The sequence below is a fragment of the Lysobacter enzymogenes genome (genome assembly GCF_017355525.1).
GTDB lineage: Bacteria > Pseudomonadota > Gammaproteobacteria > Xanthomonadales > Xanthomonadaceae > Lysobacter > Lysobacter enzymogenes_C.
Genome location: NZ_CP067395.1, coordinates 5,199,628 through 5,650,145 on the forward strand (window position 1 = coordinate 5,199,628; position 450,518 = coordinate 5,650,145).

The following is a 450,518-nucleotide window of genomic DNA, read 5'->3' on the forward strand; positions in this document are numbered from 1 at the left end:
CGGCGGAGGGAACTGTACTTGCGCTAAAAGCCTGAATAATCTAGGAAAACCCAGTATGTGTATCCGAAAGGGCGAACAATGGACCGTCTCGATGCCATGCGCGTCTTCATCCGCATCGTGGAGCGCCGCAGCTTCACCAAGGCGGCCGACGACCTGAACCTGCCGCGTTCCTCAGTGACCGACGCGGTCCGCCAGCTCGAAACCCGGCTCGGGGTGCGGCTGCTGCACCGCACGACCCGGCAGGTCAGCGCGACCCTCGACGGCGAGGCCTACTACCAGCGCTGCCTGAGCCTGATCGCCGACCTCGACGACGCCGAAGGCGCCTTCATCGGCGCCAAGCCGTCGGGGCTGATCCGGGTCGACGTGCACGGCACCCAGGCGCGGCATTTCCTGCTGCCGGGGTTGCGGCGCTTCTGGCAGCTGTATCCCGACATCCAACTGCATCTGAGCGAAACCCATCAGCGCGTCGACATCATCCGCGAAGGCTTCGACTGCATCCTGCGCGCCGGCGAGCTGGCGGACAGTTCGCTGATCATGCGCAAGGTGGCGACGCTGGAACGCGGCATCTACGCGAGTCCGGGCTATGTCGAGGAGCGCGGCCGGCCGAATACGCTGGAAGAACTCGACGGCCACGAAATGGTCGGCCACCTGTCGCCGGAAACCGGCGAAATCGCGCCGCTGGCGTTCCAGCTCGGCGCGAACGTGCGCAACGTGACGTTGCCGTCGCGGATGCTGGTCAGCGGGCCGGAAACCAATCTGGCCGCGGCCTGCCACGGCTTCGGGCTGATCCAGGTGCCGCGCTATCGCGCCGCGGTCGAGCTCGCGCGCGGCGCGCTGGTCGAACTGCTGCCCGAGGTCGCTTCGGTGCCGCTGCCGGTGCACATCCTGTATCCGCACCGGCACCAGCTGTCGCCGCGGGTGCGGGTGTTCATCGATTGGGTGGCGCAGCAGTTCCGCGAGGAGGGGCGCGCGGACGGCGTGGGTTGAGCGGGCGCCGGCGAGGCCGAAGCGTCGCCGCGACCGCGGACGATCAGATCCGCCTGCGAATCAGATCCTTCCGCGAATCAGATCCGCCGCGCGCTCGGCGATCATGATCGTCGGCGCGTTGGTGTTGCCTCCGATCAGCTTCGGCATCACCGAAGCGTCGACCACGCGCAGGCCGTCGACGCCGCGCACGCGCAGTTGCGGATCGACCACCGCGGCCTCGTCGCGGCCCATGCGGCAGGTGCCGACCGGGTGGTAGACGCTCTCGGCCTTGGCGCGCACGAACGCCTCCAGCTCGGCATCGTCGAGGTCCTCGCGGGCGGGGAAGATCGGCGTGCCGCGGTAGGCATCGAACGCCTTTTGCGTCAGTACGCTGCGCGACAGCTTGGCGCACTCGATCATCATCTTCATGTCGAAGCCTTCCGCGTCGCCGAGGTAGTTCGGATGCAGGCGCGGCTTGTCGCCGGCGCTGGCGCTGGCCAGTTCCAGATGGCCGCGGCTGCGCGGGCGCAGGAAGCAGGCGTGCACGGTGTAGCCGTCGCCGGGCAGGCGGTTGCGGCCGTGGTCGTCGAGCATCGCCGGAACGAAGTGGAACTGGATGTCGGCGCGTTCGTCGGTGGCGTGGCGCGAGCGCACGAAGCCGCCGGCCTCGGCCATGTTGCTGCTGCCGATGCCGCTGTGGCCGCGCAGGAAGTAGTTGAAGATGATGCCGAGCTCGTTGGCGCGGTCGTAGGTGATGCGCTGGGTCGAGTGATAGAGCGTGCAGATGTCGAGATGGTCCTGCAGGTTCTGCCCGACCTGCGCCGAGTCGGCGACCACCTCGATGCCGTGCCGGCGCAACTGCGCGGCCGGGCCGATGCCGGACAACATCAGCAACTGCGGCGAATTGATCGCGCCGCCGCACAGCAGCACCTCGCGGGTCGCGCGCTGGTGCATCGCGCCGCCGCGGTGGCGGTAGGTCACGCCGCTGGCGCGGCCGTTTTCGAAGGTGATGCGGTTGACCAGCGCGCCGGTGACCACGTGCAGGTTGCGCCGCTCGCGCGCCGGGTCCAGGTAGGCGACCGCGCTGGAGCAGCGCGCGCCGTTCTTCTGGGTCACTTGATAAAAGCCGAAGCCGGCCTGCTGCGGGCCGTTGAAGTCGCGGTTGCGCGCGAAGCCGGCCTGTTCGGCGGCTTCGACGAACGCCGACGACAGGGGATTGATGTGGCGCAGGTCGGACACGTACAGCGGGCCGAGGCTGCCGTGCAGCGCATCGTCGCCGCGGCTGTTGCGTTCGGCGCGCTTGAAGTAGGGCAGGGCGTCGTTCCAGCCCCAGCCGTCGGCGCCGAGCGCGGCCCAGTCGTCGTAGTCGCCGGGCACGCCGCGGATGTAGCACATGGCGTTGATCGAGCTGGAGCCGCCGAGCACGCGCCCGCGCGGCCACCACAGCGCGCGGCCGTCGAGGTTCGGTTCCGGCGCGGTGTCGTAGTCCCAGTTCACGCCCTTCTGGTTGACCAGCTTGGCCAGGCCGGCGGGCATGTGGATGAAGGGATGCAGGTCGCGCGGGCCGGCTTCGATCAACAGCACCCGGGTGTCGGGATCCTCGCTGAGGCGGTTGGCGAGGACGCAGCCGGCCGAACCGGCGCCGATGATGATGTAGTCGAACTCGGTGGGCACTGGCGGTTCCCGCTGTGGCGCGGCATGGCGTGCGGCGCTGATCGGGGGACCGTAAGCGCGGCGGCTAGAGCAAATGCTCCCAACCGCCGCGGCCGGCGTTTGCGAACGCGCGCGGACGCCTCGCAGCGCCCTGCAGGAGCGGCGCGAGCCGCGACCGCGGGGCAGCCGGTCGCGTCGTAGGCGCGATGTCGCGGTCGCGGCTCGCGCCGCTCCTACAGGGCAAGGCTCCGGCATTCGCGCCGCGTGGCGACGGCGCCAGCCGACGCGCCACGCGAGGTGGTAGCGGTACCCGCCGCCTTGGGCTACCGTGCCGGCAATCGCGCGGCCGGCACGGCGGCGCGGGGCGGCGGCGGCCGCGGTGCGGCCGGGGCGGACCCGGCGCCCGGCCGACCACGATCTGCAGGGCCGGCGGCGCGCCGCCGGCTCACTCATGGAGCGACGCGATGTCGGCAGTGCAAGGCGCCACCCTGTCCGGCGGACGGGTCCACACCGGAGAGTGGCGGGCGGTGGCGTTGTCGCTGGCCTATTTCTTCTGCGTGCTGACCGCGTACTACGTGATCCGCCCGGTGCGCGACCAGCTCAGCGCCGCGGTCGGTTCGACCCAACTGCCGTGGTTCTACGCCGCCTCGTTCCTGGCCACGCTGGCGCTGACGCCGGTGTTCTCGGCGCTGGTCTCGCGCTACCCGCGGCGCACCGTGGTGCCGGTGGTGTACGGCTTCTTCATCGCCTGCCTGATCGGCTTCGCGCCCTTGTTCGGCGACAGCGGCCCGCTCAGCGCGCACGCGCTCGGGGTGGTGTTCTTCGTCTGGATCAGCGTGTTCAACCTGTTCGTGGTGTCGGTGTTCTGGAGCTTCATGACCGACATCTGGAACGAAGGGCAGGCGCGGCGTTTGTTTCCGATCATCGCCGTCGGCGGCACGGTGGGGTCGCTGGTCGGCCCGGCGCTGACCCGCGCGCTGGTCGGCGAAATCGGCGTGGCGCCGCTGCTGTTGGTCTCGGCCGGGCTGCTGTGCGCGGCGCTGGCGCTGGTGCTGGCGCTCGGCCACTGGTCGCGCGTGCACGGCACCCGCCGCTTCGAAGGCCAGCACGAGGCGGCGATCGGCGGCGGCATGTTCGACGGGCTCAAGCAGATCTTCGCCAACCCGTTCGTGCGCTCGATGGCGATCCTGATGCTGCTCGGCGACTGGATCGGCACGGTCAACTACGGGCTGGTGGTCGACTATTCCAAGGCCACCTTCGCCGACGCGGTCGCGCGCACGCGCTTCGCCGCCGACCTCGACCTGATGACCAACATCGTCGCGCTCAGCACCCAGGTCTTGATTACGCCGTGGCTGCTGTCGCGGCGCGGCGCGGCGGCGGTGATCGGGGTGTGGTCGGTGGTGACGGTGGCGGTGCTGGCCCTGGCCGCGCTGGTCGCCGACGCCTATGCGCCGCTGACCGAACTGTTCCCCGCTTACGGCGCGCTGGTCGCGCAACTGCCGGCGGGCGCGGCCGGCCTGATCGGCCCGCTGCCGGCGGTGGCGCTGGCGCTGGTGGTCAGCCGCGGCCTCGCCTACGGCATGGTCGGCCCGGCCCGCGAGAGCCTGTTCGCCAGCGCCGCGCGCACCTTGCGCTACAAGGGCAAGAACGCGGTCGACACCGCGGTGTGGCGGTTCGGCGACGTGATGGTCGCCAGCACCATGGTGGCGCTGCGCGGCGCCGGCGCCGGCGTGGCCGGCTTGGCCGGCATCAGCGCGGCGGTCGCGGTCGGCGCCGGCGTGGTCGGCTGGAACCTGACCCGCTGGGTGCAGCGCGGCGGCGCCGACGAGGCCGCGCGGGACCCGCGCGCATGACCCGCCGCGGTTGGCGGCCGTGGCCGCGCAACCCGTGGCTGCAACGGCTGTTCGTCGGCGCGGTGCTGATCGCGCTGGGCTGCCTGGCCTGGGGTTTTTTCTGGGAGCCGCGGCAACTGGTCGAACGCGACCACGAACTGGCCCTGCCGGGCTGGCCGCGCGACTGCGACGGCCTGCGCCTGGACGTGATCGCCGACACCCACACCGGTTCGCCGCACAACGGCCTGGACAAGCTGGACGAGATCGTCGCCCGGCTGATCGCCAGCGACGCGCCGGCGGTGCTGATGGCCGGCGACTACGTGATCCTCAGCGTGCTCGGCGGCAGCTACATCTCGGCCGACGAACTCGCCCCGCACCTCAAGCCGCTGACCGCGCGCAAGCCGGTCTACGCCGTGCTCGGCAACCACGACTGGTGGAAGGACGGCCTGCGCGTGCGCGCGGCGCTGGAAGCGGCCGGGGTGACCGTGCTGGAAGACCAGGCGCGCGAAGTGCGCTTGAACGGATGCCGGTTGTGGATCGTCGGCATCGGCGATAAATGGGAAACCCGCCACGACATTCCCGCCGCGTTCGCGCAGGTGAGCGACGACGCGCCGGCGATCGCGCTGACCCACAACCCCGACCTGTTGCCCGACATCCCGCCGCGCGCCACGCTGACCATCGCCGGCCACACCCACGGCGGCCAGGTGCGGCTGCCGTGGCTCGGCACGCCGGTGCTGCCGGCGCAGGAGCGCTACGCCGGCGGCTACATCGTCGAGAACGGCAAATCGCTGTTCGTGTCGACCGGCATCGGCACCAGCATCTTGCCGGTGCGGTTCGGGGTGCCGCCGGAGATTTCGCGGCTGAAGCTGCGTGCCGCGGCGCATGCGCCGGCGCAAGCCGCGCGCTGAAGGCTTGCCTGGCGCCGGCGCAGGGTAAAAACTCGGCGCATCCAGGGACGCGGAGGCGGGGACATGGGGATCGCGAAGCAGTGGATCGGCGTCGTTCTGGCGCTGTGCCTGTCGATCGCAAGCGCGGGGATGCCGGCGCGCGCCGACTCGTGGGAACTGCCCAAGGTCGAAAGCTATTTCTCCGGCGACCGGCAATGGCGGCTGGAAGTGCGGCCGCGGCCGATCGAGAGCCAGCTGAAGTACTTCGAGGACGGCATGGAAGGGCGCGACGCGGCCGGAGGTTTGGCCGGCGCCAGCCAAAAATCCGCCGAAGCGAGCTTGCAGCGCCGGCAGGGCGAGCGCTGGACTACCGTCTGGGAAGGGCCCTTGCTCAACGATGTGGCCCCGGTTTCCGCTTTGGTAGCGCCCGACGGCCGCTTCGTGACTTTCGACAACTGGCACAGCACCGGCTACGGGCCCAAAACCGTGGTGATCTACGACACCGCCGGACGCGCGGTGCGTTCGATGGGGCTCAAGGACTTTCTGCCGCCGGCCTATGTGGCGATCCTGGGACGCAGCGTCAGTTCGATCATGTGGAGCGGAGAACATCGTATTTCCAAAGACGGGCGCCGGGTGCTGGTGAACGTGTACGCGCCGCAGGACGACGAGGGCGGCAAGCCGATGAAGTACGTCGACATCGCCTTCGACCTGGAAACCGGGCGACAGCTGCCGAATACCGGAAAAGCCTGGGCTGCAGCGGCGAAAACCGCCGAGCGCGACTATCGCGAAAAACAGTCCAAGGACGCGGTCGAGTTGGCCGAGTTCACCGCGCCCTTGCGCGCGCCGAACAGCGAAAAAGAGCTGGACTGGCGACGCTACGCATATGAGGCGTGGGGACGGCTGACGCAGGATTCCGACGGCGCCAGCCCGTATGTCCTGGTGATCGGAGCCGGCGATGAGACCGACCCCGAGACCACCCGTGGCGTTCTGCAGGAGTTGTTGGCGGGAGTTGCGGCGCCCAAGCGAACCGTAATGTTGCTGGGTCCCTCGCAGGACGAACTGCAGCGCTCGATCGAGGAGGAAGCCGCGGCCGCGCCGCCCGGCAAGCTCGCAGGGCGGCGCGTTTATGTGGTCGCCGACGCCGCCCGCTATGAGGCGATGGCGAAGGCTTTGCAGCGCAGCGGCGCGGACTGTGTGCGGATCGATCCGGCGGTGGCGATCGAGCAACGACCGCAACGGCTGAAGAACTTCATCGAATTTCGCCGTCGCCAGGATACGGCCGAGTTGTAGGCAGAAGACAGCCGGAGCGACTGCGCGTTCCGCTGCGGAATCCGTATCGAAAACGGTGAGATGCGTTCGGGCGACGCAAGGACGCGCAGCCCGCGTCGGGCCCGAAACTAGGCGCTGATGCGCACACCGGCCACGCAGGCGCGCCCCTGCGCCGGATCGCGGTCGTCGTAGGTGCGCAGGCTCACCTCGACCTTGCCGCGCACGAAGCTCAAGGGCTCGATGCCGCGGAAGCCGAAGCCCGGGTCGGGCGCATGCTCGGCCAGCGCGGTCTGCTCGAAACCCTGGTTCGACAGCGCGCGGCGATAACCGTCGAGATCGAGCGCGCAGATCGCGGCCGTGTCGGCAGGCTGAGCGCGATCCGTGCGCGCGTCGATGAAATCGAAATCCAGCCGGCTCGGCGGCTGGCCCTGGCGGTACGACACCGAGGCCAGGCTGTACGCCCAGTCGGCGCTGAGCCGGCCGGACGCGCCGTACTCGGTGCGGTCGGCGGAATGGATGCGGACCGGCAGGCCGGTCTGGCGTTCGATGTCGTCCGGCGCCAGGTCGGCGGCGCCGTGGACGCTGTCGATCAGCTTGAGCACGCGGGAAATGAGCTGTGCGGATTCGATCGGGGCGGACGCATCGGCGAGCGATGGGGTCATGGCGGCGTTCTCCTTGGCCGGCACGTGAGTGAAGGTCGGACCGGTACAGGCCGGCGCCAGCAGCACGCACAGCCAGATCGGTCGGAACCGCGAGGCGACGGCGTCGATAGCGTGCATGGCATCCTGCTCGGGCGGTTTCCCGGCAAGGCTATCGGGCACGGCCGGGTGGGGCAACGCGGCCGGTTCGAAGCGTGTGGCCGGTCGCGGAATCTTCGGCTTCTGCGATGAATCGATGCCGGCGTGGCACAGCCAGTGAGTAGATCATCGCTTCGCTTGCGATGAACAGGTCGCACGCCGCCCCCCATGCCAAAGGTCGGGATGACCATCCGCAGACGCCGCCGGGCGCATCGCGAGGCTAATTTGGCCACGGGAAAAAGGGAGCTGCGACCATGCGCGAGCCGTGCGAACGGTGCGGATGCGGTTGCGCGCGTGCGCCGACGGGCGCGCCGCGCGGCGACGATGAAACTTGCGGATACGCCCGCGCCCGCGCCCGCGCCTGCGAACGCGGAGCGCGCGCATGAGCGACCTGCGCAAGACCTTCGCGCAAACGCCGCCGCTGTGGTGGTCGCTGCTGTATTTCTTCTGCCTGCTGTGCGGCTACTACGTGCTGCGCCCGGTGCGCGATGCGATGGGCGCCTCGGCCGACGCGGCCACGGTGTTCCCGCACGCCTGGATCGACTGGGCGCGCGGCCACGGCTGGGAACTCAAGGACTTCGTGTTGCAGGTGTTGTTCACCTGCACCTTCGTGGCGATGCTCGCCTTGCAGCCGGTGTACGGCGCGCTGGTCGCGCGTTTCCCGCGGCGCGCGCTGCTGCCGCTGGTGTACGGCGTGTTCATCGTCTGCCTGTTCGGCTTCCACTGGGCCTTCCATGCCCAGGTGCCGGGGCGCGGCATGGTGTTCTTCGTCTGGACCGCGGTGTTCAACCTGTTCGCGGTGACGGTGTTCTGGAGCTACATGGCCGATGTGTTCGACGACCGCCAGGCGCGCCGCGTCTACGGCTACATCGGCGCCGGCGGCACCGCCGGCGCGGTGATCGGGCCGATGCTGACGCAATGGCTGGCGCAGCCGTTGGGCGTGGCGAACCTGCTGTTGGTCTCGGCCGGCTTCCTGTCGGTGTGCGTGCTGTGCGTGGTGCGCCTGCGGCCGTGGGCGATCGCGCGCGAACGCGCCAGCGGCGCGGCCAGCGGCGAGGTCGCGATGGGCGGCTCGGTGTGGGCCGGGCTCAAGCTGGTGTGGCAGCGCCCGGCCCTGCGCGCGATGGCGATCACCCTGTTTTTCAGCGTCGGCGCGGCGACCTTGCTGTACAACCAGCAGTCGGCGATCGCGCGCGAGTTCTATCCCAGCGCCGAAGCGGCGACCCGCTATTTCGCCCGCATCGACAGCGCGGTGAACCTGCTGGCGATCCTGATCCAGCTGTTGCTCACGCGCTGGCTGCTGGGCCGCTACGGCGTCGCGCCGGCGCTGCTGATGCCGGGCCTGGTGCTGATGCTCGGCTTCGCCGCGTTGATGGCCTCGCCGCTGCCGATGATGGTGGCGGTGGTGCAGATCGCCCAGCGCGCCAGCGAGTTCGCCCTGTCCAAGCCGGCGCGCGAGACCCTGTACACGCGCATGGACCGGCCTTCGCGCTACAAAGGCAAGGCGGTGATCGACACCGCGGTGTTCCGCGGCACCGACCTGGCCTTCGTCTGGATCCACAAGGCCGTGGCCGTGCTCGGCACGCCCGCGGTGTTCGCCGCCGGCGCGCTCGCCGCCGCGGGCATGACCGCCGGCGCCTGGAGCATCGTGCGCGCGCAGCGCGCGCTGCCTGGCGCGGCCGAACCGACTTCCTCCATCCAACCCGACCTACGAGGTGCCGCATGACCATCGATCGCCGCGAATTCATCGCCGCCGGCGCGGCCGGCCTGAGCCTGCTCGCGCTGCCTGCCGGCGCGCTCGCCGCGGCCAAGCCGAAACCGCTGAAGCTGCTGGTGCTCGGCGGCACCGGTTTCCTCGGCCCGCACTTCGTCGAGGCCGCGCGCAAGCGCGGGCACACGCTGACCTTGTTCAACCGCGGCAAGACCAACCCGGACAAGTTTTCCGGCGAGGACTATCGCGACATCGAGCAGTTGCACGGCGATCGCAAGACCGATCTTTCGGCGCTGGAAGGCGAGCGCAAGTGGGATGCGGTGCTCGACACCTCGGCTTACATTCCGGCGGACGTGACCCGTTCGGGCAAGCTGCTCGCGCCGAAGGTCAAGCAATATCTGTTGGTCTCGACCATTTCGGTCTACGCCAAGAACGACGTGCCCGCCGACGAGAATTCGCCGCTGGCGGTGCTGGCCGATCCGACCGTCGACAAGGTCAGCAACGAAACCTACGGCGGCCTCAAGGCGCTGTGCGAGAAGGCCGCCGAAGCCGAGCTGCCGGGCCGCACGACGGTGGTGCGGCCGGGGCTGATCGTCGGCCCCGGCGACAACAGCGACCGCTTCACCTACTGGCCGGCGCGCGCCGACCGCGGCGGCGAGATCCTCGCGCCCGGCAGCGCGCAGGACCCGACCCAGTTCATCGACGTGCGCGATCTCGCCGCGTTCCTGCTGTCGACGATCGAGAACGGCCATGTCGGCGTCTACAACGCCGACGGCGAGCCCGGCGCGTTGACGATGGGCGCGGTGTTGCGCGAATCGCAGCGTGTGGCGGGCAAGAAGTCGACCCTGACCTGGGTGCCGGCGGACTTCCTGGAAGCGCAGAAGGTCTCGGCCTGGGGCGACATGCCGGCGTGGATTCCGGCGCGCGGCGAATACGCCGGCTTCGGCCGCACCTCGGTGAGCAAGGCGCGCGCGGCGGGCCTGAGCTACCGGCCGCTGCGCGACACCGTGCGCGACACGCTCGCGTGGTGGCGCAAGCTGCCCGAGGAGCGTCGGGCCAAGCCGAAGGCCGGGTTGCCGGCGCAGCGCGAAGCCGAAGTGTTGGCGGCATGGCATGCGCAGGAGAAGAAGGGCGGCTGACCCAGCGCCCATCCGCGACCGCCGCCACGCCGCAAGCGCCGCCGCAGGCCTTATGCTGCCGGCTTCGTTCACCGGAGCACCGCCCATGCCTTGGCTAGCCGTCGTCCTGATCGCCGTGGTCGCCTTGCTCCACGCCTGGTTCCTGGTCCTGGAAATGTTCCTGTGGACCAAGCCGATCGGCATGAAGACCTTCCGCATGAACGCGGACAAGGCCGAGCAGACCAAGGTGCTGGCGGCGAACCAGGGCCTGTACAACGGCTTCCTCGTCGCCGGCCTGGTCTGGGCGCTGGTGTGCGCGCGCCACGACGTAGCGACGTTCTTCCTGGCCTGCGTGGTCGTCGCCGGCGCGTTCGGCGCGGCGACCGTCAGCCGCCGGATCTTCTACGTGCAGGCGGTGCCGGCGCTGGCCGCGCTGGCGGCGCTGTGGCTGTTGTGAGCGCGGCGGCCGCAGACCGCGGCCGGTTTCCGCAACGACGCGATTGAGTCGCGCCGACGGATCGAATCGCCGCAACCGGCGCCTTGCAGCGCCGGCCGCGGCCCCGCGCCGGCTCAGCCGTGCAGCTTGATCGCCGTCTGCGCCACTTCGCGGCCTTGATAATGCGCCGCGTCCAGCTCGTTCTGGGTCGGCTGGCGCGAGCCGTCGCCGCCGGTGATGGTGGTGGTGCCGTAAGGCGAGCCGCCGGTGACCTCGTCCAGGCGCATCTGACCGGCATAGCCGTAGTTCAAGCCGACGATCACCATGCCGAAGTGCAGCAGGTTGGTGATGATCGAGAACAGCGTGGTCTCCTGGCCGCCGTGCTGGGTCGCGGTCGAGGTGAACGCCGCGCCGACCTTGCCGTGCAGCGCGCCCTTGGCCCACAGCCCGCCGGCCTGATCGAGGAAGTTGGCCATCTGCGACGACATCCGGCCGAAGCGCGTGCCGGTGCCGACGACGATGGCGTCGTAATGCTCCAGATCGGCGATCTGCGCGACCGGCGCGGTCTGATCGAGCTTGTAGTGCGACTTGCGCGCGACCTCCTCCGGCACCAGCTCGGGCACGCGCTTGATGTCGACCTGCGCGCCGGCCTCGCGCGCGCCTGCGGCCACGGCTTCGGCCATTTTTTCGCAATGGCCGTACGCGGAGTAATACAGAACCAGAACTTTCGCCATCTCGGTCGCCTCGGGTTGGGACAGGGCGATGAGACTAGGCCGCGGATATTTCACGCGGTGTGACGGGCGTCGGCGATCGCCGTTGCGGGAGGGTCGTCCGGCCAGACGCTGTCGTTCCGTACCGCGGCCGCGCGAGCGCAACGCATCGAACCTGAAGGCCCTCGCGCGACAGCGTCGGCCACCTTGCCGCACGCAGCCGCATGCGACTAGCCCGCGATCCGGGACAGTCAGTCCCGATCCGCGCCGTTTTCGCCAAACCCCGCAACGCCAAGGCTTGCGCGCATCGTCCCCGGTCCGGAACAATGCGGACGCGGCGCTGCGGTTTATCCGCCCGCAGCGCCCGCCTAGAGTGCACGCACTCGCCGGCACGCCGCACCGGCCCGCTTCCCCGCCGAATCCCCCTCTCCCATCGTCATGCCGGTGCGCCGCCCGCGCGCGCCGGCGATGTCCCGTCTTCGGAGTCCGCCGTGTTGCTCCCCCTGATCCTGCTGTCGGCCGCCGGTTTCACCGTGCTGACGACCGAATTCATCCTCGTCGGCCTGCTGCCTTCGCTCTCGCGCGACCTCGGCGTCAGCGTGTCGCAGGCCGGCCTGCTGGTCACCTTGTTCGCGTTCGCGGTCGCCGCCAGCGGCCCGTTCCTGACCGCTTATTTCGCCCGCTTCGAACGCAAGCGCTTGTTCATCGTCGTGCTGCTGCTGTTCGCCGCGTCGAACGTGGTCGCGGCGATGGCGCCGAACCTCGGAGTGATGGCGTTCGCGCGCCTGATCCCGGCGCTCGGCGTGCCGGTGTTCTGGGCGCTGGCCAGCGAAACCGCGGTCGACATCGCCGGGCAGGAACGCGCCGGCCGCGCGATCTCGATGATTTCCTTCGGCGTGATCTGCGCCACGGTGATCGGCGTTCCGACCGGCACGCTGATCGCCGACGCGTTCGGCTGGCGCGCGGCATTCGTCGCGCTGGCCGTAGCCTCGCTGCTCAAGGCCGGCATGCTCTACGCCTTCCTGCCCGACAGCCGCGGCGCGCAACCGCCGAAGCTGGCCGAACAATTCCGAGTGCTGCGCGACCCGCGCGTGGTCGGCCACGTGCTGATGTCGGTGCTGCTGTTCGCCGGCATGTTCACTGCCTACACGTATCTGGCCGACCTGTTCGAGCGCCTGGCCGGCTTCAACGGCGCGGTGGTCGGCTGGGCGCTGATGGCGTTCGGCGCGGTCGGCCTGATCGGCAACACCCTCGGCGGCCGCATCGTCGACCGCCATCCGCTGCGCGCCTCGCTGATCTTCAGCGTGCCGCTGGCGATGGGCCTGATCCTGGTCGCGCCGTCGGTGCAGGCGCTGCCGTTGTTCGCGCTCGCGCTGGCGCTGTGGGGCATCACCCAGGCCGCGCTGTTTCCGGTCAGCCACGTGCGGGTGATGAAGTCGGCGCCGCAGGCGCCGGCGTTCGCCGCCGCGCTCAACGTGTCCGGCGCGAATCTCGGCATCGGCGTCGGCGCGATCGTCGGCGGGCGGGTGATCGATGCGGTCGGCGTCGGCGGCGTGGGCTATGCCGCCGCGGCTTTGGTCGGCGTGTCGGTGTTGCTCGGTCTGGCGCTGATGTCGGCCGAACGCTCGGCGGCGCAGCGCGCTGCGCATGCGCCGGCGGAAACGGTCGCGTAACCGCCGCGTAACCGCCGCGCTGCGGTTTGCGTTCGCCGCGCGTGCGGCGAACGCGTCGCTCAGCTCAGTTCGGCGCCGACCTTGTGCGGCGCCGGCGCGACGGCCGGTTCGGCCGACGGCGTGGTCAGCGCCGGTTGCGCCTTCGAACGCGCCGGTATCGCGCGCCAGGCGATGCCCACGGCGACGATCAACAGCGCGCTGGCGATCAGATACGGCGCGCCGGGCAAGGCCAGCGGCGAGTCCGGCCGGGTGACGAAGGCGAAGCTGCCCGCGTACAGCACCGGCGCGAAGATGCCGGCCAGCGAGATCAACCCGGTCAACGCGCCCTGCGCGCGCCCTTGCGACTGCGCGTCGACGCGCTGGCTGACCATCGCCTGCGCCGCGGGCAGGGCCAGGTACCACAAGGCCGCGACCGGCATGCCCCAGAAGAACCAGCGGGTGTCGCCGGCCGCGAGCATCCACAGGCCGAGCGTGCCGCAGGCCAGGCCGAACATCAGCGTGGCGCGCTCGCCGAAACGCCGCACCATCGGCGCGACCAGCAGCACGCTGACCACCGCCGCCATCGCGCCGACCGCGGCCAGCACATAGCCGGCCTGCTTCTGGCCCCAGCCGAACTGGTAGTCGGCGTACAGCACGAACACGATGTGGTGCGAGAACTGCGCCAGCGAATGCAGGAACACGATCGCCGCCAGCGCCAGCACCTGCCGCTGTTCGCCGAGGAACCGCAGCGACAGGAACGGATTGGCCTGGCGCCAGTCGATGCGCGCGGCGCGGCGTTCGCGCGGCAGCGATTCGGGCAGCACCAGCCAGCCGTAGAGGAAGTTCGCCAGCGCCAGCGCCGCGGCCAGCCAGAACGGATAGCGCAGGTCGTAATCGCCGAGCACGCCGCCGATCAGCGGGCCGAGGATGAAGCCCACGCCGAACGCCGCGCCGAGCAGGCCGTACGCCTGGGCGCGATGTTTTTCCTCGGTGACGTCGGCGACGTAAGCGTTGGCGACCGGCGCGCTGGCGGCGAACACCGCCGAGACGATGCGACCGGCCATCAGCCAGGCCAGGCCGTCGGCGAGCGCCATGACCACAAAATCTACGCCTAACCCGAAGCACGACAGCAGGATCACCGGGCGCCGGCCGTAGCGGTCCGACAACGCGCCCAACAACGGCGAACAGGCGAATTGGATCGTGGCGAATACCACCCCGAACACGCCCACCCACCACGCCGCGTCGGACACGCCGCCGCCGACGAAGCGCTCGACCAGATGCGGCAGCACCGGAATGATGACGCCGAACGACAGCACGTCGATCAACACGGTGAAGAAAACGAAGATCAGCCCGGCTTTTCGCTTCGATGGCGAGCTCATGCGGTGGTCCATTCCTTTGGCCGTAGCAGCGTCGATCTGTGACGCTTATCGATAAATTTTTGCGAGCTGCGATGGAGATCGCCGGCGCGATTGTACAGCCGGATCGTCTCCGCCGACCGTTGTATACCGGATCGATGACACGCGTTTATAACGCATGAGTCAACATTCCGAATCTGCCGTTGGCCTCGTTGACGGGTGTAATGCGTTCTGGTTTAGGATGATATTGCGCACTGCGCCCGACCTCGCCTGAGGCCGGGGTCATGGATTGAATCGCAAGGACCAGGGAATGGAAACGCTTACGCGTAGTAGCACTGCGGCTGTCGCCATCGTCGGTATCGGCTGCCGTTTTCCGGGCGGCGGCAACGACCCGGAAACCTTCTGGAACAATCTTCGCCAAGGCCTCGACTGCATCGGCGAGGTGCCGGCGGATCGCTGGCATCGCGACAACTACTACCATCCGCGCAAGGGCGTGCGCGGAAAATCGGCCACCCGCTGGGGCGGCTTCGTCGACGGCATCGACCGTTTCGACGCGGGTTTCTTCGGCATTTCGCCGCGCGAAGCGGCGGCGATGGATCCGCAGCAGCGCTTGCTGCTGGAAGTGTGCTGGGAAGCGTTCGAGGACGCCGCGATCGTGCCGTCGTCGCTGCACGAGCGCGCGGTCGGCGTCTACATGGGCGGCTTCACCCTCGACTACATGCTGCAGCAGCTCGGCAACGCCGACTACCGCAACGTGGAAGCGCACACCGCCACCGGCTCGATGATGACCCTGCTGGCGGCGCGGCTGTCGTACGTGTTCGGCCTGCGCGGGCCGTGCATGTCGATCGATACGGCGTGCTCCTCGTCGATGGTGGCGGTGCATCTGGCTTGCCAGAGCCTGCGCAACGGCGAGTCCGACCTGGCCCTGGCCGGCGGCGTCAACGCGCTGCTCGGCCCGGCCTACACGATCGCCGAATCGCAGGCCGGCATGCTGTCGCCGACCGGCCGCTCGCGCGCGTTCGACTCGCGCGCCGACGGTTACGTGCGCGGCGAAGGCGCCGGCATCGTCGTGCTCAAGCGGCTCGACGACGCGCTCGCCGCCGGCGACCACATCTACGCGACGATCCTGGCGACCCAATCCAACCAGGACGGCCGCAGCCAGGGCATCACCGTGCCCAGCGCGGACGCGCAGCGCCAGCTGATGCGCGCGGCGCTGGCCGCGGCCGGCACCGCGCCGGCGCAGATCGCTTATGTCGAAGCGCACGGCACCGGCACGCCGGTCGGCGATCCGATCGAGGCCAGCGCGATCGGCTCGGTCATGAGCGAAGGGCGCGATGCGTCCGAGCCCTGCCTGATGGGTTCGATCAAGACGAACATCGGCCATACCGAGGCCGCGGCGGGCGTGGCCGCGCTGATCAAGGCCGCGCTGGTGCTCGAACGCGGGCAGGTGCCGCCGCATCTGCATCTGCTCCAGCCGAATCCGCAGATCGACCTGCAGGCGCTGAAGCTGCGCGTGCCGACCGAGCTGACCGAACTGCCGCAGCGCGACGGCGCCGCGCTGGCCGCGGTCAATTCGTTCGGCTTCGGCGGCAGCAACGCGCACGCGATCCTGCGCAGCGCGCCCGCGCGCAGCGCGAGCGCGACGCACGCCGCCGCGCAGGCGGCGCCGGGCCCGTGGCTGCTGCCGTTGTCGGCGCGCCATCCCGAATCGTTGCTGGCGCTGGCCGGCCGCTACGCCGACCGCCTCGGCGCCGGCGGCGCGCTGGCCGAGGCCGCGCTGCAGGACGTGTGCCGCGCCGCCGCGCTCGGCCGCGAGCATCATCCGCACCGCGCCTGCGTCGCCGCCGCTTCCACCGAACAGCTGGCGCAGCGCCTGCGCGAACTGGCCGACGGCGGCCGCGGCGACGGCGTGTGGCAGTCCGACGTGCCGGTGCAGGCCGCGCCCGGGCTGGTCTTCGTCTATTCCGGTTCCGGCCCGCAGTGGTGGGGCATGGGCCAGCAGCTGTACCGGCGCGAACCGGTGTTCAAGGCCGCGGTCGACCGCTGCGCGCAATTGTTCGCGCGGATCGCCGGCTGGGACCTGCTGCCGCACATGCTCGCCGACGCCGAGACCGCGCGCGCCAACGACACCGACGTGGTCCAGTCGGCCGGCTTCATCCTGCAGGTCGGCCTGACCGAACTGCTGGCGCAGTGGGGCGTGCGCCCGGCCGCGATCGTCGGCCACAGCCTCGGCGAGATCGCCGCGGCTTACGCCGCCGGCTGCCTGAGCCTGGAAGACGCGGTCTGCGTGATCCATCACCGCAGCCGCCTGTTGCACCGCATGGCCGGCCACGGCGCGATGCTCGCGGTCGGATTGACCCGCGAGCAGGCGCAGGAAGCCATCGACGCGCTCGGCGATGCGACCGTGTCGATCGCCGCGATCAACGGCCCGGCCCAGATCACCGTCGCCGGCTCGCTCGAAGGCATCGAACGCCTGCAGGCCGAACTCAGCGCGCGCGAGCTGTTCGTGCGCCGGCTGCGCGTGCAGGTGCCGTTCCACAGCTGCTACATGGACGGCCTGCGCGAGGAAATGCTGGCCTCGACCGCGGCGGTGGCGCCGCGCCCGGCGCAGGTGCCGCTGTATTCGACCGTCAGCGGGCAGCGCGTGGAGACGGCGATCCACGACAACGCCTACTGGTTCGCCAACATGCGCGAGCCGGTGCGCTTCGCCGACGCGGCGACCGCGATCCTCGCCGACGGCGGCGCGCATTTCGTCGAAATCTCGCCGCATCCAGTGCTGGCCTCGTCGCTCGGCGAATGCGCCAACGCCGCCGACCGCGCCGTGCGCATCACCGCGACCCTGCACCGCGAGCGCGACGAATCCGAACGCATCGCCGGCGCGGTCGCCGAGCTGTACTGCGCCGGCGTCGCGCCGGACTGGCGCGAGCGCCTGCCGCGCGGCGCGCACGTGCGCCTGCCGGGCTACGCCTGGCGCAAGGAGCGGCATTGGCACGAATCGGCCGGCTCGGCGCGCGCGCGCCTGGAAGCGCTGCCGCATCCGCTGCTGCAACGGCGCATCGACCTCGACCTGCCGACCTGGGAAGCCGATCTCGACAGCCCGCAACTGGAATTCCTGCAGGACCACCAGCTCGACGGCACCGTGGTGTTCCCCGGCGCCGGCTACGCCGACATGGCGCTGAGCGCGGCGCGCGCGGTGCATGGACACGACGCGCGCCTGGCGGTCGCCGACATCCGCTTCGAACGCGCGCTGTACCTGTCGCAGGATCAGGCCACGACCCTGCGCGTCGGCCTCGACCCGCGCAGCGGCGCGGTGCGCATCGCCAGCCGCGGCGAAGACGAGCGCTGGCGCACGCATTGCAGCGGCCGGATCGAATTCGACACCGACGCGGTGCCCGCGCCGGTCGATCTCGACGCCGTGCGCGCGCGCTGCCCGCGCGACATTCCGGCGCAGGAGTGCTACGCGTATTTCCGCAGCGTCGGCCTGCAGTACGGCCCGACCTTCCGCGGTCTGGTCGGCTTGCAACAAGGCGAGGGCGAAGCCGTGGCCCGGGTCGAAGTGCCGGCGCCGCTGCGCGGCCAGCTGGATACGTTCAACCTGCATCCGGCCGTGCTCGACCTGTGTTTCCAGACCCTGGCCGCGGCGCTGCCGCTGCAGGTGGAAGGCTCCAAGGTCTACATGCCGACCGGGTTCGCGCGCGGCCGCAGCTACGGCCCGTTCGTGTCCGATCTGGTCATCCACGCGCAGGTGACCCGGCGCGAGGACGACCGCATCCACGGCGACGTGTACGTGTACGCGCCGGACGGCGAACTGCTGCTGGCGGTCGCCGAGTGCACCGCCAAGGTGCTCGGCGGCGCCGGCGGCTTCATCGAGACGCCACAGCGGCTGTACGCGCCGGCGTGGCAGGAGGCGGCGCCGGTCGAGGCCGCGGAGGCCGCGCCGGGCGCGTGGCTGTTGCGCGGCGACGGCGCCTTGGCCGCGGCGGTCGCCGCGGAGCTGCGCGTGCGCGGGCACGACTGCATCGAACTCGACGCCGAAGCCGACGACGTCGGCTCGTGGACGCGCGCGCTCGACGCGCACGGCGCGTCGGTGCGCGGCGTCATCGACCTGGTGCCGCCGGCGCCGGCCGAACCGTCCCGCGCGCAGGCGCTGGAGCTGATCGCGCAGCGCTGCCTGCCGGCCTTCGACGCGGTGCGCGCGCTGGCCCAGCGGGTCGGCGCCGACAAGCCGCGGCTGTGGATCGCGACCCAGGCCGCGCAACGCGTGCTGGCCGGCGACCGCGCCGATCCGTTCGCCGGCGCGGCCTGGGGCCTGGGCCGGATCGTCGGCCACGCCGAACACATCGACTTCTGGGGCGGCGCGGTCGACGTCGAAGGCGCCGACGCCGCGACCGATGCGCGCTGCCTCGTCGACGAGTGCCTGGGGCAGCGGCGCGAGGACCAGATCGCCTGGCGCGACGGCCGCCGCTACACCCTGCAACTGCGCGACAGCGGCGTCGACGCGGCGCCGGACGCGTTGCCGGCGCTGCGCGCCGACGCGAGCTATCTGGTCACCGGCGGCCTCGGCGCGCTGGGCCTGGAAATCGCCGCGTGGATGGTCGAACGCGGCGCGCGCCATCTGGTCCTGATCGGGCGCACGCCGCCGCCGCCGCGCGCGCAATGGCGCGCGCTGCCGGCCGACCACGCCCAGGCCGGGCTGGTCGCGCGCCTGCTCGAACTCGAACGCGCCGGCGCCAGCGTCGCGGTGGAGTGCTTCGACATCGCCGACGCGGCCGCGCTCGACAGCTTGCTCGCGCGCATGGACAGCGAATGCCGGCCGCCGGTGCGCGGGGTGATCCACTCCGCCGGCGTGGCCCGGCCGCAGCTGCTGGCGCAGAGCGACCGCGACGAATTCCTGTCCGCGTTCCCGCCCAAGGCGATCGGCGCGTGGAACCTGCACTGCGCGTTCGCCGCGCGGCCGCTGGACTTCTTCGTGCTGTTCTCCTCGGTCGCCGCGCTGGTGGCGTCGATGGGGCAGGGCAACTACGCCGCCGCCAACACCTTCCTCGACCTGCTCGCCCAGCAACGGCGCGCGCAGGGCCTGCCGGCGCTGAGCGTGGGCTGGGGCCCGTGGGGCGACGTCGGCATGGCGATGAAGCTCGACCTGACCACGTTCTTCCACGACCGCGGCCTGTATCCGATGTCGGCCGACCAGGGCTGCCGCGCGCTCGGCCGGCTGCTGACCGCGCCGGAGCTGCCGCATGCGGTGGTGCTCGGCGCGAAGTGGACCCGGGTCGGCGAAACCAGCCCGCTCGGCATCGCCGCGCCGCACATCCAGGCGCTGGTCGAGGCCGAACGCGCCGAGGACGCGCAGGCCGGCGCCGCCGCCGGCGACGCGCCGGTCGACATCCACCTGCGCCTGGCCGAGTGCGAGGACGAGGCCGCGCTGGCGCGAGCCCTGGCCGAGTACGTGCGCGAACTCGCGTGCCGGATCCTGCGCGCCGATCCGGCCGCGCTGGACCTGGACGACAGCATTTCCCAGCTCGGCCTGGACTCGATGATGGCGATCGAGATGAAGAACCGCATCGAGCATTCGCTGCGGGTCGGCCTGTCGGTGCTGGAACTGCTCAAGGGCGCCACGCCGAACCAGCTCGGCGCCTTGCTGGCGGCGCAGATCCAGGCCGACCGCGTCGCCGCGCAGGACGCGGCGGTGGCCGAAGTGCTCGCGCAGATGAGCGAGCTCAGCGAAGAACAACTCGAAAGCCTGCTGGCGGGCGGAGACGGGGAATGAGCGACCTGGAATCGAAACTGCGCGCGCTGACGCCCGCGCAGCGCGAACTGCTGCTCCGCACCCTGGCGCGCAAGCGCGGCGCGGCCGAGCCGGACGCCGACGCGCAGGCGCCGCTGACCGATCCCGAGGACGCCTGGTTCGCGCTGTCCAGCGAGCAGCTGGCGCGCTGGGCGCAATACCGGCTGCGGCCGCACGAGCAAGGCGCGCACAACAACGTGTTCGCCGCGCGCGTGGACGGCGCGGTCGACGCGGAGCGGCTGGCCGCGGCGCTGGCGGCGCTGCTGCGCCGCCATCCGATGCTGCGCGCGCGCATCGGCGAGCATGCGGGCGAGCCCGCGCAACGCATCGAGGCGCAAGTCGGCGAGGCGCTGACGGTCGTCGACGCGGCCGGGCTGTCGGACGTGCAGCTGCGCGAGCGGGTCATCGAAGACGCGCTGCGCGCGTTCGACCTGGAACGCCCGCCGTTGCTGCGCGCCGGCCTGTACCGGCGCGGCGCCGACGAGGCGGTGCTGATGCTCGCCTTCGACCACATCGCCGGCGACGGCTGGTCGTACTGGCGGCTGCTGGAGGAACTCGGCGCGCTGCTCGCCGGCGCGCCGCAATCGATCGACGCGGCCGCGCAGGCCGCTTCGGCCGGCGGCTATTCGCACCGCGTGCGCGAGCAAGCCGAATGGCTGCGCGGCGCCGACGCCGAGCGCCAGCGCGACTACTGGTCCGCGCACCTGGGCGGCGAACTGCTGCCGCTGCCGTTGCCGGCCGACGCGCCGCGCCCGGCGCGCGGCAGCGGGCGCCGGCACCTCGCGCGCCGGCGCTTGCCGGCGCCGCTGGCGCAGCGCCTGCGCGAACTCGCGCGCACGCACGACACCACCGTATTCGGCGTGCTGCTGGCCGGCTACAAGATCGTCCTGCACCGCTACACCGCGCAGGAAGACATCGTGGTCGGCTCGCCGGTGCCCGGGCGCGGCGATCCGCGCTGGAGCGAGGTCGCCGGCGACTTCGTCAACGTGCTGCCGCTGCGCGACACGGTGTGCGGCGAGGACAGCGTGGCCGCTTTGCTCGCGCGCGTGCGCGACACCGTCTATGCCGGCATGAACTGCCAGGATTATCCGTTCGGCGCCTTGCTCGAACGCCTGCCGCTGCGCCGCGGCGGCGACGACAACCCGGTGTTCCAGACCCTGTTCGTGCTGCAGAACGCGCGTCACGGCGCGGCGCTGGCCGGGCTGTGGCGCGACGACGCCGACGCGCCCGCGGTGAACTGGGGCGGCTTGGCGCTGCGGCCGTACCCGCTGCCGCTGAGCAGCGGCGGCCACGGCGGCGTCGGCCTGATGTTCGAAGCGCTGGAATGGGACGACGGCATCGGCCTGGTGCTGTCCTGCGACGCCGACCGCTATCGCGCCGACACCGCCGAGCGCATCGCCGACGCCTGCGCGGCCGCGCTGGAAGGCATGGCCGCCGACCCGCGCGCGAGCGTCGCGGCGCTGCCGATCCTCGGCGCGGCCGAGCGCGCGCAGCTGCTGGAAACCTTCAACGACACCGCCGCGCCGTTCCCGCAGCGGCAGTGCGTGCACGAGCTGTTCCAAGCGCGCGTCGCGTCCGCGCCGGAGGCGATCGCGCTGGTCGGCGAAGGGCAGCGCTGGAGCTACGCCGAACTCGACGCGCGCGCCAACCGCTTGGCCCATCGTTTGATCGAGGCCGGGGTCGGCCCGGAGCGGCGGGTCGCGGTGTGCATGCAGCGCTCACCGGCGATGGTGGTGGCGCTGCTGGCGACCTTGAAGGCCGGCGGCGCCTACGTGCCGCTGGATCCTGGGTATCCGGCCGAGCGGCTGGAGGAACTGCTGGCCGACTGCGCGCCGCAGGCGCTGCTGGCCGACGCGGCCGGCCGCGCGGCGCTCGGCGAGGCGGCGCAGACGGCGATCGACCCCGCGCAGGAGCGCGACGGCGCGGCCGAGGCGCCGCGCGTCGACGGCCTGAACCCGCGCAACCTGGCTTACGTCATCTACACCTCCGGCTCCACCGGCCGGCCCAAGGGCGTGATGGTCGAGCACCGCTCGGTGGTCAACCGCCTGGAGTGGATGCAGTCAGCCTACGGCTTGCAGCCCGGCGAGCCGGTGCTGCTGAAGACGCCGTTCTCGTTCGACGTGTCGGTGTGGGAGTTCTTCTGGCCGTTGCTGCACGGCGCCACCATCGTGGTCGCCGCGCCGCAGGCGCACAAGGACCCGGCCGCGCTGGCCGCGACCATCGTCGAGTACGGCGTGACCACCGTGCATTTCGTGCCGTCGATGCTCGGCGCGTTCCTGCAATCGCCGCACGCGCCCGGTTGCGTGTCGCTGCGCCGCGCGGTGTGCAGCGGCGAAGCGCTGCCGGCGTCGCTGGTGCGGCGCTGGCGCGAGCTGCTGCCGGCGGCGGCGCTGCACAACCTGTACGGCCCCACCGAGGCCACGGTCGACGTGACCGCGTGGACCTGCCCGGACGATTTCGATGCCGACACGGTGCCGATCGGCAAGCCGATCGACAACATCCGCGCCTACGTGCTCGACGCCCGCGGCGAGCCGGTGCCGCTCGGCGCGATCGGCGAGCTGTACCTCGGCGGCGTCGGCGTGGCGCGCGGCTATCTCAACCGCGCCGAACTGAGCGCGGAACGCTTCCTGCCCGATCCGTTCCACGCCGAAGCCGATGCGCGCATGTACCGCACCGGCGACCTCGCGCGCTGGTCGCGCGACGGCGAACTGCTGTACCTGGGCCGCAACGACCATCAGGTCAAGATCCGCGGCTTCCGCATCGAGCTCGGCGAGATCGAAGCGCGCCTGTGCGCGCTCGCGCCGGTGCGCGAAGCGGCGGTGCTGGCGCAGGGCGAGGGCGAGTCGGCGCGGCTGGTCGCCTACGTGCTGGCCGACGCCGACGACGGCCTCGCGGCGCAACTGCGCGAGCGCCTGCTGGCGAGCCTGCCCGAGCACATGGTCCCGTCGGCGTTCGTGCGCCTGGACGCGTGGCCGCTGACCCCGAACGGCAAGCTCGACCGCCGCGCGTTGCCGGCGCCCGACGCCGCCGCGCTGGCCCAGCACGCCGACTACGCGCCGCCGCAGGGCGAGGCCGAGATCGCGATCGCCGCGGTCTGGCGCGAACTGCTCGAACTCGACCGGGTCGGCCGCGACGACAATTTCTTCGCCTTGGGCGGTCATTCGCTCAAGGCCATCGCGATGGCCGAACGCCTGCGCCGGCACGGCTGGGGCGTGGAGGCCGGCGCGGTGTTCGCCGCGCCGACCGTGCGCGCGCTGGCGGCGCAGGCCTGCGTCGCGGCCGCCGCCGCCGGCGCCGACGAGGCCGCGCCGGCGAACCTGATCGTGGCCGGCGAGCCCATCGAACCGTCGATGCTGCCGCTGGCGACGTTGAGCCAGGACGAGATCGACCGCATCGTTGCGGCCACGCCGGGCGGCGCGGCCAACATCGAGGACATCTACGAACTCTCGCCGTTGCAGCAGGGCCTGCTGTTCCACCACCTGCTCGCGGCCGACGGCGGCGACACCTACGTGCAGCGCTGGACCTTGGAGTTCGATTCGCGCGAACAGCTGCAACGGTTCCTCGACGCGGCCCAGGTCGCGCTGGACCGGCACGCCGCGTTGCGCACCGCGCTGCACTGGCAGGACCTGTCGCAGCCGGTGCAGGTGGTGCTGCGGCGCGCGTCGTTGCCGGTCGAGGAACTGCCGGCGCGCGACGACGCCCACGACGGCGCGCACGAGGACGTGCTGTCGGCGCTGCTGCGCCACAGCGACCCGCGCCGCCAGCGCCTGGACCTGAGCGCGGCGCCGCTGCTGCGCGCCTGCGTCGCGCAGACCCGCGCCGGGACCTGCTATCTGGCCCTGCTCGGCCACCATGCCATCGTCGATGGCGCGACCTTGCAGCTGCTGCTCGACGAACTTGGCGAAATCGCCGCCGGCCGCGCCGCCGCGCTGCCGCCGTCGTGGCCGTACCGCAACTTCATCGCCGCCGCGCGGCGCCAGCCGGCGCAAGCGCACGAAACCTATTTCCGCGCGCGTCTGCACGACGTCGACGAACCGACCGCGCCGTACGGCGTGTTCGACGTGCACGGCGGCTCGGACCTGCTGCAGTCGCGCAGCTTGCTGCCGGCGTCGCTGTCGGCGCAGGTGCGCGAGTGCTGCCGCCGCGCCGGCGCCACCCCGGCTGCGCTGTTCCACCTGGCCTGGGCGCTGGTGGTCGCGCGCGCGAGCGGGCGCGAGACGGTCGTGTTCGGCACCGTGCTGTCCGGCCGCCAGCGCGCCGGCGAAGGCGCGCAGCGCGCGCTCGGCCTGTTCGCCAACACCTTGCCGCTGCGGGTCGACCTCGCCGGCACCGCCGCGCAGCAGGGCCTGGAACGGATCCAGGCGCATCTGGCCGAACTGCTCGAACGCGAACAGGCGCCGCTGGCGCTGGCCCAGCGCTGCAGCGCGGTCGACGCCTCGCTGCCGCTGTTCACCAGCGTGTTCAACTACCAGCGCCACCGCGACCTCGACGACGACGGCGAACTGCGCCTGTGGGACGGCGCGCGCGTGCTCGGCGGCGAGCAGCGCAGCAACTATCCGCTGTCGCTGAACCTCGACGACGACGGCCGCGGTTTCGGCGTCGGCGTGCAGTGCTGCGAGCCGATGGACCCGCAGCGCATCGTCGCCGCGATGCAGGCCGCGGTGGAGGAACTGGTGCAGGCGCTGGCGCAGCGGCCGCAGCGGCTGCTGGCGCAGCTCGATACGCTGCCGGCCGGCGAACGCTCGCTGCTGCTGCACGACTTCGGCACCGGCCAGCCGCCCGACGGCGACGAACCGGCGCCGGCCCTGGTCCACGCGCGCATCGAAGCCTGGGCGCGGGCCACGCCCGACGCGCCGGCGCTGCTCGGCGCGGATGGGCTCAGCTACGCCGAACTCAACGTCCGCGCCAACCGCCTCGCGCACCGGCTGATCGCGCTCGGCGCCGGGCCGGAGCAGCGCATCGTGCTGTGTCTGGAGCGCTCGCCGCAGATGCTGGTCGCGGTGCTGGCGGTGCTGAAGTCCGGCGCCGCGTACGTGCCGCTGGACCCGGACTATCCGGCCCAGCGCCTGGCCGACAGCCTCGCCGACACCGCGCCGCTGGCGATCCTGGCCGACGCGGCCGGCCGCGCCGCGCTGGCCGGCGTCGAAACGCGCGCGCCGCTGCTGGACCCGGCGCAGTCGCTCGCGTCCGCAGCGGACCTCGCCGACGCAGGCATCGATTCCGACGCCGATCCGCAGGTCGCGGGCCTCGGCCCCGACTCGCTGGCCTACGTCATCTACACCTCCGGTTCGACCGGCCGCCCCAAGGGCGTGATGATCGAACACGGCCAGCTCGCCGCGTCGACGCGCGTGCGCAACGCCTATTACCGGGACTCGCCGCAGCTGCGCTTCCTGCTGCTGTCGCCGCTGGCGTTCGACAGCTCGGTCGCCGGCCTGTTCGGTACGCTGTGCGCCGGCGGCGCGCTGTGCCTGTCCGCGCGCGACGCGGCGCTGTCGCCGTCCGCGTTGGCCCGCACCATCGCCGAACACCGCATCGACCGGCTGCTGTGCGTGCCGTCGCTGGCGCGGCTGCTGCTGCCCGAACTGCGCCGCGGCGCGCATGCGAGCCTGCAGGCGATCATCGTCGCCGGCGAACCGTGTCCGCCGGCCTTGGCGGCCGAACTGGCCGCGCTGCGCGGCGACGGCGCCGAACCGATCGCGCTGTACAACGAATACGGCCCGACCGAAGCCACGGTCTGGGCCAGCGTGCACCGCTGCGGCGACGACGCCGGCGCGACCGTGCCGATCGGCCGGCCGATCGGCGGCGCGCGCATCTACCTGCTCGACGCGCACGGCGAACCGGTGCCGCTCGGCGTGCCCGGCGAATTGTTCGTCGGCGGCCGCGGCGTCGCCCGCGGCTATCTCAACCGCCCCGATCTGAGCGCCGAACGCTTCCTGCGCGATCCCTTCGCCGCTGGCGCCAACGCGCGCATGTACCGCACCGGCGATCTGGCGCGCTGGCGCGCCGACGGCGCCCTGGAATACCTCGGCCGCAACGACGCCCAGGTCAAGATCCGCGGCTTCCGGATCGAGCCGGGCGAGATCGAAGCGGCGCTGCTGGCCTGCGAACACGTCGCCGAAGCGGCGGTGATCGCGCGCGAGGACGCGCCCGGCGACAAGCGCCTGGTCGCGTACGCGGTCGCGCGCGCGGACGTCGCGCTCGACGCGGCCGCGCTGCGCGAGCAGTTGGCGCGCACGCTGGCCGAACACATGCTGCCGTCGGCCTACGTGCAACTGCCGGCGCTGCCGCTGACGCCGAACGGCAAGCTCGACCGCCGCGCCTTGCCGGCGCCGGACGCCGGCGCGCTGGCGGTGCGCGGTTACGAAGCGCCGCAGGGCGAGGCCGAACAGGCCATCGCCGAGGTGTGGCGGGAACTGCTCGGGGTCGAGCGGGTCGGCCGGCACGACAACTTCTTCGCCCTCGGCGGGCATTCGCTCAAGGCCATCGGCATGGTCGAGCGGCTGCGCCGGCACGGGCTGACGGTCGACGCCGGCGCGGTGTTCGCCGCCCCGACGCCGCAGGCGCTGGCCGCGCGTCTGGCCGCGAACGCGGTCGCGAGCCACGACGCCGCGGCCTCGCTGGCGGCGCCGGCGAATCTGATTCCGGCCGACGCCGTCGCGATCGATCCGTCGATGCTGCCGCTGGCGACGCTGACGCAGGACGAGATCGACCGCGTCGTCGCCGCCACGCCGGGCGGCGCGGCGAATGTCGAAGACCTCTACGGTCTGTCGCCGTTGCAGGAAGGGATGCTGTTCCATCATCTGTTGGTCGGCGGCGAAGGCGACGCCTACGTGCAGCGCTGGATGCTCGGCTTCGACTCGCGCGCGCGCCTGGACGAATTCCTCGATGCGGCGCAGCAGGCGATGGCGCGCCACGGCGCGCTGCGCACCGCGCTGCATTGGCAGGGCCTGAGCCAGCCGGTGCAGGTGGTGCAGCGCCACGCCGAGCTGCCGCTGGAGGAACTGCCGGGGCAGGGCGACGCGGCGCAGGCGCTGGAAACGTTGCGGCGCCATACCGAGCCGCAGCGGCAACGCCTCGACCTCGGCCGCGCGCCGTTGCTGCGCGGCTGCGCCATCGAAGCCGGCGACGGCGCCTGTTATCTGGCGCTGCTCGGCCACCACATGGTCATCGACCACGTCAGCCTGGAACTGCTGCTGGAGGAGATGCACGCCACCGTCGCCGGCGACGCCGCCGCGCTGGCGCCGCCGCAGCCGTATCGCGACTTCATCGCCGCGGTGCGGCGCGCGCCGACCGAAGCGTTCGACGAGTACTTCCGCGCGCGCCTGGGCGACATCGACGAGCCCACCGCGCCGTTCGGCGTGCTGGAAGTGCGTGGCAACGGCCAGGACGTGCGCGAAGCCGAAGTGCCGCTGCCGGCCGAATTGTCGGCGCAGCTGCGCGAGGTCGCGCGGCGGCTCGGCGCGACCCCGGCGGCCTTGCTGCATCTGGCCTGGGCGCTGGTGGTCGCGCGCGCCAGCGGGCGCGAGACGGTGGTGTTCGGCACGGTGCTGTCGGGCCGCCAGCGCGGCGGCGAAAGCGCGGCGCGCGCGCTCGGCCTGTTCGTCAACACCTTGCCGCTGCGCGCGGACCTCGGCGCGACGCCGGTCGCCGAAGCATTGGCGGCGATGCAGGCCAATCTGGCCGAACTGCTGAGCCACGAATACGCCTCGCTGGCCCAGGCGCAGCGCTGCAGCGGCGTCGACGCGGCGCGGCCGCTGTTCACCAGCGTGTTCAACTACCGCCACAACCGCAACACCCGCGCCGGCGCCGAAACCCCGCTGTGGGACGGCGCGCGCGTGTTCGAAAGCCAGGAACGCAGCAATTATCCGCTGCTGCTGAACCTCAACGACGACGGCGAAGGCTTCTCGTTCGGCGTGCAGTGCTGCGAGCCGATGGACCCGCAGCGCATCGCCGCGAACCTGCGCATGGCCGTGGCCGGTCTGGTCGACGCGCTGGCGCAGCGGCCGCAATCGCCGCTGGCGCAGATCGACGTGCTGCCGCCGGAAGAACGCGCGCTGCTGCTGCAGCAGCGCAACGACACCGCGGCGGCGTATCCCGAACACCGCTGCCTGCACGAGCTGTTCCGCGCCCAGTGCGACGCCACGCCCGACGCGGTCGCGGTCATCGGCGAAGGCCGGCAGTGGAGCTACGCCGAACTCGACGCGCGCGCCAACCGCCTGGCCCATCGCCTGGTCGGCGCCGGGGTCGGGCCGGACAAGCACGTGGCGGTGTGCATGCAGCGCTCGCCGGCGATGGTGGTCGCGCTGCTGGCCACGCTGAAGGCCGGCGGCGCCTACGTGCCGCTGGATCCGAGCTACCCGCCGCAGCGGCTGGCCGAGCTGATCGAAGACGCGACCCCGCTGTTGCTGCTGGCCGACGCGGTCGGCCGCGGCGCGCTGGGCGAAAAGACGCTGGCCGAGCGCGCGCTGCCGGCGCTGGACCCCAACGACGACGTCGCCGGCCCCGGGCACGACCCGCACGTGCCGGACATGCATTCGCGCCGGCTCGCCTACGTCATGTACACCTCCGGTTCGACCGGCCGGCCCAAGGGCGTGATGATCGAGCACCGCTCGGTGGTCAACCGCCTGGCCTGGATGCAGACCGCGTTCGGCCTGCAACCCGAAGAACGCGTGCTGCAGAAGACGCCGTTCACCTTCGACCTGTCGGTGTGGGAATTCTTCTGGACCCTGCTGTGGGGCGGCACCCTGGTGGTCGCCGCGCCCGATGCGCACAAGGACCCGGCGGCGCTGGCGGCGACCATCGTCGAACACGGCGTAACCACCGCGCACTTCGTCCCGTCGATGCTCGGCGTGTTCCTGCAGGCGCCGGAAGCCTCGCACTGCCGCTCGCTGCGGCGCACGATCTGCGGCGGCGAAGCGCTGCCGGCGGCGATGGTGCGCAAGTGGTACGCGCGCCTGCCGTGGGCGAGCCTGCACAATCTCTACGGGCCGACCGAAGCGACCCTCGACGTCACCGCCTGGGATTGCCCGTCGGATTTCGACGCCGACGCGGTGCCGATCGGCCGGCCGATCGACAACATCCAGGTCTACGTGCTCGACGCGCGCGGCCAGCCGGTGCCGACCGGCGCGGTCGGCGAGCTGTACCTCGGCGGCGTCGGCATCGCGCGCGGCTACCTCAACCGCGCCGAGCTCACCGCCGAACGCTTCGTGCCCGATCCGTTCCACCCCGACCCCGATGCGCGCATGTACCGCACCGGCGACCTGTCGCGCTGGTCGCCGCAAGGCGACCTGTTGTATCTCGGCCGCAACGATCACCAGATCAAGATCCGCGGTTTCCGGGTCGAGCTCGGCGAGATCGAAGCCAACCTGTGCGAATGCGACGAGGTGCGCGAGTCGGTGGTGGTGGCGCACGGCAGCGGCGAAGCGACCCAGTTGCTGGCCTATGTGCTGGCCGCGCCGGATCCGGAACTGGCGGCGTCGCTGCGCGCGCAACTGCTGACGCGCCTGCCCGAGCACATGGTGCCGGCCGCGTTCGTGCGCCTGGACGAATGGCCGGTGATGCCGAACGGCAAGCTCGACCGGCGCGCGTTGCCGGCGCCGGACGCCGGCGCGCTGGCGGTGCGCGGCTACGAGCCGCCGCAGGGCGAGACCGAGCAGGTCATCGCCGCGGTGTGGCAGGAATTGCTCGAAGTCGAGCGGGTCGGCCGCCACGACAACTTCTTCGCCCTCGGCGGGCATTCGCTGAAGGCGCTGGCCATGGTCGAACGGCTGCGCCGGCACGGGCTGACGGTCGACGCCGGCGCGGTGTTCGCCGCGTCGACGCCGCAGGCGCTGGCCGCGCGCCTCGCCGCGAATGCGGCGGCCGACGACGGCGCGACGGCGTTCGTCGCGCCGCCGAACCTGATTCCGGCCGACGCCGACGCGATCGATCCGTCGATGTTGCCGCTGGCGACGCTGAGCCAGGGCGAGATCGACCGCATCGTCGCCGCCACGCCCGGCGGCGCGGCCAACATCGAAGACATCTACAGCCTGTCGCCGTTGCAGGAAGGCATGTTGTTCCACCACCTGCTCGCGGGCGAGGAGGGCGGCGCCTACGTGCAGCGCTGGATGCTCGCGTTCGATTCGCGCGAGAGCCTGAAGCGCTTCCTCGCGGCGATGGCGGTCGCGGTGGAGCGTCACGGCGTGCTGCGCACGGCGTTGCATTGGCAGGGTCTGGCGCAGCCGGTGCAGGTGGTGCAGCGTCGGGCCATGTTGCAGGTCGACGAATTGTTGGTGCAGGACGATGCGCTAGGCGAACTGCGGCGCTACACCGATCCGCGCCGGCAACGTTTGGCCCTGGACCGCGCGCCGCTGCTGCGCGCCTACTTCGCCCAGGCCGGCGACGACGCCTGCTATCTGGCCTTGCTCGGCCATCACGCGATGGTCGACCACATGACCCTGGAGCTGCTGCTGCAGGAACTGCGCGAGATCGGCGCCGGCCGCGCCGAGGCTTTGCCGCCGCCGCAGCCGTACCGCGACTTCATCGCCGCGGTGCGCCGCGCGCCGTCGTCCGACGACTACTTCCGCGCCCGCCTCGGCGACATCGACGAGCCGACCGCGCCGTTCGGCGCGCTGCGCGTGCACGGCAGCGGCCGCGACCTGCGCGAGGCCACGCTGGCCTTGCCGGCGCCGCTGTCGGCGCGCGTGCGCGAGCTCGCGCGGCGCCTCGGCGCCACGCCCGCGGCTGTGCTGCATCTGGCCTGGGCGGTGGTTGTCGGACGCGCCAGCGGCCGCGAGGCGGTGGTGTTCGGCACGGTGCTGTCGGGCCGCCAGCACGGCGGCGAGAACGCCGCGCGCGCGCTCGGCATCTTCGTCAACACCTTGCCGTTGCGGGTCGACCTCGGCGATGCCGACGCCGGCGAAGCGCTGGCTGCGGTCCAGGCCAATCTGGCCGAACTGATGCGCCACGAGCACGCCTCGCTCGCGCAGGCGCAGCGTTGCAGCGGCGTCGACGCGGCCTTGCCGCTGTTCACCAGCGTCTTCAACTACCGCCACAGCCGCGACGCCGGCAGCGCGCCGGCGCTGTGGGACGGCGGCCGCGTGCTCGGCGGCGAAGGCCGCAGCAACTATCCGCTGGCGCTGAACCTCAACGACGACGGCGAAGGGTTCTCGTGCGACGTGCAATGCGCCGCGCCGCTGGATCCGCAGCGCATCGGCGCCAATCTGCAAGCCGCGGTCGAGGGCTTGCTCGATGCGTTGGCCGGCGAGGCGCGCGGCAGCCTGGCCGGAATCGATGTGGTGCCGGCCGCGGAGCGCGCTTTGCTGCTGGAACGCTTCGCGCCGACGGACGCAACCGCTGCCGACGGCGAAACCGACGCGGGCGAGCGGCCCGACGTCGCGCCCGCAGCCGCCACCATCCACGCCCGCTTCCACGCCCAGGCGCAAGCGACGCCCGACGCCGTCGCGATCAGCTGCGGCGAACGCCGCCTCAGCTACGCCGAGGTCGAAGCCGCGTCCAACCGGCTGGCCCAGCACCTCGGCTCGCTCGGCCTGCCGGCCGAATCGCGCATCGCCGTGTGCCTGCCGCGCGGCCCGGAATTCGTCGTCGGCCTGCTCGCCGCGCTCAAGGCCGGCTGCGCCTATGTGCCGCTGGACCCGAGCTACCCGCTGGAACGCCAGCGCTACCTGCTGGCCGACAGCGACGCGCGGGCGCTGCTGACCGACAGCGCGCAATGGCAGCGCCTGCAATCCGCCTGCGACGCCGACACGCCGCCGCAAGCCGTGTTGCTCGACGACGCGGCCACCGCCGCCGCCATCGCCGCGCAGTCGCCGCGCGCCGCAGACCTGCGCGCGCACGCCGCCGGCGCGCAGTCGCTGGCCCACGTCATCTACACCTCCGGCTCCACCGGCCAGCCCAAGGGCGCGATGCTCGAACACGCCGGCGTGGTCGAACTGATGACCGCCAACGGCCGCATCGGCTTGCGCGCCGACGACTGCTTCGCGCATTGCTCCAGCCAGTCCTTCGACATGACCACCTGGGAAGTCTGGGGCGCGTTGTTGAACGGCGCGCGCCTGCATGTGGTGCCGCGCGAGGCCTTGCTCGACGGCGCCGCGCTCAACGCCGAACTGCTGGCCTGCGGCGCGACCCAGATGATGCTGCCGACCGGCCTGTTCAACGAACACGCCGATGCCTTGCAGCCGGCGTTCGCGCAGTTGCGCGACCTGTTGGTCGGCGGCGACGTGCTCGACCCGGCCAGCATCGCCCGCACCCTCGGCAGCGCGGCGCCGCCGCAGCGGTTGTGGAACGTCTACGGCCCGACCGAAACCACGGTGATCGCGACCGCTCATCGCATCCTCGCCGAGGACTGCGCCGGCGCGATTCCGCTCGGCCGGCCGATCGCCGGCGCGCGCCTGTACCTGCTCGACGCGCACGGCCGGCCGGCGCCGCTCGGCGCGGTCGGCGAACTGCACATCGGCGGGCGCGGCGTCGGCCGCGGCTATCTGGGCCGCGAGGCGCTCAGCGCCGAGCGCTTCGTGCCCGATCCGTTCGCCGCCGCCAGCGGCGCGCGCATGTACAAGACCGGCGACCGCGCGCGCTGGCGCGCCGACGGCGCGCTGGAGTTCCTCGGCCGCAACGATTTCCAGGCCAAGATCCGCGGCTACCGGGTCGAGCCCGGCGAAATCGAAGCGGCGCTGGCCCACTGCGACGGCGTGCGCGAAGCGGTCGTGGTCGCGCGCGGCGAATCGGCCGGCGACAAGCATCTGGTCGCGTATCTGATCGCGCGCCCGGGCCACGCGCTGGAACCGGCGCAACTGCGCGAACAGCTGAGCCAACGCCTTGCCGACTACATGCTGCCGTCGGCCTACGTCGTGCTCGACGCGCTGCCGCTGACGCCGAACGGCAAGCTCGACCGCGCCGCCTTGCCCGCGCCCGACGCCGCGGCGCTGGCCGCGCGCGGCTACGCGCCGCCGCAAGGGCCGGTCGAACGCGCCATCGCCGAGGTCTGGCAGGACGTGCTCGGCGTCGAACGCGTCGGCCGCCACGACGATTTCTTCGCCCTCGGCGGCCACTCGCTCAACGCGATGTGTTCGCTGACGCGCCTGAATCAGGCGCTGGGACGCGAGGTGCCGCTGACCGCGCTGCTGGCGCGGCCGAGCGTGGCCGCGCTGGCCGCCGCGCTGGAACGCGACCTGCACGGTTTGCTGAGCGTGCCCTTGCGCCGCAGCGACGCGGGCGTGCCGACGTTCTGCCTGCATCTGATCGACGGCAGCGTGACGCCTTACCTCGCGTTGTCGCAGGCCCTGGGCGAAGACGGCCCGGTGTACGGCTTGCAGGCGCCGGATCCCGACGATGCGCAGGCCTACGGCTCGCTGGAAACTCTGGCCGAGCGCTATGCCGACGAGATCGAACGGGTGCAAGGCGAAGGCGGCTGCCGCCTCGTCGGCTGGTCCGCCGGCGGCGTGTTCGCGACCCTGGTGGCGCAGCGCCTGGAACTGCGCGGGCGCCGGGTCGAAACGCTGGCCCTGCTCGACAGCCGGCCGATCGAAGCGCAGACCGAAGCCGACGAATGGGTCTACGCGATGGCGCTGGCGATCGGTTCGATGCGCGGCCGCTTCCTGGAGCCGGACGAACACGCCGTCCTGCGCGAACGCCTGCGTGCGCCGGAACTGCACTCCGAAGCCTTCCTGTCGCCGTCGGCGCAGGACCGCGCGCTGGCGTTCCTCAGCGAATGGACCGGCGAACCGGTCGACCCGCAACAGTTGACCCATCTGCGCAGCCGCATGCGCACCATGCTCCAGTGCTTCCGCCTGCTGCGCGGCTTCGAACCGCCGTCGCTGCGAGTCCGCCCGCACCGCCTGTGGGTCGGCGAACCCGGCACCCAGGCGTGGCCGCTGCATGCGCACAGCGAACGCGACGGCCAAACCCATTCGCGCGTCGACGGCGACCACGAAAGCATGATGCAGCCGCCGCACGCGGCCGGTCTGGGGCGCGCGATCGTGGCGGAATGGCGGCGCCGTGCGGCTGTGGACGCAGACGCAACCGCAGGTGCGGGGGCGGGCGCAAATACGCGCGCGGACGCAACTGCGAGCGCGGACGCAGAAGTGGGCGCGGACGCAGAGGTGGGCGCAGAAGCGCAGGCGGGCGCGGACGCATGAGCGTGACCGCATGAGCGCAGCGTCCGCGGCCGTCGGCCGTTCGCAGACCTCCGGCTGGATCGTCGGCCGGACGCAAGCGGCCGGCCGGACGATGGACCGGCCGCAAGCGACCGGCTGGGCCGTAGGCGCGCCGCAGGCGACAGCTTGGGGCGCCGAGCGTTCGCCAACGTCCGCCCCGCTGACCTTGTTCTGCTTCCCCTACGCCGGCGGCAACCCGCTGGCGTACTTGCCCTGGCAGGAACGTCTGCCCTCGTGGATCCGCATACGCGCGATGCAGCCGCCCGGCCGCGGCCAACGCCTCGGCGAAGCGCCGCTGCAACAGTGGGCGCCGCTGATCGCCGGCCTGACCGACGCCATCGCCGCCGAAGCCGCCCCGCGTTTCGCCTTCTTCGGCCACAGCCTCGGCGCCCTGATGGCCTTCGAGACCGCGCGCGAATGCGCCGCGCGCGGCCTGCCGCTGCCGACCCGCCTGATCGTCTCCGGCTGCGCCGCACCGAGCCGGCTCGACCCCGAGCCCGGCCTGCACCGCCTGCCCGAACCGGCGTTGATCGCGCGCCTGCGCCAATACGAAGGCACGCCCGAAGCGGTGCTGGCCAACGCCGAACTGGTGCAGCTGCTGCTGCCGACGATCCGCGCCGACTTGCGGTTGAGCGAGGACTACGCCCGCGCCCCGCGCCCGGCATGGACGTTGCCGATCGATGTGCTGTATGGCCGCAGCGATTCGCTCGTCGGTATGCGCATGCACGGGTGGGCAGAGGAAACCCAAGGCGAATCGACCGCGCAGGGTTTCGATGGCGGCCATTTCTTTCTGGATAGCCGGCGCGATGAAGTCATGGCGGCGATTGAGCGGTTGTTGGCCTAGGGCTCGATCTTCGCGCCGCCATGCACGCTGATGGTGAATGTTCGAAACCGACTATTGGGATGCCGCTCTCTCCGACTCATCTGGCGATGCCATGCGTACCTTCGCGATTTCTGTCTTGCTCGCTGTCGGCCTGGCTGCAACGCCTGGCGTCCGCGCGGCTTCCGATGAGATGCATGGGCTGGCCATACTCAAGAACGATTACCCTGAAGCGAAAAGCTGGCCTCTTGCGGCGAAAGGCTCTATCGAGTTTTGCGGCGGCGACTGGTGCCAGGAGGTCATGGGGGTCGGCGCCAAGTCCTTTAAAGAGGCAGGGGACGCGGCCTTCGTCTTGTTCTACTTCCTCGATCGCGACGAGGAATACACGCGGCGCAGAAGCGACGCCGCGGATAGCATCATTGCCAGGTCGGCGAAGCAGTGCCTGGTGCAGAACGCAGACCTGCGAGCGTCCTGCGTTCTGGATTCGCTACAGAAGAAGTTCGGATTCAAGTATCGGCGGGTTCAATACGATATGGGATACCGATGCCACAGCGAAATCGCGGTCGCGCCTCCGTTCTTCACCCAAAAGGGCAAGTGCGCGCGTATGAGGAAAGGCGCATTTCCTGAGCAAGCCGATTAGGTCGAAGCGCGAATCATTGAAGCTGGATGTCTGGTTCGGACTTCGGCGCCGCGGGCCTACGCCTTGTGTCCTTCGCTTCGGTTGAACCAGCGTAGTCGTTGCATGTTGCGCAGATTCGTTCGGCTCCCAGCGCGAATGCCCGACAAGGCGGCAACCGGCCGCAAGCCACCGGATCCCGACCGCGAACGGATGCGTCTTGCGCCTGGGCCGCCGAGCGGCGCGCGCAAGCCGAATCGCCTTGCGCGCAAACCCGGCGGGCTTGCACACGAAGCTCCGTGGTTTGCGACCGCAAGGCCTTCGGGGTAGCGCGCAAGGCGATTCGGCTTGCGGCCGATACGTCGAGTGTCGCGGGCAAGGCGATTTTGTCCGGCGTCGGAGCGAAAAGGCTTGCGATCGCGACACGCGACGGCTTGCGGCCGGGTGTTCGTGGCTTGCGCCTGGGAGGCAGCGGCTTGCGGCTGGCTGTCCGTGGCTTGCGCTTGGGCGCCTGCGGCTTGCGATTGGGACGCCACGGCTTGCGTCTGGGCGTTTACGGCTTGCGGCCGGGTGGCCGCGACGTGCGCTCGGGCGTTCGCGACCTACAGCCGGGGCTCCGCTACTTACGTCTGGGCGGGCGCGGGCCGTAGTTGCATGAAGTGCCTTGCGGTTAGTTCGGATTGGGTTGCGCGCCGACTTCACAGCGTTGCGGGCGTAACGGCGAGGCTTGCATTCTCGACGGGCGGGGCCGCGTCCGTGGGCAAACCGAAGGTCGCCGCCGGCCGGCGACCGGTGGGCGGTGAAGGGTCTTAATCGGAACGGGCAGCCTGGAGGTTGCCGTGTACTTGGTCGGCCCAGAGACGGAACACGCGAGCCAGGGCGCGGCGGCGCGATTGTTCGGTGGCATCGACTTCAGAAGCGGGCGGGGTAACTGGATCGATGGTCTGCGCGACTCCGATCAGTTCGTCATAGAACGCTTGCAGGCCGCGATAGGCTTCGACGGGCAGCAGAACGTAGTCCGCGGGGGCCGTGGATGGAGACTTTCGACGCATCGTGGAACTCCTTGTCAGTAGAAGTCCACCCGATTTCGGAGGTGGGTGCCGCTACGTAGGGAGTTTCTACGCTCCGAAGCAAACCCTGCTGCTCGCGAAACCACTTGTCAATAACCGTTCGCGAAGTTCCTTCGCGTTGTACGCAACGCGGATGCACGCGATGCACATCGCATCGAAGACCCCAGCAACAACCCGCAGTGCGCAGGATGCTGGAAGCCATCGTTCGCGACATCGGCGATGGATTCACGCTCGCCTTCACAGAGCAAGGCAATCTCCAACGGTGCCGCTCGCTTGCCGGCTAATTCATTGACAGCCTAAGCTTGCCCGTCGAGCGCAGTCGAGAGTCCAGAGTGCGAACAGTGACTTGGTGGGACAACAGCTCATTCTTCCAAAGCCTATGGGGCTATCTGGCCTTGGCCGCGATCTTCGCGCTCGGCAAGGGTTTGATCGTCTGGGTGTTCCTGTCCAGTCCGCGGCTCACGCTGTGGTTCCTCGCGGCCGAACTGGTCCTGGCCTGCGTGGTGATCGCGGCAAGGCGCTGGGCCCGTTCGGGGGCGAAGGCGCTGCCGTGGTGCGAATGGCCGCTGCAGGGGATTTTTGCTTTGCAGACGATCTACTTCGGGTTCGTGTTCGCGGTCGGCTGTTATTGGTTCGGCACGGGTCACGGCCTGCTGACGGCGCTGGTGGCGGTGGTGGCGTTTGCAGCCATGCTTTGGGCGGACCAAAAAAAACCGCAATGGTCCAGAAGGATGAGCTTCGCGGGGAGTCTGGCGCTGACGGTGGTGAACGTGTGGATATACGTCAAGATCGGGCACTCGGTGGTTTTGCCGTTCGTATTCGCGCCAATGGTGGTAGTTGCGTTGTTGATTGCGATGGTGAGCGTTCGGCGCGCTGCCGCCGAGCGCAGGTCTTGGAACAGCTGATCGGCGCTCGCCGATGGCGACGGATCAGCTCGACATCCAAAGCGGCGCCGCGAACAACACCGCCCCCAACACGAACAACGCCGTCAGCGCGTGGACCATCGGCCGGTTGATGCGCAGGAACACGAACTGCTCGACGGTGCGGCCGACCCAGAACAACGACATGCCCAGCAGCACGGCGCGGCCGAGCGCGGTGCTGTGCAGTTCGTCGGCGAACGCGAAGCACAGCGCGGCGACGCCCAGGGCGACGTAGATCAGGCGCAGGTTGAGGATCTGGATGATCGCGCGGTCGGCGACGGTCGCGGTGCGCAGGGTTTTGCGCCAGCCGAAGATGCGCCAGAAGGCCATGTGGAACAGGGCGAAGCCGAGGCTGTGCAGGCCTGCCAGGTAGATCCAGGTGGTGGCGGTCATGGCGCGGCTCGGGTGGGGTGGCGGCGTGGTTCGGTTGGCGCGGTCGCGGCTTGCGCCGCTCCTACAGGCAGCTTCGGTCAGTTGCGTTTCGGCTTGGGCGAGACGCGCATGGCGATGCGGGCGCGGAACACGGGTTCGCCGGCGGGGTTGGCGATTTCCACGTCGACCGGCAGGTCGTACGGGGCGTCGGATTCTACGATGGGGGCGGCGGGCGTCGCCACGGCGCGCAGGGTGCCTACGGCTTTCTTGAGGTATTCGACCTGCATGCCGATCGGGATCCAGCGCATCGATTTGGGGATGCTGACGTCGGTCATCACGCCGCCGGTCAGTTCGGCGAGGTTGCACATGGCGATGGCGTGGACGGTGCCGAGGTGGTTGGTGACGGCGCGGCGGTGTTTGATCGTCGCGGTGCAGCGGCCGGGTTCGAGCGATTCGAAGCGCGGTTTGATGCTGCCGAAGTAGGGCGCTTTCATGCAGACCGCGCGCGAGAACAGCCAGTGGCCGGCGGGGTAGCGGGTGAGTTTTTTGTACAGGGCGAGGACGTTGGCGCTCATGGTGGCGGGTTCGTCTTTGTATGGTTGGCGTTGCGTCGTCCCTTCCTGCCGTCATTCCCGCGAAGGCGGGAATCCAGAGACTTCAGCGCCACCCCCCAGCCGTCATTCCCGCGAAAGCGGGAATCCAGGGCTTTATCGCTGCATGACTCTGAAGTCTCTGGATTCCCGCCTTCGCGGGAATGACGGTAGGTGAGGACGCGGGAATGGTGTCGGGCGTAAATGCGCGGGAATGACGGTGGTAAAGCGGCGCTGCTTTCTGCCGACGCCGCATACCAAAACGGCGGACCCGAAGGCCCGCCGTTCCAGTCACGCATCGCGTCGCATGCGCGGGCGCTGCGCTTACGCCGCCGCGCGCGTGTCGTCGCGGCCGGCGCTGTCCTGCGGATACGGCTTGTAACCCGCCGAGCGCAACTCGGCCGCGTCGAAGTCGTCCACGCTGATCGCGTCGATGGTCATCTCGCGCAGTTCTTCCAGCTGCTTGCGCTCCTCGGCGGTGATCCAGCCTTCGCGCACGCCCTCGTCGAGCTGGCCGGCGAAGTCCAGCGCCTGGATGTCGCTGTTCTTCAGCGCCTTGAGGAACTTGCGCTCGACCGGTTCGGCCAGGATCACCTTCTGCAGGTAGCTGTTGATGCGGCCGGCCGGGTTGTTCGCGCACGGGGTCAGGAACACGCCGTCGGCGAGGCGGTCGCGGGCGTCGTTGGGCGACATCAGCAGCGCCGCGGCGCGGTGGCCGAGGCGGTCGCTCGGCGCCTGCGCACGGCGGCCCCACGGGAAGATCAGCGCCCACAGCAGGTAGCCGACCGGACGGATCGGGAAGTTGCGCAGCGCGCCCGACAGCGCCAGTTCGATCTTGTGCACGGCGTCGTGGAAGGCCCAGGCCAGCAGCGGCTGGTCGCCGACCGGACGGCCTTCGTCCTCGTAACGCTTGAGCATGGAGCTTGCGATATAGAGCTGGCTGAGCACGTCGCCCAGGCGCCCGGACAGCGATTCCTTGAACTTGAGCTTGCCGCCGAGCAGCAGCATCGAGGTGTCGGCCATCAGCGCCAGCGTCGCCGAATAACGGTTGAGCTTGCGGTAGTAGCGGCGGGTGTAGGTGTCGCCAGGCGCCGCGCCGATGCGCGAGGCGGTCAGGCCGTACCACAGGCTGCGCACCGCGTTGGAAATGGCGAAGCCGATGTGGCCGAACAGGTTCTTGTCGAACTCGCGCAGCGCTTCGGCCTTGTCGGGCAGCATCGCCGCCTTCATTTCCTTGAGCACCCACGGGTGGCACAGGATCGCGCCCTGGCCGAAGATCATCAGCGAGCGCGTCATGATATTCGCGCCTTCCACCGTGATCATGATCGGCACCGCCTGCCAGTTGCGGCCGGCGTAGTTCTTCGGGCCGAGGATGATGCCCTTGCCGCCGTGGATGTCCATCACGTCCTTGGCCACGTCGCGGGCCATGTCGGTGCAGTGGTACTTGGCGATGGTCGAGGGCACGGCGGGGTTTTCGCCGCGCGCGACGGCTGCGGCGGTGGCCTGCGACAAAGCGCTGACCGCGTAGGCATGGCCGGCGATGCGCGCCAGCGCTTCCTCGACGCCTTCGAAGCGGCCGACCGACAGGCCGAACTGCTTGCGGATGCGCGCATACGCGCCGGTGACGACCGCGCCCATCTTGGCGCCGCCGCTGCCGGACGAGGGCAGGGTGATCGAGCGGCCGATCGACAGGCATTCGACCAGCATCTGCCAGCCCTTGCCGGCGTAGGCTTCGCCGCCGATCAGCTGGCTCAGCGGAATGAACACTTCGCGGCCGTGGATCGGGCCGTTCTGGAAGGTGCAGTTCAGCGGGAAGTGGCGGCGGCCGACTTCGACGCCGGCGGTGTCGCGCGGCACCAGCGCCAGGGTGATGCCGATGTCGCGCTTGTCGCCGATCAGGCCGTCCGGGTCGTACATGCGGAAGGCCAGGCCGATCAGCGTGGCGACCGGGGCCAGGGTGATGTAGCGCTTGTCGAAGGTCAGCTTGACGCCGACCACGCGCGCGCCGTTCCACTCGCCCATCGTGACGATGCCGTAGTCCGGAATCGAAGTCGCGTCCGAGCCGGCCCACGGGCCGGTCAAGCCGAAGCACGGCACTTCGCGGCCGTCGGCCAGGCGCGGCAGGTAGTGGTCCTTCTGCTCCTGGGTGCCGTAGTGCATCAGCAGTTCGGCCGGGCCGAGCGAGTTGGGCACGCCGACGGTCGAGCTGACCACGCTCGACATCGACGCGAGCTTCTGGATGACCTTGTGGTTGGCCAGCGCGCTGAAGCCCAGGCCGCCGTATTCCTTCGGGATGTTGAGGCCGAAGAACTTGTTCTTCTTGATGTAGTCCCACAACTGCGGCGACAGATCGGCGTCGACGTGGGTGATCTGCCAATCGTTGGTCATCTTGCACAGCTCTTCGGTCGGGCCGTCGAGGAAGGCTTGTTCCTCGGCGGTCAGCACCGGCTTGGGCTGGCTCAGCAGTTGCTGCCAATCGGGCTTGCCCGAGAACAGCTCGCCTTCGAAACCGACCGTGCCGGCTTCCAGCGCGGTGCGCTCGGTTTCCGACAGCGGCGGCAGGATCTTGGTGTAGAAGCCGAGCAGCGGCTTGGTGATCAGCGGCAGGCGGATCGCCGGGATCAGCAGCGGCAGCGCGATGACCGCCACCAGCACCGCGGCGACGACGGTCGCGGCCGGGTTGGCGCCGAGCAGCCAGCAGGCGACCAGGGCGGTCGCGGTCAGCGCGGCCCAGACCGGCAATCGCAGCCGGTGATAGGCGGCGATCGCGCCGATAAGTAAGAAGGCGAGGAAGGGGATCGCGATGCTCATGACGGCGCTCCAGGAGGTGCGGCTGGACCAGGCTAGTGAGAACGGTGCGGAGCCGGGCTTTTTTGCGGGCCAGGCCCCATTTACGACTCGTCGGGGTCGTTCGCGCGTGATGCCCGGCATTCAAACGCTGGCATCAAACGCGTAACATACGGTCGAGTATGGGTTCGCCCTCGGAGTGCTGTCAACCGACCCGGCGGGTTTTTCGCGCAACGCTGCGTCCGCACCGCGCAAATCGCCGCGCAGCGCAAGAAAGCGCTGTTTTCGCCGGCGTTCGTGTTGCGTTGCAGCATCAGCTTCCTGAGTCGTTTCGGAACGGTTTGCTGCACTGCGTACTGTTCCCGACCAAGGCGTATGGATAAACTTGTCATCCATGAACCAGTCCGCCTCGAACAAGTCCGAGCCCGCGCTCGACGCCGCGTCCGCCGACGCCAAGTCGTCCGTGCCCGCCAAGAGCGACAGCAAGCCCGAACGCAGCGGCCGCCTCAGCGCCGACGATTGGGCGCAGGCCGCGCTCGATCTGATCGCCGAACAAGGCGTCGCCGCGGTCGCGGTGGAACCGCTGGCGCGCCGTCTCGGCGTGACCAAGGGCAGCTTCTACTGGCACTTCCCTTCGCGCGATGCGTTGTTGGTCGCGGCGCTGGAGCGCTGGGAAAAGGTCGAGCAGGAAACCGTGTTCGGCCAGCTCGAACCGATCCCCGATCCGCGCCAGCGCCTGCGTTCGCTGTTCCACCTCGTCGCCCACGAGGTCAAGTCGCACATCATCTATTCCGAGCTGCTCAAGGCGCTGGACCATCCCGCCGTGCAGCCGGTGATCGGGCGCGTGTCCGAACGCCGCCTGGATTACCTCACCGCATCGTTCCGCCAGGCCGGCCTGAGCCGCACCGACGCGCAGCACCGCGCGCGGCTGCTCTACGCCGCCTATGTCGGGTTCCTGCAGCTGAACCTGCAGTTGCACCAGACCCGCATGCAACACGACGAGTTCGAGGCCTATGTCGAACACATGATGGCCACGCTGATTCCCTCGTCGTAAACCGCTTCCTTTTCCGATCCCCCGGAGAGCACTGCCGTGAATGCCAATTTGAAAGATCCCGCCCCCGCGACTGCCGTGCCGGGGAGCGCGGGCAGCGCGTTGCCGGCGCTCAACGAGTGGGTGGCGCAGATCGCCGCGCTGACCCGCCCCGACAAGATCCACTGGTGCGACGGCAGCGATGCGGAGTACCAGGCGCTGGTCCAGCAGATGCTCGCCGACGGCACCCTGGAGACCTTGAACCCGGACACCCATCCGGGCAGCTACCTGCACCGCTCGCATCCGGAGGATGTGGCGCGCGTGGAGCACCTGACCTTCGTCTGCACCCAGCAGCCCGAGGACGCCGGCCCGAACAACCATTGGATGGCGCCGCGCGAGGCGCACGCGAAGATGGACGCGCTGTTCGAAGGCTGCATGAAGGGACGCACGATGTACGTGATCCCGTATTGCATGGGCCCGATCGATTCGCCGCTGGCGCGTTGCGGCGTGGAGATCACCGATTCGCCGTACGTGGTCGCCAACATGCGCACGATGACGCGCATGGGCGCTGCGGCGCTCAAGCGCATCGAGGGCGGCGACTCGTTCGTGCGCGGTCTGCATTCGATCGGCGAACTCGATCCCGAGCGCCGTTTCATCATGCATTTCCCCGACGAACTGGCGATCAAGTCGTTCGGTTCGGGCTACGGCGGCAATGCGCTGCTCGGCAAGAAGTGCCACGCGCTGCGCATCGCTTCGCATCAGGCCCGCCATGAAGGTTGGCTGGCCGAGCACATGCTGATCGTCGGCATCGAGAACCCGCAGGGCGAAACCCATTACGTCGCCGCCGCGTTCCCGTCGGCCTGCGGCAAGACCAATCTGGCCATGCTGATTCCGCCGGAAGGCTATCGCCAGGCCGGCTGGAAGGTGTGGACGGTCGGCGACGACATCTGCTGGATGCGTCCGGGCGCCGACGGGCGTTTGTACGCGATCAATCCCGAAGCCGGTTATTTCGGCGTCGCGCCGGGCACCTCGGCCAAGTCGAATCCGAACGCGCTGGCCTCGATCCAGAGCAACACCATCTTCACCAACGTCGGCGTCACCGCCGATGCGCAGCCGTGGTGGGAAGGCCTGGACAACGGCCAGACCCCGGTCACCGACTGGCGCGGCAACGCGTTCGACGCCGCCAAGGGCCCGGCCGCGCATCCCAACGCGCGCTTCACCGTGTCGGCCAAGCAGTGCCCGAGCTATTCGCCGGAAGCGGAGAACCCCGCCGGCGTGCCGATCTCGGCGATCGTGTTCGGCGGCCGCCGCGCGTCGCTGGTGCCGCTGGTGTTCGAAGCGCGCGACTGGACCCACGGCGTGCTGGTCGGCGCGGCGATGGGCTCGGAAACCACCGCCGCCGCGACCGGCGCGGTCGGGGTGATGCGCCGCGATCCGATGGCGATGAAGCCGTTCTGCGGCTACAACTTCGCCGACTATTTCAGCCACTGGTTGTCGTTCGACCAGGACGCGGCGAAGCTGCCGAAGGTGTTCCACGTCAACTGGTTCCGCAAGGGCGACGACGGCAAGTTCCTGTGGCCGGGGTTCGGCGACAACCTGCGCGTGCTGGAGTGGATGATCGGCCGGGTCAAGGGCGAGGCCGGCGCGGCCGAGACTCCGATCGGCCATCTGCCGAAGGCGTCCGACCTAAACCTCGACGGCGTGGTGTTGAGCGATGAGGCCCACGCCAAGCTGTTCGGCTTCGACCATGCCGGCTGGAGCGCCGAGTTCGACAGCATCGGCGAATACCTGCGCGAGTACGGCCCGCGCATGCCGCAGGCCTTGCACGACGAACAGCAGCGGATCGCTGCGGCGCTGAAGGGCTAAGGCGCTTCGGGCGGTCCCTGTTCCGGGTGGAACAGGGGCGGTGCTTGCGATTCGACCGCGCGGCCCGGATGCCTGGCATCCGGGCCGCGTCGTTTTGGGGCCGAGTCCTTTCCGGCTTCGCGCCTTTGTCGGACGTCATCCCCGCGAAGGCGGGGATCCAGGGCTTCACCGCAGCAGGGCTCTGAAGTCTCTGGATCCCCGCCTTCGCGGGGATGACGGTTGAAGCGTCGCCGGCTTGAGGCGAGGGCGCGGAGCGACGATCCGAAAGGCCGGCTCGGAATTCGCTTGAATCCCGCTCGAATCCCGCCGGAGCCCCGTCGAAGTCCCGTCAAAGTCCCGTCGAAGTCCCGCCACGGGCGAGTCGGCCGGCCACCGCGCCGCCCCGTTCGCCACCCCGACCCCCTTAAACCCTGAGCCCCGACCCAGCATCGGACTCAGTATGCTGACCGCCGTGAACGACACCATGCCCGACGCCGCCCCCGCGCTCGATGCCGACGCCGACCAGGCCCTGGTCGCGCAGGCCGCCGCCGGCGGCGTGGCCGCCTTCGAGGCGCTGTACCGCCGCCACGCCAGCCGCGTCCACGGCGTCATCGCGCGCCTGGTCGGCTACCACGGCGCCCGCGCCGAGGACCTGACCCAGGAAGCCTTCGTCCGCGCCTGGCAGGCGCTGCCGAATTTCCGCTTCGAATCGGCGTTCGGCACCTGGCTGCACCGGCTCGCGGTCAACACCGCATTGATGGAACTGCGCGGCCGCCGCAGCCGCCCGTTCGAGGACAGCGACGAGGAAGCGTTCGACACGATCGGCAGCGCCGATTCGGCCGGCCACGTCACCGCGCTGTCGATGGATCTGGAACGCGCCGTCGCCAGCCTGCCGCCGCGCGCCCGCGCCGTGTTGGTGCTGTACGACGTGGAAGGCTGGAAGCACGAGGAGATCGCGGCCGAACTCGGCATGGCGGTCGGCAGTTCCAAGGCGCAATTGCACCGCGCGCGCAGCCTGCTGCGCACCCGGCTCGGAGAACAGGCATGAACGACAACGAACGCACTCCGCTCGGCCCCGAGCGCGCCGGCGACGGCGAACTGCCCGACGCGCTGCGCTGGCAACTGCGCGCGCTGCGCCGCGACCAGCCGCCGTCGCGCGACCTGTGGTCGGGCATCGCCGCGCGTCTGGGCGAGCAGGCGCCGGCCGGCCAGGCCGAGCCGACGGCCGCGACCGCCGAGCGCAGCGCTCCGGCCGCCGTCGCCGCGCTGCCGCGCCGCAGCGCCGCCAAGCGCGGCTGGATGGCGCCGCTGGCCCTGGCCGCGAGCGTGGCCGCGCTGGCGATCGGGCTGAGCGCGCACTTCCGCGCGCAGGGCCCGATGGCGCCGGCCGACGGCGGCTACGCCGCCGCGCCGGCCGCGGCCAAGCCCGGCGCCGCGCCGAGCCTGCTCCAGCGCGAGGCCCAGGGCATGACCCTGCAGTACCAGGCCGCGCTGCGCGAAGTCGAACCGGCCTCGGCCGCGTCGCTGGCGATGAAGCCGGCGTTCGACGACCTCGACCGCAACGCCGCGCTGATCCTCGACGCGCTCTCGCACAACCCCGATTCGCGGATGCTGCTGGAACAGCTGCGCCGCACCTACGCACGCCGCCTCGCGCTCGCGCAGCGCCTGGCCTACACCTGATCCCAGGAGAACGCTCCGATGATTTCCGCCGCCTTCCGCAACCGCAGCGTTCCACCCGCCGCCGCGCTGGCCCTGGCTTTGGCCGTCGCGCTGCCGGCGTTCGCCGCCACCCCCATCAACGAAACCCGCCCGCTCGATCCGCAGGGCAGCGTCGAGATCGACAACGTCAAGGGTTCGATCCAGGTCCGGGTCTGGGACCGCCCCGAGGTCAAGATCGAAGGCTCGCTCGGCGACGGCGTCGAGAAGCTCGCGATCGAGGGCGACAAGCAGCAGATTTCGATCAAGGTGCGCTACCCCAACCGCGGCAGCGGCATCGGCTTCCTCGCCGGCGGCGACAAGAGCGAGCCGAGCGACCTGAAGGTGACCGTGCCGCTGCGCGCGCGCCTGGACATCGATGCGGTCTCGGCCAACGTCGACGTCAACGGCGTGGCCTCGCGCGAGCTCAAGATCGACAGCGTCAGCGGCGACGTGGTCGTCGCCGGCGCGCCGCGCGAAGCCGAGATCGAGAGCGTCAGCGGCGATCTCAACCTGACCCTCAACAGCCCCAAGGTGTCGGCGCAGACCGTCAGCGGCGATCTGAACCTGCGCGGCCGCCTGACCGGCGAGGTGGCGGTGGAGACGGTGTCCGGCTCGGTCGACCTGGCCGCGCACGAGTCGAGCTTGAACAAGCTGTCCGGCGAATCGGTGTCCGGCGACCTGCGCATCGCCGCCGCGCTCAACAACGGCGGCGAGATCGCGTTGAAGACGGTCAGCGGCGACGTGCGCCTGGGCCTGCAGCGCGATCTGTCGGCGGTGGTGCGCGGCGAGAGCTTCAGCGGCGACCTGCGCGCGCCGAACGCGCAGATCCAGCGGCCCAAGCACGGCCCGGGTTCGAGCTTCGAGCAGCGCTACGGCAGCGGCAGCGGCCGGGTGCGGATGGAGACGTTCTCCGGCGATGCGGTGTTGGATCTGAACTGATCGGATCGGAGCGGCAACCGCGCCGGAACCGGCGCGGTCGCTGCGGTCCCGGCTGGCCGACGCTCGCGGCGGTGCTTATGCTGGAGCCTGCGCCGGCGCCGCCGGCGGCCGCGGGGGCGGGTTTTGAACGGTTCGAACCAACAGATCGAGCAACTGGCGCAGTCCGCCGGACTGGCGTCGCGCGCGGGCCAGTGGCAGGAGGCCGAGCGGCTGTGGCAGCAGGTGCGCGCGCTGGCGCCGCAGCATCCGCAGGCGCTCTACAGCCTGGGCATCCACGCGCTGCAGCGCGGCGACGCCGCAGGCGCGCAGGAGCTGTTGCAGGCCGCGCACAACGCCGCGCCGCAGGATCCGATGATCCTGCTGACGATCGGCGTGGTCGAACGCGAGCGCGGCAACGCCGAAGGCGAGTGGAACGCGATCCAGGCGGCGCTGAGCCGCGATGCGTATTTCCTCGCCGGCCTGCTGGCCAAGGCTTCGTGGCTGGAGCGCCAGGGCCAGGCGCGCGCGGCCGCGCAGGCGTACCGCAACGCGCTGACCGTGGCGCCGCCGCCGCCGCACTGGCCGGACATGCTGCGCTCCCAGCTCGAGCACGCCCAGCGCAAGCTCGACGAGTACCGCGACGAGTTCAGCGCCTTCCTCGAACACCGCGTCGGCGGGCCGCGCGAGGCGCTGGCGTTCGGCGTGCGCGGACGCTGGCAGGAAGCGGCTTCGATCATGGTCGGCCGCAGCAAGCCTTATCTGTCGGATTGCAACCAACTGTGCGTGCCGCGGCTGCCGGCGATCCCGTTCTTCGACCGCGAACAGTTCGCCTGGGTGCCGGAGCTGGAAAGCCGCACTTACGACATCCTGCGCGAGATGCGCCAGGTGCTGCGCGACGAGCAGGCCGAGTTCACGCCCTACATCGAGTACCAGCCCGGCGACCCGGTCAACCAGTGGCGCGAGCTCAACCACTCGCGGCGCTGGAGCACCTACAAGCTGTGGAGCTATTCGCAGCCGGTCGACGCGCATCTGGCGCGCTGCCCGGCCACCCGCGCGGCGCTGGAGGCGGTGGAGATGGCCGACATCGCCGACGTCTGCCCGAACGCGATGTTCTCGGCGCTGGCGCCGCACACCCACATCCCGCCGCACCACGGCGAGACCAACGCGCGCCTGGTCGCGCACCTGCCGCTGCTGGTGCCGGAGAAGTGCACGTACCGGGTCGGCTTCGAGCGGCGCGAGTGGACGGTCGGCGAAACCCTGATCTTCGACGATTCGATCGAGCACGAGGCGCGCAACGACAGCGACGACCTGCGCGTGGTGCTGATCTTCGACGTGTGGAATCCGCTGCTGTCGCTCGCCGAGCGGGCGATGGTCGATGCGATGATGAAGGCGCACCGCGAATTCTTGGCCGGCGCGCAAAGCTGAGACGGGCGCGTTCTCTTGCGGGAGCGGCTTCGGCCGCGACGCCGCGGCATCTGCAGCTCATAGCGTAGTCGCAAGACCGTCATCCCCGCGAAGGCGGGGATCCAGAGACTTCAGCGCCCTGCCTCGGTAAAGCCCTGGATCCTCGCCTTCGCGGGGATGACGGCTCGTGGAAGGCGCGGCGACCCCTGGCCGAATCCGCAAATCCGAATCCCAAAAAAAAGGAGGCGGGCCGAAGCCCGCCTCCAACGACTCGGATTGCCGTGTTTCTTATTAGAACCGCATCGTGATGCCCATGGTGTAGTAACGGCCCAGGGTGTCGTAGAACTGCGGGAAGGTGTTGCCGCTGTTGAAGCCGGTGCTGCCGATGTTGCTGCCGACGACCGGCGGCTTCTTGTCGGCGATGTTGTTGACGGTGAAGTTGATGCGGGCGTTCCACGGCAGCTCGTAGGCCATGGTCAGATCGAAGTAGTCGTAGGAATCGATCGAGGTGTAGGCCGGGAACCACTCGATCGGGCCTTCTTCGACGTCGACCGAGCTCAGGTGGCGCCAGTTCAGGCCCAGCTCGAAGTCCTTGATCGACCACACCGCGCGGAAGTTCGACTTGTAGTCGTACACGATGCCGGCGATGACGTTGCACGAGACGCCGTAGACGCCGACGCAGTCGTGCTTCGGCACCTGCGGGTCGCCCTGGTAGTCGTACTTGTCGGTCTTGGTCAGATCCAGCGAGAAGTCCAGGCGGCCCCACTCGTTGGACAGCGGGATGCCGTAGCGGACGCCCAGATCCCAGCCGCTGGTGGTGATGCGGCCCTTGTTCGAGCGGTCGAGGAACGGACCGCGCGCTTCGCCGTTGAGCGAGCCGTCCTGCGGTTCGCGCGCGCCGATCATCAGCTGGCACATCGGGTGGCTGATGCTGAGGGTCGGGTTGTAGCGCTGGTCGTAGCAACCGAACAGCGCGTCGCCGAGCACCGGACGGGTGATCGCGTCCTTGATGTCGATCTTCCAGTAATCCAGGGTGATCGACAGGTCTTCGACCGGCTGCCACACCAGGCCCAGGGTCTGGGTGTCGGCCTTTTCCGGGCCCAGGATCGGGTTGCCGCCGGTGAAGGCGTTGGCCTGGCCCGCGCTCGGCGGTTCCACGCCGTCGGCGCTGTTGATGATCGCAGTGGGCACGCCGGTGGCGACGCAGAGCTGACCGACCGCGCCGTTCGGGCCGCCGTGCTTGGCCAGTTCGGAGGCCTGGCAGGGGTCGACCGCGGTGTTGTCCAGGCCGGTCACGACCGGCTGGAACAGCTCGTTGACGTTCGGGGCGCGGGTCGCGCGCTGGAACATGCCGCGGAAGCGCAGCGATTCGATCGGCGCCCACTCCAGGCCGTACTTGTAGCTGCCGTAGTCGGTGTCGGTCTGGCCCGACTTGAACTGGCTGTGGCGGTAGCCGGCTTCGAAGTTCAGGGTCTGCGCGCCGGTCTTGCCGCTGATCAGCGGAACGATGGTTTCGACATAGGCCTCACGCAGGGTGAAGCTGCCTTCCACGTCCGGGTTGGCGCCGCCGGAGCCCTGCACTTCGTTGGGATCGCGCGAGGCCGCGTCGGCCTGGTTGCGCGCGTCGAGCTTGCGGCCTTCCAGGCCGAACGCCAGACCGATCGGGTAATCGGCCCACGGGCTCTTGAAGTTGTCGCCGAGGTCGCCGTTGATCGAACCCGACCACACTTCCTGTTCGACGCGCTGGGTGGCGAAGGTCAGCACTTCCAGGAACTTCTTCGAGTCCTTGCTGATCGAGCCTTCCGGGCCCCACAGATTCAGCGGCACGCAGCCGCCGGTCGGATCGACGCAGGTCTTGCCGTCGAGCGACAGCAGCGCCTGCTGGGTGCGGGCCTTGGACAGGAAGCCGGCCGACACGGTCAGCTGATCGGCTTCGCCGTGCGACCAGTAGGCGTCGTAGCGCCAGTTGTCGGTGATGTCGCCGCGCACGCCCAGGGTGGCCTGGAAGACCTTGTTCTGGAAGTCGGTCGAGCGGGTGCCCAGCTCGGTGGTGCGGCGGTTGAGGGTGGTGCTGACGGTGCCGGCGCTGCCGACCGCGCAGGGGCCGCCGGTCACGCCGAACTCGGCGCACAGCTGCTGGCGCGCCGGTTCCGGAATCAGCGGGTTGCCGATGCCCAGATCGAAGCGGCCGCCGAACAGGCCGCCCGGGGCGATCTGCGAGAACACGTTGGAACGGGTGTACAGCAGCTGGGTATAGGCCTCAGCGTGCTTGTTGATCTCGTAGCGGCCCAGCGCAGTGGCCTGCCAGCGGTCCAGTGCGGTCTGGTTGAAGTTGTACGGGTTGTAGTTGAACGGCGTGACGATGCCGTCGAAGCGGCCGGTGGCCGGATTGATCTGGCCGAGGCTGCCGGCGCGGGTCGGGATCGAGGTGCCCGAGCCGCCGGCTTCGCCGTTGGTCGAGTCGAGATTGAATTCGGAGAAGCCGCGCGAACCCTGCAGCAGCGGGTCGTTGTCGGTCTTGCCGAGGCTCAGCACGAAGTTGCCGCGGCCCTCGTCGAGGTTCATGCCCATCGTGACGGTGGTGTTGCGGCGGTCGCCGTCCTGCTTGCTGGACTGGCCGTAGCTCGAGTTGACTTCGATGCCTTCGAAGTTGCGCTTGAGCACGAAGTTGACCACGCCGGCGACCGCGTCGGCGCCGTACACGGCCGAGGCGCCGCCGGTGACCAGGTCGACGCTGTCGATCAGCGCGACCGGAATGACGTTGGTGTCGACCACGCCGAACAGGTTGAACGGAACGACGCGGCGGCCGTCCATCAGCACGACCGTGCGGTTGTCGCCGAGGCCGCGCAGGTTGACGGTCGCGCCGCCGTTGGCGCCGTTGTTGGTGCCCGGACCGATCGAGGGCACCGCGCCCGGAACGATCTTGAGGAAGTCTTCCGCCGCCACCGGCTGGGTGCGGGCGATTTCTTCCTGGCTGACGGTCATCACCGGGCTGTTGGTGGTCAGGCCGGGGATCGAAATGCGCGAGCCGGTTACCTGGATGCGGTCCAGGGTGGTCGCGTCTTGCGCAGCCGCGGGTGCAGCGGCCGGGGCTGCGTCCTGGGCGGCAGCCAGACCGGTACCGGCGAGGCTGGTCACGCCCACGCAAAGCGCGAAAGTGATCGCGTCGCGCAGCTTGTTGGTCTTCAGGGTCATCTCTCTCTCCAAGTCTGTACCTGAAAGAATGGGTTTCGTGCATAGAGCTGAGCCAGTCGGCGCAAAATTGAAGGCCTAAATTGGCAAAGCCGGCTCGATGGTAGACGCCCCTGAGGAATAATTAAAGTGTTGTTAAAGCCCGGCTGTCGTCGCATTACATTTTGAGACGGTCGTCGGCACATAAAAAAACAAGGCTCCCCGAGGGGAGCCTTGTTCGTTGTTGCGGTGCAGCGAAATCGATCTGGCGATCGATCAGAAGCGCTGCTGGTACTTCATGTACACGAAGCGGCCGATGTCGAACTGGCCCTGGTACGAGACGTTGGCGCTCGGCTGGCTGTACAGGGTCGGGCCGACGTGGTCGAACACGTTGTTCGCACCGATCGCGACGGTCGCATTCCACGGCGTAGCGACGCGGAATTCGATGTCGTGGAAGGTGTTGGAACCCAGCTTGTTGATCGGACGAGTCTGCGCGGCGTTGGCGGCGCGGAAGGCCGGCGTATCGCACTCGCTCGGGAACAGAGCGGCCGACAAGCAGGTTTCCTTCTGCGACGAGTAGTAGCGCGCGCCCCAGGTCGCGCTCAGCGGACCCTTCTCCCAGCTCAGGCTGGCGTTGGAGCGGATGCGGAACGTACCGGTGAAGCCCGGCGACGTCGCGTAGCCGACCAACTGCTGCGGCAGACCGGTGGCGCTGGTGTCGGTCTTGATCTCGTCGTTGACCGTGTACGTGGTCTGCCAGTTCAGGGCGAAGTTACCGATGCTGGTGGGCAGGCGGTAGTTGACTTCCAGGTCGTAGCCTTCGGCTTCGCGGTAACCGGCGTTGATACTGGCGAAGGTCATGCTGTTGACGTAGCCCAGCACCGGATCGCGGGTGAACGCGGTGCAGCGGCTGGCGTCGCCCGAGATGTAGCAGTCGTTGAGCATCTGCGTCGGCGAGTCGGCGACGATGGTGTCTTCGATCTTGATCTTCCACCAGTCGAGGCTGGCGTTCAGGCCTTCCACGAAGCCCGGGCTCCACACCACGCCCAGGGTGCGCGACTTGGAGGTTTCCGGAATCAGGTTCGGGTTGGAACCGGAGAAGAACGCCACCGGGGTCTGCGAGTTGGTGCCGCCGGCCGGGACGAAGCCCTGCTGCAGCTGGCGGAACGTCGCCGCATTGACGATGTCGCGCGAGCAGTTCGCGTTGCCGCGAGCCGAACCGAAGGTGCTGTCGCACGGGTCGGTGAAGAACGCGAAGGTCTGCGAGCCGCCGCCGTACAGGTCGTTGATCGTCGGCGCGCGGAAGCCCTCGGCGATGGTGCCGCGGACCAGCAGCGAGTCGATCGGCTTCCACTTGAAGCCGAACTTGTTGTTGACCGTGTCGCCGAAGGTGCTGTAGTCGGAGTAACGGCTGGCGACCGAGAAGCTCAGCTCCTTGGCGCCCGGCACATCGGCGAGCAGCGGAATCGCCAGCTCGACGAAGAACTCGTCGACGCTGTACGAACCGTTGGTCGGGCCGCCGGCCAGGGTGGTCGAGTTGCCGGTGACCGCCTGCGCGTCCGGAATGAAGCGGCCCTGCTCCTTGCGGTGCTCATAGCCGAGCGCGAAGCCGAAGTCGCCGCCCTGCAGGGCGAACAGCGAACCCGACAGGTTGGCGCTGTAGACGTTGGTTTCGGTCTCGCCGCTGGAGTTCAGGCGCTGGAACAGGAAGTCCTGCAGCGCCTGGTTGCCGGTCAGGCCGCCGTCGCCGGTGCGACCGAACGGGATGAACGGATTCCACGGCACGCACTGGGTCAGCGGGATCGGGTTGGTCGGGGTGCCGCACTGGACCACGCCCTGGCCGTTGAGGAACGACGGACCGACCGCCTGCTTGGTGCGCTCGATGTTGAGGTTGCCGTAGTTCTCCTGGGTCACCTTGTTGTTGTTGTACAGGTAACCCACGTCCCAATCGAAGTTGCGCTCGCCGATTTCGAAGCTGCCTTCCAGGCCGGCGGCGAAGCGCCAGGTGGTCGAGCTCGGCTTGTCGACGCGCGGCACTTCCCAGGTACGGCGCCAGAAGTTCACGTCCTGAGCGGCGACGCCGTTGCCCGGGCCCCACTGGGTGCCGACCGGGTTGTAGTAGCTGTCCTTCGACATGCGGAAGCCGCCCGGGATCGGGCCGGCCGACGCGCTCTGGAACGGATAGCCGGCGACCTGACGCTCGGCGTCGCGCTGCGAGTACAGGATGTCGCTGCGGAAGCGGACCTTGTCGGTGATGTCGAACACGCCGTTGACGAACAGCGCGCGGCTCTCCAGCGGAGTGCGCAGGTGCGTCTGCAGGTTGGTGTTGCTCTTGTCGACGGTCGAGCCGTTCGGATCGGCGGCGCTGGTGCCGGTGTTGGTGTTCAGCGCGTGGTAGTTCGACAGACGGCGCCAGTCGCCGCCCTGGTTCAGCACGCGGTTGCCGCCGTTGGCGGTCGGCAGGTTGATCACGCCCCACTGGCTGACCGTGGTCCAGTTGCGGGTCGGGTGCATCGGACCCTGCGGGAAGGCCGAGAAGTCGCGGTCGCGCGCGAACACTTCTTCTTCCTTGCGGTATTCCACGGCGGCGGTCAACGAACCGCGGTCGCCGGTGAAGCCCAGGACGAAGTCGGCGCGGGTGGTGGCGCCGTCGCCCTCACCGTACTGGCCGTAGTAAGCGCTGGCGGTCGCGCCTTCGAAGTTGGTGCGGGTGATGATGTTGACCACGCCGGCGATCGCGTCGGAGCCGTAGATCGACGAGGCGCCGTCCTTCAGCACTTCGATGCGCTCGACCGCGGCGGTTGGGATCAGCGAGACGTCCTGCAGGCCGCTGGTGCTGATGCCCAGACGCTTGCCGTTGACCAGGATCAGGGTGCGCTGGGCGCCCAGGTTGCGCATGCTGATGAACTGGCCGCCGACGTTTTCGCCGGCCGACAGCGGCTGTGCGCGGCTGATCGCCGGGGCGCCGGTGGCGGAGATGTTCTGCAGGATGTCGGCGACCGACTGGAAGCCCTGCTTTTCGATATCGGCGCGGGTGATCGCCAGCACCGGCTGGGCGGTCTCCAGGTCGACCTGACGGATGCGCGAACCGGTCACTTCGATGCGGTCGAGCGTGGTGGCCTTTTGCTGCGCCGGCGCATTCGCTTCCTGCGCAACGGCGACACCTGCGATGGCCGTCGAGCCCACTGCGAGCGCGAAAGTGATCGCGTCGCGGAGCTTGGTGGTCTTGAAAGTCATTCTCTCTCTCCGAAATCGGTCTTGATGAACCCCGTGAATCCTGGCCAGAGGCGTCAAACGAAACGCCAAGTTCCGGCAAGGTTCGCCGATGCTAACCGTGGCCTCGGAAAAATTAAAGTGTCGTTAAGTGTCGGGATGTGACGCGGCACGGGGCGCACGCCAGCCATATTTTTGCCGGCACGGCCTGATCCAGCACGTCGCGGAGTTTGACCGAATCGGCGAAATTTATAGACGTAATCCGCATTCAGGCGAGCTTTTACGTGGCGTCCCAACGGCCTGGCGAAGCCGCTCAGCGGCAGGCGCGTTGTGCGCCTGTGACCGATCGGTACAAATACACACAATTTTTACAAGCGCGCCTGGAGCAGCGGATCTGCCGGTTTCGGGCTTGCGAAAGGGCCGCCAGCGGTCGCAGGCGATGATCGTTGCGCGGCCAGACGGTCAGGCACGCAGCCGTTCGGCGGCCTTTCGGTGTCGGGCATTAGCGGAAAAGGGAGCGACGGACGCCGCAACGGACGCTGGCCTGGACGGCCGGCAGCGCATGAAGGCGGTTGCGAAGGAGTGGCGGCGCGGCGCGCCGCGGACTTACAGGTCTTGTTCGTAACGGACGTAAGGCACGGTGCCTTCGTCCTTCTCGCCGTTGCCCGGAGCGAACGGGTTCTTGCCGCGGGTGACGACGTTTTCCGCGCCGACGGTCAGCTGGCCGCTCCACGGGGTGCGCCAGGTCAGGCCGACGCCGAGGCCTTCCCACTGGCCCGGCTGGCCGGGCGTGTCGACCACGCGGCCGACGATGTTGGCGCCGAAATTGCCGTAGGCGGCGCCCAGGGTGATGCTCTTGCTGTTCCAGTGGTCGGCCAGGTTGGGCATTTCGCCGGCCGGAATCAGCTTGGCGCGAGCCCAGGTGCCGCCGATGGAGACCATCGCCTCGCGGCCGATGTTCTTCTGGCCGTAGACGGTGAGGGTGTTCTGGTCGACCCGGCTGGTGCGGCCGTTCGGGCTCATCCACGCCGGCAGGGTGTCGCGGCCGTTGCCGAGCGACACGCCGACGCGGCCGCCGGGGCGGCTGAGGCTGGCGCCGGCCGAAAACTGGCGGTTGTCGTTGCGGTCTTCGTCGTCGAGCGCGGCCAGCAGGCAGTGGTTGGCGAGGTTGCCGATCGCCCCGGCCAGGCCGGACTTGCGGTCGCACACCAGGCCCAGTCCGTCGCCGCTGTCGAGGCCGAGGGTGGCGTCGACGGTGTTGGCGCCGCTCTTCCAGCGCATGCCGGCGCGGTCGGCCGGCTCGAGCTGCAGCAGATACTCCAGCTTGCCGTTGTTCTGGTTCCACACCGGCAGGTAGGTGGTATCGCGCTTGGCCTGCGCGTGCGCAGCCGCCGCCACGCCGAGGGCGAGCGAGAGTGCGAGCGGCAAGTGGCGCAAGAGCTTGGGCATCGTGACTGTTGGTGGCGCGGACCGTCGTTAAGACCGAATGAAGCCGGCCGAGTTCCCCGGAATTACGGATCGACTATAGAGGGTTTATGTTTATTTAACAATCGGAAAACGGTCCCAGATCGCCTCGAAACGGTGCCTGCGGCGACCGCCGGTCGGGTTATTGGACCCGTTGCGGGGCGTCCATCTCGACCGCGGCGGCGGCGAACAGGCCGGCCACCTCGTCGCCGTCGAAGCGGTAGGTCTGGCCGCAGAATTCGCAGCGCACCTGGGCCTGGCCGCCGGCGGCGTCGACCGCGGCCTGCGCCTCGTCGCGGCCCAGCGAGACCAGCATCGCCTCGACCCGTTCGCGCGAGCACGAGCAGGCGAAGCTCAACGGCTTGCCGCCGAGCACTTGCGCGCCGTCCTCGTGGAACAGGCGGTGCAGCAGAGTCTGCGCCGGCAGCTCGAGCAGTTCGCCGTCGCGCAGGGTCTCGAACAGGGCGCCGACCCGGGTCCAGCCGTCCTCGTCGCCGCCGTCGCCGGGCAGCTTCTGCAGCATCAGCCCGGCCGCGCGCTCGCCGTCGGCGGCCAGCAGCAGCCGCGTCGGCAGCTGTTCGGACTGGCGGAAATAGCCTTCGAACGCGCCGGCCAGCGAGTCCGACTCCAGCGCCACCAGGCCCTGGTAGCGGATCGGCTCGCGCCCGCCGACGCTGGGGTTTTCGATGGTGATCGCCAGCACCGCCTGGTCGCCGAGCTGGCCGAGGTCGCGCGAGACTTCGCCGCCTTCTTCGGCCAGTTGGACGATGCCGCGCAGGGTGCCGGCCGCGGTGCATTCGGCGAACAGGGTGCGCAGGGCGCCGTCGCCGCGCAGCTGCACCGACAGGCGGCCGTCGACCTTGGCGTGGCCGGTGAACAAGGCCGCGGCGGCGGCGGCTTCGCCGAGCAGTTCGGCGGCGGCGGCCGGGTACTCGGCGCGCTCGCGGATCTGGCGCCAGGTCTCGTCCAGGCGCACGTGCACGCCGCGCACGCCGGCCGTTTCGATCAGGAAGCGGGTCAGGCGGTCGTGGCCGTCGGCGGCGGGCGGGGCGTGTTCGGCGGTGGTCATCGGGTGCGTACTCTCATACATAGGCGTGCACTGCGGGCCGCCGCGGTGGACGCGGCTTGGCGGATAATGCGCACGTTCCTGTGAACAGGGGGATGTAAAACGATGCGGTTGCGAGCGGTGCGAGCGAGGCCGACACGGCGGGCAGACCGTCCTGCGGCAAGAGTGGGGACGCAGGTGCGCCAGTGCAAGGTTTGAGCGCCCCGACTCCCGGGCCGGCCGAGGCCCCCGCCGCGCCGCCGCGGCGCGGCCGGCGCTGGTTGCGCTGGCTGATCGCGCTGCCGTTCCTGTTCCTGCTGGCCTCGACCCTGCAGGTGGCGGTGCTGCGCTTCGTCGATCCGCCGTTCTCGGCGTTCATGCTGATCCGCCAGTTCGAGGCCTGGGGCGAGGGCGATTTCGGCTTCCGCCTGGCCCAGGACTGGCGCGGCCTGGACGAGATCTCGGCCGACGTGCCGGTGGCGCTGGTGGCCTCGGAGGACCAGAAGTTCGCCGATCACTTCGGCTTCGATCTGGCCGCGATCGAGAAGGCGCACAAGAACAACGAACGCGGGCGCAAGGTCCGCGGCGGCAGCACCATCAGCCAGCAGACCGCCAAGAACCTGTTCCTGTGGGGCGGGCGCAGCTGGGCGCGCAAGGGGCTGGAGGCCTGGTACACGCTGCTGATCGAGACCTTGTGGCCGAAGCACCGGATCATCGAGGTCTACGCCAACATCGCCGAGTTCGGCGACGGCGTGTACGGCGCGCAGGCCGCGGCGCGCACGTATTTCGGCAAGGACGCCAGCCGCCTCGGCCCGGGCGAGGCCGCGCGCATGGCCGCGGTGCTGCCCAATCCCAAGCGCTACAGCATCGCCAAGCCGGGGCCGTACGTGCAGCGGCGCGCCGCGGCGATCCAGCGGCAGATGCGCAACATCGGCGGCGACGGCTATCTCAAGCAGATCGAGTGACGGCGTCGCTGCGGCGCCGGCCGAGGCCGCGCTTGCGCAAGCCGCGTCCGCCGATGCCGCGCCTGCCGAAGCCGCGCTCATCGAAGCCGAGCCAACCGAAGCGTTGCCCGCCGAAGCCGTGCCCGTCACGGCGACCGCCGCTACTATTCGCGGCATGAACCGCGAACGCGTCACCGTCGTGTTGGCCGCCTTCGACGAGGCGCAGAGCCTGCCGTTGCTGCAGCCGCGCATCGCCTCGGCGCTGGACGCGCTGGCCGGCGACGGCGTCGACGGACGGGTGCTGTACGTCGACGACGGCAGCCGCGACGCGACCTGGGCGATCCTGCAGGGCTTCGCCGCGGCCGACCCGCGCGTCGGCCTGCTGCGGCTGTCGCGCAATTTCGGCAAGGAAGCGGCGCTGACCGCGGGCCTGGACCGGATCGAAGACGGCGCCGCGCTGATCCTCGACGCCGACGGCCAGGATCCGCCGGAGCTGATCCCGAAGTTCGTGGCCAAGTGGCGCGAAGGCTTCGATGACGTCTACGGCACCCGCCTGGAGCGCGAGGGCGAGGGCTGGCTCAAGCGGTCCAGCGCGCATGCGTTCTACCGGGTGATCGGGCGGCTCTCGCGCACCCCGATCCCGGCCGATACCGGCGATTTCCGCCTGCTTTCGCCGCGCGCGCTGGACGCGCTGCGGCAACTGCGCGAGCGCCACCGGTTCATGAAGGGCCTGTTCGGCTGGATCGGCTTCAACCGCGTCGCGCTGCCGTACCACCGCGGCGCGCGGGTCGCCGGGCGCAGCAAATTCAGCTTCTGGCGATTGTGGAATCTGGCGCTGGAAGGCATCACCGGTTTCTCGACCGCGCCGCTGCGGCTGGCGACCTACCTGGGCCTGGCGACCGCGGCGCTGGCGTTCGCGTTCGCGCTCAAGGTGGTGGTCAAGGCCTTGCTGTTCGGCGACCCGGTGCAGGGCTGGCCGACGATGATGGCGGTGATCCTGTTCCTCGGCGGCGTGCAGCTGATCGCGCTGGGCCTGATCGGCGAATACCTGGGCCGGCTGTACGAGGAATCCAAGCAGCGGCCTTTATATCTCGTCGACACCTGGCAGCCGGCGGCGGGAGTATCCTCGGGCCAGGCTCCATCGCCCAGCCTTGCCGTTCCCACGTTCCCCACGCTCGCGGAAGGAGACGGTCGTGCGCACAGTCAGACAGCTGTTGGAGGCGAAAACCGCTGAGGTTTTCGCGATCGGCCCGGACGCGCCGGTGATCGAGGCGATCCGCCTGATGGCCGAAAAACGCATCGGCGCGGTGCTGGTGATGGACGGCGCGCGTCTGGCCGGGATCCTGTCCGAGCGCGATTACGCGCGCAAGATCGTGCTGCAAGGGCGTTCCTCGGCGGACACGCCGGTGCGCGACATCATGACCGCGCAGGTCGTCAGCGTGAGCCTGGGCGACACCGCCGAGCGCTGCATGCAGTTGGTGACCGACAAGCGCATCCGCCATTTGCCGGTGCTGGACGATGGGCAGGTGGTCGGCGTTGTGTCGATCGGCGATCTGGTCAAGGCGGTGATCGAGGATCAGCAGGTCGAGTTGGATCAATTGCAGCGGTATATCGCCAGTTGATGGAGCGATGCGTCGTGGTTGCGTTGTCGCGGTCGCGGCTCGCGCCGCTCCTGCAGAAGTTTCGTATCCGACTGTAGGAGCGGCGCGAGCCGCGACCGCGAAAAGACGACTGCGACGAAACCGCGCACGCCGCGTCAATTCACCACATGCTGCGCGCAGCCGGTGTCCTTGCCCGGCCCCAGCTCCAGCGTCGCCAGCAACGCCGCCGGCGGCGCGATCGCGCCGAGCGCCAGCGCCGCGGCGCCGCGCAGGCCCAGGCGCTTGTAGTCCGGCCGCGCGTTGGGTTGCTTGAACGTGCCGGTCACCAGCAGCGGCGTGCGCAGCGCCAGCAGGCTGCGGTCCTTCGGCCGCGGGCGGATCACCAGGTCGAGCTTTTCCTGGTTCAGATCGATGGTGCCGTTGCCGATCAGCACGGTGTCGCTGGTGTCGAAGGCCAGCGCCTTGGCCGTCATCACGCCGTCGCGCACCGCGAAGTCGCCGAAGCCGCAGCGGATCGGGATCTTGTGGTCGCCGGTGAGCTTGAACTTGAGGATCTCGGCCACGTCGATGCCGGTGAATTCCATCAGCAGGTTGCTGATCTGGCCCTGGCCCATGCCGACGGCGACGCTGCCGTCGCTGCTGCCGAGCATCTTGGCGATGGAATTGCCGCTGCCGGCCAGTGCGATGCGGCCGCCGATCTTGCCGACCGCGTCCTGGCCGAGCTTCACGTTCGGCATCAGCTTGGCCAGGGTCAGGCGCTGGGCGCGGATGTCGGCGCGGGTGCGCAGGGTCGGCGCGCGCGCGTCCATCGTGACGGTGGAGCGGATGTCGCCGTCGGCGACGCCGAAGTCGAGCGGGTCGAGCTTGAGCAGGCCGTCTTCGAGCAGCAGCCGCGCGTGCATGTCGTCGAGCGGCCAGCCCGGCGCTTCGATGCGCGCGGCCTTGAGCTTCACGTCGGCGTCCATCGAACGCAGCTTGTCGAGGCGGTACGGCGTGTCCGGCAGCAGCCGCGCGCTGGCGTCCTGGCGCGCGTGCTGCGCGGCGAGTTCGGGGTTGGTGCTTTCGCCGCGGCCTTGCTGCGGCGCGGCGCCGACGAAGCCGGCGAGGTCGTCGAAGTCCAGGCGCTTGGACGCCAGGTCGGCGCGCAGGTACGGGCGCTTGCCGGCGGTGTCGACGCTGGCGTTGCCGGACAGGTCGCTGTCGCCGACCTTGCCGGTGAAGCCGTCGTAGCGCCACAGCGCATCGCTGCGGCGCAGGCGGCCGTCGAGCGCGTACGGCGGGGTCGGCGGAATCGCCACGCCGATCAGCGGATACAGGTCGGCGAGGTTCTTGCCGCTGAGCGCGAACTGCAGATCGAAATTGCGCAGATGGAACGGGTCGACCAGCTCGCCGCGGGCATGCGCGCGGGTGGCGCCGGCGGCGGCGCGCAGGTTCAGCCGATACGGATTGCGGGTGTCGCGCAATTCCAGCGGCGATTCGGCGCGGCCTTGCAGGGTGAAGGCGTTGTTCTTCCAGCGGCCCTTGCCTTCGACCTCGACCGGCGGCGCGGCGTCTTCGCGGCGCGGCTGGCGGCTGGCGATATCGAGGCGGATGTCGGTCTTGTCGGCCGGGTCGAGGAATTCCAGGCGGCCGTCGTCGATCCAGATGCGGCGGAAGGTCGGCAGTTCGCCGCCGCCGCCGTTGTCGAACACCCAGTTGCCGCCGTGCTCGCTATCGCTTTGCAGATAGACGCGCGGCTGGGTCAGGCGGATGTCGGGGATGCGGATTTCGCCCTTGAGCAGCGGCCAGAACTCGATCGCCAGTTCCAGCCGCTGCGCGCTGGCCATCAACGGCTGCTTGGCCCACGGCGCGTTGGCGAAGCTCAGCGCATCGGCGCGGATCACCGGCACCCGGCCGAGTTCGACGTCGAGATTGCCGCCGATCTCCAGCTTGCGGCCGGTGCGCGCTTCGACCTGGCGTTCGACCGGGCCTTTGAACCAGTTCCAGTCCCACAGCGCGATCAGCACGGCCAGCGCCAGCGCCAGCAAGCCGAGCGCGGTCAGCCAGGGATGGCGGCGCGGCCACGCGCGCGGCGCGGCGACGGGGGATTCGGGGACGGTAGCGGTGGGAGAATTCATCGCGAGAGCGCGCGGGCGGCCGCGTCGGCGGGTTCAGCGTGCGGCCGGCCCGCGCAGGGGCCTGTTCGCTGCGGTGGCCCCACCATCGCGAGGCTGCGGTAAAGCGAGGGTGAATGCGCGGTGGAGACCGCGCAACGCGTTCAGGCCGTCAGCGCCTCGGGCGCGGGCACGACCTGCGACAGCACCGCGACGTAATGGCAGACGCTGCCGCCGATCACGAACAGATGCCAGATCGCATGCGAATACCTCAGCTGGGGGCGGTGATAGAACACCGTGCCGAGCGTGTAGCACAGGCCGCCGGCGAGCAGCCAGCCCAGGGTCCAGGCGTCGAGCGCGTTGAGCAGCGGCTTGATCGCGACCAGCACCAGCCAGCCCATCGCGATGTAGATCGCGGTCGACAGCAGCTTGAAGCGGCCGGTGTAGAACAGCTTGAACACGATCCCGGCCGCGGCCAGGCCCCAGATCGCCGCGAACAGGCCCCAGCCCCACGAACCGCGCAGGCCGATCAGGGTGAACGGGGTGTAGGTGCCGGCGATCAGCAGATAGATCGCGCAGTGGTCGAACACCTTCAGCCGGCCCTTGGCGACGGGGTGCTGGATCGCGTGGTAGAGGGTGGAGGCGATGTACAGCAGCAGCAGGCTGATGCCGAACACGATCGCGCTGCCGAGTTGCCAGCCGTCGCCGTACAGCGCGGCCAGGGTGATCATCACCGACCCGCCGGCCAGCGCGGCGGTGGCGCCGAGACCGTGGGTGAGGGCGTTGGCGATTTCCTCGCGGATCGAGTGGTCGCCGTGTGCGGGGGCGTGGGCGGCGGTCATAGTCCCTGCATCCTAACGCGCTCGCGGGCGAATGCCCGCTGCGGCGATGAACGGACTGCTGGGGTTAAGTGCGCGGTGTCGCGGATTGGCGACGAAGGCGGGATCGTCGCGCGCCGCCGTCCGCCAGGTCCGCGCCGGCGCCGCGACGGGCGCCGGCGCCGACTCATTAGCTTCCCGGGGCGGAAACCGGACCCTGGCCCGGCATCATCATGACGCCGACGATCGCCACCGCGATGCCGCCGAGGTTGATCAGGAACGGAACCTTGGCTTCGCTCCAGTGCAGGATCACGTACACCAGCATCACCGGCGACAGCAGCAGCGAACCCAGGCCCCACCAGATGCTTTCCTGGAACGCCAACACCAGCAGCCACAGTCCCGCGCCGAAGCAGATCAATCCGCCCACGACCATCAAGATCATCGCCAACGCGCCCATACCCTTCCCCTGCAGAAAGCCGGCTCCTTGCCGGCACCGACATGCTAGCTCAACGGGTGCGGTCGGCAGGGGCCGAACGATGGGGGCCGAACAATGGGGCGATTGTCGCGACGGGCGGGGCGGCGCGCGGACCGGCGCTGGCCTACTCGAGCTCGTTGAGCCGGCGGATGCGGCGCAGCCGGCGCTGGATCTTGTGCGGCTTCGGGAAGCGGTATTCCTCGACTTCGACCAACAGCCCGCAGCCCTCGCCGAACGCCTCGCGCATGGCGTACAGGCGGCCGTTGCCTTCGAACGCGAGCCAGCGTTCGCCGTCGGCGACGACCTTGATCTGCGAGACCGAGGGGATGATCTCGCTCAACGCGGCCAGATCGAGGGTGCCGCGCGCCAGCAATTCCTCGCGCCGCGCCGCCAGCGCCTGCGCGCGGGCGCGGGTGGCCTGCAGCGCGGATTCGCGGTCGATGCGGTGGATCGGATGCAGCGCGTCGAGCGGCACCAGCGCCTGCGCCTTGTCGCTGCGCAGGCGGTGGATGTCCATGACGACCTTGCCCATGTAGGCGTCCTTGTAGTCGAGCGCGGCGACTTCGCTGCGCTTGCTCAACAAGTACAACCACCATTGGCGCAGGCGCGACATCGGCTTCAGTCGAGCGCGACCGCGTGCGCGTGTTCGCGCGTGGCCAGGAACTGCACGCCCGGCGCGCGTTCCTGCGCCAGTTGCAGGTTGACTCGGGTCGGGGCGAGGTAGACCAGCTGGCCGGCCGCGTCGACCGCCAGGTTCATCGCGTTCTTCTCGCGGAATTCCTCGAGCTTCTTTGCGTCGTCGCAGCGGATCCAGCGCGCGGTCGCGACGCTGACCTGTTCGAAGCTGGCGTCGACGCCGTACTCGTCCTTCAGCCGGTAAGCGACCACGTCGAACTGCAGCACGCCGACCGCGCCGAGGATCAGGTCGTTGCTCATCAGCGGGCGGAAGAACTGGGTCGCGCCTTCTTCCGACAGCTGCGCCAGGCCCTTCTGCAACTGCTTGAGCTTGAGCGGATCGCGCAGGCGCGCGCGCCGGAACAGTTCCGGCGCGAAGTTGGGGATGCCGGTGAACGACAGGTTCTCGCCTTCGCTGAAGCTGTCGCCGATCGAGATCGTGCCGTGGTTGTGGATGCCGATCACGTCGCCGGGGAACGCGGTCTCGGCGATCTCGCGGTCGCTGGCCATGAAGGTCAGCGCGTTGGCCAGCTTGAGTTCCTTGCCGGTGCGGGTGTGGAACGCCTTCATGCCGGCGTTGAACTTGCCCGAGCAGATGCGCATGAAGGCGACCCGGTCGCGGTGCTGCGGGTCCATGTTGGCCTGGATCTTGAACACGAAGCCGGTGAGCTTGTCCTCGGTCGGCTGGATCTGGCGGCCGGTGGTCTCGCGCGGCTTCGGCGCGGGCGCGTGCTCGACGAAGAAGTCCAGCAGCAGTTGCACGCCGAAGTTGTTGACCGCCGAGCCGAAGAACACCGGGGTCTGCTCGCCGGCCAGGTACTTGGCCTTGTCGAACGGGTGCGAGGCGCCTTCGACCAGCTCGAGCTCCTCGCGCAGTTCGGCCAGCATGTTGTCGCCGATGCGCGCGGCCAGGGCCGGGTCGTCGATCGAGGCGAAGATGGTCGAGTCCTGGCGGGTGAAGTTGCGGCCCTGTTCGTACAGGTGCACCTCGCCGGTGATCAGGTGGACCACGCCCTTCAGGCGCGAGCCCATGCCGATCGGCCAGGTGATCGGCGCGCACTGGATGCCGAGCACGCTCTCGACTTCGTCGAGCAGGTCGATCGGGTTCTTGCCTTCGCGGTCGAGCTTGTTGATGAAGGTCATGATCGGGGTGTCGCGCAGGCGGCACACCTCCATCAGCTTGATCGTGCGCTCCTCCACGCCCTTGGCCACGTCGATGACCATCAGCGCCGAGTCGACCGCGGTCAGCACGCGGTAGGTGTCCTCGCCGAAGTCGGCGTGGCCGGGGGTGTCGAGCAGGTTGACGATGCAGTCCTCGTACGGGAACTGCATGACCGACGAGGTCACCGAGATGCCGCGCTCCTTTTCCAGCGCCATCCAGTCCGAGGTGGCGTGGCGCGCGGCCTTGCGGCCCTTGACCGAGCCGGCCATCTGGATCGCGCCGCCGAACAGCAGCAGCTTTTCGGTCAGGGTGGTCTTGCCGGCGTCGGGGTGCGAAACGATCGCGAAGGTGCGGCGGCGCAGGGCTTGCTGGGTGACTTCGGACATGGGAACGGCGCGCCCGGGGCGCGTCGGGTAGGCAGGAGAGGGCGGGGATTATACCTGCCGGCCGGGCGGGCGCTTCGGCTGCCCCCTGTAGGAGCGACGCGAGTCGCGACCGCGACACCCGGCTTCCGGCGCGAGATCGAGGCCCCGCGGTCGCGACTCGCGTCGCTCCTACAGGGGGCTCTCGGGTTACCGGGTCCCGCCGGACAGGCGCAGCGGGCCTTGCGGGCCGGTCATGCGGAACGGGATCGACTCCAGCCGCATGCCGCGGTTGACCTGGACGGTGAAGTGCAGGTGCGGGCCGGTGCTGAAGCCGGTGTTGCCCGACAGGCCGATCTGCTGGCCGGCGCGCACGCGCTGGCCGACCCGCACCAGCACCCCGTCGTCGGCCTTGAGGTGGGCGTACAGGGCCATCGTGCCGTCGTCGTGGAGGATGCGCACGAAGTTGGCGCGGTCGCCGAACTTCTCCAGGTTGAGCCCGGCCTTGTCGAAATCGGACTCGACCTGCATCACCGTGCCGTCGCGCGCGGCCAGCACCGGGGTGCCGATCTCGGCCGCGAAATCGATCGCGTAGCGGTGCTCGGGCTCGGTGTGGCTGAAGTGGCCGCCGTAGCCCTGGTCGATGCGGAACTGCTGCTGGCGCAGCGGCAGCAGGTATTCGGCGTTCTGCGGCCGCGCGCGCGGGTCGCCCGGCACCGAGCGCATGCTCAGTTCGAAATCGCCGCCGCGGCTGGGGTCCTGCGCGCTGAGCACGCTGACCACCGCGCTGCCGCGCGGGTCCAGGGTCAGGCTGGCCGGCAGCAGCGGGCTGCCGACGATGTTGTTGCTGCGGTTGAAGTCCAGCCGCACCTCGATCGGCCCGGCCAGGCTGTTGTCGGCCCAGGCCAGGTAGCGGTCGCCGTCCTGCTGCACGCGCAGGCGCGCGATCGAGCTGGGCTCGGAGCGGAACGGGATCACCTTGACTTCGGCCGCGCCGGTGGCGCTGGCGACCGATTCGCTCGGCGCGCGGTCGCCGTAGTGGGTGACGCCGTTGCGGTCGGTCCAGCGGTACAGCTTGCCGGCCAGCGCGCTGCCGGCCGCGAGCGCGAGCGTGGCGGCGAGAAGGGTGCGGCGGAGGGCGGAGGAGATCGGACGCGGCATGGTTCGGCGCAGGGCGGCAGGGGCTAGTCGAGGCAATCCGATTGCAGGTGCAGGGCGCGCGCGACATCGCCCAGGTCGAAGGCGGTCACCGCGCGGTCGTCGTCGACCGCGTACAGCGCGCCATAAGGGAAGGCGTGGGTCGCCGCCGCGTGCAGGGCGATGCCGTCGGTGTGCGCGGTGCCTTCGCCGCGGAAGCTGCCGACCGGGCGCAGGCTGTCGCGTTCGAACACATGGAACACGGTGCGCGGGTCGAGCTGGTCGACCGCGACCCAGTAACCGGCGCCGCGCGCGCAGCTCCACAGCGCCACGCCCTCGGCCTGGGCGGAGAAGCTGCCCGGAGGCACCGCGCGGCCGGTGTAGCGGCCGGCCAGGGTGTATTCGCGCAGGGTCGAGGCGCGGCTGAGGTCTTCGTCGGCGATCAGCAGGCGGTCGCCGGCGGCGTCGCCGGCGATGGATTCGACGATGCGCAGCGCGGCCGCGTCGCTGGTGTCGCCGAACGCGCCCAGGTACTCGCTGCCCATGCGCCCGTCCTCGTCGAAGCGCAGGCGGTAGCGGCGCACGCGCTGGTCGAGTTCGTTCAGCGCCGGCACTTGATCGAACTGGGCGCCGTACATGAAGTTGTCGGTGACGTAGGCGTCGATCTCGCCCGGCGCGGTCTCGTTGAGCCACAGCCCGTACGGGCTGCGCAGCTGGGCTTCGCCGAAGCTGCCGAGCGGCGCGAAGTCGGGCAGGCGCAGCACCTGGACGCGGTGGTTGTCGCGTTCGGCCACGAACAGGTAGTCGCCGAACACGGCCAGGCCGTTGGGGCGCTTGAACTGGCCCAGCGCCTCGCCCTTGCCGCCGAACTCGCGCAGGCGCTTGCCGCTGTCGGCGTCGTACACGGCCAGGCGGTGCGTGGATTTGGCGCTGGCGATCAGCCAGGTCGAGCCGTCGGCGGCGGGCCAGGTCGCCAGCGAGTCCAGCTCGTCGTGCGCGCTGGGTTCGGACACGAAGCGCTCGGGCACGCTGGCCGTACCCGGCGGAACCGCGCCTTCGCGGCGCGGTTCGGGCGCGCGCGGTGGCGTGGAGACGCAGGAGCAGAGCAGGGCGCTGGCGATCAGGACGGCGGCGAGGCGGCTGTTCATCCGGGCAAGTGTATGCGGCGACGGCGGCGAACGGGTGTCGGTGCGGTGGCGGCCGGTCCGCGCTCGCGGCCGGCGAAATAATAAATCGCTATATGCGGATGAAGCGATTGACACGCCCTTCCGCGCTCGGCAGACTGTGCCCATCCATCGAGACCGGCTGAGGGACAGGCCCTTAGAAGCCGGGGCAACCCAACGCAGCGCAAGCTGCGTGAAGGTGCCAATTCCTGCGGCCCGCCCGCGCCTTTCAGGCGTCGAGGCGACGGTCGGAAGATGGTTGCGGACACGCGCCCAGCAGCGCGTGCGCGACTTGCAGCTCGGTGGCCCGTTCACTTCACGGATGCCCGCCATGAGCTTCGCCCCCAGCACCGCCGACAGCCGTACCGCCAGCGCCGAGCGCAGCGATTCCTACGTGTCCTTCGCCGCTTCGGCCGCCGCGTTCGAGCGTGCGCCGGTGACGCGCCCCGGCGCCGTCCGCGGCGAAATCGCGATCGAACTGGAACTGCGCCACGCCGGCCGCCGCTCGCTGCGCCTGCGCTACGAAATCCAGGGCGACCGCGCGCTGCCGGCGCTGTTCGTCGCCGGCGGCATCTCCGCGCACCGCCATCTGGCGCCGAGCCGCGAGTTCGGCGAGGGCGGTTGGTGGGAAAACCAGGTCGGCGCCGGCCGCTCGCTGGATCCGGCGCGGCATTGCCTGGTGTCGTTCGACTGGCTCGGCGCCGACGGCACGCTCGACTTCGCGATCGACCCGGCCGACCAGGCCGACGCCGTCGCCGCGCTGCTCGACGCGCTGCGGATCGAGCGCCTGCAGGCCTTCGTCGGCTATTCCTACGGCGCGATGGTCGGCCTGCAGTTCGCCGCGCGCCATCCGCAGCGGCTCGACGCGCTGGTCTCGATCAGCGGCACCCACCGCGCCCATCCCTACGCCGCCGCGTGGCGCGCGCTGCAACGCCGCGCGGTCGCGCTCGGCGCCCTGCAGTGCGACGAAGCCCAGGGCCTGGCGCTGGCGCGCGAACTGGCGGTGCTGAGCTACCGCACCCCGGAAGAATTCGCCGAGCGCTTCGGCGCCGCGCAGGTGGTCGATGGCCGCGTGCGCGTCGACGCCGAGGACTACCTCGACCATTGCGGCAACAAGTACGTCGCCCGCACCTCGCCGACCGCGTTCCTGCGCCTGTCCGAATCCATCGACCTGCAGCAGCTCGACCCGGCCGCGGTGCGCGTGCCGGTCACCGTGGTCGCGGTCAGCGAAGACCGGCTGATCCCGCTGAGCGAGTCCTACGACCTGATCGAGCGCCTGCGCGGCGAAACCCGCCTGCGCGTGCTGCGCTCGATCTACGGGCACGACGCCTGCCTCAAAGAACAGTCCCAGATCGACACCATTCTTCGCGAAGCGTTGGCCGACTGTACGTCGGTGGCCGCCTGAGCATTCAACCCTACGGAGCGGCCCGCATGACCACCGAATCGACCCCGACCCTCGCCCGCAACGCCTGCACCGCCGCGGTCCGCGCCGGCATCGACCGCGACGCCGCGTACGGCGCGGTGACGCCGCCGATCGTGCTGTCGTCGAACTTCAGCTTCGCCGGCTTCAACGACAAGCGCCAGTACGACTACACCCGCAGCGGCAACCCGACCCGCGACCTGCTCGGCGAAGCGCTGGCCGAACTCGAAGGCGGCGCCGGCGGCGTCATCACCTCGACCGGCATGTCGGCGATCACCCTGGTGCTGCACGCCTTCCTCAAGCCCGGCGACCGCATCGTGGTGCCGCACGACGGCTACGGCGGCAGCTGGCGCCTGTTCAACGCGCTGGCCGCCAAGGGCGCGTTCGAACTGGTCACCGCCGACCTGACCGACCCGCGCTCGCTGACCGAGGCGCTGGCGACGAATCCGGCCGTGGTCTGGATCGAAACCCCGTCGAATCCGCTGCTGCGCATCACCGACCTGCGCTTCGTGATCGAAGCCGCGCACGCCACCGGCGCGCTGACCGTGGTCGACAACACCTTCCTGTCGCCGGCGTTGCAGCGGCCGATCTCGTTCGGCGCGGACCTGGTCGTGCATTCGACCACCAAGTACATCAACGGCCACAGCGACGTGGTCGGCGGCGCGGTGGTCGCGAAGACCGCCGAGCACCATCAGCAGCTGACCTGGTGGGCGAACGCGCTCGGCCTGACCGGTTCGCCGTTCGACGCCTTCCTGACCCTGCGCGGCCTGCGCACGCTCGACGCGCGCCTGCGCGTGCACCAGGAAAACACCCAGGCCATCGCCGAGCTGCTCGACAGCCACCCGGCGGTGCGCGTGGTGCATTACCCGGGCCTGGCCTCGCATCCGGGCCACGCCCTGGCCGCGCGCCAGCAGAAGGGCTTCGGCGCCATGCTCAGCGTCGAGATCGAAGGCGGCGAGGAAGCGGTGCGCGCGTTCGTCGAAGGGCTGACCTGTTTCACCCTGGCCGAATCGCTCGGCGGCGTGGAAAGCCTGGTCGCGCACCCGGCGACCATGACCCATGCGGCGATGTCGCCGGAAGCGCGCGCCGCCGCCGGCATCGGCGACGGCCTGCTGCGCCTGTCGGTCGGCATCGAACACGTCGACGATCTGGTCGCCGACCTCACCGCCGCTCTCGACCGCGCCAGCGCGGCGGTGGCGACGACGGCGCGCGCGAAACGATGAGCGCCGTCGCCAGCGCCCTGCACGGGTCCGAAGCCGTCGCGCAGGCGCCGGCGCTGCGTCCCTCCCCAACGGTCGGCGCGGCGCCTGCGCGGGTGGCCTTGCTCGGCACCGGCACGGTCGGCGGCGCGGTGCTGGCGCGCCTGGGCGGCTGGCGCGGCGGTCCGCTCGGCGAACGCCTGCAACTGGTGCACGTGGCCAATTCGCGCCGCGCCGCGGCCGACGCCGGCGGCATCGTGCCCGAGCATGCGGCCAGCGCGCTGGCCGCGTCGGATCAGCGCAGCTCGCTCGACGCCGTCGCCGAAGCCTTGGCCGACGGCCGCGGCGCGCGCGTGGTGATCGACGCCACCGCCAGCGAAGCGGTCGCCGAACGCCACGCGCAGTGGCTGGCGCAGGGCATCCACGTGGTCACCGCATGCAAGATCGGCCAGGGCACGACCCTGGCGCGCTGGCGCGCGATCCGCGAGGCCTGCGCGCTCGGCGGCGCCGGCTACGGCGACAGCGCCACGGTCGGCGCGGGCTTGCCGCTGCTGCGTAGCTTGCGCGAACTGCAGGCCGGCGGCGACCGCATCCACGCCATCGCCGGGGTGCTGTCGGGTTCGCTGGCGTGGCTGTTCAACCAATACGACGGCATGCGCCCGTTTTCGGCGCTGGTGCGGCAGGCGCGCGACGCCGGCTACACCGAGCCGGACCCGCGCGACGACCTGTCCGGCGAAGACGTGCGGCGCAAGCTGCTGATCCTGGCGCGCGCGGCCGGGGTGGCGCTGGACGCGGGCGAGGTCGAGGTCGCCTCGCTGGTGCCGCCGGAGCTGGCGATCCTCAGCCGCGAAGGCGTCGACGCCGCGCTGCCCGCGCTCGACGCGCCGCTGCGCGAGCGCTACGCGCAGGCCTACAAGAACGGCGAGAAGCTGCGCTTCATCGCCCGTCTGGAGCGCGCCGACGACGGCCGCGTCAGCGCCCGGGTCGGCCTGCAGTCGCTGCCGGGCGATCACCCGCTCGCCGCCGGCGCCGGCACCGACAACAAAGTCGCGATCTGGTCGGACCGTTACCGCGCCCAGCCGCTGGCGATCCAGGGCCCCGGCGCCGGCGCCGAGGTCACCGCCGCGGGCTTGCTCGACGACGTGCTGCGTCTGGTCGGTTGATGCCGGCCGGGCCGGGATTCGAAACCGCGCTGCGGCGCCGGCTTTCGAATCCTTGCCGCGAGGCCGGCGTCCGCGGCGCCGTGCGAGCCAGCCTTTGCGACCGCGCCTGCCACAGCGCACGCCGCCAATCCGCAGGCCGTCACTCTTTGTTACACACTGCGAAGCGTTCCGACGCGGCGGCTACATCCGGGCACCACATAATCCGCGCAAATCGGCCGACAAGCGCCGCGCGGTCGTCCTAGAATGCCGCGCGGCCCGGCCGGAATCGTTCCGGCCGGATCGGCACTCCGACACGGGCAGGTGGGCATGAAGAACGGCGCGGGTTGGCTGGTGGCGGTCGCTTTGGCGTGCAGCGCAGGCTGTTCGCCGATGAAGCGGGTGGTCGCGCCGGTGAAGCGGATGGTGCTGGACCCCAAGCGCGAGTTCGACCGCACGGCCGAACCGGCCGCGCCCGACTACCGCGACGCGCGCTACTGGGCGGCGCTGCCGGACAAGCGCGACGGCGCCGACGCCACCCCGATCGGCATGCGCAACCGCCAGGCCGACGCCGCGGTCGACGTGTTCTACATCCATCCCACCACTTATTTCAGCCGCGCCGGCTGGAACCAGCCGCTCGACGACGAAGACGCCAACCGCGGCACCGAGTTCGCCCTGCGCGCGCAGGCCAGCGCCTTCAACGAGGTCGGCCGGATCTATGCGCCGCGTTACCGGCAGATGACCCTCAACGGCTATCTGTCCGACTCCGATGCCGACCGCGACAAGGCGCTGGACCTGGCCTACCGCGATGTGCGCGCGGCGTTCGACGAGTTCATCGGCCAGCGCTCGCACGGCCGGCCGTTCATCATCGCCGCGCACAGCCAGGGCAGCGGCCACGGCCTGCGCCTGCTGTCGGAACTGATGTCCGACCTCGCTCCCGATCCGGCGCTGCGCAAGCGTCTGGTCGCGGCCTATCTGATCGGCGCGGCGGTGCCGCAGGACGCGTTGCAGCAGACCGTGCCGGGCATCGCGCTGTGCGCGACGCCGCAGCAGACCGGCTGCGCGGTGTTCTACAACACGATCGAGTCCGGCGCGTTCGATCCGGGCGAGCGGCCCAAGCGTTTCGAGCGGGTGCGGGCGTGGTATCCCGGCGGCTTCCGCAGCGTCGAGCGGCCGCGCCTGCTGTGCGTGAACCCGGTGACCTGGCGCGCCGACCGCGAACCCAGCCCCTTGTCCGCGCACCTGGGCGCGCTGCACGCCGAACGCAACCGTCCGCTGCCCGAGCCGCAGCCGCGGCGGGTCAGCGCGCGCTGCGACGACGACGGCCTGCTGCAGACCACGCTGCCCGACGGCGAATGGCGGCAGTGGTGGTTCGGCGGCGACCAGCACGTCAACGACTATCAGCTGTTCTACATGGACATCCGCGCCAACGCGGCGCAGCGGGTGGCGGCGTCGACCCACGGCCCCGTCGCCGCGCCGGCCGCGCCGGCGCCGCCGAAGATCAGGAACAAGCCGGCGCGCACGCGCTGAGCGCGCATCGCTCGGGCGCGCAGCGGCGGCGCTAGACTGCCGCGATGATCGATCTGGATGCCGACATCGTTCCCGGCCGCGGTCTCGGCGGCTTCGTCCTGGGCGAGAGCGCGCTGGAGCGCGTGGTCGCGCTGGAACCGCGCCATCGCGTGGCGCAGTGGCCCGCGCAGGACCCGCGCTATACCTGCGTGCGCATCGGCGAAGCCGTGCTGCTGATCGTCGACAACCGCGATTTCGCCGTGGTCAATCTGGCGGCGTTGGCCGGTTACCGCGGCCGCTTGTTCGGTTATGCGCGCGCCGGCATGAGCGTGCGCGAGCTGGTCGCCGGCGCGCCGAGCCCGCTGCTCAAGGCGATGCACCTGCACAACCAGTTCCTGTACCTCGATCGCGCCGAGAGCGTCGCGTTCCTGTTGCCGCCGGAATACGACGACGCGGTCGACCGCATCGAGGACCTGCCGCCGCAACTGGTGCTGGACGCGTTGTACCTGATGCCCGCGCAACTGCGGCAGGTGCCGGGGCGCGACGGCAAGCCGGTGTGGCGGCCGGTGGATTGAATCGCGCCGGGCGCCGGCGTGCGGATCGCGAAAACGAAATCGGAGCGCCGATCGGGGGGATGACCGGCGCTCCGCTGCAGATCGCCAGGGCGTATCGCTCGCCAGGGCTTTGCAAAACTTGGACTTCGAAACGCATGCGCGTTTCAGCAGAAGACGGTGGGTGGGTTGCCCTCACCCCAACCCTGCCCCGGCCCGAACGCATAGCGTTCGGGCGTTCGGGGCAGCGCGAGCCAATGGCTCGCTAACGCTGCCCCTCACCCCGCAAGCGGGAGAGGGGCTTCAGAGCGATGGAGCCAGAGCGGGGATTACTTCAGGCCGTTGCTGATCGCGGTCGCCAGCGAGCCCTGCTCGTCGTCGCCGCTGAACTCCCAGAAGAACGCGCCGCCGAGGTTCTGGGTCTTGACGTACTGCATCTTCTGGCCGATCAGCGCCGGGGTGTCGTAGCTCCAGAAGGTGTTGCCGTCGTACTTCCAGGTCGCCACCGCGGTGTTGTCGGTGTAGATCGTGCCGGCCTTGTTCTTGAGCACCTTGTAGTCTTCGATGCCCGCCTCGTACGTACCCGGGGCCGGGCCGCTGCCCGGACGGTACAGGCCGTTGTTGACGTTGCTCACGCCGGTCCAGCCGCGGCCGTAGAAGCCGATGCCGAGGTTGAGCTTGGCCGCCGGCACGCCGCGCGAGAGGAAGGCTTCCAGCGCGTCGTTGGAGTTGTACAGCTTGACGTCGCCGGTGGAGGGATCGTTCGGCGAAGCGAACAGCGCCGAATGATGGTTGGTGCCCGGATCCCAGCCGCCGTGGAAGTCGTAGGTCATCACGTTGATGTAGTCCAGGTACTGGTGGTACGCACCCGGATTGGTCACGCGGATCTTGTCGATGCCGGCGCCGACGGCGACGGTCAGCAACAGGCCCGGACGCACCGCATCGAGCTGGCGGCGGAACTCGGCCATCAGCGCGGTGAAGTTGGCGTTGTCCTCGGGACGCTGCGCCGCCGGGCAGTCGATGCCGCACACCACCGGGTATTCCCAGTCGATGTCGATGCCGTCGAACACGCCCGCCGCCGCGCCCGCGCCGCCGGCGCCGTCGGTGACCGGCAGGTTGCCCTTGATGTAGGCGTCGACGCACGAAGCCACGAAGGCCTGGCGGTTCGCCGCGCTCGCCGCGCTCGGGAAGCCGCGCGACCAGGTCCAGCCGCCGAGCGAGATCAGCACCTTCAGGCCCGGGTACTTGGCCTTGAGCTGCTTGAGCTGGTTCCAGTTGCCGCGCAGCGGCTGGTCCCAGGTGTCGCTCGCGCCGCTGACGCTCTCGCCGGCCTGGAAGGCCTTGGTGTAATCGGCGAACGCGTCGCCGCCGGCGCCGGTGTTGGGATCGGACGGAACGGTCACGCCGACTTCGCAGCGGTTGTTGCGCACGTTGCCGAAGGCGTAGTTGATGTGGGTCAGCTTGGCCGCGGTGCCGCTGGTGTCGATGTTCTTGACCCGGTAGTTGCGGCCGTAGATGCCCCACTGGGCGAAGTAGCCGATCACCTTCTTGCTGCCGCCCGGCGTGGCCGGCTTGGTGGTCGCGCTGATCGACGCGCTCTGCGCCGACGCGTTGCCGGCGTTGTCGCGCGCGCGCACGGTGAAGGTGTAGCTGGTGCTGGCGTTGAGGCCGTTGACGGTGTAGTTGGTCGCGCTCGGCGAGCCGGCGAGGCTGCCGTTGCGGTACACGTCGTAGCCGGCCACGCCGCTGCCGCCGGCGTTGTCGGTCGAGGCGTTCCAGCTCAGCGACACGCTGCTGGAGGTCTGCGACGGCGAGGCGAGGCCGCCCGGCACGCTCGGCGGGGTGGTGTCGCTGGAACCGCCGCTGACGGTGATGCTGACCGCGGCCGAGGTGGTGGTCGCGTTCTGGTTGTCCTTGGCCACGGCGGTGAAGCTGTGGCTGCCGGCGGTGGCGTTGTTCCAGGTCACGCTGTACGGCGCGGTGGTGTCGACGCCGAGCGAGGCGCCGCCGCGGAAGAACTCGACGCTGGCGACGCTGCCGTCGCTGTCGGCGGCGTTGGCGCTGACGGCGATGTTGGCGCCGACGTTGTAGGTCGCGCCGTTGCTCGGCGCGGTCAGGCTCACCGTCGGCGGCTGGTTGACCGGGCCGGTGCTGCACGCGCCGAGGTCGGCGTAGTAGTTGCAGCTCGGGCAATAGTTCGGCGGCGTGTTCCAGATCGGCCCGTTGGCTTGGTACAGGCGGTTCTGGTACGTCATCTTGTCGCCGGCGGCGTAGATGGCGGAGGCGTTCCAGGCGGGAACGCCGCTGCAGGCGGCTTGCGCGTAGGCCGTCGATATCGACGACGCGGCGAGCATGCCCGTCAGCAACAGCAGGTTGGCGGACCGTGCGTGTCTCATGGTGCTTCCTCTCTCCCGATGCATAGTCAAGACTTCGCCGGCCGCACTCGGCCGACGGCGATTTCCCGCCCGTGTCGAAGGAAGGTCGTCGAACCTTCCGATGTGCATGGGAGGCTCGGGCCTCCTCGTCGATCGGCGTCGTCGCGCCGTCGTGGGGTGTTGCGGTAGTGCGGCGCACCGCCGCCCGAGGCGGCCGGGCCGGTGCGATAAACCGGCCGTGCGCGAATTCTTCGGCGACGAGCGCGGCCGGGCCGCGACTTCGTCGTATTGCGCTTGCTGTCCCTCCGGCGGCCGCGCCGGCGAACCGGTCGGCCCGCCGTTGCGATGGGGAAACTGGCCGCGCGTGACAACGTTGTCAACCAACTGTCCGAGTCTTTGCGCGCTGGTTCACAGAACCTCGTGACAACGTTTGCGCGAAATGGCGTCGTTTGCTGCGGCGCAACGCGGTGGTGGCGCGAGAGGTCTTGGAAAAACAGTGACTTGGTTCGATGTCCAATGGACAGGGAAGTAGGCTCGCGAGTCAAAAATGCGCGCAGCGAATGCTGCGCTGCGGGGCGAAGCGCGGGAGGGTCTTGAGGCCGGACGCTCCTGGCCCGGGTGGCAGCGCGACAAATGGATCGGACAGCGTCGAGGCTGGAGCCTTCCCGCAGCGAAACCCGCCCGGCGTTCTGCGCGAGAGCGGTTTTGGTTGTGGGATGGGCCTCGGCGCCGACGCGCCCGAACCGAAGGCCGGTCGCGCAGAGCTGCCGCCGTTGCGAGCGGCGATGATTTTTGTTGTGGCAGGGCCTTCAGGCCCGACGCGGTTCGCTCAGCCAGCGGCGCCTGCCCGGCGTGACCTCACTCGCGCAGCGCATCCAGCAGCGCCGCTTCGAAGCGCTGCGGCGCTTCCACTTGCGGCGAATGGCCCAGGTCTTCGAACTCCACCAGCTTCGCCGACGGGATCGCGCGCGCCGCGGCGCGGCCGAGTTCCGGATACAGCCCGAGCCTGGCCTTGAGCGCATCGTCGGCCAGATCGCGATTGATCGCGGTGCGGTCGCGCTGGCCGACGAACAGCGTGGTCGGCACGCGCAGGCGCGCGAACTCGTGCACGACCGGCTGGGTGAACACCATCTCCGAGGTCAGCGCCTGGTTCCAGGCCACGCGCTCGCGCCCCGGCCCGGCGTAGAGGCCGGCGAGCATGTCGACCCAGCGCTGATACTCGGGCTTCCACTGGCCGCCGTAGTAGACGTCCTGCTGATACTTGCGGATCGTCGCCGCCGTGGTCTTGAGCTCGCGCGCGTAGTTCTCGTCGACGCTGCGCCACGGCACGCCGAGCGCTTTCCAGTCTTCCAGGCCGATCGGGTTGACCATCAGCAGGCGCTGGGTCGATTGCGGATACATCAGCGCGTAGCGCGCGGCGAGCATGCCGCCCATCGAGTGGCCGACGATGTCGGCGCGCTCGATGCCGAGCGAGGCGAGCAGGCCGTGGGTGTTGGCGGCCAGCTCGTGCAGGCTGTACTGGTGATGCGCGGGCTTGCTCGATTTGCAGAAGCCGAGCTGGTCCGGCGCGATCACCCGGTAGCCGGCGCCGCGCAAAGCGGCGATCGCCGATTCCCAGGTCGCGGCGCAGAAGTTCTTGCCGTGCAGCAGCACCACGGTGCGGCCGTTGCCGCGTTCGGGGCGCACGTCGAGGTAGGCCATCTGCACCGATTCGCCCTGCGAGTCGAAGCGGTAGCGTTGCACGGGGTAGGGATAGTCGAAACCTTCGAGTTCGGCGCCGTAGGCGGCGGACTTGGGTGCCGGCTCGGCGTGCAGCGCGGGAGCCAGCAGGAGCAGCAGCGAGGCGAGGATGTAGCGGCGCATGGCGGGCTCGGTGCGATGGGGATGCAGGGATCGTACCTGTTGCGCGGTGTTGGATTCTGGCGATGGGCGCGCAGGGCGTCCGGCCTTCAGGCCCGACGCCTTTGGGTGCGGCCCTGCGCGCCGTTTCAGTGCTCGCCGCCGCTCTCGCGCAAACCCTTCACCTGGGCGACCGATACCTGCGCGCTCTGCCCGCCGTAGCGAACGCGCAACCATTGCGACAGTTCCGCAACCTGCGCATCGCTGAGCTGATCGGCGAAGCCGGGCATCTCCTGCATCCGCTCCAGCCCCGGCAGATCGTGCTCGGGCAATCCGTCCAGGATCGCGACGATGAGGTTGTGCGGATTGGGATCGCGCAGACTGCTGTTGCCGCGCAAGGCCGGCGCGACGTGCGGCACGCCCTGGCCGTCGCGTCCGTGGCAGCCGGCGCACAGCGCGAAGTAGCGCGCCTGCGCGGGCGTGCCGTCGCCGGAAAGGTTCGCAGCGGGCAAGGGCACGGCCGCGGGCGGCTGGTCGCCGAGCAAGTAAGTCGCGATCGCGCCGATGTCGCCGGGCTCGAGCCGGCTGGTCGACAGGTTCACCACCTTGAGCATTTCGTCGGAAGCGACCGCGTGCGCGGCGAGGCCGCGGGCGAGGTAGGCCTGCAACGCGTCGCGATCCCAGCCGCGCTGGGCCAGGCCTTGCGGCGTGATGTCCGGCGCCGCGACCCGGCCGAGGGTGTCGTTGCCGGCGAGCGGCCGCGAACGGTCCACCTGTCCGAGCCAGCCGCGCGGGCTGTGGCATTCGCCGCAATGGCCCAGGGTTTCGGCCAAGTACTCGCCGCGCTTCCATTCCGGCGATCGCCCCTGCGACGCCGGTCGCGCCTGCGCGCCGGCGAACAGCAGATTCCAGGCGTGGATGCCGGTGCGGATGTTGAACGGAAAGCCGACGCCGTTGGCGAGGTTGGCCTGCTTTACCGCCGGCCGCGTCATCAGATAGGCGTAGATCGCGTCGCTGTCCTCGCGCCGGATCGTCTTGTACGACACATACGGCATCGCCGGATACAGCTGATGGCCGTCGCGCGCTTCGCCGCGGGCGATGGTGTGGAAAAAGTCGTCGGCGCTGTAGCGGCCGATGCCGGTTTCGGCGTCGGGCGTGATGTTGGTGCCGTGGATGACGCCGAACGGAGAGGCCAGCGGCACCCCGCCGGCGAACGGCGCGCCGCCGTCGGCGGTGTGGCAGGCGGCGCAGTCGGCGGCGGCGACGAGGTAGCGGCCGCGTTCGATCTGCGCGGGCGTCGCTGTCACTTGCACCGCCGGACCGCGGCGATACCACCAGCCGACCAGGGCATCCAGCGCGAACCACGCCAGCGCGATCAGCGCCAGCCAAAGGATCAGGCGTTTGACCCGGCGCTTTCTCATCGCGGCGTCTCCGCGGCGGCGCGCACCCGCACGTTGGGCAGCTTGAGCGCCAGTTCCTCGACCGCCTGGTAATAGCGCACGTAGCCGGTGCAGCGGCACAGATGCGGATTCAGCGCTTCCAGCACCAGCGCGCGCACTTCCTCGCGTTCGTAGTCGCGCGCCGGCTGCTTGCCGAGGCGTTCGAGCAGCACCGTCGCGGCATTGACGAATCCCGGCGTGCAATACCCGCACTGGAAGCTGAAGTGATCCAGGAACGCCTGCTGCACCGCCGACAATTCCTGCAAGGCGCCGTCCGCGCCGTGTTTGGCATGGCCTTCGACGGTGCGGATCGCCTTGCCCTCGAAGTAATGCGCGCCGGTGACGCAACTGCGCACCTCGCGCGGCCCCTGTTCGTCGTCGACGATCACCGTGCAGGCCCGGCACACGCCCTGGCCGCAGCCGAAGCGGGTGCCGGTGAGGCCGAGGTATTCGTGCAGCACGTCGACCAGCATCATGTCGTCGGGCACCTCGACCGGGCCGTAACTGCGGCCGTTGATCCGCAGCGTCAGCGGCTTCAGGCGCAGGCTGCTCTGGCTCATGCGTGGGCCTCCTGCGCGCGCGGCGCGGATGGCGCGGCCGCGAGCGCGGCCAGCACCTTGTCGGGCGTGATCGGCAACTCGCGCAGGCGCAGGCCGGTGGCGTGGGTCACCGCGTTGGCGATCGCCGGCACCACCGAGATCATCACCACCTCGGCGATGCCCTTGGGCGCGTCGGTCGGCGACAGCGGCGGCAGGATGTCGCCGCTCTGCGCCCACACCGCCACGTCGCGCGCGCGCGGCAGGGTGTAGCGGTTGAAGTTCCAGGTGCCGTCGCCGGGGCCGTCCTCGTACAGCGGCAGGAACTCGTGCAGCGCGTGGCCGATGCCCATCGCCAGTCCGCCCTGCAACTGGCTCGATACCAGTTGTTCGACGATCGGCGTGCCGCATTCGAGGATCGAATGATGGTTCAGCAGCTCGACCTTGCCGGTCGCGGTGTCGACCGCGACTTCGGCGATCGTGCCGATGGCCGAGTAATAGGTCACGCCGGCGTTGTTGCGCTGGACCGGCGGGTAGTGCGCGCGGCTGCGCTCGATCATGCGGTAACCGTCGGCGGTCGGCGTGCCGGCGCCGGCGCGGCTGCCGTCGCCCCAGCGCAGCGCGACGCCGTCGAGCGGCAGGCGCGCATCGTCGCCGGACAACGGGTACTCGGCTTCGGCCCATTGCCAGCGATTGAAGCCGTGCACGGTCGCGCCGGTGGCCAAGCCGAGTTCGAACGCCTTGGCCGCGAGCCGCTCCAAGGCCAGCGGTTGCAGACCGCCCGCGGTCAGCTTGCCGTCGACCCAGCGCGCCTCCTCGCGCCGCACCGCCAGCGGCGCCAGCTGGCCGCCGCCGAAGCCCTGGCCCCACAGCGCCAGCGCCGCCGGCCACAGGCCTTGGGTGAACACCAGCCGCGCCGCTTCGCGGGTGGCGTGGCTGAAGAAGAACGCCGAGTTGCTGGCGCTGGACGGGCTGGTGTAGTTCGGCGTCCAGCGCGGATCGCCGACGTGCGCGTCCTGCGTCGCCTGGGTCATCAGCCAGGTGTCGTCGGTGGCGTGCAGCGGCAGCGCCGACCAGTCGGTTTCGCCGGTCAGCACTTCGTCGGCCGGGCGGCCCAACCACTTCGCGCAGACCACGGCCTGGCTGGTGGCCATGCCGGTGCCCATTTCGATGCCGATGTGGCGCAGGCGGATGCGGCCCTGCGGCGTCAGCGCGACTTCGGCGAACGCGGCTTCGCCGCCGGTGCCGTAGTCCTTCTGCACGCAGCCGTAGCCGACGCCGTAACGCTGGCCGGGATGCGCGGCTTCGTACTCGCGCTTGCGTTTCTCGCGCTGGGTCCACAGCGGATGCCCGCGCGATTTGCGCAGCACCTCGTCCGCGCGCTGGGCGCCGGCCGGGATCGCGCCCTGGGTGTTCTTCATGCCGGTGGCGAACACGTTGCGCAGGCGCAGTTCGATCGGGTCGAGCTTGAGTTCGGCGGCGATCTCGTCGATCAGCATCTCGGTCGCGCTCATGCTCTGCAAGGTGCCGTAGCCGCGCGCCGAGCCGGCGTCGAGCGCGCGCGAGGCGATCACGGTGCTGCTGAGGTCGCTGCGCGGAAAGTAATAGATCGATTGCGCCGCGGTCGCCGCGACCAGGCACACCGACGGCGAGAAATTCATCCGCCCGCCGCCGTCGCCGGTCATGCGGCCGTGGAAGATTTCGAAGCGGCCGCTGGCGCGGTCGGCCTGCAAGCGGTAATGCATGCGGAAGCTGTGGCGCTTGAGGCTGGACTGGAACTGTTCGTAGCGATCGTTGGCCAGCCGCACCGGACGGCCGCCGCCGTACAGCGCGGCCATCAGCGCGATGAACGGGAACGGGCTGTGGTCCTTGGAACCGTAGCCGACGGTGTAGCAGGGATGCAGCACCAGCCGCTTCACGCCGAAACGGGTCGCGGCGAGCATGCGCGCGCCGTCTTCGGCGATTTCGTTCGGCGATTGGGTTGCGCTGACCAGGTGCACGGTTCCGGTAGCGGCGTCGTACCAGCCGTTGGCGTTGTCCAGCTCCATCGCCGCGGTGTCGATGGATTGCGAGAAATACTCGCGCTCGATCACCAGCTTGCCCGGCGCGGGCGCGGCGAGTTCTGCTTCCATCGCATCGGCGTGGGCCACGCCTTGCGCGTCGAGCTTGCCGCCGGCATCGCCCTTGACCCACTCGGGGTTGTGCTTGCGATAGCCGGTGGGGAACAGCACCGTGTCCTTGTAGCTGGAATAGACATCGTCGGCGTAGGCGTCTTCGCCGCCGACGCGCACATAGCGGAACGTCGCCCACGGCGCCCGCTCGACCGGGCCGGTGGCCTCGCCCCAGCGGATCAGCTCGGGGCGGAACTTGAGCCGGCTCTTGGCGGCGCGGAAGCGGGCGAACTCGTTCCAGATCAGCAGGGCCACGGCCTGGCCGAGATAGGCCGGGGTCTTGCCGGGCGGCAGCAGCAGGTCGTCGCCGTAGAACGCGGGGAACGCGACGCCGTCGCGGGCGAGGTCTTCGGCGGCGACGACGCGGTCGGGCTGCAGGTCGGCCGGCAGCGATGACAGGTCGAAGCCTTGGTAGACGCGGTCGGCCAGGGTCGCGCGCAGCAGCATCGCGTGGGCTTGCTCGCGCGGCCAGCCGGGCAGGTCGCGCGAGCGCATGTCGAAGCTGAAGACCTTTTCGCCGCTGACTTTCGCGGTGGCGTCGGTGCGGTAGCGGATGCGGCCGGTGGCCGGATCCCACGCGGCCGGCCGCAGGCGTTCGGTCTCGAACAATGCGGCCAGTGCGGTGCTGCCGGGCGCGGCGACGTACACGCCGATGCCTGCGATCACGCTGCACTTGAGGAAGTCGCGGCGGCTGAGGCGGGCTGGCATAAGCGGCTGGCTCCGGCGGGCTCCGGGCCATAGTAAGCGCATGCTGCACGGCAAAATGCGGTGAAAATCGCGGCGGCGCGGGCGGTGTGCCCGAGAGGCGACTGCGAGGATGAACGAGTGTGAGAGACGGCCTTTCGTTTGTGCCGGGTGTGTGGTTTCGGAGGCGAAAGCGTCGGGCCTGAAGGCCCTCCCACACACGCACGATGAAGTTCCGGGCTTAGGTGGAGGGTCTTCAGGTTCGACGCCGCGCGCTCAGTTCGCCAGGTCCTTCATCGACGCTGCCAACCAGCGGCCTATCTGCGCCGCCGCGTCCTTCGCGCGCGCCTGCAGCAGGAAATGCGGCCCCTGCAACGCGACGCATTCGGCCTGCGGCCGGACGCGGCGAATCTCCTCCCAGCTGTCCGCCGACACCAACCGATCGCCGGCAGCTCGCAGATAAAGCGTCGGCACCGCCACATCGCCCAACGCCGCGCGCGCATCGACGCGCGCGACTTCGCCCAGGCGCGCGCGCAACACCGCCGGATCGAGCGCCGCCAGCGTCGCGCGCAAGCGTTCGCGCCGCTGCGGATCCGACCATCGGCCCAACACCGCGCGCTCGACCCATGGCAGCGGTGCCTGCCGCAGCGGCGCCGCATGCAGCAACCACGCCGGCAGCGCCGCCAGTCCCAGCGGCGACCACGGCGGCCGCGGCGCGCACGCGAACGAGGCGCACAGCGCCAGCGCTTTCAACTGCAGCGGCCGCCGCGCGGCGAGACGGATCGCGACCGGACCGGAGAACGATTCGGCGATCAGCGCGAACGGTTCGTGCGCCGGCAACTGCGGCCACGCCCACTCGACCAGCGCGTCGTAGTCCAGCGTCGGATCGTTCGGATACGCCAGCGCCCGCGCGTCGAAGCGCGGCGCCATCGCGGCGAGGAACTCGTGCAGCCACTCGCCGCCGCCGTCGAGTCCCGGCAGGACCACGCAGCGCATCGTCAGCCGCGCCGCTGCCGCGCGCTGCTGCCGCCGGCGTGCGCGCCGTCGTCATCGCCGTCCAGGCGCGCGCTCATCCGCTCCAGCGCCTTGAGCATCAGCGTGCGATGCCGCGCCAGCTTCATCCACGCCGGCAGGCGCGAAATCATCGAAGCGTTGCCGGCGCTGCGCATGCGTTCGCGCTGGCTCGCGGCGACGTAGCGGCGCAGTTCGTCCAGGTGTTGCGCGTTGTACGCCCACAGCAGGCCGCAACGGGTCGGCTCGAGCAGGCGCAGCGGCAGGCCGAGGTGCGGATCGCGCGGCTCATGCCCGCGATGCGGGTGCGCCTGTACGTCGACCGCGCTTTCGCGCGCGCACGAGGGGCAGCGCGCATCGACCCGCTGCGGCGTATGCGTCGGTCGGCCTTCGAACACCCGGTTCACGCTGAGCCACTGATGCCCGCAGTAACCGCAAGGGCGCCGTCCGTACACGCGCACCGGCCCGTACCAGTCGCCGTGCGCGGCGTGCAGGCCGCAGCATGACGCTGTCGCCGCATGCAGGCCGCAGCCGCTGCAGGCGAAGCGCGCTTCGCGATGGCCGTCTTCGCGCGGCGCGCGCACCTGCCCCGGCCGCGCGCAGCGCGGGCAACGCACTTCGATCAGGCCGGCGTAGCGCCACAGCCCGTGGCCGTCGTCGATGTGCCGCAGCGGGGCGTCCACGCCGGCGGCGTCCTCAGCACTCGATGACGTTGACCGCCAGGCCGCCGCGCGAGGTTTCCTTGTACTTGTCCTGCATGTCGCGGCCGGTGTCGCGCATGGTCTTGATGACCTTGTCCAGGCTGACCTTGTGCTTGCCGTCGCCGCGCATGGCCATGCGGTAGGCGTTGATCGCCTTGACCGCGCCCATCGCATTGCGCTCGATGCACGGAATCTGCACCAGCCCGCCGATCGGATCGCAGGTCAGGCCGAGGTTGTGCTCCATGCCGATTTCGGCCGCGTTTTCGATCTGGCTCGCAGTGCCGCCGAGCGCGCCGACCAAACCGGCGGCGGCCATCGAACAGGCCACGCCGACTTCGCCCTGGCAGCCGACTTCGGCGCCGCTGATCGAGGCGTTTTCTTTGTACAGGATGCCGACCGCGGCCGCAGTCAGCAGGAAATTGCGCACGCCCTGCAGGTTGGCGCCGGGGCAGAAGCGGTCGTAGTAGTGCAGCACTGCCGGGATGATGCCGGCCGCGCCGTTGGTCGGTGCGGTCACCACGCGGCCGCCGGCGGCGTTCTCCTCGTTGACCGCGAGCGCGTACAGGTTGACCCAGTCGAGCACGGTCAGCGGATCGCGCATCGCCGCCTCAGGCTTGGCCGACAGCTCGGCGTGCAGCGTCGGCGCGCGGCGCGAGACGTGCAGGCCGCCGGGCAGGGTGCCGGTCTCGCGGATGCCGCGGTTCACGCAGGACTGCATCGCCGCCCAGATTTCGTCGAGGCCGGCGTTGATTTCGGCGTCGCTGCGCCAGACCCGCTCGTTGGCCATCATCAGCTCGGCGATCGACAGCCCGCTGCGCGCGCATTGCGCCAGCAGCTCGTCGCCGGAATGGAACGGGTAGGGCAGGTCGGTGGTGTCGGCGACGATGCGGTCTTCGGCCGCTTCGTCCTGGTTGACCACGAAGCCGCCGCCGACCGAGTAGTAATCGCGCGTGGCGATGACTTCGCCGTCGCCGTCGAACGCGGTGAAGCGCATGCCGTTGGTGTGGAACGGCAGCTTCTGGCGCTTGTTCATGATGAGGTCGTGCTTCTCGTCGAAGCCGATCTCGTGGCGGCCGAACAAGTGGATGCGCTTGCTCTTGCGGATGCGTTCCAGCGCCGCCGGAATGATGTCCGGGTCGATCTGGTTCGGCCAATGCCCTTCCAGGCCCATCAGCACCGCCTTGTCGGTGCCGTGGCCGCGGCCGGTCAGCGCCAGCGAGCCGAACACCTCGGCGCGCACGCGCGCGGTGCGGGCCAGATCGGCGCCGGGCTCGCCGTTGCCGCAGCCTTCCACCAGCCAGCGCTCGATGAAGCGCGCGGCGGCGCGCATCGGGCCGACGGTGTGCGAGGAACTCGGGCCGATGCCGATCTTGAACAGGTCGAAACTGCTGACTGCCACGTTTGGCTGCTCCAACTGGGGTCGGACGTTGCTTGGCGTCCCGCGCGGGCGGCGCCGGCGGCGTCCGCACCGCGGGGGGTGTATACGCTTATTCTACGCGCGGCCGATGGCGCTACGCGGCGCGGTTTTCGCCGCGAAGCGCGCGGTTCGGCCATACCCGGGCGCATTGAAGGCGCGCCGGCGAACTCATCGGGGAGCGACTGTGCTGACTTTGTTCCAACGCGACGACTGCCACCTGTGCGACCTGGCCCTGGCGGTGCTGGCGCAGGCGCGCGCGCCGGAGTTCGAGAGCGTCTTCATCGACGAGGACGCGGGGTTGGAGCAGCGCTACGGCGTGCGCGTACCGGTGTTGCGCGACGAGGCGCGCGGGATAGAGCTGGATTGGCCGTTCGATGCGGCGAAGCTGGCGGCGTGGTTGGGCGATCCGTAAACCCGGATCGCAAAGAAAACGGGGCCGTGAGGCCCCGTTCCGGTTTGCGGCGCAGGCTTACTTCGCCGGCGCGAACGTCACCTTGGTGCTGACCGCGACTTCGTTCGGAATGATCGAGGTGTCGGCCCAGTCGCCGCCGCCGACGTTGTAGTCCAGGCGCTTGACCGTGGCCTTGCCGGCCAGCACCGGCTTGTCGCCCGCGGTCCAGGTGAAGGTCAGGGTCACCGGCTTGCTGACGCCGCGCAGGGTCAGGCTGCCGTCGGCGGCGTAGTTGTTGCCGCCGAGGCTGCGGAACTTGGTCGCGCTGTAGCGCGCCTGCGGGAACTTGGCGATGTCGAAGAAATCGCCGCCCTTGAGGGTGTCGTCGCGCTCGGAATTCTTGGAGTTGGCGCCGGCCAGCGGGATCACCACGTCGAGCTTGGAGCCGTCGAGCTTGGCCGGGTCGAAGCTCAGCCGCGCGGTGAAGCCGGGGAAGTTGCCGGCGAAGACTTCGCCCTGGTACTTGGTGGCGAAGGTCAGGGTCGAGCCGGCCTGCTGGACGTAGTCGGCGGCGAACGCCGGCGCGGCGGCGACGAGCAGGGCGGCGGCCAGGGCCAGGGAATTAAGGCGCATCGGGGTTCTCCGGGGAAATGGGGGGCAGGGAAGCGGGTTCGGAAGACGCGGCGCCGGCGCGGCGCCGGCCCGGCAGCATCCGGGTCAGGGTGTCGTCGTTCTGGAACAGGTGGTGGTAGAACGCGGCCGCGGCGTGCGCCAGCACCAGCGCCAGCAGCAGCCAGAAGCCGTATTCGTGCAGGTTGCGGCTGAGCTGGGCGAGTTCTTCGTTGCGCGCGGCCAGCTTGGGCAGGTTGAACAGGCCGAAGTACTGCAACGGGTAGCCGGCGGTGGAATTGAACAGCCAGCCCGACAGCGGCAGCGCGAACATCAGCGCGTACAGCGCCCAGTGGGTCAGCGAGGCGATGCGTTCCTGCCAGTGCGGCGTGCCCGCGACCGGCTTGGGCGCGCCGGCGTACACGCGCCAGGCCAGGCGCAGCGTCACCAGCACCAGCAAGGTCAGGCCGAAGGACTTGTGCAGGGCGTAGATCTTGATCTTCGACGGCCCGTTGCTCATGTCGGTCATGGTCAGGCCGACGATGGCCAGGCCCGCGATCATCACCAGGATCAGCCAGTGCAGGGTCTGGCTGACGGCGCCCCAGCGGTCGGCGGTGTTCTTCAGGGTCATGGGCGGGGTTCCTGGTTGGGCTGGGCCTGCTCCGCGCGGGCGCGGGCGGGCTGGGCGGGTGCGGGGTCGGGTCGCACGGATTCGTTTTCGGCGTCGTCGCCGGCGGCGTCGGCCGCGCCTTTGGGCGAGTCGCCGACGTATTTGTCGCGCAGCGCCTCGGCTTCGATGCGCAGTTCCACCTCGTCGCCGATCACCGACTTCCAGGCGTCGATGCCGAACGCGGCGCGGCTCAGCGTGGCGGTCGCGGAAAAACCGGCGGTGCGGTGGAACGGCGGCAGCGGATGGCGCTTGAGCGCGTTGAACTTCACGTCCAGGCACAGCGGGCCGTCGACGCCGTGCAGGCTCAGGGTGCCGCAGACCTTGAAGCGCTGCGGGTCGCCGGCGGCCGGCTCGACCGTCGCGGAGACGAAGCGCGCGGTCGGCCAGCGCCTGCCGTCGAGCAGGTTGCGCGCGAGCGCGGCCTTGTTCCATTTGCCGTCGCCGAGGTCGAGCCGGGTCAGCGGCACCTGCACGTCGAGGCGGGCGCTGCGCCAGTCGGCCGGGTCGAAGCGCAGCCGGCCGGCGGCGCCGGAGACGGTGCCGATGGCCTGGGAGAAGCCGGCGTGGGACAGGGCGAACATGACCCGGGTGTGGACCGGGTCGAAGCCGTAGTCCGCCGCGCCCTTGGGGTCCGGCGCCGCCGCCTGCGCGCCCGGCGCCTGCGCATCGGCCGTCTGCGCGTCGGCCGCGGCGGCGCCCTGCGGCGGCTCGGCCGCGGCGCCGCCGGGCAGCGCGGCGAGCGCGGCCAGGACGATGGCGCAAGGGCGGTTGAGAGACATGGCAGCTCCGGCAAGGTTCGGCAGGGATTCTAGGCACAGCAGCGCAAGGCCGCGTCCAGGCGCGCGCAACGATCCGTTTCGGCGTTCCGGCGTACTGAGGACAACGAGGCGGGCAACGGGCGGAAAGTTTCGCGACTTGCCTAGCGCGCCGCTATCGCCGAGCCTAATGCACGGGGAAAGTGCCGGATGCGGTCACGGAAACCGTAATCCGGCGGCCACGATGCGGTCAGCCGTTTGTCAGCGAGGCGTCAGTTTCGCTGTCCGCGGCGCCGCCGGTGCGCCGCCAGGACGGCCTGTTTCATAGCGGGAGGGAACCGGATGCAGGCAAGGCTGTTATGCGCGCCGCCGCGGTCGGGCGCGCCGCGCCCGCGCGCGCGGCTGCGGGCGCTGCTGTGCGCCGGCCTGGCCGCCGCCGCGTCCTGGCTCGCCGCGCCGCCGGCCGCTGCCGGCGTGCCCGAGGCGCCGCGCGCGCGCATCATCGGCGTCGCCGACGGGCTGCCGTCGAGCAAGGTCAACGGCATGGCGTTCGACCATGCCGGCTACCTGTGGCTGGCGACCACCGACGGCCTGGCCCGCTACGACGGCGTCGGCATGAAGGTGTGGCGGCACGTGCCGGGCGACCCCGGCTCGCTGCCCGGCAACGACCTGACCCTGGTCAACGTCGACGACCGCGACCGCATCTGGGTCGCTGCCGAGGGCCGCGGCCTGAGCATGATGGACGCGCACCGCGAAGGCTTCGTCCATTACCGCCGCGCCGAGCATCCGCAGATCGGCAGCGACGACACCTTCACCGTCGCCAGCCGCAACGGCGAGGTCTGGTTCGGCACTTACGGCGGCGGCCTGCACCGGATCGACCGCAACGGCCGGATCGAACGCTTCATGCCCAAGGACGGCGACCCGCGCAGCCTGCCGTCGCCGACCGTGCTGACCCTGAGCTTCGATGCGCGCGGCGAGTTGTGGATCGGCACCTTCAAGGGCCTGGCGCGCTGGACCGGCCACGATTTCGAACGCATCGCCCTGCCGGGCGACGACCCGGCGCCGTGGGTGTTCTCGATCGCGCCGGTCGGCGAGCAGCTGTGGATCGGCAGCAAGACCGGCCTGCACCGGCGCGAGCGCGACGGGCGCTTCAGCGATCCGGACTACAGCGGCATGTTCGCCCAGCTCAACGCGGTGCTGAGCCTGGCGCCGGACCGCGACGGCAGCTTCTGGCTCGGCACCCAGCGCAGCATCTGGCGGGCCACGCCGCAGACGGTGCCGGCGCCGATGGCGCTGGGACCGGCGCGGCCGGCGCGGCCGGTGCAGCAGATCGTCGGCCAGGACGACGGCTCGTTCTGGTTTCCGCTGGCCGGCGTCGGCGTCGGCTACCTGCGTCCGGACTGGCGCCGCATCGCCCAGTACTCGCGCGAACGCGGCAGCCTCAGCAGCGAGCTGTACACCGCGCTGGCGCCGTCGGCGCGCGGCGGCTTCTGGCTGATCGGCGCGCGCGGCGAGATCGAGCGGCTCGGCCAGGACGGCGTGGTCGAGCCGGTCAGCGAAGGCCCGCACGACGCGCTCGGCAAGGGCGGCATTCCGAACACCGCGGTCGAGGACCGGCAGGGCCGGCTGTGGGTGGCGACCAGCCGCAACAACCTGATCCGGATCGATCCGTCCGGCGCCTGGCGCGACTGGGGCGAGACCGCGCCCGACCCGGTCCTGCCCGGCGAGCCCGACCGCATGGCGATCGCGCCCGACGGCTCGCTGTGGATTTCCTACCTGACCCAGGGCCTGCAACAGCGCGACCCCGACAGCGGCCGGGTCCTGGCCACGATCGCGGTCGGCCCGGAGCAGGGCATCGGCAACGGCGACTTCGACAACATCGGCTTCGCCCCCGACGGCACGCTATGGATCGCCTCCGGCGAAGGCCTGCTGAGCCGCGACGCCAAGCGCAACGTCATGGCGCCGGTGCCGGGCCTGCCGCGCGACCGCGTGTTCGGCTTCGTGTTCGAGAACAAGGACAGCCTGTGGCTGCAACGGCTCAACGGCCTGGAGCGCTACCAGCGCGAAGGCGGCCGCTGGGAACTGCGCGACCGCGCCGGCGTGGAGCGCGGCATTCCCGCGGTCGAAGGCAGCGGCCTGTTCCGCGACCGCGGCGGGCGGCTGTGGCTGCCGACCGCGCGCGGCCTGTTCCGCTGGGATCCGCAGCAACTGCGCCTGCGCCGCTTCGGCGTGCAGGACGGCATGAGCAGCCAGGAGTTCCTGCGCCGCGCCAGCGTGCTGACCGCCGACGGCACTCTGGCCGCGTCGCTGTCGGACGGCAGCGTGGTGCTGATCGACACCGCCTGGCCGGATCCCAAGCCGCGCCAGCCGCGGCTGGTCTGGCACCAGCTCGACGTGCGCCGCCACGGCCGCTGGGTGCCGCTGCCGCTGAGCCGGCCGGTGCGGCCGTCGGGCTCCGAGCGCGCCTCGCGCTACGAAGCGCTGCCGACCCTGGCCCCGGACGACCGCGAGATGCGCGTGCAGATGCGCCTGCTGTCGTTCGACGATCCGCAGGCCAATCGCTACTACACCCGCCTGGAAGGCTACGACAGCGACTGGGTCGCGGTCGGCGAGAGCGGCGAGCGGGTGTTCGCCGGCCTGCCGTCGGGCAGCTACGTGCTGCACGCGCGCGCGATCGACGCCAGCGGCAACACCGCGGCCGAGCGCTTGCTGGAATTCAACGTGCGTCCGCCGTGGTGGCGCACGCCGCCGGCGCTGGCGGCGCTGCTGGGCCTGCTGGCGCTGGCGGGCTGGTGGGGCACGATGCTGTACCGGCGGCGATTGGCGCGCCGGCTCAACTGGCAGCGCGCCGAGCACGAGCGCGAAGTGGCCAAGCAGGCGTCGCTGGCGAAGACCCGGTTCCTGGCGACGCTGGGGCATGAGGTGCGCACGCCGATGACGGGCGTGTTGGGGATGAGCGAGTTGCTGCTCGAGACGCCGTTGGATCAAAAGCAGCGCGGCTACACGGAATCCATCCGTCGCGCTGGCGAACACCTCTTGCGGTTGGTCAACGACGCGCTGGATCTGGCCCGGATCGAATCGGGCAAGCTCGAACTCGCGCACGAACCGTTCGACCTGCGCGCGCTGGTCGCGCAGGCCGCGGACCTGATGCGGCCGCTGGCGCAGCAGCGCGGTTTGCGCTTCGACGTGGACGTGGCCGCCGACGCGCCGGGCGGCCTGCGCGGCGACGCCAGCCGGGTCTGTCAGGTGCTGCTGAACCTGCTCGGCAACGCGATCAAGTTCACCGACCAGGGCTCGGTCACGCTGCGCGTGGAGCGGCTGAGCCCGCACGGCGTGCGTTTCGAAGTCAGCGACACCGGCCCGGGCCTCAACGAAGAACAGAAGCAGCGCCTGTTCCGCCGTTTCGAACAGGCCGAAGGCGCGCGCACCGCGGCGCGTTACGGCGGCAGCGGGCTCGGGCTGGCGATCTGCCAGGAACTGGCCGCGGCGATGGAAGGGCAGATCGCGGTGCACAGCGAACCCGGCCAGGGCGCGCGCTTCGTGTTCGACCTGCCGCTGCACGAGGCGCAGGCGCCGACGCCGGCCGCGACCGCGGCCGAGCCGATGCTGGCGCGGCCGCGGATCGGCCCGCGCGCGGTGTTGCTGGTCGAAGACGATCCGACCGTGGCCGAAGTCATCGCCGGACTGCTGCGCACCCAGGGCCACCGCGTCGCGCATGTCGCCAACGGCCTGGCGGCGTTGGCGGAAACCGCGACGGCGCGGTTCGACCTGGCCCTGCTCGATCTCGACCTGCCCGGCATCAACGGCCTCGACCTGGCGCGGCAACTGCGCGCGCAGGGCTTCGCCCAACCCTTGGTCGCGGTGACCGCGCGCGCCGACGCCGAGGCCGAACCGCAGGCGCGCCGCGCCGGCTTCGACCGCTTCCTGCGCAAGCCGGTGACCGGGGCGATGCTGGCCGAGGCGCTGGGCGAGATGTTCGACCCCGACGAGTGAAAGGCCAGGCGCGGGGAATGAGCGCAGGCGGCGCTTTCCCGCTCGTCGCTGCTCTACGCGCGCGCCTCGCCGTGTGATCGCCCGCCCACTCCCCCACCGGCGCTTGCGCCGGGTCCGGCCCGTTGCGACGATACGCGCACCCGCCTGGCCGGGACTCAATCGCTCGCAGTCCAGGAGGAGCCCCGTGCTGGGACGTTGTCGCTGTCTGCTCCTGTTGCTGCTGTGCGCGCTGGCGTGCATCGAACAGGCTGACGCGCGCCTGCCGGAAACGCCGCGCTTCCGCCGTTTCGGCCAGGAACAGGGCTTGCCCAAGTCGGTGGTCGCGGCCGAGCTCGACCACCAGGGCTATCTGTGGATGGCCACCGAGGACGGGCTGGCGCGCTACGACGGCGTCGAATTCAGCCTGTGGCGCCACACCATCGGCCTGTCCGGTTCGCTGCCGGACAACATGCTCGAAGACCTTTTCATCGATGCCGGCGACCGCGTCTGGGTCGCCAGCCGCAACGGCCTGAGCGTGCTCGGCGCCGACCGCAAGGAGTTCGAGCGGATCTCCTTCACCGGCGTCAACGCCGATTGCAGCGACAACGTCACCTTCGTCACCGGCACCCCGGACGCGGCGATCTGGACCGCGACCTACGACGGCCACCTGTGCCGGATCTCGCCCGACGGCCGCAGCGTGGAGCGCTTCCGCTCCGGCGTCGGCGCCGGCGAGCGCCTGCCGCGCGGGCCGATCACCGCGCTGATGGCCGACCCGCGCGGGCGCTTGCTGGTCGGCACGATGGGCGGGCTGGCGCGCTACGACGGCAGCCGCTTCGAACGCATCGGCCGCGACGAAACCGCCGGCTTCACCGTCGGCGAACTGTCGCAGGACGCCGACGGCTCGATCTGGGTCGGCAGCGACCACGGCCTGTTCCGCCTCGACAGCGACGACCGCATGACCCCGGCGCCGTGGAAGCTCGGCGAGGACGCCAACAACGGCATCGTGGTCAGCGACTTGTCCGGCGGCCGCTGGATCGGCACCACCGCCGGCCTGTACCGGGTCGACGCCGAAGACAACGTGCGCCTGCTCCAGGACGACGCCGGCGACGGCGTCTGGGACCGCCGCAGCGGCGTGCTGCAGATGCTGCGCGACGAAGAAGGCGGCATCTGGGTGGTGACCTATTCGCAGGGCCTGATCTACCTGCCGCCGGACTGGAACCGCTTCGCCTCGGTGACCTCGGTCGGCGGCCGCCAGATCGACCGGCTCGACGCGCGCGACATCGCCTCCGACGGCGACGGCGGCTTCTGGATGCTCAGCGCGACCGACCTGTACCGCCTGCGCGCCGGCAGCGGCACGCTGGAACCGGTCGCCGACAGCCGCGGCTTCGGGCTGAAGTGGATGCACACCGTATTCGCGCGTCCCGACGGGCGGCTGTGGATCGGCCATTCCAACGGCCTGAGCCTGTTCGACCCGGTGTCCGGACAGGCGCACAGCTGGCCGCTGGATCCGCACAAGCCGCGCGTCGACGGCACGGTCTGGTTCCTGCACGAACTGCCCGACGGCGGGCTGTGGCTGTGGTTCTCCGACGGCAGCGTGCATCGCTACACCCGCGACGGCGACCACTTGCCGCCGGGCGAGATCGAAAAAACCCTCGGCACCGCCGCGTTCCTGACCAGCCCGGCGACGTTCCGCCCCGGCCCCGACGGCCAGCCGTGGTTCGCCGGCGGCACCGGCCTGCAGCGCTGGGACGGCGACGGTTTCGTCGCCGTGCCCGGCGGCGAACTCGGCGACATCCAGGCGATGAGTTTCGCCGGCCCGCAGCGGCTGTGGCTGGCGCGCACCGGCGCGCTCGAGGCCTATCGCTGGAAGGACGGCCTGCTGACCCTGGAACGGCGCATCGACAACACCAACGAATATCCCGACGCCAACGTCTCGGGGCTGGTGGTGAGCCGCAACGGCACGGTCTGGGCGACCACCACGCGCGGCCTGCTGATGGTGTCGCCCGACGGCCGCCGGCTGCGCCTGTTCGGCCTCGGCGACGGCATCCCCAACGTCGAGCTGACCCGCACCAGCCCGCACCGCAACGCCGACGGCGTGGCCGCGGCGCTGTCGCTCGACGGCATGGTGCTGTTCGACCTGGACACGCCGTTCCCGAGCGCGCGGCCGCCGCGGCTGTCGCTGGAGAGCCTCAGCGTGCGCCGCGAGGAAGACGACTGGTCGCTGTCGCCGGCCGGCGGCGCGGTCGAACTGGAATCCGACGACCGCGATTTCCGCGTGGTCGCGCGGCTGATGTCGTTCCTGGATCCGCGTTCGCACATCTACCGCTTCAAGCTGGAAGGCTACGACCCGGACTGGATCGAGCAGCGCGCCAACGGCGAGCGCATGTTCTCGCGCCTGGATCCGGGCGAGTACCGCTTGCTGGTCAAGGCCGCCGGCGCCGACGGCATCTGGTCGGAACCGGTCGGCTTCGACCTGCACGTCAAGCCGCCGTGGTGGCGCTCGACCTGGGCGCAGTTGGTGTTCACCGTGATCGGCATCGGCCTGATCGGCATCGCCGCGGTCGCGTACCGCCGCCGCCTGGGCCGGCGCAGCGCGTGGCAGCTGGCGGTGCACAAGCGCGAAGTCGCCGAACAGGCGTCGTTGGCGAAGACCCGGTTCCTGGCGACGCTGGGGCATGAGGTGCGCACGCCGATGACCGGCGTGCTCGGCATGAGCGAGTTGTTGCTGGATACCTCGCTGGACGAAAAGCAGCGCGGCTACACGGAGTCGATCAAGCGCGCTGGCGAACACCTCTTGCGGTTGGTCAACGACGCGCTGGACCTGGCCCGGATCGAATCGGGCAAGCTGGAACTGCAGGACCGCCCGTTCGACCTGCACGCGCTGGTCGAGGAAGCCGCCGGGCTGATGCAGCCGCTGGCGCGCCAGCGCGGGCTCGAGTTCGCGGTCAAGATCACCGCCGACGCGCCGGCCGGCCTGCGCGGCGATCCGCACCGGGTCAGCCAGATCCTGATGAACCTGCTCGGCAACGCGATCAAGTTCACCGAGGAAGGCCGGGTCGGCCTGCGGGTCAGCGCGCTGTCGCCGCAGGGCGTGCGCTTCGAAGTCAGCGACACCGGCCCGGGCCTCAACGACGAACAAAAGGCGCGGCTGTTCCGCCGCTTCGAACAGGCCGAAGGCGCGCGCACCGCGGCGCGCTACGGCGGCAGCGGGCTGGGGCTGGCGATCTGCCAGGAACTGGCCGCGGCGATGGACGGGCAGGTCAGCGTGGTCAGTCAGGCCGGGCAGGGCGCGCGCTTCGTGCTCGACCTGCCGCTGCCGTCGGCCGAGCCGCCGCCGCCGTCGCCGTCGCAAATGCGCGACCGCTATTCGCCGCGGGTGCCGGTGGCGCCGGAGCGCAGCGTGCCGCGCGCGATCCTGCTGGTCGAGGACGACGCCACCGTGGCCGAAGTGATCGCCGGCCTGCTGCGCACCCAGGGCCATCGCGTCGCCCACGTCGCCAACGGTCTGGCGGCGCTGGCGGAAACCGCGACCGCGCGCTTCGATCTCGCCTTGCTCGATCTGGATTTGCCCGGCATCAACGGCCTGGACCTGGCCCGGCAGCTGCGCATGCAGGGTTTCTCGCGGCCGTTGGTCGCGGTGACCGCGCGCGCCGACGCCGATGCCGAACCGCAGGCGCGCCGCGCCGGGTTCGACCTGTTCCTGCGCAAGCCGGTCACCGGCGCGATGCTGGCCGAGGCGATCGAGACCGTGCTGGCGCAGGCGGACGAGCCGTGACCGTGGGCGTCGGTGTCGCGGCGTTGACGCGGTTCGGCCGCGGCCTGCGCGCGTGCGCCGGCGCGGCCGCGCTGGCGTGGGCGCTGTGCGCCGCGCCGGCCAGCGCCGGCCTGCCGGAAACGCCGCGTCCGCGCCAGCTCACCGTCGCCGACGGCCTGCCGTCGAACACCATCAACCGCATCGCCGAAGACCGCCACGGCTATCTGTGGATCGCCACCAGCGAAGGCCTGGCGCGTTACGACGGCACCGGCTACCGGATCTGGCAGCGCGAGCAGGGCCTGCGCGACAACTTCGTGTGGGCGGTGCACGTCGACGCGCGCAACCGGGTCTGGGTCGGCACCGCCCAGGCCGGCCTGGCGATGCTCGATCCGCAGCGCAAGCGCTGGACCTATTTCGACCGCAGCAACACCCCGGGCCTGGCCGACGACTGCGTGTGGTCGATCGCCTCCACCGCCGACGGCGCGCTGTGGTTCGGCACCGAGCGCGGCGGCCTGTACCGCATGGACGACAGCGGCAAGCTGCAGCGCTTCATGCCGCGCGCGGGCGACCCGCGCAGCCTGCCCGGCGAAGGCGTCATCAGCCTCAACGTCGCCCCCGACGGCGCCTTGTGGGCCGGCACCCGCGGCGGCGCGGCGCGCTGGACCGGCCACGATTTCGAACGCGTGCCCGACGGCGCGCTGAAGACCAATCTGATCAATTCGGTCGGCTTCGAGCGCGACGGCACGGTCTGGTTCTCGACCACCGGCGGCGCCGGCGTGCGCCTGCCCGACGGCCGCTACCGCGCCGATCCGTGGGCCGCGTTCGCGCCGAAGCTGCGGGTCATGGGCGTGCTGCACCGCGACCGCACCGGGCAGTACTGGTTCGACCTGCCGCAAGGCCTCGGCGTCGGCGGGCCCGACGGCATCGAGGTGGTGCCGTTGTTCAGCGCGACCAGCCAGGGCGTGGTGCGGCCGAACTGGACCGGCGCCTACGAGGACCGCGAAGGCGGGCTGTGGTTCGGCAGCAGCGGCTACGGCCTGTGGTATCTGCCGCCGAACTGGCGCCAGTTCTCGGTGCTGAGCCGGCGCCTCGGCGACCCGGCCAGCCTCGCCAACGGCGACGTGCGCGCGATCGCGCCGGCCGCCGACGGCGACATGTGGCTGGTCGGCTCCGGCGCGGTGCTCGACAAGCTCAATCCGGAAACCGGCGCGGTCGAGCATTTCGCCAAGAACTTCAGCGACGGCTTCATTCCGGCGCATGTGCTCGCCGACCGCCGCGGCAAGGTCTGGATCAGCTACTACAGCGGTCTGGTGCGGATCGACCCGGCCACCCGCGCGACCCGCACCTGGCACCTGGACCGCGGCGACGACCGCATGATCGACGGCTCGATCGACCTGATCGAAAGCGGCGATCTGATCTGGCTGATCGGCAGCGCCGGGGTGTTGCAGGCGCGCGACGGCGAAGGCCGGATCCGCGAAACCCTGCGCGCCGGCGAGCGCGGACTGCCGGCCAGCGTGGTGGTGCCGGTCGGCGGCCACGGCCCCGACGGCGAACTGTGGCTGGCCGCCGGCCCCGCGCTGCTGCGCTGGGACGCGCGCGAACGCCGGTTCGTGCCGGTGCCCGGATTGCCGCGCGGCACCGCGGTGCAGCACTTCGTGTTCGCCGACCGCGAGCGCATGTGGGTCGGCGGCTTCGGCACGCTCGACGCCTACCGCTGGGACGGCGCGCGCCTGCACCGCGAGTTCGGCATGGACCTGCGCGACGGCCTGCCGGCGGCGGAAGCGCGCGGCCTCAGCGTCGACGCCAACGGCCTGGTGTGGATGACCAGCAAGCGCGGTCTGGTCCGGGTCGATCCGTTCGCGCGCACGGCGCGGGTGTACGGGGTCAAGGACGGCCTGCCGAGCCAGGAATTCTCGCGCGCGCCGGTCGCGCGCCGCGGCGACGGCCGCCTGCTGATCGGCAGCCCCGAAGGCGTGGTGCTGTTCGATCCGGCGATGGTCAAGCCGATCCGCGCGGCGCCGACGCTGATCGTGGAAAGCATCGAAGTGCGCCGCGGCAGCCGCAAGGTCGCCTTCGCCACCGAAGACGCCGATGCGCGCAAGGCCTTGCCGGGCAAGATCCCGGCGGTGACCGTCGCCGACGGCGACCGCGACCTGCGCGTGGTCGCGCGGCTGCTGTCGTTCAACAACTCGCAGAGCAACCGCTACCGTTTCCGCCTGAGCCGCTTCGATCCGGGCTGGGTCGACGTCGGCGCCAGCGGCGAGCGCGTGTTCTCGCAGCTCTCGCCGGGCGACTACCGCCTGCAGGTGATGGCCAAGACCGCCGACAACGTGTGGACGCCGCCGCTGACGATCAATCTGCACGTGGACTCGCCGTGGTGGTGGAGCTGGTGGGCGGTGGTCGCCGCGGTCGCGCTGCTGGCGCTGGCGTTGGCGTGGATCCTGATGGCGCACCGCAACCGCCTGCAACGGCGGCTGGCGTGGCAGCGCGCCGAGCACGAGCGCGAAGTGGCCAAGCAGGCGTCGCTGGCGAAGACCCGGTTCCTGGCGACGCTGGGGCATGAGGTGCGCACGCCGATGACCGGCGTGCTCGGCATGAGCGAGTTGTTGCTGGATACGCCTTTGGATCAAAAGCAGCGGGGCTACACGGAATCTATTAGACGCGCTGGCGAACACCTCTTACGGTTGGTCAACGATGCGCTGGACCTGGCCCGGATCGAATCGGGCAAGCTCGAATTGGCGCACGAACCGTTCGACCTGCGCGCGCTGGTCGCGCAGGCGGCCGACCTGATGCAGCCGCTGGCGCAGCAGCGCGGCCTGCGCTTCGACGTGGACATCGCCGCCGACGCGCCGCGCGGACTGCGCGGCGACGCCAGCCGGGTCTGCCAGATCCTGCTGAACCTGCTCGGCAACGCGATCAAGTTCACCGACCAGGGCTCGGTCAGCCTGCGGGTCGAGCGGCTGACCCCGCAGGGCGTGCGTTTCCAGGTCGCCGACACCGGCCCGGGCATCGACGAAGAACAAAAACAGCGACTGTTCCGCCGCTTCGAACAGGCCGAAGGCGCGCGCACCGCGGCGCGCTACGGCGGCAGCGGCCTCGGGCTGGCGATCAGCCAGGAACTGGCCGCGGCGATGGAAGGCGAAATCAGGGTCTACAGCGAACCCGGCCTGGGCGCGCGCTTCGTGTTCGACCTGCCGCTGGCCTACGCCGAACCGCCGGCCGGCGCCGGCGGCGCGGGCGCGCGGGTGCCGCCGCGCCCGCATGCGGGGCCGCTGGCGATCCTGCTGGTCGAAGACGACGCCACCGTGGCCGAAGTCATCGCCGGCCTGCTGCGCACCCAGGGCCATCGCGTGACCCATGTCGGCAACGGCCTGGCGGCGCTCGCGGAAACCGCGACCGCGCGCTACGACATCGCCCTGCTGGACCTGGACCTGCCCGGCATCAACGGCCTCGACTTGGCGCGGCAACTGCGCGCGCAGGGCTTCGTCCAACCCTTGGTCGCGGTGACCGCGCGCGCCGACGCCGACGCCGAACCGCAGGCCGCGGACGCTGGTTTCGACCGGTTCGTGCGCAAGCCGGTGACCGGCGCGATGTTGGCCGATGCGCTCGACGAGCTGACCGCGCCGCGTACCTGATTCGTCGGCCCCGGTGGCCTCCTGTAGGAGCGGCGCAAGCCGCGACCGCGCCAACGCAACGACGACGAAAGCATCGCTCCAGGAAGCGCGCGCCGTAGTTGCATCGGCGCCGTCGAAGCACCGCCGCGATATGCTGCCGGCGTCCCCACTGCCGGCGCTCCGCTATGCGCATCGACAACCTGTTCGCCGACGCCGCTCCGCCGGCCGAGGGCGAACGCTTCGAAGCCTTGCTGACCCACAAGAACCTCACCATCGAGCGCATCCTCAGCTCTGCGCGCATCGAGTCCACGCAGTACGTCCAGCCGCAGGACGAATGGGTGGCGCTGCTGCAAGGCGAGGCCGAACTCGATGTCGACGGCGAGACCGTGAGCCTGCGCGCCGGCGATCACCTGTTCCTGCCGGCCGGCACGCCGCATACGGTGTTGCGCGTCGCCGAAGGCTCGCTGTGGCTGGCGGTGCATCTGCACTGAGCGCGGCGCGATCGCCCGACGCGGTCTCTGCGGGCATTTCGACGGCCAAAAAAAACCGGCGCCGGGCGCCGGTTTTTTCGGTTGCGCAGCCTCGGCGTCTCAGCGCGCGCTCAACTCATGTACGGCATCGACCAGCACCGCCACATGCTCGGGCGACATGTCCGGCGACATGCCGTGGCCGAGGTTGAACACGTGCCCTTCGCGCGAACCGCCGTTGCCGTCGCGGTAATCGTCGAGCGCGCGGCCGACTTCGCGGCGGATCGCCTCGGGCGAGGCGTACAGGGTCACCGGATCCAGATTGCCCTGCACCGCGGCGCGCCCGCCGACGCGGCGCGCGGCTTCGCCGAGGCCGACGGTCCAGTCCACGCCGACGCCTTCGGCGCCGCTGGCGGCGAGGTCTTCGAGATAAGGATCGTTGCCCTTGCCGAACAGGATCAGCGGCGCGCGCGCGCCGCCTTCGCCGCGCGGCAGCTCGGCGGCGATGCGTTGCAGATAGCGCAGCGAGAATTCGCGGTACATCGACGGCGACAACACCCCGCCCCAGGTGTCGAACACCTGCAGCGCCTGCGCGCCGGCGAAGTGCTGGGCCTTCAGGTACGCGATCACCGCGTCGGTGACGACGCCGAGCAGCTTGTGCATCGCCGCCGGATCGTTCAGCGCGAGCGATTTGACCTTGGAATAGTTGTCGCTGCCGCCGCCTTCGATCATGTAGCAGGCCAGCGTCCACGGGCTGCCGGAGAAGCCGATCAGCGGCACCGAGCCGTCGAGCTCGCGGCGGATGGTGCGCACCGCGTCCATGACGTAGCGCAGGTCGGTTTCCATGTCCGGCACGCCGAGCCTGTCGATGTCGGCGGCGCTGCGGATCGGCCGCTCGAACTTCGGGCCTTCGCCGTCGGCGAAGTACAGGCCCAGGCCCATCGCATCGGGCACGGTGAGGATGTCGGAGAACAGGATCGCCGCGTCGAGCGGGAAGCGGCGCAGCGGCTGCAGGGTCACTTCGCAGGCCAGTTCCGGATTCTTGGCCAGGTTGAGGAAGCTGCCGGCCTGGGCGCGGGTGGCGCGGTACTCGGGCAGGTAGCGGCCGGCCTGGCGCATCAGCCACACCGGAGTGCGGTCGACGGGTTGGCGGCGCAGGGCGCGCAGGAAGCGGTCGTTGGCGAGGGGCTGGCTGGACATAGGGTCGGGCGTGGGCCGTGGTTGCGGTTGTCTGGAAGTCGGGGCGCTCAGCGCGCGCTCGGCGCGCGGCGGTCGGGCCGGCAGTCTGGGCGTCGCCGCGCGGGGGCGGCAGTGGCGGTTTGTCCCACCCGCGCCGGCGGCGCCGCGCCTGCGTTCATCGCGGCGCTTCGGCGCCCTGGGTGAACATCAGCTGGAAGCCGCGCTTGAGCTGTTGGTCGCGGGCCTGCTCCAGCGCGCTGAAGGCGCTGTCGCGGTCGAGGAACTGCTCGCGCCGGACCGTGCTGCGGCCGCCGATCTGGCCGCTTTCGCGCACCAGGGTCCAGCCGCCGAGCAAGTCGGGCTGCAGCATCAGTTGCACGAAGCGCGGGGCTTCGTGGCCGTCGGGCCGTTGTTGGAGGAGTAGGCGCACCGGCCGATTGTAGCGGCTGCGGGGCCGTGGCCGGGTGGGCGCGGCGTCGCGGGCCGCGCACCGCTGCGTTGCGCCGCGGCCGGCTCAGCCCGCGGGCGCGGCGCCGCGGAAGCCGCGCCGGTAGGCCGAGGGCGAGACCCCCAGCTGCGCGGCGAAGTGCTGGCGCAGCGAGGCGGCGGTGCCGAAGCCGGTATCGCCGGCGATCGCGTCCAGGCCCAGGTCGCTGGTTTCCAGCAGCCGCTGCGCCCGCGCCAGCCTTTGCCCGGCCAGCCACTGCCCGACCGTGGTGCCGGTGGCGTCGCGGAAGCGCCGGGTGAAGGTGCGCCGGCTCATCAACGCGCGCTGGGCCAGCGCGTCCAGGCTGTGCGGCCGGTCCAGGTGCGCCAGCGCCCAGGCCAGGACCTCGCCGAGGCGGTCGTCGCGCGCGGTCGCCGCGAGCGGCTGCTCGATGTACTGGGCCTGCCCGCCCTGGCGGTGCGGCGCCACCACCAGCCGCCGCGCCAGCCGGTTGGCGGCGTCGGCGCCGTACGCGCCGCGGACCAGATGCAGGCAGCAGTCCAGCGCCGCGGCGGTGCCGGCCGAGGTGGTGATGCGGCCGTCGTCGACGTACAGCACGTCGCGTTGCAGTTCGACGTGCGGATAGCGCACGCCGAAGTGCTCGCTCCACATCCAGTGGGTGGTGGCGCGGCGGCCGTCGAGCAGCCCGGCCTCGGCCAGCACGTACGCGCCCAGGCACAGGCCGACGATGCGCGCGCCGCGCGCGTGCGCGCGCGCCAGCGCGCGCAGCAGCGGCTCGGGCGGGCGTTCGTCGACGTCGCGCCAGGACGGCACGATCACCGTATCGGCCCAGGCCAGCGACTTCAGCCCGTGGTCGGCGCTGATGCCGAAACCGGCGCGAACGCGCAGCGGCCCGGGCTCGGCCGCGCACACGCGCAGCTCGAACGCCGGCAGCGCGGGGTCGTCGCGGCGCTCGAACACCAGGCACGGCACGGACAGGTGGAACGGGCTGATGCGGTCGAAGGCGACCACGGCCACGCGGGTCAGAGGGAGATCGGCGCTCATGGCCCGATTGTACATGGCCCGATCCTGTCGAATATTGTCGTTCGGGCCACTGTCGGCGAGTCGGCCGCGGACGAACAATGAGCGCCACATCCCCACCCATGGAGCTCCGCCATGCAACCGACCCCCAAGCGCGCCCTGGTCGTCATCGACGTGCAGAACGACTACTTCGGCGGCGGCCTGCCGATCGAATACCCGCCGCCGTCGCGCAGCCTGCCGAACATCGCCCGCTCGATGGACGCCGCCCGCGCCGCCGGCGTGCCGGTGGTGGTCGTGCAGAACACCGCGCGCAGCGGCGCGCCGGTGTTCGACAAAGGCCAGCCCGGCTGGGAACTGCACGACAGCATCGCCGCGCGCCCGCGCGACCACTACATCGAGAAGCAGCTGCCGAGCGTGTTCGCCGGCACCGACTTCGACGCCTGGCTGCGCGAGCGCGGCATCGACACCGTCAGCGTGACCGGCTACATGACCCACAACTGCGACGCCTCGACCGTGTTCGAAGCCGCGCACCGCGGCTACCGGGTCGAGTTCCTGCACGACGCCAGCGGCACGCTGGCGTACGAGAACAGCGCCGGAGCGGTCAGCGCCGAGGAAATCCATCGGGTGTTCAGCGTGGTGTTCCAGAGCCGCTTCGCTGCGGTGGTCAGCACCGAGGCGTGGATCGCGGCGTTGGACAACGGCGGCGCGTTCGACATCGATACGCCGTATGCGTCGAACCAGCGCGCGCGGGCAAAGGCCGAGGCGGCGTGAGAATTCAGCCTCGTTCGGGCCTTGCCGCAACCGATGCGGCGATGCTTGCGCCGACGTCGGTTGTGGCGATCCACGATCCGGAAAGTGAGCCGGCGCGAACCAGATGGATCTCCTGCGAATCGAGCAAATGCCGATAACCGCCGAGGACGAAATAAGTGCGGGTATGCACTGAACCGTGCAAGTCCGCCGGGAGCATATAGCTCGCTTCGACCTGGAACGGGCCTCTGATTCGCGCGGTTATGTCGGCGCGCTGCAAGGGTCGCTTGCGCCCGCGCATGTCGACGCCGCTGCGGCCGCTGTCCTGGCGATAGACCTGCTCGGCGCAGGCATCCAACGCCGCCCAGGCGTTCAGATACCCCGCTGCGAGCAACCCGGTGGGGAAGCACAAGGCCAACAGGACGTTTTTGGCTAAGGGAGGCATGTTCGGGCCGGTGCGGGCGATTCCCGAAGCTTGCGTCGGCCCGCCGCTCGCAGCAAGGCGTCAGCGCGCCGGCGCCGGAAAGTCGGGCAGGTCGAACTTCGGCAACGCCGCATCGACCTCGACCGGCAAGCCGTCGTCGCGACCGCTGCGCAGGAATTCGTAGACCGCTTTTTTCGCTTCCGGCGCATCGCGCAGCAGATAGAACGCGCCGTCGTGGCCGCCGCGGTGGACGACGAGGGCGCGGCCGTTGGGGAAATAGGGCAACAGTTCGCGGGTGTTCTCGACCGGCGTGGAAGTGTCCCAGTCGCCGTGCACGAACAGCACCGGGATGTCGCTGCGGCGCGGCAGGCGGAACGCGTCGCCCAGGTCGGGCGTGGGCCAGTCCGGCGCGGAGGCGATGTTGGAGGCGAAGTTCCAGGCGCCGAGCCAGTCCAGCGCCGGATCGCTGCGCAAGCGGTATTCGCGCGCCGCGCTGACGCCGAGGCTGCTGTCGGCCAGCGGGCCGATCAGCTTGATCTCGCCGGCGGCGCGCTGCTGCACGACTTCGCGCGCCCATGCCTCGTAACGGCGGTGATACAGCGAGAGGATGAAGGCCGGCCATTGCGCGGCCTCGTCGGTGTGCGACAGCAGGGCCAACTGCAAATCGCCGGCGCCGAGCGCGACTTCGCGCTGCCGCCCGCGCGCGTCGCGCACGCGCACCCGCACGGGGCCGGCGGCGAAGCGTTCGTGCAATGCGCGCACCGCGCCCATCGATCCGCCCGGCGGCAGATACGGCGCCAGCGCGGGATCGCGGTCGGCTTCGAAACCGATGCGTTGCAGCGCGGCGAACACGTGCGAGGGCAGGTCGTAGCCGTTGTCGAGCGGCTCCACGCCCGACAGCACCGCGCGCGCGACGCGCTGCGGGTACAGCCGCATCACCGCCAGGCTCCACTGCGAACCGAAGCTGCCGCCGAACAGGCTGATGCGCTCGTAGCCCAGGGCCTGACGCAGGTCGTCGACGTCGGCGGCGAAGTCGGCGATGGTGTAGCCGGACAGGTCCTTGTCGGGGTTCGCCGCGACCGCCGCGCGCGCCATTTCGCGCATCGCCCGTATGTCGTCGTCGAGCGCGGCCGGGCGGTCCAGCGCAGAGGCGGGGTAGGCGGCGGTGAGGCGTTCGCCGCGGACGGTGTAGCCGCGCTGTTCGACGATCACCAGGTCGCCGACTTCGGCGAAATTCAGCCACGAGCGCAGGCGGCTGCGCGCGGATTCGCTGTTGTCGCCGAAGCTGCCGAGCACGCTGAGGCCGGGGCCGCCGGGCAGCCAGAACACCGGCGGCGCGCCGGTGGCGCGCGGCGCCTTGATCCGGGCGAAGCCGACGCCGATCAGGCGGCTGTCGGCGCGGGCGCGGTTCTCGCGTACGTACAGGGTGCCGATCTCGTAATCGACCGGCCCGTCCGGCCCGTCGATGCGGCCGCGTTCGAGCGCGATCTCGCCGGGCCCATGCGCCGCGGCCGGCGCGGCGCAGGCCGCCGCGCCGGCCAGCAGCAGGCAGGCGAACGCGATCCAGGCGAACAGCGTGCGCAGCGGCAAGACCCGGACGGACAACGGCAACGTGCGCATCGACAGGCACCGGAGGCGGGAGTCGGGCCATGCTCCCGGCGGCTTATCTTCATGTCAAGATATTTGCCATGAATATAATCCCGGCATGAGCCGCCCGCCCGAATCCAAGCCCCGCAAGCCCGTCGCTCCGGCGCCGGCCCGGCGCAAACCCAAGCCTGCCGCCGCGCGCGGCGCCGAGGCTGCCCGCGCGCAGGCCGCCGCGGCGCGCGGCGGCGATGTGGTCGACCAACTGCTGCACGACTGGCGCCGCGAGCGCCCGGACCTGGACGCCTCGGCGATGGCTGTGGTCGGCCGGATCCTGCACCTGGGCCGGCTGTTCGAGGCCGACCTCAACCGCAGCCTGCGCGCGGTCGGCGTCCCGTATTCCGACCTCGACGTGCTCGCCACCTTGCGCCGCTGCGGCGCGCCGTACCGGCTGACGCCGACCCAGTTGCGCCAGTCGGTGCTGCTGACGTCGGGGGCGATGACCGCCTGCCTCAACCGCCTGGAAGCGCGCGGCCTGATCGCGCGCAGCTACGACCCCGGCGACCGCCGCTCGCTCGCCGCCGAACTCACCGCCGCCGGCGTGGCGCTGATCGACCGCGCCATCGGCGAACGCTTCGCCCACGCCGAACGCAGCCTCGGCGCGCTCGCCGCCGACGAGCGCGCGCAACTGGCGCGGCTGCTGCGCAAACTGCGGCTGCGCCAGCCGGGGTGACGGCGCGGCCTCAATAAGAAGGCGGATTCTTCACTTCGACCCGCTTCTTCCAGGTGCCGATGCCGGTGTCCAGGTGCACGATCTCGCCGAGTTGCAGCGCATCGCCCATGTCGGCGTTGAGGAACACCGTGCCGTTGCTGTACTCGTCGATTTCGTACTCCGGCCGGCCGCCGGACATGGTGCGGGTGGCGTTGACGAAGCGCAGGCCGGTCACCACGATCTGCCACTGCAGGCCGTCCGAGGTCAGGGTGGCGAAGGCCGGGGCGTTGTAGACGCCGCCGTTGCCGTAGTTCGACACCGCCAGTTCGATCTGCTTGGTCAGCTTTTCCCAGGCGATGCCGAAGATCACCGTGCTGGTGCGCGCGTTGGGGTAGTAGCCGAACCGCTCCACCGCGGTCTGCGCCGCGACTTCGGCGATCTCGGTGGGGTCGTAGTGCTTGTCGAGGAATTCGAATTCGTTGGCCACGTGACGCTCCTGCTTGCGAGGGACGGAGGATTCGCCCGGGGGCGTGCGGGCCGCCATGGCCCGGCGCAACAGCATCAGTTCCATCAGCGACGTAGCGTCCACGCACGCGATCCCCGGGGCGATGCCGGAGATAACGCGGGCGGGGGCGCGGCGTGAATCGGGCGGTGTGGATCGAGAGGCTTTGAACCGCGAGGTTCGAATCGGCGGCTGGAACCGGGCGGATCGAATCGCACCGGCGCAACCGACGGCCGCAAACGACGAAGGCGGCGCGTCGCCGCGCCGCCTTCGCAGGCGATCGATGAGCGTTGCCTCAGCCCGCGGCCAGCACCGCGAGCACCTGTTCGTCCGGCACGCCCGAAACGATCCGCGCCGCGCCGGCGCGGTCCCACAGGATGAAGCGCAGGCCCGCGGCGTCGGCCTTCTTGTCCAGGCGCATGCGCGCGAGCAGCGCTTGCGGTTCCAGCCCGGCGGGGATGCGCACCGGCAGGCCGAGGCGTTCGAGCAGGCGCTGCAGGCGGTCGGCGTCGGCGCCGCTGGAGCGGCCCAGCGCGGCCGACAGGCGCGCGGCCAGGACCATGCCGACCGCGACCGCTTCGCCGTGGTTGAGTCCGTCGCCGCTGGTGCCGGCGTAGCCTTGTTCGGTCTCGATCGCATGGCCGAAGGTGTGGCCGAAGTTGAGCATGGCGCGGTCGCCGCGTTCGAACGGATCGCGCGCGACCACGTCGGCCTTGAACGCGCAGCTGCGCGCGATCGCCTCGGCCAGGGCGTCGCCGTCGCGCGCGAGCAAGGCATCGGCGTGGCTGTCCAGCCAGTCGAGGAAGCCGGCGTCGAAGATCGCGCCGTACTTCACCACCTCGGCCAGGCCCGCGCGCAGCTCGCGTTCGGGCAGGCTGCGCAGCGCCGCGGTGTCGGCGACGACCGCGCGCGGCGGATGGAACGCGCCGACCAGGTTCTTGCCGGAAGGCAAGTCGACGGCGGTCTTGCCGCCGACCGAGGAATCGACCATCGCCAGCAGCGTGGTCGGCAGCTGCACGCAATCGATGCCGCGCATCCAGCAGGCCGCGGCGAAGCCGGCGAGGTCGCCGACCACGCCGCCGCCGAGCGCGATCACGGTCGCGTCGCGGGTCGCGCCGAGTTCGGACAGCGCGTGCAGGCATTGGGTGAAACGTTCCAGGGTCTTTTCGTGTTCGCCGGGCGGAATCACGAAACGCGCCAGTTGCAGGCCCGGCCGCGCTTCGGCGAGCGCCGCGACCACGCCGTCGAGGTACAGCGGCGCGACGTTGCCGTCGCTGACGATCAGCGCGTGGCGGCCGCGCAGCGGCTTGCCGAGGCGGGCGCCGTCGGCGAGCAGGCCGGGACCGATTTCGATGCTGTAGCCGGACTCGCCGGTCACTTCGACTTTGCGCGGCGCGCTCATGCGGTGGCTCCAAGGGGGGAAGGCGTGGGCGAGGGCGGGCGGCGCCACAGCGCGTCGAGTTCGCGCGCCAGCGCCAGCGCGGCATCGGCCGCGCCGCCGCTGCCGGTGTCGAAGCCCAGGTCGGCGGTTTGCGCGTACAGCGGCGCGCGCAACAGCGCCAGCTCGCGCAGCACCTGCTCGCGGTCGCCGCGCGCCAGCAGCGGACGGCTGCGGTCTTGCGCCAGCCGTTCCAGTTGCTGCTCGACGGTGACCTGCAAATGCACGACGAAGCCGCGTTCGCGCAGCAGCCGGCGGTTGTCCGCGGCCAGCACCGCGCCGCCGCCGGTCGACAGCAGCAGGCCGTCGCCGGCCAGCAGTTCGGCCAGCATCGCGCTTTCGCGCGCGCGGAAGCCGGCTTCTCCCTCGTGTTCGAAGATTTCGGCGATGCGCGCGCCGGCGCGCAGCTCGACCTCGCGGTCGGCGTCGACCGCGCGCAGGCCGAAGCGCTCGGCCAGGCGCTTGCCGATGCAGGTTTTGCCCGAGCCCATCGGCCCGACCAGGATCAGATTGCTCGCCGGATTCATGCCGCGATTGTAGGGCACGCGGCGGCCGCGCTCGCGCCGCCGCGGCGCTTGCGCCGGCTTAACGAGCGCCGGCCTAGGCTCAGGAGCCCCGCCGCCGCTTCGCGCGCGCCGCGGCGCGGGCGTTTCCCGTTCGCGCGCCACAGGAGAGACGCACATGTCGGTCGCCAAGGTCATCGAACTCAGCACTTCCTCCACCACCGGCATCGAGGACGCGGTCAAGTCCGGCCTGGCCAAGTGCGCCGAATCGGTCAAGGACATCCAGGGCGCCTGGGTCAACGAGATCAAGGTCACCACCGATGCGGCCGGCAACATCCAGGAATGGCGGGTCAATCTGAAGATCAGTTTCGTGGTGAAGTGAGCGGCCGTCGCGGCTGAAAGGAAAGCGTCGGGCCTGAAGGCCTTCCCACAACGCCGCGTGGGAGGGCCTTCAGGCCCGACGCTCTCCGTTGCGGCGCGACTGGCCCAGCGCATCCCGCACGACAGCGTCCTGCGGCCGCCGCTGCGCATCCAGCACGACCGTCCGGTCGGCGATCCGCGGCAGCCGCGCCAGCGCCTGCCGGCTGACCCGTTCGAACAGGCTCACGAAGCGCCGCACCTGCGCCTGGGTCATGCCGCGGCGATGCGGCTGGCGCGCCTGCGAGGCCTGCTTCTGCAAGGGCTGCTTCTGTAAAGCCTGCTTCTGTAAAGCTTGTTCCTGCTGCCAGCGCCAGCCGGCGACCACCTCGAAGCCCGGCGGTTGCAGGAACAGCAAGCGGTCCAGCCGCGACCACAACGCCGGATAGTCCGTCGCCAGCGCGCGGTTGCAATAGCCGCGCCAGACGCCGTGCGGATCTTCGTCGCGCTCCAGCGCGTTGACCGGCTCGATCAATTCGCTGTCGTCCTGCGCTGGCGCGCCGAGGAACCAGCCTTCGAACACGATCAGGTCGACGCCGTGCGCGCGCGCCCAGCGCGACGGCGGCAGGCGGGTGTCGGCGAGCTTGTCGAAGCGCGGCAGCCGCACGTCAGCGCCGTCGCGCAAGCGGTCGAGGACTTCGCAAGCCAGCGCGGTGTCGTGGGTGCCCGGCGGCCCGCGCGTGGCCAGCAGCGGATGCACGCGCCGGCCCAGGCGCAGGCGTTCGCGCCGGCCGAGGTAGAAGTCGTCGATCGACAGCACCGCCGCGCGCAGTCCGAGCGCGCGCGCCGCGTCGGCCAGCTGCGCGGCCAGGGTCGATTTGCCGCTGCCTTGCAGGCCGCTGATCGCGTACAGGCGGGCGCGTCCGGCCGGCGCGGCGACGGCGAGCGCTTCGTCCAGCGCCGCGGCGACGAAGGCTGCGGCGAAACCGTGCGCGCCGTCGCGCACGGCGCCGGCGGCTTTGCCGGTTGTGGCGGGCGCGCCGGCCGCGGCCGCGTTCGCGCCGGGCGTATTGACGCGGGTCAGATGCGGACGCGGCGACATGCGCTCACAATAGCGCAATGACCCAGACCGCCGACCTGCTCGCCGAAGCCCTCGCCACGTTCGACACGCTGTTCGCCGAAGCGCGCGCGGCCGGCGAGCCCGATCCGACCGCGATGAGCGTGGCCACCGCCGCGCTCGACGGCCGCCCGTCCGTGCGCACGGTGCTGCTGAAGGCGCACGACGCGCGCGGCTTCGTGTTCTACACCCATCTCGACGGCCGCAAAGGCCGCGAACTGCAGGCCAACCCGCACGCCGCGCTGCTGTTCCACTGGCCGCGCGTGCGCCACGGCATACAGGTGCGGATCGAGGGCGCGGTGGAGATCGTCTCCGACGCCGAAGCCGACGCCTATTTCGCCAGCCGCCCGCGCGGCAGCCAGCTCGGCGCGTGGGCGTCGAAGCAATCGGAAACGCTGGAGGGCCGCGAGGCGTTCGAACAGCGTCTGGCCGAGGCCGAGCATTCGTTCGAAGGCCGCGACGTGCCGCGTCCGCCGCGCTGGACCGGCCTGCGCGTGCGCGCAGAAAAGGTCGAGTTCTGGTACGGCGCCGATTTCCGCCTGCACGAGCGCTGGCTGTACGAGAGCGACCGCGCCGGCGCGTACAGCAAGCGGATGCTGTATCCGTGAGCGCGCCCTGGCGCGTGCGCGCGGCCGCGGCCGCCGATCGCGCCGCCTGGGCGCGTCTGCGCGCGCAGCTGTGGCCGGATCAGGACGTAGCGGACCTGGCCGAAGAACTCGGCGATTTCTTCGAGGACGCGCGCCTGGCCGCCTTCGTGGCCGAAGACGGCGACGGCCTGTGCGGCTTCGCCGAGGCCAGCCTGCGCAGCGACTACGTCAACGGCACCGATTCTTCGCCGGTGGCGTTCCTGGAAGGCTGGTACGTGGCGCCGTCGCGGCGCGGGCAAGGCCTCGGCCGCGCGCTGATCGCGGCGGTGGAAGCCTGGGGCCGCGCGCGCGGTTGCCGCGAGCTGGCGTCGGACGCCTTGCTCGACAACGTCGATTCGCATCGCGCGCATGCGGCGTGCGGGTTCGAGGAAACCGAGCGGGTGGTGTATTTCCGGCGCGGGCTCGACGCGGATAAATAACTCGCGCCGCTGTTGAGGACGGTTTCCGGGCCTGATGCATGAGCATCGTGAAGCGCGCTCAGGCCTGAGGTTCGGGTCTTACCGGTAGGCTTCAAGTCAGCGGCCGTGGTGTCGGATCGCTGCGATCCGGTACAAGAGCGTCGGGCCTGGAGGCCCTCCCACAAAGACACCGGGCCCCGGGTTTCGAGGCTCTCGCACACAATCGAGGCTTGAGCTCGCAGGACCTCGCGCAGCAGCGCAAAGCCTCGGTTTCCAAGTCCCCCCGCGCTGCCTTACTGCGCGCGCCTCTGCGCCCAGCCCTCGATGATCCGGCTCAATTCCTCGATCCCCGCGCTCAGCGCCGCCGGCCCCGGCTGCAGGATGATCGGCGACTTGACCTCGTGCAGCTCGCCGTCGCGCACCGCCGGCACCTCGCCCCAGCCTTCGCGCGCGGCGACCTGCTCGGGGCGGAATTTCTTGCCGCACCAACTGCCCAGGATCAGCTCCGGCGCGCGCCGCGCGGCTTCCTGCGGATCGGCGAGGATGCGGTCGCGCGCCAGCGGCATCGCCGCGTGCTCGGGAAACACGTCGTCGCCGCCGGCGATGCCGACCAGTTCGGACACCCAACGGATGCCGGTGATCTGCGGGCTGTCCCATTCCTCGAAATACACCTTCGGCCGCCGCGGCAGGCGCGCGGCGCGTTCGCGCGCGGCGTCGAGGTTGCGTTCGAGTTCGCCGGCCAGCGCGTGCGCGCGTTCGCCCGCGCCGACCAGCGCGCCGAGCCGGCGCACGTAGTCGAGAATCCCTGCGACGCTGCGGTGGTTGCTGATCCACACCTCGACGCCGTGCTTGATCAGTTCGCTGGCGATCTCGGCCTGGATGTCGGAGAAGCCGACCACGAAGTCCGGCTTGAGCTTGAGGATCTCGCCGATCTTGGCGCTGGTGAAGGCGCTGACCTTGGGTTTTTCCTTGCGCGCCTGCGGCGGCCGCACGGTGAAGCCGCTGATGCCGACGATGCGGGCCTGCTCGCCGAGCAGGTACAGGGTTTCGGTGGGTTCCTCGGTGAGGCAGACGATGCGTTGCGGGCCCATGGGTGCAGGAAGTCGACAGCGGGGGCGGTCATTGTCGGCGATGTCGGGGGCAGGGCGGTGGCGTCGCAGTCGGTTTGGCGCGGTCGCGGCTCGCGCCGCTCCTACATGGGTCCCTGTAGGAGCGGCGCGAGCCGCGACCGCGAAACCCCACTTACCGCGCAACCCGCCATGCAGCGCAGCATGAAAGCCCTTGTAGGAGCGGCGCGAGCCGCGACCGCGAAACCTCACTTACCGCGCAACCCACGATGCAGCGCAGCATTTCCCGGCCGCCGCCGCCCCCGTTTCCCCCGCCCAGTTCACACTTCCCCGCACCATGCTGCAACGCGGCGTGTTCCCGCCATACCCATTCGTACAGTCGAGGCGTCGGCGCGCCGCCGGCGCGTCCCGTGGAGGGGATCATGTCGCGACCCAAGCTGCGCCGCCTGTTCGCTGCGCCCGTGTTGTTCGTCGTCCTGCTGCTCGCCGCGGCCTTCCCGGCCAGCGCCGACGACTACACCAAGACCCGCTATCCGGTGGTGCTGGTGCACGGCCTGTTCGGCTTCGACGCCATCGGCGGGGTCTACGACTACTGGTTCGGCATTCCGCAAGCGCTGCGCGACGGCGGCGCGCAGGTCTACGTGGCGCAGGTGTCGGCGGCCAATTCCAACGAGATGCGCGGCGAACAGCTGATCGCGCAACTGGAAACGCTCAAGGCGCTGCACGGCTACAGCAAGTTCAATCTGGTCGGCCACAGCCAGGGCGGCCCGACCGCGCGCTATGTCGCTTCGGTGCGGCCGGACCTGGTCGCCTCGATGACCTCGATCGGCTCGCCGCACGCCGGCAGCAAGGTCGCCGATTTCGTCGGCGCGGTGCTGCCCGACGGCTCGCCGCTGCGGCCGCTGGTGGCGTCGTTCGTCAACGCGTTCTCCTCGCTGATCGGCGCGCTGTCCGGCGGCCAGTCGCCGCAGGATTCGCTGGCCGCGCTGAAGGCGCTCGACAGCGCCGGCTCGGCGCGCTTCAACACGCGCTATCCGCAGGGCAAGCCGGCCACGGCCTGCGGCAGCGGCGCGGCGGTTGCCGGAGGGGTGCGCTACTACTCGTTCGGCGGCGTTTCCAATTCCACCAACTGGCTCGACCTGTCCGACCCGGCGATGATCGCCGGCGGCCTGCTGTTCGGCGGAGAAGCCAACGACGGCCTGGTCGGGCGCTGCTCCAGCCACTGGGGCCAGGTGATCCGCGACGACTACGAGTGGAACCACCTCGACGAGGTCAACCAGATCGCCGGCCTGCGCGGCGTGTTCAGCGCCAACCCGACCAGCGTGTACCGCGCCCACCTCAACCGGCTCAAGGGCGCGGGGCTGTAACCGGTGCGCGGCCCTGGGCTGGGGTTGGGGCTGGCGCTGGCGATGGCGGCGGTGGCGGTGCTCGCCATCGCCGCGGTGTTCGCCGTCGGCGGCGTGCTCGAGCGGCCGCTGTTGTTGTCGGCGCCGGTGGTCAGCAGCGGGCCCGGCGGCAAGCTCGCCGATCCGGACGGCGCGAACGAAGCCGGCGGCGCGCCGGCGCCGTCCGCCGCCGCCGCCGCGGACGATTCGCTGCGCGACACCCAGGTCGACGGCGCGGCGACCCTGGACGCGCTCGGCCGGCCGCGCGCCGACCGCGAACTGCGCCGCCTGTTCGACTATTTCCTCGCCCGCGCCGGCGAGCGCTCGCCCGAAGCGATCCGTTCGGCGCTGGCCGCGCACCTGCACGCGCGACTGGCGCCGGCGGCGCTGGCGACGGTGCTGGCCTGGTTCGACGCCTACGTCGCGCTGGAGCGCGACTCGGTGGCGATGGCGCAGTCCGCCGGCGGCCCCGAAGCCGCGTTCGAACGCGTGCGCGCGCTGCGCCGCGAGCGCTTGGGCGAAGCCTTGGCGCAAGCGTTCTATGCGCAGGAAGAATCCGATTACCTGCAGGCGCAGCGGCGCGGGCAATTGCGCGGCGCGCTGCTGGCCGAGCGCGATCCCGCCGAACGCGCGCGGCGTGCGGCCGAACTCGAACGCGAGGCCGCGGCCGATCCGGCCTTGCAGGCGAGCGCGCAGTTGCGCGATGCGCTGGAACAGGACCGCCGCTTCGAACGCGACGGCACCGACCCGGCGGCGCGCTACGCGCAGCGCGAGGCGCAGTTCGGCGCGGCCGCGGCGCAGCGGCTGGCCGAACTCGACCAGCGCCGCGGGCAATGGCAGCTGCGCCTGCGCAGCTACGCCGCGCAGCGCCAGCGCGTGCTCGCCGACGGCGGGCTCAGCCAGGACCAGCGCCGGCAACGGCTGGACGCGCTGCTGGCCGATTTCGATCCGAACGAGCGGCGGCGTGTGGATGCGCTGACCCGCAACGGTGGGTTGCCAGGGCAGTGAGCGCCGTCGCCGCGCTCAGAAAAAATCGCGATTGAACTTCATGACATGGCGGCCCTGTTCGCCGCTCATGGCGACCTCGAACCGCAGCGTATCCGGCGGCGTCAGCTGCGCCGTGCCGACGTAGTCCACCAACTCGCCGTCGCGCACTTCGCGCATCGCCAGCGTCTGCTTGCGGCCGAGCAGGTCGGTGACGGTCGCCTCGACCCGCTGCGCGGTCAGCGCCTTGGCGTCGGCGTCCTCGCCGAGCCGCAGCGACAGCACCAGCAGCACCGTGCGCGCATCGCGCTGCGCGCCGTAGCGGCGCACGATCTGTTCGGGCAGCTTGTCGGTCTGCACCGCGGTGGCGTGCATGGCGATCGCGCCGCTGCGCAGGGTTTCGCTGCCGGCCGCATTGCCCTGCGCCGGCGGCACCGAGGCTTCGCGCCCGCAACCGGCCAACAGCGCCAGCGCCAGCGCGGCCACGCCGAGCCGGCTCATTCGTTCGCCGCCGACAGCTGCCGGCCGCGCTCGGTCGCCGCGGCGATCGCGCGGCCGACCAGTTCGCGGAAGCCGCCGGCTTCGAAGGTCTCCACCGCGGCCTGGGTGGTGCCGCCCGGCGAGGTGACCCGCGCGCGCAGCGTCGCCGCGGGTTCGTCGCTGGCCTGCAGCATGGTCGCCGCGCCGAGCAGGGTCTGCACGACCAGCGCGCGCGCGGCGTCGGCGTCGAGGCCTTGCGCTTCGCCGGCCTGCTGCATCGCTTCGGCCAGCAGGAACACGTAGGCCGGGCCGCTGCCGGACACCGCGGTGACCGCGTCCATGCGCGCCTCGTCGTCGATACGCACGGTCGGTCCGACCGCCGACAGCAGTTCGGCCGCCTGTTCGAAACGCGGCCGCGCCGCGTCGTTGGCGTACAGCCCGGTGATGCCGGCGCCGAGCAGGGCCGGGGTGTTGGGCATCGCCCGCACCACCGCCGCGCCGCCGCCGAGCCAGCGGTCGAGCTGGCCGGCGGTGATGCCGGCGGCGATCGAGATCGCCAGCGGCGCCTGCGCGCGCGCCTGGGCGGCGAGGCTGCCGCAGACTTCGCGCATCACCTGCGGCTTGACCGCGAGCAGCCACACGTCGGCGCCGTCCGCGGCCTGTTCGCCGCGCTCGAACACCGGCACGCCGAAGTCGCGCGCCAGCGCCTCGCGCAGCGCCGGCACCGGTTCGGCCACGCGCAGGCGGGCGGGATCGGCGCCGCGCGCGATCAGGCCGCCGATCAGGCTGCGGGCCATGTTGCCGCCGCCGATGAAGGCGAGGGTGGGCGAGGAGGAAGCGCGGTCGGTGTTGGGCATGGAGTGGAAACCGGAAAGAGTCAGAGCGTTGGCAGGGCCGGCATCGGCACGTCGTCGATGCGCGCCTGGAAGCGGAATTCGGGCCGGTAGCGGCCGACGCAGGTCGGCGCGATCCGTCCGCGCCACAGGATATCGAAGCGCTCGCTGTCGCCGCGGCGGACGCAGCGGATACGGTGGTCGACCGCGCGGTCGTGGCCCGCGAACACGATCCGGCCGCAGCTCACGGTGCCGCGGCCTTGGGCGCGCGCGCGCCGAACAGCGCGGTGCCGATCCGGACCAGGGTGGCGCCTTCGGCGATGGCGATGGCGTAGTCGTCGCTCATGCCCATCGACAAGGTGTCCAGGCCCGGATGCGCGCCGGCCAGCGCGTCGAACAGCGCCTTGGCCCGGCGGAACGACGGCCGGCGACGTTCGGGATCGGCATGCGGGGTCGGGATCACCATCAGCCCGCGCAGCCGCAGCGCCGGTTCGGCGACGATCGCCGCGGCCAGCGCCGGCGCGTCTTCGGGGCGGCAGCCGTGCTTGCTGTCTTCGTCGTCGATGTTGACCTGGATCAACACGTTCAGCGGCGCCTGCTGCGCCTGCCGGTGGCGGGCCAGCGCGGCGACCAGCTTGGGCCGGTCGACGGTGTGCACCCAGTCGAACAGCGCCGCCGCCTCGGCGGCCTTGTTCGATTGCAGGTGGCCGATCAGGTGCCACTGCAGCGCCAGCCCGGCCGCGGCGGTGGCGGCCAGGGCCGCGCGCTTGGCCGCGGCCTCCTGAACGTAGTTCTCGCCGAACGCGTCCTGGCCTTGCAGCGCCAGATTCGCGACCGCGGTCTCATCCTGGGTTTTACTGACCGCAAGCAATCGAGGAACCGGCCGGCCGGCGTCGTGCGCCGCGCGCTGCAACTGTTGCAAGATGTGGTGAAGAACGTGCTCGTGCACGTGGGGGAAATCCTGTGAGAAAGGGTGGGCCCGACCGGACACACCGGTGGGCCTTTGCGGGGCTATACTGCCTCTTAGGGGTGGTTCGGTTCCAGCTTTGAGGTTGCATCCGGGCCCAAGTGGCTGGTTTTACGGGCCCTTCGTACGGCCCTTAATTTCAGGACCCGCGAACCGGGTCCAAACGCAGTGCGGGGAGCACGCATGGATATCGCCGAACTTCTGGCGTTTTCGGTAAAGAACAAAGCATCCGACTTGCATCTTTCGGCCGGGCTGCCGCCGATGATCCGGGTCGACGGCGACGTGCGCCGGATCAACATCCCGGCCCTGGACCACAAGCAGGTGCACGCCCTGGTGTACGACATCATGTCGGACAAGCAGCGGCGCGACTTCGAAGAATTCCTGGAAGTCGACTTCTCGTTCGAGATCCCGGGCCTGGCGCGCTTCCGCGTCAACGCGTTCAACCAGAACCGCGGCGCCGGCGCGGTGTTCCGTACCATTCCCTCCGAGGTCCTGAGCCTCGAAGACCTGGGCTGTCCGCCGATCTTCCGCCAGCTGATCGAACAGCCGCAGGGCCTGATCCTGGTGACCGGGCCGACCGGCTCGGGCAAGTCGACCACGCTGGCGGCGATGATCGACCACATCAACAAGAGCGAGTACGCGCACATCCTCTCGGTCGAAGACCCGATCGAGTTCGTGCACACCTCGCAGAAGTGCCTCATCAACCAGCGCGAAGTCCACCGCGACACGCACGGGTTCAACGAGGCGCTGCGTTCGGCGCTGCGCGAAGATCCCGACTACATCCTGGTCGGCGAGTTGCGCGACCTGGAAACCATCCGCCTGGCGTTGACCGCCGCGGAAACCGGCCACCTGGTGTTCGGCACCCTGCACACCTCGTCGGCGGCCAAGACCGTGGACCGCATCATCGACGTGTTCCCCGCCGGCGAAAAGCCGATGGTGCGCTCGATGCTGTCGGAATCGTTGCGCGCGGTGATCTCGCAGGCGCTGCTGAAGAAGGTCGGCGGCGGCCGCACCGCGGCCTGGGAGATCATGGTCGGCATCCCCGCGATCCGCAACCTGATCCGCGAGGACAAGGTCGCGCAGATGTATTCGGCGATCCAGACCGGCCAGGCCTACGGCATGATGACCCTGGACCAGCACCTGCAAGACCTGGTCAAGCGCGGCCTGATCCTGCGCCCGCAGGCCAAGGAATACGCCAAGGACAAGCGTCTGTTCGAATGACGCCCGCCGGCGGCGCGCACGCCGCGCCGCCCTCCCGACGTCGCGCGCAGCCGCGAGCGCCACATCCCCCCGGCGGCCTTCGCCGCCGTAAACGACCTCCCGAGGAGGTAGCCGTATGAACACTCCCGCCCCGACCAATCCGACCACCGCCTCCGGTGCGATCGACTTCACCTCCTTCCTCAAGCTGATGGCGCACCAGCGCGCCTCCGACTTGTTCATCACCGCCGGCATGCCGCCGTCGATGAAGGTGCACGGCAAGATCGCGCCGATCACCCAGAACCCGCTGACGCCGCAGCAGAGCCGCGACCTGGTGCTCAACGTGATGAGCCCGCAGCAGCGCGAAGAATTCGAAAAGACCCACGAGTGCAACTTCGCCATCGGCGTCACCGGCGTCGGCCGCTTCCGCGTCAGCTGCTTCTACCAGCGCAACCAGGTCGGCATGGTGCTGCGCCGGATCGAGACCAAGATCCCGACCGTCGAGGAGCTGAACCTGCCGCCGATCATCAAGACGCTGGCGATGACCAAGCGCGGCATCATCATCTTCGTCGGCGCCACCGGCACCGGCAAGTCGACCTCGCTGGCGGCGATGATCGGCTACCGCAACCAGAACTCGACCGGCCACATCATCACCATCGAAGACCCGATCGAATTCGTCCACCGCCACGAGGGCTGCATCATCACCCAGCGCGAGGTCGGCATCGACACCGACAGCTGGGACGCCGCGTTGAAGAACACCCTGCGCCAGGCGCCGGACGTGATCATGATCGGCGAGGTGCGCACCCGCGAAGGCATGGACCACGCCATCGCCTTCGCCGAAACCGGCCACCTGGTGCTGTGCACCCTGCACGCCAACAACGCCAACCAGGCGATGGACCGCATCATCAACTTCTTCCCCGAAGACCGCCGCGGGCAGCTGCTGATGGACTTGTCGCTGAACCTCAAGGGCGTGGTCGCCCAGCAGCTGATCCCGACCCCCGACGGCAAGGGCCGCCGCGTGGCGATGGAGATCCTGCTCGGCACCCCGCTGGCGCAGGACTACATCCGCGACGGCGAGATCCACAAGCTCAAGGAGCTGATGAAGGAATCGACCCAGCTCGGCATGAAGACCTTCGACCAGGCCCTGTTCGAGCTGTACCAGGGCGGCGAGATCAGCTACGAAGACGCGCTGCGCTATGCGGACTCGCAGAACGAGGTGCGCCTGCGGATCAAGCTGGCGCAGGGCGGCGATGCGCGGACCTTGTCGCAGGGGTTGGATGGGGTCGAGGTGGCTGAGGTGCGGTGAGCCGTTCGTTTAGGCGATAGCGAAGAAGCCGGCGGAAGCCGGCTTTTTTGTGCTTGTCGTGGCGCAGGACCGTGTAGATTTTTCCTTCAGTGCCTGTTGCAGAAGCGAAGGCTCGATGATCGAAGACATCGAAGTACTCAAAGACACCGAACTCGCGTTCGGCGGCAGGCCGCGGCCTGTGGTTCTGGTCAAGGACGGGCCGGTCGATGAGATTCGCAAAGACGCCGAGGCCGTATCGGGTCTGCGGTGGTCCGAAATCGATTGCGAAACGCTCGAAAAATATCCCGATTGCATTTATGGCTTCACTTCGGAGGGCTTTCGTTACTTCCTTCCTGGGGTGATTTGCGCGAGCGTTCGCGAACGGCGGCCCGATCTGTTGGTCGTCGATTCGCTGGTGCAGCAGCTCGATCGCAGCGGCGATCCCGAAAACTGGGACGATTCTTTTGCCGAACGATGGCCGCTTCTCGATCCGGACGAGTGCGCGGCAGTGTCGAAGTGGATTCTGTGGCTTTCCGAGCGAAGCGACTTCCCCGATCCATTCGATTCGCTTGGACGGGCTTTGGATCTGCTTGTGATCCTGAGGCGACGAGCGTCGCTCAGAACTTGATGTCGAGATTGAACCCGGCCCGCCCGCTGAAATCGCCGGTAAACGTATCCACCCGCCCGCTGCCGTTCACGCTGAACGAAGTGCCGTCGGCTTTGTACTCAGCGCCGACGACGCCGTTCACGCTGTTGATGCCCTGTTGGTCGACGCCGACGCCGACTCGCGCATAACCGCTCCAATCGACCGACAAGGGCGCGCTGATGCCGGTATTGAAGCTGCCCGCGGTGAAGCCGCTGGGGTTGAACTGGACGCTCAGACTGGCATCGAGCTTGCCGAAGTCCAGTTCTTTCGCGGCAGTGACGGTGGCGCCGAAATTCGGCTCGGCGACGCCGCCGAACGGGCCGGCGAAAGCGCTGATGCCGTAGCTGTCGATGCCGTTGGTGTAGCTCACCGCGCCGGCGAAGGTGACTTGCGCGGGCGCGATGCCCATGCGCGCCTCGATGCTGGCGTTGACGTCGCCGACGTAGTTCAAGCCGAAATTGACCGAAACGTCGCTGAGCGCCGCCTTCGCCACCGCGGCCGGATCGTTCGGAGTGATGTTGAACGTCGGCGACCACGCGTTGTATTCGTCGATCGCCGGCGCGGCGGGCTTTTGCGCGACATCGGCGTAAGTCGTCGGCGTCGGCACGCCGCCGAGGGTGTTGAACGAGGACAGGTTCGGCACCGTGTCGACCGTCATCGCGTTGAGTTGCGACAGCGCGGCGGGCGAAATGCTGAGGTCGACAGGGGCGGTCAGGTTCGGATCGAGCGCGGCGGCGGCGACCGCGTCCGCGGCGGCCTTGTCGGCGGCGGCCTGTTGCGCGGCTGCGGTTTCGGCGGCGCGGCTGGCGGCCTCGGCGGCGCTGCGCGAGGAGTCGGAGCCGGAAACGCCGTTGCTTGCGTCTGCCATGAGAACACCCTCCTTGGGGGAGCGGCCGGCGGGGCCGGTTCGCGGTGAAAGCGTTTTCCAAGCCGACCCTAGCAAGCGGGCGGGGCCGGCGAGTACCTGGGGCGGACCCCAGCCCGGACCGGTGTAGGCTCCAGGGTTAAGCGTCTAAATATTTGAAAATTATGGGCTTTATACGGAATCTCGGCGGCTGCCAAGGCGCTGTCCGGCGACGAGCGGTGCGCTCGGCGGAGGCCGCAAGGCCGTTCCCCCGGCGCCGTCGCCCGGCGCGCGGGCTTGCTAACGCCCGCACATGCTTCGATCCTTCCCGGTCCGCCCGAGCGCCGCATCGTCTTGCGCGCGCGGCGTTTTCCCACCGTCGCCGCGCCGCTTCCGCATGCCCAACGTCCTGATCCTCGGCGCCCGCGCGCCGGCCGCGCTCGAAATCGCCCGCCGTTTCCGGGCGAGCGGTGGCGTTGCGCTGGCCGCCGACAGCGTCTCGTGCCGGCTTACGGGCTGGTCGAACGCGAGCGATGCGAGCCTGCGCATCGCCGGCCCGCGCTTCGACGCGGCGCAGTACGCCGCCGATCTTGCGCGCATCGTCGCCCAGCGCCGCATCGATCTGGTCGTGCCGACCTGCGAGGAAGCGTTCTGGCTCTCGCGCTACCGCGGCGCGCTGCCGGACAGCGTGCGCGTGCTGGTCGACGAGTTCGACAAGCTGCGCGAGCTGCACAGCAAGCTGCGGTTCCTGGAACTGGCGCGCGATTGCGGCGCCGGCGTGCCCGACAGTGCTGCGGTGAAGACGCTCGAACAAGCGCGCGCCTGGGCTGCCGGCCGGCCGCTGGTACTCAAGCCCGAATACTCGCGTTTCGGCGTACACGTGCGGCTGTATCCGCACGGCATGCCGGCCGATGCGCCGCCGCTGCCGCTGGCTCAAACCTGGGTCGCGCAGCGCTTCCACGCCGGCACCGAGCTGTGCTCGTACAGCGTCGCCGACCGCGGCCGCCTGCTCGCGCATTCGGTGTACCGCCCGGCGTACCGGCTCAACCGCAGTTCGAGTTTCTATTTCGAACCCGCGCCGAACACGGCGATCCGCGCCTTCGTCGAGCGCTTCGTCGGCAAGATCGCCTACACCGGGCAGATTTCGTTCGACTGGATCGTCGCCGGCGACGGCAACGCGACGGTGCTGGAATGCAATCCGCGCGCAACCAGCGGCGTGCATCTGTTCGGCGAGCGCGACGCCTTGCCGGCGGCGCTGCTCGGCGAAGACATCGCCTGCGTCGAAGCGCGGCCCGCGCGGCCGCGCATGCTCGCGCCGGTGATGCTCGGCGCGGGCCTCGCGCAAGCGCTGGCGCAGGGCCGCGCGCGCGCGTGGCTGCGCGACTGGCGCCGCGCCGACGACGTGCTGGCCGTGCCCGGCGACCGCGCGCCGCCGCTCGGCGCGTTGGTCGATCTGGGCGCGTACGCGTGGTCCGCGCTGCGCCGCGGCGGCAGCCTGCGCGAGGCGGCGACGCGCGATATCGAGTGGGACGGCGAGGAGTTGCCGGACCTGTGACCGCGCCGGCGCGCAACGACGACGAGTTCGCGCGCCACGTGGAGGCGTTCGCGCACATCCACGTCGGCGCCGATTCGCGCGCGCTGGTCGCCAACCTCGCGACCCGGGCGGAACTCGTCGGCGACGGCGAACGCCGCTATCCGGCCAGCGTCGACGACGGCGACATCGACGGCAACGCCTGGGTCTGTTCGCCGCGCACCACCTACGGCGATTACGCGACCGAGGAAGCCGTGCGCTACGCGCCGGCCGCCGCGACGCCGCTGCTGCGCGCGGCCGGGCGCGGGCTCGACGGCTGGCTGCGCCGCGCCGGCATCGACCGCGCGGTGGCGATCAACAATTGGTGGCTCTCGACCAATGTCTATCCGCAATGGCGCGCAGGCGAGGCGGCGCGATTGCTGGGCGAAGCCCTGCAGCGCTGGCCGACCCACGCGGTGTGGCTGCGTTCGCTCAACCGCGACCAGCACGCGGCGTGGCTCGCCGAATGCGAGGCGCTCGGGTTCGCGCTGATCCCGAGCCGGCAGGTGTATCTGTTCCGCGATGTCGCCGGGTCGGCGCAGCGCCGGCACAACCTGCGCATGGATCTGAAGCTGGCGGCGAAGCGGCCCGGGCGCGCGCACGACGGCGATATCGACGAGGCCGACTACGCGCGCATCGCCTGGCTGTACGAACGCTTGTACATGGACAAGTATTCGGGCTTCAACCCGCGCTACGGCGAGCGCTTCCTGCGCGAATGGCACCGCGCCGGCCTGCTGCGCTTCGACGGCTTCCGCGACGAGTCCGGGCAGTTGCTCTGCATCGCCGGGGTGTTCGGCTTCGGCGGCACCGCGACCACGCCGATCGTCGGTTACGACACCGGCCTGCCGCAGCGCCTCGGGCTCTACCGCTTGCTGACCGCGACCACGTTCGAACGCGCCATCGCAACCGGCGACACGGTCAACTTCAGCGCCGGCGCGGCCGAGTTCAAGCGTTTGCGCGGAGGCGAAGCCAGCATCGAATACAGCGCGGTCTACGTGCGCCACATGCCGGCACGAACGCGCCGCGCGGTGGCGGCGCTGTCGGCGCTGACGCGCCGGGTCGGGGTGCCGATCATGCGAAGATTCGGGCTATGAAGCCCAAGCATCGAGCCGCCGCCGCCGGAGCGCCGCGCGCATGAGCGACTGGCATCCCTCGCATGCCTCGCGCTGGTTCGCGGCGTTGTGCAGCGATCGCCTGCGCGGCGCGCCGGTCGCGGTGAGCCTGCTCGGCCGGCCGTACGCGCTGGCGCGCGATGCCGCCGGCCGTGCGTTCGCATTGGAAGACCGCTGCCCGCACCGCCACGCGCCGTTGTCGCACGGCGTTTGCGGCGCGAGCGGATTGGTCTGTCCGTACCACGGCTGGCGCTTCGACGCGTCCGGCCGCCTGTGCGAGATCCCCGGCCTGCCGGCCGACGCCGCGCTGCCGCAGGTGCGCGTGCGTGCCGCGGCGGTGCGCGAGCACGACGGCTTGATCTGGCTGCGCGCCGACGGCCGCGACGAGGGCGAACTGCCGGCGATGGCGCTGCGCAATCCGCCCGGTTCGCGCCGCTTTCTGTGGCAGACGCAGTGGCGCGCGCACGTGGTCGATGCGATCGAGAATTTCCTCGATCCCTTGCACACCCATTCGATCCATCCGGGACTGGTGCGCCGCGGCGGCGCGCGGCAGCCCGCGACGGCGCGATTCGTGCCGTCGCAACAAGGCTTCTGCGTCGACTATCTCGGCCAGCCCCAACAGTCGGGCTTGCTGTACCGCCTGTTCGAATCGCCGCGCGAAAGCGAGCGGGCGCTGTTCGACGCGCCGGGCAGCGCGCAGATCGAATACCGCTACGCCAACGGTGGCGTCGTGCGCATCAGCCTGCATTTCGCCCCGCACGATGCGGCGACCACCTCGGTGTTCGCCAGCCTGCACGTGGAAAACCGCTGGGCGCCGGCGTGGCTGGTGCGCGCGTTGGTGTGGCCGTTCTTGAAACGGGTCAACGACCAGGACGCGCGCATGCTGGCGCTGCAATCCGACAATCTGCGCCGTTTCGGCGCGGTGCGCGGCGCTTCCACGTCGCTGGACCTGGTACGGCCGTGGGTCCAAGCGTTCTGGACCCACGGCGCGCCGCCGGCGGACGCGCAGGCCAAGGACGTCGCGCTGATGCTGTAGCCGCGCCGCGGCGGCTCAGTGCGCGCAGTCCTCGTCCTGATCGCCGTCCTGGCAGTCGCGGCGCGGGCCGGGTTCCAGCCGCAGCAGCTCGTTGCCGGCGCCGATGCGCAGATCGCCCCAGCGCCTGCGCACCACCTCGACCTTGTTCGCGCGCAGCACCGCCTCGGCGGTTTCGCCGCGTTCGGACAGATAGGTCTGGCCGATGCTGCGCCAGCCGCGCGGCAGCAGCGCGTACGCATTGCAGTTGACGCCCCAATCGTGGATGCGGCACAGCAGGTATTCGGCGCGGCCGTCGCCGTCGAGGTCCGGCGTGGCGAGCACGCAGTTGGCCTGCTCGTCTTCGCAGCTCGGCAGGGCGATCCGGTCGGCGAGCGCGGCCTGGATCCAGGCCGGGTCGATCGCGGCGACGCCGTCGGCGCGGCGCAGTTCGCGCAGCGCCTGTTCGCGCGTGCGCATCTTCGGCGATTCGTGGCGGTCGTTGCGGTAATCGCCGCGCGAGACCGCGTCGAGGGCGCTGACGAGATTGGCGTGCGCCGGCGCCTTGGCGGCGGCGAACAGCGGATCGGTCTTCAGGCTTTGCAGCGCCTGATAACCGCGGCGGCCGGCGTCGAAGCGCAAATACGCGAGGTCGAACTGTTCCGCCCCGATCTTGCCGCTGCGCAACTGCGCCAGCTGCGAGCCGGCGCCGAGACGGTGCGGATCCAGCAGCCACGAGTTCGCCGCGACCGCCAGCGCCAGCAACACCAGCGACACCGCGACGTTGACCCGGCGCAGATCGCTCAGCCAGCGCTCGCCGCCGCGGCGCAGCGCCGCCAGCGCATAGCCCAGCGCGTACAGGCTCAGCGTCGCCGCGGCCAGCGCGGCCCAGAAGCGCTCGCCGGTCCAGCCGTACTGGGCGATGCGCAGGCCGAGCGCGTACAGGCCGAGCGCGGCGTACACCGGCAGGGTCAGCAGCGCCGCGTGGATCAGCGCGCGCAGCCAGCGCGGATACGGCGCCGCGGCTTCGCCGTCTTGGTAGACCGCGTTGACGAACAGGACGACGGTCGCGATCAGGCACATCAGGATCAGCGTCGCCGAACGCGTCTTCCACAGCGCGTCCAGGCCGGTGAACGGCAGGCTGGCGACGAACAGCAGCGCGATCAGCGCGACCAGCGGCAGCAGGCCCTTGAAGATCGCGAACAGGATCTGCCGGGCGATCTGCACCGGCCGCTGCTGGGTGCGGCCGACCAGCACGCCGAGGCCGATCATGACGCCGGTGGCGAGATGGGCGAAGCCGCGGGTGGTGAACAGATCGGCGAAGAATTCGATGCCGATCAGCTTGAACAGCAGCGCGCACAGGCCCAGCACGGCCCAGCAGATGCCGACGAAGGCGCCGGTGAGCAGGCCGGTCAGCGCGTTCTGCCAGCCGTGTTCGAACAGTTCGCGGTACGGCGCGCACCAGCGCCCGTGGGCGAGGCGGCATTGCAGATAGGGCAGGGCGACGAACAGGCCGACGGCGAGGCTGGCGGCGAACGGCGCCAGCACCGCGGCGGCGTTGAGGTGCGGCGCGCCGGTGGCGCTCCAGCCGGCCCACCACGCCAGCGCCAGGCAGACCGCGGCGAGCACGGCGAGGTTGCTCCAGTAGCGGGCGTCGTCCAGGCGCTGCACCGTCAGCAGCATCGCGGTCGGGATCGACAGCGCCAGGGTGTACCAGACGACGATGTCCAGTTCGAAGCCGAGGCCCGCGCTGGGCCGCACGAACTGAAGCAGCAGGCCCTGCAGCAACGCCACCAGGACGATGAAGGCGCGGGTCTTGGCCGACAGTTCGGTGGGCGCGGGCGTGGAGGCGGAGTTCGTCGTCATGCGGGTCCTTGCATAGTCTCGGGCCGGCGCTCGGGCGCGGCGGGTTCGGCGGATGCCGCGAATGCGGCGGCGCAGCGCGCAGGAGGTTGATGCCGTTGAGTGAGCGGGCGATGAAGCCGGACGCGCACCGCCGCCGTTTCAGGCTCTCTGCGTTGCCACGAGGCCCACCTGTAGGAGCGGCGCAAGCCGCGACCGCGAAACTTCACGACTTCCGCGCCGCCCCGGCTCCCCGCGTTCGGACTCTTGCCGGAACCACGCAGGTCGAAGCACCCGCGCAGTCGAACGCGCGCATCCGCCGCTTTCAGTCCGCCCGCTGCCGGCCGGACTGCTTCGCCGCTTTCTTCGCGACCTTCTTCGCCGCGACGTTCGCCGTCTTCTTCGCCACCGGCTTCGCGGCCTTCGCCGTAGCGGCACCAGCCCCCTTCGCCGCCGCCTCGCGCGTGCGCTGCCAGATCGGCCCGATCCTGCCGATCCGCGCGAACGCCGGACAGCTCTCGCGATGCGCGCCCGGCAGATAGCTCAGGCTCATCAGGAACTCGTTGGTGATCTCGCCGCCGGTGAAGCGGAAGGTCTGCTTGAACAGCTTGATCCAGCCGGCCTTGTCGCGCGGCCGGCCGTCGAGCAGCACGTGCGCGTCGAGCCACTGGGCGAAGCCGCCGTGGCTGGCGCGCAGGCCCTGGATCACCTGGGCGTTGTGGATCGCCGCGTCGACCTTGAGCCGGTTGCGGATGATGCCGGCGTCTTCGAGCAGGCGCAGACGGTCGGCCTCGGCATAGGCGGCCACGGTGTCCACGTCGAAGCCGTCGTACGCGCGGCGGAAGCCTTCGCGCTTGCGCAGGATGGTTTCCCAGCTCAGGCCGGCCTGGTTGATCTCCAGGATCAGCCGTTCGAACAGGTCGGACTCCTCGCGTTGCGGGAAACCGTATTCGCGATCGTGGTAGTCGCCGTGGATCGGATGGCCGGGGGCGATGTCGCAATAGCCGGACATGGAAGGCCTCGTGGCGCGCCGCGGACGCGGCATGGCCTGGAATTGTCGCGGCGCGCGGGCGGCGAATCCAGGTCCGGGGCTGGCCGCTTGCGGGCGGGGTTCCGGCGCAAGGGCCGAAGCCCTTGCCGCCGAACCCCGGCCGTCCCGAACCGGCCGCATTTCGCGTTATGGCGACCCCGGCCCGCCCCTCGACCCCGCTTAACGGTCGGGCAGGCTAGAATGCCCCCATGCCCGTAATGCCCACGCCCCTCGCCAATCAGGTCCTGATCGCGCTGCCCGCGCTGGCCGACACCAATTTCTCGCGCAGCGTCGCGTTGATCTGCCAGCACGACGACGACGGCGCGATGGGCATCGTGGTCAACCGGCCTTCGGAGTACACCCTGGGCGAAGTGTTCGGGCAGATGGGCGTGGAAGGCGGCGACGAAGCGCTGCGCGCGCAGATCGTGCTCGCCGGCGGCCCGGTGCATCCGGAGCGCGGCTTCGTCCTGCACGACGGCGGCGCGCGCTGGGATTCGACCCTGGCCATCGCCGAGCGCCTGTTCCTGACCACCTCGCGCGACATCCTCGAGGCGATGGCCAAGGGCGAAGGCCCCGACCACGCCATCGTCGCGCTCGGCTGCGCCGGCTGGGGTTCGGGCCAGCTCGAACACGAGATCACCGAAAACGACTGGCTGACCGCGCCGGCCGACGCCGAGCTGCTGTTCCAACTGCCGCTCGACGCGCGCTGGCATGCCGCGGCCGGCCGCATCGGCGTCGATTTCGCCCACCTGGCCGACTACGCCGGACACGCATGAGCGCCGGCGCCCCCGATTCGATCCGACGCGACGGCACCGTCCTCGGATTCGATGTCGGCGCGCGCCGCATCGGCGTCGCGGTGGCCAGCGCGTTCGGTCACGGCGCGCGCGCGCTGGCGGTCATCGACGTGCACGGCGCCGGCCCCGACTGGGGCGCGATCGACCGCTTGCAAAAAGAATGGCGCCCCGACGGCCTGATCGTCGGCGACCCGATGACCCTGGAAGGCGGCGACCAGCCAGCGCGCCAGCGCGCGCTCGCGTTCGCGCGCCAGTTGCGCGCGCGCTACAAGCTGCCGGTGGTGCTGGTCGACGAGCGCTCCAGCTCGGTCGAGGCCGCGCACCGCTTCGCCGCCGACCGCGCCGAAGGCCGCAAGCGCCGGCGCGATGCCGAGGCGCTCGACGCGGTGGCCGCGGCGGTGATCGTCGAGCGCTGGCTGGCCGCGCCGGACGACGCCACGCCGATCGACCAAGTGCCGCACGCCTGATTCCGTTTTTCCGACACCCGCACTTCAGAACTTAGCGACGCCATGACCACCTTTGTTGCCGCCGACGGCGGTTCGCGCCACCTGCTGAGCCTGCGCGAGGCCACCCGCGATTCGCTCGAAGCCCTGCTGATCCGCGCCCAGGCCTTCGCCGAAGGCCATTACGACAGTCGCGCGCTCGCCGGCACCGCGGTGTGCACGCTGTTCTTCGAACCGTCCACGCGCACCCGCCTGAGCTTCCAGCTGGCGGTGCAGCAGCTCGGCGCGCACGTGCTCAACTTCGACGCGTCGACCTCGTCGACCAGCAAGGGCGAGACCGCGCTGGACACGCTCAAGAACATCGAGGCGATGGGCGTGCGCGGTTTCGTCATCCGCCATCGCGAGGACGGCGCGGTCGCCGCGCTGGCCGCGCAGGCGCGGCCCGGCACCTGCGTGGTCAACGCCGGCGACGGCCGCAGCGCGCATCCCACCCAAGGGCTGCTCGACATGCTGACCCTGCGCCAGGTCAAGGGCAACGATTTCTCGCGCCTGCGCGTGGCCATCGTCGGCGACATCAAGCATTCGCGCGTGGCGCGCTCGGACCTGCAGGCGCTGCGCGCGCTCGGCACCGGCGAGATCCGCGCGGTCGGCCCGGCATCGCTGCTGCCCGACGACGGCACCCTGGACGGTTGCAGCGTCGGCCACGACTTCGATGCCGCGCTGGACGGCGTGGACGCGGTGATGATGCTGCGCCTGCAACGCGAACGCATGGAAGAAGGGCTGGTCGACTCGCTGGAGGATTACCACCGCGACTACGGCCTGACCGCAGCCCGGCTCAAGCGCGCCGCGCCGGACGCGGTGGTGATGCATCCCGGCCCGATGAACCGCGGCGTGGAAATCACCGACGAGGTCGCCGACGGCCCGCAATCGCTGATCCTGACCCAGGTCGGCAACGGCGTGGCGGTGCGCATGGCGGTGCTGGAAGCGCTGCTCAAGGGCTGAGCGCGCCGGCGTTTCGATTTCGCGGCCGCGCGTTTCGCGCGGCCGCTTCGTTTCCGATTCGATCTATTTGCAAGGAACCGACGACATGGTCGTGAAAGACAGCAACGGCACCGCGCTCGCCGACGGCGATTCGGTCCTGGTCATCAAGGACCTCAAGGTCAAGGGCACCTCGGTGACGCTCAAGCGCGGCACGCTGTGCAAGAACATCCGTCTGACCGACGAGGAAGACGAGATCGAGTGCAACGTCGACAAGGTCAAGGGCCTGGTGTTGAAGACCCAGTTCGTCAAGAAGGCCTGACGTGGGTTGCGGTTCGGCCGCGATCAGCGCGCCGCCGCGGCCTGCGGCCGCCGCTGCGCGAACAGCCAGTCCCACAGTTCGGCGCTGCCGTAAGCGTCGTCCCACGAGTTGTGGTTGGCGTCGGGGAACTCGGTGTAGCGCACCTTCGCGCCCGCGCGCTTGAGCGCGTCGACCATCTCGCGCGAACGCTGCGGCGGCACCACGTCGTCCTGAGCGCCGTGGAAGACCCAGAACGGCGCGCCCTTCATCCGCTGCGCGGCCTGATCCGGCGTCCACAAGCCGCCCAGTTCCTCGATCCGGTCGCGGTCCCAGACCTTGGGCACGTTGTAGCCGCCGCACACCGGCACCACCGCGGCGAAACGCGCGGGCTGCATCAGCGCCAGGTCGAAACTGGCGAAGCCGCCCATCGACAGGCCGGTCATGTAGGTGCGCGCCGGATCGCCGCCGAATTCGCTTTGCACGCGGTCGAGTATCGCCAGCGCGGTGCGGTTGAAGCGATCGGCGTCGGGCTGGTCGCGATGCATCTGCGGGAACGCGACGATCGCCGGGAACGTGTCCATGCGCTTGCGGATCACCGGACCCAGTCCGACTTCGACCTGCTTGCGGTTGTCGTCGCCGCGCTCGCCCGAGCCGTGCACGAACAGGATCAGCGGCGGGGTTTCGCCGCCGGCGGTGCGGGACGGCACGAACACTCGGTAGCGGTGCAGCACGCCGTTGTCGAGCAGGAGTTCGCGGTCGACGAAGCGGCCGTGCGCGCGCGGATCGGTCATGGCGGTGGCGGGCCGGTGGTGCGCCGCGGCGGCGGCAGGGCGGGAATCGGCGGAGCGCGGAGCGGCGGACTGGCAACCCGCGAGCGCGATCAGCGCGAACGACAGCGACAACAACAGCGCGATTGCGGCGCGGGGCGAACGGCGGCCGGGCATGGCGGGCTCCGTGGCGGGCTGCAGGCATCATCGGCCTGCAAGCGGGTCCAGTTCAACCCCGCTGCCGCGGCAATCGACGGCAACGCCCGACGCAGCGCTCAGTCTTGGGCCGCAAGCCCGCCCAACCGCTGCACCAACAAGTCCTGCGCGGCCATGACCGCATCGGCCTCAAGCCGGAACTTGCGCTTCGGCGCGCCGTGCGGCGTCCACGCGAAGCGGCGCCACAGCGCGACCCCCATACCGGCTTCGGCGACGCCGTCGAGGCGGCGCAGCAGCGTTTCGGCGTAGGCGAACAAAGCCAGCGCCTCGCGCAATTCGGGCTGGCGCATCAGCGCTGAGACCTCGTCGTCCTCGAGCAGGCGCCCGCACGCCAGCGCCAGTTCGTCGAGGCTTTCGCGCATCCGGCGGTCGGCGCGGCGCTGATCTTGCGGCGTGGGCGGACGCGTGCGCAGGCTCGGGCCGTTGATGAACCAACTGCACATCTCGCAGAAACAATGCGCGCCCGGCGAATACAGGCGCTGGCCCGGTTCGCGCACGAGCCGATGGCCGTTGTCGAGATAACTGGCGAACAGGCGGAAGAAGCCGGCTGCGTCGCCATCCGGAGGACGCGCTTCGGGCGGCAGTTCGTGTTGGTGGCGGCGCGCCCAGGCTTCGGCCGCGGCCGGATCGCGGGCGTAGGCGTGGGCGGCGTCGAAGCCGATGAAGCCGCGTTGCACCGCCTGCGCCAGCCAGCGCAGCAAGGCGTAGCTGCGCGCTTGCAGTTCGATCGCGATCTCGATGTGTTCGCGTTGCAGCATGTGCGCAGGATAGCGGTCCTGCGCCGCGATCGCGGCGCCGCCGGTCCGTGCGCGGGCGGCGCGCCGGACCGGTGCCGGCTCAGCGCAACAAGATCAACGTCGCCAACCCAAGGAAGCTCAAGAACCCCATCACATCGGTCAGAGTGGTCAGGATCACGCCGCCGGCCAACGCCGGATCGAACCCCAGCCGCTTGAGCGTGATCGGCACCAGCACGCCGCCGGTGGCGGCGGTCAGCAGGTTGATGGTCAGCGCGCTGCCGATGACCAGCGACAGGCCCGGCTGGCGGAACCAGATCAGCACGATCAGGCCCAGGCCGATGCCGAGCACCAGGCCGTTGATCAGCGCGACCGAGAGTTCCTTGCGCAGCAGCACGCCGACGTTGGAGGCGCCGATCTGGCCCAGGGCGAGGCCGCGGATCATCAGCGCCAGCACCTGGGTGCCGGCGTTGCCGCCCATGCCGGCGACGATCGGCATCAGCGCGGCCAGCGCGACCAGCTTGGCGATGGAATCCTCGAACTGGCCGACCACGCTGGCGGCGAGGAACGCCGTGCACAGGTTGACGCTGAGCCAGATCAGGCGCCGCCGGAACGCGCGCCGGACCGGGCTGAACAGGTCTTCGTCCTCGTCCAGGCCGGCCGCGCTCAAGGCCTGGTGCTCGGCTTCTTCGCGGATGATGTCGACCACGTCGTCGATGGTGATGCGGCCGAGCAGGATGTTGTTGTCGTCGACGACCGGCGCGCTGATCCAGTCGTGGTCGGAGAACTGGCGCGCGACTTCGCCGGCGGTTTCGCCGACGTCGATGGCGGGCTGCTCGTCGTCGACGAGCTTGTTGATCGGGGTGCCGGGCTCGTGGGTCAGCAGCGCGGCCAGGGCGATGCGGCCCAGGTACTGGTGGCGGCGGCTGACCACGTACAGATGATCGGTGTGCTCGGGCAGTTCGCCGCGCAGGCGCAGATAGCGCAGGACCACGTCGATGGTGGTGTCGGCGCGCACCGTCACCACGTCGGGGTTCATCAGGCGGCCGGCGGTGTCCTCGGGGTAGGACAGCACCTGCTCGAGCCGCTCGCGGTTGTCGCGGTCCATCGACTTGAGCACTTCGTCGATGACCGTGTCGGGCAGGTCTTCGACCAGGTCGGCCAAGTCGTCGATGTCGAGGTCTTCGACCGCGGCGACGATTTCGTCGGGGTCCATGTCCGCGAGCAGGCTTTCGCGCACTTCCTCGCCGACGTGGACCAGCACCTCGCCGTCGTCCTCGGGATCGACCAGCCCCCACACCACCTGGCGCTTGCCGGGCGGCAGCGATTCGAGCAGGTTGCCGATCTCGGCCGGGGAGAGGGTGTTGACCAGGCGGCGAACCGGCCCCAGACGGCCGCTGTCGAGCGCATCGGAAAGCAGGCGCAGCTGACGTGCGGTCTTGTCGTGGCGGACGGCTTCGGCCATGCGGTACTTCCTGGCAGGGGGACGGATGCGGCCACGAAGCCGTCGGATCCAGCGAATGCGCGCGCATTATCGCCCGCGGCCGCGGCAAAGCACAGTGACGATGCGCGGCCGGCGCGGCGACGGGCCGGCGCTGCGCCGGCGGCATGCGGGCCGGTCTGGACGCGCCGGCTCAGGCGACGCCGGCTAGACCGCGTTGGTCTGCTCCAGCCAGCGCTCGATCGCCTTGCGGTCGCCCGCGCGCAGCAGCGCCGGCGCGCGCTTGCGCAGGCTGTCGAGGTTGAGCCCGCGGATCGCCCGGCGCAGCTCCAGCAAGGTCGCCGGATGCAGGCTGAATTCCTCCAGCCCCAGCGCCAGCAGCAGCGGCGCGAACGCCGGGTCGCCGGCCATTTCGCCGCACACCGCGACCGGTTTGCCGCGCGCCTTGCCGAGCTTGATGACGTCGCGGATCACCCGCAGCACCGCCGGATGCAGCGGCGTGTACAGCGCGGCGAGCGCTTCGTTGTTGCGGTCGACCGCGAGCAGGTACTGGACCAGGTCGTTGGTGCCGATGGACAGGAAATCGACCGCGCCGATGAACGCCGGCAACGCCAGCGCCGCGGCCGGCACTTCGATCATCGCGCCCAGCGGCACCCGCTCGGCGATCTCGTGGCCTTCGCGGCGCAGGTCGGCCGCTGCTTTGTCGAGCAAGGCGCGCACCGCGCGCACTTCCTCGCTGGCGCTGACCATCGGCACCAGCACCCGCACCGGGCCGTAGCCGGACGCGCGCAGGATCGCGCGCAGCTGGGTTTCCAGCAGGCCCTCGCGCGCCATCGACAGGCGCACGCCGCGCACGCCGAGCGCCGGGTTGGGCTCGTCGCGCAGCGCCAGCCCGGTCTTGTCGGCCTTGTCCGCGCCCAGGTCGAGGGTGCGGATGGTGACCACGCGGCCGGTCATGCCGAGCACCACGTCGCGGTAGACCCGGAACTGCTCGTCTTCGTCGGGCAGCTCGTTGCGTTGCAGGAACAGGAATTCGGTGCGGTACAGGCCGACGCCGGCGGCGCCGAGCGCGTGCGCTTCGGCCACGTCCTCGCGCGATTCGGCATTGGCGTAGAGCTTGATGTCGACGCCGTCGCGGGTGATGGTGGGTTCGCGCCGCAGCCGGTGCAGCTGCTTGCGCTCGCGCGCCAGCTCGCGCACCCGCGCGCGGTGCGCGCGCAGGTCGTCGGCGTTGGGTTCCAGGATCACCGAACCGGTGGCGCCGTCGACCACCACCGCGTCGCCGTCGTTGATCTTCAGCAGCGCCTGCGCCGTGCCGACCACCAGCGGCAGGTGCAGGCTGCGCGCCAGGATCGCGCTGTGCGACAGCGCGCTGCCGGCGGCGGTGACGATGGCCATGACCCCTTGGGTCTGCAGCTGCGCCAGTTCGGCCGGGGCGACGTTGTCGGCGATCAGGATCTCGCCGGCCACGCCCTGGGTGTCGTGGTCGCGGCGGTGCAGGGCGGCGTGGATGCGGCCGATGACCTGGTCGATGTCGTCCACGCGGCTGCGGAAATACGCGTCGTCCATCGCCTCGAACACCGAGGCGATGCGGTCGCGCTGCAGGCGCAGCGCGTAGTCGGCGGCGTAGTGGCCGGTGCGGATCAGTTCGTCCAGGCCCTGCAGCAGCTCCGGGTCGTCCAGCAGCAGGGTGTGCAGGTCGAGGAACTCGCCGACCTCGTGCGCCAGCGCGCCGTGCAGGCGCTCGCGCAGCACGTGGATCTCGCCGCGCACGGTGTCGATGGCCGCGTGCAGCCGCGCCAGTTCGCTGTCGACCTGCTCGCGGCCGATGCGCTCCTCGGCGACTTCCAGCGCGTGCGGCAAGCGCACCCGGGCGCGTCCGAGCGCGCTGCCGCGCGAGGCGCCGACTCCTTGGAATTCCTGCCGCATCCGCGCCTCCGCTCTCAGCTGTCTTCGTCGAAACGGCGTTCGAACAGCGAGACCACGGCCTCGGCCGCGGTGGCTTCGTCTTCGCCTTCGATGCGCAGTTTGACGTGGGTGCCTTGGCCGGCGGCGAGCAGCATCACGCCCATGATGCTCTTGGCGTTGACCTCGCGGCCCTTGGCGGTGAGCGTGGCGTTGCTGCGGAACGCCGACAGCACCTGCACCAGTTTGGCGGTGGCGCGGGCGTGCAGGCCCAGTCGGTTGGAGACGGTGAGTTCGCGTTCGATCATGTCGGGGTCCTCAGGCAATGGTCAAACGCAGCGGGTGCGGACGGCGGGGGCAGGGGAATGGGGCTTGCGTCATGCGGTGTCGGGGCTTCCGGTCGCGGCGGCGGGCGCCGCGGGGTCATGCGTCGTCGTGCAGGACGCCGTTGCGGGCGCCGGCCGCGGCGACCGCGGGCAATTGGTCCAGGTCGAGTTCGGCGTAGTTCATCACCCGCAGCAGCATCGGCAGGTTCAACGCCGAAACCCGCCGCACCGGCGTGCCGAGCCGGGCCACGCGCGCGGCGAGGTTGCTCGGCGAAGCGCCGTACAGGTCGGTCAGCACCAGCACGCCGTCGCCGCCGTCGACCCGGCGCAACGCGGCGCTGGCTTGCGGCAGCAACTGGTCGAGGTCGGCATCGAACGGCACTTCGAACGCTTCGGCGCGCAGCGGCAGCGGATTCAACAGGCGGCCGGCGACCTGCAGCATCGCGCTGCCGACGCCGGTGTGGGTGATGAGGAGGACGCCTACGGACATGCCGTCAACTTAACAGAGCACGGTGACAGGCCGGAAGCGCCCGAACGGTCGAACTGCGGGTCGGATGCGGTGGATGCGGTCCGCAGGGGCGACGGGTGGGCGGCGTGCGGGCGCCGCAGCGGTGCGTACGTGCGCCTGCCGGTTCGTCCGGATGCAGGCCCGGCACGAGCGGCCGGCGGGAGCGCGCGGGCCGAGGCGCATACGGATCGCGGTCGCCGGCCGGCGCGGCGGAGCGCGAGGCCGAGCAGTGGCTGTGTGCCGCGGCCGATCGTGCCGGCGTCCTGCGCACGAAGGGCCGCCCGTGGGCGGCCCTTCGTGCGGTGGGGACTCGCTTACTGCTTCGGCGGCGTTTCGGTCTGGCCCTTGTTCTGGCCTTCGTCCGGAGGCGGCGGGGGCGCGGTCGGGTCGGCCGGCGGCGCCGGGTTCGGCGCGATGTCGGTCGGCGGCGGCGTATCGGCCGGCGGCGGCATGTCGGCCGGCGGCGTGGTGTCCGCAGGCGCGGCCGGCGCCGGGCCGGCGGCCGGGTCCGGCGGCGGCGCGGTGTCCGGCGGCTTGCAGGCGCCGAGCAGGACCGCAGCGAACGCGGCGCTCAAGGCCAGCGCCAGCGAGCGCGGGCGCAGGGACGGGCGGGTGTCGTGGGAGTTCATGTCGTTCCTTTGCTGATCGGGTCAGCGCAGCGGGGGAATGGCGGGGCGCGACGCGATCAGCGTTCGTCGACGCTCTTGTTCTGACCGGCCTGGAATTCGGCCGGCGAAATGAAGCCGTCGCGGTCGAGATCGTGGACCGAGAAGCTGGCGGCCAGGCGCGCGTCCATCGCGGCTTCCTCGCGGCTGATCTTCTGGTCGCCGTTGGCGTCGATGTCGCTGAAGCGGGCCGGGCCGATGGCGTCGCCCGGCGGCGGCGCCGGCGTGCGCGCATCGCCGCGGGTGTCGTTGACCGGCGGTTCGGTGCGCTGCATCGCCGCGCCGGTGTCGGCGGGATGCGGCGGGGGTTGTGCCTGCACGAACGCGGCCGGCAACGCGGCGGCGGCGATCAGGGCCAGCGCCAGTGCGGCGCGGCGGCGCGGGGCGGGCGTGCGGATCGTGGTGTTCATCGCGCGGCTCCGAATGGACAGAGCAGCGGAGCGTCGAGTGCGCGGTGCGCGGCTCCGGTGCGGGTCCGAAGCTACGGTGCGCGGTGCAAGCGTCGCGGCACGGAGATGGGAAAATTTCGTAAGGCGCGCCGGTTGCGGCGGTGCAGCGGTTCGATCCCGTTCACGCGCATCGCCTGCTTTTTGCAGGAGCGGCGCGAGCCGCGACTGTGAAACCTCGCTTACGACGCAAGCGAAGTTTCGCAGTCGCGGCTCGCGCCGCTCCTACAGGTAAGGCATCGCGCTTTCGCGCTCAGTCGAGCTCGCGATGATGCACCGCGACTTCGTTCCACCCGCGCAGCCGCGCATGCTCGGCCATGCGTTCGGCCAGATACACCGAACGGTGGCGGCCGCCGGTGCAGCCGAAGGCGATGGTGGCGTAGCTGCGGGTGCTGTCGCCCTGCAGGCGCGGCAGCCAGGTGTCGAGGAACTGGCCGACCTGCTCGACGTAAAGCTGCACGTCGGCCTGGGTTTCCAGGTAGTCGCGCACGCCGGCGTCGCGTCCCGACAGCGGCCGCAGCGCCGGGTTCCAGTGCGGATTCGGCAGCGCGCGCGCGTCGAACACGAAGTCGGCGTCGGCCGGCACGCCGCGGCGGTAGGCGAAGGATTCGAACAGCAGCGACATGCCCGCTTCCACGCCGAGACCAAACTCGGTGATGACGTGACGGCGCAACTGGTGGATGTTGAATTCGCTGGTGTCGACGATCGCGTCGGCGATCTGGCGCAGCGGCTTGAGCACCTGCCGCTCCAGCGAGATCGCATCGGCCAGGGCCAGCCCGAACTGGCTCAGCGGATGGCGCCGGCGGGTGTCGGCGTAGCGCTTGAGCAGCACCGCGTCGCTGGATTCGAAGAACACCAGGCGCGGATCGGCGCCGAGCGCGCCGACCGCCGACAGCCACTCGGGAATATTGGCCAGATCGCTGTGGCGGTTGCGCACGTCGATGCCGACCGCGAGCTTGGTCGGCATGCCGTCCTCGGCCTTGATCACGTTCTGCACGAACTGCGGCAGCAACTCGGCCGGCAGGTTGTCGACGCAGTAGAAACCCAGGTCTTCGAAGGTGTTCAGCGCCACCGACTTGCCCGAGCCGGACATGCCGCTGACGATGACCAGGGTGAAGCCGGCGGCTTCCTGCGCGGCGATCGGTTCTTGCTTGGACTCGGCGCCGCTCACGATTCTCCGCGCTCCAGAAAGTTGCTGTGCCGGGCGATGAACGCCGCGGCGGGGTCGAGGCCTTTCATGCGCAGGCTGTGCAGGCGCGTGGCCGCTTCGGTCAGCACCGCGAGGTTGCGGCCCGGCATGACCGGCAGGGTAATCATCGGCACGTCCAGGTCGAGCAAACGGCGCAGGCTGGTGTCGCCGGTCAGGCGCTCGATGCCGGTCGCCTTGGGCTCGCTCATCGGCTTGGTCAGGTGCACGATCAGGCGCAGGTATTTGTTGTTCTTGACCGCGGTGTCGCCGAACATCTGGCGGATGTTGAGCACGCCCAGGCCGCGCACTTCGAGCAGATCCTGGAGCATTTCCGGGCAGGTGCCGTCGAGCACGTCGGGCGCGATCTGGGTGAACTCGGGCGCGTCGTCGGCGACCAACCGATGCCCGCGCGTCACCAACTCCAGCGCCAGCTCGCTCTTGCCCGAACCCGATTCGCCGGTGATCAGCACGCCGATCGAATAGATTTCCATGAACACGCCATGCAGCGTGATCTGCGGCGCCAGCGCGCGCGCCAGATGGTATTGCAGGTGGTTCAGCAGTTCGTGCCCGCGCCGCGGCGACACCCACAGCGGCGTATCGCTTTCCTCGGCGGCGATGCGCAGGTCCTCCGGGCACGGCTGGTCCTTGCTGATGACCAGGGCGAGCGGGCGGAACTGGATGATCTTCTCGATGGTTTCCCAGCGCAGGCGCGAATCCAGGCCGTCGAGCCAGGACAGTTCTTCGGTGCCGAGGATCTGCACCTTGTTGGGATAGATCGCGTTGAGATAGCCGGCCAGCGACGGCCGGCGCGCGACGGTGTTGACCGCCTCGACCAGACGGCCGTCGCCGCGTTGGCCCGCGAGCCAGCGCAGCGCCAGCTTCTCGCGCTGCTGCTCGAACAGTTCGCCGGCGCGGATGGTTTTGGTCATGGGGTTGGGAGTTTACGGGGTTCCGGGGGGTGGCGCGTAGCAGGAGCGGGAATAAAGAAGCGGGAACGAGAAGCGGGGTTAGGGAACTGAAAGATCGCGAGGGGCCCGATGGCACCGCGAATCCCCAGTTCCCTAACCCCGCTTCTCATTCCCGCCTTTTCGTTCCCGCTTTGGCAGCCCTACGCCGCACTCCGCTTGCACTGCTGCAACAACCGCTGACTCAACTGCGCCGCATCCGGCGCGCTGCGCAGGCAGTCGCGGAAGGCCGGGTCGGCGAAGCGCTCGGCCAGTTCGGCCAGCAGCTGCAAGTGCTGCTGTACGTGGTGTTCGGGTACGGCCATCGCCAGCACCAGGTCGACCGGCTCGCCGTCGGCGGCGCCGAAGTCGACCGGTTGGGCCAGGCGCAGGAACGCGCCGCAGCCGGTTTCCAGCAGCGGCGAGCGTCCGTGGGGAATGGCCACGCCGTGGCCGATGGCGGTGCTGGCGAGGCGTTCGCGCTCGCGCAGGCCGGCGTCCAGCGCCGCCGCGGTGCGCGGATCGCCGCCGGACAGCAGGCGGGCGGCGGTTTCGAGCACCGCGTTGCGATCGCCGGGGGTTCCGAGGATCGCAACGCGCTCCGCGCTCAGCAGTTCGTAAAGCGGCATGGCGGCTAGGGTGTGGCTTGGGTTGCTTGGCTGGCGCGGAGTTTACGCCTGAAGTCAGCCGATTTCGCCGATTTCGCCGTTGCGGGCCAGACTTTCCCCGCGGTGGTGGTCGACCAGCTTGCTCTTGTGCTTCATCAGCAGGCGGTCGAGCTTGTCGGCGAGCAGGTCGATGGCGGCGTACATGTCGACGGCGGCGGCGTCGCAGTGCAGGGTGCGGCCGGCGAGGTTGAGGGTGGCTTCGGCGCGATGGTCGGGCTTGTCGAGGCTGAGCTGGGTGCGCACGTCGAAAGGCTGGTCGTAGTGGCGTTGCAGACGGGCCAGCTTGGATTCCACGTAGTCGCGCAGGGCGGGCGTGACTTCGATCTGCTGGCCGTGGGTTTCGATACGCATCTGGGGACCTCCTTCACGTCGCGGATGAATGCAGAACTCGTGTCGCACATGCTTGGGTTGCGCATGGCTTCGAGAGGTTCCGATCGGCCCATCCGGACCAAACGGAACCGGGTGACGCCCTGGCCGTAACCAGGGGGTCCAGCATCTCACGATGAGCTTCGGGCGCAAGGGGCCGGGGTCGTGCTTTGGTCGTAGGCGCGCACGAAGGCCTTGATCGGCCTTGGTTTTTTCAAGTGTGTAAAGTTTTTGCAATGATGATCGGCGGGTTCGGCATAAGCCGCCGCCCGGTCGCGTCGATAGCTGAGAAGCCCGCGCGCCGGTCGCGCGCGGGCGCGGCGGCGCGGCCGTTCAGGCCATGCGCACGCGGTCCTGCGACGACGGGATGCTCATCGCCTCGCGGTACTTGGCCACGGTGCGCCGCGCCACCGGCACGCCGGTGGCCTTCAGGGTCTCGGCCAGGCGCGCGTCGGACAGCGGCTTGCGCGGGTTCTCGGCCTCGATCAGGCGCCGGATCATCGCCTGGATCGCGGTGCTGGAGGCCTCGCCGCCGGCGCCGGTCTCGATGCCGGAGGCGAAGAACGCGCGCAGCGGCACGGTGCCGCGCGGGGTGCGCGCGTACTTGCGCGCGATCGCGCGCGAGACGGTGGATTCGTGCAGGCCGACTTCGTTGGCGACCTCGCGCAGGGTCAGCGGGCGCAGCGCGCTGTCGCCGAATTCGAGGAACGCGGCCTGTTGCTTGAGCAGGCAGCGCGCCACTTTCAGCAAGGTGTCGCCGCGCGCTTCCAGGCTCTTGAGCAGCCAGCGCGCTTCCTGCAGGTGGCCGCGCAGATAGCTGGCGTCGGAGGCGCTGGCGTGGCGGATCATGCCTTCGTAGCCGCGGTGGATGCTGATGCGCGGACGCATCGCTTCCGACAGCGCGACCCGCCACAGGCCGTGCTGGCGCCAGATCACCACGTCCGGAGTGACATAGGTGTCGGTCGAAATCGCGCCCATCTGCGCGCCGGGGCGCGGGTCGAGCGAGCGCAGCAACTGCACCGCGGTCTCGACCTCGGCGGTATCGAGCTTGAGCTCGGCGGCCAGCCCGGCCGCGCCGACGCGCGGCAGCCGCTCCAGCGGGCCGGCGACGATCTGCAAGGCCAGGGCCTTGCCGGCGGTGTCGTCGGACAGCGTGCCCAGTTGCAGGCTCAGGCATTCGCCGAGCGAACGCGCGCCGGTGCCGACCGGGTCGAAGCGCTGCACCTGATGCAGCACGGTCATGACCTCGTCTTCGCCGACCGTCAGCTCCGGCGCCAACGAATCGGCGATGGCCTGCAAGGGCTCGCGCAGGTAGCCGTCGTCGTCGATGGCTTCGATGATGGCTACGCCGATGCTGCGGTCGCGCTGCGACAGCGGGCTCAGGTGCAACTGCCACAGCAGGTGGTCGAGCAGGGTCTCGGCATCGGCGACCTGTTCGGCCGCGGGCGAGTCGTCGTCGTGGTCGGACGGGCCGACCCGTTCGTACCAGGTCTCGCCGTCGTCCACCGTCCATTCCGGCTCGGGCGTGGCGTCGGGATTGGGGCCGTCGCCGCCGCTGCCGGCGCCGTCTTCGGACGAGGACGAAGACGTGATGGTGGACGCGTGCACCGGCTCGCCGGGTTCCGGCGCGGTCGGTTCGGTCCAGTCCAGCAGCGGATTGCTTTCCACCGCGCTCGCCAGTTCCGCCTCCAGCTCGACCGCCGACAGTTGCAACAGGCGGATCGCCTGCCGCAGTTGCGGCGTCATCACCAGCTGTTGTCCGAGAGAGGCTTGGAGGCGGGGCTTCATGATCGATGGAGGACGCGACCGGTTGGGCGGACGCCCGCGCAATGGCGGGCGGCCGGAGTCGCGCATCGCGGGCGTGGCCTCACGCCCGGAACCGCTCGAGTTGCAGACCGCTCGAGGTTACAGACGGAAGGAGTCGCCCAGGTATACGCGACGGACATCGGGATTGGCCAGCAGCGCGTCCGGAGCCCCCTGCGCGAGCACGCCACCGTCGTTCAGGATATACGCACGATCGCAAATGCCCAAGGTTTCGCGCACGTTGTGGTCGGTGATCAGCACCCCGATCCCGCGATTCTTGAGGTGGCGCACGATTCGCTGGATCTCGCCGACCGAAATGGGGTCGACGCCGGCGAAGGGTTCGTCCAGCAGCATCAGCCGCGGCCGCGTGGCCAGGGCGCGCGCGATCTCCACGCGCCGGCGCTCGCCGCCGGACAGGCTGGCGCCGAGCTGGTCGGCGACGTGGCCGATCTGCAGTTCTTCCATCAGGCTGGCCTGCTCGCGGTCGATCCCGGCGCGGTCGAGGTCCTCGCGCAGCTCCAGCACCAGGCGCAGGTTGTCGGCGACGCTGAGCTTGCGGAACACCGAGGGTTCCTGCGGCAGATAGCCGACGCCGTACTTGGCGCGCGCGTACATCGGCTCGGTGGTGATGTCCTTGCCGTCGAGCACGATCGAGCCGGCATCGGCCGGCACCAGGCCGACGATCATGTAGAAGCAGGTGGTCTTGCCGGCGCCGTTGGGGCCGAGCAGGCCGACCACTTCGCCGGCGTCGAGGGTGAGGCCGAAATCGCGCACCACCTCGCGCTGGCGGTACGCCTTGCGCAGGCCCTGGGCGACCAGCATCAGCCGCCTCCCTTCTTGGCCGGTGCGGGCTTGGCCGGCGCGGGCTTGCTCGCGGGCTTCGGCGCCGACGGCGCGGGCGCGGCGCCGGCGTCCTTGTTCTTGGGCTGCAACTGCATCGACACGCGGCCGCCGGTGCCGCCGCTTTCGACCTGGCCCGACTTCATGTTGTAGACGATGCGCTCGCTCTTGATCGTGTCGCCGGCCTTGTCGACGAAGGCGTTGCCGGTCAGCACGACGGTGTCCTTGGGCATGTCGTAGTCGATCTTGTTGGCGCGGCCGTTGAACGGCGAGCCGTCGTCGAGCTCTTGCTTGATCGTGGCCTGGCTGCCGGTCAGCTGGACCGTGCTGATGTCGCCGCCGGCGCGCCGGATGTCGGCCTTGGCGGCGTTGATGACCAGGGTGCCTTGCACGGCCTTGACGTTGCCGGTCAGCACGCAGGGGCCGTCGTCGGCGGTCGAGCAACTGCTGGAGTCGGCGTCGACGTTCATCGGCTGATTGCGGTCGGACGAGCGGGCGTGCGCGGCCGCGACCGGCGCCAGCAACAGGGCGACCAGGCACAGGGCCGGAAGATTAGCGGGCTTTCGCTTCATAGCGCGCCTTGACGTTGGATTTGAGGACGATGTTCTTGGTCTCGAGATCGGCATCCAGACCCAGGCCGCTGATTATAGTGCCCGGCTGGATCATGTTGACCGCGACCGCCGAGGTGGCCTTGTTGGTGTCGGGGAAGACGTTCAGTTCTTCGGTGGCGATGTTGACCGGCTTGCCGTCGGCGTTGGTGCTGTCGGCCTTGACCTGGCCGCGCAGGCGCACTTCGTCGCCTTCGGCGTTGACCCAGCCGCGCTGCGAACGCACTTCCCACGGGCCGCCGTTGCTGCCCGGCTTGGCCGGAATCAGGAACAGCGGAGTGGTCACGTCCATGGTCTTGTCGGCCGGATTGCGGGTCAGCTTCGGCGCGCGCAGGGTGAAGGACTCGCGTCCTTCCTGGTCGAGCACGACCACATTGAAATCGGTCAGCACGTAATCCGGCCGCGATTGCGCCTTGCCCGCGGCCGGCTTGTCGCGCTGCGACCACCACGCCCAGCCGGTCAGCGCGGCGGCGGCGAGCAGGACCACGGTGGAGAGGAAGCGCCAGTTCATCCCAACGCTCCGTCGAGGATCGCTTCGGCATGGCCTTGCGCGCCGAGCAGCAGATCGCACAGCTCGCGCGCCGCGCCTTCGCCGCCGCGCGCATGGGTGCGCCAGTGCACGCGCTCGCGCACCCACGGATGCGCGTTGGCCGGCGCGACCGCGAGGCCGACGTGCGGCAGGATGCGCAGGTCGGCGAGGTCGTCGCCCATGAAGCTGACCTGCTCAAGCGTCAGCGACAGGCTTTCGGCGATCTGCTTGACGCAGACCAGTTTGTCCTTGACGTCGCCGTGCGAGCTCGCGCCGAGTTCGGCCGCGCGGTGCGCGGCGATCGCGCCGCCGCGCGCGGTGACGAAATGCACCGCGATGCCGTGCTTGCGCAGCAGCGCCAGACCCTGGCCGTCCTGGACGTGGAAGCTCTTGTATTCGCGGCCGCCGTCGTCGTACGTCAGCCGCCCGTCGGTGAGCGTGCCGTCGACGTCGAAGCACGCCAGGCGGATGCGCGCGGCGCGTTCGCGGATGTCGGCGGGGTAGTCGTTGAGGTGGCTGTAGGGCACGGGATTAGGGATTGGGGATTAGGGATTCGGAAGGAGGCCGGACGGGATGGGCTGCGGATCCGCTTCGCGAATCCCGAATCTCCGATCCCGAATCTCGGCTCTTAAACCACCCGCGCTCGCAACAGGTCGTGAATGTTGAGCGCACCGACCACGCGGCGTTCAGTATCCACGACCAGCAAGCCGCTGATTTTGTGCGTTTCCATCAACTGCGCAGCTTCGACCGCGAGCGCGTCGGCGCCGATGGTCTTGGGCGCGCGGGTCATGACTTCCTCGATCCGGGTCGAACGCAGGTCCACGCCCGGGTCGTCGAGGGTGCGGCGCAGGTCGCCGTCGGTGTACAGGCCGATCAGGCGGTCGTCGGCGTCGACCACCGCGGTCATGCCCAGGCGCTTGCGGCTCATCTCCGCGAGCGCTTCGCTGACGTTGGCGTCGGCGCCGATGCGCGGCACTTCGTCGCCGGCGTGCATGATGTCGGTGATGTGCAGCAGCAGGCGCCGGCCGAGCGCGCCGGCCGGGTGCGAGCGGGCGAAGTCGTCGGCGGTGAAGCCGCGCGCTTCCAGCAGCGCCACCGCCAGCGCATCGCCCATCGCCAGCGAGGCGGTGGTGCTGGAGGTCGGCGCCAGATCGAGCGGGCAGGCTTCGGCCGGCACGCTGACGTCGAGGTGGATGTCGGACTCGCGCGCCAGGGTCGACTGCGGCCGCCCGGTCATCGCGATGACCGCATTGCCCTGGCGCTTGAGCACCGGCAGCAGCATCAGCACTTCGTCGCTTTCGCCGGAGTACGACAAGGCCAGCACCACGTCGGCGTCGGTGATCATGCCCAGGTCGCCGTGGCCGGCTTCGCCCGGATGCACGTAGAACGCCGGGGTGCCGGTCGAGGCCAGGGTCGCGGCGATCTTGCGCGCGATGTGGCCGGACTTGCCCATGCCGGTGCAGACCACCCGTCCGCTGGCGGCGAGGATGCGCTGGCAGGCGCGGGTGAAGTCGCCGTCGATGCGCTCGCCGACCGCGGCCAGGGCCTGGCCCTCGATCGCGAACACGCGCCGGCCGCTTTCGGCCAGGCCGGCTTCGGCTCCGGCGGGAATCGTGGCGCAGGCGGCGCGGGCGGGGGCGGGCTGGGTCATGGGGCGGGGCGGTCCTGGGAACTGAGCGGGGGCGTGCTGCGAACGTGTTGCGAAAAGCGGGAGCGTGCGTAGCGGCGGCCGGGGGCGGTCGTGGAGACGGCCGGCGCGGCCGCCTGTGGCGTCGGCCCTGCGAAACCGACCTTGTGAAACCGGCCGTTGCGGCGGCCGCCATTCCGGTGACCGGGGCTTTCGGCTAGGCTAAGCCGCCAATTCTAAGCGGTTCGACCGCCCCGCGCCGTCCCTGCCGGCAACTCCGCCGCCGCCGGGATTCCCGTATACCGCCCGTTCCAGCCCTGGCCCGGCCCGCCCGGGGCCCGGTCGCGGCCCAGTCGCGGCTCGTTCCGGGGCCGATCCGGGGCCGATCCGGGAAGGAACGGCTCGAGGCCGGACCGGGTCCGTTCCCCGGCGAACCGCGCCGGATGCGTCGGGCCGCCGCCACCCTCCATTCCTTGCCGGCGCAGGCGCCGGCCCGTCCAGCCAAGAGGTTTTCGCCGTGAACGCCGACACCATCCGCTCCCTGATCGAACAAGGCCTGCCGGGCGCGCAAGCGCAGGTGCGCGGCAACGACGGCGTGCATTTCGAAGCCACCGTCGTCGCCGAAGCCTTCCGCGGCAAACTGCCGCTGGCCCGCCACCGCCTGGTCTACGCGACCCTCGGCGAGCGCATGGGCGGCGAAATCCACGCCCTGGCGCTGAAGACGCTGACCCCCGAAGAAGCCGCCTGAGCCGGCCCGGCCGCCGCGGCCGGCCCGGCCCGGCGGCGCGACTTCACCGTCGCCTCACTCATCCGGCCGCGCCTGCTTCTACCATGGGCGCCCGGCGATCCGCTTAGGCGGTCGCGCTGCCGCGGCGACGCCGCGCACGTTATCTTCTGTCCGTCCGCCGGCCGCGCGAGCGCGCCGGCGCCGGCCGTTCCGAATCACTCTTTCGACTTCAGCGAACCCGTCAATGCAAAAAATCGTGGTGGAAGGCGGCCAGCCGCTCAACGGCGAGGTCCAGATCTCCGGCGCCAAGAACGCCGTCCTGCCGATCCTGTGCGCGACCCTGCTCGCCGACGCGCCGGTGACCATCCGCAACGTGCCGCGCCTGCACGATGTGCTGACCACCGCCAAGCTGCTCGGCGAACTCGGCGCCGGCGTGGTCAGCGAGGGCTCGCAGATCACCGTCGACCCGACCACGGTCAACAGCCACGTCGCCCCGTACGAACTGGTCAAGACCATGCGCGCCTCGGTGCTGGTGCTGGGCCCGCTGCTGGCCAAGTACGGCGAAGCCGAAGTGTCGCTGCCGGGCGGCTGCGCGATCGGTTCGCGTCCGGTCGACCAGCACATCAAGGGCCTGCAGGCGCTCGGCGCGGAGATCGTGGTCGAGAACGGCTACATCAAGGCGCAGCGCCGCGGCCGGCTCAAGGGCGCGCGCTTCGTGTTCGACGTGGCGACCGTCACCGGCACCGAGAACGTGCTCATGGCGGCGGTGCTGGCCGAAGGCACCAGCGTGCTGGAGAACGCGGCGATGGAGCCGGAGGTCGTCGACCTGGCCGACTGCCTCAACGCTTTGGGCGCGCGCATCGAGAACGCCGGCAGCGGCCGCATCGTCGTGCACGGCGTCGAGAAACTGCACGGCGGCAGCCACGACGTGCTGCCCGACCGGATCGAGACCGGCACCTTCCTGGTCGCCGCGGCGATGACCGGCGGCCGCGTCACCGTCGTCGGCAGCCGCGCCGACACGCTCGATTCGGTGCTGGACAAGCTGCGCGACGCCGGCGCGACGATCGAGGTCGACGGCGACCGCATCACCCTGGACATGGGCGGCCGCCGCGCGCGTTCGGTCGATCTGGTGACCGCGCCGTACCCGGCGTTCCCGACCGACATGCAGGCGCAGTTCATGGCGCTCAACTGCACCGCCGAAGGCGCCGGCGTGATCAACGAAACCATCTTCGAAAACCGCTTCATGCACGTCAACGAACTGCTGCGTCTGGGCGCGGACATCCGCGTCGACGGCCACACCGCGGTGGTGCGCGGCGTGGCCAAGCTCAGCGGCGCGCCGGTGATGGCGACCGACCTGCGCGCCTCGGCCTCGCTGATCCTGGCCGGATTGGTGGCGCAGGGCGAGACCACGATCGACCGCATCTACCACCTCGATCGCGGCTACGAGAACATCGAGAAGAAGCTGTCGGGCTTGGGCGCGAAGATCCGTCGGATCGACTGATCGACTGATCGGCGCTTGCGCGGCGACGAAAAAACCCGGCATTCGCCGGGTTTTTTTGTCCCCTCTCCCGCCTGCGGGAGAGGGGCAGGGTGAGGGCGCTTTTGCCCGCGCCTTCGCGGCTCGCGAGCCGAAGCATTCGCGCCTGCGGCGCTCATCCCCTCACCCCGGTTCTCTCGCGCAAGCGGGAGAGGGAGCAAGGCGCAATGCGGCGCGGGATGCGGACGGTGGCGGCGGGCGGCCGAAAACAAAAAGCCCCGCATTCGCGGGGCTTTTCGTTCGCGCGATTCGCTGCGTCGAAACTCAACGCACCGCCTGCACCCGCAGGTCGATCGCATCGTTGCCGTTCTCGCGCTGCAGGATCCGCACCGGCACCGGCACGTCGGCGACGACCCAGGCGATGGTTTCCTTGTCGCCGTTCTTGCTCGAGACCTTGGTCGCCTGCTGCGACTTGCCGCCGACGGTGATCGCTTCCTTGCCGACCACGGTGTAGCTGAGTTCCTTGATCCGGCCGTCCTCGACCATGCGGTAGCTCATCGGCTTGCCCGCGGCCGCATCGCGCACGATCGCCAGGTTGACCAGCAGGCCGTCGAGGTCGCCGCTCTGCAGCTTGATCGGGCCGGCGCGGTCGGGCTTGATGTCGCCGGTCCAGGTCGCCACGCCGCGGGTCCAGTCGTAGCTGGCGGCGATGTTCTTCTTCTTGGTCAGCACCTTGCTGGTGTCGCTGCCGCTGAGCGGGCGCAGCTTGCCGCCGGCCTCGTCGAAGGTGGTGGTCTGGCGCAGTTCGGCCAGCGGGCTGGTGATGGCCAGTTCGTACTTCCAGCGGCTGCCGTCGGCCTGCGACACGGTCATGCGCCCGGCGCCCTGCATGCCCATGTAGCTGGCCGAATAGTCGGCGCTGAACGGCTTGACCGCGAGCGCCGGCGCGCTGAACGCGGCCAGGGCGCCGGCCAATGCGGCCAGGCGGAAGAAATGGGCGGAATGGCGGATCGTCATTGCTCGTTGACTCCTTTGTATTCGACCAGGCGCAGATCGTAGGTGTCCTGGCCGTTTTCGCGTTGCAGGATCCTCACCGGAGTGGGAACGCCGTCCACCACCCAGATCGAGGTCTCCTCGTTGCCGCTCTGCACGCGGTTCACGCGCATCGCGTTGAAGCTCATGTCGTCGATCTTGACTCCTTCGAGCTCCTGCTGCACCACATATTGGTGCGGGCGGGCGCGGCCGGAATCGACGAATCGGTAACTCAACGTCTTGCCGGGCTGGGCGTCGCGGACCACGGCGAGGTTGATCAGCAGCCCGCTCATGTCGCCGTCCTGCAGCGGAATCGGCTGGCGCCGGTGTTCCTTGACGTCGCCGCTCCACTGCGCGCTGCGCTGGGTCCAGTCGTAGTTGCCTTCGATCTTGCGCTTGGAAAACAGGACCTTGCGGACCATGGTCTGGTTCAGCGGGCGGTAGGCGTCGCCGACGACGTCGAACACCGTGGTCTGCTGCGCGGCGGCGCCGGCCAGGCTCATCATGCCGTGCTCGGCGCGGATGTCCAGGTCGATGCGCCAGTGCCCGTTCTCGGGCTTGACCTGCATGGTGGCGTCGCCGAGGGCTTTGCCGCCGTTGAACACCTGGTAATTGGCCACGAACGGTTCCAGCGCCAGCGCGCTGGTGGGCGCGGCCGCGCCTACCAGCGCGGCCAGCAGCAGGGGCAGGAAGGGCTTCATGACGACGCGGGCGGGTCCAGGGGCGCGAGGCGCGGAGGGGAGGGTGCGGCGGTGCGGTCGGTCGGTGCGGGACGTGCGATGAAGCGCTGCGATGGGAACGGCGCCGCGCCGACGGCGCGGCCGCGGGCTCAGACCGCGGCGCCGCTGGCGGGATCGCTCAGACGGCCGGCGAAATCTAAACGCAGCGGCGTAAATAGCGGATGACCATCGACCTGCACGGTTGCGCCGTGTTCAGCCAGCCGGCCCGACACCGCCAGGCGCATCGCCGCCAGCAGCAACGGGTGCTCCACGCCGAGTACGCGTTCGGCCAGCAGCTCGGGCGTATCGCCGGCCTGCACCGGTACGGCCGCCTGCGCGATCACCGCGCCCGCGTCGAGTTCGGGAATGACGAAGTGCACGCTCGCGCCGTGCTCTGCGTCGCCGGCCTCGATCGCCCGCGCATGGGTATGCAGGCCGCGATACTTGGGCAGCAGCGAGGGATGGATGTTGAGGGTGCGGCCGCGGAAGCGCTCGACGAAGGCGTCGCCGAGGATGCGCAGGTAGCCGGCGCACAGGACCCAGTCCGGGCGGACCGCGGCGACCGCGTCGGCGAGGTCGACGTCGAAGGCCTCGCGGCTGGGATAGGCCTTGGCCGCGGCCGACCAGCGCAGCGCCGGCGCGACCCGTTGCAGCGCCGCCGCGGCGGGCTTGTCGGAGAACACCCCGACCACTTCGCCGGCCAGGCTGCCCGCGGCGATCGCGTCGAGTACGGCCTGCAGGTTGCTGCCGCGGCCCGATGCGAGGACGGCGATGCGGGGGAGCGGCTGGGGCATTGCGGACGGGGCGGGTAGCAGCGGTGCGGCATTTTAGGCGATCCGGGAGATCGCGGCGCGGTTGCGGCCCAAGGCGGCCGGCAAACGCCGCGCTCGCCCGGCCGCGCGGCCGGACGAGCGCGCAAGGCCTCCTCAGAACTGCGCATCCACCGACACGAACCACTGCCGCGGCGCGCCGGTCAGCAAGGTCTGGAAGGTGCCCTGCGGGTCGTAATCGCGGAAGCCGTTGCTGCCGAGCGTGGCGACATAGGTCTTGTCGAACAGGTTGTAGACGTTGAGCCCGACCCGCAGCGACTTGATCTGGCCCAGGTCGCGCTTCTGCCAGCTCACTCCCGCATCCCACAGCCAGAACGCGTCGGTGCCGGCGTCGTTGCTGTAGGTGTAGTAGCGCTTGCCGGTGTACTTGCCGCCCAGGCGCAGTTCGACCTCGCCCAGGCCATAGCTCAGTTCGGTCGCGAACAACTGCTTCGGCGTGTCGACCATCTGCTTGCCGCGCACCTGCACGAGTTTGCCGCCGCTGACGTAGTCGGAGCGGTACTGCGAATCGTTGTAGGCGACGCTGGTCAGCCAGCGCAGGTGCTCGTTCGGCGTCCACACGAACGCGACTTCGCCGCCGAGCGTGCGCGCCTTGCCGACGTTGGCGAACTGGTTCGGGCAGCTGACCACGCCGGGGCAGGGCACGATCACCAACTGGCGGTCGTCGAAGTTCACGCCGTAGACGGTGGTGGACAACTGGTAATGCCCGTCGCCGTAGCGCCAGCCCAGTTCCAGGGTCTTGGACTGCTCGGGCTTGGCGCTCGCGCGGCTCAGGTCGAACGAGGCCTGGGTCAGCGACCAGGCGCCGTTGACGCCGGGGCGGAACGCGGCCTGGTTTTCGGCGTAGTTGGCGAACACGTCGCTGCGTTCGTTCAACTGCCACGAGGCGCCGAGCTGCGGCAGGAAGCTGTCGCGCGCGCTCAGGCGGCCGCCGGCGCGGCCGGCCACGACGACCTTGCCGTCGGTGACGACGTCCTGGCCCTTGAAGCCGGCGTTGACGGTCAGGCGCTCGTCGAAGAAACGCATGCTGTCCTGCAAATACCACTGGCGGGTACGGGTGTCGAAGCGCTGGCGGAACAGGCGCTGGGCGAACTCGTCCTGGCCGAAGAAGCGCTGGTCGTCGATGGGCCCTGCGATATTGACGAAGCTGCGGCCGGCGCCGTGCACGCTGTCTTCGAACCAGAAGCCGCCTTCGAAGGTGTGGCTGCCGACGGCGTAGCTCAGCCGCGCGTTGAGCCCGCTGCGTTCGATGTCGTAGCTGGTGATGCGCAGCGCCATCGGAATCGTCGGCGAGCTGATGTAGGGCGTGAACCAGTGGCCCTGGCCTTCGTTGCGGTGGTAGTAGCCGGTGGCGTTGAGGCGCAGCGAGTCGCTGAGGTCGAATTCGCCCGACAGCGCGGCGAGGTCGTCGTTGCGCAGGCCGCGGGCGAGGTAGTAAGCGTCGTCCTTGGTCTTCGCGCAGCCGCTGAAGCGGCCGTTGGCGGCGTCGAGCGCGCGCTGCCAGTCGGGCGCGTAGTTGTCCCAGCCGTAGCCGCAGCGGCGGATCAGGTCGAGCGAGAGATCCGGATCGTCGGTTTCGTTGCGGCGCGAGTTCGACAGCCACAGCGCGACGCGGCCCTGGTCCCATTGGTACACGGCCTTGCCGTTGAACTGCTGTTGTTCCTGCACGCCGGCGCCTTTCCAGCGGTCGGCTTCGTTGCGCATGCCCGAGACATAGGCGCTGAAGCCGTTGAAGTCGCCGGTGTCCACGCGCACGAAGCTGCGCAGGGTGGCGTTGTCGCCGAAGGCGAAGCCGGCGCGCGCGCCGAATTCGGCGGCCGGGTCGGAGGAATGCAGCAGCAGCGCGCCGCCGAGGTTGCTGGTGGAGGGGATGCGCAGCGCGCCGGCGCCCTGGGCGAGTTCGAGTTCGGCGATGTTCTCCGGCAGGATCGCGCGGTTCGGCGACAGGCCGTTGTTGTTGGCGTAGCTGTTGTCGCCGAGCGGGATGTCGTCGAGCGCATAGCCGAGCTGGTTCTGGGCGAAGCCGCGGATGGCGATGCGGTTCGACCATTCGTAGCTGCCCCACGGGTCGGAGCTGACGAAATGCACGCCGGGCAGCTTCTCCAGCACCTTGACCGGATTGGTGCCGGGCGCGACCGATTGCAGTTCGACCTGACCGACGTGCTGGACCTGGCGGGTGTCGCGGTGGCCGATCACCGAGATGGCGTCGAGGTTGGTGGCTTCGGCGTTTTCCGCCGGCGCGCCGGCGGCCGCGTCGGCCGCGGGCGCGGCGGCGTGGCCGGCCAGCGGCAGCAGCGCGGCGAGCAGGGCGCAGGCCAGGGGCGTGCGGACCGGGGAAAGGCGGGTGACAGCGTTCATGGGATCTCGTGGAGTGCGCGCCGCGGCGGCGATAGGGCGGCATTACAGCGAGGCGATATGAAGGCGCGCGCGCGCGGTGCGGACTGCCGGGGCGACCTGTCTAGTGGATCGGTCCGGGAGCGGACGTACGGGGGGGCAGCGTTGCGTCGGCCGCGCGCGCCGCGCGCATTCATGCGGCCGACGCCATCCCGACGGACTCAGTAACGGCGCTCGCCCGCCACCCACACCGCTTCCAGCAGCGGCATCGCGCGCGCCACGCGCACGCGCAGCAGGTCCGCGCGCTGGCCGGCGGCGAGTTCGCCGCGGTCGTCGTAGCCGGCCGCGCGCGCCGGCGTGCGGGTCACCATCGCCACCGCGCGCGGCAGGCCGATGCTGTCCCAGTCGCCGAGCTGGAACGCGGCCAGCAGCAGGCTCGCCGGCACGTAGTCGGACGACAGCGCGTCGAGAGTGCCGGCGCGGGCGAGATCGACCGCGGCGACGTTGCCGCTGTGCGAGCCGCCGCGGACCAGGTTCGGCGCGCCGGCCAATACGCTGAGCCCGGCCGCGTGCGCGGCGCGCGCGGTGGCGAGGTTGACCGGGAACTCGGCGATGCGCGCGCCGGCGTCGACCGCTTCGGCGACATGGCTCAGGTCGGAATCGTCGTGGCTGGCCAGCGGCAGCGCGCGCTCGCGCGCCAGCGCCAGCACCGCGCGGCGGTGCGCGCCGGCGTGGCGGTGTTGGAGCTCTTGCAGATGGCGCACCTGGGCCTGGAACGCGGCATCGTCGCGGGCGTTGCCGTGGCGCGCGGCGTAGGCGCGGTAGCGTTCCAGGTCGTGGAACTGGCGCTGGCCGGGAGTGTGGTCCATCAGCGACAGCAGCCGCAGCTGCGGCGTGTCCAGCAACGGCTGCAAGCGCTGCGGCAGGTCGGGACACGGCAGTTCGCAGCGCAAGTGCACGGCATGGTCGGTGCGCAGGCCGCCGTCCTCGCGCGCCTGCGCCAGCGCGGCCAGGACGGCGCCGGGTTCGACCGCTTCTTCGGCTTCTTCTTCGCCGACCGAGATCGCGTTGAGCGCGGTGGTGATGCCGGCGGCGAGCAGCTGCGCGTCGTGCGCGCGGATCGCCGCGGCCGCGGGCCAGTGCGCGCCGGGGCGCGGCAGCAGGTGTTTTTCCAGGTTGTCGGTATGCAGTTCGACCAGCCCCGGCAGCAGGTAATCGCCGGCGCAGTCCAGCGCCGCCGGCGCGCGCAGGCGGCCTTCGCCGAATTCGACCACGCGCCCGCCGGCGACGCGCAGATGGCCGTGGACGATGCGCTCGGGCAGGACCAGGCGCGCATTGTCGAGCAGCAGTTCGGAAGCGGACATCGGTTCGGCCCGGAGTTCGGCGCAGCGGTGGGGCGGCTGTCACCGCCATGCAACGCCGGCGGGTTCTGATGGCGGCGGCCGCGCGATGCGACCTGTCTAGTGAACCAATCGCAGATGGAGGTTGTATGACATCACCGGCGACTTCGGCCGCGGCGTCCGCGAACGCCGACGACCGCGCCCAGCGCGAGGCCGCGATGCCGCTGTGGCAGCAGATCGAAACCGCGCTGCTGCGCGACATCCGCGCCGGCCTGATCGGCGAAGGCGACAAGCTGCCGTCCGCGTTCGATCTGGCCAAGCGCTTCGGGGTCAACCGCCATACCGTGCGCAGGGCGATCGAGGCGCTGGAGGAGCGCGGTTTCCTGCGCACCGAAACCGGCCGCGGCAGTTTCGTCCAGGAGCATCCGTACCACTATCCGATCGGCCGCCGCACCCGCTTCGGCAAGGCCATGCACGATCTCAACGTGGAAAGCCGCTACCGCCTGATCGAAGCCTGCACCCAGTCGCCGCCGCGCGCGGTGGCGCGCTCGCTCGGCCTGCTCGCCGGCGAGCGCGTGCACCGGGTGGTGTATTCCAGCGAAGTCGAGGGCCGCACCGTCGACCACAGCGAAGCCTGGTTTCCGGCCGCGCGCTTTCCCGGCCTGGACAAAGTCTTCGCCGAGCAACTGTCGGTGACCCGCACCCTGGCCGAATTCGGCGTGCGCGATTACCTGCGCAAGCACACCGCGGTGATGGCGCGCCTGCCCAGCGCCGAGGTCGCGCGCGTGCTCGGCCAGTCCACGCGCCGGCCGGTGCTGTGCGTGCATTCGCTCAACGTCGATCCGCAGGGCGCGCCGGTGCAGTTCGGCGTGACCTCGTTCGCCGGCGACTGGGTGCAGTTGATGGTCAGCAACGAAGGCTGAAGCGCCCGCGCGCGCCGCGCGATGACCGAACCGTGACAGGCGCCGGCCAGCCCTGCGCCGCTGCGCGGTTCGGGTCACACCGGCCGCCGCAATAGGCCTCTAGCCTGCGCGCTCCTTTCCGTTGCAGGAGCGCCGTATGCCGTCGTACCGATCTGTTCCGCGCACCTTCCGCCGCCCGCTCGCCGCCGCGCTCGCGCTGGCGCTGGCGGCGTGTCCGCCGGTGTTCGCCAAGACCCCGAAGGTGCTGTTCATCGGCACCGACGGTTTCCGCGGCGATGTCTACGGCGCCGTCGCCACGCCGAATCTCGACGCGCTGGTCGCCGACGGCTATCTCGCCCGCGAAGGGCTCACCGCCGACACCGCGATCAGCGGCACCGGCTGGTCGTCGCTGTTCACCGGGGTGGAGCGCGACAAGCACGGCGTCTACGACAACAGCTTCAGCGGCAAGAACTACGCCGATTGGCCGGACGTGCTGACCCGGATCGAACGCGCCGCGCCGGGCAAGAACACCGCGGTCGCGGTGGCGTGGTCGCCGCTGGCGACGCAACTGCCGTGGACCGGCGTGGACACCGTCTACGACGCCGGCAGCGACGCCAAGGTGCTGGCCAAGGCGCTGGAACTGCTGGCCCAGCCGGCCGCTCCGGACGCGCTGCTGCTGGACTTCAACGAACCCGACGGCGCCGGCCACGCCGGCAGCTATTTCAACCGCGACGCCGACGGCTACACCGCGGCGATCCGCGGCGTCGACGCGTCGATCGGCCGGCTGATGGCGGCGCTGCGCGCGCGGCCGACGTATGCCGACGAGGATTGGCTGGTCATCGTCGGCACCGACCATGGCGGTTCGGTGCACCACGGCCACAACACCCCGGAAGACCGCAAGACCCTGATCGCCTTCAGCGGCGCGTCGGTGCCCAAGCTCGGCCTGGAGCCGTTGCGGCTGGCGCCGCGTCAGGTCGACGTCGCGCCGAGCATCCTCGCCCACCTCGGTCTGGCGGTGCCGGCCGGCCTCGACGGCCGTCCGATGCAGCGGCCCGCGCGCGAGGCCGCGCCGGCGTTCGGCGTCGAGCTGCTCGCCAACGGCGACGCCGAGTACTCGGTCGGCCGCCGCGACCGCGGCTACGACAGCGACGTGCCGGGCTGGCGCAAGGGCCGCGGCGGGCAAGTGGTCGACTATGCGCAATACCCGTGGCTGCCGGCGCGCCCGGCCGGCGGCGGCGCCAACCTGTTCATCGGCCGCGACGCTTCGCGCAGCAACACGCTGAGCCAGCGCGTCGACCTGCGCGGCCTCGACCTGAGCGCGGCGCGCTTCGCGCTGTCGGCCGACCTCGGCGCGTCCAGCGGCCACCGCGCGCGGGTGTTCCTGCGCTTCTACGACCCGCGGCGCATGGCCAGCTTCGGCAGCGGCAGCGTCGGCCACGTGTTCCGCGGCGGCGACTACTACCGTTACGACATCGCCGCCGACCGCGTCGCCAGCGGCTACCCGCAGCCGATCGCCAGCAACTGGACCGGACTGGAGCGCTTCGCCGGCGGCGCGCGCGACATCGATGCGGCCTTCGACGGCGGCAACGGCAAGGCGTTTTTGTTCAAGGGCGACCAGTACATCCGCGTCGATGTCGCCGCGCGCAGCGCCGATCCGGGCTATCCCTTGCCGATCGCCGGCCACTGGCCGGGCCTGGAGAAATTCGCCGGCGGCGCGCGCGATCTCGATGCGGTGCTGATGTTCAGCCGCAGCCAGATGTATTTCTTCAAGCGCGATCAATACATCCGCTACAACCTCGACCTGGATCGCGCCGAGCGCTACTACCCGGCGTATTTGTCCGAAGCGACCTGGTCCGGCAGCGGCGAATGGCCGGCGCATTGGGCCGGCGCGTTGAATTTCGCCAACGCCAAGTCGTATCTGTTCAAGCCGGGGCAGTACCTGCGTTACGACCGCGCGCTCGACCGCGCCGATGCCGGCTATCCGGCGCCGATCACCGCCGGCAACTGGCCGGGCTTGCAGGACTTGTACGCCGGTGCCGCGTTCGAACTGGCGCCGGCCGGCGGCAGCGGCGCGATGCAGCGTTACCGGCTCGACGGCGCGGTGCCGGCCGATGCGCAATGGGCCGAAGTCGAGATCCGCTTCGAACACGGCAATGCGCAGGGCGATGCGTTCGCCGACAACCTGAGCCTGACGCTGCAACGCTGAGCCGCGACGGGCGGCCGTCGCGCCGGCGAGCGCCGGCGCGGCGGCCGCAGCCGCGGCGCAGGCGAGTCCACTGCGACTGAACGCGCTGAACCCAGCGCCGGCGCAAGCCGCGCCGGCGCGACGACTGCGATTGCGTTCCGAACGAACTGTGACCGCGAACGCGCGGCCGGCGCCGGACGCTCGGATCGGGGCCGCGATTCGCTTCCGCTTCGTGCCGGGATCGGCAAAGCTTCCCGCAGGGGAACAGGGAGCGGGATGTGGTCAAAGGCAAGGTCAGGCGTTCGATCGCAGCGGCGGGACTGGTGTTCGCGGCCTTCGCCGCGCCCGCCTCGGCGGGGGTGCAGCAGGCGCAGGCGTGCGCGGCGGCGACCGCGGTGCTGCCGGATCCGGCGCAATGCCTGCGCGACTACGAACTCGGATCCGCAGCCGATCGCGCCGCCGCGCTGCGGGCGCTGTACCAGCGCGAAATCGAACACGTCGACCGCCAGCAGTTCGCCGAAGCCTCGCGCCTGCTCGACTGCGCCGAAGCGGTGACCGGCGCCGAACCGCCCGCGGCCGCCGCGGAGGAGTTGTACCGCCATCGCGGCGTGCTCGAATTCCGCCGCGAATGCCCGCTCGAGGCGTTGGGCTGGTTCCGCCGCGCCCTGGCCCAGGGCGAGCGCGGCGGCAACCGTCTGGCTCAGGGCAAGAACTGGAAGAACATCGGCGCCGCGCTGCTGCGCCTGGGCGATTACCGCGGCGCGTTGCAGGCGCAGACCACGAGCCTGAGCTTGCTGCGCGATCTGCCGGGCGGGCAATCGGCGGGCACGCTCAACAATCTCGGCGACCTGTACCGCGACATGGGCGATACCGCGCAGGCGGCGCGCTACTACGGTCAGGCGCGCGAGGTGCATCTGCGCGCCGGCAACCCAGCCGAAGCGGCGCATACCCTGGAAGCCTGGGGCGCGGCCGTGCTCGACAGCGGCGATGTCGCCGGCGCCGAACGCCTGCTGCTGCAATCGCGCGACGAGTTGCTGCAAACCGACAAGCACAAGTACCTGCAACGCACTTACGCGCAACTGGCCCGCGCTGCCTTGGCCCGCGACGACACGGCCGCGGCCGCGCGCTGGGTCGACAGCGGCCTCGCCGCAGTGGCGACGGGCGAGGGCGAACTCGTGCCGGCGCCGCTGCAATTGCAGGCGATCCTGGTCGACCTCAAGCGCGGGCAGGCGCGCGCCGCGCGCGATCGCGCGGCCGCCGCGCTGCAACCGATGGCCGAACTCGACAGCGACCGTCCGGCGCTGCTGGCCGCGCTGGCGTCCGCGCACGAGGCGCTGGGCGAATGGCCGCAGGCGATGCAGGCCTTGCGCGAATCCGAACGCGCCGCGCGGGTGTTGCGCGAAGCGCAATACGACCGCGAGACCAAATGGCTGCAAGTGCGGTTCGAAACCGCCGAACGCGACCGCACCATCGCCGCGCTGGCCGCGCAGAACCGCGTGCGCAGTCTGGCGCTGTGGCTGACCGTGGTGTCGGCGCTGGCCGCGTTGCTCGGCCTGACCGTGTTCTTCCTGCGCCGCCAGCACCGCGCGCGGGTGCGCGAGGCGGCGCGGCGCGCGCGTCTGGACGAGGAAATCGACTACTACCGCCGCGCCGCCGACGAGCTCGGCGTCGACCGCGCGCGCCTGCAGGCCGCGCTGGACAGCCGCGAAGACGCGGTGCTGGTGCTCGACGGCGCCGGCCAGGTGCTGGCCGCCAACCGCGCCGCCAGCGAACTGGTCCAGCCCGGCGCGGCCGCGCCGGTGGCCGGGCGCGGCTTCGGCGAACTGCTCGCGGGCGAAGATGCGCAGCGCTTCGCCCAGGCGCTGGAACACCTGGAAGAATCCTCGGCGCCGCAGCGGCTGGCGTTCTCGTTCGGCGGCGAACGCTTGCACGCGCAGTTGAGCGAAAGCGGGCAGGGCGAGGGCTCGCTGGTGCTCGGCCTGCAACGCGCCGGCCATGCGGCGGCGGCCGATGCGGCGCACCCGAACGAAGCCGAGGCGGCCGACACGGTCGCGCTCGACGTGGCCCCGGCCGGGCCCGGCGACGAAGCGCTGCGCACCTCGTTCCGCCGCGCCCTGGTCGAGCTGATGCTGGCGGTGGTCGAAGCCTGGGAGCGCAGCACCGGCCAGGGCCGGCTGGAACTGGCGGAGAAAAGCCGGATCTGGCGCGTCACCGTCGACGACGGCCGCCTGCGCGCGCGGGCGATGGAGCGTTACCTGAGCCTGTCCAAGCTGCCGCGCCAGCCGCGCTGGCGCGATGTGCTGCGGTCGGGCTATTACGTGCTGGCCGAATGCGCGCTGGACGAAAGCGTGCGCGGCGAACTGCAGCGCCACGTCGACGCGGTGCTGGCCTACACCCGCCGCAACGCGCTGGTATGAGCGGCAGCGGCGGGCGCGGGCGGCGCCGTCACTTCTTCGGCGGCGCCTCGACGGTGTAGCAGATCACGCACAGGCCCTGCAGCACCACGGTGCCGGGGTTGGCGGCCTTGTAGGTGTAGCGGATGTGGTGGTCCGGCGAGAGATAGCTCGGCGGCGCGGTCACCTCGGCGACCGGAACCGGGCCGCTGGCTTTGCCGCCGTCCTGGGCGCCGCCCTGCAACTGGGCGCAATACTCCGCCGACATGATCCGGGCCACGTGCCAGTGGTCGACCTGGCCGCACGATTTCGCCGAGACCCCGCCGGCGCCGCCGCCGGCCGGGCACGAGCCGGGCGGCCGCCGCATCAGGTCGGCATGGAAGTCGGCGACCTGCTTGGAGGTGAAGGCGAACTTGCCGACCGGCTGGACCTGCACGCCGTCGACATAGCACTGCGGATTGGTTTGGTGGGCCTGGGCGCTGCCGGCGGTCAGGGCGGCGGCGAGGATCGCGATCTTGGCGGTCTTGGCGGTGGCGGAGGTGAAGCTCATTCCCTTGAACAGCGGGCGCATCGGTGATTCTCCTGGCTGCATCGCGGGGAGCGCGACGCAGTCAGCCTAGGAGCCGGCCGGCGCGGCGTCCAAGCAAATAGCGGGCACAAAAGGGGACGATATCCGCGCGAATTTGCCGGGTTTCACGCTACGCGCGTGACCCGGTTCGCGACTGTCCCGGCGCGGGCGCGCAGGCGCGCCGAAACGTTCCCGCCTTGTCCCGGTTCGATCCCGGCTTGGGCCTCGCCAGCCGCGGCCGTGCGGGGCTAAATGAATCCCGTCGCCGCACCGTCCCGATGGCCTGGTCCGAGCCCCAAGCGTGGGCCGCAGGCCGCACGGGCGGGACGCGGCGGCGACGGTGGAGGCACAGGCACACGGAGGTGCCGCCCGTCCCGTGCCGGCCAAGGATGCGCCGGTGCGGTCGGCGACGGCGTGCGACGCGCGCCTGCTGGCGGGTAGCGACCGGTTCGACGGGGGAGCCAGCGAACCGGACGACGCGGGCTATGGCGGGTCAGGCCGCCATAGCCCGCGGAAGGATCGGCGCGGCCGCCCCGGTCGAGTTCCGCTCCTGGCTGTTCGTCACCCGCCGGAACCCGCCCGATCGCGTCGCCGGCATCGCAGCCGGCAACGGTTCGGCCGCCGCGCCCTTTCAGGCCGCGCGGCGCACCGCCGCATAGCGGCCGTCGACGATCTCCTCGGCCAGCCCGAAGCTTAGGGTCATGCCGAGCCCGCCGCCGCCGACCGCGTTGACGATGGTCACCCCCGGCAAGGGTTCGGCGACGAACTCGCTGCTGCCGTCGGTCAGCTTCGGATAGATGCCGTGCCAGGTCTGGATCGGCCGCGGCTCGGACAGGCGCAGGAAGCCGGACAGGTAATCGAGCACCCGCGCGTTGACCGCGTGTTCGTCGAACGGGTCGTGGGTGTGGGCGTAGGCGTGCGAGTCGCCGACGGTGATCTCGCCGCGGCCGTTCTGCGCGGCCATCACGTGGATGCCCAGTTCGATCAGCTCGCCGTACTGGGCCTGATAGCGCGCGCGCAGCGGCGCCACATCGGCGGCCTGCTGGAAGCCGGCGTAGTGCACCAGCGACAGGCCGCCGCACAGCGCCGCGCCGAGGCGCAGGCCGTCGGCCGGCGGCGCCAGCCGCATCATCTGCAGCTTACAGCGGGTCAGCGGCGCGGCGGCGTAGACCTGCGGGAACAACTGTTCGAACTCGGGCCCGCTGCACACGAACACCCGGTCGGCCTCGAACCGGCGCGCGCCCGACTGCACCCGGCCGGTTTCGACCGCAGTGACCGGCGTGCGCCAATGGAATTCGACGCCGTAGCGTTCGTGCAGATAGACCGGCAGCGCGGCCAGCGCCTCGCGCGGATCGACCAGCATTTCGTCGCGGTTGAACAGCGCGCCGTGCAGGCCGTCGGCGACCAGCGCCGGCGACTTCGCCAGCGCCTCGTCGCGGCCGAGCAGCGAACACGGACGCAGCGCGCGGTTGGCCTGCGCGTACTGCGCCAGCACGTCCCATTCGTCCTGCGCGTAGGCCAGGTGCAGCGAGCCGCAGGGGTCGTGCCAGAGTTTGGCGCCGTCGACGACTTCCTGCCAGATCGCGCGCGAGCGCAGCGCGCGCTCGTAGGCGGCGCCGTTGGTCACGCCGATCGGCCAGATCATGCCGAAGTTGCGCACCGACGCGCCGACCGCGCGGTCGTAGCGTTCCAGCACGGTGACGCGGTGGCCGCGCACGGCCAGCGCGCGGGCGATGGCGAGGCCGACGATGCCGGCGCCGACGACGAGTACGGATTGTTTTTTCATGCGGTGATTTCTACGCGAAGCGTTTCAGGCGGACGCCAGCGCCGGCGCCTGCGCGCGGCGTTGGACGCGGTGATGGAAGTACGCGGCCGAGGCCAGCAGGCAGGCGCCGCCGACCGCGCTCAGCGCGAGCACGATCTGGGCGAAGAACTGGGTCCACGACAGTTGCAGGCCGGAGAATTCCTTGGCCAGCAACACCGCGACGCTGCCGAGGTAGCCGAACGCGTCGGACAGGTACATCAGGAAGCCGACGTTGCCGGCGACGCGGAAAGTCGCGATCAGGCGTTCGTAGAACACGCAGTTGAACGGCACGTAGGCCAGATACAGACCGAAGCCGACCAGCGCCAGCCACCACAGCGGCGGCAGGGTGCCGGCGCGGAACGCGAGGGTCGCGGCGCCGGCGACCAGCAGGCCGGCGAACATCAGCGCATGCAGCGCCATCAGGCCGCGCAGGTTGTCGCGGAACCACGTCAGACCCGCGGTCAACGCGAGAACGGCCAAGGCGACCGGCGTTTCGATCAAGGCGAATACACCGGCGTTGTTGCCGTAACCCAGGTCCGCGAACAATTCGGCTTCGAAGTTGTCGCGAAAATCCCGCACCACCGTCAGCGCGACATAACACCCGATCATCAACGCCAGCCCCGGCAGAAAGCGGCGCACGAACGCCAGCCGCTCGGCCCGGTTCATCGGCAGGCGCTCGCTGCGCGCGGCGCGGTCGGCGGCGTCGGGTTCGGGCACGCGCTCGAGCAGGCGCAGCGCGATCAGCAACGGCGGCAGGAACAGCAGGCCGGTCAGGAACGGCATCCAGAACTCGTCCACGCCCGACAGCAGCAGCCACTTGCCGACGCTTTTGACGATGCCCGAGGCCATGATGAAGCTCGACGCCAGAATCGCGCCCATCGCCTCGGTCGTGCGGCGCCCTTCCAGGTAGCTGAAAACCAGACCCCAGACCATGCCCAGCGGCAGGCCGTTGAGGAACAGGAAGCCGATGTTCCACGGCGCAGGCACCAACGCGAAGCCGAGCAGGGCCAGCCACGCGCTGCCGATCAGCAGCAGCATCAGCGGCGCGCGGCGCTCGCGGCGCAGGCCGCCGATCACGCCGATGCCGATGAACTTGCTGCACATGTAGCCGAGGATCTGCGCGACCACCAGCCAGACCTTGTAGTCCACGTCGAGCCACTGCTGGCCGTGGAACGAGGCCGCGGCGAACGGCTTGCGGAACGCGTACATGCTCGCGTACGCCATCAGCGCGGCGCCGCCGGCGAGCAGGGTCACCTGCCACGAGCGCAGCGTCGCGGCGTCGATGCGCGGTTTCATGCAGCGTGACCGCGGGCGGCGCCGTCGCGCGCGGCGGCGCCGATGCCGAGCAGCGCCGGCAGTTCGAACAGCGAATCGACGATGGCGTCGGGGCGGTACGGTTCCAGCTCGGCGCGGGTGAACGCGCCGGTGGTCACCGCCACCACCAGGCCGGCGCCGGCGTTGCGGCCTTCGTCGATGTCGACTTCGGTGTCGCCGATCTTGACCAGCGCCGACGCGTCGTCGAGGCCGAAGCGGCGCAGCAGCGCCTGGGCCATATGCGGCGCGGGGCGGCCTTCGGGCACTTCGTCGCTGGCGATCAGCGCGTCGATGCGGCCGCGCCAGTCCAGGCGCGCGACGATGGCCTCGGCGATGTCGCGCGAAAAACCGGTGTTCAGCGCCACCTGGATGCCGTGCGCGCGCAGCAGGGCGAAGGTCGATTCCGCGCCCGGCAGCGGCGCCACGCCCGGCGCTTCGCGGTAGCAGCGCAGCATGCGCGCGACGAAATCGTCGTGGATCGCCTCGACCTTGGCCGGCGCGGCCGCGTCGCCGAGCAGGCGCGCGATCGCCTCGGGCTTGCGGTAACCCATCAGCGCGCGGCAGGTCTCCGCCTCGATGGGGTGGCCGGCGGCGGTCATCGCGCCGACGAAGGCCTGGGCGACGAAGCCCGGATCCGACACGGTGGTGCCGGCGATATCGAACAGGGCGAGGCGGTAGGTCATGGAAGCCGGAGGCGCTGCGGAACAGGCCTCCAGCTTGGGCGCCGGGCGCAACCCGGTGATGACACCGCGGGGACAGGCGGGTGGACCTGTCTAGTGCGGCGGTGTCCGTAGGGGCGTTCGCGCCGCCCCGGCGGCCGCGGCCGACGGCGCCGGCTGGCCCGGGTCGGCTTCGCCCGGGCTCGATCCGCCGGCCTCGGCCCTGCCGACGAGCCCGCGGCCGCGGGCCGCGGCGTGGTTCAGTCGCCGAACGCCGCCCGCACCGACGGCCGCCCCAGCACGATGAAGGTGAACACGCCGAGCACGGTGCCGAGCGGGAACGACAGGCAGGTGATCGCGGCGGTGAACTGGCACAGGCCGCGGCTGCGGCGCTGGCGCAGGCGTTGCGCGGTCAGCAACTGCAGCACGCTGCCGACCAGGCTCAACACCGCCGACAGGCCCATCATCACCGCGAACACGGTCAGCTCGCCGGCGTCGGGCGCGCCGTGCCCTTGCGCGTTGCCGGCGCCGAGAATGCCGAACAGCAGCACGCACATGCCGAGCACGGCCAGCAAGGCGAAGGCGCCGAGCGCGGCCATCACGTAATAGAAGATCGACAGCAGCTTCAGGTGCGACTCGTCTTGCGATTCGAACGAAGACGCGGGTGCGGGATTCGACATGGCTCGGTCCTTGAGTGGATGTTTGAAAAGCGGCGCGTCAGTTCGCCGCGAACAGCGCCTTGACTTCCGGCTTGACCAGCAGCACCAGCGCGAGCACGCCGAGCACGGTGCCGAACGGCATGAACATGCAGCTCAGGCCGGCGACGACGATGCAGAAGGTGTGGCTGCGGCGCTGGCGGATGCGCCGTCCGCCGGCGACCAGCACCGCGGCGAAGGCGAGGCCGCACAGGATGAAGCCCGAGCCCATGACGATGAACAGCCAGCCGACCGCGGCCGGCGGCGGGGTGCCGTGGCCGGGCTGGTCGAACGCGCCGGATAGCATCGCGATGCCCATGCCGACGTGGATCAGCGGAAACAGCGCGAACAGCGCGGCGATCGCCGCGACCACGTAATAGAAAATCCCGATCAGGTCGAGGTTGGCGGCGTCCTTCGACGCCGGCGGCGCGCTCGGCGCGGCGGCGGACGGCAGCGGATCGTTCATGGCGTGCGGCTCCTGGGTCGGTTCAACCGGCGGCGCGCTGGCGCGGCCACGCGGCCAGCGCGCCCAGTGTCGCAAGAAACATGTCCATGTGCGCGTCCCAGACATCGCCTTGCTGGCCGTTGTACGACTCCGCGTCTTGCGGCGACATGGTCAGGGCGATCGCCCATTCGAACCATTCGTAGATCAGGCTGGTGCACATGATGCCGGCCACCGCCAGCACGAAGGCCTGACGCGCGCTGAGCGCCGGCCAGCGCTGGAGCAGGTACTCGCGCAGCGCCGGGGCGAAGCAGGCGCCGTAGAGGAAGTGGATCAGCCGGTCGAAATGATTGCGCTGGAAGCCGAACGCGCGGTCCAGCGACCAGCCGCCGGTGAGCCACTGGATCCACTGGTCGTAAGGCACGTAGGAATACAGCCAGCGCGCGGCGATGCAGTGCAGGGTCATGAAGCCGCAGATCGCGAGGAAATGCCCGTCGCGCATCGGCCAGCGGCGGTCGTGGCGCCACAGCCACAACAGCCCGACCACGGTCAGCGCGCTGTGCATGGCTTGTTCGAACGGGCTCTTGGGCGCGATCCAGGTGATCGCGAACACCGCCAGGACGAAGGCCAGCGAAGCTTTCTTTACGGCGCTCATGCGTCCTTGCGCAGCGGGCATGCGGGTGGTTCCGGTGATGACGCAGAGAAACTACCGGAGTGGGGTGGGGAAGGGAACAGGCGTCGCAGTTTTCGCTGTGGTTGATTTTTCGCGGTCGCAGCTCGCGCAGCTCCTACAGTCGCCCCCTGTGGGAGCTGCGCGAGCTGCGGCCGCGACAACGAAACGACGACGAACCCTGCTCTCCCGCAACGAAAAACGGCGGGCCAAGGCCCGCCGTTCCGGCAACGCAAAACCGCGCCGCACTCAGCCGATATGCACGCGCTCGCCGCCGCTGTGCCCGACCACTTCGCCGATGCGCCAGTGCGCCAACCCCAGACGGCGCAGGTCGGCCTCGGTCGCCGCCGCGGCTTCGTCCGGCACCACCAGCACGAAGCCGATGCCGCAGTTGAAGGTGCGCCACATTTCCTCGCGCGGCACCGCGCCTTCGCGCTGCAGCCAGTCGAACACCGGCGGCAGGGTCCAGGTGGCGGTGCGGATGTCGAGGCCGAGGCCGTCGGGGATGACGCGGATGATGTTCTCGGTCAGGCCGCCGCCGGTGATGTGGGCCATGGCGTGGATCCGATGCTCGCCGCCGTTGGCGCGCAGCAGTTCCAGGATCGGCTTGACGTACAGCGCGGTCGGCTCCATCAGCGCGTCGATCAGGCGCACGCCGCCGACGGCGACGTCGCCCGGGCGGCCGGCGCGGTCGAAGATGCGGCGGATCAGCGAATAGCCGTTGGAGTGCGGGCCGCTGGAGGCGATGCCGATCAGCACGTCGCCGCGCTGGACCCGCGAACCGTCGAGGATCTGCGACTTCTCGACCGCGCCGACGGTGAAGCCGGCCAGGTCGTACTCGCCCGGCGGGTACATGTCGGGCATCTCGGCGGTTTCGCCGCCGATCAGCGCGCAGCCGGCCAGTTCGCAGCCCTTGGCGATGCCGCCGACGACCGCGACGGTGGTGTCCACGTCGAGCTTGCCGGTGGCGAAGTAGTCGAGGAAGAACAGCGGCTCGGCGCCCTGCACCAGCACGTCGTTGACGCACATGCCGACCAGGTCGATGCCGATGGTGTCGTGGCGGTTGAGCTGCTGGGCCAGCTTGAGCTTGGTGCCGACGCCGTCGGTGCCGGACACCAGCACCGGCTCGCGGTACTTGCCGGACAGGTCGAACAGGGCGCCGAAGCCGCCCAGCCCGCCCATCACTTCGGGACGGAAGCTGCGCTTGACCAGCGGCTTGATGCGTTCGACGACCTCGTTGCCGGCGTCGATGTCGACGCCCGCGTCGCGGTAGGTCAGCGGCTTGGGAGAGGTGTCGGAGGAGGAAGCGGTCACGGCGGCCCCGGGGTGGTCGCGGAGGGAAGCCGGCGATTTTAGCAGGCCACGGGGGCCTAGACGTTAGCCGGTCGCCACGGGCCGCCGGCGAAAGGCCCGCCGGGCGCGGCTTTCGCTGTGTCGCGCCGGCTCGCGATGCGCGCCGCGCGAATCCCGTTCAGCCCCCGAATGGACTCCCCGCCCCGCCTGCGGCACCATTTCGGACCTTGAACGCCGATCACGGCTCCGGGCCGCGTACGGCCTCGCGGCCGGGCCCGGCGGCTCGCAACGCGGGCGGGACGCCCGCTCCACGAACAGAAGATAGGGACAGCGATGGGCTGGTCGATGGGTAAGGCAATCCGGACTTGGGCAATGGCTGCGGCGCTGCTGGCGAGTTTCGCCGCGAGCGCGCAGCGGGTGGAGGGCGACCGCGCCCAGGCCGACGGCGCGTATTCGGCCGAAGTGCCGGTCGGCGGCCAGAGCGAGGCCGAGCGCAACGGCGCGATGGCGCGGGCGCTGGCCCAGGTGCTCGGCAAGATGTCCGGCGACCGCGCCGCGGCCAGCCGCCCCGGCGTCGGCCAGGAACTGCGCCGGGCCAAGGACTACGCCACCGGCTACGACTACCGCCAGGACGAGGGCGTGTCGCAGATGACCGGCGCGCCGACGTTCCAGACCACCTTGGTGGTCAATTTCGACCAGGAGAAGGTCGAGAACCTCGCCGCCACGCTCGGCCTGCCGATCTGGCCGCAGCCGCGGCCCAAGCCGGTGCTGTGGCTGGCGATCGACGACGGCAGCGGCCCGCGCCTGGTCGGCCTGGGCCAGGCCAACGCCGCGCGCGCCGCGCTGAACCGCGCGGTCGAGCGCGGCTACCGGCTCGGCCTGCCGACCGGCAGCGCCGCCGAACAGGCCAGCGTCGGCGCGATCTGGCGCGGCGACGCCGCCGCGGTGGCGCGCGCGTCGGCCCGCTACAGCCCGCCGATGCAGCTGATCGGCAAGCTCTACCGGGTCAAGAGCGGCGGCTGGAAGGGAGACTGGTCGTTCGTCGACGGCGGCAAGGTGCTCAACAGTTGGAACCTCACCGACGCGGACGCGCGCAAGGTCATGGCCGGCGGCGCCGACGGCGCCGCCGACGCGCTGATGAAGCGCTACGCCAAGCGCAGCGTGGCCGGCGCCCCGGGCACGTACCGGGTCGTGTTCACCGGCGTGCGCAGCGCCGAGGACTACATCCGCCTGGCCGGCTATCTGCAGGGCCTGGCGGTGGTGCGCAAGATCGTGCCGGTGCGCGCCACGCCCGAAAGCGTTGAGTTCGACCTCGACCTGCTGTCCGGCCTGCCCGGCTTCAAGCGCATGACCGACGCCGGCGACACCCTGGTGGGCCTGGAAGGCCTCGAGGGTCAGCCGCCTGTGTTCCAACTGCACTGAGCCGACGAATGAGCGAACACGCGAACGGACGCACCCCGCTGGAAGACATCGCCCTGTTCCTGCGCCGCCTGCAATGGGCGGCGCTCGGCGTGGGCGCCTGCTGGTTGTTGTGGGTGCTCGCGCCGGTGCTGACGCCGTTCGTGATCGCCGGCATGCTCGGCTGGCTCGGCGACCCGCTGGTCGACCGGATCGAGCGCACCGGCCGCTCGCGCAACACCGCGGTGATCCTGGTGTTCACCCTGATGGCGCTGCTGGTGGTGCTGGTGCTGCTGATCCTGGTGCCGCTGATCGAGCGCCAGATCACCACCCTGATCGTGTCGCTGCCGACCTACCGGGTCTGGTTCACCGACACCGCGATTCCGTGGCTGGAGCAGCGCACCGGTTTCCAGATCAGCGTCTGGCTCGACCTCAACCACATGATCGAGCTGGTGCGCAGCAACTGGGAACGCGCCGGCGGCATCGCCACGACCTTGCTCGGCTATCTGTCGCGCTCGGGCTTCGCCCTGATCGCGATGGTCGCCAACATCGCGCTGCTGCCGGTGCTGACGTTCTTCTTCCTGCGCGACTGGGACAAGCTGGTCGAACGGGTCGCCTCGCTGATCCCGCGCGCCTACCTCGACACGGTCGGCCGGCTGGCGCGCGAATCCAACGACGTGCTCGGCGCGTTCCTGCGCGGCCAGTTCCTGGTGATGCTGGCGCTGGGCGTGATGTACGGCGTCGGCCTGTGGGCGGTCGGCCTGGACCTGGGCATCCTGATCGGCATCATCGCCGGCCTGTTGACCTTCGTGCCTTACCTCGGCCCGGCCAGCGGCATCATCCTCGGCGTGATCGCCGCGCTGGTGCAGTACGGCGACTGGAAGCACGTGCTCGGCGTGCTGATCGTGTTCGGCGTGGGCCAGGTGGTGGAAAGCTATTGGCTGACCCCGAAGCTGGTCGGCGACCGCATCGGCCTGCATCCGGTCGCGGTGATCTTCGCCGTGCTCGCCGGCGGCCAGCTGTTCGGTTTCCTCGGCATGCTGCTGGCGTTGCCGGTGGCGGCGGTGGTCAACGTGCTGCTGCGCTACGCCCAGGAGCGTTACACCCATAGCCGCCTGTACGCGGGCGATCTGCCGGTCGCCGCGCCGCAAGCGGCGGGCGCGGACGCAGTGGAGCAAGAGAACAAGCAGTGAGCATTCCGCAGTTGCCGCTGACCCTGCGTCATTCGCCGGACCAGCGTTTGGAAACGTTCGTCAACGCGCCCGACGGCGCGATCGCGCAGTTGCGTTCGCTGGCGGGCGGCAGCGACGACGACGAAACCGCCGGCTACCGCGATCCGCTCGGCGCGGACTGGGTCTACCTGGTCGGCCCGGCCGGTGTCGGCAAGACCCACCTGCTGCTGGCCGCCTGCGCGCAGGCCGACATCGCCGGCCGCCGCGCCGCCTACGTGCCGCTGAGCGCGGCGGTGGGCCGCCTGCGCGAAGCTCTGCAATCGTTGGAAACTAACGACCTGCTGGCGCTGGACGGCATCGAGGCCATCGCCGGCCGGCGCGAGGACGAAGTCGCGCTGTTCGACACCTACAACCGCGCGCGCCAGGCCGGCATCGCGGTGATCTACGCCGCGCGCGAGAACCCCGACGAACTCAAGCTGACCCTGCCGGACTTGCGCTCGCGCCTGTCCCAATGCACCCGCATCGTGCTGACCCCGCTCGACGACGACGGCCGCGCCCAGGTCCTGCGCCAGCGCGCGCAGCGGCGCGGTCTGGCGCTGGAGGAAGCCGCGCTGGAATGGATGCTCAAGCGCATGGACCGCGACCTCGGCGGCCTGACCCAACTGCTCGACAAACTCGACCGCGCCTCGCTGGCCGCGCAACGGCGCATCACCGTACCGTTCCTCAAGCGCACGATCGACGACGAAGCCTGAGCGCCGACCGCAAGAGACAGCAAAATCAAAATGGGTTCCGGCGAAAGCCGGAACCCATTTTGCTTTTGCGATTGCCGCTGCTCTTTGCTTCCCCCGCCGTCCCGAACTCGCCACAGGCAACCGTAGACCCGAAGGGCGCGCGCATGGATGCGCGCGTGCGGGACCGGGCCAGGATGGCCCTTGTCCCGCATCCCTGCGCAAGCACCGAACCTTAGTGGCTCTTGATTCGAAAACAAGGAAAGCGCCTTTCTTTGGTTACTTTCTTTGGCAAGACAAAGAAAGTGACCCGGCCGCTTGCGGACGGAAGCTCTGGATTTTCGCTTGTCGTCGCTCGCTGCTTCGGTAAAAGCAAGAGCAACAGCAAAGTCTTGAGCCAGAACCCATTCTGATGCTGCGGACAGACGAAGCTTCAGGCCTCCTCGCGGTTCAGCCGTCCGCGTCGAGCAAGTTCCGATAGATCCGCAAATCCGCTTCGCCGAAACAACAAAACACCACCTCGCCCGGCAGCGCCGCATCGACCGCATGCGCCCGCACCGCGGCCACCGCCACGCGCGCCGCCGCCTCGGCCGGATAACCGAAAATGCCGGTGCTGATGCACGGAAACGCAACCGCCGCGAAGCAATGGCGCGCAGCGATGGCCAGACTGTTGCGATAGCACGAAGCCAGCAGCTCGGGTTCGCCGGCATCGCCGCCGCGCCACACCGGCCCGACCGTGTGGATCACATGCTTGGCCGGCAACCGATAGCCGCCGGTGAGCTTGGCCTCGCCGGTCTTGCAGCCGCCGAGCAGCCGGCATTGCGCCACCAGATCGGGCCCCGCGGCACGGTGGATCGCGCCGTCCACGCCACCGCCGCCGAGCAGCGAAGAATTGGCGGCGTTGACGATGGCGTCGAGCGCCAGAGTGGTGATATCGGCGCGGATCGCGCGCAGCTTCATCGCCTCACCCCTGCGCCGGCCAATCGATGAACTCCGGCGCCACCGCATCGGTCAGCCACACCCCGTTGTCGGCACGATAGAAGACCAGTCCTCGCGCATGCATCTCGCCCGCGCGCACATGCAGCACCAGCGGCGTACCGTGACGGCTGCCGACCTTGACCGCGGTATCGCGGTCGAGCGAAAGATGCACATGCTGACGGCTGCGCTTCTCCAGCCCGGTCTTGCGGATCGACCCGGCGAAGCGGGTCGCGGTGCCGTGATACAGCGTGGCCGGCGGCTCGAGCGGCGCCAAGGCCAGATCGATATCGATGGAATGGCCCTGATTGGCGCGGATGCGGCGGCCGTCGTCGCTGAGCTTGAAGCGCTGCTTGTCGTTGTCGCGCACGATCGCTTCGATCAGCGTGCGGCTGTACAGCTTGCCGTGCGCGCCGGCCTTGGCGATGAATTCGTCGACCTCGGCCCAGCCTTCGCCGTCGAGAGTCAGGCCGATGGCCTGCGGTTCGTGGCGGAGGATCAGGCTGAGGAACTTGCTGAGTTTCTTGTGTGGGTCGGTCATAAGTTGGCGCGGATGCTAGGCCCGCGCCGCAGCCGGCGCCAGTGCCGGCCGCGCCGTCAGTCGGCGACGAACGTCGCGTCGAGTTCGCGCAGGCGCTCGGGCGTGCCGACGTCGGTCCAGCGGCCGCGGTGGTGCGAGCCGCGCAAGCGGCCGCGATCGGCGGCCCGGCGCAGCAGCGGCACGATGCTGAAACGCGGCGGGTTCGACTCGGTGCCGGCGGCATCGCCGAGCACGCTGCGCCAATCGTCGAACAGCGATGCGCGATACAGGCCGATGCCGGCATAAGTGAGCCTGGCATCGCCGTCGTTGCCGACGCGGCCGTCGGCGTCGAGGCGGAAATCGCCGCGCGGATGCTGCGGCGGGTTGTCGACCAGCAGCAGATGCGCGTCGCCCTCGAACGCGCGCGGCAGGTCGGCGAAGTCGTAGTCGGTCCAGATGTCGCCGTTGGCGACCAGGAACGGCGCCTGCGGATCGGCGTTCTCCTGCAGCAGCGTCAATGCGTTGAGCATCCCGCCGCCGGTCTCCAGCGGGGTGGCGCCTTCATAGGAAAAACGCAGGCGCAGCCCCCAGCGCGAACCGTCGCCGAGTTCGGCGGGAAAGCGCTCGGCCAGCCATGAGGTGTTGACCACGACTTCGTCCACGCCGAGCGCGGCGAGTTTTTGCAGATGCCATTCGATCAGCGGCGTGCCGCCGACCGGCAGCAGCGGCTTGGGCGTGTGCAGGGTCAGCGGGCGCATGCGCTCGCCGAGGCCGGCGGCGAAGATCAGCGCTTTCATGCCGGCGCCTGCGCCGCGAGCGCCGGACGCACGTAGCGTTCGACGATCTCACTGAGCGGTTGCAATTCGGGATAGCGCGGCAGCACCACGTCGAGATAGGCGAGGAAGCGCGGCGCATCGGCGAGATACTTCGGCTTGCCGTCGCGATGGTGCAGCCGCGCGAACAGGCCGAGGATCTTGATGTGGCGTTGCAGCCCGGCGAAATCCGCGTCGCGGCGGAAGCGGGCGTAGTCGGGCAGGGCGATGCCGGCGGCGACCGCGCGCGCGTGGTAGCGCGCCAGCCACGCGTCGACCCGGTCTTCGGGCCAGCTGACGAAGGCGTCGCGGAACAGGCTGATCGGGTCGTAGGCGATCGGGCCGCGCAGCGCGCCCTGGAAATCGATCACCGCGAGTCCTTCGGCGACCGGCATCAGGTTGCGCGGCATGAAATCGCGATGGATGAACACCTGCCGCTGCGCCAGCACATTGTCGAGGATGCGGCGATAGGCCAGGTCGAGCCGCTCCAGGTCGCCGCAATCGAGGGTCAGGCCGAGGTGGCGGCCGAGGAACCATTCGTCGAACAGACGCAGTTCGCGGCTCAGGAAGGCTTCGTCGTAGGGCTGCAGGTCGTCGGGGCAGGGCAGCGCCTGGATGATCAGCAACTGATCGAAGGCGGCGTCGAACATCGCATCGGCGTCGGCGCGGCCGGCTTCGACCGCTTGCAGGAAGGTGTCGCGGCCGAGGTCTTCCAGCAGCAGGAAGCCTTGTTCGGGATCGGCCTGGAACACCCGCGGCACGCGCACGCCGCCGGCTTCGAGCACCTCGCGCAGGCGCAGCCAGGGGCGCGGGTCTTCCAGCTCCGGCGGCGAATCCATGACGATGATGTCGCCCTCGGCGACGCCGGCGCCGGCGTGGACGCGGCCGCGCCAGTAGCTGCGGAAACCGGCGTCGAACGACGCGCGGGCAAGGTCGAGGCGTTCGTCGCCGGTCGCGGCGCGGGCCCAGGCCAGGCGCGCGGCGTCGCGGTCGGAGGGGTGCGGCTGGGTCATGCAGGCTCCATGCGGCGAAGGCCGCCGGGGCACAGGGTAGCGGGCCGGTGCGCAAGCGCAACCTTGCTGCCACGGTGGCTCCCTGTAGGAGCGGCGCGAGCCGCGACCGCGGGGTGTCCGCTTGCGGCGTCAGCGGCGGCGCAGTTGCGTTGTCGCGGTCGCGGCTCGCGCCGCTCCTACAGGGAGCGGCCGAAGCCGCGTGGCGAGGGGGAAACCGCCGAAGCCGCGCGACGAGAAGGAAACCGCCGCAGCCGCACAGCGACAAGGAAACCGCCGCAGCCGCGCCGCGATCGGGACGCCGCGGCGCCCGCACCGCGCCGCGCAAAAAAGTGTAGGGCGAAGCCCGCGACGCCTTTGGCCGGGAACGGTCGCCACCGCCTTCCCCTGCCGCTTGCGCCGCGGGCCCCGCCCTACGGGTGCCCGGGTGATGCCGTGCCGGTCGCGCGCCTCAGGCGGCGACCGGTTCTTCCTGCTCCAGCGACTTCAGCCATTCGTCGTCGGAGCCTTCGTTGACGCCTTCGAACAGGAACGTGGACAGATAGCGCTCGCCGGTGTCCGGCAGCATCGCCAGCAGCACCGAGCCTTCCGGCGCGGCCTGCGCGACTTCCAGCGCGGCGGCGATGGTGGCGCCGGCGGAGATGCCGACGAAGATCCCTTCCTCGGCCGCCAGCCGGCGCGCGGTGTCGCGCGCGGTGACGTCGTCGATCGGGCGGATCTCGTCGGCGATGCTGCGGTCGAGCACGCCGGGAACGAAGTCCGGGGTCCAGCCCTGGATCTTGTGCGGCGCCCAGTCCTTGCCGGCCAGCAGCGACGCGCCGGCCGGCTCGGAGGTGACGATCTTCAGTTCGGGCCGCGCCAGCTTGAGCACCTGCCCGGCGCCGCTGAGCGTGCCGCCGGTGCCCCAGCCGGAAACGAAATAGTCGAGCCGCTTGCCGGCGAAATCGAGCAGGATTTCCGGGCCGGTGGTGTTGCGGTGATAGGCCGGGTTGGCCGGGTTCTCGAACTGCTGGGCGAGGAACCAACCGTGCTTTTCGGCCAGTTCCGCGGCCTTGCGCACCATGCCGGTGCCGCGTTCGGCCGCCGGTGTCAGGATGACCTTGGCGCCGTAAGCGCGCATCAGCTTGCGCCGTTCGATCGAGAAGGTTTCGGTCATCACCGCCACGAACGGATAACCGCGCGCCGCCGCGACCATCGCCAGGGCGATGCCGGTGTTGCCCGAGGTCGCTTCGACGATGGTCTGGCCGGGCTTGAGCCGGCCGCTGCGCTCGGCGTCGAGCACGATCGCCAGCGCCAGCCGGTCCTTGACCGAGCCGCCCGGATTGAACGATTCGACCTTGGCGTACAGGGTGACGTGCTTGGGCGCGATCCGGTGCAGTTTGACGATCGGCGTGTCGCCGATGGTGTCGAGGATGCTTTCGTGCAGCGACATGAGCGTGCTCCCGTGGCGTGGGGTAGGTGAAAGATCGGGTATGGAGAATCAGGCGGCTTCGGCCAGCGTCGCCGCGGCCGGGATATCGGTCAGCGGCGCGTCGCCGAACCAGTGCAGGCGCTGCGCCAGCGCCGCGACTTCGCCGACGATCAGCAGCGCCGGCGACTGCACGCGATGGCCCTGCGCGCGCTCGGCCAGATCGGCCAAGGTGCCGGTCACCACGCGTTGCCCGCGGCGCGAGCCGTTTTCGATCAGCGCGAACGGGGTCGAGGCGGCGCGGCCGTGCGCGATCAGCTGGTCGCGCAGCACGTCCAGGCCGGCCACGCCCATGTACACCGCGAGCGTCTGTTTTTCCTGCGCCAGCGCCTGCCAGTCGAGTTCGCCGGCCGAATCCTTGAGGTGTGCGGTGACCAGGCGCAGCGACTGGGCGTGCTCGCGATGGGTCAGCGGCACGCCGGCATATGCGGCGCAGGCCAGCGCGGCGGTGATGCCGGGCACCACTTCGAAGCCGATGCCGGCCTGCGCCAACACTTCGAGTTCTTCGCCGCCGCGGCCGAACACGAACGGGTCGCCGCCCTTGAGTCGGACCACGCGCTTGCCGGCGCGGGCGTGTTCGAGCATCAGTTCGTGGATGCGGTCCTGGGTGGTGTGGTGGTTGCCGGCCTGCTTGCCGACTTCGATCAGCTCGGCGTCGCGCCGCGCCAGCCGCAGCACCTCGGCGCTGACCAGGCGGTCGTGCAGGATCACGTCGGCTTCGTTGAGCGCGCGCAGGCCGCGCAGCGTCATCAGCCCGGCGTCGCCGGGGCCGGCGCCGACCAGCACCACCGACCCGGCCGGCGCCGCATCGGGCTTGTCGTCGATCAAAGCCGCGCCGAACGCGCGCAGCGCGTCCTCGCGCCGGCCGTCGCGCAGCAGCGCGGCGACCGGGCCGGCCAGGACGCGTTCGAAGAAGCGGCGGCGCTGGCCGAGATCGGGGTAGTGGCGGCGGATGCGCGCGCGCTCGGCGCTGAGCAACTGCGCCAGTTCGCCGAGCGATGCGTCGAGTTCGGTTTCGAGTTTTTCGCGCAGATGCCGCGCCAGCATCGGCGCGCCGCCGCCGCTGGAAATGGCGATCTGGACCGGGCCGCGCTCGACCCGCGCGGGCACGTGGAAACTGGAGCCGGCGACGTCGTCGACCACATTGACCCAGACCCGGCGCGCTTCGCCGGCCGCGGCGACCGCGCGGTTGACCGCTTCGTCGTCGGTCGCGGCGACCGCCAGCCAGGCCTCGTCGAGCCATTGCGCGACGAATTCGCCGGCCAGATGTTCGATGCGTCCCTCGTTGGCCCACGCCGCCAGCGCCGGATTCAGCCGCGGCGCGCCGAGCCGCACGCGCGCGCCGGCGTCGAGCAGGGCCGCGGCCTTGCGCTGCGCCACCGCGCCGCCGCCGACCACCAGCACGGTGCGGCCGCGCAGGTCGGCGAACAGCGGGAACAGCGGCGTGGACGGGGCTGGGTCGCGGGTCACGGCGGCGGATTGAGGCTGCGGGAAGAATGCGACGACCCTACGGCCGCGGCCCGGCGCGGCGGAAATGACGGCCCAGCCTTTGCACATGCCGTCACGTAATGAGCCGTAGCGTTGCGGCGGGGATACTGGACAGTCGAGCGGGCGGATGGTTAATCTATAAATCCTTTCATCCGAATAGAGAGATAAGTACGTGGAATCGAGGGCCCAGCGAATGTGCGCAACGCACGACGGCCGCCGCGGAAACGCCGGCGCGGGCTGTTGTCGCCGCCGCGCCGTCCGCCGCATTCCGCCCCGACTCTCATTCTGGATCGCCACCCCATGACCCTCACCCAGCTGCGTTACCTGGTCGCCATCGCCGACTCCGGCCTCAACATCACCCTGGCCGCCGAACGCGTCCACGCCACCCAGCCCGGCCTGTCCAAGCAGCTCAAGCAGCTCGAGGACGAGCTGGGCTTTCTGCTGTTCGTGCGCAAGGGCCGCAGCCTGGAAGCGATCGCGCCGGCCGGCGAACGCGTGCTCGCGCATGCGCGGCGGATCCTCGAAGAAGCGGCCAACATCCGCTCCTATGCCGCGAACGAACGCGGCCAGCACGCCGGCCGCCTGGTGCTGTCGACCACGCACACCCAGGCGCGCTACGTGCTGCCGCCGGTGATCGCCCAGGTCAAGCGCGATTTCCCGCAAGTCAGCGTGCACCTGCAAGCCGCGGCCGACGGCGAAGTGCTCGCGCATCTGTCGCACGGCAACGCCGATCTGGCGGTCATCAGCACCGCCGGCGCGCCGCCCGAGGGCGGCCTGGCGGTGCCGCTGTTCCGCTGGCGCCGGGTGGTGCTGGTGCCGCGCGGCCATGCGCTGGCCAAGCTCGACCGCGCGCCGACCCTGGCCGAACTGGCCGCGCATCCGCTGATCAGCTACGAATCCTCGACCCGGCCGGAGTCCTCGCTGCGCCGCGCGTTCGCCGCCGGCGGCCACGAGCCGCAGCTGGCGATGACCGCGCGCGACGCCGACCTGATCAAGACCTATGTGCGCACCGGCCTCGGCGTCGGCCTGCTGGCGGAAATGGCGGTGACCTCGCGCGACGACGACCTCAAAGCGCTGACCGCGCCCGACGCGGTGCCCGAGTGCATCACCTGGGCGGTGATCCCGCGTGCGCGGGTGCTGCGCGACTACGCGCTGGAACTGGTCCAGGGCCTGGCTCCGCAGATCGACCGCCGCGACCTGCGGCGGGTGCTGGAAGGCAACCTGGAGCCGCAATGGCCGAAGGCGCCGACCTGGATCGAGTTGACCCAGTCGATCAGTTCCTGAGCGCGTTTGACGCGCGGCGGAAACGCGAATCCCCCTGAATCCTCGCGACGAGGACAGGGGGATTTTTTCTGGTCGCGACGAACTGCGCGATCTCCCTGTAGGAGCGGCGCAAGCCGCGACCGCGGGGCGACCGCTCGCGGCGAAAGCTTCGGCGTAGTTGCGTCGTCGCGGTCGCGACTCGCGTCGCTCCTACAGGGGCTTCGGCCCGGTCCAGTCGCGAACTTGCTTGCAATCTCGCTGTAGGAGCGGCGCAAGCCGCGACTGCGGGGTTTCCGCCTGCGGCGTAAGTTTCGGCGCAGTTGCGTTGCCGCGGTCGCGACTCGCGTCGCTCCTACAGGAAGCCCCGGCCGCGATCAGGCGGCTTGGTTTTCTTGCGCCGGCTCGCTGTCGAAATGCAGCCCGCACTCGCGCTTGAGCCCGAAGAAACGGGTGTCTTCCTCGCGCATGCCCGGCTCCAGCCGGCGCGTGGTGTGCACGTCGCCGATCGAGACGAAGCCGTCGTGCCACAGCGGGTGATACGGCAGGTCGTGCGTCTGCAGGTATTGCCACACGTCGCGGTCGCTCCAGTCGGCCAGCGGATGCAGCTTCCAGCGGCCGTCCTTGATCTGCAGGAAGTCGAGGTTGGCGCGGCTGCCGGACTGGCTGCGGCGCAGGCCGGCGATCCAGGTGCGCACGCCCAGCTCGCTCAGCGCGCGCTGCATCGGTTCGACCTTGCGCATGCGGTTGTAGCGCTCGATCCCTTCCAGCCCCTGCTCCCACAGCTTGCCGAAGCGCGCTTCCATCCAGGCCACGCCCATCTGCGGGCGGTACACCTTCAGGTTCAGCGCCAGCCGCTCGCCGAGTTCGTCGATGAAGCGATAGGTCTCGGGGAACAGATAGCCGGTGTCGACCACGATCACCGGAATCCGCGGCGCCTGCCGCACGACCATGTGCAGCGACACCGCCGACTGCGCGCCGAAACTCGACGACAGCGCGTGCTCGCCGGCGGTGTTCTCCAACGCCCAGGCGACCCTTCGCTCGGCGCTTTGCGTCGCCAGCCAGGCGTTGAGTTCGGCCAGCGCGCGCGGGGATTCGGCGGCGGTGACGGGATCGGTCGGAGCGCTCATGCGTGTGCCTCTGCAACCAGTGCGATGGGAATGCCGGTGGGGGTGGGATAGGGAATGGTCACGACCTGGCTGCGCACCAGGTAATCGCCGAAGCCTTCGTCCTGCTCGCGCTGGCCGGCGTAGGCGCCCAGCAGCGGATCCAGCGCGGCGGCGATCTCGGCCTCGGTGATGTTCTCGCGGTACAGCGTGTTGAGGCGCTGGCCGCGGTGGTCGGCGCCGAGCATCAGGTTGTAGCGGCCGGGCGCCTTGCCGACCAGGGCGATCTCGCCGAGGTAGGGACGCGAGCAGCCGTTCGGGCAGCCGCTGATGCGCAGGTTGATCGAGGCGTCGGGGATCGCATGGCGCTGCAACAGCGCTTCGACCGCGTCGACGAAATCCGGCAGGTAGCGTTCGGCTTCGGCCATCGCCAGGCCGCAGGTCGGCAGCGCCACGCAGGCCAGCGCGTTGCGCCGCACCGGGCTGGCGCTGCGGTAGCCGTCCAGGCCGTGCTGCGCGACGAGCGCGTCGACGCGTTCGCGCAGCGCCGCGGGCACGCCGGCGATGGTCAGGTTCTGGTTCGGGGTCATGCGGAATTCGGAACCCGGCGCGTCCAGCAGCAGTTGCGCGATCTCGCGCAGCCCGCTGAGGTGGCTCAGTTCCTCGCCGCGGCCGTCGAGCGCGCCGTCGACGATGCGGCCGGCCGGCAGGCGCAAGGTCAGGTGCGCGTGGCCGTCGTCGCCTTCGACCCAGCCGAAGCGGTCGCCGTTGTGGCGGAAGGCGAACGGACGCGCCGGAAGGAGAGTGAAACCGGCGCGCCGTTCGACTTCCGATTTGAACCAGTCCAGCCCGCGGTCGTCGATGGTGTACTTCAGACGCGCGCGCTTGCGCAGCTGGCGATTGCCGAAATCGCGCTGGGCGGTGACCACCGCCACGCCGACCGGAATGACTTGCTCCGGGGCGACGAAGCCGATCACGTCGGCGACCCGCGGATAGGTCTCCGGGTCGCCGTGGGTCGCGCCCATGCCGCCGCCGACGGTGACGTTGTAGCCGAGCAGCTCGCCGTTCTCGATGACCGCGATGTAGCCCAGGTCCTGGGCGAACACGTCGACGTCGTTGTACGGCGGGATCGCGAAGCCGATCTTGAACTTGCGCGGCAGGTAGGCCTGGCCGTAGACCGGCTCCTCCTCCTCGCCGCTGCCGTCGACGCGCTCCTCGTCGAGCCAGATTTCGTAATAGGCGCGGGTGTTCGGCAACAGATGCTCCGACAGCGCCGCGGCCTGCGCGAACACCGCCGCGTGGCTGGCCGAGACCTGCGGATTGGCCGCGACCGCGACGTTGCGGTTGACGTCGCCGCAGGCCGCCAACGTGTCGATCAGCGCGGCGTTGATCGCCTGCATCGTCGCCTTGAGCTCGGTCTTGATGACGCCGTGGTACTGGAACGCCTGGCGCGTGGTGATGCGCAGGCCGCGTTCGGCGAAGCGGGTGGCGATGGCGTCGAGCTTGAGCCACTGCTGCGGCGACACCACGCCGCCCGGGGTGCGGGTGCGGATCATGAAGCTGTGGGCCGGCTCCAGCTTGGCCACGCGGCGCTCCTCGCGCACGTCGCGGTCGTCCTGCTGGTAGCTGCCGTGGTACTTGATGAGGGTCTGGTCGTCCTCGTTCAACGCGCCGGTCAGCGGGTTGGCCAGACTCTCCAGCAGGCTGCCGCGCAGGCGCGCGCTGGAACGCTTGATGTCCTCGACCGAATGCGCGCTCATGCGGCGGCTCCGGCGAAGGCTTGAGCGCAATGCAGCCCGAACGGAGCGCTGCGCGACGCCGCCGACGCGCTCTGTTCGGCGCGCTGGTGCGCGGCGGCGCGGGAATCGCGCTCCATCCGGACTGCCGGGGCAATCGGTGCGGGCGCAGCATCGAGCGTCCCGCGACGCTCAGTAGACGCCACAAAGCCTGCGCCGTCGTGCGACGTGCGGCGCGATTCGACGATGTAATGTTCCGACCAGCGGACAGCGACGGCGTACATCAGTAGACATCCCGGGCGTAACGCCCCTGTTGTTGCAGATCGTTGAGGTATTCCTCGGCCGCTTCCGCGCCGCGCCCGCCGTGTTCGGCGATCGCCGCCAACAACGCGGCGTGCACGTCCTTGGCCATGCGGGTGGCGTCGCCGCACACGTACAGGTGGGCGCCGTTCTGCAGCCAGTCGTACAGCTCGCGGCCGTGTTCGCGCAGGCGATGCTGGACATAGACCTTGTGCGCCTGGTCGCGCGAGAACGCCAGGTCCAGCCGGTGCAGCTGGCCCGACTTCAGCGCCGCCTGCCATTCGGTCTGGTAGAGGAAATCGGTGCGGAAATGCGGGTTGCCGAACAGCAGCCAGTTGCGCCCCGACGCGCCGTCGGCGGCGCGGTCCTGGACGAAACCGCGGAACGGCGCCACGCCGGTGCCGGGACCGATCATGACGATGTCGCGGCTGCCGTCGGCGGGCAGGCGGAAGCGCTCGTTGTGCTCGATGAACACTGGCAGGCGCTCGCCTTCCTCGGCGCTGGCGAACTGGTGCGAGGCCGCGCCCCAGCGCGCGCCGAATTCGTTGGCGTACTCGACGTGGGCCACGGTCAGGTGCGCTTCCTCGCCGACCGCCTTCTGGCTGGAGGCGATCGAATACAGGCGCGGGGTCAGCGGCCGCAGCGCGGCGACCAGCTCCTCGGCCGACCAGCCGCCGTCGAAGCGCTGCAAGAGATCGATGACCTGGGTGCGCGCCAGCAGTTCGGCCAGCTGCGCCGACTGGTCCGGCGCGAGCAGGCGGTTGAGTTCGTCGCTGCGCGCATGCGCGGCGTGGCTGGCCACGAACGGGCGCGCCAGCTTGGTCAGTTCGCGCTTCTCGCCGAGCCACTGGCGCAGCGGCAGGGTCTGGCCGGCGTGCGCGACCGCGGCGTCGCCGTCGAGCTGCAGCGTCTCCAGCACCGCCTGCACCAGCGCCGGCGGATTGCGCGGCCACAGGCCGAGCGCGTCGCCGGGCTGGTAGTGCAGGCCGGAATCCTCCAGCGACAGCTCGATGTGGCGGATGTCCTTGTCGGCGACGACCGCGCCGCGCGCGCTGCTGGCGCGGGCGATCAGGCGGCGGTTGCCGATCAGTTCGGCGGCGAACGGCGCGTCGCGGTGGTAGGTCGGCGCGGCCGGCGCGATCGGGCGCAGCGGCGTCACCGTGGCCAGATGCGCGGCGGCCGGCTTCAGCGTTTCCTTGGCTTGCGTGAGCGCTTGTTGCAGCCACGGCGTGGCCACGGTTTCGATGTCCAGGTCGGCTTCGCCGCGGGCGAAGGCGCGGGTCGCGCCGAGTTCGGCCAGGCGCGCGTCGAGCTGGGCGCCGATCGCGCAGAACTGCGGATAGCTCGAATCGCCGAGGCCGAGCACGGCGTAGTGCACGCCCTTGAGCTCGGGCGCGCGCTTGCCTTTGATGAACTCGACCAGCCCGCGCGCATCGTCAGGCGGATCGCCGTCGCCCTGGGTGCTGACCACCAGGTACAGCAGGCGCTCGCTCTTGAGCTCGCGGGTCGGGTAGGCGTCGGCGCGCAGCAGGCGCACGCTCAGGCCGGCGGCCTCGGCCTGCGCGGCCAGTTGTTCGGCCAGGCGCTTGGCGTTGCCGGTCTGGCTGCCGTAGACCACGGTCAGGCGCTCGCCGGTCTTGGCTTCCGGCGCGATCGCCGCGGCGATCGGCGTCGGGGTCAGGCCCGAGCGGGCCAGCCCGGCGGCATAGCCGGACAGCCACCACAGGCTGTCGCGGTCGAGGCCGTCGGTGAGGCGGGCGAGCGAATCCAGCCGGTCGGCCGGCAAGGGCGCGGCGAGCAGGGCGGGGGCGACGGGCTGGGCGGCGGCAGGCACGGCGGCGGTCTGCGTCTGGCTATGGAGTCCGCAGGCTACGAGCGCGCGCCGGGCGCGCGGAAAGGATGCTCGGTTATTCGTTAATGCCTTGCGTTCATTTCTCCCCGAATCCGGGGGGATTTCTAATGCCAGCCATGGCCGGGGGAGGGTGCGCCCGCTCCGGCCGCCGCCGCGGGGCGGCGGATTGCGACGCGGTTCGCGCGCGGTCCGTGCGCCACGGCCCGCAATCCGGGCCAGACCGCGGCGGATGTGGTTCGATGGTCGCCGCGGCCGGCTTGCACAGGCCGGGCCGGCGGCGACCTGGAACCGGACCGAACGACCGCCCGGGCGCCGCCGCGTCGCCCCGGCGCCACCGGAACGCGGCTTGCGAGCCTTATAGCGATGAGTGCGTCACCCGAACCCCTAGCCGCCGCTGCGCTGTCCCCCCTCGCCGCGGCCGACGCGCCGGCGCTGCCGGCGCAGGCGCTGAGCCACCTCGACCGGCTCGAGGCCGAGAGCATCCACATCCTGCGCGAGGTCGCGGCCGAGTTCCGCAACCCGGTGATGCTCTATTCCATCGGCAAGGACAGCTCGGTGCTGCTGCACCTGCTGCTCAAGGCCTTCTACCCCGCGCGCCCGCCGATCCCGCTGCTGCACGTGGACACCGGCTGGAAGTTCCGCGAGATGATCGCCTTCCGCGACCGCCGCGCCGCCGAGACCGGCGTCGACCTGCGCGTGCACATGAATCCCGACGGCCTGGCCCAGGGCATCGGCCCGGTCAGCCACGGCGCCGCCGTGCACACCGACGTGATGAAGACCCAGGCGCTGAAGCAGGCCCTGGACTGGAACAAGTTCGACGCCGCCATCGGCGGCGCGCGCCGCGACGAGGAAAAGTCGCGCGCCAAGGAACGCATCTTCTCGTTCCGCAATCCGCAGCACCGCTGGGATCCGAAGAACCAGCGCCCGGAGCTGTGGAACCTGTACAACACCCGCATCCATTCCGGCGAGAGCGTGCGGGTGTTCCCGATCTCGAACTGGACCGAGCTCGACGTGTGGCTGTACATCTACCGCGAACGCATTCCGGTGCCGTCGCTGTACTTCGCCGCCAAGCGCCCGGTGGTGGAACGCGACGGCGCGCTGATCCTGGTCGACGACGAACGCCTGCCGCTGCGCGCCGGCGAAACCCCGCAACTGCGCGACGTGCGCTTCCGCACCCTGGGCTGCTATCCGCTGACCGGCGCGATCGAATCGCAGGCCGACACGCTGGAGAAGATCATCGCCGAGATGCTGGTCGCCACCACCTCCGAACGTCAGGGCCGCATGATCGACCACGATCCGTCCGCGTCGATGGAGCGCAAGAAGCAGGAGGGCTATTTCTGATGAACGCCGAAGCCCGAACCCTCGCCGCGCGCGCCGACGCGGCCGCCGCCAACGAAGACGCCGGCGCCAGCGTGCTGGCCTTCGCCGCGCCGTCCGCGCGCCAGGCCGACTCCGCCGGCGAGGCCGTCGCCGACTACCTGCGCCAGCACGAAACCAAGAGCCTGCTGCGCTTCATCACCTGCGGCAGCGTCGACGACGGCAAGAGCACCCTGATCGGACGCCTGCTGCACGACACCCAGCGCCTGTTCGAAGACCAGCTGGCCGCGCTCGACGCCGACAGCCGCCGCCACGGCACCCGCAACGGTCAGATCGACTTCGCCCTGCTCGTCGACGGCCTCGCCGCCGAACGCGAGCAAGGCATCACCATCGACGTGGCCTACCGCTATTTCGGCACCGAACGGCGCAAGTTCATCGTCGCCGACTGCCCCGGCCACGAGCAGTACACCCGCAACATGGCCACCGGCGCATCCACCGCCGATCTGGCGGTGGTGCTGGTCGACGCGCGCAAAGGCCTGCTGACCCAGACCCGCCGCCATAGCTACATCGTCTCGCTGCTCGGCATCCGCCACGTGTTGCTGGCGGTCAACAAGATGGACCTGGTCGGTTTCGACCCGGACGTGTTCGAACGCATCGTCGGCGAATACCGCGAACTGGCCGACAAGCTCGGCATCGCCCACGTGCAGGCGATCCCGCTGTCGGCGCTCAACGGCGACAACCTCACCGCGCGCTCGCCGGCGACGCCGTGGTACCGCGGGCCGAGCGTGCTCGAACACCTGGAAACCGTCGACGTCGCCCGCGACGCCGCCGATCCGGGCCTGCGCCTGCCGGTGCAGTGGGTCAACCGTCCGCACCAGGATTTCCGCGGTTTCGCCGGCACCATCGCCGCCGGCCGGGTGCACCCCGGCGACGAGATCGTGGCGCTGCCTTCGGGCCGGCGCTCGCGCGTGCAGCGCATCGTCACCGCCGACGGCGACCTGGAACAGGCGACGGCGGGGCAGGCGGTGACGCTGACCCTGGCCGACGAACTCGACATCAGCCGCGGCGACGTGATCGCCAGCGCGGCGCAGCCGGCGCAGGTGGCCGACCAGTTCGCGGCGCATCTTCTCTGGATGGATGCGAATCCGCTGCTGCCCGGTCGCTCCTATTGGCTAAAGATCGGCGCGCGCACGGTCAGCGCCAGCGTCACCGAGATCAAGCACAAGATCGACGTCAATACCCAGGCCCAGCTGGCCGCGCGCCGGCTCGAACTCAACGAGGTCGCCTGGTGCAACCTCGGCCTGGACCAGCCGATCGCGTTCGAGGCCTATCGCGACAACCGCGAACTCGGCAGCTTCGTGCTGATCGACCGCCAGACCAACGCCACCGTCGCCGCCGGCACCCTGGATTTCGCCCTGCGCCGCGCCGAGAACATCCACTGGCAGCCGGTCGACGTCGACAAGGCCGCACGCGCCCAGGCCAAGCGGCAGACGCCGCGCTGCGTGTGGTTCACCGGCCTGTCGGGCTCGGGCAAATCGACCATCGCCAATCTGGTCGACAAGCAACTGCATGCGCTCGGCCACCACACCTTCATCCTCGACGGCGACAACGTCCGCCACGGCTTGAACAAGGACCTGGGCTTCACCGACGCCGACCGGGTCGAGAACATCCGCCGCGTCGCCGAAGTGGCCAAGCTGATGACCGACGCCGGCCTGATCGTGCTGGTCAGCTTCATCTCGCCGTTCCGCGCCGAGCGCCAGCTCGCGCGCGAGCTGTTCGGCGCCGGCGAATTCGTCGAAGTGTTCGTCGACACGCCGCTGGAGGAAGCCGAGCGCCGCGACGTGAAGGGCCTGTACGCGAAGGCGCGCGCCGGCAAGATTCCGAACTTCACCGGCATCGATTCGCCGTACGAGGCGCCGGAGTCGCCGGAGCTGCATCTGGCGACGCAGGAAGACGAGCCGCAGACGCTGGCGCAGCGCGTGGTCGATTACCTGCGCGATTGAGCGGCGCGGCTTCGCGCTGGCGCCGCGATCCGTCGCGGCGCGGTCGCGGCTCGCGCCGCTCCTACAAGGCGCTACGCCGCTGCGTCCGCCCCCTGTAGGAGCGGCGCAAGCCGCGACCGCGCCAACCCAACCACGGCGTTTCTCCGCAATCCCGAAACCCCCAAAACAAGAACGCCCCGGCCGAAACCGGGGCGTTCGCACAAGCGGCGCGAGGACCGCCGCTCAACTCTTGGCGGACTTGCTGCGGATGAACTCGTACAGGAACAGCAGCACGATCGCGCAGACCACCGACACGATCAGGCCGATGAATCCGCCGCCGCCGTAGACCAGGCTGCCCACGTACGCGCCGGCGATGCCGAGCAGGATCGTCAGGATCCAGCCCATCGGATCGGCGCCGGGTTTGAAGAACCGCGCGAGGATGCCGATGACCGCGCCGATGATGATGGTGGAAATGATGCCGCCGAACATGGCTTGCCTCCTCGGGTGGATGGGACTGCGCCCGGATCATGTGAGCGCCCGCGTCGCCGCCGCGTGAGGGCAAGCCGGCGGATTGAACCGCGGTTAAGCCGTTGCCGAAGGCCGCACAGGCCACAGCGGCGACGGGATTCGCGCGCTGTCCGCGCCGCGGCATGCACCGCCGCGCGGCAGCTTCGCCGGCGCACTCGCAGCGCTCGAGCCGTCGCGCGTTCGCCGCGGACAAAGAAAAAGCGGACCCGAAGGCCCGCTTTCCCATCGTTCGCATCGGCCGCCGAAGCGGCGGCCGAACCAAGCCAGCCGCCTTAGCAGCAGCCGTGACCGCCGTGGCGATCGCCGCTGTCGGCGACCACCGCCGCGCCCGTGGTCTCGCCGCGCTGGCTGGCCTGATGATGCTCGGCCACCACCCGCGCCACGCACGCGGTCACCCGCTTGCCCATCGGGATATGCAGGAACTCGTTGGGGCCGTGCGCATTGGAGTGCGGGCCGAGCACGCCGGTAATCATGAACTGCGCGCCCGGGAACTTCTCGCCGAGCATGCCCATGAACGGAATCGAGCCGCCTTCGCCCATGTACATCGCCGGCTGGCCGAAGAACTCGCGGCTCGACGCGTCGATCGCCTTGGTCAGCCACGACGACATCGCCGGCGCGTTCCAGCCGCTCGACGACTTCTCCAGTTCCAGCGACACCTGCGCGCCGTTCGGCGGATCGCGCAGCAGCACTTCCTTGAGCAGCTCGCCGGCGCGCTTGCCGTCCAGGGTCGGCGGCAGGCGCAGCGACAGCTTCACCGAGGTGTAGGGACGCAGCACGTTGCCGGCCGAGGCCAGCGCCGGCATGCCGTCGACGCCGGTCACCGACAGCGCCGGGCGCCAGGTGCGGTTGAGCACCAGTTCCGACAACTCGTCGGCCATCGGCTTCATGCCCGGCAGGAACGGGAACTTGTCGTAGACCGCGGTGCCGAGCACCTTGGCGGCCTGACGCGCCTGTTCCATGCGTTCTTCGGGCACGTCGACGTACAGGCCTTCGATCAGGATCTTGCCGCTGGTCTCGTCTTCCAGCCGCGACAGCAACTGGCGCAGCAGGCGGAAGCTCGACGGCACCACGCCCGAAGCGTCGCCGGAGTGCACGCCTTCGCTGAGCACCTTGACCGTGAAATTGCCGCCGGCCAGGCCGCGCAGCGACGTGGTGCACCACAGCTGATCGTAGTTGCCGCAGCCCGAGTCCAGGCACACCACCAGCGAGGGCTTGCCGATGCGCTCGGCGAGATGATCGACGTAGGCCGGCAGGTCGTAGCTGCCCGATTCCTCGCAGGCCTCGATCAGGATCACGCAGCGCGAGTGCGGCACCTGCTGGTCCTGCAGCGCCAGGATCGCCGCCAGCGAGCCGAAGATCGCGTAACCGTCGTCGGCGCCGCCGCGGCCGAACAGCTTGTCGCCCTTGATGACCGGCTTCCACGGGCCGAGGTCGTCGTCCCAGCCGGTCATTTCCGGCTGCTTGTCGAGGTGCCCGTAAAGCAGCACGCAATCCTCGTCGCTGCCGCCATGAGCGGCCGGAATGTCGATGAAGATCAGCGGCGTGCGGCCTTCCAGCCGGACCACCTCGACCTGCATGCCGGGGATGGCCTGGGCCTTGGCCCACGACTCCATCAGCTTGACCGCATCGTCCATGTAGCCGTGCTTGACCCAGTCGGCGTCGAACATCGGCGACTTGTTGGGGATGCGGATGTACTCGACCAATTGCGGGACGATTTCGTCGTCCCACTTCTGACCGACGTAGCGGTCGACCTTGCTGGCGTCCATGAACGGGGCCTCGGAGCTGGGGAAGGCGGCCATTTTACGCCGGCCGGGGCGTGTAGGACTTTTCCTACCCTGCGCTGCGGCTCCGCCCGACTTCTTCAGGGCCCAAGCGGCGATAACCTGTGCCCGTCGAGACATGGAGACTGTCTCCACCGGCCGACAAGGACTCAAGGAAGCAAGTTAGCCGGTCTGGAACGGAATCCAATCTCAAGGAGCTCAACATGAAGTCGTTTGCCCTCATCGCCAAGTCGCTGGTGCTCTCGCTGGTCCTCGCCGGCAGCGCCTACGCCTCGGAGAAGGTCAATATCAACAGCGCCGATGCGGCCACGCTGGACCGCGTGCTGCTCAACATCGGAGCGTCCAAGGCAGAAGCGATCGTCGCTTACCGCAAGGCCAACGGGGCCTTCCGCAGCGTCGAGCAGCTGGCCCTGGTCAAGGGGATCGGTCTGAAGACGGTGGAAAAGAACCGCGACCGTATTGTGGTGGGTGGGGCGCCGGCGCAAGGCGGCCGTCCGACCAACACCGCCGGCGCCCTCGCGGCGCCGCGCGCCGCCAGCAAGCGCTGAACTAGCCTGCCGGCACCGTAAGGATGCGGAGCCGGTAGCTGATCGGGCAAGGAGGCCCGAAGGATTCGGGGGGAGGTCCCTGGACACGGAAGTATGCTGCCCCGCCGCGGAAGGATCCGCGGCGGGGCACACCCAACCGAAGTTACGCAGCCCCGCCGCCCCACCCCCGAAGCCCCGCATCCCCCAGGACGCCTTCCCCGCGTCGCTGGCTTTCGCCGTTTGCCCGCCGCAAGCCCCCCTGTAGGAGCGGCGCAAGCCGCGACCGCGCAACCCCACCGGCCGGCGCCCCCTGCGCACCGCGACGAATCTCCACGCCCGGCGCCCGCCCGCCTCCTCGCAAGACTTGGGCCCCCTCCCCACACCCACTAAACTGGCCCCTCCATTCAGCCAGTCGCACCCCCATGCCCACCCGCCCGTCCTGGTGCATCCCCGCCAACGAATACCGCCGCGAGCGCTGGCGCAACCAGTTCGGCTGGACCCGCGAAATCGTGCGCATGCGCCGCGAGGACGGCCGCGACCGTCCGGCCGCGGGCGAGGAAGACTGGGACTGGCGCCTGTCGATCGCCGAAATCGAAAGCGACGCCCCGTTCTCGGCGTTTCCGGGCGTCGACCGCGAACTGGTCCTGCTCAGCGGCAACGGCCTGCGCCTGCGCTTCGACGACGGCGAGGCCTTCGAACTGCACCCGCCGCACGACAAGCTGCGCTTCGCCGGCGAACGCACGGTGACCGGCGAGCTGGTCGACGGCCCGACCCACGACTTCAACCTGATGTGGCGCCGCGACCACGTCCGCGCCGAACTCTGGCACCGCCCGCTGGTCGGGCCGATGGTGCTGTTCGCCGAACCCGGGCAGAGCTGGGCCGTGCACCTGCTGGCCGGCCAGGCGCATTTCGCCGACGGCTCCGGACTGGCGCCGCTGCAGGCCGGCGACACCGCGATCCTGGCGGCGGGCGAGGAGCGTCTGCGCCATGTGCTGGAAGGCGGCGGCGAAGTGTTGCTGGTGCGCGTCGGCGAGGCTTGAGCTGCGTTGGCGCCCCGTCTCTGCGAGCGTGCGTGGGAAAACGCGGCGATGGGTGCCGCGATCGGCGTAGCGTGGTTTGCGTCGTAGGCGAGGTGTCGCGGTCGCGGCTTGCGGCTCCTACAGTCGGGCTTCCAGCGGCGGTTCGGATGCGAGACGAGTTTCCGGACCGACTGTGGGAGGGTTTTCAGGCCCGACGCTTTCCGCTCGGATCGCCGCGCCCACGCCGATCAGTACACATCGCGCCGATAGCGCCCGTCCGCCGCCATCGTTTCCAGCGCCTCGTCGCCGAGCGCTTCGCGCAGCACCGCATCCACCGCCGGCGCCATGCCTTCCAGGCTGCCGCACACGTAGATCGCCGCGCCTGCGTCGACCCACTCGCGCACCTGGGCGATGCGTTCGCGCAAGCGGTCCTGCACGTACACGCGCTGCGCGCCGTCGCGCGAGAACGCGTAGTCGGTGCGTTCGATTCGGCCGTCGGCCGTCCAGGCTTCGAGTTCGTCGCGGTAATGCAGGTCGCAGGCGGCGTTGCGTTCGCCGAACAGCAACCAGTTGCGCCGGTGCCCGGCGTCGATGCGCTCGCGCAGCAAGGCGCGCAGCCCGGCCAGGCCGGTGCCGTTGCCGATCAGGATCAGCGGCCGCGCGTCGGCGGGCGCGTGGAACGAGGGGTTGGAGCGGATGCGCAGGTCGATGAGTGCGTCGTCGTCGGCGTATTCGCTGAGCCAGCCGCTGCCCAGGCCGAGGCGGCCGTCGTCGCGGCGCATCTGCCGGACCAACAGGCGCAGCGCGCCGTCGGCGGGAATCGAGGCGATGGAGTATTCGCGATGCGGCAGCGACGCCAGTTCGTCGGCCAGCGTCTGCGCGCTCTTGCCGGCCGCGGCGTCGATGGCGGGCAGGCGCGAACGCGCGAGCGATTCGGCCAGCGCACGTTCGTCGTCGCCGTGGCGCACCCGCGCGTCGCCATCGAAGTTCGCCGCGGCGAGCCAGCGCGCGACCTCGTCCGGCGCATTGCGCGGCCCGATTTCGGCGATGTCGCCGGCGCGCCACTGCAAGGCCGAGCCGTCGGCCGGCATCAGGGCGAGATGGAACGCGGCCGCGCCGGCGCTGCCCGGGTTCGACACCCGCCGTTCGCGCAGCCGCCACGGCGCGTAGGCCGGCGCGCTCCAGTCGGGCAGGTCGGTGCGGCCGGCGAGCAGGCCCAGGTGGTGCTGCCAGTGGCGCAGCGCGCCGGCGTCGCCGTTGTCGACTTCGACCAGATCGAACAGCGGTTGCGCGCCGGCGTGGCGCAGCCAGTGGTCGAGGCGGTGGCCGAACGCGCAGTACTCGGCGTATTCGCGGTCGCCGAGCGCGAGCACGCCGTAACCCAGCTGCGGCAGCGGCGCGGCCGCGCCCAGGGTCTTGCGCACGAACGCGGCGGCGCTGTCGGGCGCGTCGCCTTCGCCGGTGGTGCTGACCACGAACAGCGCGCGGCGGTAGTGGCTCAGTTGCGCGGCGTCGAGCGTGCCGAGCACCGCGAGGTCGGCGCCGACGCCGGCGTCGCGCAGCGCTTGCCAACTGCGCCGCGCCAACTGTTCGGCGAAGCCGGTCTGGCTGGCGAAGGCGACCAGCCATTCGCCGCGTTGCTCGGCGCGGATCTGCGGCAGCGCCTCGCGTTGCGCGCGGCGTTTGCGCGAGACCGCGACCGCCGCGACGAAACCGACGTAGGCGGCGACCAGCGCCGCGGCCATCCACGCGCGTCCGCGGCCGGGCGCGATCCAGTGCCAGGCGTCGGCTTGCGAGCGTGCCGCCAGCGCGGCGAGCGCCGCCAGCGCCAGCAGCGCCAGGGCGTTGCCGATCAGGGACAGGTCGAAGCGGCGCGACGATGCGGAGGTCATGCGGAACGTTGCCGGGCGACGAAGCCGGGCGTGGGGCGGGCGATGAAGCCGTCGTTCTCGCGCAACACGAACAGCGCGGCGAGGCCGTGACGGTTGGCGTAAGCGAGCCCCGCATGGGCGCCGAGCACGGTCAGCGCGGTGGCGAGCGCGTCGGCGTGCATGCAGCGTTCGTGCAGCACGGTGACCGAAGCGACCGCGTTGTCGATCGGCGCGCCGCTGCGCGGATCGAGCGTGTGCGAGTAGCGGCGCGCGCCGTCGGCGGCGCCGGAAGACTGCTCGAAATAGCGGCGATAGTCGCCCGAGGTGGCGATGGCCAGGCCGTCGAGCGCGATCACCGCCGCGGCTTGGTCGTCGCGGCCGGGCTGCTCGACCGCGATGCGCCACGCCGAACCGTCGGGCTTGCGGCCGTGCGCGCGCAGTTCGCCGCCGACTTCGACCAGGCAATCGGCCACGCCTTGCGCGAGCAGCCAGTCGGCGACGCGGTCGACGCCGTAGCCTTTGGCGATCGAGGAAAAATCCAGATACGCGCCGCCGGGTTGCAGCAGCTCGTTGCGCGCGGCGTCGAAGCGCAGACGCCGCCAGTCGACGCGTTCGCGCGCCTGCGCCAGCGGCGCGCGGCCGGGCGCTTGCGTGCGCGCGCCCGCGGGGCCGAAGCCCCACAGGTCGGTCAGCGGGCCGATCGTCGGGTCGTAGGCGCCGTCGGTGTCGGCGGCCAACGCTAGCGCGGCTTGCAGCACTTCGGCGAACGCCGCCGGCAAGGCGTGTGCGCTGCCGGCTTCGGCGCGGTTGTAGCGGCTGATGTCCGAATCGGTTTCCCAGGTGCTCATCTGCGCGACGACTTCGTCGAGCCGCGCCCGAATGCCGCGTTCGAGCGCGATCAGCGCCGCGGCCGGCGCGACCAGCTTGACCGACCATGTCGTGCCCATGCTCAGGCCGCGCAGCTCGTGCAACGCGGCTTGCGCAGGAGCCAGTTCCAACTCCGCACCGGCGATGAAACCCTGCGATGCCGGCGCAGCCGCGGCGGTGCCGTGCGCGGGCGCCGCAACGGCGCCCGTCCACGTCCACATCGCTTGCGGCGCACGCGCGGCCATCGGCTTACTGCGGCAGCACTTCGAACACGGCCACGTAGCTCAGCCGGCGCTGCTTGGCGTCGGGCAGGGTGGTCTTGTTGTCTTCGCTGGCGGTTTCCAGCCAGTACATGCCGGCCGACGGCCACTTCACTTCGAACTTGCCGTCGGCGCCGGTGGTGGCGTGGATCTCGGCCTGCTCGTTGCGGTAACGGGTCGCGCCCGGAACGATTTCGATCTTGAGGCCGGACGCCGGCTTGCCGTCGACCAGCAGCTGGAACGTCGCCGCTTCGCCCGCGAACAGGTCGTTCGGGTGGGTCACCGGAACCAGCTCGATGCCCTTGCCGGTGGTCTTGAACACGCCGGTGCTCGGCTTGCCGACGGTGGCGAACGTCTCGACCCGGCCCAGGCTTTCGGAGGCGTTGACTTCGCTCGCGCCGGCCGGGATCGCGGCCTTGAACTCGCTGGCCTTGCCGCGCCAGCGCTTGGCTTCGCCGCCGAGCTTGTAGCTGGCGAACATGCCTTCGTTGTTCATCGCGATCTTGTAGGTGCCTTCCTGCTGCAATTGCAGGTCGAACACGCTGCGCAGCTTGCCGGTGGAACCGTTCTGCGCGGCGACGCTGCTGCCGTCCGGCGCGGTCACCTGCAGCCGCTCCAGCGGCAGCGGCACGTGGTTGAAGTAGAACAGGTCGTTGGACACGGCCGCATCGACCGTCATCCACGAGCCCTTCTCCGAGAACACGGTCTGCGAAGGCTGCAGCCACGCCTTGTGCGCGTGGGCGGTGCCGGCGAGCGCGAGCGCGGCGAAAGCGGCGGCGGAAATCAGTTTGAGTTTCATGGCGTTGGGTCCGGAAACGGGAAATGGGGAATGAGGAATCGTCGAAGCAAGTGCTTGGCGTCTGGAAGCGGACGGGCCGAATCGCTTTCGACGATGGCCCATTGCCGATTCCCGGCGACTCAGGGCTTCACCACCAGCCCGACCTTGCCCAGCTCGGTCTTGCCTTGCGCCGACAGTTTCTGCGCCTTGGCCGGCCATTCGAACGGAATCGTCAGCGTTTCGCGGCCGCCGACTTCGCGCGCGGCCTCGACCACCAGGGTGTAGCTGCCCGGGGCGAGATCGGCGAGCTGCTTGGAGCCGCCCTTGAAATTCACCGCGTGCTGGCCGACCGGGCGGGTCGCGCCGCTGACGCCGTCGACCGGCATGCTCAGGGTGCGGCCGCTGCGCCGCCACCACTGGCGCATGTCCTTGAGCCACTTGGTGCCTTCGCCGTTCTTCATGTCGACGTCGTACCAAACGAGCAGGTTGCTCGCCACGGTGTTGTCGGCCTTTTCGATCCAGGCGGCGACGTAGGGACGGTGGTACTCGGCCGCGTTGATGCGCGGCACTTCGATGTTGAGTTCCAGATCGGCGGCGAACGCCGGCAGCGGCAGGGTCAGCGCCGGAATCAGGATCTTGAACATGGACGGCTTCATGGAGCGCTCCGGAAAGTTGCGATGGATAGCGTTGGATTCTTCAATGCATGAACAAGACCACGATCAGCAACGGCAGCAACAGGCCCAGCGCCACCAGCGGCCAGGTCTTGCCGCGCTGGCGCGCGTGCAGTTGCAGCAGCCACAGGCCGGTCAGCGCGAACAGCAGGCAGGCCGCGGCGAACAGGTCGATGAACCAGCGCCACGCGGTGCCGGTGTTGCGGCCCTTGTGCAGGTCGTTGAGCCAGGCGATCCAGCCGCGGTCGGTGCGCTCGTATTCGATCGCGCCGCTCTCGCGGTCGATGCTGATCCAGGCGTCGCCGCCCGGACGCGGCAGCGACACGTAGACCTCGCCGTCGGACCACTCGCCCTTGCGCCCGTCGGCGCGAACGTCCAACGCATCGGCGAGCCAGTCGTTGACGTGGCCCGGCAGCGGCGCATCGGCCGCGCGCTCGCCCTGCAGGCTGCGCAGCAGGCTCTTGGGCAGGGTTTCCTTGAGGTTGACCACGCGCGGCTGCGATTCGATCTGCGCGGCGTGGTTGAGGGTGATGCCGGTGATCGAGAACAGCACCAGCGCGACCAGGCTCAGCGCGGCGCTGATCCAATGCCAGCGGTGCAGGGTCTTGAGCCAGTACGCGCGGCGGTTCGCGTCGGCGCCGGCGGACGCCGCGGCGCTCACGTCTGGCTCCAGCGGCGCAGCAGGTTGTGGTAGACGCCGGTGAGCTGGACCAGCGCCGGATGCTCGGGCACGTCGGCGTTGAGCCGGCGGATCGACACGTCGAGTTCGAACATCAGCCGCCGCTGCGAGTCTTCCGGCAGCAGGCTCTGGATCCAGAAGAACGAGGCCACGCGCGCGCCGCGGGTGACCGGGGTGACCCGGTGCAGGCTGGTGCCGGGATACAGCACCAGATCGCCGGCCGCGAGCTTGACGCTGTGCGCGCCGTAGGTGTCCTCGATCACCAGCTCGCCGCCGTCGTATTCCTCCGGCGCGCTGAGGAACAAGGTCGCGGACAGATCGGTGCGCACCGCGTCCATGCCGCCGCGGCTGCGGTCGTAGCGGATCGCGTTGTCGACGTGGAAGCCGAACGACTGCCCGCCGGCGTAGCGGTTGAACAGCGGCGGATACACGCGCTGCGGCAGGGCGGCGGAGAAGAAGGTGGAATTCTTGGACAGCGCGTCGAGGATCAGCGCGCCGAGTTCGCGCGCGGCCGGATCGGTCTCCGGCAACTGCGCGTTGTCCTTGGCCTTGGCCGATTGGTGGCCGGCGGTGATGCGTCCGTCGGCCCAGCCGGCCTGCTCCAGGCGCGCCCGGCAATGGGCGACCTGTTCGGCGGTGAGAACCTTGGGAACTTGCAGCAGCATGGTTACCTCGATGCGGCCGCCCGGAGGGCCCGGGCGGCGCGCGCGGCGGAGAGGCGTCGATTAGACCGTGAAGCCGGCGCCTCCCGCCACTTGGCTTGCGGTCAGAACGAGAAGTTGGCGCTCAGCACGACCTGGCGGCCGTCGCCCGGCGTGGCCCAGCCGTTGTTGCGGATGCGGGTGAAATATTCTTCGTCGGTCAGGTTGTTGACGTTGAGCTGCAGCTGGGCCTGACGGTTGATCTTGTAGGCGACCATCGCGCGGTGGGTCCAGTAGCTGCCGTAGGTGGTCAGCGGGCCGTTGACGTTGGTCGCGCTGTGCTGGGTCAGCCAGATCTTGCCCTGGTAGGTCGCGCCGTAGCCGATCTGCCACTTCGGGCTCAGGTCGTAGGTGGTCCACAGGCTGAAGGAGTGCTCCGGCACGTTCAGCAGGCGGTCGCCCTTGGTGAAGTCCTGGCCGAGCTGGGCCTGACGGTTCGACACGCCGCGCAGCACTTCGCTGTCGAGGAAGGCGTAGTTGGCGTACACGGCCCAGTTGTCGGCGATCAGGCCGGACAGGCCGAGCATGACGCCGTCGACGCGCGCGCGGCCGTCGAGCTGCTGCAGGCCCGAAGGATTCAGCGGATTGGCCGGGTCGGCGACCTTGTAGTTCTTGCGGTCGTTGCGGAACACCGAACCGGTCAGCGCGAGGCGGCCGTCGAGGAAGTCCCACTTGGTGCCGAGTTCGTAGCTGACCGCGGTTTCCGGGTCCACCGCGCAGTTCTGCGGCGTGCACGAACCGTTGACCGAGGCCTTCGACGGCGTCTTCGAGTTGCCGTAGGACAGATAGATGCTGCCGTTCTCGACCGGCTTGAACACCAGGCCGGCGCGGTAGGAGAACAGGTCGTCGTCGCTCTTGGTCGGCACGCCGTAACCGGTGATGGTGCCGATCGGCTGCGCCGGCAGCGGCTGGTTGGCGGCGGTCGGCGCCTGCACCACGTTGGCGGTGTTGGTCTTGCCTTCGTTGCGCTCGTAGCGCGCGCCCAGGCTCAGCTGCCACTGCTCGTTGAACTTGAGCGTGTCGAACACGTACAGCGCGCGGTTGTCGAGCTCGCCCTCGGTGCGGCCGGTGAGGGTGCGGTTGAGCGGGCCGCGGTAGATGTGGTCCGGGTTGGCGATGCTGGTCTGCGGCAGGCCCGCGAGGAACGGGTTGGTGCCGTTGGGGTTGCGGAAATCGCTGGTGACGTCGAGGTCGAACTTCTCGTGCAGGATCGAGAAGCCGGCGACGAGGTTGTGCTCGATCGAACCGGTGTTGAAGGTCGTGGTCAGGTCGGTCTGGGTGTACAGCGTGGTGTTGCGGGTGTCGCGGCCGTAACCGCGCGGGCCGCTGGGGCTGTAGTTGCCGGGACGGGTCGTACCGCAAGAGGTGCCGGTCGGCGTCAGGTTGTTGGCGAGGCACCAGGTGCCCTGCACCGCGTCGACCAGCGAGAACTGGTCGACCTGCTGCCAGCGGGTCAGATTGCGCAGCTTGAAGCGCTCGTTGAAGCTGTGCTCGATCACCGAGGTCAGCGCATCCAGCTTCACTTCCTGGCGGTCGATGTTGCTGTAGCCGTAGTAGTTGCCGCGGTCGATGCCCGGCAGCACGTCGCCGTTGAAGAACGGCAGGCCGTATTGCGGGGTGTTGTCGTCCTTCTGGTGCACGTAGCTGAGGGTCCAGGAGGTGTCGCCGCCGAGGCCGACGCCGAGCGAGGCGGCCACGCCCCAGCGCTGGTTCTCCTCGATGTCGCGGCCCGGCACGTCGTTCTGGTGCGCCATCGTGTTCAGGCGCAGCGCGGTGCCTTCGCCGAGGACGAAGTTGCTGTCGCTGGTGAAGCGCGCGTAGGCGTCGGTGCCGGCGGCGATCGAGGCCTTGTGGAATTCGTTGAGGCCGGCGGTCTTGCTGACGAGATTGACGGTGCCGCCGACCGAGCCGGCGCCGGAGTAGACCGAGTTCGCGCCGTTGACCACTTCCACCGATTCCAGGTTGAACGGATCGGTGCGGCTGTACAGGCCGCTGTCGCGCACGCCGTCGACGGTGATGTCGCTGGTGGCGTCGAAGCCGCGCAGGTTGATCTTGTCGCCGAAGCCGCCGCCGCCTTCGCCGGCGCCGAAGGTGATGCCCGGCAGGGTGCTGAGGATGTCCTGCAGCGACAGCAGGTTCTGGCCGTCGATGGTGTTGCGGTCGATCACGGTGATCGTCTGCGGGGTATCGCGCAGGTTCGCAGTGTACTTGCCGCTGCTGGCCTTCTGGACGCGGTGGCCGTGCACTTCCAGGCCTTGCACGTCCTTGGCCTGCGGCGCGGGCGCGGGCGCCGGGGCAGGCGCCGGAGCGGCGAAGCCGGGCAGGCTGATGACGAGGGCGAGCGCGCCGGCAAGCGGCGACACGACGAACTTCGTGGTCGACATGGGTATCTCTGGGGGACAGGAAAGGGCGGCGGCCCAGGGCCGCGTCAGGCGGCGATAATAATGAGATAGATTCTCATTTGCAACGAAAATTGAACGAACCCGGCGGCTTGTAACCGTTTTCGTCACATGGGTGTGCTTAATGCGGCGGCGAGCCGTGGCGGGTGTCGCGGTTTTGCCGGGGGATCGCTGGCGCTTGCAGCGGCTCCGGCCGGATTTGAGGGATCGGGCAAAAAAGCGTCGGGGCTGAAGCCCCTCCCACAAAAATCAGGTCGGACCCGAGGCTTGCAGGAGGGGCTTCAGCCCCGATGCTTTTTGTGGGAGGGAGCTTCAGCCCCGACGCTTTTGTTCCAGCGCTGCGCCGACGCGCTGAAGCCTCATTCGCGATCGTCGCGGGTCCACACCCCGCCGTCCTCGACCTTGACCGGAAACTTCGCCACCGGCTCGTACGCCGGCGCGCACAGCGGCCGCCCGTCGCGCACATCGAAGCGCGCGCCGTGCAGCACGCACTCGATGCTCGCCTCTTCGCCGTCGAAGGTGCCCGAGGACAGTTCGAAGTCCTCGTGCGAGCAGCGGTCTTCCAGCGCGTAGTAATCGCCGTCGTAGTTGCATACGAAGATCGCCGTGTCCCCGTCCCAGGCGACGGTGGATTCCCCCGGCAGCAATTGCGAGGTGGCGCAGACGAAGACCCAGTTGTCGCTCATGGGATGGTTTCCTGGCGGTGGCTTTGCTCGGAAGTCGGAGTGGGGAACCGGAAAACGGAGCGCGAGCGCTTCGTCGATTCCCGGTTCCCGGGAAAGAACGTCAGAACGTTTTTTCCAGAACCTCGAACCGCAGATCGTCGCGCTTGGGCTGGCCGAAACGCTCGTCGCCGTAAGGGAAAGGCTTGAGCTTGCCGGTGCGGACATAGCCGCGGCGCTGGTAGAACGCGATCAGCTCGTCGCGGATGTCGATCACGGTCATGCGCATCGCCGGCAGCGCCCAGTCTTCGCGGACCATGCGCTCGGCCTCGTCGATGACCTGCTTGCCGATGCCGCCGCCCTGCAGGGTCGGCTGCACCGAGAACATGCCGAAATAGCCGGCGCCTTCTTCCTCGGCGATATGCGCGCAGGCCAGCAACTGCGGCCGGCCGGCGTCGTCGGCGCGCTCGGCGATCAGGATCACGCTGCGCTCGCGCGCCAGGCAGGCGTGGATGTCGTCGGCGCCGGTGCGGCGGCCGTCGAGGAAATCGGCTTCGGTGGTCCAGCCGGCGCGGCTGGCGTCGCCGCGGTACGCCGATTCGACCAGCGCGATCAGCGCGTCGGTGTCGGCCTGGGTGGCATGGCGGAACAGCAGGGGGGCGGCGTGGGTCATGGGCGGCGGCCGGGTAGGGGAGGCGATGTTAGTACGGAATCGGCCGGCGCCGGCGGCCAGGCCGCGGGCGCCGGCGTTGAGTGCCGCAGCCGCCGCTCAGGCCAGCAGCTTGCGCACCTTGTTCAAGGCGGCGACGAAAGCGTCGATCTCCTCGAAGGTGTTGTAGTAGGCCAGCGAGGCGCGGCAGGTCGCCGGCACGCCGAAATGCTGCATCAGCGGGTGCGCGCAGTGGTGGCCGGAGCGGATCGCCACGCCTTCCAGATCGAGCAGGGTGGCCAGGTCGTGGGCGTGCGCGCCCTCGATCAGGAAGCTCACCACCGCGGCCTTGCCCGGCGCGGTGCCGAACACGCGCAGGCCGGGCACTTCGGCCAGCGCGGCGTTGAAGCGCTGCAACAGCGCCTGCTCGCGCGCCTCGATGTTGGCCATGCCGAGCGCGGACAGGTAATCGACCGCGGCGCCGAGGCCGGCGAAGCCGGCGATGTTCGGCGTGCCGGCTTCGAAGCGGCGCGGCGCGTCGGCGAACACGGTGCCTTCGAAGCGCACTTCCTTGATCATCTCGCCGCCGCCGATGAACGGCGGCATTGCGTCGAGGTGCTCGCGCCGCGCCCACAGCGCGCCGGTGCCGGTCGGGCCGCTCATCTTGTGGCCGGTGACGACGTAGAAATCGCAGCCGATCGCGGCGATGTCGAGCGCCAGGTGCGGCGCCGCCTGCGAACCGTCGATCAGGGTGGCGATGCCGCGCTTGCGCGCTTCGCGGCAGATCTCGCGCACCGGGTTGACCGTGCCGAGCACGTTGGAGACGTGGGTCAGCGCCAGCAGCTTCACGTCCGGCGTCAGCAGCGAATACAACTGGTCGAGATCGAGCCGGCCGGAGTCGTCGATCTCGGCGACCTTGATGACCGCGCCGGTGCGCTGCGCGACCAACTGCCACGGCACGATGTTGGCGTGGTGCTCCATGCGCGTGAGCACGATCGCGTCGCCGGCCTTGAGCCGCGGCAGCGCCCACGAATAAGCGACCAGATTGATCGCGAAGGTCGTGCCGCTGCACAGCACCAGTTCGTCGCCGCGCACGTTGAGGAAGCGCGCCAGCTTGGCCCGCGCGCCTTCGTAAGCCTCGGTGGCCTCGGTGCCGAGCGTATGCACGGCGCGGCTGACGTTGGCGTTGTGGCGGCGGTAGAACTCGTCGACGGTGTCGATCACCGCATTGGGCTTCTGCCCGGTGTTGGCCGAGTCGAAATAGATCAGCGGCTTGCCGTGGACTTCGCGGGTCAGCACCGGGAAGTCGGCGCGCACGGCGGCCCAGTCGATGGCGGGGGTGGAGGCGGGGGTAGCGACGTTCATCGTGATCCCGGGGAGCTAGGAGTTAGCGGTGAGGAGTTAGGAGATAGCTGGAGTGTCAGGACGATGGCTTTCGCTATCTCCTAACTCCTGACCGCTATCTCCTGACTTCAAGCGGATTGCAGCCGTTCCAGCGCCAGATTCAGCCGCACTTCGAGCATCGCGCGCACGCTTTCGTCCTCGATCACCGCGACGGTTTCGCGGCAGAACGCGGCGGTCAGCAGGGCGCGCGCGGCCTCGGCCGGCACGCCGCGCGAGCGCAGGTAGAACAGCGCGTTTTCGTCGAGCTGGCCGACGGTGGCGCCGTGCGCGGCCTGCACTTCGTCGGCATGGATCTCCAGCACCGGCTGGGTGTCGATCTCGGCGCCTTCGTTGAGCAGCAGGTTCTTGTTCGACAGGTCGGCGTTGCTGCCGTCGGCGCCTTCGCGGATCAGGATGCCGCCGTGGAAGGCGGCGCGCGAACGGCCGGCGCCGAGGCCGCGCCAGACCAGTTCGCACTGAGTATCGCGGCCGACGTGGTCGATCCCCAGGCGGGTGTCGAGATGCCGGCGGCCGGTCGCCAGCAGCACGCCGTTGGCGTGGACCTGCGCGCCTTCGCCGTGCAGCGCGGCGTTGAGTTCGTGGCGGCTCAGCGCGGCGCCCAGTTCCAGGTCGAGGCGGCGGTACTGCGCGGCGCGCGCCAGCACCGCGTCGGTGCGCGCGATCACGGTCGCGCCGAGCGCCTCGTCCTGCACCCGCGCGTGCGCGAGCTGCGCGTCGGGCGCGAGGTGGACGTGGGTCAGGCTGTTGCCGAGATGGTTGTGGATGTCGCTGGCCAGATGATGCTCGACCACGCTCAGGCTCGCGCCCTCGCGCAGTTCGATCAGATGGCGCAGGTGCCAGGCGCGGTCGCCGTCGCTGGGGCTGCCGACGAATACCAGGTGCACCGGCGTCGCGGCGCGCACGCCGGCGTCCACGCGCAGCACCGCGCCTTCGTCGGCCAATGCGGCGTTGAGGCGGGCGAACACTTCGTCGGCGCGCTCGAAGCGGCGGGCGAGGAAGTTGGCTTCGCGCGCGTCGCCGGCGTCGAGCACCTGCGACAGCGGTTGCAGGCTCACCCCCGCCGGCAGGCCGGACAGGTCGGTGTGGGCGGCATCGAAGCGGCCGTTGTGGAAGACGATGCGCGGCGCCGGAATGCCGGCGACCGCGGCGGCGTCGAACGCCGCGGGCGCGGCGTCGGCGGCGGCGAACGTGCGGCGTTCCAGCGAACGCAGCGGGGTGTACTTCCAGGCTTCGGTGCGCGGACCGGGCAGGCCGTCGCGCAGCGCGGCGTCGAGCGCGGCGCGGCGGGTCTGGCCGAGGCCGGCGGCTTCGCGCGCGGGCAGGGCGTCGAAGGCGGAAGCGAAGGCTTCGAGCAGTGCGCTCATCGGCGGGTCTCCTGTGCTCGCGGCGCGGTCAAGCCGCGCTCTCCGGCGCCATCCGGTCCTTGAGCCAGGCGTAGCCGTGCGCTTCCAGCTCCAGCGCCAGCTCTGCGCCGCCGGTCTCGACGATGCGGCCGTCGGCCAGCACGTGGACCACGTCGGGCTTGATGTAATCGAGCAGGCGCTGGTAGTGGGTGATGACCAGGAACGCGCGCTCGGACGAGCGCAGCGCGTTGACGCCGTCGGCGACCGCCTTGAGCGCGTCGATGTCCAGGCCCGAATCGGTTTCGTCGAGGATCGCCAGACGCGGTTCGAGCAGCGCCAGCTGGAAGATCTCGTTGCGCTTCTTCTCGCCGCCGCTGAAGCCTTCGTTGACGCCGCGGTGCAGCAGTTCGTCCTTCAGGTGCAGCACGGCGAGCTTCTCGCGCACCAGCTTCAGGAACTGCATCGAATCCAGTTCCGCCTCGCCGCGCGCCTTGCGCTGGGCGTTGAGCGCGGCGCGCAGGAAGTAGGTGTTGTTGACGCCGGGGATTTCGACCGGGTACTGGAACGCCAGGAACACGCCGGCGGCGGCGCGTTCTTCGGGTTCCAGCGCGAGCAGGTCGCGGCCGTCGAACTCGACGCTGCCGGCGGTGACCTCGTAGCCCTCGCGCCCGGCCAGCACGTTGCCGAGCGTGGACTTGCCGGCGCCGTTCGGGCCCATGATGGCGTGCACCTGGCCGGGGATCAGCTCCAGGGTCAGGCCCTTGAGGATTTCCTTGCCGGCGACGGAGACGTGGAGGTTTTCGATCTTGAGCATCGTTATCTATCCAATGGGTTCGCCGTTGCGCATCGGCCACCGGCTTGATCTTTAGCCCCTCTCCCGCGTGCGGGAGAGGGGTTGGGGTGAGGGCTCGCGCGCCCTCATCCGCCCTTCGGGCACCTTCTCCCGCGCCCCGAAGGAAGTCACCTTGGGTGGCAAGCGGGAGAAGGGAGAGCGTCAGCCGACGCTGCCTTCCAGGCTCACTTCCAGCAGCTTCTTGGCCTCGACCGCGAATTCCATCGGCAGCTCGCGGAACACGCTCTTGCAGAAGCCGTCGACGATCATCGACACCGCGTCTTCCTCGCCGATGCCGCGCGAGCGGCAATAGAACAGCTGGTCTTCGCTGATCTTGGAGGTGGTCGCCTCGTGCTCGACGGTGGCGTCGGGGCGCTTGACCTCGATGTACGGGAAGGTATGCGCGCCGCACTTCTTGCCGATCAGCAGGCTGTCGCACTGGGTATGGTTGCGCGCGCCGGCGGCGTTCTTCTCCACTTTGACCAGGCCGCGGTAGGTGTTCTGGCCGCGGCCGGCGCTGATGCCCTTGCTGATGATCTTGCTCTTGGTGCGCTTGCCGATGTGGATCATCTTGGTGCCGGTGTCGGCCTGCTGGCGGTGATGGGTCAGCGCGACCGAATAGAACTCGCCGACCGAATCGTCGCCCAGCAGCACGCACGACGGGTACTTCCAGGTGATCGCCGAACCGGTCTCGACCTGGGTCCAGCTGATCTTGCTGCGCGCGCCGCGGCATTCGCCGCGCTTGGTCACGAAGTTGTAGATGCCGCCGCGGCCTTCCTCGTCGCCCGGGTACCAGTTCTGCACCGTGGAGTACTTGATCTCCGCGTCTTCCAGCGCGACCAGCTCGACCACCGCCGCGTGCAGCTGGTTCTCGTCGCGCATCGGCGCGGTGCAGCCTTCGAGATAAGACACATAGGCCTGGTCTTCGCACACGATCAAGGTGCGCTCGAACTGGCCGGTGTGGCCGGCGTTGATGCGGAAATAGGTGCTCAGCTCCATCGGGCAGCGCACGCCCTTGGGGATGAACACGAAGCTGCCGTCGGAGAACACCGCCGAGTTCAGCGCGGCGAAGTAGTTGTCGCCGACCGGCACGACGCTGCCGAGGTACTTCTGCACCAGTTCGGGATGTTCGCGGATGGCCTCGGACATCGAGCAGAAAATGACGCCCTTCTCGGCCAGTTCCTTGCGGAAGGTGGTGCCGACCGAGACCGAGTCGAACACCGCGTCGACCGCGACGCCGGCGAGGCGCGCGCGCTCGTGCAGCGGCACGCCGAGCTTGTCGTAGGTGTCGAGCAGTTCCTGCGGCACTTCGCCGAGCGAGTTGTACTTGGCCTTCGGCGCGCTGTAGTAGCTCAGCGCCTGGAAGTCGATCGGAGCGATGTTGAGCTTGGCCCAGTGCGGCATCGGCATGGTCAGCCAATGGCGGTAGGCGGCCAGGCGCCAGTCGGTCATCCACTGAGGCTCGTTCTTCTTGGCCGACAGCGCGCGCACCGTGTCTTCGTCCAGGCCGGGCGGCAGGCTGTCGGATTCGATGTCGGTGACGAAGCCGGCTTCGTAGCGGCGGCCCAATTGCTCGTGGATCTCACGATTGGCGATGTCGCCCGCCTGCGCGGGAACGGTCTTGATGTCGGTGGCCATGGCGGCTGCCTACTGTCTATGCGCCGGCCAGGCGCAGGTCGATGCGCTTGGCGGTGGCGGCTGTTTCGGTTGGAAAAGAGGGAGCGAGCATCTGCGCGAGGGTCACGTTGCTGAGCGCTTCGACCACGACGTCGTTGATCCGGCGCCAGTTGGCGCGCACGCCGCACTGGCTTTCCAGGCCGCACTGGCCTTCGTGCAGGCTGCATTCGGTCATGCCGAGCGGGCCTTCCATCGCCTCGACGATCTCGATCAGGCCGATCTCGTCGGCCGGGCGGGCCAGGCGGTAACCGCCGTTGGCGCCGCGGAAGCCTTCGACCAGGCCGGCTTGGGCCAGCGGCTTGAGCACCTTGCTGACCGTCGGCGCTTCCAGGCCCGCGCGCTCGGCCAGTTCGGCCGCGCTGAGGACGCGGTCGTGCTGGGCCGCCAGGACGGTCAGGACGACCGTGGCGTAGTCGGTGAGCTTGGTGACGCGGAGCATCGGCGTGGGGGCGCTGAAGGGCTGGCGGGAATTCGTACCGAAATTGTACGGTTTTATTGCCGCCGAGGCCAGCCGGGGGTTTTGCGCTATTCATCGGTAGGTCCCGGGGCGGTTCGCGGCGGGGCGCGGCGGCCGCGGCGTTCAGGCTCGCGCGCGCCGCGCGCCCGGAAAGGCGACCTTGGCGATAGCGGCCGACCGCCCGGGCAGGCGAGAATGCGCGCTCGTCATTTTGGGAATCGTCATGCCGCGCAAGATCGCCGCCCGTCGTTCAGCCATCCACGGCAACGGCGTATTCGCCGTCGCCCCGATCGCCAAGGGCGAACGCGTCATCGAGTACAAGGGCCGCCGACGCACCCACGAGGAAGCCGACGCCGGCGACACCGGCGATGCCGACTCCGGCCACACCTTCCTGTTCACCCTCAACGACGAATACGTCATCGACGCCAATTACGAGGGCAACACGGCGCGCTGGATCAACCACAGCTGCTCGCCGAACTGCGAGGCGGTGCTGAACGAGGACGACGGCGACGACCGCCGCCTGGACCAGGTGTTCATCGAGGCGATCCGCGACATCGCCCCGGGCGAGGAGCTGTCGTACAACTACGGCATCACCCTGGCCGAGAAGCACACCAAGGAACTGAAGAAGATCTGGGAGTGCCGCTGCGGTTCGCCGGATTGCACCGGGACCATGCTGCAGCCGAAGAAGGACAAGAAAAAGAAGAAGAAAGACAAGGACAAGAAGAAGGACAAGAAAAAGAAGAAGGACAAGAAGGGCAAGAAGGATTGAGGTCGCGGCGCCGCCGGCGCCGGCCCAAGTTGTTCCCTGGTTTTCCCTTCTCCCGCTTGCGGGAGAAGGTGGCCCGAAGGGCCGGATGAGGGCCGCGCAGCCGCCCGCCCTCACCCCAACCCCTCTCCCGTAGACGGGAGAGGGACTTGAAGCGGAGGGCTTCAAGCAAGCCCCAGCTGGCCGATTGCGCAAACTCCCCACGCAACTTCGCCCGCGTACGAAGGTCCGATTCCCGTACCCCCGGCGCGCCAGGACACTGCGATGTATTCGCCGCCACGCCGCGCTAACGCGGCGCGGCGACAATGGCCGCCGGCTCGCCGTCGCGGCGCTCTCTTTCCGCATCGTCCAGGAGTGGTTGCATGAGTTCGATCCAAGGCAAAGTCGCCGTCGTCACCGGTGCCGCGAGCGGCATCGGCAAAGAAATCGCCCATGAGCTGGCCCGCGCCGGCGCCGCCATCGCGATCGCCGACCTCAACCAAGCCGGCGCGCAGGCGGTGGCCGACGAAATCGTCGCTGCCGGCGGCCGCGCCATCGGCGTGGCGATGGACGTCACCGACGAGGCCGCGGTCAACGCCGGCATCGAGCGCGTGGCCGCCGAACTCGGCGGCATCGACATCCTGATCTCCAACGCCGGCATCCAGATCGTCAACCCGATCGAGAACTACGCCTTCGCCGACTGGAAGAAGATGCTCGCGATCCATCTCGACGGCGCGTTCCTGACCACCAAGGCCGCGCTGCCGCACATGTACAAAGGCGACAAGGGCGGCGTCGTCATCTACATGGGCTCGGTCCATTCGCACGAAGCCTCGCCGCTGAAGTCGGCCTATGTCACCGCCAAGCACGGCCTGCTCGGCCTGTCGCGGGTGCTGGCGAAGGAAGGCGCCAAGCACAACGTGCGCAGCCACGTGGTCTGCCCGGGCTTCGTGCGCACGCCGCTGGTCGACAAGCAGATTCCCGAACAAGCCAAGGAACTGGGCATCAGCGAGGATGAGGTGATCAAGAAGGTCATGCTCGGCAACACCGTCGACGGCGTGTTCACCACGGTGCAGGACGTGGCGCAGACGGTGCGCTTCCTGGCCGAGTTCCCGAGCGCGGCGCTGACCGGCCAGAGCTTCGTGGTCAGCCACGGCTGGTACATGCAGTAAACGCCGGCAGTAAACGCCGGCAGTAAACCGCCCGCCGTAAACCGCCCGTGCGCGAGGGCCTTCAGGCCCGGTGCCTCCCGATCCGATGGCTGGAATGGGAACACAGGCATCGGGCCTGAAGGCCCTCGCGCGAATGGAGGCCGCCATGCCCGCTCCGCGCAAGACCAGGACCGCCGCCCGCAAGACCGCCGCCGCGCCGCGCGCGCCGGCCAAGCGCGAGCCCCAGCCGGCCGCGCCGGCGAAAAAAGACCCGCCGTCGAAGCAGCCGGCGCGCAAGGAACCGCCCAAACGCAAGCCCGGCGACGCCTCGCGCGCCGCGGGCGCGCCGGCCCGCGCGCGCCGCGCGCAAGCGCCCGCACCCGCGAGCCCGCGTCAGGCCCGCCGCGCCGAAGCGGTCGAACGCGCCAGCGACGAATCGGTCCAGCGCGTGCAGGACGCGGCGCCGGCCTTGCCCGAAAACATCGCCCTGGTCCTGCAAGGCGGCGGCGCGCTCGGCGCCTACCAGGCCGGCGTCTACCAGGGCCTGTTCGAAGCCGGGATCGCGCCGAACTGGATCGCCGGCATCTCGATCGGCGCGTTCAACACCGCGATCATCGCCGGCAACCCGCCGGAAAAACGCATGGCCGCGCTGCGCGAGTTCTGGGACACGATCTCGCGCCCGAACGTGTTTCCCGCGACCACGCTCGGCCAGGAAGCGCGCTTCGACGGCATCGACGCCGACACCCGCGCCTGGCTCGACACCTGGGAAGCCTGGCGCGCGCTGATCGAAGGCCAGCGCGGCTTCTACCAGCCGCGCGCGTGGCTCGGCCCCGATCCGTCGCTGTGGTCGGGCGGCCAGCCCGGCCCCGCCGCGGCGAGTTTTTACGACACCTCGCCGATGATCGCCACGCTCGAGCGGCTGGTCGATTTCGACCGTTTGAACGACGGCGGCATCCGCGTCAGCGTCGGCGCGGTCAACGTGCGCAGCGGCAACCTGGAGTATTTCGACAACACCCAGATGCGCCTGGACGCGCGCCACATCCTCGCCTCCGGCGCGCTGCCGCCGGCATTCCCGGCGATCGAGATCGACGGCGAGTTCTACTGGGACGGCGGGCTGGTCTCGAACACGCCGCTGTCGCAGGTGCTGACCGCCAGCCCGCGCCGCGACACCCTGGTGTTCCAGGTCGACCTGTGGAACGCGCGCGGCGAGCTGCCGCAGAACCTGCTCGACGTGGCCGAACGGCAGAAGGAAATCCAGTATTCCAGCCGCACCCGCCTGATCACCGACACCCAGCGCGTGTTCCAGCACTACCGCCGGCTGCTGCGCGAACTGCTGGAGGAGATTCCCGAGGACGTGCGCAAGTCCAATCCCTGGGCGCAGCACGCGGCCGAACTGGCCTGCGACCGGCGCTACAGCGTGATCCACCTGATCTATCGCGACAAAGCGAAAATCGGCCACTTCAAGGACTATCAGTTCGGGCGCGTGGCGATGCGCGAGCATTGGCTGTCGGGGCGCAGCGATATCGCCCGGGCCTTGAGCCATCCGGACTGGCTGCAACTGCCGCACGGCGAAGCGGCGTTCGTGGCGCACGACGCGACTGCGTCCTGAGCGCGTCGCGCGTGTGCCCCCTGTAGGAGCGGCGCGAGCCGCGACCGCGCCCGTTCACGCTGGCGGCGCGAGCCCGATGCCCCGCGGTCGCGACTCGCGTCGCTCCTACAGGGATGGCTCCGCGGCTTGCGCCGGCTGACCTTTGTCATCGCACGGCCGTGCGGCCGCCTGAGCGTCGCTCCCAATGGCTCCGATGCGCTCCGGCCGCCGAGGGTTGCCATGACTTACGCCATTTAGCGCAAACCCATCGCCCCGCTAGTCTGCGCGCCGTCGCGGTGCCGTTCGCCGCGATCCGACCGCGGCGCCGTACGCCCGCGACGGTCCACGCAGTCCGGGGAACGCGCCATGCGCCATCGTTGCACCCTCACCCTCCTGGCGGCCGCCTGCGCCGCGACGTTCGCCGCGCCGTGCGCGCAGGCGCTGGAAATCGACGGGCGCATCGACCCGCAGGAATGGAGCCAGGCGCGCCATGTCGTCGACTTCCGCCATACCCAGCCGCTGTCGCGCGAACCCGGCCGGCTGCCGACCGAAGCTTGGTTCATGGCGACCGAACGCGGCCTCGCCGTGGCCTTCCGCAACGTCCAGCCCGCCGGCGTGCCGCGCATGCGCCAGCACACCCAGCGCGACGGCGACGGCACCGTCGACCGGGTCAACCTGTACGTGGACTTCGACGGCGACGGCCGCACCGGCTACAACTTCACCGTGACCCTGGCCAACGGCATCACCGACGCCACGGTCACCAACGAAAACCAGTTCAACAACGACTGGGACGGCGACTGGCGGCACGCCACCAGCGAGGACGAGGAGGGTTGGTCGGCGGAGATGCTGATCCCCTGGCACATCGCGCCGATGCGCCAGGGCGGCGCCGGCACGCGCACGCTCGGGATCCAGCTCGACCGGGTCATCGCCTCCAGCGGCGAGCGCATCTCGTGGCCGGCGGTGCACTACACCGAGGCGCGCTACCTGTCGGCGTTCGAGCGCGTCGAAGTGCCGGCGTACAAGCAATCGCTGCTGGCGATCACCCCGTACGCGGTCGGCGTCGCCGACGCGGTCGGCCATGGCAGCGACATCGACGGCGGCCTGGACCTGTTCTGGAAGCCCAGCGGCAAGTTCCAGCTCAGCGCCACGCTGAATCCCGACTTCGGCCAGGTCGAGAGCGACGAGCTGACCGTCAACTTCAGCGCCACCGAAACCTTCTTCAGCGACAAGCGCCCGTTCTTCACCGAGAACCAGGGGTTCTTCGACGTGCCGTTCGGTTCGTACAACAACAACAGCCGGCTGATCTACACCCGCCGCGTCGGCGGCGCGGCCGACGACGGCAAGGGCTCGGGCGACGTGACCGCGGCGGTCAAGCTCAACGGCAGCGCCGGCGGCTTCAACTACGGCGTGTTCGCCGCCGACGAAGGCGACGCCGCCGGCCGAGATTTCTACGCCGCCCGCGTCACCCGCGACTTCGCCCGCTTCGGCCTCGGCGCGATGGCGACCCGGGTCGAGCGGCCGTTCCTGGACCGCACCGCCAACGTCTACGAATTCGACCAGCGCTGGGCGCCGAACAACCAGTGGGCGCTGCGCGGCACCGTGGTCGCCTCCGACGTGCAGCAGGCCGGCCGCAGCTTCCGCGACAGCGGCGCGCAACTGCGCATCGACTACGACATGGGCGGCGGCTGGCGTCAGCAGCTGTACGGCCTGCACCTGGGCCGCGATCTGATGCTCAACGATTTCGGTTACCTGGAACGCAACGACTTCAACTACGTGCGCTACGACCTCGGCAAGCGGGTCAGCGACCTGCCGGCGGAGTCGGCCTACGCCGGGCAGGACTGGCACTTCGCGGTGTCGCGCCGCTACAACGACGGCGGCCTGCACATCGCCGACGCGGTCGCGGTCAACCGCCGCAGCGACATGCGCGACGGTGGCCGCCAGTTCGTCGAGGCCGCGCTGTGGAGCAGCGGCCACGACGATCTGCTGACCCGCGGCCACGGCGTGGTGCGGATGCCGGCCAAGGGCTTCCTCAGCTACGAGCGGCTGCGCCCGCAGCGCGGCGACAGCCGTTGGTCGCTGTACACCGAGGCCTACTACAAGGCCGACGGCCTCGGCGACCTCGACCAGGGCCGGGTCACCTTGTACCTGGAGCCGAACTACCACGTCAGCGACCGCATGCTGCTGTTCGCCGGCGTCGAGTACAGCCACGACCCGGCCTGGCTGCTGTGGCGCGGCGACAACCGCATCGCCGATTTCCGCGCCGACATCCTCAGCCTCAACGGCGGCCTGCAGTGGTTCATCGACGACAAGCAGGAACTGCGCGTGCGCCTGGAAACCATCGGCGTGGACGCGCGCAAGCGCCAGGTCTACCGCGTCGACGGCGCCGGCCGGCCGTTGCGGGTCGAGGAGGAGGTGCCGGATTTCAGCCTGCGCAATCTCGCCTTCCAGGTCCGCTACCGTTACGAGCTGGCGCCGCTGTCGTACCTGTACATCGCTTATGTGCGCGGCGGCGAGATGTTCGAGGAAGGCGCGCGCCGGCGCGATGTCGGCAGCGAGTTCGGCGATGCGTTCGGCCTGCGCGACAGCGAGCAGTTGCTGGTGAAGCTGTCGTACCGGTTCGAGATCTGAACCGGCCGCCGGCCTGAGGCCGGCGACGACCTGGGTGCCGGAAATTCTCCGTGACGGATGAAAGAGCCTGAGACGGCCGATTCGATCCCGCGCGAACGCGCAGCCCCTTGCGCTCGCGCGGATCGTGAATCGGGATGGCGTGCCGCGACGATCGGCGCAGTCGCCGCATCGGTCGGGCAATCCCGACGCCGCGCGCGTCTCAACCCGAATCAAGAGTGGAGCCGCACGCACATCGGTTCTGCGCCGTATTTTCAGCCGTTTTCGTCACCGGCTTGCGGATTGCCGAAGGCCGCGCGCGGCGCGCCGAAAAATGCGCGCGGGTTCCGGTCCGGCCGTGCGCGCCCTGTTATTGCTGTGCGCCGGCGACGGAGCCGACACCGCGCAGAACGCCGCGATGAGCGACGCCGGGACGCCATCACCGACTGATTCATGGAGGAATACGATGAACGTTCGTGCAGTCTGCATCGCCGCCGCCGCGCTGACCCTCGCGCTGTCCGCGTTGTCCGCCACCGCCGCCGGCGGCAAGGGCGTCACCTGGCGCAAGGCCAGCCACGCCAACGGCGTGGACAAGATCGGCTGCTTCAATCCCGAATGCGACGCGTACCAGGGCGAGACCGTGTGCTCGGCGCGCCTGCCGGTGCTGTGCCTGAAGCAGGACGGCTCGCCGTCGCCGGTGCCGACCGATTTCTACAACGGTTGGGCCAAGGGCAACATCGCCCTGAGCCGCGCGGTGCGCGGCGATTCGTTCAAGAGCCGCGCCGAGGCCGACGCCTTCTGCCGCGCCGAGTTCGGCCAGGGCTATCGCGTCGGCGAGCATCACGACGGCGGTGGCGGTTGGGGCTGGCAGGCTTACGGCAACATCGACGACACCACTCGTTTCTGGGTCACCGTCGACGGGCAGCCGAGCAGCTGCTGGAACTGAGCGCGTTGCGGTGCGCCGCCCGGACGGGCGGCGCGCCGTGTTCAGTTGCGGATGCGGCGGACCGCGCGCCTCAGCGCGCCGACCACTCCACGCCGAAATACACGCCGCGCCCGTCGCCGGGCAGGAAGTTGCGCCCGTCGAGCCCGCGCGCATCGGCGATCGCGTTGGTGCTGGCGATCCACTTGCGGTCGGCGAGGTTGCGCGCGTCGGCGAACCAGCTCCATTGGGCGGCGATGCGTCCGCCTACGCGCAGGCCGGCGACGGTGTAGCCCGGCGCCTTGAAGCTGTTGGCGTGGTCGATGTAGTAGCCCTGCGGCGTCCACTCCAGGTTCGGTTCCAGATAGAAACGCGGATCGCGCGACCAGCGCAGTTTCGCCCGCAGCTGCTGCGGCGGAACGCCGGCCAGATCGTTGTCGCCGTAAGTGCGGTCGCCGTCGAAGCGGAAGTCGTTGTAGAGATAGCTGGCCGAGACGGTCCAGTCCTTGCCGAAGTTCCAGCCCAGGCCGAGTTCGAGACCTTGGTGCAGCGTGCGCCCGGCGTTGACCGTGCCGAGCGGATTGCCGTTGGCGTCGTTGAGGGCGAGCAGTTCGCCGCGGATGCGCGCGCGGTAGGCGGCCAGATCCAGCGACAGGCCGCCGCGCTCCAGGCGCAGGCCGATCTCGCCGCTATCGGCGCGCTGCTTGTCGACCGGGGTCACGCCGGGGCCGCCGCTGAGTTCGCCGAAACTCGGCGGTTCCAGGCTACGGCTGAGGTTGGCGTACAGCTGCACGCCGTCGCTGGCCAGATAGCGCACGCCGAGCTTGGGGCTGACGCCGCTGTAATCCTTGTCGAAACTCTCGTCGCGGCCGCCAACGATCAGCAAGTCGCGCGAGCGCCGCTGCGAGCGCAGCGCCTGCGCGCCGAGCGACAGCGCCCATTGCGGCGACAGCCAGCTCTGGTTTTCGACGTAGAGCTTGGCGTTGCGCGCGCGCTGGTCGAAGCGGTTGCTCGGCGCGCCGGGCTGGCCGGCGAGGTTGAACCAGCGCCGGTCGTCGACGTCGCCCTGGGCGAACGCGGCGCCGGCGATCAAGGTGTGGCGCAGGCCCAGCGCCCGGTATTCGCCGCGCCAGCGCAGGTCCAGGCCGTAGTCGCGGCTGTCCTGGCGCAGCACCTGGAAGATCGGATGGTGCAGCGATTTGTCGGCGTAGTAGGCCGACAGCGTCAGCGTGCCGGTCGTCGAGGGCGACCACGCCAGACGCCCGGCGATGCGGTCGAGACGATAGTCGCGGCGCTGGTTCAGGGCGAGGTTGCCCGGCGCGGCCAGGCGCGGATCGCGGCGCGATTCGTCCAGGGTCAGGTTGCCCGGCAGCGCCGAACGCGTATCGACGTGAGTTACGTAGACGCGGCCGTCGAGCGCGTCACTGAAACGGTAGCCGGCGTTGGCGAACAGCCGGTAGTTCTCCTGTTCGGCGTGGTCGCGGAAGCCGTCCTGGCTCGTACCGCTGAGGCTGGTGTAGCCGTCGGCGCGGCCGGACGCACCGGCGACGGCGATCTGGCCGCGGCGATAGCCGAACGCGCCGGCTTCGGCGCGCACGCGCAGCGGCGCGGCGTCGTAACCGGTCGGCGACACGAAATCGATCGCGCCGCCGAGCGTGGCCGCGCCGTATTCGAGCGCGTTGGCGCCGCGGTACACCTCGATGTAGCGCGCGCTCAACGGTTCCACCGCCTGGAAGTCGAAGCCGCCGTCGGCGAGGTTCAGCGGGCTGCCGTCCTGCAGCAGTTCCAGGCCGCGGCCGTGGAAGGTGCGTTGCAGGCCCGAACCGCGGATCGACAACCGCGCCTCCTCGGCGCCGAAGCGCGGCTGCACGAACACGCCGGGCGCGTAGCCGAGCGCATCGGCGAGGGTGCCGACGCGGCCTTCGCGATAGGACTCGCCGTCGATCCACGCGGTCGCGCCGGCGCGCTGGCCGAGGCGCTCGCGCGCCTGCGCGGGCGTGGCGACCGTGCTCGGGCGCTGGCCGTGCACGCGCAGGCGGTCGAGCGTGGTCGCGTCCGGCGGAGCCTGCGGCGCTGCGTCGGCGGATGTCTGCGCGTGGGCGGCGCTGGCGAGGGCCAGCGACAGCAAGGTCGATGAAAGCGTGACGGTGCGCATGCGAAGGCCTGGCGGCAGGAAAATGCCGGCCAGCCTAGGGCCGCGGCTGCGCGCGCAGATGCGGCAAAACGCCGCGCCGACGCGCGTGGCCGCTCGCGCCGCCGCAGCGCGTCCGGGTTCCTTAGTGAGCGAGGATTCGCTGCGGGCTGGTGCGCAAGCGTCTTCGGGTCCGATGCCTTGCGCTCAAACCGCCGCGCCGCTCACGCCGCGCTTTCCGCCACCACCTCCGGCGGCACCGGCTTGATCCGCAGCGCCCACAACACCCCGGCGACCAACAACGCGATGCCGGCCAGCGTCAGCGCCGGCGGCCGTTGTCCGCGCAACACGAACGCATACGTCAGCGCGAACAGGGTTTCGAACACGATCAACTGCCCGGCCAACGCGGTCGGCAAGCGCTGGCTGGCTTCGTTCCAGCACAGCGTACCGACCCACGACGCGAGCAGGCCGATCGCGGCCATCAGCGCGATGAAGTACTCGGGGCGCGGACCGAACGGCATCGGGAACGGCGAATGCGTCGCGCCCATGTACAGCCACAGCGCGACATAACCGAACAGCGCCAGCGGCAGGGTCGCCACGCCTTGCGCGGTGGCCCAGGTGCGCGGGCTGCGGTCGGGATGCGCGCGCAGCCAATCGGCGTTGCGCAGCGGGTACCAGGTCCAGCAGATCACCGCGCCGAACGCGAGCAGGCCGCCTAGCGCGTAGCGGCTCAAGTCGGCCGGCGACTGCGCCTGCAGTTCGCGCAGCTCGGCGCGGTTGACGCAGGCGATGCCGGCGGCGATCAGCAGCAGCGACGGCGCCAGCCGCAGCCACGGCAGGCGGCCGTCGCGGCGCGCGTTGCGCAGGTTGGCGCTGATCGCGATGACGACCGGCAAGGTGCCGATGATCATCGTCGGCAGCGGGCCGCCGGCGCGCTGGATCGCGCTGGCCAGGCACAGGTAGTAGAGCAGGTTGCCGATCAGCGACAGCTTCAGCGCCTCGATCCAGTCGGCGCGGCCGAGCTGGCGCAGCGCCTTGCGGTCGAGCCACGCCAGCGGCAGCGCGATCAGGCCGAATGCGAGGTAGCGGCCGACCGATTGCAAGGCGGCCGGGTATTCGGGCAGCAGCAGCGGGCCGACGAAGACCAGGCCCCAGATCAGGCCGGCGAGCAGGGCGTAGAGGGTTCCTAGCAGCATGGCGGCAGGATGCTGGGGATGCGGCGCGGCGTCTTGTACGAGATTGCGGTTTTTGGGGCGGCGCGATCGCAGGTAGCCGGTTGCGTCGTGGGCGTGGTTTCGCGGTCGCGGCTTGCGCCGCTCCTACAGGGAGGCGGTGTGGGTTCGTATCCGACTGTAGGAGCTGCGCGAGCTGCGACTGAAGGGTGGCCGGTTGCGCCGCAAGCGCGGTGTCGCGGCGCGATCAGCCGCGAATCTGTTTCTGATAACGCGCCGGCGTCACGCCATAGCGGCGCTGGAACGCGCGGGTCAGGTGCGCCTGGTCGGTCAGGCCGGTGTCGGCGGCGATGCGCGCCGGCGGCAGGCCGGCGGCGAGCAGGCGCTTGGCTTCGTGCAGGCGCAGCGCCATCAGCATCTGCTGCGGGGTGACGTGGTACTGGGCGCGGAACTGGCGCAGGAAATGGAACGGGCTGAGGTCGGCGACCGCGGCCAGTTCGTCCAGGGTGACGCGTTCGGACAGCCGCGCGCGCAGGCACTCCAGCACCGGCGCGAAGCGTTTCGGCGCTTCGGCGCGCGCGCGCCGCGGCAGTTTCGCGTGGTCGCGGAATTCTTCCAGCAGCGCGTGCAACTGGCTGTCGAAGTCGAGCGGCTCGCGCGCATGCCACAGCGCGTCCAGGCGCGCGGTCACCCGGCGCGCGCGCGCCGGGTCGTGGCGCACGGCGTCGGCGAACCACCAGCCGTCGTCGCCGGTGATGTCCGCGGCCGCGTCGGGTTCGACGTAGATCATGCGGTAGCGCCAGCCTTCGGCGGTCACCGCATGGCCGGTATGGAGCACGTCGGGATTCATCAGCACCAGCGAATCGGGCGGCGCCAGATGGTCGCTGCCGCGGTAGCGGAAGCGTTCGACGCCGGATTCGATCGCGCCCAGGCCGTAGGCCTCGTGGGTATGCGGTTCGAACGAGTGGCGGACGATGTGGGCGTGGTACAGCTCGACCCCGGGACGGTGCGCGGCCTGCCGGAACTGGGCGGCATCGAAGCCATCGTCGAAGCGGTCGGGAACGCCTTGCATGCGGCGAGTATGGCATGCGCCCGGCGATGCGGCCGCGGGCCTTGCGGCAGCGGCGCGGGAGCCGAGCGTTCAGCGGTTCGGCGCTATCGCATCGCGGCGATGCGGGCGCCGGGCGGAGCGGCGATCACTGCGGCGAACGGAACGCGTTGAGCGCCACCCAGGTCCGCGGCGTCATGATTTCGAACAAGCCCGCGCGCGCCGTGCGCCGGCCCAGCACCACCAGCGCGTGGTCGCGGCTGAGCAGCCAGCGCGCGCCGGCGGCCTGGGCCAGCTCCAGGAATTTCTGGTCGTCCGGATCGGCGCAGCGCGGCAGCGGCGCGGCGTCGGCGGCGGCGACGCCGGCGAACGGCCGCAACAGTTGGTCGTAGTCGCGCAGGCACGACGCGCGCAGGTCGGCGTCGAGCGCGAGCTTGGGGTAGTCGAGGATGCGCTGCCATTCCGCGCGGCACTCAGCATCGGTGACCGCGGCGACCGCGCCTTCGCGCAACGCCTGCAGCAGCGGCGCCGCGGCCGGATCGCGGAACGCGAACAGGTCCAGGCAGACGTTGCTGTCCAGGACGATGCGCGGCGCGCCGCTCATGCGCGCGGCCGCGGCGTCACAGGTCGTCCTCGCCGGGGAACGACACGCTCAGTTCGCCGACCCGCAGCAACGCGCCCTGCTTGGGATAGCGTTTGTCGTCGCTGGAGAATTCGCCGTCGCCGATCGGCACCGCGGCTTGCGCCGGCGCGTCCTCGGCCAGGCTCAGGCGCGCGTTGCGGCGCAGCGGATCGCCGTCCTTGGGCGCGAGCGCGCCGCCGTTCCAGTCGCTGACGATGCCGCCGTAATCCCAGTCCAGGCCGTAGAAACGCAGCGGCTTGCCGTTGAGTTTCGCCAGATCGGCCAGCGGCAGGCCGATCTTGATGCCGTTGTCCAGGCGCCAGCGGCTCCCGGCGTCGTCGACCACCGCCAGCGACAGGCCGCGCAGGGTTTGGCTGTCCTGGAAGTACAGGCGCGCGCGTCGCGACGGGTCGTCGGCGAACAGGCGCACGCCGCGGAATTCTTCGCCTTCGGCGCCGGGCAGATGCTCGTCGATGGCGACGTTGTCGGCGCCGAACAGCTGGCGCAGTTGTTCGATGCCGATGTCGGGCGCGAGCGCGCCCGGCAGCACGTAGTCGGTCGCCGGCGCGAGCGCGGGCCGCACGGATGCGTCGCCGGGTCGCGCGGCGGCGGCGGCAGGCGCCAGCGTTTTCGGCGCAGGCGCTTGCGCTGCGGGCGCCGCCGCTTCGCGCTGGCACGCGGCCAGCAGCGTCAGCGCGACGGCGAGCGCCGGGCGAGCGGCGTTCACGGCTTGAGTTCGCGGATGTCGGCGCTGGCGATGCGCCAGGCGCGCTGTTCGGCGCTGGCGCCGTCGACCACGGCGCGGCGCAAGGTGTAGGCGCCGACGTAGCGGCGCTGGCTGCCGTCGCGCTGGGTCGCGGTGATCGACACCGGCACTTCGATATGGCGCTGGCCGGCGCCGGCGTCGACCCGGCCCGGCGGCGCCAGTTCCACCGACACGCCGGCGGTCTGGGCGAAGCCGTTGGCGAACTGCTGCGCGTCCTGGCCGCTGGCGCGGCCGCCGTCGGACCACAGCGCATAAGCGCGCTCGTAGCGATGGGCGTTGATCGATGCGTAGTAGTCGCGCACCACCGCGACCGCGTCTTCCGGCGTGGGCTCTCCGGCGGGCGTGGCGGCGCCGGCCGCATCGACGGCGGCCGGATCGTTCGCGGCCGGCACCGGTGCGGCCGGGTCGGCCGGGCTGGCCGGCGCATTGGGATCGGTCGCGGGCGGCGCATTCGGGTCGGCCGGCGGCAGCGGATTGCCGTTCTCGTCGAGTTGCGGCGTCGTCGCCGCCGGCGCGCCGGTCTGGCCGGGCTCGCCGGCGTTGGGCATGCCGGTGATGCTGCCGCGGCCGCCTTCCGGCGCCGGCAGCGTCGAGGGATCGCCCGACGCCTGGCCGTCGCCGGCGGCGGCCGGGTCCTTGCCGCCGCAGGCGACGAGCGCGGCCGCGATCATCGCGGCGGTCAGGAGGGCGAGGGCGGGCGATGAGCGCATGGCGGAATCCTGGAAAACCGGGGCGCGCCGGAGCGCGAGATTGCCGCAGTGTAAGGCGCGGGGCGCGGCGGCGGCGTTCGCGGTTTGGCGTGCCGTTGGGGTGGGGTTCGAAGTGGCGGGAGCGTCCGCGGTCGCGGCTCGCGCCGCTCCTGCAAAAAGCGACGCAGTATCCGCAGCCCCTGTAGGAGCGGCGCGAGCCGCGACCACGAACCCTCCCGCTCGTGCCGAAACGCCCCGCAGCCCGTCCGGGCTTACTGCAACGTCGCCGCCACCAGCACGCCGGTCAACTCCCAGCGCTGCTCGACCTGATTGCGCCGCAGCCGATACCAGCCCTTGTAGCGGCGGTTCTCGCCGTCTTCCAGGGTCGCGCGCAATTCCACCGGAATGCGCAGCAGTTCCGGCACCGGCTCCTTGTCCAGCGGCTCCGGCGCCTGGTTCTCGATCTTCAACGCGCGCAGATTCTTCAGCGTGCGCAGATCCGATTCCTCGTTGCCGCGCGGCGCGCGCTGGTAGCCCCAGAACTTGCCCGCTTCTTCGGGTTCGCCGGCGCCGATGCGCTGCAGATAGCGGTGCAGGGTGTCGACCGCCTCGCTCATGGCCTCGTTGCGCTTTTTCTCGATGGCCAGCGCGCGCAGTTCGGCGGCGCTGGGGCCGCTGACGGCCTGCGGCGCGGGCGTGGCGGCCGGCGTCGTGGCGGCGGCGTCGTCGGTTTCGCCGGCGTGGCGTTGGCAGGAGCAGCCGACGAAGGTCAGCGCGAGCAGGGCGGGAATCAGCAATCGCATGTCGGCCATCCGCGGACGCGCCGGTCGGCGCCGTCGGCGATGCTAACGGTTGCGCGCGGCGCTGGCGAACGCGGCGGCGGGGAACGCGCAGAGGGTCACGAAGCGGCGGGTGGCGAGGCCGGGTGTTGCGAAGCGGCGGCGCGTGAAGCCGGGAGCACGAAGTCGGCTGCTACGAAGCGGCAGGGCACGAAGCCGGAAGCGGCCGCCCCGACGCGAAGTCCGGCCGCCACCGCTGGTTCCCGCCGCGGACCGCATCGACGGCGCCGCGGAGCGATCGCGCGCCTGCGCTCAGCCTTGCTGCGCGTCGCGCAACTGCTGCTCCAGCCGCGCCTTCAGCGCCTCGTCGATCTTGAGCTGGCGCGCCAGCTCGTCGAGATAGGCGCGTTCCATGTAGTTCTGTTCGTCCGCCGCCAGCAGGCTGGCCAGGTACATTTCCGCGGCGATTTCCGGGGTCTGCGCGGCGCGCGCCACTTCGGCCGGATCCAGCGGCTTTTCCAGCTCCGCGTGCAGCCACGAGCGCAGTTGGGTATCGCCGTCGATGCGCACGAACTCGCCTTCGATGGCTTCGCGTTCGCGCGCGTCGATGTGGCCGTCGGCCTTGGACGCGGCCACCAGCGCCTGCAGGATCGCGCGGCTGTGCAGCTCGGCCTGCGGCGGCGGCAGGCGGTCGACGGTGCGCGGTTCGGCCGCGCCGGGGCCTTCCTGCTGGCGCTTGTAGTCGCCGTAGGCCTTGTAGGCCAGCACGCCGACCGCGGCCACGCCGCCGGCGAGGGCGAACTTGCCGGCGTGCTTGCGCAGTTTCTTGTTGCCCAGCAACAGGCCGAGCGCGCCGCCGGCGAGCGCGCCCTTGCCGAAGTCGGCGTTGAGCAGGCCGCCGCGCTTGTCGTCGCTGCGCTGGCTGTCCTCGCGCGGGCCGCGCTGCGGTTCGCTGCGCGCCAGCGGGTTGCCGCCGCCGAGCAGGTCGCCCAGTCCGCCGCCGCCGAGGCTGTTCTGGGCGGTTTTCAGCAACTGGTCGAGAAAGCCTTGGGTCTTCATGCGCGGCGCTCCGGTTCGAGGTCGTGAATCTCCGACCTGTGGCTGCGCCGGCCCCGGTTCAAGCCGCCCGGCGCCGCCGCGGCGCGCGCGTAAAGCCCGGATTCAAGCGCCGCTCAGCGTTGCTGCACCGCCAGGCGCAGGCCCAGGGCGATGAACACGCTGCCGGTCAGGCGTTCCTTCCAGCGCCCGCCGCCGGCGCCGAAGCGGCGGCCGAAGCGGCCGACGGCGAAGCTCAGCATCAGGCTGTTGCTGAGCCCGATCATCGCCAGCAACGCGCCGAGCACCAGGAACTGCAACCACACCATGCCGCGCTCGGGATGCACGAACTGCGGCAGAAAGGCGAGGAAGAACAGCGCCACCTTGGGATTGAGCACGCCGGTCATGACCGAGCGCAAATACACCTGGCGCGCCGACACCCGCGCCGGCGGTTCGACTGCGGCTTCCGGGTCGGCCGCCGCGGCCGGGCCGCCGCGCCAGGCCTTGAGGCCGAGCCAGATCAGATAAGCCGCGCCGGCGTACTTGAGCACCTCGAACGCCAGCGCCGAGGTCGCCAGCAGCGCCGACAGGCCCAGGCCCGCGGCCAGGGCGTGGATCAGGGTCGCCGTTTCCAGCCCGAACGCGGCCTGGATGCCGCGCGCGGTGCCGCCGGCGGCGCTCTGGGCGACGATCCAGGCGGTGCCGGGGCCTGGTATGAACACCAGCACGGCGGCGGCGACGAGGTAGGCGGCGAGGGTGGCGGCGTCGAACATGGCGTAGGGGCTTGAGAGAGGCGGAGTGAAGTCTGCGCCCGGCCGAGAGCGGCGCCAAGCGGGACGGGACGGTTGCGGCAGGACGACGGTTTACCGCGGATCGATCGGTGGAGTTCGCGCAGCCAGGGACTGCGCCTGCACGCCCGTGCTACGGCGAAGGCGTCGCCGCGACCGCGTCGCCCTGGCGCAACTTCTCGATCGCCGCAACGAAGGCCTCGGTGCCCGGCCACTGCCCGATCCGTCCGAGCTTCTTCGCCCCGCGGAACACCAGGAACGCCGGAATCCCGTGCAGGCCGAAGTGCGTGGCCATCGCCGGATCCTCGTAGACGTTGTCGTGCAGCCACTCCACGTCGGGCCAGCTGAAGCGCTCCTGCGCGAGCAGCATCTGGCCCTTGGCGATGTCGCAGTTCGGACAGTCCTTGCCCCACAGGAACAGGATGCGCAGATGGCCGTCGTCGGGCAGGAACTCGCCCAGGCGCGGGTGCCGGACCAACTGCATCGGGAACTGCCAGAAGAAGCGCGGGTGGGCGATTTCGCTCATCGCGCCATGCTACTGCGCAGGCGCGCGGCGGGCGCGCCGTCCGGCGGACGCTGTGTCCCGTCGGTGCGCCTGCGGCCGCGCGCCCGCGGGCCACGACGCGCTGCGCTTACTGCGCCGACAGTCGGTACAGCGCGCCCGGGAACGCGTCCAGCGCCACGTCGATGCGGTTGGTGCTGGTGCCGACCACCCGCCACTGTCCGGCGTCGAAATCGTATTGCTCGACCTTGACCCACCACTTGTTCAACCCGATCGTCGCCGCGCCCGCGGCGTCGGGGTTGCGGCGGGCGAAGAACACCAAAGCGCGCGCATCGGTGCCGAGCCCGTACTCGCCGGCGAGCACCTGGTCGTTGGAAATCCAACCTACCAGTTCGCCGGTCTGCACCGACAGTTTGTTGTCGACGAAGCCGCGGTAGGCGTACGCCGCGAGTTCGGCCTGGGCCTGGCGCGAGAAACCGTGCAGGCTGGTCTGATCGCTGGCGAGCGGGGTGAGCTGGTTGTCCTGGTCGATCAGGCCCATCGTATCGGCCGGCCGGCAACCGCCGACGATCGCCTGGGTGTCGTTGGCTTCCTTGAGGCAGACGCTGTGGCTGACGTAGTTGGCCAGGCCGCGGCCGCCGAACGCGTAGAACCAGCTCGCGTACCAGCGCAGCTTGTGGAAATTGGCGTAGTCGAAAGGATCGCCGTTGGCGACGGCCTTGGTGGTCTTGGCGTTCTGCAGATACGCCACCGGCACCTGGCCGCGGCTGCGCGCGATGTTGGACACGATCGACATGTTCCAGGCCAGCAAGCGGTCGCGCGCGACCGTGCAGTTCTGCAACGACGGCACGAACGGATAGAAATTGAACGCCAGATAGTCCGGCCGCGCCGCTTCGGCGATGTTCTGCGCGTAAGCGGAGTAGCGCACGACCATGTCGTTGAACTTGCCGTTGTCGACCGCGCCGCTGGCGCAGTCCACGCCGTACTGCGGCGGGTCGAGGTGGCTGGGGTTGGCGCCGGACACGTAGGAGTCGTTGTTGGCGAACAGCGGCAGCAGGTTGATGAAGATCTTCATCTGCGCCAGTTGCGGGTCGGACTTGACGCACTGGGTCAGGCCGCCGACATGGCCGATATCGGCCTCGCCGGGCTCGTCGACGTAGTGCAGCCCGGCGAACGCGGCGCCGTACTTGGCCTTGAGCGGCAGCAGTTCGCCGGCGACGCGGCCGGAACGGTAGGTCGCGCAATCGGCGGTGCCTTCGTTGCCCTTCTTCGAACTTTTCCAGGCCCAGCCTTCGTAGGTGTAGAAGTCCAGCCCGCGGTCCTTGATCGGCTTGGCCAGCCGGTCGAGATCGGCCGCCCGCAGCGACGGCAACAGGAAATGCTTCGCGCCCATGCGCGCGAGCCGGTCGATGGTCTGCTCCGCCAGCGCCGGCGTGCGCGCATAGCAACTGTCCAGATTCGGTTCGAGCTGACAGTTCTCGGCGGTCATCATCACGAACTCGCCGTCGACCCATTGCTCGGCGGCCAACGACGGCAGCGGCAGGGCGGCGGCGAGCAGCAGGCTCAGCGGGACGATCGGCTTCATGCGGGTACGGTTCCTTGGGAAAGCAGGCAGGACATGCGCGGCCAGCGCTTGCATGGGCCATGCGGGGATGGACCATGCGGGCCGTCCGCGGCCCGATGGCGTGCCATTGTGTGCCTGTGCGGTCTCAGTCGCCGCGAACTGCGGGGCTTACTGCGCGACCAGCTGAATCCCGTGCTTGCGGAACGCCCCCAACACCGCGTCGTAGATGTCCGAGGCGACGTTGTTCTGCCCGTTCTCCGGATCGGAAATCCAGAAATGCCCGTCGAGCTGGATGCCCTTGTCGTTGACGCCGGTGATGTACATGTGCGGCGCCGGCTCCTGCAGCACCCGCGGCTGCGCGTTCATCGCCGCGACGAACAGCTCGCGCGCCACGCTCAGGTCGGCGTCGCCCTTGACCAGCACGCCGCAGACCAGGCGCAGGTTCCGGTCCGACCAGGATTGATTGACGATCACGTTGTTGGTCAGCAGATCGTTCGGCACGATCGCCTCGACCCCGTCGCGGGTGCGGATCATGGTGTAGCGCACGGTCATGCGGGTGACCCGGCCGGACACCGAGTTGCTGACGATGTTGTCGCCGACCCGCACCGATTGCTCGAACAGCACGATCAGCCCGCTGATGTAGCTCGCCGCCAGCTTCTGCAGGCCCAGGCCCAGGCCGATGCCGAGCGCGCCGCCGAACGCGGCCAGGGCGGTGATGTTGATGTTGCTGACGGCGAAGATGGTCAGGGTCGCGGCGATCCAGATCGCCACGCTGAAGATGCGCGACAGCGCCAGGATGAAGTTCGGCTGCAGGGTGCGGCTGCGGCGCAGCAGCTTGGTCACGCTCTTGTCGCCCCACAGCGCGACGATGGCGATGACCACGCCGCTGATGAGGCCGCCGATCAGGCCCTGGCTGGAAATCTTGACGCCGCCGAACTCGAAACTGGCGCCGTACAGCTTGGCCAGGGTCTGGCTGCGGTCGACGAACACCGCGACCACCAAGGTCAGCCACGCCACCACTGTCACCGCGCGCAGCATGATCTTCAGCGGCAGGGTCGGGCGGAACAGCAGCTCGACCACCGCGCCGAAAACGCGGATGACCAGGAACAGCAACAGCAAGGTGCCGGCCAGGCCGATCAGCGGATTGTCGAACGAGCCGCCGAACAGACTCAGCCCGCCGAGCACGAGCAAGGTCAGCGCCGGCGTGCACAGGTATTCGACCAAGGTCGACAGCACCGGCCGCTGATGGCCGAGCTTCTGCTTGAGCTTGCGCGTGGCCAGCACGCCGATCGCGACCGCGACGCTGAGCGCGAGCAGGGCGACCAGCAGGTCGGTCGGGTTCGACACCACGTCCATGGCGTCGGAGACGACTTCGGCCAGCTCCGGATCGTGTTCCAGCGGCGGCTTGGGGGCGGTGGCGGCGCTCATCGGTCGGTGCTGTAGTCCGGTTCGAGTTTGGTCAGGGCGCGGTCGCGGCGGCATTGCGCCAGCGGCTTGCCCTTGGCCGAGAGGATGCGGGCGATGTTGTGGTCGGGGCCGGTCACGACCTTCAAGCAGGCGCAGCCGTAGCCGTAGCCGCGGTCGTCGCCTTCGTGCGCGACCCATTCCTTCTTCGACGGCGGCGCCGGCCAAGGGCCTTCGGCCTGGTGCCCGCCCTGGATGCCCACGGTCCATTCCGCATCGGGATCGATCAGCCAGGCATTGCCCGGGGTCGGGTTGATGAACCAGCCGCAGCGCGTTTCCGGCTTCGGCGGCGCGGCGAGCGCGGCGCCGGCCAGCAAGGCAGCGGCGACGGAGAAAGCCATGCGCGGGAACCGCATGCGCAGCGAGAGCGGGGGACGTCCGTTGTGGGTCATGCGCGTTCTCCGTGAGTTGCGGCCATGGTAGCCCGCGCGTGCGTCGCGTCGTCCTGCGCGCTCAGCCCTCCGCCCCAGCCGCCAGCGCCAGCCGGAATTCCAGCAGGCGCGCCGCGGGATGGGCGTGAAGCCAGTCGTCCAGCATCGCCCGCGCCCCGGCTTCGTCGCGCGCGGCCAGGCCGATCCAGCGCGCGCCGTGGCCGTCCGCGTCCTGGTCGAGCGGCGGATGGTCGTGGCCGGCGTCGGGATCGCCGAGCGAGCAGGCCCGGCAAATGTGGCGCACGCTGCCGGTCCAATCCTCGGCTTGCCCGTCGTCGCGGTGCGCGCGTTCGACCAGCGCGTCCAGGCTGTCCGCGTCCGGCGTTTCGATCCAGGCCTCGAACGTCGCGTAAGGCGAGGCCTGCCACAGCTCCAGCGCGTCGAACACCGAGTACTCGCGGTCGCCGCTGCGGCGGGTGCCGTTCGGCGCGCCGTCGTTGAGGACGATGTCGGCGTAGCGGTGGCCGCTGTCGGGCAAGGGCACGTTGCGGATGCGCGCGCGCGCCGGATCGAGCCTGTCGCACCAGACCACTTCGCCGCGGCCGTGCGGGTCCAGCCGCACCGGCGCGCGGCCGCAGTTCATGTCCGGTTCGCCGTCGCCGGCCTCCACGTTCATGCCGAAGCGCTGCCACGCTTCGCGCGCGGCGCTCCAGTCGCGCAGCGCGGTCGCGGCGATGCCGAGATTCCACGCCGCGCCTTCGTGCGCGTCGCGCCGCTCCAGCGCGGCGCGGTTGGCCTGCAGCGCCTGCGGCCATTCGCCGCGTTCCTTATGCAGCAGGCCGATGCCGAACCACGGCGGCGCCCAACCCGGATCGGCGGCCGCGCTGCGCCGGTAATCGCGCAGCGCGGCGTCGGCGTCGCCGCGCCAGTGGCGGCGTTCGGCCAGGGCCAGCAGCACCCTGGCGCGGCGCAGGTCGTAGGCGGTCGGATCGGAAGCGGTCATGCGGCGGGCCCGTAAGCAAACCCGCGCACACTATCAGTCTTCCTCATGCCGCGGCTTGTAGGCCTCCACCAGTTTCTGCTGCACCGTCGGCGGCACCGGCTCGTAATGGCTGAAATCCAGCGAATAGCGCCCGCGTCCGGCGGTCACCGATTTCAGTTCGGCGGCATAGCCTTCCAGTTCCGACAGCGGCACCTGCGCGCGCACCACGATCTCGCCGCCGCGGACGCTGTCGGTGCCGTTGATGCGCGCGCGCTTGCTGGCCAGCCCGCCGCTGATGTCGCCCATGTGCTGCTCCGGCACGTTGACTTCCAGGTCGACGATGGGTTCCAGCACCTGCGGGCGCGCCTTGCCGATCGCGTCGAGGAACGCCTTCTTGCCGGCGGCGACGAACGCGACTTCCTTGCTGTCGACGCTGTGGTACTTGCCGTCGTACACGACCACGCGCACGTCCTGGATCGGATAGCCGGCCAGCGCGCCGTCGTGCAGCACCTGGCGCACGCCTTTCTCCACCGCCGGCAGGAACTGGCCCGGAATGGTGCCGCCCTTGACCTCGTCGACGAACTCGAAGCCGCCGCCGCGCGGCAGCGGTTCGATGCGCAGGAACACCTCGCCGAACTGGCCGGCGCCGCCGGTCTGCTTCTTGTGGCGGTGATGGCCTTCGGCGCGGCCGGCGACGGTTTCGCGATACGCGATCCGCGGCGGCCGCGATTTCACTTCGACCCCGTACTTGTCCTTGAGCCGGTCCAGGTTGATGCGCAGGTGCAGGTCGGACAGGCCGCGGATCACGGTCTCGTTGGTCTCGGCCTCGTGTTCTACGTGGAAGCAGGGGTCTTCCTCGGCCAGCTTGTGCAAGGCGTTGGACAGTTTCTGCTCTTGCCCCTTGCTCGCCGCCTCCACCGCCAGACCGAACATCGGCCGCGGGAAATTCAGCGGCGCCAGATGGATGTGGTCCTCGTCGTGGCTGTCGTGCAGCACCGCGTCGAAATGCAGTTCGTCGACCTTGGCCACCGCGGCGATGTCGCCGGGCACGGCCTGTTCGATCTCGACGTGGTCCTTGCCCTTGAGCTTGAACAGATGCCCGACCTTGAACGGCTTCTTGCCGTCGTCGACGAACAACTGGGTGTCCTTCCTGACCGTGCCCTGATAGACGCGGAACACGCCGAGCTTGCCGACGAAGGGATCGTTGACGATCTTGAACACGTCGGCGATGACGTGGGCCTTGGGGTCGGGCGTGGCCTGGATCGGCTGGGCGTCGTCGCCGGAGCCTTTCGCGAACGGTGGCGGATTGGCTTCGCCCGGATGCGGGAACAGGCGTTCGGTGGTATCGAGCAATTCCTGCACGCCTGCGCCGCTGCGCGCCGAGCAGAACAGCACCGGCACCAGATGGCCTTCGCGCAGGCATTGCTCGAACGCGTCGTGCAGCTCCTGCCCGGACAGGCCGCCTTCGCCGAGGTCGAGGTAGTGCTCCATCACCGTTTCGTTGATCTCCACGACCTGATCGATGATCTTCTGGTGCCAGTCGCCGACCGCGCCGAGGTCGCTGTCGCCGCTCGCGCTGGCGAAGCAGTCGACCACGCGCTTGCCGCCGTCGGCGGGCAGGTTCAGCGGCAGGCATTCGGCGCCGAAGGTCTCGCGGATGTCGGCGAGCACGCGCGCCGCGTCGGCGCCGTCGTGGTCGATCTTGTTGACCACGATCGCCCGGCACAGGCCGCGCGCCTTGGCGTGCTCCATCATCCGGCGGGTGCCGTACTGCACGCCGGTGTCGGCGTCGACCACCACCGCCAGGGTTTCCACCGCGGCCAGCGCCGACAGCGTCGGCCCGCGGAAGTCGGGGTAGCCGGGGGTGTCGATCAGATTGACGTGGATGCCGCCGTGATCGGTGCAGGCGATCGCGCAATCCAGCGAATGCCCGCGCTGTTTCTCGATCGGATCGAAGTCGGACACGGTGCTGCCGCGTTCGATCGTGCCTGCCGTCTGGACTGCGCCGCCGGCGTGCAGCAGGGCTTCGAACAGAGTGGTTTTGCCGGCGCCAGGGTGGCCTGCCAAGGCCACGTTGCGGATTTGTTCTGTGCTGTAGGACATGAGCGGACTTCTCCCTGAGGCTAGGGTCGGAAGGCCGTCATGGCTGTCCGCGCTGCGCGCCCGAGCGTGGCGCTCGGCGGGCGGTCATGGCGGGCCGGCGGGGGCCGGGAGGACAGGCTCGCGCAGGGCGCGGAGTCGGTCAAGTGTGGACCGCGATACCGTGTGCTGGGTCGCGCTTGCTGTGTTGCGGCGCGGCATCGAGCCAGGAGCGAGCGTGCAGCAGCGAGGCGTAAGCGGGAGCGGACGGCGATCCCTCTGCGTCAGCTCACACCTCGCTTCTGCGCGCTCACTTCTATTTCTTAACTCCCCAGCCGCTACGCTACCCGCCCCTCAGCAACGGAGCCGCACACCATGGGTATCTCGCGTCACGCCACCGCGCATTGGGAAGGCGATCTCAAGAACGGACAGGGCCGGCTCAGCACGCCGCAGAGCGGATTGCTCGACAACACCCGCTACGGCTTCAACAGCCGCTTCGGCGAGGAGAAGGGCACCAATCCCGAGGAGCTGATCGCCGCCGCGCACGCCGGCTGCTTCACCATGGCGCTGTCGGCCAAGCTCACCGAAGCCGGGCATCCGCCGGCCAGCCTGGATACCCGCGCCGAAGTCGACTTGTCGATGGAAGGCGGCCCGACCCTGTCGCAGATCCGGCTCAAGGTGAAGGCGCAGGTGCCGGGGATCGACGCGGGCAAGTTCCAGGCCATCGCCGAGGACGCCAAGGCCAATTGCCCGGTGTCGAAAGCGCTCAGCGCGGTGCCGGTGAGCCTGGAAGCCACGCTCCTGTAATCCGGCCGCAGCTACCTGTAGGAGCGGCGCGAGCCGCGACAACCGCAGCGGTGCACGCAAGCGCCGCTACCCGAAGCCGAAAGCCCGCGAGCGCTCGAACCTCTTGGCGCTCACGGACTTTCGGCTTCGGCCGCTTCGGTGGTATCAAACCGCTTCGTTTGTCGCAGCTTGCGCAGCTCCTACAGTCGCTCCGCCCAACAACGTCTCCGCATGCCGCCAGCCGACACCCCCATCCGCTACGCCCTGCTGCTCCACGGCGCCGGCGCCGGCGCGTGGGAATGGAACCTGTGGCGCGACGCGCTGCACGCCCGCGGCATAGACACCCGCGCGCCGGACCTGCAACCGTCGCCGGCCGGCCTGGAAGCGACCACGCTCGCCGACTACCGCGAACAGGCCCGCGCCGCCTTGGCCGCGCTGCCGCGCCCGCGCGCGGCGATCGGCGCCAGCCTCGGCGGGTTGCTGGCGTGGCTGTGCGGCGACCTCGCCGACGCCCTGGTCCTGGTCAATCCGCTGCCGCCGGCGCCGTGGGCGGGCGAGGCGCCGGCGCGGACGTGGCCGGCGCGGGTGCCGTGGCAGCGCGAGGCGCGGCTGGCCTCGACCCGCCGCGCCATGCCCGACGCCGACGAAGCCGCGACCCTGTACGCGCTGCGGCGCTGGCGCGACGAGTCCGGCGCGGTGCTGAGCGAGGCTGTGGGCGGAATCGACGCGCCGCGCCCGGATTGCCCCTGCCTGTGCATCGCCAGCCACGGCGACACCGACGTCGATCCGCGAACCACGGCACGGTTCGCCGCCGCGGTCGGCGCGAGCCTGATCGCCTTGCCGGGCAGCCATGTCGGCCCGCTGCTCGGCCGCGACGCCGCGCGCGCCGCTGCGCAGGCGGCGGACTGGCTGTCGGCGAGGTAAACGAATTTTTGACATCGCCGTCGGGTCCGGCCGCATTCAGCCCGGGTTGACCGCATCGGACCGACGATCCGCTTCGCGCCACTCCGGCGCCTGGGAGCCCCGCCATGAACCGCTCGCTCGTCACCGTCCTGGGCCTGGCCCTGGCCGCCGCCACCGGCATCGCTTCGGCGCAGTCGTATCCGTCCGGTTCGGGCGCGTATTCGGGCAATTACAACAACTACAACACCGGCTCCACGAGCTACAGCTCGCAAGTCGATTTCGCCCGCGTGGTGCGGGTCGACCCGGTGTTCGAAACCTATTCCCAGCCGGTCAGCGCGCCGCGCTGCTACGAACGCCCGACCTATGTCCAGGGCGGCAGCGACTACTACGGCGACGGCTACAGCAACAACGACGGCTATTACGATCAATACGGCAGCCAGCGCCGCAGCGTCGGCACCGAAGGCGGCCGCACCGCGGCGACCGTGGTCGGCGGCATCGTCGGCGCGGTGCTCGGCAGCAAGGTCGGCGGCGGCAGCGCGCGCTACGCCACCTCGGCGATCGGCTCGATGGTCGGCGGCATGGCCGGCCGCAGCATCTACGAACAGAACAAGCGCAGCCAGGAACCGCCGCGCACCGGCTCGGTGCGGGTCTGCGACCCGGTGCCGAACAACGGCTACGCCAACGAGCAGCGCAGCGTGACCGCGTACGACGTCACCTACGAATACGCCGGCAAGACCTATCGCACCCGCACCGACCACAACCCCGGCGACCGCATCCGCGTGCGCGTGGACGTGCGTCCGGACTGAACGGGCGGGCAGGGAATCGGGGCGGGCGCGCAGGAACGGGGCGCCGCCCGCGCCGGTGGGACGCCGGGGCCGCGAGGCTCCGGCGTCTTTCGTTTTGCGGCGCGCGTCGGCGCTTCGGCCGCGCCTAGACCATCGTCGTAACGCACCGCGAGCGCCGCTTGGTCTAGCCTGCGGATGGATGCCCCGCGAGACCGACCGCATGCGTTACGAGGAATTCCACCGCCGTTCGATCGAGCAGCCCGAAGCGTTCTGGGCCGAGCAGGCCCAGGCGATCTACTGGCGCACGCCGCCGCAGCGCATCCTCGATTATTCCGATCCGCCGTTCCGGCAGTGGTTCGCCGGCGGCGAAACCAATCTTTGCTACAACGCGCTCGACCGCCACCTCGACGAGCGCGGCGACCAACTCGCGCTGGCGACGGTGTCCAGCGAAACCGGGCAGACCCGCGAGCTGAGCTATCGCGAGCTGCACCGCGAGGTCAACGTCTTCGCCAGCGCGATCCGCGCGCTCGGCGTCGGCCGCGGCGACCGCGTGGTGATCTACATGCCGAACATGGCCGAAGCGGTGTTCGCGATGCTGGCCTGCGCGCGCATCGGCGCGGTCCACTCGGTGGTGTTCGGCGGCTTCGCCGCGCACAACCTGGCGCTGCGCATCGACGACGCCACGCCGAAGCTGCTGATCTGCGCCGATGCGGGCATGCGCGGCGGCAAGATCATCCCGTACAAGCCGCTGGTCGACGCGGCCTGCGAAGAAGCGCAATCGCCGCCGCCGCACGTGCTGATCGTCGGCCGCGGCCTCGACCCGGGCCATGCCGTCGTGCCCGGCCGCGATGTCGATTACGCGACTCTGCGCGTCCAGCACGAAGGCGCGCAGGTCGAAGTCGAATGGCTGGAATCGAACGAGCCCAGCTATCTGCTGTATACCTCCGGCACCACCGGAAAACCCAAGGGCGTGCAGCGCGACGTCGGCGGCTACGCGGTCGCGCTGGCGCTGTCGATGTGGGCGATCTACGACATCCGCGCCGGCCAGACGATGTTCTCGACCTCCGACGTGGGCTGGGCGGTCGGCCATTCCTACAACGTCTACGGCCCGCTGATCGCCGGCGCGACTTCGGTGCTGTACGAAGGCCTGCCGACGAACCCGGACCCCGGCGTGTGGTGGAGCATTTGCGAGCGCTACGGCGTGCGCACCATGTTCTCCTCGCCGACCGGCATCCGCGTGCTGAAGAAACAGGACGCGTCCTGGCTCAGGAAGCACGACCTGTCGAAGCTGCACTGGCTGTTCCTGGCCGGCGAGCCGCTCGACGAACCGACCGCGCACTGGATCACCGACGGCATCGGCAAGACCGTCATCGACAACTACTGGCAGACCGAAACCGGCTGGCCGGTGCTGGCGCTGATGCCGGGGCTGGACCTGAAGCCGGTCAAGTTCGGTTCGCCGGGTTTGCCGATGCCGGGCTATCACCTGCGGGTGATCGACGAAGCCAGCGGCCGCGACGTCGGGCCGAACGAGAAAGGCGTGCTGGTCATCGTGCCGCCGCTGCCGCCGGGCTGCCTGACTACGGTGTGGAACGACGATGCGCGTTTTTTGGCCAGCTACTTCGGCCACTTCAAGGAACGCCTGTACAGCTCGCTGGACTGGGCGATCCGCGACGAGGACGGCTACACCTTCATCCTCGGCCGTACCGACGACGTCATCAACGTCGCCGGCCATCGCCTGGGCACGCGCGAGATCGAGGAATCGGTGGCCAGCCACGCCAGTGTCGCCGAAGCGGCGGTGATCGGCGTGCGCGACGAGCTCAAGGGCCAGGTGCCGGTGGTGTTCGCCACGCTCAAGGCCGGTGACGCGCTCGACCCGGGCGCGGTCGCCGCGGGCATGCAGGACTGCGTGGTGCGCCAGCTCGGCGCGGTGGCGCGGCCGGCGCGCGTCTACGTGGTCGCCGCGCTGCCGAAGACGCGCTCGGGCAAGCTGCTGCGGCGTTCGATCCAGGCGCTGGCGGAAAGCCGCGACCCCGGCGATCTGTCCACGCTCGACGATCCCGGCGCGCTCGAGGAAGTGCGGCGCGCGCTCGAACGCGGCGCCGATGCGGGCGGCTGAAGCGCTGCGCGTGCGTCGGCCGAGCATGAACGCGAGCGAAAGCGTTCGCCCGCGCAACATCGCTGTTGACGCGATTTTTCTGCGACGGCGTTAGCATCGCGGCAACGGGTGGGCTGCGACCCGCCCTCGATCCAGCGAGGCCAGCGCGCAATGCAGTACTCCAGCCCATCCGTCACCGCCGCCGCAGAGTCCGATCCCGCCGCGGCGCACCGCGTCGAGGGGCGTCCGGGCGAAGCCGGCGCTCCTGGCTGGGACGCCATCAACCATGCCTTGAGCCGGGTCTATCCGCGCCAGTCGCCGTGGCATTCCAGCCAGCCGCCCGGTTCCGACGCGATCCTGCCCGGCATCAGCGCGTACAAGCGCATCACCCCGCTGCCGCATTGGCACTTCGTCACCTACGGCTTCAGCGAGCTGTTCGACAAGCGCAGCGACGAGGCCGACATCAGCGGCTACGGTTTCGAATTGACCTTCCGCCTGGCCAATCCCGACGACGCCGAGGAACCGCCGCGCTGGGCGCTGAACTTCCTGCAGAACCTGGCGCGCTACGTGTTCGACAGCGGCCACGGATTCCATGCCGGGCATTACCTCAGCGCCGGCGGCCCGATCGCCGCCGACAGCGACAGCCAGATCCGCGCGCTGGCCTTCGTCCAGGATCCCGAGCTGGCGCCGGTCGACAGCGAAAACGGGCGTTTCGAATTCCTGCAGATCGTCGGACTCACCAACGAGGAGGAGTTCGCGCTCAAGCGCTGGTCGACGCTGAAGGTGCTGGAGGTCTTCCACGACAGCCTGCCGCTGTGGATCACCGACCTGGAGCGCGGTTCGCTGCTGAGCGATCCGGAGATCGCCGCGCGTCTGGCCGAAGGCTCGGCGCGCGACGGTTCGTCGGTCGGCACGATCTACGCCGATCACGTCGGCTGGGAACAGCGCAAGCGCCTGCTGCGCGCGCCGACCACGCTGCTGGCGCTGAGCGCGCGCCAGATCGGCGAACTGCTGGCGCTGCTGCCGTTGCGGCTGCCGTTCGGCCACGCCTTCAGCGTGATCGGGCCGGACGCGCGGGTGGTGTTCGAGCCGGCGCTGCGCGGCAACGAGGCGCTGGTCGCCGACGGCGTGCTGCATCTGCGCCTGGACGAGCGGGCGCTGCGCAGTCTGGTGTCGCGACTGCGGGCGCAGGCGGGGGTGTACGAAGTCGACGGGTTCGCGGCCTTGCAGGTGCAGGTGCGGTGAGCGCGGCGGCGGTCTGAGGGAAGGGCCGGGAGGCCTTGGCGCAGGCCGTTGCGCCCGAAGGCCGCGGCGTTGTGGTTGCAGGGTCTGCTGACCCGATGCGCTTGCGCCGGACCGCGGCCAGCTCCGGTGGACTTTGCGCATTCAGTCTGCTCGGCCCGCCGCCCTCCATACCCCCGCGCCGCCGGCCGACACACGCCGCGGGTTAAAATGGCCGGATCGCCCCGCCCGGGCCACCCGGAGTCCGTCAGATGTCACAGCTTTCCGCCGGCGCCAAGTTCCGCGCCGCGCTCGCCGCCGAATCGCCGCTGCAGGTGATCGGCGCGATCAACGCCAACCACGCCCTGCTGGCCAAGCGCGCCGGTTACCGCGCCATCTACCTGTCCGGCGGCGGCGTCGCCGCGGGTTCGCTGGGCCTGCCGGACCTGGGCATCAACACGCTCGAAGACGTGCTGATCGACGTGCGCCGCATCACCGACGTGTGCGACCTGCCGCTGCTGGTCGACATCGACACCGGCTTCGGTCCGAGCGCGTTCAACATCGAGCGCACGGTCAAGTCGCTGATCAAGGCCGGCGCGGCCGCCTGCCACATCGAGGACCAGGTCGGCGCCAAGCGCTGCGGCCACCGTCCGGGCAAGGAGATCGTCTCCGCCGGCGAAATGGCCGACCGGGTCAAGGCCGCCGCCGACGCCAAGACCGATCCCGATTTCTTCCTGATCGCGCGCACCGACGCCATCGCGGTCGACGGCGTCGACGCGGCGATCGAACGCGCGGTCGCCTGCGTGGAAGCCGGCGCCGACGGCATCTTCGCCGAGGCCGCCTACGACTTGGCGACCTACCGCCGCTTCGTCGACGCGGTCAAGGTGCCGGTGCTGGCCAACATCACCGAGTTCGGCCAGACCCCGCTGTTCTCGCGCGAGGAGCTGGCCTCGGCCGGCGTGGCGATCCAGCTGTTCCCGCTGTCGGCGTTCCGGGCGATGAACAAGGCCGCCGAGAACGTGTACGAATCGATCCGCCGCGACGGCCACCAGAAGAACGTGGTCGACAGCATGCAGACGCGCGCGGAGCTGTACGACCGCATCGGCTACCACGCGTTCGAGAGCAAGCTCGACGCCTTGTTCGCCAAGAACGGCGGCTGAGATTCCCTAGTTTTTCCTTCTCCCGCTTGCGGGAGAAGGTGGCCCGAAGGGCCGGATGAGGGCAAGCGAAACTTCAAGCCAGCGCCGCAAGCCAGAAGTCGCGCGCCCTCACCCTAGCCCTCTCCCGCAAGCGGGAGAGGGAACAGAAGACAATTCTTTTAGAGGAAGGACCATGAGCGATACCGCATCGACCCTGCCCAAGCCGAAAAAATCCGTCGCCCTCAGCGGCACCGCCGCGGGCAACACCGCGCTGTGCACCGTCGGCCGCAGCGGCAACGATCTGCACTACCGCGGCTACGACATCCACGACCTGGCGACCAAGGCCACCTTCGAGGAAGTCTCGCACCTGCTGGTCCACGGCGCGCTGCCGACCGCTTCCCAGCTCAAGGCCTACAAGACCAAGCTCAAGCGCCTGCGCGGCCTGCCGGCGATCGTCACCGACGCGCTGGAACTGGTGCCGGCCAACGCCCACCCGATGGACGTGCTGCGCACCGGCTGCTCGGTGCTCGGCACGGTGCTGCCCGAGCGCGAAGGCCATCCGGCCAGCGAAGCGCGCGACATCGCCGACCGCCTGATCGCCAGCTTCGGCTCGATGCTGCTGTACTGGTGGCATTTCACCCGCAACGGCCGCCGCATCGACTGCGAGACCGACGACGATTCGGTCGCCGCGCACTTCCTGCACCTGCTGCACGGCGAGCCGCCGAGCCAGCTGCTGGCCGATTCGCTCGACAAGTCGCTGATCCTGTACGCCGAGCACGAGTTCAACGCCTCGACCTTCACCGCCCGCGTCATCGCCGGCACCGGCTCGGACCTGCATTCGTGCATCACCGGCGCGATCGGCGCGCTGCGCGGCCCCAAGCACGGCGGCGCCAACGAAGTGGCGATGGACATCATCTCGCGCTACGGCGACGCCGACGAGGCCGAGGCCGACATCCGCGCCCGGGTCGAACGCAAGGAGATCGTCATCGGCTTCGGCCATCCGGTCTATACCGTCGGCGATCCGCGCAACCCGATCATCAAGGAAATCTCGCGCGCGCTGTGCAAGGACGGCGGCAACCAGACCCTGTTCGACGTCAGCGAGCGCATCGAGAACCTGATGTGGGACAGCAAGAAGATGTTCCCGAACCTGGATTGGTACTCGGCCTCGGCCTATCACATGATGGGCATCCCGACGCCGATGTTCACGCCGCTGTTCGTGATCGCCCGCACCACCGGCTGGAGCGCGCACGTGATCGAACAGCGCGAGGACGGCAAGATCATCCGCCCCAGCGCCAACTACACCGGGCCGGAAGATCGCGAGTACGTGCCGATCGAGAAGCGCTGACCTGCGTCCGGCGCCCGCGCGGCGCCTAGAACGCAGGACGAACGGCAAAAAGGCCAGGCGCGAGCCTGGCCTTTTTCGTGCGCGAAACGCCGCCGCGAGCGTGCGTGGTTGACTGCGGTCCGCTTGCGGCTAACGTCGAATGCGACACAGAACGCATGCGCGGCGCAGTGGCATAGTCCGGTGCCGACAGGCATGCGGCGGGTTCGAGACGCGGCGCGAAGCCCGGATGCGGCGCGGCGACACGGAAGCATCGAGCACGAGGAAGAACCATGCGCGACAGCGACGTTCCGGCGAAGACCAACGAAGGCCGCGACGAAATCGAACACCGCACCCGCAAGCTGCCGCCGATGCTGCGTTCGATCCTGTTGATCGTCGACGGCGAACGCAGCGCGCGCCACCTGCGCGAGCTGTCCGCCAGCCTGCACGGCCCGGCCGACGCGCTGGAGCAACTGGAACAGATGGGCTTGATCGCTTCGTCGGCCGCGGTGGCCGCGAGCCTCGCGGCGCAGGCGCCGGCGCGCGCGGCGGCGGCCGAAACGGCGTCTTCGGCGCAGTCGGCGCCGGCGCAACGCTATCAGGCGCTGTACTCGCTGATGAGCGAAGCGGTGCGCGACCACCTCGGGCTGCGCGGCTATTTCCTCCAGCTCAAGATCGAGCGCTGCGGCAGCAGCGACGAACTGGCGGCGGTGTTGCCGGAGCTCAGCGCGGCGCTGGCGAAGGCGCGCAAGGACGACGTCGCCGCGCAGATCGAGGCGCAGTTCGCCGCCAACGGCTGAGGTCGAACTTGCAAACAAAAAAGCCGGCCCTTCCGCCGCAGCGCAAGGGCCGGCTGATCGTGCGTACGCGCTTACGCGATGCCTTCGGCCTTCAGCGCAGCCTGCACGCCGGCATCGGCTTCCATGCGCTGCTTGAACGCGGCCAGGTCCTCGTAGCCCGACAGGTCGACCTTGGTCGCCGCGGCCCAGCGCAGGGTGATGTAGAGATACGGATCGGCGTAGCTGCGGAAGCCGGCCAGCCACTGGCGATCGGCGAGGCGCTGATCGGCCGCGGCGTACAGCTTGCGCACGCGCTCGCGCGCGGTCTGGCGGACGACATCGGCCTGCGCGGGATCGGGATGGAACGCGCCCGGCGAGAAGATCGGCACGAACGCCGGATGGATGTCGGAATTGCAGTACGCCAGCCAACGCGCGGCTTCGGCGCGCTGCTGCGCGCTGCCGTCGCCGGCCAACTGCGCCTGCGGGAAGGTGTCGGCGATGTAGCCCATGATCGCCGAGTTCTGGGTCAGCACGAACGGGCCGTCGACGACCGCCGGCACCGCGCCGGCCGGATTGATCGCCAGATACGCCGGCGCCTTCATCGTGTCCTTGTCGAGGATTTCGACTTCGAACGCGCCGCCCGTCCATTGCAGGGCGATGTGGTCGGCGGTGGAGCACGCGCCGGGCTTGCTGTAGAGCTTCATGGGTGGCGACCCTCTGGTAGTGGGCCGGCGACTATCGCCGGTCTCCAGGGGATGCTCAAGGAGGTGGGTGCAACGGTGCGTTACGGTGTGGAGCGGGGAGATGGAGCGGGGTAGGAAAGCGGGGGTGGGGGACTGTGGACTGGGGCGAACTGGAAGACGCGAAGATCTCCAGTTTCCTAACCCCTAACCCCTAACCCCGCTTTGGCTTCCCTCAGCCGCGCCGCGGCTTGAGCGCCTGCACCTTGTAGAACGTGTGATCGCCGATCGTCGCCACCTGATAGGCGTTGCGCCACGAGGGGCTGGCGATCGCGTGCGCGGCGAAGTGGCTCGCGCCGGGCACGATCTCCTTGCGCTGGCCGGCCGGCAGCGCCCAGTTGCGCTCCGCGGCCAGGGCCACGTTGACCGACTCGGCCCAGGCCTCGGAATTGCTCAGGCGGGTGCCCGGCGAGACCAGGGTCGGGGCGAACTGCTTGTTGGCGGTGACGACCTCGCAGACGGTGTCGCCCCACAGGCCGCTGTCGCGGCGGCGCAGGGCCACCTCGGCGACAGCTTGTTGGCCGCGTTGGGACTGGTCGCGGGCTTCCAGGTAAACGGTGGTGCTCAGGCACAGCGAATCGGCGGTCTGCGGCGGAAGCACGGAGGCCAGCCACAATATCCAAGCCAGTTTCATATCGGACTCCTTGCTCCGTTGCGTCGGGCCGCACTGGGCCGTCCATCCTCCGCAACGGAGGAAAGGGACGGCGGTGAGGCCGACATGGCGTACTGGGGAGGGCAGCGGCTCTAGCGGCGCGCTTTTGCCCCGTCACCGGGACCGGGGGCAAATGAGCGCCCGGGGCGGTGGTGGGTGCCGCCTCTGCAGGGGGCGGCGGAAAAGTCGGCGAACGGTAGCGACGCGAATCCAAACCGACACTGAACGGCTAAATCCAAGTTTCTAATTTAGTTGGAGTTTTTATTCTGAACAGGCGCTAGGTGCTTGGTTCTGAAAGGCTTTGTGCCGGCACGAAGCGTGCCGACCTCGTCTCGCCCTTGTGTGAGCGAGCCGGTTCAGCAAAGTCGGGGAGGGTGGTTTGGCGTCTCCGGGCGACGGTGGACTCGGGTTGGGGTGGGATTTCGGGCCATGACGGTCAAGCGAACCCCACCGATTGGGGTAAGCGGTCACAGACGGCCCTACAGAATCCGGTCGGGGGTGGGGCGAGCGCCCGGGATGGCCCCCTGTAGGAGCGACGCGAGTCGCGACCGCGACAACGCAACCACGATGAAAGCTGCGGCGCAGTTGCGTTGTCGCAGTCGCGACTCGCGTCGCTCCTACAGGGGCAAATCCACACATACATATATATGTGTGGATGCGCGGCTCAGAGCTGCGCTGCGAGCCGGCTGGCCTGCGCGATCGCGCGCTTGGCGTCGAGCTCGGCGGCGACGTCGGCGCCGCCGATCACGTGCACCGGTTGGCCGCTGCCGGCCAGCGCTTCGGCCAGCGGCTTGTACGGCTCCTGGCCGGCGCAGATCACCACCTGGTCGACCGGCAGCACCTGCTCGCTGCCATCGATGCGGATGTGGAAGCCTTCGTCGTCGACGCCGACGTATTCGACCCCGCCGAGCATGCGCACCTGCTTGGCCTTCAAGGTCGCGCGATGGATCCAGCCGGTGGTCTTGCCGAGCTTCGCCCCGGGCTTGCCGGCGCTGCGTTGCAGCAGCCACACCTGCCGCGCCGGCGGGGTCGGCCGCGGCGCGGTCAGGCCGCCGCGGTTGTCGGCGTAGTCCAGGTCCACGCCCCATTCGGCGCGCCATTGCGCGGGGTCCGGGTAATGCGGGGCGTCGTCGCCGGAATGGGCGCCGTCGTGGACCAGGAATTCGGCCACGTCGAAGCCGATGCCGCCGGCGCCGACGATGGCCACGCGCGCGCCGGGCACGACCCGGCCCTGCAGCACGTCGAGATAGGTGCAGACCTTGGCGTGGTCGCTGCCGGGGAAGTCGACCGCACGCGGGCGGATGCCGGTGGCGAGCACGATCTCGTCGAACCCGGCCAGCGCGGCCGCGTCGGCCTCGGTGTTCAGGCGCAGCTCGACCCCGGTCTGTTCGATCCGGCCGGCGAAGTAGCGCAGGGTCTCGTAGAACTCCTCCTTGCCCGGGATCCGCTTGGCCAGATTGAACTGGCCGCCGATGCGCGCGGCGCGGTCGAACAAGGTGACGGTATGACCGCGCTCGGCCGCGACCGTCGCGCAGGCCATGCCGGCCGGGCCGGCGCCGACCACGGCCACGCGCTTGGGCTGGGCGGTCGGGCGGTAGTTGAGCTCGGTCTCGGCGCAGGCGCGCGGGTTGACCAGGCAGCTGGCGTGCTTGTTCTCGAACACGTGGTCCAGGCAGGCCTGGTTGCAGCCGATGCAGGTGTTGATGTCGGCGGCGCGGCGATTGCGCGCCTTGTTGACCCACTCCGGGTCGGCCAGCAGCGGCCGCGCCATCGACACCATGTCGGCGTCGCCCTCGGCGAGGATGCGTTCGGCTACGTCGGGCATGTTGATGCGGTTGGTGGTCACCAGCGGCAGCCGCACTTCCTCCTTGAGCCGCCCGGTGATGCCGGTGAACGCGCCGCGCGGCACCGAGGTGGCGATGGTCGGCACCCGCGCCTCGTGCCAACCGATGCCGGTATTGATCAGGGTGGCGCCGGCGGCTTCGATCGCGCGGGCCTGGGCGATGACCTCGCTCCAGGTCGAGCCTTCTTCGACCAAGTCGATCATCGACAGCCGGTAGACGATGATGAAGTCCGGCCCGCAGGCCTCGCGGATGCGGCGCACGATCTCGACGCTGAAGCGGTAACGCTGCGCGGCTTCGCCGCCCCAGCCGTCGCGGCGCTTGTTGGTGCGCGGCACGGTGAACTGGTTCAGCAGGTAGCCCTCCGAGCCCATCACCTCGACCCCGTCGTAGCCGGCCTCGCGCGCCAGCCGCGCCGAATTGACGAAGGCCTTGATCTGCCGCTCGACCCCGCCGGCCGACAGCGCGCGCGGAGTGAACGGGTTGATCGGCGCCTTGAGCTTGCTCGGCGCGACCTGCAGCGGGTGATAGCCGTAGCGGCCGGCGTGCAGGATCTGCATGCAGATGCGGCCGCCGTGCTCGTGCACGGCGCGGGTCACCTGCTTGTGCTTGGCCGCTTCCCACGGCCAGCTGAGCTTGCCGCCGAACGGCTTGAGCCAGCCGACGATGTTCGGCGCGAAGCCGCCGGTGACGATCAGCCCGACCCCGCCGGCGGCGCGCTCGGCGAAATACGCGGCCAGCTTGGGGAAGTCGGCGGCCTTGTCCTCGAGCCCGGTGTGCATCGAACCCATCAGCACCCGGTTGGGCAGGGTGCAGAAGCCCAGGTCCAGCGGCGCGAACAGGTGCGGATAGAGCGGATGCGGGCCGGCGTCGGCGGATGCGGCGGAGGCGGGAGCGGTCGGAGCGGCCGTGGTCATTGCTGGCTGGATACGCTGGCGTATGGATTGCGCACGATGCCGGGAAAAGCCCTGGAATTCAAGCGGGAAACGTCGGTTCCGGCAGGCGCGTGCGGGGTTTCGCCGGAGCCGACCGGCACTTTCGCAGCGCAGCGCGTGCAAACCGCGCGAAGACAGGCACGCCGGCGCGCCGGCCGCAACGGTTGTCACGCCCCGCCGCATCGCCGAACATGCCCGACCCTCCGTAGTCCGCCTTACATGGACGCAGCCGCCGAAACCAGCCTCCAGGACTACCTGCGCGCCGACATCGTCGCCGCCGACCTACCCGACCTGCAGCCCCTGCTGGGCGCGCGCGATCTGCTGCGCGCCTTCTCCACCCTGTTCCACGGCGGCGAGGAGTCGGTGATGGTGCGGCTGCTGGTGCTGCGCGCCATCGGCGAGCGCGGCGAAGCGCCGGACTGGAGCCCGCAGGAACTGCGCGAACACTTCGCCTACCTCGACCCGGTCAAGTTCGACACCGTGATCGGCCGCCTGCGCGACAACGACCTGTTGTTGTGGGACGGCCAGACCCAGCGCTACCGCATCAGCCCGGCCGGCCGTCAGGCGCTGGCGGCGATCGGCCTGCTGCTGCAGTTCAACCGCGAAGGCGACGAACTGGCCTACGTGACCGCGCAGATCGCCGCCGGCCAGGCCGTCGGACGGGTGCGTTCGGACGACCTGCAGCATCTGCTGTCGCGCTTGAACGAACTGCGCGAAGACTTCGACCAGGCGGTGCTGTCGGGTTCCGAGCACCGCATCCAGCGCGCCGCCGGCACCTTGCAACATGCGTGGCGCTGGATCGAGAAAGGCACCCAGATCGTCGAGGACATCTCCGCCGATCTGGAACTCGACAGCCACACCCACCGCGTCGCCCAGCAGATCGGCCGCGCCCAGAGCGCGATGCTGCGCCAGGCCTCGGTGTTCCAGCGCGCGCTGAGCCAGCTCGACCGCCATCGCGTGCACCTGGGCGCGAGCGGTTTGTCCTCGTCCGACGTCAACCGCTTCCTGCGCGAGCTCGACATCGACAAGCTCGCCGGCATCGCCGACGACCTGCTGACGCGCACCGCGATTCCGGCGTTCATGCTCGCGCCGATCGCGCTGGACGTGGCCGAGTACGAACTGGTCGAACGCGAGCGCGAAGCGCGCGAAGACCAGTCGCTGCCGCCGGCGCAAGCCGCGCCGAGCGCGGAAGGCTCGCCCGCGGCGGCGACCGATTTCGCTTATGCGGAGAACTGGCTCGACCAGCTGACCGCGCTGGCCGGCGGCGCGCCGGCCGACGATGCGTCGCTGCCGTCGGCGCCGCTGTCGACGGTGGTGCCGCACGACAATTTCTCGCTCAGCGCGTATCGCCTGTCGCTGCTCGGCCTGATCGGCGATCCCGGCGCGGAGAACCGCGAAGGCGTCAGCGCCTCGATGGCGCGGCTGCCGCTGGCGTGGCGGGTGGAGACGCAGTTCGAAACCATCGGCCATTCCGGCGTGGCCTACATGAGCCGCGGTCGCCTGGACACGTTGAGCGAAGAAGAACTGCTGCAAGCGCGCCAGCCGCGCAAGCGCAAGGCCGCTGCGGAAACGACGGCGGACGGCGAAGCCGTCGACGCCGACGCCGCGCCGGCCAAACGCAAGCGCGCCGCCAAGCCACAAGACGACGACAACAAGAAGACCGCCTCCGACGACGCCGCGCCCAAGCGGCGCAGCAAGAAAGCGGCCAAGGACACCGTACCCACCGCATGAACGATCCCATCGCTTCCCTGATCGCGCGGCTGCTGGCCGAACGCTGGCTGTCGCGCGACGATGCCGCCGTCCGCGAACTGCTGACCGACGCCGAACTGCGCAACGACCTCGACCGCCGCCTGGCGTCGGTCGGCATGCGTTTGCTCGAACATCCTTACGCCGCGCACATCGCGGTCGGCATCGCCCGGCCGCAGGAATCGGCGGTGTTCGGCAGCGCCAAGGCCTGGTCCTCGACCAACCTGCAGCTCGACCGCGACGCCATCGCCTTGCTGGTGGTGCTGTGGGCGCTGCTGGTGCTGCCCAAGCGCCAGCGCCAGATCGCCCGGCAGAAGGCCGACCGCGATCAGGACCAGGAGCAGATGTTCGCCGAACTCAAGCCAGTGCCGGTCGGCGCCGAAGTGGTCGAGCCGATCAACGAACGCACGCTGATGGCCGACTTCGGCGAGAAGCTCGGCGGCAAGACGCGGATCCAGTTCAACCTGGGTTCGCTGGCGCGGCAGGGGTTCATCTTGCGGCGCAAGGAAAAGATCCATGAGGGGCCGATGCTGGATTTGGCCTTCGATTACGAACGCATCGCCGGGCGGGTGATGGACGGCGCGCTGTCGTTCGTCGTCGCCGAAGCGCGCCAGCACGCGCAGGAGATGGCCGAGCGCGAAGCCGCCGACGCCTTGCTCGAAAGCGAGAACGAACGCGCGACCGCGGCCGAGCTGGCCGACGCCGCGCTGGCCGCGGCGGGGTTGCAGGCCGACGATTACGACGCGTTCCAGGCTGCGATCGAGGCGGTGGAAAGCGTCGTGGCGGCGGACGCGGACGCGGACGAAGCGTTGCCGCAAGCGGTCGCGGCCGAAACCGATGCCGTCGCTGACGACGATGCCGAACCTGCCGCGGCGACCGACGAAGAAACCGTCGACGCCGGCTCCGCCGAAGCGGACGACCCCGCAACACAGGACGACCCCGTCCCGCCCGAAGACATGAAGCACGAGGAGGCCGCGGCCGATGTTTGAGTTCCGCTCGCTCGAAGTCGTGCACTGGGATTACTGGCAGCGTTTCCAACTGCCGCTGGACGCGTCGATCGTCACCGTGGTCGGGCCGAACGGTTCGGGCAAGACCACCTTGCTCGACGCGTTGCGCACCCTGCTGGCGATCGAAGACCGCGACACCGCGCGCGACTACAAGACCTATCTGCGCCACAACGGCAAGCCGTACGCCTGGCTGCGCGCGGTGGTCAGCAACAGCCCCGACCGCCGCGGCGGCCGGCCGTTCTTCCCGATCAAGGACGATCAGGTCACCCTGGCCTGCCGCATCCGCAAGCGCGGCGGCGACTGGAGCCGCGATTACCAGATCGTCGGCGGCGACGTGGCGGTGGAGACGCTGGAGCAGGGCGGCGAATGGATGGGCGTGCGCGACTACCGCGTGCGTCTGGCCGGCGCCGGCCTGACCCGGGCGATCTGCCGGGTGCTGACCCTGGAGCAGGGCGCCACCGACAAGCTCTGCCAGTACTCGCCGCGCGAACTGTTGCAGCTGATCTTCGACGTGTTCGAAGACAAGGCCGTGCTCGACGACTACCAGCGCGCGCGCACCGAGCAGTTCGACGTGGAAAAGGAATTGCAGCAGCTCGGCCAGGACCTGGCCGGCCTGCACCTGCGCCTGGAATCGGCCAAGGCCGACGTGCGTTCGTTCGAGGACTACAACGCGCTGCGCAACCAGCGCCAGCGCCTGGAAACCGAGATCGCGCCGAAGGTCGAACTGGCCGATCAGCGCAACGCCATCGAAGGCGCCAAGCCGCGCCTGACCGGCCTGCGCCGCGCGCTGCGCGAGCGCGAGCGCATGCTCGACGAGATGCAGCGCGAAGACGCGGTCGCCTCCGGCGGCCGCGAGAGCCTGGTCGAAGCCATGCGCGAGGCGCGCCGTCAGGTCGCCGCCAGCGAGCAGGCCTTCACCCAGGCGCGCGACGCCGCGCGCGACGCCGAGATGCTGGTCAAGCGCCGCGACGAGCTGGCCAAGCTGCAGGCGCAGCGCGGCGAAGTCGACGTGGATTCGCTCAGCGCCGCGGTCGAGAACGGCCGCCGCCGCCAGGCCGAACTCAAGCTGGAAGCCGAGCGCGACCGCAAGCGCGCCGGCGAACTGGCCGCGCAGCTGGCCGCGCTCAGCGGCGGCGGACGCATCGTCGAGCCGTTCGAGCGCGAGTTCCGCAGCGGCCTGCTCAAGGCCAACATCGACCATCACGTGCTGACCGAACTGGTCGAGATCGTCGATCCGCAGTGGTCGGTCGCGGTCGAAGCGGTGCTGGCGCCTTACCGGCATCTGTTGGTGCTGGAAAATCCGAAGGACGCGCGCGCCGCGTGGCAGCTCGGCGAAAGCCAGCAGTACCGCCACTTCATCGTCGCCGAGCGCGCGCCGGTGCCCAAGCCCAGCGCCGGTTCGCTGCTGGAAGTGGTGCGTTTCTCGGCCGATCCGCCGGCATGGCTGCCGCGCCAGCTCGACCGCATCCGCCGGGTCGCCGACATCGAACACGGCTCGCGCCTGCCGGCGCAGCAGGACTGGATCACCCAGAAGGGCTATCTGCGCGAAAGCCGCGGCGGCCGCCACATCGGCGGCACCCAGCAGCACTTCGGCAGCGGCGCGCGCCAGTCGCAGCTGGCCGAGCTGCGCGTCGAGCAGGAGACCATCGCCCAGCGCGCGCAGGCGCGCGAGGCCGAACTGCAGGAACTGAGCCAGCGCGTCGACGCCGACCAGTCGCGCCTGCTCGGCCTGGACGCGACCCAGGAACTGGTGACCCGCGCCGGCGAATTCGCCGCCGCGGCCGAACGCCTGCCGGAACTGGCCGAAGCCGCCGGCGCCGCCGCCGCCGCGCTCGGCGAGGCGCGCGCGCGCATCGATGCGGCCGGCGACCAGGACAAGGCCGAAGGCATCGCCGCGGCCAAGCGCCAGGGCCAGATCGACGCGCTGGCGCGCGAACTGCGCGAGCGCAGCGCGCAGATCAACGGCGAGCGCCAGAGTTTGATCCAGCGCATCGTCGACTACCGGCGCAAGCGCGCGATCATGCCCGAGTCCTGGCGCACCGCGGCCGCGCTGCACGCCGCACGCGAGGAGTACGAAAGCGCCTCGGCGGTGCGCCGCGAGATGGAGCGCATCGACGACCGCCTGGAGCGCGGCGGCTTCGTCACCGACGAATCCTGCGTGCCGCTGCGCGACAAGATCGGCGCCGACCACGACGATCTGGCCAGCTCGATCATGCGCCGCGAAGGCCATCTGGACCGCGCCAAGCGGCTCACCGAGGAAGCGCGCGGCGCCTACATCAACGTGCTGCGCGCGACCGTGCGCCGCTACAAGAAGAACCTCGCCGCGCTCGGCGAACTGGCCGGCATCGGCGTCGACGCCGACATGCCCGAGCTGGCCAACAACGACGTCGCGCTGGCCCAGGCCGGTTTGTCGGTGCGCTTCGATTTCGACCGCAAGGGCTGGATCGGGCTGGACGACGGCGAAGCTTCCGGCGGCCAGCAGGTGATGAAGTCGTTGCTGCTGTTGGTGGCGCTGCTGCGCGACGAAGACCAGCCGGGCGGCTTCGTGTTCATCGACGAACCGTTCGCGCACCTGGACGTGTTCAACATCGAGAAGGTCGGCCGCTTCCTGCGCGCCACCGACGCGCAGTACATCCTGACCACGCCGATTACCCACAACCTCAACGTGTTCGACCCGTCCGACCTGGTGCTGACCACCAGCAAACGCCGCGGCGGCAACGCCTGGGCCGAGCCGGTGGCGGTGCTCAAGCGGCAGGCCGAAAAGGCGGCGTAAGCTCGATTCCCCCTGTAGGAGCGGCGCGAGCCGCGACCGCGACAACGCAACTGCGCCGCAACCTTCGTCCTGGTTGCGTTGTCGCGGTCGCGGCTCGCGCCGCTCCTGCAGGGGTGCTCCGATGGAACGATAAATCCCACCGCGCACGCGGCCCCGCCGCTTGACTCCCGCGCCGCCGCCCCTACGATATGCACACGCAACACCCACCCCTTTCCTCAGGCCGCCCCGTCATGCAGCGCTTCCCGCTCCTGATATCGCTGAACGCCCTGCGCGCGAGCGCGGGCCGGGTGCGCCTGCCTCCTGCGATCTTGGCTTCGCGGTCGAACTGACCCGCGTCGTTCCGAGTCGTACGAAACAAGCACCCGCCCGGGTGCTTTTTTATTGCCCGCGCTTCGCGAAACCGCCGGTTTTCCCTCTCATCGCACCACCCGCAATCCCAAGGAGAACGTGTCGTGAATACCACGGAAGACACCCAAGCCTAGCCGCGCATCCCGCAGCCAACCGGGACGCGCGGCGACCCTCGATGTTGGCCACGATTGCGAACCTACTTATGAACACCCCGCTTACTAGCCGTGCCTCCGCCAGCCGCTGGCGCAACCTCGGCATCATCGCCCACGTCGACGCGGGCAAAACCACGCTGACCGAACGGTTGCTGTGGAAAACCGGCGCGATCCACCGCACCGGCGAAGTCCACGACGGCGCCGCCACCACCGACTTCGACCCGATCGAACGCCGCCGCGGCATCACCATCGGCGCGGCCGCCGTGCAGGCGCGCTGGACGCCGCACGACGGCGACGAGCATCGCCTGACCGTCATCGACACCCCCGGCCACATCGACTTCGCGATCGAAGTCGAACGTTCGCTGCGCGTGCTCGACGGCGCGGTCGCCGTGTTCAGCGGCGTCGACGGCGTGCAGCCGCAATCGGAAACCGTGTGGCGCCAGGCGCGCCGCCACGGCGTGCCGCTGATCGCGTTCGTCAACAAGATGGACCGGGTCGGCGCCTCGCTCGAGCACACCCTCGCGCAGATGCGCGAGAAGCTCGACGCGGTGGCGTGGGGGCTCGGCGAAACCGTCGGCAGCGAGTCCGAACTCAGCGGCTGGATCGACTATGTGGCGCGCGAAAACGTGTCGTGGGACGAGGCCGGCAACGCGTCGCGCCATGCGTGGAGCGAAGCCGAAACCGCTCGTTTCGAGCCGGCGCGCCAGCGCCTGATCGAAGCGGTCGCCGACCACGACGACGCGCTCGCCGAGGCTTTCCTCGACGGCCGCGCCATCGACGCCGCGCTGCTCAAGGCCGCGCTGCGCCGGGCCACCCTGGCCGGCGCGGGCACCCCGGTGCTGGCCGGCTCCGCGTTCAAGAACAAGGGCGTGGAACCGCTGCTCGACGCCATCGTCGATTACCTGCCGTCGCCGCTGGACCGGCCGGCCGTGCGCGCGCAAAGCGAACGCGGCGAAGTCGAACTGGCGGCCGATGCCGAAGGCCCGCTGGCCGGTCTGGTGTTCAAGATCGTGCAGCAGGAACACGGCGCGCAGACCTTCGTGCGCCTGTACTCGGGCACGCTGCGGGTCGGCGATACGGTGTGGGCGTCGCGGCGCGAGAAGGCGTTGCGGGTCGGCCGTCTGCAGGTCGTGCAAGCCGACCGCGGCCAGGACGTGGACGTGGCGTACGCAGGCGAAATCGTGGCGGTCGTGGGCTGGAAAGACGCGATCAGCGGCGAAACGCTCAGCGACGCCGGCGAGCGCCTGGCGCTCGACAGCATCCAGGCGCAGCCGGCGGTGCTGTCGTGGCGGTTGACTGCGGCGAAGTCGGGCGACTTGATCCGTCTCGGTCAGGGGTTGGCTAGTCTGGCCCAGCAGGATCCGTCGTTCCGTGTCGGCACCGATGCGGATACGGGCGAGACCTTGGTCTGGGGCATGGGCGAGCTGCACCTGGAAGTCATGGTCGACCGCCTGCGCGAGCTGTGGAACGTCGATGTGCGCACCGGTTCGCCGCGCGTGGCCTATCAGGAAACGCCGAGCCGCGCGGTGCGCGGCGTGGAAGGCAAGCTGGCGAAGCAAACCGGTGGTAATGGCCAATACGCGCGCGTCGTCATCGACGTGACGCCGCGCGAAGACGGGCAGTTCGAGTTCGTCGACCGCACCGTCGGCGGCGTGGTTCCGCGCAACTTCGTCGGCGCGACCGAGAAGGGGCTGCGGGCGGCGCTGGCCGAAGGGCCGCAAGGCTTCCCGGTGGTGGGTTTGACCGTCAGCCTGACCGACGGCGAGACCCACGCGGTCGACTCGTCGGAGATGGCGTTCCAACGCGCCGCCGCCGATGCGCTCAAGGCCGCGCTGGCGCAAGCCGGCACGACCGTGCTCGAACCGGTGATGACGCTGGTGGTGGACACGCCCGCGGCCAACGTCGGCGACGTGGTCGGCGACCTGCAACGGCGTTCCGGCCGCGTGCTGTCGATCGAGGACAAGGGCGGCCGCAGCGATGTGACCGCGCGCGCGCCGCTGGCGCAGCTGTCGGGCTATACGACGACGCTGCGTTCGCTGACCCAGGGCCGCGCGTCGGCGTCGATGGTGTTCGACGGCTACGAAGTCGCGCGCGGGCTGCCGAAAGCCGCGTAATGCAGCAAGACGAAAAAGGGGCCGGTTCGCCGGCCCCTTTTTTGCGCGCGATTCGGTCAGTCGGGCGTTACCAGCCGGCCAGCGTCAGCTTGCCGATCGTCGCGCCGGATTCGAGCCGGCGATGCGCTTCGCGCAACGTCGCCGCATCGATCTTGCCGAGCGTTTCGGTATGCGTGCCCTGCAGCTCGCCGCTGTCGATCAGCTGCGCCACGCGGTCGAGGATCTTGCCTTGCTCGATCATGTCCGGTGTGCGGAAGCGCGGTCGCGCGAACATCATTTCCCAGTGGATGCCGATGCACTTGAGCTTGTACGGGTCGCCGATGTTGAGCGCGCCGGTCGGCTCCACGATCAGGCCGACGCTGCCTTGCGGCGCCAGCAGTTCGCCCAGTTCGGCCCAGTAGCGCGCAGTGTCGGCGAGGTTCAGCGCCGCGTCGACCTGTTCGATGCCGAGTTCCTTGAGCTGCGCGGTCAGCGGCTGGCGATGGTCGATCACATGGTCGGCGCCCATCTTGCGGCACCACGCCACGGTTTCCGGCCGCGAGGCGGTGGCGATCACTTCGAAGCCGGCGCGCTTGGCGATCTGGATCGCGATCGAGCCCACGCCGCCGGCGCCGGCGATGACCAGCAGCTTCTTGCCGCGGCCGCCGGTTTCGCTGTCGAACGGCATGCGCTGGAACAGCAGCTCCCAGGCGGTGATCGCGGTCAGCGGCAGCGCCGCGGCTGCGGCCGCGCTCAGCGAGGCCGGCGCGGCGCCGACGATGCGCTCGTCGACCAGATGCAGTTCGCTGTTGCTGCCCGGGCGGCTGATGTCGCCGGCGTAGTAGACCTTGTCGCCGACCTTGAAGCGGGTGACGTCCGCGCCGACGGCTTCGACCGTGCCGGCGGCGTCGTAGCCGAGCACGCGCGGCTGCGCTTCCACCTGCGGCTTGGGCGAACGCACCTTGGTGTCGACCGGGTTGACCGAGATCGCCTCGACCCGCACCAGCAGATCGTGGCCGCTGGCGACGGGCGCGGGCAGTTCGACGTCGGTCAGCGATTGCGGATCGTCGATGGGCAGATAACGGGTGAGGGCTACGGCTTTCATTGCGGACTCCGGTTGCGTGGGGGTTGCGGTTGGCCGGCATCGCGGGGCGATGCCGGATTGTGCGGGATCGGTGCTTGCGGTGTTGCGAAGTCCGGCGCCGTGGCCTTGCGCGTCGCGGGCGCCGGGTTCAGCGCGCGCCGAACAGCAGGGTGTCGTCGAGCGAATCGGCCATCGCGCGATAGCCGGCGTCGCCAGGGTGCAGGCGGTCGCCGGAATCGAAGACGGCCTGCATGCGCGCCGGGTGCGCGGGGTCGCGCAGCAGCGCGTCGAAATCGGCGACGGCGTCGAACTCGCCGCTGCTGCGGATCCAGGCGTTGACCTGCTGGCGGACGTTTTCCTTTTGCGGATCGAAGTAACGCTTGACCGGCGCGTCCGGCAGCGCGCCTTCGAACGGGGTCAGGGTGGCGCCGACGATGCGCACGCCGGACTGGCGCGCGCGTGCGATCAGCTGGCGGTAGCCGTCGATCAGGCGCGGCGCGCTCATCGCCTCGCGCGTGGGCTCGAAGCTGCTGCCGGGCCAGCCGATGTCGTTGATGCCCATCAGCAGCACGACCGTGTCGGGGCGCTGCGCCAGCACGTCGCGCTCGAATCGCGCCAGCGCGCTGACGCCCATGCCGTCGTTGAGCACTTGCGCGCCGGAAATGCCGGCGTTGAGCACGGCGATGTCGCGCGCGGCCAGGCGCTGGGCGAGGAAATCGGGCCAGCGACGGTTGCGGTTCGGCGTCGACGCGGCGCCGTCGGTGATCGAATCGCCGAACGCGATCACGCTGCGCACCGGGCGCGCGGATTCGACGTAGACGCCGCTCAGGTACGGCCGGCTGGAAATCTTTTCCGCGCCGTCCAGCGCCGGCTGCGCGCTGCGGTCGCCGCGGGCGAGGTAGGCGTCCTGCGCGCCTTCCCAATGGAAGCTGCGCAGCGCGGCGTCGTCCGGCAGGTACAGGCTGACCGCGAGTTCGGCCAGCGCCGGCGCACTGAGTTCGACCGGATCGCTGAGCATCGGCGCGCCCGGCAGCAGGGTGACCGAAGGTTTGCCGCCGAAGGTCAGCGCGCGGTCGCTGGCCGCATCGATGCGGTCGCCGCCGAGGCTGCGGGCGATGCGCGCGGCGCCGATGGTCACCGGCGCGCGGCCGTAGGCGTTCGACAGGGCGATGCGCACGCGCTCGCCGCCGAGGCTGATGCGCGCGACCTGGCGCACGGTCTGGTCGCCGAGCCGGTCGGGCGCGTTGTTCGGCAGGACGAAGCCGGCGTCCCAGGTCGGCTGCGGGCTGGCGGCCCAGGTGCCGACCCAGCGCGTCGGCTCGGCGGCGTGGACGGGGGCGAGCAGGGACAAGGCCACGGCGAGCGCGGCCAGGGGTTTGCGCGGGGAGAAAGCGTTCATGGGTGGGAACCGGTGAGGCGTCGGGGAGTCGACGCCGGCCAAACTAGGCTCTTCCGAAATGCCGCAGTAGCCGCGCGGATTGCATATGATTCATTCCAATCGGGAATGGATTGGCTGAGGTTTCGATGGACACGCTTCGCGGCATGCGCACCTTCGTGCGCGCGGTCGAGCTCGGCAGCCTGTCGGCGGCCGCGCGCGAGCTGCGCACCACCCAACCGACCGCGAGCAAGCAGGTCGCCGTGCTCGAACGCGAGCTCGGCGTGCGCCTGCTCCAGCGCAGCACCACCCATCTGGCCCCGACCGAACAGGGCCGGCGCTTCTACGAACGCGCGCGGCGGGTGCTGGAGGAGTACGGCGAAGCGGTCGACGATGCGCGCGGCCTCAGCCAGACCCCGGCCGGCGTGTTGCGCGTGGCCGCGTCGGTCAGCCTCGGCGTGCTGCATCTCAATCGTCTGGCGCAGATGTTTTTGGCGCGCTATCCGCAGGTCGAGATCGAACTGATCCTCAACGACCGCTACATCGATCTGGTCGAGGAGGGCATGGACGTGGCGCTGCGCCTCGGCGCCAGCCTGCCGCCGACTCTGGTCGCGCGGCGCGTGGCCGCGTCGCCGCGCGGGCTGGTCGCGTCGCCCGACTACCTGCGCGCGCATCCGCCGCTGCGCGAACCGGCCGACGTGGCCGCGCACAACTACCTGCGTTACGCCGGCGCCAGCGAAGAACTGGAGCTGACCGGTCCCGACGGAACCCGCGTGCGCTTGGCGGCCGACGGCCGCTACCGGATCAACAATTCGCTGGCGATCCGTGAAAGCTTCGCGCTCGGTGCGGGCATCGGGCTGGCACCGGCGTGGTTGGTGCAGGATTTGATCGATGCGGGCCGCTTGAGCTGGGTGTTGCCGCGGTGGCGCGCCGCTTCGCACGATGCTTATGTGGTGTATCCGGCGCGGCGTCATTTGCCGGCGCGCACTCGGGCGTTCGTCGATTTTCTCGCCGCCGAGGTGCCAGGGTTGCCTGGGTTCGAGGCGGTGCCGGAGAACGTTTGAGCGCAGGTGGGCGGTGTTGTCGGCGTGAGTCGCAAAATTGCGGCTCTCGCTCTCGCTCTCGCTCACGCCGAGTCCGCCCCCTCCGCTTTTACCGTCATTCCCGCGAAAGCGGGAATCCAGAGACTTCAGAGTCATGCCGCGATAAAGCCCTGGATCCCCGCCTTCGCGGGGATGACGATCTTGGGAGTTGCGCGCGTTGTGGCGATCGCCGCTATCGAGGCGAAGCCGACGATCGAAAGACCTCAGCGCCATCGTTCCGGTCTCGACCGCACTCAACCCGCGCAAGCCGCGACGGTCTCGCCGACGCGCTGCGGCGCCTGCGCGCCGCGCCCCTTCGCATCCAACTTCGCCGCCCACACCGCCAGCACCAACCCCGACAGCGTCACCAACGCCGCGACCCAAGTGACCGCGCCCAACCCCGGCCCGTGCTCGATCACCGCGCCGCCGAGCCAGGCGCCCAGCGCATTGCCGAGATTGAACGCACCGATGTTGAGGCTGGACGCGAGGTTCTGCCCGGCCGCGTCGGTCTTGCGCAACACCCACAACTGCAACGGCGGCACCGTCGCGAACGCGGCCACGCCGAGCAGACCGACGAAGGCGACGGCGGCGATCGGGTTGTGCAGCGCGAACGTCATGACGGCGAGCACCGCCGCCAGCGCGATCAGCGTGCCGATCAACGCCGGCGCCAAACGCTTGTCCGCGAAGCGCCCGCCGATCAGGTTGCCGAGGATCATGCCGCCGCCGAACACCAGCAGGATCGGCGACACCGCGGCTTCGCCGAAGCCGCTGACGGTGGTCAGGATCGGCTGGATGAAGGTGTAGACGGTGAACACGCCGGCGAAGCCCAGCACCGTCATCAGCAGGCCGAGCAGCACCTGCGGATGCAGCACCGCGCGCAGTTCGCGCCGCAGCGGCGCCGGCTCGGGCCGGCTGCGGTCGCGCGGCACCAGCGTGGCGATCACCACGGTCGCGATCACGCCGATCAGCGCCACCGCCCAGAACGTCGAACGCCAGCCGAAGTGCAGGCCGAGCCACGCGCCGGCCGGCACGCCGAGCAGGGTCGCCACGGTCAGACCGGTGAACATGATCGAGATCGCCGACGCCTTGCGGTCCTCCGCGACCAGCCCGGTGGCGACGACCGCGCCGACGCCGAAGAAGGTGCCGTGGGCGAGCGAGGTGACGACCCGGGCGATCATCAGCACCGTGTAGTTCGGCGCGATCGCGCAGACGATGTTGCCGGCGGTGAAGATCAGCATCAGCGCCACCAGCACCGCCTTGCGCGGCATGCGCCCGGTGGCGACGGTCAGCACCGGCGCGCCGACGAACACGCCCAGCGCGTAGCCGGAGATCAACAGCCCGGCCGCGGCCAGCCCGACCTGCAGGTCGGCGGCGACCTGCAACAGCAGGCCCATGATGACGAACTCGGTGGTGCCGATGCCGAACGCGCCGACGGTCAGCGCGTACAGCGCCAGCGGCAGGCGCGCGCGGCCGCCCGGGGCTGGCGCGGCGGTGGAGGCGGGGGAGGGGGCGTGCATGGGACGCATCCGGGGCAAGAAAGATGCGCCATCGTGGGCCGTTGCATCTTGTCGAAAAACCCGCAGGATGGCGAATCACTCTCAACCCAGAATTGAAAATCGCGTGGACCGGATCGCCGACCTGAACCTGTTCCTGCGGGTCCTGGACCTGGGCTCGATCAGCGCGGCCGCGCGCAGCCTGGACCTGTCGGTCGCGGTCGCCAGCCAGCGCCTCAAGCGCCTGGAGCGCGACCTCGGCGTGCGCCTGCTGCACCGGACCACGCGCCAGTTGCATCCCACCGCCGAGGGCCAGGCCCTGGCCGACCGCGGCCGCGCCCTGATCGAGGAGCTCGAAGGCCTGACCGACGACCTGCGCCGCGCCGGCAGCGAACCGGCCGGGCTGGTGCGGGTGACCACCTCGGCCTCGTTCGGCCGCATGTACCTGTCGCCGCTGCTGCCGGAGTTCCAGCGCCGCTATCCGCTGGTGCGGCTCAGCGTGAACCTCAGCGACGAGAACCTGGACCTGATCGCTTCCGGCATGGACCTGGCGATCCGCATCGGCGCGCTCAGCGATTCGGGCCTGATCGCGCGCAAGCTGGCCGACAACCGCCGGGTGCTGGCGTGTTCGCCGGACTATCTGCGCCGGCACGCCGCGCCGCAGCAGCCGCGCGATCTGGCTCAGCACGAATGCTTGTTGCTGGTCGGCGCGCAGGGGCGGCTGGAGGATTGGCGCGTGCTCGATGCCGCGGGCGCGGAGACGGTGGTGCGGGTCAACGGGCGCTTGGAGAGCAATTTCGGCGAAGTGCTGCGCGATGCGGCGCTGGCCGGATTGGGCATCGCGCATTTTTCGCTATGGCATGTGCACGAGGATTTGCGTGCGGGGCGTCTGGTGCAGGTGTTGCCGCGGCATCGGTTGCCGGATACGGCGATCCATGCGGTGATGCCGCAGCGGCGTTATGTGCCGTTGCGGGTCAGGGCGTTTGTGGATTTCGTGGCGGAGGCGTTTGGGGAGGTGCCGCCGTGGGAGCGGGAAGGGTGAGTGGTGCGGTGTCGCGTCGTTCCGGCGAAAGCGGGGATCTGCGCTGGCTTCGTTGTTGTTCTTGCTCTTGTCGAAGCTGCGGGTGACGACAAGCGAAAATCCAAAGCTTCCGTCCGCAAGCGGCCGGGTCACTTTCTTTGTCTTGCCAAAGAAAGTAACCAAAGAAAGGCGCTTTCCTTGTTCTTCGAATCAAGAGCCACTAGGGCTCGTCAGTTGCGCAGGGATGCGGGACAAGGGCCATCCTGGCCCGGTCCCGCACGCGCGCATCCATGCGCGCGCCCTATCGGGTCTGCGCAACGACCGCATCGGCTCGTCGGCAAGCGAAGCCACCCGCAGCCCCCTGTAGGAGCGGCGCAAGCCTCGACCGCGGATCCGCAATTACGTCGCAACCTTCAACCGAGCGCGAACGCACCAGATGCCGGCATCTCGCATACACGCGGCGAATATCGCCTCATCGATGCCTGCGTCGCCGCTTCATCGACGCGGTCGCGGCTCGCGCCGCTCCTACAAGTAGCCCCTGTAGGAGCGGCGCAAGCCGCGACCGCGAATCCGCAATCACGCCGCAACCCTCAATCGAACGCGAACGCATCCAACGCCAACGACCCCATCTCGTGCGAACGATGGATCGTGCGCGCGGTCGGCGCTTCGCCCGCCGCGCCCAGGGCCACGAACAACGGCATCAGATGCTCCACGGTCGGATGCGCATGCTTCGCATGCGGCGCCTGCGCCTGCCAGTCCAGCAAGGCCTCGCGGTCGCCGGCGGCGAGCTTTGCGTGCATCCAGCCGGCGAATTCGGCGGCCCAGTCGGGCATCGGCGCGTCGCGCTCGCTCCAGTCCAGGTCGCCGAGGTTGTGCACGAAGCCGCCCGAGCCGATCACCAGCACGCCTTCGTCGCGCAGCGCGGCCAGCGACTGGCCGATGGCGAAATGCTGGGCGGCGGTGCCGTACGGCAGCACCGACAGCGGCACCACCGGGATGTCGGCCTGCGGGTACATGCGCCGCAACGGCACCCATACGCCGTGGTCGAGGCCGTGGTTGTCGCGCAGCTTCGGGTTCAGGCCGGCATCGGCCAGACGCGCGACCACCGCTTCGGCCAGGCGCGGATGGCCCGGCGCCGGGTACTGGATCTGGTACAGCGGCTGCGGAAAGCCGCCGAAGTCGTGCACGGTATGCGGCCGCGCGTGGCCGCCGGCCATCGGCCGGTCGGTCATGAAGTGGGCCGAGGCGATCACGATCGCGCGCGGCCACGGCAACTGCCGGCCCAGGTCGTCGAGGAAGCGCCCGGCCGGCGAGTCCTCCAGCGCCAGCATCGGCGAACCGTGCGAAAGGAACAGGGTCGGCAAACGGGTCGGGATGTCCATGGCGCAAGGGTGATCCTCGCCCCGGCGATTTCCAAGCCGCTCGCCCGCGCCTGATCGTTCTGCGATTGGCGGCAATCGCGAGCGATAGTGTCGATTGTTGATGCGGACCCAGCCGGGCGGCGTCTTCCATACCCGTCCGGTCCGCCGCACCGCCGCGCTCTGGCAAAATAGCCGGCTCTCTCACCGCAGGCCTTTCGCCCATGAGCCACTTCGACATCCGTTCGACCGTCCGCCCCGACCCCGACAAGCCCATGGTCGACATCGCCGACTACGTCGCCGAGTACAAGATCGACTCGAAAGAGGCTTACGACACCGCCCGCTACATGCTGCTGGACTCGCTGGCCTGCGCGGCGCTGGCGATGGACCACAAGGAATGCCTCAAGCACCTCGGCCCGCTGGTGCCGGGCGGCGAGATGAAGGGCGGCGCGCGGGTGCCGTTCACCTCCTACGAACTCGACCCGGTCCAGGCCGCCTACAACATCGGCGTGCAGATCCGCTGGCTCGACTTCAACGACACCTGGCTCGCGGCCGAATGGGGCCACCCGTCCGACAACCTCGGCGCGATCCTCGGCGTCGCCGACTACCTGGGCCGCAAGGCCGAGGCCGAAGGCGGCAAGGCCATGACGGTGCGCGACGTGCTCGGCCACGCGATCAAGGCGCATGAAATCCAGGGCGGCTACGCGCTCAAGAACTCGTTCAACCGGGTCGGCCTCGACCACGTGATCCTGGTCCGCCTGGCCTCGACCGCGGTCACCACGCAGATGCTCGGCGGCGGCAAGGAAGAGATCATCACCGCGGTCTCGCACTCCTGGATCGACAACGGCGTGCTGCGCACCTACCGCCACGCGCCGAACACCGGCCCGCGCAAGAGCTGGGCCGCCGGCGACGCCTGCCGCCGCGCCGTCACCCACGCGCTCAACGCCAACAAGGGCGTGGTCGGCTACCCGAGCGCGCTGTCGGTCAAGACCTGGGGCTTCTACGACATCTCGTTCAAGGGCAAGCAGTTCGAGTTCGAGCGTCCGTTCGGCAGCTACGTGATGGAGAACGTGCTGTTCAAGATCTCGTTCCCGGCCGAGTTCCACGCCCAGACCGCGGTCGAGTGCGCGATGCAGCTGCACGATCAGGTCAAGGACAAGCTCGACCAGATCGAGCGCGTCGAACTGGAGACCCAGGAAGCCGGCGTGCGCATCATCGACAAGACCGGCCCGCTGGCCAACTACGCCGACCGCGACCACTGCCTGCAGTACATGGTCGCCGTGCCGCTGATCTTCGGCCGCCTGACCGCCGACGACTACGTCGACGCCGTCGCCGCGGACCCGCGCATCGACGCGCTGCGCGACAAGATGACGGTCAAGGAGAACGAGCAGTTCACCAAGGACTACTTCGACCCCGACAAGCGCTACATCGGCAACTCGGTCCAGGTGTTCTTCAAGGACGGCAGCTCGACCGACAAGGTCTCGATCGACTTCCCGATCGGCCACCGCAAGCGCCGCGCCGAGGGCATCCCGGTGCTGATGGCCAAGTTCGAAGCCGCGATCCGCGCCAAGCTGCCGGCCGCCCAGGCCGACCGCCTGCTGGCCCTGGCCAACAACCCGGCCGAGCTGGAAGCGCTGCCGGTGACCGAGTTCATGAGCCTGTTCGTGCGCGCCTGATCCCGGCCGGGAATGCGCAGATGCGCGGTCCGTGCCTGGGGCCGGCGCATCTGCGCAAACCGCTGCCAGGATTCGCACTCCAGAAGTGCAGTTTCAGCTGAACGGAACTGCACTTTCCAAGCTGAACGAATTGCGACCGGATCCCGTATTTCATTGAACCGGCTCGAATGTTAGACGGTTGTTAACACCGCTTTCACGTTGGCAAACCTAACCTGCGCGGGTCGGCGTCGTCCAGGCGGCCGTCCTGAACGGTAGAAACCTCGCAGACGCGGTTTCCATTTATTAAGAACCAGGAGCTACAAGATGAATAAGAAACTCCTCTGCGCCGCCCTGCTGGGTGGCCTGAGCCTCGCCCAGGTGGCCAGCGCCCAGGACTTCGACGACCGCTGGTACCTCACCGGCGCCGCCGGCATGAACATCCAGGACAACGACCGCGGCACCCGCAACGCGCCGTTCGGCGCGATCGGCCTGGGCAAGTTCCTCAACAAGAATTGGTCGCTCGACGGCGAACTGAACTATCAGAACCCGAAGTTCGACGCCAACCAGGACGCCAACTGGAGCCAGTACGGCATCTCGTTGGACTTGCGCCGCCACTTCGTCACCGACGGCCGCAACTGGAACCCCTACATCCTCGCCGGCATCGGCTACCAGCGTTCGGAAGAGGAGTACTTCATTCCGTCGCCGCTGTCGCCGGCCAAGCGTAAGGACGGCAACTTCGCCGCCAAGGTCGGCGTCGGCATCCAGGGCGACCTGGGCCGCGTCGGCATCCGCACCGAACTCGCCTACCGCGCCGACTTCGACGACCAGAGCATCAACGCGTCGAAGGAAGACTGGTTCGGCGACGTGCTGGCCTCGGTCGGCATCGTGGTGCCGCTGGGTCCGGAGCCGAGCGCTCCGGTCGTCGCGCCGCCGCCGGTGCAGCCGGGCTGCGCCGACAAGGACGACGACGGCGACGGCGTCAACAACTGCGACGACAAGTGCCCGAACTCGCAGGCTGGCCAGACCATCGGTCCGGACGGCTGCCCGGTTCCGGTTACCATCGACCTCAAGGGCGTGAACTTCGATTTCGACAAGGCGACCCTGCGTCCGGACGCCGTGGCCATCCTCAACGAAGCCACCGAAATCCTGAAGCGCTATCCCGAGCTGAAGGTCGAAGTCGCCGGTCACACCGACCTGTGCGGCAAGGACGCTTACAACCAGAAGCTGTCCGAGCGCCGCGCCAAGGCCGCTTACGATTACCTGACCAGCAACGGCGTCGATGCCGGTCGCCTGCAGGGCCCGATCGGCTACGGCGAGAGCCGTCCGCTCGAGCAGACCCCGCAGACGCTGCCGGGCTGCAAGAGCGAAAAGAACCGCCGCACCGAGCTCAACGTCCAGAACTGATCGGACGACGCGGCTGCCGTGGGCCTGCGGGCCCGCGGCTTGCGATACCGGGAAGCCCGGCCAAGGCGCCGGGCTTCTTTTTTGTGTGATTTTTTCTGCGGCGACCCGCGATGAGGGAATGCGCGAATTCGGAACTGGTACGCAAATCTTTAGGCAGTTTCGACCGTTCGTCGGCCCGGCTGTCCCGATGTGAGCGTAAAAAGCGCGGAAGCGTTACACACGAACCAGTTCTCGCTCGCCTGAACTCCGTTAAGTGGTATTAACAAGTTTCTTGACAGTGTATGATCCCCCCGCCAGTGACCGCGGCGCCCGGCTCGTGCCAGTGCTGAAAGTGTCTCTGCCATAGAGTCAGCGCCGCAGAAGACTGTCCCGATCACACAGTCCCGATCTACCCCCCGTTCCGATCGATCTGAAGGAGTTACAAATGAAGATCCGTATGTTGAGCACCGCTTTGCTGGCGGGCTTGGCTTTCTCGCAGGTGGCCAGCGCGCAGGATTTCGACGACCGCTGGTACCTCACCGGCGCCGCCGGCATGAACATCCAGGACAACGACCGTGGCACTCGCAACGCTCCGTTCGGCGCGATCGGCCTGGGCAAGTTCCTGAGCAAGAACTGGTCGCTCGACGGCGAACTGAACTATCAGAACCCGAAGTTCGACGCCAACCAGGACGCCAACTGGAGCCAGTACGGCATCTCGCTGGACCTGCGTCGCCACTTCGTGACCGACGGCCGCAACTGGAACCCGTACATCCTCGCCGGCATCGGCTACCAGCGTTCGGAAGAGGAGTACTTCATTCCGTCGCCGCTGTCGCCGGCCAAGCGTAAGGACGGCAACTTCGCCGCCAAGGTCGGCGTCGGCATCCAGGGCGACCTGGGCCGCGTCGGCATCCGCACCGAGCTCGCCTACCGCGCCGACTTCGACGACCAGAGCGTCAACGCGTCGAAGGAAGACTGGTTCGGCGACGTGCTGGCCTCGGTCGGCATCGTGGTGCCGCTGGGTCCGGAACCCGTCGCTGCGGTCGCTCCGGCTCCGGTCGTGGAGCAGGGCTGCGCCGATAAGGACGACGACGGCGACGGCGTGAACAACTGCGACGACAAGTGCCCGAACTCGCAGGCTGGCCAGACCATCGGTCCGGACGGCTGCCCGGTTCCGGTCTCGATCGACCTGAAGGGCGTGAACTTCGATTTCGACAAGGCGACCCTGCGTCCGGACGCCGTGGCCATCCTCAACGAGGCCGCCGAGATCCTGAAGCGCAACCCGAGCCTGCGCGTCGAAGTCGCCGGTCACACCGACCTGTGCGGTAAGGACGCTTACAACCAGAAGCTGTCCGAGCGCCGCGCCAAGGCCGTGTACGACTTCCTGACCAGCAACGGCGTCGACGCCGGTCGCCTGGCGGGTCCGGTCGGCTACGGCGAGAGCCGTCCGCTGGAGCAGACCCCGCAGACGCTGCCGGGCTGCAAGAGCGAGAAGAACCGCCGCACCGAGCTCAACGCTCAGAACTAAGCGGCAGGCGCGCGCCGTTCGCGGCGCGCGTAGCGACACCGAAGAAGCCCGGCCTCGTGCCGGGCTTCTTTTTTGCGTCGGCTTTTTGCGTCGTTTTTTGCGGCAGCGCCGGCTTTTGTGGGAGGGGCTTCAGCCCCGACGTTTTTCGCCCAGGTCGCAGCGAAGCGAAACAACAGCGTCGGGGCTGAGGCCCCTTCCATAAGAGCGCCCGGCAAGAGCGCCCGGCTTCGATGGCGTCGCGCGGCGTTCGCACACGGCGACGGGCGGCGACCCGTGCCGCCGCGCGGGCTTGCGTCCCGCAGTTCGGCCCGTTCATAAGAAACGCCGATAAATGCCTGATTTTGCGGGTTGTCCGATCCGGCAGGGCCGCCTACACTGGCGCGCACCGACGACCGCGCGGCGATGCATCGCTTTCGCGCCGATTCCGTCCCGCGCCGACCTGGAGAGAGTCCTCATGCGCCGACTGCTTGCCGCCACCTCCCTGATCCTGATCGCCGCTGCCGCGCAAGCGCAGACCGGCGCCGCCAATTGCGCCGCGCTGACCGCTTCGCGCGCGCAGCCGGTGCAGCCGACCCTGATCGCGCCGGTGGCGCCGGAACTGGTCGCGCCCTCGCATCAGCTCGGCGCGCCGACCGGCGTGCTGTCGCAGGCGCTCGACGAAGCGCTGTCGGTCGACCAGGTGCTGCTGCGCATGAAGCTCGACGCCTGCACCGTGGCCAAGGCCACGCCGGCCTCGACCGGCATGCCGTCGGCCAACGACCCGGCCGCGTACAAGCCGCAGACCCAGTTCGACAATACGCCGTGGCGCTTCGACATGAGCCAGGGCGGCAAGCGCATGACCGCCGACGAGTTCGCCGCCTGGATGAAGGCCAAGGGCGTGCGCGTGGCCAAGGGCGCGCCGGGCGCCGCCGCCGCGGCAGCGCCCGCGCCGGTCGCCGAAGCCGAGCCGCCGAAGGCCGAGGAAGGCAAGAAAAAGAAGTAAGGCCGGCGCGCCTGGCGCGCCGCTCGACGACGGCCGCGGCTTCGACCGCGGCCGTTGCGTTTTTCGCCGCTGCGCCGCGTTTTTTGCGGGAGAGGCTTCAGCCCCGACGCCTTCCGGTCGGCCGCCGCGATTGCGCGCGAAAGCGGCGGGGCCGAAATCCCTCCCGCAAAAAATCGCCGCAGGGGCTTTCCCGCAGAAATCGCGGCGAGAGTACCGTCCGCAAAATCGGCGGCGAAACCGCTCGGCGAAAAACGCCGCGGCCGTTGCTGGATTAAGTCCTGCGCGCGCGCGACGGCGGATCGGCCCCGGGCGAAGAAAATCGCGCGCCGCTGCGGCGGGCGCGGCTGCGATAATGCGCCTGCGCCGCGTCGGCGCCGGCTTTCGAATCCTGCGTATACGCCTTGAATAAACTCCCGCCCCGTCATGGCCTCGCCCGCGTGCTGTCCAAGCAGGGCGTCTGCTCGCGCAGCGAGGCCGCGCGCTGGGTCGCCGCCGGCCGCGTCGCGGTCGACGGGCGGGTGGTGCGCGATCCCGAATTCCCGATCGTGCAGGGCCGCCAGCGCATCCTCGTCGACGGCGAGGAAATCGGCGGCGCGCGCCGGATCTATCTGATGCTCAACAAGCCGCGCGGGCTGGTCACCACCGCCAGCGACGAGCGCGGCCGCGACACCGTCTACCGCTGCTTCGACGGCGCCGCGCTCGACGGCGCGCCGCTGCCGTGGCTGGCCCCGGTCGGGCGCCTGGACAAGGCCAGCGAAGGCCTGCTGCTGTTCTGCAACGACCCGCAATGGGCCGCGCGCATCACCGACCCCGAGCGCGGGCCGGACAAGACCTATCGCGTGCAGATCGACGCGATTCCCGATCCGGCGTTGCTGAGCGCCCTGGAAACCGGCGTCGACGAAGACGGCGAGCGCCTGCGCGCCAAATCGGCGCGGCTGCTGCGCAGCGGCGAGAAGAACGCGTGGCTGGAAATCGTGCTCGACGAAGGCCGCAACCGGCAGATCCGCCGGCTGCTGGCCGCGTTCGGGCTGGACACGCTGCGGCTGGTGCGGGTGGCGATCGGGGAACTGCCGCTGGGCGAGTTGCCCAAGGGGCAATGGCGGGCGTTGGATGAGGACGATCTGCGTAGGTTGGACTGAGGCTGGGCGGAAGCGGGGAAGAAAAGCGGGATTGGGGAACCGGGGCCGCGCAGCGGTTGCAAGCAGCGACGGCTTGCAGGGCTTTGGCTTTGCGGCCGCGATGCGCGCGTGCGGGCGTTGAGAACGTCGGCGTAGTTCGCGCTCGCCGTGGCGCGCCGCGGTACGGAAATCCGACCCGGGTACCAGTTGCCGCCGCGCGCCGCGGCTAGAGTCGCGGCAGGGCGCCGTCGGCGCCGGCGTGTGCGATCCGCCGGCGCGAAAAGGAAGACGGCGCGACGACAAGGAGGTGCAAGCCGGCGCGGGCCCGTCCCGCATGCAGGCCGGACACTCAGCGATCGCATCGCGCGCGCGGATCCCCCGATCCGCGCCGCCGCGGCTCTGCGCCGCTTCCCCATTCAAGGAGATCGTCCATGTCGTACGCAACGACCGATTCGACCGTGCCCGCGCACTTCTCGCCGCTGCCCCGCGCGCGGGCGCTGCTGGCGTTCCTGGCTGCGGCGCTGTTCGCCGCGATGCTGTCCTTCAGCGGCGCCGCCGCGGCCGATCCGGCGGTGGCCAGCCAGATCATGCAGATCGCGCGCCAGGACCGGCAGCTGATGGACCTGCATATCCAGATCGCCCGGCAACAGGCGTCCATGGGCAACATCGTCGGCGCCAAGAACAGCTACACCTCGGCGCAGATCCAGGCGATCAAGTTGAACATGGACTTCGTGCGCCTGGTCGCGGAGCACCGCGATTCGCTCGACCGCGGTCTGTACCGCAACCGCGCCGCGCTGGAGCGGGCGATCAATTACGCCCAATTGGCCAACGCCGACGCGCAGATGCTTTCGCTGGACCTGCAGCAACTGGTGCAACTGCCGACGTCGCCGCAACTGCAGACGCGGCTGCAGATCGACCTGATCACTTTCAGCACGCACCTGACCCAGCTCGAGCAGGCGATGAGCGAGGCTTGACCGCCAGCGGCCGCGCAACTTGAAGCGGCGAGGGCGCTTATCCCGCTTTCGCTGTTTTCGCCCGCCGGCCGGTACGCACAACGACCGACCAATTCCTTCAAGGAGAGAACCCATGTCGCATGCAATCGCCACCGTTTCGCCGCGCGCGCGCCGAGGCGCCGGCTTCCTGTCCGTCCTGCGCGCGTTCGCGTTGACGGCCGCGCTGTTGTTCAGCGCCGCGGCTCCGGCCGACCCGGTCCGCGCCGAGCAGATCATGCAGAGCATACGCACCGACCGCGCGCTGCTGGATTCGCACATGATGTACGTCAACATGTATCTGGATGCCGGCAACATCCAGGCGGCGCAGTTCAGCCTGTCGATGGCGTACTCCAAATCCATCCAGCTGAGCGTCGGGCTGTCCAATCTGCAAAACGAATTGCGCGATTCGCGCGCGGCCGGGCAGTACAACGACGCGCAGGCGTTGGATCGGGCGATCGCGTTTTCCGACTCCGCCGGCAGAGACATGCAGATGATCAAGGCCTATCTGATGACGCTGCAGATGGAGCGGCCGCCGTCGCAGTTCACCCGGCTGTTGCTGAAGATGGAGTTCCAGAAATTCGAGATCGCGATGCGCGATCTGCAGCAGGCGATGAGCGAGGCCTGAGCCTCGCGCGCGACGGGGCCGCCATGCGGTCCCGTCGCGATCCGCACACCCGCGGCCGCGATGGATGCGGCCGCATTCTGCGCTTCAAGGAGGGAACCCATGTTCGCGATACCGATCGATGTCCGCCGGCCTGCGCGTGCGCGCGCCGGCCTGCTGGCCGCCCTGCGCGCGTTCGCGCTGGCCGCGGTCTTGTCGTTCAGCGCCGGCGCGCAGGCCGATCCGGTCGAGCTGCAGCGGATCATGCAGAGCGTGCGCGGCGAGCACGCCGGGTTCGAATCGAATCTGCTGCAGGCCTACCAGGACCTCGACAACGGCCAGGTCGCTGAAGCCCAGCAAGGCTTCGGCCTGGCGCGCGCCAACACCACCGCGCTGAGCGCGGCGCTGGCCGAGCTCGATGCCGAGATGGACCGCTCCATGCAGGCGGGCGAGTACACCGACAAGCGCGCCTTGGCGATTGCAGTCCAGCACGGCAAGAACGCCAAGAAGCTGATCGACATGATCGATGCCTACCTGCAACTCATGCAGAACCAGCCGCATCCGTTCACGCGCGCGCTGATCGATTCGCGCCGGCCCGCGTTCGACAGCAAGATCGAACAACTGGAAACCGAGTTGGCCAAGAGTCAGGCCTGATCCGCTGCGTCCGCGCGCCGCATCGGCCTGCGGCTGCAGCGGCCGTCAAGCCGTTTCCGAAGGCTCGCGCCAGCGCGCCAGGCGCGCATCCAGCAGCGCGGCGACGACCTCGCGCGCGCGGGCGTCGCCGGGGCCGCGCGCGTCGTGGGTGCAGCCCTTGCCGTGGTTGCACGATGCGCAGGCGAGGGCGAGGTTGCGCGGATCGTCGGGCTCAAAGCCGACCCGCGCGCACAGCTCGGCCGCGGCGCGGCGGCCGAACCAGGCGCTGGGCACCACGTGTTCGAGCGAGGTCGTGCCGAGCGCTTCGCCGTCGGCGCGCAGCGCCAGGGCGCGGCGGCAATGCAGGCAGCGGCTGCGCCAGGTGTCGCCGTCGAGCGCGGCCAGCGCGTCGGTGCGCGCGGCTTGCAGCAGGCGGCGGCGCAGCGCGGAGCGCATCTCAGCGCGCCGCGCCGGCGACAGGCATGCCGGCGACGGGCCGGACCGCAGCGGTCCGGGCCGCAGCGGTCCATCGCCGCGCCGTCGTCACTGCAATCAGGCCTTGATCACGCCGAGTTCGCGACCGATCTTGATGAAGGCGTCGATCGCCCGGTCCAGATGCTCGCGGGTATGCGCGGCCGACATCTGGGTGCGGATGCGCGCCTGGCCCTGCGGCACCACCGGGAAGAAGAAGCCGATCGCGTAGATGCCTTCCTCGAGCAGGCGCTCGGCGAACTTCTGCGCCAGCGGCGCGTCGTACAGCATCACCGGGCTGATCGGATGCACGCCGGGCTTGACGTCGAAACCGGCCGCGGTCATGCGCTCGCGGAAGTAGGCGGTGTTCTGCGCCAGTTGCTCGCGCAGATCGCCGGCGGCCGACAGCATCTCGAACGCCTTGATGCCGGCGGCGACCACGTGCGGCGGCAACGAGTTGGAGAACAGGTAGGGACGCGAGCGCTGGCGCAGCAGTTCGATGACTTCCTTCTTCGCGGTGGTGAAGCCGCCGAGCGCGCCGCCCATCGCCTTGCCGAGGGTGCCGGTGAAGATGTCGATCCGGTCCATCACTCCCTTGACTTCGGCCGAGCCGCGGCCGGTCGCGCCGAGGAAGCCGGTGGCGTGGCATTCGTCGATGTGGACCAGGGCGTTGTACTTCTTCGCCAACGCGACGATTTCGTCGAGCGGGGCGATGAAGCCGTCCATCGAGAACACGCCGTCGCTGGTGATCAGCTTGGTCTTGCAGCCGGCGGCGTCGGCCGCTTGCAGCTGCTTTTCCAGGTCGGTCATGTCGCAGTTGGCGTAGCGGAAGCGCTTGGCCTTGCACAGGCGCACGCCGTCGATGATCGAGGCGTGGTTGAGCGCGTCGGAGATGATGGCGTCGTTCTCGCCGAGCAGCGGCTCGAACAGACCGCCGTTGGCGTCGAAGCAGGCGGCGTAGAGGATCGTATCCTCGGTGCCGAAGAAATCGGCGATGGTCTTTTCCAATTGCTTGTGCAGGTCCTGGGTGCCGCAGATGAAGCGCACCGAGGCCATGCCGAAACCGTGGGTGTCGAGCGCGTCCTTGGCCGACTGGATGATGTCCGGATGATCGGCCAGGCCCAGGTAGTTGTTGGCGCAGAAGTTCAGCACCGTGCGGCCGTCGGCGAGCCCGATTTCGGCCGACTGCGGGCTGGTGATGATGCGCTCGGACTTGAACAGGCCGGCGGCGCGGATCTCTTCGAGGGTGTCGGCGTAGTGCTGGGTCAGGGACATGGAGGCCGGGATTCGAGATTGGGGATTAGGGATTGGTAAGAGCGAGGCCGCTGGAGATCGGGAGGGACCGCTTTGCGAATCTCGAATCCCGAATCCCCATTCCCGGCTTCAGTCAGTTCCAGCTCAGCACGACCTTGCCGGCCTTGCCCGCTTCCATCAGGTCGAAACCCTTCTGGAATTCGTCGACCGGCAACTGATGCGTCAGCACCTTGCCGAGCGGGAAGCCCGACAGCACCAACTGGGTCATCTTGTACCAGGTCTCGTACATCTTGCGGCCGTAGATGCCGTGCAGGGTCAGGCCCTTGAAGATGATCTTGTCCCAGTCGGCGCCGGCGCCCTTGGGCATGATGCCGAGCATCGCGATCTTGCCGCCGTGGTACATGCAGTCGAGCATGTCGTTGAACGCGCGCGGGTTGCCGCTCATTTCCAGGCCGACGTCGAAGCCTTCCATGTGCAGGTCGGCCATCACGTCCTTGAGCGACTGGTTGGCGACGTTGACCACGCGCGTGGCGCCCATGTCGGCGGCGAGCTTCAGGCGGAAATCGTTGACGTCGGTGACGACCACGTTGCGCGCGCCGATGTGCTTGCAGATGCCGGCGGCGATGATGCCGATCGGGCCGGCGCCGGTGATCAGCACGTCTTCGCCGACCACGTCGAATTCCAGCGCGCAATGCGCGGCGTTGCCGTAGGGATCGAAGAACGCGGCCAGTTCGCTCGGGATCTGGTCCGGGATCGGCCACAGGTTGCTGGCCGGCATGACGATGTATTCGGCGAACGCGCCGTCGCGGTTGACGCCGATGCCGGTGGTGTTCGGGCACAGGTGCTGGCGTCCGGCGCGGCAGTTGCGGCAATGGCCGCAGACGATGTGGCCTTCGGCCGAGACGCGCTGGCCGACCTTGTAGCCGGTCACGCCGGGGCCGAGTTCGGCGACGCGGCCGACGAACTCGTGGCCGATCACCAGGCCCGGCTTGATCGTGCGCTGGCTCCACTCGTCCCACAGGTAGATGTGCAGGTCGGTGCCGCAGATGGCGGTCTTCTCGAGCTTGACCAGGACCTCGTTCGGACCCGGGCTCGGCACCGGCACTTCTTCCATCCAGATGCCCTTGCCGGCTTCGCGCTTGACCAGTGCCTTCATCGTTTGCGTCATGGGATTTCGATACCTAGGGGCCGCGGCCGGGCCGGGCGGGAAAGAAGCCCGAATTATACGCCCCGGGCGTGCCCGGGCCGGGCCGGCGGGTTTGCCCGCGGCGGGCGGCTTGGCCTATCGTCGCGGCTTCCTTGCCGTACGGAATCACCATGCGCCCCCGTGTGTTAGCCCTGTCCCTGGCGCTGTGCGCCACCGCCGCCCAGGCCGATGAAGGCATGTGGATGCCTTCGCAACTGCCCGAGATCGCCCGCCAGCTGCGCGCGGCCGGGTTCAAGGGCGACCCGGCCGATCTGGCCGAGCTGACCCGCGCGCCGATGAACGCGGTGGTCAAGGTCGGCGGCGCGACCGGTTCGTTCGTGTCCGGCGACGGGCTGGTGCTGACCAACCACCACGTCGCGTTCGGGGTGATCCAGTACAACTCCAAGCCCGAGCGCGACCTGATCCGCGACGGCTACGTCGCCGCCGACCGCGCCGCCGAACTGCCGGCGAACCCGGACTTCCGCGTGCTGGTGACCACCGGTTTCGACAAGGTCACCGAGCGCATCCTCAAGGACGCGCGCGGCAAGCGCGGCCGCGCCTACTACGACGCCGTGGACGGCGCGACCAAGACCCTGGTGGCCGAGTGCGAGCGCGAGGCGGGCTACCGTTGCAGCGTCGCCAACATGTACTACGGCAGCGATTTCTATCTGATCCGCCAGCTGGAACTGCGCGACGTGCGTCTGGTGTACGCGCCGCCGGACAGCATCGGCAACTACGGCGAGGAGATCGACAACTTCGTCTGGCCGCGCCACAGCGGCGATTTCACCTTGCTGCGCGCCTACGTCGGCAAGGACGGCAAGCCGGCCGACTATTCGCCCGACAACGTGCCCTATAAGCCGCCGGGCCATTTGCAGATCGCCACCGAGCCGGTGCGCGAAGGCGATTACGCGATGCTCGCCGGCTATCCGGGCACGACCTACCGCCATCGCATGGCTTCGGAATTCGCCCAGCAGGTGCAATGGCAACTGCCGTCGCGGGTGGCGCTGTTCGGCGACCTGATCAAGACCATCGACGCCGCCGCGGCCGGTTCGGCCGATGCGCAGGTCAGCTACGCGGCCCAGGTCAAGGGCTTCAAGAACACGCTCAAGCGCGCCCAGGGCGAGCTCGACGGCCTGCGCCGCAGCGACGCGGTGCGGGTGCGCGGCGAAGACGAGAAGGCGATGCTGGCGTGGCTCGACCGGCAGCCCGACGCGCGCGCGATCCGCGCCGACATCGACGCCGCGCAGAAGGTGCTCGACGCCGGCGCGGCCACGCGCGAGCGCGACCAGCTGCTCGCCGCGATCCGCACCCAGACCCAGTTGCTCAACGCCGCGCTGACCGTGCAGCGCCTGGCGGTGGAGCGCGCCAAGCCCGACGCGCAGCGCGAATCGGGTTATCAGCAGCGCGACGAAGTGCTGATCGCCGGCCGGCTCAAGCAAGTGCAGCGGCGTTACCGCAGCGCGGTCGAGAAGGACGTGCTGCTGTACCTGCTGAAGCAATACAAGCAGGCGGCGAAGGGCGAGTTGCGCGTGGCCGAGATCGAACGCGTGTTCCCGGGCGAGGACGAGGCCGCGCTCAAGCGCAGCATCGATGCGGTCTACGCGAACACCGGCCTCGGCGAAGAAGCCGCGCGCCTGCAGGCGATGCAGGCGGACGCGAAGGCGCTGCAGTCTTCGGACGATTCGCTGCTCAAGGCCGCCGCGGCGCTGAGCCCGGCGTTCGCGCGGATCGAGGAAGAAGGCAAGGCGCGCGAAGGCGAGCTGCTGCGCCTGCGCCCGGCCTACATGCGCGCGCTGATCGGCTTCCGCAAGTCGCAGGGCCGCGCGGTGTATCCCGACGCCAACTCGACCCTGCGGGTCAGCTTCGGCGCGGTCAGCTCGATGGATCCGCGCGACGGCGTGCGCTACCGCCCGCTGACCACGGTCCAGGGCATCGTCGAAAAGCACACCGGCGCCAAGCCGTTCGACGCGCCCAAGGCGCTGCGCGAGGCCATCGCCAAGGGCGATTTCGGCAGCACCGCCGATCCCGAGCTCAAGACCCAGACCGTCGATTTCCTGACCAACCTCGACACCACCGGCGGCAATTCCGGTTCGCCCGTGCTCGACGCCAACGGCCGCCTGATCGGCCTGAACTTCGACAGCAACTGGGAAGCGGTCAGCGCCAGCTGGATGTTCGATCCGCGCTACAAGCGCGCGATCCACGTCGACATGCGCTACCTGCGCTGGCTGTTGGCCAAGGTGTATCCGGCGCCGCATTTGCTGAAGGAAATGCAGCTGCCGGCGGAGTGAAGGCGAGGCGCGGGCGAAAGCCGCTCATCGGTGCGGCTTTCGCTTCTTCCTCACTCCGCTAGGCCCGTTCTCGCTTCAACCGTTAGACTCATCAGTCGTTTTTCTTTACGAATCAGGGGTATGCGCATGCGTTACACGATTTTGGCCGCCGCGGTCGCGGCAGGGGCGCTGGGGCTGTCGGCTCCGGCCGCGGCGACGGAAGGCATGTGGGTGCCGCAGCAGTTGCCGGAGATCGCCGGGCCGCTGAAGAAGGCCGGGCTCAAGCTCGATCCCAAGCAACTGGCCAACCTCACCGGCGACCCGATGGCCGCGGTGGTCTCGCTCGGCGGCTGCACCGCCAGCTTCGTGTCCAATCAGGGCCTGGTGGTGACCAACCACCACTGCGCCTACGGCGCGATCCAGCTCAATTCGACCGCGCAGAAGAACCTGATGCGCGACGGCTTCAACGCGCCGACCCGCGGCGAGGAAGTCTCGGCCGGCCCGTCCTCGCGCGTCTACGCGCTGGATTCGATCCAGGACGTGACCGCGCAGATCCAGGCCGCGATCGACGGCGTCGCCAGCCCGATCGAGCGCACCCAGGCCGCCGAAGCCGTGTCCAAGCGCCTGATCGCGCAGTGCGAGGCCGATCCGGGCTACAGCTGCGAAATCGCCAGCTTCTTCGGCGGCGTCACCTACCGCCTGTTCCGCAACATCGAGATCAAGGACGTGCGCCTGGTCTATGCGCCGCCGGGCAGCATCGGCAACTACGGCGGCGAAGTCGACAACTGGATGTGGCCGCGCCACACCGGCGATTTCTCGTTCTACCGCGCCTACGTCGGCAAGGACGGCAAGCCGGCCGAATACGCCAAGGACAACGTGCCCTACCAGCCCAAGCACTGGCTGAAGATCGCCGACAAGCCGCTCGGCGAAGGCGATTTCGTCATGGTCGCCGGCTATCCGGGCCGCACCAACCGCTACGCCCTGGCCAGCGAGTTCGACGCGACCCAGAGCTGGAACTATCCGACCATCGCCCAGCACTACAAGAACCTGGTCGCGCTGGTCGAACGCACCGCCAAGCAGGACCCGGAAATCGGGGTGAAGTACGCCAGCACCGTGCGCGGCTGGCAGAACGTGCTGAAGAACTACGACGGCCAGCTGGAAGGCTTCAAGCGCATCAATGCCGGCGCCAGGAAGCACGCCGACGAAACCGCCGTGCTGGCGTGGCTGCGCAAGCGCGGCGATGCCGGCAAGACCGCGCTGGCCGCGCACGCCAAGCTCGAAGAGCTGCAGGCGCAGGTGGTCGAGCACCGCCAGCGCGACCTGGTCTACAACCAACTGCGCCGCGGCGGCGTCATCAGCGCCGCCGCGACCCTGTACCGCGTGTCGGTGGAACGCGCCAAGCCCGACGCCGAGCGCGAGCAGGGCTACCAGCAGCGCGATCTGCCCGAGATCAAGGCCGCGCTGGAGCAGATGGAGCGCCGCTACGATCCGCGCATGGACCGCGAGCTGCAGGCCTACTGGCTGCGCGAATACGTCAAGCTGCCGGCCGGCGAACGCATCGCCGAACTCGACCGCTGGCTCGGCGGCAACGACGAGAAGGCAGTCAAGCGCGCGCTCGACAAGCTGGCCAAGACCAAGCTCGGCTCGCTCAAGGAACGCCTGGCGCTGTTCAACGTCGACCGCGCGGCGCTGGACAAGAGCCGCGATCCGGCGATCCAGCTGGCGCAGGCGCTGCTGCCGGCGAACCTGCGCATGGAGCAGGAAACCAAGATCGCCGGCGGCGAGAACGCGGTCGCGCGTCCGGCCTACCTGCAGGGCGTGATCGATTACCGCAAGAGCCAGAAGCAGTCGGTGTACCCGGACGCCAACTCGACCCTGCGCATCACCTTCGGCAACGTCAAGCCGTACACCAAGCTCGACGGCAGCAAGCAGGCCGCGTTCACCAAGCTTGAGGAAGTCGCGGCCAAGGCCACCGGCGCCGAGCCGTTCGACGCGCCCGATTCGCTGCTGGAAGCCATCGCCGACAAGCGCTACGGCGGCCTGGAGGACAAGCGCCTGAAGACGGTGCCGGTGAACTTCCTGTCCGACCTGGACATCACCGGCGGCAACTCCGGCTCGCCGGTGCTCGACGGCCAGGGCAAGCTGGTCGGCCTGGCCTTCGACGGCAACTGGGAATCGGTGAGCTCGAACTGGGTGTTCGATCCGGCGATGACCCGCATGATCGCGGTCGATCAGCGCTACATGCGCTGGATCATGCAGGAGGTCTACCCGGCGCCGCAGGTCCTCAGCGAGCTGGGCGTGGCGCCGAAGAAGAAGTAAGCGGGCGGTTCGCCGCGATGGAAAACGCCAGCCTTCGGGCTGGCGTTTTTTTTGCGGCCGCTGTCGCCCGAGAGTTCTTGTCGGAGAGGCTGAAGCCGCGACGCTGAGGTCGCGCCTGTGCGAAACAAGAGCGCCGGGCCGAAGCCTTGCGCAAGCGGCGCCGCCGCGATAACGAAAATTTTAGTTTTCACGTCGGGAAAAATTAGCGCAGCGTTAAATCGCGCGCCGATCGCAGCGATGTCGCTTTTGGCAATGGCCTTCACAGTTTTCTCCAGGCTAGACTCGTCCTCCCTCGAACCCCGGGACGTTCTTGATGCGATACGCGGTGCTGGCCAGAGCGATGGCGATGACAGGGACGTTGCTCAGCGGCTTGGCCTGGCACGGCGCGGCGCGCGCGGTGGAAGGCCTGTGGATGCCGGCGCAATGGCCCGAGCTGGCGTCGGCGTTGAAGCAGTCCGGCCTGCGCGCGACGCCGAAGCAACTGGCGCAGTGGACCGATCCCAAGGGCGACCCGCTCGGCGCGGTGGTGCCGCTGGGCGGCTGCACCGCCAGCTTCGTCTCGTCCAAGGGACTGCTGCTGACCAACCACCACTGCGCGCTCGGCGCGATCGCGCTGAATTCCACCGGCCAGCGCAATCTGCTGCGCGACGGTTTCAAGACCGGCACCAACAACGAAGAAGTCTCGGCCGGGCCGAACGCGCGCATCTACGTGCTCGACTCGGTCCAGGACGTGACCCAGAAGGTGCAGTCGGCGCTGGCGTCCGCCGCCGATCCGGCCGCGCGCATGGCCGCGCTGGACGCGCTGGAAAAACAACTGGTGAGCGAGTGCGAGCGCACGCCGGGCTACGGGTGCCGCTTGTACAGCTATTTCGGCGGCAACCGCTTCGAACTGCAGCGCAGCCTGGAAATCCGCGACCTGCGCCTGGTCTACGCGCCGCCGGAAGGCATCGCCAACTTCGGCGGCGAGAACGACAACTGGATGTGGCCGCGCCACACCGGCGATTTCGCCTTCTACCGCGCCTACGTCGGCAAGGACGGGCGGCCGGCGCCGTACGCGATCGACAACGTGCCGTACCAGCCCAAGCGCTGGCTCAAGATCGCCGACAAGCCGCTCGGCGCCGGCGATTTCGTCGCGCTCGCCGGCTTTCCCTCGCTGACCAACCGTTACGCGATGGCCGACGATTTCCAGGCCAACGCCGAATGGACGTACCCGACCGTGGCCGCGCACTACAAGCGCCTGGCCGCCTTGGTCGAGGCCGAAAGCCGCAAGAATCCGCAGACCCAGGCCAAGTACGCCGCCACCGTGCGCGGCTGGCTCGGCGCGGCCAAGAACTACGAAAGCCAGATCGAAAGCTTCCGCCGCGCCGGCACCGCGCAGCTCAAGCGCAACGAGGAGAACGAGTTGCTGCAGTGGCTGCGCGGCAAGGGCGCGGCCGGCCAGCCGGCGCTGGACGCGCACGCGCGGCTGGTCGAGCTCGGAAATCAGGCGCGCGCCGAACGCGACCGCGACCTGATCCTCGGCCAGCTCGCCGCCACCGGCGCGCTGTGGAACGCGGCCCAGCTCTACCGCGGCGCGATCGAGCGGGCCAAGCCCGACGCGCAGCGCGAGAACGGCTTCCACGACCGCGACCGCGGCGCGTTCGAGAACGGCTTCAAGCAGTTCGACCGCCGCAGCGACGTGCGCGTGGACCGGCAGATCCTCAGTTACTGGCTGCACGAATACGTCAAGCTGAGCAAGGAACACCGGGTCGCGGCGATCGACCAATGGCTGGAAGGCGACGACGAGAAGGCGATCAAGCGCGCGCTCGACAAGGTCGGCAAGTCGCGCATGCTCGGGGTGGAGCAGCGCGCCGGCTGGCTCAACGCCGAACGCGCCTCGTTCGAGAGCAAGGACGCGCTGAAGGACGCCGCGCTCGGCTTCGCGGTCGCGGCGATGCCGACGCTGACCCAGATGGAGCAGGAGATCCGCACCCGCGCCGGCGAAACCCTGGCCGCGCGGCCGCTGTACCTCAAGGCGCTGGCGGATTTCCGCAAGAGCGTCGGCCGCGCCGCGTATCCCGACGCCAACGGTTCGCTGCGCCTGAGCTACGGCACGGTCACCGCGTACACCAAGGACAACGGCGCGCGCCAGTTGCCGTTCACCCGGGTCGAGGAGATCGCCGCGCGCAACAGCGGCGCCGCGCCGTTCGCCGCGCCGCAGCCGCTGCTCGGCGCGATCTCGGCCAAGCGCTTCGGCGCGCTGGCGGACAAGCGGTTGGAATCGGTGCCGGTGAACTTCCTCGCCGACCTGGACATCACCGGCGGCAATTCCGGCTCGCCGGTGCTCGACGGGCAGGGCAAGCTGGTCGGCATCGCCTTCGACAGCAACTGGGAATCGGTCAGCGCGAGCTGGCTGTTCGATCCGGCCGCGACGCGCACGATTTCGGTCGATCAACGCTATATGCGCTGGGTCATGCAGGAAGCGTTCCCGGCGCCGCGCTTGCTCGCGGAGATGGGCGTGCCGGCTTCCGGCAAGTAGCCGAGAGCAGCGGGCGCAGGGGAGCGAGCGAAAGCTCTTTCTCGCTGCTGATTTCTACGCGCCCGTTGCCGCTCGAAAGCCGCGGCGCATGGCGCTGCGCCGCGGCCGGATCGCTACGGCATCAATCGCGCGGCGGCGGGCAGCTCATGTGGCCGCTGCTGTACTTGGCGGTGCGCACGCCCGATTCGGTGTACACGCCGCTGCAGCTCAGCTCGGCCTGGCCGACCACGTTGCCGGCGGCGTCGAAGTAGAAATAGAACTCGCCGATTTCGTCCGGACCCGGCGGGCGGGCGAGGGCGGCGGTGGCGACCAGGGCGGCGGTCAGGCCGAGGCCGAGGGCGAAAGACTTGCGCATGACGAACTCCTGTTGACTGTGCGGAAGATGGACGTCCGCGGCCTTGCGGCGCGGGCGGTGGCGGGATCTTCGACGCGCGGTGCGCGCTCGCATCGTGACGTCGCTCGCGTCGGAGCGGGGCGTGCGCTGCGTGGGTCGGTTCGATCGTGTGGTGCGGTGGTGCGGTGCGAACGATGGCGCCTTGTGATCGCAGCGATTGCGAACGTCGGGCGCGACGCCGATTACGGTTCCGGATCGCAGAGGTAGTAGCCGACGCCGTAGTTCTTGGTCGGCTTGCCCCACGACTCGCGCGTGCCGTCGCAATGGATCGACGATTGGCCGACCAAGGCGCCGTTGTCGTCGTAATAGGTGTAGATCTGGCCGGGACCGGTCGGGCCGATCGCCGCGACCGCGGCGCCGACCGCGGCGAGCGCCGCCAGGCCGAGCCCCAGAGCGAGTTTCTTGCGCATGGTGATTTCTCTCGTAGTGCCGGCAGATCGCCGGCGCCACGAAGCTAGGCTGCGCGCACGGTTTACTCACGTGACATCTAACACCTGATCGTAGCTTTGTGACGATGGTCGTGCGGCGCGGGCGCGCGGCGCGCGCGGAATCGGGAATTGGTCGAGCGCATCGTGGCGAGCGGGCGGAGCCAATCCGTTGCGCGCATGCCGATGCAACGCAGCGACGGTCGCGGCCGCGCGCGATCGCACACGCGGCATTCGCCGTCGCCGGCGCGCAGCGGCGCAAACGAAAACGGCGGGGTCGCCCCCGCCGTCGCGTTCGCTGTCGGCGCGGGCTGCGGTCAGAACTGGCAGAACCAGTAGCCCATCTCGTACTGGTCGGTCACCTCGCCCCACTGGCTGAGGTTGTTGTCGCAGTCGCGCGATTCCACGCCGACCAGTTCGCCGTTGCGGTAGTACGCCGCGTACTCGCCGCGGCTGACGAACGCCGCGGTCGCGGCGGTGGCGAACAGGGTCAGGCCGAGGCCGAGGGTCAGGACGAGTTTCTTCTTGCTCATGAGGCGCTCCTTGTCGTGATGAGGTCGCCGGGGCTCCGGCGCAGTGCGCTTGCGCAGACAGCGGAGAACGCGGCGACGGCGCGTGCGCGGCGCGATCCCGGACGCGGCGGACGCTGCGTGCGCTGCGCGCGAAGCCTCGCCGTGTTCGATCCCGTCCCTGGTCCTCCGGCGGCCGCGCCGGCGGCGGCGACCGCGCTGCGGCCGTTCGCCAGGCAGCTTAGGAACGCCGCGCGCGGGCGCACAAGGCGCCGCGCACTGGCAAATGCGACAGGTCGCGGGCGGCCGTCCGTTCGTGCGCCGGCGCCTTGGGGCGGAGCGCGACGTGAGCGCGGGCCGCTTCTCGGTTCCCGCTTCCGCGCGCGCACTCCTGCTTCAAGCCGCTTGCAATGCCCGCGCGGCCTGCCGTAGGCTGCGCGGGCAGTCGCGGATTCCCATGCCAGCCGGCCCCGTCTCCCGACCCGTGTCAGAACGCCGCTCCCCAGCGGCGCCGCCCCAGGCGGTCCCGGTTCCCGGCCCATCGTGGCTCAGCGGCGCCGGCGCACCCCAGGCGATCTTTCCCGCAGTGCCGGCTCGCAAGCGTTTCCTCGTCTGATCCCCTCACGACCTGGAGCTTGCGATGAAAGTACTGGCCTGCGATGGCATCCACGAAGACGGTTTGGCCCTGTTCCGCGAAGCGGGCTGGGACGTCGTCGTGTCCGACCCGATCAAGGACACCGCCGCGCTCGCCGCCGCGCTCAAGGGCGTGGACGCGATCCTGGTGCGTTCGGCGACCAAGGTGCCGGCCGAAGCGCTGGCGGATGCGAACCAACTGCGCGTGATCGGCCGCGCCGGCGCCGGCGTCGACACCATCGACGTGGAAGCCGCGACCGAGCGCGGCATCGCGGTCATGAACGCGCCCGACGGCAACACCCTGGCCGCGGCCGAACACGCGATCTCGCTGCTGTTCGCGCTGGCCCGCCACATCCCGCGCGCCGACGCCGGCATGAAGGCCGGCGAATGGCCGAAGAACGGCCTCACCGGTTTCGAGCTCGAAGGCAAGAAGCTCGGCGTGATCGGCCTGGGCCGCATCGGCGGCACGGTCGCGCGCAAGGCCCAGGGCATCGGCATGGAAGTGGCCGCGCACGATCCGTTCCTGCCCGCGTCCGCCGCCGGCAAGGGCAGCGTGCCGCTGAAGACGCTCGAGGAGCTGCTGGCCTGGGCCGACGTCGTCACCCTGCACATCCCGCGCACCAAGGAAACGACCAACCTGCTGTCGGAAGCGAACATGCGCGCGATGAAGAAGGGCGCGTACCTGGTCAACGCCGCGCGCGGCGGCCTGGTCGACGAAGCCGCGCTGCTGGCGCTGATCGAAGAAGGCCACATCGCCGGCGCCGCGCTCGACACCTTCGTGACCGAACCGCTGCCGGCCGATTCGCCGCTGCGCGCGAACCCCAAACTGATCCTGACCCCGCACCTGGGGGCCTCGACCAGCGAAGCGCAGCAGGCGGTCAGCACGATCCTCGCCCGCCAGATCATCGACTTCGTCGCCACCGGCGCGGTCGCCGGCTGCGTCAACCTGCCGCCGCTGACCGCCGAAGCCGCGCGCGAAGTCGGCCCGTGGATGCCGCTGATGTCGGCGCTGGGCCGCCTCGCCGCGCGCCTGGTGCCGGCGCCTACGCGCCTGGAAATCACCTATGCCGGACGCACCGAAGCGCTGGATACGCGGCCGCTGTCGCGGCTGTTGGTGGCGGCGCTGCTCGGCACCGCATCGGGCCGGGTCACGCCGGTCAACGCGTTGCAGGAAGCCGCCGCGCGCGGGCTGGTCGTGTCGGAAACCCTCGGCGGCAACGGCGACGGTTTCGACCGCCTGCTCAAGCTGCGCGTGGTCGGCGAGAAGCGCACCCGCGAGATCGAGGCGACCTTGCACCGCGGCCCGCGCGTGGTCCGCCTGGACGGCGTCGAAATCGAATTCGATCCGCAGGCGCACGTGCTGCTGCTGCGCAACGAGGACCGTCCCGGCATGATCGGCGTGGTCGGCTCGACCCTCGGCGCGGCCGGCGTCAACATCGTCAACTTCGCCCTCGGCGCGGCCGGCGACGGCCAGGCGCGCGCGGCGATCACCGTCGACCGCCCGGTCAACGAGGAGCAACTGGCGGCGCTGCGCGCGACTCCGGGCATCCTCTCGCTGGCGCAGGTGTAAGCGCATGCGCATCCTGCTCGCCCGCCACGGAGAGACCCCCTGGAACGCCGAAGGCCGCTACCAGGGGCAGGAAGACATCGCGCTGTCGCCGGTCGGCGAAACCCAGGCGCGCGCGCTCGGCGCGCGCCTGCGCGAAGTGCCGGTGACGCGCGCGGTGGCCTCGCCGCTGTCGCGCGCGCGCCGCACCGCCGAGCTCGCGCTCGGCGAGGAGCGCGCGTCGATGCTGCAACTCGACCCGGGCCTGATGGAGATCGCCCACGGCAGTTGGGAAGGCCTGCTCGCCAGCGAAATCCGCGAACGCGACGGCGACCGCCTGCGCGCCTGGCGCGACACCCCGCACGAGGTGCTGATGCCCGGCGGCGAATCGATCGTGCACGTGCTCGACCGCGCCTGGCCCGCGTTCGCCAAGGCCTGCGAAGGGCTGAAGGACGACGACACCTTGCTGGTGGTCGCCCACGACGCGGTCAACCGGGTGCTGCTGTGCAAGATCCTCGGCATCCCGTTGGCCAAGCTGTGGACGTTCCGGCAGGCGCCGACGACGTTGAACCTGCTCGAGGGCGACAGCGTCGAGCGGCTCGAGGTGGTGCGGTTGAACGATTGCAGCCATCACACGGCGTTGTTCGGGGAGGCGGTGCATCGGGCGTTGTGAGCGCGCCGGACCGGGGCGCCGAACGGCGCTCCGGCCGCGTGCCGTTATGGTCCAATAGCCCCCGCGCGCCGCAGGACGCGGCGTCTTCAGGGGGCCACATGATCCGTTTCCGCGTTCTCGCGCACGCCTTGGCGGCGGCCGCGACGCTGGCCGTTTGCGCCGGCGCCGGCGCGCAGCCCGTTGCGCAAACCTTCGACCCGGGGGCCGGCGGCCCGATGCCGGCCGACTGTCCGCCGGGCGAGCCGCAGCGTTCGCCGCCGAAGTATCCGCGCGGCTACTTCACTGCCAGCGGCACCACGGTGTTGGTGCTGGACCTCGATCGCTGCGGCCTGATCGATCAGGTCTGGATCGAGCGCAACTCCGGCTACGCCGAGCTCGACCGTGCGGCGGTGGAAGCGGCCAGGCAGTGGCGCTTTTCGCCGGAAATCCGCCAGGGCCGGGCGGTGCCGTCGCGGGTGCGGCTGCCGCTGGATTTCCAGCCGCTCGCGCCCGAGCAGGTCGCCAAGTCGCGCGAGCGCGTGCAGGCCGAATGGGATCGGGCCCGGGCGAACGCGCGCGACGCCCAGCGTCCGCTGCAGAAAGACGGCACCTTGCCGGGCTATTTGCCCGACCCCTATCCGATGCCGGCCGGCTCGGCGCAGGAACTGATCCGCATGGTGCGCAGCGAAGGGCAGCGGATCCCCGGAGACTCGCCGCAGGTGCCGGTGTACACCACCAGTTCCGATCGCGGCCTGCTGGTCTGGCTGGTGCTGGAGGAGGGCATGAGCTTCTCGCCCGCGATCATCCGCCGGCGTCTGGTCGAGGACGGCGAGAAATCCTATTTCCTCAGCGCAGGCACGTGCAGCGCGGCGCGTGCGAGCGATTGCGACGATTTCCGGAAGTTCCTGGAGTTGATGATGGCGCAACACCCGCGGCCGCCGTTGCCGCGCGAGTTGCCGGCCGAACCGTCGCTGCCGCCGCGCGAGCCGATACGGACCTCGCCGGTCGGTCGCTCGCGCTTGCCGATGCCTGCGCTTGCGGATCCGCCGTCGCCGGCGCGCAAGGGCGCGGGCCCGTTGCCGCCGCCTCCGCCCCCGCCGCCGGAACCGCACGACGCCACGCCCCCGGTTCCGGCCTGGCAGCGGGACTGAGGCGGTCCGCATGCCCGCGCCGTGCCGTAGGGGCCGCCGCTGAATCCTGATTCGCCGCGTTCGGCCGTCGCTGCGCGCTTGTTTCGAATCCATCCAGATCCGATCGCGATATGAGAGCCGACAAAACTTTTTCCCCATTGGCGTCCTGGTTGCTTGCGCTGGCGTTGCTGCCGACGGCGGCATGGGCGGCGGATGCCTGTCCGCCGCGTCAGGGCGACAACGCGCCGCCCAAGTATCCCGACCCGGCCTTTCAACCCAACGCCGAAGTCACGCTGCTGATCGGCGTCGACCGTTGCGGCGCCGCGACGACGGTGGAGGCGCTGTGGACCTCCGGGTATCCGGCGCTCGACGCCGCCGCGGTCGAGGCCGCGCGCGGCTGGCGATTCGATCAGGGCCGCGGCGGGCGGGTCCGCGTGCCGGTCGCGTTCGTCGGCAACGGCCCCAGCGCGCCGACGACGTTGCGCAAGCCGACGCCGGAGTTCCTGGCGATCCTGGCCGACTTCTGCGCCATGCGGGTGCCGCCGGTGGCCGCGAACGCCGACGGGACGCTGCCGGGCTTCATCGCGGATCCCGCGCCGTTCGGTTTCGACTCCATCGCGGCGGCCGAACAGACCATGGCGCGCGAGGGCGTGCGCGAAGTCACAGACCTCGACAAGGCGGAGGGCCGCGGCTACATCACCGGAAACACGTTCCGCTGGGAGCGATGGCGCGTGTTCAAGGGCAACTGGGAATTCGCGCCCTCGGTGATGAAGCAGCGCAAGGTGTTCGACGGCGAAAAAAGCTTCATCGTCACCGGCGGCCGCTGCGAAGCCGCCGACCCGGCCAAATGCGCGCGGTTCGAATCGTTCCTGCGCGACTTCAACAAAAAGCCGCAACCGGCCCAGGAAGGGCCGCCGCCGTTGCCCGCAGGTTCGCGCTGCCTGTGAATCCGCCGCGCCGCGGCGGCGAGGGCGGGTGCCGGCGGCGGATCCGGACCGGATCCGTCGAACCGCAGCGGTCGGCGGGACGGCCGCGACGCGATTCCGCCGCTCCTGCGCGGCGACCGGATCGGCGACAATAGCCGCATGCAAACCCGTACCCTCGCCGACTGGCTCGCCCACATCGAACGCATCCACCCCAAGTCCATCGACATGGGGCTCGACCGCATCCGCGAAGTCTCCAGGCGCCTCGGGCTGACCCGCCCGGGCCGCGAGGTGATCACCGTCGGCGGCACCAACGGCAAAGGTTCCACCGTCGCCTTCATCGAAGCCATCGCCCGCGCCGACGGGCGCCGGGTCGGCGCCTACACCTCGCCGCATCTGCTGGCCTACAGCGAGCGCATCCGCATCGGCGGCGAAGACGCCGCCGACGCCGACATCGTCGCCGCGTTCGAAGCCATCGAGGCCGCGCGCGGCGAGGTCGCGCTGACCTATTTCGAATACGGCACCCTGGCCGCGCTGTGGCTGTTCGAACGCGCGGGGCTGGATCTGGCGATCCTGGAAGTCGGCCTCGGCGGGCGCCTGGACGCGACCAATATCGTCGACGCCGACGTGGCGGCGATCACCACGGTCGATCTGGATCACCAGGACTACCTCGGCGACGACCGCGAGAGCATCGGCTTCGAGAAGGCCGGCATCGCCCGCGGCTTCAAGCCGCTGGTGCTCGGCGACGACGATCCGCCGTCGAGCGTGCTGCGCCACGCTTACCTCATCGGCGCCTCGGCGGTGCGCGCGGGCTGCGATTTCTTCTTCGCTCCGCTCGACGACGATGCGGCGCGCTGGCACTGGCGCGAGGTCGGTTTCGAGGTCGAGCTGCCGCGCCCGGCGCTGATCGCGCCGGTGCAGATGCGCAACGCCGCGGTCGCGATCGCCGCGCTGCGCGCGCTGGACGTCGCGCCGAGCGAGCGCGCCCTGGCCGAAGGCGTGGCGCAGGCGCGCGTGGCCGGCCGCCTGCAGCGGTTCGAACGCGGCGGCGTCGAGATCCTGGTCGATGTCGGCCACAACCCGCAGGCCGCGCGCGAACTGGCCGCCTGGCTCGACGCGCAGCCGCCGCGGCCGACCCGCGCGGTGTTCGCCGCGCTCGGCGACAAGGATGCGGTCGGCGTGGTCGCGGCGTTGGGCGAACGCATCGCCGACTGGCATCTGGCCGGCCTCGGCGGCCCGCGCGGGACCACGGTGGAGGCCTTCGCGCAACGCCTGCAAGGCAGCGTCGCCGAACGCGGGCAGCGCCACGCCGACGTCGCCGAAGCCCTGGCCGCCGCGCGCGCGGCGGCGGGCGAGGGCGAACGCATCCTGGTGTTCGGCTCGTTCCACACCGCGGCCGAAGCCCTGCAGGCGCTCGCCGGCGACTGAGTGCGGGAGGGCCTGCAGGCCCGGCGCTTTTCGGCCGGATGAGCCGGAACCGACAGCAACGCGTCGGGCCCGAAGGTCCTGCACAAACAGCCCGCGGCAAAAAACCTTCGATACAACGCCTGTGCGCGGCGTGTTTTTCTGAACGCCTCATCGGCCCGCACCGCCCGTGCCCGGCCCTGTCCCCGCCCGGGGGTATAATTCGCGCCGCCCCCCGGCCAAGCGAGCGACTGAGTAGCGATGGAACCTGCCCTGAAACAGCGATTGATCGGTGCGTTGGTGTTGATCGCACTGGCGGTGATCTTCCTGCCCATGCTGATCAAGGGCCCGGCGCCCGAAAGCGGCGCCTCCGACGTTCCGCTGACCCTGCCCGACCAGCCGCAGGGCGGCCAGATCGAAACCCGCGAGCTGCCCCTGGTGACGCCGGGCGACGCGCCTTCGAGCGGCATGGTCGGCATGGAGCGTCCGCAGCCGGAGCCCAATGCCGCCACGCCGGCCGGCGACGGCCAGACCCTGCCGACGGTGGACACCGCCGCCGGCCGCCCGGGCATGCGGCCCGCCGCCACCGCCGGCGGCGATTACGCGGTGAGCTTCGGCAGCTACGCCAGCGCCGGCGACGCCGAGCGGGTCATCGCCGCGCTGCAGGCCGCGCGCCTGCCGGGGTATCAGGAAACCGCGGCAGGCGCCAACGGCCGCACCGTCTACCGCGTGCGCATCGGTCCGTTCGCGACCCAGGCCGACGCCGAGGCCGCGCGCTTGAATTCGAGCAAGGTGCGCAACGACGTCAGCGCCAAGGTCGTCGTGCTCAATGCCGACGCCGCCGATCTGGCGTCCGGCCCGGCGCCCAGCAAGCCTGCGGCGCTGCCGCCGGAAGCGAGCAAGCCTGCGCCGCTGCCGCCTGAACCTCTCAAGCCCGCGAAGCCCGAGCCGGCCAAGCCGGTCGCGGCCAAGCCCGCCGAAACCAAGCCCGTCAAGCCGGTGGAGCCGCCGAAGCCGGCCGAGACCAAGCCGGTCGCCGCGGCCAAGCCCGAACCCGCCAAGCCGGAACCGGCCAAGCCCGCGCCCGCCAAGCCCGAACCGGCCAAGCCCGCCGCCGCCGGCACCGGCTTCGCCGTGCAGCTCGGCGCCTTCGGCAACGCCGAGGAAGCCAACAAACTGCGCGACCGCGCCCGTGCGGCCGGTTTCAGCGCATTCGTCGAACAGGTCCGCACCGACAAGGGCACGCTCAACCGCGTGCGCATCGGTCCGGTGGTCAATCGCGCCGACGCCGACAAGCTCAAGGGCCAGGTCGCGGCCAAGCTCGGCATCGGCGACGCGCTGGTCAAACCGCATCCGTGACCGCGCGGGCGCGACGCGACCGCACCGGCTGCCAGCGAACGGCGGCCGCACACGCTAGGGAGTAAGGCGAATGACGGCTCTGGACTGGGGCTTGCTGGTGATCGTGGCGCTGTCGGCGCTGCTCGGCATGGCGCGCGGCCTGATCGGCGTGGCGGTGTCGCTGGCGGCGTGGCTGCTGGCCGGGCTCGGCGCGTTCCTGTTCGGCGGCGACGTCGCCCGCGGGCTCAGCGACAGCGGCGCCAGCTGGGGCGGCTACCTCGGCGGCTATACGCTGTGCTTCGCCGCGATCTGGGTCGGGGTCAGCATCCTCGGCTGGGTGATCCGCACCGTCGCCCATTCCTACGGCATGTCCGAGATGGACCGGCTGATGGGCCTGGGCCTGGGCACCCTGCGCGGGCTGATCTTCGCCTGCGCGCTGCTGGTGGTGCTGGGCCTGACCACGCTGCCGCGCGGGCCGACCTGGCGCAATTCCAGCCTCGCCTCGGTGCTGATGCCGGGCGCCCAGCTCATGCGCAGCGCCTTGCCCGACACGATCGCGCACAAGGTCGATCTGGAAGGCCGCGGCGGCTCGCTGCAGGAAACCGTGCAGGCCGAAGCCGGGCATCTGGAAAAGAATCTCAAGGGCAAGGTCGGCGCGACCGGCGGCAGCCTGCCCGGCGGCTTCGGCGGCCTGCCCAATCCGCTCGACGCGCTGGCCGGCGCCAGCGCGGGCGGCGGCGGCGGCGACCAGGGCGTGGGCGCCGGCGGCGATCCGGCCCAGGTCCTGCCCGACGCCTTGCCCGAGCCGCAGGCGCAGTCGCGCGGCGGCGATCCCGCCGGCGGCCTCGGCGGCCTGACCGGCCTGCTGCCCGGCGCGATGCGCGACCTGCTGCCGAAACAGGCGCCGGCCGGCCGCGGCGACGCCGCGCCCGCGCCGCGCGGCGTAGAAGGCCGCCGGATCCGCGACGATGGCGGCGCGGTCGACGCCAGCCAAGACGACAAGCACGTGCGCTGACGCGCTTTGCGCTTGCAATACGGCGGCCGCGCCGCCACTTCGGGCTTACCGAACGCGCTGTTTCGCGCCCGCAGCGGCCGCGACGACTGCATTCGCGGCCGCCACGGGCGATAATCCGCGCCGCACCGGCCACGCCGATCCCGCGGGCGCCGCGGCGGCTTCACGACTCACCACGCGTCCCCACGCGACACGACAGGCAGGACCAGCGCTATGTGCGGCATTCTCGGAATCGTCGGCAACACGGATGTCGCCGCCCAGCTCTACGACGGACTCACGGTGCTGCAGCATCGCGGCCAGGACGCGGCCGGCATCGCCACCGCCGACGGCGCGCGCCTGCGCGTGCACAAGGGCAACGGCCTGGTCAGCGACGTGTTCGACGAGTCGTCCATGCGCCTGCTCGAAGGCCGCGTCGGCATCGGCCACTGCCGCTATCCGACCGCGGGCAGCGAAGGCTCCGACGAAGCCCAGCCGTTCTACGTCAACTCGCCGTTCGGCATCGCCCTGGCGCACAACGGCAACCTGATCAACACCGACACGCTGCGCCGCGAAGTGTTCGAGCAGGACCGCCGCAACATCAACACCGAATCGGATTCGGAAGTGCTGCTCAACGTGTTCGCGCACGAGCTCGACCGCCAGCGCGCGCTGACCCCGGACGCCGCGTTCGCCGCGATCGAAGGCGTGCACCGCCGCTGCATCGGCGGCTACGCCGTGGTCGCCACCGTGCTCGGCCTGGGCCTGGTCGCGTTCCGCGACCCGCACGGCATCCGCCCGCTGGTGCTCGGCAAGCGCCGCATCGGCAATCAGGACGAATACGCGGTCGCCTCCGAATCGGTGGCGCTGGACCTGCTCGGCTTCGAGCGCCTGCGCGACGTGCGCCCGGGCGAGGGCATCGTGGTCACCGCGCGCGGCGAGCTGTTCGCGCGCCAGTGCGCGGAAGTGCGCACGCATACGCCGTGCATCTTCGAATACGTCTACTTCGCCCGCCCCGACTCGATGATGGACGACGTCTCGGTGCACAAGGCGCGCATGCGCATGGGCCAGACCCTCGGCGAGAAGATCCTGCGCCTGCGTCCGGACCACGACATCGACGTGGTCATCCCGATTCCCGACACCTCGCGCGACTCGGCCCTGGAAATCGCCAACACCCTCGGCGTGAAGTACCGCGAAGGCTTCATCAAGAACCGCTACGTCGGCCGCACCTTCATCATGCCGGGGCAGGGCGAGCGGGCGAAGTCGGTGCGGCGCAAGCTCAATCCGATTCCGCTGGAATTCCGCAACCGCGTCGTGCTGCTGGTCGACGACTCGATCGTGCGCGGCACCACCTCGCGCCAGATCGTGCAGATGGCGCGCGACGCCGGCGCGCGCAAGGTCTACCTGGCCTCGGCGGCGCCGGCGGTGCGGCATCCCAACATCTACGGCATCGACATGCCGTCGGCCGAGGAACTGGTCGCGCACGGCCGCAGCGACGAGCAGGTGCAGGAACTGCTGGGCTGCGACTGGCTGATCTACCAGGACCTCGACGCGCTGGAGCAGGCGGTGTCCGGGCCGAAGCACCGCATCGACCACTTCGATTCGTCGTGCTTCAACGGCGAGTACGTGACCGGCGTGGAGCCGGGATATTTCGAGCGCATCCAGCAGATGCGTTCGGACGACGCCAAGAAGACCCGCCGCGCTTCGTGAGCGCGGCGGCGCCTCATGCGCAGGCGTCGACGCTGTTCGACGCCGCGCGCGCCTGCCTCGATGCGGCCACGCCGCAGGCCAAGGTCGAACTGACCTTCGCTTACGCCGGCGCGTTCGCGCGCGGCGAGTTGGCGACGCCGGACGATGCGCCGGCGCCCGAACCGATCCGCATGCCCGGGCGCCCGCCGCGGCCGGCGCTGGTGCATCCGCGCGAGCTGCCCAAGCGCGGCTTCGGCACCGCCGAGGGCCGCGCCGCGTTCGTCCACGCCATCGCCCACATCGAATTCAACGCCATCGACCTGGGCTGGGACGCGGTCTATCGTTTCCGCGGCCTGCCGGCGCAGTTCTACGCCGACTGGGTCGGCGTGGCCAACGACGAGGCGCGCCATTTCCAGCTGCTGCGCGACCGCCTGCGCGAGCTGGGCTACGACTACGGCGATTTCGACGCCCACAACGGGCTGTGGGAAATGGCCGAAAAAACCGCCCACGACGGCCTCGCGCGCATGGCCCTGGTGCCGCGCGTGCTGGAGGCGCGCGGGCTCGACGTGACCCCGGGCATGATCGTCAAGCTGCGCTCGCTCGGCGACCACGCCACCGTCGCCATCCTGGAAACGATCCTGCGCGAAGAAGTCGGCCACGTCGCCGCGGGTTCGCGCTGGTTCCGCTGGTACTGCGAGCGCGCCGGCATCGATCCGAATCCGCGCTTCCGCGAATTGCTGGCCGAGTACGCGCGCGCGGTGCTGTACGGGCCGTTCAATTTCGAAGCGCGCAGCGCCGCCGGGTTCGACGACGAGGAACTGCGCATGCTCGAGACGTTCGCCCACCCGCGCGACTGACCGTTCGCGCGGCGGCGCTCGCGCAAGAACGCACGGTTTCGAAGCCGCGGACCACAGAAAAACACATCTTCGGCCGCCGCTGCGCCGCAGCACCCCGGCGCCCGCGCCGGTAAAGCGCCGCCGCAGCGGATATGCCAAGGTCGCCGTTCCACAGGCAAGGATGGGGGACGCTGTGAGACCGACGAGTCCGAACGTAACGATCGCGCTGTTCGCCGCGGCGCTGGCCTGCGCGCAGGCGCAGGCGCAGACGCCCGGCCCTGGCGCCGCCGAGTACGCGCGCGCCGAGAAAGTGCTGGACTACAACCTCAAGGGCAAGGTGCGCAACGCGCGGGTCGAGCCGAACTGGCTCGGCGACGGACGCTTCTGGTATCGCCGCGACGGCGCGGCCGGGGCCGAGTACGTGTTGGTCGATCCGGCCAAACGCAGCCGCGAACCCTTGTTCGATCCGGCGCGCCTGCGTCCGGCCTTGGCCGCGGTCGCGCCCGACGCGGCGCCGGCGCCGCGCTCGGTGCGGGCCGACAACGGCGTATTGCATGCGGATTTCGCCGCCGGCGCGGCCGCGCTGTCCTGCGATCTGTCGGCATATCGCTGCGAAAAGGCCGCCGTCGCCGTCGCCGACCCGCTGTGGCTGCCGTCGCCCGACGGCCGCCGCGCGCTGTTGGTGCGCGAGCACAACCTGTGGCTGCGCGACCTGCGCAGCGGCGCCGAACGTCGATTGACCCGCGACGGCGTAGCGCACTACGGCTACGGCGTGCTGCCCGACTTCGCCCTGCATGCGGTGCCGAACCAGCAGGGCAAGTGGAAATCGCCGCCGATGACGGTGAACTGGTCGCCCGACGGCAAGCGCGTGTTCGGCACCCGTTACGACGAGCGCCGGGTCGAGCCGTATCCGATGGTGGCGATGGCGCCGGAAGACGGCTGGAAGCCCAAGGTCTACGAGATCCGGCTCGGTCTGATGGGCGAGGCCGAAACCGCGCGCGACGAGTGGTATTCGATCGACGTCGACGCCGGCAAGGTGCGCCGCATCGCGATTCCCGCGGGCTGGAACCACGCGATCGAATCCGATCTGTTGGGCTGGTCGCCCGACGCAAGCCGCGCCTACGTGCCGATCGCGCGCTACGACCGGCCGGCGCGGATGCGGCTGATCGAGGTCGATCTCTCCAACGGCCAGTTGCGCACCCTGCTCGAAGAACGTTCCGACACCCGCATCCAGCTCAACGACTTCCTCTACAGCCGCCCGGCGGTCGCGGTGCTGCGCGAGCGCAATCAGATCGTGTGGTTTTCCGAGCGCGACGGCTGGGGCCATCTGTATCTTTACGACCTGCACGACGGACGCCTGGTCCGCCGGCTGACGTCCGGCGCGTGGCTGGTGCGCGACGTCATCGGCGTCGACGAAAAGCGCGGCGAGCTGTACTTCACCGCCGGCGGCCGCGAGCCCGGCGATCCGTACCAACGCCGCTTGTATCGGGTCGCGCTCGACGGCGGCGAGCCCACGCTGCTGACGCCGGAAGCGGCCGACCACGCCATCGAAGCCGGCGCCAGCGCGATTCTCGGCAGCGCCGCGCAGAACCTGCTGTCGCCGGACGGCGCTTACGTCGTCGACAGCTATTCGACCCTCGACACCGCGCCGCGCACGGTGCTGCGCTCGACCCGCGACGGCGCAGTCGTGCTGGAGCTGGAACGCGCCGACGACAGCGCGGTGCGCGCGGCCGGCTGGGTGCCGCCGCAGCGGCTCAAGTTCACCGCCGCCGACGGCCGCAGCGAGATCTACGCGACCGCGTATTTCCCGCCGGAGTACTCCAGGGAAACGGCGCGGCCCAAGCAGTATCCGGTCATCGACGCCTACTACGGCGGCCCGCAGATCAACAACGCGCCGGTCGGGTTCGTCGACGCCACCGCCACGACCAATCCGATCTCGCGCTCGGCGCTGGCGCGCTTGGGTTTCGTGGTGATCACCATCGACGCGCGCGGCACACCGGGCCGCTCGCAGGCCTTCCACGACGTCAGCTTCGGCGATTTCGCCGATCCGCAGATCGACGACCACGTCGCCGCGATCGAGCAACTGGCGCAGCGCTTCCCCGGCATCGACACCGGCCGCGTCGGCGTCTACGGCCATTCCTTCGGCGGCTACACCTCGACCCGGGCGATCCTGTACCGACCGGATTTCTACAAGGTCGCGGTGTCCTCGGCCGGCGCGCACAACTACCAGGGCATGTACGGCGGCGGCGTCAACGGCCTGGAGCGCCTGCTCGCCGGCCCGCCGGACTACGGCAACGGCCGCCGCATCAAGCCCACCCCCGGCGCGGTGCCGGACAACTACCGCGCGCTCGACAACGCCGCCCTGGCCGACAAGCTGCAGGGCAAGCTGATGCTGGTGCTCGGCGATCTGGACGAGAACGCGCTGCCGGCGGTGACCCTGCAACTGTCCTCGGCGCTGATCCGCGCCAACAAGGACTTCGACCTGCTGTATCTGCCGAACCAGAACCACGAGCTGTTCCGCAACGATGCGTACTACACGCGGCGGATGTGGGATTACTTCGTCGAGCATCTGGGCGGGAGCAAGCCGCCGACGGGGTACAAGCTGGCGCCGCCGCCGGCCAAGCCGAGCGGGCAGGTGTTCTGAAGCGCGGGCGCCGACGTTGTGTCCGGGCGAGCGCCCGGGCATGGCGGTCGCCGTGCCGGCGTACTTGCGCAATACTTGCGCGGAGCGGCGCCGCCGCATCGGCGGCGAGCGAGGCACGGACGGACGGGAGCGGCGAATGGACACGCAACGACGCGGATCGAGCAGCAGATTTTTCTTCGTGCGCGAACGCGCCTGGCGCGAGTTCGCGCAAGCGGCCGCGTTGACGCTGACCTTGGTGTGTTGCTTCGCCGGTGCGGCCGCTGCGCGGCCGCGTCAGTACGTGGTCGAGAGCTTCGCAAAGCGCGATTTCGTTCCCCATGTTTACGATCAAAGCGAACTCGTCCGCGCTTATGGCCCGGGTTGGGTGTCGGCCGAAAATGGCGTCGAATACCGCTGGTATCGCGATGCCGGGTCGGATCGCTGGCTGCGCTTGGCCAGCGACACGGATCCGGCGCCGTCCTATCGCACCGTCGATGAAATGCTGGTGCTGTCCTTCGGCCCGTCGCGCGCGGCGAGCGGGCGGATCGAATCGCTGGCCGCGGTGGACTTGTTCGGCGTGAAACTGGGCAGTCCAGCCGCCGAAGCGGTGAAAGCAGCGAAAAGCCGGCATTTCTGGCGCCGCGGCCCGACGCGGCTGCTGGGGCGGCGGCTCGAGGAAATCGAATTCCTTCCACGCGGGCCGGATACCGGCCTGATTTACCGCTACTTCCTGCGCGAAGGAACCGTGGTCGGACTGTCGGTCGCGATAACCGAGTAAGCGCGTGCGCGCGCCGCCGCTGAAGGAGGCGACATGAGATATCGATCCATGATGTACGCCGATGCGATGGGCCTGGCGGCCTATCTGAATCAGGTCGACCTGTCGCTGGACCGCAGCTCGGGCGTCCTGCGCGGGGACGTCGCCGATTATTTCGCGCGCAACAGCGCACCGATCGGGCAGGTCATCGCCTATGTGGCTTCGTTGTCGCAGCCGCCGGCGGCTGCGCCGCCGCGCTGGTGGCTATGGCGGTTCTGGCGGCTGGTCAACGTCGTGCGCCGCAATCCGATCGTCGATCATGCTTCGCTCGGCGAAATCGGCGCGGCCTTGCGCGAGGTGGCGGACTATCTCGCGGCGGCCGACGCACCCACCGACGGTGCCGTGTATCCGCTGCGTTACCGCGTATGCCTGGCCTGCATGGCGTTCACCCGGACCTTCGCCGTGTCCGACGAATACAAGAGTCGCCTGGTCGAACATCTGCATCAGAACGACATCTTGCGCGGTCGGCTCAGGCCGTTTCGCGATCTTGCCGGTGAACGATGGCCCTATGCCGGTCCGGGCAACTCATAAACTTCAGGAATGGGCTGCGGCACGTCGAGGCGTTCTACCGGATCGGCTGTAACGACCCAGGCCATCGGGCGGGCCGCAACCGTATGCGCCGAAACGGCGCGCCATCGCGGTAGCGCCTGTCATCAGACAACGCCGGTGCGTCGGCCGATAGCGACGCAGGCACAGTCCTGGCGCCGATTCCATCAAATGACGCCGATCTGACATACCCCTTTCACACGCCCCGAACAGACTTCCGGCCTTCGCTCCCCGCCGCCCGGAGCGAATGACGCGAGGGATCGCGCCAGTGGCGGTCCCCCATACAAATCGGAAGTCCCATGACGACGAAGACGACGCTCCTCGCCGCCTCGATCCTGCTGTGCCTGCACGCAGGTTCCACCTTCGCCGCCGAAGCGCCCGCCGCCGATGCCGCGCCCGCCGCCGACGCCCACCGCGACGCCACCACGCTCGATGCGGTCTCGGTGGTCGGCACCGGCCAGACCCGCCAGGTGCAGGTCCTGGGCCGCGCCGAACTGCAGCGCGAAGCCGCCGGCACCAATCCGCTGAAGGTCATGGCCAAGCTGCCGGGCGTGCACTTCCAGAGCTCCGATCCGTGGGGCAACTACGAGTGGTCGAGCAAGCTCAGCATCCGCGGCTTCTCGCAGCAGCAGCTCGGTTTCACCCTCGACGGCGTGCCGCTCGGCGACATGAGCTACGGCAACCACAACGGCCTGCACATCGGCCGCGCGATCACCTCGGAGAACCTGTCCGGCGCCGAACTCTCGCAGGGCTCGGGCGCGATCGATACCGCCTCGTCGGGCAACCTCGGCGGCACCTTGCGCTTCTTCAGCTCCGACCCGTCGTCCGAATTCGGCGTGCGCCTGGCCCAGACCCTGGGCAGCGATTCCACCAGCCGCAGCTTCATGCGCATGGACACCGGCGACCACAACGGCTTCAGCGCCTACCTCAGCGGCGTGTTCCACACCACCGACAAGTGGAAGGGCGACGGTCCGCAGCGCAACACCCAGTTCAACGGCAAGTTCGTCTACGCCGGCGAAGACTTCAAGATCACCGGCTACGCCGACTCCTCGCGCCGCCGCGAAACCGACTACGCCGACCTGTCGCTGGAATCGGCCAAGCGCCTGGGCATGGACTGGGACAACTACGCCAAGGACTGGCAGCGCGCCATCGATGCGGCCAACGGCAAGTTCAGCGGCGGCGTGACCAGCCTCGACGATGCGTACTACATCGCCCGCGGCGTGCGCGACGACGATCTGGCGTACCTGAGCGCGGAGTGGAACGCCAGCCCGGACGTGACCCTCGCGGCCACCGTCTACTACCACACCAACGAAGGCCAGGGCCATTGGGCCACGCCGTATTCGAAGTCGCCGACGGTGCCGCTGCGCATGCGCACCACCGAATACGACATCGAGCGCACCGGCTTCATGCCGAGCCTGAGCTGGCAGCTCGGCAACCACCGCCTGCAGGCCGGCCTGTGGCTGGAGAAGAACGACCACGGCGTGCAGCGCAACTTCTACGATCTCAAGGCGACCGAGCCGCCGAACGACATCTTCTTCTACCGCAACCCGTCCGAGCGCGTGTTCCGCCAGCGCTTCGACACCGACACGCGCATGTACTACGTGCTCGACCACATGGAGTTCGCCGACGGCCGCCTGGCCGTGGACGCGGGCTTCAAGGGCCTGCGCGTGGAGACCGACGGCAAGACCCTGATCGGCGGCGCCAGCCGCGCCAGCGGCAAGCTGGTGTCGGAAGACAACTTCCTGCCGCAGCTCGGCGCGCGCTGGCAGCTCGGCGAACACGAGGAAATCTTCGGTTCGTACAGCGAGAACCTGTCGGCGTTCCGCACCGGCGTCAACGGCCCGCATTCGACCTCGCAGGCCGCGTTCGACGCCGCAGTCGGTTCGCTCGAGCCGGAAAGCTCCAAGACCCTGGAAGCCGGCCTGCGCACCAGCCGCGACCAGATCGAAGCCTCGGTGGCGGTGTACCGGGTCAACTTCGAGAACCGCCTGCTGGCGATCGCGCGTTGCGCCGGCATCGTCGGTTGCGCGTCGAGCTTCGCCAACGTCGGCGACGTCGAGAGCCGGGGCGCCGAGATCACCGTGCAGTGGAAGCCGATCGCCGGGCTGACCTGGTACCACTCGCTGGCGTTCAACGATTCGCAGTACGAGTCGGATTATCTCGACGGCACGACCCTGGTGCGGACCAAGGGCAAGCAGGTGGTCGACGCGCCCAAGCGCCTGTACGCGACCGAGCTGCGCTGGGAACGCGACGGCCTGGCGCTGCAACTGGGCGCCAAGTACACCGACAAGCGCTACCTGACCTATCTCAACGACTCCAAGGTCGACGGGTTCTGGGTGGTCGACGCGTCGGCGTCGTACGAGTGGAAGGAATTGTCGTGGGCGGATGCGTTCAAGCTGCAGTTGAACGCGACCAATCTGTTCGACAAGGAATACTTCGGCAGCATCGGCACCAACGGCTTCGTCGCGTCGGATCCGAAGGGGCTGAACTACACCTTGCAGTCGGGCGCGCCGCGGCAGGTGTTCGTGACGGCGGAAGTGCGGTTCTGATCGAAGCCGTCCGCGCCCGCGAGGGCGGCGGACAAGCGAACGCCCGCGTAATCGCGGGCGTTCGTTTTTGCGGCGCAGCGACTGTAGGGGCGGCGCGAGCCGCGACTGCGACGCCGCGCTTGCGACGCAACCTGCTGCCCCGCGGTCGCGGCTTGCGCCGCTCCTACAGGGAGGCCATGCGGCTTAGTCCAAGGCTTGCAGGCGCATGCCGTCGAGGTCGACGCGCAGCACCGAGCCTTGTTCGTACCAATCGCCGAGCACCACGCGCTTGCGCGCGCGGCCGCCGGCTTCGAGTTCGTGGATCGCCGGGCGGTGGGTATGGCCGTGGATCATCGTGTCCACGCCGTAACGCACGAAGGTTTCCGCGACCGTGGCGGGGGCGACGTCGGTGATGGTTTCCATGCGCCCGGCGTCCTTGAGCCCGGCCTGGTGCGCCTTGCTCGCCGCGCGCGCCTGTTGGGCGAAGGCCAGGCGCGCGGCCAGCGGCTGGGCCAGGAACTGCGCCTGCCACAGCGGGTGGCGGGTCTGGGCGCGGAACTGCTGGTAGGCGACGTCGTCGGTGCACAGCAGGTCGCCGTGGCCGATCAGCACCGGTCGGCCGTACAGCACGATCACCGCCGGGTCCGGCAGGATGCGCATGCCGGCGCGCTCGGCGTAGTCGCGGCCGAGCAGGAAGTCGCGGTTGCCGCGGATGAAGAACACCGGCACGCCAGAATCGGCCAGCGCCTTGAGTTCGGCGGCGACGAAGGCGCCGGTCTCGGCCGGGTCGTCGTCGCCGACCCAGGCTTCGAACAGGTCGCCGAGGATGTACAGCGCGTCGGCGCCGCGGGCCTCGGCGCGGACGAAACGGCCGAACAGCTCGGTGATCTGCGGGCGTTCGGCGTCCAGGTGCAGGTCGGAAATGAAGAGCGTGGTCATGGCGCTAGTTTAGGGCGTTTGCCCGAGTCGGGCCGAGTCGGGCCGGGCCGGGGCAGGGCGCATCGGGCCGCGCAGGCCGGCCCGGGGCGGTTTCGCCGCGACGAAGCCCGCCGCGCCCGCATCCGTTAAAATCCCCGGTCTCCCTCCGATCCACCGAGCCCGCGCATGACCCGCACCCGCTTCGCCCCCAGTCCCACCGGCTACCTGCACATCGGCGGCGCCCGCACCGCCCTGTACTGCTGGCTGGAAGCGCGCCGCGCGGGCGGGCAGTTCATCCTGCGGGTCGAGGACACCGACCGCGAGCGCAGCACCCAGGCGGCGATCGACGCGATCCTGGAGGCGATGGACTGGCTCGGCCTGGGCTACGACGAAGGCCCGGTCTACCAGACCCAGCGCCTGGACCGCTATCGCGAGGTCGCCGAGCAGATGGTCGCCGCGGGCACCGCGTACTACGCCTACGAGACCAAGGACGAGCTCGAAGCCGCGCGCAACGCCGCGCTCGCGGCCAAGGAAAAGCCGCGCTACAACGGCGCCTATCGCGAGCGCAACGAGCCGTACCGCGACGATCCGAACCGGGTGATCCGCTTCAAGAACCCGCTCGACGGCACGGTCGTGTTCGAGGACAAGGTCAAGGGCCGGATCGAGATCGCCAACAGCGAGCTCGACGATCTGGTGATCTTCCGCGCCGACGGCTACCCGACCTACAACTTCGCGGTCGTGGTCGACGACCTCGACATGCGCATCACCGACGTGGTGCGCGGCGACGACCACGTCAACAACACCCCGCGCCAGATCAACATCTATCAGGCGCTGGGCGCGCCGGTGCCGCATTTCGCCCACCTGCCGATGATCCTCGACCACGAGGGCGCCAAGCTGTCCAAGCGCACCGGCGCGGCCGACGTGATGCAGTACCGCGACGCCGGCTATCTGCCGCACGCGCTGCTGAACTATCTGGTCCGGCTGGGCTGGTCGCACGGCGACCAGGAGATTTTCTCGATCGAGGAAATGACCCGGCTGTTCCAGCTGTCCGACGTCAACTCCAGCGCCTCGCGCCTGGACGCGGCCAAGCTCGGCTGGATGAACCAGCAGTACCTCAAGAGCGACGATCCGGCCGAGGTCGGCAAGCACCTGGAATGGCATCTGCGCCAGCAGGGCTTCGACCTCGCCGCCGGCCCGGCGCCGGCCGACATCGTGATCGCGCTGCGCGACCGCGTGCAGACGCTCAAGGACATGGCCGAGCGTGCCGCGGTGTGGTTCCAGCCGCTGACCCAGTACGACGAGGCGGCCGTGGCCAAGCACCTCAACGCCGCCGCCCAGGCGCCGCTGAGCGAGGCGCGCGCGCGTCTGGCGGCGTTGCCGGCGTGGACCGCCGACGCGGTCGGCGCGGCCCTGCACGAGGCCGCCGAGGCGCTCGGCATCGGCATGGGCAAGGTCGCCCAGCCGCTGCGCGTGGCGATCACCGGCACCCAGGTCAGCCCGGACATCTCGCATACGGTCTATCTGGCCGGCCAGGCCCAGGCCTTGCAACGCATCGACGCCGCCCTTACTAAGATTCCGGCATAACCCATCCAGCGAAGGCCGCCGCGCCGCCACCGGGAGCCCGCATGAACGCGAACACCGCCTGCACCGATCCGCACCACCACGTCCACGACGGCGACGCCTTCGTGCACGAGGTCGAGCGGGCCTGCGAGCAGCGCGGGCTGCGGCTGACCCCGATCCGCGCCCACGCCTTGCGCCTGATCGCCGACGCCGGCCGGCCGATGAAGGCCTACGACCTGCTCGACCAGATGAAGGCGACCCACGACGCCGCGGCGCCGCCGACGATCTACCGCGCGCTGGACTTCCTGCTCGAGCACGGCTTCATCCACAAGCTGGCCTCGATCAACGCCTTCGTCGGCTGCCACCACCCGGGCGGCGCCCAGCACGCGGTGCCGTTCCTGATCTGCGACAGCTGCCAGTCGGCGACCGAACTGGAAGACGAACGCATCGTCGACCTGCTCGAAGCCCGCGCCCGCGCGCTCGGCTTCGTGCCGCAGGCGCAGACGCTGGAAGTGCACGGCATGTGCGCCGATTGCGTCGAGGCCAAGGCCGCGAAGGCCTGACCGCCGAAGGCCCCCCTGTAGGAGCGGCGCAAGCCGCGACCGCGAACCCGCAACTACGACGTCTCTATCTGCGAGCTTTCGCTCGTTGGATGATTTCGTCGTGGTTGCGGATTCGCGGTCGCGGCTCGCGCCGCTCCTACAGGGAGACAGCGCGGCTTTCGCTCAGGCCTTGGCGGGCACCAACCCGGGCGCGGTCGGCTTGGCCTCGCGAATCGGCAGGTTCGCCGCCGCCGCGAGCAGCGCCAGCACGATGTCGGCGTACCACATCCAGGTGTAAGCGCCGAAGTTCGCCATCGCCAAGCCGCCCAACCACGCGCCGAAGAAGCCGCCGACTTGGTGCGACAGCAGGGTCAAACCGAACAGCGTGCCCAGATAGCGCGGGCCGAACAATTTGCCGACCAGGCCCGCGGTCGGCGGCACCGTCGCCAGCCAGGTCACGCCGAGGCCGGCGGCGAACAGGTAGAAGGTCAGCGGCGTCGGCGGCGACAGCAGGTAGATCGCGATCAGCGCGGCGCGGCTGGCGTACATGCCGGCCAGCAGGTACTTCATCCGCCAGCGCTGGCCGAGCCAGCCGGCGGCGAGGCTGCCGGCGACGTTGAACAGGCCGATCAGGCCCAGCGCCACCGCCGACACGTTGTCCGACAGCCCGCACAGCGCGATTTCGCCGGGCAGGTGGGTGACCAGGAAGGCGATGTGGAAGCCGCAGGTGAAAAAGCCGACATGCAGCATCCAGTAGCTGGGTTCGCGCAGCGCGATGCGCAGTTGCTCGCGCAAGCCGATGCCTGCGGGCGCGGCGTTCGCGGACGCGGCCGCCGCGTTTTCGCGACGGCGCCGCAGCGGCCACGCCAGCGGCAGCGTCGCCAGCGCGGCCGCGGCCAGCGTCCACATCGCCGCCATCCAGCCGGCCGCGGCGATCACCGCCTGCACCAGCGGCGCGAACAGGAACTGGCCCATCGAACCGCCGGCGTTGATGACGCCCGCGGCCATCGAGCGTTTTTCCGCCGGAATGCGTTGCGCGGTGGCGCCGATCAGGATCGAGAAACTGCCCGCGCCCGCGCCGGCCGCGCCGAGCACGCCGAGGGTCACCATCAAGCCCCACTGCGAGGATACGAATGGCGTCAGCGCCATGCCGGCGACCAGCAGCAGGCCGCCGAACACCAGCACCCGGCCCGGGCCGCGCTGGTCGGCGAGCGCGCCGAACAGCGGTTGCACCGCGCCCCACACGAACTGGCCGATGGCCAGGGCGAAACTGATTTCGGCGATGCCCAGGCCGGTGCTGTGGCCGATCGGCTTGACCAGCAGGCCTTGCGATTGGCGGATGCCCATCGTGATCAGCAGCATGGCGGTGGCGGCGAGCAGCAGCGGCCAGTAGGACGCGGGCTTGGGTGGAGCCGTGGGCGAGGTGGGGCTCATGGGAGCTCTGCGCAGTGGGGTGGGAGGGCCGTCGGGGCCGGAGCGCTTCGATCAGTCCGCAACGAAAACCGCGATGTTGCGGCGACGTGTGGGAGGGGTTTCAGGTCCGGCGTTTTCCGCGCGGATCGCAGCGAAAGCGGCGCCGCTGCGACAGCGGTCGGGCTTCTATGGGAAGCCTTCAGGCCCGACGCCTTTCGATCGGATCGGAGCGAAAGGCGTCGGGCCTGAAGGCCTTCCCACAAGCGCCTTGCGCCGCTCATGACGCGTCGCCCTGCAACTGCGCGATCGCCCGGTCCAGCTGCGCATGCAGCGCCGCGATCCCGTCCGCGCCGAGCCCCTGGTCGATCTCGTCCTGCGCCCGCCGCCACAGCGGCATCGCGCGCTCGATCACCGCGCGGCCGGCCGCAGTGATCCGCAGCAAGCGCTGGCGCGCATCCTCGCCGGGCGCCGATTCGATCCAGCCGGCCTCGCTGAGCGGCTTGAGGTCGCGGCTGAGGGTGCTGCGGTCCATGCCGAGCTCGTGCGCGATCTCGCCGAGCGGCCGCCCGCGACCGCTGGTGCGGCGCAGGATCGAATACTGGTTGAGGTTGACCCCGGCCGGCGCCAGCGCCTGGTCGTAGCGCTGGCTCATCAGCCGCGAGAGTTTGCGCATGCGGAAGCAGGTGCACACGCTCGGGGTCGGCGCGGCGGGCGGGGGCGAGGCGGGGGCGGGCGTTTCGATCATTAAGTGTATATACACTTAATTCGTCCGCCACCGCAAACGCCGGCCGCAAAGGCCGGCGTTCGGGGCGCGCGGAGGCGGGGCCGTTGACCGCGGGCGGACCGCCCGACGATCAGGAGAGAGGGCGGCCCCGTCTGCGCGCGCAAACCGGTGGCGCGCTGCGCATCGCGCGCAGCGGCGCCGCAGACATCAGAAGAACACCCGCACGCCGAAGTCCACGCCGCGGCCGGGCAGCACCACGGTGTCCTTGAGGAAGGAGGTGTGCACCCGCGCTTCCTGGTTGGTCAGGTTGTTGCCGTCCAGGAACAGCTCGTAGCCGAGGTTGCCGGCATCCCAGTGATAGGCCAGATGCGCATCGACCAGGGTGTAGCCGTCGGTCGGGGTTTCGTTGACCGCGACCTTGTCCTGCTTCATGTAGCGGGTCGCGCCGAGCGAGGCGCGCCAGCTGTCGGCGTCCCAGCGCAGCTCGCCGCCGAAACGGCCCGGCGCGATCCGCGGCAGGTTGCCGCCGCGGTCGAGCTTGGCGCGCACGGTGTCGCCGAACACGCGCACATCGAACTTGCCGGCGTCGCCGTCGAACAGATGGGCGATGGCCTCGCCCTCGAAGCCGGTGAACTTGGCGTCGGCCTGGCTCCACTGGCGCACCGGGCTGTCTTCCTCGACTTCGCCGGTGTCGACCAGATAGATGAAGCCGTCGAAGCGGGTCTGGTACGCCGCGACCTTGGCCTCGAACTTGGCGCCGTGGTAATGCAGGCCGACTTCGAACTGGTCGGCGCGCTCCTTGCGCAGGTTCGCGTCGCCGATTTCGAACGAAGCGGTGGCCGCGTGCAGGCCGTGGGCGAACAGTTCTTCCTCGACCGGCGCGCGTTCGGCGCGGTCGAGGTTGACGCTCAGGCGCCAGGCTTCGTTGAACTTCCACAGCAGGCCGGCCGACAGGCTGACCGGCGTGAAATCGCGCTTGTCGCCGCCGTCCGGCGTGAGCTTGACCTTGTCCACGCGCGCGCCGAGCTCGAGCTTCAACGCATCCCACTCGCGCTGTTCGGTCAGGAACAGGCCGCCGGCGCGGGTCTTGGTGCGCGGCACGAACGCTTCCTCGCCGATCGCCTGGAAGGTGCGGTCGTAGCCCTGCACGCCGAGCGCGCCGGTCCAGCCGGCCAGCGGCTTGTGGGTCAGTTCGAAGCGGCCTTCGGTGGCGTCGTTGAGGAAGCGCGTGCCGACTTCCTGGCCTTCGAATTCGGTGTGCTCGTAGTTGGTGTGGGCCAGGCTCGCGCGCAGGCCGCTGAACACGCCGAATTCCTGGTTGACGCCGCCCTTGAGCTCGAACCGGCTCTGCTTCATGTCGATGTGCACGGGCGGCTCGCCTTCGGCGGGATTGCCCGGCTCGCCCGGATTGCCGTACTTGTCCTCGTAGCGCGAGGCGGCGAAGCCGAGGAAGCCCAGGTCGCCGACCAGCGACGCGCCGAGCGCGCCGGTCTTGGTGTCGATGCCGCTGTTGCGCTGGCGGCCCAGCGGGGTGTTGTAGTCGTCCTTGTTGCGGTACACGCCGTCGGCGTGCAGCACCAGCGCGCCGTCGGCGCCCGAAGCGTCGACGCGGGCCATGCCGGTGACGCCGTTGTCGACGGTGCTGCGACGGACCTCGGCGCGGCCGGACACGGTTTCGTCGAGCGGCTTCTCGGCGATGCGGCCGTCGACCACGTTGACCACGCCGCCGATCGCGCCGCTGCCGTAGAGCAGGGTCGCCGGGCCCTTGAGCACTTCGATCTGGTCGGCCAGGAACGGCTCGATCGCGACGTTGTGGTCCTGGCTGACGGTGGACACGTCCTGGGTCGCCAGGCCGCCGCTCATGACCGCGACGCGCGCGCCCTCCAGGCCGCGGATGATCGGCCGGCCGACGCCGGCGCCGAAGTTGGAGCTCTGCACGCCGGGCAGCTTGCCGACGGTTTCGCCGAGGGTGCTGCCGCGCGCTTCGTCGAGCTTGGCGCCGGCCAGCACTTCGACCGGCTGGGCCAGGTCTTCGGCGCTGCTCTTGAGCGGATTGGCGGTCACGACCACCGCGTCCAGGCTGGTAGCCTTGACGTGGCGCGTGTCGCTGGGATTGGGATTGGTGGCCGCCGCGTCCTGGGCAACGGCCTGGCCGAACGGCAGGGCCAGGGACAAAGCGAGAGCGAGCGCACTGCGGCGGGCGAGCGGGGAGACCACGATGGGGTTGGACATGAAAGAGCCGATTCTGAACTGGCGGGGGAGGTTGAAATGTTATAAAGTAACGCTACCTGATTGACAACCATCCCATAAGTCATCCCCCTCATGACGGCATTCCTTCGCGGCCTGCTCGACCGGATCGGCGCCCTCGGCTCGCTGGCCTGCGCGGTGCATTGCGCCGCCCTTCCGCTGTTGATCGCGGTGCTGCCCTCGCTGGGGCTGGCCGCCTGGTTCGGCGACAGCTTCGAGCTGGCGTTCGTGATCTTCGCCACCGCGCTGGGCTGCTTCAGCGTGATTTCGGGCTATCGCCGCCACCACGCGCTGCGCGCCCTGAGCCTGCTCGTGCCGGGCCTGGGCCTGCTCTGGGTCGGCGTGCTGTACGCGCCGCTGCACCATTCCCTGGTCCCGCACGCGGTCGCGATGACCATCGGCGGGGCCCTGGTCGGGCTGGCGCATCTGACCAATCTGCGCCTCAACCACGGCCACATCCACGACGCCAGCTGCGCCCACTGAGCGCCCCGGCCTACGCCGGAAACCGCTGCCGCACACCCGCGTCGCCGTCCCGGCGGCGCGCCGAACCCGCGTCACAGGCGCTTGTGCTAGGCTTCGCAGCCTCGCGCGCGAGCCTTCCGCGCCGAACACCGGGCTTCGCGACCCGGCCGCGGCGTTCGCGGCCTGCGCGGACCATCATTTCGAAACACCGAAACTCTCGATACAGGAGCACGACCATGGGTAAGGGCGACCGCAAGACCGCCAAGGGCAAGCGCTACAACTCCAGCTACGGCAACGCCCGCAAGGCCGTGACCAAGGCCACCGGCAGCGCCGCCGCGCCGGCCGCCAAGAAGACCGCCAAGTCCGCCGCCGCCAAGGCGCCGGCCAAGAAGGTCGTGGCGAAGAAGGCCGCCAAGGAGTAAGCCGCGCCGCGGCCCCACGGCCGCCCGTGCGACGACGAAGCCCCGCTCCGGCGGGGCTTTTGTTTTTTCCGGGGACGGGTTCGCGGTGCCGTTTGCACGGCATCAGGCGGACAAACCTCACTTGCGTCGCGCACGAAGCGTGTCGCCCCGCAAAAATCCGAGACGGCTTGTAATTTTTTCATTAACATCCCCGCCGTTCCCGAGGAACGGGACGCTTACCACATCAAGGATCAAGGGGATTTATGAAGAAGCAACTCGCGCTGGCCGTCGCGCTGGCCGCCGCCTCCACTTCCGCCGCCGCCTACGACAAGCTGAGCCACAGCTACGTCGAGGCCGGCTTCGCCCACCACCAGTCCGAACTGCCGGTGGTCGCGCCGAGCAACATCTCGGTCGAGGACATGAAGGCCAACGGCGGCTTCATCAACGGCTCGTTCGCGGTCGGCGAGAAGTTCTACGTGTTCGGCGGCTACAGCAAGGCCAAGGACGACAGCGTCGGCATCCGCGTGACCGGCCTGGGCCAGGTCGGCGAATTCGAAGTCGACGCCCAGCAGGGCCATGCCGGTATCGGCTACAACCACAAGCTCAGCGACCGGGTCGAATGGACCGGCGAGGTGAGCTACCTGCGCACCAAGATGGAAGTCGAAACCCGCGGCTTCCGCGACAGCGCCGAGGGCGACGATTTCCGCGCCTCGATCGGCCTGCGCGGCAACCTGGCCGCCAACTTCGAAGGTTGGATCAAGGCCAACTACACCGACGGCGACATGTACGACAAGGAGTTCAGCGGCACGCTGGGCGGCCTGATCAAGTTCAACGACAGCTGGGGCGTGGTCGCCGAAGCCGACATGGGCAGCGATCAGAAGCAGTACCGCGTGGGCGTGCGCTGGAGCTTCTGAGCCCGGCACCGCAACCAACGCTGCGACAACGAAGAAGCCCGGCTCGCGCCGGGCTTCTTTTTTGGGTTTCCTTCGGCGCCGCGCGCTTCAGTCCGCCGCGTCCTGCACCACCACGTACTGCTTGCGGAACTCCATCGACTGCCCCGGCGCGGTCGGCCAGGTCGCGGCGTAGGCGCGCAGCCCGTCCAGGCCCTGCGGCCAGTCTTCGCCGTTGACCCGGCAATCGGCGTTGCATTCGCCGTCGTCGTGGTCGCGCGAGGCGAACAGGCGCAGGGCGAAGAAGCCGTCGGCGTCGAGCAGCGGCCGGAACGCTTCGAGCGAGTTGGTCAGCAGGCAGCACGGGCAGAAATCGTGGCCGTCCGCTTCCTCGCCGTCTTGCGCGCATGCGGCTTCGGTCTGGGCGCGGCCGAAATGCGCGACCGGGCCGAACACGATCCGACGCCGGCGCAGCGGCGCGCCGTCCTCGCCGCCGAACTCCATGCGCATGCTGGTGCAGGTTTCCGGTTCCTCGCGCGCGGCGTCGAGCAGGGCCATCAGGTCGGTGCGCGCCCACTGGTCGAAACCGCGCTTGATCGAGGCGTCGAAGTTCTCGCCGGTGGCGTGCTGGTATTCGAACAGGCCCTGCGGGAACAGACGCAGGTGATTGCACTGGATGGTGCAGGCGGTGCGGATGGTCTCGCCGTCCAGCTCGGTGAACTCGACCAGTTGCGGATACGCGAACAGGCCGCCGTCGCCGATCTCGATCCAGCCGTTGTCGTAGGCGTGGACGCGATGGCCGTGCCCGCGCAGGATCTCGGTCAGCGTTTCGACCAGGTCGAACGGCTCCAGGTAGGTCTCGCCGTCTTCGTCGTCGAAACGCAGGTGGCCGGCCGGCGAACCGCCGGGGTTGGCGTCGACCAGGGCGAACTCGGGACCGGCCGCGGATGCGCTCACGGCCGCACCGCCTTGGCCTCGACCTCGCTCCACACCCGCAACAGGTTGGCGCCGAGCACCTTGCGGAGGGTCTCGTCGGACAGGCCGCGCGCCTTCAGGCCGTCGATCAGGTTGGGATAGTCGGCGACCGACTTGAGCCCGTCCGGCAGCGCGCCGCTGACGCCGTCGAAGTCCGAGCCGATGCCGACGTGGTCGGCGCCGAGCAGCTTGACCGCGTACTCGATCTGGTCGAGCACCGCGTCGATCTTGACCGCGCGCGGCGGATGCGCGGCTTCCCATTCCTTGTCGAAGGCTTCCGACGATTTCGGCGTCTCGCCGCGCTTGCGCGCCGCGGCCTGTTCCTGCTCGAACTTCGCGCTGGCGACGAAATAGGCCTGTGTGTCGGCGGCCGAGGCCGGATCGACGAAGGGATTGCCGAACACCACCTGGACCACGCCGCCCTTGGCCGCGACCGCCTTGGCCAGTTCGTCGCTGAGGTTGCGTTCGAAGCCCGGGGTGAAGTGGCGCAGGCCCGAATGGCTGGCGATCACCGGCGCCTTGCTGCGCGCGAGCACGTCGCGCACGGCGTCGTCGGACAGGTGCGAGACGTCGACCATGATGCCGAGCCGGTTCATCTCGTCGACGACCTTCTCGCCGAACGGGCTCAGCCCTTTCCAGGTGCGCTTGCGGCTGTACGAGGAATCGCTGATGCGGTTGTCCTCGCTGTGGGCGAGGGTGATGTAGCGCACGCCGCGGTCGTAGAACAGCTTGAGCTTCGACAGGTCGTCGCCGATCGGCGCGCCGTTCTCCATGCCCAGCGCCAGCAGCACGCGCTGGTTGTGCGCGTTCAAGCGTTCGAAATCCTTCGGCGAGCGCAGCACCGCGAACTGCTCGGGGCGGCGCCCGACCATCGCCTCGACCGCGTCGATCTGGGTGTGCGCGGTCTGGGTGGCGGTGCCGGCGGCGTCTTCGCCGGGCGAGGTGTAGATCGACATGAAGGCGATGTCGAGCCCGCCCTGGCGCGCGCGCGGGTAGTCGAATTCGACCTTGGGCGTGTCCAGGCCGAGGTCGGCCCAGTGGCGCAGCAAGCCGGTCGGCGCGTCGATGTGGGTATCGACGACGATCGCGTCCTGGGCGAAGCGCTGTCCCGCGCTCAGAGGTTGGTCGGCCTGCGCCGCGGTCGAATACAGCAGCGGCGCGAAGGCGAGGGCTAAGGCGAGAGCGGCGATCCGCACGGGTCCTCCGGTTTGGGCGCGTGCGCGCCGGCGGCGCGCGGGGGCTCAGCGTACAACGATATCGGCGGGTGCGGATCGGGCTGGGCCTCCTGTAGGAGCGGCGCGAGCCGCGACCGCGGCAACGCGCCTACGATGAAAATAACGACGCAGTTGCGTTGTCGCGGGCGCGGCCTGCGCCGCTCCTGCAAGGGGACATCAGGCGATCTGGCGACCTTGGCAGAACACGCGCTGGGCCAGACGGCCGCCGAGCCAGTAACAAAGCTCGGCCGGATGACGGATGTCCCACAACACGAAGTCCGCGCTCGTCCCGACCTTGAGCGCGCCGGCGTCGTCCAGGCCGAGCGCCTTGGCCGCATGCACCGTCGCCCCGCGCAACGCTTCTTCCGGGGTCAGGCGGAAATGCGTGCACGACAGCTGCATCGCCTGGCGCAGCGACAGCAGCGGCGAGGTGCCGGGATTGCAGTCGGTCGCGACCGCCATCGCCACACCATGCTCGCGGAAGGCGTCCAGCGGCGGCAGCTTGGTTTCGCGCAGGACATGGAACGCACCCGGCAGCAGCACCGCGACGGTGCCGTGCGCGGCCATCGCGCGCACGCTGTCCAGCGAAGTGTGTTCGACATGGTCGGCGGACAGGCCGTCGAACGCCGCGGCCAGCGCGCCGCCGCCGAGGTCGCTGAGCTGGTCGGCGTGCAGCTTCACCGGCAGGCCGAGCGCGCGCGCGGCTTCGAACATGCGCGTGGTCTGGGCCGGACTGAAGCCGATGCCTTCGCAGAACGCGTCGACCGCGTCGACCAGCCCTTCGGCATGCAACTGCGGCAGCCAGGCGCAGGCGGCGTCGATGTAGTCGTCGGCGCGGCCCTGGTACTCCGGCGGCAGCGCGTGCGCGGCCAGATAAGTCGTGCGCACGCGCACGCCGAGCCGGTCGCCGAGGCGCCGCGCGACCCGCAGCATCTTGCGTTCGTTGTCGAAGTCCAGGCCGTAGCCGGACTTGATCTCGAGGGTGGTGGCGCCGTCGGCAATCAGCGCGCGGGCGCGCGGCAGCGACTGGCGCAGCAGCTCGTCCTCGTCGGCTTCGCGCACCGCGCGCACGCTGGAGACGATGCCGCCGCCGGCGCGGGCGATCTCCTCGTAGCTGGCGCCCTGCAGGCGCAGCTCGAACTCGCGCGCGCGGTCGCCGGCGAAGACCAGATGGGTGTGGCAATCGATCAGGCCCGGGGTGATCCAGCCGCTGGCCTGGATCACTTGCGCGGCCAGGGCCTCGGGCGCGTCGGGCAGCTGCGCGCGCGGGCCGATCCAGGCGATGCGGCCGTCGCGCCAGGCCAGGGCGGCGTCGGCGATCTCGCCGTAGCCGGCGGCGCCGTCGAGGGCGGCGAGCGAGGCGCCGAGGATCAGGCCGTCGTAAGGCCGGCGGTCGGTGGAAGGCGATGAAGACGTCATGGGGAGCGATTCTAGTGGCTGCGCCGGCGCGCGGCTGTGTACGCCGGCGCATCGTGGCGCGGCCGGGCCCGCGGCCGGCCGGTTTCGGCAAAGCGCCGCGGCAGCGGTTTTCCTCGGCCGCCGCGCAGGCGAGAATGGCGGCCATGAACGCAGACGCCTCCGATTCCGTGTGGACCCCGCAAGGCTGGCGCGGCGACGCCGCCGGCGAACGCATCGTGCCGGGCATCGCCAACCTGCATTCGCACGCGTTCCAGCGCGCGATGGCGGGCATGGCCGAACGCCAGACGAATCCCGCCGACAGCTTCTGGACCTGGCGCGAGACGATGTACCGCTTCGCCGCCCGCTTCACTCCCGAAGCGCTGTACGCGGTGGCCGCGCAGCTGTACGCCGAGATGCTCGAAGCCGGCTACACCAGCGTCTGCGAATTCCACTACCTGCACCACGCGCCGGACGGGCGGCCCTATGCCGATCCCGCGGCGATGTCGCGCGCGCTGATCGCCGCGGCGCGCGACACCGGCATCCGCATGACCCTGCTGCCGGTGCTGTACATGACCGGCGGCTTCGACGAGCGTCCGCTCGGCGAGCGCCAACGCCGCTTCGGCCACGAGGTCGACGCGTATCTGCGGCTGCTGGAGACCTTGCGCGCCGAGCAGAGCCCACTGCTGCGCGTCGGTTGCTGCTTGCACAGCCTGCGCGCGGTGCCGCCGGCGCCGATGCGCGAGGTGCTGGCGGCGCTGCCGGCCGACAGCCGCGTGCACGTGCACATCGCCGAGCAGACCGCCGAAGTCGAGGACTGCCTCGCCGTGCGCGGCGCGCGGCCGGTGCGCTGGCTGCTCGACAACGCCGAGGTCGACGAACGCTGGACGCTGGTGCATGCGACCCATCTCGACGAAGGCGAAGTGCGCGACAGCGCGCGCAGCGGCGCCACGGTCGCGATCTGCACCACCACCGAAGCCAATCTCGGCGACGGCCTGTTCCCGCTGCGCGATTACCTGGACGCGGGCGGCTACTGGGGCGTGGGCTCGGACTCGCACATTTCGGTGTCGCCGGTGGAAGAACTGCGCTGGCTCGAATACGGTCAGCGCCTGGTCACCCGCCGCCGCAACATCGCGGTCGGCGTCGGCGCGGACGGGTCCGACAGCGTCGGCGAGACCTTGCTGCGCGGCGTCGCCGCGAGCGCGCCGCGCTCGACCGGCTTCGATGCCGCAGCGCTGGCCGGCGATACCTTGGTGCTCGACCGCGACGCCCCGGCGTTCGCCGGCGCGACCGACGCCGACTGCGTCGACCGCTGGCTGTTCAGCGGCAACCGCAACCTGGTGCGCGAAGCGTTCGTCGGCGGCGAGCGGGTCGTGGCCGAGGGGCGGCATCGCGATCGCGAGGCGATCGCGCGGCGTTATGGCGAGACCTTGCGCGCGCTGCTGGCCGATTAAGCCGGCGATCTACCTGTAGGAGCGGCGCGAGCCGCGACTGCGACAACCCAACCATGACGAAAGTTACGGCGTAGTTGCGTTGTCGCAGTCGCGGCTCGCGCCGCTCCTACAGGGCGCCGAAAAGGTCTTGGGACTGCGGCGCTTCCTGCAACGCGCCCTCCAGCATCAGCAGATGCTTCTTCACCGGCAGCCCGCCGCCGAAGCCGGTCAGGCTGCCGTCGGAACCGATCACGCGATGGCACGGCAGCACGATCGGCAGCGGATTGCGGCCGTTGGCGGCGCCGACCGCGCGGGTCGCGGTCGGTTGGCCGAGATGCCGCGCCATCTGCCCGTAGCTCCAGGTTTCGCCGTACGGAATCAGTGCCAGCGTGCGCCAGCACTGCAGCTGGAACGCGGTGCCGTGCGGCGCCAGCGGCAGTTCGAAATCGCGGCGCTCGCCGTCGAAGTATTCGCGCAACTGGCGGCGCGTGCTGGCGAGCACCGCGTCGTCGCCTTCCTGCCAGTGCTCGTCCATCGCCGCCGGATGCCAGGGTTCGGCGAACTCGATCAGGCGCAGGCCGTCGTCGCCGCTGGCCAGCAGCAGGCGGCCGACCGGGCTGTCGATGTGCTGATAGCGCACCAGGCCGCGCTTGAGCCGGATCGGCGAACTCATGCGGCCTGCTTCGCGCGTTTGCGCTTAGCGGCGACCGCCGTCGGCGCCGCCGCGCGGATCGGCGTCGGCGCGGCCATCGAGGAGCGCCAGATGTGGATCACGCCGTAGGCGCGCCACGGCCGCCACGCTTCGGCGCGCGCGCCCAGCGCCTTGGCGCTCAGGCGCACGCCGTCTTCGGGCAGGGCTTTTTGCAGGACCAGATCGTCGGCCGGAAACGCATCGGGATGGCCGAGCGCGCGCATGGCGATGTAGTGCGCGGTCCACGGGCCGATGCCGGGCAGGGCGACCCAGCGCGCGACGAAATCGTCGAGGGTGCGTTCGGCGCGAAAGTCCACGCGTCCGTCGAGCAGGGCGCGGGCGACGGTGCGCACGGTGTCGGCGCGGGCGCGGGTCAGCCCGAGCGGCGCGAGGTCGGCGTCGGCGAGTTCGGCCGGAGTCGGAAACAGATGGGTCAGGCCGGGGCCGAACGGCTGCGGCAAGGCATGGCCGTAACGCTGCGCCACGCGCGCCGCCAGGGTGCGCGCGGCGGCGACGCTGACCTGCTGGCCAAGAATCGCGCGCACCGAAATCTCGAAGCCGTCCCAGCCGCTGGGCAGGCGCAGCCCGGGCTGGCGCGCGACCAGCGCGCGCAGGCGCGGATCCACCGACAGCGCCGCGCCGATCGCGTTCGGATCGGCGTCGAGGTCGAACATGCGGCGCAGGCGGTTGGTGATGTCGAGCAGGCGCGACGGCGCGGTGCCGTGCAGTTCCAGCTTCAGCGCGTGCTGGCGGCCGTGCTTGTCGGACGGCCACGCGCTGACCCGCAGCCAGCCGGGCGCGTCGGCCGGGCCGCCGGCGTGCGCGGGGCCGATCGCGCGGGTGTAGCTGTGTTCGTCGACGTGTTCGACCCCGGGCAGCGCACGGCCGCGCAGGAAATCCAGCATCGCGCTCAGGTCGTACGGCGGGCGGTAGCCCAGCCGCAGCACCAGCGCGTCGCCGCCGCCCTGGTCGGGCGGTTCGTTCGGCCGCCGGCGCAGATCGCGCGGCGCCATCCGGTAGGCCTCGGCGAATGCGGCGTTGAACCGGCGCAGGCTGCCGAAGCCGGCGGCGAGCGCGACTTCGGTGATCGGCAAGCGGGTTTCGGTCAACAGCTGTTTGGCGAACAGCAAACGGCGGGTGCCGTGCACGCCGATCGGCGGCGCGCCGAGGCGTTCGACGAACAGGCGCCGCAGCTGCCGTTCGCCGAGGCCGACGCGCTCGGCCAGCGCCGACAGCGGCTGTTCGGCCAGCGCGCCTTCGTCGATCAGCTTGAGCGCGCGCGCCACCGCCGCGTCGCCGCGCCGCCACGCGCCCTCGGCCGGCGACAGCTCCGGGCGGCAGCGCAGGCACGGGCGGAAGCCGGCGGCTTCGCAGGCCGCGGCGTGGCCGAAGTATTTGACGTTCCGGCTTTGGGCGGCCGGCGCCGGGCACACCGGCCGGCAGTAGATGCCGGTGCTGGTCACGGCGACGAAGAACAGGCCGTCGAAGCGCGGATCGCGGCTGATGCGGGCCTGCTCGCACACCTGCGGCGGCGGCAGCGAAGCGGTGGGAGCGGGCAGAGCGATGACGTCCATGCGCTCAGCCTAGCACCGGGCCGGGGGGCGGACTCGCCGGATTCGGACATGAACGTGGCGGCGGCATCGGCGGGCCGTTGCGTCGCGTTTCGCGGCCGGGCTTCGACCTTGGTCTTAGCCAGCAAACGTATACGCGTGCGATCAACGCGATCGCGTCCGCATCGCCGCAGGCGCGATCGCGACGCGGTCCGCACCGCTGAATGCGCGAGATCGATTGCATTAAGAACGCCAAGCGTGAAAGCCGGCAGATTCGATTGTTGAACTCGCTCCAGGCGCAGCGCACGCCGGGCTTTCGTCCGCGGTTTGGTCACGTTATGTATCTGCCACACATCCGACACGAGGAGGCAACATGAGTCGCGCTGCGATGCGATGTCATGCGTTGGCATATCTGTTCGGCGCGGCCGCGCTCGGCCCGGCGCTGATGCCGGCGCAGGCGGCCGAGAGCCGCGTGTATACGCGTTCCGGATACGCCCTGGACTTGCGCGACCTCAACGGCGCGACCGCGCAAGCCACCGCCGACCGTCTGGTCGAGCGTTATTTCGCGGTGTACCCGCGGCTGGCCGCCGATTTCAATCCGGGCGCGGTCAAGCGCGTGCAGTTCAGGCTCGATCCCGCTTACACCGGCGTGGCTTACGCGGACGACGGCAAGATCACCTACAACCCGCAGTGGTTCGTGTCGCATCCGAACGACATCGATGTGGTCACGCACGAGGTCATGCATCTGGTGCAGGCCTACGGTCCGTCCGGGCAGCCGGGCTGGCTGGTGGAAGGCGTCGCCGATTACGTGCGTCAGGTTTACGGCATCGACAACGCGGCCGCGGGTTGGGCGCTGCCGGCGTATGCCGCGAGCCAGAAGGTCACCGACGGGTATCGCATTACCGCGCGCTTCCTGCTTTGGCTGGAACGGCATGGCCACGCCGGCATCGTCGCGACGCTCGACCAGCGGATGCGCGCGGGCCGGTACAACGACGGCGTGTGGCGGGAACTCACCGGCAACAGCGTCGAGCAGTTGTGGGCGTCGTATGCGGCGGATCCGGGGCTGTAGTTCTCGGCGCCGTGTTGGATCGGTTCAAGGTTTTTCCAGGCAGCGTCATCGATGGCTGCACCGTGCTGCGCCGTGCCCGTTTTTTTTTAAAAACCGAAATTTAGATCGATTTAAATCAATGATTCCGGCCGTCGCCCAATACGGCGCGGCCGCCGGCCGCGCACGCACATCGTCCGAAGCACCCGGCTGCGCCGAGCGCAGCCGGGATCCAACTCTGGGGAGAGAGCGAATGAAACGACGAGCGTATGGATGGATGTTCGCGGCGCTGGCGGCCGGTACCGCGCACGCGCAGCAGGCCAACGGCGGCGATGCGGCCGCACCGGCAACGGACGCAGCGGCGCAGTCGACCGCACCGACGCAAGCGACCGATCACCGCGACGCCAAGCAACTCGACGCGGTCAAGGTCACCGGTTCGCTGATTCCGCGCGCGCAGATCGAGGGGCCGTCGCCGGTGGTGACGTTGACCCAGCAGCAGATCGACGCGAAAGGCTTCGGCAGCGTGTTCGACGCCCTGCGCGCGCTGCCGCAGGCCAACGGCTCGGTGCAGGACCCGCAATTCACCGGCGGCTACACGCCCGGCGCCAAGACCATCAGCCTGTTCGGGTTGCCGCCGGGCTACACCCTGACCTTGCTCAACGGCCGGCCGATGGCCAGCTATCCGCTGGCCTACGACGGCGGCAGCAACATCACCGACATCGCCAACATCCCGCTGAGCATGATCGACCGGATCGACGTGCTGACCGGCGGGCAATCGTCGATCTACGGTTCGGCGGCGATCGCCGGCGTGGTCAACATCGTGCTCAAGGATCGGGTCGAAGGGACCCACCTGCGCCTGCGCGCCGGCGGCTACAGCGACGGAGGCGGGCGCAACGAGCGCCTGCAATTCAGCAGCGGCTTCAACCGCGGCAAGCTCGATGTCAGCTACGGCTTCGAACTCGGCCGCGAACGGCCGGTGTGGGCGCGCCAGCGCGACTACATCGATTCGTATTACGACGATCCGACCGGCCGCGGCGCGGTGCCCTCGCGGACCTTCCTGCGCCAGAAAGTCGGCGCCGGCCAGACCTACATCGACCCCGGCGCGGCGGCCTGCGCGCCGTTGAGCCATCTGTACGGCGGCACCACCGGCTACAGCTTCCGCGACGCGGCCGGCACCGGCTATTACTGCGGCAGCGCCTACAACGTCGGCTACGCGACCTTGTCCAACGAAAGCACCAACGCCAACGGCTCGTTGTTCCTGCGTTACGCGCTCGACGGCGGCGCCGAGCTGTACGCCGACGCGCTGTACAGCTACAGCAATCCGACCTACAGCGGCGGCAGCCCGTTCTGGAGCCAGACCTTCTACAACCGCGACAGCGGCCAGTACGAACTGTGGCAGCGCATCTTCGCGCCCGAGGAGGTCGGGCTGCAGGCCAAGGACCAGCACGTCTATACCCGCAGCTACAACGTCACCGCCGGCGCGCGCGGCGCGCTCGGCGACAGTCGCTTCGATTACGACGTCTACTACAACCGCTCGCAGTCCGAAGCGATACGCAAGTCGACCGACTTCCTCGCCCGCGACGGCATCGACGACTATTTCCTCGGCCCGCAGCTGGGCACCGACGCCGCCGGCTACAAGATCTTCGCGCCGAACTTCGACCGCCTGTACCGGCCGCTCGACAAGGCCGTGTACGACCGTTCCAGCGCGGTCAACCGCGCCTACTCGATGGCCTGGACCCAGAACCTCACCGCCACCGTGACCTCGACCGAGCTGTTCAAGCTGGCCGAACGGCCGGTCGGTTTCGCCGCGATCCTCAAGGCCGGCAACGAGGAATTCGAGAACAACTCGGCCAGCGAACTGGCCAAGACCGGCTATTTCCGTGGGGTCATCGCCGGCACCCGCGCGGCCGGCAAGCGCAGCCAGTACGCGGCCGGCGCGGAAATGCAGCTGCCGCTGCTGGAGCGCTTCACCGCCAACCTGTCGGCGCGCTACGACAAGTACAGCTACGCCGGCGAGGGCAACGGCAAGCTGACCTACAAGGTCGGGCTCGAGTTCCGCCCGACCGACACCTTGCTGCTGCGCGGCAGCTACGCCACCGCGTTCCGCGCGCCGGACATGTTCAGCCTGTTTTCCAGCGAGCGCAGCGCGTACGGCAGCGGCACCGACTACTACCGCTGCCGCGCGGCCGGTTTCGATGCCAGCAGCTACAGCCGCTGCCCGCATTCGGGCCAGTCGATGCTGGCGTATTCCAGCGGCAATACCGCGCTCAAGGACATCACCGCCAAGTCCTACACCTACGGCTTCGTGTGGTCGTCGCCGGGCAACGCATTGAGCTGGTCGGTCGACTACAACTCGATCGTGATCGAGAACGAAGTGCAGACGCTCGGCAACGACGACATCCTGCGCAGCGAGGCCGATTGCCGGCTCGGCGTGTCGGAGAACGGCGGCGTGCGCTACGACATCGACTCGCCGACCTGCCGCGAGGTGCTGGCGGAAGTGCGCCGGTTGCCGGCGACCGATCCGGTCAATCCCAACGGCATCGATGCGATCTTCACCTATCCGATCAACGTCGCCGAACAGCGCCAGTCCGGCATCCAGTCGACCCTGGACTACCGCGTGCGCAGCGAGCGCTTCGGCGATTTCGCGTTCAACGCCAATTACTACACCGTACTCAAGCACAGCGCGCGGCAAAAGGACGGCGAAGACAACCGCGATCTACTGTGCTGCGCCAACTCCAACGAGTTGCGCAGCCGCTTCAGCGCCAGCGCGACCTGGACCCGCGGCGACTGGAGCGCGACCGTGTACGGCCTGCGCAACGGCAAGACCTGGAACTCGATCGGCACGGCCCGCAACGTCGGCCCGCTGACCACCTACAACGCCAGCGCGCGCTACCAGCTCAACCCGACGCTGTGGCTGTCGGCGGCGGTCAACAACCTCAGCGACAAGCGTCCGCCGCGCGACCGCACCGACGGCAACTGGCCGTACTTCGACCGCGGCAACTACAGCGCGCTGGGCCGTTCGTTCTGGGTCGAACTGGGGCTGGATTTCGGTTCCTGAGCGCGGCGTTTGGCGAAAAACTCCGGAGCCCGGCCGCGGGCTCCGGAGTTCGCGTCGTCGCGCTTACTGGCAGTTCGGCAACGGCGTGCCGTCGTCCCAGGCGTTGCGCAGCCACTTGATCCCCTCGCTGCCGTTGTAGGGCACGGTCGGCGAATGGTTGGCCGGGTTGTTGCCGCCGACGTAGCAGGCGCTGCCCCATTGCGAACCGCGCACGAAGCGGGTGTCGCTGACTTCGACGGTCACGCCCGAGCCCAGGCCGGAGTCGTACGGCGCGAGCGTGTAGCCGCCGCCGGCGAGCCGGCTTTCGCGGATGGTCAGGCTGGAACCCGCGCCCGGGCGGTCGGCCCAGAACACCGCGGCGTTGCCGTAGCCTTCGCTGTTGACCGGGCGCGCATCGATGTCGCTGTGCACGATGCTGAGGTGGCCGACCTGGCCCGGCGAATAGAACTGCACCGCGTCGAGGTGGTCGCCGGGATAGAAGCAGGTCTGGTGGATCAGGCTGTCCTGGATCAGCACCGGCTCGCCGCCGCCGACGATCAGCAGGTCGTCGCCGTTGTGGTGCAGGTGGGCGCGGATCAGGGTGTAGCCGTTGTCGCCGACGATCAGCCGGCGGCCGCCGTTGTTGCTGGCCGGGCAAGCGTCGGGGCCGAGGTCGACGTCCTTGAGCACCAGGTTGCGATGGGTGCGGTGATCGACATAGCCCTTGATCCGGCTGTTGCTGACGGTGACGTTGTGGTGGCGGACGATCAGCGCGCCGGTGATCAGCATCCCGTCGATGGTCTGGCCGTCGCGGCTGGTGCTGTAGTCGCCGTTGATCGTGGTCAGCGGCCGGCCCGCAGGCACGCCGGTGCAGTTGCGGTCCGGCAACGCCGGGAACGGCGCGCAGCTGCGCGCGCTGCCGAGCGGCGGCGTGGTCGCCGACGCCGGCGCCGAGCGCGCCGATTCGTTGCCTGCGGCGTCGACCGCGCTGACCCGGTACTCATAACGCGTCTGCGGCTGCGCGGTGTCGTGGACGAAGCTCGTCGTCTCGGTTTCGCCGAGCGCGACCGCGCTGCCGTCGGCATAGACGCGATAGCGCAGCTGCGCGCTGGTGTCGTCGCTGCTCGCGCTCCAGCTCAGGCGCACGCTGCCGGCATCGACGGCGACCGCGCTGAGATCGGCCGGAACGCTCGGCGCGACGGTGTCGCCGCTCAACGGCGCGAACACGGCGTCGACCCAGTAGTTGGCCGAACGCCAGCTCGCATCCGGGAACGCGCTCTGCGCGCCGTAGCGGTAGTTGCCGTTGCCGCCGTCGCTGCCGTCGCGCAGCGCGCGCAGCGGGCCGCTGGCGTAGTCGGCGTTGGCGAAGTAGTCCAGGTCGGCCGAGTAATGTCCGTTCGGCGCGTAGTAGGACACGACGTAGGTGGTGTCGGCGGCGATCCGCACCGGCGCGGCGAAGCGCACGCTCTGCCAGCCAGAGGCGGTTTCGTCGGCGAACGTGGCGCGGGCCAGCTGGGCGCCGTCCTTGCTCCACAGGTTGCCGACGTGCGCGCCGGTGTTGGCCGCGGACTTGTAGAAGCGCACGCCGGTGATCCAGCCCGGCTGGGTGCTGCGGAAACGCAGGCCGAGTTCGACGCCGTCGGGATCCGGCGCGTCGATCAGGGTCGGCGTGGCCGCGTCGTTCCACAGGCTCTGCCCACCGGCGGCGAAGGCGCGGAATTCGCGGAGGTTGGTCCAGTAGGAACTGTTCTGGGTGCAATGCAGGCGGCCGACGATGCGCGCGGCGCGCACTTCCTGCGGCGCGCCGCGGAAGCTGTAGACGACGCCAGCGGTTTGCGAGGAGTCGTAGGCGTACGCCGGTTCTACGCTCCAGCCGCTGTCGCGCCAGTCGCCGCGGAAGCTGTTGGAGAACTGCAGGCGCAGGTCGGCGCAGAACGCACCGTCGCCGCTGCTGTTCCAACTGCCGTGCACGATCTCGACCCGGTCGATGGTGCGGGTCGCATCGCTCCACAGCACGCCGGCGCCGGAGTAATGGTCGGTCGGCTCGCTTTCGCCGCCGCTCAGATGCACGTCGACCGCGTCGTCGCCGTCGTTGAGCAGCGGCGCGGCGACGCGCAGGCTGTTGGGTTCGGTTTCGCTGCGGCCGTCGGCGCCCGGGGTGAGCCCGTGCTGCCAACGATAGGCGGTGCCGGCCGGGGCGACGTTCTGGCCTTGCGCGGCGGCCAGGCCGGGCAGGGCGGCGCAACTCAACAGCAGGTACAGCAGTGGGGCGCGCAAAAGCGCGGGCGCATGCGGACGCAGCGCGCACGCGGCGGCGAAGCCGGAGTGGCTGGACATGGTCGGGTCTCGGGTGATGAGCGCGGACAGCGCTCGGGAGAAAGACACGGCACGCCGCTTCCTCGGCGTGCCGTGTGGACGGGAAGCGGAGGTCCCTGGATTCCCGGAGCCAACGCTAACGCCGCTTAGATCGATAAAAAACTGGCGCTTGTCACCGATTCCGCGTGCGATGACAAACGTCAACGCGCGCGGCTGTCATTGAGGTCCGGAGTTGGCGACGTTGTCACGCGCGAAGGGTGACAACGCATCGCTTGTGCGCGGCACGGTTGCAGCGGAAACTTTTCGTCGTCGTCGCCGACGGCGCCGCGCGCATTGCGCGAACGGCGCGCGGCCTCAGGGCGCGTTCGGATCGCGCAGCGCCGGCAGCAGCGGCGCGATGTCGCCGTCGTTCTTCGCCGGCGCGATGCCGACCAGACGCGCCAACAGCGGGTACACGTCGACGTTGTCGAACGCCGGAATCGTCGCGCCGCGGCGGAACGCCGGGCCGCGGGCGATGAAGATCGCGCGCATCGACGCCAGCGCCGGGTCGTAGCCGTGCGAGCCGCGGGTCTGGTTCTTCGGCGAGGTCTTGAGCTTCTCGCCTTCGATCGCGTCCCAGCCCTCGTCCATCTGGCAGACGATCGGCGGCACCCGCGGATGGGTGCCGTAGTGCCAGCGCGCCGGCAGTTCGCTCTTGTGCCAGCATTGATAGTGCTCGCGCTTGCCGAGCAGGCGCTGTTCCACTTCGGCTTCGTAGCCCTTGTTCGGGGCGATGCCGATGGACTGGCCGACCGAGGTCACCACCGCCTGCTGCGGCGTGACCATGTCTTCCACCGCCATGCGCTGGCCCGGCGCGACTTCGGCCATGCCGTGGTCGGACACCACGATCAGGTTGACCCGCTCGAGTTCGCCGCGCGCGGCGAGGCCGTCGACGAGACGGCCGAGCGCGGCGTCGATGCGCTGCATGGCCTCGCGCGCTTCGGCCGAATTCGGGCCGTGGTCGTGGCCTTCGTGGTCGAGCGCATCGAAGTACAGGGTCGCCACGTGCGGACGGGTCGAGGCGGGTTCGCCGAGCCAGCCCAGCACTTCGTCGACGCGCGCGTTCTCCGAGACCTTGGCGTCGAACGGCTTCCAGCGGTTCGGGCGCAGGCCGCGGATCGGCGCTTCGCTGCCGGGCCAGAACAAGGTCGCGCTGCGCAGGCCGGCGTTCTGCGCGCCGATCCAGATCGGTTCGCCGCCGTTCCACCAGCGCGTGTCGCCGACCGCGTCGCGGTCGGAGACCTTGAACTTGCCGAGGTCGGCGTCGCTCATGCTGTTGTGGATCACGCCGTGGTGGTCCGGGCGCAGGCCGGTGACCAGGGTGTAGTGGTTCGGGAAGGTCAGCGATGGGTAGGACGGATTCATCCACTGCGCGCGCACGCCCTGGTCGGCGATGCGTTGCAGGTTCGGGGTCAGGCCGAGGTCGAGATAACTGGCGCGGAAACCGTCGATGGAGATCAGCAGCAGCGGCGTGTCGGCCGGCGGCGGCGCGTGGGCGACGCGCGCTTGCGGGGCGCAGGCGGCCAGGGAAACGAGGGTGGCGAGCAGGGCGGCGCGGGCCGCGGAGGCGATCGAAGGCATCGCGGCATGATAGCGGCGGCGCGTGTCGGGCCGGTGTCGATGGTCGCGCGCGCCGGCCGCGCGGCGGGCCGCCAAGGTCGGCACGGCGCGCGGGCATGACTTCAGTCGCTGGCGCGCGCCGCGCCGCGGGCCGATAGTGGCGGCGGGGTTCTGCCGCGAGGTCCGCCATGCGCCGTGTCGTTGCCGTCGTCGCCGCCTGTCTGGCGGTCTTGCCTGCGTCCGCGTTCGCCGAGGAGGCCGCCGCGCCCGCGCCGAAGCCGGCGCCGCCGCCGTTGCAGCTCGGCGCCGAGGAATGCGCGGTGTGGGCGCGCGAACTCAGCTTCGCCGGTTCGGTCGCCGCGCACGACGCCGCCGCGTTCGCCGCGCACCTGCATCCGCAGGCCGCATTCGGCGCCGGCCGGCCGCAGCCCACGCGCGGGCGCGACGCGGTCGCCGCGGAATGGGCCGAGCTGATCGCCGGCAAGCGCCTGCGCCTGCGCTGGTATCCGCAGCGGGTCACGCTCGGCGGGACCGGCGACGTGGCCTGGTCGACCGGGCCGGCGCTGTACCAGCGGCTGGAGCCGGGCGCGCAGCCGCGCTATCTGATCGGCCAGTACCAATCGGTCTGGCATCGCGACGCCGACGGGGTGTGGCGGATCCTGTTCGACGACGGCATCGCGCCGCGGCCGGCCACCGAAGCCGAAGCGATGGCGTTCGAACACGGCCGCCGCGAGCAGTGCCCGCGACGCTGACGAGCGCTTAAACGGCGCGCCTGCGGCGGCCGCCGCGGCGTCGGGGCGGGCGTATGGTGACCGGGTCCATCGAGGCTGCATTCAGCCCTGCCGGAGGTGTCCCATGCGAAAGATCCTGCAAGCCGCCATGTTGACGACCGCGTTCTTCGCGGCTGCGGCCTCGGCGCAAACCGCGCCGACCGGAGCGCGCAGCGCGGACGAGCCCGCCGCCCAGGTCGACGCGCCGGCCGCGGCCCAGGCCGACCCGGCCGCCGCGCAACGCAACGACCCGCGCTGCCTGACCCAGACCGGCTCGCGCGTGCAGGCGCGCGGCAAGAACGCCTGCGCCGGCTATGGCCGCAGCTACGACCGCAAGGACCTGGAGCGCACCGGCGAGACCGATGTCGGCCAGGCCCTGCGCAAGCTCGATCCGCGCCTGCGCTGAGCGGCCGCAACCCATCCCTTCCGGCGCGGGCTCTGTCCGCGCCGTCCTCGCGCCCGGCTTCGGCCGGGCGCTTTTTTGTCGCCGCGCGAGGCGGGCGTTGAGGCCGAGGCCGCGCGATCAGGCCAGCAAGCCGTCCAGCAAACGGTCCAGCGAGGCCTCGTAAAACGCGCGGAACTGGCGTTCGTCGAAACTGAAGCGGCCGGCGCGGTACAGCGCGATCAGGCCGTGGGTGTGCGCCCACAAGGTCATGGCGATGTCCCAGGCGTCGCCCGCGCCCAGGCGCCCGGCCTGCTGCGCTTCCAGCACCACGTCGGCGACCACGTTCAAGGTCGGCGAGCGGCGCGCGCGGAAATCCTCGGGATAGCGGCGCGCGCGTTCGCGCCGCAGCGAAAACGCGTGGTCGAACAGATGCGGCCAGGCCAGCGCGTAATCCAGATAGATGCGCTGGGTGGCGCGCAGCCGCGCGATCACGTCGCCGCCGTGCTGGCGCGCGGTCCAGTGGCGGGCGATCTCGTCGAAGCTGTCGTCGGCCACGCGTTGCAGCAGCGCTTCGCGATTCGGGAAGTGGCGGTAGATCGCCATCGGCGTCAGCCCGACCGCCTCGCCGACCCGGCGCATGCTGACCGCCTGCGCGCCGCCGCGGGCGAGCAGGGCGCGCGCGGCCTGGAGGATGCGTTCGGCGCTGGCGGACGGGTTCATGTGTACAGCGTAAACATTTCGCTCCCGAGGCGACAGTTTCGTGCGCCGCGACGCCCCGCAGCGGCTCCGCGCGGGCCCGCGACCCTGGCAGGGCGCGGAAACCCGGCGCGATAATTTCCGTCTTGCCCGCCTCACGGAAACCGCCATGTCCGCAGCGAACAACCGCAAAGATCCGTCCCGCGTCGTCCGCGCCCCGCGCGGCAGCGACAAGAGCTGCAAGTCCTGGCTCAGCGAAGCCGCCTACCGCATGATCCAGAACAATCTGGATCCGGACGTGGCCGAAAATCCGGCCGAACTGGTGGTCTACGGCGGCATCGGCCGCGCCGCGCGCGACTGGGACTGCTTCGACGCGATCCTGAAGTCGCTGCGCGAGCTCGAGGACAACGAAACCCTGCTGATCCAGTCGGGCAAGCCGGTCGGCGTGTTCCCGACCCACGCCGACGCGCCGCGCGTGCTGCTGGCCAATTCCAACCTGGTGCCGCACTGGGCCACCTGGGAACACTTCAACGAGCTCGATAAGAAGGGCTTGATGATGTACGGGCAGATGACCGCGGGCAGCTGGATCTACATCGGCTCGCAGGGCATCGTCCAGGGCACCTACGAAACCTTCGTCGAGATGGGCCGCCAGCACTACGGCGGCAGCCTCAAGGGCAAGTGGATCCTGACCGCGGGCCTCGGCGGCATGGGCGGCGCGCAGCCGCTGGCGGCATCGCTGGCCGGCGCGTGTTCGCTCACCATCGAATGCAAGCAGAGCAGCATCGACATGCGCCTGCGCACCCGCTACGTCGACGAGCAGGCCAGCGACCTGGACGACGCGCTGGCGCGCATCGCCAAGTACACCGCGTCCGGCGAAGCCAAGTCGGTGGCGCTGCTCGGCAACGCCGCCGAGATCCTGCCGGAGCTGGTCAAGCGCGGCGTGCGTCCGGACTGCGTGACCGACCAGACCTCGGCGCACGATCCGGTGCACGGCTACCTGCCGATCGGCTGGACCGTGGAGCGCTGGCTGGACGAGCAGAAGAACAACCCCGAGGGCGTGCGCGACGCGGCCAAGAAGTCGATGCGCGTGCACGTCGAGGCGATGCTGGCGTTCCATGCGCAGGGCATCCCGACCGTCGACTACGGCAACAACATCCGCCAGATGGCGTTCGACGAAGGCCTCAAGAACGCCTTCGATTTCCCCGGTTTCGTGCCGGCCTACGTGCGCCCGCTGTTCTGCCGCGGGGTCGGCCCGTTCCGCTGGGTCGCGCTCAGCGGCGATCCGGAAGACATCTACAAGACCGACGCCAAGGTCAAGGAACTCATCGCCGACGACGAGCACCTGCACCGCTGGCTCGACATGGCCAAGGAGCGCATCAGCTTCCAGGGCCTGCCGGCGCGCATCTGCTGGGTCGGCCTGGGCCTGCGCCACAAGCTCGGCCTGGCGTTCAACGAGATGGTGCGCAACGGCGAACTCAAGGCGCCGGTGGTGATCGGCCGCGATCATCTCGACAGCGGCTCGGTGGCTTCGCCGAACCGCGAGACCGAAGCGATGAAGGACGGCAGCGACGCGGTCAGCGACTGGCCGCTGCTCAACGCCATGCTCAACGTCGCCGGCGGCGCGACCTGGGTGTCGCTGCACCACGGCGGCGGCGTCGGCATGGGCTATTCGCAGCACTCCGGCGTGGTCATCGTGTGCGACGGCAGCGAGGAAGCGGACCGGCGCATCGCGCGGGTGCTGTGGAACGATCCGGGCACCGGTGTGATGCGGCATGCCGATGCCGGTTATGAGATCGCGCAGCAGTGCGCGAAGGAGCAGGGGTTGAAGCTGCCGATGCTGTGATGCTTCGGTGGGGCCCTGTAGGAGCGGCGCGAGCCGCGACTGCGGGGTAACCGCTTGCGGCGTTGGCTGCGTCGTAGCTGCATTGTCGCGGTCGCAGCTTGCGCAGCTCCTACAGTCGGACTTCGGACGGCGGCCTCGGCAGGGGCCGCCGTTTTGTTTCCGCTCGCTGCGCGAATGGGTGGCCCCCTGTAGGAGCGGCGCGAGCCGCGACCGCGGAGTCGCCGCTCGCGGCGGAAGTCGCGCCGTAGCCGCGTTGTCGCGGTCGCAGCTCGCGCAGCTCCTACAGTCGGGCTTCGGACGCCGGCCTATTCCGGAATCGTCGGCTCCACCAACCGCTCCAGCAGGGTCAGCGATTCCTGCCAGCCGAGATGGCATTGCTCGACCGGGATCACCTCCGGAATCCCCTCCTGCACCACGTGCACCTCGGTGCCGCACGACACCGCGCGGAAGGTGATGGTGGTGATCATGGTGCCGGGCAGGTTCGGGTCGTCGAAGCGGTCGTCGTGGACGATGCGCTCGTTCGGCACCAGTTCCAGATAGGTGCCGCCGAAGCTGTGGCCGTTGCCGGTGCTGAAGTTGGTGAAGGTCATGCGGTAGCGGCCGCCGACGCGGGCGTCGAGCTCGTGCACGGCGCAGGTGAAGCCGTCCGGCGGCAGCCACTTGCTCAGGGCGGCCGGGTCGAGGAAGGCGCGGTAGACGCGTTCGGGCGGGCAGGTGAAGACGCGGGACAGGCGTACGGTGCCGGACATGATGATTCTCCGAGTGGGTGGCGAGGCGTGGTCCTCACTGGATCGACGAACGGGGCGCGGCGGAATCGACAAACCCCGCTCGCCGTTCGACGAATGCGTCAGGACGCTGGCGCACGGTCCATAGGGATGCGGCGGGCGCCGCGCCGGTTGCGCCGGTCTCACAGGCTGAGATGTCGATCCACGATCCTGCCGCTCGTCGTACTGTTGTCACTGGCGGGTCGGGCATGGGGCCCTATCATGCGTCGGTGCGATCCACGCATGGAGCTCGCGATGACCCACGACTCTCCGGCGGCCGAACCGGTCGCCGCCCACGCCGCCGCCGGACATCCGCCGCAATCGCTTTGGCGCGAGCTGCGCGACGCGATCCGCGGCACCGACGCCGACTACACCAAGATCCCGCTGCGCCGCGCGGTGTTCCTGCTGGCCGTGCCGATGGTGCTCGAGCTGGTGCTGGAATCGACCTTCGCCGTGGTCGACATCTTCTTCGTCTCCAAGCTCGGCCCCTCGGCGGTGGCGACGGTCGGCCTGACCGAAAGCTATCTGTTCCTGCTCTACGCGGTAGCGATGGGCCTGGCGATGGCGGTCACCGCGGTGGTCGCGCGACGCATCGGCGAAGGCAAGCCCGAGGAGGCCGCGTTCACCGCGGTGCAGGCGATCGCGATCGCGCTGCTGGCCTCGGTGATCCCGGCGCTGGCCGGCATCTTCTACGCCCAGGACCTGCTGCGGCTGATGGGCGCCGACGCCTGGAGCATCGAGCACGGCTACCGCTACACCCAATGGATGCTCGGCGGCAACGCGGTCATCCTGTTGCTGTTCGTCATCAACGCGATCTTCCGCGGCGCCGGCGACGCGGCCATTTCCATGCGCGTGCTGTGGCTGTCCAACGGCATCAACATCGTGCTGTGCCCGCTGCTGATCTTCGGGCCGGGGCCGTTCCCGGAATGGGGCATCGAAGGCGCGGCCATCGCCACCTGCATCGGCCGCGGCACCGGCGTGCTGTACCAGCTGTGGATGCTGTTCCGCGGCGGCAAGCACATCCGGGTGACGGTGGCGCAGTTGGTCTGGCGCGGGGCGATGCTGTGGAACATCGTGCGCACCTCGCTCGGCGGCATCGGCCAGATGATCGTGGCGATGACCGCGTGGATCTTCCTGATGCGCATCCTCGCCGCGATTGGCAGCGAAGCGGTGGCCGGCGCGACCATCGCCATCCGCATCATGATGTTCACGATGATGCCGGCCTGGGGCATGTCCAACGCCGCCGCGACCCTGGTCGGACAGAACCTCGGCGCCGGCCACGCCGACCGCGCCGAAGCCTCGGTGTGGCATATCGGCTGGTACAACATGGCGTATCTGGTGCTGGTGTCGGTGCTGTTCTTCGCCTTCCCGCAGCAGTTGGTCGGCATCTTCACCACCGATCCGGAAGTGGTGAAGGTCGGCGCCGAGTGGCTGCGGATCCTGTCGTACTCGTTCTTCATCTACGGCTGGTGGATGGTGACGGTGCAGGCCTTCAACGGCGCCGGCGACACCGTGACCCCGACCAAGATCAACGTGGTGTTCTTCTGGCTGATCCAGATCCCGCTGTCGTACTGGCTGGCGATCCACCTGGACTGGAAGGAACTCGGCGTGTTCTGGGGCGTGTTCGTCTCGGAGACCTCGGTCGGCCTGTTCACGCTATGGCTGTTCACGCGCGGGCGCTGGAAGAACGCGAAGGTGTAGGCGCTGTCGCTGGGTCCGCGTTGCGCTGGCCGCCCGCTTGCCGACAGGACAGGGACTTCGGTCCCTGCGATCCTCTTGCCGATGCGGCGCTGTCGGGTACAGCGCCGCCAGCATGCGAAACTCCGGCCGCAGCGACGCTCATTGCGCGCGCTTGGCGATGCCGCAGCCGGCCCAGGCCGGCTCGTCGCGGCGCAGGTCGCGGTAGACGTAATGCAGGCGCAAGCCGTCGTAGACGTCCGCGAGTCTGACGTCGTCGCGGCGGCCGCCGGGCGCGAGCGCGACCTCCAGCGTTTGCGGATCGATCCAGCGCAGGCCGATGCCGGCGCGCAGCGACGGGACCGCGACGATGTTGCCGCCGAAGGTGCCGTTGCCGCTCGTGCATTCGACCATGGCCTGGGTCACCGCGCGGTCGCCGAAATCGGTCTGGTAGTAACGCGCCCGGCAGCGGCCGTCGGCAGCGGCGACCGGCTCGCCGGCGCAACCGGCCGGCTCGGCGCAGGACGCGGCCAGCAGCGGCACCAGCGCGCCGAGCAGGGCGAGGCGGCCGCGGGACGGCCAAGCCGTTTCGCCGGCGCTCGCGCCTGGCGGTTGCGGTTCGTGCAAAGCGATCATCTGCGGTTCCTTCGCTGATCTTCGGCCGGCCCGTCGCCGCGCCTTCGCCCGATATTGCGGTTTTACCGCAACGCGTCCTCGTCCAACGGCTCCGACCACTCGATCTCGTAACGGTTCCACTGCCCCGGAAACAGCTCGCCCTCGACCGCGCGCCGGCGCAAGGCGCCGCGCCGGTGCGCGCGCTGCGCGGCGTTGCGGTCGATGCCGGCGTCGATCAGCGCTTCGAGTTCGTTGTAGCGCGGATCGTAGCGGCCGTGCTTGGGGTGGCTCTCGGGCGTCAGCCGGCCGGCGTTGACCTCGGCTTCCCAACGCTGCCAGATCGCCCAATGCTCCTGCGCCCAGGCGTAGGTTTCCGCGTCGACCGGCGTCAGCGCGAACAGGTCGCGGTATTCCTCCTGCTGCGGATCGAACAGGCAGGAGAAGTAATGCGGCCGGCCGTCGCAATCGGCGATGCCGGTGCGCGGGCCGTCCCAGTAGTCCCAGGTCATGTGGATCGGTTCGTAGGCCATGCGCGCGGTCGGGCTGGGGGACGAGTGCGGCCACAGTATCAAGCGAGACGCGCAGGCCGGAAGTCCGACTGCAGGCGCTGCGCGAGCTGCGGCCGCGGCAACAGGTTTACGGCGCGACTTGCCGCAACGCGGTCGCGGCTTGCGCCGCTCCTACAGGGCGAGCCCGAGGCGGATCAGGCCTCGGTCCACACCGCCAGCTCGTACCCGTCCGGATCGGTGAAGTGGAAACGCCGACCGCCCGGAAATTCGTGCTCGGCGACGATCGCGCCGCCGGCGGCTTCGACCTTGGCGCGCGCGTCGGCGAGGTCGTCGGCGTAGATCACCACCAGCATGCCGCCCGGCCGCGGCGCGGCGTGGGCGTTGAAGCCGCCCTTCATGCGGCCGTCGTCGAATTCGCAGTAGCCGGGGCCGTAGTCGGTGAAGCGCCAGCCGAACGCGGCGCCGTAGAAGGCCTTGGATGCGGCGATGTCGGCGACGTTGAATTCGAGGTAGTCCAGGCGCAGGTTGCGGTCGGAAGCGGTCATGGCGCGGGTCCTGTGTGCGGCAAGGCGGGGTGTGGTTGCGGCGGCCGAGGCCGGCAACGAAAAAGGCCGCCGGTCGCCCGGCGGCCCGAGCGGGCGCGAACGCCCGCAGCTTACTTCGACTCGGCCCGCGCTTCGCCGCGATGCGGGCAGCGCGCGCGTCGCCGGCTTACTTGGACAATTCCAGCGCCAGCGAAGTCACCCAGCCCTTGTTGCCGAGCTCGTCCTCGACTTCCCACATCGCGCCCTGCTTGTTGCCGGTCGGGTAAAGCATCATGCCCGGGTCGAGCGGACGCACCACCTTGCCGCTGCCGCTGGCGTTGGCGAACAGACGCGCGGACTTGACCACGCTGACCGCCTGCTGCGCGTTCGACGCCGAGGCGTTGCCCGACAGGCCGCCGAGTTCGGCGACGAGATTGGTGTAGGCCTGCAGATAGGCCATGGTGATGACCTGGCCGATCTCGGTGTTGGCGTAACCCGACACGCCGGCGCCGCCGAGGCCGCTGCTGCCCCACAGCGCGCCGCTGGCGCCGAAGCCGATGTCGGTCTTCTTGGCGCTGCCTTCGGCCATCGCCACCTGCTCGGAGGAGCGCACGTCGGTGACGGTCAGCACGACGTCGGCGGTCTTCTTGTTGAAGTTGAGGTTGCTGGCCACGCGCCCGGCGTTGCCGCCGATCAGCCCGCCGAGCATGCCGCCGATGGCGTTGCCGCCGGCGTTGGAGTTCTTGGCGATCAGGTCCGGCACCAGCACGTAGTCGGCCGCGCGGATCTGGCCCTTGCCGATATTGGACTTGTTGCGCAGCTGGCCGCTGGAGGCCAGGTCGCGCTCGCGCATGGCCGAGTCCATGCCGGCGCCGCGGTCGACCAGGGTGAAGCAGCGCGACTTCTGCACGAACACCTTGATCAGCTTGCTCGGCGCGGGCAGCTGCTGGCCGCTCCACCAGTTGGTGCCGTCTTCCGGCTCGATCACCGAGATCGCGCCGAGGTTCTTGGCGCAGGTCGGAATCTCGGCGGTCTTTTCCGCGCGCAGCTCCTGCGCGCTCTTGCGTTGCGCCCAGCCCGGCGCGGCCGACAGGGCCATGCCCAGGCCGACCACGCAGGCCACGGCCTGGATTCCCCGATTAGCGGTCTTCATCGTTTCGTTCCTTAAAACTGAGTTCTGTCTCGAAACAGCATCCTGCCGCGGCCGTTGCGGCCGCGACTCCCGGCGGAGCGCGAACGTCGTCCTTCGGCCACGCGGCCTGCAGGGGCAGCGGGAGGTCGGCAGAAGGTCCCCAGACGCATCCAGGCCGGGCGTTCCACGGCCTGTACGACGACTCACGTCCACATCATAACGTGATCCATTGCGAAAAAAGGACGCCCGTGCGGCGCTGCGGACCGACGCTCGCCGGGCGGCCGCGGCGCAGCCGCTGCGACGCGGCCCAGGCAAGCTGGCCGACGTTTTTCGACGACCGGACCGCGCCGATGCTGCACACCCTGGCGATCGCCAACTACCGCTCGCTGCACAAGCTCGAACTCGGCCTGGGCCGGCTCAACCTGGTCACCGGCGCCAACGGCAGCGGCAAGTCCAATCTCTACCGCGCGCTGCGGCTGCTGGCGGAAACCGCGCAGGGCGGGGTGGTGCCGGCGCTGGCGCGCGAAGGCGGGCTGCCGTCGACGCTGTGGGCCGGGCCGGAGACGATCTCGGCGCGGATGAAGCGCGGCGAGGTGCCGGTGCAGGGCACCCAGCGGCAGGCGCCGGTGGCGCTGCGGCTCGGCTTCGCCGGCGAGGAGTACGGCTACGCGATCGACCTCGGCCTGCCGCCGCCGCGCGAGCAGGGCTCGCTGTTCTCGCTCGACCCCCAGATCAAGCGCGAAGCGATCTGGGCCGGGCCGTTCCTGCGCAGCGCCAACCTGCTGGTCGACCGCCGCGCCGCGCTGGCGCGGGTGCGCGACGGCCGCGGCTGGCGCATCGCCGCCGAACACCTGAGCCCGTTCGAAAGCCTGTTCGCGCAGATCGCCGACCCGCGCGCGGCGCCGGAAGTGCTGACGCTGCGCGAGACCATCCGCGGCTGGCGCTTCTACGACCATTTCCGCAGCGACGCGCAGGCGCCGGCGCGGCAGCCGCAGCTGGGCACGCTGACCCCGGTGCTGAGCCACGACGGCCGCGACCTGGCCGCGGCCTGGCAGACCATCGTCGAAATCGGCGACGCGCCGGCGCTGGCCGCGGCGGTCGACGACGCGTTCCCCGGCGCGCGGGTGTCGGTGCGCGACGCCGGCGGCCGGCTCGTGCTCGAGTTCGCCCAGCCCGGCCTGCTGCGGCCGTTGACCGCGGCCGAGCTGTCCGACGGCACCTTGCGTTATCTGCTGTGGATCGCGGCCTTGCACACGCCGCGGCCGCCGCCGCTGATGGTGCTCAACGAACCCGAAACCAGCCTGCATCCGGATCTGCTGCCGGCGCTGGGGCGCTTGATCGCGCGCGCGGCCAGGCGCAGCCAGGTGTGGGTGGTGTCGCATGCGACGCGGCTGGTGGCGGCGTTGGAGGAAGACGCGGGCTGCAATTCGATCCGGCTGCACAAGGCGTTCGGGCAGACCGAGGTCGAAGGGCAGGGGATGCTGGATGCGCCGGCGTGGTATTGGCCGGAACGGTGATGGGGGCGCGGTCAGCGTAGTGTCGCGGTCGCGGCTCGCGCCGCTCCTACATGGGCTCCCTGTAGGAGCGGCGCGAGCCGCGACCGCGACAACGCAACTGCGCCGCAACGCTCACCACCCGCGCCTCACGCCACCGCCGCCAACCGCTGCGCCAGGCCCTCGCCGACCATCTGCGGAATCCGCTCGACCAACAAATCGATCGCCACCCGCGTACGCAGCGGCAGGTAGTGCGTGTGCGGCCACACCGCGCTGATGCGGCTGCCGACCACGCGGTCGGCGTGCATCACCATCTGCAATTCGCCGCTGCGCAGATAACGGCTCAGCAGCCAGCACGGCAACTGCGCCAGGCCCGCGCCGGCGACCGCGGCGTCGGCGATGGCCTGCAGGTCGTCGAAGCGCAGCCGCGCGTTGACCTGCGGTTCGCGCACCTCGCCGGCGCCGTCGCGCAGGCGCCACGGCACGATCTGGCCGTGGCGGCCGTAGATCACCGCGTCGTGCCCGGCGAAGTCGTCGATCTCGCGCGGCAGCCCGCGCTTGGCCAGATACGCCGGCGCCGCGCAGATGCCCAGGTGTTCCTCGGTCAGCCGGCGCGCGGCCAAGGTGGCGCTGTCGCGCAGGCGGCCGACGCGGATGCCGAGGTCGTAACCCTCCTCGACCAGATCGACCATGCGGTCGTTGAACGACAGATCGATCTCCAGCTTCGGGTGCCGCCGCGACAGCTCCAGCACCACCGGCGCCACGCAATGGCGGCCGAACATCACCGGCGCGCTGATCCGTAGCCGCCCGCTCGGCTCGCGCCGGCCGCTGTCGAGCGCGGCCTCGGCGGCGTCGAGTTCGGCCAGGGCTTTGACGCAGCGTTCGTAATAGGCCTGGCCGTCCTCGCTGAGGCTCTGGCGGCGGGTGCTGCGGTGGAACAGGCGCACGCCGAGCTGTTGTTCGAGCCGGGCGATGCGCTTGCCGATCGCCGAACGGGTGACCCCGAGGCGGTCGGCGGCGACCGCGAAGCTGCCGGCCTCGGCCGACTGGACGAAGGCGACGATGCCGAGCAGGCGGTCGTTGACGGCCATGGGATTGGTTCCAGTGAGGATACGGAGAGTGGAAGGAATCTAACCACTAAAGCGCGTGGGGCGACGATATCGTAGCGCCTCCCGGTCGCAGCGTCGTCCCGACGCGCCCGGTTCCCCCTGTATCCGGAGTATTTCATGAAGGCTTACCGCATCCGCGCCGGCGCCGGCATCGACTCGCTGACCCTCGCCGACGAGGCCGCCGCGCCGCTGCGCGCCGGGCAGATCCGCCTGCGCGTGCGCGCGGTGTCGCTGAACTTCCGCGACCTGATGATCGCCGACGGCCGCTACCTGGCCGGCGGCGAGCGCCCGGTGATTCCTGGGTCCGACGCGGTCGCCGAGGTGATCGAGCTCGGCCCCGAGGTCGGCGCCTGGAAGCTCGGCGACCGCGTCGCGACCAGCTTCTTCCCGTATTGGCACGGCGGCGCGGCGACCCCGCACAACACCCGCGCGCCGTTCGGCGCCGACGCCGACGGCGTGCTGGCGCAGCAGATCGTGGTCGACCAGGGCTCGGTGTTCGCAGTGCCCGCGCATCTCGACGATGCCCAGGCCGCGACCCTGACCTGCGCCGGCGTCACCGCCTGGAACGCGCTGTTCGTCGAAGGACGCCTGCGCCCGGGCCAGAGCGTGCTGCTGCTCGGCACCGGCGGCGTCTCGATCTGGGGCCTGCAACTGGCCAAGGCGGCGGGGCTGCGCGCCATCGTCACCTCGTCCAGCGACGAAAAACTCGAACGCGCGCGCGCGCTCGGCGCCGACGCCACGATCAACTACCGCACCCATCCCGAGTGGCAGGACGAAGTGCTGCGCCTGACCGGCGGCGCCGGCGTCGATGCGGTGCTGGAAGTCGGCGGCAGCGGCACTCTGGCGCGCTCGGTGCGCGCGGCGGCGATGAACGGCACCGTCGCGATCATCGGCGGCGTCAGCGGCTTCGGCGGCGAGCTCGACGCGATCGCGCTGATCATGGGCGCCAAGCGCCTGGCCGGCATCTTCGTCGGCAGCCGCGCGATGGGCGAGGATCTGTCGCGTTTCGTCGAGGTCAACCGGATCGTGCCGGTGGTCGACCGCACGTTCGGGTTCGAGCAGGCGCGCGAGGCTTACCGGTATCTCGAAAGCGGGTCGCACTTCGGCAAGGTGACGATTCGGGTCGCGGAGTAGGGCGGCTCGGTGCGGTAGTCGCCCGGCTGCGGCGGGTTGCGCCGTAGCCGGGGTGGCGCGGTCGCGACTTGCGTCGCTCCTACAGTCGGGCGCGCGCGCGTCGGCCTCGCGACGATTCGGGTCGCGGAGTGAGGCGTGCCGGTGAGGCAGTGCCCCGGCTGCGTTGGGTTGCGCCGTAGCCGGGGTTTCGCGGTCGCGACTTGCGTCGCTCCTACAGTCGGGGTGCATGCATCGGCCTCGCCCTGTAGGAACGGCGCGAGCCGCGACCGCGTCGCGACAGATCGCGCCGCAGCCATGCGACCATCCGCCGATGCCGCAACCGCCCCGCGCATGCGATCTTGACGGCCCCGCCCACGGACCCGCCTGCGCCGCCGCCATGACCGACACCGCCGATCTTCCCGCGATCCGCCGCGCCCACGCCGGCGACGCCGACGCGCTCGCCCTGGCCGGCGCGGCGACGTTCCTGGAAACCTTCGCCGGCATCCTCGCCGGCGCCGACATCGTCGCCCACTGCCGCAAGCAGCACGCGCCCGAGCTGTACGCGCGCAGCCTGGCCGACCCGGCCAACGCGCTGTGGCTCGCCGAAACCGCGGCCGGCGCGGCGCCGGTCGGCTTCGCCATGCTCACGCCGCCGCATCTGCCGTTGGCCGACCTGCGCGCGGACGACCTCGAGCTCAAGCGCATCTACCTGCTGTCGCGCTTCCACGGCGGCGGCACCGGCCGGCGCCTGATGCAGCACGCGGTCGACGAAGCCCGCGCGCGCGGCGCCGGGCGGCTGCTGCTCGGCGTGTACGCCGGCAACGCGCGCGCGCTGGCGTTCTATGCGCGCTGCGGTTATGCGCAGGTCGGCGAGCGCGAGTTCCAGGTCGGCGCCAACACCTACCACGACGCGATCCTGGCGCTGGAGCTGCGCGCATGAGCGATGCCGGCGGCCTCAGCATCGAAGCCTTGACCGAAGCCGACCTGCACGCCGCGGCCGGGTTCGACGCCAGCTTCGTCGTCCACCAGCGCGTGCGCCTGTCGATGCGCGAGGACGGCGGCTTGAGCTACATCTCCGAACCGCTGCGCCCGCCGTACCGCAAACACTACCGCGACGACGCCGATGCCGAAGCGCTGCGCGAATACCTCGGCGACGGCGCCGACTTCGCCGCGTACCTCGCGCGCAAGGACGGCCAGGTCGTCGGCCGCGTGCTGCTGTCGCGCACCTGGAACGGCTACGCCGGCATCGACGACATCGCCGTCGCCGCCGGCGCGCGCCGCAGCGGCGCCGGTTCGGCCTTGCTGCGGCAGGCGCTGGCCTGGGCGCGCGAACGCGGGCTGCCGGGGGTCATGCTGGAAACCCAGGACACCAATGTCGGCGCCTGCGCGCTGTATCAGCGCAACGGTTTCGTACTGGGCGGATTCGACCGCTTCCACTACGCCAACGAGCCCGATCTGCAGCACGAAACCGCGCTTTTTTGGTACTGCAGATTCTGAGTCGTTTGTGTAGACCGTCGCGGATACATGCGCTTCGACTGCCTTTGAAATTCCTGTCCAGTGCATGTCGTGCGCATTTTTATCAGCGTCGCAGCGCATCGCAGCGGCAACGCGTGCACGCAGCCGCAGCGATCACGACGAATTGACATCGGCATCGGCGCAATCCGACCCATTCAGGAGCCAGGCGCGAAACGCTCGCGCCGTCCGCGACTAAGGATGGATCGTATGGGCGTGCTGGTGATCGAACACTGGATGGACTTCGCCGGCGTGGCCGTGCACCGCGTCGACGCCGGCGACCGCCGCGCCTACGCCTTCGTCAACCCGCGGCCGCAGGCGACCGCGCAGGGCGCGCCCGGCGCCTACCACCCCGACGGCAGCGGCAGCGGCGACTTGCGCGACGCCGGCTGGCCGGGCGCGGCCTGGCGCGAGCGGCTGGTGCCCGATCCGCACCAGCCGCAGCGGCCGCTGCGGCAGAACGAGGGCCGCTACGCCGGCTACTTCGTCTCGGCCACCGCCTTGCAGGACCCGCGCTTCCCGCGCACCAGCGTCAACGCCTACCTCGACGCCGGCCGCGTGCCGTACCTCGCCTTGCCGCAGGAATGGCTGGCCGTCGAGGGCGCCGGCGCGCTCGGCGATTTCGTGGTCGTGCGCGACCCGGTCGGCGGCCGCCACAGCTTCGGCGTGATCGGCGACCGCGGCCGGGCGATGGGCGAACTGTCCGAACGCATGGCCGGCGACGTCAGCGGCCAGCGCGCCGAAGCGCGCAGCGGCCGCGGCGTGCCTGGCGGGCCGTTGCTGTATCTGGTGTTCCCCGGCTCGCGCCGGGAGCCGGCGTGGCCGCTGCAGGCCGCGGTGATCCGCGCGCGCTGCGAGCGGCTGTTGCGCGCGATCGGCGGCATGGCGACGTTGGGGCAGTTGGCCGAGTCGCTGCAGGACGAATGGTAGGCGCGGCGCTGCATCGGCTTTTCGGCCGCGACACCAGGGCGACTGCGGCGCTCGCATCCTGCGGCCGAGCCACCCGCGCCCTATCGACTGCGCCCGATCAACTGCGCCGATCGACCGCGCGCCGCCGATCGACCGCGCGCCGCCGATCGACCCGCGCCGCTCAGCGCATCGGCGCCTGCGCCTGCCGCTCCGCATGCCCGGCCAACGCCAAATCCAGCCGCACCAGCCGCCCCAGGCGGTCGCGCCGCTGCGCGCGCACGTACCAGTGCTCGCGCAGGCGCGGCAGCCGCAGCGGCGGGTGCAGCGGCTCGCCCCACAGGCTCAGCCGGTAATGGCGCTCGTGCAGCCACCACAGCAAACGATCGAACTCGGCCTGATCGTCCGGCAGCAGCAGATCGGCGTCGGCCGGCTCGCGCGCGCCGGGATCGGCGAGCCAGCGCGGGTAGCTGCCGTAGAGTCCGAACGCGAAGCCGGCGTCGCGCAAGGCCTGCAATTCGTCGCCGGTGCTGTGCAGGCAGATGCGCTCGCGCTGCTTCTGGAACACCAGCGCGTATTCGTGGCTGCGGTCGGTGCCGGCATCGCCGGACGCCAGCGTGTGCGGTTCGCGCTCATAGCACAGCAAGCGTTCCTCGCGCGCCACGAACAGGCCGCCGAGAATGCCGGCCAGATCCCAGGCCAGCGGCAAGCTGCGGCCGTCGAGGTTGAGGTTTTGCGCCATGGCGATGCAGTAGCCGCCTTCCGGCAGCGCGCCGCGCACGGCGTGGAACAGGTCGCGCAGGCGGCGCAGATAGGCTTCGTAGTCGCGTTCCAGATACAACTGGCCGGCGCGCGCGTCGCCGTCGCCGGGCCAGCGGCAGCCGAAGTAGGGCACGTTGGTCAGGCACAGCTCGAACGGCGCCGGCGCCGACGTGTCGGGCAGGCTGCCGGTCGCGACCGGCGCGTCGACGCCGTGCCGGCGCAGGCGCTCGCGCGCCAGTTCGGCGCGCGCCGGGTCGACCTCCAGCCCGCAGCCGGCGCGGCCTTCCAGCGCGGCCGCCAGCAAGGTGGTGCCGAAGCCGCAGAACGGATCGAACACGCGCGCGCCGGGCGCGGCGTAGTGGCGCGCGAACGGGCGCATCTGCGCGACCCAGCCGCAGTCGCGGCCGCCGAACGGGTCGCGCGCGCGCAGGTCGTCGGGCAACTGCAGTTCCGGCGGATCGGGCTGCAACACCAGCCAGCTGCGGCTATCCATCGGCGTGTCCCGTAGCGGTGCGAGCGGGCGCGGCGGGCTCGGCGACGGCGGGCTCGGCGACCGCTGGCCACAGCACATCGCGGTCCGGCTGCCAGCCGGCGCACAGGCGGCCGTTGCCGTGGAACACCAGCTTGTAGATGTCGCCGGAAGCGTGGCGGCGGTGCATGGCGGCGTAGTCGGAGGATTCGAACACCACCTCCATGCCGCTGCCCTGCTCGCGCAGCCGCAGGTTCCAGAAGTAATAGCCTTCGGTGATGCGCAGCGGCGTCAGCCGCGGCCACCACGGCGCGTCCATGCACGAGGCCAGCACCGCGTCGATCGGCGCGCGCTCGGCGTCGATGTAGCGGCGGGTGGCGTTGTCGCGATAGCCCGCGCCCAGGCGCGAGAACTCGCGGAAGATCACCGTGCCGGCGCCGCAGGCGCGGGCCCAGTCGAGGTAGGCGCGGATGCCGCCGGCGTCGTCGATGCCGCCGCGTTGCAGGATGCACACCTGCCGCAGCGGCAGCGCCGCCGCCAGCCGTCGCGCCGTCGCTTCGAATACCGCGCCGTCGGCGATCGGTTCGCCGTCGCGAAAACGCATGATGCGCTGGTTGCGCGCGGCGTCGTAGTGATGCCGCGACAGTTCCAGCCACGACAGGCCGAAGCCTTGCAGCGCAGCGATCAGTTCCTCGCCGCGGCCGCGGGCGAAGCCGGCGCCGTTGCTGTACAGCACGCGTTCTTCGACCTGCACGCCGTCGCGTTCGGCCGCGCTGAGCGTTTCCAGCAGGCGCAGGAACCAGGCTTCGTCGTCGCTGGATTCCAGCCCCGACAGCGACCACGACAGCGGCAGCCCGCGCAGCTGCGCCAGCGCCGCGCTGAGGCGCTCGAAGTGGTCCGGGGCGGGACGCAGGCTCTGCGCCAGCGCGCCGCCGTCGGCGCCGCGCAGGTTTTCCGAACAGAACAGGCAGCGCGCCGAACACGGCCGCGCCGCGGCGTAGGGGGTGAAGGTGACCGGCTGGGCGACGCGGTAGCGGCGCGCGCCGATGCGGTGCTCGCGCCAGCGCGCGGCGTCGTGTTCGCCCGGCGCGCGCCGGGCCAGTTGCGGCGTGGTCGCGCGCAGGCGCTGGAACAGGGCAGAGGCCGCGCTGAGCGGGAGCGTGCCCGGGTCGGCGGTCGCTAGCCCTTCGACAGGGGCTGGCATCGGGTTCGTCCTGGAATCCGTGGTGGGTGGGTCGCCCTCACCCTAACCCTCTCCCGCAAGCGGGGTGAGGGGCCGTGTTTGCGAGCCATCGGCTCGCGCGGCCCCGAACGCCCGAACGCTATGCGTTCGGGCCGGGGTGCAAGCCGAGGGTGGGGCCCTCAAAGCCGCGCCGCGTTCGCCCGCTCCCTGACCTGCGCGAACGTCCAATCCTCGACCAGCCGGCCGTCCTCCCACACCGTCACCATCGCGTCCTCGTAGCCGACCGGCTTGGCCGCGGCTTCCAGCGACGGCGCATCCGCCGGCACCGGCACGGTCTTGAAGTGGCCGTATTCGCGATGGCGCAGCAGGGTCATGCGCCCGCGCTTGCTCGACTTGCCCTTGTCGGTGACCGGATCCTTGTAGACGTCGATCCACTCGCCGTCCACGCGCGCGGCCGAACACTTCAGCGCGAACTTCTGGGTGTCGCGGTCCAGCCGCTGCAACAGCGCGCCGCCCATGCCGAAGGCGAGGTTGTCGGTGGCGTAGCCGTAGCTGGTCGCGCGCTCGAGAATCGCGCGGATGCTGGTCGGGTTGATGCCGTCGCCCTGGATCACCCGCACGTGGTTGAGCACCTTGTAGCCCTTGCCGTTGACGGTGTGGCCGAAGGCTTCGTCGAGCAGGGTCAGGCACTGGTGCACCACGTCGACCGGGTCGCCCGAGTCCGGGCGCACCACCAAGGTCGCGCCGGACGCGATCACCTGCTCGCGCAGGGTCTTGCCCCAATGCTCGCGGATCGCGTGGAAGATGTCGTAGCTGTCCGACACCACCGCGACGATCGCGCCGGGCTTGGCGAACTGGTCGAGCATGTTGCGATACGCGTCGACTTCGCGCTCGCGGCCCCAACTGGTGATCGTGCTGTGCTCGGCGGCCGGGATCGAATAGCCGGCCATCGGCTCGTGGTAATAGCGCTTGGCCAGCAACAGGCCCGAGACCGTATCGGTGCCGAGGAAATTGACCAGATGCGCGGCGCCGCCGAGCGCCGCCGATTCGGTGCTGGACACGCCGCGCGCGCCGAAGTCGTGCAGCTTGAACGGCAGCTGGCCTTCCGGATCGTCGCTGGTGCGTTCCAGGAACTGGCGGATGGTCTGCTTGGCGTGCCAGCTGATCGTGGCCACCGTCACCGGGTACCACAGGCGCAGCAGCAGGGTTTCCAGGTAGGACGGCACCCAATAGGCCTGCGGGTCGGTCGACTCGATCGTCACCAACGCTTGGTGCGTCGGCACCACCGTGCCCTCGGGCACGGCGCGGATCCGGATCGGCATCAGCCCGTTGTGGTGATCGACGATATAGCGCCAGCCGGTTTCGTTGAACGGTTCGCCGTGCGCGGCGAACAGGTCGCGCGCCTCGTCGATGTCGGCGTGGGTGACCGGCTTGGCCAGGTATTCCTTGAGGATCGCCTGCAGGCCGAAGAACACCGTGCGGTCGTACACGCCGCCGCGCGATTCGATGTAGAAGAACGTCGCATCGGTGCCGGGCGGGTATTGCAGCCAGTGGCTGGCCTTGTAGCTGTCGGTGTTGAGCAGCAGGTTGTCGAGGCATTGCATGACGGGAAGCTCCTTCGCGTCGGGTGTGGCCGGCGGTCTGTCCGCCGGCGGGAGGGCCGGGCGGTGCGCGATGCGCTCAGCCGCGGCCCAGGAAATATTCGAGGATGTGCAGGTGGTCTTCGAACAGCTGCGCGCTCATCTCCAGCGCCTCGCTGACCGGGAACCAGCGCGCCTTGTCGGCATCGTCGCCGCCGCGCACCTGCGGCAGTTCGCCGGCCGGGAAGTCGAAGTGGAACGCATGGGTGATGGTGCGGCCGCGCGCGCTGCGTTCGGGATGGTCGAACACGCGTTCGCCCTTGAGCGAGCCCTTGAGCACCGGCAGCGGCAGCTTGAGCCGGGTCTCCTCGCGCAACTCGCGCAGGCAGGCGTCGAACAGGGTTTCGTGCTGGCCGACGAAACCGCCCGGCAGCGCCCACAGGCCCTTGCCCGGCTCGGCGCGGCGACGCACCAGCAGGACGTGGCCGGAATGCACCACCACCGCATCGGTGGTGACGAAGGTCGGCGGGTACGGCGCATCGGCCCAGGCGGCGCGGTAGTGCTCGACGAATTGGTATTCGGCGACCAGCTGGGTGAAGGCCGGCGAACTCTTGCGGAACGCTTCGAGCATGTCGAACACCGGGCCCGGCACGTTGGCGCGGATCAGCATCAGGCCGCCGTGGCTGTCGATCTTGTTGGCTTCGAACAGGTAGCGGCGCAGCTCGGTCGCCGACAGGGTCGCGGTGTGGTTGACGTCGACCAACGGCCACTGCGGGAACTCGCGCAGGTAATAGCTCGACGCGTCCTTGTCCATGCCGATCAGGCCGATGCGCGCATCGGCGCCGCCGCCGTCGGCGCGCACCGCCTCGGCGACGGTGCGCTGCACGTTGGCGATCCACTGGCTCTCGTTGTAGAGGTGGTCGCGCAGCGGGCGCACGATCAGGCGGTCGGCGCTGTCGGCGAACGCGGCCTGGATCATCACCGCGCGCTCGGCGACGGTGAACGGGTTCTTGACGGTGCGGGGGGTGTCGGCGGAACCGACCAGGAAGACGACTTTGGCGGCCTTGCCCAGCGCGTGGCGGGCGACGGCGGCGTGACCGTTGTGGAAAGGCTCGAAACGGCCGATGAAGACGAGGTAATCGTATTGCTGCGGTGCCATGAGAATCCCTCACGGAGTGGAAGTGGCCGGCGGTCTGTCCGCTGGCGTATGGCGAATGCTACGCCGATGCAGGGGGCCGTCAAGTGCCGCGCGTCGCCGCGTTCGCTGGCTGTGGGTCCGCCCCTTGTAGGAGCGGCGCGAGCCGCGACCCCGGAGCCCGGCCGATCCAGGCGCCGGTGCGCTGCGAGATGCCGGAACCCATCCCGCTCATTGCCTGCGCTGCGTGGCGGAAGCGGGGCGGCCTCGGGCGTCGGCGCGATGAGGTTGCGAAGTGTCGCGGCTGCGCCGCTCCTGCGGATCGCTGGGGCCGATAGAATCGCTGCAAGCAACGGAGGGCGACGATGGCGATGCAGGTTCCGCAGTATTGGGCCGAGGCGCGGGTGCAGGAGAGGTTTGCGAAGGGGAATCTTTTTGGGCGGGTTTCGCTTACGGTGCGTCGCTTCGGTTGGTCCGACACCAGCCAATCCGAAGCCCAGACGATGGCCGACGCACGAGCGCGCGACGCGTTCGACCGCATCCTCGCCGGCGAGAAGCTGCCGCGCAGCGAACCGCGCGTGCCCTACGACGCCGAAGGCCTGCCGATCCGCGAGGAGATCGTCGCCCGCTACGGCAACGAGGTGATCACCCGCAACAGCTACGGCGCGCGCTGCCTCAATTCGCCGGACGTGCTGTTCGCCGACGTCGATTTCAAACCGCTGCCGCCGGTGCGCCTGGGCGGCGCGATGGCCGCGCTCTCGCTCGCCGCAGGCGTGGCTTGCGGCGCGCTGATCCATCCGGTCGCCGGCGTCGTCGCCGCGATCGCGACGATGCTGGTCATCGGCATGGTCCGCGCGAAGCGCGCGCAGCGTCGGCATCGCCAGGAAGGCGGCGGACCGGAAGCGCGCGCGCTGGCGCCGGTCAAGGCGTTCCTGGCCGCGAACCCGGACTGGCACCTGCGCGTCTACCGCACGCCCAACGGCTTCCGCCTGCTGGCGATGCACCGCACCTTCGATCCGCTCGATCCGCAGGTGAACGCATTCTTCGAAGCGATCGGCGCGGATTCGTACTACGCGCTGTCGTGCCGGCACCAGCATTGCTTCCGCGCCCGGGTCAGCGGCAAACCGTGGCGCATGGGCCTGCGCGAGCACATGCCGCGCAGGCGCAGCGCCTGGCCGATCGCCGACGAACACCGGCCCGAGCGCGAGCGCTGGGTGGCCGAGTACGAACGCAAGGCCGAAGGCTTCGCGGCCTGCCGCTTCGTCGAAGCGCTGGGCAGCCGCGATTACGTGTCGGCGACGCAGGCGGTGCAGCGCTTGCATGACGATCTGTGCGGGGCGAATCGCGATTTGCCGATAGCCTGAGCGGCGGTCGCGGCGCAGGCAACGCGGCGTCGCGCGCGATCGTCGCCGAAGGCGGCCGCAGCAAGCCTCAGGTGACGCTCGTCTGGTCCTGCGGATTTTCGAGGCGGCGCGCGATGGCTTCGTACAGTTCGGCTTCCATCCGGTCGGCGATCTGCACGAGCGCCTGCTGCAGTGCCGGGGCTTGCTCGACGGACGCCTGCGCTGCGGAGCGCCAGCGGCTGCGTCCGCACCAGCGGCGTAGCGCCTGCTGCAGCGGCGGTCTTCGCCAGGGCTCGCTTTCCTGGGTCAGCAGCGACAGCAGCACCGCGAGTTCGTCGTAACGGGGCAGGCGGCGCGCCGCGCGCAGCAGCGGCCGCGACAAACCCCAGCCGTGCGCGCGCCATGCGGTCTCCAGGCTGTCCGGATCGGGGTTGCGGTGGTTGCGGGTGAACGCCTTGGCGGCGAAGTCGACCGTGCCAGGCTCGGGGCTCGACATCGCCTGCCGAAGCCGGGCCGCCAGCCCGGGCGCGTCTGCGGCGGCCAGGCCGCGCAGAGCGTACTTGCGGACTTTGGAGGAGGGATGGTCCTGCATGCGCTCGAGCGCGTCGAGGTCGCCCGCGGTGGCATAAGGGCTCAGCGCGACCAACGCAATGCGCATGCGCTCGGAGTCGCGTCCATTCAATGCTGGCCGATAGATCGCGGCCGGGTCGATGCCGTACCGGTCGCGCAACAGGCGTGCCGCTGTTCGGCGCGGTCCGAACGCCGGATCGAACAAGGCGTCCTGTAGCCGCGCCTGCGCGTCCGCCGGGCCCAAGCGCTGGATCAGCCGCAGCGCCTCGGACCGCTGTACGCAGTGCGGCAGTTCGTGCATATGGGCGAGCAGCGCGTCGCGCATCGCCGGTTCGGCGCGCGAGTGCAGCTCGCGCAGCGCATGCAGACCGATGGCGGGGACCGGATCTTGCAGGGCGCGCTCCAGCGCCGCCTGCGCCGACTGCGGGTCGAGCGCGCACACCGCTTGCAGTGCCCAAAGGCGCGCGTGGCCGTCGCGATGCGCAAGAGCGGCGCGGCGCAGATCGACGCGCGCCGGAGCGCGCAGGAACGGCTCGATCGCTTCGCTCCACACGCCCTGCTCGAAACGCGGCCGGCGCCGGCGCAGGAGCAGGGCCAGGTCGAGCAGTTCGAGCATCTCGGTCGGGTCTTCGCGCAGGCTCGCGTCGATCAGCCGCCGAGCTTGCGCGCGCACCGGCGCGACTGCGTCGCTGCTGCGCAGCAGCGCTGCGCCGAGCACGAAGCGGCCGCGCCGTCCCTCGGCCGCGCGCAAGGCGCGTTCGCGGATGCGGCCGTCGTGGTGGCAGGCGCAGACGAACAAGGCCATGGTCTCGGCGAGTTGCGGGTCGTCGCCGACGAAGCCGCTGCGCGATTCGGCATAGGCGCCCGGCAGCGAGGCGGCGCGCAGGATCCTGTCGAGCGTGGCGTAGTGCCAGTGATGCAGTCTCCGCAGCGAACCCGGCCCGAAGCGGAGGTCGAGATAGCCGACCTGCGACCATGGCACCTCGCGGTCCGCTGCCGGTTGCGCGGCGGCGCCCAGGATGCCGAGCCAGTGCGCGTCCGGCAGCGGCGCAGCGGCGACGGGCGCCGACATCGGCGTCAGCCCGCCACCACCTCGATCCGCACCCCCTCGCACTCCACCACCTGCCCCGCGCGGATCTTGCAGGTCTTGCGCAGCTCGACCTGCCCGTCGACCCGCACCGCGCCGCTGGCGACGATGGCCTTGCCGGTGCCGCCGCTGTGGGCGAGGCCGGCGAGCTTGAGCAGTTGGTTGAGTTCGACGAAGTCGTGGGCGGGGTCGAGTTCGAACTGGATCGGTTGCATGGCGGTGGTGCCGGACAGCGGTGACGGGCAGGCAGGGTCGCAGCGCTGAGACCTGGACGCAAGACGTTTGCGCGCGCGCCGGCGTACTCTCGGCCGCAGGGCGCCCGCGCGGGCGCCGTCCAGCCCATCCCACAGAGGTCCACGATGAAGCGAGCCCTATACGAGCGGCGCGGCCCGGTGCCGCAGGACGTGATCGACGCGGTCGAGTTCCAGACCCCGCCGCTGGCCGCCGGCCAGGTGCTGATCGAAGTGCTGGCCGCGCCGATCAATCCCTCCGACGTGCTGACCCTGACCGGCGAATACGGCCTGCTGCCGCCGTTGCCGGCGGTCGGCGGCAACGAGGGCGTGGGCCGCATCGCCGAGCTCGGGCCGGAAGTGACGAACCTGAAGCTCGGCCAGACCGTGCTGCTGCCGATCCAGGGCGGCAGTTGGGCGACCCACATGGTCGGCACCGCCAAGCATCTGATCGCGCTGCCCGACGGCGCCGATCCCAAGCAGCTGGCGATGATCACGATCAATCCGCCGACCGCGTTGCTGATGCTCAGCGACATCGTCGCGCTGGAGCCGGGCGACTGGGTGATCCAGAACGCGGCCAATTCGGCCGTGGGCACCTACCTGATCCAGCTGGCCAAGGCGCGCGGGCTGCGCACGATCAACGTGGTGCGGCGCGAGTCGGCGGTCGAGGCGGTGCGCGCGGCCGGCGCCGACGTGGTCCTGGTCGACGGCGAAGACCTCGGCAAGCGCGCGCGCGAGGCGGCGCAGAAAACGCCGATCAAGCTCGGCATCGATGCGGTCGGCGGGCTGGCGACCCAGCACATCGCGCAGTCGCTCGGCGAGGGCGGGGTGGTGGTCAACTACGGCGCGATGAGCGGCGAGGCCTGCCAGATTTCGCCGGCCTCGTTCGTGTTCCGCGACGTGTCGCTGCGCGGGTTCTGGCTGTCGCGCTGGTTCCAGCAAGCGACCCCGGCGCGGCGCGCGGAAGTGTTCGGCGAGATCGCCCAACGCGTAGCCGCGGGCGAGTTGCAGGCGCGGGTGCAGGCGACCTATCCGCTGGAGCGGATCAAGGACGCGGTAGCCGCGGCCGCGGCGGGCGAGCGCGACGGCAAGATCCTGATCCTGCCGAACGGCGAGGTTTGAGGGCAGGCCGCACGAACGGCTTGCGACGAACGCGCGGCCCGGCGCCGCGCGTTCGTGCGAGCATCGGCGGCGTATCCAAACCTTCGAGGCGTCGCGCATGAACACCGAACTGCAAATGCTGGCGTGGTCGGCCGCGCTGGGCATCGCCCATCTGCTGATCGCCGCGGCTTTCATGACCGCGCAGCGCGGCGTGCGCTGGAATGCCGGCGCGCGCGACGGCACGCCCGAGCCGCTGACCGGCGCGGCCGCGCGGCTGGACCGGGCCTGGCGCAATTACCTGGAAACCTTTCCGCTGTTCGCCGCGCTGGCGCTGGCGGTGACCATCGCCGGCCGCGGCAACGACCACACCGCGCTGGCCGCGCAACTGTATTTCTGGGCGCGGCTGGTCTACGTGCCGGTGTATGCCGCCGGCATCCCGTACCTGCGTTCGGCGGTGTGGGCGGTCGCGCTGTGGGGCATCCTGCAACTGCTGTGGGCCTTGCTGTAAGGCCTCAGCCGGCGGCCTGCGCCTGCGCGCACAGCGCGCGCTTGGCCGCCGGGGTGAGCTGCTTGATCGCGTATTCGGCGCGCAACGCCGCGCCGCGGTCGGGGTGTTCGAACCGCGCCAGCAAGCGCGCCGGCGGATGCGCGCGGGTGTAGCGCGCGCCCTTGCCGGCGGCGTGCTGGGCGTAGCGGCGCTCCACGTCGACGGCGATGCCGGTGTAGAGGCTGCCGTCGGTGCATTCGATGAGATAGACGTACCAGGGCATGCGGATAGGGTAAGGCGAGGAGCGGTCGCACAGGAGCCGGGAGCGGGGGAAAGCCGCGTTCGCCCATTTAGCAATTTAGTTAAGTAATCAAGGCTATACTCGTTCCCGCGCCGCCCCGGCGCGCCGCCGTCGCCGCCGCCATGTCGCAGGACAAGATCTTCGAAGCCCTGGCCTCGTCGCCGCGCCGGCAGATCCTGGCGTTCCTGTCCGAGCGCGAGCTCAGCGCCGGCGACATCGCCGCGCGTTTCGAGATGAGCGCGCCGGCGGTGTCGCGGCATCTGTCGGTGCTGGTCAACGCCGGCCTGATCAGCAGCGAACGGCGCGGCCAGTTCGTGGTCTACAAGCTGGTGCCCGACAGCCTGGTCAACACGCTGACCCAGTTCGCGTTCGAAATCTGCCCGGTCGGCGGCCCGCTCAAGCGCGAAAGCCGGCGCGCGGCGCGCAAGGCGACGGCAAGCAAGTAAGCCGGACAGTCCGCGTCGAACGCGCCTTCATTCTTCGCGTTCGAAGCGCTCGATTTCCTCCAGCAGCGCCTGCGCGCGGCGCAGGCTGACGCCGGAAACGCCGTCTTCCACCGCCTTGGCCAGGCGCGGACGCTGCGGCTGGCGCGACCAGTGCAGGAACCCGAGGCTGGCGAGCAGCCCGGCCGCGCCGACCGCGCCGCCGATGGCGAACAGCGCGGGCGCATTGCGGTACAGGTCGGCGCCGAACAGGCTCATCAGGATCGCGGCCAGCACCGGCATCCACAGCAGCCACCACGCCAGCCCCACGCCCAGGCCGCCGCGCACGTAGGCCGTGCGCAGGTCGGCGAGCCGGCGCTGCAGGGTCAGCACCGGCGCGGCGTAGTCGATCGCGGCGACGCGCGCCTGCACCCAGGCGCCGCAGCCGATCAGGGCGATGCCGTAGCACTGCAGGATCAGGCCGAACGCGATCAGGTGCGCGGCCTGCGCATGCGCCGACCAGAACAGCGCGCCCCAGACCGTCAGCAGCACGCCGGCCGCCATCTGCAAGGCCTGTCCCCATACCAGCGGGCGCAGCCCGGAGCGCAGGCGCCGGCCGCGTTCCTCGCGCAGCCGCAACCGTTCCGACCGGTGCTGGCGGTCGAGCTTGCGCCCGAGTTCCTGCCAAACCTGCTTGAGTTCGTCGAGTTCCATCGTCAGTGCGCTCATGGCTGGGTCGCGTGTGGGGGAGGGGATGTCAGTCGGCCAGCGCGGCGCGCAGGCGCTGCTTGAGCCGGCCGATCTTGGTGGCGACGTTGCTTTCGCTGAGGCCGAGCACTTCGGCGATTTCGCGATGGCCGCGGTCTTCCAGGTAAAGCAGCAGCAAGGCGCGGTCCAGCGGCGGCTGCTGCGCGATCAGGCGCTGCAACAGCTGCAGGCGCTGCGCGGTCTCGGCGCTGTCGCCGTCGTCGGCGGGCAGCGCGTGCAGGTCTTCGTCCAGCGCCAGCGCGTCGTGGCGGCGGCTGCGTTCGCGCAGATGCGAGATCGCCACGTTCAATGCGATGCGGTACATCCAGGTCGAGAAACTGCGCTGCGGGTCGTAGCCGGGAAACGCGCGCCACAGCTGCGCGGCGATGTCCTGGGCCAGGTCGGCGCGTTCGTCCTCGCCGCGGGCGTAGCCGGCGGCGACCTTGTAGACGATGCCGCGGTGCGCTTCGAGCAGGGCTTCGAAGCGCCGCTGCCGCGCCGCCGTGCCGTCCCCGCGTTCGCCTTGCGCCGCTGCCATCGTGCCGGTCCGTTGGATGTCCATGCCCGGGTGATTCGCGCCCCGGGGCGAATCATCACACCTGCGGCGACGAACGGACGCATGCGGTACAGGCGCGGACCGGCCCGGGCCGTCGCGCGCCGGCCGGGCGGCGCGGGTTCAGGCCGCCGCGGCGGTTTCGGCGCGGTGGCGGTAGAACTGCAGGATGGTGTCGCTGAAGTCGCCGATCAGCCAGCGCGCCAGCGGCGCGGCGTACCAGTTGAAGCCGGTGCTGACCCGATAGTCCATGCGGATGCGCAGTTCGGTGGCGGCGCCATGCGGGACCAGGGTGTAGCGGGTGCCGGTGAGGTCGAAGTAGCGGCCGCCGATCTCGACGTGGTCGTCGAGCGCGCCGGCCGGGATCGAATCCGGCGCGAACTGGTATTGCCACTGCACGTAACGCCCCGGCTGCCAGTCGGCCGAGCGCTGGCGGAAGTGGATGCCCTTGCCCATGCGCACTTCGCGGGTGAGGCCCGCGGCGTCCTCGTGGGTCAGCCCGGCCAGCGGCGTGGGCACGCCGATGCGGTACATCCAGGCGCGGTCGACCTCGGCGGCGCGGATGTGGTCGGCGTCGAGCAACTGCCGCCACACCGTCTCCGGCGCAGCCTGGACCAGGACGCTGCGTTCGACCCGATCGATCCGCGACGGCTCGTCGTGGCCGACGCCGAACAAGGTCAGCACGACCGGCAGGAACGCCAGGCTGTAGACCGTCGGCGTCTTCGACCAGCCGGCCCAGCGGCACAGCGCGCCCATCAGCATGCCGCCGATCGAGCCGAGCAGGGCGTACAGCGGAAAGATCAGCGCCACGCAGATCGCGCCTTCGAGCACGAACAGCATCGCTCCGGCCATGCACAGGCCGACGCTGAGCCACGGCGCGAAGAAGTGGTAGCGCAGCCCGCGCGCTTGCCGGCGCTCGGCGAGGTAGACCGTGACCGCGCCGATGACGACCGGCGCGATCAGGATGAAGACCACGAGCATCGGCGCCCAGGCGCTGCCGGGCGCGCCGTTGAAGATCAGGCGTAACACCAGGCCGATCAGGGCGCCGCCGAAGACCGGCAAGAGCGCAGCGAAGGGGAGGTCGAAGCGGCGCATTTTCGCTGCCCGCGCGGCGTAGGCGGCCTGGGCGTCGGGCGGCAGCGGCGGCGGTTCGGCGGGCGACGGGGCGGGCGGGTTCGGCTCGGAGTTCGGGTCGTTCATCGGCTCGGGATCGATTGCAGGGAAACGGGAGCGTTCGCAGGCGACAGCGCGGCGTCGAGACAATGCAGCTCCTCGCGCGGCGGCAGGTGTTCGGGCAGGCGCAGCGCGCTGACCAGCCCGGCCCGCTCCAGCGCGCGCAGCAGCCACCAGCCCGGATCCCATTCGCCCGGATACAGCCCGAGCCGCGCCGAACCCGGAAACGCGTGGTGGTTGTTGTGCCAGCACTCGCCCATCGTCAGCAGCGAGGCGAAGCGCACGTTGCGGCCCTGCACCGCGGCGCCGCGCACTTCGTGGTGCATGCCGCCGTGGTTGTGGGCGAAGTAGCCGATCAGCCAGTGGCCGAACACGCCCGCGGCGACCCGCGCGCACACGCCCCAGAACACCCAGCCCCAGCCGCCGATGGCGAAGAACGCGAGCGCCCACGGCAGGTGTTGCCACATCCAGGTGCGTTGCAGGAAGCGGTAGACGCGGTCGTTCGCGATGCGCGGTTCCAGTTCGATCCGCGGCGGCGCGTCCAGGCGCAGTTCGCAGTGCAATTGCCACCACGCGTCCTGCAGCGGGCCGCGGCGGTGGGCGAGGTAGTCGTGACAGTGCGGCAGGCGCTGGGCGTAGTCGCGCAGGTCGTGAGTGCGCACCAGCCCGATCGGCCCGGCCAGGCCGACCTGCACGCCGCAGTACACCAGCAGGTATTCCAGCCATTTCGGGCAGGCGAAGCTGTCGTGGATCAGCTTGCGGTGCATGCCCAGCGAATGGCCGAGCAGCAGCACGGCCGCGGTGGAGACAGCGAACAGCGCGAACGCGGCCCAGCTGAAGGTCAGCGCGCCGCCGACCGCGGCGCCGAGCGCCATCGCGGTGAACCACAGCGAGCGCACCGGTTCCCACTTCACTCGGCCGGCGCTGACGCTGCGGATCGAATCGGCCAGGGCGGGGCGCGCGCGGACGCGATGGTCGCGCAGGCTGGCGGGCAAGGTGTCGTCGGAGCGAGGGTTCATGACCTGGGTCCTTGGCGCGCTGCATGGCCGGAGCGGCCCCGGCGCAGGCTCCTGCCGGCGCGTAATGCATGCATTCAGCAATTAACTAATTTGCTAAATCATTCTGCGCGGGTGCGGGCGGCGTCAAGCGGGCGCCGACGGGCGGTCGATGGAGGACGGGGGAGAAGGCAGGCGTTCGGACTCCCTCTCCCGCTTGCGGGAGAGGGCTGGGGTGAGGGCGCGCTTGCGCGGCCGCTGGTTCGGCAGCGCAGGAATGCAGTCAAGCGCGCGATGCAGATCGCGAAGCACGCGCAACAGCGCAGAACGGCGAGCCGCCGCTGGTGACCCGCCCCGCCTCGCGTCGGAACCGCCGCGGCCCCTCAGCCGTACTCGATCGCCAGCACTTCCACCGCGATGTCGCCGGCCGGCCGCTTCCACACCACGCTGTCGCCCACGCGCGCGCCGTGCAGCGCGCGCGCCAGCGGCGAGACCCAGCTGATCAGGCCGCGCTCGGGATCGGCCTCGTCCTCGCCGACGATGCGGTAGCGATACTCGCGCTCGTCGTCGTCGGACATCTCCACGCGCGCGCCGAACGCGACCCGGTCGGCGGGCTGGCGCTCGGGCGCGATCGTGATCGCGCCGAGAATGCGCGCCTGCAGCCAGCGGATCTCGCGCTGCACGTGCGCGCGCTCCAGGCGCGCGCCGACCGCCTCGCGCTCGACCGCGCGGTCCAGCGCCTGCAACTCCCGCCCGGCCTCGTTCAAGCGCGCGCGCAGCAGCATCATGCCGCGCGGGGTGACGTAGTTGGGGTGTTCGCTGATCGGCAGTTCCGGCAGCGCGCCGGGATCGGATTCGCCGTCGCCCTCCCTGACGAAGGCGCGGCTCATGCGGGGGCGGGCAAGACAGACATCGGCCGAAGGTAAGACAGCCAACGTTGTCACAAGGTGAGCGCGAACGGGTGCGCGCTTTGCCGGATTTGCCGGCTGGCCGATTCAGCCGACGAAGTCGTACAGGCGGTAGATCCACGACAGCTGATACAGCAGGCCGGCGAGCGCGAAGGTCGCGTGGAAGCGCTCGTTGCGGGTGCGCATGGCAATCAGGCACAGCGCGAAGTAGGCGAGGTTGCGCAGCGGATATTCCAGGCCGAAGGCTTCGAAGTAGCGCTTGCCCTTGATCAGGGTGTCGCCGAAGTCGATCGCGTACGACAGCGCCATGATTCCGAACAGCCAATGCCGGCGCGAATAGAAGTAATCGCGCCAATCCTGGTAGTCGCGGATGTCGTCGGGGAACAGCAGCGTGCACAGCACGAACAGCACCACCACGTAGCCGATCAGGAACGAGAACGCGAGGAAGCTCCAGCGTTCGACGTGGATGAGGCTGAACTCCCACCACCAACCGAAGCCGCGTCGCCCTGCCGCCGCCGCCGAAGCCCTAAAACCCCGAGCCCTAAAACCCAAACCCCGCAGGCCCCCGCACCTCCGGCGCCCGAACCCAGAGTCCCAACACCAGCCGAACCTGCGATCATGGCGCATGGATTCCAACACCCCCGCGGCCCCCGCCGCCCCGGCCGCGGCCGGTTTCGACACCCTTTCCCTCAGCCCGGCCCTGCTCCAGGGCGTGGCCGCGCTCGGCTACACCGCCATGACCCCGGTGCAGGCGCGCGCGCTGCCGGCGATCCTCGACGGCCGCGACGTGCTCGCCCAGGCCCCGACCGGCAGCGGCAAGACCGCGGCGTTCGGCCTGGGCCTGCTGCACCGGCTCGACCCGGCGGCGATCCGCACCCAGGCGCTGGTGCTGTGCCCGACCCGCGAGCTGGCCGATCAGGTCGGCCAGCAGCTGCGCAAGCTCGCCTTCGCCGTCGCCAACCTCAAGGTCTCGGTGCTGTGCGGCGGCATGCCGCTGGGGCCGCAGTTGGCTTCGCTGGAACACCCGCCGCACGTCGCCGTCGGCACGCCGGGGCGCCTGCAGGAACTGCTGCGCCACGGCGCGCTGAAGCTCGACGGCCTGCGCACGCTGGTGTTCGACGAAGCCGACCGGATGTTCGACATGGGCTTCGAGGACGCGGTGCGCGAGATCGTGCGCAAGACGCCGAAGACCCGCCAGGGCCTGCTGTTCTCGGCCACCTTCCCCGATGCGATCCGCGAGCTGGGCCGCAACGCCTTGCGCGATCCGGTCGAGGTCACGGTCGAGGGCGGCGCTTCGGCGCCGCGCATCGAACAGTATTTCTACGAAGTCGAAGCCGGGCGCAAGACGCCGCTGCTCGGCGCGCTGTTGCTCGAATACCGGCCCGAGTCGTGTGTGGTGTTCTGCAACATGCGCAAGGACACCGAGGAAGTGGTCGGTTCGCTCGAACACTACGGCTTCACCGCGCTGGCCCTGCACGGCGAGATGGAGCAGCGCGACCGCGACGAAGTGCTGGTGCGCTTCGCCAACCGCAGCTGCAACGTGCTGGTCGCCAGCGACGTGGCCGCGCGCGGGCTCGACGTGGAAGACCTCGGCGCGGTGGTGAACTACGACCTGCCGACCGATCCGGACGTGTACGTGCACCGCATCGGCCGCACCGGCCGCGCCGGCCGCGGCGGCGTCGCGCTGAGCCTGTGCGGCCCGCGCGAGAACGCGCGCGCCGAGCAGATCGCCGAACGCATGGGCGCGCCGCTGCAATGGCGCAGCGCCCAGCCGCTCGGCGGCAAGGCCCGCAATGCGCCGGCCGCGCCGATGGCGACCTTGCGCATCGACGCCGGCAAGACCGACAAGCTGCGCCCGGGCGACATCCTCGGCGCGCTGACCGGCGAGGCCGGGCTCAAGGCCGAGGCGGTCGGCAAGATCAACGTGTTCGCCACGCGCTCGTACGTCGCCGTCGCGCGCGGGCAGGCCGCCGCGGCGCTGGCGCGGTTGCGCGAGGGCAAGATCAAGGGGCGCAAGTTCCGGGTCAACCGGTTGTAAGCCGGTGGCGGGGCGGCGGGCGACTGCTGCCGGCCGTGGCGGTGGTTCGGCCGCGGCGGTGCGCGCGGGTCGTTGCGGTGGAGTCGGGGGTGGGCTTTCGGCGTAGTCGCAGCGTCGCGGTCGCGACTCGCGTCGCTCCTACAGGGCGTGCCGGTGGCTGCGATGTCGACTCGCGATTGCGCGCTGGTGGTTGGGGGCGGTGTCGGGGATGGGCTTTCGACGTAGTCGCAGCGTCGCAGTCGCGACTTGCGTCGCTCCTACAGGGCGAGCCCGCGGCTGCGATGTCCGACTGTAGGAGCGACGCGAGTCGCGACCGCGACACCACGCTTGCGACGTCACCCGCCGCAACGCTGAGCATCATTTGCCGTAGAGCGAATACCGGCCCGGCCCCAGCAGCGCGACCGCCGCGGCCGTCGCCAGGAACATCGCCTGCAATTCGATCGCCCAGCCGCCCTGTTCGTTGAGCTGGCCGAGCTGGCCGAGGTGGACCAGCGCCAGCGCCACCAGCATGTTGCCGGCCACCAGCACCGCGCCGATGCGCGCATGCCAGCCCAGGATCAGCAGCGCCGGGCCGAGCACTTCGCCGAGCAGCACGCCGTAGCCGAGGAAGCCGGGCAGCCCGTGCGATTCGACCATGCCGACGATGCCCGCGGTGCCGCCGCGCAGCTTGGCGATGCCGTGCATCAGGATCAGCGCGCCCAGGCTCAGGCGCAGGATCAGTTTGCCCAGGTCGGAACAGCGCTCGGCGTTCATGGCGGCTCGCTTCGATGAAGGTGGCCGTCAGGATCGCGCCGCAGCGGCGCAGGCGCTGTGAAGCCGTGGCCGATGCGCCGGCGCGGATGCTGGAAGGGACTTCAGTCCCGATGCTCTTGTCGCAGAGCGCGGCGCCTTGAGCGGAAGGCGTCGGGACTCAAGTCCCTCCCACAGTCGTGCGGGAAGCGTCGGGCGCAGAACCTCAAGACCGAAGTCTCTCCCACCGCTGTGCGCAAAGCGCCGGGACTGAAATCCCTCGCACGGCCGCGCGCAACGCATCGGGACCGAGGCCCCTCCCGCAACAGCGGTCCGCCAGGGGCCGTTGCGGGAGGGGAGTTGCTTCGAAGCCTTCGACTGCGGACCCGCTGCCTCAGCGCAGCGCCCGCAACGTCACCGTCAGCGTATCCGGATCGCCCGAACGCGCCGCGCCGCTGAAATCCGGGCCGCCGCTGGCGGTGACGTCGTCGTACGGGAAGGCGTAGCCGCGGTTGTCCGGCAGCCGTTCGTGCACCAGCCGCGCGTAGTGGTTGGTCTGGGCGTTGCGGTAGAAGCGGCTGGCGACTTCGCCGTTGGGCTGGTTGGCGTTGTCGAGCAGGGTGGTGCGGTTCAGCGCCGCGGCCAGGCGCGGGATGATCGCCTTGCGCACCTCGCTGGCGCCGCCGAGGCTGAAGGGCCCGCTGTCGCAGCTGAGCACGTCGGCGGTGCTCGGCTTGGCGAAGGCTTCGCCGTTGTTGAAGCGCAGCAGATTGTCGCCGCCCACGCGCGCGGTCAGCACGCCGAAGCCGGATTGGGTGTCGACGGTCAGCGTGGTGTTGCGGTACTTGTTCCAGCACGCGTCGATGTAGCCGGTCAGGTAGTTCTGGAAGCGCGCGGCCTGGTAGTGCGCGCTCATCGCGCGCAGGTTGCGTCCGTCCGGGCCGCGCTGGATCAGCGAATTCCAGGCCGAACCTTCCTGCGTGGCCTGCTGTTGCAGCGAATAGCAGATCGGATCCAGCGACGCCGCCGGCAGCCCCGGAATGGTCTCCACGCGTCCGGACAGCGAGCGCAGCGACAGCCCCAGCGGCGCGGCGACGAAGTCGACGTAGCTGATGTTGGAGAACAGCTCGTACTCGTTGAAGGTGAACTCGGCGAAGGTCCAGTTCTTGTTGAAGTTGGTGTCGCTGGTGTTGAGGAAGCTGGGGTGCACCACCGCCGGGCCCGGATTGACGTAGAAGTTCAGCTTGCTGCCGGTGACCAGGTAGATGCGCGCGCCGTACATGCGCGGTACCGAGACCCGCACGGTCGTGCCGTTGGCGCCGAGCGGAATCGCGCAGTCCGCGCCCAGCGGCGTCACCGGCGCGGACGGCGAGGGCGGGTAATAGGCGCTGCCGTCGGCGCGCACGAACACCGGCCGGCCGTTGTCGAAACCGGTGACGTAGGCGTAGGCGGTGTTCTGGCCGGACGCGTTGAGCAGGGCGAGGTTGAAGCGCGCCGGGGTGGCGGCGAGGGCGTTGCGCGGCAGCAGCGGTACGGCGAGCGCGGCGGCGCTGGCGCCGAGGAAGGTGCGGCGGGTGACCATCGTTGCGGCTCCTGGTGAGGCAAGCGCGACGGCGGAGTAGGCGCGCGCTCGGCGCGACGAAGCCGGTGGGCTTGCGTGGACGGACTTGCGTGGACGGATGCGGGCGCGGCGCGCCCACGGTCCGCACCTTGTCCTGTGGTTGACAGCGCTGTCAGTGATCGCGGCCGCAGATCGCCGCGCCGCATGCCCGCGCGGCGGCGGCCGGAACGCGGGAAAGCGATTACCGTCGAAACTGAATGCGCATGGCGGTTTACCGCATCTGCCGGCTTGCCCCGCGCATGGGTCGGCCTCCGCCAAAAGTGGGTTCAGCCGCGCGCCCGGTTGCGCGATCATCGGCGGTCTTGTCGCGGCCGGCCGGAGATGCCGGCGGCGACTGGCCCCCAATGCAATCAGGAACGCGGCGCCGCGGCGCCGCGCAGCGCAGGACGAACCGCCGATGCCAGCCGCCCCGATCCTTTCCTTCCGCCGCCTGCGCGCAAGCTGCGTGCGCGCGCTCGCCGCGGCGCTGCTGGCGGCGCCGCTGGCCGCCGCGGCCGCGCCGCAGGCCGGGCCGGCCGCCGCAACCGCTGCGCCGGCCGCGCGCGCCGGGGCCAATCTCGACGTGCTGCACTACACCGCGCGGATCGAGCCGGACATCGTCGCCAAGACCCTGCGCGGCCAGGTCTCGATCCGCCTGGCCCTGCGCGCCGACGGCGCCCAGCACCTGGAGTTCGACGCCGGCGATCTGGAGATCGACAAGGTCTCCGAGCACGGCCGCGCGCTGGCCTTCGACAAGAGCGAGCAGCGCCTGCGCGTGCGCCTGCCCAAGCCGGGCAAGTTCGGCGAGCGCCACGAGATCGACATCGCCTACCGCGGCGCGCCGCGCTACGGCCTGGAGTTCCATCCCGACCGCAGCGAGGTCTACACGATCTTCTCGACCAGCCAGTGGCTGGTGTGCATCGACGCGCCGTCCGAACGCGCCAGCTTCGACCTGACCCTGACCGTGCCCAGCGGCCTCAAGGCCGCCGGCAACGGCCGGCTGGTGTCGAAGTCGGCGCTCGGCGGGCGCCGCGATTCCTATCGCTGGCGCCAGGACCAGCCGATGCCGAGCTACGTCTACGGCTTCGCCGCCGGCCGCTACAACGAGGCCGGCGGCAACGGCGAGAACGGCGAGCTGCGCTTCCTGTCGGCCGACCTGCAGAGCGCGCAGCTGCGCCAGGTGTTCGCCGACACCGCCGACATGATGCGGTTCTTCGGCCGCCGCGCCGGCATCCGCTACCGCGGCCCCTACACCCAGGTGCTGGTCGCCAAGACCATCGGCCAGGAGCTCGACGGCATCGGCCTGCTGTCGGAGGCCTACGGCCGCGAGGTGCTGGAAAAGCCCGAAGCGCAGGGCCTGATCGCGCACGAGCTGGCGCACCAGTGGTGGGGCAACATGGTCACCAACCTCGATTGGGGCCAGTTCTGGCTCAACGAGGGCTTCGCCAACTTCATGACCGCGGCTTACCTGCAGCACCGCTACGGCGAGGACGCGTATCGCGAGCGGGTCGAGGCCTGGAAGAAGCGGGTCGACAAGCTGCGCGAGAGCGGCAAGGACCACGCCCTGGTCTATGCGGTCTGGAACAAGCCCAGCGCCGACGACCGCGCGGTGGTCTACCAGAAGGGCGCCTACGTCCTGCACCTGCTGCGCGAGGAGGTCGGCGAGCGCGCGTTCTGGCGCGGCGTGCGCACCTACACCCGCGCCTACTACGGGCATTCGGTGACCAGCGCGGACTTGCGCAAGGTGATGGAGCGCGCCAGCGGCCGCGACCTGTCGGCGTTCTTCGCGCGCTGGGTCGACGGCGCCGAGCCGGCGAAGACCGAAGCCGCGGCCAAGAGCGAGGCGGCGAAGTAAGACCGGCGGGCGAGGACGGATCGCGCGCGAGCGTATACGCGTAGCGGCGCGCGCGCGGCCGCGCGTCGGCGCAACCGGACCGCGCGCCGCGGCCGCGCCGGCCCGCCTTGCGGCGGCGCGCGGCGCTACGCCGCGCACGTCGCGCGTCCGACCGCCGTCGCCGCAACCGCCGGTCCGCGGTCACGCTTCCGACTTCACATTTCCGGGTCCGACGCTGTGCGCGAACGGTCGTCTTGGCTTTAGGCTAGGGGATCGCCCCGCCCAGCCACCGCAAGGACCCCGCCATGACCCAGCCTCGCTTCGCCCCCCGCCACGCCCGTCCGCGCCGCGCACCGCTGTACCGTGCGCTCGGCTGCGCCCTGTGGCTCGGCGGCAGCCTGTTCGCCGGCAGCGCGTTCGCCCAGGAAGCGGCGCAGCCGACGGCGCAGGAGGCCAGCGAAACGCGGACCCTGGGAACCGTATCGGTGCTCGGCTCGCGCCGCGCCCAGCGTTCGTCCGACACCACCTCGATCTCGCCGGTCGACGTGCTGCCGATGGCCAAGAACACCGAAGAAGGCGCGCAGTTCGACCTCGCCCAGTCGCTGCAATACGCCGCGCCCTCGTTCAACTCGACCCGCCAGAGCGGCGCCGACGGCGCCGACCTGGTCGACTCGGCCGCGCTGCGCGGCCTGGGTTCGGACCAGACCCTGGTGCTGGTCAACGGCAAGCGCCACCACACCACCGCGCTGCTGAACCTGTTCGGCGCGCGCAACCGCGGCAACACCGGCACCGACCTCAACACGATTCCGCTGATGGCGATCGACAGCGTCGAGATCCTGCGCGACGGCGCCGCCGCGCAGTACGGCTCCGACGCCATCGCCGGGGTCATGAACATCTCGCTGAAGAAGCGCAAGGGCTGCGAGGCCGTCGCCGGCTACGGCCAGTACTCCAAGGGCGACGGCGAAAACTGGCTGGCCAGCGCGTATTGCGGCTTCGGCCTCGGCAGCGACGGCACCCTCGGCATCACCGGCGAATGGCAGGACCGCGGCCGTTCCGACCGCTCCGAGCCGGCCGGCAGCCCGCGCATCATCGGCGACTCCAAGGTCAAGAACCAAACCCTGTTCCTCAACGGCGACAAGCCGCTGACCGAGAACGTCGACCTGTACTTCACCCTCGGCGTGCAGCAGCGCGACGCTTCTTCGGCCGCGTTCGCGCGCGACGGCATCGGTTCGGAAGACATCCCCTCGCGCAATTCCGCGGCGATGTACCCGAACGGCTTCGTGCCGTTCATCGACGGCGACATCGACGACCGCTTCGGCATCCTCGGCGCGCGCTGGGCGATGGGCGAGTGGAACGCCGACCTGTCCTACACCTACGGCTACAGCAAGCTGCGCTATACGATCAACAACACCCTCAACGCCTCGCTGGCGAATCTCGACCTGCTCAACGGCGGCAAGGGCATCAGCCCGCGCAGCTTCGACGCGGGCGGGTTCTCGTTCGAACAGAACACGATCAACTTCGACGTCAACCGGTTCTACGACCACATCTTCCGCGGCCTCAACGTCGCGTTCGGCCTGGAGCGCCGCGACGAGCGCTACAAGATCTTCGCCGGCGAGCCGGGTTCCTACCTCGACTACGACGGCGACTCCGACGGCGGCAACGCCGGCAGCCAGGGCTTCCCGGGCTTCCGCCCCAGCGACGCCGGCGGCCACAGCCGCGACAGCTGGGCCGCGTACGCCGACGTCGAAGCCGACTTCACCGAGCGCTTCACCGCCGGCGTGGCGGTGCGCTACGAGGACTACAGCGACTTCGGCAACACCACCACCGGCAAGCTCGCCGCCGGTTTCCGCGCCACCGACACACTGATGTTCCGCGCCTCGGCCAGCACCGGTTTCCGCGCGCCGTCGCTGCAGCAGAAGTACTTCTCCTCGACCATCACCGACTTCGTCAACGGCGAGCCGGTCGACGTGGTCATCGCGCCCAACGGCGGCGCCCTGGCCAACCTGGCCGGGCTGCCGGCGCTGACCAACGAGAAGTCGCACAACTACACCCTCGGCCTGACCTGGTCGCCGACCGCCGACACCTCGCTGACGCTCGACGCCTACCGCATCGACATCGACGACCGCATCGTGCTCAGCGGCCGCTTCGGCGACGACGATCCGGTCATCGGCACCGCCTTGCGCGCGCTGCAGGTCGGCCAGGCGCAGTTCTTCGTCAACTCGGTCGACACCCGCACCGAAGGCCTTGACTTCACCTTCAACAACCAACGCGAACTCGGCAACGACTTCAAGCTCGGCACCTTCTTCGCCTTGAACCTCAACCGCACCAAGGTCCGCGCGATCCACGCGCCGCCGTCGCTGGTCGGGCGCGAGGACGTGCTGTTGTCCGAACGCGAGCGGCTGTTCATCGAGCAGGGCGCGCCGCGGTCGAAGGCGGTGCTCGGCTTCGACCTCAGCCGCGGCGCGTGGGAAGGCAACATCAAGGCGATCTACTTCGGCCCGCAGACGCTCGGCACCTTCTCCGGCACCGCCGCGGGCGTGCCGAACGCGCGCTACAAGGCCAAGGCCTCGGCCGACCTCAGCGTGACCTACGCCTTCAGCGACAACACCAAGCTGACCGTCGGCGGCTCCAACCTCCTCAACGTCAAGCCGACCCGGCAGGACCCGAACGAGACCGACAACGGCCACATCTTCGACAGCGTGCAGTTCGGCTTGAACGGCGCAGCGTATTTCGTGCGTCTTTGGCATAAGTTCTGATCGGCGCCAGGGGTAGGATCGGGCCATGCACGAGGACCTGATCGCCCACCTGCACGACCTGTCCGCCGGCTTCGGCGCGCTCGACGCGCGCCGGATGTTCGGCGGGCACGGCGTGTACCGCGACGGCACCATGATCGGATTGCTGTCGGACGAAACGCTTTATCTGAAGACCGACGAACAGACCCTGCCGCGGTTCCGGGCGGCGGGGTGTTCGCCTTTCCTGTACGCGCGGCGCGGCGAGACTGTGCCGACCAGTTACTGGACGGTGCCGGAAGAAGCGATGGAGTCGCCGCAGGAGATGCGGCCGTGGCTGGAGTTGGCGTGGGAGGCGGCGGCGCGCAAGGCGGCGAAGAAGCGGCCGGCGAAGAAGCGCGCGGCCAAGAAGGTCGCGAAGAAAAAGCCGTCGCGCTGATGTGAGCATCCGACTGTAGGAGCGGCGCGAGCCGCGACCGCGACAATGCAACTACGCCGCAACCTTCGCCGTAGTTGCGTTGTCGCGGTCGCGGCTCGCGCCGCTCCTGCAGGTAGTGAACCGGTTATTCCTTTTCCGTGGCCAGCAGCCAATCCAGAAACGCCCGCGCCGCCGGCCGCAGCCGCCGGTGCGCCGGATAGATCGCGTAGTACTGCCAGCGCGCCGTCATCTTCGGCCCCGGCAGCCGGATCAGCTGGCCCGAGCGCAGGTACGGCACCACGATCTGCTCGCGCGCGAGCGCCGCGCCGAGACCGTGCGCGGCGGCCATCAGCGCGTCGGTGGTGTCGCTGAAGGTGTAGCGCTCCTCGAGCTTGCGCCCGTGCACGCCGGCGGCGCGGAACCAGTCGTGCCAGCCCTGGCGGGCGTGGTCGGCGATCAGCGGCAGCTCGGCGATCTGCGCCGGTTCGACGATGGCGTCGACGCCGGGCGTGCGCGGCGAAGTCACCGGAAACAGCGCGTCGTCCATCAGCCAGTGCGAGGTCAGCCCGGGCCAGTGGCCGGCGCCGTGGCGGATGCCGAGGTCGGGGCCGCCGTCGTCGAAGCGGGCCAGCGCGATTTCGGTATCGACGCTGAGCTGGATGTGCGGATGCGCGCGGGTGAACTCGGGCAGGCGCGGCAGCAGCCAGGTGTAGGCCAGCGAGTGCAGGGTGGTGATGCGGACCCGGTCGCGCTCCTCGCGCGCCAGGCGCAGGCTGCGCAGCACGCCGTCGACGTCGGCCAGCGCGGTGCCGGCGGCATCGGCCAACTGGCGGCCCTGCGCGGTCAGCGCGACCCCGCGCGCATGGCGCTGGAACAAGCTCACCCCGAGCCGGCTTTCCAGCTTGCGCACGTGGTGGCTGACCGCGCTGGCGGTGAGGTGCAGTTCCTCGGCGGCGTGGGCGAAGTTCTGGTGGCGCGCCGCCGCCTCGAACGCCGCCAGGGCCGGAAGCCAGTCCGCTCGCAGGGCCATCGGAGCCTCAAGTGAAATTTGTGGCTGGGTGCCAAAGTATGCGCTTGCGTCGGGTTCCGGGCCAGTCAGAATAGGCGCCAGGGAAAAGCCAGATTGTCGTCGCAGCCCGCGAAGACCCGCCTTCCGACATCCGCGCATGAGCCTCATCGACCTGCTTGCGACCTCCGCCGAACTGCCTGCCGCGTGGCGTTCGACCGTGGTCGGCCGCTTCGGCGGCGCCAACTTCAAACTGTTGCGCATGGACGCCGGCGCCTACGAGGAAGAAACCCACGACTTCGCCGAAGGCCTGTTGGTGCTCGACGGCGCGATGCGCCTGAGCGTCGGCGGCGAGATCGTCGAGGTCGGCGCGGGGCAGCTTTACGTGGTGCCCGCCGGCGTGCCGCACGCGGTGGCGCCGGGCAGCGGCGGCACCTTGGCGATTCTGGACGTCTGAGCGCGCTGCCGCGGCGCGCGCTTCGTTTCGGTCCGGGCCGAAGCGATGCGCGGTGGAGTCGGGCGAAACTGATCGGGCGAGCCGGGTGGGCAGGCGTTCGATCCGGGCGAGTTCGATTCGAGCGCGTTGGATTGGGACGCGTTGTGTTGGAGCGCGTTGTGTTGGGGCGCGTTGGATTGGAGCAGGCGCGACCGGAGCGGAACCGATCGATGCGCGGTGGATCGATGCATGCCCGATCGAAGCGGCGCTCGATCCAGGCGCGCTCGATTAAAGCCGCCCCGATCCAAGCGCAACCGAATCCGCCCTGCGCGGATCCCTGTCCGAATCCGGATATCCGCGCGCCGGATGCGCGCGGATATTGCCATCGAACCGGGGCATTTCCGGCCCAGGTTCGCCGATAGTCCGCGCAACGGCGCCCGCCGCCGTCGCGCCGGCCGCGCCGCCGCGAGGCGGGCGCGGCCGTACTTCCCCCGCCAGCGGCCGCAGCGCGCGGCCGCCGTTCCAGAGGATCTTGCGCATGCGTTCCCCCGAACTCGCCGCCACCGTGACGCCCAACGCCTCCGCCTCCGCGCCCGCCCCGGCCGCCGCCGATTCCGCCCGCGCCGGCTGGCGCACGCCGCTGGAACTGACCGTGCTCGGCGCGATCTGGGGCGGCTCGTTCCTGTTCATGCGCGTGGCCGCCAAGGACTTCGGCGCGCTGCCGCTGGTGGAGATGCGCCTGGGCCTCGGCGCGCTGATCCTGTTGCCGTTCCTGTGGAAAGCGCGCGACTCGTTCCGCGGCGCCAAGATCTGGGCCAAGCTGGCCTTGATCGGCGTGATCAATTCGGCGGTGCCGTTCGCGCTGTTCGCCTGGGCCGCGCAGCGCGCGCCGGCCGGAGTCGGCGCGATCACCAATTCGATGGCGGTGCTGTTCACCGCGCTGGTCGGCTTCCTGTTCTTCGGCGAGAAGATCGGCGCGCAGCGCGCGGTCGCGCTGCTGGCCGGTTTCGCCGGCGTGGTGGTGCTGGCCAGCGGCAAGACCGCCGGCGCCAGCATCGGCTGGGCGGTCGCGGCGGGTTGCGCGGCCGCGTTCCTGTACGGCATCGGCGCCAACCTGGTGCGGCGCCAGCTGACCGGCCTGCCGGCCGCGGCGGTCGCTGCGGCGACGCTGGGCAGCTCGGCGCTGCTGACCCTGCCGTTCGCGATCGCCTCCTGGCCCGATCACGCGATTCCGGCCAAGTCGTGGCTGTCGGCGAGCATGCTCGGCGTGCTCTGCACCGGCATCGCCTTCGTCATGTACTACCGGCTGATCCAGCGCATCGGCGCCGGCCGCGCGGTCGCGGTGACCTACCTGGTGCCGCTGTTCGGCGTGGCCTGGGGCTGGATGCTGCTCGGCGAGCCGCTGACGCTCACGATGCTGATCGCGGGGGCGCTGATTTTGGGCAGCGTGGCGATGAGTCAGCGCGCGGCGAAGTAAGGCGATGCCGCCGGCCGTTTCCGCTTCTGCAGGAACGACAGGCGAGAGCCGAAGCGCCGCAACCTCGCGACACCGCCCGCCGTCATTCCCGCGAATGCGGGAATCCAGGGCTTCATCGATGCATGACTCTGAAGTCTCTGGATTCCCGCGTTCGCGGGAATGACGAGCAAGAGCGCTAGCGCCACCACCTTCTCGATACTTCCCACCCGATCCCCCACGACCGGAGCCCCCGCGTGACCCCGATCCAGCACCGCGTGCAGTTCGACTTCGAAGTGGAATTCACCAACGGCGGCGGCCTGCAAGGCCAGGGCTTCCGCCTCGACATCGACGGCGAGGACATCGCCGACGCCGAACTCGCGGCCTACATCGTGCGCGACCTGCGCCTGCTGATGGCCGGGCCGATCCGCATCCTCAACAAGACCATTCTGACCGAACCGCACAAGCGCGCGGCCGGCGCGCTGGAAAGCGGCGCGGTGCGCTACGTCGACCTGAGCCACACCATCGAAGACGGCCTGGTGACCTATCCGGGCATGCCGGCGGCGCACATCTGCGATTACCTCAGCCGCGAGGCTTCGCGCGGGATTTACGCCGAGGGCACCGAATTCCACATCGGCCGCATCGACATGGTCGCCAACACCGGCACCTATATCGATTGCCCGTCGCATCGCTACGCCGACGGCAAGGACCTGTCGCAGATCGGCCCGGAGGACTGCGCCGACCTCGACGCGCTGGTGGTGCGCGTGCCGGCCTCGCTGCAGGCGATCGACGACGCGCAGTTCCGCGGCCTGGAACTGCGCGGGCGCGCGGTGCTGGTGCACACCGGCTGGGACCGGCATTTCGGCACGCCGGCCTACGGCGTCGGCCATCCGTTCCTGACCGAAGCCGCGGCGGTGTGGCTGCGCGATTGCGGCGTGCGTCTGGTCGGGATCGATTCGATGAACATCGACGACACCGCGGGCAAGTCGCGGCCGGTGCATTCGACCCTGCTCGGTGCGGGGATCCTGATCGTCGAGCACCTGCGCAATCTGGCGGCGTTGCCGGACGCGGGTTTCAGCTTCAGCGCGGTGCCGCCGAAGGTGAAGGGGATGGGGACGTTTCCGGTGCGGGCGTTGGCGAAGTTGCAGGGCTGACGCGCTGCGGCCGCCAGGAACGCGCCGCGCCTTCGGGCCCGATGCTTTTCTTTCGGGCAAGACCGAACTTCGATTGCTGCGAACGAGCGGCCCAGCCGGCCCGTTCGAGTGGCAGGGCGTTCGAGCCGCGACGCCGTTCTTTCAGCCCGGGCCGAACTTCAACTGCTGCAAATACGCCTGCAACGCCGCGATCGCCAGCCGCACCTTGGCCGGTTGCGGCTCGCGCTGCGCAGTCACCGCGAACACGCCCAGCGGCGGCATCCGCCATTGCGGCAGCACCAGCACCGCGCGGCCGTCGTCGACCAGCGGCATCGCATCGGGCTCGGGCAGGCGCACGATGCCGAGCCCCTGCAGCATCATCTGCCCGACCACGCGCGAGTTGTTGGCGACGATGCGTCCGCCGACGCGCACCCGCCGCAAGGGTTCGCCATCGGCGTACAGGTCGACGTATTCGGGCTGGTTGATGACGCTGAGGATCAGCATCGGGTGCTCGGCCAGTTCCTCCGGCGTGCGCGGCAGGCCGTGCGCCTGCGCGTATTCGGTCGAAGCCACCAACAGGTGCCGCCACTCGGCCATGCGCCGCGCGACCAGGTTCGAATCGAGCAGGCGGCCGACCCGGATCGCCAGATCGATGCGTTCGCCGATCAGGTCGATCTGGCGGTCGTCGGCGAAGATCCGCAGCGCCAGCGCCGGATGCGCGCGCAGCAGCGGCGCCAGCGCCGGCGCCAGATGCTGGGCGAAGCCGACCGGCACGGCGATGCGCAGTTCGCCGCGCGGCTCCTCGCGCAGGTCGCCCAGGCGCAGGTCGGCGCCGCGCGCGGCGTGCAGCATCGCCGCGCATTCCTCGTAATAGGCCTGGCCGATCTCGGTGGTGCTGAGCTTGCGGGTCGAGCGGTGCAGCAGCGCCACCCCGGTCTCGGCCTCGAGCTGGCGCAGTTGCTGGCTGACCGCCGAGGGGGTCATGTCGAGCTCGCGCGCGGCCGCGCTCATCGACCCCAGCTCGACCACGCGGGCGAACAGGGCCATGCGCTTGAGGCGGTCTATCGTGAAGTCCAGCTTCATAGTCCTAGTTCCTCGGGCCGGATTATCGCCGGACCTGTTAGCGGACAGACTATATCCCGTCCTCACACCACGGGAGTTCCCCATGAACATCGTCCTGATCGGCGCCACCGGCTACGTCGGCCGCGCCGTGCTCGAAGAAGCCCTGAACCGCGGCCACCGCGTCACCGCCGTGGCCCGCAACGTCGATGCGTTGCCGGCCCATGCCGGCCTGACCGCGAAGGCGGCCACCATCGGCGGCGATCCGGCCGCGCTCGCCGGCCTGCTGCGCGGCCACGAAGCGGTGATCGCCTCGTTCAACGCCGGCGGTTGGAAGAACCCGAATCTGCTCGCCGATACCGTCGCCGGCTATGCCCAGATCGTCGCCGCGGCCAAGCAGGCCGGCGTGCCGCGCCTGTTGGTGGTCGGCGGCGCCGGCAGCCTGGAGATCGCGCCGGGCCAGCAGGTGCTCGACCAGCCGGGCTTCCCCGACGAATACCGCGGCGGCGCCGAGGCGATGCGCAAGGTGCTGAACACCCTGCGCGACGAGCGCGAGCTGGACTGGAGCTTCCTGTCGCCGGCCGCGCACTTGGTGCCCGGCGAGCGCACCGGCCGCTTCCGCCTCGGCGGCGACCAGTTGCTGGTCGACGGCAACGGCGACAGCAACATCTCGGTGCAGGACTACGCGGTGGCGCTGATCGACGAGCTGGAACAGCCGGCGCATTCGCGCAAGCGTTTCACCCTGGCCTACTGATCCTGCACGGCGGGCGCGATATCGCGCCCGCCGCGTAGCGTTTCAACCGCTCGCCGGGTTCGCTTCGGTGAGTCTCGGCGCGGCGGCCTGTTCGGTCGCCGCGCGCCGCGCTTGAGCGCGCGCGAGACCGAAGCCGGTGCCGGCCCACGCCAGCGCGATCAGGGCGCCGAGCCCCGCCACGATCGCCGGCTGCTGCGCCAACGCATCGGCCAGCGCCTTGGCCCAGCCGCTGACCGCGTCGCCGCCGCGGTAGACCACCGAGTCGATGAAGTTCTTGGCCTTGTAGCGCTGCTGCGCCGGCACTTCGGTGAACAGCATCTCGCGGCCCGGCCGCACCAGCGCGTACTCGCCGGCGCGGCGCAGCACCATCACCACCGCGAGCACGGCGAAGGTCGGGGCGAAGGCGAGCCAACCGAAGCCAACAACGGTAACCAACGGCACCGCCACAAGAAGCACGCCAACCCCAAGTTTTTGCGCCAAGCGCCCGGTCAAAAACAACTGCGACGCGATCGCCAGGCTCTGCACCACGATATCGATGATCCCGAACACCCGGGTCTGATCGGCGCGATCCGGATACGTCGCCTCGACCAGCCGCGCCTGTTCGAAATACAGAAACGTGCTGACGCTGGCCAACAGCACCACGAACGCGGCGATGCCGAGCAGGTAAGGCGAGCGCAACACATCGGTGAGCCCGGCGAACGGGCTGCCGCCGAGCGGCCGCTCGCGCGCCTGCGCGTCGCGGTCGCCGGCCTGCGCCGGCGGCAGCGGGTGCGCATCGCGCCAACGCTGCAACCACTGCGCCGCCGCGGCCGAGGCCAGCAGCAGCGCCGCGGCCAGCAGCAACAGGCCGGCGTGGCCGATCGGCCGCACCAGCAGCACGCCGAGGGTCGGCCCGAGCAGGCCGCCGAGGCTGGCGCCGGAGGCCATCAACGCGAAGGTGCGGCGCGCCTGCGCGCCCGGCATCAGGTCGGCGAGCACGCTCCAGGCCAGCGAGATCGCGATCAGGTTGAACACCGACAGCCAGATGTAGAACGCGCGCGCGACCCACACATCGTCCGGCCGCATCAGCATCGCCGCGGCGAAGCCGGCCAGGATCGCGGCGAACGCGGCGAAGGTCCACGGCAGCACCCGGCGCCGGCGCGCGCGCGCGGCCAGCCAGCCGAACAGCGGCATCGTCGCCAGTGTGGCCAGGAAGGTGCCGGTGAACAGCCATTGCAGGTTGTCGACGCCGCCGGCGATGCCCATGGTTTCGCGCACCGGGCGCAGCATGAAATAGCCGGCGAACAACAACGCGAACATCAGCGCGCCGGCCAGCGCCGGCGCGGTTTCGCCGGCGGCGATGGCGAAGCTGCGCGCGGCCCAGCGGTTCAGCGCGCCGGGCGCGGGCGCGGCGGCGGGCGGTTGCGGAGCGGCCATGGCGCGCGCCTCAACCGATCGCCGCGATCAGGGCGTCGCGCTGCTTCGCGTCGAGCATCGCGCCGGTGCCGGCGCGCAGGTTGTCGGTCTGGTTCTTCGGCTTGGACGTGGCCGGAATCACCACCGTCGCCGCCGGATCGCTGAGCGCGAATTTGAGCAACAGCTGCGCCCACGAATCGGCGCCGACCTCCGCCGCCCACGCCGGCAGCGGCTTGCCCTTGACCTGGGCGAACAAGCGCCCGTCCTCGAACGCGCGGTTGATCATCACCGCGATGCCGAGATCGCGCGCGAGCGGAAAGATCGTGCGTTCGGCGCCGCGCGACACCGGCGAATAGTTGATCTGGACGAAATCGGGCTTGAGCGCGCGCATCTCCTGGGCGAGCTGTTCCTGCGCGTGTTCGCGGTAGTGGGTGAGCCCGACCAGCCGCACCTTGCCCTGCTGCTTGAGCTCGCGCGCCAGCGCCAGCTGGGTGCGGGTGTCCTGCAGGTTGTGCACCTGCAACAGGTCGATGCGGTCGGTGCGCAGGCGGCGCAGCGACTCCTGGAACTGCGCCAGGCCTTGCTCGCGTCCGGTCACGCCGGAAAGTTTGGTCGCGATGAACAGTTTGTCGCGGGCCTTGGCGTCGGCGACCAGGTCGCCCAGCGCATCCTCGGCGCTGGAATACGTCGGCGCGGTATCGACCACCGTCGCGCCGGCGGCGACGAAGCGTTGCAGCGCCTCGCGCAGCGGCGCGCGCGCGGCGGCGTCGCTGCCGACTTCGAAACTGCCCGAGGTGCCCATGCCGATTACCGGGATGCGTTCGCCGGTGGCCGGGATCTCGCGTTTGAGCAAGGTGCCGGAGAACGGTTTTTCGGCCTCGACGGGCGCTGCGCCGGCCTGCGCCGGCGCGGGGTTTTCTTGACTGCACGCGGCCAGCGGCGCCAGTGCGAGAGCGGCGGAGGAGAGCACAGCGGTGTGGAGGAAATCGCGACGGTTGGCCATGACGAATCCTGTGCGGTGGTGAAGGGCGCGGACATCGCGACGCGTAGGCTTGCGTCGCGGGATGGTTCGAGCCTAGCCGCGCCGGCGCGGCCGGGGCCGCGGCTGACAGAAATGTCATCGCGCGGTACCGCTGAACGACAGGAACGGCGGCCGCGCGCGCGTTAGCGGCGGCGCGCGCTGTGCCGATGGTCATGGATCGGCGTTGCGGCGTTGTGCGCTACAGCATCGGATCGCGCGGAGATCCGCGCAGGTCTCGACGGCCCCGCTTGCGGGAGGCGCTTCGACTCCGACGCGGTTCGGTCGGAGCGCAGCGCGGCTTCGGATCGAAACGCAGCGGGCCCGCAGGCCCTGCCGCAACCGCCTTACTCGCCGCGCAGCTTGCCGATCAGCCGCATCGCCGCCGCCGGGTTGTTCTGCTTGGCGGCGCTGATGAAGTACACGAACACTTCGCGCGCCGCGCCGTCCGCCAGCGGCGCGGCCACGTGCGGCAGGTCCGGATTGTCGCCGCCGCGCGCCCACGTGCGCGCGCGTTGCGCCCAGGCGTCGAGTTCGTCGTCGGGATAACCGCTGGCGACCTCGGCGCGCGAGCGCATCAGCCGGGCGTAGACGAAATCGCCGGTGACGTCGGCCAGCGACGGATACTCGTCGGAATCGGTGAACACCGTGGCGATGCGGCGCTCGCGCGCCAGTTGCAGGTACGCCGGGCCCAGGAAACTCGGATGCCGCACTTCCAGCACGTGCTTGAGCGCGCGGCCGTCGAGCGTGCGCGGCAGCGCGTCGAGGAACGGCGCCAGGTCGTCCGGGTCGAAGCGCCGGCTCGGCGCCAGCTGCCACAGGATCGGCCCGAGCCGCTCGCCGAATTCGGCCAGGCCGCCGTCGATGAAAGCCTTGGCCTGCGCCGCCGCCTTGGCCAGCGCGCCGGCCTGGGTGACCCGGCCCGGCGCCTTCAGCGAGAACACGAAGCCTTCGGGCGTTTCCGCCGCCCACTTGGCGTAGGTGGCCGGCTTCTGCGCGCTGTAGAAGGTGCCGTTGATCTCGATGCTGCTGAGCTGGCGGCTGGCGTACTCCAGCTCGCGCCGCTGCACCAGCTTGGGCGGGTAGAAGCGGTCGCGCCACGGCGCGAAGGTCCAGCCGCCGATGCCGCAGCGGATGCCGTCGACCGCGGCGACGCCGGTCGCGCCGGCGAGCGGATCGTCGGCGGCGGACTTCGCCGGCTTGGCCGGCGCTTTCTTGGCCTTGGCCGCGGGCGCGCCGAACAGGTCGCCGGCCTCGGAATCTTGATCTTTGCGCGTGCTCATACGTTCCAGGGGTTGTAAGTGCCGAACCACCACAGCCGGCCTTCCAGGTCGCGACAGGTGTAGGCGCGGCCGCCGTAGTCCTGATCGGCGACCTCGACCACGATCTGCGCGCCGGCGGCACGGGCGTGGGCGTAGTGCTCGTCGGCATCGCCGACGAGTACGCAACAGGCCTGAGTTTCGCGCCCGCCGATCTCATCGGGTTGGACGATGCGCCGGGACCACTCGCTTTCGTTGTTCGGATCGACCGAGCCGAGCATGATCATCCCGGCGCCGTAGGTCAGCTGGGCGTGATGGACCACATCGCCGTCGGCGTAGACCGCGTGTTTGGCGAAGCCGAACGCGCGGCACAGCCAGTCGATCGCGGCGTGGGCGTCGCGGTAGCGCAGGCAGGGAATGATGGTGCTGCCGGCCGAAGCGTTCATCGGAACTCCTGTGCGGGCGCGGGGCCCAGGGCATGGCGCTGGACATGACAAAACGCAGGCGACGAGGATAACGCGCCGCGACTATCCTGGCATCTTCACGGTGCCGCGGCGCGGCGGGAGGGAGACACATGGCCAGTTACTCCGGCGGCTGCCATTGCGGCAGGATCGCCTACGACGTGCAGGGCGAGCTCAGCGAAGCCTACGAGTGCAATTGTTCGATGTGCAGCCGCCGCGGCGGCCTGCTGTGGTTCGTGCCGGTGGCGGCGTTCGAACTGAAGACCGCGCGCGACGATGTCGCGACCTATCAGTTCAACAAGCACGTCATCGAACACCACTTCTGCACGCATTGCGGCATCGCGCCGTTCAGCGAAGGCAAGATGCCCGATGGGACGCCGATGGTCGCGGTGAATGCACGCTGCTTGCAGGACGTGGATCTGGGCGAGGTGAAGATCGTCAAGATCGACGGGCGGTCGTTCTGAGCGTTCGCGCTGGGCGTTTCGGTCGGGTCTATCCGATGCGCGCGGCGCTGCGCGCGTCGAGGTCCTTATGCGCGGCGTTCGCATCGGATGAGGCGCGCGTGGCGATGCGTTGCGGCATCGCCGAAACTCGCTGCGCGCGCACTCGCAGATCGAAGGATCTTCTTCCAGGCCGAAGCCGCGTTCAGTCCGAAGCCGCTTGAGTCGCGCCCAATCGCGCGCGTCCGAGTTCGGTAATCACCGCCACGCTGCTCTCCCCGCGCTCCTCGACCCGCACCCAGCCCGGCCCGGCGACGTCGCCGATGGCGTCTTCGCCGATCCAGGCCAGCTCGCGCAGCAACACGCTCATGCGCACGTTCAGGCGCTTGCACACGCGCGGCAGCGACAGGCCGTCGGGGTGCTGGTCCAGCAGCGCCAGCAGCGGCTCAGTCAATCCGGACAAGGCCGATGTCCTTGGCCGCGCCCAGTTCGCGGCCCCGCGCCGGCGCGTGCGGATGCACGACGACGGGGATCGATTTCGAGGTCGGCGTGCGCGCTTCGTCGGCGAAGCTCGACAGGGGCACCAGCGAATTGGTCTCGGGGTAGTACGCCGCCAGGCAGCCGCGCGGGATGTTGTATTCGACCAGCAGGAAGCGCTTGGCGCTGCGCTTGACGCCGTCGTCGCACAGGCTCTCCAGGTCGACCCAGTCGCCGGCTTTCATGCCGAGCTCGGCGATGTCTTCGGCGTTGATGAACAGCACCCGGCGTTCGCCGAACACGCCGCGGTAGCGGTCGTTCATGCCGTAGATGGTGGTGTTGTACTGGTCGTGCGAGCGGGTCGTGGCGAGGGTGAACACCGGCTGCTCGCGGCTGGCGCGGGCGCGGTGCACGGGCAGGTCGGTCGGTACCGCGTGGGCCTTGAACTGGGCCTTGCCCTGCGGGTTGATCCAGCGCCGCTCGGCCGCCGCGTTGGGCAGGTGGAAGCCGCCGGGCACGCGCACGCGCGCGTTGAAGTCGTGGAAGTCGTCGAACACGGCGGCGATCGCGTCGCGGATGCGGTCGTAGTCGCCGATCATCTCCAGCCAGTCGATCCGGCTGCGTTCGCCGAGGGTGGCGTGGGCCAGGCGCGCGACGATCGCCGGTTCCGACAGCAGCTCCGGCGAGGCCGGCGCGTTGATGCCGGCCGACAGGTGGACCATGCTCATCGAATCCTCGACCGTGACGCCTTGCGGCCCGGCCGCCTGGATGTCGATCTCGGTGCGGCCCAGGCACGGCAGGATGTAGGCGTCGCGGCCGTGGACCAGATGGCTGCGGTTGAGCTTGGTGGCGACGTGCACGGTGAGGTCGCAGCGGCGCAGCGCGCGGTGGGTGGCCTCGGTGTCGGGCGTGGCGGTGGCGAAGTTGCCGCCGAGGCCGAAGAAGGTCTTGCAGCGGCCGTCGAGCATGGCTTCGATCGCGCCGACGGTGTCGTGGCCGTGGCGGCGCGGCGGTTCGAAACCGAACACGTCGCGCAGGCGGTCGAGGAAGGCCGGCGCGGGCTTCTCGTAGATGCCCATGGTGCGGTCGCCCTGCACGTTGCTGTGGCCGCGCACCGGGCAGGCGCCGGCGCCGGGGCGGCCGATGTTGCCGCGCAGCAGCAACAGATTGACGATCATGTGGATCGTCGCGACCGAATGCTTGTGCTGGGTGATGCCCATGCCCCAGCAGCAGATCACGCTGTCGGCGCCGACGTAGACCGCGGCCGCGCGCTCGATCTCGGCCCGGCTCAGGCCCGATTCGGCGACGATGGTGTCCCAGGATTCGGCCGCCACGTCGGCGGCGAACGCGTCGAAGCCCTGGGTGTGTTCGGCGATGAAGGCGGTGTCGATGACTCGTGCCGCGCCGTCGCGCAAGGCTTGCGCGTCGAGTTCCAGCACGCGCTTGATGATGCCCTTGACCGCGGCGAGGTCGCCGCCGATGCGCAGCTGGAAATAATCCGAGGAGATCCGGGTCGAGCCGTTGTGCAGCATCTCCAGCTTGTCCTGCGGATCGGCGAAGCGTTCCAGCCCGCGCTCTCGCAGCGGATTGAACGAAACGATGGCGGTGCCGCGCTTGGCCGCCTGGCGCAGTTCGCCGAGCATGCGCGGATGGTTGGTGCCGGGGTTCTGGCCGAAGATGAAGATCGCCTTGGCGACTTCGAAATCCTGCAGCAGCACCGTGCCCTTGCCGACGCCGATCTGCGCCTTCATCGCCGTACCGGAAGGTTCGTGGCACATGTTCGAGCAGTCGGGGAAGTTGTTGGTGCCGAACTCGCGCACGAACAACTGGTACAGGAACGCGGCTTCGTTGCTGCAGCGGCCGGAGGTGTAGAACAGCGCTTCGTCGGGCGAAGCCAGCGCGCGCAGGTGCTCGCCGATGCGGGCGAAGGCTTCGTTCCAGGTGATCGGCAGGTATTTGTCGCTGGCCGCGTCCCAGCGCATCGGGTGGGTCAGGCGGCCCTGGTTTTCCAGCCAGTAATCGCTGTAGCGCGCCAGCTCCGCGACGGTGTGCTCGGCGAACAGTTCCGGCGTGGCGCGGTGCTTGGTCGCTTCGGCGGCGACGGCCTTGGCGCCGTTTTCGCAGAACTCGAAGGTCGAGGTGTGGTCGCGGTCGGGCCAGGCGCAACCGGGGCAGTCGAAGCCGTCGGGCTGGTTGGCCGAAAGCAGGGTGCGCGCGCCGCTGACCGGCACGTCCTGTTCGAGCAGATGCTTGGCGACGCTGCGCAGCGCGGCCCAGCCGCCGGCGGGGCCTTCGTAGGGGCGGATCGGGTTCTTATCGCTCATGGCCGGGGTCCGTGGCGTGCGGCGCGGCGGCGGCGTCTTCGCTGAGCCGCTGCGCATGGGTGTAGACGGCGTGCCCGTCGTCGCGGGCGAAGCCGATCAGGGTCAGGCCGGCGCTGTCGGCCAGGGCGATCGCCAGCGCGGTCGGCGCCGAGATCGCGGCGAGCACGGCGATGCCGGCCTGCGCGGCCTTCATCGCCATCTCGTAGCTGGCGCGGCTGGTGACCACGCAGAAGCCTTGTTGCGGATCGACGCCGGCCTGGGCCATCGCGCCGATCAGTTTGTCGAGCGCGTTGTGGCGGCCGACGTCTTCGCGCACCAGCTGCACGCGGCCGTCGCGCTCGGCCCAGGCGGCGGCGTGGGTGGCGCCGGTCAGCGCGTTGAGCGGCTGGCTGCGGCGCAGTTCGACCAAGGCGTGGCGCAAGGCCGCGGCGTCGATGCGCGGGCCTGCGCCGACCCGCGGCGGCGGCCGCAGCACCGCTTCGATGCTTTCGGTGCCGCACACCCCGCAGCCGCTGCGGCCTTGCAGGTTGCGCCGGCGCGCGGCGAGCGCGCTGGCGCGTTCGGGCGGCACCGCAAGCGCGACGCTGATGCCTTCCAGCGATTCGGCGATCTCCTCGACCGCCAGTTCGTCCGGCGCGGCGACGATGCCTTCGCTGAGCGAGAAGCCGAGCGCGAAATCGGCGATGTCCTGCGGCGTGGCCATCATCACCGCGAACGGATCGCCGTTGTACGCCAGCGCCACCGGCACTTCGGCGGCGACCTCGTCCATCGCCTCGCGCAGCGCGCCGTCGCGCACCCGGCGCACGCGCCGGCGCACGGCGCCTTCGCCGCGCGCGGCTTGCGGATCGGGCCATGACGGTTTCGCGCTCATCGGTCGCTTAATGGAACAGCACGAACGCCTTCTGCAAGGTCACCCACATGCCCCAGGCCAGCGGCACGCCGACCGCGGCCCAGGCCGCCAGCACCAGCGCCGGATTGCCGCCGCGGCCGACCAGGGCCATCTGCTCGGCGCTGTAGGCGGCCTCGCCGTTGCGGCCGGTCTTCTCGTGCGCCAGCGCCTTCTCGCGCGCCAGTTCCTCCGGCGTCATGAAGTGCTTCTGCGCGATCGGCCGCACCAGCAGGTTGCACAGCAGGCCCAAGACGAGCATCGCGGCCAGGATATACATGGTGGTGTTGTAGACCTGCGAAGGCGGCAGGCCCAGGCCGAGCTGGTAATCGCGCATGTAGTTGACCACCACCGGCCCGAGGATGCCGGCGGTGGCCCAGGCGGTCAGCAGGCGGCCGTGGATGGCGCCGACCATCTGGGTGCCGAACAGGTCGGCCAGATAGGCCGGAATGGTCGCGAAGCCGCCGCCGTACATCGACAGGATCACGCAGAAGATCGCCACGAACGCGGCGATGCTGCCGGCCGAGCCCGCCGACGGCGCCGACGCGTACAGCACGAAGCCGAGCACGAAGAACACCACATAGGTCATCTTGCGGCCGATGTAGTCGGAGGTGGACGCCCAGAAGAAGCGCCCGCCGATGTTGAACAGGCTCAGCAGGCCGGTGAAGCCCGCGGCGATCGCGGCGATCGCCTTGAGCTGGTCCTCGGCCAGCGACTTGATCCCGCCGTCGACGCCGATCAGCTTGCCGCCGAACACTTCCTGCAGCATCGGCGAGGCCATGCCGATCACGCCGATGCCGGCGGAGACGTTGAGGCACAGCACGCCCCACAGCAGCCAGAACTGCGGAATGCCCCAGACCTTGCTGGCGTGCACGTGCTGCTGGGTGATCATCGCGTTGCTCTGCGCCGGCGGCGGCGTCCAGCCGGCCGGCTGCCAGCCGCTCGGCGGCACCCGGTAGCCGAACGCGCCGGCCATCATGAACACGAAATAGCCCGCGGCCAGGACCAGGAAGGTTTCGAACACGCCGACCGAATCGGCGGTGGCGAAGCGCTTCATCAGCGCGTCGGCGAGCGGGCTGCCGATCATCGCGCCGCCGCCGAAGCCCATGATCGCCATGCCGGTGGCCATGCCGCGGCGGTCGGGGAACCACTTGATCAGGGTCGACACCGGCGAGATGTAGCCCAGGCCCAGGCCGATGCCGCCGATCACGCCCGAACCCAGCCACAGCAGCCAGATCTGGTGGGTCTTGATGCCGATGGCCGAAATCACCAGCCCGCCGCACCAGCACAGCGCCGAGACCACGCCGGCCTTGCGCGGGCCGGCGCGTTCCAGCCAACCGCCCCACAGCGCCGCCGAGCAGCCCAGCAGGACGAAGAACAGGGTGTACATCCAGCCCAGCGAACTGACTTTCCAATCGCAGCCGGTGGCGAACATGCGCGCGAAGAAGCCCATGTCGGCCGGGCAGTCCAGCGGTTGCTCGATGCCGACCGCCTTCGACAGCGGCAGCCAGAACACGCTGAAGCCGTAGGCCATGCCGATGCACAGGTGGATCGCCAGGGCCGCCGGCGGCACCAGCCAGCGGTTGAATCCGGGTTTGGCGACGATGCGTTCTTTCGACAGCAGGCCGGGTGCGGCGGGCTGCGTTGCGGCGATCGCCGCGCTTTGGCTGGACATGCGGACCCCTCGGTTTAGTACGACTGCCAATAGGCTGTTCAGGGCATAAAGTCTGGGGGAAGGCCCTGAGCGCGCACGGAGGCTAACCCAAGCGCGAGGCGTGCGTATATCGCTGAGTAGTCTAATAATCGGCTGTGGAAAGCCGATTAGTGACCTGGGCGTGACGGCTGAATAGCACGGGTGTGCGCCGCAGCGTCGCGACGATGAGAGGGCGATCATGTTCAAGGTCCAAATCCAACCCAAATGGACACTTCACGCCGCCGATGGGCGGCCGCTGCCGCCGAAACTGATCGAATTGTTGTTGGGCGTGCATGCGACCGGATCGCTCGCCGCGGCCTGTCGCGAGCTGGGACTTTCGTACCGCTATGCGTGGGGCTTGCTGCAGGATTCGCAGGCGCTGTTCGACGCGCCGCTGCTGCGCATGGAGCGCGGCCGCGGCGCGCGCCTGACCGCGCTCGGCGAGCGGCTGGTGTGGGCCGAGCAGCGCATCGCCGCGCGGCTGGCGCCGACGCTGGACAGTCTGGCTTCGGAGGTGGAAGTGGAATTGGGCCGCGCGCTCAGCGCGTTGGCGGCGCCGCCGCGCATCCATGCCGCGCACGGTTTCGCGGTGGAGACCTTGCGCCGGTTCCTCGACGAGGCCGACACCGAGGTCGACCTGAAATACCGCAGCCCCGGCGACGCGCTCGACGCGCTGCGCGCCGGCGCCTGCGACCTGGCCGGCGTGCATCTGCCGATCGGCGAGTTCGAGCGCGACATCCTCGCCCATTACGCCGACCGCATCGATCCGCACGGCGACCGCGTGCTGCATCTGGCCACGCGCCGGATCGGCCTGATCGTGGCGCCGGGCAATCCCAAGCGCATCCGCGCGCTGGCCGATCTGCTGCGTGCCGAAGTCCGCTTCATCCACCGCCAGCCCGGTTCCGGCGCGCGCCTGCTGCTGGAGCGGATGCTGGCGCGGCAGGGCCATTCGATCCGCGCGGTGCGCGGTTGCGGCATCGACGAACTGACCCACGCCGCGGTCGCGGCCTACGTCGCCAGCGGCATGGCCGACGCCGGCTTCGGCCTGGAGACGCCGGCGCGGCGCTACGGCCTCGAGTTCGTGCCGGTGGCGACCGAACACTATTTCTTCCTCGCCCGGGCGAGCACGCTGGACTCGCCGGCGCTGGCCGAAACCTTGGCGATCCTGCGCAGCGAGCGGTTTCGCAGCGAACTGGGCCGGCTGCCGGGTTACGACGCGGGGCGTTGCGGCGAGGTGCAGGATCTGGTCGAGGCGTTCGCCTCGGCGCGGGCGGTGTTCGGTTGAGCGTGGCGCAGCGACTGTAGGAGCGGCGCGAGCCGCGACTGCGGGGTATCCGTTTGCGCCGGAACGGATCCCGGGCGTGGTGCTGCGCGCGCGGATGGGCGCGCGTTGTGGTTCGATTGTCGTGGTCGCGGCTTGCGCCGCTCCTACAGAGGCCTTCGGGGTCGCGACGTAGCGACTGTAGGAGCGGCGCAAGCCGCGACTGCGGAGCGTCCGCTTGCGTCGAAACGGATCCCGGGCGTGGTGTCGCGCAGGCGGATGGAGTCGCGCCGTGGTTCGGTTGGCGCGGTCGCGGCTTGCGCCGCTCCTACAGGGGCTTCGGAAACGAAGAAGGCGCGGGTGCGCCGCGCCTTCTTGGTTCGATCCGCGGCCGCGGTCAGCGGATCGGTTCGTCCAGCATCAGCTCGCGCACGAACCGCACCGGCGGCGCGCCGTAGGACAGCACCTGGTCGTGGTAGGCCTTGAGCTCGAACTTCGGGCCGAGCTTCTCCTCGACCGCGCGGCGCATGTCGAAATGTTCCTGCGCGCCGACGAAGTAGGTCGGCAGCTGCGCCGAGGTCAGCTGCGCGCGCACCCATTTGCCGGCGGCTTCGCGTTCCTGCTGGAAGGTCTGCTTCGTCATGAATTCCATCGCCTGCTCGCGGCTCCAGTCCTCGACCTGCACGCCCTGGTCGAGGATCGCGTTGCCGATGCTGCGCAGGTAGAACTTGAGCTGGACCAGGCGGAACAGCGGGTCGTTGTTCAAGTACCCGGAGTCGGCCATCAGGTCTTCGCTGTACACCGCCCAGCCTTCGGCGAACACGCCCGAACGCAGCACCGCGCGCAGGGTCGACGGCGCCTTCGCCGAATGCGCGCCTTCCAGGTAGTGGCCCGGCATCGCTTCGTGGATCGACAGCAGGTGGATCATGCGCGTGTTGTATTCGCGCAGGAACGAGTTGACCTGCTCGTCGTTCCAGTCGTCGGGGATCGGCGAGATCGCGTAGTAGGTGTCCAGGCCCTTGTCGAGCGGGCCCGGCGAATCGCAGTAGGCCAGCGCCACGCCGCGCTGGAATTCCGGCATCAGGATCACCTTGACCGGCGCGTCGGGCACGGTCACCAAGTTCTTGGCGCGGGTGAATTCGGTCGCCTCGCTCAAGGTCTGCTTGGCGAAGTCGACGACCTTGTCGCGCGGCGCCTTGTCGGCGTACGCCAGTTCCAGCGCGGCCTCGATCGCGGCCTGCTGCTGCGCCGGCGTCGGCTTGTCCGGCAGCGCCGGCGCGTTCGGCTTGTCCTTGAGTTCCTTCTGCGCGATCGCGTACATCTCGCCGCGCACGCGCGCCAGCTCGGCCTTGGCGCGCTGCATGATCTGCGCGCGCGACAGCGACGAGTTCAGCGAGAACTTGAGCTTCTCGTCGTACAGGGTCTGGCCGATGCGGAAATCGCCCTTGGCGTTCGGCACCAGGGTCTTGTCGAGCCAGGTCTGCTGCTCGGCCACGGCCTTGCGCAGGCCGGCGACGGCGGCGTCCAGCCGCTTGCGCGGCTCGCCCTTGAGCTGGCCGGCGTTGGGCACGATGAAGGTGTCGATCAGGCTCAGCACGCCGGCGTTCTGCTTGGCCACGGTCTCGGCGTGGATCTTCGGCACCCGCGCCGGATCCAGGTTGGCGCGGGCCTCGGCGAAGATCTGCGGGATCTTCTCCATGCGCGCGGTCGCCGCTTCCAGCCGCTGCGGCATCGGCGCGAAGTCGCGCGCCATCAGGTTGTAGATCGCGTCGCCGGCCAGGCCGCTGTAGACCAGCGGGTCCCAGGCCCAGCTCTGCAGGGTCTGCAGGTTCCACACGTCGGCTTGCAGGCGGTTGCGCAGGATCAGCGCGTCGACCTGGTTCTCGCGCGAGAGCTTGGTCGCGTCGATCGCGTCGAGTTCGCCGAGCAGCTTCTTGCTGAAGTCGAGCTGGTGCTGGCGGCCGGCGGCGCTGAGGTCGTCGATCTCGCCGTCGAAGCGGTGATCGCCGATCTGGGTCGCGGCGACCGGGTTGATCTTCATCACCCCGTCGAGCCAGCGCTTGGACAGCTCGGCGAACGCGGCGTCCACGGCCGGGTCGGCGGCGTTGGCGGTCGCTGCGGCCGGCGCGGCGGCGCTCGGCGGTGCGGCGGATTCGGGCGGCTTGCAGGCGGTCATGGCCAGGGCGAGCAGGGCGGCGGAAAGGGCGAGGGCGAGCGAAGTGCGATGCGGCGAACGCATGGGAATCCTGGTGGCAGGCGACGGCCGAAGGCCGGTTGGCGCGCAGGATAGGGCATGGGCATGACCGCTGCATGGGTCATTGGTCGGGGCGCAACGGCGGTGCCTACGCCGCGCCGCCGGCTTTGCCGCGGCAGCGGTTTCGCGGTCAAGACAACCGGCGCGCCGGGCAAAGTCGCCAGGCAGGCCGCTGCCGCGATTGCCCCCCTGTAGGAGCGGCGCGAGCCGCGACCGCGCCAACGAGGCGCCGGCGTTCGCCCGAAGTCCGGCCGGACGGTCCGCATACATGGCTCTTTCGCGGCGCGTCAGCCGTCGCGTCGGGTGGGGGCGCGGTGGATTTGCGCTGGCGCCGGCGCGTGGTTGGCGCGGTCGCGGCTTGCGCCGCTCCTACAGGGGGCTACAGGAGGGTTTTTGCGCAGTTGCCGTGTCGGAGGTCGGATTTCGCGGGCTGCGCGGGGCCGGGTTTCATAACCATCGGTCATGCCTTCATGCGCCCGGGCGCGGACGACGGCCTTTGCGGCCGCGCCCGCGAACGCCGCCATCGCCTTGCGCGGCGGGCATTGCGGCTGAACAGGGCGTTCGCCGGCGACGCTCGCCGCGGGCCGGGCTGGTCAAATATTCGCCACCTGTCGCCGTCGTTTCGATTGACATCGCTTTATCGCGATGCAACATAAACCCCGTCGCCGCCCCGCGCCGCGACCTTCCTCCGCAACCGATCCCGCCGCCGTGAACGCATTCCGTCCGACCACCTCGCCGTCCGCCAACCGCCGCCATGCCGGTGGGTGTCGCATGGCCATGTGTCGGCGCTGAATCCGCAGCGCGCCCACGCGCGCCGTTCGTTTCGTTCCCGGCTTCCCAGGTTGCTCGCCATGTCGTCGCTCTCGTCCGCATCAACGTCCTCACGCCTCGCCGCGAACGCGCGAATGCGCGCGTGGTGTAGCGGGCGGGCGAGGCCTTGGCGCTAAGCGCATCCGCCGGCCGAGCCTGCCGCACCGCTAGATCCACTCACCGCTTTCCCACCGTCCCGCGCGGCGGGCGACCTGCGGCTAACCCCGCATTCGTCTCTCTCCCCTCCCAACGACCGCGCTGCGCCCCGCGCAGCGGCGGCGGCCGCACGCCGTCGCGGGCCGGCTTTTTGTTCGCGTCTTCGCTTCGCCTCTCCCACGTCTTGCAGGAATCCTCATGTCCCAGTCCCTCCGCAGTCCCGAAGCGCGCTACCGACGTCTGTCGCTGGCGCTCGCGCTCGCCCTGGCCGCGCCGCTGGCGCAGGCCGCCGATGCCGCAGCCGCAACCGATGCCGGTGATGCCGGCCCCGGCGTCACCCTCGACGCGGTGCAGGTCACCGGCACCAACCTCAAGCGCAGCGACGAAGCCGGGGTGAACCCGGTGCTGGTGCTGGACCGCGCGCAGATCGAAAAGAGCGGCAAGGTCACCGTGTCGGACCTGCTGCGCAGCCTCACCGTCAACAGCGGCAACAGCTTCAACGAGCAGTACACCGGCAGCTTCGCCAACGGTTCGGCCGGCGTTTCGCTGCGCGGCCTGAGCCAGAAGAACACCTTGGTGCTGGTCAACGGCTATCGCGTCGCCTCCTACGGTTTCGCCCAGGGCACCCAGGACAATTTCGTCGACCTCAACGCGCTGCCGCTGGGCGCGATCGAACGGGTCGAGATCCTCAAGGACGGCGCCTCGGCGCTGTACGGCTCCGACGCCATCGCCGGCGTGGTCAACCTGATCCTGCGGCGCAAGATCGAAGGCGTCGAAGTCGACGCGTCCTACGGCGCCTCGACCGAAGGCGGCATCGACCAGCGCAGCCTCGGCCTGCGCGCGGGCCGCGGCGATCCGGCCCAGGACGGCTACAGCCTGCGTTTCAGCCTCGACGTGTTCCAGCGCGGCCAGCTCAACGCCGACGAACGCGACCTGACCAAGAGCGGCGACTACCGCAACCAGCCCGGCGGCCGCTTGGCCGGTTGGTCGACTCAGGGCGTGGCCTATCTGACCAACCCGCGCGCGCCGGTCGCGTTCGCGTGCCAGCCGGGCACGCAGTCGCGGCCGTACAGCGATTTCGGCAGCCCGCTGCCGGGCAACGCCTGCGCGTTCAACACCCAGCCGTTCCGCACCCTGATTCCGGATGTGGAGCGCTATCAGGCGCTGGTCGCCGGCGACGTGCGTTTCAGCGACACCGTGCAGGGCTTCGGCGAAATCCTCTACAGCACCAGCCACAACGGCGCTTACTTCAGCGCGCCGATGACGGTCGGCGCCGGCCTGCGCGCGTACGACCGCAGCACCGGCCGGTTGGTCGACATTCCGGCGGTGCTGCCGGTCGGGCATCCGAACAATCCCAACGCGGCGCCGACGCCGTTCGAGTATTCCTTCCTCGACCTCGGCGCGCGCTACAAGATCAACAAGTCGCAGTTCTACCGCACTTTGTTCGGCCTGCGCGGGCAGGGCCAGGTGTGGGATTGGGAAGTCGCCGCCAGCCATTCGGAAAGCCGCCAGCGCGAGTACGTGCGCAACTTCCTCGACCGCTACGCGTTCGAGCGGGTGCTGCGCGACGGCAGCTACGATTTTCTCAATCCTTCGCGCACGCCCGGCGCGCTCGACGCGCTGCGCCTGTCCACGCGCCGCCCGGGCACGTACCGCCTGAGCACGCTCAGCGGCAAGATCTCCGGCTTCCCGTTCCAGTGGCGCGCCGGCGACGTCGGCGTGGCCGCGGGCGTGGAGTTCCGCGACGAAGCCCAGGACGCGCGCACCAGCCCGCAGGTGCTGTCGGGCACCGAGCTTCGCCCGGCGATCAACCTGATCGACGGCGACCGCCGCGTCGCCGCCGCGTTCTTCGAACTCAGCCTCAAGCCCTGGCAGCAGGTGGAAGTGCAGCTCGCCGGCCGCGGCGACCACTACAGCGACTTCGGCAGCGCGTTCTCGCCGAAGCTCGGCGTGCGCTGGCAGCTCAACGACGATTTCCTGCTGCGCTTGAACGCCTCGCGCGGCTTCCGCGCGCCGTCGCTGCCGGAGATCGCGCAGAGCACCACGATCAGCTACGGCACGGTCATCGATCCCTTCGATCCGGTCCAGCCCGGCGCCTCGCGCGGCGTGACCGTGTTGCGCGCCGGCAACCCGGACCTCAAGGCCGAGCGTTCCAGCAACATCAACCTCGGCCTGCTGTGGGCGCCGGACGCCGACACCAGCCTCGGCATCGATGTCTACCGCATCCGCCAGGACGATCTGATCGCGCCGGACAACGTGCAGTTCGTGGTGTCCAACCCGGCCGCCAACCCGGGCCGGATCACCCGCGACGCGCAGGGCCGCCTGCAACTGGTCGAGAACCGTTACTCCAATCAGGGCACGTTGACGACGACCGGTTTCGACATCGAAGGACGCAAGGTCTGGCACGCCGGCGACGACACCTGGACCCTGGACGGCACCTGGACCCGCCTGCTGAGCTTCGAGCAGCCGCTGGTGGCCGGGCAGGCCGAGCAGGACGGCGCCGGCAACAACCTGTTCGGCGCGCTGCCGAAGTGGCGCGGCATCACCTCGCTGGCCTGGAACCGCGGCGACTGGAAGACCCAGTTGTCGTGGCGCTACATCGGCGGCTACGGCCAGAAGGTGGTCGATGCGCGCAGCAATCCGGGCCTGCGCAGCAAGGTCGACGACTACCATCAGTTCGACCTGTACGTGGGCTACGAGGGGCTGCACGACACCACGCTGTACGCCTCGGTGCAGAACCTCGCCGACAAGGCGCCGCCGTTCGATCCGTCCGGCGGTGCGTTGCCGTACGACATCACCCAGTACGACGCGCTGGGGCGGTTCGTGACGGTCGGGGTGAAGTACAAGTTCTGAGTTCGCTGCCGCAACCGCCGGCCCGCGCTGCGCGCGCGGGCCGGCGCGCGAACGGGCGGGAGCTGCGGCTCCCGCCCGTTTTCGTTGCGGCCGCCGGCTTCGACCCCGTCGCCGCGCGCCGCGCGTTGGAGCGGTGACTGGTCCGCACGGGCGGATGCGCGCAGGCGCTGCGCGATGGCATAGTGCCGCCAGCCAAGACGGCGAGGGAGAAGCAGACTATGGAAACGAACGAAACCCACGCGCCGCGGCGGCGCAATGCGGCGGCGACGCGCTGGCTGCTGGCGGCGGCGTTGATCGCGGCGAGCGCGGCGGGCTGCAGCCAAAGCAAGCATCCCGAAGCGTCGATGAAGGCCGCCGACGAAGCTGTCAGTGTGCCGGAAGCGCCGGCCGCGCCGCCGGGCGCGCGCGGCGGCGGCAGCGAGGAGCAGGCCAAGGCCGACCTCGGCGTGTTGCTGGCCTACGAACACCGGGTTCGCATCCGCCTCGCCGGCGACAAGATCGCCGCCCGCGCCAAGGCCGTGCAGGACGCCTGCACCGGCGGCAAGTTCGGCCCCTGCGTGGTGCTGGGCATGAACCAGAGCGGCGGCGACGATCCCTCGGCGAGCCTGCAGGTGCGGACCGTGCCGAACGGCGTGGAGCCCTTGATCGCGATGGCCGGGCAGGGCGAGCAGATCGCCGACCGCGGCATCCAGGCCGAGGATCTGGCGGTCGCGGTGCGCGACAACTCGATGCGCCAGGACCGCCTGCGCCGCGAACACGCGCGCCTGCTCGAATTCCAGGAGCGGCGCGACCTGAAAATGGCCGACGTGCTGACCCTGTCGCAGCGCATCGCCGAAATCGAATCGCAGTTGCAGGCGGCCGAGCAAGAGGCCGCGCAGCAGCAGCGGCGCATCTCGACCCAGCTGATCAACTTCGACTTCGCCACCACCGCGACCCAGGAAAGCACCAGCGAGATCGGTCAGGCGGTGCGCGAATTCGGCGGCATCGTCGCCTCGGTGATCGCGTTCCTGATCCGCGCGGCGGCGGTGTTGCTGCCGCTGGGTCTGGTCGGCGGCATCGGGCTGTGGCTGCTGCTGAAGCTGTGGCGCGCGCGGCGGCGGCGCAAGGCCGCGGGCTGATCGGCGTTTCGGCGCCGGCCGGCAATGCCGGCCGGCGCATCGCCCCGCGCGGCGTGCGAGGCCTTAGCGTTCTTCCGAGTCCTCGAATTCGACCAGCACGTCCAGATCGAAGGCCAGCGCCTGCACCGCTTCGCGCACCTTGTCGGCGGTGGAGGCGTTGGGCGCGTCGATCTCGAGTTCGTGCACGCCGGGCCCGTTGTCGTCGGGCAGGCCGGCGGAACTGGAATCGTCGTCGTCCATGTGCGGCATCAGATCGGCGACTTCCTCGACGTGTTCGATGCCGTCGAGGCTGTTGAGCAGATTGCCGATCGCGCGCGCGTCGTCGTCGTTGCCGGTGATGCGCAATCGAAGCAGAGGCATGGCGGGCACCTGGGGTCGCGGAGGAGTCTGGAGGCTAGGCAGCGGCCGGATAAGGCGGCGTGAACGCCTTGCATGCGCGATCCGCGCAAATCGTCACGCGCAGGTAAAGCGGCCCGTACACGGCGTCACACACGCGGCATCGCGAGGGCGTAGGCTAGCGCCATGACCAGCATTCCTATCGACGACGCCCCGTCCTCCGCGTCCGCGTCCAACGGCGTCACCTTGCGCCCGCTGGAACGCGGCGATCTGCATTTCATCCATGTGCTCAACAACAACCGCAGCGTGATGGGTTATTGGTTCGAGGAGCCGTACGAGTCGTACGTCGAACTCGAGGAGCTGTACCGCAAGCACATCCACGACCAGTCCGAGCGCCGTTTCATCGTCCAGGACAGCGCGATGGAGCGGATCGGGCTGGTGGAACTGGTCGAGATCGACCATCTGCACCGGCGCGGCGAGTTCCTGATCATGATCTCGCCCGAACACCAGCGCCGCGGCTATGCGCGGCTGGCGACGCGGCTGGCGATCAATTACGCGTTCCGGGTGTTGAACCTGTACAAGCTGTATTTGCTGGTGGACGTCGACAACACCCGCGCGATCCGCATTTACGAGGATGCGGGGTTCCAGCGCGAAGGCGTGCTGGTCGATGAGTTCTTCACCGACGGGCGCTATCACGATGTGATGCGCATGTGTTTGTTCCAGCATCAGGTGCTGGGGCGGGTCGGCAAGTAAGGGCGGCCCTCACCCCAACCCCTCTCCCGCAAGCGGGAGAGGGGCTCAGGCATTACGCAGCGGCATGCTGTTCCTTCTCCCGCTTGCGGGAGAAGGTGCCCGAAGGGCGGATGAGGGCACGCGCCCCCGGCAAGCCTCAGCCCTTCTTCTCGCGCACCGGCAACGGCACATTGCAGATATTGATGTGCCCCGCCGGCTGCAGATACCAATCGTCGCGACGATTGCGCCGCGATTCCACCAGCTCGGCGAACAGCGGCGTATCCGTGCGCAGCACTTCGAGCTTGGCGCGCTGCGCCTCGGGCACGTCGGCGGCCAAGCGGATCGACGTGATCGGCGCGCGCTCGGACGCTTTCTCGTAGAACCCCAAGGCGCCGGTCCCGCGCGGCAGCACCGACAGCAGTTCCATGCCCTGCACGACCCGGCCGACCGTGGTGATGTTGCGGTCCAGGTGGCGCGGCGCTTGGCCGATCACCACATACAGCTCGCTGCCGTTGCTGGAATCGGGCGCCATGTCGCGGCCGGCGCCGACGGTGCCGTAGCAATGCGCCAGCCAGCTCGAACCGGTGGCCGAATCGCGCGCCGCCGGGAAGCCGTCGGCGAAGCCGGCCTGCTTGGCCCAGCCGTCGGCGTCGGGCAGCACGGTCATCTTCAGCCCGGCGCTCTTGCGCGCGAACTCGGCCGGCAGCTTGTCCTTGGCGCCGGGGCCGAGCGGCTTGCGCTTGGCCGCGTCTTCTTCGGGATCGCCCCACTGCACCACGTAGTTGTCCTGCGAACGGTTGACGCTGAGGCCGTTCCAGTAGCCGTTGTGGGCCAGCGCGCGGATGTTGGCGACATGTTCGGGCGCGAACTGCGGCGCCAGCTCGATCACCACCCGGCCGCGTGCGAGTTCCAAGTACAAGGTGTTGTTCGGATCCAGCGCGCGCCAGTCGGACGGCTGGCTGGCGTCGAGCACCTGCTGCATGGTGCGGCCCTTGGCCGGCGTGGCGGCCTGGGCGGATGCGGCGGCGAGCGCCAGCGCGGCGGCGAGCAAGGCGGTACTGGGAATCGAAGTCATGGGCGTCCTTTGGTTCGTGGCTCAGGCCTGGCGCGCGTAGTCGCCGCGGATGAATTCGGCGAACCCGTCCTGGCCGGGGAAGCGGTTCTCGATGACGAAGGTATAGCGGTCGCCGGCGAATTCGTAGCGCATTCGCGACTCGCCGCGCGGCGTGCTGCGTTCGAAGCGCAGGATGTCGCCGTCCCAGCGGCCGCGCGCGGCTTCGGCCGGGAAGCCCAGCGAGTCGAACCACCACCACAGCACGTCGGAACTGTCCGGTTCGACCAGGAACACGCCGTGGCCGCGGAACACCACTTGGCCGTCCTTCTCCTGCTCGTAGTCCTGCAACAGCGCGATGCCGTCGAGGCCGACGCGGAAACGGCCGCGCCCATGCGCGGGGCCGCCGGCGCCCCACGGCGAGGGCTGAGCGAGTTCGGGCCCGGCCCAGTCGCCGGCGAGGCGGTGCAGGCGCGCGAGCTGGGCGGGATCGGGACGGGGGAATTGCATGGCGGCTCCGGTGTCGGGACGGGCGGACGGTCGGCGCAGCGTAGCCGGACCCGCGCCGGCACGGGAGGGACGCTTGTAACCCCGCACGGCCGGCCGTGCCGGAGCGCCCGGTGACTACCGGCACATTCGCTATAGCGAACCTCGCACTAGTCTGATCTCAAGACTAGCCCAGGGGCCCCGCCCGTGACCGACCTCGACAGCCAACTGCGCAAGTTCCAGAAGGAGCTCAGCACCGGGACTGTGTCGCTGGCGCTGCTGGCGGTGCTCGGCGCGGCGCGCGAGCCGATGTACGGCTACCAGATCGCCAAGCGCCTGGAGCGCGAAGGCGAGGGCGTGCTCAGCGGCAAGCAGAGCGCGCTGTACCCGGTGCTGCGCAACCTCGGCGCGGCGGGGCTGCTGGACAGCCACGTCGAGCCGTCGGTGACCGGCCCGCCGCGGCGCTACTACCGCATCACCGACAACGGCCGGGCGGTTCTGCGCGAATGGGCGCAGGCCTGGCGCGCCACCCGCGATTCCGTCGATTCCGTCCTGCAGGGGCTCGATCCATGAACATCACCGCCGGCACCGCTTACGTTCCCGTTCCCACCGACCCCGCGTCCGGCGACGACGCGCCGGCCGACGCCGCGCACGCCGCGGCCAGCGCCGGCGCCGACCTGCCGCGCTCGATTCCCGAGTACCTGCAGCGCCTGCGCGCCGCGCTGCGCGGCGCCGACCCGGCGCTGATCCAGGACGCGCTGTACGACGCCGAGGAATACCTGCGCGCGGAAATGGCCGAGAACCCCGGCCGCAGCGAGGCCGAGGTCATCGCCAGCGTCGCCGGCAGCTACGGCGCGCCGGACGAAGTCGCGGACATCTACCGCGACACCGAAGTCAAAGTGCAGACCGCGCTGCGCCCGCCGAAGCCGGCGCCGCGGCGTTCCTGGCTCGGCCGCTTCTTCGGCGTCGCGCTGGAGCCGCGCACTTACGGCGCGCTGTTCTACATGCTGCTGTCGCTGGCGACCGGCACCTTCTATTTCACCTGGGTCACCACCGGCGCCTCGCTCTCGCTGGGCCTGCTGATCCTGATCATCGGCTTGCCGCTGCTGATCCTGTTCCTGGGCTCGGTGCGGGTGCTGGCGCTGGTCGAAGGGCGGCTGGTCGAGACCATGCTCGGCGAACGCATGCCGCGCCGACCGCTGTACAGCGACCGCGAGCTGCCGTGGCTGGAGCGGATCAAGGCGATGTTCACCGACCCGCGCACCTGGGGCACGCTGCTGTACCTGTTGCTGATGCTGCCGCTGGGCACGACCTACTTCACCATCGCGGTCACCGCGCTGGCTTTGTCGCTGTCGCTGATCTTCGTGCCGATCGCGCACTGGACCGGCCTGTTCCCCGGCGACCTGTGCCTGAACCTCGCCTGCAACCACTCGGGTTGGGGCGTCATCCCCGAGGTGGCGGTGTGGCCGCTGACGCTGCTGATCGGCATCGTGCTGCTGTTCGGCACCCTGCATCTGGCGCGCGGCATCGGCTACCTGCACGCGCAACTGGCCAAGGCGCTGCTGGTGCGCTGGGGCTGAGCGGTCGTATTGATCGCGGACCCAAAGGCCGGCGTTCGCGCCGGCCTTTCGCGTTGTGGCGATGCCTCCCTGTAGGAGCGGCGCGAGCCGCGACCGCGACATCGCACATACGACGCAAGCGCAGTGTCGCGGTCGCGGCTTGCGCCGCTCCTGCAGGCAGTCGGTGCGAGAGCGGCGCCGCAACGAAAAAGCCCGGCGCGCAGCCGGGCTTTTCGGGTCGCGACCGCGCGCGCTTACGCCGCGTAGCGGGCGATGAACTCGCGCACCTGCGGATACACCTGCTCGCGCCAGCGCCGGCCGCTGAAGATGCCGTAATGGCCGGCGCCGTCGACGGTGATGTGCTGACGGTCGGCTTCGGCCACGCCGGTGCACAGGGTATGCGCGGCGCGGGTCTGGCCCTGGCCGGAGATGTCGTCGAGCTCGCCTTCGATGGTCAGCAGCGCGGTGTTCTTGATCGCGCCCGGATTGACCCGTTCGCCGGCCACGTCCCACAAGCCGCGCGGCAGCAGGTGTTCCTTGAACACGACTTCGATCGTGTCGAGGTAGTACTCGGCCGGCATGTCGAGCACGGCGTTGTATTCGTCGTAGAAGCGGCGGTGCGATTCGGCGTCTTCCAGGTCGCCCTTGAGCAGGTCCTGATAGAAATCCCAATGCGACTGGAAATGCCGCTCCGGATTCATCGCGACGAAACCGCTGTGCTGCAGGAAGCCCGGATAGACGCGGCGGCCGCGGCCGGGGAAGTTGGCCGGGACGTGGTGGATCAGATTGCTTTCGAACCACCACAGCGGCTTGTGCTCGGCCAGGTCGTTGACCTGGGTCGGGCTCTCGCGGGTGTCGATCGGGCCGCCCATCATCACCAGCGAACGCGGCGTGGGTTCGCCGCGCGCGGCCATCAGCGACACCGCCGCCAGCACCGGCACGGTCGGCTGGCAGACGCTGATGACGTGCAGGCTGTCGGCGCCGATCTGGCGGATGAAGTCCTGGATGTAGCCGACGTAGTCGTCGAGGGTGAACGCGCCTTCCTCGTTCGGGACCATGCGCGCGTCGATCCAGTCGGTGATGTAGACCTTGTGGTCGCGCAGCAGGGTGCGCACGGTGTCGCGCAGCAGGGTGGCGTGGTGGCCCGACAGCGGCGCGACCACCAGCACCGGCGGATCGTCCTTGAGCTCGGCGATGTTGCCGGCGTCGTCGGCGTAGCGCTTGAAGCGCAGCAGCCGGCAGAACGGCTTGCGCGCCATCTCGCGTTCGATCACCGGGTAGGTGTCGCCGTCGATCTGGATCGAGTGGATCCCGAACTCGGGCTTTTCGTAGTCCTTGCCGATGCGGTACAGCAGCTCGCACCCGGCCGCCACGCGCGAAGCGCCGGGCAGGGTCGACAGCCAACTGCCGGGCGCGGCGAACATCTTGGAGCCGGCATCGGCCCAGTAGGTCATCGGGGCCATCCAGGCGCGGCCGAGTTCGTGCATCTGATAGAGCAGCATTCGGGTCGGACTCTCAGTGGCGGGCAGGGCTGGCGGCGGAGCGTAAACGCTTCCGGGGCCGGCTGTTTGCTGCGGCGCAGCATAACGGATTGGGATGGCCGTCGCGTGAAAGCCCGGTTGCCGTCGCTGGTGAGGCTGAGATGGCGCGAAAGGGCGGGGGTTCGGCGCGATCGGTTGCCCTGGGGCGCGAGCGTAGCGGCGGCCGCCCCCTGTAGGAGCGGCGCGAGCCGCGACCGCGCCACTGCGCATACGACGCGACCGGCTACCCCGCGGTCGCAGCTTGCGCAGCTCCTACAGTCGGAATCGACGCAGCGTAGCGCTACTGCGCCTACGCAGGGACCGACCCACCGGTGAGGTGCACCGCTCTCAGGCCGAGGTCTCCAACGCCGCCGTCCCGCCCGCCAACGCCGGCCCCAGCCACAGATGCGACCCCAGCGCCTGCAGGCCCTGCGCGGCGAAGCGCTCGCGATAGAACTTCGCCGGCCGGCGCTTGAAGCCGTCGGTATCGCCCTCGATGCCGTCCTCGCGGGCGAAGGTCTCCAGGAACGCCACCCCGCCGCACAGCTCGGCCAGCCCGGGCAGGCCGCGGTCGAGTTCGCGCGTGTCCAGGTAATGCATGACGTCGCTGCAGATCAGCAGGTCGGCCGGCGCGCACGGGCGCAGGAACTCGAAATCGCCGAACCGGGCCAGGTGCAGGTTGCGGGTGCGACCGAAGCGCGCAACCGCGTATTGGCTGGAGTCGAATCCCAGATACTGCACGCGCGGACGCAGCTTCAGCAGCGGCGCGCGCCACGGGCCTTCGCCGCAGCCGATGTCGAGCACGCTGCGGATCGGGCGTTCCAGGTGGTATTCGGCGGCGGCCACGGCCAGGGCGACCTTGCGCGCCAGCCGCGCGCTGCCGCCGATGGCTTCGTCCTTGAGGGCGGGGTCGCGGTACCAGCGTTGGAAGTAGGCGCGGTCGTACTGTTTGCTCATGCGGTGTGGGCCGGTGAAGGTCGCGCCGCGGGCTGTGCCGGTCCGGGCGCGAGGGCTGCGTGGAGCGTGGCATCCTAACGCGCCCGGGGCCTCGCGCCCCAAACGCCGGCCGGCGCGGACTGCGCGTCCGCCCGGCCCGTGCCGCCGCCACCTGCACTCATTCGGGAAGCCAGCGATGAACGCTTATCTGTGGACCAAGACCTTCCATATCGTGTTCGTGATCGCCTGGATGGCCTCGGTCTTCTACCTGCCGCGGATCCTGGTCAACGTCGCCGAGACCCGCGACGAGCCCGCGGTGCGCGCGCGGCTGCTGCTGATGGGGCGCAAGCTGTACCGCTTCGGCCACATCATGTTCGGCCTGGCCTTCGTCTGCGGCCTGCTGATGTGGCAGGGCTACCGGGTGTTCGGCGACGGCCTGCCGCAGATGTTCGCCGTCGGCGGCTGGCTGCACGCCAAGCTGACCCTGGTCGCGGTGCTGCTGGCGTACTTCATCTTCACCGGCCGCTGGCTCAAGGGCGTGCAGCGCGGGCGCGAACTGCCGTCTTCGCGGACCCTGCGCTTGTTCAACGAACTGCCGCTGCTGGCGCTGATCGCGATCGTCTGGCTGGTGCTGGCCAAGCCGTTCTGAGGCGCCTTCGTTGACGCGTATCTGCCTGTAGGAGCGAAGCGAGTCGCGACCGCGACACCACGCTTGCGTCGTAGCTGCGGTATCGCGGTCGCGGCTTGCGCCGCTCCTACAGTCGCTTCGCCGTGGCCTTCCTGCGAATCCCGCGGCCCAGTTTGCTTCTGCTGTCGCTTCGCCCACGCCCGCGATGTCCACAGCGCCTGTGGACAAGCATGCGGACAGCCGCCTTGGAATCGGGTTCCACGCCTTGCGCCGCAAGCGTTTCGCGGAACTGATCAATTTTTGTCCAGGCTGAGGACAAACGCGCCGACTTGGCTTTGCACGGCAGTTTCACGCGTTCCACGCGCGCGTCGCGACGGGTTTCTCCGTCCGCGCGACGCTGTTGCGCTATCCACACGCGCTGTGGACAACATTGCGGACAGTTGCGGTTGAATCGGGTTTCACGCCTTATGCGGCGGGGCTTTCGCGGGTTTGGTCATTTTTTGTCCAGGCTTCGGGAAGGCTGGAAATCCGCGATATCGCGAGCGCGCGAAGGCGGCAGACGCGTTGCGCGACGGCATTTTCCGTATCGCGCTATCCACATCGCCTGTGGACAAACTTGCGGACACTGTCCGTGGAATCGGGTTTCACGCCTTATGCGACAAGGGCTGCGCAAGTTTGGCTATTTTTTGGCCAGCGGCGGAATCGTCGGAAAAATACCGCGGCTTGACGGATCGCCGCGCATCGCCTAGCCGCGGCCGCGAGCGGCGCCTGCGCGCGGCGAGTCTATCCACACAGCCTGTGGACAAGCTTGCGGACAGCGGTTTTGGAATCGGGTTCCACGCCTTGCGCAGCAAGGGTTCGCAAGGATTGGCTAAATTTTAGCCAGCGGCGTCCTGCGGCGTGCGAGTGCGATGCGGGCTTGGAAATGTCCGGCTGAAGCCAGGAACCCGGCTCGCTTCTGTCCACACAGGCTGTGGACAAGGCTGCGGACACACGCCATGGGATCGGGTTCCACGCCTTGTGCGGCGGGCGATTCGGCGAGTTGGCGATTTTTTGTCCAGACCAATCGAAGGGCGCAGCGGATGCAAGAAAGGACGCGCGATCGATCGTTGCTTGCGCCGGGACGGCGGGCTGTAGGCCGCGCTCTGAGAAGCCTCCGACCCCCGCAGCGTCGCTGCGGTACGAGCCGCAATCCAATTTCGATTGCGGTCCCGCACGCCACCGCGCCGCGGCGCATTCGCCGTACCGCGCAAACGAAAACGGCGGCCCGCAGGCCGCCGCTACCGCGCCTCAGCGCGCGCTCTTGAAGTCTTCGGGCTTGGGCAGGGTCACCGGAATCTGGTTGCCGTCGCAATCGCCCTTGGCGCACAGCGAGGCGCGCAGCTTGGGCAGCGACTGCAGCATGAAGTGGTAGATCGTGTTCTGCTCGACGCTGCCGCGCACTGCCGCGCTGCCGGGGCCGCGCGCCCAGATGCCGACGTCGTCGCCGCCGTGGGTCTCGCTGCTGGTCGGCACCAGGGCCTCCTGCATGTAGTCCGGGGCTTCGGTATCGACCTTGGTCAGATCCGGACGGCCCTTCTCGATCTCCATCGTGCCGCTGACGGTGTGCGGGAAGGTGTGCGGCCCCTCGGGCTGCTGCGCGCTGGCGCCGGTGTAGCCCGGGCCGTTGCTGTAGTTGAGGGTGGTGTAGGGCTTGCCGAGCGCGTCGCGGGCGTAGTCGTTCGGGTCGCCGTCCTCGCCGCTGGTGCCGCGGACCTTGCCGAGCATCGGGTTGCCGCGGGTCGGGTAGCCGACGAAGCTCAGGGTGTGCGAGTGGTCGGCGGTGACCAGGATCAGGGTGTCGTCGGCCGAGGTCGCGCGGTTGGCGGCGTCGACGGCTTCGCTCAGGGCGATGGTGTCGGTCAGCGCGCGATACGCGTTGCCCATGTGGTGGGCGTGGTCGATGCGGCCGCCTTCGACCAGCAGCACGTAGCCGTTGGGATTGCGCTTGAGCCGCTCGATCGCGGCCAGGGTCATGTCCTTCAGCGACGGCTCGCCGGCGCCGTCCTGCGGGCGGTCGTGCTCGAACTGCATGTGGTCGGGTTCGAACAGGGCGAACAGCGGCTGGTCCTTCGGCGCCGCGGCGAGCTGCTTGGCGTTCCACACGTAGGCGCCGCCCGGGTGGCGCCGCTTCCAGGTCGCGATCAGGTCGCGGCCGTCCAGGCGCTGGCCGACCTTGTCGTCGTACTCGGGGTCGCGCTGCTCCACGGTCATGAAGTTGGCGCGGCCGCCGCCCATCAGCACGTCGGGGCCGGTGCCGTACGGGCTTTCGATCATCTGCCGGGCGATGTCGAGGCAGCCCTCGGCCTTGGCCTTCTCCGGCAGGTCCATGTCGTTTTCCCAGTTGCGGTCGGCCGAATGGCTGAAGGTCGCGCCCGGGGTGGCGTGGGTGACGCGGGTGGTGGTGACCACGCCGGTGGCCAGGCCGCTGCCGGCGGCGAGTTCCCACAGCGTCAGCATCGGCGCCTTGAGCGCTTGCGCGCAGTCGCCGCGCGCGCCCTTCTGGCCGATGCTGAGCACGCCGGCGCGGGTTTTGACGCCGGTGGCCATGGCGCTCATGGTGCCGGCCGAGTCGGGGGTCTGCGAATCGGTGTTGTAGGTCTTGCTCAGCGCGGTCGAGGGGAAGCGCTCCCAGCTCAGGCGGTTTTCTTCGCCCGGCGCGCCCTTGAGCTGGCCGGCGAGGATGCGCGCGGCGGCGACCGTGGTCAGGCTCATGCCGTCGCCGACGAACAGGATCACGTTCTTGGCCTTGGCCGCCGGCGCGCCGCGCTGGGCGGCCTGGGCGGCGCCGTCGCGGTACCACCAGGCCGGGGTCTCTTCCTGCGGGTGCTTGATCGTCGGCACGTCGATGACGACGCCGGCCGAGGGCGCGTCGGCGCGGGTGGCCGGCGCGGCGGCCGCGCAGGCGGTCAGCAGCGCGGGAACGAGGAGGACGGAAGCGCAACGCAGCTTGGACATGGGCGGGCCGGGCGGTGGACTGACGAGCCGGCGATTATGCCTGGGGTGCGTGACGGCGAAAGGACCGCGGCGCGGCGCGGGTTTGCGGATCGTGGCCGGGTGGGGCGCGGGCGTTTGCAGGTTCGCGCCACTCCCGCATACCGCATGGGCTACCTGTAGGAGCGGCGCAAGCCGCGACCGCGAATCCGCACCAACGTCGCCACCCGCATCCGGATCGCCTTCTCCGCCCGTCGATCGACAGCGCCGCCAACGAATGGAGCAGCGCAGCTGAAGGAAAGGCGCAGACAGCCGCCGCCACCTTGAATCGAATCGCTGTAGTTCCAATATTCGGAACCACGAAAACAATAGCGGCCGCCCCCGGCTTGTAGCAAGCTTGCCCCCATGAGACCCCTGCATCACCCCGCCACCGCCGACATCGAACTGACCGCGGTGCTGTACGCGCTGGCCGATCCGGTGCGCCTGAGCCTGGTGCGCGGCCTGAGCCGCGACAACCCGGTGTCGTGCATCCGCGTGTCCGAGGAAAAGCAGCTGGGGCTGCCGCGGGCGACGCTGTCGCGCCATTTCGACCTGCTGCGTTCGGCCGGGCTGGTGCATACGGTGAAATCCGGAACGCAGTATCTCAACACCTTGCGCTGCGACGATCTGGAGCTGCGTTTCCCGGGCCTGCTGCGCGCGATCCTGTTCGCCGACGGCGCCAAGGCCGGCGCGCCCGAGGCGGCCAAACCCGCGCCGCGCGCGGCGTCCAAGCCGGCCGCGCCGGCCCGGCGCGCGGCCGCGGCGCCGGCGCGCGCAGGCCGGGCGCGCTCTTGAGCGCGGCCGAGGCGGGAGGCGATTTTGCCGATGCCGCTCACAGTCATGACGTTTGGTTGCGCGCTTATGCACTTGGATCAGCCGGCGCGCCGGCCAAGCTGTTTATCGTGTCGTCCCCGCGTTCGCCCGCCCGCCGCCGCGCCGGCGCAGCGTCCGCCCCGTCCTTGACCGATCTTCGACCCGGATAGCCGCGATGACCGCCTTGTTCTCCGCTTGGTTCCGCATTCCGTTCTGGCAACGCGTCGTCGCCGGCTTCGCGCTCGGCGCGCTGGCCGGCTGGGCGTTCGGGCCGGCGGCGGAAACCTGGTTCGGGCCGCTCGGCGATCTCTACGTCACCCTGATCAAGATGATCGCGGTGCCGCTGGTGTTCTTCGCGGTCATCAACGCGGTCGCCTCGCTGCACGGGCAGAAGTCGATCGCCGCGCTCGGCGGCCGTACCTTCCTCTGGTTCGCGATCACCGCGGTGCTGGCGGTCGCGGTCGGCCTGGCGGTCGGCACGATCCTGCAACCCGGCGCCGGCGTGATCGGGCTGGCGATGGACTCGGCGTACAAGCCGCGCGACGTGCCCAGCGTGACCAAGGTGTTGCTCGACGTGGTGCCGAGCAATCCGTTCTACGCCCTGACCGGCATCGGCACGACCAAGAACGCCGCCGGCGAAACCGTGCTCGCGGCCGGCAAGGGCTCGATCCTGCCGGTGATCTTCTTCGCCGGCCTGCTCGGCTTCGCGATGGTCAAGCTCGGCGAGAAAGTCGCCGGGGTGCGCAAGCTGGTCGGCGAGGCCAGCGAGCTGATGATCCAGGTCACCCGCTTCGTTCTCGAAGTGACCCCGATCGGCACCTTCGGCCTGATCGCCGCTTTGGTCGGCGCCTACGGCTTCGAGAAGCTGCTGCCGCTCGGCAATTTCGTGCTCGCGCTGTACGTGGCCTGCGCGCTGCACATCGTCGTGGTCTACAGCGCGCTGTTGCTCGCCCACGGCCTCAACCCGCTGAAGTTCTTCCGCGGCGCCGCGCCGGGCATGCAGGTGGCGTTCGTCAGCTCGTCGAGCTTCGCCGCGATGCCGGTGGCGATGCGTTCGATCACCCACAACCTCGGCGTCAACAAGGACTACGCGGCGTTCGCCTCGCCGCTCGGCGCGAGCATCAAGATGGACGGCTGCGGCGCGATCTATCCGGCGCTGTGCGCGGTGTTCATCGCCCAATACACCGGTACGCCGCTGACCGGCGACCAGTACTTCATCGTGCTGATCGCCTCGGTGCTCGGCAGCTTCGGCACCGCCGGCGTTCCCGGCACCGCGGTGATCATGGCCACCGTCGTGCTCAGCGCCGCCGGCCTGCCGCTGGAGACCATCGGTTACCTGTACGCCATCGACCGCGTGCTCGACATGATGCGCACCATGACCAACGTGACCGGACAGATGCTGGTGCCGGTGCTGGTGGCCAAGGAGACCGGGCTGCTCGACCGCGAGGTGTACGAGGCGGCGCCGACCGATGTCGGGATCGAGGAAGGCAAGGCTTAGCGCGGTTGCGGCGCGCGCGCTGCGCGTCGCGGATGCAGCGGCATCGATCCAGGGAGGGCGCATGCCGGTAACGATCGAATCGCGACGCATGACGGCGGCCGAGCGGCAACAGCTCGGCGCCATCGGCGGCGCCCGCTCCGGCTCGGGTGCGTGGTGGGCCTGGCCGATCCTGATCTGCGTTTTGGCCGCGGGCGCGCTGTTCCTGCAGCGCTGGCTCGAACCGTTGTGGGGCACGGGCCATCGCGGCGCCGATACGCTCGCGCCAGCGCTCGTCGCGGGCCTGGGCATCGCGTTGTTCCTGGCCCTGATCGCGGCCTGGGTCGCGCTGCGCGTCAGCCGCGCCGCGCGCAACAACCGCCGGCGGATTTTCGGCTCGTACTGGGACGACCTGGAGGCCGGCACGGTCGATGAAGAACGCTACGAATTCCTCGCCTCGCTGAGCGCGCGCGACGGCGAGACCGGCGTGCCGATCCATTTGTTGCGGATCGACGCGCAGCGCTGCCTGGTGGTGTTCGGCGAACCCGGCGACGGCGCCGACCGACCCGACGACGACACGCAACCGCGCCGGCGCGCGCTGCTGCGGCGCGCGCCGCGCTCGCGCCATGTGCTGTCGCTGCGCTTCGAAGGCGAGGCGCTGGCGAGCGAGCCCAGCGATGCGCTCGGTTGGCAGGCGCCGGGCTGGGAGTGGAACGGCCGGGTCTGGGAGGTGGAGTGGGAGCCTCTCGTGCAGCGGCTCGGGCAGCGCGGGGATTGAGGGCCGCTGATGGCGGAACGTAAGGCGTCGGTGGCGACAACGCCGCCGCATCGGCCATGATCCCGCACAACCTCAAGGAAGCGCTCGCGATGCCCAAAGGACTCCCGCACTTCGCCGCCCCCGCCGCCCTGGCGCTGCTGGCCTGCGCCTGCGCCAGCGCGCCGCCGCCGCAACCCGCCGCGCCGCCGACCGGCGCGGTCGGCGTGCGCTCCATCGACAAACGCCTGGTCGCCGCCGAGCGCATGCAGCTGGCGGCGAACGAAACCTTCGAAATGCCGCTGGCCGAAGCCGGCAACGCCGCGCCCGAGTACCCGCCGGCCTTGCTGGCGCAGCGCCTGCCGCCGCAGACGGTGTGCCTGAGCGTCGCCATCGGCGCCGACGGCGCGGTCAGCGACAGCCGTGTGCTGGCCGCGAGCGAAGGCTGTCCGACGCAGGCGCCGGCCGCGCCGGACTTCGTCGCCGCCGCGCGCGCCGCGGTGGCGCGCTGGCGCTTCGATCCGGCGTTCCGCTGCGTCTATCCCGGCGCCAAGCCGATCGACGAGCAGGGTTGCGTTACCGGCCGCGAGGAAGCCGTCGCGGTCAGCATGGCCTACAGCTTCGTGTTCGAGCAGAAGGACGGGCGCGGGACGGTGCGGGTAGGGGAGTGAGCCGGACGACGCTCTGCGGTCAGATCGGGCCCGCGCCGCGGTTCACACCCGCGAATACGTCCACGACACCATCCGCCCCTCGCGATACGGCATCACCCCATGGAACGGCCGCGGGTCGCGGTCGAACACCAGCGGCAGGAACTCGCGGTCGCCTTCCCACATCGGCAGCTCGTGCAGGCGGTCGAGGTCGACCCACTCCAGCGTGCCTTCGGGATTGCTCGCGTAGGCCTCGCCTTCGAACGCGCTGATGACGAACACGAAACCCAGCCAGTCCTCGCCGCGCTTGCCGAAACCGGGCCAGCTGATGGTGCCGCGCAGTTGCAGCGCGGTGCATTCGATCCCGGCTTCCTCGCGGATCTCGCGGCGCATGCCGGCCAGCACGTCCTCGTCGGGCTCGAGCTTGCCGCCCAGGCCGTTGTACTTGCCGAGCTGGTGGTCGTCGGGGCGGGCGTTGCGATGGACCATCAGGACCTGGCGGCCATCGGGCGAAAGCACGTAGCCCAGGGTGGCCACGATGGGGGTGTACGGCATCGGCGGGGTCGGTACGGGGGAAAGCGGCGCACAGTGTCGGCGATCGGGCCGGCAACGGCCAGCGGCGGCGGTCACCCCACGTGACTTCCGACCCGCACCGGGCGCCGGGACTCGGGTTACTGTGCGCACAACTGCGCCCGCGCTACGCCGGCGCCGTTCACCACGACAGGACAGGGAGCCCTCCATGCGCAAGCGTCACCTCTGCGTGCTGCTCGCCGGCCTGACCACGCTCGCCTCCGCTGCGTTCGCGACCGCGTCCGCCGCCGAGAGCGACCGTTGGCAGTTGCCGGTAGCGGTCAAGAAACTCGACAACGGATTGACCGTGGTCGTATCCACCGACCACAGCTCGCCGACCGTCGGCGTCAGCGTGGTCTACCACGTCGGCATGCGGCTGGAGCCGAAGAACCGCACCGGCTTCGCCCATCTGTTCGAACACCTGATGTTCCAGGGCACGCCGGTCGCGCGCAAAGGCGTGTTCGACAAGGTCATCTCCGGCGGCGGCGGCCGCAACAACGGCTCGACCCGCCCGGACTACACCAACTACATCGAAGTCGCGCCGGTGTCCGCGCTGGAACGCATCCTGTGGCTGGAAGCGGACCGCATGAAGACCCTGGACTTCAATCCGACCACGCTGAAGAACCAGCAGGACGTGGTCAAGGAGGAGATCCGGGTCAACGTGAAGAACCAGCCGTACGGCGGCTTCATGTGGATCGACATCGGCCAGCACGCGTTCCAGAAGTGGGAGAACAACCACGACGGCTACGGCAGCTTCCAGGACCTGGAGAACGCCAGCCTCGCCGATGTGCAGTCGTTCCACCGCGATTACTACGGCCCCAACAACGCCGTGCTCGGCATCGCCGGCGACGTCACCCCGGAGGAAGCCTTCGCCCTGGCCGACAAGTACTTCGGCGCGGTCGCCGGGCGCCCGACGCCGGCGCCGTCGGACTACAGCGAAGGCCTCAACACCGCCGAGAAGCGGATCAGCCAGACCGACGCGCTGGCGCAGGTGCCGGCGATCGCCGCGGGCTGGAAGATGCCTGCGCGCGGCAGCCGCGACCAGGCGCCGATGGCGGTGCTCGGCAACGTGCTCGCCGGCGACGACGCCTCGCGGCTGTATCAGGCGCTGGTCAAACAGCGCCAGATCGCGATCAACGTCTCGCCGCTGTACGGCCTGGGCGACGCCTGGAACTACAACGGCCCGACGCTCTACACCCTGTTCGCGCTGTACAAGCCCGACAGCAGCGCCGACGCGGTGCTGGCGGTGATCGACGAGGAAGTCGCCAAGATCGCCCAGAACGGCGTCGACGCGGCCACGCTCAAGCGGGTCAAGACCAAGATGCTGGCCGACTGGTACAACGGCCTGGACGCCTTCATCGAGCGCGCCGACACCCTGGCGGTGACGCAGACGCTGTGGGGCGACGCCAACGCGGTCAACAAGATTCCGGCGCTGATCGAGGGCGTGACCTCGGCCGACCTGCAGCGCGTGGCCAAGACCTATCTGACCCGCGCCAACCGCACCGTCATCGACCGCCGCCCGGCCGCGCTCGCCGCGGCGCCCGCCGCCGCCGCGCCGGCGAAGAACTGAGGAGAGCGAGGCCATGAGCATGACTACCAACAAACTCGCGCTGTCGCTCGCGCTGGCGCTCGGCGTCGCCGCCGGCATCGCCCACGCCGGCCCCTCGGTCGCGCTACCCGAGCGGCTGCCGCCGCTGGCCGCGGACAAGCCGCTGCCGGTGCCGCAGATCGCCCGCAAGACCCTCGCCAACGGCCTGGAGGTGTGGGTGGTCCCGCGCCAGGGCCTGCCGCGGGTCGACTACGTGCTGGCCGTGCGCAACGCCGGCTACGGCGCCGACGCCGGCGACGCGCGCGGTTTCGCCTCGCTGTACGCGAACCTGCTGGTCGAAGGCACCGGCAAGCGCGACGCCAAGGCGGTGGCCGAGGCCGCGCAAGGTTACGGCGGCTCGATCGGCGCGTCCGCGCTCAACGACGGCGTGATCCTCAGCGGCGACGCGCTGGCCTCGCAGGCCGCGCCGATGCTCGGCCTGATCGCCGAAGTCGCGCAGACCGCGACCTTCCCCGACGCCGAAGTGGAACTGGCCAAGGCCAACGCGCTGCAAGGCCTGAAAGCCGCGCAGGCGCAGCCCGGCTACAAGGCCGCGCGCGCGCTGTCGGCGGCGGTGTACGGCGATCATCCCTACGCCCGCACCCAGCCGACCGAAGCGTCGATCAATGCGGTCAGCGCGCAGCAGGTGCGCGCCGAACACGCGCGCCGGTTCCGCCCCGACCGCGCCTTGCTCGTCGTCGCCGGCCGCATTTCCGCCGAGCAGGGCTTCAAGCTCGCCGAAACCGCGTTCGGCGGCTGGAAAGCCACCGGCGAAGCGGTCGCCGACATCGCCCCGGCGCAGCCCAGCGCGCCGGCCCAGCGCCTGTTCGTCCAGCGCGACGGCAGCGTGCAGTCGGCGGTGCGCCTGGGCCGTCCCGGCATCGCCGCGACCGACGCCGACTACGTGCCGGCGCAGCTCGCCGGCATCGTCCTCGGCGGCGGTTTCAGCAGCCGCCTGATGCAGAACCTGCGCGAGGACAAGGGCTACACCTACGGCGCCCGCGGCGGCCTCACCGCGCTGCGCGCCGGCGGCGCGATCCAGGCCTCGGCCGACGTGCGCAACGAAGTCACCGGCGCCTCGCTCGGCGAATTCGTCTACGAGTTCGGCCGCCTCAACGACTACCCGGTGCCGGCGCAGGAACTGGAAGACACCAAGCGTTACGTCGCCGGCGGCTACCTGATCGGCAACCAGCAGCAGCGCTCGGTCGCCAACAGCCTGGCCGGCAACTGGCTGGTCGGTTTGCCGGCGGAATTCCTCGGCGAATACGTGCCGAAGATCCGCGCGGTCGACGCCGCCCAGGTGCAGGCGATGGCCAAGAAGTATTACGCCGCCAAGGACCAGTCGATCGTGGTGGTCGGCGATTACAAGGCGGTGCAGTCGCAGCTCAAGGAGTTCGGCGAGTTCAAGCAGGAGAAGTGAGGCGGCGCGAAGCGTCGCCGGGCTGCACGAGAAAACCCCGGCATCGCCGGGGTTTTCTTTGCGCCGCGGCCGCTGCGCATGCGCCGTAGCGCGACGCTTTCAGGCCGCCGTGCGCGCGCGCCGTTGCGCCAGCCGCGCACCCAGCCAGCTCGCCGGCAGCGGCGACAGCACGCCGGCGGCGATCATCCACCACGCATGCGGCAGCAGCAGGCTGACCGCGATCACCCCGCAGACGATCAGCGCGCCGACCGTCAGCGCGGCGCCGCGCGGGTGCCGGCGCGAGATCAACGCGGCCAGCAAGCCGCCGTCGAACGCCGCGGCGACCCAGCCCGCCAGCACCGTCAGCATCGCCGGCCACGGCGCGCCGGCGACATGCGCGCTCATCGCCGCGGGATCGCGCGGATCGATGCCCGGCGGCAGGGGGTGCAGCCGCGCCGAGCCGTACTCGAACAGGTGCATGGTCAGCATCGCCAACACCATGCCGGCGACCACCGCGAGAATCGTGCGTACCATCGCGACTGCTCCCCTGATGCGGCCGGCCCGGCGGGCCGGCATGCGGCGAGCATCGCGCCGGCCGCGGCGGCCTGCAAGCGCGCATGCCGGCAGGCGTACGGCTCGCGCATAATTCGCCGGCCAGCATAGGAGTTATTCGATGTCCGCCAGCCCCACCGCCTCGCCCCCGCGCCTGCTCGCCTTCGCCGGCAGCCTGCGTTCGGGTTCCTACAACCGCCGCCTGATCCCGGTGCTGGCCGAGGGCGCGCGCGCCGCCGGCGCGCAGGTCGAGCTGATCGAATTGCGCGATTACGCGCTGCCGGTCTACGACGGCGATATCGAAGCCGAGGCGATGCCCGACAACGCGCGCCGGCTGCAGGAGCTGATGGCGCAGCACGACGGGCTGCTGATTTCCACGCCGGAGTACAACGGTTCGATGCCGGCGCTGGTCAAGAACACGCTCGACTGGATCTCGCGCCCGCTGCCGGACGGCCGTTCGGGCACCAGCCTGTTCGCCGACAAGGTCGCCGGCATCGTCTCGGCCTCGCCGGGGCCGCTCGGCGGCCTGCGTTCGCTGCTGGTGCTGCGCGACGCGCTGGCCAAGCTCGGTTTGATCGTGGTGCCGCAGCAGGTCGCGGTCGGCCAGGCCGGGGAGAAACTGCACGAGTACGGCCAGCTCGGCGACGAACGCCAGCGCGAGGCCGTGCACCGGGTCGGCGCCGCCGTGGTCCGTCATCTGCGCGTCCAGGGAGCCTGAGCATGAAAGGTCAGCAACGCGAATTGAACCTGCGTTTCCTCGCCCAGCCCACCGACGTCAATTACGGCGGCAAGGTCCACGGCGGCATGGTGATGAAGTGGATCGACCAGGCCGGCTACGCCGCCGCGGTCGGCTGGAGCGGCAAGTACAGCGTCACCGTCGCGGTCGGCGGCATCCGCTTCGTCGCGCCGATCCGGATCAGCGATCTGGTCACCGTGCACACCAAGCTGATCCACACCGGCACCAGCAGCATGCATTTCGCGGTCGACGTCAAGGCGCGCGACCCGGGCCTGGACGACGGCGAGCCGGAGGAGCGGCTGTGCACCCATTGCGTCATCGTGTTCGTCGCGATGGACACGGTCGAAGGCAAGCCGACCCCGGTGCCGGCGTGGACGCCGGTGACCGACGACGACAAGCGCCTGGCCGAGTACGCGCTCAAGGTCATGGAGTTGAGCAAGGGCATCGAGGCGACGGTGGAGCGGTACGTCAACGAGGCCTGAGGTCGGGGTTCGTTCGTACTTCGGTGCGGCGGCTGCGGAGTGGCGGGTCGCGTCGCAAGCGCGGTGTCGCGGTCGCGGCTCGCGCCGCTCCTACAGGGGGCGGCCGTGGGTTCGTATCCGACTGTAGGAGCGGCGCGAGCCGCGACCGCGGGGTGGCCGGTCGCTTCGAAGACCCAAAACGCAACAGGCCGCCCGGAGGCGGCCTGTCGGATGCGGCGCGGTACCGAGGTTCAGATGCCGTCGACCCGGCGCGCTTCCATGAACTTGCCGCTCCAGTAGCCGCTGTCGAGGCTCGACACGGTCACGTCCTTGCCGGTGCGCGGGGCGTGCACGAAGCGGCCGTCGCCGAGGTAGATGCCGACGTGGTCGACGCGGCCGCGGCGGCCGAAGAACACCAGGTCGCCTTCGGTCATGGCGTCGCGGTCGATCACTTCGCCGGTCTTGGCCATCTCGCGCGAGACGCGCGGCAGTTCGATGCCCAGGGCGTTGCGGAACACGTAGCCGACCAGGCCCGAGCAGTCGAAGCCCTGGTCCGGCGAGGTGCCGCCCCAGCGGTACGGGGTGCCCAGCAGGGCCAGGGCCTTTTGCAGCATGCCCTTGATCCGGCCCTGTTCGGCGACCGGGATGTCGCTCTTGCTCAGCGGGATGTCCTGGCCCTGGCCGAGCATCCGGTTCAGGTCGGTCGCCAGCATCAGCGCGCGGTCGGACAGGGTCATCGCTTCCGGCAGCATGTGGCCGCCGCTGGCTTCCGGCGCGTCGGCCGAATCGTTGCGCAGCGAGGGGCCGCCCGGGAGCAGCGAGGAAGCCGCGCCGGCGCTCACGGACTGGGCGAAGGCGGGCAGGGCGCACACCGCCAGGGTGGCGGTGAGCAGGATTCGTTGGCTGGCCCGGCGGCCGGGGCGTCGGCTTTGGGCGGTGTCGCAAGATGCTTGGGGGGTGGCAGTCTGGCGGTTGTGGCGATGGGTCGAAGTCGTCACTTAGGAATCACAGAGTCGTCACCGGAGAAGGACAATACCCGCCGGGTGGGACGGTGTGGTTCAAATTTCGTTAGGCGAGCGTAAACAGGTATGTGATTTTGCTCACATTTTTGACGCGTACTAAGCCGCAGTCCTGTTCATTCGAGTCGCAGGATTACTTGAGAATCCGCTTGGCGCCGCTGTAATGATCGCGCCAGTACGGGCCGTCCAGGCGGTCCAGGCGGACCGTGCCGCCGGTGCTGGGGGCGTGGACGAAGCGGCCTTCGCCGACGTAGATGCCGACGTGGCTGACGTTGCCGGAGCTGCCGAAGAACACCAGGTCGCCGGCCGCCAGCCGCAGCGGGTCGATGCGCGGGCCCTGGTAGCCGGCCAGGTCGCGCGAGGTCCGCGGCAGGTTCAGCGCCAGCATGTCGCGGTAGACGTAATTGACCAGGCCGCTGCAGTCGAAGCCGCCTTCCGGGGTGTTGCCGCCGTAGCGGTACGGGGTGCCGACCAGGCTGAAGGCGCGCATCAGCACGGCGTTGGCGGCGACCGGGTTGTCCGGGTCCACGTGCGGCCAGACCCGGGCGGGCTGGGCCGGCGGGGGCGTGCGGCGCACCGTCTGCTTGCCGCCGCTGCAGGCCGCGAGCAGGCCGCACAGGGCCAGCGCCAGCACGGCGGCCGGCAACGGCCAGGGCCCGCGCGCTGGCGCGGGAGCGGTGTTGCCGGGATAATGCGCGGCCTTCGTCACGGCCGATAGCTTGGCGGCTGGCGGCAGCGGCGACAAGACAATCGATGTGTCGTTTTGTGGCGGCCGGCGCGAATCGGCCGCCGATTCCTTTATTTCCCCGGGCGCGCCGTGCGCGCCCACCAGCCGGACTAGCCATGAAAATCGAAAAAGATCGCGTCGTGCGTTTCCACTACACCGTAGCCGAGCAGGGCGGCGAGCCCGTCGAGAGCTCGGAAGGCCGCGAACCGCTGGCGATCCTGATCGGCCACAACAACATCATCCCGGGCCTGGAAAAGGCGATGGACGGCCGCGAGGCCGGCGACAAGTTCGAAGTCGACGTGCCGGCGGCCGAAGCCTACGGCGAGCGCCAGGACGGCCTGACCCAGCGCGTGCCGAAGAAGTACTTCAAGGACGCCAAGCTGACCCCGGGCATGCAGGCCGTGCTGCCGACCAACTTCGGCCCGCGCGCGGTGACGATCCTGAAGGTCGGCATGAGCGTGGTCGACGTCGACCTGAACCATCCGATGGCCGGCAAGGACCTGCACTTCGCGATCGAGATCGTCGAAGTGCGCGAAGCGGCGGCGGAAGAAGTCGAGCACGGCCACGTGCACGGCGACGGCGGCCACGCCCACTGAGTCCGCGCGGCCCGTCCGGGCCGCGGTCGGGCGACACCGGACGGCCCGCGCATGCGGGCCGTTCGCGTTTTCGCCGCGGGGCCTCGGACCCGATGCCTTCCGCTGCGTTGCGGGAGAGTCTTCAGTGTCGACGGCTTTCGCTTTGTCGTGGGAGGGCCTTCAAGCTCGGCGCCTTTCGATCCGAAGCGGCGATTCGAGCGAAAAACGTCGGGCCGAAGGCCTTCGCACGGTCCCGTTGCAACGGCGAGCTGAGCGGAAAGCGTCGGGCCTGAAGGCTCTCCCACAACGAAGCGAAAGGCGCCGGGCCTGAAAGCCCTCCTGCAACGGGTCGAAAAGCGCCGGGCCTGAAGGCCTCCCGCAAGATCCGGCCTGTGCATACTCGCCGTGCTTGCCGTCTTGTCTTTCGCCTTTCGTTTGCGCAGTTCCCCATGACCGCTTCCGTCCCCGAATTCGCCCCGGTCGCCGCGCCGCAACGCGTGGCCGCGCTCGACGCGCTGCGCGGGCTGGCCCTGCTCGGCATCCTGCTCAGCAACGTTTCCGGCTTCGCCGGGCCGCTGCTGGAATTGCACGACGGCATCGACCCGGCGTTGCGCGGCGCCGACCGCGCCTGGGCGACGTTCGTCTACGTGGCGATCAACGACAAGGCCTGGAGCCTGTTCGCGCTGCTGTTCGGCATGGGCTTCGCGACCATGCTCGCGCGCGCGCAGGCGGCCGCGCGCGGCTTCGTCGCGGTCTACCTGCGCCGCAGCCTCGGTTTGCTGGCGATCGGCCTGATCCATGCGTGGCTGATCTGGGCCGGCGACATCCTGGTCACCTATGCCTTGTGCGCGTTCGCGCTGCTGGCGCTGCGCAAGCTGTCGGCGCAGACGTGGCTGGCCCTGGGCGGCGCGCTGTACGCGGCCGGCATCGGCTGGATGCTGCTGATCGCCGCGGCGCTGACCGTGCCCGGCGTGGCGGTCGGCGGGCCGCAGGATCTGGCCGCGGCGCAGGCCGAGCGCGCGGCCGAAGTCGCCGCGTACGCCCACGGCGATTACGCCGCGGCCACCGCCCAGCGCCTGTGGTTCTTCTTCGACTTCGTCGTCTCCGGCTGGACGCTGATGTTGCCGCTGACCCTGGGCCTGTTCCTGATCGGCGCCGGCCTGGCGCGCAGCGGTGTGCTGGCCGATCCGCAGCGCCAGCGCGAACGATTGCGGGCGATGCTGGCGTGGGGCCTGGCCGTCGGCGCCGCGCTGACCGCCGCGAGCGTGGCGCTGACCGCGACGCCGTCGACGGCGGTCTTCACCGCCAGGTCGATGCTGGCGCAGACGCTGCACCTCGCCGCCGGCCTGCCGCTGGCGCTGGCCGCGATCGCCGCGATCGTGTCGTGGCTGCACGCCGGCGCGCGCTGGCCGCTGCGCTTCGCCGCGGCCGGGCGCATGGCGCTGAGCCACTACCTGACCCAGTCGCTGGTCGCGACGTGGCTGATGTACGGCTACGGCCTGGGGCAGTGGGGGCGCTGGTCGTACAGCACCCTGATCCTGGCCGCGCTGGCGCTGTTCGTCGCGCAGATGGCGTTCAGTACGTGGTGGCTGCGCCGGTTCCGGTTCGGGCCGTTGGAATGGTTGTGGCGTGCTTTCACGTATGCGCGTTGGCCGCCGTTGCGGGTGGAGCGGGCGGCGGGATGACGCGCGGTGTGGCTTGCCCAGGCAACTGAAGCCGGCAGTCGTGCGTGCATGAGGAATGACGCGGGCTGTCGTCGCGATTTGAAATTCCGCGGTCGCGGCTTGCGCCGCTCCTACAGTCGCTGCGTTGCGGCGGCGCTGCCCCTGCAGGAGCGGCGCGAGCCGCGACCGCGCCGCCACGCTTGCGACGAACGATCGGATCGACCGGAACCCGACAAAAGAAACGGCCCGCGCGAGCGGGCCGTTTCCATCGCGCCGTCACACCGGCGCGAACAACCTTGCCTCAGTTGACGCTGACCGCGCTCCACGCGCGCGCCACCGCGGCGTACTCGGCCGAATTGGCGCCGTACAGATCGGTCGCCGCCTGCAAGGTCCAGGTGCGCGCCTGCGGATAGGTGGTGCTGGACACGAAGTAGCGGGTCAGCGCGCGGTACATGATCGCGCCGACCTTGTTGCGGCCGATGCCGGTAATCGCGGTGTCGCCGTTGCAGACCAGCTGGGCCTTGGTGTAGTTGAACCCGGCCGGCACCACCGCGCCTTCGGACAACAGATAGAACATGCGGTTCAGCACGCCGGAGGTGTAGTGCGGGTCGTAGGTGCCGCCCTGGCCGGTCTGCGAGGCAGTGAAGCCGCCGCTGGGGTAGCAGACCTTGGAACGGCCGTCGGCGTCCTGCTTGAACAGGATGCGCAGCGCGCTGGTGCCGTTGGGGTTGTTCTTGACCAGCTTCTCGCCCATCAGATAGTCGCCCGGGTCGTTGGCGTTGTTGGCGCTGAACTCGACCAGGGTGCCGAAGATGTCGGAGACGCCTTCGTTGATGCCGCCGGTGTCCTTGATGTTGTAGTAGCCCAGGCGCGCGGTGGCCTCGGTCACGCCGTGGGTCATTTCGTGGCCGGCCACGTCCAGCGCCACCAGCGGCTTGAAGCTGGAACCGTCGCCGTAGGCCATCAGCTTCTGCGAGCCGTACCAGAACGCGTTGTCGTAGTTGCTGCCGACGTGGACGAAGCTCTTGACGCCCTTGCCGTCGTTGAAGATGCCGTTGCGGCCGTGCACGTTCTTGTAATAGTCCCAGGTCGCGGCGACGCCGTAGTAGGCGTCGGCGGCGACGGTGGCGCGGTCGCTGGTGGCGTTGTTGCCCCAGCTGTTGTCGGCGTCGGTGAACAAGGTCGCGCTCGGGAAGCCGTTGGTGTAGCTCATCGAGCCTTGCGCGTCGTAGGTCGAGCCGTTGCCGCGGCTCGGGTCGACCAGGCGGAAGCCGCTGCTGGTGGAGTCGGTGACGATGCCGACGTTGCCGATCAGCAGGGTCTTGCCGGTGCCGTTGGAGGCGGCGGTCTGGATGCGGTCGTCGGCCTGCAGCAGCTTGCCGTTGCCGGCGTCGACGAAGTAGGTGATGTGGCCCGGCAGCGGGTCGTTGCGGCGGTCGCCGTGCAGTTCCAGCTGATACGCCAGGGTCGGCTCGACCCCGCGCGCGAACACCACCAGCCCGGCGTTGTCGATGTTGCGCACCTGGCCGTCGAAGTTGGCGCCGGCCTCGACCTTGGCCTGCTCCAGGCCGATCTTCGGCTGCAACTCGGGGCGGGCGAGGGTGCGCATGTTGTCGCCCTGGCTGATCGACTTGAGCTGGCCGTTCTGGCTGTGCACGACGAAGTCGCCGCCGACGACCGGCAGGCCCTGGTAGCTGCGCTCCATGCGCACGTGCTCGGTGCCGTCGCGGTCCACCATCACGTCGCGGGCGCGGAAGCCGTCGGCGGCGACGCGGTTCACTTCGCGCCCGGCGGCGCCCTGCAGCAGGCCGCGCGCGCGCGCGGCGGCGGGCGAGGCGTCGGCCTCGGCTTCGCCCGGCGAGGAAGCGACCAGATCGCTGCCGGCGCGCGCGCCGGTGCCGGCGAACAGCGCCGCCAGCGGGGTGCGGTGATGCTCGGCGACGGCGTTCGCGGCATCGGCGCGGCTCTGCGCGGCGAGCGCGGCCGAAGCGGCCGGCGCGGCCGCGGCGTCGCCGCCGGCCAGGTCGGCGATGGCGTTGGTGCGGCCGGCGGTCAAAGCCAGCGCGGCGAGAATGGCGCTACCGAGCAATGCGTACTTGAGTTGCATGTGCGGTCTTCCCCGTAGTTTTGAAAAAGGATGGCCAAAGCGCGCCCGTGCCGCGCCGAGGGCGGCGATGCGTCGGGAACGGATGGGCCTGCGGCGCTCGGCATCGCCGGTGGCGTGCCGATGTGCGGCGGGCACGAAAACGTTAGGCGCGCGGCGCGGGCGGCGCGAACGCAAACCAGCCTTGCGCGTCACACAATGGCACCGGTCACCACGCTGGCTGTCACATATTGCGTCGCCGTAATGCATTCGGCGCGTCGCAGAGCGATGGTCGCGCCGCGGCGGCGAAGCCGCGTCGGCGGCCGGCGCGGCCGGGCGGGTTCGGCGCGGCGAAATCGGCGCGGCGAAAAGAGAACGGCCCGCGCGAGCGGGCCGTTCGAATGCCTGCGGCCGTTGCGGCCCGGCCGGAGGTTCAGTTCACGGCGACCGCCGACCAGGCGCGGGCGACGGTCCGGTACTCCGGCGAGTCCGCGCCGTACAGGTCCTTGGCCGCATTGAGGGTGCCGGCGCGGGCGCCCGGATAATCGGTGCTGGAAACGAAGTACTTGGTCAGCGCGGCGTACCAGATCTTGGCGACCTTGGCCGCGCCGAGGCCGACGATGCCGGTGTCGCCGTTGCAGGCGAGGTCGGCGACGGCGACGTTGGGATGGCTGGCGGGCACCTGCGATCCTTGCCACATCAGATACCAGGCCAGGTTGCCGACGCCGGAGCTGAAGTGCGGATCGAATTTCTTGCCTTCGGCGGTGTCTTCCCGGGTGAAGCCGCCGGCGGGATAGCACTTGAACGAGCGGTTGCCCTTGCTGCGCCAGGCGGCGTCGAGATTCTGCTGGAACAGCACCCGCTCCGCGCCGCCGGTAACGGTGCGGGCGAACTTCTCGCCGAACAGGAAATCGGCCGGGTCGTTGGCGCTGCCGGCGCTGAATTCGACCTGGGTGCCGAACAGGTCCGAGAGCGCTTCGTTGAGGCCGCCGCTGTCCTTGATCAGGTAATAGCCCAGATTGGCCGAGGCGATGGTGACGCCGTGGGTCATTTCATGGCCGGACATGTCGAGGCTGACCAGCGGAACCTTGCCGTTGGAGGCGTCGCCGTCGCCGTAGATCATGTAGCCCCCGCCGGGAACCCAGGCCGCGTTGAGGTAGTCCTTGCCGTAGTGGACGTAGCTTTTCACGCCCTTGCCGTCGTTGCCGATGCCGTTGCGGCCGTGCACGGCCTTGAAGTAATCCCAGGTCGCGGCGATACCGTAGTGGACGTCCGCCGCGGCGCTGGCGGGATCGGATGTGTTGCCGTTGCCCCAGACGTTGTCGCTGTCGGTGAACGCCGCGGCGAAGATCGTGCTGGTCGAGTTCTTGGCATTGAGGGTCTGGCCGCTGCCGCGCGAAGGGTCGATCAGCTGGTAGCCGTTCTTGGTCGAATCGGTGACCAGGCCGACATCGCCCAGGGTCAGGGTCTTGCCGGTGCCGTTGGCGGCGGCGGTGTGCACGCGGTTCTCGGCTTCCAGCACGCTGCCGCTGCGCGCATCGAGGAAATACGACATCACGCCCGGGCCGTTGCCGTCGGCGCGTTCGCCGCTCAGGTCGACCTGGTAGGCCAGGGTCGGTTCCATGCCGTGGCGGGCGTAGACCACCAGCCTGGCCGGCTCGAGCTCGGCGACGCGGCCGTCGAACTGGGCGCCGGCGTCGCTGCGCGCCTGCGCGGCGCTGATGCCGGGCTTGAGTTGCGGACGCGCGGTGGTGCGCATGTTGCCGCCCTGGGTGATCGAGAGCAGTTCGCCGTTGCGGGTATGCACGACCATGTCGCCGCCGATCACCGGCAGGCCTTGGTAGTTGCGTTCCATGCGCACGTGTTCGGTACCGTCGCGGTCGATCATCACGTCGCGGGCGTTGAAGCCGTCGGCCTGGGCGAGGTTGGCTTCGCGCGCGCCGATTCCGGCGAGCAGGGCGCGTGCGCGTGCGGCGGCGGCGCTTTGGTCGGCTTGTTCCGGCGAGGTGCTGGACCAACCGAGTTGGCTGCCGGGGCGGGCGCTGGTGTCGATCATCGCGCGCAGCGTGGCCTTGTTCTGCGCGGCGGCGGCGATGGCGTGGGCGTGCGCGGCCGGCGTTGCGGCGGCGCCGGACGGAACCGCGGACGCGGTGGCCGGCGTCTTGGCGGCGACCGCGGCGGCGGTGGACGAGCGCTGGCTGTGGACGGCCACGCCGGCGAGCGCGGCGACCACGGCGGCGGCGAGTAGAGCGGTCTTCGACTGCATGGAAGCGATCCCCTGGAAAGCCTTGCGTAGAGATGGCGCGCGCGTCCGGGCCAGTGCGGTCCGGTGGCGGCGGCCGGTGCGGCTCGGCGCGCGCGGTCCGGTGGCGTCGGACGGCGATGCGGCGAGTCGGAATCCACGTTAGGGGCGGTCCGGAGGGCGAGCGCCGGGGTTGAAGGCGTTTTCAGAGTTTTATAATGAGTAATTCATCACAAAAAAATCGAATTAAGACCTGTCCTAGCGCCTCGTTTGCTTGCCAGCAAGGCGGCAAGAGCCCCGGCCGCGAAAACGGCAGCGACGCCGGCGTACGCCGGCAGCGGTCGAGCGCGCCTGCGCGCGAAGGCCGGCCGGGCTTTCGGCGCCCGGCTCAGCCGCCCGCCGCGCCGCGCGGTCGCCGCGGCGGATCGCGCGCCCGCGCGAGCGAGGTTTGCCGTGCCGTACGCGGCGATTCGCATCGCCGAAACCCTGCATCCGATCTGCATCGCATCTGTGCCGGCGCGCGCTCGTTACTATGGTCGGCGCCAGCGCGCCCGGCGCGCGGCGCGTTTCGGACCAGACCACGGAGCACCATGGGCGCAGTGCAGGCGGAACACGAGTCGGTGGAACAGCAGTCGGCCGAGCCGCTCGCGGCGCGGCGCGAGGACGTGGTGATCGTCGGCGCCGGCGTGATCGGACTGGCCTGCGCGCTGATCCTGCTCGAGGACGGCCGCCGGGTGCGGGTCATCGACGCCGGCCGCATCGGCGGCGGCAGCTCGCACGGCAACTGCGGCACCATCACCCCCAGCCACGCGACCCCGTTGGCCGCGCCCGGCGTGATCGCGCAGGCGCTCAAATGGGTGCTGAGCCCGGACGCGCCGCTGTACCTGCACCCCAGGCTCGACCCGCAGCTGTGGGGTTGGCTGCTGCGCTTCGCCGCGCGCTGCAACGAGCGCGACTGGCGCAGCAGCGCCACCGCGAAAGCGGCGCTGCTCAACGATTCGCGCGAGCGCCTGCAGGCCTGGGTCGGGCGTTACGGGCTGGCCTGCGAGTTCGACGGCTCCGGCGTCGATTACGTGTTCCGTTCCGAAGCCGGCTATGTCCACAGCCAGCACGAGCTCGACCTGCTGCGCGAATTCGGCGTCGGCGTGGAGCTGATCGACGGCGGCGCCTACGAGGCGCAGGACCCGGCGTTCAAGCCCGGCGTGGTCGGCGCGATCCGCTTCGCCCACGACGCGGTGCTGCGACCGGACACTTACGTCGCCGAGCTGGCGCGCGCGGTGCGCGAGCGCGGCGGCGAGCTGCAGGAATACTGCGCGCTGAAGGATCTGCGCGAGGACGCCGACGGCGTCGCCCTCGACACCAGCCACGGCCTGGTGCATGCGCGCGAGGCGGTGGTGGCGCTGGGCGCGTGGTCGCCCAAGCTCGCCGACGCGATCGGCCTGCCCGCGCTGAAGGGCGCGATCCAGCCCGGCAAGGGCTATTCGATCACCTACGACCGGCCCGAGCTGCTGCCGCGGCGGCCGGTGGTGCTGAAGGAACCCAAGGTCTGCGTGACCATGTGGGACAGCGGCTACCGGCTCGGCAGCACGATGGAATTCTCCGGCTACGACGAAAGCCTCAACCCGCGCCGGCTGGCCGCGCTGGAGCGCGGCGCGGCGCAGTTCCTGCACCAGCCGCTCGGCCCGGTCGAGCGCGAGCGCTGGTACGGCTGGCGGCCGATGAGCATCGACGACGTGCCGCTGATCGGTCGCGTCCCGGGCCGCCAGCGCCTGTGGATCGCCAACGGCCACGGCATGATGGGCGTGAGCATGAGCGCCGGCACCGGCCAGTTGTTGGCCGACCTGATCGGCGGGCGCGCGCCCGCGATCGACCCGCATCCTTACCGACCGGAGCGCTTCGCATGAGTGAGCAGCAAGCTCAATTCGACTTGATCGTCGTCGGCGGCGGCTCCGGCGGCCTGGCCGGCGCGTTCCGCGCCGCCGAGCACGGCGCGCGCGTGGCGCTGCTGGAGCCGGGCCTGCTCGGCGGCACCTGCGTCAACGTCGGCTGCGTGCCGAAGAAGGCGATGTGGCTGGCCGCCGACATCGGCGCCAAGCTGCGCATGGCGCAGTCGCTGGGCTTCGCGGTCGACGCGCCGCCGCAGGAGACCTGCGAGCTGGACTGGCCGACCTTCATCGTCCATCGCCAGCGCTACATCGCCGGCATCCACGACAGCTACCGCAAGCGCCTGGACAAGGCCGGCATCGTGGTCGCGCCGATGCGCGCGCGCCTGCTCGACGCCAACACCGTGGAATGCGACAACGGCGCGCGCATGGGCGCGGCGCGCATTCTCATCGCCACCGGCGGGCATGCGGTCAAGCCGCAAATTGCCGGCGCCGAACTCGGCGGCACCTCCGACGATTTCTTCCAATGGACCGCCGCGCCCAAGCGCGTCGGCATCGTCGGCGCGGGCTACATCGCGGTCGAGCTGGCCGGCGTGCTGCAGGCGCTCGGCAGCCGGGTCGAGCTGTTCGCGCGCGGCCAGCGCCTGCTCGAAGGCTTCGACCACGAACTGACCGCGCAGCTCGCCGACGATTACTGCCAAAGCGGCGTGCGCCTGCATTTCGGCCACGCGGTCGCGGCGCTGGAGGCCGACGGCGCGCAGGTGCGCGTGCGCGGCAGCGACGGTTCGCTGAGCGAGCCGTTCGACAAAGTGCTGTTCGCGACCGGGCGCAAGCCCAACACCGCCGGCCTGGGCCTGGAGCGCGCCGGCGTGGCGCTGGACGCGGACGGGTTCGTGCGCATCGACGCGCTCAACGCGACCAGCGTCGCCGGCATCGACGCGGTCGGCGACGTCAGCACCGACCCGCCGCTGACGCCGGTGGCGATCGCCGCCGCGCGCCGGCTGATGGACCGCGTCTACGCCGGCGGCTCGGCCGTGCTGGACCGCGACGACATCCCCACCGTGGTGTTCGCCCACCCGCCGATCGGCAAGGTCGGCCTGACCGAGGAGCAGGCGCGGGCGCGACATGGTGACAATCTGCACATCTACCGCGCCGGGTTTCGGCCGATGCTGTACGCCCTGGCCGAGTCGCCGCAGCGCAGCCTGTTCAAGCTGATCTGCGTCGGCCAGGAACGCCGCGTGGTCGGCATCCATCTGCTCGGCGAGGCCGCCGACGAGATGCTGCAGGGCTTCGCGGTCGCGCTCAAGCGCGGCATCACCCTGGACGACCTGCGCGACACGGTCGCCATCCATCCGACCAGCGCCGAGGAAGTGGTGTTGATGCGTTGAGACCGTCAGGCCCGCGCGTTATGGTCGGTCGACTTGATTACGGATCGGGACGCACGGCATGAGCGAGAGCAGGGCGGAAGGGCGGCGGCGCGGCGCAGCGCGCGTTTGCGCGGTTGCGGCGGCGATTTGGGCGTGCGGCTTCGCCGCGACGGCGGCCGCGCAGCCGGCGTTCGAGATCGAAGACCTGCTCAGCGCGCCGCAGCCCGAGCAGCTCACCGCCGCGGCGACGGCGCCGCTCATCGCCTGGGTCGGCAACGAGCGCGGCGTGCGCAACGTCTGGACCGCGCGCGCGCCCGAGTTCGCGCCGCGCAAGCTCAGCGGCTACGACGCGGACGACGGTCAAACCATCGGCGCCCTGCAACTCAGCCGCGACGGCCGCTGGCTCGCCTATGTGCGTGGCGGCAGCGCCGACGCGGCCGGCAGCAACAGCAATCCGACCGGCGATCCCGACGGCCAGGAGCAGGCGGTGTGGGTCGTCGCCAGCGACGGCAGCGGCAAGCCGCAGCGCATCGCCGCCGGACGCTCGGCCTTGTTCGCGCCCAATGGCGATGCCTTGATCGTGCAAGGCCGCAGCCTGGGTTGCTACGCGTTGCCGGGCGCGACCGCGCCGGGCTGGTGCAAGGAAGCCTTGCTCAAGACCCGCGGCGCCAACAGCGCGGCCGAATTCGCGCCCGACGGCAAGTCGCTGGCCTTCGTCAGCAACCGCGGCGACCACAGCTTCGTCGGCGTGCTCGACCTGGAAAAACGCGAAGTGCGCTGGATCGGCGCCGACTTCAACAACGACGCCGCGCCGGCGTTCTCGCCCGACGGCCGCCGCATCGCGTTCCTGCGCACCGCGGCGAACAAGCCCGGCGACGGGTTCGATCTGACCAAAGCCAATCCTTTCGAAATCTGGGTCGCCGACGCCGACACAGGGCTTGCGAAGCGCGTCCACCGCTCCAGCGAAACCGCCGGCGGCTACGCCCAATTCAACGGCGCCGACCCGTTGATGTGGAGCCGCGACAACCGCCTGATCTTCGCCTCCGAACAAAGCGGCTGGCTGCACTGGTACGCGATCCCGCCCGAAGGCGGCGCGCCGACGCCGCTGAGCCGCGGCGAATGCGAGGCCGAAACCGTCGCCCTGGCCGACGACGGCGCGTTCGTGTTCGGCGGCAACTGCGCGCAGATCGATTACCGCCAGGTGTTCAGCGTCGACGCGCAAGGCAAGGCGCAGACCCTGCTGACGGCCAAACAAGAGATCGCCACCGACCCGCTGCCGCTGGCCGGGGGCCAGTGGATCGCGCTGCGCCACGCCGATGCGCGCAGGCCGACCGCGATCGCGGTGATGCCGAGCGCCGGCGGCGCGCCCAAGCGGATTTTCCCGGCGCAGTTGCCCGCGCGTTTCCCGCTGGACCGATTGGTCGAGCCGAAGACGATCACCCTGACCGCCAGCGACGGCATCGTGTCGCACGCGACCGTGTTCGAGCCGCCGGCCTCGTTCAAGGGCAAGCGCGCGGCGCTGATCTACGCGCACGGCGGTCCGATCCGGCAGATGCTGCCGGGCTGGCACTACAGCAGCTACTACTACAACGACTACGCCAGCAACCAATGGCTGGCCAGCCGCGGCTACGTGGTGCTGGCGCTGAACTACCGCGACGGCACCGGCTACGGGCAGACGTTCCGCCTCGCCGACAAGCAGGGCCCGCGCGGCGCGTCGGAGTACCAGGACGTGCTCGCCGCGCAGGCGTGGCTGGCCGCGCGCGCCGACGTCGACGCGCGCCGCATCGGCATCTACGGCGGTTCCTACGGCGGTTTCCTCACGTCCACCGCGCTGGCGCGCAACTCCGACCTGTTCGCCGCCGGCGTCGACCGCCACGGCGTGCACGACTGGCGCGAGAGCGCCAAGGGCGGCGACAACAGCGGGCTGTGGGGCCTCAAGCCCGACGAACTGGAGCTGGCCTACCAGTCCTCGCCGATGTCGCGCCTGGCCGGCTGGCGTTCGCCGGTGCTGGTGATCCACGGCGACGACGACCGCGCGGTCAAGTTCTCCCAGGGCATCGATCTGGTCGAGCGCCTGCGCGAACGCAAGGTGCCGGTGGAAACGCTGGTGCTTCCCGACGAAGACCATTTCTTCCTGCGGTATGCGAGCTGGCTGCGGGTGCATCGGGCCGCCGCCGATTTCTTCGCGCGGCGGCTCGGGACGGGAGCCGCGCAGGCGGAGCGATCCGACGCGGCAAAACCCAAATCGGGCGGCTGAACCTCCAGCGCCGAACCGGCGCCTTTGAATCCGCGCCGTTGAATCCGCGCCGCCGCCAGCTTGCGCGCGCGTCGCGCAAACCGGCGGCGGCCGCGGCGCAGTACCATGCGGTTACTGCGCCGGCCCCCGCCGCCGGCTTCGATGCGAACCCGCCATGACCCTGTCCGCCCCCGCCTGGCCCGTGTTCCAACTGCACCGCGGCCACGCGCCGCTGCTGATCAGCCTGCCGCACGACGGCTCGCTGATTCCCGACGAATTTTCCGCGCGCATGGTCGAGTCCGCGCGCCACGCACCCGACACCGACTGGCACGTCTCGCGCCTGTACGACTTCGCCCGCGAGCTCGGCGCGTCGATCCTGGTGCCGCGCTATTCGCGCTACGTGGTCGACCTCAACCGCCCGCCGGACGACACCTCGCTGTATCCGGGCCAGAACACCACCGGCCTGTGCCCGGCGGTGCAGTTCAGCGGCGAGCCGGTCTACCTCGACGGCCAGGCGCCGGACGCGGCCGAAGTGGCGCAGCGCGTGGACCTCTACTGGCGCCCGTATCACGAGACCCTGGTCGCCGAGCTCGACCGCATCCGCGCCGAACACGGCCGCGTGCTGTTGTGGGAAGGCCATTCGATCCGCGGCGAAGTGCCGTTCCTGTTCGAAGGCCGCTTGCCCGACCTCAACCTCGGCACCGCCGCCGGCCGCAGCTGTCTGCCGGCGACGCAGGCGCGGTTGGAAGCGGTGCTGGCCGGGCAGGGCGATTACGACTGGATCGTCAACGGCCGCTTCAAGGGCGGCTACATCACCCGCCATTACGGCGATCCTGAGATCGAAGCCGAAGCGGTGCAACTCGAACTGAGCCAGCGCAACTACATGGACGAGGATTCCTTCGCCTACGACGAAGCCAAGGCGGCGAAGCTGCAACCGCTGTTGCGCGCGCTGCTGCAGGCGGCGCTGGATTCGCAACGCGGATGAGTGCGGCGCGCGGCAGCGAAACGGGCGCGGACGCGGCGGCCTCGACGCTGCCGCTGTCGCTGGCGCAGGCGCGCGCGCTGCACCTGCACGCGCAAGGCCTGCTGGCGCGGCCGCGCCGGCGCGCGCGCAAGGCCGATGCGCTGGCGGCGATCGCGCGCATGCAGCTGTTGCAGATCGACACCATCCACGTGGTCGCGCGCAGCCCCTACCTGGTGCTGTTCTCGCGCCTGGGCGACTACCCGCAGCGCTGGCTGGAAGAACTGCTGGCCGAGCGCGCGATCTTCGAGGTGTGGGCGCACGAAGCCTGCTTCGCGCCGATGGACGATTACCTGATGCACCGCAACGCGCTGCACCAGCGCGAGCATCATTGGGCGATCCGCAACGCGCAGCGCCATCGCGGCAGCCGCGGCGGCGAAATCGACCGCTTGCTCGCCCACATCCGCGAGCTCGGCCCGGTCAAATCCTCGGATTTCGAGCGCGAAGACAAACGCCAGGGCGGCGGCGGCTGGTGGGGCTGGAAGGACGAGAAACGCTGGCTCGAAGCCGGCTTCGCCCTCGGCGAGCTGATGGTGGCGCGGCGCGAGAACTTCCAGCGCGTCTACGACCTGGCCGAGCGCGTGGCCGGCGTCGCGGTCGCGGACTGGAACCGCATCGCGATCGAGCCGGCGCAGGTGCGGCGCGACACCATCCTCAAGTCGGTGGCCGCGCTCGGCATCGCCCAGGCGCGCTGGATCGCCGACTACTACCGGACCAAGCCGCGCCTGCGCGACCGCGACCTCGACGAACTGGTCGCGCAAGGCGCGTTGCTGCGGGTGGCGGTGAAAGGCTGGAACGCGCCCGGCTACGTCCATCCCGGGCACGCCGACGCGTTGGCCAAGGCCGCCGCCGGCCGCCTGCGCGCGACCCGCAGCGCCTTGCTGTCGCCGTTCGATCCGGTGGTGTGGGACCGCGAACGCGCCAGCGAATTCTTCGGTTTCGATTACACCCTGGAGTGCTACACGCCCGAGCCCAAGCGCCGCTACGGCTATTTCGTGCTGCCGATCCTGGTGCGCGGGCGGCTGGTCGGGCGGCTTGACGCGAAGGCGCACCGCGCGGCCGGCGCGTTCGAGGTCAAGGCCTTGTACCTGGAAGACGGCGTCGAAGCCGATGAAACCTTGGCCGCGGAGATCGCCGCGGCGATCGACGAATGCGCGCGGTGGCACGGCACGCCGACGGTCAAGCTCGGACGCTGCCGGCCGGCGGCGTTCGCCAAACCGCTCAAGGCCGCGCTCGCGGCCGCCGCCGCCGCGGATTGAACCGCGGCGCGCGCCGGCGCCTCAGCCTTGCTCGTGTTCGGCGTGCTTGCGCGCGGCCTTTTGCAGCATCGCCACCGATTGCGCGATCGGCTTGCGCAGCGCGCGCGCTTCGGCGATATCGTCCGAACTCATGGCGCAGCGGACCGACTTCTTCATCGACTCGATGACGATCCAGGCGAAGGTCTTGCCGCGCGCGCTGACGACGACTTTGAGGCGAAAGCGCACCTGCTCGTCGCGATACAGCGTCTCGTCGTGCGATTTTCCGCGCACGAACGCGGCGCGCGCAGCCTCCGCCATCGCCGCCGCGTCCATCCGCGGCGCCGACCGCATCAGCGCTTCGGCGAACCGGCGCAGCGCGAGCGCGCCCTTGCCGGTGTGCACGACCGATTTGGCCAGGGTCTCGCCGCGGTAGCGGATCGCCATCGCCACCGCGGTTTGCTCGTGCGCGCGCTCGAGCTTGCGCTTGACGGCGAGCAAGGCCTTGGGCAGCGGCATTCCGGATTTCTCCAGCGCCGAGATCTTGCGGTACAGCAAGCTGTGCGACGGCGACAGCTCGCGTTCGATCACGACGAATCCATTCTTGACGGGGGTCCTGGCCATCGGGCGCTTCCGTGGAAACTGTCCGGAGCTTACTGGCGATTTTGCTCCGACGCGCGATCGGCGCGCCCGCACCCGTTGTTTCTTGCGGATTTAGGGAGTTTCTGTGCCGCGGCTCAGCAGCATTCGCGCGTTCAGGCCACGCATACCGATACGACGACGGAGCCGTGCGCGAAATCCCGACGCGCGGTCCGCGCGAACCGTCGCGATGGCGCGCAAGCGTAGCGATGCGCTAGCCGATACGTTGCGGCATCGGTGCGGGTCCTGTCAGGCGCGCTCGGCGAGGAACAGATACGCCGCCAACAATCCGAGCAACGGAATCAGGTTCAACACCAGCGCCGGCACCGCCACGCCGCGGCGTTCGCCGCGGAACAGCGCGACGATCGCCAGCAGGCTGCCGAACAGCCAGCTCGCGGCGCTGTACATGACGGCTTTGCCGGTGCAGTGCAGGCTCCAGTTGCCGCACTGGGCGTCGGGGGTGAGGCCGAACACGATCAGCCAGGCCAGCGCCGGGCCGAGCAGCAGCGCCAGCCAGGCCAGCGCGCCGAAAAAGCGGCCGCCGCTCGGCGCGTCGCCGGCTGCGTCCGCGAGCGGCGCGCCGGGCGGGGACAGGCCGTAACCGGCGCGGCGCTCAGCGGCCATGACGGCGGCCTGCGCGGTTGTCGGAGCCTGCGCGCGGAAAGCGCGAAGCGATGCAATTGCGTCCTTTCATATCGATCTCCGGCCGGTATCGATGCGCGCACGATGCGGCATCGCCCGGCAGCGCCGCGTGACGGCCCGAGGGCGGCGCGCGGCGCGGTTGCGACAGCGGATGCCGTCGCGGTCCGCACAACGGACCGCGACGGCGCGTGGCGCGATTCTACTCCGCCGGGTTGGAGCGAGCGCTCAAGGGACGCACTTGGCGCCGCTGTACACCAGCAGATTGTTCTGCAATTCGGCCACTTCGGGACGGTACGGCAGGTCTTCGACCGCATAGTCCTCGAACGGCCACCACGCCCAGCTCTGGCCGCTGGCGCTGACGATGCGCGAGGTGTGCTTGGCGAAGGACAGAGCGCGGTCGCGGTCTGCGACTACATTGGCGCCGAACTCTCCCATCAGCATCGGCACGCCCCAGGCGCTGGCCTTGTCCAGCAGCGGCTGCACCAAAGTGGTCAGCGCAGCGCAGTCGCGGTTGAGGTAGGCAGGCTGGTCGAGCGGATAGAAATGCGGCGTCAGCACGAAGTTGCTGAGGTTGGGTTTGGCCAGTTCCGGCCGTACCGTGCCGACGTCGCCTTCGACGAACAGCAGATGGCTCTTGCGGTCGCCGTCGCGCCAGTCCGACCAGCGGATGCGGGTGCCGACGTACTCGTAGAACTGCGGCAGGATCGTGCTGTTGAGCGGGTAGGAACCGGTGGTGCGGCCCGTATGCGGCTCGTTGATGACGTCCCAGCCGGCGACGTTGTGGTAGTTGCGCAGGCGCCATGCGACGGTGCGCCAGGCCTGCGAATAGACCTCCCAGGCGGACTTGCCGGCATACGGCCCGGCGCTGACGGCGCGGTTGGCCCAGAACGCATCCCAGAAGTCGAGCTGGTTGCCGTTGGCGCCGGAGACGCAGGCGCCGCCGACCATGTCCTCGACGAACCAGCCGGGGAAGCCGCCGCCCCAGTCGCCCTGGTAGCACTGCGAGGTTTCCCACTGGTGCATCGAGACCATCACCCACATGCCGCGCTTGCCGGCTTCGGCCACGACCTGCTCGATCTCGTTGACATAGCCCCAGTCGATGTTGCCGGGCGTGGGCTCGAGGAAGTTCCAGTTGATCGGGAAGCGGATGAAGTTGAAGCCCCAGGACTGGTAGCGGTCGAGCTGGCGGACGTCGAAGGGACGCCGCGTGGTGTGCTGGATGAGGTTGTAGTTCAGGCCCTTCAGGCGGACCCACTGGCCGTCCTGGCGGACCATCTGGCCGAGCCCGGCGGGGGCTTCGAGCAGATCGTCGGCAACGGCCTGGGCGGCTGCGGACTGGGACGCCAGCAGCAGGGACAGCGACAAAGCGAGCGTGCGCAACATGCGACTTCCTTTTCTCGAATGGTTCAACGCGGCACAAGGCCGCGGCGGGTACAGCCGCTCCAGTTTACCGGCGGCCGTCCGCAGGTTTGCGACAGGCCGATAGAGCAACGCCGCGGACGAGGCCGCGGCGTTGGCAGAAACATCGGCGAAAGCGCTTGCGGCTCAGACTTCCAGCGTCGCCAGATCGCCCTTCGTCTCCAGCCAGGTCTTGCGGTCGCCCGCGCGCTTCTTCGCCAGCAGCATGTCCATCAGCGACACGGTCTGGGCGTTGTCGTCGACGGTCAGCTGGACTAGGCGGCGGGTGTCCGGGTGGATGGTCGACTCGCGCAGCTGCGAGGCGTTCATCTCGCCCAGGCCCTTGAAGCGGGTGACGTTGATCGCGCCGCTCAGGCCCTTCTTGCGGTCGCCCTTCTCGCGCTCGATCTTCTCCAGCAGGATCCGCTTTTCTTCCTCGTCGAGCGCGTAGAACACGGTCTTGCCCACGTCGATGCGGAACAGCGGCGGCATCGCCACGAAGATGTGGCCGGCCGCGACCAGCGCCGGGAAATGGCGCAGGAACAGCGCGCTGAGCAAGGTGGCGATGTGCAGGCCGTCGGAGTCGGCGTCGGCGAGGATCACGACCTTGCCGTAGCGCAGCCCGCCGATGTCTTCCTTGCCCGGATCGCAGCCGATCGCCACCGCCAGGTCGTGCACTTCCTGCGACGCCAGCACGCTGCCGGACGCCACTTCCCAGGTGTTGAGGATCTTGCCGCGCAGCGGCAGGATCGCCTGGAAATCCTTGTCGCGCGCCTGCCGCGCGCTGCCGCCGGCGGAGTCGCCTTCGACCAGGAACAGTTCGGTGCGCGAGAGGTCCTGCGAGCTGCAATCGGCGAGCTTGCCGGGCAGGGCCGGGCCCTGGGTGATCTTCTTGCGGACGATCTGCTTTTCGGTCTTCAGCCGCGCGCTGGCGCGCTCGATCGCCAACTGGGCGATCTTCTCGCCCAGGTCGGTGTGCTGGTTGAGCCACAGCGAGAACGCGTCGTGCGCCGCGCCCTCGACGAAACCGGCGGCCTGGCGCGAGGACAGGCGTTCCTTGGTCTGGCCGCTGAACTGCGGGTCGGTCATCTTGATGCTGAGCACGAACGCGACCCGGTCCCACACGTCTTCCGGCGCCAGCTTGACCCCGCGCGGCAGCAGGTTGCGGAAGTCGCAGAACTCGCGCAGCGCGTCGGTGAAGCCGGTGCGCAGGCCGTTGACGTGGGTGCCGTGCTGGGCGGTCGGGATCAGGTTGACGTAGCTTTCCTGCACCAGTTCGCCGTCGGTCGCCCAGGCCACCGCCCAGTCGACCACTTCGGTGTCCTTCTTGAGTTGGCCGACGAACAGGTCCGGCGGCAGCAGCTCGCGCTGCGGCTGGCCTTCGCGCAGCTCGCCGGACAGGTAATCGCGCAGGCCGTCCTCGTAGTACCACTCCAGCCGCTCGCCGGTGGCCTCGTCGAACAGCTTGACGTTGAGGCCCGGGCACAGCACGGCCTTGGCCCGCAGCACGTGCTTGATCGCGCGCAGGCTGAACTTCGGGGTGTCGAAATACTTGGGGTCGGGCCAGAAGCGCACGCGGGTGCCGGTGTTCTTCTTGCCGACGCTGCCGACGATGTCCAGCGGGCTGGCGCGGTCGCCGTCCTTGAACGCCATGCGGTATTCGTTGCCTTCGCGCTTGATGTGCACTTCGACGTGCTTGGACAGCGCGTTGACCACGCTCACGCCGACGCCGTGCAGGCCGCCGGAGAAGGTGTAGTTCTTGTTGCTGAACTTACCGCCGGCGTGCAGGCGGGTCAGGATCAGCTCGACGCCGGGCACCTTCTCCTCCGGGTGGATGTCGACCGGCATGCCGCGGCCGTCGTCGGAGACCTCGCAGCTGCCGTCGGCGTAGAGGGTGACCTCGATGCTGCGGGCGTGGCCGGCGAGGGCTTCGTCGACCGCGTTGTCGATGACTTCCTGGGCCAGATGGTTCGGCCGCGCGGTGTCGGTGTACATGCCGGGCCGGCGCTTGACCGGGTCCAGGCCGGAGAGGACTTCGATGTCTGCGGCGTTGTAACGACTGCTCATGAAACCTGCATCAGTAGTAAGGAGTGGCGTCCGGGGCGGCGTCGCGCGAAGGCGCGCGTGCGCCGGCGGGGCGGGCCGGGCGGCGACGGCGGCCATCTTGCCATCGGCGGGTGACGGCCGCGCATCGGCGGGCCGGGCGCGGGGCGCAGCGAGCATGGCGACCGGGGCCGGCCGGGTCAAGCCGCGCCGGCCCGGCCGCACATTCACGCCCGCCGCCGTCTCGCCGGTTGCGACCCGCGCGGCGGCCGCGGCAAGCGCGGCGCGCGCCACGCCGTCGGGTTGATCTGGCGCAAGCCGGCCCCGCGCCGGCGCTGCCATCCTGCGCGCCGCGTCTTACTCACCATGCCACAGGAGGGCACCGTGTCCGCCCAGGACCAGTACTACGATTTGCAGCAGAGCTACGGCCGCTGCCTCATCCGCAAGGGTTTCATCGAACGCTTCTACGAAATCTTCATGGCCAGCCACCCCGACGTGGCGCCGATGTTCGCGCGCACCGATTTCCAGAAGCAGCGCCTGGCCCTGCGCCGCGGCATCAGCGTGGCGATCTTCTACGCCGCCGGCAGCGCGGTGGTGAAGCGCACCAGCGAGCAGATGGCCGACGTGCACGCGCGCAGCGGCCGCACGCCGGTGCGGCCCGGGCTGTACCCGTATTGGATCGACAGCCTGCTGCTGGCGGTGCGCGAGTTCGACGAGCAGGCCGACGAGGCCTTGCTGGCGCGCTGGCGGCAGGCGATGCAGGCGGTGACCGGGATGTTCGCCGGGCGCTACTGACGGCCGCGCCGGAACGCCGGGCGGCGCCCGCAAGCCATTGAAAAACCGGCCCGCCGCCCCGATTGGGTGTAGCGTCTGCACGACGCGTGCGACCCGCCGGACCGTCCGTTCAGCCCCTGGCGAGGCGGCCGGGGCTAGGGTTCGCGGCGTCGCGGCACGGACGCCCCGGCCCGCCCGCGAGCCGGGCATCCGCCCAGGCTCCGGTCACTCACTGTTTGGAGGTATGCCATGAAGATCCGCAAGCTGCTGCTCCCCGCCGCCATCGTCGCGGCCCTGGCCGTGCTGGTCGCGCCGAGCGCGTTCGCTCAGCAGGGTCAGCAGGCCGACCCGAAGGCCGAGGAGGCCAAGAAGGCCGAAGACGCGAAGAAGGCCGAAGCCAAGAAGAAGGCCGAGGCCGAGAAGCGGCAGAAGTCCGGCGACCGCGGGGTCGAGCCGGAGGAAGAAGGCAACAAGTAAGTCGCCTCGGCACCATCCGTGCCCAACCCGTACACCGCAACGCCCCGGCCCGCGCCGGGGCGTTGTTTTTTGCGGTGAACGAAGCGCTAGAGTGCGCGAAATCGGCTTGGGGAGCGGGCGATGCGCAAGGCAGCGGCGATGGTGTTGCTGATGACGTTGTTGGCCGGATGCGCGCATTCGCGATCCGACGCCTACCCGGATGCGGGCCCGCCCGTTGCGGTGAGCGGATGCTCGGGCATTCCGTCGGATCCGACCGCGCCGGCGGGATACGTCCGCGCCGGGCCTGCGACCCACGGCCCCGGCGCGCCCGGCGTGCCGGCGCAGCTCGGCCAGCAGCGGCCGCTGGGCCGTGCAGAGCGTGTGCCGCCGCTGTACGTGTTCGATTCCCGCGCCAGCATGGTGCATTGGAAGGACGGCCGCGATCCCGAAGCCAGCGAAGTTCCACTGGAGTGGATGAAGGAGCTGGAATTCGGCGAGGCCGAGCGTGCGGGCTACTGGGGGGAATTCGTCGACGGCCGCATTTACCGCATACCCAGTTTCGGACCTTGCGAACTGGCCCAAGCGCTGCCCGCGCCGATCGAACTGGCGGCGCCGCCGGGCGGTTTGCTGTTCTTGCAGTTCGTCTCGCCGCGTTGCCGCGATTGCGCACGGCTGTCGCGGGCGATCCAGCGCACCATCGCGAGACATCCGCAATTGCCGGTGCGCTGGGTGCAGGTGCAGAGCCGGACGCGGGTCGGCGATCGCTGAACCGCATTGCGGCTAGGATGGTCGCAATTTCGCCAGTGCCGCCGCTCGATGCGCAACGCCGCCGCCTGCTTCTGTTTCGCCCTGGCTTCGCTGCTCGGCCTGCCCGCGGCCGCGCGCGAGCCGCGCTACACGGTGCTGCGGATCGACACGCGCAGCCAACCGCTGGCGTTGTATCTCAACGATGAGCGCGGCCGCCCGTTCCACGATTTCAAACGCCTCGACGCGTGGCTGCAAGCGCGCGGCCAGCGCCTGCGCTACGCGATGAACGCCGGCATGTTCGAGCCGGATTATTCGCCGGTCGGTCTGTTCGTCGCCGAAGGGCAGGAAAAAACGCCGCTGAACCTGCGCGACGGCGAGGGCAACTTTTATCTCAAGCCCAACGGCGTGTTCCTGCTCGACCGCGACGGCCAGCCGCGGGTGATCGAAGCCTCGCGCTATCCCGAGATCGCCCGCGGCGCGCGGCTGGCGACGCAGTCGGGGCCGCTGCTGGTCGAAGCCGGGCGCATCCATCCGGCGCTGGATCCGCAGTCGCGCTCGCGCCATCTGCGCAACGGCATCGGGGTGAAGGGCGACGAAGTGATCTGGGCGATCAGCGACGACAAAGTCAGCCTGCACGAGTTCGCCCGCTATTTCCGCGACGAACTCGGTTGCCGCGACGCGCTGTACCTCGACGGCAGCCTGTCGTCGCTGTATGCGCCGGAATTCAAGCGCGCCGACCGGCGCGGCCGGCTGGGGCCGATCCTGGCCGTGGTCGAGCCGTTGCGCAGCGCGCCGGCGCAGGCCGGGCCCGACGCCGGCACGCTCGGCGCGCGGTAGCGCCGGACGCTACGCGCGGACGCGGCCGGCGCTACCTGCGTCGCGGCCGCAGCGGCGCCGGCCGGCACCGTCTTAGGCTGGCGACGTCCGCATGCCGCGGACGCTGGCAAAGGCGGAGGCTGCGAATGCGCAAGGTGAGGGTCGCGACGATCGCGGCGGTCAGGCTGGTGGCGGCGCTGGCGATCCTGCTGGCCGGCCTGTACGGGGCGCTCGTGCTGAGCCTGAACGATCTGGGCGGTGCGCAGAGCTATCTGTGGCTGGCGCTGGCGATCCTGCTGCCGCTCGGCGCGGTCGCGGGGGCGGTCGCGGGCCGCTGGCTGATCGCGCCGGCCTTGTTGCTGCTCGCGTGGGGCTGGGAATACTGCTTCGGCACCGGCAAGACCCTCGTCAAACTGGCCCGCGGCATCGAGAACGACTGGGTCCGCCTGATCGGCGCCGATCTCGGCCTGGGCGCGCTGTGCGCGGCGCTGTTGGTCGGCGGAATCGCGCTGGGCTATCGTGCCTCGCAACAGCTTTGGCCGGCGCTCCCGGCCCGGGCGTAGCAGGTCCGACCACGGAGAGAACCGATGGCCATCCGCATCGTTCGGCTCGGCACCCCGCGCGGCCACGGCGAAGGGCTGCGCATCGGCACCGTGCGGCGGCCGCCGCGCGGCGTGCCGAAGTCCGAGTTCGCCCGCCAGGATTGGTACGACGTGTGGTTTCCCACGCTCGCGCCGAGCCTGGAGACGATGAAGCAGGCGCAGGCGGCGCAGACGCCGGCGCAGTGGAACGCGTTCGTGCGCAAGTACACCGCGGAGATGAAGGCGCATGACGCCCAGCACGCGCTGGAGCTGCTGGCGGCGATGTCGCAGGACAGCGATTTTTCGGTCGGGTGTTATTGCGAGGACGAGGCGCGTTGCCACCGTTCGATCCTGCGTGGGTTGCTGGTGGGGAAGGGCGCCAAGCTCGCATAAGCCGCGAAGCCCGACTGTAGGAGCGACGCGAGTCGCGACACCCGAAGCCCGGCCGAACCAGGCGCCCCGCCCTGGCCCGGCCCGGGTACGGGCCGCCCGGCGGCAGGGATCCGATGGGGCGGATGGGTTCCGGCATCTCGCCGTTATTCGGCGCCTGGCTTGGCCGGGCCTCGGGTGTCGCGACTCGCGTCGCTCCTACAGGTAGCGGCCGTAGCGACGCGGCGAGCCGGACCGACCGCCGCATCCGCGCCACCAGCGCGATGCTGCGCCGCACCGATCCGCCCGAATCCGCGCAAACCCTTGCCAGGCAAGGCTTTGCGCGGCTTCACCAAGGCCCGTGCCGGTGTCAAGCAGTCGCGAGTTCACGCGCCAACCTGTAAACTGCGGCTTTCCAGCGGCTGCAAAATCCATGACTCCCCTGATCTTCGTCACCGGCGGCGTGGTGTCCTCGCTTGGCAAGGGCATCGCGGCGGCCTCGTTGGCGGCCATCCTCGAAGCGCGCGGGCTGCGCGTGACGATGATGAAGCTCGACCCCTACATCAACGTCGACCCGGGCACCATGAGCCCGTTCCAGCACGGCGAGGTCTACGTCACCGACGACGGTGCCGAGACCGACCTCGACCTGGGTCACTACGAGCGCTACCTGCGCACGCGGCTGAGCCGCAAGAACTCGATCACCACCGGCCGGATCTACGAGAACGTGATCCGCAAGGAACGCCGCGGCGATTACCTCGGCGGCACCGTGCAGGTGATCCCGCACATCACCGACGAGATCAAGCGCCTGATCGTCGAGGCCACCGAAGGCTTCGACGTGGCCCTGGTCGAAGTCGGCGGCACCGTCGGCGACATCGAGTCGCTGCCGTTCCTGGAAGCGATCCGCCAACTGCGCACCGAGCGCGGCCCCGAGCACGCGCTGTTCATGCACCTCACCCTGGTGCCGTTCATCGCCGCCGCCGGCGAGCTCAAGACCAAGCCGACCCAGCATTCGGTCAAGGAACTGCGCTCGATCGGCATTCAACCTGATGTGCTGCTGTGCCGCAGCGAGCAGCCGCTGCCCGACAGCGAGCGCCGCAAGATCGCGCTGTTCACCAACGTGCCGGAAAAGGCGGTCATTTCGGCCGTCGACCTCGACAACATCTACAAGCTGCCGCAGTGGTTCCACGAGCAGGGTCTGGACGCGATCGTGCTCGATCGCCTGCGCATCCAGGCCGGTCCGGCCGAGCTGGGCGAGTGGAACGAAGTCGTCGACGCCACCACCCATCCGGTCGATGAAGTGACCATCGCCGTGGTCGGCAAGTACATCGACCACCAGGACGCGTACAAGTCGCTGGCCGAGGCGCTCAAGCACGGCGGCCTGCGCCAGCGCACCAAGGTCCAGCTGAAGTGGCTGGAATCCAGCGAAGTCGAGCGCAACGGCGTGGACGCGCTGGCCGGCGTCGACGGCATCCTGGTGCCCGGCGGCTTCGGCGACCGCGGCTTCGAGGGCAAGGTTGCCACCGCGAAGTACGCGCGCGAGAACAAGGTGCCGTACTTCGGCATCTGCTACGGCATGCAGGCCGCGGTGGTCGATTACGCCCGCCACGTGGTCGGCCTGGACGGCGCCAACAGCACCGAGAACGACAAGCACAACCCGCATCCGGTGATCGGCCTGATCACCGAATGGCGCACCGCCACCGGCGAAGTCGAGCGCCGCAACGAGGGCAGCGACCTCGGCGGCACCATGCGCCTGGGCCTGCAGGACCAGCGGATCAAGCCCGGCACCCTGGCGCGCGAGCTGTACGGCAAGGACGTGGTCGGCGAACGCCACCGCCACCGTTACGAGTTCAACAACCGCTACCGCACCCAGCTCGAAGACGCCGGCCTGGTGATTTCGGCCAAGTCGATGGACGACCTGCTGGTGGAAATGGTCGAGCTGCCGCGCGCCCAGCACCCGTGGTTCCTGGCCTGCCAGGCGCACCCGGAATTCCTGTCGACGCCGCGCGACGGCCACCCGCTGTTCATCGGCTTCGTGCGCGCCGCGCGCGAGGCCAAGGCCGGCGGCAAGCTGTTGCGCGAGGTCAAGGGTTGAAGCCTGCTCCGCCCGGTCCGTCCGGTCGGGCGGAGAGTTCGCAGGCCGCTCCGGCATCGGGCCGGCCCGCGCGCAACGATGTGCGCGGCGCCGGCAAGTGGCTGATGCTGCTCGCGCTGGGCGTGCTGCTGGCCGGAGTCTTGGCTTACCGGCTCATCCTCGGCGACGGCCTGGACGGCTACGGCATGGTGTTCTTCCCGCTGGCCTTGGTCGTGTCGTGCATCGCCGTGCCGTTGGCGCTGATCGGCGCGGCGATGTGGCTGGTCGGCGCGGCGCGCGCCAAGCGTTCCGGCGGCTCCGCGTGAGCGCGGCCGCGCTTGCGCCGGCGGCCGGCGGCACCCATGTGATGGCGATACCTCGCGCGGGCTCGAACGCGCACTCATGAACTTAGGAAGCAAGCGATGAAACTCTGCGGCTTTGACGTCGGTCTCGACCAGCCCTTCTTCCTGATCGCCGGCCCCTGCGTGATCGAGTCGATGCAGTTGCAGCTCGACGTCGCCGGCCAGCTCAAGGAAATCACCTCGGCGCTCGGCATTCCCTTCATCTTCAAGTCCAGCTTCGACAAGGCCAACCGCACCTCGGCGACGAGCTTCCGCGGCCCCGGCATGGAGGAAGGGCTGAAGGTGCTGGCCGAGGTCAAGCGCCAGATCGGCGTGCCGGTGCTGACCGACGTGCACGAATACACCCCGATGGACGAGGTCGCCTCGGTCGTCGACGTGCTGCAGACCCCGGCGTTCCTGTGCCGGCAGACCGACTTCATCCAGAACGTGGCGCGCGCCGGCAAGCCGGTCAACATCAAGAAGGGCCAGTTCCTGTCGCCCTGGGAGATGAAGCACGTCACCGCCAAGGCCAAGGCCACCGGCAACGAGGCGATCATGGCCTGCGAGCGCGGCGCCAGCTTCGGCTACAACAACCTGGTCAGCGACATGCGCTCGCTGAGCGTGATGCGCGACACCGGCTGCCCGGTGGTGTTCGACGCGACCCATTCGGTGCAGCTGCCCGGCGGCATGGACGGCAAGTCCGGCGGCCAGCGCGAGTTCGTGCCGGTGCTGGCGCGCGCGGCGATCGCCGTCGGCGTGTCGGGCGTGTTCATGGAAACCCACCCGAAGCCCGAAGAAGCGCTGTCCGACGGTCCCAACGCGGTGCCGCTGCCGAAGATGCGCGGCCTGCTGGAGACCCTGGTCGAGCTCGACCGGATCACCAAGAAGAACGGGTTCCTGGAGCAGGATTTCTGATGCCCGACCCAGCGCGGCCCGTCACGACCGCGACAGCGGCCCCGGCCTGCGCCGCGGCCGCCGCTTTTCGCCTTTCCCGCCACGGCCGCCGCGCGCGGCTGCGCGCCTGAGCCGGCGCGCCGATGGCCTTTTCCGACCACGAACGCCAGCGCCTGCTCGCCCTCAACGGCGTCGGCGAAACCGTGATCGCGCGCTTGGAGCAGGCGGGCTACAACTCGCTGAACCAACTGGTCGGGGCCGATCCGGCGCGCATCTGCGCGCAGGTCGCCGGTATGCTGCGCGCCAGTTGCTGGGGCAACAGCCCCCAGGCGCGCGCCGCGATCTCGGCTATCGTTGGCCTCGCCCAGTCTTCGACCCTTTCCCCTTCCCACCCTCCCTGACCCTCCGACGATGACCACGATCACCCAGATCCACGCCCGCGAAATCCTCGACAGCCGAGGCAACCCGACCCTGGAAGCCGAAGTGACCCTGGCCGACGGCAGCTTCGGCCGGGCGATGGTCCCGTCCGGCGCCTCCACCGGCAGCAAGGAAGCCGTGGAGCTGCGCGACGGCGACAAGACCCGTTACCTCGGCAAGGGCGTGCGCAAGGCGGTGGAAAACGTCAACACCACCATCGCCCAGGCGCTCAAGGGCCTGGACGCGACCGACCAGGCCGCGCTCGACAAGCGCATGATCGATCTGGACGGCACCGAGAACAAAGGCCGCCTCGGCGCCAACGCGCTGCTCGGCGTGTCGCTGGCGAACGCGCATGCGGTCGCCGCTTCGAAGAAGCTGCCGCTGTGGAAGTACTTGGCCGGCGACCGCGCGCCGGTGCTGCCGGTGCCGATGATGAACATCATCAACGGCGGCGCGCATGCCGACAACAACGTCGACCTGCAGGAATTCATGATCCTGCCGGTCGGCGTGGCGAACTTCGCCGAAGCGCTGCGCGCCGGCGCCGAGGTGTTCCATGCGCTCAAGTCGGTGCTCAAGGGCCGCGGCCTGAGCACCGCGGTCGGCGACGAGGGCGGTTTCGCCCCCGACCTGCGCAGCAACGAGGAAGCGCTGGAAACCATCCTGGAAGCGATCGGCAAGGCCGGCTACAAGGCCGGCGAAGACATCCTGCTGGGCCTGGACGTGGCGTCGACCGAGTTCTACGACAACGGCAAGTACCACCTGGTCGGCGAAGGCAAGCGCCTGACCAGCGAGCAGTTCGTCGACTTCCTCGCCAACTGGGCCGCGCAGTACCCGATCGTCACCATCGAAGACGGCATGGCCGAAGACGACTGGAACGGCTGGAAGCTGCTGACCGACAAGATCGGCGGCAAGGTGCAGCTGGTCGGCGACGACCTGTTCGTGACCAACCCGAAGATCTTCGCCGAAGGCATCGACAAGCACGTCGCCAACGCGATCCTGATCAAGGTCAACCAGATCGGCACCCTGACCGAAACCCTGGAAGCCATCGCCATGGCCGATCGCGCCAAGTACGCGGCGGTGGTCTCGCACCGTTCCGGCGAAACCGAGGACACCACCATCGCCGACATCTCGGTCGCCACCACCGCGACCCAGATCAAGACCGGCTCGCTGTGCCGCAGCGACCGCGTGGCCAAGTACAACCAGCTGCTGCGGATCGAAGAGCAGCTCGGCGCGGCCGCGCGTTACGCCGGCCGCGACGCCTTCGTCTCGCTGCTTCGCTAAGCCGCGGCCGACGCAGCCGGTATGGCCGAGAACTCGCGCAGGGCGTGGTTGGGCGTGGTGGCGCTGGCGCTGCTGGGCCTGCTCGCGTTTTTGCAGTACCGGCTGTGGTGGGCCGGCGGCGGAGGCGGCGGCAGCGTCGCCGCGCTGCAGGCCCAGGTCGACGGGCAGACCCGCGAAAACCAGGGCCTGCACCAGCGCAACGCCGCGCTCGCCGCCGAAGTCGAGGACCTCAAGTCCGGCGAGGCCGCGGTGGAAGAACGAGCGCGCAGCGAGCTGGGCATGATCAAGCCCGGCGAGACCTTCTACCGCGTGGTCGAAGCCAAGCCGCAGGCGCCGGGGCCGAACGCCGCGGCCGCGGTCAGCGCGGTCCAGAACGGCAGCGCCGCCGGCCAGAACGCGGCCGAGGACGAGCCTTCGCTGGAGGAACAGGTCGACGAGCCGCCGACCGAGGTCGCGCCGTCGGCGCCGGAGCCGCATCCGATGCCGGCGCCGGTGCAGCATTGAAGCGGGCGGCGCGCCGTCGTCCGCGCTGCCGGCGGTTCCGTCGCGATGCCACGCGCCGCCGTTGCGGATCGCGCCTAACCGTCGCGATTGCGCATCGCGTCGCTGCGACAGCGAATCCGGTCGCAGCGACAGTGCGCCGCTGCGTCGCGTTCCCGTATTCCCCCGTTCCGGCGAACGCCGGAATCCACAGGCTTTCGCCTCCGCAGCGCCCACGCGCGATCGGCGGCGCGAGCTTCGATCCCACGCCATGAGCCGCCGATGATCTGGGCCGTCCTTCCCGCCGCCGGCCGCGGCCAGCGCTTCGGCGGCGACATTCCGAAGCAGTACCTGCGCATCGCCGGCAAGCCGCTGATCGAGCACGCGCTGATCGCGTTGCTGGCGCATCCGCGCGTGGCCGGGGCGATGGTCGCGCTGTCGGCCGACGACGCGCTGTGGCCGGGCTGGAGCGAACTGCTCGGCAAACCGGTGCTGCGCTGCACCGGCGGCGGCGAGCGCGCCGATTCGGTGCTGGCGGCGCTGCGCGCGCTGCCGGCGCAGGCCGGCGACGACGCGTTGGTGCTGGTCCACGACGCCGCCCGCCCGAACCTGCGCGGCGAGGACGTCGGCCGCCTGGTCGCCGCGGCCGAAGCCGCGCCGGACGGCGCCATCCTCGGCGCGCCGTTGCGCGACACGCTCAAGCGCGCCGGCCGCGGCCGCATCGTCGGCACCGAGCCGCGCGACGGCCTGTGGCGCGCGTTCACCCCGCAGGCCTTCCGCCGCGGCGCCTTGACCGCGGCGCTGGCCGATGCGGCCCGCGCGGGGGTGACCGTCACCGACGAAGCCTCGGCGATGGAGCGCACCGGCGTGCAGCCGTGGCTGGTGGAGGGCCGCGAGGACAATCTCAAGGTGACTACGCCGGCGGATTTGGCGCTGGCGGAGTATTTGATCGGCAAAGCCTGAGGAACGAGCGGAGAAGAACGAGGAACGAGTCGTACGACGTCCCGTTTCCGCTCCGCGCTCGCGCTCCGGCTCCCCGGGTGCCTCGTTCCCGGCTCCTTTTCACTCGTTTTCAGCTTTCATCGAACCCATGAACATTCGAATCGGCCAAGGCTACGACGTCCACGCATTCGGCGACGGCGACCACGTGATGCTCGGCGGCGTGCGCGTCGCCCACGACCGCGGCGTGATCGCCCATTCCGACGGCGACGTCGTGCTGCACGCGCTGTGCGACGCCATGCTCGGCGCGCTGGCGCTCGGCGACATCGGCCAGCATTTCCCGCCCAGCGACGCGCGCTGGCGCGGCGCCGACAGCCGCGCGTTCCTGCGCCATTGCAACGAATTGATCGCGCAGCGCGGCTACACGGTCGGCAACTGCGACGTCACCGTGGTCTGCGAGCGGCCCAAGGTCGGCCCGCATGCGCCGGCGATGCGCGAACTCATCGCCGCCGATCTGGGCATCGCCGCCGATGCGGTCAGCGTCAAGGCGACGACATCGGAAAAGCTCGGCTTCACCGGCCGTGGCGAAGGCATCGCGGCGACGGCCGTGTGCCTGTTGGTCGGCGCATGAGCGGCTCGGAGGCGGGTTTGAACGAGCTGCCGCGCGCGCACGGCGCGCCGGCGCTGAGCGCGCGCATCCGCAGCGCGCCGGAGGATTTCCGGGTCGAGGAACTGCCGTCGTTCGCCGCCAGCGGCAGCGGCGAGCACTTGCTGCTGACGGTGGAAAAGCGCGGCATGAACACCGCCTTCGCGGCCAAGCGGCTGGCGCAGTGGGCCGGCGTGGGCGAGGTCGCGATCGGCTACGCCGGGCTCAAGGACCGCCACGCGGTGACCGTGCAGCGCTTCAGCGTGCACCTGCCCAAGCGCGTGGCGCCGGATTTTGCAAAGTTGGAGCTGGCCTTGCTGGAAAGCGACGAACTGCGCGTGCTCGAACACCACTGGCACGCCAAGAAACTGCCGCGCGGCGCGCTCGCCGGCAACCGCTTCGTGCTGACCCTGCGCGAAGTCGAGGGCGAGCGCGAAGCGATCGAACAACGCCTGCAACGCGTCGCCGCCGAAGGCGTGCCCAACTATTTCGGCGAACAGCGTTTCGGCCGCGACGGCGACAACGTCGCCAATGCGCTGGCGATGTTCGCCGGCCGCCGGGTCCGGCGCGAACAGCGCAGCCTGCTGCTGTCGGCGGCGCGTTCGGAACTGTTCAACCGCGCCCTGGCCGCGCGCGTGCGCGACGGCAGCTGGAGCGGCCTGCGCGACGGCGCCGGGCTCGACGGCGAAGTCTGGTCGCTGGCCGGCAGCCGCAGCGTGTTCGGGCCGGAGCCGTGGAGCGACGCGCTGGCCGAGCGCCTGGCGCGCAGCGATATCCATCCCAGCGGCCCGTTGTGGGGCCGCGGCGAACTGCGCAGCGCCGGTGCGGTGCGCGCGCTGGAGCTGGCCGCGCTGGACGACGAGCAGGCGCTGGCGTTGCGCGCCGGCCTGGAAGCCGCCGGCCTGGACCAGGAACGCCGCGCGCTGCGGCTGCGCGCCGAGCAATGGCAATGGCGCTGGCTCGACGACGGCGCGCTGGAAGTCGGTTTCGTGCTGCCGGCCGGCGCTTACGCCACGGTGGTGCTGGCCGAACTCGGCCGGATCGAAGGCGCGCGCTGACGGCGCGCCTGCGCATCGGCATGCGTTGCCGCCGCGGCGCGATTGGCTCCTTTCGCGCAGCCGCTCGTCGGCTGGTATGCCGCGGCACTGGTCCGCCGCCGCGGCGCGCGTATAAGCCGAAAGCGACAGTCGGCAGGGGCCGGCTGGGCCCGCCGTCCGCGGCGGGAGACCACGTCAGGGAGCCGAAGTCATGAACGCTTTGCGCACCGTCGTCTTGTCGTTGTCCGTCTGCGTCCTGGCCGCCTGCGCCGGGCATCAGAGCAAGAGCGCTTACGCCGCGCCGTCCGATCGTGCGGAACCGGCGACGCTGTCCAAGCACCAGATCGAAGGCATGGACCGCGACGACGCTTACGTCTCCGCGGTGCAGCGTCTGGCGCTGCGGCGCGGGATCGAGGTGAAGTGGGTCAATCCGCCGGATCGGCGCCGTCTGGCCGACACCGAGAAACGTTGAGCGAACGATGCCGCGGCGGCGCCGGGCGAACTCAGCGCCGCCGCGCCAGCAGCACCAGCACCGCGCCGGTGCCGCCTTGCGCGCTCGGCGCGGAATGGAACGCCAGCACGTCCGCGCGCTGGCGCAGCATCCGGTCGACCAGGTTCTTCAGCACCGGCAGGCCGCGGCTGTCGAGGAAATCGCTGCTGCCGCCGCGGCCCTTGCCGTGGATGATCCGCACGCAGCCCAGCTCGTGGGCGCGCGCATCGTTGAGGAACGCGCGCAGCAGCGCTTCGGCCTCGCGCACCGGGCTGCCGTGCAGATCCAGTTCCTCCTGCGCCGACATCTCGCCGCGGCGCAGCCGGGCGAAAATCTTCGGCGGCAGTTCGTCGCGGCGATAGCTCAGCGGGTCGCCGGCTTCCAGCAACTGTTCGTCGAGGGCATGGCGGAATTCTTCGCGCGCCTGCGCCTCGTCGGCCTCGGCCATGCGCGGGCGCGGCCGCGGCTTCGGCGCGGACGGCGGCAGCGCGGCTTCGGGCAGGCGGCGGACTTCGCCGATGGCGGCGCGGAACAGGGCCGCGTCGTCGTCGCCGGCATCCTGGTCGGGGCGGTCGGGCTGGGACGTCATGGCCACAGGATATCGCCGCGGGCGCGCCGCGGTCAGCGCGGCGGCGGCGAAAAGAAAGCCCCGGCCCATCCTTGGGACTTGCGGCCCGTCGGTATCGGGCCGTCACCGGGGAAACAAGGTTGAAGGCGCGGCACGCGCTGCGATGTCCCCTCGCGCCGCAGGCGCGCACCGAGGGTGCCGCGAACGTCTAGTTCATCACGCTTTCGGCGGCGGGCGAGGGCGTCCCTGTCAAAACCGACAGGCGCGGCGATCGCGCGCGGGCGCCCAGGCGGGCGCCCCCGGCTCGCGTCGCGATGCAGGCGCCGCAAGGCGCAGCCGGCCGCCGCCCGCAGCCGTACGCTGCGGCCGGGCAGGATCCAGTCGGCAGATTGGGCAAAGTCCGATGACTGCGCGGAACGCCGCTGCGAAGCTGAGGAAACGGCGAACACGCTCAGGAGATAAGCGAAGCCCGCACGCCTGCGGCCGTTCCGCTATCTGCGGGCTCCCATCCGCCGATTTCTACAACGCTATGAGCCCTAGCGCGACCGCGCGCGCGCAGGCCGCGCGGCGGCCTTTGACCCCGAGCTTGCGCGCCACCTGCTGCAGGTGGAAGTTCACCGTGCGCTCGCTGATCTGCAGGATCATCGAGATCTCCCACGAGGTCTTGCCGACCGCCGACCAGCGCAGCACTTCGCATTCGCGGTCGCTGAGCCGGGGCGCGTTGCGCGGACGGCGCAGCAGCCGGTCGATCGCCGCGTGCATGCAACTGACGAAGTACACCGCCGGACCCAGGGTCGGCGCCAGTTCGCGCGGATCGGCCAGCGCGTTGACGGTGAAGGTGGTGAACGACCACTGCGTGCCCGGCGACCAGCTCGGCACGGTGATGCCGCCGTGCAAGCCGAACTCGCCGGCCGCCATCAGCGTGCGCCGGCCGATCTGGTAGAGCTGCGGGCGCGGTTCCCAGGTGGTGCGGCCGCGCGAATTCCAGGCCACCGCCGGCAAGCCTTCGCGCGACAGGGTGATGCGCGGGTCGTTGCGCTCGGCGTCGGGCGCGGCCAGCGCCAGGTAGGTCTTGGACCAGTCGCTGTCGAAATCCTCGAAGAACACGAAATCCGAACCGCCGGCCAGCGGTTCGCGCAACTTGGTCGCATAACCGTGGTTGTGGAAGCCCACGGCGCGGGAGAAGGCCGATGTCACGGATTTGACTTCATCCAACGAGCCGGCGCGCATCACCCGGTCGATGTGGTCCCAATACTCCATGCGGACTCCATGCGTGTCTGATGACTCGCGCTCCGGCGGGTCGCAGTCATCATACATACGCCCGCCGCGCGCTGCCGGCCGGGCGCGGCGCGGGAAGGCTGCCGCCCTATCGGGTATCATCCGGGGCTCCCCCAGGCCTGTCTTTCCTCAGCGGAGTCTCATGCGCGTATTGCTCAGCAACGACGACGGCGTCGACGCGCCCGGCATCCGCATCCTCGCCCAGGGGCTGCGCGAGGCAGGACACGAAGTGCTGGTGGTCGCGCCCGATCGCGACCGCTCCGGCGCGAGCAATTCGCTGACCCTGGACATGCCGGTGCGGGTCGCGCGCCTCGACGACAGCACCTGGCGCGTCTACGGAACGCCGACCGACTGCGTGCACGTGGCCCTGAGCGGCATGCTCGAGGTAGAACCCGACATCGTCGTGTCCGGCATCAACACCACCGCCAACGTCGGCGACGACGTGATCTATTCGGGCACCGTCGCCGCGGCGATGGAAGGGCGCTTCCTCGGCCTGCCGGCGGTGGCGATGTCGCTGGCCGCGGCCGACCACGACGGCCGCCATTACCAAACCGCGGCGCGCGCGGCGGTCGAGATCATCGCCCGCCTGCGCACCGATCCGCTGCCGGCCGACACCATCCTCAACGTCAACGTGCCCGATCTGGCCTGGGACGAGGTCGCCGGCTTCGAAGTCACCCGCCTGGGCAACCGCCACCGCGCCGAGGCCTGCATCCGCCAGAGCGATCCGCGCGGCCGCGAGTGGTGGTGGATCGGCCCGGCCGGCGCCGAAGCCGACGCCGGCCCGGGCACCGACTTCCACGCCCTGCGCACGGGCAATATTTCGATCACCCCGATCCACGTCGACCTGACCCGCTACCAGGCGCTGGAACAGGTCGCCAGCTGGGTCGGCGGCCTCGCCGCGGCGCTCGACACTCCATTGAACAGCGGGCCGGCGCCGGAGCGCGCGCGATGATCCAGCGCATGCGCCTGCAACCCGAAGCGATCGGCAGCGGCCTGACCTCGCAGCGCGTGCGCGACCGCCTGGTCGAGCGCCTGCGCGAAGCCGGCATCCGCGACGAGCGCGTGCTCAACGCCGTGCGCACCGTGCCGCGCCACCTGTTCGTCGACGAGGCGCTGGCGATGCGCGCCTACGAGGACACCGCGCTGCCGATCGGCCACGGCCAGACCATCTCGCAGCCGTGGGTGGTCGCGCGCATGACCGAAGCCCTGTTCGAAGACGGCGTGCCCGGCAAGGTGCTGGAGATCGGCACCGGTTCGGGCTACCAGGCTGCGATCCTGGCCGCGCTGGGGCTGGAAGTGCACACCGTCGAGCGCATCGGCGAACTGCTGCGCACCGCGCGCAAGCGCTTCCGCCAGCTCGGCCTCAACGTGCGCAGCAAGCACGACGACGGCCGCATCGGCTGGCCCGAGAACGGCCCGTTCGACGCGATCATCGTCACCGCCGCCGCGCCCGCGCTGGTCGATGCGCTGACCGAGCAACTGGCGCCGAACGGCACCTTGATCGCTCCGGTCGGCGCCGCCTCGTCGCAATCGCTGCTCAAACTGCGCAAGGACGCCGACGGCGCCATCAGCCAGACCACGCTGGCGCCGGTGGTGTTCGTGCCTTTGCTGTCGGGCATGATCGACTGACTCCCCCCGGCGGCCGCGCGGCCGTCCACGACCAACCGGCGGCTATGCGCCGCCCCTTCGGCCGACTTCGCCCATGGCATTGAAAATTTTCGGACCGCTCTACGAGCGCACCATCACCTGGGCCCGCCACCGCCACGCCCCGGCCTACCTGACCGGCTTGAGCTTCGTCGAGGCGATCATCTTCCCGATCATGCCCGAGGTGATGCTGGCGCCGATGTCGGTGGCCCAGCCCAAGCGCGCGTTCTGGTTCGCGACCTTGAGCATCATCGGCTCGATGCTCGGCGCGCTGGTCGGCTACGCGCTCGGCCACTACGCGTTCGAAGCCTTGAAGCCGGCGTTCGCGGCGATGGGCATGCTGCCGTCGATCGAAGCCGGCATCGCCACCGTGCAGGCCAAGATGGTCGAATCGCCGTGGGCGGTGTTCACCTTCCTGGTGCTCGGCGGTTTCATGCCGATCCCGATGAAGGTGTTCACCTGGGCGTCGGGCATCGTCGGCGTGCCTATGCTGCAATACATCCCGAGCATGTTCATCGGCCGGGCCAAGCGGGTGTACCTGCTGGCGCTGGCGATCCGCATCGGCGGCGAACGCGCCGAAGCGGCGCTGCGGCGCTACATCGAGCCGATCGGCTGGATCGCCACCGCGGTGGTGGTCGTCGCCATCGCCGTGCTGGTCTGGCATTCACAGCGCTGAGGCGCGCGAGCGGCGACACTGCCGCAGCGGCATCGGACATCCGAGACACCACGCGCCCGGCGAGCGGCGCGGCAAGAGGATCACCATGAGCGAGACGACCCGAACCCCGACCCTGGCGATGGCCGCCTGCCTGCTGGCCACGCTCGCCCTGATCGGCTGTTCGAGTTCGGTCGTCCGCGAACCTTCCCGCGGCGGTTCGCGCGGCGGCGGCAGCAGCCGCCCCTCGACTCCGGCGCAGCGGCCGTCGGTGGCCAAACCCGGCGCGACCGTGGTCGTGCAGCGCGGCGAAGGCCTGTACCGCATCGCGACCAACAACGGCATCCAGCTCGCCGATCTGGCCGCGTGGAACGGTTTGTCGCCGCCGTACAACCTGTATCCGGGCCAGCGCCTGAAGCTGTATCCGCCGGGTCGCGGCGGCTCGTCGTCGGGTTCGTCGTCGTCGGGCGGCTCGACCGCCTCGCGCCCGAGCGCGCCGGCGCCCGCACCGGCCGCGCCGATCGACAGCGGCATCCGCTGGCGCTGGCCGGCCGACGGCCCGCTGCTCGGCCGCTTCGTCGCCAACGAACCGACCAAGCAGGGCGTCGACATCGGCGGCGCGCCCGGCAGCCCGGTGCGCGCGGCCGCCGACGGCGTGGTGGTGTACTCCGGCACCGGCCTGGTCGGCTACGGCGAGCTGATCATCGTCAAGCACAACGAACAGTGGCTGTCGGCTTACGGCCACAACCGCAAGCGCCTGGTCAACGAAGGCCAACTGGTCAAGTCCGGCCAGCAGATCGCCGAGATGGGCCGCAGCGGCGCGGCGCGCGACCAACTGCATTTCGAAGTGCGCTACAACGCCAAGCCGGTCGATCCGCTGCTGTATTTGCCGGCGAAGTGAACGCGCGCGGCGACGAGTTCGCCGCCGCGCTGGCGCGCTGGCCGTGGCGCGCGATCCGCGATTGCCCGGGGCGCTACGCGCTGACGCCGGCCGATGCGGACTCGACGCCCGAGCGGATCCTCGGCTATCGCGCGCGCAGCAGCGAGCATCGCAGCGCGGTCGCGCGCGACCGCGTGGTGCTGACGCCGTTCGCGGCCGCGGGCGGATTGATTTCCTATCGCCGCGACGACGGCGGCTGGCTGCACACCTTGAACGATGCCGACGGCTGGGCGCGCAAGCTGGCGCAACTGGGCCTGGACGCGGCCTGAGCCGCTGTGGCGAACACCGCGAATCGATCCGGCGCGCGTGCGGCGCGGCCGCTCACGGCGGCGGCGGGTGCACGTCGAACTGCCGGTCCACCGCGACGTAGTCGTAGTCGCCCTGGGTCAGGTTCAACAACCGTAAGGCCTTGGGCGCATAGGCGATGCGCACGCGCAGGTCGGTGCGCACGGCTTCGTAGCAATTCCACGGCACCGAGAAGCGCGTCGGCAGCTCGGGGTCGTCGCCGTCGATGGCGATGTAGAGGCAGTAGATCGGCGGCCAGCTTTCGCCGTCGTCGCGTTCCATGACCCCGGTCAGCACGCCTTCGCGCCAGAACTTGACCCCGGCGGCGAGGTCGTCGCGCAGATTGGCCTGGTCGAGCGACTCGCTCCATGCGAGCAAGACCATGAATCCGATCGCCAGCGAAACGCCGGCGATCGGCCAGAAACCGCGCGCCTCGGGTTCGAAATACAGCGCGGGGGCGAAGCAGATCACGGCGAACACGGTGCTCGACCACAGCACCCGCGGCGCTTCGCGCGATTGTTTGGCGCGCAGGAACTGGCGTTCGCGCTCGGTCAGCGGCGCGCTGTCGGCGGCGGGGACCGGTTCGGTTGCGGGAACGGCTGCGTCAGTCTGGGAAGTCATGCGCCACCTTGCGCGGGGGAATCGCGGCGGTCCGATGCGTCGCAGGCGTTATAACGCCGCCGCCGCGTCCGCGCCAACCCCGGCCGGGGGCGGGTGGGGCAGGGGCGAGCGGGCGATCCCATCGTCCGTCGGCGCGGGTCGAACGGCTGCGAGCGTCGAGCATCGTGCACCGACTCCCGCGCTCTCGGCGGCGCGATGCTCGAATCGCCCATGGCGCATCGCCCGATTTCCAGCGGCAACCGCGAAATTCGTCGACATTCGCTGCCCGCCATCGGTCGGTCGTATCGAACCGATCATCGCCGTGCGTTGCGAGTGTGATTGGCGTAGGCGAACGGTTTCTCCTGCAATAACCGGCGAATGAACGAGAGCCGTTCGAGAGCGACGAACGGCACGCCGATATCGACCGACGGCGCGATCGCTTGCGCAACCTCGATGGCGTGCGCGCAACCACGATTCAGCCGCCGGCGAAGTAAATGAATCGAACCAGCCGCAACCTCGCTCAGTTGGCTTTCGCCGAGTGCGCCAGCGCGCAGAAAAATCCGGCCGCAGGTTGCAGATCGAACCCGCAACGGCCGCGCGTGGTTCGCGTTCGAATAGTTGTTCGGCAAATCGCGTGCTACGGTCGCGCCGCGCTGAAACAGGGGTCGGCGCAACGGAACCCAGATTGCGATGGATCGCGCCGCAGCGCACGGACTCGCGATCGTTAGCCATCGTCGGAAACCCCCACCATGTTGACCTCGACCCAAGACCGCAGCGTCCCGTCGCCGGACGCGTTCGGCCCGAGCGCCTCCCAGGCGCCCCATCCGCAACCCCAAGCGCGCGCCAGCCGTCCGCTGAGCCAGCGCGAGCGCGACCTGCTCGCCGCGCGCAGCGGCGGCCACTGGCGGGTACTGCTTGCGTTGTCGATCGCCGCCGCCGGCGCCGGCGCGCTGATGCTGCCGTTGGGCTTCAGCGCCGCGACGGCGGTGCTGACCGCGTGCGTCGGCTTCATGCTGTCGCTGAATTTTCCGGTCGCGGAAAACCGCGGCGGTTACGTGCGCGACGACATCGCGCTGGACAGCAAGATCGGCGTCGCCGGGCGCATCGCCGGCAAGCGCATGCGCGGCCGGCTGCGGCCGTATTGCGCGCTCACCGTGACCGACGCAGCCGGTTCGCGCGCGCAGACGTTCAAGCTTCCGTCCGCGGCGTACGCGGCGGTGCGCGAGGGCCAGCCGGCGATGGTCTGGTACGTGCCGTCCAGCGGCATCGTCATGGAATTGAGCGAAGGTTCGTACCGCTACCGGCTCGGCGACGCCGAGGCCGGCCAGCGTTCGTCGCAACGAGTCTGATCGGGGAGGGCCGTGGGTTCGTGGCCGCCGCGGTGCGGCCGGCTACGCGCTGTTCGGCGGATCGGCGGCGAAGGGGTTCGCCGCCGATCGATTTGAGTCGCCGATACCGTGACGTCGCAGGTACTCGCCGTATCGTGCGACCGCGTCGCGTTGTCCGCCGTCGAGCCAAGCCTGATAGCGTTCGGCCGGCGAAGGCGCACGACAACCGGCGCTCAGCACCGCCGCGAACCCGACAAGGAAACAGGCCAGCGACCGCAAACGCGGCGCCGGAAACATCAAGCCCCCAGCACGAACCCGGCGACCACCCGCCGCCCTTCGCCGGCGAGCACGTTGAAGGTGCGCGCGGCGGCCGCATTCGTCATCGACTCCAGACCGACCTTGCGCGCCAGGCAGGCGGCCAGGGTCGCGGCCGGCGGGAACGCCTGGGCGGCGCCGCAGCCGAGCACGATCAGCTCCGGCTTCAAGGCGAACAGCGGTTCCAGGTCTTCGATACGCAGGCTGCGCACGTCGCCTGCCGCCCAGTCCTCGATCAGCGCGTTCGGCGCCAGGATGAAGCTGCGCTCGATCCGGCGGTCGTTGACCAGGGCCACGCGGCCGTCGGCGCCGCGCAGGAAGAACTCGTGGTCGGGGCGTTCCAGGTTCAGTTGCATCGGACGGGAATCGGGAATGGGGAATAGGGAATCGTCAAAAGCGGGGTAGGGGCGCGGGCACTCGAATCCGATTCCCGACTCCCCACTCCCGATTCCCGGCTCTCAGGCCCGCGGCAGCACGATGTGGCGCTTGTCCTTGCTCGGGCGGTACAGCACCGCGGTGTGGCCGATGCGCTGGACCAGGGCGGCCCCGGTGCGCTCGGCGATGCCGCCGATCACGGCGTCGCGGGTTTCGCGGTCTTCGGCGCCGACCTTGACCTTGATCAGCTCGTGGTGCTCCAGCGCGAGGTCGATTTCGGCGATCAGGGCATCGGTCACCCCTTTGCCGCCCACCTGCAGCATGGCCTTGAGATCATGGGCCTGTCCGCGCAGGAAACGGGTCTGGGCGGAGGTCAGCAGGGTCGGCATCGGGACACGCGAATCAAGTCAAAAGGGCGGTCAGGGTATCATGGCCTCCCCAACCCCCACCCGGAACGGCCGCCCGCGCCCATGGCGACCCGCAGCAAATCCAGCCAGCGCTGGCTCAAGGAACACTTTTCCGACCCCTTCGTGAAGAAGGCCAAGGCCGACGGCCTGCGCTCGCGCGCGGCCTACAAGCTCGAGGAACTGGTCGAACGCGACCGCCTGCTCAAGCCGGGCATGGTCGTGGTCGACCTCGGCGCCGCCCCCGGCGGCTGGTCGCAATGGGTCCGCCAGGAAATGGAGCGGCTGTGGCCGCGGCAGCCGGGGCGGATCGTGGCCCTGGACATCCTGGAGATGCCCGGCCTGGCCGGGGTCGAGTTCATTCACGGCGATTTCCGCGAAGATGCCGTCCTGGCCCAGCTGGAAGCCACGCTGGACGGTCAGGTCGTGGACCTTGTCCTGTCCGATATGGCCCCCAATATGAGCGGGGTGGACGCGGTGGACCTGCCGCGGGCGATGCACCTCTCGGAGCTGGCGATGGACTTCGCCGACCGGCACCTGAGGGTCGAGGGCACCTTCCTGATCAAGCTGTTCCAGGGCGTGGGCTTCGACGAATACGTGCGCGAGCTGCGCCGTCGCTACGCCAAGGTCTCGATCCGCAAGCCGGCGGCCTCGCGCAAGCGGTCGCCGGAGGTGTACGCGCTGGCCCAGGGCAAGCGGGCGACGCCGACCTGACCGGGCCCGTCCCGGCGGGGCCGGCGCCCCGGCTTGCTGAACGAGCCGGTTCGTGAACGGCGCCGCTTCGGACAGATGTACCGGGGCGGTGGGTGTGACAATCTGGCGGTTACCGCGGGCGCACGAGGCGTTCGCGGCCACGGGCCCCGCGGGGCCGCAGGGTAGGAAACAAATGAACGATTTGGCCAAGAATCTGCTGCTCTGGGTGATCGTCGCCGTCGTATTGATGGTGGTGTTCCAGGCGTTCGGCCCGCGCAACCCGGGCGTGGACACGATCCCCTACGACCAGTTCGTGACCCAGGTGCAGAACGACCGCGTCAAGGAGGTCAAGTTCTCCGACGACGGCACCACGATCACCGGCACGCGCAAGGACGACAGCAAGTTCACGACCTACGCCACGCGCGACCAATACCTCATCAACGACCTGATCAACCACAAGGTCGTGACCGAGCAGACCCCGCCGTCGAGCGGGCCGTCGCTGGTGATGATCCTGATCAACGTATTGCCCTGGCTGCTGTTCATCGGCATCTGGGTCTATTTCATGCGCCAGATGCAGCAGGGCGGCAGCAAGGGCGCGATGAGCTTCGGCCGTTCGCGCGCCAAGCTGCAGGGCGAGGACCAGGTCAAGGTGACCCTGGCCGACGTCGCCGGCTGCGACGAGGCCAAGGAAGAAGTCGGCGAGCTGGTCGAGTTCCTGCGCGATCCGTCCAAGTTCCAGAAGCTCGGCGGCAAGATTCCGCGCGGCGTGCTGATGGTCGGCCCGCCCGGTACCGGCAAGACCTTGCTGGCCCGCGCGATCGCCGGCGAAGCCAAGGTGCCGTTCTTCTCGATCTCCGGTTCCGACTTCGTCGAAATGTTCGTCGGCGTCGGCGCCAGCCGCGTGCGCGACATGTTCGAGCAGGCCAAGAAGCACGCGCCGTGCATCATCTTCATCGACGAAATCGACGCGGTCGGCCGCCATCGCGGCGCCGGCCTCGGCGGCGGCCACGACGAGCGCGAGCAGACCCTCAACCAGTTGCTGGTCGAGATGGACGGTTTCGAAGGCGGCGAAGGCGTGATCGTGATCGCCGCGACCAACCGTCCCGACGTGCTCGACCCGGCGCTGCTGCGTCCGGGCCGTTTCGACCGCCAGGTCGTGGTCGGCCTGCCCGACGTCAAGGGCCGCGAGCAGATCCTGCGCGTGCACATGCGCAAGCTGCCGCTGCACGAGGACGTCGAGCCGATGACCATCGCCCGCGGCACCCCGGGTTTCTCCGGCGCGGACCTGGCCAACCTGTGCAACGAGGCGGCGCTGTTCGCGGCGCGCGAGAACGCCAAGGAAGTGCGCATGGAGCACTTCGACAAGGCCCGCGACAAGATCCTGATGGGCGCCGAGCGCCGTTCGATGGCGATGAGCGAGGACGAGAAGAAGCTCACCGCCTACCACGAAGCCGGCCACGCCATCGTCGGCCGGATCGTGCCCGAGCACGACCCGGTCTATAAGGTCACCATCATCCCGCGCGGCCGCGCGCTCGGCGTGACCATGTACTTGCCGGAAGGCGACAAGTACTCGATGAACCGCGTCGCGATCGAATCGCAGCTGTGCTCGCTGTACGGCGGCCGCGTCGCCGAGGAGCTGATCTTCGGTGGCGACAAGGTCACCACCGGCGCGTCCAACGACATCGAGCGCGCGACCAAGATGGCCCGCAACATGGTCACCAAGTGGGGCCTGAGCGACGAGATGGGCCCGATCGCCTACGGCGAGGAGGAGGACGAAGTGTTCCTCGGCCGTTCGGTCACCCAGCACAAGAACGTGTCCAACGAGACCGCGCGCAAGATCGACGAAGTGGTGCGCGGCATTCTCGACAAGGCTTACGGCCGCACCTCGCAGATCCTCAAGGACAACCTCGACAAGCTGCACGTGATGGCCGAGGCGCTGCTGCAGTACGAGACCATCGACGCGACCCAGATCGACGCGATCATGGCCGGCCGCGAGCCGGGTCCGCCGGCGGACTGGGCCAAGTCGGGCAAGGTGTCGAAGGACGACAACCGTCCCGGCGGCGCGATCGGTGGGCCGGCGGCGCAGACCTAACGAAGTTGCGTAAAACGCGCCCCAACAAAACGCCGGGATCCCCCGGCGTTTTTGTTTTTGCCCCTACGCGATAGCCCCGTACCTTCCTGTAGGAGCGGCGCAAGCCGCGACCGCGACACACCGCCTGCGTCGAACCCCGTATTTCCCGCGCTCCCGACCTCGTACCTGCGCCGTCCGCCCGAGTTCGCGGTCGCGACTCGCGTCGCTCCTACAGGGAGCGACCCCAATCGCGCACGTCGGCGACCGGGTAGCATTCAAGGCCTGACCGCCTCCGGACCCGCCCCATGTTCGACATGTCCCCGACCCTCGACTGCAACGGCCGCGCGCTCAAGCTCGATCGCCCGCGGGTGATGGGCATCGTCAACGTCACCCCCGATTCGTTCTCCGACGGCGGCGCCCACGACACGCTCGAAGCGGCGGTCGCGCACGGCCTGCGGCTCGCCGCCGAGGGCGCGGACATCCTCGACATCGGCGGCGAATCCACCCGCCCCGGCGCGGCCGAGGTTCCGGTCGAGGAGGAACTGCGCCGCACCGTCCCGGTGATCGAGCGCCTCGCGCGCGAGACCGCGCTGCCGATCAGCATCGACACCTCGAAACCCGAAGTCATGCGCGCCGCGGTCGCCGCCGGCGCCGGGCTCGTCAACGACGTCTACGGCCTGCGCCGCGAGGGCGCGCTCGACGCGGCCGCCGCGCTCGGCGTGCCGGTGGTGCTCATGCACATGCAGGGCGAGCCGCGCTCGATGCAGCACGAGCCGCGCTACGACGACGTGGTCGCGGAAGTGCACCGGTTCCTGGCCGAACGCATCTTCGCCGCCGAGATGGCCGGCATCGCCAAGAAGCGCATCGTGGTCGATCCGGGTTTCGGCTTCGGCAAGACCCTGCAGCACAACCTGACCCTGCTGGCCGGGCTGGAGCGCTTCGGCGAGCTCGGCGTGCCGGTGCTGGCCGGGCTGTCGCGCAAGCGCAGCATCGGCGAGCTGACCGGCCGCGAGGCGCCGGAGCAGCGCGTGCACGGCTCGGTCGCCGCGCACCTGATCGCCGCGCAGCGCGGCGCGCGCCTGCTGCGCGTGCACGACGTCGCCGCGACCGTGGACGCGCTCAAGGTCTGGGAGGCGGTCGCCGCGCAGGCGCAGCCGCGGCGCGCGGCGGCGCCGGCGATGCCGAAGTGGCCCGACGAGGATTGATGCGGCTGCGCGGCGGGCCGCGTCGCCCGCCGCAGGCTGGCGAAATTTTCGCCAATCCCGCCGAAGCCTTGGCGTTGCAGGCGTGAAACCCGATTCCAGCGCGGCTGTCCGCATGCTTGTCCACAGGCGGTGTGGATAGCGGCGCGCGGCTTCGACGGCGTGCGGCGACGCGCGCGATCCGGGCGATCCGCCGCGTTGGACAAAAAACAGCCAATCTCGCGCGAAGCCCGTCGTACAAGGCGTGGAACCCGATTCCCCGGTGTGTATCCGCATGCTTGTCCACAGCCTGTGTGGACAGCGAAGCCGCGCGCGCGGCGCGGCAACGAGCGTTTCGGCCGCAAAACAGCGCGATGCTTCGTGGCGCCGCGAGCGCTTCCCGCTCCGGGAATGCCTGGACAAAAATTAGCCAAACCCGCGCGAGCCTTGGCGTACAAGGCGTGGAACCCGATTCCACGGCAGCTGTCCGCATGCTTGTCCACAGGCGATGTGGATAGCGCCGCGCATTCGCGCCGAAGCGCCTGCGAGGAAACCCGGCGAAAAGCGAGGCCGCAGCGTCGTAGCGCAGCGCTCGCTGTCGCCGCCGCGAGCGCAAACGACGTTGGACAAAATATCGCCAAACTCCGAAGACCCGCGCCGGATAAGGCGTGAAACCCGATACGCGTGCGTGTATCCCAATGCTTGTCCACAGGCGGTGTGGACAGCGGTCCGCAGCCGCGTCGAAGCGTGTGCCGGGAAACCCTGCAAAAAGCAAGGCCGCAACGCCGAAGCGGACGGCGGTCGGCCATCCGCACGCGCGCGAACCGCATTGGACAAAAAATAGCCAATCTTTGGAAAGCCGCGCCGGATAAGGCGTGAAACCCGATACGCGTGCGTGTATCCCAGTGCTTGTCCACAGGCGGTGTGGATAGCGATGGCGCTTCGGCGCGGTCGTGCGGTCGCGGCGAAGCCCGGCGCCGCGCCCGACGGGGCAGGGCGACGACGCAGGGCCTGGACGCTGGTGCGCCGCAGCACCCAAGCGCAGGCGCGCGCCCGGCACGGGCGAGCCGCGCGCTGCGCTCGGGCGCGCGCATTCGAACCGCCGCCGATCGCCGCGAAGCCCTGCCGCGCAAGGCCTTGAGCCAGGTCCGCAGTCGCTTGGGCGCAGCCGCATCCGCAGGCGCGGCGAACCCCGCGGCGGGCGCTGCTGCGAATGCCGATGCCCGCCGCAAAGTCAAGGAAATTCACTGGTCATTTTCTCGCCAAACCTCTTGCAATGCTTATGCCGCAAGGCTTGGCGCGCGCAATCGAAAAACTGTCCGCAGGCTTGTCCACAGGGGATGTGGACAACTGCAACGCAGTGGTCAGCAAACGTACAAATGGCCGCAACCGCCGGCCCGTCTAGGCCGGCGCCGGCGCGGCGAAAGGCTTGAGCCGGCTGGTTTGCGCAGCGTTCGCGCCGCCGCCGCCGCGGCCCCGGCCGGCTTCCGCGCGCCGCCCGCCTGTGCGAGGCTGCGCGTCGCTGCCGCCGCACCGTTCAAACGCTCCGCATGACCGTCTCCCTCGACCCGCGCCCGCTCGCCATCGCCCTGATGGGCCCGACCGCGTCGGGCAAGACCGCGCTCGCGCTGGACTGGGCGCAGCGCCTGGACGCGGAGATCGTCAGCGTCGACTCGGCCCTGGTCTACCGCGGCCTCGACATCGGCGCGGCCAAGCCCAGCGCGGCCGAGCGGGCGGCGGTGCCGCACCACCTGATCGACGTGCGCGAGCCGTGGCAGACCTATTCGGCGGCCGAGTTCGCAAGCGATGCGCGCCGGGCGATGGAGCAGATCGCCGCGCGCGGCCGCATCCCGATCCTCGCCGGCGGCACCGGGCTGTACTTCCAGGCCTTGTTGCGCGGCCTGTCGGACATGCCCGAGGCCGATCCGGCGACCCGCGCGGCCTTGACTCAGGAAGCCGCCGAGCGCGGCTGGGCCGCGCTGCACGCCGAGCTGGCCGCGCTCGACCCGGAGGCGGCCGCGCGCATCCACGCCACCGACGCCCAGCGCATCCAGCGCGCGCTCGAGGTCTGGCGGCTGTCCGGCCGCACCATCAGCGACTGGCGCCGCGCCTCGGCCGGGCGGCCGCGGCTGCCGTTCCGGGTGCTCAAGCTGGTGCTGGCGCCGGCCGAGCGCGCGGTGCTGCACGAACGCATCGAACGCCGCTTCGCGCAGATGCTGGTCGACGGCTTCCTCGACGAGGTGCGCCGGCTGCGCGCGCTGCCGGGCCTGGCCGCGCACCCGAGCCCGCTGGAACTGCCGGCGATCCGCGCGGTCGGCTACCGCCAGGCCTGGGAACACCTCGACGGCGCCTACGGCGAAACCGAGCTGCGCGACCGCGGCGTGTTCGCGACCCGCCAACTGGCCAAGCGCCAGCTGACCTGGCTGCGCGGCGAACTTGACGCGCGCTGGTTCGATCCTTTGCGCGAGCGGGCCGAACTCGGGCATGCCCTGAGGCTGTTCGCCGCGGGCCGGCTGCGCGCGCCGTAGAGACTGCCCAGCGCCGCCTACAATGGAGCGCGCAAACCCGGAACCGGGTCGCAATGTTTGCTTGCACTTGCGTTACCATCGGGCGGTCGCCCCTGTGGGGACAGCAGCCGGCGATACGGAAGCGTCCGTCACCGGGCCCGGGGCAAGCCGCCCGGTTCCCGTCGGTGGCCGCGCCGTCCTAATAACTAGAACATGCTGGGGAATTAGAAGATGTCTAAGGGGCAATCCCTGCAGGATCCTTTCCTGAATGCGCTGCGTCGCGAACGCGTACCGGTCTCGGTCTACCTGGTCAACGGCATCAAGCTGCAGGGCACGATCGAGTCGTTCGACCAATTCGTGGTGCTGTTGCGCAACACCGTAAGCCAGATGGTCTACAAGCACGCCATTTCCACCGTGGTCCCCGCGCGCAACGTCCGCGTCGGCCCGGGCGGCGGCTACGTGCAGTCCGCCGACGGCAGCGACGGCAGCGACGAAAACGAATAAGCGTCCGACCCGGTCGGAAGAATTGAGAAACCGGCGCGGCGCCACCATCTGCCAGGGTTCGTCCCCGGGTTTCGCCCGCCAGCACTCTTCCTATCGATGTTCGAACGTTCCAAGAAGG

At 70.1% G+C, this 450,518-nt stretch carries 386 protein-coding genes, 6 pseudogenes and 1 riboswitch (1 of these 393 running past the window's edge); of the genes and pseudogenes, 189 read left to right on the forward strand and 203 right to left on the reverse strand.

Going from position 1 to position 450,518, the window contains the following annotated elements; genetic code table 11:
* The first annotated feature begins 78 nt into the window (after positions 1 to 78).
* On the forward strand, positions 79 to 987 hold the full coding sequence (locus tag JHW38_RS21990; protein ID WP_207523420.1) for a LysR family transcriptional regulator: 909 nt from the start codon (positions 79 to 81) through the stop codon (positions 985 to 987).
* 60 nt (positions 988 to 1,047) lie between these two features.
* Here the strand turns inward: JHW38_RS21990 and JHW38_RS21995 are convergent, their stop codons facing one another.
* On the reverse strand, positions 1,048 to 2,640 hold the full coding sequence (locus tag JHW38_RS21995; protein WP_242691038.1) for a GMC family oxidoreductase: 1,593 nt from the start codon (positions 2,638 to 2,640) through the stop codon (positions 1,048 to 1,050).
* Positions 2,641 to 3,083: 443 nt separating this feature from the next.
* Here JHW38_RS21995 and JHW38_RS22000 point away from each other — a divergent pair, with 443 nt between their 5' ends.
* From JHW38_RS22000 to JHW38_RS22010, 3 genes are all read left to right on the forward strand, one after another.
* Positions 3,084 to 4,472 (forward strand): NTP/NDP exchange transporter, encoded by a 1,389-nt coding sequence (locus tag JHW38_RS22000; RefSeq protein ID WP_242691040.1) that lies wholly within the window; start codon positions 3,084 to 3,086, stop codon positions 4,470 to 4,472.
* A complete protein-coding gene (locus tag JHW38_RS22005; RefSeq protein WP_207523421.1) occupies positions 4,469 to 5,359 on the forward strand; it encodes a metallophosphoesterase in 891 nt (296 codons plus the stop codon). Before JHW38_RS22000 ends, JHW38_RS22005 begins: the two co-directional genes overlap by 4 nt.
* 63 nt (positions 5,360 to 5,422) lie before the next feature.
* Positions 5,423 to 6,628 carry a hypothetical protein gene (locus JHW38_RS22010; RefSeq protein WP_207523422.1) on the forward strand — a complete coding sequence of 402 codons (1,206 nt, stop codon included), beginning with the start codon at positions 5,423 to 5,425 and terminating at the stop codon, positions 6,626 to 6,628.
* Positions 6,629 to 6,735: 107 nt separating this feature from the next.
* Here the strand turns inward: JHW38_RS22010 and JHW38_RS22015 are convergent, their stop codons facing one another.
* Positions 6,736 to 7,386, reverse strand: coding sequence for a hypothetical protein (locus JHW38_RS22015; RefSeq protein ID WP_207523423.1), 651 nt, complete (start codon positions 7,384 to 7,386; stop codon positions 6,736 to 6,738).
* Between the two features lie 400 nt (positions 7,387 to 7,786).
* On the opposite strand from JHW38_RS22015, the gene JHW38_RS22020 reads away from it, so the two are divergent.
* From JHW38_RS22020 to JHW38_RS22030, 3 genes are all read left to right on the forward strand, one after another.
* Positions 7,787 to 9,130, forward strand: coding sequence for an NTP/NDP exchange transporter (locus tag JHW38_RS22020; protein WP_207523424.1), 1,344 nt, complete (start codon positions 7,787 to 7,789; stop codon positions 9,128 to 9,130).
* Positions 9,127 to 10,254: an SDR family oxidoreductase gene (locus JHW38_RS22025; protein WP_207523425.1), complete on the forward strand. Its 1,128-nt coding sequence runs from the start codon at positions 9,127 to 9,129 to the stop codon at positions 10,252 to 10,254. The genes JHW38_RS22020 and JHW38_RS22025 overlap by 4 nt, the downstream gene beginning before the upstream one ends.
* A gap of 85 nt (positions 10,255 to 10,339) precedes the next feature.
* Positions 10,340 to 10,690 (forward strand): DUF1304 domain-containing protein, encoded by a 351-nt coding sequence (locus JHW38_RS22030; protein ID WP_207523426.1) that lies wholly within the window; start codon positions 10,340 to 10,342, stop codon positions 10,688 to 10,690.
* 113 nt (positions 10,691 to 10,803) lie between these two features.
* On the opposite strand, the gene wrbA is transcribed toward JHW38_RS22030, so the two are convergent.
* Entirely contained in the window at positions 10,804 to 11,403 is a 600-nt protein-coding gene (gene wrbA, locus JHW38_RS22035; protein WP_207523427.1) for an NAD(P)H:quinone oxidoreductase, read from the reverse strand.
* 50 nt (positions 11,404 to 11,453) lie between these two features.
* On the reverse strand, positions 11,454 to 11,585 hold the full coding sequence (locus JHW38_RS26095) for a DUF6053 domain-containing protein (protein WP_428995269.1): 132 nt from the start codon (positions 11,583 to 11,585) through the stop codon (positions 11,454 to 11,456).
* 285 nt (positions 11,586 to 11,870) lie between these two features.
* Between JHW38_RS26095 and JHW38_RS22040 the strand changes: the two genes are divergently transcribed.
* On the forward strand, positions 11,871 to 13,052 hold the full coding sequence (locus JHW38_RS22040; protein WP_242691041.1) for an MFS transporter: 1,182 nt from the start codon (positions 11,871 to 11,873) through the stop codon (positions 13,050 to 13,052).
* Between the two features lie 59 nt (positions 13,053 to 13,111).
* Here JHW38_RS22040 and JHW38_RS22045 read toward each other — a convergent pair whose 3' ends face one another.
* On the reverse strand, positions 13,112 to 14,410 hold the full coding sequence (locus JHW38_RS22045) for a TCR/Tet family MFS transporter (RefSeq protein WP_207523428.1): 1,299 nt from the start codon (positions 14,408 to 14,410) through the stop codon (positions 13,112 to 13,114).
* A 286-nt stretch (positions 14,411 to 14,696) separates the two neighbouring features.
* Here JHW38_RS22045 and JHW38_RS22050 point away from each other — a divergent pair, with 286 nt between their 5' ends.
* From JHW38_RS22050 to JHW38_RS22065, 4 genes are read left to right on the forward strand one after another with little or no spacing between them, the layout of a single operon-like run.
* The gene (locus JHW38_RS22050) at positions 14,697 to 20,153 is read left to right on the forward strand and encodes a type I polyketide synthase (RefSeq protein WP_207523429.1); all 5,457 of its coding nucleotides are present in this window, start codon (positions 14,697 to 14,699) and stop codon (positions 20,151 to 20,153) included.
* A complete protein-coding gene (locus JHW38_RS22055) occupies positions 20,150 to 34,306 on the forward strand; it encodes a non-ribosomal peptide synthetase (protein WP_207523430.1) in 14,157 nt (4,718 codons plus the stop codon). The genes JHW38_RS22050 and JHW38_RS22055 overlap by 4 nt, the downstream gene beginning before the upstream one ends.
* Before the next feature lie 10 nt (positions 34,307 to 34,316).
* Positions 34,317 to 35,168, forward strand: coding sequence for a thioesterase II family protein (locus JHW38_RS22060; RefSeq protein ID WP_207523431.1), 852 nt, complete (start codon positions 34,317 to 34,319; stop codon positions 35,166 to 35,168).
* 37 nt (positions 35,169 to 35,205) lie between these two features.
* A complete protein-coding gene (locus tag JHW38_RS22065) occupies positions 35,206 to 35,784 on the forward strand; it encodes a hypothetical protein (RefSeq protein ID WP_207523432.1) in 579 nt (192 codons plus the stop codon).
* Positions 35,785 to 36,569: 785 nt separating this feature from the next.
* Here the strand turns inward: JHW38_RS22065 and JHW38_RS22070 are convergent.
* On the reverse strand, positions 36,570 to 36,812 hold the full coding sequence (locus JHW38_RS22070; RefSeq protein ID WP_207523433.1) for an XAC0095 family protein: 243 nt from the start codon (positions 36,810 to 36,812) through the stop codon (positions 36,570 to 36,572).
* Between the two features lie 359 nt (positions 36,813 to 37,171).
* Here JHW38_RS22070 and JHW38_RS22075 point away from each other — a divergent pair, with 359 nt between their 5' ends.
* The gene (locus JHW38_RS22075) at positions 37,172 to 37,735 is read left to right on the forward strand and encodes a hypothetical protein (protein WP_207523434.1); all 564 of its coding nucleotides are present in this window, start codon (positions 37,172 to 37,174) and stop codon (positions 37,733 to 37,735) included.
* A 24-nt stretch (positions 37,736 to 37,759) separates the two neighbouring features.
* Here JHW38_RS22075 and JHW38_RS22080 read toward each other — a convergent pair whose 3' ends face one another.
* The 4 genes from JHW38_RS22080 to JHW38_RS22095 all read right to left on the reverse strand — a co-directional run bounded on the left by JHW38_RS22080 (position 37,760) and on the right by JHW38_RS22095 (position 41,895).
* Positions 37,760 to 38,143, reverse strand: coding sequence for a hypothetical protein (locus JHW38_RS22080; protein WP_207523435.1), 384 nt, complete (start codon positions 38,141 to 38,143; stop codon positions 37,760 to 37,762).
* A gap of 77 nt (positions 38,144 to 38,220) precedes the next feature.
* Positions 38,221 to 38,697 carry a hotdog fold domain-containing protein gene (locus tag JHW38_RS22085; protein WP_207523436.1) on the reverse strand — a complete coding sequence of 159 codons (477 nt, stop codon included), beginning with the start codon at positions 38,695 to 38,697 and terminating at the stop codon, positions 38,221 to 38,223.
* A 339-nt stretch (positions 38,698 to 39,036) separates the two neighbouring features.
* Positions 39,037 to 41,523, reverse strand: a complete 2,487-nt coding sequence (locus JHW38_RS22090) for an acyl-CoA dehydrogenase (protein WP_207523437.1) — start codon at positions 41,521 to 41,523, stop codon at positions 39,037 to 39,039.
* A gap of 120 nt (positions 41,524 to 41,643) precedes the next feature.
* Positions 41,644 to 41,895, reverse strand: a complete 252-nt coding sequence (locus tag JHW38_RS22095) for a hypothetical protein (protein ID WP_207523438.1) — start codon at positions 41,893 to 41,895, stop codon at positions 41,644 to 41,646.
* Here JHW38_RS22095 and JHW38_RS22100 point away from each other — a divergent pair.
* The 6 genes from JHW38_RS22100 to JHW38_RS22125 all read left to right on the forward strand — a co-directional run bounded on the left by JHW38_RS22100 (position 41,894) and on the right by JHW38_RS22125 (position 48,415).
* On the forward strand, positions 41,894 to 42,553 hold the full coding sequence (locus JHW38_RS22100; RefSeq protein WP_207523439.1) for a TetR/AcrR family transcriptional regulator: 660 nt from the start codon (positions 41,894 to 41,896) through the stop codon (positions 42,551 to 42,553). The two genes, JHW38_RS22095 and JHW38_RS22100, sit on opposite strands and share 2 nt — an antisense overlap.
* A gap of 75 nt (positions 42,554 to 42,628) precedes the next feature.
* On the forward strand, positions 42,629 to 44,395 hold the full coding sequence (locus JHW38_RS22105) for a phosphoenolpyruvate carboxykinase (GTP) (protein ID WP_207523440.1): 1,767 nt from the start codon (positions 42,629 to 42,631) through the stop codon (positions 44,393 to 44,395).
* A 439-nt stretch (positions 44,396 to 44,834) separates the two neighbouring features.
* A complete protein-coding gene (locus JHW38_RS22110) occupies positions 44,835 to 45,422 on the forward strand; it encodes an RNA polymerase sigma factor (RefSeq protein WP_428995270.1) in 588 nt (195 codons plus the stop codon).
* A complete protein-coding gene (locus tag JHW38_RS22115; RefSeq protein WP_207523441.1) occupies positions 45,419 to 46,054 on the forward strand; it encodes a hypothetical protein in 636 nt (211 codons plus the stop codon). Before JHW38_RS22110 ends, JHW38_RS22115 begins: the two co-directional genes overlap by 4 nt.
* Positions 46,055 to 46,072: 18 nt before the next feature.
* Positions 46,073 to 47,011, forward strand: coding sequence for a DUF4097 family beta strand repeat-containing protein (locus JHW38_RS22120; RefSeq protein ID WP_207523442.1), 939 nt, complete (start codon positions 46,073 to 46,075; stop codon positions 47,009 to 47,011).
* Between the two features lie 123 nt (positions 47,012 to 47,134).
* On the forward strand, positions 47,135 to 48,415 hold the full coding sequence (locus JHW38_RS22125) for an aspartyl/asparaginyl beta-hydroxylase domain-containing protein (RefSeq protein ID WP_207523443.1): 1,281 nt from the start codon (positions 47,135 to 47,137) through the stop codon (positions 48,413 to 48,415).
* A gap of 270 nt (positions 48,416 to 48,685) precedes the next feature.
* On the opposite strand, the gene JHW38_RS22130 is transcribed toward JHW38_RS22125, so the two are convergent.
* The 4 genes from JHW38_RS22130 to JHW38_RS22145 form a co-directional block, all read right to left on the reverse strand.
* On the reverse strand, positions 48,686 to 51,589 hold the full coding sequence (locus JHW38_RS22130; protein ID WP_207523444.1) for a TonB-dependent receptor plug domain-containing protein: 2,904 nt from the start codon (positions 51,587 to 51,589) through the stop codon (positions 48,686 to 48,688).
* 252 nt (positions 51,590 to 51,841) lie between these two features.
* Positions 51,842 to 54,802, reverse strand: coding sequence for a TonB-dependent receptor plug domain-containing protein (locus JHW38_RS22135; protein WP_207523445.1), 2,961 nt, complete (start codon positions 54,800 to 54,802; stop codon positions 51,842 to 51,844).
* Positions 54,803 to 55,384: 582 nt separating this feature from the next.
* Entirely contained in the window at positions 55,385 to 56,227 is an 843-nt protein-coding gene (locus JHW38_RS22140) for a hypothetical protein (RefSeq protein ID WP_207523446.1), read from the reverse strand.
* Positions 56,228 to 56,384: 157 nt separating this feature from the next.
* Entirely contained in the window at positions 56,385 to 57,311 is a 927-nt protein-coding gene (locus JHW38_RS22145) for an Hsp33 family molecular chaperone HslO (RefSeq protein ID WP_207523447.1), read from the reverse strand.
* Positions 57,312 to 57,502: 191 nt separating this feature from the next.
* On the opposite strand from JHW38_RS22145, the gene mtgA reads away from it, so the two are divergent.
* From mtgA to JHW38_RS22160, 3 genes are all read left to right on the forward strand, one after another.
* Positions 57,503 to 58,252, forward strand: a complete 750-nt coding sequence (gene mtgA, locus JHW38_RS22150) for a monofunctional biosynthetic peptidoglycan transglycosylase (protein ID WP_207523448.1) — start codon at positions 57,503 to 57,505, stop codon at positions 58,250 to 58,252.
* 154 nt (positions 58,253 to 58,406) lie between these two features.
* The gene (locus JHW38_RS22155) at positions 58,407 to 59,465 is read left to right on the forward strand and encodes a glycosyltransferase family 2 protein (RefSeq protein ID WP_207523449.1); all 1,059 of its coding nucleotides are present in this window, start codon (positions 58,407 to 58,409) and stop codon (positions 59,463 to 59,465) included.
* A complete protein-coding gene (locus JHW38_RS22160; RefSeq protein WP_207523450.1) occupies positions 59,425 to 59,853 on the forward strand; it encodes a CBS domain-containing protein in 429 nt (142 codons plus the stop codon). Before JHW38_RS22155 ends, JHW38_RS22160 begins: the two co-directional genes overlap by 41 nt.
* 134 nt (positions 59,854 to 59,987) lie before the next feature.
* Here the strand turns inward: JHW38_RS22160 and JHW38_RS22165 are convergent, their stop codons facing one another.
* The 7 genes from JHW38_RS22165 to JHW38_RS22195 form a co-directional block, all read right to left on the reverse strand.
* Positions 59,988 to 61,949 carry an AsmA family protein gene (locus JHW38_RS22165; protein ID WP_207523451.1) on the reverse strand — a complete coding sequence of 654 codons (1,962 nt, stop codon included), beginning with the start codon at positions 61,947 to 61,949 and terminating at the stop codon, positions 59,988 to 59,990.
* Between the two features lie 140 nt (positions 61,950 to 62,089).
* Positions 62,090 to 62,767, reverse strand: coding sequence for a PAQR family membrane homeostasis protein TrhA (gene trhA / locus JHW38_RS22170; protein WP_207523452.1), 678 nt, complete (start codon positions 62,765 to 62,767; stop codon positions 62,090 to 62,092).
* A 166-nt stretch (positions 62,768 to 62,933) separates the two neighbouring features.
* Positions 62,934 to 63,185 carry a hypothetical protein gene (locus tag JHW38_RS22175; protein WP_207523453.1) on the reverse strand — a complete coding sequence of 84 codons (252 nt, stop codon included), beginning with the start codon at positions 63,183 to 63,185 and terminating at the stop codon, positions 62,934 to 62,936.
* Positions 63,186 to 63,342: 157 nt separating this feature from the next.
* On the reverse strand, positions 63,343 to 63,831 hold the full coding sequence (locus tag JHW38_RS22180; RefSeq protein ID WP_207523454.1) for a hypothetical protein: 489 nt from the start codon (positions 63,829 to 63,831) through the stop codon (positions 63,343 to 63,345).
* 5 nt (positions 63,832 to 63,836) lie between these two features.
* On the reverse strand, positions 63,837 to 65,441 hold the full coding sequence (locus JHW38_RS22185; RefSeq protein WP_207523455.1) for a peptide chain release factor 3: 1,605 nt from the start codon (positions 65,439 to 65,441) through the stop codon (positions 63,837 to 63,839).
* Between the two features lie 186 nt (positions 65,442 to 65,627).
* Positions 65,628 to 66,578: a peptidoglycan DD-metalloendopeptidase family protein gene (locus JHW38_RS22190; protein ID WP_207523456.1), complete on the reverse strand. Its 951-nt coding sequence runs from the start codon at positions 66,576 to 66,578 to the stop codon at positions 65,628 to 65,630.
* Positions 66,579 to 66,601: 23 nt separating this feature from the next.
* Positions 66,602 to 67,702, reverse strand: a complete 1,101-nt coding sequence (locus tag JHW38_RS22195; RefSeq protein ID WP_207523457.1) for a phytase — start codon at positions 67,700 to 67,702, stop codon at positions 66,602 to 66,604.
* Positions 67,703 to 67,843: 141 nt separating this feature from the next.
* Positions 67,844 to 67,979, forward strand: a riboswitch (SAM riboswitch).
* Between the two features lie 69 nt (positions 67,980 to 68,048).
* Here JHW38_RS22195 and metX point away from each other — a divergent pair.
* From metX to JHW38_RS22220, 5 genes are all read left to right on the forward strand, one after another.
* Complete coding sequence (metX, locus tag JHW38_RS22200; RefSeq protein WP_242691042.1) at positions 68,049 to 69,122, forward strand: homoserine O-succinyltransferase MetX; 1,074 nt, start codon at positions 68,049 to 68,051, stop codon at positions 69,120 to 69,122.
* Positions 69,123 to 69,148: 26 nt separating this feature from the next.
* Positions 69,149 to 70,360, forward strand: a complete 1,212-nt coding sequence (locus JHW38_RS22205; protein WP_207523459.1) for an O-succinylhomoserine (thiol)-lyase — start codon at positions 69,149 to 69,151, stop codon at positions 70,358 to 70,360.
* Positions 70,357 to 71,499, forward strand: a complete 1,143-nt coding sequence (locus tag JHW38_RS22210) for a homoserine dehydrogenase (protein ID WP_207523460.1) — start codon at positions 70,357 to 70,359, stop codon at positions 71,497 to 71,499. Before JHW38_RS22205 ends, JHW38_RS22210 begins: the two co-directional genes overlap by 4 nt.
* Positions 71,500 to 71,805: 306 nt before the next feature.
* The gene (locus tag JHW38_RS22215; protein ID WP_207523461.1) at positions 71,806 to 73,005 is read left to right on the forward strand and encodes a DUF3089 domain-containing protein; all 1,200 of its coding nucleotides are present in this window, start codon (positions 71,806 to 71,808) and stop codon (positions 73,003 to 73,005) included.
* A gap of 44 nt (positions 73,006 to 73,049) precedes the next feature.
* Positions 73,050 to 73,559 carry a hypothetical protein gene (locus tag JHW38_RS22220; RefSeq protein ID WP_207523462.1) on the forward strand — a complete coding sequence of 170 codons (510 nt, stop codon included), beginning with the start codon at positions 73,050 to 73,052 and terminating at the stop codon, positions 73,557 to 73,559.
* 305 nt (positions 73,560 to 73,864) lie between these two features.
* On the opposite strand, the gene JHW38_RS25810 is transcribed toward JHW38_RS22220, so the two are convergent.
* From JHW38_RS25810 to JHW38_RS22245, 5 genes are all read right to left on the reverse strand, one after another.
* Positions 73,865 to 75,931, reverse strand: a complete 2,067-nt coding sequence (locus JHW38_RS25810; protein ID WP_428995271.1) for a glycosyl hydrolase family 18 protein — start codon at positions 75,929 to 75,931, stop codon at positions 73,865 to 73,867.
* An 837-nt stretch (positions 75,932 to 76,768) separates the two neighbouring features.
* Positions 76,769 to 77,773, reverse strand: coding sequence for an alpha/beta fold hydrolase (locus JHW38_RS22230; RefSeq protein WP_207523463.1), 1,005 nt, complete (start codon positions 77,771 to 77,773; stop codon positions 76,769 to 76,771).
* A gap of 125 nt (positions 77,774 to 77,898) precedes the next feature.
* Positions 77,899 to 79,170, reverse strand: a complete 1,272-nt coding sequence (locus JHW38_RS22235) for a c-type cytochrome (RefSeq protein ID WP_207523464.1) — start codon at positions 79,168 to 79,170, stop codon at positions 77,899 to 77,901.
* Positions 79,167 to 79,748 (reverse strand): (2Fe-2S)-binding protein, encoded by a 582-nt coding sequence (locus tag JHW38_RS22240; protein ID WP_207523465.1) that lies wholly within the window; start codon positions 79,746 to 79,748, stop codon positions 79,167 to 79,169. The genes JHW38_RS22235 and JHW38_RS22240 overlap by 4 nt, the downstream gene beginning before the upstream one ends.
* The gene (locus JHW38_RS22245) at positions 79,745 to 82,603 is read right to left on the reverse strand and encodes a xanthine dehydrogenase family protein molybdopterin-binding subunit (RefSeq protein ID WP_207523466.1); all 2,859 of its coding nucleotides are present in this window, start codon (positions 82,601 to 82,603) and stop codon (positions 79,745 to 79,747) included. The genes JHW38_RS22240 and JHW38_RS22245 overlap by 4 nt, the downstream gene beginning before the upstream one ends.
* Positions 82,604 to 82,750: 147 nt before the next feature.
* Here JHW38_RS22245 and JHW38_RS26100 point away from each other — a divergent pair, with 147 nt between their 5' ends.
* Complete coding sequence (locus tag JHW38_RS26100) at positions 82,751 to 82,810, forward strand: DUF6053 domain-containing protein (protein ID WP_428995334.1); 60 nt, start codon at positions 82,751 to 82,753, stop codon at positions 82,808 to 82,810.
* Between the two features lie 45 nt (positions 82,811 to 82,855).
* Here the strand turns inward: JHW38_RS26100 and JHW38_RS22250 are convergent, their stop codons facing one another.
* From JHW38_RS22250 to JHW38_RS22260, 3 genes are read right to left on the reverse strand one after another with little or no spacing between them, the layout of a single operon-like run.
* Positions 82,856 to 83,566 carry an alpha/beta fold hydrolase gene (locus tag JHW38_RS22250; protein WP_207523467.1) on the reverse strand — a complete coding sequence of 237 codons (711 nt, stop codon included), beginning with the start codon at positions 83,564 to 83,566 and terminating at the stop codon, positions 82,856 to 82,858.
* Positions 83,567 to 83,577: 11 nt separating this feature from the next.
* Positions 83,578 to 84,273 (reverse strand): hypothetical protein, encoded by a 696-nt coding sequence (locus JHW38_RS22255; protein WP_207523468.1) that lies wholly within the window; start codon positions 84,271 to 84,273, stop codon positions 83,578 to 83,580.
* 13 nt (positions 84,274 to 84,286) lie between these two features.
* On the reverse strand, positions 84,287 to 85,690 hold the full coding sequence (locus JHW38_RS22260) for an L-serine ammonia-lyase (RefSeq protein ID WP_207523469.1): 1,404 nt from the start codon (positions 85,688 to 85,690) through the stop codon (positions 84,287 to 84,289).
* A 202-nt stretch (positions 85,691 to 85,892) separates the two neighbouring features.
* Between JHW38_RS22260 and JHW38_RS22265 the strand changes: the two genes are divergently transcribed.
* The gene (locus JHW38_RS22265) at positions 85,893 to 86,120 is read left to right on the forward strand and encodes a glutaredoxin family protein (RefSeq protein WP_207523470.1); all 228 of its coding nucleotides are present in this window, start codon (positions 85,893 to 85,895) and stop codon (positions 86,118 to 86,120) included.
* Positions 86,121 to 86,177: 57 nt separating this feature from the next.
* On the opposite strand, the gene JHW38_RS22270 is transcribed toward JHW38_RS22265, so the two are convergent.
* The 3 genes from JHW38_RS22270 to JHW38_RS25815 are packed head-to-tail and all read right to left on the reverse strand — an operon-like array spanning position 86,178 to position 88,157.
* A complete protein-coding gene (locus JHW38_RS22270; RefSeq protein WP_207523471.1) occupies positions 86,178 to 86,732 on the reverse strand; it encodes a YceI family protein in 555 nt (184 codons plus the stop codon).
* A complete protein-coding gene (locus JHW38_RS22275) occupies positions 86,722 to 87,339 on the reverse strand; it encodes a cytochrome b (RefSeq protein WP_207523472.1) in 618 nt (205 codons plus the stop codon). The genes JHW38_RS22270 and JHW38_RS22275 overlap by 11 nt, the downstream gene beginning before the upstream one ends.
* Positions 87,336 to 88,157 carry a YceI family protein gene (locus tag JHW38_RS25815; protein ID WP_207523473.1) on the reverse strand — a complete coding sequence of 274 codons (822 nt, stop codon included), beginning with the start codon at positions 88,155 to 88,157 and terminating at the stop codon, positions 87,336 to 87,338. The genes JHW38_RS22275 and JHW38_RS25815 overlap by 4 nt, the downstream gene beginning before the upstream one ends.
* Positions 88,158 to 88,475: 318 nt before the next feature.
* On the opposite strand from JHW38_RS25815, the gene JHW38_RS22285 reads away from it, so the two are divergent.
* The 4 genes from JHW38_RS22285 to JHW38_RS22300 all read left to right on the forward strand — a co-directional run bounded on the left by JHW38_RS22285 (position 88,476) and on the right by JHW38_RS22300 (position 99,964).
* A complete protein-coding gene (locus tag JHW38_RS22285) occupies positions 88,476 to 92,126 on the forward strand; it encodes a hybrid sensor histidine kinase/response regulator (RefSeq protein ID WP_207523474.1) in 3,651 nt (1,216 codons plus the stop codon).
* A gap of 184 nt (positions 92,127 to 92,310) precedes the next feature.
* The gene (locus JHW38_RS22290) at positions 92,311 to 95,880 is read left to right on the forward strand and encodes a hybrid sensor histidine kinase/response regulator (RefSeq protein ID WP_207523475.1); all 3,570 of its coding nucleotides are present in this window, start codon (positions 92,311 to 92,313) and stop codon (positions 95,878 to 95,880) included.
* Positions 95,877 to 99,494, forward strand: a complete 3,618-nt coding sequence (locus JHW38_RS22295) for a hybrid sensor histidine kinase/response regulator (protein WP_242691044.1) — start codon at positions 95,877 to 95,879, stop codon at positions 99,492 to 99,494. The genes JHW38_RS22290 and JHW38_RS22295 overlap by 4 nt, the downstream gene beginning before the upstream one ends.
* Positions 99,495 to 99,658: 164 nt before the next feature.
* Positions 99,659 to 99,964: a cupin domain-containing protein gene (locus tag JHW38_RS22300; RefSeq protein ID WP_207523476.1), complete on the forward strand. Its 306-nt coding sequence runs from the start codon at positions 99,659 to 99,661 to the stop codon at positions 99,962 to 99,964.
* Positions 99,965 to 100,063: 99 nt separating this feature from the next.
* Here JHW38_RS22300 and hemE read toward each other — a convergent pair whose 3' ends face one another.
* From hemE to JHW38_RS22315, 3 genes are all read right to left on the reverse strand, one after another.
* Entirely contained in the window at positions 100,064 to 101,140 is a 1,077-nt protein-coding gene (hemE, locus tag JHW38_RS22305) for a uroporphyrinogen decarboxylase (protein ID WP_207523477.1), read from the reverse strand.
* Positions 101,141 to 101,294: 154 nt separating this feature from the next.
* Complete coding sequence (locus JHW38_RS22310; protein ID WP_207523478.1) at positions 101,295 to 101,549, reverse strand: WGR domain-containing protein; 255 nt, start codon at positions 101,547 to 101,549, stop codon at positions 101,295 to 101,297.
* 84 nt (positions 101,550 to 101,633) lie between these two features.
* Positions 101,634 to 102,611, reverse strand: coding sequence for a GlxA family transcriptional regulator (locus JHW38_RS22315; RefSeq protein ID WP_207523479.1), 978 nt, complete (start codon positions 102,609 to 102,611; stop codon positions 101,634 to 101,636).
* A gap of 111 nt (positions 102,612 to 102,722) precedes the next feature.
* On the opposite strand from JHW38_RS22315, the gene JHW38_RS22320 reads away from it, so the two are divergent.
* Positions 102,723 to 103,358, forward strand: coding sequence for a cysteine hydrolase family protein (locus JHW38_RS22320; protein WP_207523480.1), 636 nt, complete (start codon positions 102,723 to 102,725; stop codon positions 103,356 to 103,358).
* Positions 103,359 to 103,362: 4 nt separating this feature from the next.
* Here JHW38_RS22320 and JHW38_RS22325 read toward each other — a convergent pair whose 3' ends face one another.
* A complete protein-coding gene (locus JHW38_RS22325; protein ID WP_207523481.1) occupies positions 103,363 to 103,779 on the reverse strand; it encodes a hypothetical protein in 417 nt (138 codons plus the stop codon).
* Between the two features lie 60 nt (positions 103,780 to 103,839).
* Positions 103,840 to 105,378: an alpha/beta hydrolase gene (locus JHW38_RS22330; protein WP_207523482.1), complete on the reverse strand. Its 1,539-nt coding sequence runs from the start codon at positions 105,376 to 105,378 to the stop codon at positions 103,840 to 103,842.
* An 85-nt stretch (positions 105,379 to 105,463) separates the two neighbouring features.
* Here JHW38_RS22330 and JHW38_RS22335 point away from each other — a divergent pair, with 85 nt between their 5' ends.
* Positions 105,464 to 106,075, forward strand: a complete 612-nt coding sequence (locus tag JHW38_RS22335) for a MarR family winged helix-turn-helix transcriptional regulator (protein WP_207523483.1) — start codon at positions 105,464 to 105,466, stop codon at positions 106,073 to 106,075.
* Between the two features lie 10 nt (positions 106,076 to 106,085).
* Here JHW38_RS22335 and JHW38_RS22340 read toward each other — a convergent pair whose 3' ends face one another.
* The 3 genes from JHW38_RS22340 to JHW38_RS22350 all read right to left on the reverse strand — a co-directional run bounded on the left by JHW38_RS22340 (position 106,086) and on the right by JHW38_RS22350 (position 108,521).
* Positions 106,086 to 106,541 carry a hypothetical protein gene (locus JHW38_RS22340; protein WP_207523484.1) on the reverse strand — a complete coding sequence of 152 codons (456 nt, stop codon included), beginning with the start codon at positions 106,539 to 106,541 and terminating at the stop codon, positions 106,086 to 106,088.
* A gap of 310 nt (positions 106,542 to 106,851) precedes the next feature.
* Entirely contained in the window at positions 106,852 to 107,958 is a 1,107-nt protein-coding gene (gene aroB / locus JHW38_RS22345) for a 3-dehydroquinate synthase (RefSeq protein ID WP_207523485.1), read from the reverse strand.
* Positions 107,955 to 108,521 carry a shikimate kinase gene (locus tag JHW38_RS22350; protein WP_207523486.1) on the reverse strand — a complete coding sequence of 189 codons (567 nt, stop codon included), beginning with the start codon at positions 108,519 to 108,521 and terminating at the stop codon, positions 107,955 to 107,957. Before JHW38_RS22350 ends, aroB begins: the two co-directional genes overlap by 4 nt.
* Before the next feature lie 154 nt (positions 108,522 to 108,675).
* Here JHW38_RS22350 and JHW38_RS22355 point away from each other — a divergent pair, with 154 nt between their 5' ends.
* Positions 108,676 to 108,879, forward strand: a complete 204-nt coding sequence (locus JHW38_RS22355; protein ID WP_057946557.1) for a dodecin family protein — start codon at positions 108,676 to 108,678, stop codon at positions 108,877 to 108,879.
* 69 nt (positions 108,880 to 108,948) lie between these two features.
* Here JHW38_RS22355 and JHW38_RS22360 read toward each other — a convergent pair whose 3' ends face one another.
* Positions 108,949 to 109,956 (reverse strand): kinase, encoded by a 1,008-nt coding sequence (locus JHW38_RS22360; protein WP_242691046.1) that lies wholly within the window; start codon positions 109,954 to 109,956, stop codon positions 108,949 to 108,951.
* 17 nt (positions 109,957 to 109,973) lie between these two features.
* Here JHW38_RS22360 and pdxH point away from each other — a divergent pair, with 17 nt between their 5' ends.
* From pdxH to JHW38_RS26105, 3 genes and pseudogenes are all read left to right on the forward strand, one after another.
* Complete coding sequence (gene pdxH, locus JHW38_RS22365) at positions 109,974 to 110,579, forward strand: pyridoxamine 5'-phosphate oxidase (protein ID WP_207523487.1); 606 nt, start codon at positions 109,974 to 109,976, stop codon at positions 110,577 to 110,579.
* The gene (gene aac(6') / locus JHW38_RS22370) at positions 110,576 to 111,037 is read left to right on the forward strand and encodes an aminoglycoside 6'-N-acetyltransferase (RefSeq protein WP_207523488.1); all 462 of its coding nucleotides are present in this window, start codon (positions 110,576 to 110,578) and stop codon (positions 111,035 to 111,037) included. The genes pdxH and aac(6') overlap by 4 nt, the downstream gene beginning before the upstream one ends.
* 109 nt (positions 111,038 to 111,146) lie before the next feature.
* Positions 111,147 to 111,344, forward strand: a pseudogene (locus JHW38_RS26105) (DUF6053 domain-containing protein); the annotation flags it as partial.
* Here JHW38_RS26105 and JHW38_RS22375 read toward each other — a convergent pair.
* On the reverse strand, positions 111,310 to 112,107 hold the full coding sequence (locus tag JHW38_RS22375; RefSeq protein WP_207523489.1) for an ABC transporter substrate-binding protein: 798 nt from the start codon (positions 112,105 to 112,107) through the stop codon (positions 111,310 to 111,312). The pseudogene JHW38_RS26105 and the gene JHW38_RS22375 sit on opposite strands and share 35 nt — an antisense overlap.
* A gap of 398 nt (positions 112,108 to 112,505) precedes the next feature.
* Here JHW38_RS22375 and JHW38_RS22380 point away from each other — a divergent pair, with 398 nt between their 5' ends.
* Complete coding sequence (locus tag JHW38_RS22380) at positions 112,506 to 113,450, forward strand: lipase family alpha/beta hydrolase (RefSeq protein ID WP_207523490.1); 945 nt, start codon at positions 112,506 to 112,508, stop codon at positions 113,448 to 113,450.
* A gap of 3 nt (positions 113,451 to 113,453) precedes the next feature.
* Complete coding sequence (locus JHW38_RS22385) at positions 113,454 to 114,476, forward strand: lipase secretion chaperone (protein ID WP_207523491.1); 1,023 nt, start codon at positions 113,454 to 113,456, stop codon at positions 114,474 to 114,476.
* A gap of 15 nt (positions 114,477 to 114,491) precedes the next feature.
* On the opposite strand, the gene JHW38_RS22390 is transcribed toward JHW38_RS22385, so the two are convergent.
* The 4 genes from JHW38_RS22390 to JHW38_RS22405 are packed head-to-tail and all read right to left on the reverse strand — an operon-like array spanning position 114,492 to position 116,714.
* Entirely contained in the window at positions 114,492 to 114,953 is a 462-nt protein-coding gene (locus JHW38_RS22390; protein ID WP_207523492.1) for a DUF4426 domain-containing protein, read from the reverse strand.
* Positions 114,950 to 115,789 (reverse strand): pyrroline-5-carboxylate reductase, encoded by an 840-nt coding sequence (gene proC / locus JHW38_RS22395; protein WP_207523493.1) that lies wholly within the window; start codon positions 115,787 to 115,789, stop codon positions 114,950 to 114,952. Before proC ends, JHW38_RS22390 begins: the two co-directional genes overlap by 4 nt.
* A gap of 20 nt (positions 115,790 to 115,809) precedes the next feature.
* Positions 115,810 to 116,013 (reverse strand): hypothetical protein, encoded by a 204-nt coding sequence (locus tag JHW38_RS22400; RefSeq protein WP_207523494.1) that lies wholly within the window; start codon positions 116,011 to 116,013, stop codon positions 115,810 to 115,812.
* On the reverse strand, positions 116,010 to 116,714 hold the full coding sequence (locus JHW38_RS22405; protein ID WP_242691048.1) for a YggS family pyridoxal phosphate-dependent enzyme: 705 nt from the start codon (positions 116,712 to 116,714) through the stop codon (positions 116,010 to 116,012). Before JHW38_RS22405 ends, JHW38_RS22400 begins: the two co-directional genes overlap by 4 nt.
* 201 nt (positions 116,715 to 116,915) lie before the next feature.
* Here JHW38_RS22405 and JHW38_RS22410 point away from each other — a divergent pair, with 201 nt between their 5' ends.
* The 3 genes from JHW38_RS22410 to JHW38_RS22420 all read left to right on the forward strand — a co-directional run bounded on the left by JHW38_RS22410 (position 116,916) and on the right by JHW38_RS22420 (position 119,842).
* A complete protein-coding gene (locus JHW38_RS22410; protein ID WP_207523495.1) occupies positions 116,916 to 117,953 on the forward strand; it encodes a type IV pilus twitching motility protein PilT in 1,038 nt (345 codons plus the stop codon).
* Between the two features lie 115 nt (positions 117,954 to 118,068).
* Positions 118,069 to 119,235, forward strand: coding sequence for a PilT/PilU family type 4a pilus ATPase (locus JHW38_RS22415; RefSeq protein WP_207523496.1), 1,167 nt, complete (start codon positions 118,069 to 118,071; stop codon positions 119,233 to 119,235).
* Between the two features lie 115 nt (positions 119,236 to 119,350).
* The gene (locus JHW38_RS22420; RefSeq protein WP_207523497.1) at positions 119,351 to 119,842 is read left to right on the forward strand and encodes a hypothetical protein; all 492 of its coding nucleotides are present in this window, start codon (positions 119,351 to 119,353) and stop codon (positions 119,840 to 119,842) included.
* Here JHW38_RS22420 and JHW38_RS22425 read toward each other — a convergent pair.
* Positions 119,832 to 120,728, reverse strand: coding sequence for a hypothetical protein (locus JHW38_RS22425; protein WP_207523498.1), 897 nt, complete (start codon positions 120,726 to 120,728; stop codon positions 119,832 to 119,834). The two genes, JHW38_RS22420 and JHW38_RS22425, sit on opposite strands and share 11 nt — an antisense overlap.
* 373 nt (positions 120,729 to 121,101) lie before the next feature.
* On the opposite strand from JHW38_RS22425, the gene JHW38_RS22430 reads away from it, so the two are divergent.
* Genes JHW38_RS22430 through JHW38_RS22440 form a run of 3 tightly spaced genes read left to right on the forward strand, consistent with a single transcriptional unit; the run spans position 121,102 to position 124,422 of the window.
* Positions 121,102 to 122,259: an ATP-grasp domain-containing protein gene (locus JHW38_RS22430; protein WP_207523499.1), complete on the forward strand. Its 1,158-nt coding sequence runs from the start codon at positions 121,102 to 121,104 to the stop codon at positions 122,257 to 122,259.
* Positions 122,256 to 123,368 carry a GNAT family N-acetyltransferase gene (locus tag JHW38_RS22435; protein WP_207523500.1) on the forward strand — a complete coding sequence of 371 codons (1,113 nt, stop codon included), beginning with the start codon at positions 122,256 to 122,258 and terminating at the stop codon, positions 123,366 to 123,368. Before JHW38_RS22430 ends, JHW38_RS22435 begins: the two co-directional genes overlap by 4 nt.
* Positions 123,369 to 123,408: 40 nt before the next feature.
* Complete coding sequence (locus JHW38_RS22440) at positions 123,409 to 124,422, forward strand: aromatic ring-hydroxylating oxygenase subunit alpha (RefSeq protein WP_207523501.1); 1,014 nt, start codon at positions 123,409 to 123,411, stop codon at positions 124,420 to 124,422.
* 15 nt (positions 124,423 to 124,437) lie between these two features.
* Here the strand turns inward: JHW38_RS22440 and JHW38_RS22445 are convergent, their stop codons facing one another.
* Positions 124,438 to 126,264, reverse strand: a complete 1,827-nt coding sequence (locus JHW38_RS22445) for a DUF4153 domain-containing protein (protein WP_207523502.1) — start codon at positions 126,262 to 126,264, stop codon at positions 124,438 to 124,440.
* 433 nt (positions 126,265 to 126,697) lie between these two features.
* Positions 126,698 to 127,252, reverse strand: a pseudogene (locus JHW38_RS22450) (DNA-3-methyladenine glycosylase I); the annotation flags it as partial.
* 227 nt (positions 127,253 to 127,479) lie between these two features.
* Between JHW38_RS22450 and JHW38_RS22455 the strand changes: the two are divergent.
* The 4 genes and pseudogenes from JHW38_RS22455 to JHW38_RS22470 form a co-directional block, all read left to right on the forward strand.
* Positions 127,480 to 128,046, forward strand: coding sequence for a YqgE/AlgH family protein (locus tag JHW38_RS22455; RefSeq protein ID WP_207523504.1), 567 nt, complete (start codon positions 127,480 to 127,482; stop codon positions 128,044 to 128,046).
* Positions 128,043 to 128,531 carry a Holliday junction resolvase RuvX gene (gene ruvX, locus JHW38_RS22460; protein ID WP_207523505.1) on the forward strand — a complete coding sequence of 163 codons (489 nt, stop codon included), beginning with the start codon at positions 128,043 to 128,045 and terminating at the stop codon, positions 128,529 to 128,531. Before JHW38_RS22455 ends, ruvX begins: the two co-directional genes overlap by 4 nt.
* A gap of 42 nt (positions 128,532 to 128,573) precedes the next feature.
* A complete protein-coding gene (locus JHW38_RS22465) occupies positions 128,574 to 129,509 on the forward strand; it encodes an aspartate carbamoyltransferase catalytic subunit (RefSeq protein WP_207523506.1) in 936 nt (311 codons plus the stop codon).
* A gap of 79 nt (positions 129,510 to 129,588) precedes the next feature.
* Positions 129,589 to 129,807 (forward strand): annotated as a pseudogene (locus JHW38_RS22470) (alkylphosphonate utilization protein); the annotation flags it as partial.
* 23 nt (positions 129,808 to 129,830) lie between these two features.
* Here the strand turns inward: JHW38_RS22470 and JHW38_RS22475 are convergent.
* From JHW38_RS22475 to JHW38_RS22560, 18 genes are all read right to left on the reverse strand, one after another.
* Positions 129,831 to 130,577, reverse strand: coding sequence for a prolyl oligopeptidase family serine peptidase (locus JHW38_RS22475; RefSeq protein WP_207523508.1), 747 nt, complete (start codon positions 130,575 to 130,577; stop codon positions 129,831 to 129,833).
* A gap of 251 nt (positions 130,578 to 130,828) precedes the next feature.
* The gene (locus JHW38_RS22480; protein ID WP_207523509.1) at positions 130,829 to 131,527 is read right to left on the reverse strand and encodes a hypothetical protein; all 699 of its coding nucleotides are present in this window, start codon (positions 131,525 to 131,527) and stop codon (positions 130,829 to 130,831) included.
* A gap of 79 nt (positions 131,528 to 131,606) precedes the next feature.
* Positions 131,607 to 132,968, reverse strand: coding sequence for a magnesium transporter (gene mgtE, locus JHW38_RS22485; RefSeq protein WP_207523510.1), 1,362 nt, complete (start codon positions 132,966 to 132,968; stop codon positions 131,607 to 131,609).
* 183 nt (positions 132,969 to 133,151) lie between these two features.
* On the reverse strand, positions 133,152 to 134,873 hold the full coding sequence (gene ptsP, locus JHW38_RS22490; protein ID WP_207523511.1) for a phosphoenolpyruvate--protein phosphotransferase: 1,722 nt from the start codon (positions 134,871 to 134,873) through the stop codon (positions 133,152 to 133,154).
* 14 nt (positions 134,874 to 134,887) lie between these two features.
* Positions 134,888 to 135,157, reverse strand: coding sequence for an HPr family phosphocarrier protein (locus JHW38_RS22495; RefSeq protein WP_207523512.1), 270 nt, complete (start codon positions 135,155 to 135,157; stop codon positions 134,888 to 134,890).
* Between the two features lie 115 nt (positions 135,158 to 135,272).
* Positions 135,273 to 135,665: a PTS sugar transporter subunit IIA gene (locus JHW38_RS22500; RefSeq protein WP_207523513.1), complete on the reverse strand. Its 393-nt coding sequence runs from the start codon at positions 135,663 to 135,665 to the stop codon at positions 135,273 to 135,275.
* 332 nt (positions 135,666 to 135,997) lie between these two features.
* A complete protein-coding gene (locus JHW38_RS22505; protein ID WP_207523514.1) occupies positions 135,998 to 136,312 on the reverse strand; it encodes a hypothetical protein in 315 nt (104 codons plus the stop codon).
* A 56-nt stretch (positions 136,313 to 136,368) separates the two neighbouring features.
* Positions 136,369 to 136,758: an EF-hand domain-containing protein gene (locus JHW38_RS22510; RefSeq protein ID WP_207523515.1), complete on the reverse strand. Its 390-nt coding sequence runs from the start codon at positions 136,756 to 136,758 to the stop codon at positions 136,369 to 136,371.
* A gap of 289 nt (positions 136,759 to 137,047) precedes the next feature.
* Positions 137,048 to 137,935 carry an RNase adapter RapZ gene (rapZ, locus tag JHW38_RS22515; protein ID WP_278249828.1) on the reverse strand — a complete coding sequence of 296 codons (888 nt, stop codon included), beginning with the start codon at positions 137,933 to 137,935 and terminating at the stop codon, positions 137,048 to 137,050.
* Positions 137,936 to 137,961: 26 nt separating this feature from the next.
* On the reverse strand, positions 137,962 to 138,912 hold the full coding sequence (gene hprK / locus JHW38_RS22520; RefSeq protein ID WP_207523516.1) for an HPr(Ser) kinase/phosphatase: 951 nt from the start codon (positions 138,910 to 138,912) through the stop codon (positions 137,962 to 137,964).
* Between the two features lie 179 nt (positions 138,913 to 139,091).
* Complete coding sequence (locus tag JHW38_RS22525) at positions 139,092 to 139,556, reverse strand: PTS sugar transporter subunit IIA (RefSeq protein ID WP_207523517.1); 465 nt, start codon at positions 139,554 to 139,556, stop codon at positions 139,092 to 139,094.
* 54 nt (positions 139,557 to 139,610) lie between these two features.
* Positions 139,611 to 139,946 carry a ribosome hibernation-promoting factor, HPF/YfiA family gene (hpf, locus tag JHW38_RS22530; RefSeq protein ID WP_057946585.1) on the reverse strand — a complete coding sequence of 112 codons (336 nt, stop codon included), beginning with the start codon at positions 139,944 to 139,946 and terminating at the stop codon, positions 139,611 to 139,613.
* Positions 139,947 to 140,294: 348 nt separating this feature from the next.
* The gene (locus JHW38_RS22535) at positions 140,295 to 141,749 is read right to left on the reverse strand and encodes an RNA polymerase factor sigma-54 (protein WP_207523518.1); all 1,455 of its coding nucleotides are present in this window, start codon (positions 141,747 to 141,749) and stop codon (positions 140,295 to 140,297) included.
* 117 nt (positions 141,750 to 141,866) lie between these two features.
* On the reverse strand, positions 141,867 to 142,586 hold the full coding sequence (gene lptB / locus JHW38_RS22540; protein ID WP_207523519.1) for an LPS export ABC transporter ATP-binding protein: 720 nt from the start codon (positions 142,584 to 142,586) through the stop codon (positions 141,867 to 141,869).
* On the reverse strand, positions 142,586 to 143,176 hold the full coding sequence (gene lptA / locus JHW38_RS22545; RefSeq protein WP_207523520.1) for a lipopolysaccharide transport periplasmic protein LptA: 591 nt from the start codon (positions 143,174 to 143,176) through the stop codon (positions 142,586 to 142,588). Before lptA ends, lptB begins: the two co-directional genes overlap by 1 nt.
* A complete protein-coding gene (gene lptC, locus JHW38_RS22550; protein WP_207523521.1) occupies positions 143,157 to 143,723 on the reverse strand; it encodes an LPS export ABC transporter periplasmic protein LptC in 567 nt (188 codons plus the stop codon). The genes lptA and lptC overlap by 20 nt, the downstream gene beginning before the upstream one ends.
* Positions 143,720 to 144,268, reverse strand: coding sequence for a KdsC family phosphatase (locus tag JHW38_RS22555; protein ID WP_207523522.1), 549 nt, complete (start codon positions 144,266 to 144,268; stop codon positions 143,720 to 143,722). Before JHW38_RS22555 ends, lptC begins: the two co-directional genes overlap by 4 nt.
* A 101-nt stretch (positions 144,269 to 144,369) precedes the next feature.
* The gene (locus JHW38_RS22560; RefSeq protein ID WP_207523523.1) at positions 144,370 to 145,392 is read right to left on the reverse strand and encodes a KpsF/GutQ family sugar-phosphate isomerase; all 1,023 of its coding nucleotides are present in this window, start codon (positions 145,390 to 145,392) and stop codon (positions 144,370 to 144,372) included.
* Positions 145,393 to 145,885: 493 nt separating this feature from the next.
* Here JHW38_RS22560 and JHW38_RS22565 point away from each other — a divergent pair, with 493 nt between their 5' ends.
* Together JHW38_RS22565 and murA are read left to right on the forward strand one after the other, a co-directional pair.
* The gene (locus JHW38_RS22565; RefSeq protein WP_207523524.1) at positions 145,886 to 146,116 is read left to right on the forward strand and encodes a BolA family protein; all 231 of its coding nucleotides are present in this window, start codon (positions 145,886 to 145,888) and stop codon (positions 146,114 to 146,116) included.
* 223 nt (positions 146,117 to 146,339) lie between these two features.
* Complete coding sequence (gene murA / locus JHW38_RS22570; protein WP_207523525.1) at positions 146,340 to 147,596, forward strand: UDP-N-acetylglucosamine 1-carboxyvinyltransferase; 1,257 nt, start codon at positions 146,340 to 146,342, stop codon at positions 147,594 to 147,596.
* Positions 147,597 to 147,896: 300 nt separating this feature from the next.
* Here the strand turns inward: murA and JHW38_RS22575 are convergent, their stop codons facing one another.
* The 5 genes from JHW38_RS22575 to JHW38_RS22595 all read right to left on the reverse strand — a co-directional run bounded on the left by JHW38_RS22575 (position 147,897) and on the right by JHW38_RS22595 (position 153,851).
* Positions 147,897 to 148,589 (reverse strand): DUF3108 domain-containing protein, encoded by a 693-nt coding sequence (locus tag JHW38_RS22575; RefSeq protein ID WP_207523526.1) that lies wholly within the window; start codon positions 148,587 to 148,589, stop codon positions 147,897 to 147,899.
* Entirely contained in the window at positions 148,586 to 149,305 is a 720-nt protein-coding gene (locus tag JHW38_RS22580; protein ID WP_207523527.1) for a DUF3108 domain-containing protein, read from the reverse strand. Before JHW38_RS22580 ends, JHW38_RS22575 begins: the two co-directional genes overlap by 4 nt.
* Before the next feature lie 128 nt (positions 149,306 to 149,433).
* Complete coding sequence (purN, locus tag JHW38_RS22585) at positions 149,434 to 150,117, reverse strand: phosphoribosylglycinamide formyltransferase (protein ID WP_207523528.1); 684 nt, start codon at positions 150,115 to 150,117, stop codon at positions 149,434 to 149,436.
* Between the two features lie 132 nt (positions 150,118 to 150,249).
* A complete protein-coding gene (locus tag JHW38_RS22590; RefSeq protein WP_207523529.1) occupies positions 150,250 to 152,511 on the reverse strand; it encodes a TonB-dependent receptor in 2,262 nt (753 codons plus the stop codon).
* Between the two features lie 197 nt (positions 152,512 to 152,708).
* Positions 152,709 to 153,851 carry an alpha-D-ribose 1-methylphosphonate 5-triphosphate diphosphatase gene (locus JHW38_RS22595; RefSeq protein ID WP_207523530.1) on the reverse strand — a complete coding sequence of 381 codons (1,143 nt, stop codon included), beginning with the start codon at positions 153,849 to 153,851 and terminating at the stop codon, positions 152,709 to 152,711.
* A gap of 125 nt (positions 153,852 to 153,976) precedes the next feature.
* Here JHW38_RS22595 and phnF point away from each other — a divergent pair, with 125 nt between their 5' ends.
* The 3 genes from phnF (at position 153,977) to JHW38_RS22610 (ending at position 159,331) form a co-directional block, all read left to right on the forward strand.
* Positions 153,977 to 154,750, forward strand: coding sequence for a phosphonate metabolism transcriptional regulator PhnF (phnF, locus tag JHW38_RS22600; protein ID WP_207523531.1), 774 nt, complete (start codon positions 153,977 to 153,979; stop codon positions 154,748 to 154,750).
* A 136-nt stretch (positions 154,751 to 154,886) separates the two neighbouring features.
* Positions 154,887 to 156,935, forward strand: coding sequence for a hemopexin repeat-containing protein (locus tag JHW38_RS22605; RefSeq protein WP_207523532.1), 2,049 nt, complete (start codon positions 154,887 to 154,889; stop codon positions 156,933 to 156,935).
* A 257-nt stretch (positions 156,936 to 157,192) separates the two neighbouring features.
* Complete coding sequence (locus tag JHW38_RS22610; protein ID WP_207523533.1) at positions 157,193 to 159,331, forward strand: tetratricopeptide repeat protein; 2,139 nt, start codon at positions 157,193 to 157,195, stop codon at positions 159,329 to 159,331.
* Between the two features lie 28 nt (positions 159,332 to 159,359).
* Here JHW38_RS22610 and JHW38_RS22615 read toward each other — a convergent pair whose 3' ends face one another.
* The 8 genes from JHW38_RS22615 to purM form a co-directional block, all read right to left on the reverse strand.
* Positions 159,360 to 159,878, reverse strand: a complete 519-nt coding sequence (locus JHW38_RS22615; RefSeq protein WP_207523534.1) for a hypothetical protein — start codon at positions 159,876 to 159,878, stop codon at positions 159,360 to 159,362.
* Between the two features lie 628 nt (positions 159,879 to 160,506).
* Entirely contained in the window at positions 160,507 to 161,661 is a 1,155-nt protein-coding gene (locus tag JHW38_RS22620) for a TIGR03364 family FAD-dependent oxidoreductase (protein WP_207523535.1), read from the reverse strand.
* A 24-nt stretch (positions 161,662 to 161,685) separates the two neighbouring features.
* Complete coding sequence (locus JHW38_RS22625) at positions 161,686 to 162,975, reverse strand: DUF5690 family protein (protein WP_207523536.1); 1,290 nt, start codon at positions 162,973 to 162,975, stop codon at positions 161,686 to 161,688.
* Complete coding sequence (locus JHW38_RS22630; RefSeq protein WP_207523537.1) at positions 162,972 to 163,676, reverse strand: HAD-IA family hydrolase; 705 nt, start codon at positions 163,674 to 163,676, stop codon at positions 162,972 to 162,974. The genes JHW38_RS22625 and JHW38_RS22630 overlap by 4 nt, the downstream gene beginning before the upstream one ends.
* Before the next feature lie 236 nt (positions 163,677 to 163,912).
* A complete protein-coding gene (locus tag JHW38_RS22635; protein WP_207523538.1) occupies positions 163,913 to 164,332 on the reverse strand; it encodes a hypothetical protein in 420 nt (139 codons plus the stop codon).
* A 37-nt stretch (positions 164,333 to 164,369) separates the two neighbouring features.
* Positions 164,370 to 164,813 (reverse strand): hypothetical protein, encoded by a 444-nt coding sequence (locus JHW38_RS22640; protein ID WP_207523539.1) that lies wholly within the window; start codon positions 164,811 to 164,813, stop codon positions 164,370 to 164,372.
* 22 nt (positions 164,814 to 164,835) lie between these two features.
* A complete protein-coding gene (locus tag JHW38_RS22645) occupies positions 164,836 to 165,444 on the reverse strand; it encodes a DUF2238 domain-containing protein (RefSeq protein ID WP_207526475.1) in 609 nt (202 codons plus the stop codon).
* Between the two features lie 264 nt (positions 165,445 to 165,708).
* The gene (gene purM / locus JHW38_RS22650; RefSeq protein WP_207523540.1) at positions 165,709 to 166,773 is read right to left on the reverse strand and encodes a phosphoribosylformylglycinamidine cyclo-ligase; all 1,065 of its coding nucleotides are present in this window, start codon (positions 166,771 to 166,773) and stop codon (positions 165,709 to 165,711) included.
* Between the two features lie 312 nt (positions 166,774 to 167,085).
* Between purM and JHW38_RS22655 the strand changes: the two genes are divergently transcribed.
* Genes JHW38_RS22655 through hda form a run of 3 tightly spaced genes read left to right on the forward strand, consistent with a single transcriptional unit; the run spans position 167,086 to position 170,074 of the window.
* Positions 167,086 to 168,174: a DUF2066 domain-containing protein gene (locus JHW38_RS22655; protein ID WP_207523541.1), complete on the forward strand. Its 1,089-nt coding sequence runs from the start codon at positions 167,086 to 167,088 to the stop codon at positions 168,172 to 168,174.
* Positions 168,175 to 168,182: 8 nt separating this feature from the next.
* Complete coding sequence (locus JHW38_RS22660; protein WP_207523542.1) at positions 168,183 to 169,343, forward strand: AI-2E family transporter; 1,161 nt, start codon at positions 168,183 to 168,185, stop codon at positions 169,341 to 169,343.
* The gene (gene hda, locus JHW38_RS22665) at positions 169,340 to 170,074 is read left to right on the forward strand and encodes a DnaA regulatory inactivator Hda (RefSeq protein WP_207523543.1); all 735 of its coding nucleotides are present in this window, start codon (positions 169,340 to 169,342) and stop codon (positions 170,072 to 170,074) included. Before JHW38_RS22660 ends, hda begins: the two co-directional genes overlap by 4 nt.
* A gap of 426 nt (positions 170,075 to 170,500) precedes the next feature.
* On the opposite strand, the gene JHW38_RS22670 is transcribed toward hda, so the two are convergent.
* From JHW38_RS22670 to cysG, 6 genes are all read right to left on the reverse strand, one after another.
* Complete coding sequence (locus JHW38_RS22670) at positions 170,501 to 171,010, reverse strand: O-acetyl-ADP-ribose deacetylase (protein WP_207523544.1); 510 nt, start codon at positions 171,008 to 171,010, stop codon at positions 170,501 to 170,503.
* Positions 171,011 to 171,014: 4 nt separating this feature from the next.
* On the reverse strand, positions 171,015 to 171,566 hold the full coding sequence (locus JHW38_RS22675; protein ID WP_207523545.1) for an RNA 2'-phosphotransferase: 552 nt from the start codon (positions 171,564 to 171,566) through the stop codon (positions 171,015 to 171,017).
* Positions 171,567 to 171,622: 56 nt separating this feature from the next.
* Complete coding sequence (gene murU / locus JHW38_RS22680) at positions 171,623 to 172,342, reverse strand: N-acetylmuramate alpha-1-phosphate uridylyltransferase MurU (RefSeq protein WP_207523546.1); 720 nt, start codon at positions 172,340 to 172,342, stop codon at positions 171,623 to 171,625.
* On the reverse strand, positions 172,339 to 173,370 hold the full coding sequence (locus JHW38_RS22685; protein WP_207523547.1) for an aminoglycoside phosphotransferase family protein: 1,032 nt from the start codon (positions 173,368 to 173,370) through the stop codon (positions 172,339 to 172,341). The genes murU and JHW38_RS22685 overlap by 4 nt, the downstream gene beginning before the upstream one ends.
* A 448-nt stretch (positions 173,371 to 173,818) precedes the next feature.
* Positions 173,819 to 174,799 carry a cysteine synthase A gene (gene cysK, locus JHW38_RS22690; protein ID WP_207523548.1) on the reverse strand — a complete coding sequence of 327 codons (981 nt, stop codon included), beginning with the start codon at positions 174,797 to 174,799 and terminating at the stop codon, positions 173,819 to 173,821.
* A 48-nt stretch (positions 174,800 to 174,847) separates the two neighbouring features.
* Positions 174,848 to 176,305: a siroheme synthase CysG gene (gene cysG, locus JHW38_RS22695; protein ID WP_242691050.1), complete on the reverse strand. Its 1,458-nt coding sequence runs from the start codon at positions 176,303 to 176,305 to the stop codon at positions 174,848 to 174,850.
* Positions 176,306 to 176,623: 318 nt separating this feature from the next.
* Here cysG and JHW38_RS22700 point away from each other — a divergent pair, with 318 nt between their 5' ends.
* Positions 176,624 to 177,607: a LysR family transcriptional regulator gene (locus tag JHW38_RS22700; protein WP_207523550.1), complete on the forward strand. Its 984-nt coding sequence runs from the start codon at positions 176,624 to 176,626 to the stop codon at positions 177,605 to 177,607.
* Between the two features lie 353 nt (positions 177,608 to 177,960).
* Here JHW38_RS22700 and JHW38_RS22705 read toward each other — a convergent pair whose 3' ends face one another.
* Genes JHW38_RS22705 through JHW38_RS22720 form a run of 4 tightly spaced genes read right to left on the reverse strand, consistent with a single transcriptional unit; the run spans position 177,961 to position 182,559 of the window.
* On the reverse strand, positions 177,961 to 178,713 hold the full coding sequence (locus JHW38_RS22705) for a phosphoadenylyl-sulfate reductase (protein WP_207523551.1): 753 nt from the start codon (positions 178,711 to 178,713) through the stop codon (positions 177,961 to 177,963).
* Positions 178,710 to 180,449 carry an assimilatory sulfite reductase (NADPH) hemoprotein subunit gene (gene cysI / locus JHW38_RS22710; RefSeq protein WP_207523552.1) on the reverse strand — a complete coding sequence of 580 codons (1,740 nt, stop codon included), beginning with the start codon at positions 180,447 to 180,449 and terminating at the stop codon, positions 178,710 to 178,712. Before cysI ends, JHW38_RS22705 begins: the two co-directional genes overlap by 4 nt.
* Positions 180,446 to 180,709: a hypothetical protein gene (locus JHW38_RS22715; RefSeq protein WP_207523553.1), complete on the reverse strand. Its 264-nt coding sequence runs from the start codon at positions 180,707 to 180,709 to the stop codon at positions 180,446 to 180,448. Before JHW38_RS22715 ends, cysI begins: the two co-directional genes overlap by 4 nt.
* On the reverse strand, positions 180,709 to 182,559 hold the full coding sequence (locus JHW38_RS22720; RefSeq protein WP_207523554.1) for an assimilatory sulfite reductase (NADPH) flavoprotein subunit: 1,851 nt from the start codon (positions 182,557 to 182,559) through the stop codon (positions 180,709 to 180,711). Before JHW38_RS22720 ends, JHW38_RS22715 begins: the two co-directional genes overlap by 1 nt.
* A 381-nt stretch (positions 182,560 to 182,940) precedes the next feature.
* Between JHW38_RS22720 and cysD the strand changes: the two genes are divergently transcribed.
* Together cysD and cysN are read left to right on the forward strand one after the other, a co-directional pair.
* A complete protein-coding gene (cysD, locus tag JHW38_RS22725; protein WP_207523555.1) occupies positions 182,941 to 183,918 on the forward strand; it encodes a sulfate adenylyltransferase subunit CysD in 978 nt (325 codons plus the stop codon).
* Complete coding sequence (cysN, locus tag JHW38_RS22730) at positions 183,918 to 185,897, forward strand: sulfate adenylyltransferase subunit CysN (protein WP_207523556.1); 1,980 nt, start codon at positions 183,918 to 183,920, stop codon at positions 185,895 to 185,897. The genes cysD and cysN overlap by 1 nt, the downstream gene beginning before the upstream one ends.
* Before the next feature lie 222 nt (positions 185,898 to 186,119).
* Here the strand turns inward: cysN and JHW38_RS22735 are convergent, their stop codons facing one another.
* Together JHW38_RS22735 and JHW38_RS22740 are read right to left on the reverse strand one after the other, a co-directional pair.
* Positions 186,120 to 186,365: a GlsB/YeaQ/YmgE family stress response membrane protein gene (locus tag JHW38_RS22735; RefSeq protein WP_096379536.1), complete on the reverse strand. Its 246-nt coding sequence runs from the start codon at positions 186,363 to 186,365 to the stop codon at positions 186,120 to 186,122.
* A gap of 311 nt (positions 186,366 to 186,676) precedes the next feature.
* Entirely contained in the window at positions 186,677 to 188,170 is a 1,494-nt protein-coding gene (locus tag JHW38_RS22740) for a M20 family metallopeptidase (protein ID WP_207523557.1), read from the reverse strand.
* Positions 188,171 to 188,388: 218 nt separating this feature from the next.
* On the opposite strand from JHW38_RS22740, the gene JHW38_RS22745 reads away from it, so the two are divergent.
* Entirely contained in the window at positions 188,389 to 188,733 is a 345-nt protein-coding gene (locus JHW38_RS22745) for a ComEA family DNA-binding protein (protein ID WP_207523558.1), read from the forward strand.
* Between the two features lie 401 nt (positions 188,734 to 189,134).
* Complete coding sequence (locus JHW38_RS22750; RefSeq protein ID WP_207523559.1) at positions 189,135 to 189,752, forward strand: HutD/Ves family protein; 618 nt, start codon at positions 189,135 to 189,137, stop codon at positions 189,750 to 189,752.
* A 227-nt stretch (positions 189,753 to 189,979) separates the two neighbouring features.
* On the opposite strand, the gene JHW38_RS22755 is transcribed toward JHW38_RS22750, so the two are convergent.
* The 14 genes from JHW38_RS22755 to JHW38_RS22820 all read right to left on the reverse strand — a co-directional run bounded on the left by JHW38_RS22755 (position 189,980) and on the right by JHW38_RS22820 (position 204,963).
* The gene (locus tag JHW38_RS22755; RefSeq protein ID WP_207523560.1) at positions 189,980 to 191,623 is read right to left on the reverse strand and encodes a sulfite reductase subunit alpha; all 1,644 of its coding nucleotides are present in this window, start codon (positions 191,621 to 191,623) and stop codon (positions 189,980 to 189,982) included.
* Complete coding sequence (locus JHW38_RS22760; RefSeq protein ID WP_428995335.1) at positions 191,620 to 192,549, reverse strand: FAD:protein FMN transferase; 930 nt, start codon at positions 192,547 to 192,549, stop codon at positions 191,620 to 191,622. The genes JHW38_RS22755 and JHW38_RS22760 overlap by 4 nt, the downstream gene beginning before the upstream one ends.
* Before the next feature lie 169 nt (positions 192,550 to 192,718).
* The gene (locus JHW38_RS22765; RefSeq protein ID WP_207523561.1) at positions 192,719 to 193,528 is read right to left on the reverse strand and encodes a DUF4198 domain-containing protein; all 810 of its coding nucleotides are present in this window, start codon (positions 193,526 to 193,528) and stop codon (positions 192,719 to 192,721) included.
* Between the two features lie 119 nt (positions 193,529 to 193,647).
* On the reverse strand, positions 193,648 to 194,163 hold the full coding sequence (locus JHW38_RS22770) for a DUF2271 domain-containing protein (RefSeq protein WP_207523562.1): 516 nt from the start codon (positions 194,161 to 194,163) through the stop codon (positions 193,648 to 193,650).
* Between the two features lie 40 nt (positions 194,164 to 194,203).
* Entirely contained in the window at positions 194,204 to 194,839 is a 636-nt protein-coding gene (locus tag JHW38_RS22775) for a PepSY-associated TM helix domain-containing protein (RefSeq protein ID WP_207523563.1), read from the reverse strand.
* Positions 194,836 to 195,522: a Fe2+-dependent dioxygenase gene (locus JHW38_RS22780; RefSeq protein WP_207523564.1), complete on the reverse strand. Its 687-nt coding sequence runs from the start codon at positions 195,520 to 195,522 to the stop codon at positions 194,836 to 194,838. Before JHW38_RS22780 ends, JHW38_RS22775 begins: the two co-directional genes overlap by 4 nt.
* Before the next feature lie 101 nt (positions 195,523 to 195,623).
* Entirely contained in the window at positions 195,624 to 197,942 is a 2,319-nt protein-coding gene (locus JHW38_RS22785) for a TonB-dependent receptor (protein WP_207523565.1), read from the reverse strand.
* A gap of 374 nt (positions 197,943 to 198,316) precedes the next feature.
* Positions 198,317 to 198,643 (reverse strand): Rieske (2Fe-2S) protein, encoded by a 327-nt coding sequence (locus JHW38_RS22790; RefSeq protein ID WP_096379523.1) that lies wholly within the window; start codon positions 198,641 to 198,643, stop codon positions 198,317 to 198,319.
* A gap of 100 nt (positions 198,644 to 198,743) precedes the next feature.
* Positions 198,744 to 199,292, reverse strand: a complete 549-nt coding sequence (locus JHW38_RS22795) for a GNAT family N-acetyltransferase (protein WP_207523566.1) — start codon at positions 199,290 to 199,292, stop codon at positions 198,744 to 198,746.
* 96 nt (positions 199,293 to 199,388) lie between these two features.
* Positions 199,389 to 200,633, reverse strand: a complete 1,245-nt coding sequence (locus JHW38_RS22800; protein ID WP_207523567.1) for a cysteine desulfurase — start codon at positions 200,631 to 200,633, stop codon at positions 199,389 to 199,391.
* A 107-nt stretch (positions 200,634 to 200,740) separates the two neighbouring features.
* Positions 200,741 to 202,036: a Fe-S cluster assembly protein SufD gene (sufD, locus tag JHW38_RS22805; RefSeq protein WP_207523568.1), complete on the reverse strand. Its 1,296-nt coding sequence runs from the start codon at positions 202,034 to 202,036 to the stop codon at positions 200,741 to 200,743.
* Positions 202,037 to 202,064: 28 nt separating this feature from the next.
* Positions 202,065 to 202,829: a Fe-S cluster assembly ATPase SufC gene (sufC, locus tag JHW38_RS22810; RefSeq protein ID WP_207523569.1), complete on the reverse strand. Its 765-nt coding sequence runs from the start codon at positions 202,827 to 202,829 to the stop codon at positions 202,065 to 202,067.
* A gap of 180 nt (positions 202,830 to 203,009) precedes the next feature.
* Positions 203,010 to 204,485 carry a Fe-S cluster assembly protein SufB gene (gene sufB / locus JHW38_RS22815; RefSeq protein WP_207523570.1) on the reverse strand — a complete coding sequence of 492 codons (1,476 nt, stop codon included), beginning with the start codon at positions 204,483 to 204,485 and terminating at the stop codon, positions 203,010 to 203,012.
* Between the two features lie 16 nt (positions 204,486 to 204,501).
* Positions 204,502 to 204,963: an SUF system Fe-S cluster assembly regulator gene (locus tag JHW38_RS22820; protein ID WP_207523571.1), complete on the reverse strand. Its 462-nt coding sequence runs from the start codon at positions 204,961 to 204,963 to the stop codon at positions 204,502 to 204,504.
* Positions 204,964 to 205,204: 241 nt separating this feature from the next.
* Between JHW38_RS22820 and JHW38_RS22825 the strand changes: the two are divergent.
* The 5 genes and pseudogenes from JHW38_RS22825 to JHW38_RS22845 all read left to right on the forward strand — a co-directional run.
* Positions 205,205 to 205,669 (forward strand): annotated as a pseudogene (locus JHW38_RS22825) (SET domain-containing protein); the annotation flags it as partial.
* A 440-nt stretch (positions 205,670 to 206,109) separates the two neighbouring features.
* The gene (locus JHW38_RS22830; RefSeq protein WP_207523573.1) at positions 206,110 to 206,895 is read left to right on the forward strand and encodes a 3-hydroxybutyrate dehydrogenase; all 786 of its coding nucleotides are present in this window, start codon (positions 206,110 to 206,112) and stop codon (positions 206,893 to 206,895) included.
* A 145-nt stretch (positions 206,896 to 207,040) separates the two neighbouring features.
* A complete protein-coding gene (locus JHW38_RS22835) occupies positions 207,041 to 208,483 on the forward strand; it encodes a DUF3734 domain-containing protein (protein WP_207523574.1) in 1,443 nt (480 codons plus the stop codon).
* Between the two features lie 345 nt (positions 208,484 to 208,828).
* Positions 208,829 to 211,090, forward strand: a complete 2,262-nt coding sequence (locus JHW38_RS22840; protein ID WP_207523575.1) for a DUF5916 domain-containing protein — start codon at positions 208,829 to 208,831, stop codon at positions 211,088 to 211,090.
* Positions 211,091 to 211,532: 442 nt separating this feature from the next.
* Positions 211,533 to 212,012, forward strand: coding sequence for a hypothetical protein (locus JHW38_RS22845; RefSeq protein ID WP_207523576.1), 480 nt, complete (start codon positions 211,533 to 211,535; stop codon positions 212,010 to 212,012).
* A gap of 70 nt (positions 212,013 to 212,082) precedes the next feature.
* Here JHW38_RS22845 and JHW38_RS22850 read toward each other — a convergent pair whose 3' ends face one another.
* The 15 genes from JHW38_RS22850 to fusA (JHW38_RS22920) form a co-directional block, all read right to left on the reverse strand.
* Positions 212,083 to 214,143 (reverse strand): TonB-dependent receptor family protein, encoded by a 2,061-nt coding sequence (locus tag JHW38_RS22850; RefSeq protein WP_207523577.1) that lies wholly within the window; start codon positions 214,141 to 214,143, stop codon positions 212,083 to 212,085.
* Positions 214,144 to 214,343: 200 nt separating this feature from the next.
* Complete coding sequence (locus tag JHW38_RS22855; protein WP_207523578.1) at positions 214,344 to 215,315, reverse strand: DMT family transporter; 972 nt, start codon at positions 215,313 to 215,315, stop codon at positions 214,344 to 214,346.
* 223 nt (positions 215,316 to 215,538) lie between these two features.
* On the reverse strand, positions 215,539 to 216,363 hold the full coding sequence (locus tag JHW38_RS22860) for an AraC family transcriptional regulator (protein WP_207523579.1): 825 nt from the start codon (positions 216,361 to 216,363) through the stop codon (positions 215,539 to 215,541).
* A gap of 124 nt (positions 216,364 to 216,487) precedes the next feature.
* Positions 216,488 to 216,943 carry a PIN domain-containing protein gene (locus JHW38_RS22865; protein WP_207523580.1) on the reverse strand — a complete coding sequence of 152 codons (456 nt, stop codon included), beginning with the start codon at positions 216,941 to 216,943 and terminating at the stop codon, positions 216,488 to 216,490.
* Positions 216,944 to 216,959: 16 nt separating this feature from the next.
* Complete coding sequence (locus tag JHW38_RS22870; protein WP_207523581.1) at positions 216,960 to 217,688, reverse strand: hypothetical protein; 729 nt, start codon at positions 217,686 to 217,688, stop codon at positions 216,960 to 216,962.
* The gene (locus JHW38_RS22875; RefSeq protein ID WP_207523582.1) at positions 217,685 to 218,437 is read right to left on the reverse strand and encodes a hypothetical protein; all 753 of its coding nucleotides are present in this window, start codon (positions 218,435 to 218,437) and stop codon (positions 217,685 to 217,687) included. Before JHW38_RS22875 ends, JHW38_RS22870 begins: the two co-directional genes overlap by 4 nt.
* Positions 218,438 to 218,688: 251 nt before the next feature.
* Positions 218,689 to 219,219, reverse strand: coding sequence for a hypothetical protein (locus JHW38_RS22880; RefSeq protein WP_207523583.1), 531 nt, complete (start codon positions 219,217 to 219,219; stop codon positions 218,689 to 218,691).
* Between the two features lie 288 nt (positions 219,220 to 219,507).
* Positions 219,508 to 220,254 carry a tellurite resistance TerB family protein gene (locus JHW38_RS22885; RefSeq protein ID WP_207523584.1) on the reverse strand — a complete coding sequence of 249 codons (747 nt, stop codon included), beginning with the start codon at positions 220,252 to 220,254 and terminating at the stop codon, positions 219,508 to 219,510.
* A 113-nt stretch (positions 220,255 to 220,367) separates the two neighbouring features.
* A complete protein-coding gene (locus JHW38_RS22890; RefSeq protein ID WP_207523585.1) occupies positions 220,368 to 221,003 on the reverse strand; it encodes a LysE family translocator in 636 nt (211 codons plus the stop codon).
* 148 nt (positions 221,004 to 221,151) lie between these two features.
* On the reverse strand, positions 221,152 to 221,544 hold the full coding sequence (locus tag JHW38_RS22895; RefSeq protein WP_207523586.1) for a thioredoxin family protein: 393 nt from the start codon (positions 221,542 to 221,544) through the stop codon (positions 221,152 to 221,154).
* Positions 221,545 to 221,650: 106 nt separating this feature from the next.
* Complete coding sequence (locus tag JHW38_RS22900; protein ID WP_207523587.1) at positions 221,651 to 223,105, reverse strand: hypothetical protein; 1,455 nt, start codon at positions 223,103 to 223,105, stop codon at positions 221,651 to 221,653.
* Positions 223,106 to 223,252: 147 nt separating this feature from the next.
* Positions 223,253 to 224,512 carry a mechanosensitive ion channel family protein gene (locus tag JHW38_RS22905; protein ID WP_207523588.1) on the reverse strand — a complete coding sequence of 420 codons (1,260 nt, stop codon included), beginning with the start codon at positions 224,510 to 224,512 and terminating at the stop codon, positions 223,253 to 223,255.
* Positions 224,509 to 224,940 (reverse strand): DUF4087 domain-containing protein, encoded by a 432-nt coding sequence (locus JHW38_RS22910; protein WP_242691052.1) that lies wholly within the window; start codon positions 224,938 to 224,940, stop codon positions 224,509 to 224,511. Before JHW38_RS22910 ends, JHW38_RS22905 begins: the two co-directional genes overlap by 4 nt.
* Before the next feature lie 61 nt (positions 224,941 to 225,001).
* Entirely contained in the window at positions 225,002 to 225,922 is a 921-nt protein-coding gene (locus JHW38_RS22915; RefSeq protein WP_207523589.1) for a tetratricopeptide repeat protein, read from the reverse strand.
* A 33-nt stretch (positions 225,923 to 225,955) separates the two neighbouring features.
* Positions 225,956 to 228,004 carry an elongation factor G gene (gene fusA, locus JHW38_RS22920; protein WP_207523590.1) on the reverse strand — a complete coding sequence of 683 codons (2,049 nt, stop codon included), beginning with the start codon at positions 228,002 to 228,004 and terminating at the stop codon, positions 225,956 to 225,958.
* A gap of 351 nt (positions 228,005 to 228,355) precedes the next feature.
* Between fusA (JHW38_RS22920) and JHW38_RS22925 the strand changes: the two genes are divergently transcribed.
* From JHW38_RS22925 to JHW38_RS22960, 8 genes are all read left to right on the forward strand, one after another.
* A complete protein-coding gene (locus JHW38_RS22925; protein ID WP_207523591.1) occupies positions 228,356 to 228,787 on the forward strand; it encodes an OsmC family protein in 432 nt (143 codons plus the stop codon).
* A gap of 210 nt (positions 228,788 to 228,997) precedes the next feature.
* On the forward strand, positions 228,998 to 229,690 hold the full coding sequence (locus JHW38_RS22930; protein ID WP_207523592.1) for an alpha/beta hydrolase: 693 nt from the start codon (positions 228,998 to 229,000) through the stop codon (positions 229,688 to 229,690).
* A 104-nt stretch (positions 229,691 to 229,794) separates the two neighbouring features.
* Positions 229,795 to 230,475, forward strand: a complete 681-nt coding sequence (locus tag JHW38_RS22935; protein WP_207523593.1) for a glycine zipper 2TM domain-containing protein — start codon at positions 229,795 to 229,797, stop codon at positions 230,473 to 230,475.
* 199 nt (positions 230,476 to 230,674) lie between these two features.
* Positions 230,675 to 232,570, forward strand: coding sequence for a propionate--CoA ligase (prpE, locus tag JHW38_RS22940; protein WP_207526478.1), 1,896 nt, complete (start codon positions 230,675 to 230,677; stop codon positions 232,568 to 232,570).
* 150 nt (positions 232,571 to 232,720) lie between these two features.
* Complete coding sequence (locus JHW38_RS22945) at positions 232,721 to 233,794, forward strand: suppressor of fused domain protein (protein WP_207523594.1); 1,074 nt, start codon at positions 232,721 to 232,723, stop codon at positions 233,792 to 233,794.
* 248 nt (positions 233,795 to 234,042) lie between these two features.
* The gene (prpB, locus tag JHW38_RS22950) at positions 234,043 to 234,930 is read left to right on the forward strand and encodes a methylisocitrate lyase (protein WP_207523595.1); all 888 of its coding nucleotides are present in this window, start codon (positions 234,043 to 234,045) and stop codon (positions 234,928 to 234,930) included.
* A gap of 172 nt (positions 234,931 to 235,102) precedes the next feature.
* Entirely contained in the window at positions 235,103 to 236,254 is a 1,152-nt protein-coding gene (gene prpC, locus JHW38_RS22955) for a bifunctional 2-methylcitrate synthase/citrate synthase (protein WP_207523596.1), read from the forward strand.
* A 269-nt stretch (positions 236,255 to 236,523) separates the two neighbouring features.
* Complete coding sequence (locus JHW38_RS22960) at positions 236,524 to 237,030, forward strand: hypothetical protein (RefSeq protein ID WP_207523597.1); 507 nt, start codon at positions 236,524 to 236,526, stop codon at positions 237,028 to 237,030.
* 71 nt (positions 237,031 to 237,101) lie between these two features.
* Here the strand turns inward: JHW38_RS22960 and JHW38_RS22965 are convergent, their stop codons facing one another.
* The 3 genes from JHW38_RS22965 to JHW38_RS22975 form a co-directional block, all read right to left on the reverse strand.
* Entirely contained in the window at positions 237,102 to 237,713 is a 612-nt protein-coding gene (locus JHW38_RS22965; protein WP_207523598.1) for a glutathione binding-like protein, read from the reverse strand.
* Positions 237,714 to 237,924: 211 nt separating this feature from the next.
* Entirely contained in the window at positions 237,925 to 238,383 is a 459-nt protein-coding gene (locus JHW38_RS22970; protein ID WP_074863946.1) for a cell wall hydrolase, read from the reverse strand.
* Between the two features lie 682 nt (positions 238,384 to 239,065).
* Positions 239,066 to 241,159, reverse strand: coding sequence for an NADPH-dependent 2,4-dienoyl-CoA reductase (locus tag JHW38_RS22975; protein ID WP_207523599.1), 2,094 nt, complete (start codon positions 241,157 to 241,159; stop codon positions 239,066 to 239,068).
* 237 nt (positions 241,160 to 241,396) lie between these two features.
* Here JHW38_RS22975 and JHW38_RS22980 point away from each other — a divergent pair, with 237 nt between their 5' ends.
* The 4 genes from JHW38_RS22980 (at position 241,397) to fusA (JHW38_RS22995) (ending at position 249,317) form a co-directional block, all read left to right on the forward strand.
* On the forward strand, positions 241,397 to 242,908 hold the full coding sequence (locus JHW38_RS22980) for a hypothetical protein (protein WP_207523600.1): 1,512 nt from the start codon (positions 241,397 to 241,399) through the stop codon (positions 242,906 to 242,908).
* Positions 242,905 to 243,912, forward strand: a complete 1,008-nt coding sequence (locus JHW38_RS22985) for a hypothetical protein (RefSeq protein WP_207523601.1) — start codon at positions 242,905 to 242,907, stop codon at positions 243,910 to 243,912. Before JHW38_RS22980 ends, JHW38_RS22985 begins: the two co-directional genes overlap by 4 nt.
* Positions 243,905 to 246,703 carry an AAA family ATPase gene (locus JHW38_RS22990; RefSeq protein ID WP_207523602.1) on the forward strand — a complete coding sequence of 933 codons (2,799 nt, stop codon included), beginning with the start codon at positions 243,905 to 243,907 and terminating at the stop codon, positions 246,701 to 246,703. The genes JHW38_RS22985 and JHW38_RS22990 overlap by 8 nt, the downstream gene beginning before the upstream one ends.
* 550 nt (positions 246,704 to 247,253) lie before the next feature.
* Positions 247,254 to 249,317 (forward strand): elongation factor G, encoded by a 2,064-nt coding sequence (gene fusA, locus JHW38_RS22995; protein WP_207523603.1) that lies wholly within the window; start codon positions 247,254 to 247,256, stop codon positions 249,315 to 249,317.
* Positions 249,318 to 249,384: 67 nt separating this feature from the next.
* On the opposite strand, the gene JHW38_RS23000 is transcribed toward fusA (JHW38_RS22995), so the two are convergent.
* On the reverse strand, positions 249,385 to 250,401 hold the full coding sequence (locus JHW38_RS23000) for a zinc-binding alcohol dehydrogenase family protein (protein WP_207523604.1): 1,017 nt from the start codon (positions 250,399 to 250,401) through the stop codon (positions 249,385 to 249,387).
* Between the two features lie 127 nt (positions 250,402 to 250,528).
* A complete protein-coding gene (locus tag JHW38_RS23005) occupies positions 250,529 to 251,779 on the reverse strand; it encodes an SGNH/GDSL hydrolase family protein (protein WP_207523605.1) in 1,251 nt (416 codons plus the stop codon).
* Positions 251,780 to 251,904: 125 nt separating this feature from the next.
* Here JHW38_RS23005 and JHW38_RS23010 point away from each other — a divergent pair, with 125 nt between their 5' ends.
* The gene (locus JHW38_RS23010) at positions 251,905 to 252,819 is read left to right on the forward strand and encodes a LysR family transcriptional regulator (RefSeq protein WP_207523606.1); all 915 of its coding nucleotides are present in this window, start codon (positions 251,905 to 251,907) and stop codon (positions 252,817 to 252,819) included.
* A gap of 272 nt (positions 252,820 to 253,091) precedes the next feature.
* On the opposite strand, the gene JHW38_RS23015 is transcribed toward JHW38_RS23010, so the two are convergent.
* On the reverse strand, positions 253,092 to 254,354 hold the full coding sequence (locus tag JHW38_RS23015; RefSeq protein WP_207523607.1) for an MFS transporter: 1,263 nt from the start codon (positions 254,352 to 254,354) through the stop codon (positions 253,092 to 253,094).
* Between the two features lie 103 nt (positions 254,355 to 254,457).
* Between JHW38_RS23015 and JHW38_RS23020 the strand changes: the two genes are divergently transcribed.
* The gene (locus tag JHW38_RS23020; RefSeq protein ID WP_207523608.1) at positions 254,458 to 255,372 is read left to right on the forward strand and encodes a LysR family transcriptional regulator; all 915 of its coding nucleotides are present in this window, start codon (positions 254,458 to 254,460) and stop codon (positions 255,370 to 255,372) included.
* 569 nt (positions 255,373 to 255,941) lie between these two features.
* Here JHW38_RS23020 and JHW38_RS23025 read toward each other — a convergent pair.
* The gene (locus JHW38_RS23025) at positions 255,942 to 256,733 is read right to left on the reverse strand and encodes a DODA-type extradiol aromatic ring-opening family dioxygenase (RefSeq protein ID WP_207523609.1); all 792 of its coding nucleotides are present in this window, start codon (positions 256,731 to 256,733) and stop codon (positions 255,942 to 255,944) included.
* 200 nt (positions 256,734 to 256,933) lie between these two features.
* On the opposite strand from JHW38_RS23025, the gene JHW38_RS23030 reads away from it, so the two are divergent.
* From JHW38_RS23030 to JHW38_RS23040, 3 genes are all read left to right on the forward strand, one after another.
* Positions 256,934 to 258,385 (forward strand): bifunctional 2-methylcitrate dehydratase/aconitate hydratase, encoded by a 1,452-nt coding sequence (locus JHW38_RS23030; protein WP_207523610.1) that lies wholly within the window; start codon positions 256,934 to 256,936, stop codon positions 258,383 to 258,385.
* A gap of 303 nt (positions 258,386 to 258,688) precedes the next feature.
* The gene (locus JHW38_RS23035; protein WP_207523611.1) at positions 258,689 to 259,768 is read left to right on the forward strand and encodes an OmpA family protein; all 1,080 of its coding nucleotides are present in this window, start codon (positions 258,689 to 258,691) and stop codon (positions 259,766 to 259,768) included.
* Between the two features lie 424 nt (positions 259,769 to 260,192).
* Positions 260,193 to 261,272 carry an OmpA family protein gene (locus tag JHW38_RS23040; RefSeq protein WP_207523612.1) on the forward strand — a complete coding sequence of 360 codons (1,080 nt, stop codon included), beginning with the start codon at positions 260,193 to 260,195 and terminating at the stop codon, positions 261,270 to 261,272.
* Here the strand turns inward: JHW38_RS23040 and JHW38_RS26110 are convergent.
* Positions 261,269 to 261,472, reverse strand: coding sequence for a DUF6053 domain-containing protein (locus JHW38_RS26110; RefSeq protein WP_428995272.1), 204 nt, complete (start codon positions 261,470 to 261,472; stop codon positions 261,269 to 261,271). The two genes, JHW38_RS23040 and JHW38_RS26110, sit on opposite strands and share 4 nt — an antisense overlap.
* Between JHW38_RS26110 and JHW38_RS26115 the strand changes: the two genes are divergently transcribed.
* From JHW38_RS26115 to JHW38_RS23065, 6 genes are all read left to right on the forward strand, one after another.
* A complete protein-coding gene (locus tag JHW38_RS26115; RefSeq protein ID WP_428995273.1) occupies positions 261,390 to 261,590 on the forward strand; it encodes a DUF6053 domain-containing protein in 201 nt (66 codons plus the stop codon). The genes JHW38_RS26110 and JHW38_RS26115 overlap by 83 nt on opposite strands.
* Before the next feature lie 136 nt (positions 261,591 to 261,726).
* Entirely contained in the window at positions 261,727 to 262,254 is a 528-nt protein-coding gene (locus JHW38_RS23045) for a hypothetical protein (protein WP_242691054.1), read from the forward strand.
* A 401-nt stretch (positions 262,255 to 262,655) separates the two neighbouring features.
* On the forward strand, positions 262,656 to 263,393 hold the full coding sequence (locus JHW38_RS23050) for a pseudouridine synthase (RefSeq protein WP_242691056.1): 738 nt from the start codon (positions 262,656 to 262,658) through the stop codon (positions 263,391 to 263,393).
* A gap of 410 nt (positions 263,394 to 263,803) precedes the next feature.
* Positions 263,804 to 264,346 carry a hypothetical protein gene (locus JHW38_RS23055; RefSeq protein WP_207523613.1) on the forward strand — a complete coding sequence of 181 codons (543 nt, stop codon included), beginning with the start codon at positions 263,804 to 263,806 and terminating at the stop codon, positions 264,344 to 264,346.
* 112 nt (positions 264,347 to 264,458) lie between these two features.
* On the forward strand, positions 264,459 to 264,989 hold the full coding sequence (locus tag JHW38_RS23060; protein WP_207523614.1) for a hypothetical protein: 531 nt from the start codon (positions 264,459 to 264,461) through the stop codon (positions 264,987 to 264,989).
* A gap of 99 nt (positions 264,990 to 265,088) precedes the next feature.
* Entirely contained in the window at positions 265,089 to 265,619 is a 531-nt protein-coding gene (locus JHW38_RS23065; protein WP_207523615.1) for a hypothetical protein, read from the forward strand.
* A 45-nt stretch (positions 265,620 to 265,664) separates the two neighbouring features.
* On the opposite strand, the gene JHW38_RS23070 is transcribed toward JHW38_RS23065, so the two are convergent.
* The 3 genes from JHW38_RS23070 to tdh form a co-directional block, all read right to left on the reverse strand.
* Complete coding sequence (locus JHW38_RS23070) at positions 265,665 to 266,054, reverse strand: HNH endonuclease (RefSeq protein WP_207523616.1); 390 nt, start codon at positions 266,052 to 266,054, stop codon at positions 265,665 to 265,667.
* A 96-nt stretch (positions 266,055 to 266,150) separates the two neighbouring features.
* Positions 266,151 to 267,344, reverse strand: a complete 1,194-nt coding sequence (kbl, locus tag JHW38_RS23075; protein ID WP_207523617.1) for a glycine C-acetyltransferase — start codon at positions 267,342 to 267,344, stop codon at positions 266,151 to 266,153.
* A 112-nt stretch (positions 267,345 to 267,456) separates the two neighbouring features.
* Positions 267,457 to 268,491, reverse strand: coding sequence for an L-threonine 3-dehydrogenase (gene tdh, locus JHW38_RS23080; protein ID WP_206410976.1), 1,035 nt, complete (start codon positions 268,489 to 268,491; stop codon positions 267,457 to 267,459).
* A 149-nt stretch (positions 268,492 to 268,640) separates the two neighbouring features.
* Here tdh and JHW38_RS23085 point away from each other — a divergent pair, with 149 nt between their 5' ends.
* Complete coding sequence (locus tag JHW38_RS23085; protein WP_207523618.1) at positions 268,641 to 270,797, forward strand: S46 family peptidase; 2,157 nt, start codon at positions 268,641 to 268,643, stop codon at positions 270,795 to 270,797.
* A 204-nt stretch (positions 270,798 to 271,001) separates the two neighbouring features.
* The gene (locus tag JHW38_RS23090; RefSeq protein WP_207526481.1) at positions 271,002 to 273,095 is read left to right on the forward strand and encodes a S46 family peptidase; all 2,094 of its coding nucleotides are present in this window, start codon (positions 271,002 to 271,004) and stop codon (positions 273,093 to 273,095) included.
* On the opposite strand, the gene JHW38_RS23095 is transcribed toward JHW38_RS23090, so the two are convergent.
* Positions 273,041 to 273,358, reverse strand: a complete 318-nt coding sequence (locus tag JHW38_RS23095; protein WP_207523619.1) for a hypothetical protein — start codon at positions 273,356 to 273,358, stop codon at positions 273,041 to 273,043. The two genes, JHW38_RS23090 and JHW38_RS23095, sit on opposite strands and share 55 nt — an antisense overlap.
* Before the next feature lie 83 nt (positions 273,359 to 273,441).
* Between JHW38_RS23095 and JHW38_RS23100 the strand changes: the two genes are divergently transcribed.
* Complete coding sequence (locus JHW38_RS23100) at positions 273,442 to 275,613, forward strand: S46 family peptidase (protein WP_242691058.1); 2,172 nt, start codon at positions 273,442 to 273,444, stop codon at positions 275,611 to 275,613.
* A gap of 121 nt (positions 275,614 to 275,734) precedes the next feature.
* Here the strand turns inward: JHW38_RS23100 and JHW38_RS23105 are convergent, their stop codons facing one another.
* The 3 genes from JHW38_RS23105 to JHW38_RS23115 form a co-directional block, all read right to left on the reverse strand.
* Positions 275,735 to 275,968: a DUF6289 family protein gene (locus JHW38_RS23105; RefSeq protein WP_207523621.1), complete on the reverse strand. Its 234-nt coding sequence runs from the start codon at positions 275,966 to 275,968 to the stop codon at positions 275,735 to 275,737.
* Between the two features lie 221 nt (positions 275,969 to 276,189).
* Positions 276,190 to 276,417 carry a DUF6289 family protein gene (locus JHW38_RS23110; protein ID WP_207523622.1) on the reverse strand — a complete coding sequence of 76 codons (228 nt, stop codon included), beginning with the start codon at positions 276,415 to 276,417 and terminating at the stop codon, positions 276,190 to 276,192.
* 332 nt (positions 276,418 to 276,749) lie between these two features.
* Positions 276,750 to 276,965 carry a DUF6289 family protein gene (locus tag JHW38_RS23115; protein WP_207523623.1) on the reverse strand — a complete coding sequence of 72 codons (216 nt, stop codon included), beginning with the start codon at positions 276,963 to 276,965 and terminating at the stop codon, positions 276,750 to 276,752.
* 616 nt (positions 276,966 to 277,581) lie between these two features.
* On the opposite strand from JHW38_RS23115, the gene serA reads away from it, so the two are divergent.
* From serA to JHW38_RS23180, 13 genes are all read left to right on the forward strand, one after another.
* Complete coding sequence (gene serA, locus JHW38_RS23120; RefSeq protein WP_207523624.1) at positions 277,582 to 279,144, forward strand: phosphoglycerate dehydrogenase; 1,563 nt, start codon at positions 277,582 to 277,584, stop codon at positions 279,142 to 279,144.
* Between the two features lie 4 nt (positions 279,145 to 279,148).
* Positions 279,149 to 279,793 (forward strand): histidine phosphatase family protein, encoded by a 645-nt coding sequence (locus JHW38_RS23125; RefSeq protein ID WP_207523625.1) that lies wholly within the window; start codon positions 279,149 to 279,151, stop codon positions 279,791 to 279,793.
* Positions 279,742 to 280,923 (forward strand): energy transducer TonB, encoded by a 1,182-nt coding sequence (locus tag JHW38_RS23130; RefSeq protein WP_207523626.1) that lies wholly within the window; start codon positions 279,742 to 279,744, stop codon positions 280,921 to 280,923. Before JHW38_RS23125 ends, JHW38_RS23130 begins: the two co-directional genes overlap by 52 nt.
* Before the next feature lie 110 nt (positions 280,924 to 281,033).
* Positions 281,034 to 281,849, forward strand: a complete 816-nt coding sequence (locus tag JHW38_RS23135; RefSeq protein ID WP_207523627.1) for a TonB family protein — start codon at positions 281,034 to 281,036, stop codon at positions 281,847 to 281,849.
* 138 nt (positions 281,850 to 281,987) lie between these two features.
* A complete protein-coding gene (gene folC, locus JHW38_RS23140; protein ID WP_207523628.1) occupies positions 281,988 to 283,253 on the forward strand; it encodes a bifunctional tetrahydrofolate synthase/dihydrofolate synthase in 1,266 nt (421 codons plus the stop codon).
* 237 nt (positions 283,254 to 283,490) lie between these two features.
* Entirely contained in the window at positions 283,491 to 284,588 is a 1,098-nt protein-coding gene (locus JHW38_RS23145) for an SPOR domain-containing protein (protein ID WP_207523629.1), read from the forward strand.
* 70 nt (positions 284,589 to 284,658) lie between these two features.
* Positions 284,659 to 285,582 (forward strand): CvpA family protein, encoded by a 924-nt coding sequence (locus JHW38_RS23150; protein WP_207523630.1) that lies wholly within the window; start codon positions 284,659 to 284,661, stop codon positions 285,580 to 285,582.
* A gap of 210 nt (positions 285,583 to 285,792) precedes the next feature.
* Positions 285,793 to 287,262: an amidophosphoribosyltransferase gene (gene purF, locus JHW38_RS23155; RefSeq protein ID WP_207523631.1), complete on the forward strand. Its 1,470-nt coding sequence runs from the start codon at positions 285,793 to 285,795 to the stop codon at positions 287,260 to 287,262.
* The gene (locus JHW38_RS23160; RefSeq protein WP_207523632.1) at positions 287,259 to 288,098 is read left to right on the forward strand and encodes a ferritin-like domain-containing protein; all 840 of its coding nucleotides are present in this window, start codon (positions 287,259 to 287,261) and stop codon (positions 288,096 to 288,098) included. Before purF ends, JHW38_RS23160 begins: the two co-directional genes overlap by 4 nt.
* A 172-nt stretch (positions 288,099 to 288,270) precedes the next feature.
* Positions 288,271 to 290,721 carry a S9 family peptidase gene (locus JHW38_RS23165; RefSeq protein WP_242691060.1) on the forward strand — a complete coding sequence of 817 codons (2,451 nt, stop codon included), beginning with the start codon at positions 288,271 to 288,273 and terminating at the stop codon, positions 290,719 to 290,721.
* 136 nt (positions 290,722 to 290,857) lie between these two features.
* The gene (locus tag JHW38_RS23170) at positions 290,858 to 291,478 is read left to right on the forward strand and encodes a hypothetical protein (RefSeq protein WP_207523634.1); all 621 of its coding nucleotides are present in this window, start codon (positions 290,858 to 290,860) and stop codon (positions 291,476 to 291,478) included.
* Positions 291,479 to 291,526: 48 nt separating this feature from the next.
* Entirely contained in the window at positions 291,527 to 292,045 is a 519-nt protein-coding gene (locus JHW38_RS23175) for a hypothetical protein (RefSeq protein WP_207523635.1), read from the forward strand.
* A 314-nt stretch (positions 292,046 to 292,359) separates the two neighbouring features.
* A complete protein-coding gene (locus tag JHW38_RS23180; protein ID WP_207523636.1) occupies positions 292,360 to 294,609 on the forward strand; it encodes a TonB-dependent receptor in 2,250 nt (749 codons plus the stop codon).
* Positions 294,610 to 294,792: 183 nt separating this feature from the next.
* Here JHW38_RS23180 and lpxH read toward each other — a convergent pair whose 3' ends face one another.
* A complete protein-coding gene (lpxH, locus tag JHW38_RS23185; protein WP_207523637.1) occupies positions 294,793 to 295,527 on the reverse strand; it encodes a UDP-2,3-diacylglucosamine diphosphatase in 735 nt (244 codons plus the stop codon).
* Positions 295,528 to 295,692: 165 nt separating this feature from the next.
* Between lpxH and gltX the strand changes: the two genes are divergently transcribed.
* Together gltX and JHW38_RS23195 are read left to right on the forward strand one after the other, a co-directional pair.
* Complete coding sequence (gene gltX / locus JHW38_RS23190) at positions 295,693 to 297,090, forward strand: glutamate--tRNA ligase (protein WP_207523638.1); 1,398 nt, start codon at positions 295,693 to 295,695, stop codon at positions 297,088 to 297,090.
* A gap of 41 nt (positions 297,091 to 297,131) precedes the next feature.
* Positions 297,132 to 297,629 carry a transcriptional repressor gene (locus tag JHW38_RS23195; RefSeq protein ID WP_123649165.1) on the forward strand — a complete coding sequence of 166 codons (498 nt, stop codon included), beginning with the start codon at positions 297,132 to 297,134 and terminating at the stop codon, positions 297,627 to 297,629.
* A gap of 162 nt (positions 297,630 to 297,791) precedes the next feature.
* On the opposite strand, the gene JHW38_RS23200 is transcribed toward JHW38_RS23195, so the two are convergent.
* Entirely contained in the window at positions 297,792 to 299,042 is a 1,251-nt protein-coding gene (locus JHW38_RS23200) for an MFS transporter (protein ID WP_207523639.1), read from the reverse strand.
* Between the two features lie 73 nt (positions 299,043 to 299,115).
* On the opposite strand from JHW38_RS23200, the gene JHW38_RS26120 reads away from it, so the two are divergent.
* Positions 299,116 to 299,304 (forward strand): DUF6053 domain-containing protein, encoded by a 189-nt coding sequence (locus JHW38_RS26120; protein ID WP_428995336.1) that lies wholly within the window; start codon positions 299,116 to 299,118, stop codon positions 299,302 to 299,304.
* Here the strand turns inward: JHW38_RS26120 and JHW38_RS23205 are convergent.
* Together JHW38_RS23205 and JHW38_RS23210 are read right to left on the reverse strand one after the other, a co-directional pair.
* A complete protein-coding gene (locus JHW38_RS23205) occupies positions 299,299 to 299,694 on the reverse strand; it encodes a MarR family winged helix-turn-helix transcriptional regulator (RefSeq protein WP_242691062.1) in 396 nt (131 codons plus the stop codon). The two genes, JHW38_RS26120 and JHW38_RS23205, sit on opposite strands and share 6 nt — an antisense overlap.
* Before the next feature lie 258 nt (positions 299,695 to 299,952).
* Positions 299,953 to 301,977: a TonB-dependent receptor gene (locus tag JHW38_RS23210; RefSeq protein WP_207523641.1), complete on the reverse strand. Its 2,025-nt coding sequence runs from the start codon at positions 301,975 to 301,977 to the stop codon at positions 299,953 to 299,955.
* An 81-nt stretch (positions 301,978 to 302,058) separates the two neighbouring features.
* Here JHW38_RS23210 and JHW38_RS23215 point away from each other — a divergent pair, with 81 nt between their 5' ends.
* From JHW38_RS23215 to JHW38_RS23225, 3 genes are all read left to right on the forward strand, one after another.
* Positions 302,059 to 302,475, forward strand: a complete 417-nt coding sequence (locus JHW38_RS23215; protein ID WP_207526482.1) for a MerC domain-containing protein — start codon at positions 302,059 to 302,061, stop codon at positions 302,473 to 302,475.
* A gap of 215 nt (positions 302,476 to 302,690) precedes the next feature.
* On the forward strand, positions 302,691 to 302,876 hold the full coding sequence (locus JHW38_RS23220) for a 30S ribosomal protein THX (RefSeq protein WP_207523642.1): 186 nt from the start codon (positions 302,691 to 302,693) through the stop codon (positions 302,874 to 302,876).
* Between the two features lie 242 nt (positions 302,877 to 303,118).
* Positions 303,119 to 303,769 (forward strand): outer membrane beta-barrel protein, encoded by a 651-nt coding sequence (locus JHW38_RS23225; protein ID WP_207523643.1) that lies wholly within the window; start codon positions 303,119 to 303,121, stop codon positions 303,767 to 303,769.
* An 87-nt stretch (positions 303,770 to 303,856) separates the two neighbouring features.
* On the opposite strand, the gene JHW38_RS23230 is transcribed toward JHW38_RS23225, so the two are convergent.
* The 3 genes from JHW38_RS23230 to hutI form a co-directional block, all read right to left on the reverse strand.
* A complete protein-coding gene (locus JHW38_RS23230; protein ID WP_207523644.1) occupies positions 303,857 to 304,702 on the reverse strand; it encodes a DUF6348 family protein in 846 nt (281 codons plus the stop codon).
* A complete protein-coding gene (locus JHW38_RS23235) occupies positions 304,699 to 305,916 on the reverse strand; it encodes a dipeptidase (RefSeq protein ID WP_207523645.1) in 1,218 nt (405 codons plus the stop codon). The genes JHW38_RS23230 and JHW38_RS23235 overlap by 4 nt, the downstream gene beginning before the upstream one ends.
* Before the next feature lie 195 nt (positions 305,917 to 306,111).
* Entirely contained in the window at positions 306,112 to 307,353 is a 1,242-nt protein-coding gene (gene hutI / locus JHW38_RS23240) for an imidazolonepropionase (RefSeq protein ID WP_207523646.1), read from the reverse strand.
* A gap of 143 nt (positions 307,354 to 307,496) precedes the next feature.
* On the opposite strand from hutI, the gene JHW38_RS23245 reads away from it, so the two are divergent.
* Positions 307,497 to 308,783, forward strand: a complete 1,287-nt coding sequence (locus tag JHW38_RS23245; RefSeq protein ID WP_207523647.1) for a formimidoylglutamate deiminase — start codon at positions 307,497 to 307,499, stop codon at positions 308,781 to 308,783.
* A gap of 106 nt (positions 308,784 to 308,889) precedes the next feature.
* Here the strand turns inward: JHW38_RS23245 and JHW38_RS23250 are convergent, their stop codons facing one another.
* Positions 308,890 to 309,435: a methylated-DNA--[protein]-cysteine S-methyltransferase gene (locus JHW38_RS23250; protein WP_207523648.1), complete on the reverse strand. Its 546-nt coding sequence runs from the start codon at positions 309,433 to 309,435 to the stop codon at positions 308,890 to 308,892.
* Complete coding sequence (locus tag JHW38_RS23255) at positions 309,432 to 311,027, reverse strand: DNA-3-methyladenine glycosylase 2 family protein (protein ID WP_207523649.1); 1,596 nt, start codon at positions 311,025 to 311,027, stop codon at positions 309,432 to 309,434. The genes JHW38_RS23250 and JHW38_RS23255 overlap by 4 nt, the downstream gene beginning before the upstream one ends.
* 379 nt (positions 311,028 to 311,406) lie before the next feature.
* Here JHW38_RS23255 and JHW38_RS23260 point away from each other — a divergent pair, with 379 nt between their 5' ends.
* The gene (locus tag JHW38_RS23260) at positions 311,407 to 312,072 is read left to right on the forward strand and encodes a basic secretory protein-like protein (protein ID WP_207523650.1); all 666 of its coding nucleotides are present in this window, start codon (positions 311,407 to 311,409) and stop codon (positions 312,070 to 312,072) included.
* Between the two features lie 229 nt (positions 312,073 to 312,301).
* On the forward strand, positions 312,302 to 315,106 hold the full coding sequence (locus JHW38_RS23265; protein ID WP_207523651.1) for a TonB-dependent receptor plug domain-containing protein: 2,805 nt from the start codon (positions 312,302 to 312,304) through the stop codon (positions 315,104 to 315,106).
* 63 nt (positions 315,107 to 315,169) lie between these two features.
* On the opposite strand, the gene JHW38_RS23270 is transcribed toward JHW38_RS23265, so the two are convergent.
* Positions 315,170 to 317,422: a DUF4082 domain-containing protein gene (locus tag JHW38_RS23270; protein ID WP_207523652.1), complete on the reverse strand. Its 2,253-nt coding sequence runs from the start codon at positions 317,420 to 317,422 to the stop codon at positions 315,170 to 315,172.
* A 333-nt stretch (positions 317,423 to 317,755) separates the two neighbouring features.
* Positions 317,756 to 319,021, reverse strand: a complete 1,266-nt coding sequence (locus JHW38_RS23275) for an ectonucleotide pyrophosphatase/phosphodiesterase (protein WP_207523653.1) — start codon at positions 319,019 to 319,021, stop codon at positions 317,756 to 317,758.
* A 167-nt stretch (positions 319,022 to 319,188) separates the two neighbouring features.
* Between JHW38_RS23275 and JHW38_RS23280 the strand changes: the two genes are divergently transcribed.
* The gene (locus JHW38_RS23280; RefSeq protein WP_207523654.1) at positions 319,189 to 319,752 is read left to right on the forward strand and encodes a YybH family protein; all 564 of its coding nucleotides are present in this window, start codon (positions 319,189 to 319,191) and stop codon (positions 319,750 to 319,752) included.
* 103 nt (positions 319,753 to 319,855) lie between these two features.
* Complete coding sequence (locus JHW38_RS23285) at positions 319,856 to 320,176, forward strand: hypothetical protein (RefSeq protein WP_207523655.1); 321 nt, start codon at positions 319,856 to 319,858, stop codon at positions 320,174 to 320,176.
* A gap of 117 nt (positions 320,177 to 320,293) precedes the next feature.
* Here the strand turns inward: JHW38_RS23285 and JHW38_RS23290 are convergent, their stop codons facing one another.
* A complete protein-coding gene (locus tag JHW38_RS23290; protein ID WP_207523656.1) occupies positions 320,294 to 320,875 on the reverse strand; it encodes a TetR/AcrR family transcriptional regulator in 582 nt (193 codons plus the stop codon).
* 145 nt (positions 320,876 to 321,020) lie between these two features.
* Between JHW38_RS23290 and hutU the strand changes: the two genes are divergently transcribed.
* Positions 321,021 to 322,694, forward strand: a complete 1,674-nt coding sequence (hutU, locus tag JHW38_RS23295; protein ID WP_207523657.1) for a urocanate hydratase — start codon at positions 321,021 to 321,023, stop codon at positions 322,692 to 322,694.
* A 305-nt stretch (positions 322,695 to 322,999) separates the two neighbouring features.
* Here hutU and JHW38_RS23300 read toward each other — a convergent pair whose 3' ends face one another.
* Positions 323,000 to 323,443: an SRPBCC family protein gene (locus tag JHW38_RS23300; RefSeq protein ID WP_207523658.1), complete on the reverse strand. Its 444-nt coding sequence runs from the start codon at positions 323,441 to 323,443 to the stop codon at positions 323,000 to 323,002.
* A 270-nt stretch (positions 323,444 to 323,713) separates the two neighbouring features.
* Between JHW38_RS23300 and JHW38_RS23305 the strand changes: the two genes are divergently transcribed.
* Positions 323,714 to 325,159, forward strand: coding sequence for an MATE family efflux transporter (locus JHW38_RS23305; RefSeq protein WP_207523659.1), 1,446 nt, complete (start codon positions 323,714 to 323,716; stop codon positions 325,157 to 325,159).
* 138 nt (positions 325,160 to 325,297) lie between these two features.
* Here JHW38_RS23305 and JHW38_RS23310 read toward each other — a convergent pair whose 3' ends face one another.
* The 4 genes from JHW38_RS23310 to JHW38_RS23325 form a co-directional block, all read right to left on the reverse strand.
* On the reverse strand, positions 325,298 to 325,771 hold the full coding sequence (locus JHW38_RS23310; RefSeq protein WP_207523660.1) for a hypothetical protein: 474 nt from the start codon (positions 325,769 to 325,771) through the stop codon (positions 325,298 to 325,300).
* Positions 325,772 to 325,833: 62 nt separating this feature from the next.
* Positions 325,834 to 326,280: a hypothetical protein gene (locus tag JHW38_RS23315; RefSeq protein WP_207523661.1), complete on the reverse strand. Its 447-nt coding sequence runs from the start codon at positions 326,278 to 326,280 to the stop codon at positions 325,834 to 325,836.
* Between the two features lie 173 nt (positions 326,281 to 326,453).
* Positions 326,454 to 326,804: a VOC family protein gene (locus JHW38_RS23320; RefSeq protein WP_207523662.1), complete on the reverse strand. Its 351-nt coding sequence runs from the start codon at positions 326,802 to 326,804 to the stop codon at positions 326,454 to 326,456.
* A 166-nt stretch (positions 326,805 to 326,970) separates the two neighbouring features.
* The gene (locus tag JHW38_RS23325) at positions 326,971 to 327,936 is read right to left on the reverse strand and encodes a CsgG/HfaB family protein (protein ID WP_207523663.1); all 966 of its coding nucleotides are present in this window, start codon (positions 327,934 to 327,936) and stop codon (positions 326,971 to 326,973) included.
* A gap of 329 nt (positions 327,937 to 328,265) precedes the next feature.
* Between JHW38_RS23325 and JHW38_RS23330 the strand changes: the two genes are divergently transcribed.
* Positions 328,266 to 329,432, forward strand: a complete 1,167-nt coding sequence (locus JHW38_RS23330; RefSeq protein WP_207523664.1) for an AAA family ATPase — start codon at positions 328,266 to 328,268, stop codon at positions 329,430 to 329,432.
* Positions 329,433 to 329,557: 125 nt separating this feature from the next.
* Here JHW38_RS23330 and JHW38_RS23335 read toward each other — a convergent pair whose 3' ends face one another.
* Positions 329,558 to 330,499, reverse strand: coding sequence for a LysR family transcriptional regulator (locus JHW38_RS23335; protein WP_207523665.1), 942 nt, complete (start codon positions 330,497 to 330,499; stop codon positions 329,558 to 329,560).
* Positions 330,500 to 330,634: 135 nt separating this feature from the next.
* Between JHW38_RS23335 and JHW38_RS23340 the strand changes: the two genes are divergently transcribed.
* The 4 genes from JHW38_RS23340 to JHW38_RS23355 all read left to right on the forward strand — a co-directional run bounded on the left by JHW38_RS23340 (position 330,635) and on the right by JHW38_RS23355 (position 334,072).
* On the forward strand, positions 330,635 to 331,651 hold the full coding sequence (locus JHW38_RS23340) for a zinc-dependent alcohol dehydrogenase family protein (protein WP_207523666.1): 1,017 nt from the start codon (positions 330,635 to 330,637) through the stop codon (positions 331,649 to 331,651).
* 376 nt (positions 331,652 to 332,027) lie between these two features.
* Entirely contained in the window at positions 332,028 to 332,570 is a 543-nt protein-coding gene (locus JHW38_RS23345; protein ID WP_207523667.1) for a GNAT family N-acetyltransferase, read from the forward strand.
* Positions 332,567 to 333,127 carry a GNAT family N-acetyltransferase gene (locus JHW38_RS23350; protein ID WP_207523668.1) on the forward strand — a complete coding sequence of 187 codons (561 nt, stop codon included), beginning with the start codon at positions 332,567 to 332,569 and terminating at the stop codon, positions 333,125 to 333,127. Before JHW38_RS23345 ends, JHW38_RS23350 begins: the two co-directional genes overlap by 4 nt.
* A 216-nt stretch (positions 333,128 to 333,343) precedes the next feature.
* On the forward strand, positions 333,344 to 334,072 hold the full coding sequence (locus JHW38_RS23355) for a glycoside hydrolase family 75 protein (protein WP_207523669.1): 729 nt from the start codon (positions 333,344 to 333,346) through the stop codon (positions 334,070 to 334,072).
* A gap of 160 nt (positions 334,073 to 334,232) precedes the next feature.
* Here JHW38_RS23355 and JHW38_RS23360 read toward each other — a convergent pair whose 3' ends face one another.
* The 4 genes and pseudogenes from JHW38_RS23360 to JHW38_RS23375 form a co-directional block, all read right to left on the reverse strand.
* Positions 334,233 to 335,303, reverse strand: a complete 1,071-nt coding sequence (locus JHW38_RS23360) for a DNA methyltransferase (RefSeq protein ID WP_207523670.1) — start codon at positions 335,301 to 335,303, stop codon at positions 334,233 to 334,235.
* A 67-nt stretch (positions 335,304 to 335,370) separates the two neighbouring features.
* Positions 335,371 to 336,483 (reverse strand): annotated as a pseudogene (locus JHW38_RS23365) (hypothetical protein); the annotation flags it as partial.
* Positions 336,484 to 336,641: 158 nt separating this feature from the next.
* Positions 336,642 to 338,066 carry a nicotinate phosphoribosyltransferase gene (locus JHW38_RS23370; protein WP_207523671.1) on the reverse strand — a complete coding sequence of 475 codons (1,425 nt, stop codon included), beginning with the start codon at positions 338,064 to 338,066 and terminating at the stop codon, positions 336,642 to 336,644.
* Between the two features lie 76 nt (positions 338,067 to 338,142).
* Positions 338,143 to 339,201: a bifunctional nicotinamide-nucleotide adenylyltransferase/Nudix hydroxylase gene (locus JHW38_RS23375; protein WP_207523672.1), complete on the reverse strand. Its 1,059-nt coding sequence runs from the start codon at positions 339,199 to 339,201 to the stop codon at positions 338,143 to 338,145.
* A gap of 479 nt (positions 339,202 to 339,680) precedes the next feature.
* On the opposite strand from JHW38_RS23375, the gene JHW38_RS23380 reads away from it, so the two are divergent.
* The gene (locus tag JHW38_RS23380) at positions 339,681 to 340,541 is read left to right on the forward strand and encodes a hypothetical protein (RefSeq protein WP_242691064.1); all 861 of its coding nucleotides are present in this window, start codon (positions 339,681 to 339,683) and stop codon (positions 340,539 to 340,541) included.
* Positions 340,542 to 340,608: 67 nt separating this feature from the next.
* Here JHW38_RS23380 and JHW38_RS23385 read toward each other — a convergent pair whose 3' ends face one another.
* Both JHW38_RS23385 and JHW38_RS23390 read right to left on the reverse strand, forming a co-directional pair.
* Positions 340,609 to 341,889, reverse strand: coding sequence for a hypothetical protein (locus JHW38_RS23385; RefSeq protein ID WP_207523673.1), 1,281 nt, complete (start codon positions 341,887 to 341,889; stop codon positions 340,609 to 340,611).
* Between the two features lie 278 nt (positions 341,890 to 342,167).
* Positions 342,168 to 342,392: an RNA-binding S4 domain-containing protein gene (locus JHW38_RS23390; RefSeq protein WP_207523674.1), complete on the reverse strand. Its 225-nt coding sequence runs from the start codon at positions 342,390 to 342,392 to the stop codon at positions 342,168 to 342,170.
* Positions 342,393 to 342,536: 144 nt separating this feature from the next.
* Between JHW38_RS23390 and JHW38_RS23395 the strand changes: the two genes are divergently transcribed.
* Together JHW38_RS23395 and JHW38_RS23400 are read left to right on the forward strand one after the other, a co-directional pair.
* Positions 342,537 to 343,529 carry a zinc-dependent alcohol dehydrogenase family protein gene (locus JHW38_RS23395; protein WP_207523675.1) on the forward strand — a complete coding sequence of 331 codons (993 nt, stop codon included), beginning with the start codon at positions 342,537 to 342,539 and terminating at the stop codon, positions 343,527 to 343,529.
* Between the two features lie 97 nt (positions 343,530 to 343,626).
* Complete coding sequence (locus JHW38_RS23400; RefSeq protein WP_207523676.1) at positions 343,627 to 344,016, forward strand: MAPEG family protein; 390 nt, start codon at positions 343,627 to 343,629, stop codon at positions 344,014 to 344,016.
* A gap of 4 nt (positions 344,017 to 344,020) precedes the next feature.
* Here JHW38_RS23400 and JHW38_RS23405 read toward each other — a convergent pair whose 3' ends face one another.
* Entirely contained in the window at positions 344,021 to 344,278 is a 258-nt protein-coding gene (locus tag JHW38_RS23405; RefSeq protein WP_074863767.1) for a GIY-YIG nuclease family protein, read from the reverse strand.
* A gap of 140 nt (positions 344,279 to 344,418) precedes the next feature.
* On the opposite strand from JHW38_RS23405, the gene JHW38_RS23410 reads away from it, so the two are divergent.
* Positions 344,419 to 344,742, forward strand: coding sequence for a metalloregulator ArsR/SmtB family transcription factor (locus JHW38_RS23410; protein ID WP_207523677.1), 324 nt, complete (start codon positions 344,419 to 344,421; stop codon positions 344,740 to 344,742).
* 27 nt (positions 344,743 to 344,769) lie between these two features.
* On the opposite strand, the gene JHW38_RS23415 is transcribed toward JHW38_RS23410, so the two are convergent.
* From JHW38_RS23415 to JHW38_RS23440, 6 genes are all read right to left on the reverse strand, one after another.
* Positions 344,770 to 345,447, reverse strand: coding sequence for a serine/threonine protein kinase (locus JHW38_RS23415; protein WP_207523678.1), 678 nt, complete (start codon positions 345,445 to 345,447; stop codon positions 344,770 to 344,772).
* Positions 345,448 to 345,475: 28 nt separating this feature from the next.
* Entirely contained in the window at positions 345,476 to 345,940 is a 465-nt protein-coding gene (locus JHW38_RS23420) for an RNA polymerase sigma factor (protein WP_428995337.1), read from the reverse strand.
* A 201-nt stretch (positions 345,941 to 346,141) separates the two neighbouring features.
* On the reverse strand, positions 346,142 to 347,218 hold the full coding sequence (locus JHW38_RS23425) for an SRPBCC family protein (RefSeq protein ID WP_207523679.1): 1,077 nt from the start codon (positions 347,216 to 347,218) through the stop codon (positions 346,142 to 346,144).
* Complete coding sequence (locus tag JHW38_RS23430; protein ID WP_207523680.1) at positions 347,215 to 348,210, reverse strand: acyl-CoA desaturase; 996 nt, start codon at positions 348,208 to 348,210, stop codon at positions 347,215 to 347,217. The genes JHW38_RS23425 and JHW38_RS23430 overlap by 4 nt, the downstream gene beginning before the upstream one ends.
* Before the next feature lie 359 nt (positions 348,211 to 348,569).
* Positions 348,570 to 349,076, reverse strand: coding sequence for a GreA/GreB family elongation factor (locus tag JHW38_RS23435; RefSeq protein WP_242691065.1), 507 nt, complete (start codon positions 349,074 to 349,076; stop codon positions 348,570 to 348,572).
* Between the two features lie 105 nt (positions 349,077 to 349,181).
* On the reverse strand, positions 349,182 to 349,646 hold the full coding sequence (locus tag JHW38_RS23440; RefSeq protein WP_207523681.1) for a hypothetical protein: 465 nt from the start codon (positions 349,644 to 349,646) through the stop codon (positions 349,182 to 349,184).
* A 73-nt stretch (positions 349,647 to 349,719) separates the two neighbouring features.
* On the opposite strand from JHW38_RS23440, the gene dbpA reads away from it, so the two are divergent.
* On the forward strand, positions 349,720 to 351,132 hold the full coding sequence (dbpA, locus tag JHW38_RS23445) for an ATP-dependent RNA helicase DbpA (RefSeq protein ID WP_207523682.1): 1,413 nt from the start codon (positions 349,720 to 349,722) through the stop codon (positions 351,130 to 351,132).
* Between the two features lie 357 nt (positions 351,133 to 351,489).
* Here the strand turns inward: dbpA and JHW38_RS23450 are convergent, their stop codons facing one another.
* Both JHW38_RS23450 and JHW38_RS23455 read right to left on the reverse strand, forming a co-directional pair.
* The gene (locus JHW38_RS23450; protein WP_207523683.1) at positions 351,490 to 351,885 is read right to left on the reverse strand and encodes a DoxX family protein; all 396 of its coding nucleotides are present in this window, start codon (positions 351,883 to 351,885) and stop codon (positions 351,490 to 351,492) included.
* A gap of 370 nt (positions 351,886 to 352,255) precedes the next feature.
* Entirely contained in the window at positions 352,256 to 353,443 is a 1,188-nt protein-coding gene (locus tag JHW38_RS23455; RefSeq protein WP_207523684.1) for a glycoside hydrolase family 64 protein, read from the reverse strand.
* A 436-nt stretch (positions 353,444 to 353,879) separates the two neighbouring features.
* On the opposite strand from JHW38_RS23455, the gene JHW38_RS23460 reads away from it, so the two are divergent.
* The 3 genes from JHW38_RS23460 (at position 353,880) to JHW38_RS23470 (ending at position 358,463) form a co-directional block, all read left to right on the forward strand.
* A complete protein-coding gene (locus JHW38_RS23460; protein WP_242691067.1) occupies positions 353,880 to 355,316 on the forward strand; it encodes a M1 family metallopeptidase in 1,437 nt (478 codons plus the stop codon).
* A 284-nt stretch (positions 355,317 to 355,600) separates the two neighbouring features.
* Entirely contained in the window at positions 355,601 to 358,051 is a 2,451-nt protein-coding gene (locus JHW38_RS23465) for a TonB-dependent receptor plug domain-containing protein (protein WP_207523685.1), read from the forward strand.
* A 25-nt stretch (positions 358,052 to 358,076) separates the two neighbouring features.
* Entirely contained in the window at positions 358,077 to 358,463 is a 387-nt protein-coding gene (locus JHW38_RS23470; RefSeq protein ID WP_207523686.1) for a TfoX/Sxy family protein, read from the forward strand.
* A 124-nt stretch (positions 358,464 to 358,587) separates the two neighbouring features.
* Here JHW38_RS23470 and JHW38_RS23475 read toward each other — a convergent pair whose 3' ends face one another.
* Complete coding sequence (locus JHW38_RS23475; protein WP_207523687.1) at positions 358,588 to 359,472, reverse strand: LysR substrate-binding domain-containing protein; 885 nt, start codon at positions 359,470 to 359,472, stop codon at positions 358,588 to 358,590.
* Positions 359,473 to 359,608: 136 nt separating this feature from the next.
* On the opposite strand from JHW38_RS23475, the gene JHW38_RS23480 reads away from it, so the two are divergent.
* Entirely contained in the window at positions 359,609 to 359,905 is a 297-nt protein-coding gene (locus JHW38_RS23480) for a cupin domain-containing protein (RefSeq protein ID WP_207523688.1), read from the forward strand.
* A gap of 267 nt (positions 359,906 to 360,172) precedes the next feature.
* On the opposite strand, the gene JHW38_RS23485 is transcribed toward JHW38_RS23480, so the two are convergent.
* Positions 360,173 to 360,424 (reverse strand): hypothetical protein, encoded by a 252-nt coding sequence (locus JHW38_RS23485; RefSeq protein WP_207523689.1) that lies wholly within the window; start codon positions 360,422 to 360,424, stop codon positions 360,173 to 360,175.
* Here JHW38_RS23485 and JHW38_RS23490 point away from each other — a divergent pair.
* Complete coding sequence (locus tag JHW38_RS23490; protein ID WP_207523690.1) at positions 360,423 to 361,361, forward strand: DMT family transporter; 939 nt, start codon at positions 360,423 to 360,425, stop codon at positions 361,359 to 361,361. The genes JHW38_RS23485 and JHW38_RS23490 overlap by 2 nt on opposite strands.
* A gap of 233 nt (positions 361,362 to 361,594) precedes the next feature.
* Positions 361,595 to 362,491 carry a cyclase family protein gene (locus JHW38_RS23495; protein ID WP_242691068.1) on the forward strand — a complete coding sequence of 299 codons (897 nt, stop codon included), beginning with the start codon at positions 361,595 to 361,597 and terminating at the stop codon, positions 362,489 to 362,491.
* 141 nt (positions 362,492 to 362,632) lie between these two features.
* Here JHW38_RS23495 and JHW38_RS23500 read toward each other — a convergent pair whose 3' ends face one another.
* A complete protein-coding gene (locus JHW38_RS23500) occupies positions 362,633 to 363,553 on the reverse strand; it encodes a LysR family transcriptional regulator (protein WP_207523691.1) in 921 nt (306 codons plus the stop codon).
* Positions 363,554 to 363,635: 82 nt separating this feature from the next.
* Here JHW38_RS23500 and JHW38_RS23505 point away from each other — a divergent pair, with 82 nt between their 5' ends.
* Positions 363,636 to 364,283, forward strand: coding sequence for an NAD(P)-dependent oxidoreductase (locus tag JHW38_RS23505; RefSeq protein ID WP_207523692.1), 648 nt, complete (start codon positions 363,636 to 363,638; stop codon positions 364,281 to 364,283).
* Positions 364,284 to 364,325: 42 nt separating this feature from the next.
* On the opposite strand, the gene JHW38_RS23510 is transcribed toward JHW38_RS23505, so the two are convergent.
* The 4 genes from JHW38_RS23510 to JHW38_RS23525 form a co-directional block, all read right to left on the reverse strand.
* Complete coding sequence (locus JHW38_RS23510; protein ID WP_242691069.1) at positions 364,326 to 365,699, reverse strand: NTP/NDP exchange transporter; 1,374 nt, start codon at positions 365,697 to 365,699, stop codon at positions 364,326 to 364,328.
* Between the two features lie 10 nt (positions 365,700 to 365,709).
* Positions 365,710 to 366,681, reverse strand: a complete 972-nt coding sequence (locus JHW38_RS23515) for an aldo/keto reductase (protein WP_207523693.1) — start codon at positions 366,679 to 366,681, stop codon at positions 365,710 to 365,712.
* A 362-nt stretch (positions 366,682 to 367,043) separates the two neighbouring features.
* Positions 367,044 to 367,979, reverse strand: a complete 936-nt coding sequence (locus tag JHW38_RS23520; RefSeq protein ID WP_207523694.1) for a DUF72 domain-containing protein — start codon at positions 367,977 to 367,979, stop codon at positions 367,044 to 367,046.
* Complete coding sequence (locus JHW38_RS23525) at positions 367,976 to 368,401, reverse strand: VOC family protein (protein ID WP_207523695.1); 426 nt, start codon at positions 368,399 to 368,401, stop codon at positions 367,976 to 367,978. Before JHW38_RS23525 ends, JHW38_RS23520 begins: the two co-directional genes overlap by 4 nt.
* A gap of 128 nt (positions 368,402 to 368,529) precedes the next feature.
* Here JHW38_RS23525 and JHW38_RS23530 point away from each other — a divergent pair, with 128 nt between their 5' ends.
* Entirely contained in the window at positions 368,530 to 368,880 is a 351-nt protein-coding gene (locus JHW38_RS23530) for a GFA family protein (RefSeq protein ID WP_207523696.1), read from the forward strand.
* A 181-nt stretch (positions 368,881 to 369,061) separates the two neighbouring features.
* Here JHW38_RS23530 and JHW38_RS23535 read toward each other — a convergent pair whose 3' ends face one another.
* The 4 genes from JHW38_RS23535 to JHW38_RS23550 are packed head-to-tail and all read right to left on the reverse strand — an operon-like array spanning position 369,062 to position 374,218.
* Positions 369,062 to 369,319 (reverse strand): hypothetical protein, encoded by a 258-nt coding sequence (locus tag JHW38_RS23535; protein WP_207523697.1) that lies wholly within the window; start codon positions 369,317 to 369,319, stop codon positions 369,062 to 369,064.
* Positions 369,303 to 371,657: an FdhF/YdeP family oxidoreductase gene (locus tag JHW38_RS23540; RefSeq protein ID WP_207523698.1), complete on the reverse strand. Its 2,355-nt coding sequence runs from the start codon at positions 371,655 to 371,657 to the stop codon at positions 369,303 to 369,305. Before JHW38_RS23540 ends, JHW38_RS23535 begins: the two co-directional genes overlap by 17 nt.
* Positions 371,647 to 372,528 carry a formate dehydrogenase accessory sulfurtransferase FdhD gene (fdhD, locus tag JHW38_RS23545; RefSeq protein WP_207523699.1) on the reverse strand — a complete coding sequence of 294 codons (882 nt, stop codon included), beginning with the start codon at positions 372,526 to 372,528 and terminating at the stop codon, positions 371,647 to 371,649. Before fdhD ends, JHW38_RS23540 begins: the two co-directional genes overlap by 11 nt.
* 7 nt (positions 372,529 to 372,535) lie before the next feature.
* Positions 372,536 to 374,218: an OFA family MFS transporter gene (locus tag JHW38_RS23550; RefSeq protein WP_207523700.1), complete on the reverse strand. Its 1,683-nt coding sequence runs from the start codon at positions 374,216 to 374,218 to the stop codon at positions 372,536 to 372,538.
* 217 nt (positions 374,219 to 374,435) lie between these two features.
* Here JHW38_RS23550 and JHW38_RS23555 point away from each other — a divergent pair, with 217 nt between their 5' ends.
* Positions 374,436 to 375,521 carry a substrate-binding domain-containing protein gene (locus JHW38_RS23555; protein WP_207523701.1) on the forward strand — a complete coding sequence of 362 codons (1,086 nt, stop codon included), beginning with the start codon at positions 374,436 to 374,438 and terminating at the stop codon, positions 375,519 to 375,521.
* A 373-nt stretch (positions 375,522 to 375,894) separates the two neighbouring features.
* Here JHW38_RS23555 and JHW38_RS23560 read toward each other — a convergent pair whose 3' ends face one another.
* Positions 375,895 to 377,736: a DUF885 domain-containing protein gene (locus JHW38_RS23560; protein ID WP_207523702.1), complete on the reverse strand. Its 1,842-nt coding sequence runs from the start codon at positions 377,734 to 377,736 to the stop codon at positions 375,895 to 375,897.
* A gap of 1,179 nt (positions 377,737 to 378,915) precedes the next feature.
* Between JHW38_RS23560 and JHW38_RS23565 the strand changes: the two genes are divergently transcribed.
* Both JHW38_RS23565 and JHW38_RS23570 read left to right on the forward strand, forming a co-directional pair.
* Complete coding sequence (locus JHW38_RS23565; protein ID WP_207523703.1) at positions 378,916 to 381,570, forward strand: TonB-dependent receptor; 2,655 nt, start codon at positions 378,916 to 378,918, stop codon at positions 381,568 to 381,570.
* 218 nt (positions 381,571 to 381,788) lie between these two features.
* A complete protein-coding gene (locus JHW38_RS23570) occupies positions 381,789 to 382,688 on the forward strand; it encodes a DUF4349 domain-containing protein (protein WP_242691071.1) in 900 nt (299 codons plus the stop codon).
* 63 nt (positions 382,689 to 382,751) lie between these two features.
* Here JHW38_RS23570 and JHW38_RS23575 read toward each other — a convergent pair whose 3' ends face one another.
* Positions 382,752 to 383,048 carry a hypothetical protein gene (locus JHW38_RS23575; protein WP_207523704.1) on the reverse strand — a complete coding sequence of 99 codons (297 nt, stop codon included), beginning with the start codon at positions 383,046 to 383,048 and terminating at the stop codon, positions 382,752 to 382,754.
* A 162-nt stretch (positions 383,049 to 383,210) separates the two neighbouring features.
* Here JHW38_RS23575 and speG point away from each other — a divergent pair, with 162 nt between their 5' ends.
* Entirely contained in the window at positions 383,211 to 383,777 is a 567-nt protein-coding gene (gene speG / locus JHW38_RS23580; protein ID WP_207523705.1) for a spermidine N1-acetyltransferase, read from the forward strand.
* 136 nt (positions 383,778 to 383,913) lie between these two features.
* Here the strand turns inward: speG and JHW38_RS23585 are convergent, their stop codons facing one another.
* Entirely contained in the window at positions 383,914 to 384,831 is a 918-nt protein-coding gene (locus tag JHW38_RS23585; protein ID WP_207523706.1) for a peptidylprolyl isomerase, read from the reverse strand.
* Positions 384,832 to 384,852: 21 nt separating this feature from the next.
* Positions 384,853 to 385,317 (reverse strand): DUF1579 family protein, encoded by a 465-nt coding sequence (locus JHW38_RS23590; protein ID WP_207523707.1) that lies wholly within the window; start codon positions 385,315 to 385,317, stop codon positions 384,853 to 384,855.
* A gap of 183 nt (positions 385,318 to 385,500) precedes the next feature.
* On the opposite strand from JHW38_RS23590, the gene JHW38_RS23595 reads away from it, so the two are divergent.
* Together JHW38_RS23595 and JHW38_RS23600 are read left to right on the forward strand one after the other, a co-directional pair.
* The gene (locus JHW38_RS23595; protein ID WP_207523708.1) at positions 385,501 to 385,866 is read left to right on the forward strand and encodes a PadR family transcriptional regulator; all 366 of its coding nucleotides are present in this window, start codon (positions 385,501 to 385,503) and stop codon (positions 385,864 to 385,866) included.
* Positions 385,863 to 386,873: a sensor domain-containing protein gene (locus JHW38_RS23600; RefSeq protein WP_242691073.1), complete on the forward strand. Its 1,011-nt coding sequence runs from the start codon at positions 385,863 to 385,865 to the stop codon at positions 386,871 to 386,873. The genes JHW38_RS23595 and JHW38_RS23600 overlap by 4 nt, the downstream gene beginning before the upstream one ends.
* A gap of 233 nt (positions 386,874 to 387,106) precedes the next feature.
* Here the strand turns inward: JHW38_RS23600 and JHW38_RS23605 are convergent, their stop codons facing one another.
* Complete coding sequence (locus JHW38_RS23605) at positions 387,107 to 388,354, reverse strand: polyhydroxyalkanoate depolymerase (protein ID WP_207523710.1); 1,248 nt, start codon at positions 388,352 to 388,354, stop codon at positions 387,107 to 387,109.
* Between the two features lie 366 nt (positions 388,355 to 388,720).
* On the reverse strand, positions 388,721 to 389,329 hold the full coding sequence (locus JHW38_RS23610; protein ID WP_207523711.1) for a class I SAM-dependent DNA methyltransferase: 609 nt from the start codon (positions 389,327 to 389,329) through the stop codon (positions 388,721 to 388,723).
* 175 nt (positions 389,330 to 389,504) lie between these two features.
* Here JHW38_RS23610 and JHW38_RS23615 point away from each other — a divergent pair, with 175 nt between their 5' ends.
* Positions 389,505 to 389,957, forward strand: coding sequence for a CopD family protein (locus JHW38_RS23615; RefSeq protein WP_207523712.1), 453 nt, complete (start codon positions 389,505 to 389,507; stop codon positions 389,955 to 389,957).
* A gap of 1,269 nt (positions 389,958 to 391,226) precedes the next feature.
* Here JHW38_RS23615 and JHW38_RS23620 read toward each other — a convergent pair.
* Entirely contained in the window at positions 391,227 to 392,933 is a 1,707-nt protein-coding gene (locus JHW38_RS23620; RefSeq protein WP_207523713.1) for an alkaline phosphatase, read from the reverse strand.
* Between the two features lie 381 nt (positions 392,934 to 393,314).
* On the opposite strand from JHW38_RS23620, the gene JHW38_RS23625 reads away from it, so the two are divergent.
* The 4 genes from JHW38_RS23625 to JHW38_RS23640 all read left to right on the forward strand — a co-directional run bounded on the left by JHW38_RS23625 (position 393,315) and on the right by JHW38_RS23640 (position 396,660).
* Positions 393,315 to 393,743, forward strand: coding sequence for an ArsR/SmtB family transcription factor (locus JHW38_RS23625; RefSeq protein ID WP_207523714.1), 429 nt, complete (start codon positions 393,315 to 393,317; stop codon positions 393,741 to 393,743).
* 193 nt (positions 393,744 to 393,936) lie between these two features.
* Complete coding sequence (locus JHW38_RS23630) at positions 393,937 to 395,259, forward strand: dicarboxylate/amino acid:cation symporter (protein ID WP_207523715.1); 1,323 nt, start codon at positions 393,937 to 393,939, stop codon at positions 395,257 to 395,259.
* A gap of 61 nt (positions 395,260 to 395,320) precedes the next feature.
* Positions 395,321 to 396,013: a hypothetical protein gene (locus JHW38_RS23635; protein WP_207523716.1), complete on the forward strand. Its 693-nt coding sequence runs from the start codon at positions 395,321 to 395,323 to the stop codon at positions 396,011 to 396,013.
* A gap of 89 nt (positions 396,014 to 396,102) precedes the next feature.
* A complete protein-coding gene (locus JHW38_RS23640; protein WP_207523717.1) occupies positions 396,103 to 396,660 on the forward strand; it encodes a hypothetical protein in 558 nt (185 codons plus the stop codon).
* Positions 396,661 to 396,702: 42 nt separating this feature from the next.
* Here JHW38_RS23640 and JHW38_RS23645 read toward each other — a convergent pair whose 3' ends face one another.
* A complete protein-coding gene (locus JHW38_RS23645) occupies positions 396,703 to 397,191 on the reverse strand; it encodes an NUDIX hydrolase (RefSeq protein WP_207523718.1) in 489 nt (162 codons plus the stop codon).
* A gap of 184 nt (positions 397,192 to 397,375) precedes the next feature.
* Here JHW38_RS23645 and JHW38_RS23650 point away from each other — a divergent pair, with 184 nt between their 5' ends.
* Together JHW38_RS23650 and JHW38_RS23655 are read left to right on the forward strand one after the other, a co-directional pair.
* Positions 397,376 to 398,776, forward strand: a complete 1,401-nt coding sequence (locus JHW38_RS23650; protein WP_207523719.1) for a M16 family metallopeptidase — start codon at positions 397,376 to 397,378, stop codon at positions 398,774 to 398,776.
* A 13-nt stretch (positions 398,777 to 398,789) separates the two neighbouring features.
* Positions 398,790 to 400,214 carry a M16 family metallopeptidase gene (locus JHW38_RS23655; protein ID WP_242691075.1) on the forward strand — a complete coding sequence of 475 codons (1,425 nt, stop codon included), beginning with the start codon at positions 398,790 to 398,792 and terminating at the stop codon, positions 400,212 to 400,214.
* A 99-nt stretch (positions 400,215 to 400,313) separates the two neighbouring features.
* On the opposite strand, the gene JHW38_RS23660 is transcribed toward JHW38_RS23655, so the two are convergent.
* Positions 400,314 to 400,727 carry a hypothetical protein gene (locus JHW38_RS23660; protein ID WP_207523720.1) on the reverse strand — a complete coding sequence of 138 codons (414 nt, stop codon included), beginning with the start codon at positions 400,725 to 400,727 and terminating at the stop codon, positions 400,314 to 400,316.
* Positions 400,728 to 400,866: 139 nt separating this feature from the next.
* On the opposite strand from JHW38_RS23660, the gene JHW38_RS23665 reads away from it, so the two are divergent.
* Together JHW38_RS23665 and JHW38_RS23670 are read left to right on the forward strand one after the other, a co-directional pair.
* Positions 400,867 to 401,463, forward strand: coding sequence for an NADPH-dependent FMN reductase (locus tag JHW38_RS23665; RefSeq protein ID WP_207523721.1), 597 nt, complete (start codon positions 400,867 to 400,869; stop codon positions 401,461 to 401,463).
* Between the two features lie 2 nt (positions 401,464 to 401,465).
* Positions 401,466 to 401,963, forward strand: coding sequence for an acyl-CoA thioesterase (locus tag JHW38_RS23670; protein ID WP_207523722.1), 498 nt, complete (start codon positions 401,466 to 401,468; stop codon positions 401,961 to 401,963).
* 230 nt (positions 401,964 to 402,193) lie between these two features.
* Here JHW38_RS23670 and JHW38_RS23675 read toward each other — a convergent pair whose 3' ends face one another.
* Positions 402,194 to 402,784: a C40 family peptidase gene (locus JHW38_RS23675; protein ID WP_242691076.1), complete on the reverse strand. Its 591-nt coding sequence runs from the start codon at positions 402,782 to 402,784 to the stop codon at positions 402,194 to 402,196.
* A 310-nt stretch (positions 402,785 to 403,094) separates the two neighbouring features.
* Positions 403,095 to 403,670 (reverse strand): C40 family peptidase, encoded by a 576-nt coding sequence (locus JHW38_RS23680; protein WP_207523723.1) that lies wholly within the window; start codon positions 403,668 to 403,670, stop codon positions 403,095 to 403,097.
* 134 nt (positions 403,671 to 403,804) lie between these two features.
* Here JHW38_RS23680 and JHW38_RS23685 point away from each other — a divergent pair, with 134 nt between their 5' ends.
* Positions 403,805 to 404,284 carry an FKBP-type peptidyl-prolyl cis-trans isomerase gene (locus JHW38_RS23685; RefSeq protein ID WP_207523724.1) on the forward strand — a complete coding sequence of 160 codons (480 nt, stop codon included), beginning with the start codon at positions 403,805 to 403,807 and terminating at the stop codon, positions 404,282 to 404,284.
* 428 nt (positions 404,285 to 404,712) lie between these two features.
* The gene (locus tag JHW38_RS23690) at positions 404,713 to 405,948 is read left to right on the forward strand and encodes a DUF418 domain-containing protein (RefSeq protein WP_207523725.1); all 1,236 of its coding nucleotides are present in this window, start codon (positions 404,713 to 404,715) and stop codon (positions 405,946 to 405,948) included.
* Between the two features lie 280 nt (positions 405,949 to 406,228).
* On the opposite strand, the gene JHW38_RS23695 is transcribed toward JHW38_RS23690, so the two are convergent.
* Together JHW38_RS23695 and JHW38_RS23700 are read right to left on the reverse strand one after the other, a co-directional pair.
* Complete coding sequence (locus JHW38_RS23695; RefSeq protein WP_207523726.1) at positions 406,229 to 408,034, reverse strand: M4 family metallopeptidase; 1,806 nt, start codon at positions 408,032 to 408,034, stop codon at positions 406,229 to 406,231.
* Positions 408,035 to 408,443: 409 nt separating this feature from the next.
* Positions 408,444 to 410,276, reverse strand: coding sequence for a M4 family metallopeptidase (locus tag JHW38_RS23700; RefSeq protein ID WP_242691077.1), 1,833 nt, complete (start codon positions 410,274 to 410,276; stop codon positions 408,444 to 408,446).
* Between the two features lie 566 nt (positions 410,277 to 410,842).
* On the opposite strand from JHW38_RS23700, the gene JHW38_RS23705 reads away from it, so the two are divergent.
* The 5 genes from JHW38_RS23705 (at position 410,843) to JHW38_RS23725 (ending at position 418,018) form a co-directional block, all read left to right on the forward strand.
* Entirely contained in the window at positions 410,843 to 412,156 is a 1,314-nt protein-coding gene (locus JHW38_RS23705; RefSeq protein ID WP_207523727.1) for an NAD(P)/FAD-dependent oxidoreductase, read from the forward strand.
* Positions 412,153 to 413,523, forward strand: coding sequence for a glutathione-disulfide reductase (gene gorA, locus JHW38_RS23710; protein ID WP_207523728.1), 1,371 nt, complete (start codon positions 412,153 to 412,155; stop codon positions 413,521 to 413,523). The genes JHW38_RS23705 and gorA overlap by 4 nt, the downstream gene beginning before the upstream one ends.
* Before the next feature lie 58 nt (positions 413,524 to 413,581).
* Positions 413,582 to 415,759, forward strand: coding sequence for a S9 family peptidase (locus JHW38_RS23715; RefSeq protein WP_207523729.1), 2,178 nt, complete (start codon positions 413,582 to 413,584; stop codon positions 415,757 to 415,759).
* A gap of 154 nt (positions 415,760 to 415,913) precedes the next feature.
* A complete protein-coding gene (hutG, locus tag JHW38_RS23720; protein WP_207523730.1) occupies positions 415,914 to 416,723 on the forward strand; it encodes an N-formylglutamate deformylase in 810 nt (269 codons plus the stop codon).
* Entirely contained in the window at positions 416,720 to 418,018 is a 1,299-nt protein-coding gene (locus JHW38_RS23725; RefSeq protein WP_207523731.1) for a winged helix-turn-helix domain-containing protein, read from the forward strand. The genes hutG and JHW38_RS23725 overlap by 4 nt, the downstream gene beginning before the upstream one ends.
* Before the next feature lie 21 nt (positions 418,019 to 418,039).
* On the opposite strand, the gene JHW38_RS23730 is transcribed toward JHW38_RS23725, so the two are convergent.
* From JHW38_RS23730 to parE, 4 genes are all read right to left on the reverse strand, one after another.
* Positions 418,040 to 418,690 (reverse strand): hypothetical protein, encoded by a 651-nt coding sequence (locus JHW38_RS23730; RefSeq protein WP_207523732.1) that lies wholly within the window; start codon positions 418,688 to 418,690, stop codon positions 418,040 to 418,042.
* A 192-nt stretch (positions 418,691 to 418,882) separates the two neighbouring features.
* Positions 418,883 to 419,257 carry a hypothetical protein gene (locus tag JHW38_RS23735; RefSeq protein ID WP_207523733.1) on the reverse strand — a complete coding sequence of 125 codons (375 nt, stop codon included), beginning with the start codon at positions 419,255 to 419,257 and terminating at the stop codon, positions 418,883 to 418,885.
* 243 nt (positions 419,258 to 419,500) lie between these two features.
* Positions 419,501 to 420,658: a glycoside hydrolase family 5 protein gene (locus tag JHW38_RS23740; protein WP_207523734.1), complete on the reverse strand. Its 1,158-nt coding sequence runs from the start codon at positions 420,656 to 420,658 to the stop codon at positions 419,501 to 419,503.
* A gap of 162 nt (positions 420,659 to 420,820) precedes the next feature.
* A complete protein-coding gene (gene parE, locus JHW38_RS23745; RefSeq protein ID WP_207523735.1) occupies positions 420,821 to 422,740 on the reverse strand; it encodes a DNA topoisomerase IV subunit B in 1,920 nt (639 codons plus the stop codon).
* A 360-nt stretch (positions 422,741 to 423,100) separates the two neighbouring features.
* Here parE and JHW38_RS23750 point away from each other — a divergent pair, with 360 nt between their 5' ends.
* From JHW38_RS23750 to JHW38_RS23825, 16 genes and pseudogenes are all read left to right on the forward strand, one after another.
* Entirely contained in the window at positions 423,101 to 423,511 is a 411-nt protein-coding gene (locus JHW38_RS23750) for a globin (protein ID WP_242691078.1), read from the forward strand.
* 228 nt (positions 423,512 to 423,739) lie between these two features.
* Positions 423,740 to 423,967 (forward strand): hypothetical protein, encoded by a 228-nt coding sequence (locus tag JHW38_RS23755; RefSeq protein ID WP_207523737.1) that lies wholly within the window; start codon positions 423,740 to 423,742, stop codon positions 423,965 to 423,967.
* A gap of 120 nt (positions 423,968 to 424,087) precedes the next feature.
* Positions 424,088 to 424,714, forward strand: coding sequence for a hypothetical protein (locus tag JHW38_RS23760; RefSeq protein ID WP_207523738.1), 627 nt, complete (start codon positions 424,088 to 424,090; stop codon positions 424,712 to 424,714).
* Between the two features lie 48 nt (positions 424,715 to 424,762).
* The gene (locus tag JHW38_RS23765) at positions 424,763 to 425,530 is read left to right on the forward strand and encodes a phosphodiester glycosidase family protein (RefSeq protein WP_207523739.1); all 768 of its coding nucleotides are present in this window, start codon (positions 424,763 to 424,765) and stop codon (positions 425,528 to 425,530) included.
* A gap of 125 nt (positions 425,531 to 425,655) precedes the next feature.
* Positions 425,656 to 426,072, forward strand: coding sequence for a hypothetical protein (locus tag JHW38_RS23770; protein WP_207523740.1), 417 nt, complete (start codon positions 425,656 to 425,658; stop codon positions 426,070 to 426,072).
* Between the two features lie 24 nt (positions 426,073 to 426,096).
* The gene (locus JHW38_RS23775; protein ID WP_207523741.1) at positions 426,097 to 426,483 is read left to right on the forward strand and encodes a DUF488 domain-containing protein; all 387 of its coding nucleotides are present in this window, start codon (positions 426,097 to 426,099) and stop codon (positions 426,481 to 426,483) included.
* A 409-nt stretch (positions 426,484 to 426,892) separates the two neighbouring features.
* The gene (locus JHW38_RS23780; protein WP_207523742.1) at positions 426,893 to 428,551 is read left to right on the forward strand and encodes a CTP synthase; all 1,659 of its coding nucleotides are present in this window, start codon (positions 426,893 to 426,895) and stop codon (positions 428,549 to 428,551) included.
* Between the two features lie 104 nt (positions 428,552 to 428,655).
* Positions 428,656 to 428,856 carry a hypothetical protein gene (locus tag JHW38_RS23785; protein WP_207523743.1) on the forward strand — a complete coding sequence of 67 codons (201 nt, stop codon included), beginning with the start codon at positions 428,656 to 428,658 and terminating at the stop codon, positions 428,854 to 428,856.
* Positions 428,857 to 428,952: 96 nt separating this feature from the next.
* On the forward strand, positions 428,953 to 429,786 hold the full coding sequence (gene kdsA / locus JHW38_RS23790; protein ID WP_207523744.1) for a 3-deoxy-8-phosphooctulonate synthase: 834 nt from the start codon (positions 428,953 to 428,955) through the stop codon (positions 429,784 to 429,786).
* Positions 429,787 to 429,908: 122 nt separating this feature from the next.
* The gene (locus tag JHW38_RS23795; protein ID WP_207523745.1) at positions 429,909 to 430,166 is read left to right on the forward strand and encodes a helix-hairpin-helix domain-containing protein; all 258 of its coding nucleotides are present in this window, start codon (positions 429,909 to 429,911) and stop codon (positions 430,164 to 430,166) included.
* 10 nt (positions 430,167 to 430,176) lie between these two features.
* Positions 430,177 to 431,463: a phosphopyruvate hydratase gene (eno, locus tag JHW38_RS23800; RefSeq protein ID WP_207523746.1), complete on the forward strand. Its 1,287-nt coding sequence runs from the start codon at positions 430,177 to 430,179 to the stop codon at positions 431,461 to 431,463.
* Positions 431,464 to 431,506: 43 nt separating this feature from the next.
* Positions 431,507 to 431,850: pseudogene (gene ftsB / locus JHW38_RS23805) on the forward strand (cell division protein FtsB); the annotation flags it as partial.
* Positions 431,851 to 432,225: 375 nt separating this feature from the next.
* Positions 432,226 to 432,906, forward strand: coding sequence for a 2-C-methyl-D-erythritol 4-phosphate cytidylyltransferase (ispD, locus tag JHW38_RS23810; RefSeq protein ID WP_207523748.1), 681 nt, complete (start codon positions 432,226 to 432,228; stop codon positions 432,904 to 432,906).
* Between the two features lie 127 nt (positions 432,907 to 433,033).
* The gene (ispF, locus tag JHW38_RS23815) at positions 433,034 to 433,513 is read left to right on the forward strand and encodes a 2-C-methyl-D-erythritol 2,4-cyclodiphosphate synthase (RefSeq protein ID WP_207523749.1); all 480 of its coding nucleotides are present in this window, start codon (positions 433,034 to 433,036) and stop codon (positions 433,511 to 433,513) included.
* A 17-nt stretch (positions 433,514 to 433,530) separates the two neighbouring features.
* The gene (gene truD / locus JHW38_RS23820) at positions 433,531 to 434,586 is read left to right on the forward strand and encodes a tRNA pseudouridine(13) synthase TruD (RefSeq protein WP_207523750.1); all 1,056 of its coding nucleotides are present in this window, start codon (positions 433,531 to 433,533) and stop codon (positions 434,584 to 434,586) included.
* Positions 434,587 to 434,776: 190 nt separating this feature from the next.
* On the forward strand, positions 434,777 to 435,037 hold the full coding sequence (locus JHW38_RS23825; RefSeq protein ID WP_207523751.1) for a hypothetical protein: 261 nt from the start codon (positions 434,777 to 434,779) through the stop codon (positions 435,035 to 435,037).
* A gap of 31 nt (positions 435,038 to 435,068) precedes the next feature.
* On the opposite strand, the gene JHW38_RS23830 is transcribed toward JHW38_RS23825, so the two are convergent.
* Positions 435,069 to 435,644: a Smr/MutS family protein gene (locus JHW38_RS23830; RefSeq protein ID WP_207523752.1), complete on the reverse strand. Its 576-nt coding sequence runs from the start codon at positions 435,642 to 435,644 to the stop codon at positions 435,069 to 435,071.
* A 498-nt stretch (positions 435,645 to 436,142) separates the two neighbouring features.
* Positions 436,143 to 436,883, reverse strand: a complete 741-nt coding sequence (locus JHW38_RS25740) for a helix-turn-helix transcriptional regulator (protein ID WP_278249801.1) — start codon at positions 436,881 to 436,883, stop codon at positions 436,143 to 436,145.
* Positions 436,884 to 437,043: 160 nt separating this feature from the next.
* Here JHW38_RS25740 and surE point away from each other — a divergent pair, with 160 nt between their 5' ends.
* The 5 genes from surE (at position 437,044) to JHW38_RS23860 (ending at position 440,406) form a co-directional block, all read left to right on the forward strand.
* Entirely contained in the window at positions 437,044 to 437,853 is an 810-nt protein-coding gene (surE, locus tag JHW38_RS23840) for a 5'/3'-nucleotidase SurE (RefSeq protein WP_207523753.1), read from the forward strand.
* Positions 437,850 to 438,530: a protein-L-isoaspartate(D-aspartate) O-methyltransferase gene (locus JHW38_RS23845; RefSeq protein WP_207523754.1), complete on the forward strand. Its 681-nt coding sequence runs from the start codon at positions 437,850 to 437,852 to the stop codon at positions 438,528 to 438,530. The genes surE and JHW38_RS23845 overlap by 4 nt, the downstream gene beginning before the upstream one ends.
* A gap of 79 nt (positions 438,531 to 438,609) precedes the next feature.
* On the forward strand, positions 438,610 to 439,221 hold the full coding sequence (locus JHW38_RS23850) for a YqaA family protein (protein WP_207526494.1): 612 nt from the start codon (positions 438,610 to 438,612) through the stop codon (positions 439,219 to 439,221).
* 85 nt (positions 439,222 to 439,306) lie between these two features.
* Complete coding sequence (locus tag JHW38_RS23855; protein ID WP_207523755.1) at positions 439,307 to 440,098, forward strand: peptidoglycan DD-metalloendopeptidase family protein; 792 nt, start codon at positions 439,307 to 439,309, stop codon at positions 440,096 to 440,098.
* The gene (locus tag JHW38_RS23860; RefSeq protein WP_207523756.1) at positions 440,095 to 440,406 is read left to right on the forward strand and encodes a hypothetical protein; all 312 of its coding nucleotides are present in this window, start codon (positions 440,095 to 440,097) and stop codon (positions 440,404 to 440,406) included. Before JHW38_RS23855 ends, JHW38_RS23860 begins: the two co-directional genes overlap by 4 nt.
* A gap of 52 nt (positions 440,407 to 440,458) precedes the next feature.
* On the opposite strand, the gene JHW38_RS23865 is transcribed toward JHW38_RS23860, so the two are convergent.
* Positions 440,459 to 441,043, reverse strand: coding sequence for a hypothetical protein (locus tag JHW38_RS23865; RefSeq protein ID WP_207523757.1), 585 nt, complete (start codon positions 441,041 to 441,043; stop codon positions 440,459 to 440,461).
* A gap of 293 nt (positions 441,044 to 441,336) precedes the next feature.
* Complete coding sequence (locus tag JHW38_RS23870) at positions 441,337 to 441,651, reverse strand: hypothetical protein (protein WP_207523758.1); 315 nt, start codon at positions 441,649 to 441,651, stop codon at positions 441,337 to 441,339.
* Between the two features lie 120 nt (positions 441,652 to 441,771).
* On the opposite strand from JHW38_RS23870, the gene JHW38_RS23875 reads away from it, so the two are divergent.
* Complete coding sequence (locus tag JHW38_RS23875) at positions 441,772 to 442,371, forward strand: hypothetical protein (RefSeq protein WP_207523759.1); 600 nt, start codon at positions 441,772 to 441,774, stop codon at positions 442,369 to 442,371.
* Between the two features lie 275 nt (positions 442,372 to 442,646).
* Here the strand turns inward: JHW38_RS23875 and JHW38_RS23880 are convergent, their stop codons facing one another.
* A complete protein-coding gene (locus JHW38_RS23880) occupies positions 442,647 to 443,021 on the reverse strand; it encodes an Mth938-like domain-containing protein (protein ID WP_207523760.1) in 375 nt (124 codons plus the stop codon).
* A 102-nt stretch (positions 443,022 to 443,123) separates the two neighbouring features.
* A complete protein-coding gene (yhbY, locus tag JHW38_RS23885; RefSeq protein WP_207523761.1) occupies positions 443,124 to 443,429 on the reverse strand; it encodes a ribosome assembly RNA-binding protein YhbY in 306 nt (101 codons plus the stop codon).
* Between the two features lie 81 nt (positions 443,430 to 443,510).
* Here yhbY and rlmE point away from each other — a divergent pair, with 81 nt between their 5' ends.
* The 6 genes from rlmE to hflX form a co-directional block, all read left to right on the forward strand.
* Positions 443,511 to 444,158, forward strand: coding sequence for a 23S rRNA (uridine(2552)-2'-O)-methyltransferase RlmE (gene rlmE / locus JHW38_RS23890; protein ID WP_207523762.1), 648 nt, complete (start codon positions 443,511 to 443,513; stop codon positions 444,156 to 444,158).
* A gap of 172 nt (positions 444,159 to 444,330) precedes the next feature.
* Entirely contained in the window at positions 444,331 to 446,229 is a 1,899-nt protein-coding gene (ftsH, locus tag JHW38_RS23895) for an ATP-dependent zinc metalloprotease FtsH (protein ID WP_207523763.1), read from the forward strand.
* Between the two features lie 284 nt (positions 446,230 to 446,513).
* The gene (gene folP, locus JHW38_RS23900) at positions 446,514 to 447,413 is read left to right on the forward strand and encodes a dihydropteroate synthase (RefSeq protein ID WP_207523764.1); all 900 of its coding nucleotides are present in this window, start codon (positions 446,514 to 446,516) and stop codon (positions 447,411 to 447,413) included.
* 1,526 nt (positions 447,414 to 448,939) lie between these two features.
* Positions 448,940 to 449,917, forward strand: a complete 978-nt coding sequence (gene miaA, locus JHW38_RS23905; protein WP_207523765.1) for a tRNA (adenosine(37)-N6)-dimethylallyltransferase MiaA — start codon at positions 448,940 to 448,942, stop codon at positions 449,915 to 449,917.
* Positions 449,918 to 450,127: 210 nt separating this feature from the next.
* Positions 450,128 to 450,400 (forward strand): RNA chaperone Hfq, encoded by a 273-nt coding sequence (gene hfq, locus JHW38_RS23910; protein ID WP_057946835.1) that lies wholly within the window; start codon positions 450,128 to 450,130, stop codon positions 450,398 to 450,400.
* Between the two features lie 96 nt (positions 450,401 to 450,496).
* A protein-coding gene (gene hflX / locus JHW38_RS23915) for a ribosome rescue GTPase HflX (RefSeq protein WP_207523766.1) crosses the window boundary here: on the forward strand, positions 450,497 to 450,518 show its beginning. The gene runs 1,307 nt beyond the window's last position; only the first 22 of its 1,329 coding nucleotides appear in the window; its start codon is at positions 450,497 to 450,499; the stop codon falls past the right edge of the window.

What these genes read in the sequence shown, in the direction of transcription:
- JHW38_RS21990 (WP_207523420.1), top strand. Translation starts at nt 79, where the DNA reads ATGGACCGTCTCGATGCCATGCGCGTCTTCATCCGCATCGTGGAGCGC.
- JHW38_RS22000 (WP_242691040.1), top strand. Translation starts at nt 3,084, where the DNA reads ATGTCGGCAGTGCAAGGCGCCACCCTGTCCGGCGGACGGGTCCACACC.
- JHW38_RS22005 (WP_207523421.1), top strand. Translation starts at nt 4,469, where the DNA reads ATGACCCGCCGCGGTTGGCGGCCGTGGCCGCGCAACCCGTGGCTGCAA.
- JHW38_RS22010 (WP_207523422.1), top strand. Translation starts at nt 5,423, where the DNA reads ATGGGGATCGCGAAGCAGTGGATCGGCGTCGTTCTGGCGCTGTGCCTG.
- JHW38_RS22015 (WP_207523423.1), bottom strand. Translation starts at nt 7,386, where the DNA reads ATGCACGCTATCGACGCCGTCGCCTCGCGGTTCCGACCGATCTGGCTG.
- JHW38_RS22020 (WP_207523424.1), top strand. Translation starts at nt 7,787, where the DNA reads ATGAGCGACCTGCGCAAGACCTTCGCGCAAACGCCGCCGCTGTGGTGG.
- JHW38_RS22025 (WP_207523425.1), top strand. Translation starts at nt 9,127, where the DNA reads ATGACCATCGATCGCCGCGAATTCATCGCCGCCGGCGCGGCCGGCCTG.
- JHW38_RS22030 (WP_207523426.1), top strand. Translation starts at nt 10,340, where the DNA reads ATGCCTTGGCTAGCCGTCGTCCTGATCGCCGTGGTCGCCTTGCTCCAC.
- wrbA (WP_207523427.1), bottom strand. Translation starts at nt 11,403, where the DNA reads ATGGCGAAAGTTCTGGTTCTGTATTACTCCGCGTACGGCCATTGCGAA.
- JHW38_RS22045 (WP_207523428.1), bottom strand. Translation starts at nt 14,410, where the DNA reads ATGAGCTCGCCATCGAAGCGAAAAGCCGGGCTGATCTTCGTTTTCTTC.
- JHW38_RS22050 (WP_207523429.1), top strand. Translation starts at nt 14,697, where the DNA reads ATGGAAACGCTTACGCGTAGTAGCACTGCGGCTGTCGCCATCGTCGGT.
- JHW38_RS22055 (WP_207523430.1), top strand. Translation starts at nt 20,150, where the DNA reads ATGAGCGACCTGGAATCGAAACTGCGCGCGCTGACGCCCGCGCAGCGC.
- JHW38_RS22060 (WP_207523431.1), top strand. Translation starts at nt 34,317, where the DNA reads ATGAGCGCAGCGTCCGCGGCCGTCGGCCGTTCGCAGACCTCCGGCTGG.
- JHW38_RS22065 (WP_207523432.1), top strand. Translation starts at nt 35,206, where the DNA reads ATGTTCGAAACCGACTATTGGGATGCCGCTCTCTCCGACTCATCTGGC.
- JHW38_RS22070 (WP_207523433.1), bottom strand. Translation starts at nt 36,812, where the DNA reads ATGCGTCGAAAGTCTCCATCCACGGCCCCCGCGGACTACGTTCTGCTG.
- JHW38_RS22080 (WP_207523435.1), bottom strand. Translation starts at nt 38,143, where the DNA reads ATGACCGCCACCACCTGGATCTACCTGGCAGGCCTGCACAGCCTCGGC.
- JHW38_RS22085 (WP_207523436.1), bottom strand. Translation starts at nt 38,697, where the DNA reads ATGAGCGCCAACGTCCTCGCCCTGTACAAAAAACTCACCCGCTACCCC.
- JHW38_RS22090 (WP_207523437.1), bottom strand. Translation starts at nt 41,523, where the DNA reads ATGAGCATCGCGATCCCCTTCCTCGCCTTCTTACTTATCGGCGCGATC.
- JHW38_RS22100 (WP_207523439.1), top strand. Translation starts at nt 41,894, where the DNA reads ATGAACCAGTCCGCCTCGAACAAGTCCGAGCCCGCGCTCGACGCCGCG.
- JHW38_RS22095 (WP_207523438.1), bottom strand. Translation starts at nt 41,895, where the DNA reads ATGGATGACAAGTTTATCCATACGCCTTGGTCGGGAACAGTACGCAGT.
- JHW38_RS22110 (WP_428995270.1), top strand. Translation starts at nt 44,835, where the DNA reads ATGCTGACCGCCGTGAACGACACCATGCCCGACGCCGCCCCCGCGCTC.
- JHW38_RS22115 (WP_207523441.1), top strand. Translation starts at nt 45,419, where the DNA reads ATGAACGACAACGAACGCACTCCGCTCGGCCCCGAGCGCGCCGGCGAC.
- JHW38_RS22120 (WP_207523442.1), top strand. Translation starts at nt 46,073, where the DNA reads ATGATTTCCGCCGCCTTCCGCAACCGCAGCGTTCCACCCGCCGCCGCG.
- JHW38_RS22130 (WP_207523444.1), bottom strand. Translation starts at nt 51,589, where the DNA reads ATGACCCTGAAGACCAACAAGCTGCGCGACGCGATCACTTTCGCGCTT.
- JHW38_RS22135 (WP_207523445.1), bottom strand. Translation starts at nt 54,802, where the DNA reads ATGACTTTCAAGACCACCAAGCTCCGCGACGCGATCACTTTCGCGCTC.
- JHW38_RS22140 (WP_207523446.1), bottom strand. Translation starts at nt 56,227, where the DNA reads ATGCCCAAGCTCTTGCGCCACTTGCCGCTCGCACTCTCGCTCGCCCTC.
- JHW38_RS22145 (WP_207523447.1), bottom strand. Translation starts at nt 57,311, where the DNA reads ATGACCACCGCCGAACACGCCCCGCCCGCCGCCGACGGCCACGACCGC.
- JHW38_RS22155 (WP_207523449.1), top strand. Translation starts at nt 58,407, where the DNA reads ATGAACCGCGAACGCGTCACCGTCGTGTTGGCCGCCTTCGACGAGGCG.
- JHW38_RS22165 (WP_207523451.1), bottom strand. Translation starts at nt 61,949, where the DNA reads ATGAATTCTCCCACCGCTACCGTCCCCGAATCCCCCGTCGCCGCGCCG.
- trhA (WP_207523452.1), bottom strand. Translation starts at nt 62,767, where the DNA reads ATGACCGCCGCCCACGCCCCCGCACACGGCGACCACTCGATCCGCGAG.
- JHW38_RS22175 (WP_207523453.1), bottom strand. Translation starts at nt 63,185, where the DNA reads ATGATCTTGATGGTCGTGGGCGGATTGATCTGCTTCGGCGCGGGACTG.
- JHW38_RS22180 (WP_207523454.1), bottom strand. Translation starts at nt 63,831, where the DNA reads ATGTCGCGCCTGCGCCAATGGTGGTTGTACTTGTTGAGCAAGCGCAGC.
- JHW38_RS22185 (WP_207523455.1), bottom strand. Translation starts at nt 65,441, where the DNA reads ATGTCCGAAGTCACCCAGCAAGCCCTGCGCCGCCGCACCTTCGCGATC.
- JHW38_RS22190 (WP_207523456.1), bottom strand. Translation starts at nt 66,578, where the DNA reads ATGCCGCGTCCGATCTCCTCCGCCCTCCGCCGCACCCTTCTCGCCGCC.
- JHW38_RS22195 (WP_207523457.1), bottom strand. Translation starts at nt 67,702, where the DNA reads ATGAACAGCCGCCTCGCCGCCGTCCTGATCGCCAGCGCCCTGCTCTGC.
- metX (WP_242691042.1), top strand. Translation starts at nt 68,049, where the DNA reads ATGAGCTTCGCCCCCAGCACCGCCGACAGCCGTACCGCCAGCGCCGAG.
- JHW38_RS22205 (WP_207523459.1), top strand. Translation starts at nt 69,149, where the DNA reads ATGACCACCGAATCGACCCCGACCCTCGCCCGCAACGCCTGCACCGCC.
- JHW38_RS22210 (WP_207523460.1), top strand. Translation starts at nt 70,357, where the DNA reads ATGAGCGCCGTCGCCAGCGCCCTGCACGGGTCCGAAGCCGTCGCGCAG.
- JHW38_RS22215 (WP_207523461.1), top strand. Translation starts at nt 71,806, where the DNA reads ATGAAGAACGGCGCGGGTTGGCTGGTGGCGGTCGCTTTGGCGTGCAGC.
- JHW38_RS22220 (WP_207523462.1), top strand. Translation starts at nt 73,050, where the DNA reads ATGATCGATCTGGATGCCGACATCGTTCCCGGCCGCGGTCTCGGCGGC.
- JHW38_RS25810 (WP_428995271.1), bottom strand. Translation starts at nt 75,931, where the DNA reads ATGAGACACGCACGGTCCGCCAACCTGCTGTTGCTGACGGGCATGCTC.
- JHW38_RS22230 (WP_207523463.1), bottom strand. Translation starts at nt 77,773, where the DNA reads ATGCGCCGCTACATCCTCGCCTCGCTGCTGCTCCTGCTGGCTCCCGCG.
- JHW38_RS22235 (WP_207523464.1), bottom strand. Translation starts at nt 79,170, where the DNA reads ATGAGAAAGCGCCGGGTCAAACGCCTGATCCTTTGGCTGGCGCTGATC.
- JHW38_RS22240 (WP_207523465.1), bottom strand. Translation starts at nt 79,748, where the DNA reads ATGAGCCAGAGCAGCCTGCGCCTGAAGCCGCTGACGCTGCGGATCAAC.
- JHW38_RS22245 (WP_207523466.1), bottom strand. Translation starts at nt 82,603, where the DNA reads ATGCCAGCCCGCCTCAGCCGCCGCGACTTCCTCAAGTGCAGCGTGATC.
- JHW38_RS22270 (WP_207523471.1), bottom strand. Translation starts at nt 86,732, where the DNA reads ATGCGCCTTAATTCCCTGGCCCTGGCCGCCGCCCTGCTCGTCGCCGCC.
- JHW38_RS22275 (WP_207523472.1), bottom strand. Translation starts at nt 87,339, where the DNA reads ATGACCCTGAAGAACACCGCCGACCGCTGGGGCGCCGTCAGCCAGACC.
- JHW38_RS25815 (WP_207523473.1), bottom strand. Translation starts at nt 88,157, where the DNA reads ATGTCTCTCAACCGCCCTTGCGCCATCGTCCTGGCCGCGCTCGCCGCG.
- JHW38_RS22285 (WP_207523474.1), top strand. Translation starts at nt 88,476, where the DNA reads ATGCAGGCAAGGCTGTTATGCGCGCCGCCGCGGTCGGGCGCGCCGCGC.
- JHW38_RS22300 (WP_207523476.1), top strand. Translation starts at nt 99,659, where the DNA reads ATGCGCATCGACAACCTGTTCGCCGACGCCGCTCCGCCGGCCGAGGGC.
- hemE (WP_207523477.1), bottom strand. Translation starts at nt 101,140, where the DNA reads ATGTCCAGCCAGCCCCTCGCCAACGACCGCTTCCTGCGCGCCCTGCGC.
- JHW38_RS22315 (WP_207523479.1), bottom strand. Translation starts at nt 102,611, where the DNA reads ATGAGCGCCGATCTCCCTCTGACCCGCGTGGCCGTGGTCGCCTTCGAC.
- JHW38_RS22320 (WP_207523480.1), top strand. Translation starts at nt 102,723, where the DNA reads ATGCAACCGACCCCCAAGCGCGCCCTGGTCGTCATCGACGTGCAGAAC.
- JHW38_RS22325 (WP_207523481.1), bottom strand. Translation starts at nt 103,779, where the DNA reads ATGCCTCCCTTAGCCAAAAACGTCCTGTTGGCCTTGTGCTTCCCCACC.
- JHW38_RS22330 (WP_207523482.1), bottom strand. Translation starts at nt 105,378, where the DNA reads ATGCGCACGTTGCCGTTGTCCGTCCGGGTCTTGCCGCTGCGCACGCTG.
- JHW38_RS22335 (WP_207523483.1), top strand. Translation starts at nt 105,464, where the DNA reads ATGAGCCGCCCGCCCGAATCCAAGCCCCGCAAGCCCGTCGCTCCGGCG.
- aroB (WP_207523485.1), bottom strand. Translation starts at nt 107,958, where the DNA reads ATGAGCGCGCCGCGCAAAGTCGAAGTGACCGGCGAGTCCGGCTACAGC.
- JHW38_RS22350 (WP_207523486.1), bottom strand. Translation starts at nt 108,521, where the DNA reads ATGAATCCGGCGAGCAATCTGATCCTGGTCGGGCCGATGGGCTCGGGC.
- JHW38_RS22355 (WP_057946557.1), top strand. Translation starts at nt 108,676, where the DNA reads ATGTCGGTCGCCAAGGTCATCGAACTCAGCACTTCCTCCACCACCGGC.
- JHW38_RS22360 (WP_242691046.1), bottom strand. Translation starts at nt 109,956, where the DNA reads ATGTCGCCGCGTCCGCATCTGACCCGCGTCAATACGCCCGGCGCGAAC.
- pdxH (WP_207523487.1), top strand. Translation starts at nt 109,974, where the DNA reads ATGACCCAGACCGCCGACCTGCTCGCCGAAGCCCTCGCCACGTTCGAC.
- JHW38_RS22375 (WP_207523489.1), bottom strand. Translation starts at nt 112,107, where the DNA reads ATGGGCCCGCAACGCATCGTCTGCCTCACCGAGGAACCCACCGAAACC.
- JHW38_RS22380 (WP_207523490.1), top strand. Translation starts at nt 112,506, where the DNA reads ATGTCGCGACCCAAGCTGCGCCGCCTGTTCGCTGCGCCCGTGTTGTTC.
- JHW38_RS22390 (WP_207523492.1), bottom strand. Translation starts at nt 114,953, where the DNA reads ATGAGCCGGCTCGGCGTGGCCGCGCTGGCGCTGGCGCTGTTGGCCGGT.
- proC (WP_207523493.1), bottom strand. Translation starts at nt 115,789, where the DNA reads ATGCCCAACACCGACCGCGCTTCCTCCTCGCCCACCCTCGCCTTCATC.
- JHW38_RS22410 (WP_207523495.1), top strand. Translation starts at nt 116,916, where the DNA reads ATGGATATCGCCGAACTTCTGGCGTTTTCGGTAAAGAACAAAGCATCC.
- JHW38_RS22415 (WP_207523496.1), top strand. Translation starts at nt 118,069, where the DNA reads ATGAACACTCCCGCCCCGACCAATCCGACCACCGCCTCCGGTGCGATC.
- JHW38_RS22420 (WP_207523497.1), top strand. Translation starts at nt 119,351, where the DNA reads ATGATCGAAGACATCGAAGTACTCAAAGACACCGAACTCGCGTTCGGC.
- JHW38_RS22425 (WP_207523498.1), bottom strand. Translation starts at nt 120,728, where the DNA reads ATGGCAGACGCAAGCAACGGCGTTTCCGGCTCCGACTCCTCGCGCAGC.
- JHW38_RS22430 (WP_207523499.1), top strand. Translation starts at nt 121,102, where the DNA reads ATGCCCAACGTCCTGATCCTCGGCGCCCGCGCGCCGGCCGCGCTCGAA.
- JHW38_RS22440 (WP_207523501.1), top strand. Translation starts at nt 123,409, where the DNA reads ATGAGCGACTGGCATCCCTCGCATGCCTCGCGCTGGTTCGCGGCGTTG.
- JHW38_RS22445 (WP_207523502.1), bottom strand. Translation starts at nt 126,264, where the DNA reads ATGACGACGAACTCCGCCTCCACGCCCGCGCCCACCGAACTGTCGGCC.
- JHW38_RS22455 (WP_207523504.1), top strand. Translation starts at nt 127,480, where the DNA reads ATGCCCGTAATGCCCACGCCCCTCGCCAATCAGGTCCTGATCGCGCTG.
- ruvX (WP_207523505.1), top strand. Translation starts at nt 128,043, where the DNA reads ATGAGCGCCGGCGCCCCCGATTCGATCCGACGCGACGGCACCGTCCTC.
- JHW38_RS22465 (WP_207523506.1), top strand. Translation starts at nt 128,574, where the DNA reads ATGACCACCTTTGTTGCCGCCGACGGCGGTTCGCGCCACCTGCTGAGC.
- JHW38_RS22475 (WP_207523508.1), bottom strand. Translation starts at nt 130,577, where the DNA reads ATGACCGATCCGCGCGCGCACGGCCGCTTCGTCGACCGCGAACTCCTG.
- JHW38_RS22480 (WP_207523509.1), bottom strand. Translation starts at nt 131,527, where the DNA reads ATGCTGCAACGCGAACACATCGAGATCGCGATCGAACTGCAAGCGCGC.
- mgtE (WP_207523510.1), bottom strand. Translation starts at nt 132,968, where the DNA reads ATGGCCGAAGCCGTCCGCCACGACAAGACCGCACGTCAGCTGCGCCTG.
- ptsP (WP_207523511.1), bottom strand. Translation starts at nt 134,873, where the DNA reads ATGCGGCAGGAATTCCAAGGAGTCGGCGCCTCGCGCGGCAGCGCGCTC.
- JHW38_RS22495 (WP_207523512.1), bottom strand. Translation starts at nt 135,157, where the DNA reads ATGATCGAACGCGAACTCACCGTCTCCAACCGACTGGGCCTGCACGCC.
- JHW38_RS22500 (WP_207523513.1), bottom strand. Translation starts at nt 135,665, where the DNA reads ATGTCCGTAGGCGTCCTCCTCATCACCCACACCGGCGTCGGCAGCGCG.
- JHW38_RS22505 (WP_207523514.1), bottom strand. Translation starts at nt 136,312, where the DNA reads ATGAACTCCCACGACACCCGCCCGTCCCTGCGCCCGCGCTCGCTGGCG.
- JHW38_RS22510 (WP_207523515.1), bottom strand. Translation starts at nt 136,758, where the DNA reads ATGAACACCACGATCCGCACGCCCGCCCCGCGCCGCCGCGCCGCACTG.
- hprK (WP_207523516.1), bottom strand. Translation starts at nt 138,912, where the DNA reads ATGACCAAAACCATCCGCGCCGGCGAACTGTTCGAGCAGCAGCGCGAG.
- JHW38_RS22525 (WP_207523517.1), bottom strand. Translation starts at nt 139,556, where the DNA reads ATGCCGCTTTACGAACTGCTGAGCGCGGAGCGCGTTGCGATCCTCGGA.
- hpf (WP_057946585.1), bottom strand. Translation starts at nt 139,946, where the DNA reads ATGCGTATCGAAACCCACGGCCAGCAGATCGAAGTCACGCCCGCCCTG.
- JHW38_RS22535 (WP_207523518.1), bottom strand. Translation starts at nt 141,749, where the DNA reads ATGAAGCCCCGCCTCCAAGCCTCTCTCGGACAACAGCTGGTGATGACG.
- lptB (WP_207523519.1), bottom strand. Translation starts at nt 142,586, where the DNA reads ATGCTGGTCGCCCAGGGCCTGCGCAAGGCGTACCGCCAGCGCGAGGTG.
- lptA (WP_207523520.1), bottom strand. Translation starts at nt 143,176, where the DNA reads ATGAAGCGAAAGCCCGCTAATCTTCCGGCCCTGTGCCTGGTCGCCCTG.
- lptC (WP_207523521.1), bottom strand. Translation starts at nt 143,723, where the DNA reads ATGAACTGGCGCTTCCTCTCCACCGTGGTCCTGCTCGCCGCCGCCGCG.
- JHW38_RS22560 (WP_207523523.1), bottom strand. Translation starts at nt 145,392, where the DNA reads ATGACCCAGCCCGCCCCCGCCCGCGCCGCCTGCGCCACGATTCCCGCC.
- murA (WP_207523525.1), top strand. Translation starts at nt 146,340, where the DNA reads ATGCAAAAAATCGTGGTGGAAGGCGGCCAGCCGCTCAACGGCGAGGTC.
- JHW38_RS22575 (WP_207523526.1), bottom strand. Translation starts at nt 148,589, where the DNA reads ATGACGATCCGCCATTCCGCCCATTTCTTCCGCCTGGCCGCATTGGCC.
- JHW38_RS22580 (WP_207523527.1), bottom strand. Translation starts at nt 149,305, where the DNA reads ATGAAGCCCTTCCTGCCCCTGCTGCTGGCCGCGCTGGTAGGCGCGGCC.
- purN (WP_207523528.1), bottom strand. Translation starts at nt 150,117, where the DNA reads ATGCCCCAGCCGCTCCCCCGCATCGCCGTCCTCGCATCGGGCCGCGGC.
- JHW38_RS22590 (WP_207523529.1), bottom strand. Translation starts at nt 152,511, where the DNA reads ATGAACGCTGTCACCCGCCTTTCCCCGGTCCGCACGCCCCTGGCCTGC.
- JHW38_RS22595 (WP_207523530.1), bottom strand. Translation starts at nt 153,851, where the DNA reads ATGTCCGCTTCCGAACTGCTGCTCGACAATGCGCGCCTGGTCCTGCCC.
- phnF (WP_207523531.1), top strand. Translation starts at nt 153,977, where the DNA reads ATGACATCACCGGCGACTTCGGCCGCGGCGTCCGCGAACGCCGACGAC.
- JHW38_RS22605 (WP_207523532.1), top strand. Translation starts at nt 154,887, where the DNA reads ATGCCGTCGTACCGATCTGTTCCGCGCACCTTCCGCCGCCCGCTCGCC.
- JHW38_RS22615 (WP_207523534.1), bottom strand. Translation starts at nt 159,878, where the DNA reads ATGCGCCCGCTGTTCAAGGGAATGAGCTTCACCTCCGCCACCGCCAAG.
- JHW38_RS22620 (WP_207523535.1), bottom strand. Translation starts at nt 161,661, where the DNA reads ATGAAAAAACAATCCGTACTCGTCGTCGGCGCCGGCATCGTCGGCCTC.
- JHW38_RS22625 (WP_207523536.1), bottom strand. Translation starts at nt 162,975, where the DNA reads ATGAAACCGCGCATCGACGCCGCGACGCTGCGCTCGTGGCAGGTGACC.
- JHW38_RS22630 (WP_207523537.1), bottom strand. Translation starts at nt 163,676, where the DNA reads ATGACCTACCGCCTCGCCCTGTTCGATATCGCCGGCACCACCGTGTCG.
- JHW38_RS22635 (WP_207523538.1), bottom strand. Translation starts at nt 164,332, where the DNA reads ATGTCGAATCCCGCACCCGCGTCTTCGTTCGAATCGCAAGACGAGTCG.
- JHW38_RS22640 (WP_207523539.1), bottom strand. Translation starts at nt 164,813, where the DNA reads ATGAACGATCCGCTGCCGTCCGCCGCCGCGCCGAGCGCGCCGCCGGCG.
- JHW38_RS22645 (WP_207526475.1), bottom strand. Translation starts at nt 165,444, where the DNA reads ATGAGCGCCGTAAAGAAAGCTTCGCTGGCCTTCGTCCTGGCGGTGTTC.
- JHW38_RS22655 (WP_207523541.1), top strand. Translation starts at nt 167,086, where the DNA reads ATGGGCTGGTCGATGGGTAAGGCAATCCGGACTTGGGCAATGGCTGCG.
- JHW38_RS22660 (WP_207523542.1), top strand. Translation starts at nt 168,183, where the DNA reads ATGAGCGAACACGCGAACGGACGCACCCCGCTGGAAGACATCGCCCTG.
- JHW38_RS22670 (WP_207523544.1), bottom strand. Translation starts at nt 171,010, where the DNA reads ATGAAGCTGCGCGCGATCCGCGCCGATATCACCACTCTGGCGCTCGAC.
- JHW38_RS22675 (WP_207523545.1), bottom strand. Translation starts at nt 171,566, where the DNA reads ATGACCGACCCACACAAGAAACTCAGCAAGTTCCTCAGCCTGATCCTC.
- murU (WP_207523546.1), bottom strand. Translation starts at nt 172,342, where the DNA reads ATGAAAGCGCTGATCTTCGCCGCCGGCCTCGGCGAGCGCATGCGCCCG.
- JHW38_RS22685 (WP_207523547.1), bottom strand. Translation starts at nt 173,370, where the DNA reads ATGACCCAGCCGCACCCCTCCGACCGCGACGCCGCGCGCCTGGCCTGG.
- cysK (WP_207523548.1), bottom strand. Translation starts at nt 174,799, where the DNA reads ATGTCGCTGCACGAAAGCATCCTCGACACCATCGGCGACACGCCGATC.
- JHW38_RS22700 (WP_207523550.1), top strand. Translation starts at nt 176,624, where the DNA reads ATGACCCTCACCCAGCTGCGTTACCTGGTCGCCATCGCCGACTCCGGC.
- JHW38_RS22705 (WP_207523551.1), bottom strand. Translation starts at nt 178,713, where the DNA reads ATGAGCGCTCCGACCGATCCCGTCACCGCCGCCGAATCCCCGCGCGCG.
- cysI (WP_207523552.1), bottom strand. Translation starts at nt 180,449, where the DNA reads ATGAGCGCGCATTCGGTCGAGGACATCAAGCGTTCCAGCGCGCGCCTG.
- JHW38_RS22715 (WP_207523553.1), bottom strand. Translation starts at nt 180,709, where the DNA reads ATGTACGCCGTCGCTGTCCGCTGGTCGGAACATTACATCGTCGAATCG.
- cysD (WP_207523555.1), top strand. Translation starts at nt 182,941, where the DNA reads ATGAGTGCGTCACCCGAACCCCTAGCCGCCGCTGCGCTGTCCCCCCTC.
- cysN (WP_207523556.1), top strand. Translation starts at nt 183,918, where the DNA reads ATGAACGCCGAAGCCCGAACCCTCGCCGCGCGCGCCGACGCGGCCGCC.
- JHW38_RS22735 (WP_096379536.1), bottom strand. Translation starts at nt 186,365, where the DNA reads ATGTTCGGCGGCATCATTTCCACCATCATCATCGGCGCGGTCATCGGC.
- JHW38_RS22740 (WP_207523557.1), bottom strand. Translation starts at nt 188,170, where the DNA reads ATGGACGCCAGCAAGGTCGACCGCTACGTCGGTCAGAAGTGGGACGAC.
- JHW38_RS22745 (WP_207523558.1), top strand. Translation starts at nt 188,389, where the DNA reads ATGAAGTCGTTTGCCCTCATCGCCAAGTCGCTGGTGCTCTCGCTGGTC.
- JHW38_RS22750 (WP_207523559.1), top strand. Translation starts at nt 189,135, where the DNA reads ATGCCCACCCGCCCGTCCTGGTGCATCCCCGCCAACGAATACCGCCGC.
- JHW38_RS22755 (WP_207523560.1), bottom strand. Translation starts at nt 191,623, where the DNA reads ATGACCTCCGCATCGTCGCGCCGCTTCGACCTGTCCCTGATCGGCAAC.
- JHW38_RS22760 (WP_428995335.1), bottom strand. Translation starts at nt 192,549, where the DNA reads ATGGGCACGACATGGTCGGTCAAGCTGGTCGCGCCGGCCGCGGCGCTG.
- JHW38_RS22765 (WP_207523561.1), bottom strand. Translation starts at nt 193,528, where the DNA reads ATGAAACTCAAACTGATTTCCGCCGCCGCTTTCGCCGCGCTCGCGCTC.
- JHW38_RS22770 (WP_207523562.1), bottom strand. Translation starts at nt 194,163, where the DNA reads ATGAAGCCGTCCATGTTCAAGATCCTGATTCCGGCGCTGACCCTGCCG.
- JHW38_RS22780 (WP_207523564.1), bottom strand. Translation starts at nt 195,522, where the DNA reads ATGCTGCTGCAAGTTCCCAAGGTTCTCACCGCCGAACAGGTCGCCCAT.
- JHW38_RS22785 (WP_207523565.1), bottom strand. Translation starts at nt 197,942, where the DNA reads ATGTCGACCACGAAGTTCGTCGTGTCGCCGCTTGCCGGCGCGCTCGCC.
- JHW38_RS22790 (WP_096379523.1), bottom strand. Translation starts at nt 198,643, where the DNA reads ATGAGCGACAACTGGGTCTTCGTCTGCGCCACCTCGCAATTGCTGCCG.
- JHW38_RS22795 (WP_207523566.1), bottom strand. Translation starts at nt 199,292, where the DNA reads ATGACCCACGCCGCCCCCCTGCTGTTCCGCCATGCCACCCAGGCCGAC.
- JHW38_RS22800 (WP_207523567.1), bottom strand. Translation starts at nt 200,633, where the DNA reads ATGAACGTCGCTACCCCCGCCTCCACCCCCGCCATCGACTGGGCCGCC.
- sufD (WP_207523568.1), bottom strand. Translation starts at nt 202,036, where the DNA reads ATGAGCGCACTGCTCGAAGCCTTCGCTTCCGCCTTCGACGCCCTGCCC.
- sufC (WP_207523569.1), bottom strand. Translation starts at nt 202,829, where the DNA reads ATGCTCAAGATCGAAAACCTCCACGTCTCCGTCGCCGGCAAGGAAATC.
- sufB (WP_207523570.1), bottom strand. Translation starts at nt 204,485, where the DNA reads ATGGCCACCGACATCAAGACCGTTCCCGCGCAGGCGGGCGACATCGCC.
- JHW38_RS22820 (WP_207523571.1), bottom strand. Translation starts at nt 204,963, where the DNA reads ATGCTCCGCGTCACCAAGCTCACCGACTACGCCACGGTCGTCCTGACC.
- JHW38_RS22830 (WP_207523573.1), top strand. Translation starts at nt 206,110, where the DNA reads ATGAGTTCGATCCAAGGCAAAGTCGCCGTCGTCACCGGTGCCGCGAGC.
- JHW38_RS22835 (WP_207523574.1), top strand. Translation starts at nt 207,041, where the DNA reads ATGCCCGCTCCGCGCAAGACCAGGACCGCCGCCCGCAAGACCGCCGCC.
- JHW38_RS22840 (WP_207523575.1), top strand. Translation starts at nt 208,829, where the DNA reads ATGCGCCATCGTTGCACCCTCACCCTCCTGGCGGCCGCCTGCGCCGCG.
- JHW38_RS22845 (WP_207523576.1), top strand. Translation starts at nt 211,533, where the DNA reads ATGAACGTTCGTGCAGTCTGCATCGCCGCCGCCGCGCTGACCCTCGCG.
- JHW38_RS22850 (WP_207523577.1), bottom strand. Translation starts at nt 214,143, where the DNA reads ATGCGCACCGTCACGCTTTCATCGACCTTGCTGTCGCTGGCCCTCGCC.
- JHW38_RS22855 (WP_207523578.1), bottom strand. Translation starts at nt 215,315, where the DNA reads ATGCTGCTAGGAACCCTCTACGCCCTGCTCGCCGGCCTGATCTGGGGC.
- JHW38_RS22860 (WP_207523579.1), bottom strand. Translation starts at nt 216,363, where the DNA reads ATGCAAGGCGTTCCCGACCGCTTCGACGATGGCTTCGATGCCGCCCAG.
- JHW38_RS22865 (WP_207523580.1), bottom strand. Translation starts at nt 216,943, where the DNA reads ATGAGCGGCGCGCCGCGCATCGTCCTGGACAGCAACGTCTGCCTGGAC.
- JHW38_RS22875 (WP_207523582.1), bottom strand. Translation starts at nt 218,437, where the DNA reads ATGCGCTCATCGCCCGCCCTCGCCCTCCTGACCGCCGCGATGATCGCG.
- JHW38_RS22880 (WP_207523583.1), bottom strand. Translation starts at nt 219,219, where the DNA reads ATGCGATTGCTGATTCCCGCCCTGCTCGCGCTGACCTTCGTCGGCTGC.
- JHW38_RS22885 (WP_207523584.1), bottom strand. Translation starts at nt 220,254, where the DNA reads ATGAAGACCCAAGGCTTTCTCGACCAGTTGCTGAAAACCGCCCAGAAC.
- JHW38_RS22890 (WP_207523585.1), bottom strand. Translation starts at nt 221,003, where the DNA reads ATGTTCGACGCCGCCACCCTCGCCGCCTACCTCGTCGCCGCCGCCGTG.
- JHW38_RS22895 (WP_207523586.1), bottom strand. Translation starts at nt 221,544, where the DNA reads ATGAGCGAAATCGCCCACCCGCGCTTCTTCTGGCAGTTCCCGATGCAG.
- JHW38_RS22900 (WP_207523587.1), bottom strand. Translation starts at nt 223,105, where the DNA reads ATGAAGCCGATCGTCCCGCTGAGCCTGCTGCTCGCCGCCGCCCTGCCG.
- JHW38_RS22905 (WP_207523588.1), bottom strand. Translation starts at nt 224,512, where the DNA reads ATGAGCGCCGCCACCGCCCCCAAGCCGCCGCTGGAACACGATCCGGAG.
- JHW38_RS22910 (WP_242691052.1), bottom strand. Translation starts at nt 224,940, where the DNA reads ATGACCCACAACGGACGTCCCCCGCTCTCGCTGCGCATGCGGTTCCCG.
- JHW38_RS22915 (WP_207523589.1), bottom strand. Translation starts at nt 225,922, where the DNA reads ATGACCGCTTCCGATCCGACCGCCTACGACCTGCGCCGCGCCAGGGTG.
- fusA (WP_207523590.1), bottom strand. Translation starts at nt 228,004, where the DNA reads ATGTCCTACAGCACAGAACAAATCCGCAACGTGGCCTTGGCAGGCCAC.
- JHW38_RS22925 (WP_207523591.1), top strand. Translation starts at nt 228,356, where the DNA reads ATGGGTATCTCGCGTCACGCCACCGCGCATTGGGAAGGCGATCTCAAG.
- JHW38_RS22930 (WP_207523592.1), top strand. Translation starts at nt 228,998, where the DNA reads ATGCCGCCAGCCGACACCCCCATCCGCTACGCCCTGCTGCTCCACGGC.
- JHW38_RS22935 (WP_207523593.1), top strand. Translation starts at nt 229,795, where the DNA reads ATGAACCGCTCGCTCGTCACCGTCCTGGGCCTGGCCCTGGCCGCCGCC.
- prpE (WP_207526478.1), top strand. Translation starts at nt 230,675, where the DNA reads ATGCGTTACGAGGAATTCCACCGCCGTTCGATCGAGCAGCCCGAAGCG.
- JHW38_RS22945 (WP_207523594.1), top strand. Translation starts at nt 232,721, where the DNA reads ATGCAGTACTCCAGCCCATCCGTCACCGCCGCCGCAGAGTCCGATCCC.
- prpB (WP_207523595.1), top strand. Translation starts at nt 234,043, where the DNA reads ATGTCACAGCTTTCCGCCGGCGCCAAGTTCCGCGCCGCGCTCGCCGCC.
- prpC (WP_207523596.1), top strand. Translation starts at nt 235,103, where the DNA reads ATGAGCGATACCGCATCGACCCTGCCCAAGCCGAAAAAATCCGTCGCC.
- JHW38_RS22960 (WP_207523597.1), top strand. Translation starts at nt 236,524, where the DNA reads ATGCGCGACAGCGACGTTCCGGCGAAGACCAACGAAGGCCGCGACGAA.
- JHW38_RS22965 (WP_207523598.1), bottom strand. Translation starts at nt 237,713, where the DNA reads ATGAAGCTCTACAGCAAGCCCGGCGCGTGCTCCACCGCCGACCACATC.
- JHW38_RS22970 (WP_074863946.1), bottom strand. Translation starts at nt 238,383, where the DNA reads ATGAAACTGGCTTGGATATTGTGGCTGGCCTCCGTGCTTCCGCCGCAG.
- JHW38_RS22975 (WP_207523599.1), bottom strand. Translation starts at nt 241,159, where the DNA reads ATGACCACGGCCGCTCCGACCGCTCCCGCCTCCGCCGCATCCGCCGAC.
- JHW38_RS22980 (WP_207523600.1), top strand. Translation starts at nt 241,397, where the DNA reads ATGGACGCAGCCGCCGAAACCAGCCTCCAGGACTACCTGCGCGCCGAC.
- JHW38_RS22985 (WP_207523601.1), top strand. Translation starts at nt 242,905, where the DNA reads ATGAACGATCCCATCGCTTCCCTGATCGCGCGGCTGCTGGCCGAACGC.
- JHW38_RS22990 (WP_207523602.1), top strand. Translation starts at nt 243,905, where the DNA reads ATGTTTGAGTTCCGCTCGCTCGAAGTCGTGCACTGGGATTACTGGCAG.
- fusA (WP_207523603.1), top strand. Translation starts at nt 247,254, where the DNA reads ATGAACACCCCGCTTACTAGCCGTGCCTCCGCCAGCCGCTGGCGCAAC.
- JHW38_RS23000 (WP_207523604.1), bottom strand. Translation starts at nt 250,401, where the DNA reads ATGAAAGCCGTAGCCCTCACCCGTTATCTGCCCATCGACGATCCGCAA.
- JHW38_RS23005 (WP_207523605.1), bottom strand. Translation starts at nt 251,779, where the DNA reads ATGAACGCTTTCTCCCCGCGCAAACCCCTGGCCGCGCTCGCCGTGGCC.
- JHW38_RS23010 (WP_207523606.1), top strand. Translation starts at nt 251,905, where the DNA reads ATGGACACGCTTCGCGGCATGCGCACCTTCGTGCGCGCGGTCGAGCTC.
- JHW38_RS23015 (WP_207523607.1), bottom strand. Translation starts at nt 254,354, where the DNA reads ATGCACGCCCCCTCCCCCGCCTCCACCGCCGCGCCAGCCCCGGGCGGC.
- JHW38_RS23025 (WP_207523609.1), bottom strand. Translation starts at nt 256,733, where the DNA reads ATGGACATCCCGACCCGTTTGCCGACCCTGTTCCTTTCGCACGGTTCG.
- JHW38_RS23030 (WP_207523610.1), top strand. Translation starts at nt 256,934, where the DNA reads ATGAGCCACTTCGACATCCGTTCGACCGTCCGCCCCGACCCCGACAAG.
- JHW38_RS23035 (WP_207523611.1), top strand. Translation starts at nt 258,689, where the DNA reads ATGAATAAGAAACTCCTCTGCGCCGCCCTGCTGGGTGGCCTGAGCCTC.
- JHW38_RS23040 (WP_207523612.1), top strand. Translation starts at nt 260,193, where the DNA reads ATGAAGATCCGTATGTTGAGCACCGCTTTGCTGGCGGGCTTGGCTTTC.
- JHW38_RS26110 (WP_428995272.1), bottom strand. Translation starts at nt 261,472, where the DNA reads ATGGAAGGGGCCTCAGCCCCGACGCTGTTGTTTCGCTTCGCTGCGACC.
- JHW38_RS23045 (WP_242691054.1), top strand. Translation starts at nt 261,727, where the DNA reads ATGCGCCGACTGCTTGCCGCCACCTCCCTGATCCTGATCGCCGCTGCC.
- JHW38_RS23055 (WP_207523613.1), top strand. Translation starts at nt 263,804, where the DNA reads ATGTCGTACGCAACGACCGATTCGACCGTGCCCGCGCACTTCTCGCCG.
- JHW38_RS23060 (WP_207523614.1), top strand. Translation starts at nt 264,459, where the DNA reads ATGTCGCATGCAATCGCCACCGTTTCGCCGCGCGCGCGCCGAGGCGCC.
- JHW38_RS23065 (WP_207523615.1), top strand. Translation starts at nt 265,089, where the DNA reads ATGTTCGCGATACCGATCGATGTCCGCCGGCCTGCGCGTGCGCGCGCC.
- JHW38_RS23070 (WP_207523616.1), bottom strand. Translation starts at nt 266,054, where the DNA reads ATGCGCTCCGCGCTGCGCCGCCGCCTGCTGCAAGCCGCGCGCACCGAC.
- kbl (WP_207523617.1), bottom strand. Translation starts at nt 267,344, where the DNA reads ATGTCCCTGACCCAGCACTACGCCGACACCCTCGAAGAGATCCGCGCC.
- tdh (WP_206410976.1), bottom strand. Translation starts at nt 268,491, where the DNA reads ATGACGCAAACGATGAAGGCACTGGTCAAGCGCGAAGCCGGCAAGGGC.
- JHW38_RS23085 (WP_207523618.1), top strand. Translation starts at nt 268,641, where the DNA reads ATGCGCCCCCGTGTGTTAGCCCTGTCCCTGGCGCTGTGCGCCACCGCC.
- JHW38_RS23090 (WP_207526481.1), top strand. Translation starts at nt 271,002, where the DNA reads ATGTGGGTGCCGCAGCAGTTGCCGGAGATCGCCGGGCCGCTGAAGAAG.
- JHW38_RS23100 (WP_242691058.1), top strand. Translation starts at nt 273,442, where the DNA reads ATGACAGGGACGTTGCTCAGCGGCTTGGCCTGGCACGGCGCGGCGCGC.
- JHW38_RS23105 (WP_207523621.1), bottom strand. Translation starts at nt 275,968, where the DNA reads ATGCGCAAGTCTTTCGCCCTCGGCCTCGGCCTGACCGCCGCCCTGGTC.
- JHW38_RS23110 (WP_207523622.1), bottom strand. Translation starts at nt 276,417, where the DNA reads ATGCGCAAGAAACTCGCTCTGGGGCTCGGCCTGGCGGCGCTCGCCGCG.
- JHW38_RS23115 (WP_207523623.1), bottom strand. Translation starts at nt 276,965, where the DNA reads ATGAGCAAGAAGAAACTCGTCCTGACCCTCGGCCTCGGCCTGACCCTG.
- serA (WP_207523624.1), top strand. Translation starts at nt 277,582, where the DNA reads ATGAAAGTACTGGCCTGCGATGGCATCCACGAAGACGGTTTGGCCCTG.
- JHW38_RS23125 (WP_207523625.1), top strand. Translation starts at nt 279,149, where the DNA reads ATGCGCATCCTGCTCGCCCGCCACGGAGAGACCCCCTGGAACGCCGAA.
- JHW38_RS23135 (WP_207523627.1), top strand. Translation starts at nt 281,034, where the DNA reads ATGAGAGCCGACAAAACTTTTTCCCCATTGGCGTCCTGGTTGCTTGCG.
- folC (WP_207523628.1), top strand. Translation starts at nt 281,988, where the DNA reads ATGCAAACCCGTACCCTCGCCGACTGGCTCGCCCACATCGAACGCATC.
- JHW38_RS23145 (WP_207523629.1), top strand. Translation starts at nt 283,491, where the DNA reads ATGGAACCTGCCCTGAAACAGCGATTGATCGGTGCGTTGGTGTTGATC.
- JHW38_RS23150 (WP_207523630.1), top strand. Translation starts at nt 284,659, where the DNA reads ATGACGGCTCTGGACTGGGGCTTGCTGGTGATCGTGGCGCTGTCGGCG.
- purF (WP_207523631.1), top strand. Translation starts at nt 285,793, where the DNA reads ATGTGCGGCATTCTCGGAATCGTCGGCAACACGGATGTCGCCGCCCAG.
- JHW38_RS23170 (WP_207523634.1), top strand. Translation starts at nt 290,858, where the DNA reads ATGGACACGCAACGACGCGGATCGAGCAGCAGATTTTTCTTCGTGCGC.
- JHW38_RS23175 (WP_207523635.1), top strand. Translation starts at nt 291,527, where the DNA reads ATGATGTACGCCGATGCGATGGGCCTGGCGGCCTATCTGAATCAGGTC.
- JHW38_RS23180 (WP_207523636.1), top strand. Translation starts at nt 292,360, where the DNA reads ATGACGACGAAGACGACGCTCCTCGCCGCCTCGATCCTGCTGTGCCTG.
- lpxH (WP_207523637.1), bottom strand. Translation starts at nt 295,527, where the DNA reads ATGACCACGCTCTTCATTTCCGACCTGCACCTGGACGCCGAACGCCCG.
- gltX (WP_207523638.1), top strand. Translation starts at nt 295,693, where the DNA reads ATGACCCGCACCCGCTTCGCCCCCAGTCCCACCGGCTACCTGCACATC.
- JHW38_RS23195 (WP_123649165.1), top strand. Translation starts at nt 297,132, where the DNA reads ATGAACGCGAACACCGCCTGCACCGATCCGCACCACCACGTCCACGAC.
- JHW38_RS23200 (WP_207523639.1), bottom strand. Translation starts at nt 299,042, where the DNA reads ATGAGCCCCACCTCGCCCACGGCTCCACCCAAGCCCGCGTCCTACTGG.
- JHW38_RS26120 (WP_428995336.1), top strand. Translation starts at nt 299,116, where the DNA reads ATGTTGCGGCGACGTGTGGGAGGGGTTTCAGGTCCGGCGTTTTCCGCG.
- JHW38_RS23205 (WP_242691062.1), bottom strand. Translation starts at nt 299,694, where the DNA reads ATGCGCAAACTCTCGCGGCTGATGAGCCAGCGCTACGACCAGGCGCTG.
- JHW38_RS23210 (WP_207523641.1), bottom strand. Translation starts at nt 301,977, where the DNA reads ATGTCCAACCCCATCGTGGTCTCCCCGCTCGCCCGCCGCAGTGCGCTC.
- JHW38_RS23220 (WP_207523642.1), top strand. Translation starts at nt 302,691, where the DNA reads ATGGGTAAGGGCGACCGCAAGACCGCCAAGGGCAAGCGCTACAACTCC.
- JHW38_RS23225 (WP_207523643.1), top strand. Translation starts at nt 303,119, where the DNA reads ATGAAGAAGCAACTCGCGCTGGCCGTCGCGCTGGCCGCCGCCTCCACT.
- hutI (WP_207523646.1), bottom strand. Translation starts at nt 307,353, where the DNA reads ATGACGTCTTCATCGCCTTCCACCGACCGCCGGCCTTACGACGGCCTG.
- JHW38_RS23245 (WP_207523647.1), top strand. Translation starts at nt 307,497, where the DNA reads ATGAACGCAGACGCCTCCGATTCCGTGTGGACCCCGCAAGGCTGGCGC.
- JHW38_RS23250 (WP_207523648.1), bottom strand. Translation starts at nt 309,435, where the DNA reads ATGAGTTCGCCGATCCGGCTCAAGCGCGGCCTGGTGCGCTATCAGCAC.
- JHW38_RS23255 (WP_207523649.1), bottom strand. Translation starts at nt 311,027, where the DNA reads ATGGACGTCATCGCTCTGCCCGCTCCCACCGCTTCGCTGCCGCCGCCG.
- JHW38_RS23265 (WP_207523651.1), top strand. Translation starts at nt 312,302, where the DNA reads ATGAAACGACGAGCGTATGGATGGATGTTCGCGGCGCTGGCGGCCGGT.
- JHW38_RS23270 (WP_207523652.1), bottom strand. Translation starts at nt 317,422, where the DNA reads ATGTCCAGCCACTCCGGCTTCGCCGCCGCGTGCGCGCTGCGTCCGCAT.
- JHW38_RS23275 (WP_207523653.1), bottom strand. Translation starts at nt 319,021, where the DNA reads ATGCCTTCGATCGCCTCCGCGGCCCGCGCCGCCCTGCTCGCCACCCTC.
- JHW38_RS23280 (WP_207523654.1), top strand. Translation starts at nt 319,189, where the DNA reads ATGCGCCGTGTCGTTGCCGTCGTCGCCGCCTGTCTGGCGGTCTTGCCT.
- JHW38_RS23285 (WP_207523655.1), top strand. Translation starts at nt 319,856, where the DNA reads ATGCGAAAGATCCTGCAAGCCGCCATGTTGACGACCGCGTTCTTCGCG.
- JHW38_RS23290 (WP_207523656.1), bottom strand. Translation starts at nt 320,875, where the DNA reads ATGAACCCGTCCGCCAGCGCCGAACGCATCCTCCAGGCCGCGCGCGCC.
- hutU (WP_207523657.1), top strand. Translation starts at nt 321,021, where the DNA reads ATGTCCGCAGCGAACAACCGCAAAGATCCGTCCCGCGTCGTCCGCGCC.
- JHW38_RS23300 (WP_207523658.1), bottom strand. Translation starts at nt 323,443, where the DNA reads ATGTCCGGCACCGTACGCCTGTCCCGCGTCTTCACCTGCCCGCCCGAA.
- JHW38_RS23305 (WP_207523659.1), top strand. Translation starts at nt 323,714, where the DNA reads ATGACCCACGACTCTCCGGCGGCCGAACCGGTCGCCGCCCACGCCGCC.
- JHW38_RS23310 (WP_207523660.1), bottom strand. Translation starts at nt 325,771, where the DNA reads ATGATCGCTTTGCACGAACCGCAACCGCCAGGCGCGAGCGCCGGCGAA.
- JHW38_RS23315 (WP_207523661.1), bottom strand. Translation starts at nt 326,280, where the DNA reads ATGGCCTACGAACCGATCCACATGACCTGGGACTACTGGGACGGCCCG.
- JHW38_RS23320 (WP_207523662.1), bottom strand. Translation starts at nt 326,804, where the DNA reads ATGACCGCTTCCGACCGCAACCTGCGCCTGGACTACCTCGAATTCAAC.
- JHW38_RS23325 (WP_207523663.1), bottom strand. Translation starts at nt 327,936, where the DNA reads ATGAAGACCGCTAATCGGGGAATCCAGGCCGTGGCCTGCGTGGTCGGC.
- JHW38_RS23330 (WP_207523664.1), top strand. Translation starts at nt 328,266, where the DNA reads ATGCTGCACACCCTGGCGATCGCCAACTACCGCTCGCTGCACAAGCTC.
- JHW38_RS23335 (WP_207523665.1), bottom strand. Translation starts at nt 330,499, where the DNA reads ATGGCCGTCAACGACCGCCTGCTCGGCATCGTCGCCTTCGTCCAGTCG.
- JHW38_RS23340 (WP_207523666.1), top strand. Translation starts at nt 330,635, where the DNA reads ATGAAGGCTTACCGCATCCGCGCCGGCGCCGGCATCGACTCGCTGACC.
- JHW38_RS23345 (WP_207523667.1), top strand. Translation starts at nt 332,028, where the DNA reads ATGACCGACACCGCCGATCTTCCCGCGATCCGCCGCGCCCACGCCGGC.
- JHW38_RS23350 (WP_207523668.1), top strand. Translation starts at nt 332,567, where the DNA reads ATGAGCGATGCCGGCGGCCTCAGCATCGAAGCCTTGACCGAAGCCGAC.
- JHW38_RS23355 (WP_207523669.1), top strand. Translation starts at nt 333,344, where the DNA reads ATGGATCGTATGGGCGTGCTGGTGATCGAACACTGGATGGACTTCGCC.
- JHW38_RS23360 (WP_207523670.1), bottom strand. Translation starts at nt 335,303, where the DNA reads ATGGATAGCCGCAGCTGGCTGGTGTTGCAGCCCGATCCGCCGGAACTG.
- JHW38_RS23370 (WP_207523671.1), bottom strand. Translation starts at nt 338,066, where the DNA reads ATGCAATGCCTCGACAACCTGCTGCTCAACACCGACAGCTACAAGGCC.
- JHW38_RS23375 (WP_207523672.1), bottom strand. Translation starts at nt 339,201, where the DNA reads ATGGCACCGCAGCAATACGATTACCTCGTCTTCATCGGCCGTTTCGAG.
- JHW38_RS23380 (WP_242691064.1), top strand. Translation starts at nt 339,681, where the DNA reads ATGGCCGACGCACGAGCGCGCGACGCGTTCGACCGCATCCTCGCCGGC.
- JHW38_RS23390 (WP_207523674.1), bottom strand. Translation starts at nt 342,392, where the DNA reads ATGCAACCGATCCAGTTCGAACTCGACCCCGCCCACGACTTCGTCGAA.
- JHW38_RS23395 (WP_207523675.1), top strand. Translation starts at nt 342,537, where the DNA reads ATGAAGCGAGCCCTATACGAGCGGCGCGGCCCGGTGCCGCAGGACGTG.
- JHW38_RS23400 (WP_207523676.1), top strand. Translation starts at nt 343,627, where the DNA reads ATGAACACCGAACTGCAAATGCTGGCGTGGTCGGCCGCGCTGGGCATC.
- JHW38_RS23405 (WP_074863767.1), bottom strand. Translation starts at nt 344,278, where the DNA reads ATGCCCTGGTACGTCTATCTCATCGAATGCACCGACGGCAGCCTCTAC.
- JHW38_RS23410 (WP_207523677.1), top strand. Translation starts at nt 344,419, where the DNA reads ATGTCGCAGGACAAGATCTTCGAAGCCCTGGCCTCGTCGCCGCGCCGG.
- JHW38_RS23415 (WP_207523678.1), bottom strand. Translation starts at nt 345,447, where the DNA reads ATGAGCGCACTGACGATGGAACTCGACGAACTCAAGCAGGTTTGGCAG.
- JHW38_RS23425 (WP_207523679.1), bottom strand. Translation starts at nt 347,218, where the DNA reads ATGAACGACCCGAACTCCGAGCCGAACCCGCCCGCCCCGTCGCCCGCC.
- JHW38_RS23430 (WP_207523680.1), bottom strand. Translation starts at nt 348,210, where the DNA reads ATGAACCCTCGCTCCGACGACACCTTGCCCGCCAGCCTGCGCGACCAT.
- JHW38_RS23435 (WP_242691065.1), bottom strand. Translation starts at nt 349,076, where the DNA reads ATGAGCCGCGCCTTCGTCAGGGAGGGCGACGGCGAATCCGATCCCGGC.
- dbpA (WP_207523682.1), top strand. Translation starts at nt 349,720, where the DNA reads ATGGATTCCAACACCCCCGCGGCCCCCGCCGCCCCGGCCGCGGCCGGT.
- JHW38_RS23450 (WP_207523683.1), bottom strand. Translation starts at nt 351,885, where the DNA reads ATGAACGCCGAGCGCTGTTCCGACCTGGGCAAACTGATCCTGCGCCTG.
- JHW38_RS23455 (WP_207523684.1), bottom strand. Translation starts at nt 353,443, where the DNA reads ATGGTCACCCGCCGCACCTTCCTCGGCGCCAGCGCCGCCGCGCTCGCC.
- JHW38_RS23460 (WP_242691067.1), top strand. Translation starts at nt 353,880, where the DNA reads ATGCCAGCCGCCCCGATCCTTTCCTTCCGCCGCCTGCGCGCAAGCTGC.
- JHW38_RS23465 (WP_207523685.1), top strand. Translation starts at nt 355,601, where the DNA reads ATGACCCAGCCTCGCTTCGCCCCCCGCCACGCCCGTCCGCGCCGCGCA.
- JHW38_RS23470 (WP_207523686.1), top strand. Translation starts at nt 358,077, where the DNA reads ATGCACGAGGACCTGATCGCCCACCTGCACGACCTGTCCGCCGGCTTC.
- JHW38_RS23475 (WP_207523687.1), bottom strand. Translation starts at nt 359,472, where the DNA reads ATGGCCCTGCGAGCGGACTGGCTTCCGGCCCTGGCGGCGTTCGAGGCG.
- JHW38_RS23480 (WP_207523688.1), top strand. Translation starts at nt 359,609, where the DNA reads ATGAGCCTCATCGACCTGCTTGCGACCTCCGCCGAACTGCCTGCCGCG.
- JHW38_RS23490 (WP_207523690.1), top strand. Translation starts at nt 360,423, where the DNA reads ATGCGTTCCCCCGAACTCGCCGCCACCGTGACGCCCAACGCCTCCGCC.
- JHW38_RS23485 (WP_207523689.1), bottom strand. Translation starts at nt 360,424, where the DNA reads ATGCGCAAGATCCTCTGGAACGGCGGCCGCGCGCTGCGGCCGCTGGCG.
- JHW38_RS23500 (WP_207523691.1), bottom strand. Translation starts at nt 363,553, where the DNA reads ATGAAGCTGGACTTCACGATAGACCGCCTCAAGCGCATGGCCCTGTTC.
- JHW38_RS23505 (WP_207523692.1), top strand. Translation starts at nt 363,636, where the DNA reads ATGAACATCGTCCTGATCGGCGCCACCGGCTACGTCGGCCGCGCCGTG.
- JHW38_RS23510 (WP_242691069.1), bottom strand. Translation starts at nt 365,699, where the DNA reads ATGGCCGCTCCGCAACCGCCCGCCGCCGCGCCCGCGCCCGGCGCGCTG.
- JHW38_RS23515 (WP_207523693.1), bottom strand. Translation starts at nt 366,681, where the DNA reads ATGGCCAACCGTCGCGATTTCCTCCACACCGCTGTGCTCTCCTCCGCC.
- JHW38_RS23520 (WP_207523694.1), bottom strand. Translation starts at nt 367,979, where the DNA reads ATGAGCACGCGCAAAGATCAAGATTCCGAGGCCGGCGACCTGTTCGGC.
- JHW38_RS23525 (WP_207523695.1), bottom strand. Translation starts at nt 368,401, where the DNA reads ATGAACGCTTCGGCCGGCAGCACCATCATTCCCTGCCTGCGCTACCGC.
- JHW38_RS23530 (WP_207523696.1), top strand. Translation starts at nt 368,530, where the DNA reads ATGGCCAGTTACTCCGGCGGCTGCCATTGCGGCAGGATCGCCTACGAC.
- JHW38_RS23540 (WP_207523698.1), bottom strand. Translation starts at nt 371,657, where the DNA reads ATGAGCGATAAGAACCCGATCCGCCCCTACGAAGGCCCCGCCGGCGGC.
- fdhD (WP_207523699.1), bottom strand. Translation starts at nt 372,528, where the DNA reads ATGAGCGCGAAACCGTCATGGCCCGATCCGCAAGCCGCGCGCGGCGAA.
- JHW38_RS23550 (WP_207523700.1), bottom strand. Translation starts at nt 374,218, where the DNA reads ATGTCCAGCCAAAGCGCGGCGATCGCCGCAACGCAGCCCGCCGCACCC.
- JHW38_RS23555 (WP_207523701.1), top strand. Translation starts at nt 374,436, where the DNA reads ATGTTCAAGGTCCAAATCCAACCCAAATGGACACTTCACGCCGCCGAT.
- JHW38_RS23560 (WP_207523702.1), bottom strand. Translation starts at nt 377,736, where the DNA reads ATGCGTTCGCCGCATCGCACTTCGCTCGCCCTCGCCCTTTCCGCCGCC.
- JHW38_RS23565 (WP_207523703.1), top strand. Translation starts at nt 378,916, where the DNA reads ATGTCCCAGTCCCTCCGCAGTCCCGAAGCGCGCTACCGACGTCTGTCG.
- JHW38_RS23570 (WP_242691071.1), top strand. Translation starts at nt 381,789, where the DNA reads ATGGAAACGAACGAAACCCACGCGCCGCGGCGGCGCAATGCGGCGGCG.
- JHW38_RS23575 (WP_207523704.1), bottom strand. Translation starts at nt 383,048, where the DNA reads ATGCCTCTGCTTCGATTGCGCATCACCGGCAACGACGACGACGCGCGC.
- speG (WP_207523705.1), top strand. Translation starts at nt 383,211, where the DNA reads ATGACCAGCATTCCTATCGACGACGCCCCGTCCTCCGCGTCCGCGTCC.
- JHW38_RS23585 (WP_207523706.1), bottom strand. Translation starts at nt 384,831, where the DNA reads ATGACTTCGATTCCCAGTACCGCCTTGCTCGCCGCCGCGCTGGCGCTC.
- JHW38_RS23590 (WP_207523707.1), bottom strand. Translation starts at nt 385,317, where the DNA reads ATGCAATTCCCCCGTCCCGATCCCGCCCAGCTCGCGCGCCTGCACCGC.
- JHW38_RS23600 (WP_242691073.1), top strand. Translation starts at nt 385,863, where the DNA reads ATGAACATCACCGCCGGCACCGCTTACGTTCCCGTTCCCACCGACCCC.
- JHW38_RS23605 (WP_207523710.1), bottom strand. Translation starts at nt 388,354, where the DNA reads ATGCTGCTCTATCAGATGCACGAACTCGGCCGCGCCTGGATGGCCCCG.
- JHW38_RS23610 (WP_207523711.1), bottom strand. Translation starts at nt 389,329, where the DNA reads ATGAGCAAACAGTACGACCGCGCCTACTTCCAACGCTGGTACCGCGAC.
- JHW38_RS23615 (WP_207523712.1), top strand. Translation starts at nt 389,505, where the DNA reads ATGAACGCTTATCTGTGGACCAAGACCTTCCATATCGTGTTCGTGATC.
- JHW38_RS23620 (WP_207523713.1), bottom strand. Translation starts at nt 392,933, where the DNA reads ATGTCCAAGCTGCGTTGCGCTTCCGTCCTCCTCGTTCCCGCGCTGCTG.
- JHW38_RS23625 (WP_207523714.1), top strand. Translation starts at nt 393,315, where the DNA reads ATGAGACCCCTGCATCACCCCGCCACCGCCGACATCGAACTGACCGCG.
- JHW38_RS23630 (WP_207523715.1), top strand. Translation starts at nt 393,937, where the DNA reads ATGACCGCCTTGTTCTCCGCTTGGTTCCGCATTCCGTTCTGGCAACGC.
- JHW38_RS23635 (WP_207523716.1), top strand. Translation starts at nt 395,321, where the DNA reads ATGCCGGTAACGATCGAATCGCGACGCATGACGGCGGCCGAGCGGCAA.
- JHW38_RS23640 (WP_207523717.1), top strand. Translation starts at nt 396,103, where the DNA reads ATGCCCAAAGGACTCCCGCACTTCGCCGCCCCCGCCGCCCTGGCGCTG.
- JHW38_RS23645 (WP_207523718.1), bottom strand. Translation starts at nt 397,191, where the DNA reads ATGCCGTACACCCCCATCGTGGCCACCCTGGGCTACGTGCTTTCGCCC.
- JHW38_RS23650 (WP_207523719.1), top strand. Translation starts at nt 397,376, where the DNA reads ATGCGCAAGCGTCACCTCTGCGTGCTGCTCGCCGGCCTGACCACGCTC.
- JHW38_RS23655 (WP_242691075.1), top strand. Translation starts at nt 398,790, where the DNA reads ATGAGCATGACTACCAACAAACTCGCGCTGTCGCTCGCGCTGGCGCTC.
- JHW38_RS23660 (WP_207523720.1), bottom strand. Translation starts at nt 400,727, where the DNA reads ATGGTACGCACGATTCTCGCGGTGGTCGCCGGCATGGTGTTGGCGATG.
- JHW38_RS23665 (WP_207523721.1), top strand. Translation starts at nt 400,867, where the DNA reads ATGTCCGCCAGCCCCACCGCCTCGCCCCCGCGCCTGCTCGCCTTCGCC.
- JHW38_RS23670 (WP_207523722.1), top strand. Translation starts at nt 401,466, where the DNA reads ATGAAAGGTCAGCAACGCGAATTGAACCTGCGTTTCCTCGCCCAGCCC.
- JHW38_RS23685 (WP_207523724.1), top strand. Translation starts at nt 403,805, where the DNA reads ATGAAAATCGAAAAAGATCGCGTCGTGCGTTTCCACTACACCGTAGCC.
- JHW38_RS23690 (WP_207523725.1), top strand. Translation starts at nt 404,713, where the DNA reads ATGACCGCTTCCGTCCCCGAATTCGCCCCGGTCGCCGCGCCGCAACGC.
- JHW38_RS23695 (WP_207523726.1), bottom strand. Translation starts at nt 408,034, where the DNA reads ATGCAACTCAAGTACGCATTGCTCGGTAGCGCCATTCTCGCCGCGCTG.
- JHW38_RS23700 (WP_242691077.1), bottom strand. Translation starts at nt 410,276, where the DNA reads ATGCAGTCGAAGACCGCTCTACTCGCCGCCGCCGTGGTCGCCGCGCTC.
- JHW38_RS23705 (WP_207523727.1), top strand. Translation starts at nt 410,843, where the DNA reads ATGGGCGCAGTGCAGGCGGAACACGAGTCGGTGGAACAGCAGTCGGCC.
- gorA (WP_207523728.1), top strand. Translation starts at nt 412,153, where the DNA reads ATGAGTGAGCAGCAAGCTCAATTCGACTTGATCGTCGTCGGCGGCGGC.
- JHW38_RS23715 (WP_207523729.1), top strand. Translation starts at nt 413,582, where the DNA reads ATGAGCGAGAGCAGGGCGGAAGGGCGGCGGCGCGGCGCAGCGCGCGTT.
- hutG (WP_207523730.1), top strand. Translation starts at nt 415,914, where the DNA reads ATGACCCTGTCCGCCCCCGCCTGGCCCGTGTTCCAACTGCACCGCGGC.
- JHW38_RS23725 (WP_207523731.1), top strand. Translation starts at nt 416,720, where the DNA reads ATGAGTGCGGCGCGCGGCAGCGAAACGGGCGCGGACGCGGCGGCCTCG.
- JHW38_RS23735 (WP_207523733.1), bottom strand. Translation starts at nt 419,257, where the DNA reads ATGGCCGCTGAGCGCCGCGCCGGTTACGGCCTGTCCCCGCCCGGCGCG.
- JHW38_RS23740 (WP_207523734.1), bottom strand. Translation starts at nt 420,658, where the DNA reads ATGTTGCGCACGCTCGCTTTGTCGCTGTCCCTGCTGCTGGCGTCCCAG.
- parE (WP_207523735.1), bottom strand. Translation starts at nt 422,740, where the DNA reads ATGAGCAGTCGTTACAACGCCGCAGACATCGAAGTCCTCTCCGGCCTG.
- JHW38_RS23755 (WP_207523737.1), top strand. Translation starts at nt 423,740, where the DNA reads ATGAAGATCCGCAAGCTGCTGCTCCCCGCCGCCATCGTCGCGGCCCTG.
- JHW38_RS23760 (WP_207523738.1), top strand. Translation starts at nt 424,088, where the DNA reads ATGCGCAAGGCAGCGGCGATGGTGTTGCTGATGACGTTGTTGGCCGGA.
- JHW38_RS23765 (WP_207523739.1), top strand. Translation starts at nt 424,763, where the DNA reads ATGCGCAACGCCGCCGCCTGCTTCTGTTTCGCCCTGGCTTCGCTGCTC.
- JHW38_RS23770 (WP_207523740.1), top strand. Translation starts at nt 425,656, where the DNA reads ATGCGCAAGGTGAGGGTCGCGACGATCGCGGCGGTCAGGCTGGTGGCG.
- JHW38_RS23775 (WP_207523741.1), top strand. Translation starts at nt 426,097, where the DNA reads ATGGCCATCCGCATCGTTCGGCTCGGCACCCCGCGCGGCCACGGCGAA.
- JHW38_RS23780 (WP_207523742.1), top strand. Translation starts at nt 426,893, where the DNA reads ATGACTCCCCTGATCTTCGTCACCGGCGGCGTGGTGTCCTCGCTTGGC.
- JHW38_RS23785 (WP_207523743.1), top strand. Translation starts at nt 428,656, where the DNA reads ATGCTGCTCGCGCTGGGCGTGCTGCTGGCCGGAGTCTTGGCTTACCGG.
- kdsA (WP_207523744.1), top strand. Translation starts at nt 428,953, where the DNA reads ATGAAACTCTGCGGCTTTGACGTCGGTCTCGACCAGCCCTTCTTCCTG.
- JHW38_RS23795 (WP_207523745.1), top strand. Translation starts at nt 429,909, where the DNA reads ATGGCCTTTTCCGACCACGAACGCCAGCGCCTGCTCGCCCTCAACGGC.
- eno (WP_207523746.1), top strand. Translation starts at nt 430,177, where the DNA reads ATGACCACGATCACCCAGATCCACGCCCGCGAAATCCTCGACAGCCGA.
- ispD (WP_207523748.1), top strand. Translation starts at nt 432,226, where the DNA reads ATGATCTGGGCCGTCCTTCCCGCCGCCGGCCGCGGCCAGCGCTTCGGC.
- ispF (WP_207523749.1), top strand. Translation starts at nt 433,034, where the DNA reads ATGAACATTCGAATCGGCCAAGGCTACGACGTCCACGCATTCGGCGAC.
- JHW38_RS23825 (WP_207523751.1), top strand. Translation starts at nt 434,777, where the DNA reads ATGAACGCTTTGCGCACCGTCGTCTTGTCGTTGTCCGTCTGCGTCCTG.
- JHW38_RS23830 (WP_207523752.1), bottom strand. Translation starts at nt 435,644, where the DNA reads ATGACGTCCCAGCCCGACCGCCCCGACCAGGATGCCGGCGACGACGAC.
- JHW38_RS25740 (WP_278249801.1), bottom strand. Translation starts at nt 436,883, where the DNA reads ATGGAGTATTGGGACCACATCGACCGGGTGATGCGCGCCGGCTCGTTG.
- surE (WP_207523753.1), top strand. Translation starts at nt 437,044, where the DNA reads ATGCGCGTATTGCTCAGCAACGACGACGGCGTCGACGCGCCCGGCATC.
- JHW38_RS23845 (WP_207523754.1), top strand. Translation starts at nt 437,850, where the DNA reads ATGATCCAGCGCATGCGCCTGCAACCCGAAGCGATCGGCAGCGGCCTG.
- JHW38_RS23855 (WP_207523755.1), top strand. Translation starts at nt 439,307, where the DNA reads ATGAGCGAGACGACCCGAACCCCGACCCTGGCGATGGCCGCCTGCCTG.
- JHW38_RS23865 (WP_207523757.1), bottom strand. Translation starts at nt 441,043, where the DNA reads ATGACTTCCCAGACTGACGCAGCCGTTCCCGCAACCGAACCGGTCCCC.
- JHW38_RS23875 (WP_207523759.1), top strand. Translation starts at nt 441,772, where the DNA reads ATGTTGACCTCGACCCAAGACCGCAGCGTCCCGTCGCCGGACGCGTTC.
- JHW38_RS23880 (WP_207523760.1), bottom strand. Translation starts at nt 443,021, where the DNA reads ATGCAACTGAACCTGGAACGCCCCGACCACGAGTTCTTCCTGCGCGGC.
- yhbY (WP_207523761.1), bottom strand. Translation starts at nt 443,429, where the DNA reads ATGCCGACCCTGCTGACCTCCGCCCAGACCCGTTTCCTGCGCGGACAG.
- rlmE (WP_207523762.1), top strand. Translation starts at nt 443,511, where the DNA reads ATGGCGACCCGCAGCAAATCCAGCCAGCGCTGGCTCAAGGAACACTTT.
- ftsH (WP_207523763.1), top strand. Translation starts at nt 444,331, where the DNA reads ATGAACGATTTGGCCAAGAATCTGCTGCTCTGGGTGATCGTCGCCGTC.
- folP (WP_207523764.1), top strand. Translation starts at nt 446,514, where the DNA reads ATGTTCGACATGTCCCCGACCCTCGACTGCAACGGCCGCGCGCTCAAG.
- miaA (WP_207523765.1), top strand. Translation starts at nt 448,940, where the DNA reads ATGACCGTCTCCCTCGACCCGCGCCCGCTCGCCATCGCCCTGATGGGC.
- hfq (WP_057946835.1), top strand. Translation starts at nt 450,128, where the DNA reads ATGTCTAAGGGGCAATCCCTGCAGGATCCTTTCCTGAATGCGCTGCGT.